The sequence below is a fragment of the Paenibacillus sp. FSL R5-0914 genome, assembly GCF_038004525.1.
Taxonomy (GTDB): domain Bacteria; phylum Bacillota; class Bacilli; order Paenibacillales; family Paenibacillaceae; genus Paenibacillus_AQ.
This window is the reverse complement of the sequence record NZ_JBBORH010000003.1, coordinates 346,028-807,400: the sequence shown is the minus strand read 5'-3', so window position 1 is coordinate 807,400 and position 461,373 is coordinate 346,028. Positions and strand designations below refer to the sequence as shown.

The window sequence follows — 461,373 nt, the reverse complement described above, 5'->3', positions numbered from 1 at the left end:
AGTAATATATCCGCCTCCCGCATGAAGGAGTGATTATGACCCGAGATGTGCAAGATTTTGACCTTTGTCTTTCGACAACAAAAAAACCGCCCAAGATGGGCGGCGGGTTTATTCGGTAGGTTGAGATTTGCACTTCTCAGCGTACTGAGTGTTTGGATTTATATTCGCTCGGCGTAGTTCCCACATATTTTTTAAATACTTTTGAAAAATAGGTTCTGTCCGAATATCCCAGACCAACGGCCAGCGATTCCAGGTTTTGGCTGGAGATTTTCAGCATTTTGGTCGCAACCTTCATCTTGTGCTGATGCACATAGTCCGTAAAGGTCAGACCTGTCATGCGTTTGAAATAACGCGAGAAATAGCTCGGGTCCAGAAAGAGATAACGTGCCATATCGATTGAAGTGATGTTATCGCCAAGATGCTGATCGATAAATTGCTGGATAAGCTGCAGCTTGGGCTCCTGCGGGGGAGTTCCCGCCACCTGCTGTTTGTTGCCTGTAATCTGCACAAGCTTTCTTTCCACCAGTTCCATCGTATCCTCCAGTGTGCGGGTTTGCACGAGATAGACGAACAGATCCTCATCGAATGTTAGGCTAGTGAACATCAGCTCGATACCTCGGAGCATAAAGGATAAATCCCGGACGAAATCGCCCGGATGGATAGCCATAACTTTTGCAGTCCTAGCGATTTCCTGAAGAGTGCCACGGATGGCTTCAAGATCATTTTTAATCACGGCCCGTTCCATCTGCGGGATATAACTATCCAGAAATCCTTGAGGAGCAGGCTGGAAGCGAGGGGTAGCGATTTGCAGAGTATCCAGAACTGTGTATTCCGCACTCGCATAGAACTCGCACTTGTCTTGGACAATTTGCCGATGAATCTGTCCAATTGCCTGCAGCTCTATTTTCTCAGTGACTGCGATGATGCCCGGTTGAATCTTAAGGAGATGGGAGCACTCGGAACACAATCGCTGTAAATAATCATGAAAATAAAGACTGGCATTCTGCGCCAGATTCACACGGTAATTATACAGAATCACAATATTCTTCTGCTCCAAAAAAGGCGTAATCCCCTCACACGCTTCGGACAGCTCTAGGGCTATATTGTAGATGGCATATAAAATAAGTGGATACTCGCTCTGCTTGTACCTCTTCTCGAAACTGGAAAAGTGAATGCTGACCGTGCCCAGCATGAACCACGGATACGTCCAGGATATGCCGATTTGCGCCGCATAGGCTAGCGTGGTTTCGGGCGGAGCGCCGCCAATCACCCTTTGCAGCAGATTCTGCCGGAATAACTGGCTATTGTATCCCGTTTCCCCATGCTTGATTAGCCCGATCTTCGATTTAAGCAAGCGTACAGACTTGGCAAGGCTTTTCTCCAGTTGCTCGTCCGTAAGCTGGTCCTTAATTAAATAGTCATCCACCTTCAGCTTTACCGCTTGCTGAGCATAATGGAAATCCTCATGACAGGTCAGGAAAATAATTCTGACCTCCGGCTTCATCCGGGTAAAGTAATCGGCCAGCTCAATCCCGTTCTTTTGCGGCAAGCCAATATCTGTGATCACGATATCGGGTTGTACTTCCTCAAACATTAATAACGCCTTGGCACTGGAATAGGTGCTGCCGACAATCTGCAAGCTATGTGCTTCCCAGTCAATCATCTGCTGAAGCACCTTGAGCATAGGAACATCATCATCTATGAGCATCACTTTATACATCAATATCCCTCTCTCTCTCGGGCAGATTAACCTGATGATTGCCTTGCGGCAAATACAGAGAAACGGACACCCCACCTTGCGGCAAATTATGCAGCGACAAGCGGGTATCCTGACCATAGGTCAGCCTCAGCCTTTGAACCACGTTAATTAAACCGACCCTTTGATAAGTTCCATCCTGTTCATCGTCCTTGTAGAGCAATCTGCGGTTCAGTCCTGCCAGAATTTCTGCCCCTGCTCCGCAGCCATTGTCTTCGACTTCAATCATAATCCCATCAGGGATCGTTCGCGCACGGACGACAATACGCGGTGCCGGGTGGTCTACTAGACCGTGAACGATAGCATTCTCTACGAGAGGCTGCAGAATAAGTTTAGGTACGATGAGCTTCTCTGTATCCGCTTCCAGATCGACCTCCAGTTCAAGAGGGATTTCGTTGCGGATCTTCATGATGTCGATATAATGACCAAGCAGTCTGCATTCTTCCCGTAAGGTAGCCGGTTCATTGACCTTCAGATAGGCACGGAGAAGACTCATTAGCGAATCAATGATCCCGCTGTGCAGCTTATCTTTAGCCAAAATAAGGCTACATTTGATCGAATTCAACGTGTTGATCAAAAAGTGGGGACGAATCTGCATAAACAGCGCCTCAAGTTCCATCACTCGCTTCTGTTCTTGCTCCAGCTCGATGTCGTGAATCAATCCTTGCAGTTGATCCAGCATAGTATTCAATGTCTGCCCTAGCTCAGCGATTTCATCCTTGCCCTTGACCTCCAGCCTGACATCAAGATTCCCCATCCCGAACTGGCGCACAACGCGCTGCAGCTTCATGATCGGACTATGCAATCTTTTGGCAATCAGCATGGAAGTAGCCGAAAAGACAATAAACAAGAGAAGCACTAAACCAATGCCACTATAAAAAGTTCGCGAAATCTGGCCCGACCATTCTTTCTCTGAAGCTTCATAGACCAGCTCCCAATTGGATTTGTCGATGGCTCTGGCCGTACGCACGCTCCCTCTAGCTTCCTTGCCATCTGGGGCTAGCTCTGAGTTCCCGGCGATCAGACCTCCTCTGGAATCAAACAACGCCAGCTTGCCAAACTCGACCGGCCCGAACAATTTGTTGAAATAGGCATCGGGAATCGAGATGAGAAGCACGGACACCTGCTGTTTCTCCCGGCTATCATAGATTACTCTGGCAATATAGTAGCTACTGCTTTTACCGGAACCGCTGTCAGCCATCCCAAGCCATTGCAAGGTCTCCGGTTCGTGAATATTGACACGTCCCATCAGCTTGTCCATGTTGGCATTAATCACGGATAAATTCTCAGTCCCAGAGGAGATCACAAAGTGTTTCCGGTTAACCAAATACATGCGAATGTTATTATTTAGCGGCTTAGAGTTGATGAGCGAAAACACATCCTGAATTTGCGTAAAATGTACGTAATCCTGATAGGTGTTCAATCGCTCGGTATCTGCAAAGACCTTCAGATTGGCGCGAAAATTGGTATCGTTTACAATAAAATGCGATGCAAATGTCACATCATCAATGGTCTTGTTTAGTTCGTCAATCATAACGTTCAGAAAGTTATCGTTGCTGAGCTGCAACTTCTCTACCATCGTATCCCGAATAAGCACAAAGGAGATGATCGATACTGCAATCAGCGGAATAAAAATCAGCAAAAGAAATGAAACCTGGATACGTCTATAGTAAGTGAATTTGAACATGTTTTCTCCGCGCCTCTCTCATGCTCTTTTCTTTTATTCTATCAGCCCGTTATCCAGTATACATGCATTATCTGATTACCGTGACTTTCTTTTGACCGTTTGCGAAAACTATAAGCACCACTTCACCAAATATTTGTACACCTTCCACTACATAGGAATCCAAGTGGCTGGATGGAACCTCATGGCTGATCACGATAATATGCTCCTCATTCCTTTCAGGGAAGCTGATGCGGCATGCCTCCGCCTGCACGGCATCCACAGGTTCACCCGTATGGCGGTAAATCGGCACCTGTTCAACCAGTGGACAGAACGGCTCACCGGAAGGCTGCGGGTACAGCATCTGCATCATCGATACCGTTCCTTTTCCCGTTCGAGCGTAAACGGCATGCTGATTAGGTTCCAGCAGATTGTATTCGCGGGAAATTACCCCGTCATCAATCTTGCCCTGAAGTCCTTTAACATTAACGGGAATGATGCAAAGATTGGCTTCCTGCTCATTTTTTGTACGGCAAATGAATGTCTCGTCTTCCATCTGAACCGCTCCGGGTGCAAAATGAAAATGCTGGGAAAACGTATGCTCCTGACGGCAGCTAAAGCTGTCGACCAGAAGCCAGTAATAAGGCTTGATGAATATGATCCTCCTTAGCAGGTGTACCGGATCATCCAAATGACGGTAGCCATCATGGCTGCCCTCAACATAATCAAAGTCCGGATTGCTGATCCATTTGCTGCCTGTCGGCTTCGCAATTTGGGAGAAGGACCATGTATCCGTGATTTCAGTGAATCCAATTCCGTCAACAGTAGTCGTATTATGGGCAGCGCTTTCTTTTAACGCTTTTCTAAGTGGTGTGTGATCACTATAGTTGTATCTGCCCAGATCGGTAAGCATATCCCGCCCAAAGGCATGCAGATCGAAATGTAGCAAATCCGCGTGACCATGTCCACCACCAAGCGGTCCGCAGTGGAAATATAGGTACAAGTCCTGCTCGTCCCAACCCGTTCGCATCATATAATGACCGGAATGTGTGAAAGAGCGCGACAAGTAAGGCGGTTCCTCCGCAATCAGCTGCTCGTAGCCTTCAACTCCATTCATTCCGAACAACCAGGCATTGTCATAATCCATATGATCATATCCGCCAAAGCGGAGCACAGAATCCTGGAACAACCAACCTGCATAAGTCAAAATCGAACGGACATCGCTGTCATCGCTATCCCCGAGCATCGGCTGCCGATGATTCGGTTTGGTCCAATACAAGGAAGCGACGGCCATTTGATGAACTTTTTGCTGAAGTTCATCCTGTAGCTCCAGTCCATTCATCCGAGCCAAGCGGATGCAGTCGAGAAAACATACCAGAACCTCATGGTGATAGGTAGGCGATTGCTCCCAATGGATACCGTCCGCCATGACCTGGATTCTAGCCGTCTCCCCCAATCTCTCCTCACCTAGCTGTCGCCAAATCTTTGCCCTAGTGAACTCAGGGAAGTAGAGCGCGGTTTGGAATAAACCACAAGTCTCCAGAACGCCCCAATTGCTGATATTCTTCCAGCCCGTAAACGATAAAGCTAAATATTCGCTGTGTTCATGAAGGGATATCATCACTTTCGCCAGAAGCGTCGGTGTGAGCAGCGGACTATCCTGTATATAGGACAACGCTTTGATCCAGTTCGCACAGCGAAGACCCGCTTCAATGGTGCGCCAAGTCAACGTATCTTTCGTAGGCATGTCTGGAACAGGATTACGGTCCATCCAATCTTCAAGTTGACAGCAAAATGTTCTCGCATACTCCTCATTACCTGTTATCGCATACGCTTGTCCTAATGCCACCCAGTAGCGGTGGCGATTCAGCATATAAGCCCATTCTACATCCTTGTCCGGAACATAGCCCCAGTCAATTTCTTCCTCAAAGGTAACCGGAATGCGGCTGCGTTCCATGTCCCAGGGAAAGCGGAAGAGAAACGTCTGCTCCACAACTTCATCCGCTGTCTTCAATACGGCTTTCAGCTCATCTGCGCAATATTGCTGTATATAGTCGATATGCTGCTGTTTCCGTCTGTCCTCTGCCTGCCAGCCCGGCGTGCTCCGACTAGTCATATACCGATGTAATTCAGTCAGCGCATCGTCCTGCCGCACTTGACTGAGCGCATCCTTCACGGAAGCTAGAGCGGGTAACTCAAGGTCGAGTAGCGTAAAGACAGCATAGGGAGAGGTTGATCGGCAATCAGCGTTCATACCAGTACCCCCTAGTGCCTTTTTGCAGCCGCAGCAACGCTTCGAGGTAGAAATAATCTCCCCAGATCATGAAATCATCCGGAGACAGACCGCCGCGTACATGGTAAGAGCCGTGCTTCAGCAGCCCCTCCGCGTCTTCACCGATCGTGGAATAGTTCTGCACAAGTGAAGTCATCGACTGTATTAACCCCTGCTGAAAATAAGCCCGTTCGGGATCTTCCTCCTCCATTAGCTCCAGCAGTTCCTGTAGTCCAGCCGCAACAATTGCAGAGGCCGAGCTATCCCGGTACGTATCCGCAGCCACTGGAGCATTAAAGTCCCAGTAAGCGACATGATCCTGTGGCAAATGCTCCAGAAAATAGCGGGCCATCCGCTTGGATGTTTCCAAATACAACGGATCCTTAGTATAGCGGTAAGATAATGCAAAACCGTAGACGCCCCAGGCTTGCCCGCGTGTCCAAGTCGATCCGTTAGTATAACCCTGGTGTGTAGCACCGCCAATCGGCTCTCCGGTCTTCTGGTCGAAGAAAAACGTATGGTAGGAGCTGTCATCTCCCCGCACCAGATAACGTTTCGTTTTATCCGCCTGCATGACCGCCACCTGCCGATATAGGGAATCACCGGTCTGTTGTTCCGCCCAATACAGAAGAGGGAGATTCAACAGACAATCAATAATGATGCGCCCACCTTCCTGGGCATCTCCCACAGGTCCCCAAGCCTGAATATAACCGCCGCCTGTGCGCCAGCGCTTCAGTAATAAGTCTGCCGCCTGCAGTGTCAACTGACGCGCGGATTCGTCTTTATCTATAATCCACTGGGCCTTGGAGGATAACGAATACAAAAATCCGATGTCGTGATGATCAAGCACCGTCTTTGCCGCGAAACGGCGGCGGAAATCCTCTACGGTATGAGATGCCGCGATACGAAAGCTGTCATCCTGCGTATATTCATAGCACAACCACAACATGCCGCTCCAGAATCCATTGGTCCAGTCGTCATTGTTATTGAGCTGGTAAGTTCCATTCATGCTGACATGAGGGAATCTGCCCCCAAATCGGTCTATATTCTTACGTACCTTCTCTATCGCATCTTCAATCGCATTGCTCCACATAAGTTCCTTGCTCCCTTCGGGCTCTTCGTTTCTTATGTTTCATGATAAGGAGAGTCAACAGGATCTAATAGGGGCGATTTTTGCTTTGATGTGCATTATTTTGACTTTTGTACGAAGTAACAAAACGTATAACTATTTATGGAAAAATACGTTAGAATCAGAAAGTGACTTACAACTTTCATTTTTTTTAGAAACGGAGTGTCCTATTAATGAAAAAGCTAGGTGCATTATTTTTATCCATTTTCATGGTTATGTCTGTCTTTACCACTGCCCATGCGGCTGAAAAGCCTGTCGGTGTGTGGATTGATGGAACAGAAGTAAAGTTAGGAAATTCTAACCCTGTTGTAGAAAAAGGAACTACCTTGGTTCCTATGCGTCCACTCCTAGAGAAGCTTAATGTAAATATGAATTGGAATAAAAAGACCCAAACCGTAACGGGGACCAAAAATGGACTAGCCCTCTCTCTGACTATCGGCAGCACCACAGCAACGGTAAACGGGGAGAAGAAAAAACTAGAGGTGGCTCCTAAAACCATCAACAATGTCACCTATGTTCCTGTCCGCTTTATCGGTGAAACGATCGGCTATAAGGTAGAATGGAATGCGGCGCAGCGCACCATCACCTTTGTAGCTAATAACGAGGCTGCAGGCAGCACCGGATTCTTATGGAAAGTGGAGAACAACGGAAATACCGTCTATCTACTTGGCTCTATCCATGTGGCTAATGACAAAATGTACCCGCTACGCCCGGAAATTGAAGCTGCTTTTGAAGCATCTCAATATCTCGGGGTCGAAGTTGACTTAACAAAGGTTGATCAAACGGAGATGCAAAAGTTCCTTACGGAGAAAGGTTCTTATACAGATGGGACCAAGCTCAAGGATCACGTATCCGCTGATACCTATAACAAAGTTGTTGCGCTTCTGAAAGCGAATGGTCTTGCAGGAAATGCATTCGATTCCTATAAGCCATGGGTCGTTACTCAAGGTATCTCAAGCCTACAAATGCAAACAACAGATTATACACCGGATACGGGTATCGACCTATATTTCACACAGAAGGCAGGTAAACTGAATAAACCTATCATTGAATTGGAAAATATGCAATTGCAGCTGAACATGTTCAATCAATTCTCAGATGGATTGCAAGAAAAGCTTCTCCTTGATACACTCGATAGCCTCAAGCAAACGGACAAAGCTGCAGCAACGGCTTCGCTGGATGCATTATCCCAAATGTGGATGCAGGGGGATGAACAATCACTCGTAGCTATGACACAAGCGGTCGCTAAGGAGCCAGAATACTATAAGGGTCTTGTTTCGGATCGGAATGCCAACATGGCGAAGCATGTAAAAGAGTATTTAAATAGTGATAAAAAAGCGACTTATCTTGTCGTTGTTGGTGCACTACACATGCTGGGTGATGATGGCATTGTGACTCAATTGCAAAAAGACGGCTTTAACGTCGTCAAACAATAAATACTAGTGTCAAAATAAATACTAGTGTCAAAATAAATAAGGCTGTCTCTTAGTCATCTACAATGACTATGGAGGCAGCCTTTTATTTTTACTTTTTTAGCTCAATCTAAAAATAGTAGTAAATTGACGTGAAGACAGAGCGGAGGGGTGGAGGGATTCTGGAGAAACGCCAGTGTTCGCCTTTAAAGACCCATTTCAACTGCTAATCTTTCTACCACTTGATTAACTGATCCACCTTCACCGGAAGTCCAGTAGCGATCGAACGATTAGCCGCAATCCCGGTCATAATAGACAACGCCCCATCCACATGGGAAGCTGCACGATTAAACCGATCCTCCACAGGTCGTTCAAAAATATCACGGAGCATGACCGGATCTCCGCCCCCATGTCCCCCAACGCCTTCTTCAATTTCAACTTCATAAGGCGGCGCAAAATGAGGGAATACAGTGATTTGCTTGTCCTTTAGTGCCCCTTCATCTTCTTTCTTCCCCCCAGCGTTTACATAGGACTGTTCAACAACCTTAACTTCCATCCGCCCCTTCGTCCCATTAAATACTACAATGAAGCCTTCCCAAGGCAAATAAGCATTAAGTGAATAGTTCATAATCGTCTTGTTTTTGTATTTGACCATGACTGCCATCGTATCCTCAATACTGATATTATCACCGAATACACTTTGATCTCGCAGGTACCCATCCTCATGCTCGGCATCCAGATACATCTGCTTAAGCTGCTCGTTGTCTTTTAGCTGAAGTGCAAAGGGATCATTTTCCGCTGCACTACTCCCATGGGCACGCTGATAAAACTCCGTCACCCCGCGCTTCTCCGCATTCTCTCTGCCATAGAACCTTAAATCTCCCATGGCATAGATCGTATCCGGACGAGAGCCCAACCAGAAATTCATCAAATCGAAATGATGTGTTGATTTATGAACCAACAGCCCTCCGCTGTTCCGTTTATCCCGATGCCATCTGCGGAAGTAATCCGCCCCATGCTGCGTATTTAGCAGCCACTCAAAATTGACGGATAACACTTCTCCAATCGCCCCATCCATGATCAATTCACGGATTTTGGTATTGTGCGGGGCATAGCGGTAATTGAACGTAACACGCAGTTTTTTCCCCGTCCGCTCAATCGCTTCAAGAATTTCCTGACATTTCTCTTCATCCACCGTCATTGGTTTCTCCGAAATCACATCACAGCCAAGCTCCATCGCCCGGATAATATAATGGTGATGTGTGCGGTCAATACTCGTAACGATAACTACATCCGGCTTAGTCTCTTCAATCATACGATCAAACTCATGAGCTTTATAAGTAGGAACCGCATGATACTGATATTTCCCTTTCAGTAATCGATTCGCATAATCCATTCTTGCCCCATTCACATCGCAAAAGCCTACAATTTCTGAAGTTTCACGATAATTCGTAGTTATCTCACCATAGAAGAACTCCGCTCGGCCACCGGTTCCTACGAATACATATTTCTTCTTCGACACAAGGATCACTCCATCGCTATTGATTTTGATGCCGTTTCTTCTTATAGTTTATAGTATAAAATACATTCAAATCTAAGCGATTATTAGCAAAAATAGCGAAAACTTTGCATATATTAGCTTCATTATCTGAAAGGGGCAAATCTACAATGGAACAGGAGCTAGAACCTCCATTTATCATTGAACAAATCAAAAGAGCCGGCCCATTCAGCATGGATTCCGACCATTATCACGATACATATGAAATTTATTATTTACTCGCAGGTGAGCGCAGCTATTATATCAACAATCTGATTTATACCTTACGCAAAGGTGATTTGATATTTATTAACAAAAATGAACTCCATCGCACCACTTCTAAGGGCTCAGCACGCCATGAGCGAATATTGATTAACTTTGAGGAGGACTTTCTGCAAAAAACGTTGGCGAACTACGACCTAAGTATTCCTTTTTTAACTACACAAAGCTTACTTCTGCGTCCCGGAGTACATGAACAAGGAGCCATCGAATCTATCCTTTTCTCTATGCTAAAAGAACAAGAGGAGCATCGATCACAGCAAATCCCTTATCTTCAGACACTTCTCATCCAGTTATTTATTGAAATGAACAGAGTACAAGAAATAAGCCGCGAGCCCATCGCTCCTGAGAGCAGTGAGAAGCAGCTTAAAGTCTACGAAATGATCGATTATTTACAGGCACATTATGTTGAAAAGCTTACATTAGAGCAGCTATCCGAAACTTTTTTCATCAGCAGTACCTATCTTTGCCGTTTATTCAAACAGACCACTGGCTTCACCATTGTTGAATATCTAAACTACATTCGGATCAAGGAAGCCCAACGACTCTTGCAGAGCACTAACACTAAAGTCACTACCATTGCAGAGAATACAGGCTTTGACAGCATCGCCCACTTTGGGCGGGTGTTTAAGCAAATCGCGAAATGCTCACCTCTGCAATACCGCAAGCAGAATCGCTGATCATCAGGCCTTGATTACACCTTTTTTGATAATAATATTTCCATAAAGTGCTTCTTCACCTGTGACTACAACAGCATAACTTTGCTTAGAACGATTGTAGAAATCAAACCGCTCCTCATATTTAATCGTCACTTCAGCGTCATGTTTGGCGATTATCGACTGGTACGTGGACCAGATCACCGGCACCGTAGGATCTCCCTCAACCACAGCCATAAACGCCACCTGATGTTCAACATAATGATCTAGGGGCAGCAATTCCAATATTGCATCCAAAAGATCAGGTATCCCAATACCATCATATCTTAGTACTTTTGAGTTTAAGGAGTGTCCTGGATAATTAGCATCTGCCAGTACAAGCTCATCACCATGACCCATTTCCATCATCACACGTACCAGTTCCGGAGATAGTAGCTTAGGAATTTTTTTCAACATCCAAGCACCTCATTACTTCCCATAAAAAGATCTCAAAGCTACCAGCTCATCAATCCGATGCTGTGGCAGCTCTCTCTCCCCGTCAATCATACGTGTAATAAAGGTAATCTTGGCTGTATATTCGAGTCTCTCCATATTCAGATAAGCCTCCATAACATCCGTTCCCCAAGTAAGTGCTCCGTGATTTTCGAGCAGGACTGCTGTTTTTTTGCCAAGGAAAGGCATCAGTGAATCCGGGATTTCTTCTGTTGAAGGTGTTCCGTATTCCGCCAAAGGAATATCCCCGATCATGATAACCGACTCTGGCATCATCATTTTATCGAGCGCCTCACCTTTAATGGCAAAAGCGGTAGCATACGGGGGATGTGCATGAACCACACCATTCATCTCAGGTAGCTCATTATAAATTCTCAAATGCATTTTGGTTTCCGTTGAAGGTCTGTATCCTTCCGCCGCTTCAAGAACTTCACCTTGCAAGTTTACTTTTACAATCATATGTGGCTCTAAATATCCCTTGCTAACCGCTCTGGGGGTAGTGAGAATTTCATTCTCTGATAACCGTGCTGAAATATTCCCATCATTGGCGGCAATGAAATCTTTATTAAACAAATTTCTGCCAATATCACAAATCTGCGAACGTAGTTTTTGTTCCAAGTTATCCATAAGTTCTCTCCTCGTATCCTATTTTTTAGAGTTTTTCACCAAAGAAGGCTGGTATGTCTTAAAGGTAAAAGATCGTGCCACGAACTCTTTCGCCTTAGAAACTTCCAATTTCCCCAGGGCAGCCAGCTGGACAATGATATTGCCAATTCCGCTGGCCTCCACTGGCCCTGCAACGACTTCTCTACCCGTAGCATCAGCGGTGAGCTGGCATAATAGCTCATTTTGAATCCCACCGCCAACCATATGAATGATAGTGATTGTCTTGCCGGTGATCTCTTCCATTTCTTCAATCGTTCTACAGTATGATTGCGCAAGGCTCTCAAGGATAACGCGTATAAACTCAGCTTTCGTATTAGGCGACGGTTGCCCCGTTCGCTCACAATATTCCCTAATCCGCTGCATCATCACACCAGGTGTGCTGAAAAGCTGGTCATTCGGGTCAATGATCGCTGGCGCCCCATTAATCGTTTGGGCTAATTCAACCATTTCACTTTGACTAAAATTCTCTCCTGCTTTCGCCCAATTCCTCTGGAGCTCCTGTAGAATCCATAGTCCCGTTGTGTTTTTTAGCAAACGATTAGAATTACCGTAGCAACGTTCATTTGTGAAACCATATTCATAGCTTTTCTCTGAAATGACCGGCTCAGGCGTCTCCATACCAACCAACGACCACGTACCACAGCTTAAAAATGCTGCTTCATCCTTACGAGTATAAGGGATCGAAGCTACCGCTGAAGCCGTGTCATGTGAAGCGCCGGCTATCACTTTCATCGGGCCTATATTAAGCTCCTCTTGAATAATCGGTAGGATAGATCCAATAACCGTTCCCGCATGAACCTGTTGTGGAACTAGACTACTCGGAATCCCAAGTCTGTTAAATAATTCAGAGGAGAGCTCTCCCGTGGCAGCATCCACTAAGCCGCTTGTACTCCAGATCGTGCTTTCTGCTGCTTTTATACCAGAAAACAGGTAATGAAATAGATCTGGCATCATTAAAATCGTATCCGCGTTCTCCATAAGAGAATCATTATCCTGAAAATCAGAGAACAGCTGATAAAGTGTATTAATCACACTTGGCTGAAGACCGGTCATACGGAATTGCTCTGCCGGTGACAGTAACGCTTCCAATTTGAGCCGGTGAACATCCATCCTCCGATCCCTGTAATGATGGGGGGAATAGAGCATCATTCCTTTTTTATCAATAAACCCGTAGTCGACTCCCCATGTATCCACACTTAAGGACGTCAGTTCTCCATGTTGCCTAAAGGCTTTTTGAACCCCTTGCTTCATTTCATGGAAGAGCCTTAGAGTATCCCAATATAAATGCCCGTTGACCTGTACCGGCGTATTCTCAAACCGATGAATTTCTTCCATTTGCAGCTTATCGCCATCATATATCCCCAGCATAACTCTTCCGGAACTGGCGCCGAGATCTATGGCTAGAAGCTTAATCGTATCATCCATTGTTCACCACACCTGCTTCACAGGAAGATTTTAATAGAGGGGTCCAAAGTTCTGACATGCTCTGTAATCTGCTCCCTCCAGATCTTCGGTACCAAATAACGACCATACCCGAGGTCTAAAAATACGTGATTCCTCAACGTTATGCATGCTGACCGGAATGCGCAGAATAGACGCCAGCGTAATCAAATCTGCCCCAATATGCCCATAACTGATCGCTCCATGATTTGCGCCCCAATTATTCATGACATCATACACTGATTGGAAAGAACCACTATTGGTTAACTTAGGTGCAAACCAGGTTGTTGGCCAAGTCGGATCTGTTCTTTGATCCAGTGTATGGTGAACATCTTCAGGCAGCTCAACCGTGTGCCCCTCTACAAGCTGAAGAACAGGTCCAAGCCCTTTAACCAAGTTCATCCGTGCCATAGTAACTGGCATCCCGCCTTTAGTTAAATAATCCGTAGAGAAGCCGCCCCCACGGAAATATTCTTGAGAAGCCGGGCGGAATTGGGTATGGCTCAAACAAGCTTCTACCTCATCCTCCGAAATTTCCCAAAAAGGTTTAATCGCAGGTTTACCGTCTATCGTCTGCTCGCCCGTCCCATCCAGAGCAGCCGAACCAGAGTTGATCAAGTGTAGTATTCCGTGTGCTGCTTCACCTTCCAATTGATGACCCGTTACTCGCTTAACAGCATCTGGACTCCAAAAGGTTCGGACATCCGCAAATATTTGTGCAGTATTCGTAAGCAAATAATTGAACAGCATCGTTACTCCGTTCAGGCTATCATTCTCTGTCGCTACGATATAAGGTGTACGTTTGCCGTTCCAGTCAAAAGAGGAGTTCATTATCGTCTCCATGAAATCTCCGTTAGGAAAATGATCCGTCCATTGGCGCTGCCCTTGGAAGCCACCCACAATCGCATTATGACCATTGGCCTCTTCCTCAAAGCCCAGCTCAGCGAGAACAGGATTGCCGATCATCAAATCACGGGCGATCAAGGTCATTTTCACACAAGTCTCCCACTGCTTCTCTTTCTCATCATCACTTATTTGCAGATGCTTCGGATTATTATCGGCACCAACTTGGCAGTTTTCTTTGGTCCACGCGAGTGCTCGCTCATATTCCTCTTTATCATAAATCTCCTCTTCAAAGCGGCGTACATATTCTGACATATCTATATATTCATTACGCATTCCCAGATACTCTTGGAAGAACTGTTCATTCACAATCGATCCAGCAATCCCCATCGAAACAGAACCCATTGATAAATAGGATTTACCTCTCATTTGAGCGACAGCCAACCCAGCTTTGGCGAACTGCAGCAATTTAGTCTGCACATCCGCTGGAATCTCCTCACTGCTAGACTCCTGAACATCCTCACCATAGATACCAAACGCCGGAATTCCTTTTTGTGCATAAGCAGAGAGAACAGCAGCTAGATATACCGCACCTGGGCGTTCCGTTCCGTTAAATCCCCAAACCGCATGTGGGATTGAGGCATCCATATCCATCGTTTCAGAACCATAACACCAGCAAGGGGTCACAGTAATCGATACGCCAACATTAGCCCCAGCAAATTTCTGAGCCGCAGCAGCAGCTTCTTTAACACCACCAATCGTAGAATCGGCAATGATGCACTCTACGGGGCGGCCATCCGGATAAAATAAGTTCTCTTCAATAAACTTAGCTACCCGCTGAGCCATACCCATGGTTTGAGCTTCTAACGATTCGCGCACCCCTCTTCTTCTGCCATCAATGGTCGGGCGGATGCCAATTTTCGGATAGTTTTCTATCACTGCTGTTCCTCCTCAAGATCATCTTAGTATCATCGGTAATGGACCTATTTCTCCTTCATCATAAAATATGGAAACGCTTTAGTCAACATAAAACAACATATTTATAGATAAATTATGTGGTTTTATGTGGTATTAATACTATTATACTGTGGTATTATGTGAATATGAGGTTATTTTTTTGATTTATACAACAATGTAGTAAACTAGGAAGTAGATGATGATTGAGGTGAGTGAACGGATGAAAGCATTTGAACGGCGGGATCTAATCATTAATGAGCTGTATAGACAAAAGAAAGTCCATGTCGCTCAGCTGGCGCAAAAATTCAATGTCTCGGAAGAGACCATTCGGCGGGATCTGGATAAATTGGACAAGGAAGGACTTGCCAAGAAAAATTATGGCGGTGCAATCCTTAATGCCCACACGAATGAGGACCCTCCCTATGTGAGTAGACATCAGGTAAATATAGAGGCCAAACGTACGATAGCTGATCATGTTCTCCAATTAATTAATGATGGGGACAGTTTGGTGACGGATACGAGTTCAACAGTTTTTGAGGCTTTACGGAGAATTATAGAGGAGAAAAACAATCTTACGATTATTACGAATTCTTTGGTTGTATTATCCGAATTTCAACATTCTGGGCAAAAGCTAATTTCCACTGGTGGAATACTAGGCCCCGAGACTAGCTCCTTCGTTGGACATACCGCCTCACAGACTATTCAAAAATATAATGTGGACGTAGCCATATTCAGCTGTAAAGCGTTGTCTATGACTGGTGGGCTCAGCGATTCGAATGAAGAAGAAAGTGAACTAAAGATTCTGATGCAACAGCAGGCGAATAAAGTAGTTTTGCTCGCAGATCACTCTAAGTTCGATAGGACTGCGTTCATTAAATTATTTAGTTTCGATCGAGTGGATTATATCGTTACAGACGAGAAGCCTTCTGAGGAATGGATCGAGTTTCTGAATAACTATCATATATCTCTTATCTATGCACCCGCTGAGTAATCAGTAGGTGCATAAATAAAGATAAGGGGGAATCTTTATTTCACTAGTCGTTTAAAAGACCGCTTTTCTCTACGATCTTCAGCCATTCCCCAGCAATAAGATCATGCCCAGCCGCTGTCGGGTGAACGCCGTCCCACAGCCAGTAGGCTGCATCTATTCTACGAGTACCTGCATCAAATGCTTCCTGTAAAGGAACAAACACAGCATTAAATTCCTCTGCAAGCTGCTTAACAACACCCTGATAATGAGTAATCCGCTCTTTCCATTCGTCCCATTGTTCTGCCGGAGCTCCGGTATTTAGAATAAAAGGCTCACACAAGACCAGCTTCGTTTGCGGAAGTACTTCCCCAGTTTCTTCAAGCACATGACGGTACGCACGTTCAAAACGGTCCGTTATACCACTTGGTTCCCCTTTCATTGTTCTCCAAAGATCATTAACACCAATTAAAATACTGATGATATTCGGTTGAAGGTAAATCGCATCCTCATTCCAGCGTGCATATAAATCGGAGATCCGATCCCCACTAATTCCACGGTTATAGAACACGAGATTCTGCTCAGCCCGTTCGTTGCCTAGCTTACCGCCAATGATATATGCATAGCTATGTCCTAGAATATGATTGGGATCTTCATCACGACCACGGTTTCCATCCGTAATAGAATCACCCTGAAACAAAATCACTTTTTTAGCTTTAGAAGTTGGAATAGTCATTACTACGATTCATCTCCTTGATCTCGTCTTTTACATGAAACATTCAAGTTGAATGTTCCATAGGATACAAGTAAAGTTAACATATACAACTCAAGGAGGGAAGAAAATAATGAAATACAGAAGACTAGGTAAATCAGGACTAAAAGTCAGTGAAATCGGCTTAGGCAGCTGGCTTACATATGGAACAGCAGCAGAGCAAAAGGCAGCAGACGCCTGCATCAGCAAAGCTTTTGAATGCGGTATCAATTTCTTTGATACAGCTAATGCTTATAACCGTGGTGAAGGCGAAAAAGCAATGGGCGCTGCTCTTCGCGCCTATGAAAGATCATCTTATGTGCTGAGTACAAAGGTATTCTTCCCCATGGGGGATGATGTGAATAATCGCGGTTTGTCACGTAAGCACATCATGGAGCAATGCGAAGCTAGCCTTCGCCGTTTAGGAACCGATTATATTGATGTTTATTTTTGTCATCGCTTTGACAGAGAGACGCCTGTGGAGGAAACTTTACGCGCGCTGGACGACCTAACTGCACAAGGTAAAATTCTGTATTCGGCAGTGAGCGAATGGAGCGCAGCTCAAATTTCTGACGCCACCGGCATTTCACGCAGACTAAATCTGCGTCCGCTTATTTCCAATCAGCCTATCTATAACATGTTCGAACGTTACATTGAAGATGAGGTACTTGAGGTATCTCAGCGTGAGGGTCTCGGACAAGTGGTCTTTTCCCCACTCGCCCAAGGTATTCTGACAGGTAAATACAAACCTGGACAACAGCCTCCGGCAGGAACACGCGCAGCTGATGATTCGGTAAATGGCGTCATTCGTAGCTACTTCCGCGATGATGTACTGACTGTTGTCGGACAGCTGGATGAACTAGCTAGCAGTCTTGATTTGAAGCTGTCGCAACTAGCGTTAGCTTGGACCCTACGGCAACCTGGTGTAAGTTCTGCAATTATAGGGGCCAGTAAGCCAGCGCAGGTGGAAGAGAACGCCAAAGCTGTTGATGCCGTTCTATCTCTAGATACTTTGGAGAGAATTGAAGAGATTCTAAAGCCAGTAGCCGATTTCGCTCCAGCGAGATAATCTAAAAGAGGTTGTACCAAAAGCCACAGCAATTGGCTTAGGTACAACCTCTTTTTTCTTAAGAGATCAATTTGGATTCTTCGGCTTGTTCAGCCGCCTTTTCGATATAACGCTCCAGCGGCTTTTTGAGCGTTAGCGCCAGTAAGAGTGCTATTACACCGAATAGGATCAAATAAAGACAATCGCGAATCGCCACTTCCGGCAGAATCCCCCCTACCGCCTCCCGCATCAAACTAATCGCATAAGTAAATGGCATAAACGGATTCAACATTTGAAAGAAATGGCCTGTTGTACTGATTGGAAACGTACCGCCAGAGCTTGAGAATTGAAGCACCATGAATACGATTGCTATCCCCTTCCCAACATTGCCGAATACCGAGACAAGCGTAAATACAATCGTCACGAATACGATACTAATTAATACTGCAAAAAGGACAAACCACACCTTGTCCACCACATAACATTTCAGTATAAAGATATTACCAAGTACAGCCACCAACGCTTGCAGAATCCCAACCGTAAGAAACGTCAGCAAACGTCCAAAATACAATTGATACCGCTTGTACACAATTCCCTCAGTGTCCACTCCCGTACGGAGAAGTGAGATTAGGAGTGTGCCACCTACCCATAAGGAAAGTACAACATAAAAAGGAGTCATAGCCGAACCATAATTCGGAATAGGATATAACTTATTCTCTTTTAATACTACCGGATTGGCTAAAAAATCACTTTTGCTCTTAATATCCCCTCCGAGCAGCTCAGCAATCTCACCCAGATCCACCTCATCTTTGATCTGACGGATGGTAGCTGCCGCTTTACGAATCGAATCTTCCAGTATCGGAAGATCATTTCGCACCATATCCGCTGCGACCGCTACTCCCTTATCCGCACGGGGGAGACCTGTACGTATCAGATCAGAAATCTGGTGCACCCGTTCCTCGACAGCCGGCAGATCCTGACGGACGAAATTTGCAGCTTGTTGTATTTTTTCTCCTGCAACAGGCAAGCTGCTCTGAATTAGCGGAAGTGTATCACGAACAAAAGTACCAAAGCTCTGTGTCTTATCTGCGACACCGCTAGCTGCTGTATGTACCGCTTCACGAATAGCTGGTAAGTCTTGCTGTAGACTAGCCAAGCTTGATTGTCCGAACTCAATCGCTGCCATAGTCTCCTCAAGAAGGGTACCCAGCGCCGATAGACGATCCGGAACTTGATCCAGGGCAGTGGCTGTAGTCTCAGCAGCAGTGGATATTTGCTCTAATGTATTTTTTATAGCAGGGATAGTTGCCGCTTCATATTCGGAAATAAGCTTCGAAATGGCTACGTTCCCTTCGCCAGATTTAAGACCCAATTGCTTAACATTACTCGGATCAGGCTGACCCTCATTTTGTAGATCCGTCGCCAGTGAGTTTACCAAAGAAGTCTGTCTGCTTAAGGCATTGTTTACAGCCTTCAAGGTGCCAATCTCAGCATTAGTTACTGTTCCTGGTGAGAATGTATTCAGTGCCGATAACAAAGAAAGCGTATGATCCATCACGTTACTTCCCGACACCAGCTGAGCGGAAACTGACTCAAGTTGCTCGCGTACCGCTTGCGGGTCAAGATCTTCTCCCTGCAGCAGTTCAGCAAGCTGAACTACTGCGTCCTCCGTATTTTGCAGCAGGTATATATTTTGTTTGAGGGCGGCAGGTACCGCTTCAAATGCAGCATTACTCTTCTCTAAGAACTGTTGAAGCTCTAGAACAAAATCATTTCCAGCAGTTACAATTTTGTCGGCCTTAGGTAGCGCAGTTAGGGCAGTGTTAACAACTTTATTTGCTTCCGCAAGACCTTCCGACGCCTTGTCCATGATTTGTTCAACTTCACCAAAATGATTATCAAGTTGAACGATTAGCTGTGCTGCTTGTTCAATTTTGGGTAGCTTATCCTGCAGCTCCCCTAAATGATCTGCAACATTGGCAATTTGAGGCCAATGTTCAGCTATTTTTTCTAAAGCCAATCCCGCCTTTTCCACCTCAGGCAGCTTATTCTCCAGCTTAGAGATGCGCGTTGCCGATGCATGAATTTGCGGCCATTGCTCCTCAATTTTCAATACATGTTGCCCTGCCGTTTCAATCTCGGGGAGACTTGCCTCTAACTTAAACAACCCTTTTTCAACCTTGCGTATAATAGGCAATTCAGATTGGAATTTTGAATCAATTTGCTTTAAAGCCGTAAATACGGTTTCGCTAATGGTTTCCGTAAAATTCTCACTGATCTGTGTTGTAATTGAAGAGGCACCTTTATCTGTGATTTTAGGGGCAATCGCATTTATCTTCTCATTGACGGTATATTCAATCTCTGGTTTCACGATCCTGCCTTCGAGGATTCCTGTCATTCTTTTGGAGAAATCAGCAGGGATAACAATACTAGCATAATAATCTCCACGCTTCACACCGTTGTGCGCAGCTTCTGCATCTACGAAGGTCCAGCCTAAGCTTTTATTATTCCGAAGACTTTCCATGACATCATTGCCGATATTGAAGCTCTTATCCTTCACAGTGGTCCCTTCATCCAAACTGGTTACAGCAATCTTAATGCCAGAGGTATTACTGTAGGGATCCCACACCGCCGCAACGTTAAACCAATCATACACAGAAGGTAACACCACCAAAGCAGCGATCAGGAACACGGCCACAGGAACCTTAAATACGTTGCGCCAGTCGTTCCTATAAATCCGTAGTATTCCACCCATTCGTTGCTCCCCCTAATCTGTATGTTTTGACATTTTAATATGCCCGAGGAGACAAACTTTTACTATCATTTTTAGTGGATTCATGACCGGCATCGTTTTTCAGAAATATTTTTTTAAAAATTGCAACAAAACCTGCTCGTTTAACGTAATAGAAGTATATAGCCCGTTTAGGAAAAAACGTAGCGGGTAATAAGATATATACAACCTTTTTACATATCTCAAGGGGGAGATTTCTAATGTTTAAGAAAAAGTCAGCGTATGTGTTACCGGTTGTTGTTCTATTGTTTCTTTCCCTAATTACTACTGCTAGTACCGTTGGAACACGAGTAGATGCGCAAGATAGTGGCAAGACTCAGCAACAGACGGTATATATCCATACTATTCAATCCGAGAATGGCAAGCTTTCCATTACAGCCGATGAAATAAACTGGTATCAGGGTGCTAATGCTGACCGAGTCTTTGCTGAAAGAGACCCAGAAGGTGCAGCAGAAATTGGCGGGGCTCCAGACGGATATTATGTTGTTAATGATGTTGATACACTGACAACCTATCCGATCGCGGATAACGCAAAAGTCACCATGCAGATCTTTGATCACACTGGTAACATTGAGGACTTAGACATTCAGTGGAACGAAGCTATCACCTTACAGCAATTTATCGATCAATTTAATAAAACGGATATTTTCGATCTAAGCCAGTTCCCTTATCACCTTACGATTCAAGACGGCGTAATCACTTCCATCGTGCAACAATATATACCTTAAGCAGCAACACGTAACATATGAAAAAGAGGTTTACCCAGCGACCATTTACGTGGCTTTGATATGCTCCCCATATAGTAGACAGGCGAAATAATAAAAACCTGCTGCTGTATGGGGAGTATTTTTATGGAACAAAAGAAGTATACGGCACTCGAAAAATTAACGATTCTCCAAGAAATTGAACGGGGCGACATTGGTTTGAAAGCTGCGGCCCGAAAGTATGGATTATCCAAAACCTCTGTAGTGAAGTGGCGGCAACGTTATCAATTGTATGGGTACGAAGGGCTGGAAGTTCGAATCCACAACCGTACGTATTCCGCAGAACTTAAACTCCATGCCGTTAAGGATTATCTCGAGGGAGGATTGTCACAAAACCAAATCATCTGCAAGTATAAGATTGCAAGTTCAACCCAACTTGCCAACTGGATTAGGAAGTATAATGGTCATAGCAACAGCTTAACAGCTCATTCAGGAGGATCTAAAGCTATGACCAAAGGACGCGTAACCACTTGGCAGGAACGGATAGATATCGTGCTGTACTGCCTTTCGAACGGAGAAGACTACACGAAGGCGGCAAGCCATTTTCACGTGTCTTACCAACAAGTATATAGCTGGGTAAAGAAGTACGAAGCAGGCGGTGAAGAGGCGTTACGAGACGGCAGAGGACGTACTAAAGCGCCCGAAGAACTTACGGAAGCAGATCGCCACAAACTCGCGATGCAAAAGCTGGAGTACGAGAATGCACGCCTGCGTGCGGAGAATGCTTTTCTAAAAAAGTTAGAGGAACTCGAAAGGAGGAGACGTTAAGAACCATTCGCCAGGAGATCATCTATCTGGCCATTCAAGCCGTTCAGCAGGAACAGTCTTGCTCCATTCGACTTATGTGTGAAATCGTAGGGATTTCACGGTCAAGTTACTATAAATGGTTGAATCGCAAACCCAGTTCCCGAGAGACCGAAAACGAGAAACTGACAGAGGCTATGCTTCTCTTGTATGAGAAGGTGGAACGAACCTTTGGGTATCGTCAATTGACCCTGCATTTGCGCAGACAAATGAACAAATCTATTAACGCAAAACGAGTATACCGGCTCATGAGACGCCAAGGTATCCAGTCTGTCATCCGCAGAAAAAGAAAGAAGTATGTAGGCTCCACGCCTCAGCAGGTCGCGGAGAATGTGCTGAACCGTAATTTTGAGGCGGAAGCTCCAAACCAAAAATGGGTAACGGATGTAACAGAATTCAAATACGGCAAGGGTAAGAAGGCGTATTTAAGTGCAATAAAAGATCTGTATGACAATTCCATTGTTGCTTACGTTCTGGGCCATTCCAATAATAATTCGCTAGTTTTTAACACGCTGGAATTAGCATTGCAGGCAGCGTCGGAGAGCCGAACCTTACTCCATAGCGACCGCGGTTTCCAGTATACCTCTCTGCATTTTAAGAAGATGCTGGACGATGCAGAACTGAAGCAAAGCATGTCCCGAGTAGGCTGCTGCATTGACAATGGGCCGATGGAATCCTTCTGGGGAACATTGAAATGTGAGAAGTACTACTTACATACCTACCAGACCTTTGAAGAACTCCAAACAGATATTGATACCTACATTCACTTTTACAATAACGAACGGTTACAGGCAAAATCAAACGGCCTCAGTCCCATTGAATTTAGGACTAAGGCCGCTTAAACTACTTTTATTTTTTGTACTGTCTACTTGACGGGGTGCAGTTCACTTAGGGGTAACCCTCTTTTTTTGCAAAATGGATTATTTTTATTGCGCATCCCTAACAGGAACTCCAAAATTCGGCGTGCCATCTTCATTCCAATGGAAGATCTGAGCACGAGTATGACGGTTTGGATCGTAAAGAGGATCGCCAGTAATTTCTTTATAATTGCGGCAGTGGTAGATGAGCACATCTTCCCCATTTTCATTGACCGTGAAGCTATTATGGCCTGGACCGAATTGTCCATTTTCTTCATTTGTTTGGAATACTGGATTTGGTAGTTTAGTCCATGAAGCTGCCTCCAAAAGTTCGCTGTCTTCATCCGCTACTAATAGTCCCATGCAATAATTGAAGTCTGTAGCACTCGCCGAGAAGCTGATAAAGATACGACCATTTCGTTTCAGTACTGCTGCGCCTTCGTTTACTTTGTACCCTATAATTTCCCAGTCATGCTCTGGAGTAGCAATCATAGTCTGAGGACCTGTGAGTGTCCACGGATTGCTCATTTCAGAAATATACAGATTAGAATTACCCTCAATATTCAGGTCCTTCTGAGCCCATACGTAGTACAGTTTTCCTTTATGCTGAAACGTTGTCGCATCCAAAGCGAACGATTCCCAAGCGGTCTTCACTTGACCTTTTTCTACCCATGTTCCTTCTAAGGGATTAGCAGATGCATTCTCGAGCGCAAACATACGGTGATCGAACAAACCATCCGTCGTCTCCGTAGTCCGTGCTGCGGCAAAGTAAATATACCATTTTCCGTCTATGTAATGAATTTCCGGCGCCCAAATGTTAGCACTAAGCGGCCCCGTCTCATACTTGCGCCATGCTACAACTGGTTCTGCAGTAGTTAATCCTTCGATGGTTGTCGATCTTCTTACTTCGATCCGGTCGTATTCTGGAACAGAAGCTGTGAAATAGTAATATCCATCCGTATGTTTATATACCCATGGATCAGCACGTTGCTCCACCAATGGGTTGTTGTACGCTCTACTCGTATCCATAATCTCTCTCCTCTATAAAAGCTTTAACAATGCAGAACCATGCGGTGGAAGAACCTGCGTAACCCCTTCATTAGTAACTTCCAGGTCATGGCTTTGCCACAGATTACGTATCGTTTTTGGAACTGAAACATTTAGCTTTTGGAACGATACCTGGAGTGTCGACTCTTTGTCACTGAGATTAAACAACGCTACATAGTGGTTACCTTGTTCATCCTCAGAAGTCCAGATCGCATACTCTTCGTTCCGCTCTACTTGTCTACCACCCTTACCAAAATGATGCAGATGAAGCACTTCCCTATTGGTTAACAAAGATAATGTCCACTCATCATTGTCTCTAAGCTCTCCCCCGAACATTAAAGGCGAACGGAAAATAGTCCAGAGCGTCATCATGGTAACCTGTTCGTCAGGAGTAAACCTTGTAAATCGGTCTCCCCCGCCATCAACGGAACGAATCCCAAGATGACCTAGCGGCAGCATATCACAGTCTGGCCAATGGCCTGGCTGAACGTAAGGAGCCCATTTTTCGCAGCGCTCGAACATTCCACGCAGCAAATGCCAATGATCCCAATAATCGTCGGTCATTCTCCACAGGTTAGCATGTTCAGCTAAGTGTTCAGCCTCTTCTACCGGAGCAGGTCCAGGTGAAAGACTAAGCACCATTTCACGACCACAGCGGTCGATAGCCTTACGGATCATGGCAACTTCGTCTTTGTGGTATCCATAAATACGTGAAGCGGCAATATCATCCACCTTCACATAATCTACACCCCAACTGGCATACAGCTGGAAGAGAGAATCATAGTAAGCCTGACTGCCTTCTTTAGAAGCATCTACTCCATACATATCTGTATTCCACGGACATATAGAATTGGGATGTGCGATATCACGTGCGGTTTGCTCAGATTCTAGAATGGAACTTGCCGCATGAACGGCCTGTCGAGGGATTCCACGCATAATATGGATGCCGAATTTCAACCCTAATCCATGCACATATTCAGCGAGTGGGGCAAAACCTTTGCCTCCCTTTGCGGAAGGAAAACGATTTTCTGCCGGTTGAAGTCTGGAATACTCGTCCATGACCAGCGGTACAAAGTTACGATATTGCGAAGAGTTCGCTCCAGGCTCATACCACTGAATATCCACAACAACATATTTCCAGCCAAATTCCTTCAAATGAGCAGCCATATATTCGGCGTTGCCTCTTACCTCTTCTTCATTAACACTAGCTCCGTAACAGTCCCAGCTATTCCAGCCCATCGGGGGCGTTGCAGCTAACATAATGATTTCCACGTCCTTTTCTAAGACTTTCAGTTTAAAAATATCATAGACAAAAAGACTTGTAAATATTTTTATTTAAACCTTTTAATACTTTTATAAAATAAATAGTGAAAATAAGCTGATTTCGTTGTAAAACCATCTTATATTGTGAATTAGTTTCATTAATTTTTAAATTAAATTAGATTAAATGAAAAAAAAGGAAAAAAACTCCCTTATTTTTATCATTCTACAAAATAAGGAAGGATGCTTTATTTATATGCTATATTAGTTTATAATTTCATAAAACAGTATTCATTTATGACCATTTGGAAGAAGGTATTGATAAAATGATCTATATTAAAGATTTAATGAGTGGTCTTGAAATATTCAAGGCGCTTAGTTCTGAAATCAGAATCCTCATACTCGAACTTTTAGCTACCAATCAAGCACTGAATCTGAATGAAATTGCCAAGAAGCTGAACCTCAGCAATGGCGCAATCACGATGCATATTAAAAAGTTAGAAGAAAGCGGTCTCATCGAGATAAACACATCCGTGGGTAAACACGGTATTCAGAAGGTCTGCTATTTAAATAAGGATAAGCTTATTGTTGATCTTCGCAGCAAGGATGTTGATAATCTCTACGAAGTAGAAATCCAAGTAGGACATTATAGCAACTATCAGGCTGTTCCGACCTGCGGACTTGCTACCAAAGACAGCATTATCGGCGACTTCGACGAACCCCGTTATTTCGCTGATCCTCAGCGGATTGAATCCGAGATCATTTGGATGGCTGAAGGCTTTCTCGAATATAGAATTCCGAACTATCTTAAAGCAAATCAAACGTTCCGCGAAATCCAATTCTCGATGGAGATTGGCTCTGAGGCCCCTGGATCTAACGATAACTATCCCTCCGATCTTTATTTCTACTTAAATGGAATTGAAATCGGCTACTGGACTAGTCCTGGAGATTTCGGAGACACGCGTGGAACGTTTAATCCAGACTGGTGGCCTCCACATTTAAACCAATATGGTATGCTCAAACTGATCCGTATTAATAATGAAGGTAGCTTTATTGACGGTTGCCGGATTTCTGACGTGACCCTGGATGATATTCAGCTTGATTACAAGAGCGAGCTTACTTTCCGGATAGCCGTAACGGACAAGCCTGTAAACAAACGCGGGCTCACCATTTACGGCAAACATTTCGGCAACTATAGCCAGGACTTACTGGCGCGTGTACTATATGATGTTCATGAAGTTGAAATTGGCGCTTCTCGTACTGCCGTTACCTTATCAGAGTAAAACATTCCCTAAACAAAAAGACCTTAGAACCAGCAATAACTGGTCTAAGGTCTTCTTTTTCTTTGTATATTTTTTTGAGTTTGACTCATAATAACCTTGTCTCCCAAACCACCGAGAAGGAGTGTTTCGAATGCGTGAAGGTCTAATTCCCGCTGTTCTTGGAACCGTCGTAACCGCTTCTAGCGCCGCTTTTCTTGGAGGCAAGTATAAGATGGCAGCAACAGGCGTACTTGGATTTGGTCTGGCTCATGTCGTATTGGGTGCCATTGATCTGTTTGAGCATCGGTAAGGATTGGAAGATGCCGGGTGGCATAAACACTGCCCGGTTTTTTTGATATACATATTGGCGCAATTACAGCTACTTCTTCATACACGAATCATGAATCATGAATCCAACATTCCATGAAGCATACGGACTCAGATGACGTTATTTGCTTATTTTTAGCCTCTCGTTTTCAATAGTAGGAACCACACCGAACTCATAAAAAGAAGGGCTGTCCCATCAGCTATTTTCATAGCTTTTGGGACAGCCCCTCTTAGTATGTTGAATATTTATTTTATAGCAATATAAAATAAACGTTCCGCATCATCATCCGCCTCAATCCACTCGAAATCGGCGTAAGTCTTCACATCACTAAATCCAGCCTTAAGCAGTTCATCCTTCATCCACTGAGGATCGTAGGCACGCTGAATATGTGTCTCTTCGAAACGGCGATATACATCACTCCGTCCCTCTTCGCGAGCGAAAATGGACAGATGATGTTCTATTTCGCGGCGAGCAATATCCATCTCACAAGTCCAAATATAAGACACCGATGGTTCGTCCTGAATAAAGGGCTGCTCTTCTTCATAACGGATCAGTGTGTTTGGGTGATGCACATCGAACAGAAAGGTGCCGCCTTGCTTTAGTCCTGCAAAGGTACTAGCAAAGACAGCTCTGATATCGTCTTCTTCCAGCACATAGTTCAGACAATCACAGAAAGAAATCACAGAATCCACAAGCTCTGGAAGCTCCCATTCCTTCATGTTTTGTCTAATCCAACGAACACTACCTTCGCGCAAGAAACGCCGTCCCTGGGGATGCTCTTCCATTTTGCGCTGTGCCACTGAGAGCATATCTGAAGATAGATCGATTCCTGTCATATGATACCCTGAACCCGCCAAAGGAATAGTGATACTCCCGGTGCCGCAGCCAAGCTCAGCCACGGTTACAGGCTTACCGTATTTGCTCCATGCGGTTTCAGCAAAGGAGATCCAATCAGGATACGGCATATCTGCCATGAGCTCATCGTATACATAAGCAAATTTCCCATAGGAAGACACTAGTACACCGCTTTCTATTACAACATTTAATATGATTCTATTATTGACCCATCAAGCCTAAACGCTCTAGGCGTCCCCACAAGGTCTCTTATTTTTTTAATTATTCGGTTGTTTCTTCATTTCCCTCGGTTGAACCTTCCTCTTTCTTAGGAGCAAGATACGTCCAATTCTCTTTTTGGGTAATATGGCCTTCCTTCATCAGCTTTCCAAGCGCACGCTTAAAGGCTGATTTGCTAATTCCGAAACGCTGCTTGATAATATCCGGTGGTGTAGCATCCGAATAAGGCATCGCTCCACCCGGACGGGCATGCAAGAATTCCAAAATCGTGGCAGAGTCTACATCCATGCCTACTTCTTTACGGAGACCCATAGAAAGGTTAACACGTCCATCCTCGCGGATATGGGAGACACGTGCTTCAAACTGCTCCCCAAGACGTAGTAGACGACTCCGTTCAGAAGAGTGGACCATACCGATAATACCAAAGCCTAAAACCCCAGCATCTACAAGAACAAAAGTCCCCATCTGCAGCGGTTTGTACACCCGGGCTGTCACAGTCTGTCCCATCCAGGATTCAGGCGCAGGAAGAGCTAGCGGAGCTAGTTCCTGTTCTCCAGCTAATTTAGCACGAAGACGCCCCTGTTTATCATGCTCCATAATCGCATACACATAGTCGCCGATCTGAGGGCGCAGCTCTGGAAGCTCTGGAAGCTCACGAATGGGCAGCAGCAGCTGCCGTCCGAGACCCATTTCCAAGAAGCAACCTAGACGCGGATGGATATCAGCCACTTCCAATAAGGCCATTTCGCCCAATGTCAGAAACGGTTTCTTCATCGTTGCCGCTAGGCGGTCCTCGGTATCGAAGAAGATAAAGACTTCAACTTTATCGCCTGTCTTAACCTTCTCGGTAAGCTCAGTATAATGCAGCATAACATCCTGATCTCCTGCATTCAGGAAAAATCCGTATGGGGATACCTCTCTTACTACATTAAGTGTAACTGTAGTTCCTGCAATCAGGCTCATACAGTCTCCACTACCTTCGCATCCGACCACAGACGCTCAATATTGTAGTATTCACGTTCATCGCGGTGGAAAATATGAACAATAACATCTCCAAGATCCATCAGCACCCAGCGTGCTGAATCCATTCCTTCGATTCCCTTAATTACTCCGCCTGCTTCATGGACCACTTTGCGGACTTCGGTGGCGATGGACTGAACTTGGGTATCCGAATTACCGTGACATACAACAAAGTAATCACTAATCGGTGAAACAGTACGCAGATCTAATGCCACTACGTTCATTGCTTTTTTATCTTCCACAGCCTTAAGGGCCAGTTCTAACAGCTTGCTTGGTTGTACACTCATATTTTATCCTCCAATATTCTAACTAAATCATTACGCGCCAGTACCGTTAACGGAAAGATCACTCGGCGTTTTTCCAGTAGCAAACTAATCGTAGAATCAAATCCAGCGACTAGTCCTTCTTCCAAACTTACTTTAGCCAGCTTACGTATCTTATCAACGCCTGGAAAATCGCGGCCTGGCTCGATATAGTCGGCGAGACAGACAATTTTCTCAAGTAAACTCATGTCTTCACGACCTGAGGTGTGAAAACGGATCGCATTAAGAATATCTGGATCTGTGATCCCATAATCTTGCTCTGCTACAAAGGCACCTACTTCTGAATGCCACAGCTGCTTGTCATGCTTCAGAAGATTCAAGTTCAGATGATTCTGCTCGATAATCTCCTTCATTCTCTCCACAGGCCAATACTTGGCCACATCATGCAGAATTGCCGCTGTCTCCGCACGCTCAGGATCAGCGCCATATTGCTCCGCTAGTTGAATGGATGACTCCATGACGCCCAGTGTATGCTTCCAGCGTTTAGCAGGCATTTGTGTCGAGACCGCCTCAATCAGAGCTTCGCGGCTGTATGCCATACAATCCACTCCTTTGAACATAATCGAACACTGCCTCAGGTACCATATAACGAATGGATTTTCCAGTTGCAGCCCGTTCTCTTAACATCGTTGACGAAATATCAACCAGAGGCATATCTGCTAGCAGTACCTTTTCTGCTATATAAGTTGGCAATGCGTCTAGATCAAGAGGTGTTCCCGGACGACCTACGCCGATAAATGTAAGCCGCTGCACAAGCTCTTCAATCTCGTTCCATTTCGGTAAAAACTGGACCATATCCGCTCCGATGATGAAATAAAGATCGAAATGCGGATATGCCTCTTGCAGCCGTCTTATAGTCTCATACGTATAAGAAACGCCACCTCTGACAACTTCCCAATCTAATGTGCGAAAAGCTTCATGATTGTGTATCGCTTCCTGCACCATTGCCAGCCGATCTGCTCCAGATACCCCTGCCTCATGTTTATGAGGCGGAATATGTGAAGGCATAAACCATACTTCTTGAAGTCCATAAGTTTCTCTAGCTGCTTCCGCTGCCATCATATGACCAATATGAAGAGGATCAAAGGTACCTCCCATAATTCCAACTTTCAAGAGGACGACCTCCTCGGTAGTATGCTTTCAGGTATTATCGGGGCAGCTCAATGGTTTTGTTATCACGCGATTCTTTGTACAAGACAATGGTCTTTCCGATCACTTGTACAAGCTCAGAGCCCGATTGTTCGGCAAGTTGCGCACCGATTTCCTTGGGATTCTCAATATTGTTGCTCAGTATACTAATCTTCATAAGTTCACGCTTCTCAATAGCTTCTTCAATGTGGCGTACGAGGTGATCGTTTACTCCACCTTTGCCCACTTGAAAAATAGGATCGAGGTGATGCGCCAATGAACGAAGATACCGTGTTTGTTTACCAGTTAACATAAATGAATAACTCCTTAATTAACATATATTATTACCCTAAATTGATGAATCCATTTCTTACTCTTTTCCACCCAGACAATGGAGTATGGTCTGTCGCATGATTTCCGTAGGAGCAGGCTGCCCTGTCCAATACTCCAATGCATAAGCCCCCTGATAGACAAACATCCCGAGGCCTCCATGAATCTTACAGCCTCGTTCAAGTCCTTCTAACAATAGACGCGTGCGCAGTGGATTATAAATCAGATCACTTACGACCATCCCTGCACGAAGCAGTTCAGGATCTATAGGTGTCTCATCCATATGAGGATACATTCCCACGGAGGTTGTATTGATCAGTACATCAACGCCATCTAGCATTTCCGCTACTTCATTCATGCTAATCCCGATCACATTCCCTTTGCTCTGGCACTCTGCAGCCAAGTCCTGTGCCTTATCAACACTGCGATTAGCGATAAGGATAGAAGAAGGCTTCTCCTGAAGCAGTGCGGCAACAATTCCTCTAGCTGCTCCACCGGCTCCAATCACCATAATCTTCGTACCTGACAAATCAGAAATGGCTTCCGCTTTAAGCGAACGTACATAACCGATTCCATCCGTATTATATCCGGTGAGTATCCCGTTATTATTAACAATCGTATTGACTGCACCAACGGCTACCGCACTTTCATCTAATAGATCCACATAAGCCATCACCGCAACCTTATGCGGAATCGTCACATTTACGCCACGGAATCCAAGCGTGCGAATCGCTTGCACCGCATCCTCCAGATTCTCTGGAAGGATATGAAGCGGCACGTAAGCACCCGGAATTCCCAGTGCTTGCAGTGCTGCTTCATGCATAATAGGAGATTTGGATTGTATAATAGGATCTCCCATTACGCCCAGTAAAATATTCCCGGTATTGTAGCCCTCGGTTGCAGTTATCAAAGACACTGTAATAGCCTCCCGTTAGATCATCGAAGGGCGGGTAAGCACCTTCACACCACGCGGAACGTGGATAGCCACGACTGCGCCTTCTGTCCCGTTGACCTTAATCCAGCCCAAACCTGAAATATATAGATCGCTCCGACTGCCTTTATTAATTCGGAACTCATGCCGTTGCCATGGTGGCAGCTTGTCCATCCGGTCACTTCCTGGAGGAGACAACATTACACCACGATGGTCCGCATAAAGGGAATCTGCACGTTCCAGTTTGGTGCGATGGATTTTTAAAGTACCACTAATAAAGCAAGTGAACGATTGATGCGGACCTTGCACGAAATCAAAACGTCCCAGTCCACCGAAGAATAGCGTCTGACCTTCATTCAACTGATAGACAGCAGGCTTCAACGGATTGGCCGGCATAACTGCATCCAGATCCTGACGCTCAACTAGTTCACTATAACGCCATGGATACACGATCCCTGGCGTATCTATAATATAGTGGCCATCATCTAGTGGAATTTTGACCGTATCGAGTGTTGTACCAGGGTAACGCGAGGTGGTTAACTCCTGCTCCAAATCACTATAGTCCGAAATCAAACGGTTGATAAGCGTGGATTTCCCTACATTCGTAGCACCCACTACATAAACATCACGCCCACCACGCAGTTCTGTTACTGCTTCCAGTAAACGGTCAAAGCCTTGATTACGTTTCGCACTACAAAGTACGATTTCAGCTGTCCGCAATCCTTCCTCTTTACAGCGTTGTTGCATCCAGTTACGCAGTTTATTCCAGTTCGTAACCTTAGGTAGCAGATCGCATTTATTCACTGCAAGAATAACTGGGTTATTACCGACAAACCGCTGAAGGCCGGATATCAAACTGCCTTCAAAATCGAAAATGTCAACAATATGAATAACAAGTGCATTCTTCTCCCCTACTCCACTCAGCAAGCGAAGAAATTCATCCTGGTTCACAGAAACAGATGAAGCCTCATTATAATTCTTAATCCGGAAACAGCGTTGGCAAATCACAGGGTCCCGATCTAGTGCGACTTCCGGAAGGTATCCTGGTTGATCCTTATGCTCCGTCTGAAGCTTGATACCACAACCGCTACACTTCTCAGGACGCTGTGTTTCACTTTGTTCGTTCATTACTATTTTTCCTCCTCGTGCCACAATCCTTTTTTACGAAGCCGTGTCAGAGCAACTCGCTCTACCCGACGATTAAATCTTGTGCCGAACCCTTCATCCTTAACGGAGATTGGCAGCACCAATACGGTATACAGGCCAAGCCGATTGCCGCCGTATACATCTGTAAGCATTTGGTCTCCCACCACAATCGTCTGCTCCGGTGGCAACTCCATCTGCTTCATCGCTTTGAGAAAAGGAGCATTACTCGGTTTACGAGCCTGATGCACAAATTCAATATTAAGCGGTGTAGCAAAGCGTGACACCCGTTCCATGTTGTTATTGGATACGATGATGAGCTTAAAGCCCACTTCCTTCACCTTCTCAAACCATAACAACAGCTCCGGAGTAGCCACAGGCGCTTTGGCACCGACCAGTGTGTTATCCAGATCCGTAATGATTCCACGGTATCCCTGTCGATACAGCTCTTCTAGAGAAATATCGAATACCGTATTCACCCGGAGTTTGGGAACTAACATTTCAAACAATACGTTCACCTCGATTTCATACAAAAAACTATAACATACTCCATGCGCTACGCAAATAAATCTATAGCAATGATTTACTGCATAAACGCTATTTCTTGGATCTTATCGTTCTCCGCAGCCGCAAAGCTTCAGTATACACGCTCTGCCAGTCTTTGTCTTCAATAACATCAGGGCTATACTTCGCTTGTTCAAACATCGTTAGCAGTGAAGAAAGATGATTGGCCACAGCAGGTCGTTCCTGACTCCAGCGGACTACGGCTTCACGCAATGTTTCATGCTCTTCCTTCATCATTCCCTTACGATGCAAATACCTTACCCAACGCTCAGTTTCAGCCACAACTTTCTGATCAGGCGTTAAAGGTCGGCCCATTCGCATCTGTTGAACGAAGAAGCGAAGCTTAAAGCGAATATGCCAAACTTTAAAAATAGTCCAGGATAATAATACAACCACTGCCGCCAAAATCACCCATAAACCCACATGGAAGCCTTGATCTGCTTGTGCATTAGTCACAGGTGCAGGTGTTGGTTCTGCCATTTCATCTTGATCTTCCGGGTCTGTCTCAGGTATTTGCTCATTCTTAGTCAGGAGAGGAGCATTAAACCCCGGTGTAGCTTCAACAGGAATCCAACCATACTCACCAAAATAGACCTCAGCCCAGGAATGGGCATCTGCATTGGTAATCGTGTAATTATTATTTGCCGCACCCACCTGCTGCGCCAGATTCATAGGCATTTCTGGCTGTTCTCCAGGTGCATAACCCTTAACCCATCTTGCAGGGATGTTTAGGGAACGTGCCATAGTGACTAGTGCCGTAGAATAATAATCACAGTAACCTTCCTTCAGCTCGAACAAAAATCCATCTACAAAATCCTCACTTGAAACACGTGTTATATCCGGCTTGTTGGTATATGGAAAGGTTTGTTGTAAGTATTGTTGCAAAAGTGCTGTTTTTTCATACGGTGTTCTTCCTTGGGCTGTAATTTCCTCGGCCAGATCTTTAACCCGTTGAGGGAAGTCATCAGGCAGCTGAAGGAAGCTTTCCTCCAGATCATTACCTTTGTATAGCTCCTCATAGGTCTTTGCTGTCAATTCCTGAACAGGAATGACGGGAACTTCAGAAGTCAGCTCGAAGGTCGAAGGATAGTCTAGTTTCTTCTTATCCATATCCCATAGAAGCTCACTATCACGGTCTCTCCAGAAAAGACCTTTCCCGGCTGCCTCACCATTTAATGAATCCACCGAAGTTACAGAATAAGCACCGAATAACACCGGAAATTCATTATTGTTAAGCACTTTAACCGTCTGTTTCAGTGTGCGGGTAGTGACCTTAGAAGCCACACTTTGCTCCAAGGATTTCCCCGTCTCCACCTCTTCTATAGGTCCTCGCTTCAATCGATCCTTATCCGACCATCCACTTCCAGAATAGATTCTGCGTGTTTCTCCTCGCATATAAACACGCAAATCTGAAACCACTGTCATCACCGGGGTATAATCGAAGTTAAAGCCCCCGCCCAGGTTGTCATCATTGAGACTATAGCCAGACGAAGTATTGTTAACAGAGGAACCTGAGCCCGTATTGGAATTCGTTGTTCCAGTTGTGCTCTTACCAGAAGATTTCCCAATTCCATTCCACTCTTGCCACGCTGTATAAGGATCCGTCAAAGTAGGCCTTACATCCGGCATATTCACACCGATTAAAATAACCAGAGAGAAGACGATTGCGATATTCATGACTATTTTCGAGGGATATTCCAGCAAATGTACCCATCCACGCGGATAATGTAGCTGAAAACTTCTCAGGTGCTGGCTGACAAGCCATCCCATACCCGCAAATACCGTCCAAGCCACTTCCTGCCACAATACAATAGATGTAAAGGAATCAAGCGCAGCCAGCGCTACAATGTTCATTCCTATAAACCATAAGATACGCTTCTTAGAGGATACCCACCAAGACGACAGCAACAGCAAGGCAGAGGCACCAAGAGCAAACCAGATATACGGCACCATATACACACTAATATCTTGGAGCTTATCCACAAGGGTTGTAGCCCATGGATCAGGAACATAAATTCCGTAATTAGAAATGATGCGATAAACGATATAGATAATAGCTACTGCTTCCATAATCAGTCTGAATTGAACTTTAACAGGGATAAAAATCTCAATGACGGTGATCGTTAATAGGGCAGCCCATACAGAAGCAGTGGTTTGATTTAACCAGATGGGTTCCGTATAAGAAATCCACTGCTGTGCAATAATCAATAGCCAAAATAGGCCGACGGAACGGTGCCAGGAGAATTTTATCTGATTCCACCAGGTTCTCATATCATCCTTCCCCTCCTAACACTGAGGGAAGCTCTTGAAGCGAGCTAATACCATAACCGGTTATTCCACGAGATCTAAGGACGTCTATCCAATCGTTACCTCTATTTACCTCTGCCGAATTTCGCACATGAATATGAGAAGCAGTCATTCCTCTGCTGTCAGCCCAACGTAGTGCATCAAGTACTGGCTGTCCACGCTGTGGACTAATTAACACGAAGTAAGAGCCTTTAGGAAACATACGGTATCCTTTTTCCAATCGGGAGATAAGCGGACCGCGTCCCTCAGCGTTTAGATCGATTAAATATTGAATCATCTTCTGACGCTCAGCAGCACCTTCAACTGGTGCGAACACCTTCGTCGTCTTATCCAAACAACACAGTCCAATTCCAATTCTCTCCCGAATGCCGAAGCCGAGTAATGATGCCGTCACCGAAACTGCTAGTTCGAATTGATTCGTATTCATATAAGCTGATGTGCTTCCATCAAGGACTATAATGGTTTTGGGAATCGACTCATGCTCAAACTCTTTGGATTTCCAAGAGCCTGTCTTAGCAGTAGCGTTCCAGTGAATTCGCGTCAAGCGATCACCATATACATAGTCACGGACGCCATTAATCTGTGTGGTTTCACGCCGAGATTGAACAACGGATGTCTGCGGTCCAGATAGCCGAGATTTTCTCTCATATAACTGCCAGCGCGGAACGTAGATCGCACGAGGCAAAACCTGAAATTGTCCTTCCGATAAAAATGTTCCCTTATGCTCGACAAGCCCAAATATATCTTGGCTGATAATATCCGTATTAGCGAATGTGTATGTTCCACGCTCTAAGGCTGGTGTCTGAAACTTTAGTTCCCCAATGCCTCTGAGGCTTGGGATCACACTTTCTTCAAAGACCCACGATTCTCCATTATGCCGCTTAAGAACTTCCCTTACAACAACGTAAGGCAAGGGCAAAATCCCAGGGATTGTAACCTTTAGTTTTACACGAAGATGCCCTCCGGCAGAGAGCAAATCTCCCTTGTCTTGTTCAGAATAAAGACTGCGAGTGCCCTTCGCTCGCCGAACGCCTCCTAAACCTCCAGCAATCAAATATGCAATAAGTACAGAGACCATGATAAACAACATAAATGCTGTTTTCCCGCCCTGAAAAAGTACATATAAGAGTGTAATACTCCAAATTACAAGGATGCTTGCAAGCTTAGAGGGCTGAATGATGGCTGCAACCGACGACAAATAACGTCTCATATCATTGCCTCATCGTAACAGGCACATGAATGCTCTGCAGAAGCTTTTGAAGCAAAGATTCTACGCTAATATTATCTAGGCGCGACTCTGGACGCAGCAATATTCGATGACCCAAGGCAAATGGAGTAAGGATCTTCACGTCATCAGGCAGAACGTAATCTCGTCCTTGCAAAAAGGCATAAGCTTTACAAGCCATCATAAAGGATAGTGAGGCACGTGGACTTGCACCCAGCATTACAAGTGGATGTTCTCTTGTCTGCCGCACAATATCTAACAAGTAATTCAGCACAGGATCACTCATGAAGATGTCGCGAATTTCTTCCTGAATCCCTGCAATTTGTTCCATGCTTGTTACGGGCGAAAGCCTGTCCACCGGTTGGCCTTCCTGATGGCTCAGCAATAAATTTTTCTCCGTCGCTGCATCAGGATATCCAAGGCTAATTCTCAGCATGAATCGATCTAATTGGGCTTCAGGCAGTGTATAGGTTCCCTCAAAGTCTATCGGATTCTGGGTAGCGCATAACATGAAAGGGTGCGGAAGTGGATACGTCTCACCATCTACGGTAACGTTTCGTTCCTCCATCACTTCCAGAAGTGCAGATTGTGTCTTCGTAGTAGCACGGTTAATTTCATCGGCTAGTAAAATATTCGTCATCACCGGACCAGGCCGGAAATGAAACATCTCATCCCTAGGATGATAGACAGAAACACCTGTAATATCACTCGGAAGTATATCTGGATTACACTGAATACGGCGATATTCACCGGACATTGATCTTGATAGTGCGCGAATTAGCTGGGTTTTTCCTGTTCCCGGTACATCCTCGATCAATACATGACCACCAGCAAGCAGAGCGGTTAACAATAATTGTATTTCAAATGATTTTCCAAGTATGCAGGATTCCAAATTAGTGCGTACAGCATTCATGGTGTGCATCGATTCTTGACGTACGGGCATATATAATCCTCCTAGCCAGAATAAGCAGTATTATTTATATTTTACATGATTAGAGGACCCAAAGTACATTGTTGAAGATCACGAAGTGAGGATACAAAAAAAACCATAAGATGAAACATCCTACAATTCAAAAATAACAAAAAAAGATTGCCGTCTTTTTCTGACGACAACCTTTTCATATAGCATCAACTTTACCCCTTCGGCCGTACAACTAAAGCTGCCAAAAAGGAGAACACAATAGCTGACGAGATGCCGGCACTTGTAATATCAAAAATACCCGTAACTACACCGATCCAGCCATCCCGCTCCAGCTCCGTTAATGCCCCGTGAACCAAGGAGTTCCCAAAACTTGTGATCGGAATGGTTGCACCAGCACCCGCAAATTTCACAAGCGGGTCGTAGATACCAAAAGCATCAGCAATCGCTCCGGCTACAACTAAGGTACTCATCGTATGTGCAGGTGTCAGCTTCAATACATCGAACATCAGCTGCCCTATAACGCAAATGGCTCCTCCAATCAGAAAAGCCCATAAGTAAATCATCATTATGCTTCACCTCCACTCTCTATGGCTACGGCATGAGCAACACATGGAATACTCTCTCCCTGCTGATAAGACAAAGGTGATAAAAGTGCACCCGTTGCCACTATAAGCACCCGTTTAAGTTCACCTTTTTTTAACCGCTTAAGGATATGACCATAGGTTACAACCGCTGAGCACCCGCAGCCGCTTCCTCCAGCGATCACATATTTCTGTTTCTCCAAGTCGTAGATAAGCAAACCACAATCGTCAAAGGTTGTTTGCTCCATAGGAATTCCTTCTTTAGCCAATAGGGTCTTGGCTATAGGTAACCCTACGGATGCCAGGTCGCCGGTAACAATTAAATCATAGTGCCCGGGCGATAGACCTGTATCCCGAAAATGCGCAGTAATGGTATCCGCCGCCGCAGGTGCCATAGCCGTCCCCATATTAAAAGGATCTGTCAAACCAAGATCCATAATACGTCCAAGCGTGGCCGAAACCACGACTGGATAGTTACCCGAACCGTCATTCTGACCCACTACAGCACAACCCGAACCTGTAACTGTATATTGCGCCGTTGGGGGTTTCTGCGAACCATATTCCGTTGGATAACGAAACTGCTTCTCCACCGTACAGTTATGACTTGATGTTCCCGCTAGCGCATACTTACCGCCTCCAGAATCAACGATCATTGAGGCAATCGCAAGGCTCTCCATAGAAGTAGAGCAAGCACCAAAGACTCCGAGATAAGGCACACCTAATTTTCTTGCCGCGAAGGAGCTGCTGATAATCTGGTTCATCAAATCTCCGCCGACAAAAAACTCCAGCTTTTCTTTATCGATATTTGCATTAATCAGAGCCAGCAGGGAGGCTTTCTCGAAAAGAGCACGCTCAGCCTTCTCCCATGTCTTCTCGTCCATTTCCAGCGAATCAAATATAAAATCAAAGTCTGAAGCTAAAGGACCTTCTCCCTCTTCTGGCCCTACTACAGCGGAAGAACCCAAAATAACGGGACGGTTCGTGAACTCCCAGGTCTGACTACCAAGCTGTTTCATGTATGTGCACCCCCGTCTACGCCCAAAAAGAGATAGACGATACCAATAATGAAAGCAGCTACGGCACCAAATACGATAACCGAACCTGCAAGCTTAAACATATTGCCGCCTACACCAAGTACAAGGCCCTCAGCGCGGTGCTCTAGAGCTGCAGAGCACATACTGTTTGCGAACCCGGTCACTGGGACTGCAGTTCCTGCACCAGCCCATTGAGCCATTTTGTCGTACACGCCAAAGCTGGTCAGAATTACAGAGAGTAGGATCATCACCGCGACTGTCGGACTGGCGGCTTCCTTGGAGCTCATATCGAAAATTGCCATAAAAGCCTCCTGAACACCTTGTCCAATAACACAGATTATGCCGCCAGCAATAAACGCTCGTATGCAGTTTTTGAATACGGGCCTGGCAGGAACAAAGGGCTTGGACAATTTCTCGTAATCTTGTGGAGTCAGGGTGTCAAGCTTCAGCTTGACACCCGATTTCTTAGTTTTCGCCGGCATTGAGGCACCTCCTGAAAGTTAGGCGAAGGGGGCTGACAAGCATCATAGTACTCACTTTTAAGCCCCTTAAGTTGTTCTTCGCTTAGAAGTTTTCCTTATTGTTTGCCATCCTCCGCTTCGTTATGTCCCTCCAGTTCAGGAAAAATACAGTAACACAACAATCAACAGTAAGAAGAGAACAAAAATAAGTACTGCTTCTCTTTCCCTTGGATTGTGGCGCCAGTATCGTCTGCGCGTTCCGTTTACTTGTAGGCTCCTACTTGACAATCCTCCCTGCACCCTTCTTTTGGGTACGCTGCCCGCAACCCTCATTCGTCTTCGCATCCTTTCTAAGGCTCCTGCCACCAAAGCCTCTAATGCATAGTATTCGTGGAGCTCGTGCCCGGTGTTCATTGTCTCTTGTCATGGACAAGTGAGCCCAGAATGTTCATACTAGGTTGCAGGAAGAAATAACGATGTGGTCCATTATGGATAACATCCGTTTCTCGTAGAAATATAAGAATGATGTATAAATGAGTTCTTATATTTTAATAAAGGAGTGAATTCATATGAATCAAGAAACATTGGACATGTTCAAAACACTTACCGAATTTCCCTCAGCCCCAGGATTTGAGCGCGAACTCCGCGCTTACGTCAAGGATGCTATGACTCCTTATACTGAAGAGTTCGTACAGGATCGTCTCGGTAGTTTGTTCGGCGTACTGCGCGGCGAAGAGAACGGGCCAAAGATTATGGTCGCTGGGCATTTTGACGAAGTAGGTTTCATGGTAACTGGAATTACTAACACCGGTATGATCCGTTTTCAACCACTTGGCGGCTGGCTTGCCTCTGCTGTTGCATCCCAGCGCCTACATATCATTACACCTAAAGGAACACTGACCGGAGTTGTTGGCAGTACGCCTATCCATTTGCTAAGCAATGAAGAACGTGGTAAGACTGGCGAAATCAGCAAAATGTATATTGATATCGGTGCAGACAGCCGTGAAGAAGCAGAAAGCTTTGGCGTTAGACCAGGCCAACAAGTTCTGCCGATTTGTCCTTTTACTCCCCTTGCTAATCCCAAAAAAATCTTGGCGAAAGCTTGGGACAACCGTTACGGCGTAGGTCTCGCCATTGAACTAGTTAAAGCATTGCACGGTAAAAAGCTGCCGAATACCGTTTTCGCTGGTGCCACTGTACAAGAGGAAGTAGGTCTTCGGGGTGCGCGTACTGCGGCTAATCTCCTGTCACCAGACATCTTCTTCGGTCTGGACGCGAGCGCTGCTGCCGATATGACTGGAGACAGTCAGGCATTTGGCCATCTGGGCAAAGGAGCTCTCTTGCGTATTTTTGATCCTACGATGGTTACACATCGCGGTCTGATTGAATATGTACAAGATACAGCGGATACCCACCGGATCAAATATCAGTATTTTGTATCCCAAGGCGGAACAGATGCAGGTCAGGTTCATGTTAGTGGAATTGGCGTTCCTTCCGCAGTAATCGGAATATGCTCCCGCTACATACACACAGCTTCATCAGTGATTCACAGTGATGACTACGATGCTGCTAAAGAGCTTCTGATCAAACTGGTAGAAGGCCTTGACCGGACTACACTACAGACAATTATTGAGAACAGCTAATCGCACAAGAAATGACAGAAGAAGCCCTCAAACACTTTTACAGTGATTGAGAGCTTCTCTTTATGTGAATAGAACTGATTTAAATCATATCTAGCGGTACTTTCCAAGAAGGTATTGGGAAAGCTTCGTCCAGCTTCCAAATTTCATCGTTACTTAGCGTAATCAAGCCTGCAGCAGCATTCTCAATGACGTGCTTACGAGAAGAAGCTTTTGGGATAGAAATAACATCCTCTTCACGCATCGTCCAAGCTAACATAATCTGAAGCGGAGTTGCCTGATGTGCACTGGCGATTTCCTGAACGACTTCACTCTCGATTACTCCTTTTCGGAGTGAACCAGCTTGAGCAAGCGGTGAGTAAGCCATTACCGGGATCTTGTGACTTCTCTGCCATGGCAGCAGTTCAGTTTCAATTCCTCTGGACCCTAAATGATATAGAATCTGATTGGTTGCACAATGAGTTCCCCCAGCAATACCAAGCAGTTCTTTCATATCGTCGACATCGAAATTGGATACACCCCATCTTGCTATTTTTCCTTGAGAGACTAGTTTCTCCATACCTACAACAGTCTCTTCTAGTGGAATATCTCCCCGCCAATGCAGCAAATAAAGATCCAGATGATCCGTATTCAAGCGTTTCAAGCTTTCTTCACAGCTGCGGATAAGGTGCTCATTCCCGGCATTATGTGGATAGACTTTTGACACCAAGAAAACTTGATCCCGAATACCTTGAATAGCCTCACCTACTAAAAGCTCCGAGCGTCCGTCCCCATACATCTCAGCCGTATCTATTAAATCCATGCCTAGCTCCACGCCTAATCGCAGGGCAGCAATCTCTTCCTCCCTACGGGAATTGTCGTCACCCATATTCCAAGTTCCCTGCCCAATTCTGGGAAGTGACGTTCCATCTGGAAGCAGCATGCGGTTAGATTGGTTCATTCTTGCGATTTCAGCCAAATGTTCGATTGAATCCTTAGTCATATTAAAAATCCCCTTATTGAAGTATTGTATACTTACTTTATACGACCTATAAGAACCTTTCTAAACATCTGAATCGTGTCCAATTTATAACTAATCTCTCTTTTGAAGAGAAAAAGTAAAGAATGAATACCTAACTAAGCTATCAGCTTTAGTCCCACAGCGGCCCCCAGAATCATAATAATACAGACTATCCGGCGCCAGTCTTTGGCCTCTCCATACAATATCATCCCCAGAATCGCTCCGCCGGATGCGCCTATCCCCGTCCATACAGCATAAGCTGTTCCCATCGGCAGACTCTTCATAGCTAAAGACAGGAACAGAAAGCTTGCTCCGAAACCAAGAAAGAGCAGCGCGAACGACAGGAAATTCCGGTGTTTATTCAACCTATTAATCATAGCTACTCCAAACATTTCAAATAAACCAGCAACGACCAGAAATACCCATGCCATTTAAGACTCCCCCTTTACTTCGGCTTCTTTGGTCACCATTTTCAATCCTATAACGCCTGCCAGCAAAATAACCACTAGAACCAGCTTCATCAACTTGAACGGTTCTCCGAATAAAACCATGTCTGCAACTACTGTACCTGCAGTTCCTAGACCAACAAACACGGAATATACCGTGCCGACCGGCAATTTGGTACTCGCTGAAATCATCACATAGAAGCTTATTATTATAGCTACCACAGTTATCAGCCACTCCCACATCGTGGAGGCATGTTTTAAGCCGATGACCCACATGACCTCGAAAACAGCTGCACCAACTACCTTTAACCACTCTGAATTGTTCTTCATTCCAAGCCCTCCTTCAATTCACTAACTTTATAATTGCCCACGAAACAAACAAATAAGCCCGGAAGGTCATCGTCATTTATAACGATACCTCCCGGGCTTTTATCCCTCCGTGTAGACACGAACGATGCTGTTCGTGCGTTTTCCCTCGGACCAGACCAGCTGTGCACCAGCTGCGGAACCCTAGAAAACAATAACTATTAAGTTACATCGTATGGTAGCAAATCGGGGTGATAAAATCAACCTTTTCTAAATAAAAAAGAACAAACTCATAGCAACTATCAAGAATGGTTGAAGATAAGCGTTAATTTTATTTTTTCAAATCCATTTATTCAATATTATGGTACAATTTAAGAGAATACAGCTTATAATGAACAATTAGGAGGGCGATCTAATGGTCTTTGGGATACTGTTTATTGGAGTTATTGTATTTATAATCACACTGTCCGTAGTTCGTAATGGTTCGAGCTCGAACAGTAACAGATTTGAGAGAAATAGACGAGATGACGCCGCCAGCATGTCTTTTATGGCAGCTAGCCATCCAGATCTGCTGGATACAAATAACCCGAATCATTCTAATCACCAACATCACCATCAACACCATCACGGGAGTGACTCCCATCACCATTCTGGACATGACAGCGGTCATAGCTGGGGCGGGGATAGCGGGCACAGCAGCGGGGGAGATTTCGGTGGCGGAGATGCTGGTGGCGGTGGCGGATGTGATTAGAGCGTTACTCTATAATAAAAGGAAAAGGGCATCCCTGATATTGCTTCAGGAATGCCCTTTTTATGATTGTTACTTTTTTAAAAAACCAATAATCTTTGCTTGCGTGTGACTTAAAAAATTCTCAGCACCGTGCGGGTGTAGTGGTTCACTCCAAACAAATCCGTCTCCTTCGTATCTAGGGATGAGGTGCATATGGTAATGGGTCAGGTCGTTAAACTTCCCTCCATTTTGGCAAATGCTTATACCATCTGGTTCGAACAAAGTCTTCAGAACAACTGACAACCTCTTCGCCCCGTCCATTATCGCATAGGAAGTCTCTGAGTCGATGTCTTCGAGATCCCAATAATGCTTTTTAGGAAGGATCAGGAGATGTCCTTCGTTAAACGGAGCGATATCTAGCACACAAGTAATAAATTCATTCTCATATACTACTTTTACGTTAGGCTCAATTCCGTTAGCAATCCGACATCCCAAACACTCCATATAGCACACTCCATCCCATAATCAAAGGTCATCTCTATTATTGATTAAATTGAAACCGGCTGATAAGCACCTCACCGTTAAAAACAACATAAACATCGCTAGTACCCGTCTCCACGGATACTTCGCCTTTCAATGTGCTCCACTGTTGCAGAACTCCACCAGAAGGGACGGTTACGGTTCCAACCAGTTTCCCAGTTGCGCTTCCTGTTCTGATCTCAATGCTGCCACCTTTTGCAGAGGAGACCAGAGCTTCAATTGCTACTGCTCCATGATCGAACAATACGTCATTAAAAGCGATCCAAGCGCCCTCTTTTACCGGATGTACCGAAGCCCCGCCTGCTTTGCATTCGTCCAGATATACGCCTTCGTAGTCATCATAGTTCTCTGCTTTGGTGTTGTTATATAAATTACGGAAAGGAATGATGTCCCCTTTCACCGTTACTACTGAAGATAATTTAATATCAGCAGAAGAACGGCCGATCAGAATTGCGTATTCTCCATTTTCGACGCAATATTGTTCACGTGTGACATCCCAGAATGCCAGCTCGGAGACTGGTAGAACAAACTCTACTGTATGCGATTGACCTGCGGCGATGCTCACTTTTTCAAAGCCCTTCAACTGTTTAATCGGACGTTTGACCCGGGAATTCAAAGCTTGCACATATAACTGAACAACCTCGTCCCCATCGACTGCACCAGTATTATCCACTTGAACGGCAATGTTAAGCGTATCGTCTTGCTGCAGTTCCTTTGTGCTCAAATTTAGATTCTTGTAATTCACTTCAGCATAACTTAGGCCGTGACCAAAAGGATACAATGGCTTACCGTCAAAGTACATATAGGTTCTTTTACCTTTGATAATATCATAATCCATCAGCTCAGGCAGCTGCTCCACAGAACGGAACCAAGTCATATTCAGCTTACCAGAAGGACTGTAATCTCCGAACAACACTTCTGCAACCGCATTACCAAGCTCTTGTCCACTGTGGGATGTATACAATACTGCCGGGATATTCTCGTCAATCCAAGTGGAAGAAATCGGATAACTGCCGACAATAACTACCACTGTATTTGGATTCGCTTCATAGACTGCTTTGACCAGGCGCTCCTGCTCTTCCGGAAGTACAATATCAGGTCTGTCGATTTCTTCTTTTCCATTAAGGAGTGGATGATTACCGACAAAAACCACTGCTACTTCAGCTGCTTTGGCAGCTTCTACCGCAGCGTCCAGTCCGTTTGTAACGATGTTCTTTTTGAAAAGACGAGCGTCCGCACTTGCGACCTGATCAGCAACCTGCAGCGTGCCATCCTCAGCATTCACAGAGATCAATTTGTCATTCCAAGTCCGCAAAGAGACTTTACCCTCAGCTTCCGGGACGATGTTCAAGGATTCTTTTACAAACCAGCCGTAGATTTCATCAGCAGATGCTGTAAGTGTCTCCGCTTCGCTTAAAGTTACATACTGTCCACGACTTGTCGCCTTCAGAGTATTGCTAGTCCAGCCCCAAGCGGTATGTTGGAACAATTCTCCGTGCTCTGCTATGTCATGTTGTACAGCCAGCCTTCCGTCCTCACCCGTGATTCCGATGGCTTGGCCGTTTGCAGCTGAGGTAAGAATGATTTGATCTGCGCCGCTCTCAAAAGTAACTTGTTTACCAGGCAGTTTCTTACTAACACCTTGCAGTGGAGTCACTCCATAAGGTAATGTGCCGGAATACCAGTCTCTGAAAGCTTCATCGCCAAGTGGACCAATAATCGCCACTTTGTTTAATTCAGTCTTGCTCAGTGGCAATGTTGCCTGATCATTCTTCAGCAGCACAATGGATTGTTTGGCAGCTTCCAAGGAAAGTGCGGCATGTTTTTTACTAAGAATTACGGAATCGTCGATTGCTGTGTATGGATTACCTTCAGCGGGATCAAACTCTCCCAGACGGAAACGAACTCTAAATGTGTTAGTTAGTGCACGATCCAGATCTTCCTCTGCCAGTAGGCCTTGGTCTAGTACTTCATGAAGAACCTTGATCGTCTCTTCAGTTTCTTCTGTTACGCTGTCAATTCCGTTTTTGATAGATTCCGCCATCGACTGTGCAAAAGATTCATAATACTTATGATCCTTCACAATCCCGAATAAATCACCAGCATCACTGACGATAAAACCGTCCATGTCCCATTCGCCTTTGACAACATCCATCACTGCCGGATGAAGAATAACTGGCACGCCATTCACCGAGTTATAGGCGGTCATCATAGACTGTGCGCCACCTTCTTGAAAAGCAGGCTTGAATGCTTCCAGATAATACTCACGCATATTTCTTGGATCGATGCTGGCGGAACAATTTCCGCGTTCGATCTCGTTGTTGTTCCCTAGGAAGTGTTTAAGCGTTGCGACCGCTTTCAAATAGACCGGGTGATCGCCTTGGATTCCTTGCACAAGTGATGTGCTGAGTTGTCCAGTTAACTCTGGATCTTCACCGTAAGCTTCTTCCGTTCTACCCCAACGTGGGTCACGCTCCATATCCACCGTTGGTGCCCATAACGTCAGGCCATTCACCGTTGGATTCTTTTTGTAAAATGCTCTTGCTTCATCTCCAATGGCCGAGCCGATTTCCTTCATTAGCTCTGGGTTCCAAGTACAAGCCAGTCCGCTTGGCTGAGGAAAAGAGGTCGCTTTTCCAAGCCAGGAAATTCCGTGCGCCGCTTCTGTACCATGTTTATAGGCTCCAACGCCTAAACGCTCTATAGCCGCTTGATACTGAGGGATCAGACTTACTTTTTCATCAAGCGTTAATCTGGAGATCAAATCCTGCACTCGGTCATTTAAGGGTAAATCAATCTGTTGAAATGGATATTTAGATGTCACTGTTTCCATCATAATCGCTCCTTCGATTCAAGTTGATAGCGGTTTCATATGTTCTCGAGGTAGTTGTCTGTGTCTAACACAAATCTGGTCTATCAACATAATCATAGAAGATTAGCTCAATAAGTAACACCTTAACAATCTAAGTGAAAATCAGGTCAAAATTAGAGATTTATCGGGTGCTTCGCTCGCCCGTCTCCCTTGGTGAAGTGAGATGCGGATGATAACGGTGCGAGGTGGATTGGAGAGGGCTGATCTGGGGTATTTTTACCCCTCTTTTGCTCTTTTTCCGTCTCACGTCCCCATTCTACGGGATTTATACCGTTCTTTTGCTCGTTTTCCTCCTCACGACCCCATTTTACGGGATTTATACCGTTCTTTTGCCCATTTTCCGTCTCACGACTCCATTCTACGGGATTTATACCGTTCTTTTGCCCATTTTCCGTCTCACGACTCCATTCTACGGGATTTATACCGTTCTTTTGCTCGTTTTCCGCCCCACGGTACCATTCTACGGGATTTATACCGTTCATTCACCACATATGAAAATCACTAAAAGAATGAACATATTCATAACGACAAACTCTACCGCTTGCCTGGGAAACTACCGGATTGAACCTTCCTTTTTCAGAGAGAGACTTCATATACTTCCTAGCCGTCCTAAGATCAATCCCAAGCTCCCTCACCAAATCAACCGGACGAATGCACCCATTCGTGCGAACCGCAATCCGCAAAATATCACGCTCCAGTCGGCTAAACTCCCCCTGCTCCTCCATCTTCACAGCCAGGTAAGGCATCAGCAATGGTCTTAGCAAAGTAATCGTAAGTTCAGGACTCGCATCCAGATCATCATAAGGAATCGCCACGACCCGATAACCCGCGATTTGCAGATAGGTCTCTCGATTCAGCTCCTGCCTGTAGCGCGTTCGATCTGTACTTTGCACATGTGGGCCGTAGCCTTTAACTTCAAACGCAAACTTAACCTGGCCAGGCTTCCACACAAAATCAACAAAATAGGGCTTGCTACGCCAATCCAATACTTCATATTCAGGATGAAGGTCATTGAAATGCCCCATCATAGGCCACCATACCTTCTCCAAAAACATCCGCTCACCATGGCCATGTCCACGCTCCAATCTCCCCCGCCGTTCTCCCGTTCTTCTACTAATATGATCCTCTACCCACTTACGATGCTCCTCCGTAAATCCCATACGTCACCCTCCTTCTTGGCATAAAAAAATCCCGCACCCAATATGGGTACGGGACGTGCTTCGTCCTATTACTCAAAAGTATAGTATTCGCTTTCTGATGCTGTCAATAAACACTCTACATTCAATGCTAGATCCAGCAAAATTTAACTAATCCATCAAAAAAGCTAGTTGGTTTAAGTACGTTGCGTTAAAGCAAGGCCAGCTTTAGTAAGCTCATTTGGAGTTAGCTCTATTAGAGTTTGTTCAGAGGAATTAGTTCAGTTACCGTCGACTCAACTTCCCATCCCAGCTGCTTACCCCGCCCTGCAAATGTGCAAGCCGAGCATACCCCTGCTTACTCAGAATCCGCGCTGCACTTTTGCTTCGCATACCGCTGCGGCAGTAGAGCAACACATCCCGATCCTTAGGGATTTCACCGAGCCGCTTTTCCAACTGAGACAGCGGGATGTTTTTCGCCCCCGGAATAAATCCACTCTTGTATTCATCCGGTTCGCGGACATCGATCAGCAGCCTATTTTTGGATTGCTCCATTTCGCTCCGAAACTCTGACACCTTTAACGTTCTTACACTTACACTTGCGCTTTTACCAAATCCGAGTCGGGACATTAATGAGCTTAAATCCATTATCCTTCACAACAACCTTTCACCGAAATGTCGGAGAGCGTTCTTTTATTCCCTAACAAATCACCATTTACCGCATATAACTTTCGAAAGCCCTGCTTATAAAGAATTCTCGCAGCTTTGTTTCTTTTATAGTAACTATCAGCAAGAATTAGAACCGAATCGTCAGTAGATAGACAATGTTGCCAGACATAGGCTAACCGCCCGATCGATATATTTATCGAGCCACGGATACTATCCTTCTCATAATCTACGGCATCTCTAACATCGAGCATTTTCATGTCCAGTGATTGATCTGCTAATTCGCGAACGTCACGGGCTTCTACATAGGAGAGTGAACGGACTGGCCAAGCGGAACGTAAGAACCTTACAATACTAAAGACAATTAAAATACTCAGTAGGATCCTAAACATCATGTTCATCTATTACCCCCGTACCAAAAAATCATCCGTCCAAGCGCTTAATCCGCCCATCATATTCACAACGTTATATCCTTTTTCGCTCAGCAGCTCACACGCCAGTCCACTACGACCACCACTTAGGCACATTACAATCGTCTCTCCATTAGGATCTAGTTCATCTATACGCATTAACAGCTGCCCAAGCGGAATATGCTTCGCACCGATCACATGTCCCTCCACCCATTCGGCGGGTTCGCGTACATCTAGCAGCATAGGAGCCTCTCCATTCTTCAGACGTTCCGCCACTTGCTGAGGGGTAATTTCCTTTGAAATTTTAAAAGACATCGAGCATCTCTCCTTCTCTTTTTTAAAAATAACTTGATTTTAATATCACTATATCATAATATTACGATATAAGGATATTGTAAAGCGAGGAGTTCATAACCATGGACAAAAATTTCAAAGCCTATAATCAAACCGCCGAAACCTTAAAAGCTATCGCTCATCCCGTTCGCTTGTGCATCATTAAAGGTCTGCTTGAAAAAGGCAGCTGCAACGTTAGCTTCATGCAGGACTGTCTCGACCTTCCACAATCTACGGTATCCCAGCATTTGCAGAAGCTTAGAGCTCTAGGCATTGTCGAAACCGAACGTAATGGACTGGAAATTAACTATTCTGTTAAAGACGAGAAAATCAAACATCTAATTCAGCTATTTTTAGGGGAGGATTAAATCATCATGAGTAAAAAAGTACTGATTGTCGGAGGAGTTGCAGGAGGCGCATCAGCGGCCGCCAGACTTCGGAGATTAGATGAAGAGGCTCATATCATCATGTTTGAACGTGATCCGTACATTTCTTTTGCCAATTGCGGACTGCCTTATTATATCGGAGGTTCCATTCAGGATCGCTCCAAGCTGCTGGTTCAGACACCAGAGGCGATGCATAAACGTTTTAACATCGATGTTCGGATTCAAAGTGAAGTGGTGTCTATCGACCCTGTGAACAAGAAAGTAAGAGTAGAAAGTATAGAAAAAGGCTCCTATGAAGAGAGCTATGATGCGCTTATTTTATCACCCGGCGCTAAACCGATTCGTCCGAATCTACCTGGTATCGAGAGTTCCAAAATTCACATGCTGCGCAACATTCCCGACACCGACAAAATCAAAACCAAAGTCGCAGCCGAAGGCACTCGTTCCGCCGTTGTGATCGGTGGTGGGTTTATCGGTGTTGAGATGGCGGAGAACCTCAGAGAAGCAGGTCTGGAAGTAAGCTTGATCGAGGCGGGTCCACAAATCTTAGCTCCGTTCGATACTGAAATGTCTTCTATTTTGGCAAAAGAGCTCGACGAGCATGGCGTTAATCTTATTTTTTCCGATATGGTCCAGGGGTTTGCAGAAGTGGGTGAACAAATAGAGGTTCAGTTGGCAAGTGGCACTGTGCTTCAAAGTGATATGGTTCTGTTGGCCATCGGCGTTTCACCGGATACCTCTTTCCTGAAGGATAGTGGTTTAGAGTTCGGTCCACGCGGCCATATCTTGGTCAACGAGCGCATGGAAACAAATTTGGATCAGGTCTATGCAGTAGGTGACGCGGTCGAGGTGGTTGATTTCGTGAACGGAACTAAAACTGCTATTCCACTAGCTGGTCCTGCCAATAAGCAAGGAAGGATTGCTGCGGACAACGTCAGCGGTCTAGGCACTACTTACAAAGGATCACAAGGGACTTCTATTATTAAGGTTTTTGGAGTCACGGGTGCTTCTACCGGCAATAACGAAAAAACATTACAACGTTTGGGCTTACCGTATCACGTGATTTATGTTCATCCAAGCTCTCATGCAACTTATTATCCGGGGGCAACTCCAATATCAATGAAGCTGATCTTTGATCCAAAAGGTACGGTGCTCGGTGCACAAGCCGTGGGGTATAGTGGTGTAGATAAACGTATCGACGATATCGCTACAGTTATTCGTTTTAGAGGTACGGTCACTGATTTGACGGAGTTGGAGCTATCTTATGCCCCTCCTTATTCTTCCGCTAAAGATCCAGTGAATATGGCTGGCTTTGCTGCTGAAAATATTTTGAAAGGCATGACTACAGTATTCGTTCCTAAGGATTTAGAAGGTCGTGACAACAACAATACCATTTTAGTTGACGTACGTTCGGAAATCGAGCATGCCAACGGTCACATTGAAGGCTCAATTAACATTCCTGTAGATGATCTGCGTGGTCGTCTAGCCGAGCTTGATCCTAGTAAAGAAATTTGGGTGTATTGCCAAGTTGGACTTAGAGGCTACACAGCATCCCGGATTTTGCAGCAAAAAGGTTTCCGTGTGAAGAATCTGACCGGAGGCTATAAGACATATCAACTGAGTAAATATTCACCTAAAAAAAAAGATAGTCTGACGCCAAACGCAGGTATTTCAACAGCAGCCCGTAAAGAAATCGCAGCAACGGGAGCACCGGCGGGAACTCACACTGCTTCAGCTGCAGGCAATACCAACGCTACAGCTTTCGCAGCCAACTCCAGCACATCTGTATCCACCCCTGCCAAACAAGAATCCGATCTAACACCTGATTCCGTGCTTGATGCTTGCGGACTATGCTGCCCTGGGCCGCTGATCCAAGTCAAGATGAGCATGGACCCGCTCTTGGACGGGCAAGTCTTAACGGTAACGGCTTCCGATCCGGGATTCTATGAAGATATTAAGGCATGGGCTCGCATGTCGAAGCATACGCTTTTGCAATTAACGAAGCTGCCTACTGGCATGATTGAAGCTTATCTGCGCAAAGGCATTACCGCGGATTCCGTACCTGCAGGAGCGCAGCCCGTCCAAACTAGTAATGCAAGTACGATGGTGGTATTCAGCGGTGATCTGGATAAAGCGATCGCTTCCTTCATCATTGCCAACGGAGCAGCCTCCAGCGGCAAAAAAGTGACGATGTTCTTTACCTTCTGGGGTCTCAATATTATCCGCAAGGATGAGAAAGTGCCTGTGAACAAGAATATTATCGGTAAAATGTTCGGAGCGATGATGCCCCGCGGCAGTCGGAAGCTAACGCTTTCGAATATGAACATGATGGGCATGGGCTCCAAAATGATCCGCTCTGTAATGAAGAACAATAATGTCTCTTCTTTGGAAGAATTGATTCAAATGGCTGTCGACCAAGGCGTCGAGATCGTTGCCTGCCAAATGTCCATGGATCTTATGGGCATCACCCGTGAAGAACTGATCGACGGCGTGGGGATCGGCGGCGTAGGTTATTACCTCGGTCAAGCCGATCAATCTAGTCATAATCTATTTATCTAAATACCTTAACACCGCAAAGAGACTCCTCTATTTATATAGAAGAGTCTCTTTGTTATATAAAAATGAACTCACCAGAATCGGTGATATAGATTTGAATAACCAAAATGCAGAAATTGGCTGGATCTGGATACAGAATCTAAAACCTGCTATCCTATTTAATAGGCATTCATCCGAATAATGACCTATTTTAGGTGGAATAAGGAGATTAAATGAATAACCCGATACATATTCTCGTTGCTGAGGACGACAGCGACATCAACCGATTGCTGTGCAACATTATTAAGAAAAGCGGCTACATCCCCCAACCTGCTTACTCGGGAACGGAGGCACTTCTCTATCTGGAGCAACGTCAAAGGAGCATGTTGCTACTGGATCTGATGCTGCCTGGCATGTCGGGAGAGGAACTACTTGAGAAGATTGCCGGGCGGGACGATATGTCGGTAATTATCATTTCAGCCAAGGGTGAGCCCCAGACCAAGGTATCTGCCCTGCGGGCGGGGGCGGATGATTTCATTACGAAACCCTTCGACGTTGAGGAAGTCTCTGCACGGATCGATTCTCATCTACGTTTGTATTCGCGGATTGCGCAATCGGCTTTGCCTAACGTGCTCCAGCATCAGGGCCTTGTACTTCATCGAGATGCGATGTCGGTTACGGCAAATGGAGCGGAACTGACGCTCACAGCTCTAGAGTTTGAGATTCTCTCGTTACTTTTGTCGGCCCCTAAGAAGGTGTTCACGAAAGCGAATTTGTACGAAAGGGTCTGGCACGAGCCATATTACGGGGATGACAATACGGTCAATGTCCATATGAGCAATTTGCGCAGCAAGCTAACCAAGGCCGCACCAGGAAGCGAATTTATCGAGACAGTATGGGGCATAGGTTATCGGCTCAAGCCTTAAGACATTCTTAAGATTTGGCTTTAGCTCTTCTTATGTTTTCAATTCTATACTTGGTCTATCACGAAAAGGAGGCCAAGACGAGATGTACGAGTATGTATTAAAAACAAATCAACTATCCAAAAAGTTCAAGGGCCATACAGCGCTGGACAAAGTCAATTTGTCAATCCGTAAAGGCTCTATTTATGGTTTTATTGGGCAAAACGGAGCTGGAAAATCAACATTAATCCGGATTGTGACCGGACTTGCTTTTCCGACTCAGGGGACGATCGAGCTGTTCGGAGCCAGTGAAGAGCAGGCCTTGATCCAGGCTCGTAAGCGAATCGGCTCGATTATCGAGAGTCCCGCTTTGTTCCCCCATATGACTGCGAGCGAAAATTTAGAAGCAAACCGGATTCTACGTGGTATTCCCGGGAAAGATTGCGTTCCTAGAATGCTAGAGCAAGTTGGACTGCAGGGCGCCGGCAAGAAGAAAGCCAAAAATTTCTCACTTGGAATGAAGCAGCGGTTAGGTCTTGCCATCGCCTTGCTGGGAGATCCAGAATTTCTGATTCTGGACGAGCCGACCAATGGGTTAGATCCGATGGGTGTCGTCGAAATGCGCGAACTGCTCAAGCGACTAAACCGTGAGCTTGGCATTACGATAATGATCTCAAGTCATATTCTAAGTGAGCTGCATTTAATGGCAAGTCATTTTGGCATTATTCATCGCGGTCAGTTGCTTGAACAACTCACTGCGGAGGAATTAAACGAGAAATGTCAGCAGTATTTGTTTATCAAAGTGGATGATCCGGGCAAGGCAACAGCCGTCATTCAGAATGAGCTGGGTACGGCCGATTTTGAAGTGATGCAGGATGGAACCATCAAGTTGTATAGCCGTATTGAGCAGCCAGGCAAAGTATCAACAGCGTTATTCTCTGCCGGCCTCGAGATCGAGAAGTTTATGCCTATGGGTGAAGACTTGGAAAGTTATTTTACGAAGCGAATTGGGGGGAATCCAAATGTATAATCTGATCAGAGTGGAGTTTTTCAAGCTCCGTAAGAATAGATCATTTTGGACTTTTCTATTGGCACTTTCCGTACTCTCGCTTGCTTACCCATTGCTATATTATTTTGATCATCAGTCCAATGGGGAACCTCAGATCACCGGCGCTGAATTTCTGACTACCTTTATTTCAAGCAATGCCTACATTATTAAATTCGGCGTAGCCATTCTGGCTGGATTCTTTATCTCTAACGAATATTCCACAGGGGTCATGAAGACGATCGCATCTTCAGGCAACACCAGAGGCCGGCTGTTCGCAGCAAAACTAATCGTATTCGCAGTTGGGGCCATGGCGATTTCGCTCGTCTTTCCTATTGTCAGCACAGTCGAAGTCACGCTGCTTTCGGGCTTCGGTCATCTGCCGGAAGGAAGCACTACACTTTTTATACCGCGAGCCCTCGGGCTAACGTTGTTGTACACAGCTGGTTACGCAGCCATCGGGGCGCTGTTCACCGTAATCCTAACCGACAGCGGCAAAACTATCGGCTTCTCAATGATTTTCTTCCTTATGATCGATACGGTTTTGGCTAGTATAGGTTCGAAGATCTCTTTCTTTAGTAGTTTGTACGATTATTCCATCTTCAAACGGGTGAGCGATATCGGTAAGCCCAGTATCGACAGTGGAGATTGGCCAGCGCTTTTACTTGTACCGTTGTTGACAATAGCCGTTTCCGGGGTACTCGGTATTCTCGTATTCCACAGAAAAGAAATTAAATAACAAATAGGAGGTGCAGGAGAGTGTTGCTTATTCTGACAATCATATTGTTTGCGGCAGGAGCTCTCCTGCTTTTCCGTTTGTTGATGTTAAGGCGAGAGCTAGGGCGGATAACAGAGCAATTGCATACCTACAACGAGCGAGCAACCGGCAAAAAAATTGATGTGGCTCTATTCGACCAGAAGCTTGAGGCGCTTGCGGGACAAATCAATCGTCAATCTGATTTAATCGTCGAAGCGGAAGCCCAGCGAATACGTGTCGAACAAGAATTCCGTCAGGCTGTAGCGAATATTTCACATGATATCCGTACACCCCTCACCTCCATCTTCGGTTATATTCAACTGTTGGAGGATGAGTCAATTACCCCTGATGAAAAACTTGAATATGTTGCCATCGTTAAAAATCGGACGAAACGGCTGCAGGCACTGCTGAATGATTTTTTTGAGCTTTCCTTGATCGAATCGCTAGATTATCCTCTACATACAGAAAAGCTTGGGATGACGGCCCTACTCTCGGAAATTCTGGTCGGATTTTACGATTCCTTCAACGATCGCAATATTACACCGGATATACGGCTACCTGAGGAAAATGTATCCCTATACGCCGATGAATCCGCTGTGCGGAGAGTTGTCGAGAATTTACTTGTCAATACGGTCAAACATGCGACCGGGTATGTGGAAATCCGTTTCGAACGACAGCAGGAAACAGCTGATTTAACGATAGTAAACGATGCGAAGGAACTAGACGGAAGCGATGTTAACCTCTTATTCGACCGATTCTATACCGCAGACCGTACCCGATCTTCTCAAGCCTCCGGGCTGGGTCTCTCCATCGCCAAAAGTCTGATGAATAAAATGGGTGGCACGCTAACAGCCGAACTGGAGGGTGAGAAGCTGATAATGACTTGCCGTTGGAAACTAGGCGATGCTGGCATTAACTTGGCTACTTAATTCACTTTATATTTGGACTAGACTAACCATTGTTCTAACCCGTTTATGGAATGTAGCCCATCCTCGATATTCAATGGCCTGCAGGTTCCAAAAAGACTCTTCTATTCATATAGAAGAGTCTTTTTGGTCGTTAAGAGCTAGCAGAGTAATGTTCAAATCTAACTCAGCAAGTTGATGCTTGCTTCTTCAAGCGATGGTATAAGAAATTTATGATCGATTGGCGATGACATCACGATTAGAATCGTATAGGTACCGTATTTGTCACATTGATTACCGAACTCCTCGAGGGCTCGTGTAGAGTCGGTTACTACTTTCAATAAGTAGTTGTGTTCCCCACTTATACGGTAACATTCGACGACATCAGGACTGGAGCGGCAGAAATCAAGAAATGCGTTACAATCCCTAGAATGAAATAACATGTAGGCAGCAGCATGTTTTCCAATCTTTTCAGGGGAAATGATGGTGCGATACTCGTTGATGATGCCTTTCTCCTCCATACGCCTAACTCTTTCCGTAACTGCAGGTTGCGATAAACCGACACATTTTCCCAGCTCTGTCATAGAAATTCTCGCTTGATTTTGAAGATGAAAAAGAATTTGCTTATCAATATGGTCCATCAAAATCACATCCTTTAAATTTAAGGTTCCCCCTATAAACTAGCTTGTAATTAACCGTTATAAGGCTAATTTAACTTAGTTGCCTTATGTAATCAAGATAACTTGTTATATATAATAACCCTACAATAGTAAAGTGTTCCTGGCTTTAACTATTCCGAAGGGATGAAGAATGTTGAGTATATTGGATTCAAACAAAATAAATACAGAATGGTTATCAGGTCGCATCGATGAAGTAATTGATCGAACCCTTGCTGACAAGCGCCTGGTCGGTGCTGTCATTAAAGTGGCGATAGATGGGGAACTGGTTTATAGCCGCGCTGCCGGTCTTGCCGACCGCGAGATGAACCGACTTATGCGGGAAGACGCCTTATTCAGGCTCGCCTCGGTTAGCAAACCTATCGTTTCAACGGCAGCCCTAGTATTAGTTGCTCAAGGTCGCCTACAGCTCGACGACCGCGTTGATCGTTGGCTTCCAGAGTTTCGGCCACGTTTGCAAAATGGCGAGTTCGCGACATTGACGATTCGTCATTTGATGACGCACACCGCAGGCCTGTCTTACCGATTTTTTCAAGAAGAGAATGGTTCCTATCAGTCAGCAGGGGTATCAGATGGTATGGATCAGTCCGGCATCACATTGGAAGAGAACTTGCGTCGTCTTGCCTCTGTACCCCTCCTCTATACGCCAGGTACCGAGTGGAAATACTCCATCGCGACAGACGTGCTAGGAGCAGTAATTGCAAAGGTCACAGAAACACCGCTCAGTGAGGCCGTACATTCACTCGTGACAAAGCCGCTTGGCATGAGCGACACGGGTTTTATTGCAGTCGATCGAGAACGACTGGCCACTTCCTATGCCAATGATACTCCAGAGCCACGACCTTTACTTGATCCCGACAGTATTGCCTTTGTGGAGGGAACGGCTGGATTCCTGCTTGCCCCTGGTCGAGCACTTGACGATGCTGCCTATCATTCTGGAGGAGCTGGCATGGTCGGCAGCGCCGGTGATTTTTTGCAACTGCTAGAAACATTACGCAAGGGTGGAGCACCACTGGTACCGGAGTCTCTGGTTCACGATATGACGACCAATCAGATCGGTGATCTGCCAATGGCCTTCTGGCCAGGACGAGGCTTTGGCCTAGGCATTACGGTACTGAAGGATCCTGTCGCCGCAGACACTTCGGAATCCCCGGGTACATGGCGTATGGGTGGCACCTATGGTCATTCGTGGTTCGTCGACCCCGAGCAACGGCTCAGTGTCGTGGCATTTACTAATACTGCACTAGAAGGCATGTCGGGTCAGTTTACTGTTGACCTTTGTGATGCCATTTATGATAGACGTAATAAATAAAGAACGAACACAAAGAGCCTTGGTCCGGAATGAACCGGTCTAGGCTCTCTGTCTAGTAAACCCTATTCGAGTGTGTATCATTGAGTTTTTTACAATTTAAAAGAGAGGTGCTTCTCCAATGACCCAAAACACAACTTCTGCCACACAAAGTGCCTCCAGTACTCCCTCTTCTGAACATCTACCATGGGCAGGATTACTCGCCCTTGCTATGACGGGGTTTATCTGTATTCTTACCGAAACGATTCCGGCCGGCTTGTTGCTCCAAATAGGTGATGGGCTTGGTGTCTCCGAGGCCCTTGCGGGTCAACTTGTCACTTTGTACGCCCTTGGTTCACTGTTGGCCGCGATTCCCTTAACCACCATGACGCGTGGATGGCGGCGGCGACCACTGCTACTAATGTGCATCCTTGGTTTTCTCGTATTCAACACCGTCACCACTTTTTCTTCCAATTATATACTTACGCTGGTAGCTCGGTTCTTCGCAGGCGTATCCGCTGGAGTCTTATGGGGCATGATAGCAGGTTATGCCCGGCGCATGGTGCCGGAGTCACTCAAGGGACGAGCAATGGCGGTAGCGATGGTTGGCACGCCTCTAGCTCTGGCACTCGGAGTCCCTGCTGGAACACTGCTTGGCACTCTTGTGGGCTGGCGCTCCATCTTCGGGATCATGTCGCTGCTGGCTCTGATGCTAGTCGGCTGGGTACTTTGGAAGCTACCGGACTATCCAGGGGAGGCTCCTGATAAGCAGCTCCCTCTCTACAAGGTTTTTGTTATTCCGGGGGTACGGCCGATACTGTTTGTCGTTCTGGCATGGGTGCTAGCACATAACATCCTGTATACCTACATTGCACCCTATCTTACTCAGGCTGGGCTTACCCAGCGCGTTGACTTGGTACTGCTTATTTTCGGCATTACTGCGCTTATTGGCATCTGGTTCATCGGTATTTTGATCGACCGTAAACTACGTCCATTGCTTCTAATCAGCCTCGCTGCTTTCGCCTTGTCATCCATTGCACTAGGCATTAGTAGCAGCCAACCCGTAGTGATCTATCTAGTGGTTGCTGTGTGGGGGTTGACGTTCGGAGGAGCGGCTACTTTGCTACAAACAGCAGTTGCTGAAGCAGCTGGCGAAAGTGCAGATGTGGCCCAGTCGATGTTAGTGACGGCATGGAACCTAGCTATCGGCGGTGGCGGCGTGATGGGTGGGATTCTTATTGAAACAGTTGGTGTCCGCTCCTTCCCGTGGGTACTGTTTATTCTATTGATTCTTGCGCTACTAGTAGCGTGGCGCGCTAAAGAATACGGATTTCCTTCAAGGAAGCGTTGAGGCACACCTATGAAATCATGCGACAATCATCAAGTTTACGAATCACGGTAGCCGAACAAGAAATTTTTTCAAAAAAAGCCAGTGGTGCATATTATATTTGACTAATATGTACCACTAGCTTACTTATATTAAATTCCCATAAATTATAGTTCTCGGACCAGACTTGGCCTTTTCTGATCTCCTACTCTACAGCCAAAGCATTAAATTCTTGCAGATCCTTGGCTAAATCTTCTTCTGTGTATTTCCCTTGACCGAACCCAACCAGCGCCCGTAGCGGCATATATTTCATCATCGCCATGAACATTTCTGGATTATCGTCCATCGCACCTTCCATGCCAAAAATACTGCTGAACTCCTTCACTTTATCTGCCGTGCGTGGATTGTCCAGCAAATCACCAACGGTACTGTTGCGATGATAACTTAATGCATGCGGAGCAGTCGATTCCACTTCAATAGAAGCAGTCAGACGAATATCCCGCGAAGATGAACCGATAGCAATCTCAAAGACTCCACTTTCCACATGCCAATCACCAATGTTAACGTTGTAATAAGCAAAGGAGCGTTTATCCAGTTCAAAAGAAACCTCTTGCTCTTCACCAGGCTGCAGCGCTATCTTCTGGAAGCCCTTAAGCTCCTTAAGTGGACGGATCACGCTGCTCTTCACATCGCTAACATAGAGCTGAACGATTTCTTTTCCTGCGCGAGTACCCGTGTTTTTGACGGTGGCCGTAACTTGTACGTTCTCGGTATCTTTTATGCTGCTCTTGGAGATTCTCAAATTGCTGTATTGAAACGCTGTGTAGCTTAGTCCAAAGCCGAAAGGAAACAGCGGTTCAAGCTCTTTTTTATCATAATAACGATAGCCTACAAACAAGCCTTCTTTGTACTCTACCGTATCCCCTTCACCTGGGAAATTAAGAAAGGATGGATTATCGCTCAGCTTCATCGGGAAGGTCTCTGCCAGTTTACCACTTGGACTAACCTCTCCAAACAGTAAATCTGCCATTGCACCGCCAAAAGCCTGACCGCCTAGATAACCTTCAAGAATACCCTTCGTTTTATGAATCCAAGGCATTTCTATGGGTGAACCATTGCTGAGTACAACAACGATATTGCTTTGCACCTCAGACACTGCATCGATCAGCGCTTTATGGCTCTCTGGAAGCGACAAATGACTACGATCATAACCTTCTGATTCATAGTTATCCGGAAGTCCAAGGAACAATACGGCTACATCCCCTTTTGCCGCTGTATCCCGTGCTTCTTGTAACAAAGCTTCATTAATCCCGTCATGATTCAGTTCATATCCTTGCGCATATAGCAGTTCGGCAGAACCTGCAAGGGCCTTCATCTCTTCAAAAGCATCGTCCAATTTCGTCGGATTCACATGTGAGCTGCCCCCGCCCTGATAACGCGGATTTTTAGCAAACTCGCCAATGACCGCAATCGTTCCTTGCTTTGACAGCGGCAGAATGCCTTCCTCATTTCTAAGGAGAACCATGCTCTCCCGCGCCACTTCACGAGCCAGACGGTGATGCTCATCAGCATTAAATGAAGCATTATCTTTACGGTTCTCCACCGCCTTAAAAACAAAGGTAAGTAACCGTTCCACTGCAAGATCTAACGTTTCTTCAGACAGCTCGCCACTTTGTACTGCTGCGACAATCTTGGCATCACCAATGCCTCCGGTTGACGGCATTTCCAGCTCCAGTCCTGCTTGTAGAGCCTTCACCCGTTCATTAACCGCTCCCCAGTCGGACACGACGAATCCCTCGTAGCCCCATTCCTCTCTAAGAATCTTTGTCAGGAGAAATTCACTCTCAGAGGCATATTCACCATTTACCCGGTTGTAAGAGCACATCACGCTCCATGGCTGACTCTGCTTAACTGCGCCTTCAAAGCTAGCCAGATAAATCTCCCGCAGCGTCCGCTCATCAATAACAGCATCAACAGACATTCTCCGGTGCTCCTGATTATTAGCGGCAAAATGCTTAAGCGAGGTGCCTACCCCTTCACTTTGCACACCTTTAATATGATTCCCACCCATCTCCGAGGAAAGATAAGGGTCTTCCGAAAAATACTCAAAGTTACGGCCGTTCAGTGGAGAGCGCTTAATATTTGTTCCCGGTCCGAGCAGAACAGCAACGTTCTCTGCTTGACACTCTTTCCCGAGTGCTTTACCTACACGCCCGATTAACTCCCGATCCCAGGAAGAGGCCATCCCTGCTGCCGAAGGAAAACAAGTCGCGGGTACACTGTTATGGAGTCCGAGGTGATCGGCGCTCTCTTTTTGCTTGCGTAAACCATGCGGTCCGTCCGTTACCATTAAAGAGGGGATTCCGAGTCGTTCAATGCCCTTTGTATTCCAGAAATCAAGCCCTGAGCAGAGTCCTGCTTTCTCCTCCAGGGTCATTTGTGATATGAGTTCATGAATGTTGGTTTTCATAAAAATACCTCCTCTGAATGTATACTATCCCCATTTTAATCTACTTCATGTTAGATTTATGGCATTATCATTGTATTTTTGGTATTCTGGTTGGGCGAGGAGGTTGAAAGAATGTTGAATCATTTGGACGGTCATGAAGGAGCTCAATATATTTGTAAAGTGTTGTATGAATCGCTGCAAATTCCTGTGTTTCTGCTAGATGCCAATCGGAGAATCGAGCTAGCGCTGCCTTCCTCTTCAGAGAGCGCCCAGTGGGTTCATAACCTCAATGAGCTCCTTTCAGAAATTGCAGACTCTACTAAAAGCGAGAACAACTCTAACCACGATAGTTCAAATGCCTCTATACCGATCATTCGCACCACTAACTTCCTAGAGAATTACATCCTTCTCCATCTGCCCTCAGGCAGCAGTAACGGGGGAAGTATTGTGATCGGTCCTACACTTTATACTCACCATTCAGAGGACAATATGACAAGTCTGATGCGTGACCATGAAGTTCCATTAAAGCTTCAAGAGCAATGGATGAAATACTACCGCAGCTTGACCGTGCTAAATAAAATGAGACTCTATCATACCGCTATGCTGATGTACTCGCTCGTCACCGGAAAGACGTTATCTCTTAGCGAACTGCTACTCGACACCCGAACTCTTGAGCATAAACAGCCTCCCGCAGGCAGTCTGGACTTGGATGTTTCCTATCGACGTGAGAACACATGGCTGCACCACGAACCCATGCTGGAAAAAGCTCTATTTCACCATATCAAAAATGGAAATAAAGCAGAGCTACTTCGTGTCCAAGCAACCTTCTCTGAAGACAATTATGGAGTTCTCTCCAAGAAGAGCCATTTACGCAACAAAAAAAATCTGGCGATCTCCTGTATTACGCTCGCTACTCGTGCAGCTATAGATGGAGGACTGTATTGGGAGATTTCTTATACCCTCAGCGACTTTCATATCCAGCATATCGAAGAACTAAAGGATGTTCCGGCTGTAGATCATGCTATTCTTAATGCGCTTTGCGATTTCGCCGACCATGTCAAAGAGAGCCGGATGGCGAAACTTTCGCGCACCGTGGCCCTCTGTCAGAACTATATTTTTAATCACTTATATGAGGAACTCTCCTTAGATAAGCTGGCTGAAGTCGCTGGATTGAACAGAAGCTATCTCTCCCTATTATTTAAGAAGGAAACAGGATTCACGATCAGTGATTTTATTCAATTCGAGCGGATTGTAGAAGCCAAACGATTAATCGAATTACCGGGCATTAGCTTATCTGATATCGCTACGAGGCTACATTTCAATGACCAGAGCTATTTTACCAAAGTGTTTAAGAAATATACCGGCACCACCCCTAAACAATTCAGAAGAAACTGGGAAAGCACGCTTTAAGTATAGATGACATGACAAAAAAACTAAAAAGAGGATTAAAGATCAGTGATGGCTGCCAGAACAGTATTATTGAAGTAATCCACATACATATTTTTAAATGGCTTCTGGTGATCTAGCTCTACGGATAAATGCACCGTAACTGTCTGATAAATCGGATCAACGCAGAGGAAAGGACCTGCCGCGCCCCAGTGTGAATAGGCTTCTGGCGAGAACAAATCTCCACCGTCACGCTTCGAACCGTTAATCGCCCATCCGTACCCCCAATACGCTTCTGGAAAAACCTCGTCTCTATATTGTGAGGATACGCCTGGAATTTGATTGCGGGTCATTTCTTTTACGGTTACCGGACTAAGGAATCGTACTCCGTTATATATCCCGCCGTTAAGAAACATCTGGCCAAAGACAGCCAAATCCATAGCCGTGGAGTAAGCGCCGCCCCCCGCAGATACGGAATTCAAATTATACTCGCTGTCCACCCATTCCGCGCACGCTGCTTCTGGTGCACGTCTTACTACTTTGTCCCGCACGTTCATGGGTACACGATAATATGTATTTTCCATACCAAGCGGTTTAAAAATGGTTTCCTTTACGAATACATCATAAGCTTGTCCGCTAACGCGCCGGATGATTTCACCCAACAGCTCATAGCCATACCCGCAATAAGACATGACCGTACCAGGTTCGTTACTAAGCGGTGCATCATAACCGCCATATAAGTACTTATGCTGATCTGGATCTTGATTAGGTTCATGTGGAGGGTACTCTCCTTGTTCCTTTTTCAACTGTCCGTTCTGCCAAATCACCTCACCTTCCAGGCCAGAGGTATGTGTCAATAAGTGATGTACGCATACCTTAGTTTTGCCTTCACCTGTAAATTCGGGGATGTAATCGGAAACAGGTCTGTTTAGACCAATCTTCCCTTGTTCCATTAACATCATTATAGCGGTTGCCGTAAACAGTTTTGTTATGGAACACAGTGGATAAATAGCATCTACAGTTAATTCCGCTGCGCCTGGCTCTGGACCGAATTTCCCGTTCGCTTGATGGACCAGTAGCGTCCCCTTTCTCGCAGCAACAATAACTTGTGCCGGTGTGATGTTGTCTTCAACCATTTGTGCAGCTGCTATACGTATGCGCTCTACACCGTAAGCCGACACACCCGCCTGTTCTAAAGAATGAAATAATAGTTCTTTCATGGGTAGCCCTCCTAAATAAATTTATTCAATACATATATAAACTATTATACAAATATGTTAAATAATCCTGCTTACTTACTATTTACCTGTGACTCCATGGTTAATGGGTTATTCTTAATAAAAGAAAAACGCTAATCTCGGTTATCTCCCGAAAATTAGCGTTTTATTTTAACCACATCCACTTCTTCACTAAGTGACCGCAACCTTAAAAGCATCGACATTTAATGCCGTCCCATTGATGGTTAATGTGGCGTTGTAATAACCGCGATCACCACTCGGCTTACATTTATAATCACCCGAACATCCGCACACAAAGAATTTTGTATTTGTATAACCTGGATATATATTAGTAAGCTTTCGATAAAACAAATGTCCATGATGTGTGAAAATAGCTAGCACTTTATCCCTCACTTTCGTAGGAATAGCTGCAAAAAACTTAGCAGTCTCTGCCGCGCTTAACACATGGCTAGGATCGACCGTGATCCCGCTCACTTTTAAAGGCCAATGAAAATCAATAATATAAAAATGCTGATCATCTAAATTTTTCAATATATTTATACTACCCGGAGTGAACAGACCCAGAGCACAATTAAGCCACACGTACTTCACCTTACCCTGTGTCCCAGGGAAATTCATTTGCCCTTCTACTGCACCTAAATATTGCGTGAATAAGGACTGGGTACTTGCCTCCCAATTTCCTATCGATGCTTTATAGGGGATACTTCCGAGCGTGCTAGTTACTGTATCCTTGAAGTCCTTGTAATAGGCATTTGCATTATTTCCATGATTCGCTCCCGCTTGCGTGTTATCTCCTCCAAAAATAACAAACCTCTTATTCCCGCTGCTTACTGCTTTAGGCAAAAGATTTCTAAAAATGCTAGAGCTATTCCCATATCCCACATGACTATCCCCAATAACCGCGAAGTTGATGGTCTGGGCTGCTGCTTTAGGATTCAGAATACTTTTGGGCTTAGGTCTGGAGAGAAGCTCTCGCTTCTTAGTGGAGGTTATCTGCTTTTTCATCTTAATCACCTCTTTATAATGGATAAAGAATACCTGGTAGTATGTATATTCGATCCAATATGCGTTCTCTTGGACAGACGAATCTTTTAAAAAGAATATATAGGGCAAATAATTAACAGGCTTATCTAAAAAGGGAAGATGTTATAATTAGTTCCGCAGACGTCAATAATACAGTTCAATCCATAGATCCATAGCATTATAGTTTGAAAATATATTCAAGTAACGGAGGCCTTATTTTGAATAACGTTATCCCGGAATGGGCCGAATCTCATTTTCCTTTATATAGCGCTGGCAGCATTCAATCGATGTATGGGACCTCAAATCTACCAAGAGTTCAGATTCATGAGAATCTAACCGTATTAATGGCCGTTGCCGCTGGTACAGGGAGCCTTGAGGTTAATAATCTGACTTATGAGCTTACGGAAGGAAGCGTAATCCTTCTCCCCGCTAATACTCATGCCTCTTTAATTACAAATCTCCAGCAGCCGCTTCATGCCTATAAGCTCACCATCTGGATTCAAGAGCAGACTCAGGCTATACCTGGCGGTGCGATGATACGGAAAAGCGAAATGGCTTCGAGTTCAAATATACTGTTGTTTCCTTATGAGCCTACCATTGTATCCAGTATCAAGGAATTGTATCTTCACCGACTGCCAGATCGAGAAACACGCCATGTACAGAATCAAATGCTTTTTCATCAGATTATTCTACAATTGCTCGAACAGCAGGAAGCCAGATATACAGTTAACGAGCAACCATCGATGGAACGGAGCATTTCTTACCTGGAGAATCACTTTAGCGAAAAAATAACACGTGAGCACTTAGCCGCCATTGCGGGTGTAAGCAGCTCGCATTATTCAACGCTGTTCAAGCAGGTGACAGGCTTCAGCCAGAGCGAATATCTGTCGCGGCTACGGGTTCATAGTGCCAAGGAGCTTTTGCTTAACGGTTCAGGCACACTTAGGGAGATTGCGCTAAAGGTAGGCTACAAGGATGAATTTTATCTCAGTCGTCGTTTTAAGCTGCAGACAGGCGCATCTCCGTCTGGTTACAGCCGAAGCTCTTTCCAGCGAGTTGCCGTAATGCTCACCCCTTATGCAAGCCATTTGCTGTTACTTGGCTTAGAACCTGCGGTTACCATCTCTGAAAGTAGTGAATATTTGAATCTTTCGGATCAGGAGCCACCGCAGTCGATGAAGTTTATCAATACAAACAGCTCGGCTGAACAGATCAGATCGCTATTAATTGATGCCAACGTTGAACTGATTATTGCGGCCAAAGAACATCTGGAGGAATACGGATTGAAGGCCGGGCAGCTGCGAGCTGTAGCACCTATTATGGAGATCTCTTGGAACGAAATCGGCTGGAAAGATCAGCTACGCCTAATCGGCCGAGCCATTCAGCGGAGTGAACGGGCGGAGCAGTGGCTGAAGGATTTTGAACAAGAAGAGCTAGAAGCCCGAGAAATAGTACAGCACAGCACAGTAGCTAACGATATCATCACCATTCTGGTAATCAAGCCTGAGGAGCTACTCGTTTACGGAGCAAGGAATGTAGGTTATGTGATGTACCAATCCCTTGGACTTAGAGCACCGACCTTGATTGACAACGAGATAAAAAGATTGGGAGATCAGTTCCATTCGATTTCGATCGGGGTTTCAGATCTTGCAGATTATGCAGGAGACCGAATTTTAGTCATTGTATTTCCCGATGCCAAAGGCTCTACTGCGCATACTGAAGCGATCTTTCAATCCCCTTATTGGAGCCAGCTTCCCGCAGTGCAGCAGAAGAAAGTCCATATTCTTGATCTGGATGATTGGGTGCCTTATAACCCGGCTTCGATTCGCTTACAACTAGGACGAGCGGTAGCTTTATTCGGAGGCAAATAATAGTCCAAGTCTTTTTTCCAACAAAAAGGCATGGTTAGGCACATAAGTGATCCCTATAATGATTACAAATGCGAATGATTCTCATAATCACTCTAAGGCATAGGCTGAAGATTGATTTACACTGTTTGAATTGTTCAAAGTAACACTGTCATACAAAAAAGGGGAGAATTATTTAATGAAAAAGATATTTATTCCGTTTGTACTTATTATGGGGATTGCACTTAGTGCTTGTGGGGGAAATCAGGCGAAGAATGATGCTAGTCCTACAAACAGCCCATCTTCTACTCCTGCTGCGGAGTCAGAAAGTGCGACTTTTACTTATCAATCCGAAGATGGACCTGTTGAGGTTCCAACACATCCTCAGCGTGTTGTTGTACTCACCCGTTTTTTAACAGGGAATGTCATGGCACTGGGTATACCTGTTGTGGGCGTAGATGAAATGTCCAAAACTAACCCACGCTTTGAAGAGCAACTAAAAGACGTAGAAGCGGTTAGCGATGAAAGTCTGGAGAAAATCATTGAACTGCAACCGGATCTGATCATCGCGCTCTCCGATATTAAAAATATCGATAAATTCAAGCAAATCGCACCAACCGTTACTTATACTTATAATAAAGTGGATTACTTAACCCAACAGCTGGAAGTCGGCAAATTGGTGAACAAAGAAAAAGAAGCTCAAGCTTGGGTCGATGATTTTAGTGCCCGCACCAAAAAAGCGGGTGAAGAAATCAGAGCGAAGATCGGTGATAATGCAACTGTCTCTGTTATTGAGACCTTTAATAAGCAATTGTATGTATACGGGTATAACTTTGGCCGCGGAACTGAACTCCTCTATGGGGACTTCAAGCTTGGCATGCCAGAAACAGTAAAAGAAAGCACCAAAACGGATGGATTCTTTGCTGTCTCGACAGAAGTGCTGAAGGATTATTTGGGCGATTACGTTATTTTCAGTAAAAATGCGGATGAAGATAATTCCTTCCAGAATACAGAAATCTACAAAAGCATCCCTGCCGTCAAAAACAATCGTGTTTTCGAGGCTGATGCAAAAGCATTCTATTTTAACGATCCGCTTAGCCTTGAATACCAGTTGGAATTCTTTGAACAACAATTTCTTGGAAAATAAAGATAATGACTACGAAGCAAACTTCCTTTCCATTTTTATATAAACTGCTTGGTAGCGTGCTGGTAATGGTTATATGCCTCGTGATTGCTATGCTATTCGGGGCTAAAGAAACCACTTTCAATGATCTGTGGCTTGCCATCACCTCAAATACAAAGGCAGACAATGTCCTTATTCTGCGTGAGATCCGGCTGCCTCGCGAACTCGCCGCCATGCTGATCGGTGCTGCCTTTGCCGTATCCGGTGCTATCATGCAGGGGGTTACACGCAATCCATTAGCCGACCCAGGCCTGCTCGGTCTGACCTCGGGCGCGAATATGGCACTGGCTCTTACGTTTGTATTTCTGCCGGGACTGAATTATTTTGGTACCATGATCGCTTGTTTTTTTGGCGCTGCCCTAGGAGCCGTGCTAGTGCTTGTTCTAGGTTCTGTGCGCCAAGGTGGCTTCTCTCCGATTCGAATCGTACTCGCCGGTGCAGCGGTATCTGCCTTTCTGTATGCTATTGCAAGTGGTGTAAGCATTGCCTTCAAAATATCCAAGGATGTATCAATGTGGACAGCGGGTGGATTGATCGGCACAACCTGGGGCCAGCTTCAGGCTATCGCACCCGTTATTCTCATCGGCATTGTGGTGGCATTAATATTTTCAAACCAGTTAACAATTCTTAGCTTAAGTGACGAGGTAGCCATCGGATTAGGACAAAACCTTGCTGTGGTTAAAGGGATTCTATTCACTCTTATTATTCTGCTGACTGGAGCATCGGTCGCTCTAATTGGGGATATGGCTTTTGTAGGGCTGATGATTCCGCATATTGTCCGTAAGATTGTCGGTACCGATTATTGGTATATTTTGCCGATATCGATCTTTACGGGTGCATCGTTCATGCTTCTCGCGGATACAATTGGACGGACAATCCATGCACCTTATGAGACGCCAGTGGTCGCCGTCGTAGCTATGCTTGGGCTACCTTTCTTCTTGTTTGTTGTTCGGAAAGGAGGTAAAACACTCTCATGATTTCCTCTGCACCCGTGCGAAAGCAACGTATTATCCTATGTGTATGCACCGGTTTGATTCTGCTAACAGCTATCGTCAGCATGGGAATCGGATACTCTTCCCTATCTTTTGACAGACTGCTTCCGGTTCTGTTCGGGCATGGAACCTTTAAAGAGGACTTTGTATTATTCTCTGTAAGATTGCCGCGGATTCTGATTACACTGCTGGCAGGCATGGCCTTGGCGTTATCCGGTTCCATTCTGCAAAGCGTTACACGAAACGATTTAGCCGACCCCGGTATTATTGGTATCAACTCTGGTGCGGGTGTGGCTGTCGCTGTTTTCTTTCTTTTTTTCCCGGTTAGCGCTGGATCATTCATTTATGCGCTGCCGCTGGTTGCTTTTATAGGGGCATTACTTACAGCAGCATTAATCTATCTATTTTCATATAGTCGGACTAAGGGGCTTGATCCTGTTCGATTGGTGCTCGTTGGGGTAGGGTTCTCCCTAGCGTTGTCTGGCGTTATGATCGTGATCATTTCGTCCGCGGATCGTGCCAAGGTAGATTTTATTGCAAAATGGATCGCAGGGAATATATGGGGTACAGATTGGCCATTCATTTGGGCTTTACTGCCTTGGTTGATCTTACTAGTTCCCTTTACCCTGTACAAATCACAGCGACTCAACCTGCTCAGCCTAAGTGAAGTCTCTGCCATTGGTGTCGGGCTGAATCTCGAACGTGAACGTATCGTTCTGATTCTCACGGCAGTTGCAGCTTCCGCCTCCGCGGTTTCCGTCACAGGCGGGATCGCCTTCATCGGACTGATGGCTCCACATATTGCCAAATCGCTAGTCGGCCCGCGTAATCAGATGTTTATTCCCGTCGCTGTATTGCTGGGCGGCTGGCTACTTCTGATCGCGGACACCGTTGGCCGCAATCTCGTCGATCCTGACGGCATTCCGGCAGGGATCATGGTGTCGCTAATCGGCGTACCTTATTTCGCTTATTTATTACTTAAGAAATAAGCAGTTGTTTAGACAAAAGAACCTCGGCACAATTACCGAGGTTCTTTCTACTGACCGCTTTGTCCCCAGATTTCCACCGCTACGAGCGGTTCAATCAAGAAATCTGGGGACAACAACGGCAGGAAGTCCAATGATTCACCGCAGTGACTACTGAGCTTTTTGTTCGCAACTTTAGTTCAGCCTATATATCACCTAAATCTTCATATCCTTACCCGTATAATCTACAAACATGAAATGACCTTCCGGTGTAGTTCGCTTCTCGATCAGGTCAAGGATCCCCTCGGCACTTTGATTTGGATTTGTCGGTGCCTCTGCCCCGCCCATATCGGTTTGCATCCACCCCGGATGCACGCTGAGCACTTGAATCCCACGTTCTTTTACATAGACATGCAGCTGCTGTGTGAACATATTGAGCGCCGCTTTGGAAATGCCATAAGGATAGTCGTTCGGATAAGCATTGGTGATACTTCCTGCTTCCGACGATATATTGATGATCGAGCATTCGGGTTCCGTAAGTAGCGGCAGGAAATGCTTAACCACTCGTATCGGTCCATACAGATTAATATCCATCGTTATAAGCATATCTTGGAAATCCAACGCTTCAATCGATGTATCCCGAGCGTTGAGTACCGCCGCATTATTAATAATGGCACCGAGGGTCCGACCTTGTTTTTGTAGACTCGCAGCCAGTGCCGCGATTCCTGCCTCGTCCGTCACGTCCAGCGCAGCGATGGTTAGCTTCTCTCCATAGGTTTCAGCAAGCTTCGATAGCGCTGTTTGTTCCTGATCGGGCCGGCGAACCCCAGCAATAACTCCATAGCCCCGCTTCAGCGCTTCGGCCGCCAGTTCATAACCCAGTCCACGTCCAGCACCTGTAATGATAATATTCATAGTTATTCCTCCCCGTTATCCTTATCGTTCTCTAGCAGCTCCACAATTACTTTTAACTCCTTGAAAGTGTCCATATAAGCATAACGCCCCCCGGTATACTCACCCTTTTGCTGGAGTGGGAAGCCTTTGCCTTCTAGCAGCATTATCTTTTCTTTCATTCCTTCAACTACAAAAGCAATATGATGAGGCCCCTCACCATGTTCATTCAAGTAATCCCGCCACGTACTCGGCTCATGATCCGGTTCAATCAATTCCAGCTGTAAAGAGCCCATATCAAAAAAAGCTAGCTTAGCCCGCGCCTGCGTAGCCACGCCATTATGCCGGGTCTGCGCAATATCTTCTGTATCTGTAACGATAATTTCCGGCTTTTCGAGTCCAAAAAACTCCGCATATGCCGTACTTACCTTCTCCACATCATTCACCAATATTCCAATCTGCGTAACAAAATTACCAAGCAATCCTGACATGCGCATCAACCTCCTATTAGTCTGACAAGTCCACCATACCGATTCTTTGAAAGGGCTGTCAAGCCTGTGTTGAAATCATTCTGAGCAACGATAATTTCAAGTATGTTTGTTTCGCTTAATCACCAATCCGGTTATAGAATGAAAAGTTTACATTAACAAAAAGGGGTGAGGAACGATGGACCATAGAAAAAGATCACGCCTGATGCAGCAGTTTGTTTTTGTCGGGCCGACTTCCTTGTTTTTCTTTATGATTGTGCTGATTCCTTTCTTTTTAGGACTCTATTATTCTTTTACCAGTTGGAACGGAATCTCACGTGATGTGGAGTGGACCGGACTCCGGAATTATCTACATATCTTCACAAAGGACCCTTCCTTTCTTCATTCATTCTGGTTCACAGCGAAGTTCACTTTATTTGGCCTGGTACTGACCAATCTGCTCGGCTTCGCACTCGCTTATGTGCTGACCCGTAAGCTGTTCACGCGCAATGTTCTGAGAACGGTATTTTTTGTCCCTCATGTCATTGGTGGGCTATTGCTCGGGTTCATCTGGCAGTTTATTTTTGTCAGAGGATTCTCCTCGATTGGACAGGCTACGGGCTGGTCCTTCTTTAATCTTCCGTGGCTGGGCACCGGAGGGACAGCTTTCTGGGCGATTGTGATCGTATTTGTCTGGCAAAATGCAGGGTACCTAATGGTCATCTACATTTCTGCAATCAACAACGTTCCCAAAAGCCTGATTGAAGCCTCAAAAGTGGATGGTGCCGGACGCTTTCAGGCTTTACGCCATGTCACCATCCCGCTGGTTATGCCAGCTGTAACCGTTTGTCTGTTCCTTTCTATCTCTTGGTCGTTTAAGCTGTTCGACCTTAACCTGTCGCTGACCAAGGGTGGTCCCTTCAAAGCTACTGAATCTGTAGCGTTGAATATTTACAATGAGGCCTATACTATTAGCCGATTCGGGATGGGCTCCGCGAAAGCGATGATTTTCTTCGTCATTGTGGCCGTAATCTCCCTGCTACAGGTTAGAGCAACCAAGAAAAGAGAGGTGGAGCTGTAATGGAGACTACCGCCAAGAAATTCAATGTGCCATTGCTTCTCGTCGAAGTAATTGTGATCCTGCTGGGCCTTCTATTCCTAGTACCGTTTTACTTTCTGCTAGCTAACTCGGTTAAGAGCTATAGTGAGATTCTTTCGGATTCCGCTGCGCTGCCCTCTGTATTCCAGTGGAGCAACTACGCCGAAGCTTGGAAAGCTATCAATTTTCCTCGTGCCTTTATGAACTCTTTTATTATCACGGTGATTAGTAATATTCTGCTAGCGTTCCTCTGCTCTATGTGCGCTTACAAAATGGTCCGCAATAACAGCTTATATAACCGCATACTTTATATTGCTTTAGTGGCCGCTATGGTTATTCCGTTTCAGGCGATCATGATCCCGCTGGTGCAAGTGGTTAGCGGTCTGGGTGTCATGGATTCAACCGCAGGTTTGATTTTAGCGTATCTTGGATTTGGCGCCCCGATGACTGTGTTTCTATTCCATGGCTTCGTCAAATCGGTACCTCTTGATATTGAGGAGGCTTCGAGAGTAGACGGCAACAGTCCTTATGGTACCTTTTTCCGGATTGTGCTTCCGCTCATGCAGCCGATTATTGTCACTGTCATTATTCTGAATACCCTGTGGATCTGGAACGATTACCTGATGCCTTCGCTTATTCTGCAGGACCCGGTGCTTCGCACCATTCCCATCGCCACTTATAGCTTCTTCGGACAATATACGAAGCAATGGGATTTGGCACTTCCGGGACTTGTGCTCGGGATTACGCCCGTGGTCATCTTTTTCCTAGCGATGCAAAAATATATTATTGAAGGCATTGCCCAAGGCTCTGTAAAGGGCTAACGATACATGTTATTTTCAGCCAGAGAGGATGAATGAATATGAGAACCAAACGTGGAATTCTCCTCGCATGCTCCCTGCTGCTGGCTGCTCTGACAGCCGGTTGCGGAGATAATAGCGACAATGCGAATGGAGTTAAAACCGTGCATATCTACCAGTTCAAGGTTGAAATATCTGAAGCACTAGCTTCGCTTAAGACTGAATTTGAAAAGGAACACCCCGATATTAAGCTGGAGGTGCAAAGCGTGGGTGGCGGGACCGATTATGGCGCCTCCCTACGCGCCAAGTTCTCATCAGGAGATGAACCTGATATCTTCACCATTGGCGGCAACAATGAACGTGATATGTGGATGGAATATCTGGAGGATTTAAGCGGTGAAGCTTGGGCCAAGGATGTAAAGCCCCTAGCAGCAGAACAGATGACCGCAGATGGCAAGCTCTATGGCATGCCGATGAATCTCGAAGGATACGGCTTCATCTATAATAAGGACCTGTTTAAGAAAGCAGGCATCACCGAGAACCCCCTAACTCTAACCGCTCTGCGCGAAGCCTCCGAGAAGTTAAAGGCAGCGGGCATCACACCTTTTGCAAATGGATATCAGGAATGGTTCGTGCTCGGCAATCATAATGTGAACGTAGCTTTCGCCCAGCAGCCAGATCCCGAAGCATTTATCGCCGGGCTTACGGACGGCACCAAAACTTTCGCGGGAGACCCGGTTTTCTCCAAATGGATCGACCTGCTGGACCTTACTGTAGAGTACGGCAACAAAAATCCACTCTCCACCGACTATAATACCCAAGTCACGATGGTAGCGAGCGGAGAAGCCGCGATGATGCAGCAGGGTAACTGGACGCAAGGACAGATCGACGGCATCGATCCTAATCTAAATCTGGGTATCCTACCGATGCCCATTGACGATACCCCCGAAGACAACGACAAGCTGTATGTAGGCGTGCCAAGCAATTGGGTGATCAATAAAAACTCCCCCGTCAAGCAGGAAGCCAAGGTTTTCCTGGATTGGCTGGTCACCTCCGAGACCGGGAAAAAGTATATCACTAAGGAATTCCAGTTCATCCCTGCGCTCGACAGCATTAAGGGCACAGAAGAAGATCTTGGAACGCTAGGCGCCGAGGTGCTAGCTTATACCGATAAGGATCAGGCGCTGACCTGGAACTGGACCCGCCTGCCGAACGGGATGCCGCAGGAATTATCCAGCAGCATTCAAGGCTATCTCGGTGGCAAGCTGACCAAGGAAGGCATGCTGAAGGAGTTCCAAGTCAACTGGGATAATCTCAGTGTGCAGTGAGTTACCTGCTCTGTACACGATCGTAAAGAAAAAGCCGCGCAGCGATGCACGGCTTTTTCTTTACGATCGTATTCATTTGACTAGTTCGCACGCAGCATACTAATTTGTCTGGCAAGATACACTGGCGTATAGGGCATGTCATCTCGAAGCCAAGAAATAACCGTGCCAATTAGGGCTGCTGAACCGTACCAAACGGCAATGTCCTTCTGTATGGGCATCTTGGAATGCTCAGCAGCACCCTCCTTTTTCTCCTGGTGTGCAGAGATGATTTCCGCCATCAAGTTGAACAGACGGTCTGTAAAAATAGGGCTTCTTTTCGATGTGAGTATCACTTTATAGAATTTGGCATTTTCCGCAATATGCTTAAGCAGACTCTCTAGTATCCTCAAATTCTCTTCTTCAACCGATTCGTGATCGTTGTCATCGTTGTTGACCACTTGTAAAATGTCCTCCACCATTTCATCCGCCATCTTTTCCAACATATCCGGGAGATCCCGATAATGCAGATAAAAAGTAACACGATTGATTTTAGCCCGCTCTGCAATACGGTTTACTGATATTTTCTCAATATCCATTTCCTCAAGCAATTCAATCACAGCATCTCTAAGCAATTGACGTGTACGAAGTACCCGGGGATCTGTACGTTGCGTTGTGTTATTCATCTTACTCTCTCCAATCTTTAACTTTCATATCGTAAACTACAATTTTTAAATAATTGTTGTTTTTTAATGAGAAAACACTACAAATTTAAAACGAATGTAAACTATTTTACATTTTTTCGCAAATCGTTGCTTGATTACATGAAAATTTCATTTATAATCTAATTCATGCATTGTAAACTATACAACACACTGTAAATTTAGTCCATGATCAACGATTTGAAAGGATGGAGTGGAGTGAGTACAAAGACAGAAGTAACAAGCAGTTCCGTAAAAAAGGGACCCATCTTATTCATTATGATTTTGGGCGCCTTTCTTGCGACACTGAATCAGACTGTAATGAGCGTTGCCGTACCGGAGTTAATGCATGATTTTAATATCTCGGCTGCAACCGCTCAGTGGCTAACAACAGGCTATATGCTGGTTAATGGGGTTCTAATCCCAATTACAGCTTATTTGATGCAAAGGTTTACGACGCGAGAGCTTTTTCAAGCTTCCATGTTTATATTTTTGGCTGGAACGATCGTCTCGGCCATCGCAACAAACTTCCCTATTCTACTGACCGGGCGTATGATTCAGGCAGCTGGTGCTGGGATTATCATGCCGCTGCTCACAAATGTCATCTTGACCCTGTTTCCTCCTGAAAAAAGAGGGGCCGCCATGGGGATGGTAGGGTTAGCTATTATTTTTGCACCCGCGATTGGACCTACTCTGGCCGGATATATTTTGGAACATTATTCTTGGGAGACTATGTTCTATGGCATGATTCCTTTGACCGTCATTGTAATCATCTGCGGATTTATTTATTTGAGAAATGTATCGGAGCGCATCTATCCTAAGCTGGATATTGTTGGTGTAGTTCTTTCTACTATCGGTTTTGGAACCTTGCTGTATGGTTTCAGCCGTGCTGCCAGCGCAGGCTGGTCAAGCGCAGAAGTACTGTTGTCTCTGGGCCTAGGTGTCCTTTCCCTTGGCTTGTTTACTTGGAAACAACTAGCCTCTCAGAACCCGTTACTTGATCTTCGGGCCTTCAAATACAACATGTTTTCCTTAACGACTGTCATCAGTATCGCAGTCACAATTGTGATGTATGCAGATATGATGCTGCTGCCTCTGTATCTGCAAAATGCCCGTGGCTTTACAGCGATGGAATCCGGCTTACTGCTGCTTCCTGGTGCGCTCATTATGGGTTTATTGATGCCGGTAACCGGAAAGCTGTTCGACCGGTTCGGGGCAAAGTGGCTCGCTATTATCGGTCTACTGATTACAATAGCAACGACTCTAAGCTTTGTGAATTTAACGGACTCAACCAGTTACATGTATCTGGTATATATGTCAACTGGCCGCCGGATCGGTATGGCTCTGCTCCTTATGCCAATACAAACTTTAGGACTAAATCAGTTACCTTCCAAGCTTAGTGCGCACGGTACAGCGATTTCGAACACCATTCGACAAGTGGCTGGCGCCGTGGGGACTTCCCTACTTGTCACTGTAATGACAAGCCGTACTACAACGCATATGAACGATATGCTAGCCTCGGGCAGCACACAGAACGGAACACAAGAACATATGATTATGGAAGCTTCCATTCAAGGTATCAATGATTCCTATCTAGTTATTGTGGGCATCGGCATTCTCGGTCTGCTGCTCTCTTTCTTCATTAAACGTGTTGGGCAAGCGCCTGATCCGGAGCAAGAACCTGAAGTGAAGCTCAAAAAAATTATTGCTAAAGAAGCTTAATATATAGAAGCAATTAGCACTATTTAAAGCAACTTGCAAAAGAGATCAGCAATGTTAATCATTGCTGATCTCTTTTTAGTCTGACAACTACCCTGCTTATAAGCTCGGGCGGTTCACTACCCTGTATCCTGAATATAACCTCCACTCGCTTAAAAATTGCCCATTGCGCAATTTTGCCCTTTGGGCAATAATATAAAAATAGAAAATAGAGCACAGAATGTCCTCTGTACTTAAGAAAGGAGATCGCATAGAACTTGAACCCCAAACAGACGCTGCGCGACAAAAAAAAAGAAGCTACGGCCTATGCCTTAGCCAAATCTGCCTTCGAGCTTGCGCTTGAACTAGGTATGGACGGCTTCATCGTCGACGACGTTGTACAGAAGGCCGGCTACTCCCGGCGGACCTTTGCCAACTACTTCTCGTGCAAAGAAGAGGCGGTAGCAGCATATTTTATCAGCAACTCTTCAAGAGAAGATAAGAGCATGTTATTCGAGAATCTGCCCCCAGATGCAACACCGCTGGATGCCTTATACAAATTGTTCAAGCTGCAGTTTACTTCCGAGTTTCTGTATCAATTGCGGCAGTTTGTATCGCTGGCTAATCAGTATCAGTCGCTGGAGCCTTATATCCTCAGCGTATTCCGCCGCCTGCAGATTGCCGCGCAGGAAGTGCTCGAACAGTTCACTCATGGACGTTATGCCGACGGGTATACACATCTTCTCGCTGGTGCCGTTTACGGAGCGTTCGTGCCTATTCTGGATGGACGTCTGAACGTCATGCTACCAGGTGAAGCGCAGGATGAACACTCCGATGCCATATCGTTCGATCAATATCTAAATTCCATGTTTACTTATTTACGCAAAGGCTTTTAATTTAGAGATACAAAGGAGAAACCATAATATGTCTACATTTCTATACCGATTGGGCAAATCTGCATATACCAAGCCCTGGTATTTCCTTACCGTCTGGATTCTGATTCTCGGTGTTATAGGCGCCCTGCTTGGTGTCAATGGCATCCAATCCAGCTCGGAAATGAAAATTGAGGGCACTGAATCGCAAAAAGTACTGGATATGCTGGTCAAGGAACTTCCAGCAGCTGCTGGCGGTCAGGCGAGCGTTGCCTTCACCGCGCCTGATGGAGAACGGCTAGATACGCCGGAGAGATCAGCACTGATTCTGAAGGCTATAAATGATGTCTACAGCATGGACTATATCATCAATCCTGCTGAACTGGCCGCGCAAGCCGCGGCGGCTGCGGGTCAAGCTGCAGGAGCAGACCCATCAGCAGCTGCCGGTGGCCAAACTGCCACTGCGGACCCTTCGGCGGCTGCGAGTCAGACAGACGCTGCGGGTCAAGCTACTGCTGCGGTTCAGGCCGTTCCTTACGGGCCACTAATCGTTGATGGTGCTCCGGTTCCCGGCGTCATGCTGTCTGCCGACGGCAGCATCGCCCTGTTCCAATTCCAGTTCACTGTTCAGCAGACATCACTCCCCTCTTCTGTACCAGATAACGTGATTAAGGCTGTAACCGAAGTCGAGCAGGCAGGCTCCGGGATCACAGCCATTCCGAGTGATTCGCTCAAAAGCACACCGTCCATCGGATCTACGGAAGCGATCGGCGTAGCCGTCGCAGCAGTTGTGCTGTTTATTACACTCGGTTCGATTGTTGCAGCCGGACTGCCGCTGATCACCGCGCTCCTTGGTGTCGCGATTAGCGTCGGCGGTGCTTTTGCTCTTTCGAATATTGTGCACATGAATGACATTACACCCATTCTCGCAGTCATGATCGGTCTGGCTGTCGGTATCGACTACTCCTTATTTATCGTGAACCGGCAGCGGCGGTTAATTCTCGATGAGAATTTAAGTGCCAAGGAAGCGGCAAGCCGAGCGGTCGGCACCGCCGGAAGTGCAGTATTCTTCGCCGGACTGACCGTCATCATCGCCCTTTGCGGCATGTTGGTCATCGGCATCGGCTTCTTGTCAACCATGGCTCTCGTTGCTGCTGTCAGCGTGCTGATCACTGTTCTGTTGGCGCTTACCCTGCTGCCTGCGCTGCTGGGTCTCGTCGGCGAACGGATCTGCACCGCCAAGGCACGTTCAAAGAACGTAGCTTCCGCGAACAAAGCCCGTCACGGGTTCTCACACCGCTGGGCGAACGCAACGGTAAAATACCGCTGGGCTATCATTGTTCTAGTGGTCTTGGTTCTTGGTACAGCGGCGATTCCAGTAACCAAAATGGAGCTAGGTATTCCGTCTGGCGCTTCGGCAAATCTGGACACTCCAGCACGCCAGAGCTATGACATCATCTCCAAGGGCTTCGGCGAAGGGTTCAACGGTCCGCTACTACTGGTGGCCCAACCAAACAACCCGTCCAACAAGATTTCAATGCAGACGCTTGGCAAGCTGGTTCAAGAGCTGCAAATGCATGATAACGTCACGCTAGTGTCCCCAATGGGCGTCAACGCGACCGGAGATATTGCCATTATCAGTCTAATCCCTAAAACCGGCCCTACAGATACAAAGACGAGAGATCTGGTGCAAGATCTGCGCGATCCCGCTTCCAGCCTCGCATCATCAAATGATGTAACGCTTGGTGTGACCGGCTTCACTGCGATCAACATCGATATGTCCTCCAAGCTATCCGATGCATTTCCCGTGTATATCGGCATCATCGTAATTCTATCCCTAATTATACTGCTGCTTGTTTTCCGGTCGGTCATCGTTCCGATCAAGGCGACGGTAGGCTTCATTCTCAGTGTGCTCGCTACTTTCGGTCTAACCACGGCCGTGTACCAGTGGGGATGGCTGCACTCACTGTTTGGTTTTGACACAGGAGGCCCACTGCTCAGCTTTATGCCAATTCTGGTCACCGGCATTCTGTACGGACTGGCGATGGATTATCAGGTATTCCTCGTCAGCTCCATGCGTGAGGCTTACGTCCATGGACGTCGTGGCAACGACAGTGTCGTTCACGGCTACGATCTCGCCAGCCGCGTCGTACTTGCCGCAGGCGTAATCATGGTTTCCGTCTTCGCTGGCTTCATCTTCGCACCTGATGCGATGATCAAGCAGATCGGATTCGCACTGGCCTTCGGCATCCTGATCGATGCTTTCATCATCCGCATGACGCTCGTTCCGGCGGTAATGGCCGTCTTCGGAGACAAAGCCTGGTGGCTTCCGAAATGGCTAGACCGTCTACTTCCGAACCTCGACGTCGAGGGCGATAAGCTAATCGCCATGCTCAATGCCAAGGGAGAAGGTAAGAAATAAGCAAAGGATAGCCTTTGAACTGTCCTCCCAAAATTTTGAAGAGCATGACCCTGCGAACTACCTGCAGGGTCTGCTATACTTTTTAAGGCATTGCAGTTCTCCTGTGTCAGAGAAATCTTCTCTATATTGATCGACGAACAAATTACCCTGTTGGGTGTGTTGGCTTCTATTAGTTTAAATTTGTAGCTTACGGAGCACGCCTTGTTGTACTTTCCACAGATTTTCGGTGGTTTGGAGAGAAAAACTCCAATGTAGGGGAGCATTTTGCTTAGGTAAAACGTGTTATAAGGAAATCCTCCCTATATATTGGTTAATTTCAATAAAACACACCGAGTTCAGCTGAATTATAGGGATGATTTCCCTATAATCTCTCCACATGAGCTTTTAATGTAGAATTATAGGGAGGATTTCCCCATAATTCTATAGGTTTGACCCTGAAGCGAGGAACAAAAAGCAACTCCTATAAAGAAGCCAATAAACACGGGCTCCGGTACTCCTTTCGTGCACCCCTTGAACTCATTTCTGGCATAGCCCATATCCGTTGTGTTCTATACAAAAACAAGAACAGCGATTCTCCATGGATGGGAGAATCGCTGTTTTCTGTCGTTACGTTTTTTTTGATATTTCTTGTAACCGCCTATAAAGACTTTCTCTCAAAGCTAGCCTACAGCTTCCAGATGCGGTACAAGATAACTGCTGCTTCAGCACGGGTAAGCGTGTCGTTAGGCGCAATTCTATCGTTCTTTCCGTTCACAACTCCGAATTTGACCAACAATAATGCGCTGTCTTTCGCATAGCTGGAGATGCTTGCTTCATCCAGATAAGCACTCAAAGCTCCACTCGCCTTGATTTGCTTACCGGATGCCGCTAGCGCACGCACAGTCAGCACCATCATATCTTGGCGAGAGACTTCAATATTTGGTCGGAACGTATCATCTTCAAAGCCTGTGGCAATTCCCAGTTCCTTCGCGATGACCAGTTCATCATAATAATAGTCCGTCTTTTGGACATCGCTGAACAATGCTGCATTTTTTCCCGTTCCCTTCAGTTCAAGCACTCTGACAAGAAGAGCAATGAAATCTGCTCGCTTCATAGAATCTGCAGGTGAGAAATTATTCATGCTGGTGCCTTGGATGACATCGCGAGCTGCCATAACATCTATGGCTTGTTTTGCCCAAGATACGTTCTGCAGGTCTCCGAAGTTTTTCTTTACAAAGGTTACTGCATAAATGCTGAAGTGGGTCGTTTGAAATACAACCGTTTGGGTTGCAGCATCATATCGACCGTTCGGAACCGGAGCTACGTTGCCTTTATCATCGATGTACCAAACAACGATTAAATCCAGATTACTTAGCTCCTCCGCTGTCGGTGTATACGGAATGGATACCGTGACAGGTGCGTTAGGGTTATTCCACGGAATGACTTTATCGCCTGATACTACGCTTAGATCAATAACCGGATGGCTGCCAATCAAATTACGGTTAGCTGCACTCAGGCTGTCCGCAGAGACTTTACTTATGCGTATGGACACTTGCTCAGCAAGGTCTGTTAAGTCGGGCAGCATATTGCTTGGAATTTGGATTGTAGCATTTTCCGTCTTAAGCAATAGTTCAAAGTTTTCTTTCCCCATCAAGCTTTGGGTTGGCAATTGTATATCATACACTTTCGCATCCGTTTGCTGTGGCACTTCGATTACGATTCGTTTCTTGCCGTTTGCCGCTGCTGTAGCTTGTTCAAGCGCTTTTTTCAAATTGTCGCTGGAGATCGTGCCTACGGCACGCCCGTTATCGGATTTCACCTCCAGTGTAATCGTAACAACACCATCTTTGTTTGCAATGGCTACAGGCTGTGGAGTTGTTACTGCACTACCAGTGTTGCTACTACCAGTTGGTGTTGGCGTTGGTGTTGGCGTTGGTGTTGGCGTCGGTTCCGAACCGGTAGATTTCCCCTTGAGGGTAAGTACACCATAAACAGATGTGTCCATATATCCAGTACCGGTTGTATCGTTCCAAGCCGCAACACTTTGACGTGAGCCGTCTTTAGCATCATTGATCTGTACATCGAAACCAAGCTTTGTATCGTCATCCGGAGTTACCCCATGAAGCGGAATCTTCACTTCAACCGTGTAGTTTGTTCCGGAAATGTGAGTCGCCGACTCGAAACCAGCTGCGATGCTTGTGGGATTAAATGAAGTCTCATTGTCAAAATTGATTCTGTACTGCCCATCATCCTCTTGATAGAACGTTGTTTTCCCATTGTTTTGGTCCACGAAGATTTCAACCGAATCCTGTTCATGTGCGTTCACACTGCTCTTATCAAGCTGCGTATCGCTAACCTGGATCAGGACATAAAGATTTTGATCATCCCAGAGTGCTTTTGCCACTCCGCTCGCACCCTGCCAAGCTGTTTGATAACGGTTGATCGGCATTTCAGCGGTCTGGCTCCAGATCTCGTCAACCGTTCCATCAATGACAGGTGCAGCGAATTTGGCGGTCGAATGATTGGCTTCAACCGTTTCAGGCTCATGCTCTTCAATGAACGTATCAGGATCGATAACACCATAATATGATGGCTTGGCTTGCAAGTTTTTATCAAACAACAGTGGATTGGAAGAAGCTCTCCAGCTCGTGTTATCATCCATACCCCAGAAGGTAACACGTTTGATATGCTCATCGTTAGCTCTGAAGATATTTAACAACTGCGCATACAGGTAACCTTGCGCATTAGCGAGCTTCTCAGAAAGCTGATAGTTGCTTCCAGCCTGAATGTCCAGCTCGGTAATGCTAACTTCAACTCCCAAGGAAATAAACTTCTCCAAGGACCGCTCCACATTTTCCGGGTTTGTATTGATGCTGTAATGTGCTTGCATGCCGACACCATCAATAAGCAATTTACCAGGGTGAGTGAGCGCATATTTATCATTAATTTCTTTGACCATACTGTAAATGGCCTGCGCTTTATTCTGATTATCTTCATTATAATCATTGTAATAGAGTTTAATATTCCAGTCAGGATTCGCATCTAGAACTTCTCTTGCCGCCAGGAATGCCTGCTCTACGTAGTCTGCGCCGATAGCACTCTTCCATGGGGCGGATCGCAGTGCAGTTTTCCAATCCGTTGGGTTAGACGGGTTATCACTCATCGCCTCATTGACAACATCCCAGGAGATCACCTTATCGCCAAAATGCTCCATAACGGTTTTGATATGAGCCCTCAAATTATCTAGAGCCTCATCCCGTCCCAAGGGGATCGTGTTGTTGTCTGCATCTGATGTTGTATTCATCCATGCTGGTGATTGCTGATGCCATACCAATACATGGCCATGCATCTGCATTCCCTCATCCAACACTTTATCTACAAGCTCATCCGCACCAGTGAACGTGAAGTTGCCCTTTGTAGGCTGCAACGCATCCGGCTTCATGGCATTACCTGCCGTAGCGACATTATGATGCATTTTCAGAAGTTCAAGTCTTACGCCTTCCAAATCCTCCGCAGATATTGCATTTCCGATCAAAAAATGATCTTCATAAGCATTTTTAATCGGAATCAGATCCTTTTGAATACCAACCGGACCCGATCCTGTTTTTTCAAAGCTGATGTCGTCGATATAAAAAGATGCAGTACTGTTACTTGAGCTTTCCACATAAATGGTCAAATACTCGCTGCTTACATTGTTATAGCGGTATGTGCCTTCGAACTGAACCCAGCCATCATTTGCGCTGATGGTTTTAGGTGCCAGTTGTACATAATTGGCGCTGCTTCCATTGCCAACCTGGGTAGACAGCTGAAGCTGGGAGCTTGCAGGCTGGATCAGCTTGACCCATAACGAAATTTTATATTCGTAGCCCTTGTCCACATATTTCTCCACACGTAATGAAGGCCCATGCCAGGTACTCGTTCTGCCCTCTACCTTTAAAGCATATGAACCGTTATCCGTGTGATTCTCATCATCGGTAATAGTAAGCGTTTCGCTACCTGCTCTGCCCTCAAAACCACCTGCTTTTTGATCCTCAAAAGTAACCGTGGTAAAAGGTAACGCTGGATCTCTAGGTGGTTCTGGTGTTGGTATTGGTGTCGGCTCTGCTGTCACCTTTTCTGTAACCAACACATCGCCGATATAGAACGGAACGGCTTTACCTATCGCGTTCGATTGGACGCGAAGTTTCGTATCTTTACTCGTATCTACGATGAATTCTTTCGTCAAAGTGATCCCTTTGCCAGCTTCATAATCCCCACTTGCCAAAAGGGCATAACTGCCTATCGCTTGTATATAAGCTTGTGCACCGCTAGGTACAGTCACATCAGGATCAACGTACACTGTTGCGGTCACCGTGTAGGTTTTACCATTTTCCAGGCCTATGTCGCTAAATGTAAAATCAGCCGCGTCCCAGTCATTTGTTCTATTGCTAACATATAATGCGGCACCATCAGCATTACCAGCAAAAACCTTACCGGTGACAGCTGTTAGATTAGCACTACCTGATTGTGTAGCTAAACCCTTGCCACTCACAAAAGATTCGTGATAAATTTCTTTATCCGTTTCTGTTACCGCTTTTTTTGCCGTGATGAGGACGTCCCCAATGTAAAACGGAACGGCTTTACCAATCTCGTCCGACAGAATACGTAGCGTCGTATCTTTACTCGTATCCACAGTGAATTCTTTAGTCAAGGTGATCGCTTTACCTGCTTCATAATTTACACTTGCCAAAAGACTATAACTGTTTATGGTTTGGAGATAAGCTTGTGCGCCGCTAGGTACAGTCACATCAGCGTCAACATAAACGGATGCGGTCACCATGTAGGTTTTACCGTTTTCTAGGCCCATGTCACTAAATTTGAAATCAACCGCGTCATAGTTATTTGTTCTGTTGCTTACATATAAAGCCGCTCCGTCAGCATTGCCAGCAAATGCTTTATCGGTGACAGGCGTAAGACTAGCACTGCCCGATTGGCCTGCGATGCTTTTGCCATTCGCAAAGGTTTCGTGATATACCATTACTGAGTCTGATGGTACTGTCGCATCGGGTGCTGCAGCTTCCGTAATCGGAGCCAGCCAGCTAGACGGAATAAGCAAAGCAGCTGCGAGTAAGATCGAGATGACTTGTTTAAACATTCTACTCATTTGTTGCATTCCTCCTCCAGTGATTTTGGAAATTAGGTACTCACCTAAATTTTCTAGAACCAGCCCTTTAAAATGAGATAACAGCATTGGTAACTTAGACATAGCCAGATTTTTTCTTAAAGATCCACCCCCATTTGTAACCGCTTACATATGTGCTTACACCATTTTACAACTCCGACACAATTGACAACTATACTAATACTAAAGGTGTTACCCCCCATAATCATAGGAAAACACACGCAAGATCCAGGAATTCCCTATGTCTTCCCATGTAATAAGACTTCTTCATAGGTAATCCAATACTATTCATTAAAAAGATTTCACAATATGGACGATTACGAATGATCTTTTTTTAGATATGCGCATACTAAGCTCCATATTTTGAAACTTGCGTCAAGTTGAATCGTAAGTTTGAAGATAGGTCCTGAAGTCTACTGATTTGACGAACTGATATACCATACTTGTGTAGAACACGCAGTTATGTGCACTTATGCAGTAAATCGAAGCTTATGAGACCTAAAAAAAGACACAGCACAGCGGAGAGGAGCTATCATTAGTGGAGTATTACCGCAAGAATGTAACAGACAGTTTACAGGAAGTGCAGAGTACAACTAACGGGCTTACGTCGGCAGAAGTCGACAAACGACTGGAACGTGATGGTTACAATGAATTAAAAGGAAAGAAAAAAGATCCCCTCTGGAAGCTTTTTCTTGAAAATTTCAAGGACCCTATGGTGGTCGTACTGCTTATTGCGGCCATTGTCCAGATTGTTATGGGTCAAGTTATGGAGTCGCTTATCATTTTCCTCGTGTTGATTCTCAATGCAGTTATAAGTGTCATCCAAACTCGTAAAGCGGAGAGTTCACTTGATGCCCTGCAGCAGATGTCGGCACCCGAGGCTAAAGTGTTGCGGGATGGAGCCTTAAAAACCGTCCCTGCCAGAGAGCTTGTTCGCGGTGATATCGTATTACTGGAGGCTGGAGATTTCGTACCTGCCGACGGCCGTATCATAGAATCGGGAAGCTTGAAGATCAATGAAGGCATGCTGACCGGGGAATCCGAAGCTGTAGAGAAGCATACGGATACCATCGCGAAGGAATCTCCACTCGGGGACCGTCGTAATATGGCGTTTAGCGGTTCTTTGGTTGTATATGGCCGTGGAACTCTTGTAGTAACAGGAACTGCACTGACAACCGAAATCGGCAAAATCGCTGAACTCATTGAGAGCGCCGAAGCCAAGCAGACGCCACTACAGCGTAAGCTCGAAACCTTTAGCAAGCAGTTGGGTGTAGCGATTATCGTGCTGTCCGTTTTGATCTTTGCCATCCAAGCCGGACGTGTTTGGCTGTCGAATGATTCAGTGGATACCACGGAAGCCATTCTGAATGCCCTAATGTTTGCAGTCGCTGTGGCAGTCGCCGCTATTCCTGAAGCTCTATCCTCGATTGTAACGATTGTCTTATCCGTAGGTACGAATAAAATGGCTAAGCAACATGCGATTATTCGTAAGCTGCCAGCCGTCGAAGCACTTGGATCAACCAGTGTCATCTGTACGGACAAAACCGGTACTCTGACCCAAAATAAAATGACGGTTGTAGATTACTTTTTACCGGAAGGTGAACGTGATCAATTCAATCAAGAGCCCGAAGAATGGTCTGAGGAAGCCCGGCGCCTCCTACACATTGCCGTGCTTTGTAACGACTCTAACATTAATGAGGATGGTAAAGAACTAGGCGATCCAACTGAGGTGGCACTTATTGCCTTCAGTAACAGCATGAATAAAGATTACAAGGAAATACGCGACAATTTCCCTCGTGAAGCCGAACTTCCTTTTGACTCGGATCGCAAGCTAATGACGACCTTACACACTTTTAACGGACAAAAAGCAATGATCACTAAAGGCGGACCAGATGTACTCTTTAGTCTTTGTACGCATGTACTACTAAGTGGACAAGAAGTGCCGATGACACCGGAAGTTCTTGATCGTTTCATTGAAGCCAATGAGGAATTCTCCAGCAGAGCACTACGTGTACTTGCCTATGCTTACAAAACTGTACCAAATACAGTCACTGAAGTGGGGCTTGAGGATGAACAAAATCTGGTGCTCGTAGGCTTGACAGCTATGATTGATCCCCCTCGGGAAGCTGTCTATGGCGCGATCGCAGAATCCAAGAAGGCTGGAATTCGGACCATCATGATTACTGGTGATCATAAGACAACCGCACAAGCGATCGGACGTGATATCGGCCTTATGACCGAAAAAGAAATTGCCGTAACCGGTCAAGAGCTTGATGCCATGTCCGACGAAGAATTGGATAATAAGCTTGAGCAGATTGGTGTGTACGCCCGAGTCTCCCCGGAGAATAAGATCAGAATTGTCCGGGCGTGGCAACGAAAAGGCAAAATCACAGCCATGACCGGTGATGGCGTAAATGACGCGCCTGCCTTGAAGCAAGCAGATATCGGTGTTGCTATGGGTAGTGGAACCGATGTTGCTAAAGATGCGGCTGCCATGATTTTGACTGATGATAATTTTGTATCCATTGTGAATGCTGTGTCTGTAGGCAGAACGGTATTCGACAATATCAAAAAAGCGATCGCCTATTTATTTTCAGGCAACCTGGGTGCGATTATCGCCATTCTGTTTGCCCTGATCTTCGACTGGATTAATCCCTTCACAGCGATTCAGCTTCTATTTATCAATCTGGCGAATGATTCACTGCCCGCCATTGCCCTTGGTATGGAGAAACCTGAACCTAACGTGATGAACAGAAATCCAAGAGAACTGAAGGAAGGTATATTTGCCGGAGGAATGATGCAGGCTATTATTACCCGTGGTCTACTTATAGGTATAGCCGTAATTATATCCCTGTATATCGGACTCCAGCATTCCCCTGATATGGGCGTGGCTATGGCATTTACAACCCTGATCCTGTCTCGTACACTTCAGACCTTTGCCGCTCGCTCGAACAGTCAAACAGCTATTGAAGCTGGGTTTTTCAGCAACAAATACGTCATCGGAGCCGTTTTGGTCTGCTTTGCCTTTTACGGGATTGCGGTTCTGCCAGGGGTTAGAGAAATCTTCTCGATTCCAGCTTCATTCGGAATGTCCGATTGGCTGATTGCAAGCGGTCTGGCACTCGGCGCCGTCATCCTAATGGAATTGACGAAGGTTATTCGTAGAGCGTTTACTCCTAAATCAGCTTCTTAATCACAATTGAACAAAAAATCAAAACAGCGATTCTCCAAGGATGGAGAATCGCTGTTCTTCTGTCATTTTCAGATCTGATTCAAACATCCGTATTATGATCAAAATATCACGTAAATTTTAATATTTGACTATGTATTCACAACATTCATCCCCATGAACATTACATTTCACTTCCCGGACGGAAACTCGTTTCCCACGTATTTTGCTAAGTGCTCCTTCGATAATGGCCCCCTCTAGGTCACATACCATTTTCCCTTCCATAATAGGTAACCCTTCGCAGAAACAATCGTGTACTGCAATTGACATTCCCTTGTCATCTTCATGGGTTATTATAGGGATCCCTATCTTCATTCGTTCGAATAACCCGAATAGTTCATTAACGGAGGTAACACCAAACTCTTCCCCAATTTTTCTTCCTATCGTCAACGTTGTGCCCTTACCATTCATGGGTAACGCTTGGTATAATCCAATAAGTCTAATCGTTCTGAAAAGCTCTAAGGGTACAGCATCACCCAAATTTTCTCTCTTTATTTTTTTCATATCTGTAAAAGTAAAATGATCCATGCCCGTAGCCTCCAAATTCTTATGTAATTTATATTTCAAATTTAATTAATATATTGAGTATAAACGTATCCAATAAATGCTTTGTGATCCTACGCACTTCCTATCCCTAATGATTGGAAGAACAAGGGTTAAAAATCATTATTTTATATTCTGACACTTGACTGTTAGCGCTTCATCTATGATAATTACAACCTCACCCAAAAAACTGGGACTGGAAGAAAATTGATTTTGAAAAGAGGCGGTCGTTATTAGCTGGTTAAGTGATCTATATAAATTACAGAAGCAGGAGCTAAAAAAGGACATCGAACCCTCTTTAGTCAATGCCATCTTTCGGATGTATGATAGATTTCCCAGGATTGGACTTAAAGAGCGGATCGGCCAGCAAGATATGTCTCTGGATATCGCTGAAGCTTATATTAATGGTAGAAACGCAATGATTGAAGCTGGAGTCGGCATCGGTAAGTCCTTTGCATACCTCATACCCAGCCTGCTCATTAACCAAGTCTCAAGACAACCGATCATTATTGCAACATCCTCCATACAACTTTCAGAACAGATCCATAAAGATCTGAGATTCATCGGAAGCCGGCTCGGATTTACATCGGTTCGCTCCGTAGTCGGAAAAGGCATGGGGCAATATGCTTGCCGATACAGGGCAGCAGACCTGTTACAACCTGATGATTCAAGCTCTCCTCTATCTACACTTGCCCAGCGTATTGTGAATTATGACATTGATGAGAGAGCAGACATTAAGGGCGGGGTTAGTGATGCAGTATGGTCTAATGTTTGTGTGAATGATTGTAAATTTGAACGATGCCATTATAAAAGCACATGTTCATTTTACGAGATGAGAGCGAAGATTAACGCCGACGCCAGCGACATGGATTTTATTATCGTCAACCAGGACCTGCTCATCCGTGATTTGATCAAGAAAAAAGAAGGAACGAAGGGATTAATCACTGAACGGCCAGCTCTGATCGTAATTGATGAAGCTCATAATCTGGAAGCAAAGGTTAGAGATGCTAGAACGCTCGAGTTTACATACCGGGGAACCTGCCGTATTCTGGATGACACCTTACAGATTCTCTTCAAGCAATCCGCAGATAACGGCCTTTTGCCGCAATTTAAATTTTTGAAAAGATGCATGGGTCATATTTTCAAACAGGTAGAAACGGATTTGCTGCAAACAGCCAAGCAGGATAATGACCGGATAAAAGTGTCGGAGATCACAGGGATTCCGTTAAAGCGGGGGGCTCAGGTTTTGAAAGAGTTTAATCTCAGCTTATCCGTCTTAACTTCCAAGCATGAGCGAGAGATCGATAATCTTTTTGAAGCCATGAACGGACTTATAGATCTCTTTGATGTACTCGCCGGAGTCCAGGATAACTACCTGATTTGGGGAAGCAATACCCAGCGTGAGGCCACTATTAGTATCTGTCCTAAAGGCATAAGCCAGTTCCTAAGATATAGCTTATTTAACGGGAAAACATCTGTTATTTTAACGTCAGCAACCATGTGCCAAACCGGAGAAACACTAGAGGAACAATATGCATATCTGACGCAGTCGCTCGGTTACAAGGGAGATTATATGGAGCGCCAGGCTTCGCCGTTTGATTATGACAACCACACCATGCTGTATATTGCTAAGGACATCCCTTACTACAACCATCAGAACAAGGTAGGTTATCTTGAAGCGGCATACAAGGAAATGCTGAGGCTCTGTAATTTAACGGACGGACGGACATTGGTTCTTTTTTCAGCGAAGGAAGATATGAAGTACATTCATAATAAGTTAAAATCCGAGAAGTTAGCATGGGCGGTGCATGTTCAAAGAGAAGGATCGTCTCAGGACGGGGTGATCGCTGAATTCCGTGGCAGTAAAGGCGTCCTTCTTAGTACCGGTGTATTCTGGGAAGGCGTGAATATCGAAGGTTCTGATTTGTCGCAGTTAATTATTTTCCGTCTGCCCTTCCCTGTTCCTTCCGATCCTGTCTATGAATATAAGGCATCTTTGACGAAGGATCCCTTAAATGACGTTTTTGTACCGGACATGCTGCTTCGGTTAAGACAAGGAACCGGGCGATTGATCCGTAGTGAGACTGACCTTGGTGTACTCAGCATACTTGATTCCCGTCTGTCTGCTGCTGCGAAAAAGGATTACCGGGATAAGGCATTGGAATCTTTACCATTTAAAAAGGTTACCGAGGATTTTAGAGTGCTGGAGAAGTTTGTAAAAGAAAAAGAGATACAACTTAGCGTTAAGTAGAACAGGCTGTACCGTCCTCTTAGGAACGCGTATTTTTGAATAGCGATACTGTGTATCGTTTGGAGGATCCTTTTCAGCATGAAAAATAATAAACAAGCCTGAAGAGCTTCTGTGCCAGGCTTGTTTGTTTTTGCTGTATCAGCTCTCCGAAGCTGATGATCCATTTATCATCCTTCATTCAATCATTCAAATTGTTCGTAGCCTCAAATGTGATAATCATTTACCCAAGGCAAAATAACCATCACGCTAGTACCTACCTGAACTTCTGAGTCTACCTTAATTTGTCCCCCATACATTTCTATTAATTGTTTACAAATTGATAATCCAATTCCTGTCCCTTTTTGCTTGGTTGTAAAGAAAGGGTCAAATATTCGATTTAGTTTATCCAGTGGAATTCCTTCTCCATTGTCTTTAAAAATAAGGATAATTTCGTTAGTCTCATTAGCGGTGCTAACTGTAATGTCTATTCTGCCTCTAAACGCTGTGAATGAATCGATACTATTTTTTAAAATGTTAAGGATTACCTGTTCTAGTTGAGAGGCGTTTCCATACGTCATTACTTTCTCTAGAGAATACTCCACGGAAAGAATAATATCATCACTAAGTATGAGTTGATTCACGATGTTATTAACTCTATGTATAACCTCGATAACGTTATATACTACGCCGGTATTTTTCGAACTATCTCCTTTTCGAGCCAGTACTAGGAAGTCCGTTACTAATCCGTTCAGAGCATCAATCTCTTTAATGGTTATATCCAGATACGCACGCAATTCATCCGCCTTGATCACCGGTTCATATAGCCTGTTATTTACAAGCTGGGCAAATCCTTTAATCGAAGCAAGCGGATTCCGTATTTCATGTGCCATACCAGCTGCCATTTGTCCCATAACAGCAATTTTTTGTTCATGCAAATTGTCAATCTGTTGATTTTTATTAGATAAATACCCCTTTGCAAAGCCCGTAAAACCGGTCCAGTTGCTTTCCATTAAACGATTATAAAAAAACAATCGAGTCGTAGAATCATCTTCCATCTCTTCAATGATCTTAAACATCATATTCTGAGCGATTAAGTTTAAATCCTTGCTCATTTCAAGTAAGATATCAAAATGATCACCGAATATTTCTGCAGTATAAATCCCTCGCTCCACCCCCTCTTTTTCTAGTAGGTTTAGGTATTGGTCGTAACCAAAGGAATCCAAGAACAGTGCCTCTATCATACTCATTAATATCGTGCTGAATGTTGAATCTAACAATTCCTTATGCGTCTCTATAAACCAGGCGGATTCGATATTTTTCATAGTTATAGAATGATAATGCCTATCTAAAATAATTGGAACAGCTAGGGTTAATGACGAACGTAATGCATTTGCTCTGTATGACATTTTCATCCTCCCTCTTTGTTGTTTTGTATTCAATATATATGTATATTTTCCTGCTTCAAAAGTAACAGTAAGTCACTATATTTCACAAAACCAATAGTTTTACTTAATTAATAATTATAAGCGCTATAAAAAATGAAACACCCCAAGCTATTCCGCCTGTAACGGAATGATTTGGGGTGTTGATTACTTGTATGATAAATCTATATAACCAAGGGGAGCTTGTTAGCCCCTACTTACCTTCAAAAGGCTAACCTTCCTCATTCTAGTATAACTATGCAATTGAAACGATAATGTCTTTGTACTATCAAAAAAGCATTTGATCTAGGATCAAATGCTTTTTACGTTGCTCCTTGATTATTCAAACAGATCATTCACGGAACGAATAGGCTTCACATCCATCGATTCCTTCGATGCGGCTAGATTCAAATACACTCCTACCCAGATGATTGCGCATAAAATGATATAAACCATCTCTTTATCCCCTCCCTTGCGTGGGTTTTATCAGCAATCTATTAATCGTCTCTGTACTCAAAAACATCAATGTTAGTAGGGCAAATACTATGAACCAGAGCATCGATGGAGCAATGAAAAATCCAAGTAGCGCAACCGCAGTAAGGAAACAACTGAACAATGTGATTCTACCCGTACCCAGACGCTCGGCCATCCTTTTGCTGAAGAGACTGGACACGATGGTCCCTCCCGCAATGATCATGGACACGATACCTGCCGAGCCAAGAGATGAACCAATCTCGGGCCAGATAACGGGCCATGCCGAGCCGAGTAAAGAGTCAGGAAGTCCTAGACTGATAAAAGCCAGATATATAATAATCAAAAACCAGGTAGACAAGCATGCTTCCCCCTCGTGATAAAAATGATTCGTTGCACGCGTAAAGAAATACATTTATACACTTAATAAATATACTTTATAAAGTCTATGTATGAAGTATGCGATATAAGCATTCCTTTGTCAAGCAACCCATTCACTGATCTGGAGCTGTATCATTAGTGTGCAGTGCATATCAGCAATTGGATCAATACTCATATTGATCACCTAAAAAAAAGAGGCTTGTCCCATAAGTCATTCATCTCATGACTTATGGGACAACCTCTTAATGGAGCTCGACCAAATCCGGCTCCAATGACTTCAATGTCAACCAGCGCAGGCCGGCCTCGAAATCTTCTTGAAATGTATCTTGCATAACAATCTGTGGATAAATGGGCATTGGATGTCGAAGCTGATAAGCTTCCCAAGCAGATGTCCAGATTTCTAATTCCACCTTATCCTGATATATTACAATTTTGTCCGGAGCAAGAACAGCATTCAGGGTTTGGATAATCCGGCAGGTAGTATCGATGAACGTGTCCTTGCCCATCTCGAGACTCCAGTCAGGCATGTCGGGCAGGAATTTTATTTCCCCTGACATACCCTGATTACCTTTAAGGATCTTTCCATTCAGATAGATACCCATGCCAGGTGGGTACCTGTTTGGAAAGTAAAGACCGAGCAAGTACTGTTCTTCTTCCTCTCCCTGGTTCATGCAATATCCGCTGATAGCTGCATTAACGTCATTTTCAACCAAGATAGGCAACTCAAATTGTTGCTCAATCTCTTGAATCATCCGTGAGCCAGTCAGCTCATGGTGGCTGCTGACTTTAATTTCGCCGTTGACAACCTGTCCCGGAATGCCTATGCCAATAACCTTGATAGAAGGATACAAGGCTATAGAGTGTTCAATAATATCACAAAAAAATTGTCTTTCGAAGACTGGAATGATATGTTCATCCTTCGCCAGAATCTCGTTCTCCAAATTCACAACGGTGGCTGAAATCAGTACCTGTCCCTCTTTATCCTTCAGATAAATAACCAGCCCGAGGCTGAAGTTGTAATTGTAGCGATAAGTTTGTGCTGGCCTACCGCCGTTTGATGGTACAGTCAAGTCTTCGAACAGCTCACCTAACTCGTGCAGCTCCTTGACTAATGAGTTTACTGTTACGACGCTCAGTTTGGTCAGTGCTGCCAGCTGGGGTTTGGTGGCTGTATTTATACGTTTCATCACTTGACGAACGTTGTTAAGGTTAATTTCCTTCATTAAGTTGGCGTTTGCTGTTCTCATAAGCCCCCCTGCTCGATGAACGTATGGATCAATTCATCAGGTATTCCTTTTAAGTATGATTGTACCTTAATGTCGTCTAGTTTTCATCTTCATACCTTAAATACGACAGTGTTAACTATTATATCTCGGGGTCCATATTAACAAAAAAGCAACCTCCTTGTTGGCAAGTTGCTTGTAAAACGACTCTATCGTGAATCTCTAATTATCATCTAAATTAACGATAGCGCCCGATGGAAATTAAATCCTCCATGTCTTCAACTAGCTATCTTTAGCCATTAGAGTTAATTCTTCAATCCAGTCAAAGTGATTCCTTCTACGAAATATTTCTGACCAATCAGATAAAAAATGACACCCGGCACAAAGGACATGCACGTAGCCGCCATCGTCAGTGACCAGTCCTGCTTGAGTTGGCCTCTAAAAGCGGTCAGTCCCAAGGCTATCGTATACTTATCGCTTGAGTTTATATAAATCATCTGTTGAAGTAGATCGTTCCATAAACCGATAAAGATAAATAATGCGACGACGATCATTGCAGATTTAATTGCCGGTATAATAATACTGAACAAAATACGGAAATATCCAGCACCATCGATCGTTGCTGCTTGATCAAGCTCTCTCGGAATAGACATGATAAACTGCCTAATCAAAAAGATATTAAAAGCGCCACCGCCACAGAAATAAGGCAAAATCAATGGTAGATAGCTATCATGGATTCCTAAGCCCCTCGTCCACCCAATATATAGCGGAATGAGTGTAACCATTGCAGGTAAAAGCATCGAACCGACACAAAGTGCCCAAATCAATTTTTTGCCCCAAAAGCGCAGCCTTGCAAAGGCATAACCGCATAAAGTGGCTGTAAAGGTTCCTGCCAAACAGGCGGGTACAATAATAATCATGGTGTTCCATAAATATTTCCAAAACTTAAATATCTCTAGCGTTTCTCCATAGTTTGAAAACAACCAATTTCCTGGCAGCAGTGAAGGTGGATATTTGTATATCTCGGCATTCGACATGAGCGATGTGCGAAATATCCACCAGATCGGAAAGAGCACGAGTATAGTAAAGAAAATGACAGCGACAAACGAGATCAGGTTCATCCATTGAGTATTACGTTTTTTGCTCTTTAATCTTCCGTATGTGGCTACACTCATTTGTCATCGCCTCCTTCATTAAAGATCCATAGGTTGGAGGTTTTGAATAATACACCAGTAAAGCCTGCAAGAATAACAAAAATAACTAACGTTGTCGCACAAGCATACCCTAACTTGTAATTTACAAATGCTTGATCATACATTAGATAAGTCAAAAAACGTGAAGAATTACCCGGTCCGCCATTAGTTAATGCAAGAGCCGGCGTAACGATCTGGAGATTAGCAATTAAACTCATTAACAAATTGTAAAAAATAATGGGTGACATGCATGGCAATGTGATGTGCAAGAATCGTTTCCATCCGTTGGCACCATCCATTTCAGCCGCTTCATGATAGACGCCCGGAACATTTTGAAGTCCAGCTAAGAAAATAACAATTAAGTTTCCTGATAACCAGATCGATATCAAGGATAGAGAAGGAACTACATAGCTGGAATCAGCGATAAAAGAAACTTTGTTTAAACCAACTTCGGAGAGCAGAAAGTTGAAAAAGCCAAAATTAGCCTCGTATAGCCAGGACCATCCTACGTATATTGCAGCTGCCGGCAAAACGTATGGAACATAGAAAATCGCTCTAAAAAAACCTCGTGCCGGAATTTTACGATTCAGAAGCATTGCGATAAAAAGTGAATAAATCATACTTCCAACTACTGATAAAATGGCAAAGTAGATCGTCGCTATAATAGAATCTTTAATATAAGGATCGGTGGTAAATAGATTTATGTAATTCTCGATGCCCACGAATTTGGGTTTCGCCAATCCTGTCCAATTCGTCAAGCTGATCCCTAGCACCCCAACAAGAGGCAGATACGTCAGAAAGATCAGCCCGAGGAAGGCAGGAATCAACAGGATATACGCAACGCGTGCCTCACTTGAATTAATGCGTGAACGGCGCTTCGGAGATTTATTAATAGTTTCCATTTTTCTCTCCCCACCTGATGATCAAAATATGGCCGCCGCGTGTGTGAGCATAGCAGCGGCCATCCTTCCAGACCTTAGTTACTACCTTTATTCGTAGCTTTCAAAGCATCGAGGTTTTTCGTGATAGCATCCTTAGCGGTCGTCTTTCCAGTCCACACATCCCCTAGAATCGATCCAAGCAAGGTGTTAAACTCCGTCGTATGATTCGTATAGAACCACGATGCTGGTTTTACAGCAGAAGATTGGGCATAATCAACTACTGCAGATTTGTATTCTTCATAAGCAGGGAAGTTAGGGTTCTCCACCCATTTACGGGTAAGGGTTTCATCCGTATACCATTTTTCCAGCGTCGGCATCCAGATTCCTGAACTAATGAGTCCCCAGTTATTTTCTTCAGAGTTGTACCACTTCAGCCATTCCATCGCTTCTTTTGGATGCTTAGTCTGGGAGAACACCACATTGGCTCCACCCGTGTTGAGGGTAACCTTATCCTTCATGTAAGGCAATACAGCAACGCCATAGTTCAGGCCTTCTTCCTTGGCCTTATTCAGACTAGTTCCCACGTTCCACGCACCGTTAGTAGCCATGGCGACAGTTCCCGCGATAATGGTTCGTTGAATACCATCATCAGTCTGTCCGACAGACAACGGAGCAACATGATCCTTCAAGTAAAGATCTGCAACCTTCTGAATTCCCTCGATACTGGCGTCTTCTCCAATTCTCACCTCAGTCCCATCACCCGAATAGAACCCTCCACCATTACCAAGCGCCCAGGTCTCGAGCTGCCATGGTAAGTTCTCAACGGATGCGCCAAACTGAACAATACTCTGCTCATTAAAGCCACTCTCATCAGGATGTTTACCATTTTTATCAATGGTCAGCTTCTTCGCTGTTGTTACAAATTCGTCCCATGTCCACGCTTTATCCAAAGCAGCTGGAGGATAGGGTACATTGGCTTTGTCGAACATGTCTTTGTTGTAATAGAGGAGTAAGATTTCATTGGCAGCCGCATAGGCTACGGTTTTCCCTTGATATTTGTAAGCTAAGCTATCCAGTGGTTTGCTGTCGCTTCCTTCATACATTGTATTCACATCATTCAGCATGCCTTGGGTAGACCACTGAACGACACCATCTTCCCTGAGCATCCCTGTATCAGGCAATTGCTCTGCCGTTGCCATTGTATTCAGCTTGGTCATGTAGTTTTCCCAAGGGATCGCTTGTACTTCTACTTCAACTCTGTCTTGAGAAGCATTAAACTTATCCGCCACTCCCTGGGTTACATTTCCCTCTTCCGCACTTCCCCACATCGAATAGATAATCTTGACCTTCTCCTCAGGCTTGGAAGTTGCATTCTCGGATGCTTTAGGTGCATCAGTTGCCTTGGTTGCTGTGTTTTTCTCGTCTTTCGCACACCCAATGACACTTAATGCTAGTGTAGTTGAAAGAATACCTAGCCCGAATACTTTACCTACTCTCAATTCCCTCTCCCCCTTCATAATTACTTAGATATGTCTAACCGTTTGACCCCCTAAGTAATTGAGTTAAACGTTTAGTACCAACTTTTTTAATAATTTCAACCTTTGCTTCGAATCCGAAATTTTGACCAGTTGATACGACATTTAATATCGTGATTTTTTTAAAAAAAGTGGTATAGAGTATTCATGAACTTGGGATGTTTTTATGAAGTAAGCGCTTTATTGATATTGTGTCATGATTTTCCATTAGGGAAAATAGCATTTTTCAACCTGATTTTTAAATATTTCAACTTTAAAGATTCATCTCTTTCATAGCGGCAGAATCAGCGGATCAAAATATTCACTTGCAGCAACGTTAATAAGCAGAGCCGCACTCCTACCCCAACGGGAGAAGCACTGCTCTGCTTATTTAGCATTTTTACACATAAGCTGCTATATGCGATAAGTGAAACTCGTAGTTTCAATCTTAAGATCGACTTCTTAAGAAGAGCCGCCAATTTTAGCCGCTCTCCCATTAGTTCCATCATTCTCATGTTAATTCGTAATTACCCATTTTTGCCGATCAAGAGTAGGATCAAATTCGCTTAGAGACAATGTTGTTCCATCCGCTGATACTTCCAGCGCTTTCTTATGATGAGCAGAAATAATACTTACGGTACCATCATCATTTTTGTGAAAAATCCAACGCTGATTGTTATATCCGAGATAATGGTATAACTGAATTTTATTTTGCCTTGTGTCTAGATCAAGCGCCTGACCGGCTGTTGTACGAATGGAATAGGAACCTGCATCATCCCCCGTCGGCACGATCACCCACTTCTGATCCGTAGAATCATTCGCATCCTTCAGGGTAACAGCTTCACCATTTGCAAGATTTGCTGTATAGAGAGATTTGTGTAGTTTTGCATTTACTAGACTGGATGTGGTCAAATTGGCAGGTGTTTCTCCGCTCACGTTAACGTTTTGATATGAAGCATATCCGCCAAATACATGTAATCCAAAGCGACCTTCTGCAAAAGTGCCATCCTGCAGGTCGATCACTTTCTGCCCGTCCACATAAACTACAATATGCGGGCCCTTCGCTTCGATTTTTACTTTATAGGTTTGACCTGGCTGAATGAACGTCGGAACTTTCGCCAGTATTTGACGCTCTTCAAAACGGCCTTCGATTTTATAAAAGAGACGTACGGACTTCATATTCGGATCCAGATTTAAGTAGTATCCGCTGCGTCCATCTTCGCTGGCGCGGAACAACATAGAGCCTGCTCCCCCGGATTTCCCTAACATCATATCTGCTTCATAAGTAAAGTCTCCAGCCTGCTTCGCTGCGATATAATTCGCGTCACTCAAGTAATTTCCACGAATTCCATTTTCACTAATGACCCAAGAGGCTGCAGAAAGATCTTTAGTCCATCCACCTAAGTTCGTATGAAATTCACCATCAGTTACCTTAACTAATACGCTTGTTGATGTCTTCCCATTTGGAGTAGAGACAGTAATGATAGACTCGCCTTCTTTTTTTCCTACAATGGTTGCCTGTGAGTTATCTGCCATGTTTAGTTCAACTACATCTTTGTTACTGGAATTCCATTTCAGCGGCTGTGCACCATTGCCTGTTCCATTCTCTACCATTGCCAAGAGTTTGTCGCTTTGCCCCTTGCTCAGTTCACGATCATTTGTATCCATCATTATCTTGGTAGCGGAATTGGACTCCTGATTCCATACAGAGCCTAACCGATTCACCTTCAGAGATACGACCTTTACGTTGCCTCCATTGGTGTAAAAGCTCAAAGCTCTGCTGGCTGGATCCGGAAAAATGACATCAGAGAAAACGACTTTACCGTTGTTGCCAAAAACCTCAACAGAAGACTCGTCTACAAGGATACGCATCTTAATACGCTTATTCTCCGTTTGCATTGACGCTTCATGTCTTGTACTAAATAAACTCGAAAAATCCGTCAAACCAGATGCAGACCGATCCACGAAAATCTGACTCTCACTAGGTTTATATCCAACTACCGTTTTCTGACTTCCACCTACACGAACGTTAAAACCAAATTCACTTACCTGACTGTCTGCAGGAATTTCTACTTCAGCTTCAATCTCGTATGCACCAGAAGTAACGCCTTTCAGTAGGTTCTGAGAAGAAGGACTCACCACTTTATTAGCTGTAGAATACAGCTGACTACGCAGCGATTCCAACTCTTTGATTGGGCTTTGAACGAGCTGAATCCCATTTTTAGTCGTTACTAATGAGACTTCCCTTGGGATTGACAGTACGCCCTTCCAATGGTTCGTTGGAAAAGCAAACGGATAGTCCCAGTTTGTCATCCAAGCCATCATTACACTGCGATGATCTGGCATGTTCGAAAAAGACATTGATGCATAGAATTCTTTTCCAAAATCAGTTCGCAATACTATGCCTGCCGGATTATCATTAACGAATTTACCTTCCGCTGTTAAATGACCCACAAAATATTCAGCATCTGATCCGCCTGTTTTTGGATTCGCTCCTGTACTAATCATCAGAACCCATTTCTTCTGTGATGTTCCGTCTACCGAAAGTTGAAGCAAATCTGGACATTCCCATACACCGCCGCGAACATAATCCCCGTATCCCCAACTATCTGTCAGGGTCCAATCAAGTAGATTCGTTGAAGTAAAGAAACGAATATGATCTCCACCGGATACAACCATTACCCACCTGTTATTGTCGTTATCACGAATCACTTTCGGATCACGGAAATCCCAACCTCCAGGCTCATCTCCATTATCGCCGGGATTTCCAATAACAATTGGACGTTCCTTGGAATATTCCCAAGTACGACCTTGGTCCTTGCTGTATGCAAGACCGATACGCTGATTCCCATTCGGGCCATCGGGATTATAGGAAGTGTAGTAGGCAATTAGCCCCTTACCTCCTGAATCCCCGAACAAGCCTGATGCATTCGTCAAATCTGCCACAGCCGGTCCAGACCAGACATGTCCATGATCATTCCACGGTAGCGCAATCGGAAGCCACTTCCAGTTCAGCATATCTTTACTGACAGAATGTGCCCATGTGCCTCCGTCCTGATGGAATAGATGATATTCTCCTTCGAAATAGACCAGTCCATTCGGATCACTTGCAGAACCACGAATTGGCGTATAGTGATATTGAGGACGATATTTTTCATTATAATAACTGCTAGCATCCGTCACATAAGTATCCTGGAAGTAAGCCGTTCCTTGTTTAACGACGATTCCTGCATATCCATCGGTGTAGGTTTTATCTGTTAGATCGATTGCAGCCGGGGTGTATCCGTCTAGGAAGACCTGAATTCTGTTTCCACTTGCCTTTATCTCTACGTGATGTTTTGCTCCGGTCTGACTTGGATAGGTATGCTGTGAACTTGCAATGTCTGTTCCGTTAGCTTTCGTCAAGCTTACACGGACCTGATTTCCTTCCTTCGTAAGGGCAGCTTCATATCCCTTTGTTCCATCAGCCGATGAACGAAAGGCGAGCGCTGCAACAGAATCAGGACGAAGAGATATATTTCCTTCATATACAAAATCAGCAGCTTTTTTGTTATAAATTTGCTGTGACTTACTCTGGTTTACTACCATTCCTTTTTTGCCGCTGATATTAGGCTGCCATTGTCCTTGATTTGTAACCACAGCACCTAGATTTCCTTTCAGATCACTTACGATTATGTTTTGGAACAAAACAGAACCATCCCATACATTGAGTCCTAGCTTACCTGTACGATACGCGTTATCCTGAACCTCAATTACAGGTTTATATGCATTGTCCCAATATACTTTCAGCGATGACCCCTCTGCTTTCACCTTGAGATGATAGATTTCGCCTACCTTGACTGTAACTATTCGCTCCTCTTTTAATTTCCCTTCACCACCACTTGCGTCTTGTAAACGAATCATACCTGCATTCGGTACGATTTGGAGCATGTAGGAACCCCAGCCATCTTCATTAGAACGGAACAATAAGGTCGCGTCAGCTTGCATATCCTTGATCATGACGTCAGCTTCATAGATAAAATCCTCTGACACCGTTTCGGAGATTGCCATTACATTTTCTTTTGGATCGGAAGACAGTAAGATTCCTTCAGGAGTATCCACCAAGTTACCTTTTCCTTTTATTTGCCAACCTGTCAAATTCGCATTTGTATTGGTTACGCTTTCAAAAATAGAAAGTCCCTCCTTAGCTCGTTTGCTTACCTCCTGTTCAGCGAGCGCAGCCCATCCAGTCCCGGGATTTGCTACATAAATGCCTGCTGAAGTCATTACAAGTCCTGTTGCCATAAGAAAGCATATTGCGACTTTTCCTTTATTTCTCATTTTCTTTGCCCTCTTTTTCTATCATTAATATTGAAAAACAAGAAGGAGGCCAATTCATTACTGCACTGACCTCCTCTATATATTCTTTTACAATTGAGCAGAAATCTGACTTTCCAGTGCTGTGAGTCCAAGAGCCAGAGCACCGCATAATCCCGCCTGTTGGCCTAGTCCTGGTGGAACGATATACTCATCTATGTGTTCCAAAATAGTACTTGAGCTGACATAGCCGTTCAGGTTCTGAAGCACAGCCTGACGGATCAGTGGAAACAATTGTGACTGCTGCATAACACCACCACCCAGAATGATTTTCTGAGGAGAGTTAAGCAATATAGCACCCGTAATCGACTGTGCAATATAAAATGCTTCCATTTCCCATGCAAGGTGATCCATAGGAAGTTCATGGCCCTTCTTCCCCCACCTTGCTTCAATAGCAGGACCTGCCGCCATCCCTTCTAGGCAGTCCCCATGATAGGGACATCCCCCTGGGAATACATCGTCAGGATGGCGTCTCGTAAGAACATGACCCCCTTCAGGATGCACAAGACCATGTATGAGTTTACCTTCTGAATACACTCCCACACCAACACCCGTGCCAACTGTATAGTACAAACAGCTGGATAACCCTTGGGCAGCGCCCCATTTGGCTTCACCAAATGCCGCTGCATTGACATCCGTGTCCCATCCAAAAGGAACCGAAAAATTTCTTTTCAAAGTGCCCAGCATATCGTAATTTCCCCACCCTGGCTTTGGTGTTGTTGTAACGTAACCATACGCCCTGCTATCTGTGTGAATATCAATCGGACCAAACGATCCAATTCCGATAGCTTCTACTTGCTTGCCTTGAAAATATTGAATAACTTTAGGCAACGTCACCTCAGGATGTTCTGTTGGGAAACTAATCTGATCTTCAATTTCCCCATTTTCATTCCCAATGCCACATATAAACTTCGTCCCGCCAGCTTCAATCGCTCCTATACGCATATACATGACTCCTCTCGATGACTAATTCTTGTCTTGCTCAGCAGAGGAAGTAAGCTCATAGATATCCAAGGAAATCAGCAAGTCATTCTCATTTTCTGCAAACACAGCTATACCTTTAGATTCTAGTCCAGGGAATATAAGATCCGTAATCACTGCCTGACCACCATTACTGAACGCCTCAACTGAAGAGCGATCCACAAAAATACGGAGATCATTTGACTCATCAAGCGCTTCGAGCTTGGCTGAATGATGTCCTACGAAATGTTCGTGGAAATCATGCTGACCTGAAGCCATCCGATCTACATAAAGCTCCTCTGTCTCACCGTTAATACCGATTATTGTTTGACTATCCGCACCTACTCTTACTTTGAAGCCTACAGATTTACCTCGAGTGAACTCAGCTATAATCTCATAAGATTCCAAGTGAATCTCCTTAAGAAGAGTATTGATTTCTTGCACCGTTGCAGCTTTCACAGAAAGGACTTGTACACGAGCAGATTCCAACTCTTGTACCGGCTTCTGCACAAGAAAGATCTCCCCTTGTCTTGATTCGAGTTGAAGCTCCCTTGCAATCGTCATCGCGCCGCGGAATTCTTCTGCCGGCGTCTTGTTAGCATACATCCAGTTGCTCATCCAGCCGATAAATAGTCGTCTTCCATCTTCAGCCGGTATATCAGACCAGCTTACACCTGCATAATTATCTCTTCCATAATCAATCCAGCGAACTTTTATCGAATCTTCATCTGGCGTGAACACTTCTCCATCAAAATCCCCTGTGAAATACTGAGTTCTTGACCCTTCCACAAAAGCGGGATCCGCACCGATGCTCACAAGCATCACCCATTTCGTGTTCGAATGATCGCCATCAATAGCAAGTGGGAACAAGTCTGGGCATTCCCATACCCCGTCATGAGAACCGATTCCGTTACCAAATTCGCTGGCATATGTCCAGTTAATTAGATCAGGAGAATGATATAAACACACCGTTTGACCACAAGCTACAATCATCACCCATTGATTCGTATCTTGATTCCAAAATACTTTGGGGTCACGGAAATCAATGAATGTATCATGTTCAAGTACCGGGTTTCCTTCATACTTCGTCCAGGTTCTTCCGTTATCTTTACTGTAGGCCAAGCTTTGACGCTGAATGGCTGGCTTGCCTTCTGGCATATCCAAATGATGCGTAAAAATCGCTACTAAACCTGGTTTACCTTCAAAAAATCCAGTCGTATTATTCCAGTCAACTACAGCACTGCCGGAAAAAATCATACCTAATTCATCTGGAGCGAGAGCGATAGGCAGTTCCTCCCATGTAACAAGATCCTTGCTGACCGCATGGCCCCAGTGCATAGCTCCCATGGTCATTCCACCCGGATGGTGCTGAAAGAACAAATGATATTCACCCTCAAAATAAACCATTCCGTTTGGATCGTTCATCCACTTTTCCTTAGGGGAAAAATGATACACACCTCGGTAATTTTGTTTCGCAATCGTAGACATTATTGTTTTCTCCTTTACTCCCGTAATAAGATCTTAGTTCTAAGATCATCTCTCTTTATATAGATGAAGGTCGTGTATAGCAGTGTAACTGCATGGAACACGGCCTTCACCCCACAATATTAATCATTTGTTATTGGGTTGCTCTATCATATCCGCCTTGTTTAATTTGAAGCCATTCTTGCAAGCCCAGACGGTCCAATTCTTTCAGATATTCATCCCACTGCGCTTCGATTTTACCGTTTTGGTACCATTCCGTGCGCATTCTAAGCACGTAGGCAAAAAGATCCGTTTCAATTGTCGTAAGGCGATCAAGCTCTTGAATGGAGTGGAATACACTCGGCATTACGTTTTCTGCTTTCATATTTGGCGCCATGATATTCTTGATAATATCCATTCTGCTTTTGGCATCATCCGGCATGGTTGTGTATTTCCCATAATAAGAATCAAGAATAGCTAGGGGTCCACCGACACTTGTTTTCTCACGTAGTTCTACAGGAGCTGCACCCTCCAGCGGCAAATGTTTCAGCATTCCTTTTTCTTTATCAAATTCGAAAATATTCTGCTGTTTTTCATCTCCATACGTCCCCCAGTTGTTCTGTACAGATTGAATCGGATCGAAGAGTTGATCAACCCATTTCGCTGTCGTTTCCAAGTTCTTATTGGCGCTTGTGACAACCATCTTACCTCTTCCCAAACCAAGCGCGTTCGTTCTTGTTACGTTAACTTCACCATCGGGTCCAGCAAGTGGAGGCATAACTTCATAGCTGTCATTATCTCCGGTGATGTTGGCCTTATCCCATGAGAAGTAAAGTCCGTATTTCTGATCCTTTCCTTTTGCAAGGTAAGTACTCCAGTCTTGTGTGTAGGCTTCAATATCAATGAGTCCTTCTTTATACAGCTCGTTAATAAAAGAAACTGCTTCCTTGTAGTCTTCTTGTGCCGCCGTAAATATCACTTTCCCATCATTGCTCACAACCGCATGGTCAGGGTTCTCACCCAATCCAAACGAAGCAAATAGGAATGCCAGATCTTCTGCTCCCGGCTTGTTAATAAAGGACAATGGAATTTCGTCAGCCTTACCGTTGCCATTTGGATCTTTTGTCTTGAATGCAATTAATACTTCTTTTAATTCTTCCGTTGTTTTAGGCATATCAAGGCCCAGCTTCTTAAGCCATTCCACATTGATCCAAGGCATACTATCTACCGCCTGGATTCTTTCTTTACTGCTACCCAGCTCTTCAATCCATGGAAAGGCATATATATTGCCATCTGGTGCCGTAATCATACTCTTATATTCTGGTGCTTCTTCCAGCACCTTTTTGAAGTTTGGCATATTGTTCTCGATGAGATCATTCAGCGGAACGATGGCACCATCTTTAGCAAGCTTGAGCAGCTCATAGTCACTATAGTCCGCATTAAAAATTGCATCAGGAAGATCACCACTTGCCACAGCCAGGTTTCTTTTTTCAACAAATACGTCTTTCGTGAAATTCTTCCAATTAATATGAACATTCGTCTTTTCTTCAAGACGTTTATTAATCAGTTTTTCATTTGGATCAGTTGGTGCAAGTGGAGAGCTTTGCGTAATAAAGTTCAATGTTACTTTTCCGCTGGCGTCCTGTTCTTTACTAGCTGCACTTCCCCCTCCTCCTCCACCGCATGCACTAAGGAACATAAGTGAAGCAAGTACAGTTACAGAAGCTGCTTTCGTCGAAACTCTTGATTTCTTAATTCTTTTCATAGGGTATGACCTCCAAATTAGATATGAATGAATTAATCTTTATCTATGTGCAGCCTGTTTCCTACTTAAGGGAACCGACCATAACACCTTTTTCAAAGTACTTCTGGAAGAACGGATACATAACAATAAGCGGCAAACTGGAAACAACGATGGCAGCATACTTGATGATTTCAGACAATCGTTTCATTTCCGCCATGGCGAGTTGATCGCTGATCATGCCCGGATCTACCTGATTCTGGATCAAGATGGAACGCAACACGAGTTGCAGTGGATGAAGATTCGGATTATCTAAATAGATCATGGCGTCAAAGTAGGAATTCCACTGGCCCACAAAAGCATAAAGAGCGAGCACGAAAACAATCGGTTTGGAGAGCGGTAATACGACACTGAAGAAGATTCGCATCTCCGAGGCTCCGTCGACATTAGCGGCTTCCTTCATTTCATTCGGTACTCCTTTGAAGAAAGTTCTAGAGAGAATAATGTTCCAAACATTGACTGCCCCTGGAATGATCACCGCCCATACTGTATCAAGCAGACCAAGGTTCTTAACGAGCAGATATGTAGGTATGAGTCCGCCCCCAAAGAACATGGTGATAATAAACAATGTCATGAAGAACCCTTTTCCTTTGAGCCTGTCATCGGACAGTGCGTACCCTGCACAGATAGAGACGAGAACGGTAAGCATAGCAAATGAAACAGAGTATAAAACAGAGTTTCCAAAACCTCGGATCATGGCCGGATTAGAAAGAATTTTTTTATACCCTTCTAATGACCAGTCCGAAAGATTGAATGATAATCCTTTACTGAGCAGCACAGATGGATCCATAAAAGAAGCAATCACTACATAAATCAAAGGAAGTACGATGATAAGTACGGCCAGTGTCAGGAAGATCGCGTTCAGCACGACGATAAAGCGATCTAATCCGGAATGTTTAATAGGCATAGCTTGTTGCTCCTTTCTTAGTAAAGACCTTCACCCTCATTCAGTTTCTTCACGGTGAAGTTAACTGTGAGGAGCAAGACGATGTTGATGATAGAGTTAAACAATCCTACTGCGGCTGAATAGGCATAATCGCCCGACTGCAAACCAATTTTATAAACGTAAGTCGGAATGATTTCTGAGGTTGGTAAGTTCATCGCCGTTTGCATGAGATAGGCTTTTTCGAAGCCAATGGACATAATCCCACCAGCTGCAAGGATAAATACGATAGCCATAATTGGACGAATGGTTGGCAGATCGATATGGCGTATTCTTTGTAGAAGATTAGCGCCATCGAGATTGGCTGCATTATGTAACTCAGGATCGACATTAGCAAGCGCTGCTACATAAATAATGGATGCCCAACCGGCTCCGGTCCAAATATCAGATAAAATGTAAATCGAACGGAAGTACTCGGGACGAGACATGAACATAATTGGTTCACCTGTAAGCCAGGTAAAAAACTGGTTAATCGGTCCCGTTGGGGATAAGAAGATAAACAACATCCCGACCACAACGACAACAGAAATAAAGTTAGGTGCATACAAGAACAATTGAATGTTCTTTTTGACGCCTGCACGGCGAATTTGATTCAACATTAAGGCAAGCAGGATCGGAATTGGAAAACTCAGAATTAATCCGAAGAAACTTAATTTAAGCGTATTCAAAAAGATTACTTCGAAATTGGGAGAAGAAAGGAATTTCTCGAAGTTGTACAAACCTACCCATTCACTCCCCATGATTCCTTTGATTGGGCTGAAATCTTTAAAGGCTATAATCGCACCATACATAGGACCGTATTTAAAAATAAGGGTCAGAATCACAGCTGGTGCGAGCAAAATATAAAGAAAGTAGTGCTTCTTTAAATAATCCATTAAGGAACTCTTATGTCGCGTCACCGTTATTCCGTGTTCGGCTTCTATTGGGTTATGCAATGCCTTTACCTCCGTTCTTATCAATGTTTACATCTTGATGCAGTAAGGGCTTTCAATCTCACTTATGTCCTGCTGCTTTTACAATTTACCAAACACTTAATCGTTCGTCAATACATTTTGTAAAAATATTTATGTGCATATGACAAATTATTCTGTTCATAAATGACGTATACTATTTTACATAATTACAAATACAGCCAAATTAAATAAGGATATATACTTTAATCTCATGATTTTCTCTAAAATATGAAAACAAAGCTATTTTTCTGCACATATACAACCTAATAAAATGTAAACTAAATTGTGCATTTGTAAATATCATGTTGCTATTTTTAGCAAACTAATATACATTAAAGAGAGTTGGAATAATGGCAAATAGTACACTATTTGTGGCGAATATTAAGAACAAGAATATAGAGGTGAATTACATAGGTGGCCAGAGAAAAAGTAACCATACAAGATATCGCGGATGCTTTAGGAATCTCCAGAAATACAGCTTCTAAAGCCCTGAATGGAACGAACGGTATACCTGATGAAACCAGAAACAAAGTAATTAAGAAAGCAATAGAGTTAAAATATAAGCAATTTGCTTTTATGGACACCGAGAGTGTTCAATCAAGAAACTCTGGAAACATCGCATTATTGACAGAAAACTTACCTAACACTTCCCATTTTGGGTCGAAACTGATCAGTGGCATGGAAAAAAGAATCAGTGCAGAGGGATATAATTTATCCATGCACATTATTAGAGACATTGATCAAGAGTCCCTGTCTCTTCCAAATAATTTTGATGTCTCCAATGTAGACGGAATTATTTGTATTGAGTTGTTCAATTCGGAATATAGTAAGTTGATTACAAGTCTAGGTATTCCAACTATTTTCATCGACTGCTCTGCAGATGTCTGTTACCCTGAATTCCAAGCAGATGTACTTCTCATGGAGAACGAACACAGCACATACCAACTTACCAAAAAGTTAATTGAGGGCGGTTACAAATCACTGGGGTTCATCGGGGACTATAATCACTGTAGGAGTTTTAATGAAAGATGGGTGGGCTTTAATCGCGCACTAATAGAATCTGGGATTCAGCTTGATCTCACACAATGCATTCTCGATGACGATCAACTATTTTTCTCAAGTCCAGAGTGGGCAGATACTAGACTAAGTCAAATCAATGAGCTCCCTTCTGCTTTCGTGTGTGCTAACGATTATATTGCGGTTACCTTTATGAAGTCACTCAAAAATGTGCTTTCCATTCCTAACGACATCGTCATTTGTGGTTTTGATAACGGTCCTGAATCAAGCATTGTAGAACCCCATCTTACTACGGTTCATATTTATAGTAATGAGATGGGTGTCAAAGCAGCCGAAATGCTACTTTCCCGAATTCATGATCCGAAGCAACCCTATCAGGTTTCTCATATTTATACCAAACTCATCATAAGAGACTCTACACCTAATATCAGTTGATGAATTCATAATTTTGAGATAAAAAAATAACCTATGAAAATGAAGCAAAGAACCCAAGCGATTAAAAATTCCGTCGCTGGGGTTCTTTTTTTTCGTTGAATTGCTCCAATTACAATATCCTGTATTTATAATCGCCCACAATTAGTTTATGGAAGGATAGTATTCTTCATAAGAAAGAGCAATATGCTCTCGTTTTAGCAGACAATGCTCTATGATCGCCTTGCGTTTCGCTTTTAGAACAATTTGTTCAATATCAGCAAAACTACAACCGGAAAGACGCTCGCAGGCCTCTTCCATCAACCCAACTTCTCTTTCAAAATCATTGATTAACAGTTCGACATATTGACGCCTACTTGTTTCATCAGGGTTAGAATAAATCATTTTTGTATCAAACCTTCTCCAAATAGCTCTATCCAGTTCATTTTCCAGGTTAGTCGCTGCTACAAAAATGCTATTATCACCAAAATCATCGAGACATTGCAGCAGTGTATTCACCACACGAGCCATTTCTTTAACCTCGTCATTACTCTCCCGTGTTCTTGCAATGGCATCAAACTCATCCAGGAAAAGAATACAAGGAGATGCTTTGGCATACTCGAATATTTTTCGGATATTACTTCCAGTCTCACCCAAATGGCTGTGAATAATTGCATCAAGTCGAACTAGGATAAGTGGAAGCTCAAGCATTTGAGCCATATAAAATGCCGTCAGTGTTTTCCCTGTGCCCGGTGGACCATACATAACCACTTTATTTGGAATTGGAACTCGATGCTCTTCAAATATTCCCCTCATTCCTAGGATTGTAATGAATTCTTCGACAATCTTTCGATTCATATCGGGCAGAACGAGATGTCTAACCTTTTTGGCACATTCTTTGGGTGTATAATAGGTGCCCATATCGATTCCTTTTGCTCTGGGTAGACGTTGATTAGTGCTGCTTTTATTCATTAAATTATTGAAGCTCCTTTAAAAAATTATTTAGTCAATAGACCTTCCACTTATCATTGTTCCAGCGGAAGTGAGTAAATCAGTTCCCATGACCTTCAGCCTATTTAAAGTGAACGAATCCATTATTACTCAACTCGATTATGACTAAAATTTATCCGTAATTATTACGATGTAAAACATCATACTTTCTTTTTATTTATAATGTCAACCTTTAGCACAAAAAAAAAGAGCCTTTATAGTGCCAAGGCTCTTTTTGGATATATCTATTAGATCGTCCATCCTTCGGCTGTGAACTCCAGCATCTTATCTTTACATATTGTAAGTCCTGACTGGCTTAGACTTATCTCTAAGTCTGGTAAATTCCTTAGTTACCAGGATTACCGTCCACACAACAACCACAGAATCAATCACAAGCGAACCCCAATAAACTCCAGACACTCCTAACCATCTTGGCAAAATAAGCATCACCGGCACATAAAAAACAAGTTGTCTGGTAATACCGATAACGGCCGCGGGTTTCCCTTTATTAATCGCAGGGAAAAAGGTCATGGCCATAAAAATGAGCGACAATAACGGCAGAACCGCCATGTTCAACCGGAAATATAACATTTCGCTGGTCTCAAAGATTTGATCCGGCAGCATCAGTCCCAGAATGGAAGCCGGAGAGATCATGGATATTATCCAGAAAGGCAGAGTTAACAGCATGGAGACGAGTGTGAATATTTTATAAGCTTTGATGGCGCGCTCATACTGTTCTGCTCCAAAATTAATGCCAATGACCGGCTGCAAGGCGCGCATTAATCCGAATATCGGCGTCAACAGGAAGGTGAATACACGAAATACCACACCATAAAATGCAATATCTACTGTAGTCCCGTATCTCGACAGCGTATTGAATACTATAACTGCCTGTACCAGATTCATAAAGTTCATAATGAAAGCGGACATTCCCAGTCCAACTATGGATTTGATTGTGCTCACATCCCGATAAATTGCGAAGACATTCGTTCGGAATGAGGCAAATCCTTTGCCAAAATAAATCCATCCCAGCAAGGTATAGACCAGCATCCCGATATTTGTAGCCCAGGCAGCACCCTCTACTCCAAAATTCAGCCAGGCTACCAGAATATAATTGGACAAAACATCAACTGCCAGTCCAATGCCCATTACCACGGCCGCCGATTTCATTTTCCCTTCGGCACGCACAATCATGTTGGCAGCCAATCCATAAATCCAGAAAAATGAACCGATTACCGTAATTCTAAAATAGCTATCTCCAAGAGCCAGAGTTTCCCCTTCTCCACCCATGAATCGTACCAGCTGTGTGGAGAAAAGCAGACCCAACACCATATAGACAAGTGTTACAAGGATTGACAGATAATTAACATTTCCCATCAAACGCTGCTGCATTTCTTTGTCCTTCCTGCCAAGCGCTAAACTTAAAGCTGAACCGGCACCCACCCCAATCAAGGAGCCAAGTCCCAAGCTGATCTGGGTTAAAGGATAGGCTACCGAAACTCCAGCCAGTGCCTCCTCTCCGACAAACCTTCCCACAAATACAGCGGCGATAACCGCATTTAAGCCATAGAGGACCATTGCGATGATAGCGGGCCATGATAACTGGGCCATAACATTCCATATATTTCCATTTAGGATAAAATGCGTCTGCTTGTCTTTGCTGTTGTTCATCTGTGTTACAGTGTTCATAATATGGATTTTCTCTCCTTCTTATCTTTCCTACGGGAAATTATTTTTCTGTAGGGAAACTTTTTGGGTATAGCTATTCCCTCTCTCTGATACTCCTCTCCACCTTTTGTATGAATATGTGCGTTTCTCGTTCTAAAATTATACGGGACTCCTCACATTAACAAGTCTATAAGACACGTTGACTAGCGGCTACCGCTAAAAGGATTGTTTCTATCTCATAAAGGATTTTATTGCTGAAATCCCGGAGCAAGAGTGGCTGCGGCTCCTAACTTTCAAAGCTGTTTTAGAGCTGAAAAATTCGTTAAACTATATCTTCAGCTATAAAAATCTTTCTCTTAAAATAATTTTTCCGTGGCTAATATGGAAAACAAAAAAGCAACTCCCCTGTTGGCAAGTTGCTTTTTAAATACTTTATTGAGGATCTCTACAATTTTTGTCCGTCCCGATTGTGCCAATGGAGATCAGATCCTCCATATCTTCTCAGGTATTATCGAATTTTCAGAGGTTCTGGACGCGAACCGATTTCAACAAAGAGGAAGTCTCTTATTCATTCCCCATCGTGCTGATGTCGATGACGAACCGGTAACGGACATCTGAAGCAAGCACACGCTCCCAGGCTTCATCAATCCGGTCAGCAGAAATGACCTCGATTTCAGATGCAATATTATGTTCAGCACAGAAATCAAGCATTTCCTGCGTTTCACGAATTCCACCAATCATCGATCCGGCAAACGAGCGGCGGTGGCCGATCAGCGAGAATACGTTTACTGCTAAAGGATCAGCAGGCGCACCGACATTGACTAATGTACCATCCAGCGCCAGGAGCGAAAGATAGGCATCGATATTAATCTGCGCGCTTACAGTATTTACGATTAGATCGAACGAACCGGCAAGCTGTTTAAATGTCTCCGGATCGCTAGTGGCATAATAATGATCCGCCCCTAATTGCAATCCGTCTTCCTTCTTCTTCAGGGACTGTGATAAAACAGTAACCTCAGCCCCCATGGCATGAGCGATCTTCACAGCCATGTGTCCAAGTCCGCCAAGACCCACCACAGCTACTTTTTTACCAGGAGCGGCTCCCCAATGACGCAGTGGTGAATAGGTGGTGATTCCTGCACACAGAAGCGGTGCAGCGGCGTCAAGCGGAATACTGTCAGGGATCCGAACCACAAAACCCTCGGTTACGACGATATGGGTGGAATAGCCGCCTTGCGTATACTGCCCGTACCGGTCGATAGCTCCATAGGTGCCCGTATTTCCACTCAGGCAATACTGCTCCTCACCTTTATGGCAATTACTGCACTCTCCACAGGAGTCAACCATACAACCTACCCCTACCCGGTCGCCCACTGAGTACTTTGTGACTTCAGAACCAATCTGGCTGACAATTCCGGCGATCTCATGTCCCGGAACGAGTGGATAGTTGACCGGTCCCCACTCCCCGCGGGCAGTATGAATGTCCGAGTGGCAAATACCAGCGTATTTAATCTCAATAAGAACATCGTGCTGCTGCAGTTCTCGGCGTTCGATTGTGGTTAGCTTAAATGGACCTTCCTGACTGAATGTAGCGTGTGCATTAACTTTTATCATAGTGAAACCTCTCTTCTGGTTAATAATAAAATCTAAAACGTCAGCTTTACAAAACATATGTTATTACTTAAAGTTAACTCTAAGTCAAGCACAAAATATATTTGAGATTGGAGATAGATGATGAAGACATACTCCATAAGTGAAGTTGCAGAGTCCTTTAACATGACACCACATACCCTACGTTACTATGACAAGGAAGGTCTTTTCCCTTCTATAGAAAGAACCTCCGGCGGTAAACGTATATTCAAACAATCCGATATGGACGCTTTAAAGGTAATTGAATGCCTGAAGTCATCCGGGATGCCAATTAAAGAAATAAAACATTTCATTGAGTGGTGCTCTGAGGGGGATTCCACCTTACAGCAAAGATATGACATGTTTCTGGAGCGGAAAGCTTCCGTAGAAGCGCAGATGGAAGAATTGAAAAAAACGATGGAAGTCATAGAACACAAATGCTTCTACTATAAGACTGCCTTGGATAGTGGTACGGAAGATATCCATAAAAATAATAAAATAAAAAGTTCATCCGCTCATTAGGAATGGACCTTCAAATTACAGTAAAGGCGGGGCAGATTGATCTGCCCCGCCTTTCTTCAATTCATTTTTTTTAATTGGTACGCCTTTTTGCCAGAAGCTTCTCCGTAAAATTCACATCAAAAAAATGAATGATGGGTCCCAGACCAAGTGCTGACACCAAAGTTCCTAAGCCTACAATGCCTCCTGCCAGGAAACAAATCAGAGCACAAAGAGCATCCGTAAACATCCGGTGCCAAAAATAAGATATTTTAGGGAAGTTCTCTCTCATAATCAGGGACAAGCTGTCGTAGGGAGCTACTCCCACCTTCGATGTCTGATACAGGGATACCCCAAAACTGCATACCACCACGCCAATTGCTACGATAACCACTCGCTGCCATAACAAATGAGGTTCGCCGAACAGAGATAGCCAATTATTATGAAAGAAAGTAGCAATATATCCTAAAAGAATTGCGTTTACGAAAGTCCCGACTCCAATAAACTTTCGTCCTGTTATGAATTCGATTACAAACAATAGCAGGTTCAGTAAGATCAAAAAATTCGCATATGTTATACCGACGCTCTCTGCAAGTGCCATTGCCATACCGCTGAAGGGATCATTCCCCATGCCGGACAGCTTGAAAATACTAATTCCCATGCCCAGAAATACATTGCCGATAATCATAATAAGCAATCGTTTTTTATCGACGTTATGAATATATCCCCTCATATTGTCCATCCTATTTTCATATTAAAAATGCAACTTACAATAACGACGTCATTATATCATATTTTCTTGATTTGGATTGGAAAGAAATACAAAGACTACACAGAAAGGAGACGATTAAATGAAGGACGACAAGAAAGCTCCGCTTGATGGACGCGGCCCGGGTGTTGATCCCATAACCGAACCCGATTCAAGCCTGGCTGGCGATATGGGAGCAACAGGTAAGCTGGAAGAAATCGTGGGTGCTTTACAGGGCGACGAACCAGAGATCACAGCTCCCGGCATTTCTCCTGATAAACAAAAAAACAAAAAAATACAGAAACAACGGACTGAACATTATTTGAAGGGAACATTCCAGGAAAGAGGCTGTCCGATATTATTACAGCTAATGAGGTATCCCGTTTTATAATATTCCAGGATCCGGGATACTTTGTTATCTAATCACCTTTCCTAAAAAAACAAAGCAACTTATCCGCAGACAAGTCGCCTTTTAATACTTTAATGTCAACAGATCTACTTTATGACTTTAAGCTCACCGCTTTCAACATTATCAAGTCCAACTCTTCCTGTGACAACAGCATCAAACACCATGACTGACCAACTTCTTTTGGGACAATATCATCATTTTCAAAATTGTAAAAACCAAATGACTCTAAATGCTTATACTACTTGTTCACATATGATTTGTTCAACCTGCAAACTTGGATTTTTAAAAACAGGCAATATTTTTTCCAAATACCAAGTAAAGTCGGTAATATCAATATCACTTTCAACTACAATTTTATTCCTATATATTGATAAACTGAAAACCATCTCATTCGTATTAAATATAAGCAAATCGCATCCGGCTTTAGAATCTCTTCGTAACAGTTGAATTCCAATTGTTTCTTTTTGTGCCTGATTAATTTTTAAAATATTCAAGATGTTGTTTCTATTAATAGTTTCACATAACCAATTGAAATCATCATCATCACCTATCGGTAGAAATGTAACAATCCCCTTACTATCGACGTAATCCCAACCTTCATTTACAAAGTGCTGAATTAAATTTGGTACTGATAAAATTGCACGACTACGCTCGCTAAAAAAACCTCCAACCCCGTATATGCGGCTTCGGAAGTTATTCATTGACGCTGCATTTCGCAGTTACTCTAAGTACAGAATCCCAAAATCACAGCTTCTATGAAAATCTGGTTTGTTCGAATGAACTTTGCTCCATGTTCCAAAATGCGGATAGGTCGTATCGTCGCCGCACTTGTAAAAGTTACCTCTTATCCTTTTTCCCGGCACTGCCCGAAAATCCGAAAAATAAGATTGTACCCAAGCCCATGAGATCGAAAAGCTTAATTCCCAATACACTTCTCCTTTAACATTGATTTGATCCGTGGTGCATAGGACGTGGAAAAGTGCCGGATTGATAGTGATTGGGAAGCGATCATACCGATCCGCTCCTATCTGCAAGAGAATTGCGCCATTCGCATTAAATTCGAAATTCATATAGCGCTGGTCCGAATCAGGAGTAGGCTGAAAAAAGAACTCGATGCAGCTATCCTTATACACGGGATCATTCATGTTTCTATATGTTCGTATTGGATTCTTTTCATAAACCTTAAACTTAAGCTTCAGATCCTCCTGACTGTAATTTAATCTTGCTGTAACGACCGGGTTATACCCTTTAAGCCATTGATACTGCTTGATGATCTGGACTTCTTCTGTATCAGAACCATCCGTCTGATTTGCCAGGCGGGAAATTACTAAGGTTTCTAATTTTCTTTCCATGGTTCATTCCCTTCTGTTCGGAATCCCACTGGGGCTAACACAGCAAAACAACCCCATTAATTAACTTGATTATTTAGATCCGCGATTCCCCGGTTTTCCAATACGCAGTTTCGATCCCCGAGATTTCGCACGGCCGTCTGCCGTTACCTGTATTGGAGGATGAAGGAGACCGCCCTCTCTATATCCCTCTCGGGCGCATCCCCCCGTATCCGCTGTCCTGCAAGGCGGCGAAGTAGGCGTCAAAATCTACCTTCCCCTCGCCCAACGGAACCTCCTGGAATATGACTCCGGAGCTTACAAGCTCTGCAATCCGTTGATGATCCAGCGGCTGGTATCCGATGGCACCGTACACATCCCTCGGATCGACCGGCTGATGTCGGATGCTGTCCTTCACATGGATGTGGACGATATAGTCCTTCAGCAGGTGTATACCATACACCGGGTCATCCCCTGTTACCATCACCATGTTGGTCCACTCTTATTTCGCGCAAGGTAACGTAATTCCTTCATGGATTGCCCGGTCGGCCAGGAGAGCGATATCCATCGCCCGGCATGCATCCTCCATTGTCGGTATAGCGGGCAAGTTGTTCTCCAGCATGGACAGGAAATAGTCCAGTTGGGCACCCGTAGGCTTCACGGAGAAGTCCATATTGATCTGCCGAACCGTTCCTTTCCGGTGGTCTTCGACCTCAACCAGATTTCCCAGATGCTGATCCTCTCGCGGTCGATCGTTCTTGTAGATGATGCGGATCCGGCCTGCCGGTCCGATGAATTCCTTCCGGTTATCAGTCGGAAGCCCCTTACCCCACCCCGTCTCAAAGTAACCGATGGAGCCGTCCGACAGACGGAGGGTCATGAGTCCGTAATTGTAAGTGTACGGCGGGACTTCTTCATAGAGACGCTGCCCTATCCCGTTGACGCTTACCACTTCCGCCCCTGTAGCCCAACGCATCACATCGATATAATGGACGCCGCAATCCACGATCGGCGAGACGTCCCGGAGCAGGGACAATTGGGAAGCCCAATTTTTGGAGGGCTTCAATTGGGATAACCGGATGACCAAGGGGAAGCCGATAGCGCCCTCCCGGATCATCTTCATAACCGCCTGGTACGTGGTGTTATGGCGAAGGATGTGACCGATCAGGACCTTGGTTTTGGCTCCACGGGCCAGCTTCATGAATTCCTGTGTTTCCCGTGCATTACCCGCCATCGGCTTCTCGCATAGGATATGCTTCCCTGCAGCGAGACAATCTTTTGCGATCTCCAGATGGGATGACGGGTACGTGGCGATAATGACCAGATCCACATCGTCACGCTCGATCAAGACCCGGTAATCCGTGCTCCAACACTCGGCTCCGTATTGGCTTGCCACTAAGGAGGCCCTGTCCCGGTTCCAATCCGCCACGCCGATCAACCGAACCCGCTCCTGTCGTAATATCGCGTCCAAGTGGAGAGAGCCCATATAACCGCAGCCTATCACGACCGCCCCGTACCTTTTCATGATGCATCCATCCTATCCTTCTCACTCGCGGAGGTTATTTTATGTTAATCCAAGCTCCTTGTTGGGAGAATCCGAAGTCTCCCTACTGCGTCTAGTCTTCTTGGGCATTGATGACTTACCATTCTTCATGCATATCCTTCTCTTACATTTGTATTATACCGGATTACTACAGAATAACTTTTATCTAGTTATGATACCTTGTTACCTTTATTATATAAGAATGATGGAGAGTTTTATTTAGCTAAGAAAGTTACTTTTTGCACGATTCCGTTATTCCGTCTAATACTATGTAAGGGAGCTGTCCCGCTATGCCCCCCCTCTCCAACACTGGTCCGCAAGCCAGTCCCCTTCCAGGAATGAACTCCCTCCATCCATTACGCGCATTTCTAGAGGGTCGCACCTCGCTTGTTCCCGAGAAGGAGGCTGTACGATTTCGAGCTGCTCTATGTATGCCATTGCGATGGAGGAGCGAACCTACACGGTGTTACCCGGGCAGCTTATCGTTCTGCTTTCCGGCGTCTACCACCGGAAGGCAAAGGAGGCTGATCCGACCACCAAACTGATCGGGATCACGGTGAATTGCAGTAGGTAGAAGCGCAGAACTTAAAATCTTGCGGTACGTGAGTACCGTACGGGTTCGCCCCCCCGCCCTCAGCAGTTACAAAGTTAATTTTCTGAATATGCTTTTTTTATGTTCAATTAGCCCAACTACTTAAATTAACAAAAAAGCAACTCCCTTGTTGGCAAGTCGCTTTTAAAACACTCTATAGTGAATCTTTAGTTATTATTTAAGATCCTAGCGCTTAGCCTTATAAAACTCATGATAAAGCTTCATCAGCGCCCTCTTCTCAATCCGCAAAACATTACTCCGCGAGATCCCCAGCTCCTTCGCAATCTCCCTCTGTGTCCTCTCTTCCCCGCCTGTATCCAATCCAAACCGACCAACGACAACTTCTTTTTCCCTGTCATCCAATATATCGAGGTTTCGATATATCTTGCTCTTCTCAATCTTCAGATCGACCTCTTTAATGACATCATCAGCCTCGGAGCCAAGGATATCGATCAGCGTGATTTCATTTCCTTCCTTGTCTGTCCCAATTGGATCGTGCAGAGATACGTCTTTCCGTGTTTTCTTCAAGGATCTAAAGTACATCAGGATTTCATTTTCAATACAACGAGCCGCAAATGTGGCCAGTTTTGTCCCTTTGTTCGGGCGATAGCTCTCGATGGCTTTGATCAAGCTAATGTTGCCGATGGAGATCAGATCCTCCATGTCTTCTCCGGTGTTATCAAATTTTTTGAGGTTATGGACACGATACGATGTAAAAAACATACCAAATACGATCGTTCCCAATTTTCCAGGAACACAAACATCGGTGCAATTGTCTCATTCATACGTTAAGTTCCTATTCGTTTTTTCTCAATTTCATCTGTGCTATATTCTTGGACAATTTGTCCTTCAGCTTAGCAATATCCTGCGTAAGATTCATCATTTATATATTTAATCTTATAGCTTAGTAAAGAACAGCAAAGTGCAATTTGTGTTCACTCAAGTCTGGATGCATTATTTAATATATATTTCCATAATTAACTTGTTAAATGACCAGCACAGTGTTATTTATGTTCGGTGAAAATAAAGTATTAGACTGGAGTCGTTGATTTAACGCGGTTTTTGAAATGAAAAATCGTCAGCTTTTGAAAAATGAGTTTTAGACTGATCCATTATTAGAAGCAGCGGCGGACCAAGACTTGATAAATAAAGTCTTAGACTACCGCTGTTGTCGTTCAACTAACGTTCCCCGTTAGTTGAACAAGAAAAAAGAAAAAACAAGTCACATCAATTGAAGTTCAAGAAGATCCAAATTATCGCGAACGAGGATCATTTTGTCCTTATAGTCCCAATGGTCGATCAAGTTAGGCAGCTTCGTCAGATTGTAGTCTTTATTCCATGCCAACAAGTTGTGGATGCCTTCGAGCGTCTCTCGCTTCTTGTTTGGGACGATGTCCACAATACGCTCTTCATAACGCTCCCAGATCCGTTCCTCCTGAACGGACAACGGCGTCATCAGTACGACGATCTTATCTACAGCATCAAAACTTGGTGCTACCCACGACCTGTATACGCCTTCTTTGATCCATGAATCGAGACCGATGATTTCTCTGAGTCGGCGGTCACGCTCATCCTCCGATGCCTTTACGCCATACTCGTTCGATTGATGATCCCAGAAAATATTGTCTAGATCGTAATGCGGGATATGGAGTTTATCGCTCAATAACTCCGCGATGTAGGATTTACCGCTTCCTGAGCCGCCGATGATATGAATTCGGATTGCTAACAGCTCAGCTCTTTCTTCCTGATTGTATTCGTGGAAGCACCTATGCTGAGAGTATTTCGTCGTATTATTTAAACTATCCTGCCCGTTAGCTGAACAAAGGCAGCCGATCCACTGATCGATTGCCTTTGTGTCGTTATTGAGCTATCGTGTCCCGTTAGCGTGATGATGACCTAGCCTGAGAATACTTTATCAAACACATCTTGAAGGAATATCGCTTAAACGGTCTAAATGCACCTAAAAAACAGTCTAGACAAGAGAATAAACTGTTTTTTGATGAAGAGGCATCGGCGCATGCTCATTATGTTCGCAGGAAATTGTTATCCCAACACTAACTCAAAACGAGCAAAAATATCTTCTTCATACCACATCGTGAAATTAGTTCCCCATGTTGTGTTCAATAGTGTAAACGTAAATTTATTGTTGTCTTGATGGTATTTGTTGTTATAACTTAGATTGTTATTTGTTCCGATTCCCAAAAGAGGGGCATCAATAGGTTTAATATTGATTTTTTTATCGCTGCCATCGTAAATTAACTCTTCAATCATGTGTTGCAACTTATTTCCGTGACCAACCACTTCAAAAGGTGAAATAACGGTATCAATTTTACGAATCTTAGTTAAGTACGGCGAATTCAAACGTGGTGTAATGTCAAAAGAATAAATTTCCGGATAACGAATTGCATCTTTATCCTTTAATAATAGTGCAATTTCAACTTTATCTCCAAATTGATATTTAACCTTTACAACTCTTGGAGCACCATACTCCTCCACAGCTCTTTGGCTATACTTTAAAGTTGCAATAATCGAATCATTTTCCATAACTAATTTCACAACATGTGGTGTGAAATTTTCATTCAATTGAATTCGTTTTTGAATTTCCATTCCTGGCTTTAAGAAGTCAATTGCCCACCAATTATGTTGTAATTCACGCAAATAGTTGTAACGTAGGTTATCATAGTCATTTTGCCCAGCAATTGTATAGTTCAGAACCCCGAGTTTGTTGTCCTGATCAAAGTAAAGTGTTCCATCCTTTTCTAAGTGGTTAATTGAACCATCGCTAGCAAACATAACTTGATACCCGTTTACCGAAATCAATTCTTCCAAACCACATTCAATACCTTGGTTTTCAAAGATATGATATGGAACTTCGATAAGTTTTTTAATGTTATTTTGATCTTTAGGCTCCAAACAAGCTATTGCACGATCAACGTTCTTGCGTTGTTCTTTCCATGAAGACTCATAAAATTTGTACGAACGATCAGTCCACTCATTATAAGTGAATTGCATTTCGCCAACAGTTGCATCTTTAACAATTCCATAAGCGTAGGTTAAATCAAGATCCGTAATTTGGTCTAAACTACGCGCTCGTTGGAAGTCTTTCTTTTCATAATTCATATAGTCACTGAAATAGCGTTTGATATCCATTCCCCAAGTATGCTCTGGAACTAACATCGCATAGAAATTAGCATCATCATTTTCTATTTTGTTATCAAACATGTAATTAGTTAAAATCCGATAATCACGAATGATTTTCGGATCAGACATCATTCCATGAATCCATGTGTCCCCAATCTCCTCTGTAATAACTGGCAGTTGGTCACGTACTTCCCAAATTTCATTTGCAAACTGATCCATTGAAGTCAATTCAAGCTCATAGTCTGGATACTCATTCGCCATTTTTGACAAAAAGACGTTAATTTTCTCTTTTGTTCCTGGACCACTATTATCATGAGTATGCATAAACGCCAGCTTGTTATCTATGCAATCAATTCCGATTACGCCACCATAGTCGTCTGAATAAGAGACAATTATCTCACTTTCACCATTCTTCCATAGAAATGTATCTGGAACTTCTGGAATTGAGCTCGAGCCATTTACACCAATGTGTAGGAATTTAATTCCTTGACGATATAACTCATCAACAATCCCGATAGTATGTCCTGGGACGTCAGTCATCTTTGCGCTTGTTGTTTTGTATCCATAACGAGCATCTAACTTCTTTGAGATTGAAGTCATGTAATGTAAAGTTTGAGGTGTCATAGTTTCAGATTCAAACGTACACGGGATTGCGTGCCAGCGAATGTAACCTTTCTTTATGGCGTCGTCTAGCTTTTTACAAGCTTCTTCATCCATGTTTTTGAAGTAATATTCAATAATAAAGCTACCTGTTGTCCAAACAAAGTCTTTGCCCTCTTTTCTTAAGTCTTCAGCTAAAGTGATTGCGTTTTGAATGTAATCATGGCAATACTTGTGCAAGACATTTTCTGCTAAATCGGTAAAACCAATGTCAAAATGAGTTTTGTTTACCACATAGATTTTTTTCATTTCTATAATCACGCCTTTCTTAGTCATAATACGTCGTGAAATAATTGCTTTCAGGCTTTTACTCCACTTTTGTTTCTACAAGGTTCGGCCATTCGGACTCTGAATTATGATCTCTCATAAAAAACCTCTTAATAATCCCAGGCTGTCGAGACTTTCTCGACAGCCTGAGGACATTGAATGTTGTCCTCTTCGACGTGGGTTATGAGCTATCAAATATGTGGATTAAAATCAAATGCGACCCAAACGTATGCAATCTGCAATAATACCAAGGGTAAGCTTATGTTCCTTCTCGAAATGCTCATTCTTTAATGATTCGAACAGCGTTTTCTTTAGCTTTATTCGAAAATTCAGCTATGTTCTAACATAGGCCTTGATTGTCCCCATTTCTTTTCCTACGCTATTACCATGGGGGCGTATCGAATAGCTGCCAACCATTGCAGGAATGATAAATGTTTCAGCATAATGAACTATAAATGGCTCAAAGGCATTTGTAGGGCTTTCGACTATAGCTTCCTCCCCCTCTATTAGATTGAGAACATTGACACCGCCATCTGTGTTATGGATGACTGGTCCTGAGAACCAATGTCTTCTAGTTTCAATAAACTGCCTGTCGTGTAAGCCTGTCTTTTCTTCGATCCATCCATCGCCTTCACCCATTTGTTCTAGACAATTGATTATATTTTCACTGACCCACTTCTCGTCTCTTTCCCATTGAATAGAATTGATTCCGTGTTCAAGATGGACAGGTCTTGGTATCCCATCCATCCCCAACCGTCCCCAATCCCATAATTTAAACGTGAAGTAATTGGGTGTTGCACTTATTTCTAATACCAAGGAATCTTTACCCTGCGAATGAATAGTACCTGCTGGTATTAAAAAATGGTCATGCTTTTTAGCTGGAAATTGATTAATATACTTTTGGTCGTCAAATTTACTGCCTTCATCATATGATTGTTTTAAATCTTGAATCATTTCATTGGAATTTATATCATCCTTGACACCCAAATAAACGATAGCATCTTCTTTTGCATCAACGATGTAATAGCTTTCATCTTGCGTATAATGCACCCCAAACGTTTGTTGCGCATAATCAACCAATGGATGAACCTGTAAACTAAGATTTCCGCCCCCAAAAGTATCTAAAAAGTTAAATCGAATCGGGAACTCCGCGCCAAAACGTCCATATACCTTTTCACCCAAAAGATCAACTGGATGTCTAAAAACAGCATTAATAGCTGGGACTTCAATTTTTACGTCCCCGTATCTTAAAAAAAGACTATTTTCTTCTGGTACACCATTAAAGCTCCAAGCATAGTTTTCAACTGACGGATCAAGACCAAGCTTTTCTTTCATCCATTGCCCTCCCCATACTCCAGGGGCAAAGTAAGGAATCACTCTAAAAGGCTGGCTGACTGTTTGCTTTAATCCAGCTAAGTAGGTTGCCCCCTCTACCAGCTTTGGTTCATTGCTGCAGTTCGTATCTAATAGATAATCTATTTTTTCAAACAACTTCCTTTTATGTCTGTCCGCAACTGGCCATTCAAAGAAATAGCCTCTTTTAATCTTTCTAACCGCATCCTCATTATGGTTGTCTGCTCTCCAATTTGAAATTTCATTATTACTATATCTTTTTTGGATTTCCCACCTTGCCAAATCAGCATATATGAGAATATCAGGATCACATACAAGAGTAGCACCAGAACCATAAATAATGATTAAACCGCTATCAATGTTACTAATAGCACTTCTAGCCTCTTCCAAACGTTCATCATCTAAAAAATCCCCAAAATTATGAAGCGATATCTTCCCAAATACTCTATCCGTTGTTAGATGAAATTTAATCATATCCGTTACTTTATCGCTAGAATAATATAAATCATCTGCAAAAATTGTATAGGCAGGTTCCATTACTGAAACAAGATTAGCTTTTAGTTCTTCCATTCTTACGCCAGGATAACAATCGACGGTAACGATAGTCTTTTGCTTTCCTAGTCTGATTATTGCCCCATTAAGCTCATTCTTAATGTTTCCGTAATCTTGCCAAGCATGATCATTTGAATTGGATACTAGTATCTCTGGGTACATATTAAAATTAGCCATTATTTTATTCCTTCCTTCTAATAGATTGCTTTAATAGATTTGCTACACCTTTAAATGTACTCAGTGAGGTTTCTTCAGAACATTCAATGTTTACCGTTTTGTTCTCAAGCGTTTCATAAACCCCATTCATAAACAAATCTTTACTTTTTGTAATTTGACCGCCAAGAATGATCGCATCTGGTTTAAAACTTTTTATATATGGATTTAAAGCTTTTCCTATATATTCTCCAAACATTCGGAATGCCATCTTTGCCCTCTGGTCTTCATTTTTGCCCATAGCGGCTAATGTTTCCACTTCGTTGTCTGATGTACTAAGGCCTAATTCATTCGCCAGTTTTAAGATACCTCTTTTAGAAATATAGTCATCGACTATGGATTGCTTAAATGGTTGATTATAGATCCATCCATTTTCCGGTATATCTTGTCTGTCTTTTACCAATTTTCCATTTTCCATAAATGCCGATCCTGCCCCCGTACCAATCGTTAAAAAGATGGATTTGTTGTAACCTCCAGCCTTGCCGGATACATGTTCTCCTAAAGCAAACAGGCTAGCATCATTATCAAAAACAATCTGAAACTCATTACTTGTCTTTGAATGAAAAGAACTTTCTTGTTTAAGACGATTTATTAATAGATCACGAAGGTTCACTTCGTATATCTCTTCAAATTTATCGATACCTTTGATGTAACTTATCCCGCTTTCATAATCAAATGGACCTGGAAATGCATAGCCAACTCCAGTTATTTCGAAGTCTTTATCCAAAATTCCATTTGTTTGCTGCTTAATGATGAACACCAAATGTTCAATGATACCTTCTTTAGTCTCTTTTGATTTCGAGGGGAAGATGGCATACGAGTTAGGAACTATTTCCCCATCGTCGTTTAAAACAGCTGATTTTATAAACAATCCTCCGACATCAAATGCGATCGAATATTTATTCATTACAACTCTTCACATCCCTTTTTGGCAAAATACCCTTTTTATATTGGATCATTCAATATTTAATTTTAGTATAAATCTTGTTCTCTCCTTAATCTTTTGAGAAACCAGTCATATTTTTATAAAATCGAGACATTCGTGATACACTCGTGGAGAAATATGCTACTATCAAAGCGGGAACATTAATGTGGTTCATCATTATTTTGAAAGGGGAAGACAGCCATGGAATGGACTGATTTGTTTATAGATGGTTCAATTGCTCTTAATCAGGAATCTATTCAAGTCAATGGAAGTGATGTTTCCATTCTAATTCACTATTGGGGTGCTCAACCCGATCATTACAATAACAAGCCACATCAACATTCTTATTTTGAACTGTGTTATATTGTCAACGGTGAAGGTGAGTATATGGATGATGGACATTCATTTCATATAACGAGTGGGTCCCTTTTCCTTTCCCGCCCCTTCGTTAAACACCAAATTTTAAGCGAAACTGGATTGGAAATTATTTTTGTTGGATTTGAAATTATAAAAACAAAATCAACAAAGAAATTAATAGAACTTTTCACTAATCTAGAAAAAACGAAAAAATTCATTATTAATAATGCTAGCCAATCTCCCGTTGTAAAACTATGGACTTCTATCCTCGTTATGGCCTGTGATTTTTACCTATTGTTCAACGACTGCTTTCAAGGCTTATGTTCTTCTTTCTATTCAAGTATTGTTGGTTTATTTAATGAACAACAAATTAAATACAAAAAGAATAAAGAAATACGTATTTATTCGTCCTTAGTATATCAAGCGAAGCTATACATCCATGACAACCTATCTCAATCATTGAAAATGAGCGATGTAGCGGATTTTATTCACATTTCAGAAAGACACTTATCACGTATTTTCCAGGATGAATTAGGCCAATCGTTTTCAAATTATATTAAAAGAGAGAGAATGAGAAAAGCCAGCATCCTCCTCTCAGATACCGACCTTACCCTCAAAGAAATTTCAGAAATGTCAGGTTTTAAAACAGTTCACTATTTTACCACTGTTTTTTCAGCAGAAATGGGAATGCCACCTGGGGAGTTCAAGAGAAAACTCAACCAACAAACGCTATTAGTACCAGAATATACTGAGACTTATTTACAGAGCGCTTCTATAAACTGATCAAGAATCTGAATAGCGTTTTTTTGTTTTCAACCAGCAAATCAAAGCACTTTGGGGATATACGTATTCGACTTGTTTTATATATTAATCTTATAAAAAAATCGACAAGTGGTAGTGTGCCCTTCAAGTAGACACTCAAAAAAAACCGATGTTATCATGAGGAACGAGTGCAACTTGGAGGGGTGTTAGGTATTGATGATTTTGCTATCCTTGAAGGTCATACCTGCAATACGGGGTTGCATGATTTGCGTGGTGACTCTTTGCTGGACATTATTCTAGGTAGGACATCGAAAGAATTACTTGCTTCTTATGAGAATCATCCTGCGATGGGTCTGCTTAATCCGGTTGCCGTGGTTATGGATTTAGCGCATTTTTCCCGCAGTAGGGGCAACTTGGAAGCACGATCATGGGAGTCACCTTCAGAAATATTGAATCGTTCGCTTCATTTGGAATGAGTTTACTTACACGAAACTATGGTAGACCTAAAAATAATTTCGGAGCCAAGGATATCTATGAGCGTGATTTCGTTACCCTCTTTGTCCGTTCCAATCGGATCGTGCAGAAATACATCTTTACGTGTTTTCTTGAGCGAACGCAGGTGCATCAGAATTTCGTTTTCGATACAACGGGCAGCAAAAGTGGCTAGCTTTGTCCCTTTGATCGGGCGATAACTTTCGATAGCTTTAATCAGGCCGATGGTGCCGATGGAGATCAGATCCTCCATATCTTCCCCAGTATTATCGAATTTTTTGAGGTTATGGACACGATGTGATGTCAAAAAAAATTAGCCAATTACAGCTTTACTATTATCAATAACAATTAATTGATCAATCAACTCTAAGTGAGATTATTCATACTTGTTAAATTGCGTCTAACAATATCCTCGGTTTCAATATGATAGCCACCGTTTTTCACACGTAGAGCAATACATTCAATATTTAGCCGAACATCTGCTAGTCCCACATAAAACACAATAATTTCAAAGCCTTATTCCTTTGTATCCCTCATCTGCCTTATAACGTTACCACCCGCTAAAGTGGTTTCCACAATGAAATCCCACTTATTCCAGATATACTACCTGGCTATTCTTATGGCTTCTTTCCCAGCAGATAATTTACTCTTTTCAGGATGCCCATTATTGATCTTGCGGGCTAGTGCATCTGGAATCATCAGCGATTCTGCTTTATGCCATTCTCCCATATAGAAATCTTCCACTTTCATGAAATGAAAAACATAATATTCTCCGTTAATTATTAGCTGTTCCTCTTCTTTTTGATTTCGTGAAATTCAAGGTTTTTGATGATGCAGCCGGATGATGATACTCAATATCCTACAACCCTAAAACATATCATACAACGTTATCTATTTAATGATATAGTTTACATATACATTACACTTAATAATTAAAAAAGCCTTTTTCTCCTTTTTATAAACTCAAAATATATTAAATTCATAATATTTATTGACTGAAACAAATACAAGTGTTATATTTCCTAACATTAAATAATAAAATACATAAAGGAAAAGGAGATTACGCACATGAATAAGTTCAAACGTCTACGTGAAACTAAAAGAGATCATTCTGGTTCCACCCGATCTGAATATTCACCAGCAAAAAAAAATTGGAGTAAAAAGCAATTTATAGCTACTTCAATTGTGTTATCTGTTATTGCTACGAGTGTAATTCCGTTCCAAACAGCTGATGCTTTAACTAGAGTTACTTCAGAAAGTGGCACAGTATGGGAGATTCATGATGTTTTTGCTCCTAGCTTAGACACAGGAAGTTTACGTACAGTTGGTGCTACACAAGTACAAGGTTTCGGCAATATCTTTGTTAAAGTGTCCTCGCCTTCAGCTCCACTGATGAATGGTCAAATGATGCGTGGGTTTGACTTGAAATACGATGGCGTTAATAAGTTTACTTCGGCTCAATCTGTAAATCTAGGAAATGTAACTGTAACACGTGAGGTGTATGTGGATACTATTCATAATCGAACGAGATTCTTTGATACATTTACTAATAAAAATGATGTCGCTATAAAAGTTGATGTATCATTCGGTGGCTCTTTAGGATATGGTACAACAACAAATGCTTCAGTAGTTAAGGCAACCTACTCAGGCGATCTAAAGGTAACAACAGATGATTCATGGATTGTTGTAGATAGCAGTGCCAGAAACAATAAGCCGCTAGGCGTTGCAGTGGGATCACCAAAACCGTTTGATAATGGATTAACAGGTCTAGGGAATCAGCAACAGGATCCATTCACAGTACCCTTAGCTGAGTATGGAAATGAAGCGAGTTTCTATGGGTTCATTAATTCACTAAATATTGGGCCGGGCGAATCGAAGTCCCTAGTAAATTATGTACAAGTTGGAGAAGCTGGTGAAGAAGGGTTGAAAAATCTGGTTGCTATGCTAGATGGACTTAATAGTCTGCTGGATGTAACAGGATTAACAAACGCACAAATTCGTTCAATTAGCAACTGGGATATATCTGCTATAGAGGGACTTGATACTGGAGATCATCTGGATATTCCAAATGCTCCTGCGGCCAAAGAATTAATAACTTCATCGCCGTATGATGTTAAGAATAAATCAATTGCAGAAATGCAGAAGGATATGATTAATGGTAAAACTACTTCTGTACAAATTACTCAAGCCTATTTAGATAGAATTAAGGTATACGATGAGGGACAATTGGGATTCCATGCATTCCTGCATGTATCTGAAACTGCGCTTAACCAAGCAAAAGCTGCTGACGATGCCCGTGCACACGGTGTAAAAGGTGATTTATTGGGTATTCCAATTGCGATAAAAGATATTTATGACACAAAGGATATGCCTACTACAGGTGGCAGTAAAGCTCTTGAAGGCTGGCAGCCTGATTCCGATGCATTCCAAGTGAAAAAGCTGCGGGAAGCTGGAGCTGTAATTATTGGTAAAGTAAATACTTCTGAGTTTGCTAACAGCGGAAGCTTTAGTGAGAGCGGCTGGCAGCAAACATGGAATGCACTCTATCCATCAAAAACATCTTTTGGCTCAAGCGGCGGGTCTGCAGTATCTGTTGCAGCTGATTTTGCAGCAGCAGCAATGGGATCGCAAACAGGGGTATCTCTCTATGCACCAACTACAGGCGCTAGCTTAAAAAGCTTCCGGGGTACAGACGGTATGGCAAGTACTACAGGAGTACTTCCACTCACTTGGGGACAAGATTATGCAGGTCCCATTGCTAAAACAGTAACTGACCTAGCCATTATATTGAATACTACAACGGGTACGGACCCACAAGATATTTTCACAGTCACTGCTGATGCAGATCATAAGCGTCCAGTGGATTGGAAGGAATCTCTGGATGCTTATGCATTGAAAGGAAAGAAAATTGGATATATTCCTGCATCCTTTGTATCTGCATATGCTGATGATGATACTGGACGGGCAGTGATAGATAAGTTCTTAGAGCTTCAAGCAGCGGGGGCGACAATGGTTGAAATGTCAGCTGTACCATCAGGCCCTAGTCGTCCTTCAGGTATTAATGGATCTACTGAAGGTTGGGCACGTTATATTGAGCTTCATAAGGACTTCCCTTATATTGATGGAGCAAGTGTACTAGCTTCAGATAAGGTGCTTATTTATAATCAAAGAGGATATAGTACTCCAACTCGTATGACTGAACAAGCTGTACAAGATTACATTAAGTATAGAACCGACTATAAGGAAGTTATTAAAAACTGGATGGACGCGAATGGCGTTGATGCTGTTGTTTATGCAGGTTTTATTAGTGACGTATATAACAATGACGCATCAGCTTCTCAATTAAGTTCTGACCGTAACACGGGCGTATTAACCTCTAATGTGGGTCTCCCTACGGTAGTTGTTCCTGTAGGAACGAATGACAGCGGATATTCTATTTCTATGCAACTGGTTGGTAGAGCATGGGACGATGCAAAAATTTTAGGCATGGGCTACGCTCTTGAGCAACAAAGTCAAGCTAGACTACTTACAACATTTGCTCCAGCACTTCAATATGTTTCAAACTCTACTAATCCTAATCCAAACACAGATAATGGACCAACCAATTCAAATACTGGAGGAGGTACACCTCCAGCAGTAACAACGCCTATAGAAACAACGGCACCTGCAGAAACAATAACACCAGCAGATAAGCCAAAAGTTGTTAGTTTTGTAGATACAATGAATCATTGGGCAAAAGCAAGCATTGACGCACTAATTGCTAAGGGATTATTGACCGGTTATTCCGATGGAACATTCCGTCCAAATTCAGGTTTGACTCGTGCCGAAGCAATTAAAGTAATTGCAACTTACATGGGACTTGAAGGACAAGAAAGTAACTTTATAGATGTATCTCCAACTCATTGGGCGAATAAGTTTATTGGTGCAGCTGCTGGATCAGGCTTGATGAACGGATATAGTGACGGAAGATTCCGTCCAGATGAGAAGATTAGTCGTGGTGAATTAGCGGCACTAATCACTCGAGCTTTTAAGCTAACAGGTACTGAAAACACATCATTCAAAGATGTTACAAGAAATGCATGGTATTATGATTCCATTGATGCACTCGCATCCAATAATATTATTACAGGATACGCAGACAGTACATTTAAGCCTGAAAAAGATATTACTAGAGCAGAGTTTGCAGCAATTGTTTCCAGATTACTAGGAACTATTAATTAAAAGAAATTCAATTAAAAATGACAGAGTACTCGAGTAACCACGTTTACAGGAAGGGCCATCCCGAAAGGGATGGCCTTATAACTTGCCGTTACAGATAGTGCGATGAACCGTATCATAAGTAGGGCGAACCCTATCCACACAAAAAACGACTCATCCGTAGACAATTCGCTTTTCAAGTCTTATTATTAATGGATTATTACTGTGTAATTGTCATCAGTCTTACCGCTTCGCCTTATAAAACTCATGATACAGCTTCATGAGCGCCCGCTTCTCAATCCGTGACACATAGCTGCGACTTATACCAAGCTCCTTCGCAATCTCCCTCTGCGTCCGCTCTTCTCCACCTGTATCCAATCCAAAACGACCAACGACAACTTCCTTTTCCCGGTCATCCAATATATCGAGATTTCGATGAATCTTGCTCTTCTCGATCTTCAAATCCACTTCTTTAATAACATCATCCGCTTCCGAACCAAGGATATCGATGAGAGTAATTTCATTACCTTCCTTGTCAGTCCCAATTGGGTCGTGCAGTGATACATCTTTACGAGTTTTCTTCAAGGATCTTAGGTGCATCAGAATTTCGTTTTCGATACATCGGGTAGCAAAAGTGGCTAGCTTTGTGCCTTTGTTCGGGCGATAGCTCTCGATGGCTTTAATCAGGCCGATCGTGCCGATGGAGATGAGATCCTCCATGTCTTCTCCAGTATTATCGAATTTTTTGAGGTTGTGTACACGATGTGATGTCATACTAGAAATGGACAGAATTATGCATGTCTCTGGGCAAGCAAACAATTAAATAGCCACGTGGAGTTCTTACGCTCCTATGTGGCCTTTCACTTAACTATCTTGAATTTTCTTCTTCAATTACAATATTTCTACTACTATTTTCCCAATCATATATTTTTCCAAACATTACCTCCATTCCGCAAGTTGTACAACTAAATAGATATCTTGATTGTATTGAATTTTCTTCTCCCTTACTAATATCACAAATAGTTACTCTAATTCGGGAGTGATCCCAGTCTGATTGACTACAACAGTTACAAACCAGTTCCTTTCCCCATATTTTAATAGTAGCCATGTTACCTCCTAAAAACTAATATTCTTAGCCGATTGATCTTAATAATACTGTATAAAAGTGAGGTTTGGTATTTGCATTCTCGTATGTCATAAGCCAATTATCAACATTTCTTTTAACCTCATCTGTAATATTGCAATGAAAAAGTCCCTTAACTACAGAGAAAAACTCAGGGCATCTTTCACCGCTTCGTCCCCCTGCTGCGTCACTTTCTCTTGACGTACCCCGGTACGCCTGCGAAAAAGTTTCTGGCTTGGAACTAAATTCGGCAAAATCTGCTCCTTTAGGAGTTCTAAGACACACCCTAATCGAACTTGACCCTTTCGACAGTATTCGCGGGATTCCTGCACCGTAGAGAACTGGACTCGTCTCATCTCTTGGTATTGAACCACTCTACAAGAATCGCAGCAGTATCATGGGGCTGAAATACCGGAAAATAATGACCATAGGGTACATCTACGCATTTAACCTGTGGATCGATTTCCTCAGGATAGTGGTAATCCTCATCTTCCTTGCCCCAGACCACTACTGTGCTCTTCGCCTGATCAGCTTTACTCCACATCCCCATCGATAACTTGTCTTGGACTCCTTTGCCCTTCCCGGTATGAATCCAGCGTAACAAATCGGTATGCGCACCCGCAATGCGTGGAGATTGCATACTGGACCTCACCTTTTCTGCAAATCTTCTAATTACACGGTGATCCGTGTCACGTTTTGATTGAAGCATACGATTCCAGCCAGCTTCGGATCGCCCGGCCAGAAGGGTACGCACGAAATCTCTTGGCATACGGGAAGCCATACGCAGAGCTGTCTGGTTAGAGTTATGACCTACGGGCTGCAATAAACCAAGCTGAATATCTGTGCGTCCGCTCCTGAATGCCGCCGTAGCCGCAATTGCGCCCCCAACAGAGTGACCGATCAGCTTCATCGGGCCTTCCAACTCGCGAAGTGCGGTGAGTAGTTCATGCACCTGGCCTTCAAACGCTTCACTCTTCTGATGAACAGGTGACCGACCGAATCCGGCCAGATCGACAAGCCATACCGGGTTTCCTGTCAGTTCCCGAAGCCGTTCTCCCAAAGGTAACATCTCATCGGCACAACTAAGCAAACCATGTACGATGATCCACGACTCTCCTTCACCATCCCAACCAAGTGCAGCCAAATTTCCTATCCGTGATCGAATACAACCGGCTGGCAAAGTCCCAGATGATGCATGACGGAGACGATAATCCAAGTCGGCTGTCACAAATGGAAGCTGTTCCCTGATATCAGGCCAGGATTGTCCCATACGTGTGAACAGAGCCTCCGTCTCTTCCACCGGAAATGTTCTGTTGGTGATAAAAGAAACCGATTCTGCTGGAACACCGCTGATCCGCGTACCGCCTGATTTCATCGCCCATTGAACCCATGTCAGTGGTACAGCCCATTTGGGCTTTGGAACATCCATTTGCTGTGACAGAAGATGCAGTAATTCCTTCATGCTAGGACTATCTTCTTTGCGCGCCAAAAGTGGATACGTTCCTCCCACTGGAGCTGTTTCTTTGGATAAAAAGACAAGGGTCTTTGCAACCACATCATTCTCCACAAGCGGCAACCAATACGATGAACCTCCCGGTACAACAGGCATGAATCGTTTCTGAATCGCCTGAATGAGCAGTCCGATACCACCCGTTTGCTCGGTTTCACCCGTGGGCCGCGGTCCCACGACTGTACTTGGATTGACAACAGACAACGGATACTGATTCGCCTCTGCATGTTCACGGATATACAGATCAGCGTGAAATTTCATTTCTTCATATGCACTTTCATGATTTTCTAGTTTGTTGACCTGAATGTATTCCCCCTTTTCGTCCCGTTGTCCATACGGGCTCATAAATCCAACAACATGGATAAAGTGTCTCAGTCCGCGTGTACGATGGATCTCGCCAGCCAGTTCCGCCACTTCCTTCGCGCCGTTCATAAAAATCTGTTCTGCTTCTTTACGCTCCAGAGTAACATCCATCGTGCCGCCAGCATGAATGATGACGTCTGCTTCGAGAACAAGCTGCCCATCAGTCAATACAAGGCCGAGACCTGGTTTGGACAAATCGCCGTGGATAAATGTAATTCGGTCGAAGTTCTTCACTCCGTAAGCTTGCAGCACAACTCTGGCTCTTGGTTCGGAACGAACAAGCAACAACAATTTTGTGTCCCCAGCCGCGAGTTGTTTTACTGTTTCCTTACCGATAAAGCCTGTACTGCCTGTCATGAAAATGATTGCTGGTTCAATTGCCCTCTTGTTAATAACCTGCTTTATGTCCCTAGTGTGCTCCGTATTTGTTTCACGAGTAGTATGAACATTCATTGTGTATTCGCCCCTTATAGTACTATTTAGTACTAATTATATTCAAAAAAACAGCTTCGTTTACCGAAGCATCTGACAAAAAGTACGTGCTGATTGTTCAATAATTCCTGTATCACGCGCGGTCTCCGCAAGTACAAGGGAACCTTCCATTGCCGCAATAAATAATGCTGCTGCTGGCCCCGGCTCGATTCCTTTACGAAACTCCCCGCCATCCAGCCCCTGTTGGAACAATTTCTCCATCATAGGCTGCAACTCACGAAAGAAACGGGATATGCTTTCTTTTACTTCCGGTGCACTGGCTGGTGTCTGCATATACAGTGTAATAAACGGACAACTTCCTTCATAATCCCGACCCTCTATGCCTGCGGACAGTAACGCCATAAACGAATAGATGCGTTCTGTTACCTCTCGTTCACGCTGACTGAGCAGCAGGTAAAGATCTGATTCATACTGGGCGATCCAGTACTGCACCACAGCATGAAGTAATTCCTCCTTGTTTTTAAAATGGTAATAAATATTCGACTTGGATACTCCGCTAACCCGTACTACCTCATCCATACTAACGTAGCTGTACCCCTGACGCAGAAATAACTGTGCAGCCACTTCAACTGCCTTGGTCCGGTTAACCGGATTGGAACTCTTAGATTTAGCAGATCCATTGTTCAATTTTTTATTCGTCATAGATAGAACTATATAGTACTAATCAAATAAAAACAAGTTTTTTGTTAATCAAAAGATCCTCTTTCACCTCAACCCCCTCCTACTTGTCCACATATAGTATTAACGCTGTGTTAAATACGTCATGGAATTACTAAACCGCTTCGGGTTATCCACATTCCAGAGATATTCACGAGGTTATTGGATCTGATCGGCAGATTCATCCTCTTTAATCAAAAGCGACTAGGGCGTGTTAGTGACTCAAAAATATATTTTCATTATATCCATATTATTACTACATCATTTCAACTCTTGTAGATATAAGTCTAGCGACAATTATTACTACTCTTTTTTTGCTATCGATCATTTCAGAGTTATCTATCTAGAAGCTTATTCCTACATTCAAAACATATATATATTAAATCTATGCATCATTTAAAGTATTCTTCTGAACACCACTTTATCTTTATTTCTCTACTTTTTTCATGAATTTTTATTAACTGATTTTAAAAAAATTCGTTGAACTATATCTTCAGCTATAAAAAACTGTCTCTTATAATAATTAAGCTGCTTCTGATATGGACCTTGGTACTTTTCATTATTCTCATATACATGTAACAATTGAATATGTAGATCATATATTTCTTTATATGACATAATAACACCCCTTAGCAGTTAAAAAGTTAATTTTCTGAATATGCTTTTTTTTATGTTCAATTAGCCCAACTACTTGAATTAACAAAAAAGCAACTCCCTTGTTGGCAAGTCGCTTTTAACAAATTCTATTGTAAATCTTTAGTTATTATCTAAGATCCTAGCGCTTAGCCTTATAAAACTCATGATAAAGCTTCATGAGCGCTCGCTTCTCAATCCGCGACACATAGCTGCGACTGATACCAAGCTCCTTGGCAATCTCTCGCTGCGTTCGTTCCTCACCACCCGTGTCTAATCCAAAGCGGCCCACTACGACTTCTTTTTCCCGGTCATCCAGAATATCAAGATTACGATAAATCTTGCTTTTCTCAATCTTAAGATCGACCTCTTTAATGACATCATCTGCCTCGGAGCCAAGGATATCGATGAGTGTAATTTCGTTTCCTTCTTTATCAGTCCCTATCGGATCATGTAATGAAACATCCTTGCGGGTCTTTTTCAATGATCTAAGATGCATCAGGATTTCGTTTTCAATACAACGGGCAGCAAAAGTGGCTAGCTTTGTGCCTTTGTTTGGACGGTAGCTTTCAATAGCTTTGATCAGACCAATAGTTCCGATGGAGATCAGATCCTCCATGTCTTCCCCAGTATTATCGAATTTTTTCACTATATGAGCTACTAATCTCAAATTGTGCTCAATAAGCAAATTTCGGGCTTTAGCATCCCCTTCAGCCATCATGCCTAAGTATTTGCTTTCCTCCTGCTCCGAGAGCGGCTGTGGAAATGCGTTGTTCCTTACGTAGGATACCAGCAACGTCAGTTCTTTAATTAGCAACGCGATCGTACTTAAGAATCCAGGCAACTTGGCGACACCTCCCGCACTTGTACAATGAAACCGATCTGTTAGCCTTACGGGTTCATGGTCATCTTATTGTATGTGGGTAGATGCCTAGAAGTGCATGTACGGGGGAAATTGTACAAACACACAAATTTATGTTTTCTATTTTTTAACCAAGTATGAACAAAAGACCTGCAGATGCCTTCGCCGTCTTGGCGAGACAACCGCAGGTTTTTATTGCCTATCGCATCAAGCTTTATCCACTAGATCATTTTTTGTAAGTATTATAGATTAGCATTGCTGCTTCGACCCGGCTCGCTGTTCCACCCGGGTTCAAATCCAATCCGTCACCTTTAACGAACCCTGCCTTAACCAGTGACGCAATGCTGCTTACCGCATAGCTTGATACCTTCGAAGCATCTCTGAATCCTTTCAGATCTACCGTTGAACCTACTTCGGGAAGCTTCCCAGCTGCCTTCAGCACCCTAGCGATCAGAACCATCATATCCTGTCGGCTGATTTCGGCATTCGGAATAAATTTTCCGTCCGCACCACCCTTAGCAATTCCGAGCGCTTTGGCGATAGACAACGCCTCGGCATAATATGTGCCTGGATTGACGTCGGCAAACTGATCTGTTGAATCCGAACTGAGCTTAAAGGCCCGAACTGCCATCACAATAAAGTCCGCTCGCTTGATCTTTGCTCCCGGTGAGAACATACCATCGCCTGTGCCTTTAATAATCCCCTCTGCCGCAAGCTTGTCGATAGCCTGCCTTGCCCAGTCATATCGGCTAGAGATATCCCGGAAAGTTATTGCTGACTGTCCCGATGTTCCCGGCTGCGAATCTGGGTTTGGTGCCTGAGACGCTGATGCGCTGCTAGTCGGCGTCGGCGTCGGCGTTGGTGTCGGTGTCGCAGTGGTTCCCGGATTCGTCGTCCCGCTGTCATTGCCACCACTGCTACCGCTTGTCGGTGTAACCGATATGTCCGACTTAACCCCTTCGCCTAACAAATTGCTTGCTGATACGGCGAATGTGTAAGATTGGCCATTGTTCAGATTCGTAATCACTGCACCAAGACTGTTATCTTTCCAGGTAATATGCTCGGTAATTGGTGTGTAGGTTTCCCCTTCCTTGACGTATACGTTGTAACCTTCAGCATTTGCGTTAGCTGGCCAGCTTATAGTGACTTGCCGATTTCCGACCTGTGCTGTCGGCACAACGTTACCAGGCACTGCGCCGCTCAAATGGATACTATCCACTCGGATATCCGGATTTTTAAAGACTAGATATAAATCATGCGTACCGGAGAGTGTCGTCAACAACTCCCCCGTTACATCGGTATAATCCAACTCGGTCACTTTAAAGGTGCTGCCTGGCACCTCACGAACTGCTGGCGCAGTCGCGTCAAATGTAACGACCGCCAAACGGGTTCCCGTTGGAGAATCTGCTCTAACCTCAACTACTGAGCTTGCATTAGTGGAAGCCCCACGCAAGGTAATGCCAGTTACACCGGATAAACGAACTTGATTAAGTGCTACCCAGGAGTTGCTGTTCTTAGACATGACGGCATAATATCCGTTCTCGGCTTCTTTTGCCTTAAGCCCTTCTGCTGTACGAAGCTTGGAGACCTCTCGATAAACTACATCTTTAGATGCAAAGGCATGATCGAAAATGTTAGCAGGCGCATTGACCGCATCAAGCTTCGCAATACTCTCATTATTGTAAGAGAGCGCTGCGGATATAGGAAGGTCACTAGACGATTTGCCTACCATCAGAGTGTAGCTTCCTGTTTCATTCACATACTCATTACGGTTGACATCCCACACGCCGAAATCAGATGGGTTCACTGTAAGCTGAACAGCCTTTGTCTCTCCGGCCGGAATGTACACTTTTTCATAGGAAACCAGCTGTTTCTTAGGTGTATGATCACCGTACTTGGAGGTATTGTTTTTGATGTACAGCTGAACTACCTCAGAAGTATTAACGGCTCCAGCATTCTCCACATCTAGGTTGATGGCAAAAGGTTCCTTGCCGCTAACATTAGACGGCACGCTTAAGTTCGAAAATTCGAAGCTGCTGTATCCCAACCCGTAACCGAATGGATAAGTTACTTGGGCATCGGTATACATGTAGGTCAGCTTACTTTCAAGCGGATCACCGTTTGTCATATCCACTGTAAATCGAGGATCGAGCTCGGCCAAAGTCACCGGAGTCGCCCCTTCAGGCAATGAATAATTATCAAGAACCGGCAAAGCATCCATTCCGGCATACCATGTCGAAGATAGGCGACCAGTAGGCGCGTAATCACCGAACAGCACATCCGCAAGTGCCTTGCTGTCGTATTGACCTGCATATGGCTGATACATAATAGCAGCTACATTCTCATTGTTTTGAATGGCCTCCATGTTCACAGGCGCATTTGACTTAACAATAACAACCGTCTTTTTCGGAAAAGCCTGCGCCACTTGAGACACAATCTTATACTGATCTTCTCCCAGGTTAAGATCCGATCTGTCGGCGCCTTCGCCTGCGCTATGTCTGGCAGGTGCACCGACGACAACTACGGCGTAATCGTTGCCGGAGGCCCAAGCGCTTGCATCTGCGCCCGCTTCCTTCAAGACAATCTCTTGAAACTTCTGATTGTCAGTTCGTGCCGCGGCGCCTGCTTGATTGGTCAGCGTCGTCGACGATAGATCAAGACGATCCGCCCCGTTCACGGTAACAAACCGGCCAGCAGAGTAGTAAGCTGTTTCAAACCCACCTCCGAAGCTCTCCGAATACGTGCCTGAGATCAGCGAGACGGTTCCGTCGCTATTTGCTTCTTGACGGAAGCGACCCGGAAGTGTACTGGCATCCGCCACATTAGAGAACGGATTTTCCACGAGATTGAGCTTGGTCGCATCGCTGTTTTGGACTGTACGGCTACTTCCGCTCGTTACGTCCTTCAGCCATTTTCCATTTGCCAGTGACAAGTAACTATAGCCGCCTTGGCCCCATGCGTAAGCCTCAAAGGCTTGGGATGCCGTATAGGCTTTTCCGGCGGCACTATAGACATAGACACTGTCTGTTACGGTTGCCATATCCGGTGCAATGAAATCCGCAGTGAGCTGAGCACCGTTCGTATAGGTGGAAGCCGTAACCGTTTGATGATTGGAGACAGAATCCAACGCAATTACGGGAGCGCCTGTACCAAAGATAACATTATCACTACCAATTGCTTCCCGAATGGCTCCAAGTGGGGACAGCCCAGCCCCAGGCAATACCGGTGTTTTAGATACAGAGTAAGTTGCTTTAAACCGGGTATCCGCCAACAGCCCCGTTACAGCAACGTTGCTGGATTTGGATAAAGGTAGCAAATTATTATCGTTCTTCAGCAGAACGACACTTTCCCGCGAAGCATCAAGCGCAACGTTCTGGTTTTCGTTCAACGTATAGATTTGCGGACTCCGGTCGCTCGCTAAATCCGAGAACGGATAACTTTTCGGGGAACCATCTGGATTTTTCTCGTTAAAATATCCAGTGCGTACCCACATCTCGATTTGTCCGCGGACGCTATTCTCTAGATCCACGCGGGTCACACCAAAAGTCCCATTATTTACAGCATTCAGAATGTTGGTGCGGGTGGAGCTTGTCGTGTTGGCATGATTTCCGCTAAGCAGCAGGAGCGCTGCCGCACCATCAGCATCCGTATAGTTCTGATAACCATTGTTGAAGCCTGCGGTCATCGCGCGATCGGCGGCTATAAAATCACCTACCGGCAGCATACTATACGGGTTTGAATTCGACGCACGGATAATATTCGGTGAGATATGGTTAGGAACTCCATTCGTTCGACCGTAAGTAGTCATAATACTTTGGACCACACCGGCTTGTAATGGATATAGGAAACTTTTCATTTGGTATTCATTAAGCGCCCGGGCGCTTGCATAAAATTGGCCGCTTGCTCTGAACCATTGTGCCAGATAGTTGGTATAATGCTTCGTCCCCAATTGAGCTTTTAACCAGAAGCCATCCTCGTTGCCAGCCTCCCCGTACCCGGTGATCCCCTTAGCCATGGAATTGATCATCGTTCCAGCAAGGACTGGGTCCTCTGCGTAGCCCTCTTCAAATCTGCCACTAAGTGGATTTGTCCGTAAATCAGATACGGCAGAGAACATCAAGGTGTTGGGATTGGCCAAAGTGACTTCTCCCCGCCGCTCGTTCCCCATGACTGTCCCCACTTTGCTGACTAGATCCTTATTCCAGCTTTGTCCCAAAGCGAGCATGGACGGCATATCTGTGCTTACACCCATAACACGGTCCACTCCGCCGGCTGCCGTTCCCGGCAAGGTATAACCTCCCGCGATTGTCCGGGCTGTGCCGGCACTCTTTTGATCCGCGTAATACGCCAAATCCTCGATGCTCATATCAGCTAAAATCAAATCTACAAATGCGTCCAGATGACTAGGTACACCATCAAAGATCGGCATGTTGGATGCGCCTCTAGCAAACTCAATCGCTACATTGTCAGCCGCTCTCACCTGATTCGGTGCGATCGTTGATATCATGGAGATGATAAGCGCCATAATCAGGGTGACCACAACTAGTTTTCTGAGGGTAAAACCTTTCATTCCACTGCTCATGTGATTGCTCCTTTTAATTTTTTTGGACAAGTCTCTCGCATGTAACTGATGACAGTCTAGCTGCTGCTGTCCTCTTCAGAGATTTAAAGAGTCGTCGATGAGATATCACATGATGCAGTTTCTGAAGATTAGCCTTTCACTGAACCTACCGTAAGTCCCCCTACGAAATACTTCTGTAGGAACGAGAAGGCAATCAGTAGCGGAAGCGCACACAGCATACAAGCTGCGAAGAGGACGTTCCACTGGGTTGGATTCTGCTGGTCACCCATGAAGCCAAGCATGGCTAGCGGCAGTGGAGACTGCGAGGACTTGGATATAAACGTCATATTGAAAAAATAGTCATTCCAAATCCAGATGCCCTGCGTGATGATGACCGAAACTGTGACGGGAATCAGTAGCGGGAAGACCACTGTCCAGAACCGACGAAAAAGTCCCGCACCATCAATATGTGCTGCTTCTTCTACCTCCTCCGGAACACCACTACGAATAAATCCGGTGTACAGGAATGTTGAAAATGGCAGGCTGCAGGTAACGAACATCAGGATCGGCGTATACTGCGTGCTTGGAATACCCAAGCTGTTGATCATTTGCACAATTGGAATCAGAACCATCTGTCCGGGTACGACTAGCCCGGCAAGGAAGAAAAGATACAGAAACTGGCTCCATTTACTTCTGATTCGGGCCATCGGATAGGAAGCCATAGCCGCGAAGATCACAACTAAAACAACGGAAATTGCTGTCAGCACCACACTATTTAGTAGAGCGGAATCAAAATGCATCCGTTCAAAGGCTGTCCGGTAACTTGTAAATGATATCTCATTGAACAAATCAAGCGGGTTTGTGTTGTTGTCCGGTGATCTCAGTGAGGTGGACAGCACGATCACAAGCGGAATTAGATTCAGTACCATAATCACGATAACGAGGAGCTGAACAAGTATTTTTTTGAGAATTGACCCGGCTCTAACAGGCTTCCGCACGTTTCGGACAGGCTTATGCTGCTGCAGGATGTTGCCTACTGCTGTTCCATTACTCATGCTGACACCTCTTTTCTATTCATCATCAGGACAGAAACCGCAGTAATAGCGATAATCAGCATAAACGAAATAATCCCGAGCGCCGAGGCCTTGCCAAACATTTGCTCCGTGAACGCCATTTTATAAATCGAATAAATTAGGGTGTTAGTCGAAGTTCCAGGACCTCCATTAGTCATAATAAACGGAAAATCGAAGGCTTTCAGACCATTAATTAAACTCAGCGTCGTATTGATCGTAATGGATGTGGCAAGCAGTGGGAGCTTCACAAACCGCAATAGCTTCCAGGCACCGCAACCATCGATTCTGCCGGCCTCGAGCAGCTCACTAGGAACGGTCTGAAGACCTGCCAGAAAGATAATCATTGTTGTTCCGACGTTCTTCCAGATTTCTACGAAAATAATAGAATATAGCGCCGTGGAATAGCTGCCGAGAAAATTCAAATTATCATTTGCAATCCCGAGCTTGGTCAAGAATGTTGCAATCATCCCGCTGTCCGGCATATAAACATAACTCCAGATGAAGCCGACCACAATCGCACTGAATAGAGTCGGAATGTAGGAGATGGAGCGGTAAAAGCCCTTGCCTCGAATCTTCATGTTCAGCAGCAGCGCCAGTCCAAGCCCGATTAGATTGCCCCCCACTACGCTGACAACCGTATAAATGAGAGTATTCTTGATCGAGTTGCCCAGCGTACCTCCGCTAAACAAATCCTTATAATTATCAAAGCCGATATAATTAAAGGTTTGGGCGTACCCGTTAAAATCTGTAATGCTATATTGAAACAGCTTCGTAATCGGGAAGATCCAGAATATTAAATAAAAGATCAAGGCCGGAACTGCGAAAAAATACATCGTTTTTTTCATTACAGTTGATTTCATCTCTGTCTCATCCTCCTATCCAGAACCGCTCCGCCAGTCAAGCGAGCTAAATGACAGGACTGGCGGGACGACCTTCAGTAATTCCCGTTTAATTTTTCCACAATTCCTTGAACTTGTCGTCCATAGCCTCTGTAACCTGCTCCGGAGTAGTCTTTCGTCCACCAATAATCTCGGCGAATTTAGCTTCCATCTCTTCAGCTACACCCGTTGGCCACATTTGATTCGGGAAGTATACGGACTTTCCATTATTCAGGTATGAATCATTAACTTCTTTGAACAGGTCATGATTCAACGGAACACCTTTATACACGCTGATCGAACTGTTGGCTTCGGTCCAAGCCTTGAACAGATCTGACTGACCATCAAACAGGTAATTCATAACTTCCTTGGCAATGTCCAGATTCTCCGATTTGGCGTTAAGCGCGAAACCAGCAGCAGTGGCAGCAGAGACATAAGTGGGCTGGCCTGAATCGTTAGCAGGCAGAGAGAAGAATCCACGGGTAAAGTCGGCTGCACCTTTGGCTGTCAGTGTTGCATAATCCCAGGTTCCGTCAAACACCATAGCCGCTTTACCATCTACGAACAGTTGAGCCGCTTGAGCACTTCCAAGTCCAAGTGAGTTCTTGACTACATAACCTTTGTCATATAATTCCTTCATTTTGGAGATCGTGGCTACCCACTTTGGATCTGTTAACGATTTTTCTCCCGCTTGAAGCTTGGTATCGAAATCCATTTCATCCGGATAAACCTCATTCGCTGCGATTTGATACATCCCGAACTGGAGGAACCAAGGATCCTTGTCCGCGAGTGAGATTGGAGTAATGCCCGCATCCTTCAGCTTCTGGCAAGCTTCCAGGAATGAGGTCCAATCCTTCGGCATTTCTATGACACCCGCCTGCTTGAACAAATCCTGATTGTAATACACCCCTAGATAATCAAGACCTCCAGCGATTCCATAAGGTTTACCCTCATAAGACATATCATCTTTCGCCCCTTGGCTGATGTTATCCCAAAAGGTTAAATCCGATAGATCAGCCGCATAGCCGGCCTTTGCCATGTCCAGGACACCGAGGGATGCATTTCTTGGGAATACCCAGTAAATATCAGGCCCTTTACCTGAAGCGAGCTTTGTACGAATCGAAGTGAAATATTGCTCATCCGGAAGCTTGGAAGTTTCGAGCGTAACGTTAGGGAACTTTTCCTTCACGAGCTTAGGCATAATATCAAGTGCAAAATCCTGTCCGTCCGGGGCTTTAGTGCCAGATACCATCATGGTCAGCGTCACCTTTTTCGCACTGTCTGTTGTTGCTGCCGGAGCATTTGTAGCGCTTCCACTATTTTCAGCGTTACTAGTGTTGCTGTTGTTACCTGAGCCGCAGCCTGCTAGAACAGCAAGTAACAGCGCTAACATTAAAGCTCCTGTCCGTTTTTTAGTACGTAATTTCATAGAATAACCTCCCTGTTTTCATATCACTTCTATTTCCCGGCATCCATTTTTTGTTGGTTGCTGTATTGTTATTTTAATCTTGTAAGCGGTATAATTACTTTTGCATTTAGGGTGCACTATTTTACGAACGGCTTAAATCGGAGGAGAGCGAATGAAATTTTCCAGTATCAAAACGAAACTCTTTCTAGCACTCGTTCTTGTATCTGTCATTCCGATTGTGATCGTCACGTATAACTCCTACCGGAGCTATACCAATCTGGTCAACCAGCAAACCTCTCTCGTTGCCTCCAACACCATCCATAATACCGTTAAAGGCATTGAGGATATTTTCGGAAATATTGAACGCATTTCACTTACCATTCAGCAGCAAACCTCCAGTGCGACCGCATACACTACCGTTAGCGACGAGCTAAAAAAACTGGCCAGCACCAGTGATTCCTATGACATTTTCATTATACAAAACAAGCTGAAGCTGATCTTTGAGAACTTGCTACTGAGCTATGATTATGTTAATGGAATCTATCTTTTTTCTCCTGACGGCAAAAATATCAGCTATGGCAGTACGGCGGAACTGAAGGTGGGATATGTCCCCCTCCAGGATGCGTGGTATCAGAAGACCATTGCCAACAAAGGTCAGCTGTATATCGGCGAGCCCGGTGTAAAGCCTTATATCATTAATTCTGAGCCTTCCCTGGTATTCTCCCGTGCGCTCTATGATATGAAGACTCAGCAGTTCCTTGGTGTGTTTATGCTGGACTGTAGCTTAGATATTTTCAAAGGCTTGAATCAAGACGCTGTCCCAAATATGAGTTATTTTGTACTGGCCAATGACGATGGCAACATTATCTACGACAGTACCGGCCAGAACACGGACTCACGGCTGCCGGAGGACTTAACCCGCAAGACCGAGGCTATGCAGGGTGATGAACTGGAATTTTACAATGAAAATAATTTGACGGTTATTCAGCGACTTCCTGTATATCACTGGACAGTTATCGCCAATATTTCGCTAAGTGAGCTGTACGAGAAATACGGAATTTCCAACAAGCTGATCCTTTATATTTCCCTTACTTGTGCGGTCATTTTCATTCTGCTGTCCATCCTATTATCCAACTGGATTACTAAGCCAATTACCCAACTCGCCAAAATCATGCGCAAAAACAAATCGCAAAAATTCGTTACAACCGAGATCAAACCTAAGCGGGTTGACGAGATCGGCTTTCTGTATACGGAATACAACAAGATGATGCAGGACATCGACATCTTTGTCAGAGAGAGCTATCAGAATAAAATTCTGACCATGGATTCACAAATGAAAGCGCTTGAAGCCCAGATTAATTCGCATTTTCTGTATAATACACTCGAATCTATCAACAGCATAGCTGAAATTGAAGAGGTTGAAAGCATTGCTGTAATGACCAAAGCGCTGGGAGATATGTTTCGCTACAGTATCAAGACGGATAGTGAGCTGGTATTTGCCCGGGACGAGATTCAGCATGTCGATAACTATATGGCCATCCAGCAGATCCGCTACGGCAGCAAAATCTGTTTTGTAAAAGAGATGGAGGACTCCGTTCTGGAAGCGAAAATTCTCAAGCTGATCCTTCAGCCCTTAGTGGAGAATGCCGTCTATCACGGCTTGGAGAATAAAAGAGGTAACGGCATGCTCTTACTAAAGGGCTATCTGGAGCCTGATACCAAGCGAATTATTTTTGAGATCCAAGATGACGGGATTGGTATCCCAGAAGCACGGCTTAAGGAAATTCAAACACTGCTAGATCAACCACCGGAATTCATGGGGCTTGGTCACCGGAGCAGACAGAGCATCGGGATTAAGAATGTGCACTCTCGCATCGCCCTGTATTACGGCTCAGATTTCGGACTGACCCTATCCAGCGAACCCGCGCTGGGAACAACGATCACCCTAACACTCCCCTCTAAATAAAGATAAAAGGAGACTGGATCATGTACAAATTCATAATCGTCGACGATGAGCCTTTGATCCGCCAGGGTCTACTAAAAAAAATCAAGGCAGTGACTAATGAACTGATCTTCAGTGGAGAAGCCGACAATGGTGAGGATGCCTTGGACCTTATCCAAGCGACGGACCCACATCTAATCTTCACCGATATGCGGATGCCCGTGATGGATGGAAAATCCCTGCTTCGTCAGCTGCAAAATGATTATTCCGATAAGAAAATCATCGTCATCAGCGGATTTTCCGATTTTGAATATATGCAAGAAGCGATCTCAGCCAGAGTTGTCCACTATTTACTGAAGCCGTTCAGCAAAGACGAGATCCACCAAGCGATCTCCAAAGCGATAACCGCCATAGAGAGTGAGCAGTCCGCTAAGGCGGAAACTCTGAATATAACCAAAGAAGCGGAGCAGCTAAGCCTACAGGGAGATTTGCAGGCCCTGCTTCAATACATTGCCGGCTTCTACCCGGCTGAGAAGCCGCCAAGCTTCCGATCAGCCCCATTGCTCAATCTGATGACATCCCGAAGAATGATCCTATTGACGCTCTATAATCCAGAAGATCTAGTTGCCCAAGAACCCTATCTGGAGAGGACTAGTATCTTTCTCCCTCATCCTCAGAGCAGGAAACTCGCCTTTTCACTCCTGCTATGTGATGCTTCACTGAGTGATTCCAAGGTGCTAGAACTGGCTTCTTATGAAGCCAAACAGTTGATCGAAGAAACTGGACCACAAGCCTGCATCGGCATAAGTGGCAGAAAAACCGATCTGAAGGAACTGCCGAAGGCACGGCTAGAATCGATGTCCGCATTGAACTGCCGGACCATCGCCGACCAGGGACAGTTTTTCCACTACCGCCCGGGTAGCTACCAAGCAGGGCCGGAAATGTGGGAAGGTAGCCGGGAACTCATCTTTTTCATCGAATCTGGGAATAGCGATAAGGTGAAAGATCGAATTCACGACTATTTTGACTATTACCGAGGGCAACCCGCAGCAACAATCCATCAGTTGAAAGAGAACTGCCGAGCCATAATCACAGAGGTCAAAACCTTGGTTTCCGTCTATTTTCCTGTAGAGAACGGACAACATACATCATCCAGCCTTGAAGGCGTACTTAATATTTCATTTGATTCGGAAGAAATCCGGGGATATTTCCTGACCGTACTCACTTCGATTGCAGAATTACTAAAGGAACAATCGGTCTATGCCTCTCCCAACGTCATTGATAATGTAAAGGTATATATCCGCAAAAACATCTGCTCGTCCCTCACGCTAGAGCATTTATCGAATCTGTTCTACATCAGTCCGAGCTATCTTAGTTACTTGTTTAAGGAGAAGACGGGCGAAAATCTGATTGATTATGTCAACAAAGAGCGAATCGAACGTGCCAAGTTGCTGCTCCGTACCAGTGATGAGAAGATTTATAAGATTGCCAAGAGTCTTGGGATCGATAACGCCAAATATTTTTTCCGCCTATTCAAGAAAATGACCGGGTTCACACCAGAGGAATATCGAAAATTAAGTGAAGCTGAAAAAGAGGGGGCACGCTAATGGATCATATGGAGCTGGATTGTTATCTACGCCGCCTTGATGCAATCGAAGCCAAACAACAGTACACCCGTCGCAACATTAATGAATTTGGTGGCAAAGAATTGATCTTACCTCACGGAGAACGGGTTCCGCGTCTACCGGTACATCATTTTTTTAATCAGGGCGATTATCATATCAGCAAGCACCACCGGTTCGCCGATATGCCGGAGCATACGCATACATTTATCGAACTAAATTATATGTATTCAGGCCGCTGCCGTCAGACTATTGGCGGATCCGTCGTAGAGCTGACTCAAGGCCAGATTTGCTTGTTGGATACGGACGTACCCCATTCAATTTTTACACTTAATGAAGACGATATTTTGATCAATATTTTGATGCGAAAGGAAACACTGAACGCGGCATTTCTGACCCGGCTGGGTTCTGACGGAAGATTAAGTGATTTTCTGATCAACGCCCAATCTCCCGCTGCAGCCCATGACCGTTACCTTGTCTTCCGATCAGATAACAGTCATAACCTTCACCATATTCTCGCCAGCATGATGTGCGAGTACTTTGATCCCCGTGATTTCTCCGCGGACATGATCAACGGTTATATGGTCATCGTGTTTACCGAGCTCATGCGGGTTCTAAACCAGAACACCGCCCCCAGTGGATTACCTACCACTAAACGGGGCGATCTGCTGGAAATCCTACAATATCTGGAACATCATTTTAATAACTGCTCCTTGAAGGATTTGGCCACACGCTTTAATTTCAATCCCAATTATCTGAGCAATCTACTTAAGAAAAGCACAGGCAAAACGTTTGGTGAGTTGGTACAAGAGCATCGTATGGCTTATGCCGCGCTCTTACTCGCTAACAGTGATCGACCGATTGGAGATATAGCCGGAGAATGCGGATATGAAAGCCTAAGCTTTTTCTACAAAAAATTCGCGGAACGATACGAAGTTACTCCGCTTTTGTACCGCAAGCAGAGCCAAACAACCTGAGACACCATTTGCTACGGTGCTCAGGCTGTTCGAGCTGATATCGAATAGGCATCTGCTTATAATTGATATTTGCGGATCAGATACGTTGGCGTACAGCTCCAAGCATGGCAATAACTATTAATTAAATGACTGCCATAGGGAGAAAAGCTCTTGTCGCTTGGATTATACAGCTCCCAGAACGTATCAGCCCCGTCTTTAATCATCTGCCCCCAATACTTCTTGATCTCCGAAATGGCTGTATCCCTTTCGCCCATCTGAATCAGTGCCTCAATAAAATGGTGAACCATATAGGGTGTGGTCATCGGAATGGGAGCGGAATCCTGCTGAAGCCGTAGCAATAGTCTCTTCCCGCGCTCTTCTTCAACGATTCCGGCAAGCACCATCCAGATCTGAGAAGCCCATGAAACCTGCCTAATATCACCACTAACAAAATAGCCTAATTCAGAGTCCCATAAGTGATCCAAAGTGGCCTTCGTAAGTTCTTCAATCGTCTGCCGTAAACGATCCTGTCGTTCATTTCCGAGAAGAACGGCCAGATGCAGCGCGCATTTCAAGTTATAGATTAAGATAGCCTGCGCCGGGGCCTGTTTGTTCAGATCCGGATGCCAGTCAATAAAAGCCCACCAGGTCTCATCGTCGGTCACAATGCCACGCTCGTCCAATCGTTCTAAAGCCAGCTCTATCTGCCGATAAGCAGATGGCCACAGCTCCTCCAGCGTGTTCCGGTCATCTGTAGCCAAGTAATAATCATGAAGTGTAGATACAAAAAAGAGTGAATAATCATAGAGATACGTATCGTCAGGTATGACCTGGGGTTTCATGAACAAGTTAGCCGTGATCCGACCCCGCTCATCCGGATAAGCTGCAAACAAGTACAGGCATCGCTTAACCAGATCATTGCCTGAGAACGTTTCGTAATTGGCCAGCGCCTGAAGCCGCAGGTCACCAAGCCACAGTCTTCGGTCCCGCTTAGGTCCATCTTCGAAGACCTCCTGCATACATTCTTCCAGCGTCTTCACGCTGACTTCATCAATGGCTTGCAGTTCAGGATCTGTGTGGCCCAACGGAGCCTGAAGGGAGCGGTCAGCCGAAGTTTCCGCTGTACAACTAATTTCAGCAAAGGATACTTTATACTTCGGTGACGTATCAAGTACCTTAAGCTTTACATACCGAAAGCTGTATCGACGATCCAGATTTAGTGATGAAGGCAGTATATCCAGATGAACTCGCTCTTCCTGTAACCACGAGCTGCTTAGCCATCCGTCATACTCAGAAAAGGATTCAGCCATCTCCACCGGCATTTCCCCGAGGGTGATCTGCAGATGTAACGGAGCATCCGGGGGACTACCTATTGGAATAATCCGAATCGCCAGCCTTCCCACTAGATGCTCTCCGAAATCTAGAATAACCTCCTCCCCTTTACCAAAAGCAATGGCAGAAAGAGCCTCTGCACCTTGAATCGATTCTGACTGCCAGCCATGCACCGCTAGTTCATTCTTTACAACCCGGATTATCTGCTTCGGTTTACAATCCCGGTAAATAAGCTGAGGTTGAAGCTGCTCTGCGGTTAAAGCGAACACCTCATTTTTATGGATAGTTACCGCTTGCTGGCGCTGCATCGCTTGAGTCATAACCTATCTCCTCCTTCATTGGTCTTGTTCCCCCTCTAGTAAACCTCAATTCCGCTTGCCTGAACATACAGTGAATACAGCTAATCTTACTCTTATTACAGTTCTGCTCAACGGAGTGACGCTAATTTGTCATGATAAAAAAGATGCAGTAAGATCCATCACAAAAAACAACACAGCTGCCTTAGCAAACCGCTCCAACCTGCGTATTTTCGTGATATTAACACTTTAATAGAGCGTTTACTAGACCAATTTCCAACTAGTTAGGATGCACTTTTCATGTTGACTTTTCAACATATAGTGATTAAAATAAACAACGCACACTAAATATAGTATGCATATGATTTTCCAGTATTTATAGCTTATCTATTCAATCTTTACAGTAATATATACAGGGGGAGAGACTCCATGCTAGTCGCATACGATTCAAAAACCGGAAACGTCAAACGCTTCATTGGTAAGCTTAAGCTGCCAGCTGTGCAGATTGAAGAGCATATGACCATTGACGAGCCCTATGTGCTTATTACATATACCACCGGCTTTGGACAGATTCCAGAGAAGGTGTCTACTTTCTTGAAGAACAATTATTCCAATTTGAAAGGCATCGCCGCCAGCGGCAACAAGAACTGGGGCGAGCTGTTCGCGCATAGCGCAGACTTGATTGCAGATCGGTACAATGTACCAGTTATCGGTAAATTTGAGCTGTCGGGCACATTTGGTGATGTGGAACGAATTAAACAGGAGGTGAGCCGAGTTGCGGCATATTGAACTAAACAACATGTTGATGAAGAGAGACGAAAGTGGTTTCTTTCAATTGGATAAAGACCTTGAGGCAGTAGCCGAATTTATGCGGGATGTAGAACGGCGGAGCTTGGTTTTTGAGAATACAAAAGCCAAGGTTGATTATATGATTGAACAGGATTTCTACGAAAATTTTTACGAACAGTACAGCTTGGCTGAGATTGAAGATGTCTACCAAATTACCCATTCTTACAACTTCAGCTTTCCATCCTATATGGCAGCTTCGAAGTTCTATACGGATTACGCTGTAAAAAGCAATGACCGCAAGCAATATCTGGAGCATTATCCGGACCGTGTGGCGGCAGTTGCCCTTCACCTAGGACGCGGCAACGCCGCTACTGTCGGCATGCTTGCCCGTTCGATGATGGAGCAGCGTCTGCAGCCAGCGACTCCGACCTTCTTGAATGCCGGCAAGAGCCGGCGCGGTGAGCTTGTCTCCTGCTTCCTTATCGAAATGGACGACTCGCTTAATTCGATCAACTATGTGCTCAATACCTGCATGCAGCTATCGAAGATCGGCGGTGGCGTGGCTGTCAACCTGTCCAAGCTCCGTTCTCGCGGAGAGACAATCAAGGGTGTGGAGGATGCGGCTAAGGGCATTATACCTGTGCTCAAGCTGATGGAAGACGGCTTCTCCTATGCTGACCAGATGGGTCAACGAAAAGGTTCTGGAGCCGCCTACTACAACATTTTCGGATGGGATGTTCTTGAATTTCTCGACAGTAAGAAGATCAACGCCGACGAAAAAACAAGACTCAAGACCCTGTCCATCGGCCTGATCATTCCGAATCGCTTCTATAAGCTGGCGAAGGACAATGAACCGCTCCATGTATTTGCCCCTTACAGTGTGTACAAGGCTTACGGCACTCATCTTGATGACATGGATTTGGATGATATGTACGATAAGCTGCTAGCCGATCCACGTGTCAAAAAGAGAAAGGCCATGAGCGCACGGGATATGCTGACCAAAATCGCCATGATCCAGCTGGAATCTGGCTATCCATATATTATGAACAAGAGCAACGCCAATGAGGCCCATGCCCTGAAAAACGTTGGACAGATCAAAATGTCCAACCTCTGCACGGAAATCTTCCAGCTGCAGGAGACCTCAGAAATTGCTGATTACGGACAGGAAGATACCATCCGCCGTGATGTAAGCTGCAATCTGGCTTCCTTGAACATTGTCAACGTGATGGAGCATGGCAAAATCCGTGAATCCGTACATGAGGGCATGATCGCCTTGACTGCAGTCAGCGATATGACCAGCATCTCTAATGCCCCAGGCGTAGCCAAAGCTAACAAAGAGATGCACTCCGTCGGTCTCGGCGTCATGAATCTGCACGGCTATCTAGCCAAGAATAAGATCGCTTATGAAAGTGAACAGGCTCGCGATTTTGCCCGGACCTTCTTCATGACCATGAACTACCATTCACTGGAGAAAAGCATGGAGATCGCTGCTGCAACCGGCCGGTCTTTCCATGGTTTTGAGGCTTCTGATTATGCTACAGGAGCTTATTTTGAGCGTTACCTGACTACGGATTACCGCCCTGTAACGCCAAGGGTACAAGAGCTGTTCGGAGATATTTTCATCCCATCCCCTGCGGACTGGGAACAACTGCGGGATGCAGTAAAAGCAAATGGCCTGTACCATGCTTACCGTTTGGCAATTGCGCCGACAGCCAGCATTTCCTATATTCAAAATGCTACTTCAAGCGTTATGCCTATTGTAGAGCAGATTGAGACACGGACTTATGCTAATTCAACGACTTACTATCCGATGCCGTACCTGCGTCCAGACAATGTATTTTTCTATAAATCGGCTTACCAAATGGATCAGTTCAAGGTGATCGATTTGATCGCGGAAATTCAGCCCCATATCGACCAGGGCATCTCGACCGTTCTGCATGTTAACAGTGATGTTTCCACCAGAGAACTGGCCCGCTCCTACCTGTATGCGGCGCATAAAGGCTTGAAGTCGCTGTATTACACCCGGACCAAAAAGCTGTCCGTCGAGGAATGCCTCACCTGCTCGATCTAACTGGAAGGCTATAGCCGCAGAAAAGGAGATTGCCATATTATGACCGCTATCCAAGCCGTTAACTGGAACCGTCCCGACGACGATTTCTCATTGATGTTCTGGAATCAGAACATTATGCAATTCTGGACGGACGATGAAATTCCATTATCCGATGATAAAATGTCCTGGCTCACGCTCAGTGAGCAAGAAAAGGACTCCTATATGAAGGTACTCGGCGGACTCACACTGCTGGATACGATTCAAGGCGGAGTAGGTATGCCGCAGATTATGGAGCATGTCGAAGGTCTTCAGCGCAAGGCTGTGCTTGGCTTTATGGGCATGATGGAACAGATTCACGCCAAATCGTACAGTAGCATTTTCACCACTTTGTCCTCCACAGAGGAGATTGACAGTGTGTTCCGCTGGGTTGAAGAGAACCCTTATCTGCAGTTCAAGGCAGAGACCATATCACAATATTACAAAAAAATAGATTCACCCAAAGATCTGTACCTTGCCATGGCAGCCTCAGTGCTGCTCGAGAGCTACTTGTTCTACAGTGGCTTCTTCTACCCGCTTTATCTAGCTGGCCAAGGCAAAATGACATGCAGCGGTGAGATCATCGACCTTATTCTGCGGGATGAGAGCATCCATGGCGTATATGTCGGTGTCCTGGCGCAGGAGATCTTTGACGGGCTACCAGATGACGAGCAGCGTGAGCTACACCAGAAGCTGGTAGACCTCCTTAGACTGCTCCATGAGAATGAAGAACGTTATACCGAGCAGATCTACGCTCCCATCGGACTGGTGGACGAGGTCAAGACCTTCCTTAGATACAATGCTAACAAAGCCATGATGAATCTGGGGCATGATCCGCTATTCGACGAGGAAGAGATCAACCCGATTGTTCAAAATGGCATCAGTACCCACACCAAGCAGCATGATTTCTTCTCGAAAAAAGGTAACGGATACGTCCGGGCGCTTAACGTGGAGCCGCTGAAAGATGAAGATTTTCAGTTTTAATTATAGATAAAGCAAAAAAGTGCGGAGAAAATTCTCCGCACTTTTTGCTAACTGTAAGATTAGATTATTGCAAGCTTTTCAGGTATGTTCTAGCTTCTTCGTAGGTATCGTAAGCATCTGCAAAATCTCTACCAAAAATACGTTTCAATTGCATCTTCCAAATTGGGTTTTTAGTTACATAAGCCCATCCTGCTTGACCAGCTTCACTCGCCATCGCACCTGTAGGAGCTAGCATAGCTGCAACCTCAGGAGTAAGTACACTTTTAGAATCAGTTACATCAGTTGTTCCTGTAAATTTAGGTTTAACAAGCTTCATGATATTTTCAAAATCTTTCAGGTATCCTGGAACATCTTCAGCTGAAAAATCAATAGATACTACATCGATATGGTTCTCATTTTGGTTGTACTTAATTGTGTATGACATAATTATTTTTCCTCCAAGTTTTAACGTTATTTTTTAATAATAGAGATGAAATGTATGTAACTTCACAGACAAAAAATACCCGCCCCAGGCTTTTTCAGGGCGACGACATCTACTTCCTGTATCGTTTTTATAACAACACCCTTTCTAGAATATTAACTAATACATATTACCTATATTATTATCGACAAATTTCTTTTTTTATTTATATTAAAATACAAATTTCTACAAATTCCAACATATCCATGGTCATATTTTCCTTAATTCATTCATTTTTGTGTATCTACTGTCTCTTGCAGACATTCATTTTGCCAACATACGAAGAATCTATTTTTTAGACAACTAAAAAAGGCTCTGCGTGCGACTTCCGATTCCAATCCAGTCATCCTTCAGGTTTTTGGAATCAGAATACGCCGCAAAGCCTTTAATACTATATATTAGTTGTTATATAAGTAAATCAATCCGTGATTACTTTGTTGCGGAATAGCCCCCGTCAATCACATGTGCTGTACCTGTAATAAACGAAGCCTCATCACTTAGTAGGAAGCATGCAAACGCAGCTACTTCCTCAGGCGTACCGTATCTACCCAGAGCCGTTCCAGAAGCGATAAGAGATTGAAGCATCTCTACATCATCAGACAACAGCTTTTCATATCTGTTCATGGTTGGTGTAGGGATAGGTCCTGGGCAAAGGGCATTTACTCTAATGTTACGGTGACCCACTTCTTTGGCAACCGATTTAGTCATCCCCACAATAGCATGTTTACTTGCTGAATAAGCTGCATCATTGGCCATCCCGATAAAAATACCATGCAAAGAGGAGCAGTTTAGAACGGAAGCTCCAGATTTCATATGAGGTAATGTATAATGCAACATGTAGAATTGGCTAGTGAGATTTGTCTGAATCACTTTTTGAAACAACAACGGATCATAGTCTATAACATCCGTATTGTCTCCTGTAATTGCTGAGTTATTATATAGGCAATCAATTTTTCCATAAGCCGCTAATGTTTGATCTACGATATTTTTGCAGTCTGCTTCGAGAGAAACATCTGACCGAACAAACATCGCTTCCCCACCTAGAGCCTTAATTTCCTCAACTGTGTTAGCGCCGGCATCTGATCGATTGGCAACTACTACAATACCGCCCTCTCTTGCTACTCTTAAGGCTGTAGCTTTTCCGATTCCGGTACCTGCACCTGTAATAATAACTACTTTGTTCTCAAATCTGTTGCTACTCATATGCGCACCACTTTCTTATGTCTTTTTCAGGAGGAGGATTCGAACCTCATAGACCCTAATATCGCCTGATGCAATATGGATTGGAACATTTTTGCAGAAAAATCGACAAAATTATCCTCTATATGACAACTTTATTGTATTTAATTGTATATAGCAATGAATATTTTAATCTGTTTTTACAACAATTGAGAATTTGGTTTTGATCGTCATAAAAAAAACACCCCTTAGAATTTCATCAGATAAACCAGAAGTTTTATCCGATGCTTATTCTAAGGGGTTTGATAATTTGTAAATCCGTCGTTGTTAATGAAACCATACTCCAAATAAATTATTTATTGGCTTATAGATAAGAATAATCAGAAACAAAGGACTCGGGATGTTCAATTTTAACAAAGCACATACGGTCGCGCCAAGTCCCAAAATCCAAAATATAAAATATACGCTAAGATCACGTACTCGGCGCTTTCGCACTAATTTAGGCAAATCAAGTGCCATACAACCTACAGCAAGCACCAAAAAAAACAATAACACCATTCGACTCACTCCTTGATTTTTTCAAGAAAAGAATTATCTGTGAGACCTACGCGATTAATAACTACTGAGGCACTATAATGGATGGGCAATGATTTGAGGTAATCGTCGCCTTTTTTTTGCTGTAGCTTTGTCCAGGCTTTAGGACTGGCATGGTAGATCGATTGTCCAAATCCCATAATATCAACATTGAAGCGATTAGTTACTTGCTCCACAGTGTTTTGCATCCGCTCTATAATCCGTTCCTCTGTTTCCTTTTCCAAACGTTTTATGGTGCTTTCCGATTCCAAATTTTCTGTACTTTGCACTTCTTCAATGTTGCAAAGCGTCTTAACGTCAAGGTAAATATGCGGCTCCCCATCAATAATTTTCACTTTGCGTTTGGTTGAAGCCTGGATCGCTTCGATAACAATAGGCTTTCCATCTTCCCCTGCTATCGAGCCAGAATGTGAGGTTACCTTATCGTTGATATAGTTGTAACCAATCGTTTCACCCTCATTTAGCCAACCGATCAGTTTGTCTTTTCTGAACACAGCTACAGTATGGTATTCCAATCTCGCCTTAGGCATTGTTCGCTCTACATTGCTTTTATCTCCTCCCTCTTTGGGATCTCCCATAACTTCCACTCCGGTCAGTACAGGATGTTCACCTTCAGCCAATAAATTTTCAATAAAATCATCCAGCGTGACAGCGACTGTTTTTGCTGAATCTTTATAAGAATTATCTAGGGAACTAAATAATTTGTTCGCTGGTAATTTATCCATAGGTGTAAGGACATTCAAGACATCGCTGGCGGTTGTATCTCTGGCAACCATAACGTAGAAATCCATTCGAGCTTCCCGACTTCTTTTAAATACGTCCAGTATCTCGCCCACTCCGGAGCGGGCAAGTTCCTCCCCAATAACCAACACCCGGATATGACCAAGATAACTCGTCCTGGAACTATCCAGATTCAACTTACGTTGTGCATCATAAAACGTAGGTACCGTAAATTTATAAACAACCACTGGAACTCCAGTGCCTCCCCCTCCTCCAGACGATTGTGAGGAAATCGCAGATGGAATAACGACCTGCATCGAAACTGTATAACCCGTTTCAGCCTTGTCGATCCCTAACCCCAGGACAAAGGCTACCTCATTCAGCTCCTTTCTCTCCCAACAGCCACTTAGCACTAACGTAAATTGGAGAGCTATCATCAATTGGAGAACGCCTCTAACTAATTTTTTATTCATTGCGTTGATTCCTCATCACTAGAAGTACTTTGACGAAATAGGTTCTGCGTCTTGTTCTCAGCAGGCCTTGTTTTTAAAAAAGGCCACGGAAAGCGAAAGATAGAGTCTTTTAAGTCTTTTGAATTATAAGGTCCGAGCGGACTCATATAAGGCATTCCGAAAGAACGCAAACTCGACAAATGCAGTACGATGATAAAAATACCGAATAGAATTCCATATAATCCGATAAATCCGGCCAAAGCTATAAGCACAAAACGGATCATCCGCGCAGCTATAGACATTCCTGTCTCCGGAATAACAAAGCTAGAAATGGCTGTAAGCGATACAATAATGACCATTGCAGATGAAATAAAACCCGCTGCAACTGCTGCTTGCCCTATCACCAACGTTCCGACAATGGAAATCGCCTGTCCAATATTTTTGGGTATCCGCACCCCGGCCTCCCGCAAAATCTCATAAGTCATTTCCATGATCAGCGCCTCGACAAAAGCAGGAAAAGGAACACTCTCCCGCTGGGCAGCTAAACTAATTACAAGATTGGTCGGTATCATCTCCTGATGATACGTAGTTATCGCAACATACAATGAAGGTGCAAGCAAAGTAATAAAAAATGAAATAAAACGAACTAATCTCAGCAATGTACCAATATCAGCCCTTTGGTAATAATCCTCAGCAGACTGAAAAAATGCCACAAAAAATGTGGGTACCAAAAGTACAAAAGGAGTTCCATCAACAATAATGGCCACTTTTCCTTCCAAAATGCCTGCTGCAATCGTATCTGGACGATCACTGTTGTATACGGTAGGAAATGGTGTAAATACCGTCTCTTGAATAAATTCTTCAATATATCCACTCTCGAGAATACTGTCCGTATCAATTTTATTCAGACGGCGTTTTACTTCTTGCACCAACTCCTTATTCGCGATGTTGCTTAGATACATAATGGATACGCTGGTTTGAGTTACCCTTCCGATCTGAACGGTTTCCAGCCATAAATGGCTATCTTTTATTTTCCGCCGAACCAGTGCCGTATTCGTCCGTAAATTCTCAGTGAATCCTTCCATTGGACCTCGAACAACCGATTGGGAACTGGGCTCACCTACATTGCGATCTTCCCAGCCTGGTAAGCCGATCCGGAGAGCGGTGGATGTCCCATCGAGCAGCAGCATTACACTACCGGACAGCAATTCGTGTACGAATTGACTATAATCAACGATAACGGTTAGATCACCGGCTATTAATATCTGTTTCTTAATAATCTCAATCTTCTGCTCGGGCTCAAGCTTTCCCAGCTGTTCATAAGGAATATGTTCCTGCAAAGAATACAAAATTGAATTATGCAGTACCTGAGTATCCACAAGACCATCTATGTAAATCAAAGAAATATTAGTATTTTCTTCTATCTGCAACTCTTTTATCACTACATCAGAACTTCCGCCCAGCAATCCGTTCAACTGATCAATATTGGTTTTCAATCGGTTTGATAGTGTACCCGTCTCCGAACTTTTCACGATGTAGCCTCCACTTCACTTAGATTAATGAGTATAGTTTGATGTTAATTTTGATAATTATTCCTTTCTGATTAAAATTCGTGATGGCATAATTCTGGTAACTACAACCATACTAAAACTAGTCCAATAAATTTGAGGGGGTATATGAGTTTGGAGAAAGATCGAATTAGTACCAATCAAATGATTATACTCGGGCTATTCACATTTATTGGGGATATGGCGCTTGTGTATCCTGCGTTAATGATATCAGGAGCGAAACAAGATGCATGGATTGCTGCTTTGATTAGTATTCCCTTGGGCCTAGCGACCATAAAACTGTTGCTCTGCTTAGCAGACATTGAACCAAACAAGAATATTATCGAGCTTAGCCTACAAATCCTAGGAAAATGGGCCGGAACGGCTGTAGCCTTGTTCTATTTAGTGTTCTTCCTGATTGCCGCTTCCACTTACATAAGAGAAATTGAAGATTTCATGTGTACACAGATTTACGAGAAGACACCCGGTGGGGTTATCCGTTTTATGGCCATTTTCCTGCTGGTATATGGTGTACGACTGGGTCTAGAAACATTGGGACGGGCAGCTCAGCTTTTTTTCCCTTTGTTTGCAGTTTTTTTGATCGGTCTGCTGCTTCTGCTGACTCCCGATGTCAAAATGGAACGTTTATACCCCATTATGAACACACCAGTACCAGACATGCTCCATACTTTGATGTATGGTGTTTTTTATCCTTTTGGTGAATTATGCGTGTTTCTTATGGTATATCCTTATGCTCAGAAGAATAGCAAAACAAGCCGGGATATTTTCATAGCCCTGATCATCGGAGCTCTGGGACTTAACCTCATCTTATTTTTTTCCCTTACCGTTCTTGGTGTTTACGCTTCTGAACATCAATTTTATGCCGCTTATATTCTTGCTCAAAAAATTAATATTGCTAATTCTCTGCAACGTATTGAAGCGCTTATGGCTACAGCATGGATTATCAGCACGTACTTTAAAACAGCCATTTATTACTATGCTTTAACATTAGGTACAGCCCAATTGTTTAAACTCAAAAGCCACCGTCCTCTGATCCTACCCACTGGATTTTTGTTATTTGGTATGTCACAGCTGATTGCCAAAGACATCATTTTTTATGTAAAGGAAATCCCCGCATACTGGGTAGATTGGGATTTCACCTGTGCATTTGTTCTGCCGCTTATGTTGCTAATTGTGTATTATTTTAAGAAACGTTTTGCTGCCAAGGTTTAAACAACCTCTCTCCTCAAAATAAAAAAGGACAGCTATTGAGCTGTCCTTTTGTTCATGAATTTCTTGTATGCAGCAAGTTTATTCCTTCTTATCCAATGTAATCGACGATGGTGTTACATCACGAATTGGCTCTTGAGCCACTTCAAAAGTTGATCCGCAACTCGGACAAAAGCGAGCCTCGATTGCCACATTGCCACCGCATGCTTTACACTGCTTCACATCGGACAACCCCGCAATTTGCTGCAGATTGACCTCAATCTCCGATTTCAGTTCAAGAATACGGGAAATATTCTTCTCGATCTGCTCACTCGGCAATGGTCCTGCTCCTTGTGTTACAGCTTCAAACAACAGTTTACCCATTACCTGATACTGCTGGTCAATGTCATTCTGCTTGCTGTTGTTCTGTAATTTCAAACGATTGATCTCCACCACTGTCTTTGCTTTATTGCCAGCCTCGCTCACGCCTGCCTTTACCTTGTTAAAAAAGCTCATATTCAGCCCCCTATTCCGTAGTAGTCATATATAAGCATATTTCGACACCACCACAAGTATTCCTCTCTTTATTGTACCTAACTTCAACCGCGATTTGTAGTTCATCCACAATCATGAACTTATTTCCCCCGCCTTCCTGCGGGAACGAACCTCGACTCAGGTCTGGTATATAAAACCGCCTTCAGGCCGTTTTGCCGCATTTAAAAAGGCTATACAATGAGTACATAAGCAAGCGGGTTGCAAGATTTAAACACAATTACCCCCATTAGAGAGGATGACAATAATAAATGAAAAAATTATATCGTTCCAGAAGTGACCAGAAGATTAGTGGTGTATGCGGAGGTCTTGCCAGTTGGTCAGGCATCGATGCCACAATTCTCCGTCTCGTAACTGTTGCCGCAGCACTTTTCAGCTTCGGTACCGTACTTATCTTTTACTTTATCGCCAGCATCATCGTCCCTAAAGAACCTTTTGGCAGCTTTTCGGATGGACATGATTTCTATTAACAGATCGTCCTTTCATACCAATCAAACATACTAAGGAGAGATATAATATGAGTTTATTTAAAAGAATTTCCACCCTTACTAAAGCTGCCCTACACGAAGGTCTGAACAAATTAGAAAACCCAGTGCTACTGACGGGTCAGTATCTACGCGATCTTGAGAACGAAATAGCTACGGCAGAACGCAATGAGCGGGATTTAAAAGTTACAGCGAGTGTATTGGAACGCCGTAAGCAAGAATATACTCAGCTGATAGAGCAGAGCGAAGCTGAAGCCGTTCAGGCGGTTGAGCAAGGAAATGAAGAAAGAGCACGCCTTGCACTCATGGCCAAGCTGCGGTATACAGAACAGCTGGATGAGAGTATCAATAGTCAGGCACAAACTCAGCAATCCCTGGCAGAGCTGGAGATCAACATCGCTAGAGCTAAAGAAGAGCGCGAACATCTTAAAGCGAAAAGAACTGAACTTATCGCTCGTGCCCAGCAAGCTACAGAAACACTAAGCTCGGCTCCTTATAGCAACAGTGTAAAAGGACCGAATGTGGGTACCGCTTCACGTGGCTTCGAACGAATGGAAGAGAAAATTTTCGAGTGGGAAGCATTGGCTGAAAACTCCAAGTATAAATCCAACTCAAGTGCAGGCTCGTCCATTGATCCCAACCTCCGTAGTGCTGTTGATGATGAAATTGAACGTATCCGCAACCGGAAAATCAATACCGACAAAAAATAAATATACTAACAGGTCCCTTATTTCTCAGCAACTGAGCTATATAAGGGGCTTGTTTTTTCTATTCCTCTTCATCCCGCGAATCATTTTTTTCGATTCCGGATCTACTCGGTAAGACTCTGTGATTTTCTGTAAAGCCTTGTTATAGGTGAAATCATCTAAAGTGTTAGTTCTCAAATAACCTATCGTAGCCGCAGGCAGCTTCACATAACACATCGATAGCGCCCAAGAAACCGCCATTTTCACATAATACCCCTCATGTCTGACCTTATCGAGAAGTTGTAGAATCCGACTGATGTACGCTTCTTCAATAAAGAAATTAAGCATCATTACAACCGCAAATCGAATCTCATATTCTTTATCAGATAACAGATACGGCACTATAAAGTCCCACATCTGCTCTTTATTCTTCAAGGTAAACTTCAGCCCCGTGCAAAAGCTATCACATACCGACCAGTTATCGATTTTAGGAATAAAGTCCGCAATATAATGCAGAATTTCTTCAGGATCTGTCTTCACATAACCAAGTACCATACCTTGCAGCATTACCTCTTCAAAAAAATCAGAGTCGGCGTGCTCCAAATAGGCTCTCCAGTCACCCTTTGCAATGGTTTTGGCGAGTTTACGTAGCTCCGGTAGCCTGACTCCTATCACATTATCGATCGTCGGAAGTAAAGCCGCAGAAAACTTCTGGTAATCCGCATCTGCCAACTCCACTAGCTGTTCTTTTATTGTTTTGTCCACTATAGTGCTCCCTACGTATTAATTATTGAAATGAAATCTCCCATAAATATATGGAAGCTACCGAACCATGTGGTGAGTACCTGAGACGGTATTGTTCGAATTGCTTTTTGGTAAGCGTATCAAGCCCATACAGCTTCATCATGCCGCGACGAATGGCGATATCTCCCCAACTAACTACATCTGGGCGCTCCATACAATTGATTAGCATCATCTCTGCTGTCCACATACCGATGCCTTTTAACTTCATGAGTCTTTGAATAACCTCTTGATCGGACAATCCATATAATTCCTCCAGCTTAAACTCCCCATCAGCAATCAGCTTGGAAATGTCATGAATGCAAACCGCCTTTTTCATCGTCATGCCGCAACCCTGAATCTCATCCGCAGTGTGTTTAGCTAGCTGCTGCGGAGTTATTTCTTCGAACTGAGCCTGCATTCTTGTCCAGATAGTTCGAACTGCTTTGACTGATATTAGCTGACCTACTATGGCATAGATAAGCGCGGTGAAAAGATCCGGAATAATCACACGTTCCACTTTCCCCATTCGCGCCATCGCCGCACCTAGCACTGGGTCCACACTTCCGAGGTAATCGATTTCTGCTTGCCCATATTCAAAAAATTTAGTGATTACAGCTCCCAAAGTATTTCCTCCCGTATCTGAGCTTAACAATAATATACAACATCTATTTTGCAGTGTACGGATTCTTGAATAGGATAGCAAGATAACGAAACTATCAAGTCAATTCAATATTTTGTTATAAAAAAGAAAATTATGGTGATTAAATCGCATCTTTCTATTAAACTATACGTAGAATAGTTATCCAATGTTCATAACATGTGGATTTTTTACACAAAAATACTTTTTTTTACCTTAGGGGGAATTGTAAAATGGCATTTTTAGTCGTTATTTGTTTTCTCGCTTTTATTACACTTGGAATCATTGGGATTGTCTCCGCAATACGGAAAAAACCTGCAAAGATTAAATTTATTTTATCCCTACTATCCTTTATTTTAATGATTGTATTTACAGTGGTTGCTGGAAACTCCGACTCAGATAAAACCCTTCAAACAGCAGATACGACTACCAAAACTTCGACAAACAGCAATGATAATTCAACTACTGTAAGTGCTGAAGCCCAAAATGATGCTGAGCAGGTTAAGGCTGACGCAGAGGCGAAGGCTGCTGCAGAAGCAGAAGCAAAGAAAAAAGCAGATGCAGATGCTAAAGCGGATGCAGAGAAAAAAGAAAAGGAAGCTGCTGCTATCAAAGCCAAGCAAGATGCGGCTCTTGCACAAATGGTGAAAACAGTAGATGAAGTTGAAGGCATTACATGGTATCAAGATAAAGAAGCGCCAAAGTACATCAATGAAAATGGCATTTACGCTTATTTTGGAATCAAGGATGGACAAATAACCTCTGGGCTACGCTTAAAAATACAATACACCGGTGATAGCTGGATATTCATTAAGAATTACGTCTTTAATATAGATGGTCAAAAATTTGAAATAGACCCTGGATTTATGGGAGCAGAAAGAGATATGAGCACGGATATTAACAGTCCGGGGGTTTGGGAATATCATGATGAAACACTCAACAAATCACAAATCAAGATGTTGACTCAGCTCATTGAATCCGAGAAAACCATTATGCGTCTTGAAGGAGATCAACGAAAAGAGGATAGAACCATCAGTGCAAACCAAAAAGCAGCACTCAAACGGGTACTTGATGCTTACATCGCTGCTGGGGGAGAAGTATAGAAAATAACTATAATTAATAACCACAGCCCTAAAAGCCATGACAATTCTATTATGTAGAATATCATGGCTTTTCTCTTGCATTTGTACTAGATTGTATTTATCATTTTACTACTTTAATATGAATGTATATATGATAGATGAGGAGCTTTACGATGGACTTTATAGCAATTGACTTTGAAACGGCGAATTCCAGTCGATCCAGCGCCTGTGCTTTGGGACTTGTGGAAGTTAAAGATGGCGTAATCACAGCAGAACATTCTTGGCTGATCGATCCGCAACAGCGGTTTGACGGCATGAACATTTCGATACATGGCATCACCCCCTCCATGGTAATCGGTCAGCCTACTTTCCACGAATTATGGCCCACCGTTGAACCTTTGCTGCACGGACGAATTGTTGTAGCGCACAATGCCGCTTTTGATATGAGTGTACTGCGGTATTGCCTCGATGGGATGTCCATAAGCTATCCGAGCTTTCAATACTTATGTACTTATTTATTAGGCAAAAAAATGCTGCCCGAGCTTCCCTCTCATAAGCTTAATGTAGTATCCGAGCATTTCGGCATTGAGCTGAAGCACCATGACGCTCTCGATGACGCGCGCGCAGCTGCCTTGGTTCTATTAATGCTTATGGAGCGAGAATCACACCTTGACCCGCTTTTGCTCTCCAGCAGCCACGGATATACTAGCGGAACAATGTTTGCTGGTGGATACACTCCTTTTTCTGCTCGAAAGAGTAAACCTGCTAAGAAACCTGTGAACAATCAAAGAACGAAAAACTTCTATTTGTAAGAAACTATTAAGTTATTTAGCTAAAAACACCCAACAGGCTCATTACAGCTGGTTGGGTGTTTTGCATAGATGGAGGAATATAGCATACAAGTCGATTCATTCACTACGAAGAAATCTAACCTTGCTGGTCATTATAGGGAATAGCTCCCTGTAATTCTGCGTTTAAGCTCTATACGACTGAGTTATAGGGAATTTATCCCTATAACTCATAAGGTAGGGGTGTAAATGAAGCATTTCATAAAAATTATAAGGAGAAATTCCGTATAATGACTTCAAATAGACCCTTATCGTGCTAATTATAGGGAAGAATTCCGTATATTTTATCAGCGATCAGTGAACATCCCATCGGTTCATCCAGATCACCAACCAAGATCAACACAACACGCTAGATCTTCATCCGATAAACTGCTTTATTCTCCAGTCCTCTGATGAATGGCGTCCATTCTTCCGTTTCTGGTGTGGTATCCAGCGCATCCTCGACCATCTGCAGCTTCGCATCCATCGCGTCAATATGATGCAGCGCTACGGCCTCAGCCGTTTGCGGCTGAACAGGACTGCCCCATTCGCCCAGGTTATGGTGTGATAATACGAGATGCTGTAACGCCAGAACCTTCTCCGAATTCAAATCAATGTCTAAGCGGATGGCCGCTTCTGTAATCCAGTTAGATGCCATCGAGATATGACCAATCAACTTCCCCTGAACGCTATATTCTGAGACAATTCCGAGCTGAGAGATCATCTCCTCCGGCTTCGCGATATCATGCAGAATAATTCCAGCCTTCATTAAATCTGGATTCAGGAACGGACGCTGCTTGCACAAAAAATCCCCGATCTCCAGCATGCGAACCATATGATAAGCAAGACCGGCAAAATAAGCATGGTGATGCGTTTTGGCAGCCGGATAATGCATCAATTTCTCTTCCACTTTGCTTACACAAAAGGAGACAATCGAGGCAATCTCCGGATCTGTGATGCTTGCCATAACCCCTTTAATCGTATGAATAAGGTCTACTGGACGAATAGGAGCGGAGCGAATAAAATTCGTTAGAGCAACGCCATCCTCATCGTTCACCAATCTGATTTTGGTTACTTTGATTTGCAATTTCTCACGATAAGTGTGCGCAATCCCACGAACCTTCACCAGTGCCATAGGAAAAAAAGTTTCTTTATCGGTTGTGCTGGCATCCCAATATTTCGCGGACAATTGTCCACTGGAATCCCCCAAGACTAGGTCGAAATAATCCTTTGGAGGAGTACCGTTCGTTTGTTTGATCGCTAGCTCTCTTAAGAGATAAAAGCCAACAAATTCATCCTGTGGAGCGAGCTGTTTAATTTGTGTCATGTTGAAGCCTCCTATTAATAACAGGCTTTGTACCTGCTCTCTATATTAAACTTTAGACACTCACGTCCAAAATCCCTTTAAATCACTATACGATCTATTTTCATTTTTATGTACAGGTAGATAAAGGAGGTTACTCCACAGGCCATAATATGGCTCTAGAATAACCCCCTTTATAGATTAACTATTGATTGAAAATTGCTTATTTACCAGCGGATTCAAGTGCTGATTTAATAGCTTCTACCACTTTAGCAGATACTTCTTTCTCAGCATCATTATTTCCGAAGGCTGCTGCACGATATCCATACTTGTGTAAACTATAGCCCGTTGAAGTCGACTCAATCTCGCTCTTCACAGCCAGCTCAGCGTCAGTCAACTGGTTGACCGTTCTTGTACTTCCGTTTTTATCTAAATAGTAAACGAGCATTTTAACAGGAACGCCATGTTCTACATACGTCATAACATTTACAAGCTTATCCGTACTTACACCAATGAAGATTCCATCGAAGTAAGCCGCTTTGTTAGCTTCAACAATCTCAGCTTTCCCGTATGCTCTATCCACCGCGGTCTTGAGAGCTACACTACTACTAGTTGCACCGGAAACAGCGTCTACATCTTGCACTGCTTCTCTAGTACCTGCTGCAAGGAAGCTAGAAGTCAATTGCGGAATTGCTTTTACCACCTCTGGGTAAGCAGCTTTGCCTCTATCTACAAGATTCATTCCTACACGATACAAAGCAACATTTACGATCTTACCGTTACGCAGTGTAACGTCTGCTCTGTTTGTTCCTTTATCATAGGCATCACCAAATGCAGTGAAGGTTCCGTCTTTATAGGTTCCTTGAACTTTGGATGCGTTAGTCAAAGCATCAGTCAGAGCAGCTTTGGCAGCTGCGGATAGCTCTTCTTGACCTGTGATATCGGACATTTGCACACCTTTTTCAAGTAATACTGAAGTAAGTGTACCCACCAGTGATTTTTGTTCTGCACTTAGTTTGTCATCAGCGATCAGCTTGCCGTCAGCTCCGAACAAGCTTAATTTAATGTTTGTAACTGTATCTGAAGCAACATCAACAAGCAGTAATACTTTAGATTGGTTATCTACACCTGCGAATTTTCCGTCAAAATATTTAACTTCATCTGGAACTTTCAGTGCTTTCTCGAAAGCTCTTTCTACGGCTTGGTTCCAACCGTGACTGCTTTCTGTAGCGCCAGAAATTCCATCTACTTTCTCATCATAGTTAGTGAAGTAAGATCCATTAGCAAGCAACTTAGCTGTCATCGGAGCATTAGCTTTTACAACTTCTGCATAAGCCGTTGCACCTCTGTCAATGAGGTTGTTCCCAAGTCTGAACAGCTTCACATCCACTAGCTTACCGTTGCGGATCACGATGTCAGCTCTTTCAACACCAACACTTCTTGCAGTCCCATAAGAGGAATAGAATCCGTCTACATAAGCAGAAGTATTGTTAATCTTTGCATTCTGCTCAGCATCCCAGAAAGCATTAATCGCAGCCTTAAAGTCGGCTTCGAGTCCTACAACAGGCTCTGCAGCTGTTCCTTTAGCCAGCAATGCTGGTGTTATAGCTGCAACTGCTGCAGATTGCTCAGCTGTGTAGGCCTTCTCATCCACGAAATCACCAGCACTGTTCAGCGGGTACACTTTAACAGCTGTGAGCTTATTGGATTCGTAGGTTGCAAATACTGCATATTTACCTGTAGGATCTATACCCATATGAACACCATCAAAGTAAACTGCATCTGTATCTTTCACTGTTAGAGCTCTTTCAAACGCTCTGTCTACAGACAATTTCCATCCATTACTAGAGCGTGTTGCTCCCGAAACAGCGTCTACTGCTGCTGCTCCATCTCTTGTCTTGCCAATCAATTTATTCGTCATCAATCCATAAGCTTGCCATAAAGCGCTATAATTGTTACGAGCATCTCTGTCAATCAGCTTAGGGCTGGTTCTCAGGAGATCAATGCTAGTAATTTTTCCATCTTTAATTTCGATCTTAGCGCCTTCGGTACCTTTGGAGTAAGCATCGCCATACGCTACGTAAACCCCATCTTGATATACATTTTCCTTAACTGTAACCGGCAATGCTGTAGGTACAGGCTTAACAGTCGCTGCTGGAACTACTGTAGCCGCTGGAGCAGCGGTTGCTTTTGGCGTTGTAGCTGGTTTTGTCGTTGCTGCTGGTGCCGCTGTTGCCTTTGGTGTTGCTACTGGTTTTACCGTTGCTTTCGGTGTTTCTACTGGTTTTGCTGTTGGCTTTGGTGTTACTACTGGTTTTACTGTTGGCTTTGGTGTTGCTACTGGTTTTGCTGTTGCTGCTGGTTTTGCTGTTGGTTTAGCTGCTGGTGCATCCGCTTCTTCAGAAGCTGCGGATACTGCATCCACCTTCAAGTTCAAAGCAGGCACATTAAGTGTGTAAGCAAATGGCGCTAACAATATTGCCGCGCTAACCGTTAAAGAAATTAGTTTTTTCAATAAAATTCTCCTTTACCAAGTCCCCAGTGATATATAGCTTTTCTTAACCAAACTTACCTTTCACGGCGCCCCTTCTCTTCTTATGAAGCATTACATCTCTCTTCATAAGAACCCATCCCCCCTCTCATGCCTATGCGCGAACCATCACTTCCCAAAAAAATAATGCCTTAAATCTGTTCATTCCTTTTTACAATAAACCGCATCAAAGGTGAAATAATTCACATATAATATCAGAAAAAAATGAAGACGCTTTTTCAATCAATTTCTGGTTTGATACTACCAAACTTTTCCGCAATTCCTCTGTATCTAAAATCACATACCCTATAAGAAACATCACTATTTGCTCATAAATGTGATTTTTCATTATTTTTTCCAAACAAATACACCCACTTCCTATTCCCAAAGTAGATAACGTGATCTCGATTATTGTGTATCCAAGAATAGATATGTTATTTTAGAACGATCTCTAACATGGGAAAGGAGTTCAAAGCTTTGAACAAACAGCCACCTATTGGAGTTATTCTCGCCCAAATTGGCACACCTTCTGCACCTACTGCAAAGGCGGTACGTCCTTATCTGAAACGTTTTTTATCCGACCGCCGAATCATAGATTATTCACCACTGCTCTGGCAACCTTTGCTGCGAGGCGTTATTCTGCGCTTACGTCCACGCCGGTCGGCTGAGCTGTACAGACAAATCTGGACAACAGAAGGATCACCTTTACTCTTCCACTCATTAGCTCAGCGATCTGGTTTGCAAGCGCTTCTAGGTTCTCGGTATCAGGTAGAGCTTGGCTTAGCATATAGCGAACCAAGTATGGAACAAGCGATGAGCGCATTGGAAGCTAACGGAGTCACACGCATCATCATTGTGCCGCTATTCCCGCAATATTCGTCCACTACGACGGCATCTGTCTTCGATCAAGCGAGTTTTTCTGCACTAGGACGCCAAAGCTCCACTGGACCGGTAACAAAGCGACTTATTCCTGCACTCAGATTTATGGATGCTTATTATAATGAACCCGGTTATATTTCAGCCATGAAGTCGCATTTACTGCAGCAAATGGAACTTCTGAGCTCTAATCCTGATTTTTTTGTACTGACCTTTCACGGGATCCCCAAACGATATGCAGATACAGGCGATCCCTATCCGGAGCAATGTATGGAAACTGCGCGTCTTCTCGCTTCAGCTATGAATTGGGAGCCTGAACGCTGGCAGCTTACTTTTCAATCACGCTTCGGACGCGAAGAATGGGTAGGTCCCTCTACAGCAGATGTTTTGGGAAAGCTAGCGGAACGCGGAATTCATAAACCTTTGATTTTCTCACCGGGACTTGTAACGGATTGTCTGGAAACGCTGCACGAGCTAGCCATAGAAGGGCGCGAGCAATTTGAGGCTGGAGGAGGACATGCTGAAGACTTCACTGCAATCCCCTGCTTGAATAATCATGAGGACTGGCTTCAATTTCTGGCTCAGCATGTTGAACGAAATGCCATGGGCTGGTAATACAAAAAAACCGTCTTATCCGCAGATATTCTCTGCTGAGATAAGACGGTTTGTTATGTCCGTTCATAGGATCTAAGGATCACTAAGATGCTTATGCTGTAAGCTGCTTATATTTAGTAGTCAGTTCATGGAACCATTGCTTGTCCTGTAAGGTCAATGCAAAGTCGATTAGCTCGGCAATCTCACTCGGCTGCAAATCAGCTGAATCATTAAAAGATACTTCAGCGGTTGCAGTGGCTTCTCCATTCCCATCCTCTGCATAATCATAAGAGAAGCATATCTTGATATCACTTTCCAGAAATTCGTTACGCAGGAAATATAACACCTCACACATTAGCACAGGTCTAACATGATCATCAAAGATACATTCCATAACCTTCGCCCAGTACTGCTGATTGCTGAGGTGTAGCTTATCATTGGTTAAGAGATATTTCTCACCCTGAAAATCAGTGACAAATCTCAGCTCAAGCGGCTTCATTTTAAAAATAGTAGCAATTTGCTTCATGCTAATATTCAGAATGTCTTGCGTTTCTAGTCTGATCATCTCTCATGCACCTCGTCCCTCTTAGTTGGGTTACCTGAAACCTGATGATATCTATAATTTCGTTAAATGCCAATAATGTAAAATTAACTCTATCCATTCACTTTAATTTTTATCTAATTTAACATTATTATCGTCAACTGACTACGCTTTGTTAATATTTTTTCATTAATTCCACAGAAAAATGTTTCAATCTTTGTCCATCTGTTTAATATGTATATTTAAAAACTTAGTCTTTCTTATTTTCACAACAAAAAACTGTTCTGAATGGTCATTACGACCTCAGAACAGTTTTTTGCATTAGGATTATACTTCGGTTAATTTACTTAAACAAACAATGGCACTAACTGTATTCCCTCGGGTGAAATCCGCACGAGTCCTTTATCTGTGATACGTAACGTTGGGATAACCGCCAAAGCAAGCAGCGATAAAGTCATAAACGCGTAATTCAAAGTACAGCCGGCATCATACAACGCTTTGCTGATCGCAGCTGATTTTGCAGCAGCAATTTCGAACGGTTCCGTGGACATTAGACCTGCAATAGCCAACGGGAATAATGTTTCCCCACTGGATGTGATCATGCAAACACCACCCTGGGCATCCGCCACCGCATTTGCAGCTTTAGCCATTAACTCATCATCATTGCCGATGACGAGTACATTATGACTATCGTGAGCAACCGTCATTGCAATGGCAGCCGGCTCTTTAAATCCAATACCTTCGACAACGGCCACTGATTTATTGCCTGTACCTTTATGACGTTCGAGCACTGCGATTTTGCACAAACCTTCTATAGCATTTACATCCAGTTGCCCCTCCACTACAGGTATCGAAACCATACGCTCAATAGTCTCCACATGATTTTCTCTTACTTTAATAACTCTTGTAGTAAGTTCACCTGTTTGAATTGGAGCAGCAATGATGAAATCTTCTGAAGTAGGACGCTGTGGCAAATGAACCGAAGCCAACACTTCCTCCGGATAGGCGAATTTAGCAAGCTCTGCCGTCATTACTCCGTTCTCCGCAACTACTACACCTGCGGCAATTGTCATCACTACATTAATATCCGCCAAATTCCCGTCTAAAAGGATGATATCTGCAAAAGAACCCGGAGTAATAGATCCGATATCCCGCGCTAAACCAAAGCGTTCAGCAGTATTAATGGTAGCCATTTGGATAGCCGTTATAGGCTTAACACCTTGAGCAATAGCATCACGGAGGACGAAATTCATATGCCCTTCATCTCGTAAGGATTCCGAACTACGATCATCCGTTACCAGCATCATTCGGCGTGTATCAATGCCGTGTTCTGTATGGGCCGTAATTGTTTTAGCCACATCATGCCAAGCGGAACCCCGACGCATTTTGGCATACATCCCCAGTCGAACGCGCTCAATCACATCGTCTGCTGTCACACACTCATGATCGCCAGTCACACCTGCCGCAGCATACACGGGCAGTCTCCAGTCGCTGGAAGGCCATGTGAAATGACCATCTACAAATCTGCCTGCCCGCAGCGTAGCTTGAATTTCCCCAAGCATTTTCTCATCGCCATAAACAACGCCAGGAAAATTCATCACTTCACCCAGCGCAATCACATCGGGTCCCCAAGTAAAGGCTTCTGCCACTTCTTCTGGTCCAATAGAAGCTCCCGTTGTCTCGAATTCCGCACCTGCCGCAGGCACACAAGAAGCCACCTGCATGTAAGCCGCTAACGGTGTCCCGCGCATCTCATCGAGCATCAATTGAATCCCCTTCAGCCCAAATACATTAGCAATCTCATGAGCATCAAAGAAACCACCTGTTGTACCCAGCGGCAGAACCGCACGGGAGAATTCAGTAACGGTCAGCTGTGTGCTCTCAATATGACAATGGCCATCGAGTAGTCCCGGAGCTATATACTTACCGTTCGCCTCAATAACCTGCGTTCCTTCACCAATCATATGTGTCACATCTTTACCAACATAAGCGATACGCCCACCTTGTATACCAACAGACATTCCTTCTAAAATTTCACCAGAGCATACATTAACCAGCTTTCCACCTGTAATTACTAGTGTTGCCGGTTTATCTCCTCTTGCCGTAGCCACAAGCTCAGGTACACAATCTGCTAAAGGCTTTCTTGTAAAAGTTGTCATAATCATCTCTCCCCCGTTAGTATCCAAGTGCGTTCTTGATGTAGTGAATAGATTCATAATAATAGAGGATTGCTTAACCATCGGCTGTGTTGATATCATAGTTGGCAAATCTGATATTGTACGAAAAAACGGCTCCGTCATCCCTATAGATGATAGCCGTTTTCTTAATCCAAAGATTGTCCAACACTCCGGACATGCCCCTGGTATGAACTCACCCGCCAGCATCTATTCCAACGATTATCTTACGTTTTCCTCATATACGTCAAGTGCCGCTTGAACACAAAGTCCGTAAGAAACTTCAAATCCGTGTCGCAGCAACGCTGCTTCCAAAGCTCCAAGCAAACGCAGCACATTATTCGTACGGCAGCTAAAGCCCATCGTGCCAATGCGCCAGATCTTTCCTTTCAGAGGTCCAAAGGAGCTGGCAATTTCAATGCCGAACCGCTCCAGCAGCAGCGTGCGTACAGATTCACCGTCTATGCCCTCAGGAATCAGCACACAGGTAACAACGGTAAGTTTGCAGGACGGCTCCCCGTAAAGTTCAAGCCCCATAGCTGTTAATCCAGCTACAAGTGCTTTTTCATGGAGGATATGTCTGGCGAATCTGGCATCCAGCCCTTCTTCAAGGGTAAGCCGCAAGCCCTCCCGCAGTGCATAAAGCATTGAGGTCATCTCTGTATGATGATTGAGACGTTGTGGACTCCAGTAATCCTGAAGCATGCCGAGATCGAAATAATTGCTGCGGACAAAAGATAAGTCACCTGGCTGGACATCACTTGTTCTAATCCCTCGTTCTACTCGTTTTCGGGTCATGAGCTTAGCTTCAGCACGATCATTATACGTTATCGGTGCCATTCCGGAAGGGACGGACAGGCATTTCTGTGTACCGCCAACGACGGCATCCAACATCCAAGCATCTGTCTCGACAGGAATGCCCCCAATGGTTGCAACTGCATCAACTATGAATAAAGCATCCATCCGGCGGCAAGCTCTACCGATTTCCGCGAGTGGCTGCACACGTCCTGTAGAGGTCTCCCCATGAACCATTGCGACCACATGTGGCTTAAAAGTCTCCATAGCTGCTATCACTTCCTCCGGCTCAAACACACTCCCCCATGGCTTTTCCAGCACGAACACCTCAGCGCCACATCTTTCAGCAATCTCATGCAATAGATGTCCGAAGCGGCCAAAGATCGGAATCAGCACACGTTCACCCGGCAGGATTAAGCTGACCATCAACGCCTCAATACCAGCGCGAGAGGTCCCATCTATAGGGTAAGCCCATGCATTTCGGGTAGCGAACAGCTCCCGCAGCATTTCCATCGTTTCATTCATAATAGAGGTGAACTCTGGATCAAACTGACCCAGCACCGGAAAAGACATCGCCCGCAGTACACGCGGATCTACCTCGACCGGACCTGGAGTCATAATACAGCGTTGGGACGGCGACAAATCTTCGTAACGCTTCATGATGATCCTCCCTTCAAGTAGAAACGGCTATGCCGTCCTTTAAGGGACGGGCTCCGTTTCAGCGAGAAATATAAGGATAAAGTATAGAGTAAACATATACTTCCTTATATTTAAAAGTTCGGCGAACTCTTTTTAATAAGCTAACTCATATAACATCGCAGTCAGCACCTCAAGCCCAGCAACGAGCTGCTCAGGGGAAGTATACTCTTCCGGAGAATGGCTGATGCCAGCTCGGCTTGGCACAAATATCATCGCAGTAGGGCAACGCGGCGCAAACAGCTGGGCGTCATGTCCCGCTCCACTTACCATCATGCGGTACGTCTTCGCCTGTTGGCGGCAGATATTTTCCAGCATTGCAGATAGCTTCGTATCCATAGGCGCAGGGACTGTGTGGAGCACGGATGTAACCTCAAGAATCACCCCACGTTTAACAGCAATTTCATTACATTCCGCAAGAAGCTTCTCACAGAAACGTTCCAGTTCGTCCTCTTCACTATGGCGGATATCTAATGTAAAAAGAACCTCACCCGGGATCACATTTGGCGTATTCGGGTACACCTCAAGCTTACCCGAGGTTGCTACAAGAGGTTCACCAGCCGTTTTAGCAGAACTTTCAAGCACGTACAGCATTTCAACCGCACTAGCCAGTGCATCCTGCCGCATAAACATCGGTGTCGTGCCCGCATGATTAGCAATACCACTGACCTTGACCACATATCGTCTCTGACCAACAATCCCCTGAACTACGCCTATCTGAGTGTCTGTCTTCTCCAGAATAATCCCCTGCTCGATGTGCAGTTCTACAAAAGCACCAATATCATTTCTGGCCCCATTCTCATCTGTTACACCTTGCAAAAAGCTGGATTCCGTCATTGCTGCCTGTAATGTCACTCCCTCTGCATCTATACAGGTCTCGGCCTCGCTTCCGTCATACCTTTCCGTGACATGGCCCGAACCCCAATAAGCAAGCGGAAATCGGCTCCCCTCTTCTTCACAAAAAGATACGACCTCAAGCGTCCGCTGCGGCTGGCCAAAGTTCCTCTGCAAATCTTGAAGCGCAATCATAGCCGCAGCGATCCCATAGGCACCATCATATTTTCCGCCATTGACTACAGTATCGATATGCGATCCGGTTAAAATAACCTTTTGCTGCGGATCGCGTCCACTCAATCGTCCATATACATTGCCAACCTTGTCTATGGAAACTTCTAAGCCGAGTCCAGCCATTTTTTCCTGCAAAAAAATCTGCGCCTGACTCCATTCCTCCGTATATAGCAGTCTAGTAACTCCTGGCCCAGGTGTGGTGAATGCCGCCAGCTCCTCCAGCAGCTCCAGCAGTTTCTGAGTCGACGCTTGAACACTGGAATCATTCATAGGCTGTACTGCTCCTTCCTAATTCGCAGCCACTGTCCACCTCCCTCACTGATCACTCCTTCTTCAGAGGTATAGACCACATTCCCGCGGCAGATCGTAGCAACTACCTTGCAGGATAAAGTTCTTCCGATGTAGGGGCTGTGCTTGTGGCGATACAATAAATCCTCCGCAGTCAGCGTATAGGTTGTGCTTGGATTCAGCAGAACTAGATCGGCATCTAGACCTAGGGCTATAGCGCCTTTACGATGCTCTATTCCAAAACGTTTTGCGGGTTGCCCTGCGAGCAGACTGGAAATTAATGTAACAGGCAACCCCCGCACATTCACGCCTTCATGGAACATAAGCTCCAGACTGCTCTGCGCACCCGAGATCCCACCCCAAGCTGCAAAAAAAGACAAGTCCGGCTTCACCTTCAATTCCGTTGGACAGGGGGAATGATCCGAAGCAATCAGATCGATTTTGCCTTGGGCCAGCATCTCCCATAACTTCTCCTGCTCCACCGCACTTCGCAGCGGAGGCGCACACTTCGCCACAGGGCCTAAAGCCTCCATATCATTTTCAGTGAGGACCAGATAATGTGGACAGGTTTCTGCCGAAACGTCCAGACCTCGAAGCTTAGCTTCATAGATTTTCTCAATGGCGGCGGCCGTGCTGATATGAACAAAATGCAACCGGCAACCAGTACGTTCACTGTACAGCAGCGCCCTGGACACTGCCTCCAGCTCTGCTTCAGCAGGGCGGCAAGCCGCAAAATCACTTGCGCTGGTTCTGCCATTTCGCACTGCATCTGCGGTCAACACCGCCGTGATATCCTCACTTTCTGCATGCAGCGCCAGAATCCCGCCCAGAGAAGCGATTCGCTGCATCCCTTGATAGAGTGTATCCTCATCCACTTCACGGAATCTGCCTTCGCCCTCCCCTCCAGGATTGGAGAGAAAGGCTTTAAACCCAGTGACGCCAGCAGCTGCCAATGCTTCCAAATCATCCAGATTTCCCGGAACGAGACCACCCCACAGCACATAATCAACGGCAGAGTTTCCAGCCGCAGCATCTACCTTTTGACAAAGCGCAGCCTCGTTCACAGTAGGTGGATTGCCGTTAAGCGGCATATCTGCATAGGTTGTACAGCCGCCAGCTGCCAGCGCCGCAGAACCGCTGCGAAAGCCTTCCCAATGTCCAAACGTTGGTTCATTAAAGTGGACATGCATATCAATCATACCGGGGAGGACATAGAACCCATCTGCGTCGATGACTTTGGTTAGCGGCGCAAGCGAAAGTTCCTCTCCAAGTGCGACAATCTTACCCTCTGATACTGCAATATCCAGCTTGAGTACCTGATCGGGCAGCACTACATTCCCGTTCTTAATCACAAGTTCATAGGATTCCTTCATGAGCTGCCACCTCCTCCGGTCGTCAACTTTCTCCTAACTTCCCCGATACGTACTATATCCACCAGGAGCTACTAGCAAAGGTACATGGTAGTGTTGCATGGAGCTCTCTATATGAAAGCGAATAGGTATCTGTTCTAGAAAAAAAGACATCTCACGTTGAGTATCTACTGACCTTTCTGTTACTCCTATGTCAGCTGCTGACGCTTTGGCATCAGCTCTACGATAGTAATCGCCGACCATAAACAGCAACTCGTAACATCCAGCCTCCATCTCGTTTCCCTCGAGCAGAGGGGCATCCAGCCTCCCGTCACTGTTCGTGACCTCTTCACACAGGAGCTTGCTCACCCCATCCGTAAGCTTCCAGAGCTGAAGCGTCAGACCTGTAGCAGGAATCCCCCGCGACAGATCCAGCACATGGGTGGTAAGACGCCCGCTCATTACGCTGTCTCTCCGACCAGATCTGCACGGCTAACAGAAAAGCCCTGAAAACCATAGGGTGGACGAGGTTCGGTGAAGACTCCACCTTTAGTTTCTTCAGGCTCAACAATGGTTTCCCAAGTCCGGTTATTGGACTCAAATGAAACGGTAGCCAGCTGTGGAGAACGGGACAATAAGCGCAGCCCAATTTGATAAATCAACGATTGGATTGATGGACTGTTCAGCTCATGAAAAGCGCTATGGGCGATATCGCGAACCTGCTCCGCAGCCACATATTGGCCTAGATCTCCATCCAGAGCATGCTCAACATCACTGTAGGTCCAGTTAATATTCAGAAAAATATAAAGCGGACGGTCAAAGCTCTCCGGCAATGTTGTGTACTCATCACGGACGAATCCATAAAACGAGCTTCCACTCACTTTTATCAGCTGTAAATCCTTCAATCGGCATTCATGAGCGATAACCTCAGTCCCATCCTCTCCACGTTTTACTGTCAGCGAAGCGGAATAAGATTCATTATTGGAGTGACGCAGCACTAAATGACTCTGTTTAAGCCCCTCACCCCCGGGCACCATCACCTGTTCAAAAGGTAACCGGTCTGCGGAAACTGAAACTGCGGTGACATGATCGTATTTATCGAGAAAACGGCTACTTAGAAGCTGCAGTAGCCCCTCCGTTGTGCTTCCAGTGTAGTCCGCGGTATTGCGCAGAATGAAATTTTTCATAGAATCGGTAGCAACGACCATGGAATTATCCCCCTCTGAAAAAGAAGGAAGAAACGCTTCGCCCGTGACCGCGAATGTAATATTATGTGCGAATATAATGTTGTCGCAGCCCGTGAAGGAAGATTCGGGAACGGGGGTAACGGCCAGCGGTTTAGCATAGGTACGATAAGTTAACACATCACTTTTCCCATAAAACATTGTACGTCCGTTAATTGGTTCCAGCATGGCTGACAACCTCCCCGTTTATGATCAATGAATGAATGAATAATTAAATAATTAAATCACTTAGGCGAAATCTCGTAATTGTACCGACTTCAGAAAAGGCTTGAACCCATTCCTCCTGAGGGGAACGCTCTACTCGAACTCCAATGGCGCTGATAATGTCATCTTTGTTTTTGCCACGAACAGCTAGAATAAAAGGAAAATGAAATTTGTCCGTATACTTTCGATTCAGATCATTTAATAGATTGAACTCTTCCGTTGTTAGCCAATCCAGTCCAGCTCCCTGCTGCTCAGAGGCAGACAAAGCCGTAACTTGAAGCCTAGTCGCCAAATCTGGGTGAGCTTTTAATAGTCCCTCCATTCGGCTCCGGTCAGCACTCAGTACGGTCTGCATCATTGTGCTATGCAAATGCTCTAAAGAATGGAATGGAATCTGCTTATAAGCCTCCTCTGCTACCCACGGTGAATGTTCAAAAATGCCGCCTAGATGCTTCACAAAATCCGTTATACTCATGGCATTTATCTCTTCCAACGTAAACCTGCCTTCAGAAACGACCATCCACTCAACCTCCAATAGCTTTGTTAACAGCTCGTAAAATGCCACCGTACCCCGTACAGCGACAAATGTTACCCGATAAAGCTTCTTCCACTTCAGCCTGAGTAGGATGCGGGTTCTCTTCCAGCAGAGCAACCACCGAGATGACCATCCCTGGTGTGCAATAACCGCATTGGAACCCCCCCTCTTCTAAAAAAGCCCGCTGAACGGGATGCAGGCCTACTTCACTAAGACCCTCAATTGTTGTAATTTCCGCACCTGAGCATTGATAGGCCATAACCAGACATGAATTCACTGGACGTCCATCCACCAGCACCATACATGCCCCGCAGCGGCCAATCTCACAAGAACGTTTTGTGCCGGTCAGCTCCAAATCTTCACGTATGACCTTTAAAAGCCGGCGGGAGGGTGGAATCTCCGTGGATATCGCTTTCCCATTGAGATTGCAATTAAAGGTGAACCTTTCTTCTGCAAAAGCTTCCTCAGACGATAAGGGGTCAAGGTTATCTTCATCTAGATTCGGATCTGAATTATGGCTCGGCATGGATGTTCACCACCTTTTGTGGAATAAACGGTGTAGACTGCAGCCATTCGGGATCAATGGGCAGCTTGGTTACCCGCTTCCCTACAGCCTGAAATATGGCTGACACGACTGCCGGAGCTAAATTGACGGAACCCACCTCTCCAATGCCGCGAGGACCGTACGTGTCATGATCCGGCAAATCCTCTATCGGCTGCACCTGAATGCTGCCATTCATGTCGGCAATGGTCGGCACCAAATAGGTGTCTAAATTTTTGGTGACATAGCTGCCGCCTGACATCACAGCATCCTCTGACAAGGTGAAACCGACCGCCATACTGCTGCCACCTTCGATCTGTCCAAGATAACCTTGCGGATTAGCCACCGGTCCCGCCGCTACCGCATGATATTGATCCAGTACACGAACACGTCCAGTAAGCAGATTAACTTCCACGCGGACTGCGATTGCAGAATAGGTGTATAGGAAATGTGCCCCCACTCTTTTAAAGGGTGTGGTTGGATAAGTAAACTTTGTATTACAGACAATGGGTTCTGAAATACGCTGTGCCAAGTCCTTGTAAGTCAGAAGCAGACCGCCGTCTTTTAGCCAAATGCCGCCAGAGCCGAGCTTCATTTCATAGTTATCCAGCTCTGGCTTTATCATCGCAGCTGCCTGCAGCACTCGAGCGGTGAAGTCTGGACGCAGCCGTTTTAAGGCCATCCACATCATGCTGGTTGATCGGGAAGCCGTACTAGATCCGCTATCGGGCACAACATCCGTATCGCCAATGACGATGCTTAGATCCTCTGCCGCCAAGCCAAACTGTTCAATCAGCATTTGTTCCATGGTTGCGATTAACCCCTGACCAAACTCCTCGTAACCAAACACCGCCTCAATTTTGCCCTCTAGCGTCAAAGAGAGCCTGCCACCCGCCGGATCGGGAATACCATAGCCAAGTCCTGCACCATGCATAGCTATAGCAGCACCCGTTCCAGTTACGATCCAAGGTTCCACAACACCTGAATCACTGTCTGTAGATGCGGCCTCAGTCATAAGAGGCGAACCCGCCAGCGCTTCCCACACCTGAAAGGCACCATCGGTCTGAGCAATTTCCTGACCCAGCGGCCCCAGATCTCCATATTTACGCAAATTGCGGCGGCGCATTTCCCACGGATCGATCTGCAATCGCTCAGCCAACCGATCGATTTGTCCCTCCAAAGCGAAAATCGCCTGATTGCCGCCAAAACCGCGAAATTCACCAGATACACCGTTATTGGTATATACAGCAAAACCCTTCACATCCACATGATCGATGATATAGGGGCCCATCACATGTTCTGTCGCAAAGTTGAGCACCTCCGCCCCCAGTGTTGCGTAAGCTCCCGTATCCGAAATAATTCTGACCTGATGTGCCCTGATGATTCCTTCGGGGTCGCAGCCAGTTTTCATGGTGATTTTCATGGGATGGCGTTTTAGTCCTGCACGTACCGATTCAGCTCTCGAATTATGCAGTCTTACCGGACGGAGTGTCCGCAAGGCGAGCAGCGCTCCATATGGCTGTACATTCAGCTCGTCTTTTCCTCCAAAGGACCCGCCGATAGGACTCGAGATGACGCGAATATCTTCTTGAGGAATAGCCAGAATTCTGGATAGCTGCAGGCGATCCATCAACCCATGTTGTGTAGCTGAATATACGGTAAGCCGTCCGTTATCCTCTGGGATAAACAGTCCACCTTCAGTCTCCATATAGGTGTGCATTTGGCGTGGTGTATAGTAAGTCTCCTCTACCACATGACAGCAATCCGTAAATACCGTTTCCGGCTCCCCTTTCCGATATTCCGTATGATGAAGCACGTTTCCCTCGGCATGCAGCAAAATTGCGTCCTTTTTCATCGCCTCTTCCGGATTCTCGAGTAAGGGTAGAAGCTCATAATCCACTTCGATAAGAGATAAGGCGTATTCCGCAATTTCGTCCGTCTCTGCCGCGACTGCCGCAATCGCATCGCCAGTGTAACGCACACGGTCACTGCAAAATACCGGTTGATGCGGCAAAGCTATGCCAAAGCCGTTAAGTCCGGGCACATCCTCATGAGTAATTACAGCGTGTACACCAGGGACTTCAACGGCCTTCTCAATGCGTATGGACAAAATACGAGCATGTGCCTGCTCACTGCGGAGCACGCGGCCGATCAACATTCCTTCTGCCCTCATGTCGGTCAAATACTGCAGCTTACCGGATACCTTGCCCTCTCCATCGGGTCGTGTACGCCAGCGGCTACCGCTGGATTCCTTATTCAGCAGCATTTTCCCTCTCTCCTTTCGTCGGGTTATTCACCTCTTAACTCCGTATATTCATAGCCTTCCACAGCTCAGATACAACCAAATTCCCAACAGTCTTTTTCTTGTAAAGTTCTGATGCAAAGGGATCACTATACGTCTCAAAGCTGTTCTCAACCCCTTCATATAAAGAAGCCAACAGCTCCTCTGTATACCTCACACCTTCAAGCATAACTTCAGCCCTACTTAGTCGCTGCGGCCGCCCAGAGCCCCCACCTGCGGCGATACGCACCTCACGGAAACGGAGTTCCTCATCGATTGATGCTGAGATTGCTACCGTTACAAGTGAAGGGGTGAACGCTTCCCGGCGGCCAACCTTACGGAAAATTTCTAGCCTATCCATTAAGGGACTCTCTAAGCGAGTAGGTGAGATGCGAATCTCAGCCACAAGATCTGCCGCAGGTTTTATCCCGCTCCAGTGATTGTTTAGCCACTCTATCAAAGGTAGTGCTGTCATAAATTTGCCGTCAAAGGAGATTAACTCCGCGTCATAGACCAGTAACGCAGGTAGAATATCTCCGAAGCCAGAAGCGATATTGCCCCCGAGCGTGGCAAGATTACGCACCGACGGAGCCGCTATGCAACGTGCAGCCTCTTGCAGCGCAGGAGCCACGGCCTGCAAATGCTCATTACTGCGGCACTGGGAGAGTGGAACAAGAGCGCCCAGAGATAAGTGAAATTCCGTTAAGGTAATGTCGCCGAGATTTGTGATTTGCCGAAGATCAATCAGCTGTTTGGGCATATGATCCGTTCCATTTTCCCACCCTGTTCTCAGCAATGTTCCTCCTGCGACATATCGGGAACTGTCTCCAAACGCCGTTTTTCTCTCCCAAGCTTCGTGCAGGCTGCGGGGTTGAATTACTTCAGGTAGCCTTCCATCCTCTTCCCTTATAACTCCCATACACTCCGCCCCCCTTTTTGAGTACCAGATTGCCGCTTCCCTTCTCGTATAGCCTGCCTTAAAACCTTTGTTCCCGAATATAAGGAACTCCGAGCGCCTCCGGTGTACCGGATGGTTTGTTGCGATTGCGGTACCCCAGGTACATCAGGACCAGAATGGTCACAAGGTACGGAATCATTTTGAGAAAATAGGGCGGAACTGCACTGCCCAGCAATTGAATGCGGAAGCCAAGTGAATCCAATGCCCCAAAAAAGTAAGCGCAGAACAAGGCGCGCAGCGGATTCCATCTGGCAAAAATCACTAGCCCTACCGCAATCCAGCCTCGACCGGCTGTCAGCCCTTCATTCCAGGTTGGCGCATAGGCCAATACCATATCCGCTCCGGCCAGGCCGATGAGAGCAGCACCGGTGATCACATAGCTGTAGCGGATAAGCTGCACACGGATCCCCATCACATCTGCGGTAGCCGGACTGTCTCCGACTGCCCGCAAATGCAGGCCCCATGAAGTGCGGTGAATTAGCAGATGCAGAGCAAGCACTAGCAGCAGGCTGAACCAGGTTAGGTAATCCATGTTGCCGAATATTTTTCCGATGAACGGTACATTTTCCAGCCAAGCCAGATGCAGTTTAGGAGATGTTCCCGGCAAAGGAATGCCGCTGATCGGTTTACCAAGATAAGCGCTCAACCCACTGCCGAACAGGGTCATCGCAAGACCGGACATCGTTTGATTCGCCCGCAAGGTCACACAGAGAAAAGAATGCAGCAAACCAAGCACAGCCGTTACAGCTACGGTAGCCAGCAGAGCCAGCAGCAGGTTTCCGGAGCGAATATACACGATACAAGTGGTGACCGCTCCCATCAGCATCAGACCTTCAGCCCCAAGCTGTATAATGCCGGCTCGTTCATTTAGAATGCCTCCCAGCGTAGCCAGCAGCAGCGGGGTCCCTGCGGAAATAGCGGCAATAAGTAGCTGTGTTGTAAAATCCATTGCCTATCTCCCCCCTTTCAGCTGAACCCGGCTACGGCGAATGCGGAAACGGTAGATCATATCGCCAGCAATCAAGAAAAACAGGATGGAGCCCTGCAGCATTTCTGATATCGATGAGGGCAGCCCGATGGTTTGAACACTATATCCGCCAACAATTAAGCCACCGAATAAAATAGAAGTAACGATTAGACCGAGTGGATTCAATTTGGCCAACCAAGCCACAATAATGGCGGTGTATCCATAACCCGGTGAAATGCCCTGCATCAGCTTGTGTGTAACACCGGAGACCTCCGCCATGCCAGCGATCCCGGCGAGCCCCCCACTGATCAGCATGACGATAATAATATGGCGCTTGATAGGAATCCCCGCGTATCTGGCTGCAACAGGATTGGCCCCAATCAGACGGAGCTCGTAACCCCACTTGGTAAAACGAATCATTAAGTAATAAATCACAACGGCGATAAGTCCAAATAACAATCCAATATGCAATCTTGTACTTCCGAGAACAGGCAGCGACTGAGCCGCAGTAAACATAGGTGATCCCGGGAAATTAAATCCTTTAGGATCTTTCCAAGGTCCGAATACCACGTAATCGAGCGCCAATAGGGCAACATAATTCAGCATTAATGAAGTGATTAGCTCATTCACTCCAAAATGCGTCCGCGGAATAGCAGTCAATAGTCCCCAAAGCGCACCCGCGGCAATCCCGAACAGCAGCATTAAGCTCAGGGACCAGAATGAAGGTAAGTCAGGAAAATAAATCGTGACCGCTGTGGCCGCCATAGCCCCAACGGTTAACTGGCCTTCTGCTCCAATATTCCATACCGAAATGCGGTAAGCCACAGCAATCCCAAGCCCACATAGGAGTAGCGGGATCGCTTTAACCATCGTTTCCGTGAGCCCATACGCAGTGCCAAATGCACCACGGAACATTTTTTCATAGACCAGCACCGGATTCATGCCATTCGCCGCAATAAATAGGGCACACAACAATAACGCTAAAATTATAGATACAATAGGTGTCCACCAAGGAGAACGGATGCGGCTGGCATCGTATTCGAAACGTAGAGAGAATCGTTTTCCGGAGTGAGAGGGGAGGGGTTCCAGGAAAGCTGCTGCGGTATTTCTTCCATTCTCCAGGCTCATACGGCGCTCTCCTCTCTATTATGAATACCAGCCATTAGTAGTCCGATGCTCTCTCGATTCGCTTCCTCATGTGTACTCTCACCAATAATTGAGCCGTTATAGATCACTAGAATCCGGTCGGACAACTGAAGCAATTCATCTAAATCCTCCGAAATTAACAACACGCCACTACCTGAACCACGCAGCTCCATAAGAAGGTCGTGAACACCAGCCGTGGCACCTACATCCAGCCCTTGTGTCGGATGAACGGCGACCATCAGCTTAGGCCGATGACTGATTTCACGTGCAAAGAGCAGCTTCTGCTGATTACCACCTGACAACTGTTGTACTGGCGTCTCCAGCTCAGGTGTTTTGACGTTAAAGCGCTGGACCAGCTCCTGTGACCACAAACGGTTCTTCGCGGTCTTCAAGAAACCATATTTGGAGTGCTCCTCTGAGCGGTAAGACTTAAACAAAAGATTATCCACCGATCCGAGGCGTCCAGCTAAACCGCTCTTCATCCGGTTCTCCGGCACGTGGGAGATTCCTGAATCAATTGCCCCTCTAACCGAAGCCGATTTCACCGTCTTTCCATCAAACGTGATTTCACCACTTTTCCAGCCTCTAAGACCTGTTAACACTTCAGCCAGTTCCTTTTGCCCGTTGCCAGCTACCCCAGCTACGCCTACAATCTCCCCTTTACATACGTTCAGAAAGAAGTGATCCAGTGCTTTTCGCCCGTGATCGGCATATACGTCCACATCTTTCACTTCTAATAAAGAATCCCCTTCAGTGGCTTCCCGTTCTTGACGGGTGATGGTTACTTCCTTGCCCACCATCAGACGAGCCAGCTCCAGTTCATCTGTATCTGCCGTGGTCAGTGTGGCGATCATTTTCCCTTTGCACATGACGGAAATCCGATCGGAGGACGCCATAACCTCTTTCATTTTATGAGTAGTCATAATAACCGTTTTTCCTGCCTGCTTCATGACCCGCAGCGTTTCAAATAGCTGTTCCACCTCTCCCGGGGTCAATACAGAGGTTGGTTCATCCAGAATAATAATGTCAGCCCCGCGATACAGCGTCTTAACGATTTCAACACGCTGCTGCTCACCCACGGACAACTGCCAGATCGGGCGATCCACCGGGAAATTCAGTCCAAACCGTTCCGCTAATGCCTCTATCTCCTCGCGTTTGTTCTTCATCCACTTACGGCCGCGCCAGAAAGACGACTTTTCGCCAAGCACGATATTTTCTGCTGCTGTGAGGCTTTGCACCAGCCTAAAGTTCTGAAACACCATACCTACACCCAGCTGCGCAGCATCTTTAGGAGAACGGATCTGAGCACCTTTCCCATGAATGAAGATTTCTCCTTCATCTGCTCTGTACACCCCTGACAGCATGCTCATCACCGTGCTCTTCCCGGCCCCATTCTCCCCAAGCAACGCATGAATCTCACCCGCATTTGCCGAAAAGTCGACTTGATCACTGGCGGTTACCGAGCCGAATTTTTTCACAATCCCCCGCATTTCAACTGAAGTTCCCCGCATGGCCTGAACCCCTCCTTCCTTCAAGTTGTAGTACGGGTGGGGAAGTTTCCGCTTAACGGAACCCGCCCCACCCATAGATTGTGCACATCTTATTCCCTATTTTTAAACATTATTGCGGGATAGTTCCTTCCACACCTTTTACGAGCCAGTTCATGCCCAGCACTTCCTCCAAGGTCAGCTTCTGACCCTCCTGAACCTTCACATTCCCTTGATTATCTGAGATCGGACCTGTGAAAACCTCAAGCTCACCACTGATAATTTTGGCTTTGGCGTCTTCGACAAGCTTTTTCACATCATCTGGGATCTTGTTCCCGAAAGGAGCCAGCTCCACCATACCGTCAGCCATATCACCGGAATATTGCTCGCTCTTCCAGGTTCCATCCATAACTGCCTGCACAGCTTTTACGTAATACGGCCCCCAATTCCATACCGGGTTCGTCAAATAATTGTCCGGAGCGTATTTGCTCATATCCGAGTCATTTCCCCCGGCAAAAGCCCCTCGTTCAGCAGCAGCCTGCAGTGTTGCAGGTGAATCTTGATAGGCCAAAAGCACATCCGCACCCTTATCCAGCAAGCTGATTGCCGCTTGACGTTCGGTCGTCGGGTCATACCATGTATTCGTCCATACGACGTTCACCTTTACATCAGGATTGACACTTTGTGCTCCAAGGGTATAAGCATTCAAGTTATAAATCACTTCGCTGATCGGAAAAGCGCCCACATAACCCAGCTGATTGTTTTTGGTCATTTTTCCTGCCGCTATGCCGCTCAGATAGCTGGCCTGATAGTTTTTCCCGAAGTAGGTTCCCATGTTCTCTGCGGTTTTGTAACCCGAAGCATGCAGGAACTTCACGTTGGGGAATTTGCCCGCTACATTTAATGTAAAATCCATATACCCGAAGCTCGTTGTAAACACGATGTCGTGTGATTGCGCAAGCTCTGTGATGATTCTTTCGGCGTCAGCACTTTCAGGGACATTTTCTACAAAGTCAGCTTTAATCCCCAGCTCCTTCTCCATATACAGCCGTCCTTGGTCATGTTGGTACGTGTAGCCGCCATCTCCTGGAGGTCCGATATAAACAAAAGCAACCGTCGGTTTCTTTGCAGCCGGTTCTGTTGTTGCAGTTGCCTCTGTTGCCGCTGTAGTTGTCGCTGGTGCCTCCGTTGCATTTGTAGAAGTATTATTATTGCTGCCACACCCCACCAAAGCCACCGTCATTAGAACCATTAATGCAAGACAAGATGTTATGAACTGACCCCTTTTTTTCATAATTCTCCTCCTCCAAATCATCTCTCATCATGGCTGCAACCATTAATGTACTTCTACTATACTTAGAGGTGGCCTTGGCGTAAATTTATATAACATACGTTTGTATATGAATATAAGAATCAGAACTTTTTTTGTGTGTAATGCACTAATTGGTTTTTGTAAGGTGAGTTACGTGTCATATTATATGACCAAAGGTGGAAAAGGAACACTGTTTCAGATTACTTTTCAGACTATTCTTTACTTCACTTTCCATTTCTCAGAATCCATTGCTCCTGAATCTCACCAAAATCTTCTTTTGTATCTGCGTCCATGAAATAATGGGCAGACTCAGATTCCAGAACAATCCCCTTATAATCAGGTGAACGCAATATCCCCGCCGCTCCTCGATCTCCATCTAATCCCTGTAGTGCTGGAAACAACGTCTTCGAGAACAAAGCCGGGGGCATAGCCGACCCATTGCTGACGCTAGCGACATAGTCCATCTCCGGAGATTGTTCAAACGTTTGTATTAGACGATTCACTAATGCTGTAGTAATAAATGGCTGATCCGCAAGCGCCACAACTACTGCATCGGGCTGTAAAGGTAATACCGCATTAAGACCGCAGCGCAGTGAAAAAGACAATCCTAGATGTGCGGTTAAGCAAGTTTCGGTACGTCTGGAGCCTTGCGGTTCAATCGCGGGTGGCAGCCATTCCAAGTTGTCATCCGCACGCACTACCACGATTAGCGGTTCTAGATTGCAACGATCCAATTCACTAAGCGCGACGCTCCCGAGTGAGACCTCCTGCGACAATTTCAGTGAAACCTTGGACACGCCCATCCGCCTGCTCTGCCCCGCTGCCAAATATATTCCTGCTACCTTCAATACTATCCGCTCCTTTGGGCAGCTCTCGTGAGCCCACCCTTCTAATTTGAATAATTTCTGCTATAATACTGACCGCAATCTCCTCCGGACCTTCTCCTCCAATCGGCAACCCTACAGGTGCATGCAAAGATGCAGGAGCCTCAAACCCTTCCAGTAAAAGAGATATTCGCGCCTTCGAACCGATAATCCCTATATATAGAGGAGCAAGCGGAATCACACTCTCCAGGAACTGTCTATCCCGCCCAAGTTGATGACTGCAAATCAATACATAATCCTCTCGAGCTACGCCCAATCGCTGAACAACCTCCATAGGGGAACAAATTACTTGTTCAGCTCGAGGAAACTTATTGTGCAAGCTTCCTTCGCGCCAATCCGCAACCGCAACCCGAAAGCCAACTCTGTCAGCAAGTTCCGCAATTGGAACCACATCACGTGCCCCGCCAAAAATCACAAGCCGCGGTCTAGGCACGAAAGACGTATGGAATGCTGTCAATTCTGCTGGAGCGGCCATAAAGCGACCTGCCGCTAGGTTTTCTTTTGCCGAGTGGGATAATTTCGGATGTTTCTTGCTCTGCGGCAGTTCATTGTCTGGATCCAGCTCCAGCTTATAGGCAAAACCGTTCTCCACTGCTTCGCGGAACAGAATTAGCTTCTCTCCCCTAGCCAATCTGTCACTCGCCTGCACCAAAAGCTTGTAGAGCTGACCCTGCACGGGTTCAAGCACCACTTTGATTTTGCCTCCACAGCCGACAACCTCACCCCAGGACAGATCATCCGAAGACAACATATTGTATTCCACAATCTCGGGCAGCCCTCGTTCCCATATCTCAGAGGTACGTAGCTCCAGATCGCTCTCCAGACAACCTGGACTCAGACTCCCAATCGTGCCCCCTTCAAAAAACAACATCACTGCCCCGGGTTTACGATACGAGTGTCCCTCTACCTCAATCAGTGTTGCCAGCACCGCAGGCGCCTGATGGGTTTGAATATGCGTTGCGATCTCATGTGTATTCACGAGGTTCCCCTCCTCCGTGTTTGCATTTCAACCCAGAACTTAGACCTTAGTCCCGCCCAAGCATCCTCCGAAACATGAATACTAGCTTTAGCCTCATTAGATCATTTATTTTTTTAAAATCGACGTCCAAGAGCTCACTAAGCTTCTCGATCCGGTAGGTAGCCGTGTTCCGATGAATAAACAACTTTTTGGCTGTCTCATTGACATGCCCATCGTTATCTAGATAAATCTCCAGCGTCCGCAGCATTTCTCGCACATACTCCGGCTCACGGCTAAGCAGTCCTCTAAGCGTTCCGTTGCAATATTTCTCCATGACCTCTGTCGGGATTTGCCCAAGAAGCAAGGAAAGCTCAAGCTGCCGATAATGCACAACATTCCCATGCACTCCCTCAAACTGAAGCATCCCCATACATTCCCTCACCTCCGCAAAAGCCTCCTTCAGCCCATCCGGCTTCAATTTACAACTACTTATCGCAGCTCGTGGATAATACCCCTTGTCAAACTTCAGGTTGTCAAAACAAGCCTGGATTACATCCCGAAATTGCTCAGGACTCTGAAGAGCTGCCGGATAGATGGATAATAATCCTTGGTCTACAATCACATGAATGGCCTTTAAATCCCGCAGTACGGGGTGTTCAGTGTATTCTTCTTTTAATCTAAGCAGCTCACTTTGGCGTTCTTCAACAGTCGCAACAATATCAGTTAATACTAGTTGAAATGGCGACTGAAGCAGTTCAATTTCCAATTCAAGCGTAGCCTGTGCTAAATCGGCGTAAGATAAGTTACCATTTAGACAACGTCTCAACAATCCACTGAACTCCCTATGTTCTGCCTGTTCAAAATAATCCTCGTATCCTGAGTAAATATGATATGAAATAAGTTCAGCACCCTGAACGAACAAGCTCTCTTCCACCGGGAGCAATAAAGGGTCGATGGAACAATACAATAAATATCCCGAGCACTTTTCTCCTTGTATTAGTGGTGTGCGATAACCTGCACGATCCTCTACACGAAAACGTTGATTCCGTTTCTGCCATGGCCATCCCTCCAGCAACTGTGAGGTCTGGTATTCAGAATTGTTATAGATTACATCCCCGCGTGCGCTAACCACTACAAGTGAATGGCCAATCACTTCAGACACCGAGTCAAACAATGGACGGCTGCGGACAGATCCCAGGGCAAATTGCATCAGCTTTTTCTGCTTCTCCATTATGCTCTGCAGAACGTGAGTGCTCCGGCTAAGCTCAGCGCGAAACAGGCCATTCATCTGATCCGAAAAAGTGAACTGGAACGGCAACTGGATTAAGGGGAAGTTAAGGTTCTCCGCTTCTGCGATTAGCTGCTTCGGTACTTCATCCCAAAATCGTCCCAGCTTAATACCCAAGGCCGATGAGCCCCTTCGATTCAGCGTCTGCAGCAAAGCAGAGGCATCCTCCAGATTGTCCTTGATTAAATAGGCTGTCGTTAGCAGCATCTCGCCTTCTTTGATCCAATCCGAAATATCAGGTGCGTCCATCACATTAATCGATTTCACAATTCGATGTTTCCCCTTGGACCCCGCGATAAGCTTCGCCTCGGACAAAGGATAAATGGACAACGCTTCTTCAACCGTAAGATGCATGCCATCCCTCCTTTTTAGGATCAATTGAACCATTTCTAATTCATAATGTTATTTTATGTAACATTATAATTAAAATGAACCTCCTTGGATAGAGTGGAATTAAAATTTAATGGTTTTTATGTTATTTAATATAACATTAAATGAACATAACTGATGAATCATTAATCTTTAGTTCACATCACTTGTGTGAGTAGTATAATTAGATCGGACAATATAAGGATGGATTTGGAGGGGATCTTTTGAGTAAAAAGCAAGTGTTTACGGGTTCACCCTGGGAGTCGGTGGTTGGATATTCTCGTGCCATCCGAATCGGCAATCGTATCGAAGTCGCAGGAACAACAGCCATGCAAGACGGGGAAATAGTCGGTGTAGGAGATCCATACGCGCAGACGAAATTCATTCTACATACCATCGAAAAAGCTCTAAACCAGCTAGATGCTGATTTGTCGCATGTAATTAGAACAAGAATGTTCGTGACAGACATCTCACGCTGGGAAGAAGTCGGCAAAGCACACGGCGAATTTTTCAAAGATATTCAGCCTGTAGCAACCATGGTAGAGGTAAAAGCGCTTATTGATCCACTATTGTTAGTAGAAATAGAAGTCGAGGCATTCGTAGAATAGAGCTTGGACGAGGCACGGGGCATGGCACCTTCTTCACAGAAGGTGCTTTGTTTGCGTGTTCAGATGAAACGCGAGCGTGTCGCTGACCTTTGTGGTGTAGGGCATTTTTGCCCCTCTTTCCTTCTATATCGTCGGAATGACTGAATTCTGGGGTATTTATACCCCTCTTTCCGGCTATACCGCCGGAATTACTGGATTCCGGGGCATTTTCGCCCTTCTTCCCCGCAATATGAGCCAATTTCACGCATTCTACGGGATTTATACCGTTATTTTCAGCTATACGGGCTAATTTCGCGCATTCTACGGGATTTATACCGTTATTTTCAGCTATATGAGCCAATTTCGCGCATTCTACGGGATTTATACCGTTATTTTCAGCTATATGAGCCAATTTCGCACATTCTACGGGATTTATACCGTTATTTTCAGCTATACGGGCCAATTTCGCACATTCTACGGGATTTATACCCTTCCTTTCAGCTATACGAGCCAATTTCTTGAGTTCTGCGGGATTTATACCGTTCTTCTTCTTCACGTGGAGGTGTTTACTGAAACACTGGTCTTAAGCCAACTTTTGAGCGCTGAATTTATCTTTTACTCTAACACACCATTATTGAACCTACTTCATCACATTGAGATCATTTTTTTAAAACCAATTTCACTTATCATCTCAAAACCCATCAAGTCCCGTCATCTCAAGACCGCCGCCAAACCTCCTTCACCCATGAGAGTAACCGAAGATCCTGACCATGTCCGGCGATAACCGACAATCCCAGCGGCAGTCCATTTGTAGAGAGCATAGGTAACGTTACTTGAGGCAGGCCTGCCAGTCCAGCTATACAGCTCAACATCATCGCCCCACTACGATTCTCCTCCAATTGACGTAAATCCCCACCACGCAGCGGTGCAGGACCAGGTACTGTCGGAATCACAAGACAATTATCTTCTCCCAGCAGCTTGCGCAACTGGGTAGAAATCTCCTTTCGCTTATTCTGAGCGATACTATGGTCCTTGCCCGCTAAGCTGGCAGCCCAAGAGAACCGGGCTGCAATATCAGGCCCAAAAACTGGTTTCACCTTCTCAATCCAGGCGCTATGGGTTGTCCAGATCTCATTGCCTTGTAGCTCTCGAAAGACATCCATCCAGACTTTTAAACCTTCTCGAGCTATTTCAGTTTTGAGGAAATGATCAGCACCAGTCCGCAAGCGGTTCAATCCATTCGCTAGAACACTCACATCCTTTGGATCGACCAAATCCCAACAGTCCGTAGCGACAAATAAAGTCCCCATTTTCTTTTGTGAATTATCCCCTTTATCCTTTTTCGAATTATATTCCACATTATTTCCTTTGCTCTTTGGTATCTGATCCTCTATGTTTTTTTGTATATTATTCTCCAATTCTTCCTCTTCATTTTTCCCCCTACCGTTATCTAGATTCAATTCTAAATTTCCATCTATGCTCATCGTTACTTTTTCATCCATGCGCCCAATTCCAAGTAAAACCTCCCCCACTTTCTGGAGCACATCCATACGATCAGCGATCCAGCCTACTGTATCAAATTGCGGTGATAACGGGATCACACCTTCCATATTCACAGCACCATGCGTCGGGCGAAAGCCATACACCCCGCAATAGGCGGAAGGGACTCGAATAGAACCACCTGTATCTGTTCCGAGCGCAAAATCAACACTACCTGAAGCTACCGCTACTGCCGATCCACTAGAAGAACCACCCGGGATACAACCTGCGGCACGGGGATTTATGGGCGTTCCATAATGATGGTTCTCACCACCCAGACTGTACATCAGCTCATCCGTATGAGTCGCTCCTCGAAGCGTCGCTCCCGACTGGAGCAGCTGGCGTACTACAGCCGCATGTTCTGTAGAGGGATTGTGGCTCCGCAGCCAATCTGGATTACCTGCGGAAGAGCTGTGCCCAGCGATCGCATACACATCTTTTACAGCAAAGGTCATTCCGTCCAATATCCCATTCCCTAAACGTCCGACTGTTAGCTCAGAATCTATGAACGCGCCATACCGATTATCCAGAACCATTTCTCCTTCCTCCTCCCCTCACCATTCCTTCTCTGATCATAATCAACCCGTCATCCGTCATTTCTATTAAGAACCTATCGCTCCGTTAAACTAGGATTTTCCCATTTGCCTTTCCGAGAATCCTCTCACGATATCCTTCCTACCAAATAACGGAAGGAGCAAATTGGGGGATTCGGACAGAGCATCTCACCCTACCAACCTATCGCCGCGCCATCGCAGCGCGGGTCTGTCCCCCCACTACGATATCCATTGTCATCTATGGATATCGCGTGAGCATGACCCACGCTCCCGTCATATGCTTCCACTTTCCGGACAATATGACCGGCTCCCGCCAGATCTGCCAGCACCTCATCCGCTACCCGTCCCTCTACCTTCAGCTCCTGCGTAGGTTCCCCCCACGTTCTCCCCCATACAAAACGTGGTTCACTTACAGCCGTTTGCGGATTCATCCCATAATGCAGCATCCTTGTAAGTAGCAACGTTTGAGTCTGCGGCTGACCTTCACCACCTTGCGTACCATATAGAATCACAGGTTTGCCCTCGCGGCAGGCCATGGCTGGCATCAGTGTGTGGAAGCTGCGCTTATGCGGTTCAAGCGTATTGATATGGCTCGGATCAAGCGAGAAAAACGAACCCCGATTCTGTAGCAGAATCCCTGTATTCCCAGCCACCACACCTGAGCCAAATTCAAAATACAGACTCTGAATAAAGGAGACCGCATTCCCCTCCTCATCCACCACCGCAGCATACGCCGTATCACTGCCGATAGGTTGACTTGTCAGCTGTGCCGCTTTTTGCATCGAGATCGTAGAGGCTAGTTGCCTTGCATAGTTCTTATCCAGCAACTGCACCAAAGGAATAGCACTAAAATCCGGATCTGTAAGCACTCTATCCCGATCGCGAAAACTCAGCTTCAGCGCTTCAACAAGCAAGTGGTAATATTCATAAGAACCATGCTCGATTTCTCCGAAATTAAAATGCTCCAATATATTAAGACTCATCAGCCCCGTAAACCCTTGAGAATTTGGCGGCACTTGATACACCCTATGTCCATGATATTCCGCATGAATCGGCTCGACCCAATCCCCCTGGTGATCCGCAAAATCATCCCGTGTGAGATAGCCCCCGGCTGCCAGCATATAATCACAAATATCTTCAGCAATCTTCCCCTTATAAAAAGCGTCCCGTCCACACGCAGCCAACGTCCTCAGGGTTGTCGCAAGTTGTGTCTGCTGAAATCTCGATCCAGCAGACACAGCCACTCCACCCGGCATATAAATCGCAGATGCCTCCGCCGACAACGCCGCTCCAGCAAACAGCGTATTATTCCGCTGGTCCGGCGACAGCGGAAACCCACTCTTAGCATAGCCGATGGCTGGCTCCAGCACCTCTGCCAGCGTTAAGCGGCCATACTTGCTGAGCATGGCATCCCAGCTATCGACCATCCCCGGCACGGTGATGGCACTGCGGATCCCCCGCCTCGGAATAGCTCCCTCCCCGGCATAGCAACTTCTGCGAACTCCGTAACCCGACCGTCCACTTCCGTTATACGCCCGGACACGCGCCTCTTCTGTACTATAGGTCAACCAGAACGAATCCCCACCAAGCCCCGTCATATGTGGGTAGACTACAGCGAGCGTCGCACTAACCGCCACCGCCGCATCAAAGGCATTTCCCCCTTTTCCCAAAATGCGCGCACCCGCAGCCGAAGCTAAATAATGAGGGCTGACGACCATTGTTTTTGTGCCTATTACAGGTTTCTCCGCCATGTTCCCCATCTCCCTATAAACTTCTCGCTTAATTAATGTCATTTAACATTACATAAAAATCCCTTGTCAATCGGTTACGCCAAACCTCAAAATAACCATCCTCTTTTTGTGATTCATGCACAAAGATTAGCTAATTTCTAGTCAACCTCGTAGCTTCACACATATGAATTGTATAGAATGGGCTCTAAACACAAGGGGAGGTCTCACGTGATATCCATCCATAAAGATTATGTACAATTAGCTATCGCCATGTTCAGAACTGGGATTGTCGGCTATGGCGGAGGGCCTTCCGTGATTCCATTAATCCGGCATGATGCGGTAACTCGCTACACTTGGCTGAGCGACGATGAATTCGGGGAGACATTGGCGATTGCCAACGCGCTACCGGGACCTATTGCTACTAAAATGGCGGCTTATCTTGGATATAAACTTCGAGGAGTTAGGGGGGCGACACTGTCAGTTCTGGCACATATTTTACCTAGCTGTCTGGCTATGATCATACTGTTATCGGCTGTAAATTATTTAAGTAGCTCAAAAGTAGTAGCTGGAATGATCGCGGGGGTATCTCCTGTCATTGCTGTCATGTTAGGAATAATGGCATATGAGTTTGCGCAAAAAACCTATAAAGGGCTAGGAAAATATCTCAGCGCTGTCTTCATCCTTCTCGCCTTACTTCTGCTACAAATAATTCACATACATCCAGCTCTCGTAATCGTGCTTTTTCTAGGTTACGGAGCCGTTCATTACCGGATCATCGCGAAGCAACAACAAGGAGGATCAAATTGATGGACTGGTTAGAGCTCATATACGGATTTTTCATGGCGAATTTGCTTGGATACGGCGGTGGTCCTTCCTCTATTCCATTGATGTATCAAGAAATCGTTCCCCATTACGGCTGGCTGACCGATGAACAATTCTCTAACATGCTTGCACTTGGCAATGCACTGCCTGGCCCGATTGCTACCAAAATCGCAGCTTACGTCGGCTATGATATCTACGGCTGGTTAGGACTCATCGTAGCTTTGTTAGCAACCGTCTTGCCCTCCGCAGTAGCGCTTATTATCCTGTTAGAGGTCATGCAAAAATACAAGCAATCCCCCGTAGTGAAAGGGATGACATTGCTTGTTCAACCGGTTATTGCAGTTATGATGGCTGCGCTCACTTGGACAATGGTCAAAGGTCCTACGAACTCTATCGGAATCTGGCAAACACTGTTCATTGCCGCAATCGCATTCTGGGCCATCAAGCGGCTTAAGCTGCATCCTGCCTTAGTCATCTTAGCCGCTTTTGCCTATGGTGGTCTGGTACTCCGCTACACGGTCTAACTAAACTATTTTAAAATATATTGTGACAATACCGCCTGTACCTCATAAATATTCACGGATTTATTAAAGGTCTTCTTGAGTGGCACAGTGCTGCTGGAAATATAGATACATAGCTCCGCATCCAGATCAAAGTGCCCTGCCGTCTCCACGGAATAATGCGAGATGCTTTTGTATGGGATGGAATGATAGTCCGTCTTTTTCCCCGTCAGTCCCTGTTTATCCACTAGAATCAGTCGTTTGTCTGTAAAAATAAACATATCTCTAATCAACTTGTAGGCTCGTTCAATTTTCTCTTGAGGGGCAAGGATTTGTGCATATTCCCGTTGTACCTCCGCTAGATTTACTTGTGATGCATTACCCATCAATCCGTCAAAAATCGCCATATAACTTCCCCTTTTCATCTGTTATTTTTAGTGGCTTGTCTCCTCCCACATAGAACCATATTATTCCACATTTCATATTCTATGCAGTGTAAAACTTCGCTCTGCCATCTTTTTACTTGCTAAATTTCCGATTATTGTTTACACTGTCATTAAATTTGTTAAGAAAGGGGTGTGGAAGGAATGGATCACAATTGGACCAACAGTGTTATGAGTCGGCTACCTAAAGCGATAGCTGGCATTGCTCATGTAAATGGCGATAACGGGAGAAGTCTGTCCATTTCCATGAATTTAATAACACTACACAATTGTGAAATGCCTTTCCTGCCATCACCCGGACGGATCAGTTAACCGGAAAATGATAAGGCCGTGGGGAAATTTCCCTACGGTCTTTTTTTATGGTTTTTTACAGAATTCCAGTTTCGATTTAGGGTTCTGGCGGTGCAAAGGGCATTCTTAAAGGAGAATATATATGATTATTCAATGCCAAAATGTTCAAAAATACCACGGTGCACAGCTCGTACTAAATAGCATCACCTTCGATATCCGCCAAGGAGAAAAAATCGGTCTAATCGGCCGCAATGGCTGCGGTAAAACTACACTTTTCCACTTACTGAATGGCGAAGAGCGCCCCGATCAAGGGCAAATCTCAATTCGCAAAGGTAGTGTAGTAGGAATGCTGGCTCAAATTCAAGAGGTTAACGAAAAAGAAACCGTATATGAAGTTCTACAGCGTAGCTTTGCTGAACCTATGCAATGGCAACAACGCCTGCGAGAGCTGGAGCTTGAAATGTCCACCTTCAATACCGGAACGGATGAAACGCTATGGAATCGGCTGCTGAAAGAATATGGTAGCCTTCAGGATAAATTTGAGACCGCAGGAGGCTACGAAATTGAATCCACCATTCAGCGAGTTGCCATTGGTCTAGGAATCGGAACTGGGCAATATAACCGACTCTTCTCCTCTCTTTCTGGCGGCGAGAAAACTAAAGTCGGACTCGCAGAACTGCTACTGCGTAGACCTGATGTACTTCTACTCGATGAGCCAACCAATCATCTAGACATGAACGCCATCGAGTGGTTAGAGCAGTACTTACAGAGCTATGACGGTACAGTGTTAGCTATTTCCCATGATCGTTACTTCCTCGACGCTGTAGTCAAGAAAGTGATCGAGATTGAGGATGGCGAGGCTTTTACCTTCCATACCAACTACAGCGGCTATCAAATAGAGAAGGAAACACGTCTACTTCAACAATTTGCTGATTATCAAGAACAACAGAAAAAAATAAAGCAAATGCAGGAGAGCATCAAACGCCTCATCGAATTTGGGAATCGGGGAACTCCCCCAAACCCTGCCTTTTACCGGCGTGCAGCTTCCATGCAAAAAGCACTGGATCGTATGGTAAAGGTTAAACGTCCTATTCTAGAGCGCAAATCGATGGATTTGCAGCTACAGCAAAATGATCGCTCCGGGAATCAAGTCGTCATACTGGAGGATATCGGTAAGGCATATGGAGAGCGAAGCCTGTTTACAGACGCAAACGAAGTTCTTCGCTACGGAGAAACTACGGCACTTATCGGTGGTAACGGGGCAGGGAAAAGTACACTTTTAAGAATTATATTAGGTCAGGAGACGCCAGACACCGGAAGCTGCACGCTTGGTTCAAGAACCGTGGTTGGTTATCTCGCGCAAGAGGCTGTCCCTGACAATAACAAACAATCCGTACTCCGCTACTTCCGTGAAGAGGCCGGACTAGAAGAAGGTGAAGCGCGCGGGCAGCTCGCACGTTTCCTATTCTACGGTGCCGATGTATTCAAAGACATCACGAATCTATCCGGAGGGGAATGGACCCGCCTGCGTTTCGCTGTGTTGATGCATCGTAAACCAAACCTGTTAATTCTGGATGAACCAACGAACCATCTAGACATTGACTCCCGGGAAGCGCTAGAGGAAGCATTAGAAGAATTCCCAGGTACAGTGCTGGCCGTTTCACATGATCGCTATTTCATTAATCGTCTGTTCCATAAGCTCTGGTCCATTGAAAGTGGACGATTTGGAGTTTTCAACGGCAACTATGAGTATTACAAGGAGAAGCAAGCTGAACAGGCGTTAGCAGTACCAGTCTCTATTCCTGATCAGCCTAAACCTTTCTCTTCAGATGGAACCACTGCACGCTCCGGTAAGCCTCAATCGAACCGTTCCGTGAATGTTAATGTCACCACGGCTAACTCGTCCAGTTCCCGCAAGAAGAGTATCCACTTTGATTGGGAAAAGGCTATTGCCGAAGTTGAGGATCAGCTTGGGGAAATTGATGCCAAAATGCTAGATCCACTGATCAGTAGCAATGCGGCAGAGCTCGCCGAGCTACAGAAAGAACGCGATGCAGTGCAAGAGCAACTAGATGAGCTCTATGCGGGCTGGATGGAAACTGCGGGACACTAACGATTATTACATGAGGAGAGACGGATATGAGCAACGAAACGAAGATTAAGCTTTTTTGGGAAGAATACACCCAGCTTCATCCACAAGCAGCGGATAACTACGAGGCTTGGGCCTTTGGCGACAGTCCTCCAATGGCCGATGAACTGCTAGATCTGGTGATCCGCAGGATTAAGACAGGAACCGCTTCGAACTATGAAATTTATGCAGTCTGTGACGAGACCTTACCAGAAATTGGCCGACATAGTATCCTGCTGGACGGCCGTGGTAATCCGCAAGCAGTGATCGTTACGACAGATGTGCAAATTACACCTTTTGATGAGGTAGGCGCTGACTTTGCCTATAGCGAAGGCGAGGATGACAGAACGCTAGAGTCGTGGCGCCATGAGCATGAGAAGTTCTTCTCCAGAGAATCCTTAGCGTTTTTGAAGAAGCCTTTTGATCCAAAGATGAAGGTAGTTTGCGAGAACTTTAGACTGGTATATTCGAAATCTTGAGAAACGCAGGAAACTAAAAAGGCGGCCTCTTCAGTTACGAAGAGACCGCCTTTGATGTATACTATACAACTAATAGAGTTAGATAATTATTAAAATACGGCTCAGCGCCAAAACCCCAGAATCCAGCCAATCACAGAGATCCATAACGGAATGCTGATTAAGATACCCCAAACCAGCCCAGTGGCAATATTGCCCTCTGCAGGACGCACCACATTTTCCTGTTTCAATGGAATGCTCAACTCTTCTTGTTCCATGCGATCCCCTCCTAAAATTCTTATCGTCACAGTAGAGGAAAAAATGTAGACCGCTCGACCTAAAAGCTTAGAGTACCAACATTGTAAGTGCTTACATAATAGTAATTACCCATCATTTACATCATTAAAAACATCACTTTACGGAAGTCATATATAATATGCAAATTCTTAGTCCAATATTACTACTTTTTCTGGATTTCGTAAATATTCAAACATCGTTTCAATCTGCTCACTTGTATTCCTCTCTAATGAGAGCTCAGGCAGTTCATCTTCAGCAAAAAAGGATACTTCACTCGTCTCCACCCCTTGCAGCGCCTCGCCGCCTACAATTCTGCACAAAATAAAAAACTTATACACGTGATACGGCTCCGGAGGATGGTTATGAAATTTCTTATCTAAAACAGCCAGCAAGCGAATTGCTTCTGTCTCAAATCCTGATTCTTCTTGAATTTCCTTAACAACGACTTCACTCGGTGACAGACCGATATCTCCCCAGCCCCCGGGAAGCGCCCACTTTCCATCCAATTTCTCGCGGACAAGCAGGATTCTGTCATCCTGAAAAACAACACCACGGATATCCACTTTCGGCGTAGAATAGCCACCCTCACTAGCAAAGGAGAGTCTTATTCTCTCCTTGCTTTCGAACGTATAATTAGCGAGGATATCTACACTTAGCTCCCGCAAAGCTTGATACCGTTCTATATCATAGACATCTTTAGCGTAAGTTAGTCCAGTCTGTGCGATGGCCTGTATTTCTTTAGCCCAGGTTAACCATTTCTGCTCCATTGCTGCACCCCTTTAAATAACTTGATTAGGATTACTGGCAAAGCATTAAATGACGGGAGAACAAACCTTTTTTAGCTTCACAGCGGTCTATAATCGTAAATCCAGCCTCCGTGATCATCTCATCCATCGGTTCAATCGCAACGATAACTACCCGATCTGCAATCCGGCGCGCATTCACTAGAATCGCAAACTGTTCCTCAGGTGTAATACTAGAATATAGATTATAAGGCATATCTACAATAGCTACATCGTAATGTTCTGTGATGTCAGCAATATCTCCAAGCGTAACCTCACTTGTGAATCCAAAATGAGCAATATTCGTTCTGGCACCGATCGCGATTTGAGGGTTAATGTCACGTCCAACCATATTGATTCCCATCGAGAGGGCTTCTACCATTACTGTTCCGATGCCGCAGCAAGGATCGATGGCTCGTACACCTTCCGGATTCGGAACGGCTATATTGACCGCAGCTCGGGCTACACGTGTGCTAAGCGCGATAGAGTAGCTACGCGGCTTTTTCATTTGACGGAACCAGGTGGCCTTGTTCTTATGATAAGCTCCAAAGTACCAGCGACCGCCCAGAGTAACAATGCCATATACCAACTGAGGGTGGTTTACATCCGCTTCCCCTTCAATACGCAGCCCAATTTCCCGCTCGATCACTCTTCGCTCATCATATTCTATTTTGTCCGCAGGGGACAGATCATTGGTCTTCACAAAAATAACCTTAAATGTCTTACCGCCAAGCTCCACCTGCTCCGTTTGATCATAAATCTCAGGCAAGCTGTCTCCCTCGTACATAACATCAATTCGTTCTTTTATGAAGGGACTGCGGCTGACATCCACCTCTACCTCACTCTTAAAGATTGAAGAAGGTACTTCCTCTCCAAAAAGACAACGAAGCTCCATCTGACATAGTGATAACTCGTCCTCTGAACAGGTGTAAGTATATAAAAATGTGTTTTTTTCACTTTTCTTTTGCAAAATAATCCATCCTCTATCCCAGTAAATTGTACACCTAGCTTGCTACTCCAACATTTCGTGCTGACGATCATACCCTATACGCGCTTTGGCGATTTCAGCGTTGTTTCTATTGACCCATTCCACTAGGGAAGTTAAAGGATCCAGCAAGGACTCTCCTAAACTTGTCAGACCATATTCAACAGTCAAAGGTACCGTAGGCGTAACTTTACGCCAAACTATACCATCTCGTTCTAAATGACGCAGGGTTTGGGTCAGCATCCGTTGTGATATACCACCAGAACGCCGCTGAAGTTCTTTAAACCGCAATGCTTCTGCACCCAAATTAACAATGATGAGCACACTCCATTTGTCCCCAACCCTGTCGAGAATTTGGCGGGTGATGGAGCAATCCTCTAGCGTCGGCATTAGCCGAATGGGTTCGTCCATTGAATGTTCCAAAGTGGTTACCTCCATAGGAACTCAAGCATGTAATAGTGCCTTCTTGTCCCTTAAGTTTAATCAGCTTATCATGGTTACTGTTAGTAATCAACAACCGGAAAGGAACTATTAATTACGAAAAAAAGCTCCGGTCACGAGGATCAGATAAGACGTCTTTCTAATCGCTTTTGATCCATAGTGAGTTCTCCAGTATAATGATTCCTATAGAATGCTAAACAAGACGGTCACGCATGGCGATTAAGCTCATAGCCGGTTTTGCGCAGCAAAACTTAAGGAGGTACATACACAATATGTCATATGAAACGTATTTTTCAACACACCGGGATGAACATCTCGAAGAACTAAAACAATGGCTCAAGATTCCAAGTATTTCTGCCTTGTCTGAGCATAAGGACGATGTACTAGCTGCAGCCCATTGGCTGACAGACACACTAAAGAAAGCCGGACTTGAGAACATTGAACTTCATCCGACAGCGGGACATCCCGTCATATATGCTGACTATCTTCATGCTCCGGGTAAGCCAACCATTCTTGTATACGGCCACTACGATGTGCAGCCAGTAGATCCGCTAAACCTGTGGACTACACCTCCGTTTGAACCAGAGATCCGTGACGGCAAGCTGTATGCACGTGGAGCAACGGATGACAAAGGACAAGTATTCATTCACCTCAAAGCGATTGAAGCAATCCTGAAACAAGAAGGTACTCTTCCTGTTAACATCAAGCTCTGTATCGAAGGCGAAGAAGAAATCGGCAGCGCAAATCTCCCTCCATTCCTGGAAGCTAACAAAGAGAAGCTGGCTGCAGATGCGGTGCTAGTCTCCGATACTTCCCTGCTGGAACGTGGTCGCCCTGCAATTTGCACAGGACTACGTGGCCTAGGATCACTTGAAGTGAGCGTAACTACAGCTCTTACAGACCTGCACTCCGGCTCTTACGGTGGTGGTGTTCCGAATGCACTGCACGCTCTCGTGTCCCTGCTCAGCTCCCTTCATGACGACAAAGGCCGTGTTTCTGTAGAAGGCTTCTATGATGGTGTACCTGAACTTTCTCCAATGCTACGTGAGGAATTCGTGAAGCAAGGCGTGAATGAAGATAAGATTCGCGAAGGACTTGGACTCGATGCGTTATACGGCGAAGAAGGTTATTCTTTTGTAGAACGTATTGGTGCTCGCCCTACACTTGAACTTAACGGTGTCTATGGCGGCTTCCAAGGCGAAGGAAGCAAGACAGTTATTCCAAAAGAAGCACATGCCAAGATTACTTGCCGTCTCGTTGGCGATCAGGATCCACAGCATATTCTTGATGCCGTTGAAGCGCATCTGAAGGCTAATATTCAAACCGGAGCGAAAGTGCATGTGACGCAAATGGAGAAGGCACGTGCCTTTAACATCGATCCATCGAACCCTATTCTACAAACTGCAGCAGACGCTTACGGCAAAGTATACGGAACCCGTGCCCTCTTCACCAAAGACGGTGGCTCCATTCCGATCATGGAAAGCTTCTCCCGTGTACTTGAAGCACCAGTGGTCCTGATGGGCTTTGGCCTTGATGATGAGAACCTGCATGCACCGGATGAGCATTTCAACCTGGAGAACTTTGATAAGGGACTGCTCACCATTGTTGAGTTCTTGAAGACTGTTTAAGAGAATCAGGTAGTATAACAAAGCCAGACTCCTCTTCATTGAGGAGCCTGGCTTTTTGATATCTAAGAATAGTTCATGACAAAACCATCAACCAAAACATAAAAAAATCCTTGCATCGCAAGGATTTGAAAGTTTAAATTATGGAGCGGGTGATGGGAATCGAACCCACGCTATCAGCTTGGAAGGCTGAAGTTCTACCATTGAACTACACCCGCATTGGAAAGTGAGTACAAGAGATATTGTATCACCCCCATAAATAAAAATCAACATTTTTTTATGCGAAATATAAGACATAGAGTATGGTGTGAAACTTATACTTTCTTATATTTTACAAGGAAGCGCCAAGGGGAGCCTTTTTCAAAAATGAGGTCTCAAATTCAGCTGCTTGAATAGGTTTACTGAACAAAAACCCTTGAGCTTCATGGCAATGCTGCTCACGCAAAAACTGCAGCTGCTCCTTGTTCTCCACCCCTTCTGCGGTAACCTTGAGCTTCAAATGATGCGCCATAGAAGTAATCGTGGAGACTATTGCCGCATTATTACTGTCCTCCATAACCTCGGAGACAAACGATCTGTCAATCTTTAGCCTGTCGATCGGCATATCCTTCAAATAGTGCAATGAGCTATAACCTGTACCAAAATCATCGATGCTAATGAACACACCTAGCTCTTTCAAGCGCTTCAGCTGATCAAAAGCCGTTTCTTTATCCAAGGTCATACTCTCTGTAATTTCAAGATCTACATAACATGGATCCAAACCAATATCGGTCAGAATGGTATGAATTTTACCAGCCAGGTTCGGCTGAAGGAATTGACGCATAGATAAGTTGATAGAGACGCATATCGGCTGGTAGCCTGCTTGCTGCCACTGTTTATTTTGCTGGCACGCCGTCTTCAGTACCCATTCCCCAATTGGAACAATTAGCCCGCTATCCTCAGCTAATGGAATAAACTCATTAGGTGAGACAATACCACGCTTAGGATGATTCCAGCGCAATAAAGCTTCCATACCTACAATCTCTTCTGTCTCCAGCTGCACCTTTGGCTGATATAAGAGATAGAATTCATCACGCTCAAGCGCTCTTCGAAGGTCATTTTCCAGCTTCAGGCGTTCCTTTGCCTTCATCTGCATGGCTGGGATATAACGACGAATCTCCACGCCCTGTTCCTTCGCATTATGAACAGCAGTATCCGCATTTTGAATGAGATGTTCAGCAGTTTCCCCGTCACCAGGATAAATACTCATCCCCAAGCTGAGTGAGATATGGTACTCGCCAGATTCTATGTTAACGGGGGCTTCAAATAATCTGAGCAACTCTGTAGCTCGTGCCAAGCATTCTCCAAGACTTGCTCTTTCTGTCATTAGAAAAGCAAACTCATCCGCTCCCATACTATACAGCTCTTCACTGGATCTAGCCTCATTACTGAGACGCTCAGACACCAATTTCAATAAAAGGTCTCCGGCATAATGACCCAGAGAGTCATTTATATTCTTAAAATGATTAATATTCATAATGGCCAAAGCTGAGAATTGATCATTTGTGTCCGTCTCTCCAGCATCAATCATTTCTTCTACACGCTGTGTCAGCCGACGTCTATTAGGAAGTCCTGTTAAATCATCATGATACGCCAAATAATTGATCCGTTCTTCGGCCAGCTGTTTCTCGTAAAATGGCTCTTCAATTGTCAGGCGATACACGCCGGTAAGCAACTGGTAATAAGCAATTCCGCTACATAACATCCCAAAGAGATCATCAATATTTCCGCCACTTATGGGAGTCATAAAAAAAGCCTGGCCTAGCGAGAAAAAGATAAGTGCCCGAATAATAACAAGCAGCGAGGCTGACTTTTCATTATTCCCAGGAAATACGATGACAGCAACACCTGCTAAATAAACAAAAAGTACTGCCAGATCAACGAATTGTTTAAGTGTACTCATCCAAGGCTTAGTAAATAACTCAGGCACTGCAGTGTGGATAAATATAAATAATACGATGAAGAGCACGATTAACATGAAGGCGATTCTGAATACATTTCTTTTTTCGGTAACGGTCACAGGTTTATCTTCTCTACTAAAAATAAACAATATACCCAGCCCGCTGGATAGTCGTGAAAAGGTAAGCAGCCACCTTGATTCCTCAGGGGTTATAAACGATGAAATCAATGGAAATGCTACAAAGCCGAGTGTATGAAAGAAGTCAATAATACATATTCCACCAAAAAGAGCTGCGACATATAATCTTCCTTTAGATAATCTGCTAGAGAAGAACAACCAGCCCTGTGCAAATATCGCAAATCCAAAAGCAACAGTACAACAGCCGACAATGAGATAGAGTGCAGAAATAATTTCCCAATTGTCCAATCGGTTTAACGATGTATGGAAAATTTGAATGAATAGGAACAGTAAGGCTCCTATAATAGCCGCTTGAATTGTCTTTTTCTCTTCTTGTCTCATAGATCCCTCGCGTCTGAAAATGATGTCGATTATTAAGCAACTATGTATAGTCTTGTCCTATGTATAAATATCGGCTAGATCGGTCTTTAAAGTTACATTTCTTTTGTGAGGTCGTATTTTTATGGCGATTATTCATAAATCTTGCATAAATATAAACCATTTTCTTCTAGCAGGCAAGCAAAAATACCTTCAGGCTTCTTATTAGAACGGTAAGTATTTTAGCGAAAAATATTAGAATCATTTATCAGAGAAACTTATAGAAATTTATTTTTATTCAAAAAAAAGCACTTCCCCCTACGAACGGGTTCAGTGCTTCTGAACAACAGGTTTATTTATCTCCGAAGTTAACCTCTGGTGTTGTAAGCTTATCATAGAAATCAACCGCTTTATCCTTATCCGCCGATGCGCGAAGCGCCATTGCTGAACGTGGATGCTCATCAAGTGTTCCAGTGATCATGTAAGGAATGATATAGCCCCACTCTTCTTTTTCACGTAAAGGAATCATCAGGCGTTCAATGATATCAATTACAGGGCGCAATGTGTAACGTGTATTCTTCAAATGAGTCACTAGCAGCTCTGTAGGACAGTTCCCCGCAGCACGTCCCATTCCATAACAGGAAGCGTCCAGCAGCTCTACACCTTTCTCAGCAGCAATCAACGTATTGGAGAACGCGAGTTGAAGATTATTGTGGGTATGTACTCCCAGGCGTTTGTTTGGCAAATGAGTTTTGAACTTCTCAACTAAGTAATTGATGTCGTTGTGATCTAGACTACCGTAAGAATCCACAATGTATACCACATCAACTACACTCTCACGAATCATTTCGAAAGCTTCTAATAATTCATTCTCCATTACATTCGACAAAGCCATAATATTGATCGTTGTCTCATAGCCTAGATCATGGAAGGTTTGTACCAGTTGTAAGGCCTTCTCCACATCTTTGCTATAACAAGCTACCCGAATCAGATCCAGCATACTTTCGCTGCGAGGTAAAATATCATTCTCATCCACACGACCGATATCAACCAAAGCGGAAAGCTTCGTATGTCCCTTTTGCGGGATAACTTTACGTAAGAAGTCATCGTTTAGAAAACGCCATGGTCCAGCACCTTCTGCTCCTTTGAGCAGTTTAGGGGAGTTTTTATAACCGATTTCCATATAGTCAACACCAGCCTCATTCAAGCCGGCATACAAATTTTGCACAAATTCCACGCTGAAATCCCAGTTGTTAACGAGCCCCCCATCGCGAATGGTGCAGTCAACAATTTTACATTGATTAGTCTTCATAATTATCTCCCTTCAATTCCTGCAATCATCGTATGTGCTATTGCAATCATTATAACCTCTAGCATAGCTTTACTATGCAATTTATATCGTTCAATCATACTTTAATGAAGAATAAATTGTAAAGGTATTTCGCCTTTAGCACTTTAAAGTAATTACCACAGTAGGTCAGGGACAAATGTCACAGTATACAAACACTTAAAAATGCTACATTACAAGAAAACAGTTGAGATTGATTCTCAATCTCTTTTGGAGGGATTACAATAGCTACTTCTACCTGCTGTTCCTTACTGCAATTACAACCTGGCACTGCTGGAAATATTCATAAAATAGAAGGAATGAACCCCGTTCTACGCCGTCGTCTTGCTGATCTCGGAGTGTCAGAGGGTGTGAACATCCGTCTTAAAGGAAAGGGACCTTTTTGGGGACCGATTACGCTAGAATGTAACGGCCAGCTGTTCGCCATACGCCGCAAAGAAGCTTCTCTGATTGAGGTGAACGTATCTTGAGTTCTATAGCTCTTGTGGGCAATCCCAATACAGGTAAGACCTCTCTCTTCAATACATTAACGACTTCATACGAATATGTAGGTAACTGGTCAGGCGTTACGGTTGAGAAAAAGATCGGAAATCTGAAGAACGGGGCAGGCAAGCTCATTGATTTGCCCGGGATCTATTCTCTGCACCCACTCTCCCGTGATGAAGGGGTCGCAGCCCAATATCTGATAGAAGAATCCCCTGAAGCATTAATCAATATCGTGGATGCATCCCAGCTGGAACGTAATCTGCTGCTCACGCTTCAACTACTTGAGTATGGCAAGCCTACTGTACTCGGTCTTAATATGATTGATGTCGCTAATGCGCGTGGTATTCATATTAATCAAACCATTTTACAATCAAGATTGGGTGTCACCGTCCTCCCACTTATAGCAAGAACCGGTAAAGGCAGCGTACAGATGCTTAGCATCCTCGAGGAATCGTCAGCTATTCCTGCTGTAAAGTTCAAGCTGAATTATGGTGAGGTCGTCGAGCGAGCGATATCTTCTATAGAAAAGGAATTACGTTCTATAAAAGATCTGCCCAATCACCGTTGGGTCGCTCTACAGCTATTGGAGCAGAATCCGGTTATACTTCAGTTTCTGAAGTCGCGTATAGATGTTACGGGACTGCTAAGCATCTGCGAGTCTTGTCAGAGTGAGCTACAAATCAAAAAACTCGCCCTGACACTCCCGCAATGGATTCGCTCGAACCGTATGGAGTATATTCGTAATATTTGTGTCGAAGTCCTTGATACGACAGCTCAGAAGCCCCATAACTTAACCGAAAGATTAGATTCGGTATTGACTCATCGATTTTGGGGACTCCCCTTATTCATTTTCTTTATGTATGCTCTCTTTAAGACAACATTTGACTGGGTTGGCGGCCCCCTATCGGATATCGTAGATGGCCTGATATCCGGCCCTATTAGTGATGGAACGAACTCACTGCTTCAGACCATTGGAGCTTCAGGCTTCACGCATGCATTGATTGTGGATGGCATCATCGGCGGTGTAGGAGGCGTACTGGTCTTTGTTCCGCAAATCTTTATTCTCTTTCTGATCATTTCCTTCCTAGAGGATTCCGGATACATGGCAAGGGTCTGCTTGTTGATGGACAGCACCATGGAACGAATGGGACTGAACGGAAAAGCATTCATTCCATTTATCATTGGTTTTGGTTGCAATGTACCGGCCATTATGGCGGCGCGAAGCATCGAACAGCCCAAAGACCGCATGCTGACAACACTGTTAATGCCGCTGATGTCTTGTTCTGCAAGATTACCTGTTTATGCATTATTCGCAGTTGTATTCTTCCCTGAGCAACAAGCGTTTGCCGTTCTCTCTATGTATGTTATGGGGATTGTGTTTGCCCTAATTCTTTGTAAGGTATTCTCTAAATACTTATTCAAGAATGAATCCTCCGTCTTCATCATCGAACTTCCTCCTTACCGTATGCCGCAGATCAAAACCTTATCGCGCAGCACTTGGGAGAAGGGCAAAGGGTTCCTTCGTAAAGCGGGAACGATTATTCTAGCTGGATCAGCCATTATTTGGTTCATGTCTTATGCTGGTCCTGGCGGATTTGATGTAGAAATGGATCATAGCTATCTAGCTAAATTCGGAGGCATGATTGCACCACTACTGGAACCGCTTGGTTTCGGAACGTGGCAGGCCGGCTCTACCTTGGTCCCAGGATTTTTAGCGAAAGAGGTTGTTGTGTCTACGATGAATATCATCTATCACGCACCAGATACCGCTGGATTAGAGAATCAAATTTCACAAGTCTTTACACCGCTGAGTGCAATCAGCTTTATGGCCTTTATCCTGTTATATATTCCTTGTCTGGCCACTGTAGGGGTTATCAAAAAAGAAACAGCCTCTTGGAAATGGACTTTCTTCTCCATTGGCTATTCTCTTGCTCTGGCGTATATCGTATCTTTTGTTATTTTCCAAGGTGGGCGATTATTAGGCTGGTCATAGAACTTGTAATTCGTTGATTCTCTTAATGAAAGTGGGGCACCATAATGATAAATGTTCTAATCGTCACTCTGATCTTCGGTTATTCAGGCTGGATCATCTATCGACATGTGCAAAAGGGCAAGCAAGGCGCTTGCGCTGGCTGTGATAAGGGCAAGACCTGTTCTGCAGCGTCTTTAGATTCTCCCCTCTCCTGCTGCTCAACACCTGTTAATAAGAAGAAGTAGGCTTGCCTAACCGTTATATGAAAGGGTTCATAGTTTAGCTTGCATTGCTTTCGGGTATGTTTGTTATAAGCAACTACAGACCATACCTAAGGAGGTAATCACTATGAACACAAAAAAAACATTTTTTACAACTGCCGCATTGGGCGTAGCCTATTTACTGAAGAATAAGGGAACTCGCGATAAAATAATGAACAGTATTCAATCCTTTACTTCTCAATCAAAGGCTAAAAAATCCAGTGGCAATATTTAATCTTCAGCATTCTTACAAAAGCAAAGAAACCTCGCCTTAGGGAATGGTCGGTCTTCCATCCATTGTCCTAGGGCGAGGTTTCTTTTTGTTGATTATGAAGAGCTAATCATTCGCTTTCGCTGAGCAACCACTGAACCAATGTGCGAACCATGACTCCTGTACCGCCTCTAGGATTAACTCCACGTTCTTTAGAAAGAAATGCGGTTCCAGCAATATCTAGGTGTATCCACGGCAGACCTTCCGCAAACTCACCTACAAATAACCCAGCGGTAGTGGCTCCCCCGAATCTTCCTGCGGTGTTACGGATATCGGCCACTTCGCTCTTTAGCATTTCGCGGAATTCCGGGTAAGCCGGAAGCTGCCATATTTTCTCACCCGAAACATTAGCTGCTGTCAGAAACTGCTCCATAAATTCCTCGTTGTTAGTAACAGCACCTGTAGCTATATCTCCTAATGTCGACAACACTGCACCTGTCAGCGTAGCGACATCAATAACTCGTTTCGCTCCCCATTCCCGAGCATAGGTCAGCGCATCCCCAAGTACAAGTCTGCCTTCTGCATCGGTATTCAATACTTCTATGGTTCTTCCGCTCATTGATGTAATGATATCCCCGGGTTTAAAGGCATTAGCAGATGGCATATTCTCAGCGGATGGAATGACCATTACGACATTAATTCGTGGACGTAATCGGCCTAATGCCTCCATGACTCCAAGCACAGCCGCTGCGCCTCCCATATCACTGATTAACTCTTCCATGCCTGGGGCTCTTTTTAAGGAAATTCCCCCTGTATCAAAAGTAATCCCTTTACCGACCAGCCCCACTACATTATCCCAGTGCCCCGTTCCCTGGTAACGGATGACGATCATTCGAGGAGGGTTTACACTTCCTTTTCCGACTGCGAGCAATCCGCCCATTCCTTTTTGCTCAATTTCTCGTTCATCCAGCACTTCGGAAGGAAATCCATAACGTTCAGCAACTTCTATAGCGGCCACAGCAAGGTCAGATGGAGTCAGCAGATTGCCGGGCATATTCGTCAAGTTCCGTGCCAGATTCGTAGCCTCACCAAAAGCCAGCCCTCTCTGCATGCCCAGATTCCAGTCACGCTCGAAAGTATCCGCTGGCTTCTTCTCGATAGTAAAAATAACCGAGTTTGGACCTATATATTGAGATTGCTCCTGCTTATAGGTGGGACGACGATAGGAACCAAGTGACAACCCCTCAGACAACGCATAGGCAATAGATACGATATCCTTATCTTCTGTTAGCTCCTGAACACCTTCAGGCAACTGAAACACTAGCTGTATTGCCTTCAATCGAAGTGCTGCACGTGCTATCTGAACCGCCATTTGACGTAGGTCTTCAGTACTAATTAATTGGTCCCCTTTTCCAACTAAAATAGCTACAGGACAACCAGATGGATAATCTAATGGCAGTACATAAGTCTGATTCAGCTTCCCACTAAAGAGACCTGACTTTCCTAATAATCGAATTCTGTCATTCCACCTCTCTGAGAGGCCTCCATGTTGGGCTTCCGACTCAGAGATGATAAGAATAAGGGCATCACCCTGTATTTCATTAATGGCACTGCCACTATTAAATTCTATATTCATTGTGTCTACCTCCATTTGTCTCCCAAAACCAACCCCCATTGTAACATAAGCAAGGCCGATCTCTGCATCTGTATTATCCGCAGGGATCAGCCTCTTAAACACTTTATATTCTATTCGAATGTACTAATGGATTAATGGCAATGAGATTACAAAATGAGTACCTTCGTTAACTCTACTACTGACAGAGATACATCCGCCATGATTTTTGATGATTCGGTCACTCACGGATAGCCCGAGCCCAGTCCCATTCTCCTTAGTTGTAAAAAATGGACTAAATAACCTGTCCAGTGTACGGATATCCATTCCCTTTCCGTTATCAGAGATGAACATACGGACCTCAGAACCCTCTCTGTGGGCTCCAACCTCTATTATACCCATTAGACCATCTGCTCTATCCGCAACGGCCTCCATAGCGTTTCTAATCAGGTTGAGGACTACCTGTTTCATTTGTTTTACATCTCCAGAAATCATCATATCTCCCTCCTGAAAAGGATGTAGATTGATCTGGCAACCTTTCATCAGGGCTTCGCTCTCTGTAAGCAGCACTACTTCCTTGAGTAAAGCTGACACAGGAATCATCCCCACTTGAGGAACTGACGGCTTGGAGGAAGTAAGGAATTCATGAATGATATCATTGGCACGATCGATCTCTGCCAAGATTATCTTGCCGTATTCCTGCTTCCCAAGCTGCTGTAGATGCGGGTGAAGCAATTGAATAAATCCACGAATTGCAGTTAATGGATTCCGGATTTCATGTGCAATAGATGCAGATAATTTACCTAGCATAGCCAAACTATCGTTCTGGTAAGCCGTTTGCTCAATCAACTTATAATCGGAGATTTCTTTAACTGTAAACAAATAACAACCCTTCATTTGTTCTCCACAGCATAGTGTAACCTTCCAGTAACGGCCATACTCGTCTAAAAATTCATAATTTGATTTTCCTTTGTATACCATCTCTCTATAGCTTTGCAGTACTTGCTTTTTCTTAAAGCGGCTTAGTCTAACGTTAGATAATAGGTGTGATATTGTACAGCCGACAAGGGAGTGACGGGTTAATTCTAGCATCCCGTACATTTGCTTATTTACAAAACTTATAACTCCCTCTTCATCAAAAAGCATGATTCCGCTGTCAATATTCTCTAGTACATCCTCGTATGTAGTATCCACAGGCCCTGACTGATAGGTTCTTCCCGGTAATAGAAGACTTTCTTGATATTGGCTAATCACGATACGAAGTTCCCCCTTTTACTGCATTTGACGAAGACGCTAAAGCGACATCAAATTACTATGTATTTGAGTATATGACGAAGCCGCCAGAACATTCGGTAATCGTTGCACTTTTTCCAACCGGTTCAATTATATTCCAATCATATCCAAGTGAAGTAGACAACGCAATCAGAGAAACTGTCGAATGATAAAAAAATTCATAAAATGATTCCAAAGACATATAAAAAATCACATCTAATTATATATATTACTATTAATTCGTTCAATTGATTTAAACACGTTTAAGAAAAATTTAGAAAAAGCTAAAAGCCCTCGCAGTTGCGAAGGCCTTGATAAAGAAATGGGTCAGACCCAAATTGTAAATAATCTTACGCTTTCTGTTGCAGACGAAGGCGTCTTTGACTCATCACAGCTAATCTTTTCTTCAATTCCCGTTCCCACTTCGTATCCTCAATCTGTTTGGCTACAGCAAGCAGGTCAAGCGCCATATCGATCTGACTCCGCACAATAGCTAGAGGCTCTTCACTCTCGATGTTAATGACATTCTCGAATATTGCAGTTTCGTCTTCCATGACATAGTCCTGAAAATCCACATCAGTAACACCGTCTCCATGTGCGTATTCCGCCAAGATCTCATACTCGTTTTCGACCTTATAGTGAACCTCTACACGATGACATACCGGACAAAAAAGCAGGGGAACATTATGGACTTGCGTGCGATAATGTTTAAGGGTTCCCTTTGTTCCTACCATACTCGCTCCACAGCAAAAGCTCATATTTGTTCACCCTCCTTAGAATAACTAACCCATCTGAGTTTTTATTATTGTATTACATTACCCCAATGGAGATTCCTCCACTCGAGGACATAATATAACTTTTCACGCCTATTTTCAAATCCATTTTTTATTTAAGTCTTTTTTGGTGCAAAAAACCTCCATACAGAAAAAACTTCTGCAAGGAGGTCGAAATCAGAATATCAAAGATCAGATAATAGCAGAACAACATTTAAAGGTTTCTGTCACCTGGTTTCCAGTTCATAGGGCATAAGCCACCAGATTGCAGGGCTTGCAGGACACGAAGTGTTTCTTCTACGCTGCGACCTACATCATTGTGATTAACGACCTGATATTTCAATTCACCTTCAGGATCAATGATGAACAATCCACGCAATGCAATACCTTCTTCTTCAATCAGAATGCCGTAGTCTTTAGCAACTTGTTTAGTAATATCAGCAGCAAGCGGGAAATTCAAACGGCCAAGACCATTCGAATCCTTAGGTGTATTGATCCATGCTTTGTGGCTGTGGATCGAATCTACACTTGCGCCGAGAATTTCTGTATCAAGCGCTTCGAACTGCGCAGCTGCTTCACTGAGAGCTGTGATTTCAGTCGGACATACAAAAGTGAAGTCCAGAGGATAAAAGAAGAATACCAGCCATTTGCCACGATAGTCGGACAGACTTACTTTACCAAAATCCTTACCATCACCTGATACGGTTTGCATAGTAAAATCTGGAGCTGGTCTACCTACTAAACGTTCAGCCATTGCCAAAATCCTCCTTTGATTATGTAAGAAACCAACCATTTCTTGTCGTGATATGCTGGAATAATTTACATCTTGTCTACATATCAAATGGTATCATCGTACAAAATCAAAGTCAATCTTAGACAAATTCCCCTATAATCGTAATTAGAAATTAGATTTTATTATGCTTTGCGGATAGCTGCAACAATCAGGTCGCCCATTTCAGATGTACTGATCGCTTTGCTCTTATCTACGGCGATATCACTTGTACGGTGTCCTGCATCCAATACTTCAGCTACTGCAGCCTCTATCGCAGCAGCCGCATCCTCATAACCAAAGGTTAAACGGTACATTAGTGCTAAGGACAGGATTGTTGCAATCGGGTTCGCAAGTCCTTGTCCGGCAATATCAGGTGCGGAGCCGTGAACGGGCTCGTAGAGACCGTAGTTACCATCGCCCATCGAAGCGGAAGCAAGCATACCGATAGAGCCTGTCAACATCGCAGCCTCGTCGCTCAGAATGTCACCAAACATGTTCTCGGTAACGATAACATCAAAGCTAGCTGGACGACGCAGCAGCTGCATTGCGCAGTTATCAACGAGTACATGCTCAACCTCTACCTCAGGATATTCTGGAGCAATCTTATTTACGACCTCACGCCATAAACGAGAAGTTTCAAGTACATTCGCTTTATCAACACTTGCCAGCTTATTGCGACGCTTGCCAGCAATCTCAAAAGCCTGACGTACAATTCGTTCCACTTCCATTACGTTATATACACAGGTATCCACTGCTTCTTCACCATGTTCACCTTGACGACGCAGTTTATCTCCAAAATAAATCCCACCAGTCAGCTCACGAACGACCATAAGATCGGTACCTTCCAGCACTTCTGGCTTCAATGTCGAAGCGTCCTTAAGGCAATCGAATACGACTGCTGGACGTAAGTTTGAGAACAATCCAAGTGCTTTGCGAATGCCAAGCAATCCGGTTTCAGGACGAAGCTCCTTAGAATTGTTATCCCACTTCGGTCCGCCTACAGCGCCCAGTAATACGGCGTCAGCACTGCGACAGATTTCCAGTGTATCTTCCGGCAGCGGTGTGCCTCTTTCGTCTATTGCAATGCCTCCAAAAAGAGCGTGCTCCGTTTTAAAAGCATAACCAAATACTTCTTCCGTTGCTTTCAATACTTTTTCTGCTTCAGCTACTACTTCAGGTCCAATACCGTCCCCTGCGATTACGGCGATTTTTTTAACCTCACTCATCTCAGTCACTCCTCAAGTGGTCTGCTCTAACAGACATAGTTCTTCTTTATATTGTTGTATCATACCCAGTCGTAAAGGACAAAGATATAGATTCTATTGAGTTGATAGGCATAGCCTATAATTCAATGAGATAAGACAACTTATTCAAATTGCCGCTTCATATTTGCTCTTATTTCTGAAGATGTTTACAATTAAGTTGAAATCATCTACCTAAGGAGTGAATACGAAGTGCAATATGCTAAGCTTGGCAAATCCGGTATGAAGGTCAGTCGGCTATGTCTCGGAACAATGAACTTCGGCCCACAAACAGATGAACAAGAAGCCTTCCGTATTATGGACGCTGCACTCGACGCAGGTGTTAATTTTTTTGATACCGCTAACATTTATGGTTGGGGTGAGAATTCCGGTTTAACAGAAACGATTATTGGTCGTTGGTTTAAGCAAGGTGGTGGGCGACGTGAAAAGGTCGTGTTAGCTACCAAAGTATACGGTGCAATGAGCGATAAGCTCGATGGGCCTAATGATGAGGGTGGACTATCATCTTATATTATACGCCGCCATCTAGAGGGGTCTCTGCAGCGTCTCCAGACCGATCATATTGAATTGTACCAGATGCATCACGTTGACCGTAGTGTCTCTTGGGACGAGCTGTGGGGGGCTTTCGAGCTTGCTGTAAACCAAGGAAAGATTGGTTATGTCGGCTCCAGTAACTTTGCGGGATGGGATATCGCTGTAGCCCAACAAGAAGCGAAGGCACGTGGCTTTTTAGGTTTGATTTCTGAGCAGCATAAATACAGCCTCACCTGTCGCCTTCCTGAACTTGAAGTATTACCCTCCTCTCTCCATCATGGATTAGGCGTTATTCCTTGGAGCCCACTGGATGGAGGTCTTCTTGGACGCAATGCACTTAAGAAAATAGAAGGCAGCCGCAGTGGAGGAAATGCTGAGCGCGTAGAGCAATACAAAGATCAGCTTGAGGCTTTTGCAAGCTTATGTATGGAGCTTGGGGAACCACAAGATAATGTAGCACTAGCATGGTTATTAGCCAATCCTGCTGTAACCGCACCAATTATTGGACCACGCACACTAGAGCAATTCGAGAGTGCACTGCGCAGTCTTGAGATTGTGCTAGATGAATCTGTCCTTAAACGTTTAGATGAGATCTTCCCAGGACCGGGCGGAGAAGCTCCTAAAGCTTACGCTTGGTAGTTTTCTTATAATTTGAAAAAGGGAGCTAAGGCTTCAGCAGAACCAATCGCTGAAGCCTTAACTCCCTTTATTGTTCGTACTTATTCAGCTGTATCCACGGTTACACTTCCATTACTCGTACTTAGGTCCACAGTATAAGTTCCTTTACCAAGAATGGCAGTGCCAAAGCTGTCCCCGTCTAGATCCCAAGGGACATTCCCCTTTAGTGAGCCATTGCTAGTATCCGCTGTAATCTTCGCATCGGACACAGTTGGCAATCCCACCGTAATCTTTCCGTTACTAGACGAACATTTCCATTTTCCAGTCACTGCTGAATTAATAGTGATCTTGCCGTTGCTGCTCTTTGCGGTCAACGCTCCATCTATATTATCCAATATAATCGCACCATTAGAGCTTTTGAGCTGCGCTCCACCTTGGATGTTCTGAACAGTCAGTGAGCCATTGCTGGTATCTGCTTCAACTCCGCCAGCAACATCATGAATATTTATAACCCCATTACTAGTGTCAACCACTAAGCCAGACTTTAAATCCCAGGCTTCTATTGACCCGTCACTAGTATCTACCTCAACAGCAAGGCTGCTAGGTACACTTACATTTAAATAAGGACTTTTAGTATTAAATCCAAACTGAATATTAGAGAACCAATTATGATCTGTATCAAGCTCCATAATCAGTGTATCTCCCTCAGTTTTAACTTTCCATTTCTTTTCCAACGCACTTTCGGCTTCACTTTGCGATTTTCCAGGTAGGAGTAAGCTTCCCTCATAATCCAATGAGCTTCCATCTATTCCCTCGACCTTTACTTTTCCACTTGGAAGTACGATTTTCAGCGTTGTAATATTGTCTTTCACTTCGACATTGCCGCTTAGTGGAGTTAAATGTGTATTCCCGATTAAACTGCTAAGTGAGCCGCCGGCCATTACGCTCTGTGCACTGCTTGCTCCAACCAACAGGATGATCAATAGGATTGCCCAACCGCTCACACGACTTTTGGCATCGGATTTGATAAACAATCTTAGCAACATCTCGAGTCCGAACAAGATCAACAGTGCTGGCCATAAATAACCAAGTACTTCATAGCTGATCATATTATACTGAGCCATCACAATAATGACACCAAGTGCAATGCAGCCTATAGCTGCAGTAAAACTCCCGATTTTCCATCTCCCCATAGTCAAATCCCCGTTTCTTACGCTCTCGTATTGTTTCTTAGCATCTTCAGACCGTACGCAATCAGACCCAGTGATAGCAAGATCGTACCAATGTTAATCTCAATTAACATTCTCCAAAGCGTCGGAAATGCTGAGATCACCAGCATAAGGAAACCGGCAACAACACATCCAACACCAACCCAAGCCGGATTCACATCTTCATGTGGGTAACCCGGCATAGAGGACATCCCCATCGTCCAAGGTTCTCCGAAGCTGTCAGGATGGAACATCATACGCTCATGTTCGGCAGCAGTTATTTTCATCCAAGCCGCTTTCTGCAGGGCATCAAACAATTGGTAAAACCATAGTGCAGCTAGCGCAAAAGGGAAGATCATGGGCTCAGACGGAATAAACATAATACATAAGGAAGCCCCGATCATAAACTGCAGCCCCTGCTTTTTGAAACCTAAGTACAAATGACCTACACCAGGAACCATAGCTAGCATAAAAGTGAGCCAACGTCTCTTCTTAATCATAATACATCCTCCTAAAATTTGGATAGCATAAACTTTTCAGTTTACCTGAATCCATCTATTATTTATAAATCTCTTTATGACTATTTTCTAAAACCACCAAACCATTGGGTCACCGAATTCGACACATGACCATTAATTTCAGTAATCCCATAAGCCAAATTCTCAAAAACGCCAAACTGTAACAATAAGAAGCTCAAGCAGGCAGCCACCGCATAATGCATCCAAGATGTTCTAGGAGCATAGCGACGTCTTACGCTTGTCGCTTTAACCGCTCGCTCTCTGCGTCCTGTTTCGAGCTGCTCGATATGGGCCATAACACCTGCTGCGAGATCTGGAAAGTCCATCTGTTCATGCTGATATTCACTGTCCGTTTCCATTTCTGACCAAAGAGCGGACATTTCCTTAGCTTCCTCCAGCCACTGCGCGCAATCAGGACAGGATTGTATGTGCAACCGGATACTCAGCTCCATATCTGGAGACAGTAGGCCGTCAATGTAATGTGGCATCCATTCCTTCACTATTGCACAATTCATCGCAATTCCTCCCTTTGTCTACGCATCATCTGTCTGGCACGATAAAGCTGCGATTCGATAGTCTTAACGGAAACACCTTTTTGCTCCGCTATCTCTTGATAAGAATTTCGCTGAAAATAGTACAGCTGTACGACCGACCGGTACGGTTCCGCAAGGCTGTTCACATTCTCACCCAGCTCAGCTGATTGTTCCTGCTCTAGCACCTCTTGCTCTGGTGTTTGAGACGTTACCCAATCATTCTCAGTGTAATCAGCTGCACTCCGATGCCTCCACTCCCTATCATTGGCCCGTTTCCAGTCCAGACAGGTTCGATAGGCTATCCGATAAAGCCATGTCGAGAAGGTAGACTGTCCTCTGAAGGAGGGGAGCGCTTTGTATGCTTTTATAAAAACCTCTTGGGCCATATCTTTGGCCGATTCGGCTTCTCCAGTAATCTTGACGCACACTCTGTATACCATGCCTTGATAACGTGTCACCAAATGCCCAAAGGCCTGATGCTCACCGTTCAGCACAGCAGAAATCCATTCCGCCTCTTCCAGCTTTCTCCCCTCCTTCACCTACATAACGTTAGACGCCAGCCAATTCTAATCCCCTGCAACTTTTTTTTAATTTTTGAAATATTTTTGGGAAAGGAATATATTGTTTTTTGTCGAATAATGTTTAATTACTATGACTAAAAGAAAACTCTTTCTAATTATCGTGCTATTTCTTACTATACTTACTGGATTTCGCTTCCTATGGGTTTGGGCATCGCCTCATGCCATACAACCACAATTAGTCAAAGGAGTTCTCGATTTACGGAATAAAGACTTAAATCAAGACAAGCTCTTTACCTTAAAAGGCCAATGGGAGTTCTATCCTAATACGCTGCTTCCCACTTTCAATAAAGAATCTCTAAACAAAGCTCCCCCTAAAAAATATATACAAGTCCCGGATCAGTGGAACGATGCCATTCATAATGGCGAAAAGTCTGCTTTTGGCTACGGCTCTTATCGGTTACGGATTCTTGTAGATAAAAAAGAAAAGCAGTCTTATGGCATACTCATATCCGGGGTTCGGACTTCTTCGGAAATATATATCAATGGTGAACTACTGGGAAATTCAGGTTCTCCATCTGCCAATAAAGAAGACTATGTTGCTCGTGTATTACCTTACTCCGTATCTTTTACAACGGATAAGACTGAGATTGAAATTGTGATTCATGTATCCAACTACTCTTTATCTCATACAGGCGGTATTTTTAAACCCATTTTATTTGGTAACGAAAAAACCTTAACACATCAGCGGATCGTTTCCATAGGCCTTCAACTGTTATTATGTGTAGTACTTCTACTTCATGCAGTCTATGCAGCAATATTATATACCATTGGTCCGCGGCAAAAGATGTTGATCTATTTTTTTCTGTTGGTAATTTCCGCTATAACTACAGTACTCATTGATGATGACAAGCTTTTGCTGCATATGCTTCCCTTAAACTACCAATGGAGCTTAAAACTATTAATCATCTCTAATATTATGGCTTTTATATTCATCTTACTGACAAGCAAGCAACTAATGTTCCAGAATTTAAAAATTAAAAGCGTTCGGATCCTGACCAGCTTATCCTTGGTACATATCCTTTTCATACTGCTCGGTCCCGTTGTCCACTATTACGAATCATATACGCTTCTTTTTTTCATCAATATATTCGTTCTATCATTAGAAGTTGTAGTTCTCTTTCTGAAATCTGCGCTTAAAAACAACGATGGCTCTATTTTTCTATTGCTATCTATCCTAGCCATCATTAACAGCAATCATTGGGGATTGTTCAAAAATTTCGATCTGGTTGACGTTACCTATTATCCTTTCGACCTGATTATTGCCTTTTTATGCTTTGCGACTTTTGGGTTTAAGCGCTATTTCTGGAATACTAAACAGACTGAAAATCTGGCAAAAAGCCTGCAAAGAACCGTTACGCAAAAGGATGATTTCCTAGCTAATACCTCTCACGAGCTGAAAAACCCCCTACATAGCATCATTAATATTGCTGAGACCGTCTTAGACAGTGAGAGAGACTCTTTAATGCATCAGAACGCAAGTAATCTAGAACTGCTAATTACCGTCGGAAGACGTATGTCTTTACTGATAAACGATCTTCTAGATCAATCACAGCTTCGTGAAAGCAACATTCAATTACAGTTAAGAAATGTTCCCATTCAATCCGTAGCTGTTGGCGTACTCGATATGCTCAAGTTCCTAACGGAAGGTAAGCACATTACACTAATCTCGGAGATTCCCGACTCGTTTCCTTCTATTGTGGCAGATGAGAAAAGACTCATTCAGATTTTGTTCAATCTGCTTCAAAATGCTGTGAAATATACGAGTGTAGGCTCAGTTAGGGTCCATGCGGATATTCATAAAGGTGTGGCGCGCATCCATATTACGGATACTGGCATTGGAATGAACGAGGAAACACAGCTTAGAGCCTTCCAACCCTATGAACAGGGTGACTCAAGCGTGACAGCAATAAGTGGTGGAATTGGATTGGGCTTAAGTATTTGTAAACAGTTAGTTGAACTTCACGGTGGAGAGATTAGCGTAAAATCTTCACTTGGCAAAGGCTCTACTTTTACTTTTACTATGCCTCTATCCGATTCAAACATTCAAAAATTCAATTTAGAATTCTCAACAGTGACTGAATACACGGACAAACTATCTCATATTAGGCTATCCGAATTTAACACTACATCTGCTACTTCAACGGATGGAAGAAGACCTAAGATTTTGGCTGTTGACGATGACCCGGTTAATCTGAAAATCCTTACTAGCGTACTGTCCATCAAAGACTATGAAATGGTTACGGTAACCAGTGGAATTGATGCTTTAATAAAACTGGATACTGATCAATGGGATTTAATCATTACAGATGTAATGATGCCCCAGATGTCCGGCTATGAATTAACACAGAGAATTCGTGAACGTTTTACTATAGCTGAGCTTCCTATTCTACTTCTGACCGCACGTAGCCAGCCGGAAGATATCTACACCGGATTTGTTTCGGGCGCGAACGACTATGTAATGAAACCCATGAACGCTATGGAGCTAAGAGGACGGGTACGTTCGTTAACAGACTTAAAACAGTCCGTAAATGAACGGCTTCGTCTGGAAGCAGCATATCTTCAAGCGCAAATACAACCACATTTTTTATTCAACACATTAAATTCTATATCTGCTCTGGCATCTTTTGATACACAGCGTATGGGTCACCTTATTGATGCCTTTAGCTCTTATTTACGCTTAAGCTTTAACTTCTTGAACGCTGAGCCGATGATACCGATTGAACACGAGCTTGAGCTTGTCCGTGCCTATCTGTACATAGAGAAAGAGCGCTTTGAGGACAGGATGACCATCAACTGGGAGTTAACAGAAAATCTACATTTCCAGTTACCTCCCTTGACCATTCAGCCACTCGTTGAAAATGCCGTTAGGCATGGTATATTAAGCCGCTCCAAAGGAGGTACGCTTTCAATATCCATCAAAGAACTAGCTGATGACATCGAGATTACAATCGCTGATAATGGTAAAGGTATGACTTCCGAGCAACTTCAGCAACTGCTGAGCAGTCAGTCTAATGTAACAAGAGGGATTGGATTTCTTAATACACATAAACGCTTGTTACGTGTCTATGCTAAGGGTTTGCAAATTAAAAGCAAGGAAGGGCTAGGTACTTCAGTAAGTTTCATAATCCCTTCTGAAAAAAGAAATATGAATCACAAAAATACCTAGTCACAGACAGACTATAATGAACCGAAAAATAAAGAAGAGTTTATTGTTTTTTGCTAAAAAATACTATATTGAGTGGTGAAATAACAATGATTCAAGCAGTATTAGTGGACGATGAACGCCTTGCTCTCGTAAAGTTAGAATTCATGTTAAAAGAAATGGAAGCTGTTCATATCATCGCGTCCTATACAGATCCTGTTCAAGCTATACAAGAAGCTCCAGCCTTGGAGCCTGACGTTATTTTTATTGATATTGAAATGCCTGAAGTGAGCGGACTTCAAGCTGCCGCAATTCTACAAGAGGTGTGTCCAAACGCTAATATCGTTTTCGTGACCGCGTATAACCAATATGCAGTGGAAGCCTTTGAGTTAAATGCGATTGATTATATTTTGAAGCCCGTGCGACATGACCGTTTATTCAAAACAGTACAACGCTTGGAGGACAGATTGAAGTTTGCACCAAAAAGCACAGAGGTAGCACATGAACTAACGATTCGTTGTTTTCAATCGCTGCGTTTTGAACGAGGAGGACAACCTTTAAACAATCTCCGTTGGAGAACTTCTAAGGCACAAGAATTATTTGCTTTCTTGCTTCATAATCGCAATCGATTCGTCAGTAAAGATACCCTGATTGACCTACTATGGCCAGATTTCAACCTTAAAAAGGCTTCTACCCATCTCTACACAACCATTTATCAAGTACGACAATGTTTAAAGCAGAGTGAGGTAGATCTGCATATCAGCAACGTCAGTGGCGGGGAAGGGTATACGCTTGAGACCGGGCCGCTTCTAATCGATGCAGCCCAGTGGGAGCACAACATTCTTGCACTCGAATCCATCGGAGAGGACAATTGTGCAGAACATCAAAGCTTATTTGAGCTTTATTCAGGGGATTATTTTGGAGATTACGATTATTTGTGGGCGGAGGGTGAACGACAACGTCTGCGCACCATTTGGCTACACCATGCTATGGGAATGGCCCAGTTCTATATCGACAACAACAGAGTTCCCGAAGCTGTCACCGTGTATCAAAAGGTAGTACAGCTTCAGCCCTATTTTGAACAAGGACATTTAGGATTAATGAAGGTCTACGACAGTATTGGGGAACGATCCGCAGTGGAAGAACAATATAAGAATCTGACGGAATTATTGAAAGGCGATCTAAGTATTGGTCTTCCTGCCGTTGTTCAAGATTGGTATGAAGAATGGGAACTACATAACCTTAGAATACGCAGCAAGAAATAGTTTCTATTTATCAAAGACACCCGGATCTATTCGGGTGTCTTTGTTGTTACGATATATTAATTGCTGCGTTTGAAACAGCTAGTTAAACGAAGCTAGCGAATTACGCAAGATTGAACAAACTTGTCCGAAGCAAATTCAAACATTGTTCAATAAGCCGCAATTCTAACATGTTGTTGGCAGAGCTATGCCCTATTATCCTAGTTCCGGTTGATCTACGAAGGTAACAGCGGTATCTGAAGTGCTGTGCAATTCAAAGATGACAATCTCATTGTCGCCTTGTTTCAATAGAGGACCTGGCACATACATTGTTTTCTGTGGTCCGATATTCCAATAGCGTCCAAGGTTGAACCCATTAATGAACACGACGCCTTTAGTCCATCCTTCCATGCTCAAGAACGTATCACAAGGTTCATCCACAACCAAGGTGCTGCGGAAGAAGCTAGGTTCCATTTGCCTGAATAAACCTTCAAACTGCAGACCAGATAAATCCGTTAATGGCAACGTATAAGTCGTCCATTCCGACAGAAACTGCCGTCCATAACGTACCCCTTCGGTAATCCCTTTACAATCTCTCATAAAAGGACCATAGTTGACACGTCCTAAATTCTCCACAAGTATACTAACATGCAGCCCTTCGGCCGGAACCTCGAACTCTAATTTCACCTCTGGCTCTACACGATCTAAGGTTGCAGTGAGCTCTCCATTCAGAAAGACTAATGCACGATCATGTAAATCCTGGATGAAGAACTCATCTTTGGGACGAGGTCCTGTAAGGAACGTACTATAATGAATAAAGCCATAATCCTGACCCAATTTCTCCATCGATTCAGGGTATGCAGAGTGAATAGGTGCAGAAATACGATTCAAGTTTGCGGTAAGTGAAGTCTGCTCCTTCATCTCTACTCTCCCATATGCTCTCTTAGCGACAGGAGCTGGCAACTCAATGGGTCCGAGATCTACATATTTGGAGATCACTTCACGAACTGCATAATATTTAGCTGTCGGCTCACCGGATTCACTCAGTAAGGAATCATAGTCATAACTAGTAATTGTTGGTTCATAGCTGTCAAACGTATGTCCATTCGCTCCGTTGTAGAACCCAAAGTTAGTTCCGCCATGGAACATATAGAAATTAACGGATGCGCCTAAACTAAGTATCTCATCCAATACCTTCGCTACATCCTCAGCCGGACGCGTATGATGCTCCTCACGCCAATGATCAAACCAACCGTTCCAGTATTCCATACACATGATTGGAGCCTCTGGTTGGTATTCACGGAGCTTGTTGAATGCTTCTACAGGACGTGATCCAAAGTTCACCGTCTCCAGCACACCTGGGACCATACCTCCCTGTAACATCGCGTCTTCTGGTCCATCGGAAGTGAATAGTAGTACATCTATCCCACGGGAAATCATGCTGTCTTTTAAATGAGCCAAATAGCGCTTGTCATTGCCGTAACTTCCGTACTCATTCTCAATCTGCATAGCAATGATCGGGCCACCATTTGTACATAACAGTGGTTGTAATTTGGGGAGCAATACATCATAATACGCATCTACATGATCTAGAAATGGCTTATGGTAGCATCGAAGACGCATATCCGAATCAGCTAGCAACCAAGATGGCAGTCCACCAAATTCCCATTCTGCACAAATATAAGGTGCGGGACGAACGATGACATGCAGACCCAAATCTCCTGCCAATTCAATAAACCGGACTACATCTGCCATACCTTCAAAATTATGTTGGCCTTTCTTCGGCTCGTGTAAATTCCATGCCACATAGGTTTCAACCGTATTGAAGCCGCAAGCTTTTAATTTGATAAGACGGTCTTCCCAATGTTCCGGCAGAGTCCGAAAATAATGGATGGCCCCTGAGATAAGCCGTATCGCCTGATCGTTATAATAAAAGGAAGATCCTGAATAATGAAAAGTTGCCATATTCTCAACACCTCGTAATGGTATGATCACTTAAGTAGAATATCTTGCTATCGCTTGATTGATCCGCTCTCTTGCCTCTAAGAGCCATGTTCCCTGATCCCTCGGGTATACAGAGAAGGTCAACGATGTACTCAGACCCTCTTCCATAATGGCTATCGTTGCTTTCTTGCCAATTTTCTGCTCAAGTAATTCTAGTGCGCGCAAATCCTGCAACCCTTCATATAGAACTTCCAGTCGAATGGATTCAATCGGGCCTTCTTCTCCCGGATAGACCAAGTAGGCATCTCCTGAGGGAAATGCATGCTCAGCGTCAGTCGTACGATAAGGGTCCAGCTGCTGATTCAATGAATATTGCGAGTACCAGAAGTTATAACCCCAATGCAAGAAGCCCTGTAATCCGAATTTATACAATTGAAACCCGATTATACGATTTCTAGCAGATGGCATGTTGAAAAACCGGTTGGATACTTGTTCACCTTGAGCGCAGCAATAGTACGTCCAAAGGTCTGGAACCTGATGTTCTAAGAACGGTTCAATATGCGTATTCGCAGGAATCGGCCTTTTCACCAGGCCCTGTTCATACAACTCCAATTCGGACAAAGCGTCCATGATCGGATAACTTGATAAATGTTTATAAATGATCTCACTTGCAGCTCGGTACGATTCCAAATGTTCCTCTCCTGGTTCATCTGAAATATGGAACCAGCTTTGCTGGTCTATTCCCTGCTCTTTCAAATATTGATCTAAGCAAGGTAAAAATTGATCCAAGAAACTACGGTATTCCGCCGAGGATGCGTCCGTATCCCAGCCGAATAGTTGCTGATCTTCACCTTGAATGGTTACCATTATTTTTGGTGCACATTTTGCACCCCATTGAGTAAATAAATGAGAGAACTCAAAGTATTTGAAGCCAAGTCGGCGGCACATCGATACCCAACGAGTAAGCAGATCAAATCCGAATTCATAACGATCTCCCGCTTTAGTCACGGAAATCAATTGAACGGTTGGACGTACTCCACCAATGGCTGTATCCAAAGGCGGTGTAAACAACGGAGTTAAGATCATGTTCATGCCATGCTTAACCATCGTATCTGCATAACGTTCTATAAGGGCCCAATGTGCTTCACTAAATACTTCGACACCATAATTTGTAGCAAGACAATCCACATGGAACCATTCCGTATGAATTAACTGTTGCGGCGGTAGTGTTGCAGGGATAACGGTTAACTCGAATACATCCGATTCACCTAACATCTGCCCTTCAGATGATTGGAAGAGGACCTGAATAGAGCGAAGCCCCGTACTCATTGTTTCATCCAAGGTTATCGTCACCCATAAAGATCGCCATTGTCCCGGGATCGATGAAATAGATTGTTGATCCAGCGTATACAATGGATCTGGATATAATCCCGGCGTAGTTCTTAGCACATCGTCATCATGATTTTTGAAACAAGGCATTTCTGAGGGAACAAGTCCAACGGATCTTATACATATTAGATCTGGAAGAGATGACTTTATCTCTACTTTAATATTCTTTAGAAGTGTATCTGAGGTATAAGCGACTTGGAACGAAAATGTTTCTCCGACAAGTGCGGTTGCACTGTGATAGGATTCATGATTCGGCACTTCATCAGCAAATACCTTAACCAACGAACTTAATAACATCGTCTGAAATGGCTGCGGGGCATTCATCATTGCTTCACCTCTTCATCATTACAGACACTTTGTGCAAATTCTTTCAGAACAATACTGTTACCCTCGATGCGAGATTGCTCTGCTGCAAAAGCCATAAGGTGACTTTGAACGGAATGATTTGCTGATGTAAGACCTTGAATCTTCCCTTCCGCTCGAACCAGCTTAACAAAATCTTTGATTAACCCCATATCGCCGCCGCCATGACCAACATGACCACCTGCATTCTCGAACGAGATTCTCTCTACCTTACCGCTGCCAAAATGGATCACTTCAATTTCATTCTTCTCCATCGCACCGCGAATTTCTCCCGTGGTACCCATCAGCTTGAGGGTACGACTTACATCTTTGGTAAACGCACTCATTGTAAAAGCTATAGTTACGGAATTAGCGAATTCTAGATTTACCACTTGATGGTCGACGACATCATTATCACAATGATAGACACATCGTCCATAAGGTCCTTCCTGAAGAGCATTCAGGCGGGCTTCATAGCTTGGATCATCGCTAATTGCCGATGTAGGCCAATCCGTATCCTCCGTCAAATATTGATTAGGAGCATAATAGAGACATTTATCTGCTGCTGGGCATCCATCTGTGCAACGTAGCGGGGCTCCTTCCGGTGCTTCACTAGATTTGAAATGGGACAGTGAGCCGAAGGAAGACACTCGAACACATTCTGAATCTGTCAACCAGGAAAGAATGTCCAGATCATGACAGGACTTAGCGAGAATCATCGGACTGGACTCATCCTTTTTGCGCCAATTCCCTCTTACGAAGCTATGAGCTTGATGCCAGTAACCCACGTTCTCATTATGTTGAATAGACATCAATTTTCCGATCGCACCACTTTCCAGTAGTTCCTTGATCGTAGAGAAGAAATTGGTATATCTCAATACATGGCATATCGAGAAGACACGATTCACTTTAGAGGCCATTTCCCCCATAAGTACACATTCCTTGGCATCAGGGGACATCGGTTTTTCTAATAGTACATGATACCCTGCCTCCAGTGCTTTCATTGTTGGCACATAATGCTGATTGTCTTGGGTACAGATAAATACCGCATCTGCTACTTTCGGGGAGGCAAAAAAATCATCCCAATGGGTAAAGCACATATCATCAGCCAGCTTATGTCTTGCCTTAAATTTATTTCTCCGCTTCGCATTCGGCTCTGCAACAGCTACAACTTGAAGCTCATTGGGGTGCTGAATCGCATATTCTGAATAATTAATTCCTCGCAGGCCCGCTCCAATTAAAGCAACAGTAACTTTCTTCATCGCAATCTGCTCCTTCATATGAGACTTTATGCTATGTCTTTACTCTATTTCTTTATTCTTTAACACTACCAACCGTCATTCCTTTTACGAAATACCTTTGTAAGAATGGATACACTACCATAATTGGCAATGCGCCCATGAATATTTGCGCTGTTCGGATCGTCTTCTCACTCAGGTTCTCCATCACCTTGAGCTGCTCAATGGACATCGATGACATCTGGGCATTGATAGACATAATCAAGGTAGAAAGATAGGTCTGTAGTGGATAGTGCTCAGGTGAATTCAGGTAAAGGATACCGTCAAACCAAGCGTTCCAATGCCCAACTATGGTGAATAACCCAATCGTTGCGATGGATGGAAGGGATATCGGTAAATAAATTTGCCAAAGTACTCTCCAATGTCCGGCACCATCAATCGTAGCCGCTTCATCCAATTCTCTTGGAATAGATCTGAAGAAGTTAAGCATCAGAACCATATTCCAAACATTCAATGCACCTGGTAAGATAAGTGCCCAAATGGAATCGATTAAGCCTGTATTCTTCACTACGATATACGTCGGAATTAAGCCGCCTCCAAAAAACATCGTAATCGCGAATATCCATACATATACGGTTCTAAATTTAAACTGATCATTCGATTTGGAAAGCGGAAAAGCAGTAATAAATACTAGGAACAAGTTAACTACTGAACCGAGCACTACTCGTTTTACGGAGACTCCCAAGGAACGAAAGAACTCTACCTTTTCTCCTAAATATACATAAGCATCCCAGGAAAAGCCGACGGGCCAAAGCTTCACTTCTCCAGCCATCGCAGCTGTATTCGAGCTAAGTGAGATGGAGAGTAAGTGTACAAATGGGATAATGCCGAGTATGGTAATGAAAGTTAACAACAGCGTATTGAACACGATAAATAACTTTCTGCTGAATGATTGTTTATGTAGCACCATCTCCACCTCCTAGAATATGCGGTAATTGTTAAATTTGTAAGCTGCATAGTAAGTTGTTGATACCATAAATAAAGATATTATCGATTTAAAGAGACCCACTGCTGCCGCAGGTCCAAATTGTTGGCTGAACATCCCCAATCGATAGACAAATGTATCTATTATATCTGCGCCTGCATATACAGTCGGGTTATACATAATCAATATCTGCTCAAAACCTGCGTTAAGAATACCACCGAGACCTAATACACTAAGTAAAATAATAATCGGTGCTATACCTGGAAGCGTAATGTTAAGCATTTGCTTCCATTTCCCTGCACCATCTACCTCTGCCGCTTCATACAGCGTCGCATTAATTCCTGTGATGGCAGCAAGCATGATGATCATATTGTAGCCCATGCCTTTCCAGACATCCGAGCCAATGATAATCCCCCTGAACCAACCATTATCAAGCATGAACATGATAGGTTCTAAGCCCATAGCGGAAATTAAGCCATTAATAGGCCCATTCAGAGAGAATAATTCAATAATGACACCCCCAAGGACAGTCCATGAAAGGAAGAACGGGAGGAAAATGGCGGATTGAATAAAACCTGCGAACCATTTCTTAGTAAGCTCATTTAATAATAAAGCTAGAATGAGCGGGACAAGCAGAGACAATACCATTTTGATGATAGCTATGACTAGCGTATTCCAAAGTACTTGCTTGAAATCCGGTAAATTAAATACATAACGGAAGTTATCTAATCCCACAAAATCGGATTTAAAGAAACCGGATAACGGCTCAAACTGCTGAAACGCCATAACCAGGCCGGCCATCGGTCCGTAGGCATAAATCAGTGTAACAATCACACCCGGTATTAACATGATATGAAGCGGAAATTCTTTCTTCAGTGATTTCATAGATGCCCTCCTCACCAACTTACTCATTTTAAAAACGGGAGGTGAGTCGTCTCACCCGACTCACCTCACCCGCTTTCTTGTCCCTATGATTTATTTCGTAGCTTCCGTGCTATACCATTCATTGACCTCATCGATAATTTCATTACCGCCAAGTGCCTTCCAGCTATCCACGAATTTATCGAAATCATCAAGAGAACCGCCCATGATAATCTTGGTAAAGGACTCTTGCATCAACTTATCCAGCTGACCGCCCTTTTCCACTACTGTTGGTGTAGGAAGACCGTAAAACTCGTTGTATACAAATTGTTGATTTTCTTTAATTTGTCGTGTTAAGCCCCAGCCACCGTCTTTTGCAGCCCGGCTATAATATTGACCCCAGTTTACACCTTTGGTAGCGTTAGATGTGTCGCCTGCCAGGAAGTCCTTAGTCGCTTTGAAAGTATCCGCAACGGTCTTATAATTTGCATCGTCTATTGTAATTTCAGTCTGATTAGCATCAAGCGCTTTGTTTACTTCCCTGTAAATCGTATCAATATCAACAGGGTTGGCAATCCGTGGGTTAAACCAGTTGTATACATAACCATCTGCCGCTTTGTTCTTATCCTTGTATTTTTTATTACCAACTTCGATGTAGAAATTGAGCATCTTAATCGCTGCTTCTGGGTTCTTCATCTTTTTGTTCACAACGAAAATTTTGTTGCTGCGGATTTTTGGAACGAGTGATTTAGCTGGACCATCAATCCCTGGAAGCTGAATTGCAATCCAATCCGCCTTTGGATCTTTGTCTATGCTGGAGTTAAGCGGCCAGTTCGGATACCACCACTCTCCGTAGGAAATACCCACTTTACCTGCAGTCAGATCTTCTACAGCCTTATTCTCATCCTTTAGTGCAAACTCTTTATCAATAATTCCATCTTTATACCATGCTTGTAGCTTACCAAGTGCAGTCTTCACTTCAGGCTGAATCAATCCCGGTAACAATTTGTCATCGCCGCCTTTAATCCAAGCCGATTGTTTATCACCAACGGAAGGATAAGCACCGAATCCATTAAAGAAACCTCTGACATCAAATCCCCAAAAGAAGAGATTCTTTTGCATGGCGATACCATAGGTGTCATTCTTACCATTCTGATCTGGATCATTATGTGTGAATGCTTGTGCAACTTTCTCAAGCTCATCGATCGTCTTCGGTGCCTGTAAACCTAGATTATTAAGCCAATCTTGACGAATCCATAGTAGCTGCGTGGATAAAAAGGGATCTTCAAATGCAGGAATACCTAATTGCTTACCATCCGCACTGAACGTTTTCATCGCGAATCCACCATCTGAGTCCATATAAGCCTTAAGAGCTGGTGACGCATATTGTGCATAGGCATCTGTCAGATCAGCAAGCATATCTTGCTTTTTAAGTTTCTCATAGTTCTTCTGATCAACTTCTATCACATCGGGTAGATCCCCCGATGCCATGGCAAGCGAGAACTTCTGCTCAAACTGGGCAGAGGGAACGGTCCATTTGTATTTCACTTCAATATTCATCATCTCTTTGAGATCTTTCAGGTAGGCATTTTGTTCCGGTGTTATTCCGCTTGGAGTTCTTGGATCTTCTGGTGGATTATATCCTAGTATTTCTGTAACAGTGACCGTTTCCGGGTATTTCCCTAGTGGATCAGGTGCTGTGGCGCTGTCTGTCGCACTATTCGTAGTCTCTTCCTTAGGCGTAGATGGTGCATTCGCATTTCCATTCCCTTGACTTCCACATGCTGACAATAATGAAAGAATCATCGTTACTGACAAAATCATTTTCCATGGTCTCATTTTTTTCATCTGAACGCTTCCCCCCTTTGTTTGCTGCAATTCTTGTTGTTAATCAGTGTTCCTAGTTATTATTTTAGTCACAGAGGAAACCGCTTTCAATTTCACTTTTTTTACATCACTTTCACTTTATTTACTTATTTTGAATTTCGATAATCCTGTGGAGATAAACCCATTTTGCGTTTGAAGAATGTTGTAAAGTAGGATGGTGATTCAAAACCGACCCGGATGGCGATTTCATTTAATTTCAGAGTTGTATTCTTCATCAGTTGCAGAGCAACATGCAGCTTCGTCGACTGGATATACTCTAATAAATTTTGACCTGTCGTCTGTTTATAATAACGAGATAAATAGGACGGATTAAGATGCACCTCTGCAGCAATTGAGGTAAGCGATAGATCTCCAGATAGGTTCTCCTGCACAAATTGGTGAATTTGTTCGATGATTAGCGTCTTGAAATCTTCCTGCTCGATTCCTCCAGCTTTGTGCATCGTATCCTCAAGTTGACTTAGTTTCTCAAGGTCTAAGATAAGCATGTGCTGACCTAATAAAGCTCTCTTAAGAATCATAGAGCGCACTGCTTCAACTTGAAGATGGATTGATTCCCAATGGTTAAGTAAATCCCCCGATATTCCGAATGAAACGCAGACACTTAGCAGCTCATCACACTCATTCTGTACAGGCTCTAATATCCCTCTCATATAAGCAACGATTCCAGGCCAATTCACCCCTTGATCTGGATAGCCACTACGAAAGCGATTCAGCAATCCTTCATCTGGTTGAAGCAGCCATATGAATACACGATCATCATAAATCACTTCTTCACATGCAATAGATGCAGGCAGGTGATCATGGAAAATACGCTGAACAGACGGAGGCATTTTAAATTTAGGATCATCTAGTCGATCCAAGATACCAACAAGAAAGAATGAAGGACGATCTAATGCAATGCCGAACTCTACATCTTTGTAACGTACATTATTGAGTATAGAAGTAATAGACTCCCCGCTCAGCACCCGCTCCATCAGCTCTTTCTTTAGGAAGGAACTAGCGATTTGATAGTGCATTTGTGCCTTCTCCAATTGAAGTCTACGACGGTTCTCCTCGTCTAGCTTGTCGATTGCTGCCTTCACAGCTTGGAAAATAGGTTCAATTCCTTCCGTTTTCAGAATGTAATTGTCCACATTCTTACGAATCGCTTCGTATACATAATCAAATTCACTGTATCCGGTAAGGAAAATCACTCGGCATAATGGCCAATAATAGACGATTTCGTCCACGAGCTGGAGACCATTCTTCTGAGGCATACGAATATCGCTAACCAAAATATCCAATTTCGTTTTCTTAGCAATTTCAAGAGCTTCGCTTGAGGAGTAAGCTTTTCGTATATCCAGTTCAAATTCTGAGTTATCCTGAAACAGTTGGACTAATCCATTCACAATCACAGGCTCGTCATCTACGATTAGTAATCTATACATAATCACACTTCCTTACTCTCATATTTAACTATCAGTTCTACCCTCAATCCTCCATATTTGCTGCGTGAGACAAACAAGCCACTATCTGATCCGTACTTCAATTGGAGTCTATTATTAACGTTGATTAATCCCGTCTTCTCAACTTGTTTCAGACCCATCGCAAGTTTCTTCTGCAAGTACTCTATTTCCTCATCTTTTAAAAGATTGCCGTTATCTTCAATTGTGATAATTACTATTCCCTCTTCGCATTCGGCACCAATATAGACAACCCCGTGTCGGGAGTCGTCTTCGAAAGCATGCTCGAACACATTCTCAACAATCGGCTGAATAATCAGCCTCGGTACTAAAATCGCATTCGCCAAAACGGGTATTTCTTCATATTCGAAAGAAATACGATTCGAGAAGCGAATACACTGAATTTCACAATAATCAAGCGCATGCTGATACTCCTTAAAGAAAGCCACCTCGTCCGATCCACTTCTTGTGATGTATTGGTAGTAGCTCCCTAGCTTTTGTGAGAGCTCAGCCGCACTATCGGAATCTCCTACTTTACACATCATGTAAATATTAAAGAAGCTGTTATAGAGAAAATGCGGGTTAATCTGTGACTGCAATTGCTTCAACTGCGAATGCTGCAGGGCAATCTTCTGTTCATAATTCTCCTCAATAGAACGCTTAAGTCTAGAAGCCATACGATTAAAACTATTAAATATATAGTAAAACTCATCTTTGGTCTTTGACTCGATGACTAAATCAAGATTATCCGTTTCTACCATACGGAATGTCTTAACCAATTTGGATAAGGGCCTATGAATCATTAGATTTACCGAATAAGAATAAAGTATCATTACCACAATAGCGATGACGAAAGAGGCATATAGTAGTGTATTAAATTGGCTTAAGGGTCTTGTGATTTCATTCTGATTCACGTACATAATCAAGGATAGATTCAAAGAACTGATAAAGTTATGGGCAATAAAGTAACTTTTACCGTTCACCTTGTTTATTTCTGGGATATCGGAATTAAACTGATCCTGTTTGGTGATGAGCCTAAGGACCTCAGTAGATACTAACTGATCGTCTGTAGTAGATAGAATATTTCCCAGCTCATTACTTCCCAGAAATACCTCCGATTCTTGATATAAGGTTGCGATTTGATTTAGTGCCTCCAGTAGCTTACCTTTTGAGATTTCAATATACGACCAAAGCTCCGCATTACCTCCTGTTTCTATAAGGAAAATCGCATCACCGCTCCGATAGAATGAAGGCTTCTGCTTAACGTTAAGTAACGAGGAAATCTTTTCGTACTCCATATTAGGAATAGACGTGATCCCCGTCTTACCAGAGATCGTTTTGCCCAGAGACTTAATATATATCCCGGCGTTAACCACATATTCGCTTGAGGCAATGATCCGATTCAATAGATCTTCAGCATTACCGATTAATTCTACCTCTTCATACTTTTCTAAACTTTCGCCTCGGAAACTAAGCTTCTGTATGTTTTTATCTTCTTGAAATTGTAATTGTTGATTGCGGATGAAATATATCTCTTTATCCAGTTGCTTGGAATAGAATGACGCCCCAGCCAGGGATGAGTCCAAAATCGTATTTTTGGTGAATGACATCCCTTTATAATTCACCCAAATATTCATCGATATGAGCGGAATCAAAAAGACGATAAATACGATGACAACTTTCTGATAGACGAACCATTTTACTTTTCCCGTAGCCAGCAGCTTCATTCTCTACCTCCGTATCTACTCATTTTGAGCCCTTAAAGCTATAAAAAAGACCCGTAAAGTAGTCCTTTCCTCAAGGGAGGATTTTACGGGTAATGACTATTCTTTTAATTATAGATAAACATCATCATGTCATGCTAAGAAGACTTTCATCCCATCATAGGAAATGATGAAATTCTCCTCTGCTGTATTCTTAACTAAAGTATCATGCAACTCTGCGCTGTAGTGAGAGAAATGAGTCAGAATAAATGATGTACTAGTATCACAACTATTTTGGTCAAGCAAACGTTCTCTTACAATCCGACAACCGGAGATCCCCATATGATAATCATATCTATCCTCTAGCCCATAATTACAATCCAGACTAACAACGTCCAGATGCTTATCACGTAGATAATTGAAGGTTTCATCACTGAATATACCACTATCATTGCCGTATAAGAATCTTGTGTTATTCTGCTCAAGTAGATAGATAAAGCTATGTTCATCCGGCTTGTGATGGGCTGGCAATGCGGTTACTGTCACTTCTCCTAGAGTGAAGGGCATGAAAGACTGTATGATATGAAACTCGTAAAAAGGATCTTCAATCGTATCGGTTCCATAATCATAGCGAAGAGCTGACTTCATCGTTTCTTCTACCGTTTCATTTCCGTAAATATGCAGTTTTTTTCCACTCTCCTGCAGCTGACAATACCAATGTTCATGCCTCATCATGAGCTCTGCTGCTGCAAAATGATCAGTATGCGAATGCGTAACAATCAAATGATTAACTTTCCCCAAATCCAATTTGTAACGAAGCTTATTCATATACATGTCAGGTGAGAAATCCAGCAGCAAATCAGAGTTAATAAGCGCTCCTGTACGAGCGCGAATATTCTTGCCACCAAGCTCCATCGCCATAGAGCAACGTTCACATTGACAAAATAAAGCTGGATAACCCTCGCTTGCTCCAGTTCCTAAATACATAAATTCCATGGTATCATCTCCCAGCGCATTTTATGATAGCGCTTACTAGTTAGTAAAAAAAAAGATATATGCTAAATAGTGTCGCTGGCGCTACATTACGAATAATGAGTGAAAATCCCATTTTCGTCAAGGTTCACTTCGTTGGGAGTTGGGTAGTAAGTGAAGAAGGTTATGAAACGAGTAGCCATAGACCAAAAAAAAAGCAAGGCTCCTCCAATAACAGGAGGAGCCTTGCTCCGTTGACTTTTATCCTATGGGTGTTGAGTGCCGGGACAGCACCCTTATCATTACGATATATTAATTACTTCGTTTAAATCTTCGAGCTAACACAAATCCCACAAGAACTAGACCTCCACCTACTAAGTAAATAGGAAGTGCACTGTCTTCTCCCGTTTTCGGAAGCTCTGTTGGTTTATTGCTGTTATCCCCTGGTTCTTTCACAGTACCTGTCGGTACTTCCTCGACATCAATCTCGATCTCAATCTCTTCTTCATTTCCATTCTCATCTGTCACAATGATCGTGAACTTGTCTTTGCCAATGAAGCCTGGATCTGGTGTATAAATCCACTTGCCATCTTTAGTAATTGTCACCTTACCATGATCTGGCTTTTCACCGACACTCGGCACGCCCCCAAGTGGGATTTCACCTTCAAGAGGAACTTCCTCATCTGTAGTCAGTTTCTCTACAGGTGGCGTCACCTTCGGAACAATAGGCGTACTAGTTGGCACCGCCGTGATAGTTGGTGTTACTGTTGGTGCTACTGTTGGTGTCGCCACCACAGGTGTTGCGGATGGAGTAGCCGTAACGATTACTCCCGGTATTGACGTCGGGGTCGACACAGGGAAAATTGGATTGTCTGGCGTCGACGTAGGTGTTACTGTCGACACAGGTGTTTCCGTCGGCGTTGTTGTCGGTGTTGGTGTTGCTGTCGGCGTCGGTGTTGGTGTCGGCGTCGGCGTTGCTGTCGGCGTCGGCGTTGCTGTCGACGTCGGTGTTGCTGTCGGCGTCGGCGTTGCTGTCGGCGTCGGCGTTGCTGTCGGCGTCGGCGTTGCTGTCGGCGTCGGCGTCGGCGTTGCTGTCGACGTCGGTGTTGCTGTCGGCGTCGGTGTCGGCGCTGTTGTTGGTGAAGTTGTTGGCGTCACTATCTTTTGATTCGTTACAGTCATATCTGTAACTGTTGTTGAACTAAATTTCACCTCATATTTATTTGCATCCTTGATATATCCAATAGGTGCCGTTTTTTCTTGCAAGAAGTATTTACCAGGCCGGAGATCTTTAAATACTGTTTTACCGTCTTTATCTGTCGGAATAGATGTGCTAAATAAAACCTCTTCCGATCCAGACACGCGATATAAATTGAAGATAGCTCCTTCAAGAACTTTACTATTATCTGCTGCATCTACTTTCTTGACAGCTAATTCTTTTCTAGTCCCTTGTCCAATTCCACTGGAATCCGAAAATACTACAGTTACACTTGATTCTTTGGATTGGGTTTCCGTTTGGGATCCATTACCACTAAATTTAACAGAGTTACTAATTTTTCCACCATTTTTCGCCTCTAAAATTATAGAGTCATACTTCAAAATAAAAGGTTTCTCAATCGTTTTATTGAACTTCAATTTAAATTGCTCTGCACCTGTCTTGTCATCCTTTGTAAATTCAAGCGTATAATCCTTGTCCGCTCCTTGAATGAGTGCTGGACCAGATTCATTGACTGTGCCATCCTTTAAAATTGTTGTCGGCAGCAACCGGAATGACTCCGGCAAGAACATTTGATTAGCGTCCGGATTATCAATGATTTGTGCATCTTCTACAAGAGATTGGTTATAGTTGATCTTTAAAGTCCAATTTAGTTTTGTCTCATTTTTAGGGTCCTGTACTCCTGACTTGGTGACATATTGATCATTTTTACCACCGTTTGGAATGCTAACTTCACTTTTCAAATCTTTTGATACAGGCACACCATTGTCAGACAGCTTAGCTGTATTGTAAATCGTTCCATTCTCGACCACTTGATCCTTTAAGCTGGTGCTGAATTTAATCAAATAAGGCTTAGCAATTTTTTCATTAAAGCTTATTTTCAACAATTTAGTCGTTTTATTGTAATTTACAGAATATAGTTTGGGATTAGAGCTGGCAGTAACAGTGACTTCTTTTCCAACTTTAGGGTTACCACTGCTTTCTATCGAAAGTTCATAAACCTTTATAGATCCCTCTATCAACTGCTGTTTATCTTCTAAGGTATCAACAAGCACAGCTTTATCAAGCTCTTTGCTATTGTAGTTAATCCCTATTTCCCAAGAAATCTCTTTGGTTTGAGCGTCATAGGAACCGTTTTTGTAGCCATTATTCTTTGCTTTTGAATCAGGATAGAATGTATCCTCAACCGTGATGGTTTTCGTTTCTGTAGGTTTGGACGGGTCATTCCATACAACAGAAGCTCTATTCAAAAATTTCACTTCGTTCTTAACCCAATCATATACAGTCCCGTTACTATTCTTCAACCAATCATTATTGAAATACGTTTTGTAAGTAATTGTATAAGTCTTATCTATTGATGAGTTGAATTTCACGGTAAAACCTTCTGTAGGTTTTGAATCATCAAGAGTATACATAGAAGAGTCCACTAGTTTACCGCTATCATCTTTGATAACAAACCCAACATCAGTAAATTTCAAACCTCTGTTAGGGAAGGTATCCGTAATCACTACATTATTCATTACTTTTTTATCACTATTAATTTTTATTGTCCAGCTTATAGTTTTATCAGCGTAATTAGCCTGTCCTACCTTCTTGGAGATAATATCTTGATTAAGTGTCCCGCTCGCAGGCTTGTCATTAGTAACACCATTAACTATAGTAGTAACAGTATTTGAAACCTTTGTTGCTTCTTCGATGCGATCTTTCGCCCGGGTCTGATACTCGATCTTGTAAGCATTCGAAATATTATTATTAAATGATAATTCGAAATTTTTCAGCCCTGCTTTCGGAGTTAAAGTATTCTCAGATACTGTGTAGTCAGTTACTAAAACTTTATCAGGATTATCTTTAGACTTAGTGAAATCTAATTTATATACCTTCAGAGAGCCAGGTACAAACTGTTGAGAGTCCGTATAATAATCGAACAATTTGGCCTCTGCTTTAGAGATCGATTTTTCACCATAATTGTACTCAATCGCCCAATAAGTGTCCTGTGTCACGGAATTATAACTGAGAAAAGATTTCTTCAATAATGCTCCATGATTAAGAGATACACTTGCATTATCTGAAAAAGGTCCTGTATTATTCCCCTTGAAAGTTGCCGTGTTTACAAAAGTGGTTTTAGTATCATCAATAACATCCGTAACGTATTCAATACGGTATGCTTCCGTAATAGGTGTATTAATATCTGGAGTAATAAACTTTACCTCTAGGGTGTTCCCCACTAGAGTTGCAGAATATTGACTATTGTTTAAAGGAGCACCCGGAGATACAGTACCGTTTAACGCTACACTAAGCTTACTGACCTTGATATCACTTATATCAGTTAAAGCTAAACCCGTAGGGATTACATCAGTTACAGCAGCTCCATATACACTATCCATAACTTTGTTCACATCAACAGTCCATTTAATCTGTTTGGCATTATAATTTCCTTGATTAGTGCCTACCGCAACTCCATCTTTGTCAATAGTAGAACTAACCTCAGGTTTAAATTGGACTGTAAACTCCTGCTCTGCACCACCATTTATCGGAAACTTAATCGTATAGGGTATAGTATCCGTAAACTTTGTTGTGTCAAAACGAGTCTCCACTTCAATTGCACCTTTGACATCGAAATATTCTCCGACTTCACCGGTGAATGTTAAGGTAACTTTGTTAGGACTCCCTTTTATAATGTCGTAATGCCCCAGTTCTTGCCCTTCAATCATAATCTTTTTATTCAAAAAGTCTTTCTCGAGCACAAACCCTTCTGGTAGTTCAAATGTAAAAGTATCACCTGCAACGTAATCACTTCCATCTGGAACCGCCCAGTTATAGTTCAACTTCACGGTGGAGCTCAGCTTGTAAACAGAATCTGTGACCTGTACCCCATTCTCATATACAGACATCGTCACACTTGTAATGATATTAGCACTGTTCTCAATCGCCTTTGCTTTGACCTGAGAATCGAAGCCAAAAGCATTGAAAAACTGCGTACTAAGAAGTATTACTACCATCCATAAACCAATTTTCTTTTTCCACATAAAACGAAAGTCCTCCTTCTTCCTATAAAAGTACTTACTCGACTATTTCTAAGTTGTTTGTTCTCCAAATACTTCAATAATCTCCCTTCGATTGTAATTTGCCGACATGAACAATTTCTGAACAGATCTGAAATTTCGCCAGAATTGGCTCAATTAGCAAATTTTTTGAATAACAAAAAAGCCCTGACAGTGAGTTCACTGTCAGGGCTTCCTCTAAGTATTAGTAAATTTCTGCACAATATAATTTCACTTATATACTTGCGTGGTCACGTTTGGTGTAAGTTTTACGCTTCTCTAGAAGCTTGTTAAGCGCATCAATATAAGCACGGGCACTCGCTTCCAGAATATCGGTACTAAGTCCACGTCCCTGTGCAGCAACTTCACCCTGCGACAGTACTACATGAACCTCGCCCTGTGCATCTTTACCACGGGAGACGGATTTAATGGAATAGTCCCCAAGGGTAACTTCCTCACCCGTAGCTTTATCAATTGCATTGTAGATGGCATCTACAGAACCATTGCCTTCTGCCTCTGCTACAATAGGCTCCGCTTCCGGACCATCGATAATCACCTTAGCAGTTGGAACAGCTTTATTACCGTAAGTAACGTAAATCGTCTGAAGTCTGAATACTTCTGGCGTATCAATTAGTTTCTCTTCAATTAATGCCAAAATATCTTCATCCGACACTTCTTTTTTCTTATCCGCCAAGTCCTTAAACCTTGAAAAAGCTGTATTAAGCTCTTCTTCAGATAAATCATACCCTAGATCACTTAACTTATCGCGGAAAGCATGGCGTCCAGAGTGCTTACCAAGTACCAGTTTGCTCTCTTTAAGTCCAATGGTCTCCGGTGTCATGATCTCATAAGTGGTTTTCTCTTTCAGCATTCCGTCCTGGTGAATACCCGATTCATGAGCAAATGCATTAGCTCCTACAATCGCCTTATTCCCTGGGACTACCATACCTGTCAACTTGCTGACCAAGCGACTTGTGCGAGAAATCTCAGACAAAGTTAAGGAAGTTTTTGCGCCAAAGAATTCAGCACGTGTCTCCAGCGCCAATGCCACTTCTTCAATCGCTGTGTTCCCGGCACGTTCACCAATACCGTTGATCGTTCCTTCGATCTGATCTGCACCATTCTGAATCGCAGCCAGCGTATTTGCTGTAGCCATGCCAAGATCGTTATGACAATGAGCACTAAGCTGTACGCGTTCAATATCAGGCACATTCTCTTTTAGATATTTAAAGATAGTTCCGTACTCAGAAGGATTCAAATAACCTACAGTATCCGGGATATTAACAACATTAGCCCCTTCCCGGATAGCCATGCCGACCATTTCAGCCATGAAATCATACTCCGTACGGCCCGCGTCTTCTAATGAAAACTCGAGCTTAGGGAAATATTTCTTAGCGTATCGGATAGCAGACTGTGCAGTTTCCAACACCTGAGCCTTATCCATCCGCAGCTTATGCTGCCGGTGAATAGGAGATGTAGCTAGAAAAATATGAATACAAGGGTCCTGCGCTCCCTGTAGTGCTTCTTTTACAGCATCAATATCTGTCTCTCTAGAACGAGAAAGGCCGATTACCGTGACGTTCTTCACAGCTCTTGCCACCGCATTAACAGAAGCTAGATCACCTGGAGAAGCTGCAGGAAAACCCGCTTCCATGCGATCAATTCCCAGCTTCTCTAACTGGTAAGCGATCTCCACTTTCTCACGCGTGTTGAGGTTCACACCTGGTGACTGCTCTCCATCTCGCAGTGTCGTATCGAACACATAAATTTTCCGCATGCTAAGCACCTCCCAAAAATTGTGCTGAAACTCTCAAATGCGGCTCGCAAAGTCACGGCCGCATTTGAAGGTAATACTATTTAATCATAAGTATGATTATGATTATTTCTTAATCCAGTGCATCATTTCACGCAATTGGCTACCTACAACTTCTACTGGGTGAGCAGCTTCGTTGCGGCGAGTAGCGGTAAGGAAAGCACGTCCGGATTGGTTCTCAAGGATAAAGTCACGAGCGAATTTACCTTCTTGAATATCTGTCAGAACAGCTTTCATTGCTTTTTTAGTATCTTCAGTTACAATGCGTGGTCCAGTTACATAGTCACCGTATTCCGCAGTGTTACTGATGGAATCGCGCATGCTGGACAATCCGCCTTCGTATACCATGTCAACGATCAGTTTCAATTCGTGCAGACATTCGAAGTAAGCCATTTCAGGAGCATAGCCTGCTTCTGTCAAAGTTTCGAATCCAGCTTTGATCAGTGCGGATACACCACCACAAAGTACTGCTTGTTCGCCGAACAAGTCGGTTTCGGTTTCTTCGCGGAAAGAAGTTTCGATAACTCCTGCACGTGTACAACCAATACCTTTTGCATAAGCAAGACCGATTTCTTTCGCTTTACCTGTTGCATCTTGTTCGATTGCAATCAAGCCAGGAACGCCGAAGCCTTCAACATAAGTACGACGAACCATGTGACCTGGAGATTTTGGTGCTACGAGCAGCACGTCCGCATCTTTAGGAGCAACGATTTGTCCAAAGTGTACGTTAAATCCGTGGGAGAACATCAAAGCTGCGCCTTTTTTGAGGTTTGGTTCCACTTCATTTTTATATACGGATGCTTGAGTTTCATCTGGCATTAAGATTTGCACAACATCTGCACGGGATACTGCTTCAGCTACTGGCAATACTTCAAAACCGTCATTTTTCGCAGTTTCAAAAGATTTACCTTCACGAAGACCGATGACAACTTGAAGACCACTGTCACGTAGGTTTTGTGCTTGGGCATGTCCTTGGCTACCGTACCCGATTACCGCAATTGTCTTTCCTTTTAATACACTAAGTTCTGCATCCTGTTCATAGTACGTTGTAACTGCCATTGTCAATATCCTCCTTTAATTTGAGACCCATCATAAAGAGCGGGTGCTTCAAGAGAACTGGATTCGTCGATTAGATCAAGCTGCTCCTCAAGCTCCCGCTCTTTAGCGGGAATGTCATTCATATCATATCAGATTAATGCAATCAAGCAGTAATCCGTTAAAGTCGCAAAATAAACTATTTAAGAGTTGCCACGTACCATAGCCGTAACACCTGTGCGAGACAGCTCTCTGATTCCATAAGGCTTCAATAGCTCGATCATCGCGTCAATCTTCTGTGTCTCCCCAACTACCTGCACCAGTATAGTGGTGCTGCCGATATCGACAACTGAAGCACGGAAAGTCTCAACTACACCCAAAATTTCCGGACGCTCACTTGGATCAGCATTCACTTTAATCAGAGCCAGCTCGCGTGCAACCATTGGCTTAGCTCCAAGATCAACAACTTTGATAACATCAATTAGCTTATAGAGCTGCTTCTCGATTTGTTCAAGGGTATGCTGGTCGCCAAGAGTAACGATAACCATCCGGGATAATCCAACCTCTTCGGACTGGCCGACTGTAATACTCTCAATATTAAATCCACGGCGACCGAACAAGCCTGACACCCGCTGAAGCACACCTGGCTGGTCATTTACGAGTACAGAAATCGTATGTCTTGTCACTGTTATTCATCCCCCATCAGCATATGATCGATGGTTGAACCTTGAGTTACCATCGGGTAGACATTCTCGTCTTTTGGAACAACGAATTCTACCAATACTGGACCCGGTGTTTCCAGAGCTTTCTGCCATGCATCACGTGCTTCTTCCTTATTCGTCGCCCGTAGACCTTTTACACCATAGGCCTCAGCCAGCTTAACGAAATCCGGACTACCTGCAAGGTCTGTATAGCTATAACGTTTGTCATAGATAAGATTCTGCCATTGGCGAACCATTCCAAGCACTTGATTATTAATAACAACGATTTTGACAGGTATATTGTTAATCGCACAAATCGCCAGCTCTTGGGAACACATTTGCATACCGCCATCCCCGTTAATCGATACTACCAACCGTTCAGGATGTGCCATTTGCGCACCGATAGCTGATGGGAATCCGAAGCCCATCGTTCCAAGACCACCTGAAGTAATCCATGAACGCGGATGATTGAACTTGTAATATTGTGCTGCCCACATCTGATGCTGGCCAACGTCCGTAGTAACAATCGCTTCACCATTAGTGGTGTCATTAATCATTTCAATAACCCATTGTGGTTTAAGCTCTGTCTCCGAATCTTTATACCGAAGTGGCTGATCAAGCTTCGACTGCGCGATATGCGTTCTCCAAGCATCAGCCTTAGATGCACGGCCAACCTCAGGAATCAGCATTTCCAGTACAGTTTTTACATCTCCAACGATCGGAATATCAGGCGATACATTTTTTCCGATTTCTGCAGGATCGATATCGATATGCACGATCTTGGCTTTTGGCGCGAAGCCGTCCAGCCTACCCGTAACACGGTCATCGAAGCGGGCACCGATATTAATGAGCAAATCACATTGCTGAATCGCATTGTTTGCGGTATATGTGCCATGCATACCTGGCATTCCCATCCAAAGCTCTTCAGCACTTGGGAAGGCTCCAAGTCCCAGCAAGGTTGTAGTTATTGGAATCTCTGTCCGTTTCACGAATTCGAACATAGCCTCATGTGCTCCAGAGTAGATAACTCCACCACCTGCAATGATAATCGGACGTTCAGCAACCTCAATCGCACGAACCAGTTTATCAAGCTGCAGTTTGTTTGGAACTGTACAAGGGTTGTAGCCACGAAGATTTACGGTCTTCACTGGTGTGAACAACGTCTTTGCTGCCGACACATCTTTCGGTATATCGATCAATACTGGACCTTTACGACCGGTATTCGCCACATGGAAAGCTTCATGTATTACGCGAGGGAGATCCTCAACATCTCTTACAAAGTAGCTGTGCTTAGTGATTGGCATCGTGATTCCAGTAATGTCTGCTTCCTGGAAAGCATCTGTACCGATCAGGCTTGAGAAAACGTTACCTGTGATTACGACCAATGGAGTGGAGTCCATATATGCTGTAGCAATACCTGTTACAAGGTTTGTTGCGCCAGGACCCGAGGTTGCGATACACACCCCTGGTTTGCCACTTGCTCTAGCGTAACCGTCAGCTGCATGAATCGCTCCTTGCTCATGACGTGTTAACACGTGATTGAAATCCGTAAAACCGTACAATGCATCATAAATGTACAATACAGCTCCACCTGGATATCCGAATACTGTGTCTACACCCTCCAATACAAGGCTGCGGAGTAGTATTTCCGAACCGGTAATAACTTCCGGCTCCATCCATTTTTCTTTTAGCTGCTCTGTAGACCGTAATTCCGGTATTTGCGCGCTCATCAGTATTCCTCCTCCGATATTTAACATTCATTATGCAAATGACGGACCGTCCTCTATACATCAGCAAATAGTTATTTATAAAACAAAAAAACCTTCCGCCTCCCACGCACAGTATTAGCGCGTGAGGGACGAAAGGTTGATCTTCCGTGGTACCACCCATGTTTGCATTACATCTCGCGATGCAACGCCTTATCAGGTATACAAAAATCCATCGATGTAGGCAAGGGCCCTAATCTCTGTAACCTGAAGTCCGTAACGCGGACTAAACGATTCCCCCTAATAATTCCACCACTCTAGCCAGTGGACCTTTCAGGGAAACAGCTCCGAGGTGAGCTCGTATATAAGGGATTTCGGTGGAGGTTGCAGCAAATCCTCACACTCTCTGAGCAAAAGAGCCCTTAAAACTTCGTCCTCATCATTGCCGATACATGTATGTTCGTTAAAATGTTTAGACACATTATATGATTCCTATCACGGATAGTCAATACCCTTATTTTTAAAATCGTCACAACTCCTGCTTCTACCCTCTCGGAACGCCTGCCCCTCTCCCAACATATGATGTACGACAATGCGTGGAAAGGGGACGCTCTATGATTCGTTATCGTCGACCGAAGCAGGATGACGTTGTTATTTTTGATTTAATCGAGCGACAGCTCGTTCCATTATCTCATCTGCCGCAAACTGAAATCACTAAAATCAAAAAGGATTTACCCCGTCGTCTAGGACACGGAATCACACTTGTCACCTGTCCCGACTATGAAAGCGATCCAAACGGGTTTGTCCATTTCTTGCTGCATGGTGATTTACTCTACATCGATATGCTAGCCATTGCACCAGATGCTCGGCGAAAACACTTGGGAAATATGCTTATGGATCGGGCAGAAAGATTTGCACTTTCTCGCGGTTGTCATCGTTCTAAGGTATCTGTCGATCTAGGGAATGCAGCAGCGCTAGCCTTTTATCGAAAATTGGGCTACAGCGTAGCCCGTTATCAATCGCTAAGTTTTTGTTACGAGCTTGAGAAACGATTCTCCTAGCCAAAGCAGCACTTATCGGAACTCAAAAGAATCCAAAAGGTGAATATGGTGTGCCTCCGTACCCATAACCTCCATAAGGAGTTCCGTAACCGCCACCATAAGGTGTAGCTCCACCATAGCCTCCTCCATAGCCACCGCCATAACCTCCACCATAAGCATAAGGGGCAGTACCAATGGCGAGCAAATCAAACAACACTAATGGAATGATTGCTTTAGTTTGTACTTTTTTACCACTTACACGTTGTAAAATAAGACGATTTCCTGATACACGAAGCAGCTTTCCTGTAACCTGTGTGCCATCTTTTTTCACAGCGATGATCTGTTTACCTATGAGCCTCATAACCTGCTTTTTCGTAACTGGCTTAGTCATAATATCCCCTCCAAAAAGTTTTGCATGCCTCTGATTCCCACCATCTTCAAAACAGTTTATTCGCACAAAAGTACCTTCGCCTGTACACTTGCCCTTACCTCTTAATGTTTATCCATATCGATCCTAACAAAAAAAGCCGTATCTCCGGAAAAGTCCGGAAATACGGCTTGATAATGATATAAGCAAAAAATCGAAAAGATCTAGCGTTTACCAGGATCGTAAGGCTGACCTAATGCCTTAGGAGCAGCGGAACGACCTACAGCACCTACCAATACAATGATCGTTAATACGTAAGGAATCATAAAGATGAACTCTTGTGGTATGTCCTTTGACCATTCAAACAATTGTACGTAGTTACGGATCGCTTGAGAGAATCCGAAGAATACAGCAGCGCCAAAGGCACCAAGCGGATTCCACTTACCAAAGATCATCGCTGCAATAGCGATAAAACCTTGACCTGAAATCGTATTATGCCCAAAGGTTCCGGTTGTAGTTAGAGTGATTGTAGCACCACCGATACCAGCCAGCAATCCACTCAGCATTACGCCGATATATCTCATCCGCTTCACCTTGACCCCTAAGGTGTCTGCAGCACTAGGATGTTCACCTACTGCGCGTAAACGCAGTCCAAATGGCGTTTTAAACAAAACGAAATAAATAACAATAACCAGCACAATGGCCAGATAAGTGGTCGGATAGGAATTAAATATCCCTTCACCGATCACTGGGATTTTGGAGAGTCCAGGAATTGAAACCTTGTTAAACCCATCGATTAGTGGAGTTTCAGCAGATCCATCAAACAGCAGCTTTACCATGTAGAGCGTACTGCCTGCGGCTAAAAAGTTAATAACCGTACCACTGATCGTCTGATCCGATTTAAAGGTAATAGCTGCAACTGCATGAATTAGTGAACCAATTACCCCGACGGCCATAGCACATAGTACGCCAATCCAAGGAGCCCATTCACCCATCCCAGCATCTTGAGCATAATAACCGCCCACTGCTGCGGCAAAAGCACCAAACATCATCAAACCTTCAAGTCCAATATTTACGACACCGGAGCGTTCAGAGAAGATGCCGCCAAGTGAGGCAAAAATAAGCGCTGTGGAAAAAACAAGCGTTGTATTAAGCAGTTGACCTAACGTCTGCAGATCCATCTATAACACCTTCTCTTTCTTGCGCTTGAAGTAAAAGGGCTTAAGCACCCAGCGCACAATCCCTTGTGCCGCAATAAAGAATATGATTGAACCTATAACGATACGAATAAGCTCTGGAGGAACATCTGCAGCAAAACTCATTCCTGCAGAACCATAAGTCAACGTACCATAGAGAATCGCAGCAAGAACAACACCAAGTGGATGTGTTAAACCAAGTAGAGCCACTGCGATACCATCAAAACCATATCCTGGTGATGCCGCGAACACAGATTGATAATGGAATACACCCAGTACCTCCCCTGCTCCGGCCAACCCTGCAAATACTCCACTTATGAACATTGCTTTTACAACGTTACGGCCAACATTCATACCTGCGTACTCGGCAGCATGAGGATTGTAACCAACAGCACGCATTTCATATCCTTGCTTAGTCTTCCATAAGTAGACATAGAAGAATACTGCTGCGGCAAGGGCAATAGCTGTTCCCCAGTGCAGACGTGCATTGTCAAATAACGAATTCAAGAACGTCATAGAAAGTGAAGCTGGAATATCCTCGGAACGATTCTGTCCCGGGAGTAAAAGAAATGCTCTTACAATATAATTCGACAAGTACAGAGCAACCCAGTTTAACATGATCGTGGTAATAACTTCATTAATCCCACGTTTGGCCTTCAAGTAGCCGGCGATACCAGCCCACAGACCTCCACATAACCCTGCTATAATAACAGCAAGCGGAACCAATATGAATCCTGGCAAGGCTGCAAATTTAATGCCCACCACGGTCGCAGCTGTCATACCAATCATCACTTGTCCGTCTGCCCCAATATTAAACATCCCTGAACGGAATGCAAAGGCTACGGCTAAACCAGTGAGCATTAATGGCGTCATTTCGCGCACGGCTTCACCAAAGTTGTACAAGTTACCAAATACACGTGAGAACAGTGCGGAGTAAGCAGTTATCGGATCATAACCACCCATAAGCATAACTATTGCTCCCACAAGAAAACCAAGTACGATGGCGACAAGAGGAACGATATAGCTGTCAGTTGTGAAGATTTTTTTGAACTTATTCAACTGCCTTACCTCCCCGCTTCAAGCTGCCTGCCATCATAAGACCCAGTTCCTGGTCATTCGTATCCTGCGGGAACACTTCACCGACAATTTTGCCTTCATAGATAACAGCAATTCTGTCTGATACATTCATAATCTCGTCCAATTCAAACGAAATGAGCAATACAGCTTTTCCTTGGTCACGCTGTGCGATAAGCTGCTTTTGAACAAACTCGATAGCCCCAACATCTAGACCGCGTGTTGGTTGTGCTGCAATAAGTAATGTCGGATCTTTATCTATTTCCCGAGCAATAATCGCTTTCTGTTGATTTCCGCCGGATAGAGAACGTGCTTTGGTCTGAATTGAAGGTGTACGCACATCAAATTGCTCCACAAGACCTTCAGCATATTTATCAATGACATCATTTTGCATAAAGCCATTTTTGTTATATGGACTCTTATAGTAAGTTTCCAGAACCATGTTCTCACTTACTGAGAAATCAAGCACCAAACCATGCTTATGACGGTCCTCTGGAATATGAGACACATTCATCTCCGTAATCTTACGCGGGGATAAATTAGCTATTTCGTTCCCGGACACCTGAATAGAACCAGAATCAATTTTACGCAGACCTGTAATGGCCTGAATCAGTTCACTCTGTCCATTGCCATCTACACCAGCTATTCCGAGAATTTCTCCGGCTTTCACATCAAAGCTAAGACCGTCCAGCACCGAGACACCGTCTTTACTCTTGCTGTTCACATCCTTCAGCTCGAGTACAGTTTTGCCAACCTCAGGAGCCTTCTTATCTACCTTGAAGGTTACGCCACGTCCAACCATCTTCTCAGCTAGTTCATTCGGATTAGTCTCTGCGGTATTTACGGTATCGATTACTTTTCCACGTCTAATAATGGTGACCCGATCAGATATTTGCATAATTTCTTTTAGCTTATGCGTAATCAGGATAATAGATTTTCCCTCTGCAACAAGCCGCTTCATAATCGCCATCAATTCCGTAATTTCTTGAGGCGTAAGTACTGCAGTCGGCTCATCAAATATGAGAATATCCGCTCCGCGGTACAGGGTCTTCATAATTTCTACCCTTTGCTGCATACCTACAGAAATGTCATGAATAACGGCATTTGGATTCACTTGCAGGCCATATTGCTCCGATAGCTTCCGAACCTGTTCCGCAGCGGATTTATAGTCAATTTTAAGACCTTTCTTCGGCTCCATCCCAAGAACAATATTCTCGGTAACCGTAAAAGGTTCCACGAGCTTGAAATGCTGATGCACCATACCAATACCAAGCTCAATCGCTTTATTGGGATTATCAATTATAACCGGTTTCCCGTCGATTTCAATACTACCTTCGTCCGGTTGATACAATCCAAACACGATATTCATTAGGGTTGATTTACCTGCACCATTCTCACCGAGCAATGCAAGAATCTCACCCTTTTTTAAGGTCAAGCTAATGGAATCGTTAGCAACAATACCAGGAAATCGTTTTGTGATTTGCTTCAACTCTACGACAGGAGCCGCAGCACTCATGGAATCACCCTCATCACAGAATATATAACTACCATGCAGACACGGATGTACCGCCCTTTTCAAGACGGTATAACTGTGTCCAACTTATCATAACCAGTGCTTTAACAAGGAATAAGGCCAGCACATAACCGGCCTTATTCTTTGTTGCTTATTGTAATCCGACAAATAAAAGGGAGATCTTACTCGGTAGGAACTGTAATTGTTCCATCAATAATTTGTTTTTTGTAATCTTCTACTTTAGCCAAGATCTCTTCAGAAACGTTAACTTTAGATGTATCAGAGATACCTACACCATTGTCTTTCAAACCAAGAACAGTTGTAGTACCACCTTTGAAAGTACCATCGATTACTTCTTTGGAAACCTTCTTCACAGCTTCGTCAACGCGTTTGATCATGGAAGTCAAAGTTACGTCCGTACCAAATTCAATGGATTGGTCTTTGTCTACACCGATAACCCAAACTTTTGCACCGCCAGCTTTGTTACGGGATTTAGCTTCGTTAAATACGCCATTTCCTGTTGCACCAGCAGCAGGGAAGATGATGTCATTACCATCGTTATATAATGTAGCGGCAAGAGATTTACCAGTATCTGGCTTGTCATATGCACCTGCATAAGTAATTGTAACTTTAGCGTCAGGCTTAACTGCTAATACACCAGCTTTAAAGCCTACTTCAAAACGTTTGATTACTGGGCTTTCCATACCGCCGATAAAAGCTACCTTGTTAGTTTTTGTAGTCAAACCAGCAACCACACCAACCAAGAAGGAACCTTCGTTCTCAGAGAAAGTAACGGATGCTACGTTAGGAGCATCTACAACGCTATCGATAATTGCCAAGTTAGCATTTGCGTTCTCACCAGCAACCTTTTTAATTGCGTCGCCAAGATCAAAACCAATACCCCAAGTCAAGTTGTAGCCATCTTTAACGAATTGGTTAAGGTTTGGCTCATAGTCAGCGTTTGATTTACTTTGCAAATATTTAACGGAAGAACCTGTTTCTTTTTCAAGAGCTTGTAATGCTTCCCATGCGGATTGGTTAAACGATTTATCGTTTACGCCTCCGATGTCAGTAACCATACCAAATTTGAAATCAGATTTTGCGGCATTTGTTCCGCCATTTGTTCCTGCATTAGTCTCGCCATTTGCAGCATTTTTAGCGTTGTTGTTTCCGCAACCAGCCAATACTACTGTGAATGCCAGCAACATTACAAGAGATAGCTTGAAAACTTTTTTCATTGAATGTGATCCCCCTTAAAATATTGGATGTCATCTGTGTTCTACTTGGACATTCCATAGATCAAATTATAACTGCAATAAAATCTAAAATCCAGTCCATAAATGACCTCAGGTCAATAAATATTTGTACTTTTTCGTAAGTAACCGCTTTCCATGACACGACATGTTATCATCATGTCTGAATGATGTTAGAAAACCTTATTTTACTTTGTATAGTATTCCAACACATTACAAATATTATTGCACACTTATGTGTTTTCTATTATTATGATTGCTTAGTATTTGCACTGAAAGGAAGTTATCAGATATGACCGATGAAAAAAATCCACAAACGATGCCGGCTTTTAAATATTGCCGTGAATCCCGTGTCTTCAAAACCGGACGCGTTTTCCCTAATGATGTTAATAATCACAAAACATTGTTTGGCGGTAAGCTTATGAGCGGCATTGATGAAGTAGCCTCCATCTCAGCTATGCGCCATTGCCGTGCTAATGTCGTTACAGCCTCTACAGACTCTGTTGACTTCTTGAGGCCCATCCGACCTACAGACTCCGTATGTTTCGAATCCTTCGTTTCTTGGACCGGACGTACAAGCATAGAGGTATTTGTAAAGATCATTTCAGAAAACTTATATACGGGTGAGCGCGCCGTCGCTGCCACTTCATTCCTTACCTTTGTTGCAGTTGGGGAGGATGGCACTCCCACTCCAGTTCCTGCCATAATCCCAGAGACCGATGAAGAGAAACTGATCAGCGAATCAGCTAATGAACGTTCTGAGCTACGTAAAGTAAGAAGAACCATCAGTAAAAAGCTCGCTGCCGAGCTCAATACTGTGAAGTACTGGGAATAACTCTGCTTAATGCAGAGTTTTTTTTCTCGTTTTTTTACGGCAGAGAAATCATTTCCTCATTCTATATACTTCATACCACACAAAAAAGCACCGCTGCATGGGCAACACGCAGGCGGTGCTTTTCGATTATATTACAACACTTACGCGTTGATTTTCTCTTTGGCAATACCAGCCAAGGAGTTGAATGCGTTAAGATCATTTACAGCCAGATCAGCCAGCATCTTACGGTTAACTTCTACACCAGCCAATTTCAGGCCGTATACAAGCTTGCTGTAAGAAAGACCGTTCAAACGAGCTGCTGCATTAATACGAACGATCCACAGTCTGCGGAAGTTACGTTTAGTTTGACGACGGTCGCGGTAAGCGTAAACCATCGATTTCATTACTTGTTCTTTAGCTGTTTTAAAAATGCGGTGTTTAGAACCGAAATAACCTTTTGCCAATTTCAATACTTTTTTATGTCTACGACGAACTACAAATCCGCCCTTAACTCTTGCCATATTAATAAACCTCCCAAAAATGTGTGATAAACTATTTCAAGTTAGCCAATCCTTGTTTCAAACGTCTTACATCCCCAGGGGCCATTACTGGATTACCGTTCAGAACGCGCTTAGCGCGTTTAGATTTGTGGGACAGCAAGTGGTTTTTGTGAGCTTTGTAACGTGTTACTTTACCAGTTCCGGTAATTTTGAAGCGGCCTTTCAGGCTGCTATGTGTTTTCATCTTAGGCATGGTGTTTCCTCCTTGAATATTATGCGGCGCCAAATTGCATGTAAGCAAGTGACTCCAGATTTATTGGGCTTTAGGAGCCAAGATCATAATCATGCTGCGACCTTCCAGCTTAGGCTGGCGCTCAACAACAGATATATCAGCCACTTCGTTCTTAACACGCTCGAGGATTTTCTGGCCGATATTCGCATGTGTAATCTCACGTCCGCGGAAACGAACGGAGCACTTTACTTTATCGCCTTCACCCAAGAACTTGATCACATTGCGGAACTTGGTTTGATAATCATGTTCCTCAATGTTAGCACGGAACCAGACTTCCTTGATATCAACGACCTTCTGGTTCTTACGGGCTTCCTTCTCTTTCTTCTGCGTTTCATAACGGAACTTGCCGTAATCCATGATGCGGCATACCGGCGGCTTAGCCTGTGGTGCTACATTGACTAAATCTAGATTAAGATCGATCGCCATTTGCAACGCTTCGCGGATCGGTTTAATTCCGATTTGTTCACCTTCCGCACCAACCAACCGTACCTCTTTGGCCCGAATTTCATCATTGATCATATGTTCCTTACTGATAACTCTCCACCTCCGGATCTTTTTAACAACTATACTGCCTTACTCCATAAAAAAGGGGTGCCGGTAACACCCGACACCCCGTGTTTGATCAACGTTCATGAACATTAACATTCATAAAGCATTGAGATCAAAACCAGCCGGCGAATATGCCAGTCAGGTGAGAAGCAGGTGCTTCTTCTTGCAATCCCTATGATTTGCGTACTTGAATACTATACACCACTCCAAACGGAGTGTCAATTCTTTTATTCAATATTCTTAAATATCTTATACCTGCTTGCTTTGCACTTCTTCAAGTCTTACGACACGCGTATGCTTGGTATGGCTCCATTGCTTGTTGTTCTGCGTAAAGAACGCATAGAACGTAATTGGATACCAAGAGATCAGGTAAATTGGGAAGAACACCAGATAAGCGTACACCTTCTTGAATTTAACCTTCTCCAAAGCCATCGCAATCCCAAAGGTCACCAGATTCAAACCGATCGCAAGGAAACCGAGCCAGACTGGCAAGCTGCCGTAAATATTAGCAATATTCGGTCCGTTAAAGAGGGCCATATCCACCCACATTACCGCCGTCATCAAGAAGGTGAGCAAAACAATGTACACATTTGCTCCGTAAAGCGCAAGGTCAAACTTCGTTAGGCTACGTTCTTTAATACTTTGCCAAAGTAATGGAAAAAAATAACGACGAGCTACAGTAAAGTGTCCTTGCATCCAGCGCAGACGCTGTCTTGAAGAGGCCTTGAAAGTTAGAGGCTTCTCATCAAATACCTTTGCGTCATAGTTGAACTTAGGATATACACCATGAGATGCACTGCGCATCGTAAACTCCAGATCCTCAACCAAGCTTGTAGCTCCCCAGCCCATCTCTTTAAGGAGATTGGTCTCGAAACACATTCCTGTTCCGCCAAGGAAGTTCGCCATATTCAAATTATGGCGTGAAAGTTGCCACAAACGGTTAATATACCAATACGACACACCATACGCTGCAGTAATCCAGGAATCTTCTGGATTCTTGGTGTCAATATAACCTTGAATAACACGTGCTCCTGAACAAAGATCATTATTCATCTCCATTAGGAATTCAGTATGTGCCAGATTATCGGCATCAAACATTACAACTGCGTCATATTGACGCTGCATGCCCCAAAGCTCCTTGAGCATCCATTCAATGGCATAACCTTTACCACGTAGATTCGGGTTAGTACGGACACAAGCGTTCATTCCGTGCTCTCTAACGATGCGAGCAGTGCCATCTGTACAATTGTCACAAATTACAAATACGTCAAACAGTTCTGAAGGATAGTTAAGCTGCTTCAGGTTCTCCATTAACGCGCCGACGACTTCTTCCTCGTTATGTGCAGCAACAAGTACTGCAAATGTTTTTTCTGGCTTATACTTTGTCTTTGTCTTTTTCTTGTGCAGACCAAATAACGAAAAGGTAAACTGATATACTGCGATTGCTGCCAAGATCACTTGGAGCGTAACAAACAGTGCGTCTGTCATGACCTTTTGATGCCCCCTTTTTTTCACTCTCGGTGTTCTTTTTTTTCTCTCTAGCTTGCTTGACGTTCCTTCTGACCCTTTTGTTGCATCCCTTAACAATAGACCAAGAGTATTCTTATTCTAGGCAGACTTCACAATTTTTATATGTGTTGTTTAAAAGAATTGTATGGATTCCATTTATTTGGATCCTTATTTATCTCTTACCCTTTTAAACATGTTTAGTCCGCTTGAATCATTGTACGGCGTTAGCGGCTCTAAGTCAAAACTAGCAAATTTCTAGCAAAACTGAGCTTTTCCTTGAAATGGACTACCTTTAAAAAGTATGATTAAGACAGATCTAATGCTAAAGAACGGACTGCTCATAAGCACCTGTTATCGGTAGCCGACTGGCGGAGGGACAAGATATGAGACATTTATTCATGAAGCTACATCTCTGGGAGCGGCACCTTTTTAAGTGGATCAACGGACGAATGCATAATCGTTTTCTGAACTTTTGGCTCTTCTATCTCACTCATTTGGGTGGAGCTACAAGCACAATTGTTATCAACATACTGATATGGGCATTTGCTCCTCAGCCTTGGAGAACCGCTAGCCTGCAAGCAATGACGGCTCTAGCTGTTAGCCATTTGCCCGTTGCTGTCGCTAAAAAACTGTATCCACGCATGCGGCCTTATCTGGCGTTACCGGATACGAACACATTTCGTAATCCATTAAAGGATCATTCTTTTCCTTCTGGTCATACTACAGCTATCTTTGCTTCAACGGTCCCATATATGGTAGCATTTCCTGCCTTGACCGTTATTCTGCTGCCGCTGGCCTGTATTGTCGGGTTTTCACGCATTTATCTGGGATTACATTATCCATCTGATGTCTTTGCAGGCTTAGTGATCGGAACCAGTGTTGCAGCGGGCACTATAGCCTTATGGATCTGAAGTATATATGGTTAAACCGGGAAAACCTTTGAGAATAGGTGAATCAAAATTGCAAAAAAAAAGAATTTTAATACTCTCAGAAGGCTTTGGAGCAGGACATACTCAAGCAGCTTATGCGCTGTCGAGCAGTCTGCGCCAACTGTCACCTAATTTACAAACGAAGGTGCTAGAACTTGGGAATTTCCTTAATCCCAAAATGGCACCCATTATTCTGTCTGCTTACCGTAAGACGGTAACGACTCAGCCAAAGCTGATGGGGTATGTCTACCGTCACCAGAAATCATTTAATCGTCTTACCACGCTTGCCCTGCATCGTATATTTTATACGCATACCAAAAATGTTGTTATGCAGTTGAAACCTGACGTTATTGTCTGCACACACTTCATTCCGGGTGCTGTAGTATCTCGTCTTAAGAGAGTGGATCCTACCCTAAAGATGCCACTCGTAACTGTTATAACGGATTATGACGCACATGCCAGTTGGATCAGTCCAGAGGTAGACCGTTATCTGGTATCAACACCAGAGGTTAAATCCAAATTGCGTATGCGAAACATTCCTTCTGCGAAAATTCAGGTTACAGGGATACCCGTACATCCTAACTTTTGGCAGCATCCTGGAAAGCAGGAGATTCGACAGCAATTCAATCTCAAGGATATGCCAACGGTACTAGTCATGGGCGGCGGCTGGGGGATCATGAACGATCAGGTTGTAAATGCCTGTCTGGCGGAATGGCGAGAGAAGATTCAGATTGTTTTCTGTCTCGGCAAGAATGAAGAGCTGCTTCAGGAAATGAAAGAAGACTCACGTTATAATCATCCTAATATATCCTTGATCGGCTTTACGCGTGAGATTGACAAGCTGATGGAGGTGTCCGATCTGCTCGTCACGAAGCCGGGTGGAATGACCTGCAGTGAAGGGCTTGCTAAAGGAATACCGATGCTGTTCTATAACCCTCTGCCCGGGCAGGAGGAGGAGAATTGCCGCTATTTTACCGCAGCAGGTTTCGGAGAGCCGATAGAGTCTTTAGACGTAGTCGTAATGTGGATGGAACGTCTATTAAACAACTACGAGGATGTGCAGAATAAGCGAAAACTTCATCTTGAGGAAATCGCCCGTTACCACCCATTGCAATGTGCTCAGAGCATTATCGAATTATTGGAATAGTTAATTTAAAAGCGGCAGCCTCCAAACCACTTGGAGGCTGCCGCTTTATTATTGAAGCACATCTTTTGGAGTAGTGCTTTGTAACTACAACCGATATTTGTCCAAACGGGTAGCTTGATACTGCTTGAGCGCTTCCGCACCTACAATGGCCTCACAACGATGGATATTCACGCCACGTCCGACAAATTTCGTCTCGTATTCCGTCATAATATGATCCTCATTTATGATGCCGTCCGCATGTAGGTCTAACGAGATATTTTTCATCTGTAGACCAAAGTCCGCAAATGCATTTAATGAGAATTCAAATAGGCTTCGAGAATCTGTTTTCAAATGAATTTCACCTAAGTCGCTTAGCAGCCCCCGATATTTGTCAAGAAAACGCGGGTGTGTCAAACGACGACGAGCATGCTTACTCTTTGGCCACGGATCACTGAAGTTAAGATAAATTCGTTCCAGCTCTCCTGGAGCAAATACTTCCTCTGCATAATCAATATTGGCGAGTGCCAATTTCAGGTTGGGCGGCGTCTCATGACCTGCCGGCTCCCATACTGCTCTAGCCTTATCTCCAGCACGGCGGATCAGCTCATCATACATATCAACGCCGATAAAATTAATATCGGGATATTTGAAGCTCATTTGGCTGATAAACTGTCCCTTGCCCATTCCGAACTCCACATGGATCGGATGATCATTCCCGAACAGCTTGGACCACTCACCTTTATAACTCCGAGGGTCAAGAATGACTAGATCGGTCTGTTCTTCCAAACTTTCACGTATTCCTTTTCTTCCGCGTAAACGCATAGGTATTCCTCCGATTATCTCTTATACGATAACTGTCACTTGCAATATTGTGCCGAAATTGTCCCGAAAAGTAAAGGGATTGAGGTAAAAAAGAAAAAGGAATTCTCTGGCTCAGCTCTTAAATGAGCTATCCAGGGGAATTCCTTCGTTGTGTATATTTGGAATTAAGGCTCATTCTTGTCCGGTAGATTAGGATCTACTTTGTGTTTGAGCTGGTGGCAAATGTCTTTTTTTCGAATGCGCTGCGAATTTTACGCTGTGCATCTGTCTTGATCTTAGGGTTGCCGTTAAATTCCACACCTGTTAGTGCAAGGGCTTCATCTGGCGTTAAGTGGACTTCAATCGAATCTTTACCCTCAGCATATACCGTTTGAGAATTCATTGCTATCACCTCACGGTTATTATTATGGATCGGACGACACGAAATTATGAACTCCTGGCTGAATTTCTTTAAGCCACAGCAGCATTTCACACTCTGAATATAACATACTATGTAAGCATTTTCAAGTTGAAAGCGCCTTACTTTCGGCCTATTTTTCATGCCAGTACCGGGAGTGAATGTTACGCCGAGCTCTGTTTTTTGATACAATGTATTGGATTATAAGAAACGGCTGTGTGTTCTTTTATAAAGGATGCCATCCGTCTCAGAAAAATATAAGGATAAGGATACTTATCTATGTTTATATTTTCAGAAAGGAGCTCCTCGTGTCTAATCTTCAATACACTACTCCTCCGCAGCTTTGGGGAGATAAACGTTTTCATACCTGGAATTACGAAATGCGTGAACATTTGAACACCAAGGTATTCAAAGTTATGCTTGATGCAGGCTTTACCTGTCCCAACCGTGACGGTTCCATCGCTAAAGGTGGTTGTACTTTTTGCAGTGCCAGAGGTTCTGGTGATTTTGCGGGAAGTCGCCGAGATGATCTCGTCACCCAATTTAATAATATCCGTGACAAGCAGCATCTAAAATGGCCAAACGCTAAATACATTGGATATTTTCAGGCCTATACGAATACGTACGCTCCGGTCGAAGAGCTTAGAGAATATTTCGAAGTGATTTTACAGCAGCCAGGTGTCGTTGGACTATCTATTGCTACACGGCCTGACTGTTTGCCGGATGATGTTGTCGAATATTTGGCCGAGCTAAACGAGCGCACGTATCTGTGGGTAGAGATGGGTCTCCAGACTATACACGACTCCACCTCTGAGCTAATTAACCGGGCTCACGATAGCCAGTGTTATGTAGATGCTGTTGAGAAGTTGCGGCGTCATGGCATTCGTGTCTGCACCCATATCATTCACGGTCTCCCACAGGAGACGCATGAAATGATGCTTGAAACGGTATCTGCTGTGGCTCGCATGGATGTGCAAGGAATTAAGATTCACCTTCTGCATCTCATGCGTAAAACACCCATGGTGAAGCAATACGAAGCTGGATTGCTACGATTCATGGAACAGGACGAGTATGTGAAGCTCATTGCCGATTCACTCGAAATTTTGCCCCCTGAAATGATTGTACATCGCTTGACTGGAGACGCTCCTCGGGATATCTTAATCGGACCGATATGGAGCCTCAAGAAATGGGAAGTGCTAAATGCCATTGACGATGAGCTAGTTGCTCGTGATACTTGGCAGGGTAAGTATTGGAGGAAGAGCTAATGGGCTTTATGTCCGTTTTAAGCTTTGCTCATAAATTAATCTCTGAGCGGTTAACTTTAGGTGATCGTGCGATTGATGCCACTGTAGGTACTGGTGCTGATACGCTTTTTCTAGCCAAAGCAACCGGAACTCGCGGTGAAGTCTACGGCTTTGACATTCAAGCTACAGCGCTGAGGCTGGCTGAAGAGCGCCTGCGGCTTGCAAGAGAGGAAGCTCCCTCGCTCGCCACCGTCACCTTGCTGGAACGTAGTCACGCCGAAATGGCTGAAGCTGTTCCAGCGAACTGGCATGGCACCGTTGGAGCTGTAATGTTCAATCTAGGCTACTTGCCTTCAGGAGATGCCGACAAGAACATCATTACTCAGCCGGACAGCTCCATTGCAGCCTTGGAAGCTTCTCTCCAGTTACTGCGTCCAGGTGGGATCATTACGGCAGTTCTTTATCCCGGCCATGCAGGCGGAGATAAAGAAGCCGCTGCCGTTGAATCTTGGGCAGCAGCTGTTTCCCAAAAGGTAGCACAAAGCATTGTTTATCGTCAGCTGCAGCGCACGGATTCACCTTATATGATTGCGCTCGAAAAGAAAAAGGAATCCCCTCTTAAACTGTAAGCATCAAACTATTTTATATTTGGGAAGGAAGATGTAGCAATGACTCAACCATATCCTTTGAAATTTCAACCGGAGTTTAAAGAACGTGTCTGGGGAGGCCGCGCGCTGGAGAAATTCGGCTTAGATCTACCTGAAGGACATATTGGCGAAGGCTGGATGATCGCCGATCACGCGAATGGAACGTCTTCGGTGGTAAACGGAGAGTTAGCCGGTCAAGGCTTAGATCAAATTCGTGAGCAGTTCGGCCATGAATGGTTCGGAAGCAAAGGGATTTCAGAAACGGGTGGAAGATTTCCTCTACTAATCAAATTGCTGGATTGCAACGACAATCTTTCCGTTCAAGTCCACCCTACAGATGATTATGAGGGATTGCCACAAGGTGAACTGGGCAAAACAGAGATGTGGTACGTGTTAGACGCTAAGCCAGGTGCCAAAATCATCTATGGTCTTAAAGAAGGCGTGGATCGTGAAACATTGCGTGAAGCACTGGAGAAAGGCACTGTTATGGATAGCCTTCAAGAAGTATCTGTCTCTGCAGGAGACTCCTTCTATATTCCCGCCGGAACCGTTCATGCGCTATGTGCTGGTGTCGTTGTAGCAGAGATCCAGCAAAATTCCGACACTACATACCGCATTTATGACTATGACCGTCCAGGCCTGGACGGAAAACCACGTGAGCTTCATATTGAAGATTCACTTAATGTTACAGCTTATGAAGGCGCCGGGGCTACTTCGATGAAGACAGATAACGCAGTCCCTGGAGAGTGGCTGCAACTTGCCGCTTCGCCATATTTTATCGTAGAAAAAGGAATCGTAAATGGTTCATGGGACCTCACCACTACAGAAGACAGCTTCACTATTCTAGTCATCTGTGAAGGCAGCGGACATCTTACTTGGGATGGCGGCTCCCAACCTTATGCTGCAGGAGAATGCTATCTGATTCCTTCCAGTCTCGGCCGTTACGCTATCGAAGGTCATTCTACTGTGCTTCGCTCTTATTTACCATAAGTCGAGAACCTTTAGGAGGAATGGACCATGAAGGAAAATAGTTTTACCCTAACGGATCCCATAGGTGTAAATATCCATGTCTATGAATGGTTACCTGAATCCGATGTGCCAGTTAGAGGAATCGTGCAAATTTCTCACGGTATGTGTGAAACAGCTATCCGCTATGCTCGTTTTGCGGAAGCATTAACCGGAGTAGGTTATGCAGTATATGTCAATGACCACCGGGGACATGGTAAAACCGCTGGTCAAGTTGATCTGCTTGGCGATGTTGGTGAAGACGGATTCTACTGGATGCGGCGCAATCTGCTCCAGGTAGCAGCCAAAGCACTCTCCAAACATGAAGGTAAGCCCATCTTTCTATTCGCTCATAGTATGGGTTCCTTTCTGGCTCAAAAGCTGATGTGTGAAGAGGGTAACGAAATCTATGCAGGATTTATCCTAAGCGGTACAAATGGTCCTCGCGGTATGCTGCGCCTTGGAGAATCTCTGGCTAGTGCACAGCTCAAGTTAAAGGGTGAACATCACCGAAGTGTACTACTGAACAGCTTAGTATTCGGCAGTTACAACCGTGCTTTTTCTCCTGTAAGAACTGCATATGACTGGCTGAGCAGCGATGATGCGGAAGTTGATAAGTACATTGCCGATCCATTCTGCGGAGCCATTTGTACAACACGCTTTTTCCGTGGTTTTTTCCACCTCCTAAGGGAGATCCATTCCGAGGAATCACTTAAAACATTATGTACAAGTAAGCCCATTTATATATTTGGTGGGGATAAGGATCCTGTAGGGATGAGCGGCCAAGGCATTCCTCGTCTTGCGGAGCTGTACAAGAAACGAGGGATATCGGACGTAGAGTATCGGCTCTATCCAGGTGGCAGGCATGAAATGCTTAATGAGGTGAACCGGGATCAAGTTACAGCCGATGTGCTTAACTGGTTAGAACAGCATCTCCCTTCTGAGGTTACGACTACAGCTTAAAAGTACAAAACAGGGGTGCCCCAAAAGCCGTGAAATGGCTAGTTGGGACACCCCTTATTTTTGATTAGAGAACATTGGCACTTGTTGTAGACGCTCCCCTTCTTTGAGCAGAAAGTTTCTAAAATCAAAAAAAACGTGGGGAGCGTAAACTTACCAGCTTCAGCAGAATGTTCGCAAACGAAACCAATACAACCTCTTGCGCCACTTTAGGCGTAACTGAAACACAGCGCTTGCGGACTCAGAAGACGCTTGCGCATGTAACAAAAAAAGACCGCCCCCAAAGGAACGGTCTTTCCTCCCAACACAATCGCCTTATTACAAAGGCAGCGTATAATACTGAGCGCGTTGGCTCTCGTTCTGCTGATACATTACGATTAGCAGTGTACGACCTTCTCGAACGGAAGGTGATTCAGCTACAGCTACAGCAGAGCTTGTGGTTTGGACAGACTCTTCTAAACTACTTTCTGTAACTTCCTGTATTAATGACTCAGGAGAAAGTACAGCCCCGTCGTTAGCATTGTCTGCTTCCTCTTCCTCTGAACCCACATCCGCCCGTAGACCGCTGATGGATTCCAGCACCGCTTCAAGCGAGAACGGTAGCACTTCAAGCACCGTATATTTTTGCAGCTCTCTTTCACTGAGTCCGGCTTCTGCCAATTGCGCAGAGATTTGACCCGGATTAGCAGCGATATCCCTCAAGTAACTCGACCAATCCGACTTATCCAGCACGAAATCCCACCAGATTTTGCGAGGCTTATACTTGTGTCCTAGGAAATAATCAAGCTTCATTAGCCCAGTAATAATATCCATAGACGGAGTCCCACGATCTATCAAGAAGGACTGCAAACGGGTAAAGAGATCTTCTAGCTGATGCCCAATCTTTTGCCAGCCTCTCTCCTCCCAGTAGTCACCGAACTCCTGAAAGAAATCAAATGGTGAATCAAACACGTGACGGATCAAGTATTTGGCTGTATGGTCCATCCGGTGGCTGTTCCAGTATTTCTCCAGCACATCCTCAAGCCGCTTCAAACGAATAATATCCGAGAAGGTCATCATATGACTGCTAAGAATTTCGTAAGGGGCATGTTCCATATACGTATACTCATATTTTGCCGCCTGTGCACGCAGACCCGTCCCGCGAAGCATTTTGAGGAATCCAAGTTGCAGCTCTTCTGGCTCCATAACGAATACATCATTAAAGGTTTTGCGGAAGGTGGTGTAATCCTCCATCGGAAGCCCCGCGATCAAATCCAGATGCTGATCGATATTGCGACTTTCCTTAATCTTCATTACCGTACGAGACAGCTTCTTGAAATTCTGGCGACGTTTAACAAGCTCGTTCGTCTCATCATTTGTAGACTGTACACCAATCTCAAATCTAAAGATGCCCGGAGGCGCATTGTTCGACAGGAAATCCAGAACTTCTGGCCGCATGATATCTGCTGTGATTTCAAACTGGAACACACAGCCTTGATGATTATCGATCAGGAATTGAAACATTTCCATCGCATAGTTGCGGTTGATATTGAAGGTGCGGTCCAAGAATTTAATGATTTTGGCACCATTTTCAATTAAGTAGAGTAGATCAGACTTCACTCGTTCAATATCATAGTAACGTACGCCTACCTCAATACTGGATAAACAAAATTGACAGTTAAACGGGCACCCACGGCTTGTCTCAAAATAAACAATACGTTTGCTCAGATCTGGAATATCCTCTGGAAAACGATGCGGTGTAGGCAGCGTATTTAGATCGCTTTTGGGACGAGGTGGATTTACAATGATCTCCTCTCCCTTACGATAAGCAGTTCCGTACACAAAATGAAATTTCCGGTCGTCTCTCAGCTCCTGCAGCAGATGATGAAATGTCTCTTCTCCATCTCCGTTGACGATGAAATCAACGCCAGCTTCTCTCTTCATCCAATGCAGCGGCTCATAAGAGACTTCCGGTCCTCCGAGAACAATCGCAACCTCAGGCATCACTTGCTTAAGAATTCCGATCAGCTTGAGCGTCTCTTCAATATTCCAGATATAACAGGAGAAGCCAATCACATCTGGCCGTTTCTGAAACAAGTCGGACACGATATTCATCACGGGATCTTTAATGGTGTACTCCACCAAATGAATATCTTTAAATTCATGCTCACTGTAAGCTTTAAGCAAACGGATCGCCAGTGAGGTATGGATATATTTTGCGTTTAGCGTGGTCAGAACGATTTTCAATGCTACACGACCTTTTCTACATTTCATTTTGAAAAAACTCTAGGAATGCCTTACCATACTTCCGGTATTTCACTTCCCCGACACCCTTTACCCTCAGCATTTCCGCTTCGGTCTGCGGGCAAACCACACTCATCTCACGCAGCGTGGCATCATTAAAAATAATATATGAGGGCACATGCTCACGTCCCGCCAACTCTCGCCGGATCAGACGCAGCTGCTCAAAGACGGTCTCATTGACTGCCGAAGGTGACAGGTCATGCCCGCGACTACGAACTCGCGTACCAGATGCCGCACCTGCTCGTGATGGCCGCGCTACTCGCTGCATGACCTCACGCTGTCCGCGCAGTACCTCAGCAGCCAAAGGCTGGAGCCGCACTACGGGGTATTGTCCTTCAGACAAAGCAAGATATCCCTCAGAGATGAGTACATTGATGCTCTCTGAGATCTCCTTCTCTGTCCGGCTCGACATCGCCCCATGCGTTGGCAGCTTGTCAAAACCATATTGCATCACCTTCTGATTGCGAGAGCCTTTCAACACAGAAGCCACCAACGCAACTCCATAACGTTCCCGCATACGGTGAATGCAGGAGAATATTTTCTGCGCATCTACGGTCATATCTACAAGCTCTCGTTCATCTGTACATGAGCTGCAAATGCCGCATAACTTGTCCTCATGCTCCTCACCGAAATAATCCAGCTGGGCACTGCGCAAGCAGCGGGTAGTATAACAATAATCAATCATTTGCTGAAGCTTGCGATATTCGTTAGCTTTACGGTCCGTATCCTGCGGATTCTGCTCGATCAGGAACTTTTGCGTCATAATATCCTGCGCACTAAACAGCAAAATACATTCACTCGGCTCCCCGTCACGTCCAGCACGGCCCGCTTCCTGAACATAAGCTTCCATATTTTTTGGCATATTATAATGAATTACGTACCGGACATTGGATTTGTCAATCCCCATCCCAAAAGCGTTGGTGGCCACCATGACCCGGATATCGTCATATAGGAAGCCTTCCTGGCTATCTGCCCGCTCCTGATCATTCATACCTGCGTGATAGCGGCCTGCCGCTATTCCTGAAGCCTGCAGCCTTTGATATAGATCATCCACTTCTTTGCGTGTAGCCGCATAAACAATACCCGGCTGATGAGAATGCGTTGCGGTGTAATCCATGACGAATTCCCGCTTATTCTCTCCACGTAGCACAGACATCGCTAGATTATCTCTTCCAAGTCCAGTCATGAAAATACCCGGCTCGCGCAGACGCAGCAGCCGAACCATATCCTCCATAACCTCTGGTGTTGCCGTCGCTGTAAATGCAGCCAAGATCGGCCGTTCTGGCAGCTCGTTCACAAAAGGCGATACCGACAAATAACTTGTACGGAAATCATGTCCCCACTGAGATACACAGTGCGCCTCATCCACAGCCACACAGGAAATCGCCAGCTCAGCCATCTCCAGACGGAACCAGTCCAGCTCTAGCCTTTCGGGCGCAACATAAAGCAGCTTCAAATCTCCGCGACGGGCAGCCCGAATCCGCTCATTTACTTCTTTCCCGCTTAACGTGCTATTAATAAAGGCTGCCGGAATACCTGCCGTGGTTAACGCATCGACCTGATCCTTCATCAGAGAGATCAATGGTGAGATCACCAGTGTCAGCCCAGGAAGCAGCAGTGCGGGAACTTGATAGCAAATCGATTTCCCACCTCCCGTAGGAAGAATACCGAGTGTGTCGCGACCTTCCAGCAAGTTCTGAACAATCTTCTTCTGACCATCCCGAAAATCCGGATAACCGTAATATTTTTGCAGCTCAGCCTGCGCCTGTTCAATAGTAGGTGCTTGCATCATCATATCTCTCATAACCCCTTAAGCGTTTCTATCTTTAGTTTAGCGGTCAAAAGTGTATTGAGCAACACTCCTTAACTATGGTCACCATGTTCTTCCTTTGAAATATTTACATAAAAGGCCTTCTTTTAAGCCAAGCTTTAAGAAGAGAGATTTCATAGAAGGGTGGAGCGACCGTGCAAAATTGGAAACAAAAATATACCTCTTTTAAACATAAGCCTGCACGCAAAGAGTCCTCTGCCCAGGACAATCGTCCGGTAAAGCCACTGGATTCCAGCCTGGAGAGCAATATAAGCTTCATTCAACAAGTCTTTGGAGAAGACAGCGATCTTATAGTCCGTAACTTCAAGGTGTACGGTAGACATGATGCGGCTATTATCTTTTTTTCTTCTGTGGTGGACCAGAATCAAATTCAGAACTATGTTTTAAAGCCATTAATGAATGTTTCCTCTGATCTCTCAGAAATTCCAAAAGATCTAAAGGATTTACCTGATTACATCTGGAGTATGACGGTACAAGTAACACAAGGTAACCGTACTAAGGATCTAAATACTCTAGCCTCTATCTTGCTGGAGGGAAATGTAGTTCTAATCATAGATGGAATGGATCAGGCACTTTACTTCAATCTGCGTAAAATTGAGCATCGTAGCATTGAGCAACCTCAAACTGAACAAGTCATACGCGGTTCGCGTGATGGGTTTATAGAGAATTTAGAATCCAATATCTCTTTGCTTCGCTATCGACTACAAACACCGGATTTTCGTGTAGTAACTGCCCCTCTTGGCGTACGGACGCGCTCAAAAGTATCTGTTTGTTATATCGAAGGAATAGCCGATCCAGGGCTAGTTCAAAAGGTGATGAGGCGATTATCAGCAATAAATGTAGACGGCATCCTTGATGCGGGGTATATCGAGCAATTCATAGAGGATCATCCCCTTTCCCCGTTTCCACAGGTTCAGCCAACCGAACGTCCGGATAAATCTATAGCCTCTTTATTAGAAGGACGAGTCATCATCCTTGTAGATGGCTCACCATTCTGCCTCATCGTCCCGGCGCTTTTCAATCAGTTCTTTCAGACGATGGATGACTATACAGAACGTTTTGTTGTAGGAAGCCTCCTAAGAATGATCCGCCTGATCGCATTATTATTTTCCCTTTTCTTCCCAGCCTTATATGTATCCATTATCTCTTTCAATCCTGAGCTATTGCCGACAGAGTTCGCCGTAGCAATAACTGGTGCAAGAGCTGGCGTACCCTTTCCAGCCGTATTGGAAGTTCTGATTATGGAAGTCTTCATGGAGGTGCTGCGCGAAGCAACCATTCGCCTACCGCAAATGATTGGCGGGGCTCTTTCTATTGTAGGTGTGCTTGTCATTGGTCAGGCAGCCGTAGCAGCAGGTCTGGCGAGTCCCACTACCGTAGTTGTTGTTGCTATAACGACCATAGGGTCTTTTGCCACACCCGCTTACAATGCTGCTATCTCTTCAAGAATGCTTAGATTTCCATTGATCATATTGGCAGGCTGCTTTGGCCTGTACGGAGTAATGCTTGGCACTATTGTTATTGTTAACCACTTATTATTCCTGGAATCCTTTGGCGTTCCCTACATGACACCCTTTGTGCCTACGATTTGGAAGGACCTCAAGGATAGTATCGTTCGGGTACCTTTATGGTGGATGCGAAGTCGCCCAAGCTTTCTCAATACACCTGATCCTGACCTTCTTGCGAAGGATATCCCCAAAATGCATACCGATCTGATTTTTAAGGAGAAAAGTGAAGCTGATGAATAGTAACCGCCCCATAACAACGATCCAAGTCATGGCTGTAATCATCAGTACGATTATAGGAATAGGAATCTTAAGTATTCCTCGTTATATGGCTGAAGCCGGAGACAGTGGTGCACCGCTCGTAACTGCTTCTGGCGTACCTGTTGCTTTTTTGGGTTGCTGGTTTACAGCGGTTGTCTGCCGAAAATTCCCTAACGAAACGTTGTTCGTATTCAGCCGCCGCCTTCTCGGAACTTGGCTCGCGGACATTTTCTCCATGCTTATTTTTTTGTTTTTTGCTTTCTCTGCCGGGATCACCATGCGCCAATTCGGAGAAGTATGTGTTGCGGTTGTCTTTAAAAAGACACCAATCGAAGCAGTAATTCTCTTAATGCTCCTACTGGTTGCCTTATCAATCCGTAGAAATATTGTAAAATTCACTTATGTACATGTTTTTTATTTACCCTTTATTCTATTATCCGCTATCGCAATTATATTGGTAGCTATGAGAAATGTTGATGTTCTGAACTTGCTACCCCTCACCGGAAATCACACCACCTTTTCAAGCTTTTCCAAAGGAACGATTACGTCCGCTGGCCTTTATCAAGGCACATTTGTCATCATCCTGCTGGTTCCTCTAATGAAAAAACCTCAACAGATCCTTAAAGCAGGCACTGTTGCGCTTGGTATCATTGGATTCATTTATGTAATGATCGTGTGGGTCACTCTAGGCATGTTTGGAGCTCAGGAAACCAAATTACTGTCCTATCCAACCCTAGAAGCAGCTCGCTCCATATCCATCGGCGCAGGACTATTAGAACGGTTTGATGCTCTTTTTATAATAATTTGGGTGATTTCTATATTCACTACCATTTTTACGAACTACTACTTAGCCGCATACTCTCTGCAACAAGTGCTGCGGCACAAGGATCACCGCCTAATATCCAGTTTCTTACTTCCACTTATCTTCACTTTTTCACTTTTGCCGAGAAACATATTTCAGGTCTATTCATTTGCTAGCATTACAGCGATAATCGGTTTGATTTTTTTGACCTTCTATCCTCTTTTATTATGGTTAGTCTCTTTAATCCGAAATAAAGGGGCCATTTCTCATGAATGAAAAAATTTATAAGCGTGTAGTTCTTATTTTTATTCTCTCACTCCTGTCTGGATTGCTCGCAGGTTGCTGGGACCAGCTCGAAATTGAAGATCGTGCATTGGTGCTAGGGTTATCCATTGATTCCGTCCCTCCAGACAGCAAAACAAATGATGACCAAACCACTCATCTTAAAAGCGCAAATATTAACCTACCCCAAATTCGTGTAACCGCCCAAATTGCGGTTCCGGGAAGAGTTCCACTCGGACCAGGCAGTGGGGGTGAAGGCGGAGGCGGGAATCAAAATCCAGTATGGGTCGTAGAAGTATACGGGTACACATTAGATGACGCCATGAACAATTTACAGCAGCAAATTTCTGATCCACGTTATCTAATTCATTTACGAGTGATTATTATTAGTGAGGATATTGCAAGAAAAAACATGGATGACTTAAATGATTATTTACGTCGCAATCCAGAAGTTCGTCGCCGGACCTGGCTGCTAGTATCCGAAGGGGAAGCTGCCAAATTCATGAATATTAATCCTCCGCTGCAGCGAGTGCCGACTCTTTACATCCTCTCCACCATGGAAAAAGCAGTGACATCGGGGAAATTTCCCGCTGATTATATAGGTGTATTCTGGTCAGCAAATTCCAAATGGGGCGAAAGTGGTTATCTGCCTTACGTCTCATTACATCAGGAAGACAATATCATGATTAAAGGCCTAGCTTACTTTAGTGGTGGAGTGATGGTCGGTTCGACGATTCCGATTGAGATTGGCGCATATATGTCCATGAAGGGCATTAATCCGGGGGGATACTCCGATCTTTTTTATGCTGATGAATTCGGTCCGGTGATGCTCAAGGTCAACGACCGGTTCACGAGGGTGAAAGTTCAATTCAAAGAGGGCAAACCTCATATCACCTATAATCTTTCTTTAGAAGCGGATCTGGACGAGCATTTACGCAATGATATCAGTATTGCTTCCAGTCGTTCTTTAGAAAAGATTGAAGATATCTTTCAAAAGAGAGTGATCGGTATTTTTAACCACCTTATCAAAGAAACTCAGGAAGCGCATTCCGATGTCTTTGGCATGGGTGAATATATTCGTGCATATGCTCCCTCCTACTGGAAAGCCCATGTTCGTGACAAACATGACTGGGAGCAGCAGTATTCCAATCTCAGTATTGAAGTTAAGTTGAAAACTCACATCGACAGAGTAGGTCTTAAACAAAATTAAATGACGTTTATAGGAGGCTCTACTATGCTCTATCACCAGCTAACCTACGTAATTGTTGCGCTGCTGATCTCCAGTGTTCTGTTGCTTACTGTGGATACTAAAATATATGCAGTCAATGCCATGCACCGGGAAAAGAAATACGCTAATGTGATCGGTTGGATATATTTCAGCTTATTCCTGGTGATAGGACTAGCTCAGCTATTCTATCTATAAATCGAATTCGTTTCTTGCTGCCCTTCACATAGTATTTCTTAACCGCCCATGGTATATTGAGGAGTACAATATTAAAGGACGGAGAATGCAGTCATGAACACAAGAAGAAATCCTAAAGAAACAGCCAAAAGAGGTACTCGTTCCCACAGCAAGCCAAATGGCAAGCTTAATCATAAAGCTAAAGCACCCGCAGCGCCCAAGTCTTTTACAGTAAATGAACCTTCTGAGCTGTTACCCTTCTTACTCATCCATATCACAGGCCGTGGACGAAATGCTATTAAATCTATCCTCTCGCGTGGACAAGTAGCAGTGAATGGCAAAGTAGTCACACAGCATAATTTTCAATTGCATCCGGGTCAAACTGTGACGATTGATCAAGAGAAGCCTGTACAAGTAGCGGAAATGATCGGACTCACCATCGTCCATGAAGATGATGATCTAATCATTATTCAGAAGGATGCTGGACTGCTGTCGATTGCCACTGCGGAAGAAAATGAATTAACAGCTTACCGCCAGCTTATGGAGCATGTCCGCATCAGCAATCCTAAGAATCGAATTTTTGTCGTGCACCGCTTGGACCGCGATACGTCTGGGGTAATGATGTTTGCCAAAAGCGAACGGATCCAGCAAGCACTGCAAACTACGTGGAAGGATACCGTGAAAGAACGTTCTTACGTAGCTCTAGTTGAAGGCGCCGTTAAAAGACCTGAAGGTACAGTGAGCTCTTGGCTAAAAGAAACCTCTACCCTGAAAATGTACTCCAGTCCTCATGAAGGCGATGGTCTACATGCGATCACACATTATAAGCTCATTCAGGCGAACCGCCACTTCTCGTTGCTTGAGGTAAAGCTTGAAACTGGACGCAAAAATCAGATTCGTGTTCATATGGCAGATATCGGCCATCCGATCGCAGGAGACAAGAAGTATGGTGCAGAGACCAAAACGGTAGGCCGTCTCGGTCTGCATGCTCGTGTACTTTCTTTTATTCATCCTACTACAGGAGAGTTAATGACCTTCGAAAGCCCGATTCCGAAGACATTCCTGAAATATACCGCACCTGCACCTACGAACTAACAAGATCACAGTGAATACCCATTCATCCTAAGGGGGCTGATTACAGTGGAGCTTACTACACTACAATCGCTACAATAACTTAACAAAGAATGAGTGATTAGCTATGACAACAGCACATCATTATGAATGTATTGAACGTTTACCCACGACTGAGGAGCATGCCTCCTTATGGGAAGCTGTCGGTTGGGGGAACGTGAATACGGAAATGACCGCAGCCTCTCTGGCTCATTCGGTGTATGGTATGGTCGTTGTACAGGAAGACAAGGTTATCGGTATGGGGCGGATCGTCGGCGATGGTCATATGTATTTCTATATTCAGGACGTAGCCGTGCTTCCCGAATTTCAGGGCCAAGGCATTGGTAATGTCATTATTGAGCAGTTAATACACTATATTCGATCTCATTGTTTTTCTGGCGCGTTCGTCGGACTTTTCGCATCACATGGGAATGATACCTTTTACGAACGATACGGCTTTCAGAATCATGCCCCGGGTATGACGGGCATGTTCAAGGTCATGGAGTAACAAGCGAAAGATGCCCGGTCCATATGGTCCCTGGGCATCTTTTTCACTTCTATTTAGATCATGTTACAATACTAATAAACAAAAGAAGGTGCCATTATTGTTCCATCCTACTGTCTTCGATAATATTAAAATTGCTTTTGAGAACCAAATCTACGATTACGATAATTTGGACGGAATTCTAGTAGTTACGGATCGTTCCGACCTTCTGAATATGGCATCGATGTCCAGAGAATTCAGCCTTTCCTTCCAATTGACGGCTGGCAGGAGCGTAACCGCCGAAGTCTTTCTTACTTCATCTGTGAAAGATCTTAGCGATGAAATATTGGAAGTGCCTAACACGGATCCCGGTTGCAATCTTTCGTTACGTTTTTATATGGAGATCGAAGATATCCCTGCTGAATGTCAGGCGATCGAGAGTATTCTCAAAGCGATCTGGGGGCCTGAATTCCAGCCCGTGCAATCTTTAAGCTTCATTTATGGTCAAGAAGGTGAAACCTACAACAACTGCATCGAGCTGCGATTCAAAAGGCAAATCACGGAGGAGCAGATGGAGGACATTCCGAACCTGCTGAATCATCTTCTGCAAAGTGTAGAAGAACTGGAATCTTTCTCCGTATAATCCCTACTGCATACCGTTCGTACTTTGGAAAAAGAGGTGAGCCAGAAATGAAATTCCTGCCTGCTGCCAAAAGTAACCGTTGGTTTATCTGGATGGCTGTTTATGGTGTTTTTCTGTGGCTGCTTTTCATTCTGCACAGATTCGTTATGATGGCTCATACATTAGATGTCACACTCTTGCTGCGCTTCGCACTCTTTTCCATTGTTGTATCTGGTATCGTTAACGCCTTAGCGTGGTTCGGAGCTCGTCTACTCTGGTTAATCACTACAACAGGAATAATCATCGGTTCAGTAATTATGCTAAGCTACACCTATAGAGAGATGTCCGGTTGGGAGGATCTCGCGGGACTCCTTGCTTTTTTCTTTTTTACATGTGGAGGATTTGCACTCGGTTTATTGGCGGAAGGAATTCGTCTGCTAGTTAAGCAGTGGCCGAAAGCTTGAACGGAGGAGATGATCGATCGTTGTCCAATTCTTTTCTAACCAAAAATGCATTGTCCCATTCCTTAAAAGAACTAATGGAACATACGTCGCTCAATAAAATTACAGTCAAACAGCTCGTGGACCATTGCGGACTAAATCGACAAACTTTCTATTATCATTTTCAAGATATATTTGATTTACTCGGTTGGATCTATAAGACTGAGGCTGTAGAGAGCATCGCCCAGTATCGTAGCTACAGTACGTGGACGGACGGTTTTTATAGAATCTTCTGCTATATCGAACGAAATAAAACCTTTTGCTGCAACACCTTGAACTCACTGGGCAGAAATCATCTGGATGCGTATCTATACGAAGTGACGAATGATCTCATTATGGGTGTCATAAACGAACTGTCCGCCGGGATGGAGGTTAGCCACGAAGATAAACATTTCATTGCTAACTTCTATACACTGGCCTTCACAGGCCTTGTCATTCAGTGGATGAGAGATGGGATGAAGGAGCATCCGGATCACATTATCGAGAAGCTAAGTGTACTCATTGAGGGAAATTTTCTGAAAGCTTTGCACAAATATGAGAACAACCCGTTGTAACCTTTGGGTTCAGCGGTTTTTTTGTCTAAAAACTAGACACATAGACCGTAATGACTAAAATCCATACACTCTAAAAGGATTGATTATACCTTCAAAATTGGAGTTGGTTTACATTAAGAATGTGATTATTTCAACAACAACTTGGAGGCGACCATTGTGAAAAAAGAGTACGGTAATAAACAGGTTTATTTTGTCGGTGGCGGAATTGCATCCTTAGCGGGCGCGGCTTACCTGGTCAGAGACTGTGACTTTCCGGGACAGAACATTCACATTATTGAAGAGATGAAGATTCTCGGTGGCAGCAACGACGGCGCAGGTGACGCTGAGCACGGTTATGTCATTCGCGGTGGCCGGATGCTCAACGATGAGACCTATGAGAATACATGGGATCTACTCATGTCGATTCCCTCCCTCGACCATCCTGAGAAATCCGTTAGAGAAGAGATTATAGAATTCGATACCGCCAATCCAACACATGCTAACGCTAGACTCGTTAACCGCAACGGTGAGGTGGAAGATGTATTATCCATGGGCTTCGATATGGCTGACCGGCTTGCGATGGGTAAATTGATTATTACACCGGAAGAAAAAATGGGAAAAGCTCGGATTAACGACTGGTTTGGTCCACATTTTTTCACCACGAACTTCTGGTATATGTGGGCTACTACTTTCGCCTTCCAACCTTGGCATAGCGCGGTAGAGCTTAAACGATATATGATTCGCTTCGTTCATGAGTTCCCAAGAATTCAAACCCTGGAAGGCGTAACCCGCACTCCATATAACCAGTATGATTCCATCATCTTACCAATGCACAAATATCTCGAAGGCTTTGGTGTAGACTTTACATTGAAATGTACAGTAACTGACCTGCAGTTCAAAGACGGAGATGGCATTACCGTAACCCAAATGAACGTCCTGCGCCAAGGTGTCCCAGACGTTATTAACATAAGCGAAGACGATATCGTAATCGTCACGAACGGCTCCATGACTGAAGGATCGAGCCTTGGATCCATGACCTCTGCCCCACGTCTCAATGGGAAGGGTAGCTCATGGAAGTTATGGGAGAACATCGCTGCCAAAAAACCAGGTCTCGGCAATCCATCCTCCTTCGATGATCATATCGATGGTTCGAAATGGGAGTCCTTTACCGTGACCTTCCAAGATTCCAAATTCTTCGATCTTATGGAGAAATTCACTCGCAATCGTGCGGGTACTGGCGCATTGGTTACCTTTAAAGATTCAAGCTGGTTAATGTCCGTTGTCTTAGCCTTCCAACCGCATTTCCGCAATCAACCAGAACATGTAAAAGTATTCTGGGGTTACGGTTTGTACCCTGACAACGTAGGAGACTTCGTGAAGAAGAAAATGAGCGAATGTACCGGTGAAGAAATTATGGAAGAATTAATCGGTCATCTTCATTTCGAAGAACATAAGGACGAGATCATGGCAACTGCTAATTGTATTCCATGTATGATGCCTTATATCACTTCACAATTCATGCCTAGATTAAATAGTGACCGACCTAAAGTAGTTCCTGAAGGCTCCACTAACCTTGCCTTCGTTGGCCAATATTGCGAAATTCCAGATGATGTTGTATTCACGGAAGAATACTCTATCCGAGCAGCAAGAACTGCAGTATACACATTGCTCGGCATTAACCGGCCTATCGAGCCAATCAATCAACATCAGTACGATGTCCGCACCTTGTTCACAAGCTTTATCACTTCTTTTAGATAAACACATCATAAAAAGACAAGCGCTCCCGTATAGATTCGGGGGCGCTTGTCTTTGTAGTGTGTAAAACAGAGCAGAGTTTCGGAATTAAAAAAAGAAGAAATGGAAACTTCTCCATCTCTTCTTCTTCACACTATACGAACTTTATATATTGCAAGATCCGTCCGCGCAGCCATCATCCGTGGATACTTCGGATTTTCCATTGCCAACCACCTGTAGCGTTGGTCCTGCTTGCTCCTCCGCCCACACGGTATCCAACACCTCTGTAAATACAGGTCCTGGCTGTGCACCAGATAACGCATATTTATTGTTGAACACGAAGAATGGTACACCGGTAATATTAAGACGGCTTCCTTCCTCGATATCGCCGTTCACTTCAGCTGTGTAAGCATCTGTCTCCAGCATTGCCGCAACTTCTGCCTGATCCAGCCCTACCTCGGCAGCAAGTGTAGCAAGTACACTGCGGTCTCCAAGATTCAATGAATCCGTAAAGTAGGCACGTAGCAAACGTTCGGACATTTCTGCACCTTTTCCTTTTGAGCTTGCAAAGTGACTCAGGCGGTGGCTGTCGAAAGTATTCGTATGCTTCACTGTATCAAAATTGAATTCCAATCCCACATCTTGTGCTTGCTCAGCTAACTGAGCATTCATTGCTTTTGCTTTTTCGATAGACATTCCGTATTTGGTAGCCAACAGCTCATGAATATTCTTATCTGTACTCACCTCTGCGTGTGGATCTAGTTGAAAGCTACGGAATACCACCTCTACTTGATCACGGTTCGGAAATTGACTCAGTGCATTCTCCAAACGTCTTTTACCGATGTAACAAAATGGACACGCATAATCGGACCAAATATCTATTCTCATGAAAAAAACCTCCTAATATTATTGTTCATTTGTAACTGCTGAATAAGATTGATAACTAAATATTCGTCGCTTACTATTATATAGTTAAAAACCGAAAAATACAAACTTAACTTTTATTTTCAAATAATCTCTTTAGACCTGAACCCCAACTAAAAGTATACGAAAGTGGTATATACGCTCTTCATCAGGAACGATAGAATCAAGGTAACCATTTCGCCGGAAGACTACATTCAGATTAGCGGACGAAAGAAGTCCTGAAGGGAGATTCAAGATATGTATGATCTATCTATAGTGATTCCTACCCGTAACCGAATCGACGACCTTACGGTGTGCATAGAGTCCATTGGCAAGCAGACACAGCTTGAGGACATCTCCATCGAGCTATGGATTGTGGACGACGGTGAGATCCCTGAGGACAGATTAGCCTATTATCGTGAAATACTAACTGGATTACCGCAAGCTAAACTGCATTATCATCGCAAAACTAAGCCTGGTCTCTGGCTTTCCCGTTACGAAGCGCTAGGACTGATCCATGCAGAAATTACGCTTAACTTAGATGACGATGCAGAGTTAGATGACTCCTTATATATTCGACGACTGCTAGATACTTATGCAGCCGATGATTCCATAGTTGGTGTAGGTGGTGTAGCCAAAGGCATACATAGTAGCATGCCAAGCAGGCTATTCGGTATGCTAACCGGACAAATGTCCGGATCACCAGGCAGATTGTCGGCAAGTATGTTTGCAGGCTCGCAATTCCTTTGGGGAGAGAAGAAGCATGTATTTGAAACTGATTTTTTTCACGGCTGCAATATGTCCTTCCGGCGCTCGGCACTACGTGATATTAAACCCTATCCATGGATGACAAGCTATTCCATAGCCGAAGATATTTATTTGTCTCATTTGGCCAGCCGCTATGGCAAGCTTGTGATTAATCCCGCCATGAAAATCATCCATCATGAGTCGCCAGGCTCTCGCGATAAGGCAGGCGTTGTAGCAAATGCTACCGCCATCAACCACTACTATCTGCTCAACTTGCGTAAAGCTCCTTTTATGAATTATGCTGCCTTGATCTGGACACTGACTTGTCTGACGGCTAAAGCAACTCTAAAATGGAATTTCAAAGCTGTTAGCGGATATGCCAAGGGTATCCTCTTCGTATTAAATCCTCGCAAGAATAAATATAGTGAATATATGCTCGATTAAGTAGCATCGTTTACTTCTAAATCTGTAGCACCGCTCCGAATCAGGATTCGGGGCTTTTTTCTATGTCGCCCGATTATATCCCTAAATGTGTCATGAAATTAATTTCCATCAACTTGTTATCTGGGGTATGATATAAATAATGTGTTTTGTTTTAGAAACTAACTTTATGGATGGTGGAATATGTTCAAGAACAAAAAAACGACGCTGATCCTCGTTGTAATCGTCATCGCCCTCATAGCTGTCGGCGCTTGGCTAATTACTAAGGATAAGGACGATAAAACAGCGGGAACTACGGGTAGCGCAACAACATCCGGAAAAGGAGAGGAAAAGTCTCTCTCTCAAACCTTTTATATTTATGACACTGTTGTGAATATCAAAGTGTTCGGTGCTACAGTAGAACAGAAAAATATGGATGATATCCAGCAGATGCTGGAGCGAATGGATATGGAGCTTAGCCGCACCAAAGAAGGTGGAGAGACTTACGCAGTCAATCAGGCAGCAGGAAAAGAAGCGGTTGTTGTTTCTGACGAGACCCTGGATGTAATTAAACAATCCATACAATACGCAAAGGAAATGGACGGGCTATTTGATCCTACAATCGGTCCGTTAATCGATCTTTGGAATATCGGTAGCGGTGGAGATAAGGTCCCTCCCCAAGCTGAAATTGATAAAGCGAAGAGCCTAACCAATTACAAGGACGTTGAAATTGATGAAGCTGCGAAAACTGTAAAGCTGATGAAGGAAAATATGGTGCTAGATCTGGGCGGCATTGGTAAAGGTTATGCTGCTGACCGTATCGCTGATTATTTGAAAGAGCAAGGTCTAAATAGCGCTATGATTAACCTCGGAGGCAGCAGTATTATTGCTCTCGGTAAGAAGCCAAACGGAACGGAATGGAATATCGGATTGCAGGATCCAGATCAAAGCCGTGGCACACAGCTAGGAACCATTAAAATCTCAGATGAGGTCATCGATGCTTCTGGTGTTTACGAACGGTATTTTATGCAGGACAATATTCGTTACCATCATATCCTTGATCCACGCACAGGATATCCTTCACAGAACGGTCTCAAAAGCCTTACCATTATGAGCCCGAATGCAACAGATGCGGATGCCTTATCCACTGGGGTATTCCTGATGGGAATCGAGGAGGGCATGAAATATCTTGAATCTTTACCTGATGATGTTGAAGCTTTCTTTATTACCGACGACAACAAAATCTATGCAACTAAAGGCATAAAAGAAAGAATGAACCTGACAGATCCAACGTACAGCTTCGCAGAGTAAACGAAAAAAGCTTGTCCCATTGAGCCGAAGCTGGCTTTCTAGGGAGCAAGCTTTTTTTGATAGAAGGAGCGAGATTTATGAACCTTGTGAAACCCCTACCTTCCATAGCGGCGGGCTATCGTCATACCGCCCTCCTTAAATCAGACGGCACGGTGACGGCTGTAGGTGATAATAAATATGGCCAATGTGATGTAAGTGACTGGTGCGATATGATAACGGTTGCGGCGGGTAATGCTCATACCGGCAATGCTCATACCATCGGGCTTAAATCAGATGGTACGGTGGCGGCTGTGGGTTGGAATAAGTACGACCAATGCGATGTAAGCGGCTGGGCTGGTATTGTGGGGGTTGCCGCGGGTTGGCGTCGTAGCGTTGGGCTTAAATGGGATGGCACGGTGGTTGCTGTGGGTCGAAATAATGAAGGCCAATGCAATGTAAGTGACTGGCGTGATATAGTAGCAGTTGCAGCGGGTGATTGGCATACCGTCGGGCTTAAAACGGACAGCACGGTGACAATTGTGGGTAATAATCGGTATGGCCAACGCAATGTAAGTGATTGGCATGACATAGTAGCTATAGCGGCGGGTTACCTTCATACCATCGGTCTTAAATCGGACGGTACGATGATTGCTGCGGGTCGAAATCATGAAGGCCAATGCGATGTAAGCGGCTGGCATAATATTGTGGCTATAGCGGCAGGTTGCACTCATACCATCGGTCTTAAATCGGACGGTACGGTGGTTGCTGTGGGTAACAACGAACATGGACAATGCGATGTAAGCGGGTGGCGCGGCATCCAACTATCTGGAAATTAGTTATAAAAAAATGAAAGCCATGCGCAGATTTCTCTCGCATGGCTTACTAATATCTCTGGAGGACTTGTTCTCTCACACAAGAGGAAGCTCGCCAAATTCCTTATAATTAGTAAAAATATAACTAGGCTTATGATCCGTAGCCGGTTGTCTGCCTCTCGGATTGTACCAGCAAACCTTCCATCCAGCCGCAAGTGCTCCAACTACATCGTTAGCCCAAGTATCCCCTATATAAAGCGAATTGTCCGCTAAAGTACCCGTCTTTTGGTTTACGTGTATGAATATTTCTGGGTCCGGTTTAGCAAGACCTACAGCATCAGAAATAAAGATCATGTCCTCGGGAATAATCTGATCTAAGCCTAGTCCACGAATCTTACTCATCTGATGATCCTTCGGTCCATTCGTAATAATACCTACCTTATGACCGTCCGCAATAAATCGTTCAAGATGCTCACGCACGCCATCAATCATCTGAATCGTATATTGACGTCCAATATATGCCGCTTGAACCGCTGTGGCTTGATCACGATCAATCTGCAAACCATACTCGGCAAAAGCAAGCTCCAAACGGCGCACCCTCGTCTCTTCAAGCGGAATCTCACCGCGCAAATACATCGGCCACAACACATCGCTATGATGTCTCACTTTATAAAATAATTCCGCAAAGTCCAGACTACTCTCATCTGGGCTGAGCACTTCCCGTACCGCTTCTTTAAATGGTACCAGATGATCATACAACGTATCATCGAGGTCAAAAAAGATTGCCAACTTATGACTTGTTTCCACTTTAACGCCCCTTACTCGTCTTTCTCTCTAGCTGCTTTAGAAAAAAAGGTTATAGGTAAAAAATTCATCATCCCGAATGTAGCCATGCGTTTCATATAACCGCTGCGCCAGCACATTCTCTGTCATCGTTGTCAGGGATAAGCCCTTCGTATTCGTAGAGACCGCATAATCTCTAGCACTTTCCAGTAGCATAGCACCTAGCCCTTGCCCTCGGATTTCTGCAGTAACGAACAAATCATTCAGGATCCAGAGGCGCTCCATCGTAACCGATGAAAAAGAAGGATAGAGCTGTGTGAAGCCCCGCGCGCGTTTCTCATCGCCTTTCCCCTCAACCACCATAAGGATCACAGATTCATTCAGCTTTAGTCTGTCGGCTAAGAAGGCGCGTGCACCTTCCCGATCTGAGGCTGCTCCATAAAATACTCGATACTCATCAAATAATGGGATGAGCCGTTCTAAATCATCCAGAACCACTCGTTCTATTCGATAATTGTTCATCATCAGCGCTCACTTTCCGGCTTCGCCCGTTTTAACCTCATTGTAAATGGTTACCGAGCCGTTCACCATGGAGAGAACGCCGAATGATTTGGACAATTGAGCCTTATTCCTTTGATTCATAGAACACATGCCGGGCACTAACTTTACCCGCTTCGATATCTAAAATTCCGAAAGAATACAATTTCTCACGCCGCTTATCTGTAGGAGAACCTGGATTAAATAGCAGGATACCATTCTCCTCTCTTAGCAAGGGCTGATGTGAATGACCAAAGAGAATACAATCCACCTCATCATTCGCAAAAGCAAGCAGTGCGTTCCCATCCGTTCCTTTACGGGAATGTGGCGTATGTCCATGTACCATGCCAATCCGGATTCCTTCAAGGGTAATGATCTTGCGCTCTCCGAAACGCGCAATGATCTCATCGCCATCATTATTTCCAGCAATCCCCTCTACCGGTGCTAGTTCTGACAGTAAATCATAGATTCCCATACTCACCCAATCACCGAGATGCAAGATTAAATCCACATTTTTAAACTCTTCAATCAGTGCCTTTGGCAGAGACTTGGCCATTCTTGACATATGTGTATCAGATACGACTCCTACTTTCATAAATCTCAGCTCCTAATCTATCATACTCAACTTTGGTTATCACACATATCCATAAATCTAATATTCAAATAATTGTACGATTTGCTTCAGCGAGAAGCAAGTTCTGTGACTTCTTCCGCTCCGCCGCTAGTTCTCTCTATCCCGCCAATTCCATAGTCTTACTTCCCCAACACGCATATCGCTGACCCAGGTTTCTTCCTTCAGCTTGAGCAGTTCTTTCACCGGACCGGTTACAACAGCTCCATAGAGCTTAACTCCATTCTTCTCTATATAACTAATGGAATCATCCAGATCAATAAATGGAATCACCCTTTTGGAGATGGATTTATACTCTTGCATCAAGTGCAGCGTCTTGAGGAAGTTCGCATTACGCAGTTCACCATCCCCATAGGACTCAACAGAAGGAGAACTACTCGATCGGCTAGTCACCCCTCCGAACCATCCTCGCTTTTCCTTTGATTCCTGGACCACTTTCATATCATCATCATGCCAAATTGGCATATATGGAAATCCTAATGGGTCATTAATTCGTGTCCGTGGGCCTGTATCTGCCGCAAACCACAAAGGCTGAAGATTCTTAGGTTCAAACTTCTTCAACAACTCATCTGTCGTAAATAATTGGTTAAAAGACAAGTAAGCCTCTGCTACTGTTCCTTCCGGGAGCTTCTTAAGCCTCTCCCACTCACTGTTATCAGTCATACTATTTGTAGCAGACTGCTCCCCCTGTGGATACACAAAATAATATCTACCACCTCTACTTTCATTCGTCCATGAATAGTTGTAGAGTCTAGCCCATCCAAATAAAAGCTTCATGGAATAATCTCCAACAGTAATTTTTTCATCTCCCACTTGTTTCTCTATCTTACTTGTCAGATTCATACTAAAAAATGGACCGGTACCACTGCTCAAATGTACAATCGTATTCGGCTGTGAGACAGCAATAGCGGAAGAAACAACATCACGGTATTTCTCTACTCTCTCCCCAGTACCATAAAATATCGCAGTGATAAAACTGCAAATAATCATGAATATTAAGAACGCAGAGATTACCGTTAAAGTATTCGATATACGAGCTCTCCATTTTCCACGGCGGATGATCTTTTTTTCCTTGCCAGGTCTGTTTCTTTTACTCTTTCCGAATTTTATGCTCTTATCCTCACTTGAAGCTTGCTTTTCTTCACCCATGAGTTCATCCAGATAAGCCTGATAAGCTTCCATCTTCTCTAACTCACGCTCCACTTCATCCCTATCCTCGTCAGCAAGGGTACCTTCGCCGTACTTTCTTAACTTCTCCTTGAACTCCTCACTCATGTTCCTTCCTCCTCCGCTCTGCTTCACGCAGCTTCTGTCTAGCTCGAAAGATTAAGATCTTATATTGGGACAGACCCACATTCATAATATCCGATGCTTCCAGATAACTAAGACCATGAAAATCATGTAGTAGCAGTGCATGCCTCTGATTGTCCGGTAGCTCACCTATCGCAATCCTCATCTCTTCCCAACGTTCCTGCCGAAGCAGTGTGCTTTCCGTGGTATCTGGATGGGCGAGCTGTTTAAAAAAATCCTCACTCTGAACAGTACTGCGTCCTTCCTTCCGCTTATAATCTACGAAGGCATTGTACGCGACACGGAACAACCACGGCTTAATCTTCTCGTCTTTACAATCCTCCAAATATAAATAAGCACGGTAAAAGGTCTCCTGCATTAAATCTTCGGCCGCGTGATGATCACCACAAAGGGAGCGCAAATAGCGGTAAATATCCATCACATACATCTGATATATTTCATCCAGTGAATTTCGCTTCATGCACTCCCCCCTTAACCTAACCACGTATACTCGCATAAAAAGTTACAGCTAAATTTAGCAACTAGTATGAATATACCAGTATTTCTATGGAAGAATGCGAAAAAAAGCCCGCTGACAAGGAGGTTAACTCCTGCCAACAGGCTTGTTAATAATTATCTGAATATTCATTGATCATTCAATTCCCCAGGTTACTCTGCTTACAGAACAACCTCAACTTCCTTGAGCATTTCGCTAACAGAGATTAAACCGCCACCGGACAAGTACCAGTAGTTAGGATCTAGGTAAATGATTTTACCATTTTTAAAAGCATTCGTGTTCTTCACGAGATCGTTCTCAACCGCATCCTTCGCTGAGCCAGATTTGCTGCCATCACTCTTCACAGCCGCATCTCTATCTACTACGAACAGATAATCGGGATTCTTGTCGGCTACATATTCGTAAGATACGCTTTGACCGTGAGTGGATACTTCGATTTTATCATCCGCTTGTGCAAATCCGAATACATCATGGATAATACCAAAACGTGAACCTGAACCATAAGCACTGATTTTTCCTTCATTGGCAAGAATAATAAGAGATTTTTTACCATCCGCTTTAGCTTTCTCATTCAGAGCTTTAACGGAGTCAGTAATAGTCGCAAGCTCAGCTTCTACTTCAGCTTCCTTGCCAAAAATTTGGCCCAGCGTCTTCACATTTTTCGTGAAGGATTCCATGTAATTCGCATTATCTACAGCAACGTACAATGTAGGTGCAATTTTGCTGAATTCATCATAAGAATCTTGCTGTCTGCCGGAAATGATGATCAGATCAGGAGAAAGACTATTTATTTTTTCGAAGTCAGGCTCTTTCAAACCACCGACATTCTCATATTTGGCATCGCTATATTTAGAGAGATAAGAGGGTACATTGCTTTGAGGCACTCCAGTCACCTCTACGCCCAGTTTATCCAAAGTATCGAGTGTACCGAAGTCAAATACAACCACTTTCTGCGGGTTAGTCTTAATCGTAATTTCTCCAAGTTCATGCTTAATAGTAAGCTCTTTGGATTCTGTATTCGGTGCAGTGTTAGCCTCTGTATTGCCTGCCGCTGCTGTATTATTATCTGAAGTTGCTGCATTATTGGAGCCACAGGCCGCCAAGATTACGGCAAGAAACACTGTCATAATTAGTAAAGATACGTTCTTCTTCAAAATATTCACCCCTATAATTTATAGTCAAGCTATTTGAATTATTCGCGTATACGTCAAGAAGCTGGCGCCTATCACTTCTAGCGTTACGTCATAATAATTTCCGAAATATAAGCGGAGTCTTGTTTAAAAATAGACACCAATTTTACGACCACCTATTGTTTCTATAGGGATATCCATGTCATATACATCCCTAAGCACTGCTGTATCAATAATTTCATCCACCGTACCCGATGAAGCTACCCGCCCATTCTTGAGCGCTACAATGTAGTCAGAGTAACAAGAAGCGAAATTAATATCATGAATGACGAGCACAATCGTCTTGCCCTTCTCTTCTACCAATCGGCGTAACACCTTCATAATTTGTACAGAATGCTTCATATCCAGATTGTTGAGTGGTTCATCGAGCAAAATATACTCAGTGTCCTGAGCCATAACCATCGCAATATACGCTCTCTGACGTTGTCCACCGCTAAGCTGATCAATATATTTATCCTGCATCTCTTGAAGGTCCATGTAAGCAATCGCTTCGTCAACGAACCCTCGATCCTCAGGTGTGAGCTTCCCTTGTGAATAAGGGAACCTTCCGAAAGAAACAAGCTCCTTCACGGTAAGACGTACGCTGATATGATTGGACTGCTTTAGTACCGATATTTTACGAGCAAGTTCATTACTCTTACAGCTGCTAATTTCCTTCCCTTCGATCAGTACCTCTCCCGCGTCTTTGGAGATAAGTCTACTGATCATGGAAAGCAACGTGCTTTTACCAGCTCCGTTTGGGCCGATAAACGAGGTAATAGTACCCTTTTTAATGGATAAAGACACATCGTCAACGACGGTAACTCCGCCATAACGCTTGGTTACATGCTTAACTTCTACCACGACTTATTCTCCTTTAACAGCAGATAGACAAAGTAGACGCCACCTGCAAAATTAATGATTACACTAACCGTAGTAGTGAATCCAAACACACGTTCAACTAGAAACTGTCCCCCGACAAGCGCTATAATACTTAGCAAAATCGTGCCGGGAATCAGATAGGAATGCTTATACGTACGGAACAACTGATGCCCCACATTGGCTACTAATAAACCCAAGAAAGTGATCGGCCCTACTAAAGCCGTTGATATCGAAACGTAGATGGATACAATAACTAACAGCCTTTTGACTACATAGTCATAATTGATCCCTAAGTTAATGGCTTCATCTTTTCCTAAAGAAATAACATCTAAATACTTCACAAATCGCATGAAATACAGCGTAGTTAGCGCTAGAACAACTGTAGACAATATCAGTAGATCACTGCTGACGTTGTTGAAGCTGGCGAACATTTTTCCTTGTAGAATCAGGAATTCATTCGGATCAATGAGCACTTCCATAAAAGAAGATGCACTCTGGAACATCGTCCCCATAATAAGTCCTACGAGCAGCAGGAAGTATATGTTTTGACCCTCTCTGCGGAACATTAGCTTATACAGCACACCTGAGAACAGAACCATGATGCAAGCTGAGAACAAGAAATTCACATTTTTATTCATAAACGTCATATTTGATGAGCCTAGGGCGTATACACCGAACGTCTGGATCAACATGTACAAAGAGTCTAGCCCCAGAATACTAGGTGTCAAAATCCGATTGTTCGTAATGCTCTGAAAAACTACGGTAGAGACAGCTATCACCGCTCCGGTAATTAAGATGGCCGCCAGCTTTCTCCCCCGACTGGGTAGAACATAATCCCAATTTCCCATAACATGATAGGTCATAAACAAGACGATGAGAGCAACAGCGCTTAAGGATAATATAGTTAGTTTCGTCTTCATCACTAATTCGCCTTTCTTCTCATCAGCAAGTAGATAAATAGACCACTTCCGATGACGCCTACCGTGAGACTGATGGATATTTCGTATGGATATATAATGAGCCTGCCCAGAATATCACAGAACAGGAGGAACACCGCACCTAGAATGGCAGTATGCGCCAGATTTTTTTTCAAGTTATCGCCTATGTATAGCGTTACTATGTTAGGTACAACAAGACCCAGGAATGGAATCGTACCTACGGTTAAAATAACAACTGAAGAGATTAACGCTACAATCACCAATCCTACGTTCACTACCGCTTTGTAGTTCATACCGAGATTGACGGAGAAATCCTCCCCCATACCGGCAACGGTGAACTTATTGGCGAAAACATACGCGAGAATGACAAGTGGAATACTGATATAGATTAATTCGTATTGACCCTTAATAATCGTTGAGAAATCGCCAAGCATCCAAGACGAGATATTCTGAACCAAATCATTTTTGTAAGCAAAAAATGTAGTAATCGAGCCTACAATGTTCCCGAACATGAGTCCGACCAGCGGGATAAAAATACTATCCTTGAACTTGATCCGATCTAAGATTCTCATAAATATAAATGTTCCTAGTAGGGCAAAAACAAAAGCAACGAGCAGCTTCTGCATCGGTGTCGCCCCTGTGAACAGCATCAGGGACACGAGAATACCGAATTTCGCGGAATCCATCGTGCCCGCCGTAGTGGGAGAAACGAATTTATTTCGTGATAATTGCTGCATAATTAATCCGGCAATACTCATGCTTACACCAGCTATAATCAGTGCAGCTAAGCGTGGAATCCGGCTGACTAGCAGAGTCTGTATCTGAGATTCCGTAAGCGAAAAAAGATCCAAAGGTGAAATGTCTTTTACGCCTATAAACAAAGATATAAATGAGAATACTATTAGAACTAGGGACAAATATTTTAGTTTCATGAGTTGTTCCTTATCTGTTTAATAGTTAAATAGTTTGACAAATAGATGATATTATCGGTATTGATAATGATTTTCATTTGCACTATGTTCGATTATACCTAAGCCCACTTTGAGGGTCAACCCTTTCGTATAGTAAAATTTAAAACAATTGAATTTTATAAATAACATTAAAAAAAGAGACACCCTAATAGGCATCTCTTTATCACATGATCTATTTCCGCTAGCTATAGCAGTTATTTATACTTGTGCCAATCCTGATTACTGTTCTCCAACAGATGTGCAAAATCATTCTCAAGCCGCTTTTGCTCAGCTTTTCGCTGATCTTCAACCGCTTTACGAGCAGCTTCCTTGCGGTCATTCTCTTCCGCTTTCAACGCATCAGATTGTGCCTTCAGCTTTCCAAGAACATCACTGCTCAATAGGTCTTTTAGCGTAGCTGGTCCATCGGTCGCAGCAGGACGCGGAGTGGTAGGCATTTTCTTTTTTTTAGCCACTGTCAATCATCCCTTCTAGTTATGAATTAAATTGGAATTTGTTTAAATTATTGGTCTTTTCGTTTATAATGTTCACTAAGAGGTGAGCCATATGAAGTCCACTGATTTATGTCCCCAGCTACAAAAAAGTATGGATATTATCGGCAGGCGTTGGACAGGTTTAATTATCTACCAGCTCCTCCAAGGACCGCAACGTTTCAATGTGATTGAAGCAGCCTTGCCCATCAGCGGAAGATTGCTCTCCGAACGACTTAAAGAGCTGGAACTGGAAGGGATTGTCCTTCGAGAAGTATTCCCTGAGACACCTGTGCGAATCCAATATTCCTTAACGGATAAAGGACTTGCCCTGGAGACAGTTATCCGGGATTTGCAGCGTTGGTCAAAAATATGGATTGATTGTGACACAAATAGTGTAAGCTCAACACTCAAAATGTAAGCGTTTCAATTGTGGCAATTAGATTTTAAGTCCAACAATCACTAAATCACGTTCTATACCATCCAATTCAGCTACACCGGGTAGTAATCCCCACTGCTTAAAACCGAATTTTTCTAGCAAACCAAGGCTTGGATCATTATGTCCGAACACAAAACCAACTAGATTCTTAATGCCGAGACTAGGTGCTTTCTCAATGGCCTCTTTCAAAAGAATTCTACCGGCTCCACCACCACGGAACTTTTCACTCACGTATACACTAATTTCTGCTGTTGCATTATACGCTGGACGACCATAGAAGGATTGAAAGCTGAACCATGCCGCAATCTCATCTCCCTGCCTAAGTACCCATAAAGGACGATGGTGGCTGTTATGCTCATTGAACCATTTTTCTCTGTCTGCAACAGTAATAGGTTCCAGATCCGCAGTTACCATCCGTCCAGCAATCGTTGAGTTATAAATCTCCACAATAGCTGTTAAGTCTGTAGGTTTTGCATCTTCAATCCTGCTATTCTCCCAATTCATCCCTTGATTCCTCCAAATGTGTTAATTCACTCAGGCCGACCTGCTCCTGGCTCCATTGCCACAGCCGCTGCGCCTCTTGTTTATTCTGTGCTCTGGGAGTCAGCTCCTGATTCTTTCGTCGATAATAATATTGACCGGTTACCTCTTGCAAATCCGATTCTGTAGCCAAATAGATCGCTGTATCGGCTCCTTGTTCAGGAGTTAAAAAGAAGTATGACAGCAGCTTAAGGATCGACTTGCCAAAGCCTGTCTCCCGGTTAACACCTATATTTGTGCCCACTGCTCCTGGATGCACGCAATTCACCGTTACTCTTGTCCCTTGCAGGCGTGCTGCCAACTCTTTCGTGAATAGTATATTGGCTAACTTGGATCGAGCATAGGCTTTTGCGGGATTGAAACGGCGTGCGAGAGTTGGATCTTCATAGTGAAGTGCACCTATTTTGTAAGCACCGGAAGCAACCACAACGATACGGCCTTGCTCTGCTGCTTTTAAAGGCTCCAGTAACAGATTCGTGAGCAAAAAATGACCCAAATGGTTCACACCAAGATCCATCTCAAAGCCGTCCTTCGTAAGCTGACGCTTAATCGTGACTACCCCAGCGTTATTGATGAGTATATCTAGAATCGGATATTTCCGGGTGAATTCCTCCGCAAAACTGCGAATGCTCTCCAGCGAGGCCAGATCACACAACATCAGCTCGATATCCACGGAGTGGCTCTTTTGCTTGGCGGCAGCCAGTGCTTCCTCTCCACGCTGGCGATTACGGCATACCATAATTACTTTGGCTCCCTTGCGAGCCAGTTCAACTGTCGTCGCTAGCCCCATACCAGAATTCGCTCCAGTTACAAGTGCAATTTTACCTCTCATCCCAAGAATCACTCCTCTCTCAACAACCGTACCCCAATAAGCTTCCGCCTAACCTTACGAGAAGTATATTTAAGATTATGTTACACCAACTAGTAGGCTCAAGAAAAGCTTCTTGTCAGGTTTTAAAAGTATAGGTGATCAAATATGCATCCTTCTTTACGGAAAGCTTGCGAATAGGCATGTTATGATTAGCCAACGATAGATGTAGTCCGTCTCGTGCGTCTAGTCTATTTTTGATCTATAATAGGAATATTGCAGTTCTAATCGTGAAGTTGAAAGGGGAACACCAACTATGAATAATGCTCTGACAAGCCTAGAGCAGCAAATGGCGGGCGAAGGCCTTGATGCCCTGCTCGTAACAGATCCCAAACATGTCTACTATTTAACCGGATTCGCCAGCGATCCGCATGAACGTTTTCTCGGTCTGCTGTTGATACGCGGAGAAGAGCCAATGCTCATTCTACCCGCACTAGATGCAGAAGCGGCTCAAGCAGCTTCTTCGGTCACCAAAATCATAACTCATAATGATACCGATAATCCCTATAACCTGCTTAAAGATTGTTTCGGCAGCAGTAAGCTAGGTACTCTTGGTATAGAGAAGGAACATTTCTCAGTAGCCCGTTTTGAGCATCTAACCGCAGCCGTTCCAGCAGAACGTTTTAGTGATATAGGTCCATTGCTGCGCAGCATGCGCTCCAAAAAGACCCCAGATGAAGTTAAACGCATGAAACATGCCGCTGAGCTAGTTGAGGAAGCTTTGCGCCGCGTGCTTACCCATGTGAAAACAGGCGTTACAGAAAACGATTTAGTAGCGGAACTGGAATATCTAATGAAAAAGGTTGGCGCTTCCGGCCCTTCCTTCGACACTATGGTGCTTTCTGGTCCAAAAACAGCCCTGCCTCACGGTGTTCCAGGCAACCGGGTCATTCAGCCAGGCGACTTCCTGATGTTTGATATTGGGGTGTATGCTGATGGTTATGCTTCTGATATTACACGTACCTTTGCTATTGAATCCGTGGACGACAAGCTAATCACGATCTATAACACCGTGCTGGCTGCCAACGAAGCTGGGATCGCTGCTTCCAATCCTGGAGCTCCTTTCGGTTCTGTCGACAAAGCTGCGCGTGATGTGATTGAGGAAGCCGGATTCGGAGAATATTTCTTGCACCGTGTCGGACACGGACTCGGTATGGATGTGCATGAATATCCATCACTCCATGGACAGAACGATGACATTATCGAGATCGGCAATGTATTCACCGTTGAGCCAGGGATTTATGTACCGGGACTAGCGGGTGTGCGTATCGAAGATGATCTGATTATTACAGCTGAAGGTGCGGAAACCTTAACAAGCTTCCCTAAGGAACTGACTATTCTTCATTTGTAGAAAAGAAAATATCAAGAGTATCCGAAAAATATTAGAATCAAAGATAGCCCATCCCTAATAAGTTGGAAAAGAATCACTTTCAACTTACTGTGATGGGCTTTCTCTTTTCCCGCACCATACTCGACTTGTTCAGACCCTTTCAAATCTATAATCCCTTTCAACCTTACAAACTCTTGTTTTATAAGTGAGTTTCAACATTTCATCTGCTATTTCCGCATATTGGTTATCTCCATCAGTTCGTTCAGATGTAAAAATCACTGCATATAAGGTGGTTTTGATGTTTTAGCAATCTCACTCATGACTTCGCCTCCGTTTTTTGGTTATTAATAGGCACATTTTTTGATTTCTCCATTAATTTATACTATATTAGCGCTTGAATAGAAACGAGCTGTTCAGTGAAAATAAAGTATCAGACTGGAGCTGTTGATTTAGCGTAGTTTTTGAATTGAAGAATCGCCAGCTTTTGAAAAATAAGTTATAGACTGCTGCTATTGTCATTAAACTAACGTTTCCCTTGTGTTAAAATACGTTCCTAACAACTGCAGTTGTATTTTCCAGAATTCTCTCTCAGTTATAAGTTTTCTAATCCCCAATCGCTGTAGGTGTATTTTTTATTATGATAAAAGTGTTTGAAATCTCTACAAAAATTCAGAAGTTTTCGGCTTCTTGTTTCAAAAGATCTATCACATGTCACTTATGGTAAGGTTCACCGTAACGGGGCTAGCGGCGAAAAAAGTAAAAGGAGCTGCCGCGGCATGCTCCTTCGCTTAACGCTCTTAATGCTTCGATCGTCTTCTCAAGGTTTTTTGACGTGGTATGCTAATTTGCAAATGATCTTCACACAGGATAGCCTCCCTATCGTCAAGCTTGTTCCGCTGCCTTTAGCAATCGAAGCAACAGCCCCTTACGCGGTTCCTGCGCCTTTCGAGCCAATACAGCCAGCTTCTCCGCCTTGCCCAAAATCGGATACAGCACTCGTTCGGCCTCGTAATCCGCCAAAGCCTCGACATGCTGCACCAATAGCGATAGCTTGTCTTCACTTTCCAGTTCAGGCTGAATCCTCAGCTTCAGCGAATCATGAGAGCAACGCAGGCAAGCGATCAAGGCGGGCATCGAGCGTTCGGTTATGCCATGGGTCTCGGCGAAAACAGCTGTGAACTTGTCCTGCACCAGCTGATGCTCCTCGTCTACAAGGGCCATGTAGGTCTCTACCAACGGAAAATAACGCTCGTCCGCGAGTCCCAGCCCGAATACGGCATAACTGCCCGGCATGACGCTTTTCTCACCTTCCGTATCCTCGTACCACACAAACTCTTCCATCGCCTCACGAGCGTATTCCTCCAATAACGGATACAGCTCGGAATAGGCCAGTGCATTTGCGAAAAAACGATGCGTATCCGATTTGGCAAGTCCTTTAATGGGTAATGCCTCTCTCACGCTGGATTTTAGCTTGATTTTGTAGCTTTTTGGGAAACCCTTCCGGAGTAGGGAGAGAATGAACGAAATCGCCCGTTCGTACGCACCAGCCTCTTCTTTACGAATAACGACCGTAATGATGGAAAACACATCGTTAGCCTTGCATTCAGTCAACTCGTCACGCAGATGAATGTCTTCACGCGCGAAGGTGTCGCTACCTTCCTTCAACATGCGTTCGGCTTTGCCGCTGCCCAGCTGCCTCGCAAGCTCCAGAAAAGTCATGCCCTTGGCTTTACTGTAACTTGGCTCGTAACGAAGAATCATCACAGCGCCGTACAACAGCAGATCGATAGGCTGGTTCGGCTCATCCATATGCTTGAGAGCCTTATCCGGCTTGATTCCATTTTCATTGGTTCTGTATTCGGAAAGGGTAACATCATAGTGACGTGGTAGGAATACTTCCTCGGTCCAGTGGGTTAAAGCTCGAATGATATCGCTTCGATGCTCCCTCAGCGCTTGCGCCCGTTCTTTATTCAACGCCTGAATCCGGTCAAATATAGCAATCGTCCGTCCGACGTCCGGTTCGTTGAACAAATACGGGTCCAACAGATGGCGTGTCAAAAAGAAAGTTTCTAACGGCTTTGTCGGGTAAACGCCCTTCTCCAGTTTTTGCTCGATATAGGACTCAACCCGCTCCAGAAGCTGCCGCTTTTTCTCTTCATATATGATGTCAAACACCGTTAATCTCACGGGCCCGTCTGCCGTTGCGAATCTTCCCTTCAAGCTAAATCGGTAATCGATAAGGGCCGACGTATGCAACTTGTCCAGTTTCTCCCTTACGATGCTCGCCAACCGGGGCTGCACCTCATGCAAGACCTCCTCCTGCGTAAAAGGAGACGCCTTCATCGACTTGCGCCCTGAAGCATTCCTTCTAAAATCCGAACTGCCAACGCTAGTCCTACCCGGTCGATAATCCAGCACAATGTCATTAAAAATGCCCACTTGCAGCGTGGTACGCTTGACAGCGCCCTCCACGTCCTTTCGTTTCTCTTGTTCCTCAAACCACTCATAAATTGCCGCTTTCATCTCTTCCAGCGCTTCTTCCTGTAGTGCGTTCATCGTCTCCCGCCTTTCCACATGTTTCTTCGCTCATCGCATCCAAAATATCGATTTTTTTCCCTTCGGAAAATTCACTATCCTTGCGATTTCCGAGCAGCCAGCAGTAACAATTCCAACCCGCCGACATTTTCAGCTCTACACCACTTGCAATCCATTTATCGGCTAGTTCTTGCGCAATATCCGTTACTGCCAAAGTTACTGCTACCACAAAATCCGATAGCATAGCTGCCTCAATCCACCGTTCAAAATCCGCCTCAGACATTACTTTAGGATCCGGGATCACTCCTGCAAAGTACATAGAGTCGTATTTCCATGTAGCATAGAGCGGCCAAGGTTGCTCCTCATTAAATCACTTATTTATCACCTAGCTTTATCCCCGCTATTCAACCTGTTATGTACATGAAAAGTTACCTTTGTCCCTGTACCTAACGTACTTGTGATATGGAGTCCTGTTCCAAAGTGCCGTTTTAATCGCAGATCAGTATTAATCAATCCGACGCCTGAACGACTATCTGCTTTCCTTTCTAATATTCGTTGCAATTGGACCTCGTCTATTCCGTCCCCATCGTCTTCAACGGTTATCTCTGCATGCGTCTCATAGACAGAAATCCGAATAAGAATCGTTCCTCCACGATTGCGCTTCATTATGCCATGTCTTATCGCATTTTCAACGAGAGGCTGGATCGTAAGAAATGGGACTTTTATGTCTCCACTGTCATCTGTCTCCCAAATAACCTGTAACCTTTCTTCAAACCGAACCTTTTCAATATATAGATAAGAACGTACTAGACTTAACTCCTCTTCTATCGGAACAAGCCTATCCATGTTTTGAAATTCAAATTTATTCCTCAGAAAATTGCTGAATTCATCGAGCAAAATACGCATCTTATCCAAATTAATATCACTTAAAGCTGTTACAGCATTCAACGCATTAAATATAAAATGAGGCTGGATTTGCGCTTGCAGCCATGCAGCTTCTAATCGCAGTTGTTCTCGAACGGATTGTTTAATCGTAGCTAACGCCTCAATCCGCGATTTTATTTCTATTGCTTCCACTGGCTTCGTCACATAATCGTTTGCCCCCGCTATAAAGCCGCTCTGAATATCTTTCGGTTGGCTTCTTGCGGTAAGGAGCAATACAGGGAGCTCCGTGAGTGTAAACCGCTCACGAATCATTCGTGTCAGCTCATAACCGGACATCTGTGGCATCATGATATCGGAGATGACCAGATCCCATTCCTTAGTGTCCAGTACAGCTAATGCCTCTTTACCGCTCGTTACCATCGTTAAATCATATTCGTCTGGTGGTAGTATGGCTTCAAGTACTTGAAGGTTGACAGGATCATCATCAACAACTAATAGAATCGGACGTTCACGATTCATTTCTATTAAAGTTGTTTGATTCGTAGCTGGCGGAATCTTCACTTTTTCCATATACACTGAGGAGGCTATTTCTTGAATCGGCATGGATTGTAATGGTTCAAATGAGTTAGTCAAATCATTCTCTTCCTCCACTTCCAAACCTGCTAGCCTTAATGAAAATGTGAATTTTGAGCCCTCTCCTAAAACAGAGGACACTACTAACGTACCTCCATGAAGCTCAACCAGTTGCTTGCTTATACTTAAACCCAACCCAAAGCCACCATCAATCATAGTCTCATTCGTGCTGGCTTGCTCGTACGGACGGAATAGGCGCTTAAGCATGTGCTCATCCATTCCGATCCCGGTATCAGCAATAACGATATAGGCTCGTCCATCTTTTACAAAAGCTTGAATCGAAATGACCCCATCATTCGTATATTTCACAGCATTATGAAGTAAATTGAAAACGATTTGAACAACCCGGTTCTCATCCGCATTTACTGGAGGAAAATCTTCAGGAATTTGATTTGCAATTTTCACAGACTTCACATCTGCATTTAATTGCAGCATATCAAGTACTCCGGTCACAATTGGCTGAATATATATGACTCTTTTGTGTATGCGCGGATTGCCTTCCCGTAAACTCATCACATCAATTAAATCGTCTAATATCAATGTCATTCGACGTCCTACAGATAAACCCGTTTCAAGCTCTTTGATACTCCTTTCCTGCAACAAATGCCGCTCCCGTTTTAAAACGGATTGTGACATATTAAGAATACTATGAAGCGGATTTTTAAATTCATGTGAAGTGTTTGCTAGGAATTGATCTTTATGGTCATTCATCCTTTGCAATGTTGTCGCAAGCTCTTTCGTGTTCGCATGCATAATAAAATAATCTTTAAACCATACAGAGGCTAAACAAGCTATCGCAATAATCATATCGAACGGATAGTAGACAAGACTCAAACTGCTATCCAGCAAGATTAACGACCAAAGAGCATAGTTCATCAACGCAAGAAAAGAGAAAAGCAGTAAAAGATTACTCTTTAAATCTTTAATTACTTTTTTAAACATCGTAATCAGCGTTATAACTGCAGCAGTACCACCTAATACATAATAAATAGGGAAGAGCATGATCACCTGAGTTGGATTTAAAAACAACGTGATGCCGGCAGTCCCTAGATTCATTATTTTATAGACAGGGTACATCCTACGCCAATATGGAAGCTCGCGATGATTCGTACACTGGAGCAAAGCATAGGCTGCAATAACGAAAGCAATATTAGTCAGCCTAAAATCCCAATCAATTCCAATGTAAAATAACTGATGGAACAACTTCTCATCCGTACTAAAGACACTCGTGATCGTTACACATAATGCAAGCAAACTAAAATAAAGCAGCTTCTTTTCCTTATTTCCTATTAAATACAAAATAAGTGCATAGACAGCGTGCATAATAAAAATAATTGCTGCCAAAAACTGCATAAAAATGGAAGCCTTCATCTCTTTGGCAATGGCTTCTTCTGAACCGAATTTTATGGATCGGACAATGCCCCCGCTTCGACTATCCACATAATTTGCCGACTGAATCACGAGTTCGATTACACCGTTGTCATCTGCTGTAAAGGTTGTAGAATAAGGTAGGTCCTTCGAAATATATTCATCCTTTGTTGTCGCCACCTGTCCGGATTTAGTAAGTAATCGACCGTTTACATATAATTCTGATGCAGTGCGTACACTGGGTACACGAATACTATAATTAAGATGCTTCGCCGGGTCTACATAAAGAAGCAAACGATAAGAGCCATACCCGTATGGAGATGGCTTGTCAGCATGCAAAACTTCACTCCATCCTCCCGGTACCTGAATGAGTCTTGGCGCATTATCGCCTAACATTTGTTGCCGACTACCATCTATCAACCATTGCGAGGGATAAAACTCCCATTCCCCATCAAGTAAGTGAATGCTGCCATCTTCTGCATTCCAATTGCGTAAATCGAATTGCCCATTATGAATTGACGCCTGTTTGGGATATTGAAACGCTTCCATCCATAAAATGCGAAAACCGGTTAAAATAACTAATATGAAAACTAGCAATAACATTATATAGCTCTTTTTCATTTGATATTTGGATGAGTGAGTTTCCACGAAGTATTTCTCCCCTAGTCATTTTCTTCTAAGACATTTAAATAAGTACTCTCCATAATTTACCACAGTTAATATAGGAGAAACAGACGATAAAGACATCTTGATGTCTATTATATAGAAATACCGACTTGGAATTTCGCGAGTTTGTTGTTCACAAGAAAACTATAGCATGTTCTTTTCAACTAAACTGCCAGTTAGTTGAACAAATAAAAAAACGGCTGCCTAAGCAACCGCTGTTCCACTAACGTACCCCGTGAGCTCAATGATCTGAAGAAATTGTTTCACTCAAGCTATTCCTCAGAAATCTCTACGTACTATCTAAACCCAATTTGACGCCGAAATTAGGCATTAACCTTGCCTAGGGCGAATATCTTAACGGGGAAATACATTAAAAAAAATGAGGCGATACACTTGGGATACTTCGTTACTGTGGAACCGGGCGTAAAAGTATTTATAGAGGACATCAATCCGAAGGGAAATAAAACGATACTTTTTATTCATGGCTGGCCGCTAAACCATAACCAGTTCGAATATCAGTTCAATTTCCTTCCTAAGCTCGGATATCGTTGTATCGGAATGGACTGGAGAGGATATGGCAATTCGGATAAACCATTCGATGGTTACGGTTTCGATAGATTAGCAGATGATCTTCGTATGGTCATCGAAGCGTTACAGCTAAAAAACATAACACTGGCAGGACACTCTACCGGAGGAGCGATCTCAATTCGTTATATGGCTCGTTATAAAGGGTACGGGGTATCTAAACTCGTCCTGATCGACGCTGCGTCTCCATCAAGCGTTCCAAAAGAATTTACGAATAAAATCATCGAAGAGACAAACAATGACCGTCCGAAAATGCTGCAAAACCAAACGGAGAGCTTTTTCTTTCAGTACATTTCTGAAGCGAAATCCGAATGGTTCTTTCTAATGGGTTTACAAGTTGCGAATTGGTCGACCTCCGCCATTATGGTCACGCTAAGAGACGAGAATGTTTACAACGATCTTGGACAAATCGATGTGCCCACATTAATTATTCATGGAATTCATGATAAAGTCGTTCCGTTTACCCAAGCTCAGGAAACAAATAAACTGATTAAAAATTCGCAATTAGTTCCATTCCAATACAGCGGCCATTGCCCTTTTTTGGAGGAGCGTGATAGATTCAACCAACTATTATCTTCTTTTGCATAACGCCTCGGATTAGCCGCACCATCGCTCCCAATAATATAGTCCGATAATGCCCGATGATTGAGCAAACCTGCCCGTTAGCTTAATAAAGCAGCGTCAATCTAATACCTAGCTTTCAGTTCATTAATTCATCTTTTGGATACAACTGCTCTGCTGACATCTTCACGCCTACATTCCCCACATCCCGCGAATCGACTCTGCCTCTTTGACCATCCTGCCGACTAGTTCCGAGACCGTAGGGGTATCATGGATCAACCCTGTCACTTGGCCTGCCCAGCCGATGCCCTCTTCTTTGACATCATCATAAATCCAGCGCTTATTGGCTGCACCGCTAATATATTCTTTTAAGGCTTCATAAGTCGGAGTCACACGCTCAATTTCGAGAATCTTATCTATGTACTCACTACGTAGTACTCGCGCGGGCGCTCCGATAGAGCGTTTGATTACGACTGTATCTGACTCAGAGCTTTCTACTAGGGCTTTTTTATAAGAAGCAGCCGCATGAACACATTCAACCGTAGCAACGAATCGTGTGCCCATTTCAATTCCCTCAGCCCCCAGTGCATGGGCCGCCATCCATCCGCGGCCATCCCCGATCCCGCCTGAAGCAATCACAGGAATATCAACCGCATCAACTACTTGAGGAACGAGCACCATAGTCCCTACATCATCACGTCCCAAGTGGCCTCCTCCCTCCTGCCCAACAACAATAACCGCAGAAGCGCCTAATTGTTCAGCTTTTTGGGCTTGTCTGCGTGAAGAGACGAGCACGAGCGTTTTAATATCAGTCTGCTGTAGCATTTCCAGTATAGGGGCCGGATTCCCACCGGTGAGACTCACCACGGGAACCTTCTCGTCGATGGCGACCTGCACCCGATCTTCATAACCAATACCATGCACACCGATGGCAAAATTAACGCCAAAAGGCTTGTCCGTCAAAGTACGTACCCGTTCTATTTCTGAACGTAAAGCCTCTGCGCTCGGAAGACTCATCGCTGTGACCTGACCCAATCCACCAGCATTCGAAACGGCAGCTGCGAGGTCTGCATAACCTAAATAAGCAAGCCCACCTTGAATAATAGGATACTCTATGTGTAATAACTCCGTAATACGGGTGTTCCATTTCATCCTCATCTACACCTTTCCTATCTTTAACCACAGCAGAATCACAGCAAATAAAAGAGCAATTCCCCCTGCCAGATAATCCATTTTCTGAAATTGCAATACCCTATAAGAAGTTCTTCCTTTACCATTTCCATAAGCACGCGCATCAATCGCATAGCTCAGCTGTTCAGCACGTTGAATCGTCGTGAAGAGCAAAGGAATAATGATCGGGACATAAGCAAATATCCGTTTAGGCAGTGATAATGCTGTAAGGTCATAACCTCTAGCCTTTTGTGCGAGCAGAATACGATCCAGCTCCTCCTTGATGGTAGGAATAAACCGGATCGCAATCACTATCATTAAGGAGAATTGTTCTACGGGTACCCCCATTTTGGATAGAGGTGCAAGTAGCTTTTCAAGACCATATGCTAAGTCTAGCGGTTTAGTCGTTAACGTTAATACTGAGGCTAATAAGATGAGCAATATAATACGCCAAACAAAACGTAATCCTGTTCGCAGTCCCTCTTCAGTTACCTCAATAAAGGACCACGACCAGAGGATCGTTCCTTTGGTGAACACAGCATTATACAGAAGGGTAAACAGCAAAACAAATAATAACGGCCGCAGCCCCCGCCAGAAGAAATGAATAGGAACCTTCGACAGCAGCAAAATTCCGAATACAAAAACAGTTGCAACTGCATAGCTAAGCCATGTTCCAAGCATCAGAAAGCTAAGCATGAGAATCACGATACTAACAAGCTTTATACGAGGATCTAAACGATGGAAAATCGAATGCGTCTCCACATATTGACCCACTATTACGGAATCAGCCATGTAGACGCCCCCTCGAATGCCAAATTGGCTGAACAGCATCGAAGATATCCTGCTCTTTACAGCTAGCAACCTCTATTTTTTGGCCAGATAGTTCCTCTACTAGCTTCAAAAGCTGTACGGGTTCAGGCATGGACAAGCCCAGATCCACCAATAATTCTTCCTTTTCCATAAATAGTGTTCTGGGGTCAAAATGTCCTTCTAGCTGACCTTTATGGAAAACCAAAACCTCATCCGAGTACTCAGCAACATCCTCCATCTGATGCGAAACGAAGAGAATGGTGCGCTGATTTTGTTGCTGCCAAGTCTTCAGTAGCTTCAGCAAAGATACTTGGCTAGCTGGATCTAGCCCCGCTGTCGGTTCATCCAAAATTAGCAGCTTCGGATTCGTCATCAACACGGAGGCAATGGCCACACGGCGCTTTTCTCCACCGCTTAATTGGAATGGATTTAAGGGGAGAATGCCCTCTGACAGACCCACTTGCGGTAAAATCCTTTCAATCGCCTCCGTGATTTGCTGGCGTGAAGCACCCTGCAGATTCAGAGCAAAAGAAAGCTCCTTTTGCACCGTAGTTTCGAATAGCTGATGCTCTGGATATTGAAACACGAAGCCCAGCTCCGGGACCACCTTTAATTGTCCTTTGGCATCTCTGGGAGCAGGCTGCTGATCAATCCAATACTCTCCTTTTACGGTGGGAATCAAGCCCTTCAGCACTTTGACAAAGGTAGACTTTCCTGCACCCGTTGGACCGATAATCGAAATCCATTTGCCCGCAGTTATGGTGCAGTTTATATCGTGCAAAGCCATATGATCAACATAGTTTACACTTAAATTATCTAATTGGTAGACCATTGTGATCGAATTTTCCCCTTCCAATCGGCTGTTGGCGGCGCTGCTGAATGGAGCAATGCATGTACACGCACGGCAAAAGGCAGTTGTAATTGATAGTCCGCAACAGGCATCGTTTCAAAAAAAGCCAGTGGAGCACCATCATACTCAAGTCGCCCTTGATGCAGGAGTAATAAACGTTCTGCTGAAAGCACTTCCTCCATATGGTGAGTGATCTGAATAATGGTCAGCCCTTGACGATGCAGCTCTTGCATAATGGCAAGCACCTGCTGTCTTCCCTGAGGATCAAGCATAGAGGTGGCTTCGTCAAAAATAATGACTTGCGGGCGCATCGCCAATATAGCCGCAATAGCGACACGTTGCTTCTGACCTCCAGAGAGCTGATGTGGCATAGCGTCCAGGTAATCCTCCATATGAACAGCCTGCAAGGCATGCTCCAATCGGCTGCGCATTTCCTCCCTTGGCACACGAACGTTCTCCAAACCAAAAAGCACCTCATCCATAACGGTTGTGGTGATAAATTGATCCTCTGGATTCTGAAAAACAAAGCCAATTTGCTGATGAATATCTGCAAGATCAGCTGGCTTTGTGGTGTCTAGGACCTTAAACTGTACAGCCCCTTTTCGCGGCAGTAGCAGTCCGTCCATGAGCTTTGCAATGGTGGATTTGCCAGAGCCATTCGCGCCAACAATCGCCACAAACTCCCCCGCTTCTATCGTAAAGCTGATATCCTCTAGGACAGGCTGACTCTTTTTATAATAAAAATGAACTTGATCGAAGGTAAGCATTTATTCACTCCCCTTTTGACGATGCCAAGCAGCGAAAAATGCCCCAATGCTGTTCTCGGAAAATGCAGGTGCAGGCTTCTCCCATTTCGTCACTTTTGATCCATTCACAGCAAAGATTTCACCGGTTAAATCCGCGTCAGACTCACTCAATAATGCAGTCACAAAGGAAGCAATATCCTCCGGGCCACCTATTCGCCAAAAGTCTGGGAACGGTTCATTACGACTGGCATGTTTCGCTTTCAAATGATCAATGACAGGTCTGGTCATATCTGTTAAAGCGGCTGGCGAAATCGCATTGACTCTAATTTGATCACGTTTCAGCTCCGCTGCTAGTGTCCACGTCATTCCAAGTATTCCGGCTTTGGCTGCACTATAATTCACCTGACCCACAGAACCCGTTAGTCCAGCCGTAGAGGTCATCAACAGGATATCGCCACCTGTCTGGCGCATATATGGGAGTACGCGTTGAATGCTGTAGTAGGTGCCATTTAGATGCACATCCAGCACAGCCTTCCACTCTTCATCCGTCATCCGTAGACATTTCTGATCCTGCAAATTCCCAGCGTTAGCTATCAATACCTCAATACGGCCATATCGTGTAATAACCTCATCCACCATTGCAGTGACCGCAACTGGATCTGCTACATTAGCAGAGTATCCTGACGCCTCACCACCCGCCTGACGAATCTCGTGGACAACCTCATCGATTAAGACTTGTTTTGTACCATTTACAACCACTATATAACCGGACTTGCCGAGCTGCACGGCAATACTACGCCCGATCCCTCTGGTTGCTCCAGTAATTAAGGCTACTTTGTTCATCACTACACCTCTTTCACTGAAAAAGCTCCCGAAGCAATAACATCGCCAGCTTCTGTTGTAAGGGTCACTTTAACCATGCAGTCATCCTCCAAAAAATCAAAAATCACGACATTATCGACCTCTATAGGCTTATGAAATTTCATATCATATTGAGTGATCCACTGTGCCTGATGCTCCTCGATATATAAGGACTGGGCTAATCCCATTAGATACATCCCATGCGCAATGGGCCGCTTAAATCCAGCCTCAGCTGCAGCATCCTCATCTAGATGAATAGTGGCCAGATCTTGGGAAGCTGCTGCATATTGCCGGATGGCCTCAGCCGTTATGCATTTTCTCATCATGATCATCACCTACCCGAATTAACACCGTTTCGGCAGTGACTATAAGCTCGCCTTCACATTTACAAACCAGCGTATGTGTGTAAAAGGTCAGCTTGCCCTGCCGGCCATCTTTTTGCACCTTGCTCGTTAATGCTAATTCACAATCTAATGTCATCCCTGCCGTAATCGGAGCTTGATATGAGAATTTCTGAGTGCCGTGAAGCAAGGGCTCTCCCTTGCTAAGCCAAGGAATATCGAAGGCCTGCCAAAAAATAATAGGCATCGTAGAAGGAGCAATCAGATTGCCATTAGTCGTCTGCACGGGTGCCTCAATACTCTGTGCGTAATCCGTTATCCACTCAGCAGTCATAAGAATCTGATGTCGGACGCTGTTCATTCCGTAACCTCCACAAGCGTAGCCAGCCCTAACCCGCCGCCAATGCCCAAAGTGGCAAGTCCCCTTTTATAAGGCGTATGCTGCATTTCAGCACATAAACGCGTCATTAAAATAGCTCCGGACGCCCCATATGGATGACCGATAGCTAATGCGCCTCCCCCAAGATTGACCTTTTCTTGTGGGATTTGAAGCTCATTCAGTGAGGCTAGAACTTGTGAAGCAAAGGCTTCATTAAACTCTACGATATCTAAATCGGTTATGGTCAGCTGTTGACGCTGTAACACCTTTTGTACAGCTGGAACTGGCCCCATACCTAAATAATTTGGATCCACACCTGCCGCTTGCGCATCCACTACACGCAGGATAGGCTTAAGCTTGAGTTGCCGACATTTCTCACGGGACATCATTAATAGAAGCGCCGCACCATCATTAATAGGACAGGCATTTCCAGCGGTGACGGTACCTTTTTCTTCAAAGATTGAAGGCAGCTTTCGCAGCTTGTCCAGGCTCGTATTAGCCCTTGGACATTCGTCGGTATTCACCCACTCTCCCTCGCCCAGAAGAGGTACAATCTCCTGCTGAAACCTACCACTTTGCTGAGCATGAACGGCCTTCTGATGGCTTTTCAAGGCATAATGATCCTGCTCTTCTCGCGAAATCCCATACTTCCGCGCTACATTTTCCGCAGCAACCCCCATATCTGGATCACCGTAAGAGCTAGGCGTAAAATGAGCACGGGTATATAGCTGCGGAACCCCCATCAAGGTTTGGGGCTTAGCCATTTTCCAAGGGGCACGACTCGTGCTCTCAACGCCGCCCGCTAAATAAATCTCACCTGCGCCACTTTGAATAAGCCGTGCTGCTATATTAATGGCCTCTAGCCCAGAACCGCACTGCCGATCCACAGTAACGCCCGGAACCGAAACAGGCAGTCCCGCTTCAAGCGCAGCTACCCGGGCAATATTCCCACCCGGACCGACCACATTTCCAATAATCACATCATCGATCATATCGACGGGCAGATTCGTCTCTGCCACAATATGCTGAATAAGCGGCGCCAGTAATGCTTCCGGCTCAAATGTACTTAATAAGCCGCCCATCCTGCCAATCGGTGTACGTTTTGCCATAACAATTACTGCTTCTATCATACCATCGCTCTTTTCACATAGTCTTTCATCGCTTGCCGGGCAATTTTGCCACTGCTTGTATAGATAAACTCATCAACTGTCAGCAGTTGCTTCGGCGCTTTGTAACTTGCTAAATACTGGCGACAATAATTCTTTATTTCGTCTATAGATAAATGCTTTGCACCATTCCATTTCACGAGGACTGCCAGCTGTTCTCCCCAATAATCGTCAGGGACGCCAAGCACCATTACTTCTTGTATTTCCGGAAGATGCTCCAGTACTCGCTCTATTTCCTCTGGATAAACGTTCAGCCCACCGGAGATGATTCTATTTTTCAAGCGACCCGCCAGATATAAATAACCAGCTTCATCCTGATAAACATAATCCTCCAACACAAGCCATCCCTCTCGAAAAGCTGCTGCGGTCTCCTTCGGCAATTGATGGTAGCCTAGAAATATCATATCACTTCGCACATATAACTGCCCAATCTCCCCCGTAGGGACTTCACGGAACTCTTCATCACGAATGGAAATTTGCACTCCGGGATAGGGCTTGCCTACAGAGTTCGGATTATGCTCTTCCAGAACATCCAAATAACTAATATAACTCGCTTCTGAGGAACCATAGGATTCATAGAGACGCGTTCCAGCGAACACTTCTATACCCTTTTTTTTGGACAACTCCGACCACTTTGCACCTGAGCTAATAATCGCATCAATCTGCGTCTGCCCAGGAACAGCCTGCTGCATCATGGATTCAAGCATTGTCGGTACAACAAACAACACCACACCCGGAATCTGCTTGCACAGCTCTAACACCTGTGTGGCGCTAAATTTTTGCGTAATATGAAAGTTTGCTCCACCATACAGACTCTGCATTACAGCGAACAAGGACAGCGAATGCACAAACGGACCCGGTGCTAAAACATCCTTCATAGAGTCTAATTCAAAGGCAGCACTCGATACCTCAAAGCTCTTTAACCACGATAAATGGGTACGCATATATCCTTTGGGTAGCCCCGTTGTGCCTGAAGTAAAACCGATAAATAATAACTCGTTCGTCTCTTCCAATTCAGCTTCTGGCTTCTGAGCTTTCAACCACTGATCATAGGAACCTGTTCGTTCATTTGAAAAAGTCAGCGTTGGGATGGCTAGGTCCTTGAAGACCAAATTCTTTACAGCTTCCGGCTCGGCAAAAATCATTGTCGGCTGGCACTGCTCTATAATAACCTGCAGTTCATTTGCACTCCACTTGGGATCTAAAGGAATGGGAACACAGCCTGCATAAATAGCCCCCAAGAAAACCTCGACAAATTCAATGCGATTCGTAGATAAAATAGCGATTTTGTCATGCCTAAGGCCCTTTTGCTGTAGACCATTGGCAATTCTCCGCATCGCTTGCACTAATGTTGCATAGGTATGAGTTGCTTGGTCATGGGTTAAGGCAATTCTGTCGGGCTGTTCTGCTGCATGACGCAGTATAGGAACTACTAGATTCATCCTTCACCACACCTATTCGTAATTTCTGTGACTACCGATTATGTACTCTCTCTTCGCTCGGGATACAATTAGAATGGCTACGATAGCTTATTTTAGCTTTATATTAATTTTATGTACATATTTATATGGAACGATTGAGCCCTCTTACGACTGGAAAAATCAAACAGCGCGCATCGATTATGATCGGTACGCGCTGGCTGTATTGTTGTTTATTCCTTCTTATGAGCGGATGATGGTATTCCATCTTCAGCAAAAGTAAAAGTTCGGGCGATATATAAGATAGGTGTGCTTACTGCGGTTAGTAAGAATTTCGCTAGATACGTTGTAAGCAAAATTTCAAACCACACACTCCAGTTATACAACCCAGCAAATGCAATGGTGCAGAAGATTAGTGTATCCACAAAGGAGCTAACCATCGTACTGCCATTGGAACGAATCCACAACTGACTTGAGGTGCTGTAATATTTGCGAATCCAGGAGTACAACCGAACGTCTAGGAACTGACTAATGAAGTAAGCAGTTAGACTACCCAACGCTAGTCGAGGCATCAGACCAAAGATCGTCTCCAAAGAAGACTGAGCAATATCGGTCTCTTGCGGCTTAAATACTAGTACCATTTGCATAATGACTGTCGTCATAAGCAAGGTGAAGAAGCCAAACCAAACCGCTTTACGTGCTTCTGCTCTTCCATACTTCTCATTAAGCAAATCGCTGGTCATATACAAAGTGACATACATCGTATTTCCGAGTGTCATCACGATATCAAATGGCATAGCAATCGTCTTAGCTACCTGAATGTTTGCAATTACAGTAGCGATACCTACCCAGGCATACATTCCACTTTTGCCGAACAGGCGGTAACAGAGTAGAAAAAAAGCAAAATTGACAATAACAAATAAAACTCCCCACATCAAATTAAACATATTGCTTAAACTCCTCCTAGTTTTGTTTACGCGGGATGGTTACGAACCGCGGCTTACATTAAGTTTTGGAACAAAACATTAATACTCTATCACACTGTCGTCAAACAATCCATAAAAATAAACAATTTATGAAATGGGTATTTATACCCATTTTTATTAACTAAAAATAAAAGTGTCAGTAATAATTCATCTTTTTCAGAAAAATATGCTATATAAACTAAAACTTTCACTATTCATCCAGAGGTTAATTCTATAGAATAGTATCAAACACTTCATTCCCGATCCATTTAGTTGATATATTACATAACTATGGAATATATTGCAGGTTGCCAGTCACTAGCAGTCGGTAGGGATATAAAGAAATGGGGCTTCGCTGCCCATAAAAAGGGGGAGAACAATATGTTTCGTTTCAAGCAGTCGATCAGTCGCAGATTTACGCGTTTATTATTTGTAGTTCTATTACTCACGTCTCTTTTGTTAAGTACCAGCTTCTACTTTATATCAACCAGTATTTTCAACAGCTATGTCATGCCACAAATCAATCAAATTCTAACTGCAGCTGCTCAGGACGTATATAAGAATATAAATACAATGCATGCTCAGCAAGCACTAAAGAAGAACGAACAAGCAGCCACCAATCTTGAATTCTATTTTCAGGATAAGAGAAAGCAGCATGGGGTTGAGACTATTTTTCTACTCAATCTAAAAGGTAAGGAAGCTGAGGTTCTGTCCGTAGATCATGATGCAAAATTAAAGCCGGAGGAAATTGTTAAGGTATCCTCTGCAATGCAGCAAGCTCTTAAAGGAAAGAGTGGACTAAGCGATACATACAAGGACTCGCATGGTGTACATAAGTCAGCTTATATCGGAATTCCCGGAAGTACGATGGTTATCGGAATCAGCAGTGATGTAAGCTTTATTCAAGAAAAAACAGACAGTATTCTGTGGACCAGCGCGGGGATCACTCTGCTAACGCTGATTATAGGCTCAACTGGTGCCTGGTTTATGAGCATGCGGATCACTCGTCCTATCTCAAAGCTTGCAGCTTACAGTGCCCGTCTTGCAGAGGGAGATTTCACAGAGGAATTAACGGTTAAAGGCAGTGATGAGGTAGCTCAACTGTCCAGAAGCTTCCAAGCGATGACCCTGCGCCTAAAAGAAATGATTGGACATGTACTCGTCACCTCAAATACTGTGGTCACCGATTCCAATTCTTTAAGAGAACGTGTTGAGGTCCTAAATGAAATGGCAGACCACTCTAGTACATCTGTTGTAGAAATTGGTAAAGGTAGTACGACCATCGCGAGCAGCGCTCTAGATAATTCAAAAGCTATGGAAGAAATCAATTTCGGCATTCAGCATATTGCTTCAGCAGCCACCGAAGTCACTGAGCAGATCAGTGAAGCTTCCGCTGAAGCGATTGGCGGTAATGAGATTGCCCAAAGTGCCGTTCTGCAAATGCGCCATGTTGAACGTGCCTCCCTGCAGTCGCTGGAGCAATTACAAGTTATGAATGAACGTTCAGTAATGATCGGAGAAGTCGTTCATAGTATTACTGAAATTACGAAGCAAATCCAAATGCTGTCGCTCAATGCTTCGATCGAAGCAGCACGTGCAGGAGAACATGGACGCGGCTTTGCCGTGGTTGCCGGAGAAGTACGCAAGCTTTCCGAACAATCCCGTAATGCGAATGAGCAGATTCGTGATTTCCTACTCGGACTTCAGGAAGATATGAATCGCTCCGTTACTGAGATGAACCATGTGAATTCTGAGGTAGCCTCCGGGGTAGGCAAGGTGGCAGAAGCGGGCGATGCCTTCAATCACCTTCTGATTCTGATCCAAAGCATCAATCAGAATATTCAATCCGTATCTGCGGCGACGCAGCAAATCTCAGCAAGTACAGAAGAAGTTAGTGCTTCCGTTGAGGAAACCGCACAAATCACTTCAAGATCCCAAGAAAGTGCGGACACACTATCCGAGAACTCCGAGCGCCAACGTATAGAGCTTGAAGGACATGCAGTAACCGTGCAGCATCTATATGAGCAGGCTAAGAAGCTTCAGGAAGCTGTGCAACAATTTAAGATCTAAAGCTTAGGCTTAAATAAAAACAACCCGTTCACACGAAAGTGTTGAACGGGTTGTTTTGTTAGTGTCTCGGCGCCCAAAGAATGACCGAAACGCCGATCACACAAATAACAGCACCAACCCAGTCATATACATCGGGTGTTTTCTTGTCTACTAGCCAGCCCCATAACACAGCGAGCACGATAAACACCCCGCCGTAGGCTGCGTACACTCTTCCGAAGGACGGAAACTTCTGCAACGTAGGGATGATGCCATAGCTTATCAGAATCAAAGAACCTACCAAACCGTACCAGAGAGGTCTTGATTCTCTTAGCCATAACCATACTAAGTATCCGCCTCCGATCTCAGCAAGGCCGGCAATTACAAATAGTAGAATGGCAGCAACCATGTCATCCCTCTTTCCTATTAAACTCTAAAAATATCAAATGATTCGCAAAATATGATACAACGTCATCACGGTTAGCAAGTATGTGTACAAGCAAGCATCCGGGCCACCAAACAACTGGACCCACAAGCATCAGCAGTGGATATAAACAGATTGAGCCAGCTGGCTACTATGCGTCACCCGCAGGAGCCACTCACATGAAATTGTGCTGGAGCAGCACTAATACTAGTAGGAGCACAGCCTCTAGCAGCTCATTCAGCGCGCCATACACATCGCCGGTGAGCCCGCCGAGCCGGCTGCTAATCCGCCGCGCAGCAACGGTGCCGCTGGCCAAGGCCGCAGCTGGCAGCAGTAACGCTGCCGCCAGCTGCAGCGGCCACGCGGCTATGCCAGCGCCGAGCGCCAGAGGCGCACCGGCTGCGGCTAGCGAGAGCAGCGCGGCTATCGCCAGCGCGCGCCGCTCATGCGAGGGAGCGAGGCCGGCGAAGCTCGCGGCCAGCCCCTCGTTCCCGCGGGCAATGGGATAACGCACCATTGCCCGCACCATATACCAGCGGCTCCAGATCGCTGGCAGCAAGAGCAGTGGCAGCTCGTAATAGGCGTAGCCTTCGATTAATGCTGCCACTAAAGAGGCCTTTAACAGCAAGAGCAGCACGCAGGCGAGCACACCCATCGCACCCACACGGCTGTCCTTCATAATCTCCAGGATCCGTTCCCTCGGTCGGTAGCTTAGCAGACCATCCGCAGTGTCCATCCAGCCATCGAGGTGCAGACCTCCGGTGAGTCCTACCCATAGAATGAGGGTAATGACAGCGGCTGGCCAAGCTGGTAAAATCAATCCCGTCAAAGCTGCCCCAGCAGCTACGCAAAGTCCGATAGCTGCACCCACCACAGGATAGAACAGCACACTTCGGCGCAGCAGCTCAGGAGAAAATCCAGGGTCACTCTTTACAGGAAACCGGGACAAAAACTGAAAGGCAGCCGCGGCAGCATCCCTGCGCTCCCTCATAAACGATACTCCCTGCTCTTGAGTTCAATTGGAATGCCCGCAGTCACTAAAAAAACCTGCTCGCATTGCCGAGCAAGCAGCGCGTTCATACGTCCTGCCAGATCACGGTACAATCGGCCAAGCGCATACTCCGGAACAATACCGTCTCCAACCTCATTAGTGACCAAAATGAGGTTTCCTTGAAATGTGCGTACACTGTCTTCAAGTCTTGTAATCTCGCTCTCAATCAACTCTTGCCTATCCGTAAATCCTTCCATGGCTAGCAGTACATTCGATAACCACAACGTTAGACAATCTACGAGAACCGCCTTTTCACCAGATAAACGCTTAAGAAGATCTGGCAAATCATAAGGCTCCTCTAACGTCTCCCAAGCATATCCGCTTTGCGAGCGCTGTTGCTGATGCAGTGCAATCCGTTCATTCATTTCATCATCAAACGCTTGTCCGGTTGCAACATAGAAGGCCTGATCTGCCAGTGACGACATCAGTTTTTCTGCAAAACCACTTTTCCCGCTACGCGCCCCTCCCGTTACAAGAATACTCATTGTTTCCCAGCTCCAGAGATGCCTGCACTTTCAAAGGTGGCCATTTCGCTCAAAATGCGGCATATCGCCTCAATTAAATGAAGGGACAATACGCCTCCAGTTCCTTCACCCAAACGAAGACCCAGGTTAAACAACGGTTCAAGCCCAAGCCGCTCCAGCATCAGCTTATGTCCTTGTTCTCCTGATAGATGGGAGCCTATCATATAAGCAATAGATTCTGGCGCAAGCGCCTTCGCTACAAGAGCTGCCGCGCCCGAAATAAAACCATCCAAAATGACAGGTACCCTGGCAGCAGCTGCGCCAAGAATCAGACCCGTCAAACCGGCGATTTCCAGTCCCCCTACTTTGGACAATACATCCAGCGGATCTGCCGGATTCGGCTGATTCACCTTTAAAGCGCGTTCCACAACTGCAATCTTATGTAGTAAACGTTCATCATCAATTCCCGTTCCTCTTCCAACGGCTACTTCAGGTGGTATTCCTTTTAGAGCACACAGAATAGCTGCGCTAGCCGTCGTATTCCCTATGCCCATTTCACCTGTAATAAAAATCTCTGTCCCGTTCTCAATCGCTTCTTGTGCGATTCTTATACCTACAAGCACAGCATTCATCGCTTCTTCACGACTCATCGCAGGTCCCACGGCTATATTATCCGTTCCTCGGCGCACTTTACAATCAATCAGATCCTCATGACTAAGGTCGCCGTTAACACCGATATCTACGAACTTTACCTCAGCCCCAGCTTGACGTGCCAGTACATTCACAGCCGCTCCTCCGCTGAGAAAATTATAGGCCATCTGCATTGTGACTTCCTGTGGAAACGCGCTAACTCCCTCGCAGCATACACCGTGATCGGCAGCCATCACAACTACCGTTCGTTTGGTGAAACTAGGCTGCTCCGTACCCGAAATTCCGGCGAGCTTAACGGCCAGCGTCTCCAATTGTCCCAGGCTGCCCGGTGGTTTAGTTAGAATGTTCAAGCGGTGCTCCGCCTTTAGGAAAGACTGTTCATCCGCTGGTGTGATTCGTTTAATTACTTCTTGAATAGATGAAATCATATTTTAACCTCCAATTAAAGATATCCGTATAACCTATTCTATCTTATCTACACATAAAAGCCCCCATCTATGATAGATGGGGACCACTAGAATTACAACTTCACTTTCATAAATCCTTCGATTCTCTCCAGCGCTTCCGTCAATTTTTGTAGGGATGCTGCATAAGAGCAGCGAATATACCCTTCTCCACCCGCTCCAAACACATGCCCCGGAACCGCAGCAACACCAACCTCCTTGAGCAGCTGCAAAGCGAAAACTTCTGACTTCATTCCGGTATTAGCGATGGAAGGAAAGACATAAAATGCACCCTCCGGCTCGTGGCACGGTAAACCAATAGATCGAAATCCACTAACCAGCAGCTTTCTTCGCTCATCAAAGCATCGTTTCATGTGATCCTTATGCTCCATACCGTTCTGCAGTGATTCAATGGCAGCGATTTGACCTAGTATTGGAGCACACATCGCAGTGTACTGATGGATTTTGAGCATCGCAGCAATTAATTCCTGATCACCACAAGCATAGCCTACTCTCCAGCCAGTCATCGCAAAGGCTTTGGAGAAGCCACTAATGACAATCGTTCGTTCCAACATCCCAGGAAGAGAGGCAATACTTACATGCTGACTATCATAGGTTAGCTCGGCATAGATTTCATCTGAAATGACAAGTAAGTTATTCTCTTTTACAATCTGTGCAATGGGTAGCCAATCCTCGTAAGTCATTACTGCTCCTGTAGGATTAGTCGGAAAATTCACCATAAGAATCTTGGAACGCGGGGTAATCACCTGCCGCAACGCTTCAGGAGTAAGTTTAAAACCCTGCTCGGCTGAAGATTCAACCTCTACCGTAATCCCACCGTTCAAATGAGTAATCGGCGAATACGCAATATAGCTCGGAGAAGGGACGATAATCTCATCCCCGGGTGTAATAAAGGCCCGCAGAGCCAAATCCACGGCTTCACTGCTTCCCACTGTAACCATAATCTCGTTAGTTGGCTCATAGCGGAGATTGAAGCTTGTGTGCAGATAAGAGGCGATCTCTTCTCTAAGCTCCAGCAAGCCGGAATTTGGTGTATACATCGTCTCCCCATTATTCAAAGCACGAATACAGGCAGCTCTTACATGCTCCGGTGTAACGAAATCAGGCTCGCCTACACCAAGCGATATAATATCCTGATTCCCTGTACTTAGGTCAAAAAAAGCCCGAATCCCCGAGGGAGCAATCTCCCGTACACGCGGAGTAATCCATTCATTATGCATGACTGAGCACCTCTTCTTTCGGACTCTTTTCTGTTAGGGAAAGGGAAATGATCTCGTCCAGCAGTCCGCTGAAGCTGTAACCTGCCGCTTGCGCGCTTTTTGGTAAAAGACTCGCCTTCGTCATGCCCGGTAATGTGTTCACCTCCAGCACATATGGAATACCATCCTTAATGAGCATATCCACCCTTGCGTACACGCTGCATTTTAGTGCTTTGTAGCAAGTTAAGGCTGCATCACGTACTCGCTCATACACCTCAGCTGGTAGATCAATGACTCGTTCGTCTGCCCCGCCATCTTCGTATTTCGCACTGTAATCGAACCACTCCGCATGCGCCGAGGTGATTCCCAAAACGGGCAGCATCTCTCCATTTAGAATAGAGCAAGTGATTTCCTGGCCTTGAATGTAGCTCTCGATCAGAATCGACTGATCACAGGCAAAAGCCTTCTGTACTGCGCTCAACAGCTCCTCGCTACTGCTCACCTTTTCCATACCGATACTCGAACCGCCTGCACATGGCTTCACCATAACAGGATATCCAATCCGCTCTACGGCTTCTTGAGAATAATCCTTCATACTATCCCAGCACAGCCAATCCGCCGTATTGACGCCTGAGCAGCGCATAAGCTTTTTGGAAAGATCTTTATCCATACAAATGCTGCTAGACAAAACGCCACTACCCGTATAAGGAATCCCCATTGTCTCCAGCGTCCCCTGAACCGTACCGTCCTCTCCGTAAGCTCCGTGGAGCGCAAGCAGCGCGATATCGATTCCTTTTGCCTGCTCAATAAGCTCTTCACGCTTGGTAATCACTATTGGAGCAACCTCATATTTATTGGGATCTAGATTCTTCAAAATCTCTCTACCGCTATTCATGGATACCTCATACTCTGAGGACACCCCGCCCATAATTACGCCTACCTTCATCTTCATCTCAAGCACCTCTTTATCCCATTAGTTGTCGTGCTGTTCTGCCAATAATCTCGATCCCCTTGCGGATATCCTCATCCGTCACTCTGGAGAAACCGATCCGTATCGTATTTTGACCTTTACCGTCAGTGAAGAATATATCTCCTGCTGTAAAAATAACCCCTTGTTCATGACAGGCCGCTAGCAGCGTCCTTGTATTAAAGCCCTCCGCAAAGGTTACAAAAAGATGCAATCCGCCATCCCCTGATAACGCCGTATAAGGAATAAACTCCTTACAGCATTGCAGGGTTAATTCATATTTTCGTTTATATTCCGCTCTGGCTTTTTTCAAATACTTCTCTAAATGGCCACCTAATAAGTACTGATACAAAATGGATTGATCCAGCGTCGAGGTATGAATGGTGCGTGCGCGCTTGACGCTTTCGAGAGAATAGATCAGCTCCTGATCTGCCAGCACCCAGCCTACGCGTAGTCCCGGAAATAATACCTTTGAGAAGCTACCTAGATAGATCACGCTGTTGCCGCTCCCTGCTGCTGCGATAAGTGGAGCCACATGTGAGCCCGAATAGCGTAACTCCTCGTTAAAACCATCCTCGATCACTGGTATTTGGTACCGGTTCATCAGCTTCATTAGCCTCTGTCTTTTCTCGGGAGACATTACAATGCCGGTCGGATTATGATAAGAGGGGACAAAGTAGGCACAGTCAAAAGCTTGCTCCTGCAATGCCTTCTCCAGCTCAACCAGATCAATCCCATCACGCTCCATAGGAATCCCGGTGATCTCAAAGCCATTCAGCTTCAGATTTTTGATCGCCGTATGATGCGTTGGATTCTCACAGATGACCGAACCATTCTTTTTGCTAAGTACTGACAATACAATATCGAATCCCTCTGTAAAGCCATTGGTGATTAATATATCCTTGCCTTTCATTTCAACGCCTTTGTGCTCCATGTACTGCTTCAAATAGTCTATTAAAGGCTTATACCCTTTGGCATATCCATAATTTAGTAAGACGTTGCCTTCCACCGACATACGATCCATAAAGGAGCGTTTCACATTATCTAGATCAAAAAGACTCTCATCAGGTGCGATGCTCGTGAAGGAGATCGTCCCCTTCTCCGCTCGTATGCCGCGCTTCATGATATCCAGATCCTCCGCCAGCCGCGCATGATCATTGATACGCGTCTTCCAGTCCATCGTCCAGGAAGAGATTGTTTCACTGCCGGGAGGTGTAGGTGCCACATAACTTCCCTGACCCTGCACGGCATACGCAAATCCATCATCCTCAAGCTCTGCATAAGCAGAGATTACTGAGTTACGGCTAACCTTAAGCAGTGTGCTGAGCTCTCTTGTGGAGGGCAGCTTTTGATTCCCTTGCAGACCGCCTTTTATGATTAAGTGCTTCATATAGTCTTTAATTTGTATATACACCGGCCGTCCGGCTATGAGCTTAAAATCCTTAAACATCTCTCAATCGCCCCCATGACTATCATGGCACAATCACTCGCTTAAAAAAAGAACCACAGCCATGGGATTTTAATCCGGCTGTGGTTCTATGAGAGGACAAATGCCCAAAAAATCAAGTTATAGATCTATGCTTCGATCACAAGCTCCCCTTCTCCAGCAGGGATCTCAAAACCATTTAAAAACCGGGTTAGTATGTCCTCAGTAATCGGAAATGCGGCATTGGCGTCAAAACGTTCACTCCGGATAAGCAGTCGCTGACGCAATTCATCTGGCTGAATTTTTAAGTGAATCAGTTCCCACACGCCACCATAACTCTCAATAAGTTGCTTGTAATCGTTCCGTCTCTGACGTTGCCAGAAGCTGAAATCGATGACAACATGATGTTTTGCCTGAAGCAGATTCACCAGCTCCCCCCGCAGCTTTATCTCCGACTCTTCTTTATAGGACTCATAATTCTGCTCTGGATAATCCACCCCGAAACGTCCGTGCGTGGCCCAAATATCTTCATCTATCGAAAGCCTGGCGAATCCCTCTTTCTCCAGCTTTTTAGCAAAGGTTGTTTTACCCGACCCCGCTACACCGCACATCATCACTACGATGGAAGCAACACTCGTACGCTTTTGCTGAAGCAATTTTTCAATAACCAACTTTTCACTCAGCATTATAAATGCATCTTCCTTCCACTTGATCTAGTTTAATTACGGCGATGATGATGGTATACTCATCGTTACAAAATACTTTCTCAAAGGATTGTGATAAGGATATGGTGAAATCAGTCCAGCAGACCTCCTAAAATGAAAAATGAAATAATTTTAGGAGGTCATAATAAATGATTTTTAACCCGATTGTCATTGATAACTGGAGTAGAAAACCCTATTTTGAACATTATTTAAACAATGTCAGATGCACCTATAGCATGACCGCAAATATTGATATCACCCTTCTACTATCAGAGCTTAAGCATAAGGGAATTAAGCTGTACCCAGCACTAATCCACATGATAACTACGGTGGTGAACCGTCATAGTGAATTCCGCACATGCTTTGATTCTGAAGGTAGATTAGGTTATTGGGATAGCTTGTCACCTAGTTTTACAATTTTCCATGATGATGATAAGACCTTCTCAAGCATCTGGACTTCGTACGGTGAAAAGTTTAATGATTTCTATAACCGTTATCTGGATGATATGAAAATGTACGGAAGCGTGAAACAATTTATCGCTAAAGCAAACGAACCACCGAACACCTTCCCTATTTCTAGTATTCCGTGGGTCAGCTTCACGAGCTTTAACCTGAACGTGTATAACGAGGGAACCTTCCTGCTTCCCATCTTTACTATAGGAAAATATTTTCATCAAGACAAAAAAATACTATTACCAATATCGGGGCAATTCCACCATGCCGTGTGCGACGGTTACCATGCCAGCATGCTGTATAATGAATTGCAATCACGTGCAGATACCTATAAGGAATGGTTACCTAACATCTAATTATCCACTTTATTCTGCTGAGGGCGAACGATAGTTTAAACATAAAGGGTTCCACATATTAGGTATGGCTAATATGTGGAACCCTTTTTTTCATTTGATTTTCTCATCAATCTCCCGAAATATCTGCCGACCATTGCCCGTTCTGCCAAAATAGCCTGAGTACCATTGCTGTTCCCGGAGAAGGTGCAACTGCGCTGTAGAATGTGACACCAGGAATTAACTGTGCAAGGAAATTCCGAATAACATCACCATGTGTGACTACCAACACCCTGTTTGTTATTACCTCAGCCTTTTTTTCACTAATTGCAGCCTGCACAAATGTATCCTCAGCCCCTCGCCCCAGATCTGACAGGAAGCTACGCAACCGTTCGTCAAACTGCGCCCATGTTTCACCATCCGGTGGTGTAACTGTGGAAGGATTATCAATCCAGCTTCTATACAGTGAGTTATCCTTCAATTCCTCATAAGTGCAGCCTTCGAAAGCTCCAAAATTCATTTCGCGCAGACGCGGATCGTAGACAGCCACCTTCTCTAAAGAAGGAGAAATGTAAGCTAGAGTCTCCCGACATCTAAGCAAATCGCTGCAAAATACACACCAAAAATCATTCGATACTTCAGACTGCTGCTTAAGCTGAGATAGCTGCTCTACTGCACTAGATAGCAACGGGAGATCCGAATGTCCTAAGTAACGATGCTCAGCATTCCACTGAGTTTGCCCGTGGCGAACAAGTACTAATTCTAGCTCTATAGAAGGAAACGCCATGTCTAGCATTAGCCCCCGATCCATATCCATGCCACAACCGCGCATAAGCCTACAAAAATTGAAGAGGAGAGCATCATCATCCGCGAGGTCTGAATAATATCGTCCGGCTCCATCGCTCGTACCGGATCACCCATATAGGCTCGGAAAGAAGCGACACCATGATAGACGTTCTCTCCTCCGAGACGGATACCAAGTGCGCCCGCAACAGCGGATTCTGGATAGCCGCTATTTGGGCTTGGATGGAGACGCGCATCCCTCTTCACCATTTGCAGACAATTGCGCCAATCCAGACGAAGCAGCCATGCACACAGTGCTAAGAGCAATGCCGTAATCCGTGCTGGAATGAAGTTGGCAACATCATCAAGCCGAGCGGATGCCCAGCCGAGATCTCGGTATTTATCATTCTTATATCCCACCATGGAATCGAGTGTGTTTACTGCTCGATAAGCCATAGCAAGCGGCGCGCCACCGATGAGCGCATAGAACAATGGAGAAATAATCGCATCGACGATATTCTCTGCTACAGTCTCTACCGTGCCGCGCACAATTTCCGGGGAATCTAGCGAAGTCGTATCACGCCCCACGATCATCCCCAACGCCTTGCGGGCAGCAGGGATATCGCCCTTCTGCAATTCCACATACACCGCCATCCCTGCATCCTTTAGTCCCTTGGAGGCAATCGTGGTTGAAATCAACCAAGCCTCGGCTATCCAGACGAGCCACGGTGAGATATATGACAGCAGCCATAGCAGAATGGCTGTCAGTGCCCAAGCACCACCCACCACACATAGCGGAAGTAACACCCCTGCTCTGCGCAGGCTTTGCGGGTGGGACCATAAACGACGGATCGCCCGCTCCAGAGCCGTGATTGCTTTGCCCATACCGATTACGGGATGGGGCAAGCTACGCGGATCACCTACGATCCGATCAATTACATAAGCCGCAAGCAGTACTAAAGCGATTGTCACAGGCGATCACCTCTGTACATTCTCCAGCAATTCCAGCTACCTATTCTCATTAGCTGTCCTTCCTTGCCTGAACCGATAGCAAACTCCCTGTCACAGCGCTATATACAAGACGCCCGATTGCGCCCCCAAGATCGGTAGCGGTTCCGGCGTAAACATGCTCTGCCTTGTATCGCCCACTTTGGCTCACAGCGAGCACTATCGCATCCGTAGTTGTTCCGGTAGCGATCAGCCCATTCTCGGGATCGGTAATCCCGAGATCGGCCAGAGCAGCAGCTTTGGCTTCGACAGCTGTCTGCACAGCATTGACCATGGCCGCCGGTGTCAGGCAGCCATCAATACCTAGCATTATGTTAATCGTACCCGGGCGATAAACAGCCAGCACATTGCGTTCCACACCCGCGCGCGCAGCATTTCCTGCGGCGGCAGTAACGCAAACAAAAATACCCGCTGAGCCGGTGTCTTCCTCAGCTACCGCTGCATGCTCAAGTGGTACAGCCGTCATCAGACCGGTACAGCCAGACATTGAATAACCCCACTCGCGGAGCTTATTCTCCATATCCTGAACAGGATCACTACATTCATAATTGCGGTCAACATATAAATTGACGGCCCTCTCTAGCCGATTCATTCCTCCACCATAGAACGCACTCGATAAACCATCTGCTTCAGCAGGTAGCTCTAGTAGCAGATGGTTTCCCTTCCACTGTAAAGCAAGCCCTGGCCAGATGGCCGAATGGTACTCTTTTACGCCTCCTGCGAGGTTAAATGGAATCTTTACTTGCACCATATATCGATCTTGCTCCTTCCACAGCACATTACTTTTATCCATTCATCCAACCAGCTTCGCGGTCGCGCCTGTACTTCCCCAACCGCCTCACTTAGAAACTACCTAATTCTCTATTTCAGCAAAGACTATCTGCTCTAAAATCTACTACAACACATACTCCAATATCCACCTAAAAATCCGTCCCTCACCCATCTATTGCACTTTATACAATAGATTCAGCTTTATTCACTGGCAAAAGCCATTCTGCTGTATTTCTTGCAATAGAATGTCACGTAAAAACCTAATTCGCATCATTTTCCAAATTTCTATTGTACACAGTGCTATAGAATCGAATTGCTACGCCAGCAAAGCGAGTTCTGTTGTACGAAATACAACGAATGCACTTTGGAGGATGTCCATCAGAAGCTATCTCACCAAACTTTGTTACAACCCTAAGCATGCGAGCTGAAGCCCGCCATCCGGTATCAAATCGCAACTTCTGCGGTACTTGAGTCACTTATTCATTAGAATCCCTGCCTTCTCTACGCCGCGAGTGTCACTTACAGTAGACTCCCATCCCCTGCGCTACACCAGACACTTTAACAGCAAACCCGCTGCCCTCTAAGCTACACAGTTCACTTATCCGCCAGAATTTCCTTCATCTGTTTTAGCAGCCGGACATTATCCTCATGTCCCTTAACGGCTACCCGGATATGCTCGCCTCCTAGACCGGGGTACATGGCACAGCTGCGCACCAGTATACCGACACGCCCAAGACGGGTCTGCATCTCAGCCGCACTCCACGGCGAAGGCAGGCCACAGAGCAGAAAGTTGGCTTCGCCTGGCGGCACTTCGCAGCCTAGCTGCATAAGGCCTTGCCGCAGCAGCTCCCGTTCCGTGGCGATCAGTTCGCGTGTGCGACGTCCATACTCGTGCCCACACTCAAGGCAGGCTTCGCCTGCCAGCAGCGCCAAACCATTCACGCTCCAGGTAACCTGCTTTCCGGTCATCGCCTTTGCCAGCTCCGGATGCGAAATGGCAAACCCGAGACGCAGTCCGGGAATCGCATAAAATTTCGTCATCGACCGTACCAAAATCGTATGCGGAAACTGATCCAGATCCGGCAAAAGCGTATTTCGTTCTGCTTCTGGAATAAAATCAATAAAGGCTTCATCCACAGCCAAATACGTCCCGTAGCTTTCAGCTTTCTGCGCTAACCAGCGCAGCTCATCCACACTATACTGAACGCCATTAGGGTTGTTCGGCTGGCCAAGGAACAGCAGATCAACCTTCTCCAGCAGCCCGGCAATCTCGTTCACTCCAGCTCGGAAGTGCTGTTCCCATGTCCCCTGAACAGATAATACTTCTGCGCCGAATTGCACAGATAGCTGCCGGTACTCAGAGAAACAAGGTTCTACGATACCTACCTTTTGCGGAGCAATCGCAAGCAGCAACAATGCCATAGCTTCTGCGGCTCCGTTGCCTACTGTCAACCAACTACTATGTACACCAAGGTCCTCTGCTAGCAGACTTTTGAAGCGTCGATGTCCAGGGTCAGGGTAGGCAACCACCGTAGACAATGCTGTTCTAAGTAGCTCTAAGACGGCTGGCGGAGGCCCAATAGGATTGATGTTTGCACTGAAATCAAGAAATGTGCCACCAGCCTCCTCATAAAGTTCCGCAGCTGTTAGCAAATCACCGCCGTGGCCGTATTTTTCAAGCATATTTACACTCCCTCTATCCACTTTCGTTTGTTCGATATGTATCTCATTGCCACCATTATTGCGTCTTTACCGGGATTACGTCAATGCTCACTAAAGGAATCACCTGAATAACCGCTTGCCTCAAATCGACATTAAAATCTACGAGATGTCAAAAGATAATAAAGTTCTAGACTGGCAGCCTCATCAGATCTATGGACACGCTGTCCCCGAATACGAAAAAAAGAAGTCGACCATTTCGTTGGTCGACTTCTTTTTTTTCTATTGCGCGGTCAAAATTTGTGGACCTTCAGCCGTAATGGCAATCGTATGCTCGTATTGGGCGGCGAGCTTGTTGTCCATCGTCCGTGCGGTCCAGCCGTCCGGATCGATTGTCATCAAGTAGGTACCTTCGGTGATCATGGGCTCAATCGTGAACACCATACCTTCCTTGATACGTGGGCCTTTTCCAGGCTTGCCAACATGCATATAAGTCGGCTCCTCGTGCAGGTCGCGGCCGATGCCATGAGCGAGAAGGTCGCGCACGACGCCGAAACCGTGTGATTCCGCATGCCGCTGAATCGCGCTCGTCACATCGCCGAGTCGATTGCCAGGCTGAGCCTGCTCGATGCCCAGATCAAGACATTCCTTCGTGACACGCATCAACTTCTCGGCCATCGGCGAGATCTGCCCTACCGCATAACTCCAGGCCGAATCGCCGAGCCAGCCATCGAGCTCAGCGACCGTGTCAATCGTCACGATATCCCCTTCCTCAAGTGGCTTATTGCTAGGGAAGCCATGCGCGATTACATCGTTGGCGGAGGCACAGGTCGCATATTGATAGCCCCTATAGCCTTTCTGGTATGGCTTTGCGCCGTGCTTCAACATAATGTCCTCGAATATGCGCTCAATCTCGTTGGTGGTAATACCCGGTTTGATAAGCGGGGCGATTGTACGATGACATTCAGCCACCACTTGGCATGCCTTGCGGATAGCCTCAATTTCATGCTTGCTTTTTAAAATGACCATGTTCGTATCAGGACCCCTTCGTAATAGCTTGGATAGCGAGTCGGGCGATTCGATCGACGTTCAGATCGGAATTGCCCGCATAGTAGTGCAGCCCACAGCAACCGACCAGCACAGCAAGCATATGGTCGACGCTGTCGTCTTCGCACTGGGCGATCGATTGGAGTGGAACGTACAGGCGTTCCATAAACCGTCTCTTGGCGTGGTGTCGATCCCTTTCAGACAAGCCTACATAATGTTCCGCCGCCATTTTGTAGACGAGATATGCGCGGGCGTCCGACTGCCACAGCTGGAGCAGTGCTTTACAATACATCAACAACTGCCTGTCATCCGGTGGGCTGCCGCTGATGTCCGCCCATTTTGCGATAACTTGCTCACATCGCTCAAAGCCGCTTTCTAACACATCTTCTATTAATAAATGCCGGTTGGGATAATAATGGTATACTGTGCCGTAACCAAGACCTGCCTCGCGGGCGACGTCGCGAATATCAAAGCTGCCGCCCGTGCGAAAGTAGGAGCGCGCGGCGACGTCCAGGATCTGTTCTTTGCGCTGTATGCGTATGAGCTCATTTTGTTCTTTGGTACGGGGGCACATAACGTGTAACCTCCTTATTTAGACCTGCAAATTTGTCGATATAAAAATAGTAACCCATGGGCTGAAGAAATGCAAAAGATTTGTTGATTTTCGATAAAATGAAGTACTGAACAATAAGACTGGGCGCTGGAAATTCTTCAATTTAAAAATCGCATTAATTCAACGAATCCAGCCTAATACTTTATTTCCACCGAATCACGAAGCGATCTCTTTTGTTAAAAAACTGCTTTTGGTTTAAAATGAGAACTGTAATCAATTTTGCTGCAACGGAGGAACTCACTATGATTTTTATTGATAACACAGGGATTACTGACGCTTCCATCAATTTGGCGATTGAGGAATATGCGCTGAAACACTTGCCGATGGACGAGAGTTACCTGCTTTTTTATATTAACAGCCCATCTATCATCATCGGTAAACATCAAAATACGATTGAAGAAATCAATCAGGAATATGTTAAAGAGAATGATATTAAGGTTGTGCGGCGTTTGTCCGGCGGTGGAGCTGTCTATCACGATCTAGGAAATCTTAACTTCAGCTTCATTACTAAGGACGACGGCCAATCCTTCCATAACTTCCTGAAATTCACCCAGCCGGTGATCGACTACTTGCAAAGCATGGGTGTTAACGCTGAGCTTAGCGGACGGAATGATCTTCAAGTCGGCGAACAAAAAATTTCCGGCAACGCTCAATTCTCCACACGTGGACGCATGTTCAGCCATGGCACACTGATGTTTGACCTCAATTTGGACAATGTACAAGCCTCTCTAAAAGTAAATCCAGAGAAGTTCAAATCGAAGAGCACCAAATCCGTACGTAGTCGCGTAGCCAACATCAAAGAGCTGCTAGGTACAGACATGACCATTGAAGAGTTCCGCTCCGGTCTCCTACGTTCGATCTTTGGCATGGAGCCATCCGAGGTCCCTCAGTATAAGCTTCAGGAAGCAGACTGGGACAAAATCCACGAAATTTCCAAAGAGCACTACCAGAACTGGGACTGGAACTACGGTCTGTCACCAAAAAGCAACGTCAAACACACACGTAAATTTCCTGCTGGAATTATTGATATTCGTATGGATATTGAGGATTCCCTCATTAAGGACATCAAAATCTATGGTGACTTCTTTGGGGTCGGTGACGTAGTAGATGTTGAAAATGCACTTCGTGGCAAACGTTATAATGAGGCAGAGGTTAGAGAAGCATTAGCTGATCTGGATTTGAAGCATTATTTTGGACGTATTGAGCCGGAGGACTTTATCGGACTGGTTTTCCTAGAAGAATAGTTACACAAAAATAAAGGGGCCTGCTTATCCTATGCGCAAATTTGCGTAAAGAATAGACAAGCCCCTTTTTCATATTCATTTTAGTTCAAGTAGAAAGTATAAATACATAGACAACGAACGCTAGAGTCAGCATGATGCAGATGTTCTCTACGGCTCCACCTTTTTTCGTGCCTGTACTCATTAGCTTTAGACGCAGCTTAAAGGGTATTGGCGGCAGGGGTGTAATTCCCCGTTGGGTAAGAGAGTCAGCTAGTAGGTGAAGCGCATACGACATGCCCCCAGCTATCCATAGACTGCCACCGTCATTTATACCCGCTGAGGCAAAATACAATAAGGCGCTCCAGCCCGCAACTCCATACAAGGTATGTGTCAGTCCACGATGAGGAACAACCGATGAGACTACAAGCACGCACGCTGCAATGTAGTTCCATGGATCATAGGCTTCCCCGAAGGCAAAGAGTGCTATGGCAATCAAGATCATGACCAAATGGCGCAGCTTTCGACTAGGCAGGAAAGATACACTTCCGACTAGCAATGCCAGCACAATGTTCCAAGGACGTTCCACGATTCCGGCAAAATAGAGATAGATCGCCGCGCCTATCAAAGCAATTTGCAGCGCTCTTAATAGAAATTCTGGAATCGCCTTGCGCACGAGCAGCGAATTTGGTTCATCGATATCAGGCAGCAAAGAGCTTAACGCTGCGACCGCAATAACTGGAATCGTAATCTCGTGTGACATCAAACTCATTACAGATAGGGTAACCCCAGTGCTGATTATTAAATGGGATCTGCCCATCATGGTGAAACCGCTCCTTTCTAAGATGCGAAAAACAAGAACAAATGTGCGGTTATCGAAGTATATCAAGACCCTGTTTTTTTGTCTAGCCTAATCCCTTAAATCCCTTTAAATATAAGCCTTTGAGCGATTCCTATCTTGTCCTCCCCATGAATATACGATACAATTTGGACAACTTGACCTTGTCGTTCTTACAAGGACGGCATTTGCCGAAGAGAGGATGACCTAAGAAGTGAAGCGTTCCCGTATGGCCGATTTTAGCCTGCTACTTGTGGCGATGATGTGGGGATGCACCTTTCTGATTGTTCAAAATGCTGTCAAAGTGCTCCCTCCACTCGCGTTTAACAGCATCCGCTTTACAGGTGCTGCCCTGTTGCTGGCTCTAATCACTTTTATTTTTTACCGCAAGGAGTGGAAACAGCTAAGTTTCCGCATGGTACGTGATTCTCTGCTGCTAGGCCTTTTTTTGTTTATGGGCTATGGCTTCCAGACCATGGGACTTCTATATACAACCACCTCCAATACCGGGTTTATTACCGGTCTATCGGTCGTATTGGTTCCGTTTCTCTCTCTGGCGCTACTAAAGCATGCCATTTCACGTTACACTTGGTTCAGCGCGGCGCTTGCCGCAGTAGGTCTTTATCTGCTGACCTTCACCGGCTCTGCCTTGTCCCTGAATAAAGGCGATGCTTTGATCTTGCTCTGCGCCATAGCTTTTGCGCTACAAGTCGCATATACTGGCGTTTATGCACCTCATTATCCGGCGTTGCCGCTGGCAACCTTGCAGCTCGCCTTCGTTGGACTGTTCAGTATTGTCGCTTCGCTTATCTTTGAAGGAGCTGCACCGCTGGCACACAGCGCAGAGCTTATCAAGGACCCGGACGTTCTCTGGGCACTTTTAATCTCTATTGGTCCTACCAGCGCTTTTGCTTTCTGGATTCAAACCGCTTGCCAGAAGTACACTACGCCTTCCCGGGTAGCCATTATTTATGCCACAGAACCTGTATTCGCTGTTCTGACAGGCTTAGCCTTTGGCGGAGAAACGCTTGGTATGTCCGCTCTGCTCGGTTGTGGTTGTATTCTGGGAGCTATGCTTATGGCAGAGCTGAGTCCGGAACCGGGTCAGAATCAACATAAAAAGAATTATTTTTCCAAATTACATTTATTTAGAAAGAGATAAGGAGAGAGACAAATGTACAAATTGATCGCGATTGATATTGATGACACTCTAATTAACGATGACAAGGAAGTAACACCCGCTACACAGACTGCGCTTGAAGAGGCTGTATCCGCTGGCGTTGTTGTAACCCTTGCTACAGGCCGAGCTTATGCTTCTGCGCAAGCCATTGCCCGTCAAACTGGACTTAACGTGCCAATCATCACTTACCAAGGCGCACTCGTTAAGAACTTGCTCGATGAAAAGGTACTCTATGAGCGTTACGTGCCACAAGATGCGGTACACAAGCTATTCACTTACTGCGTGGAGCATAATCTGCATTTACAAACTTACATTGACGACAAGCTGTATGCCCGTGAAGACAACCAGAAGATCAAAGATTATACAGACCTGAACAAAACGCCATATTATATTGAACCAGATTGGGAGAAGCTTGTTCCACAAAAAACACCAAAAATGCTGATTATCGATGATCCTGCATTCTTGGATGAGTTGGCTCCAATTCTACGTGAATTGCTCGGCGATTCCGTGCATATTACCAAATCCAAACCACAATTCCTAGAAATCATGCATCATGAAGGAACCAAGGGAATTGCGCTTGAATTCCTAGCCAATCATTTTGGTTGTGATCTCTCCGAGACTATGGCTATGGGTGACTCTTGGAACGACCATGAGATGCTTGAAGCTGCCGGTCTTGGCGTTGCTATGGCGAACGCTATTCCCGCGCTGAAAGAAATTGCTGATTTCATAACCCTAAGCAACAATGAAGATGGCGTAAAATACGCGATTGATAAATTCATTCTCAATAAAGTGAACTAAATCGGCTGAACTTAATAGTTTTAGTGATAAAGTTCAGTTGCAACTACGGTGAATATTTGGACTTACGGTCGCTGTTAGGTTTGAATTTCATGATTTAAACCGTTGTCAACGGTAGAAATTCAAACCTAAAGGCGATCGCTTACGCTCCTACAGTTCCAAACTTTCCCCTCCATTGCTCCTTCCTTTACCTCAAGTTCTTAAGTTCAATCTATATAAATTCACTTTTTTAAGAAAAGGGTGTTGCTACGCCATATTTTATGACGTTGCAACACCCTTTTGTTATTTCAGCAAGCTCGGTATTCCTGTAGATGCAAACTCTAATGCCTCTTGCTCACCCTCCCCAGCCTCTTCCTCTTCCAGCTGAGAATAGTACAAGCCATGATATCTTCCTTCTGCTGCAAGTAGCTCCTCGTGGGTACCACTCTCCACGATTTCACTGTTCTCCATCACTATAATGACATCAGCGTTCTGAATCGTTGATAGACGGTGAGCGATAACGAGTGTGGTTTTGTCTCCCATTAATTTACGAATCGCTTGCTGCACCAGCTTCTCCGATTCATTATCAAGCGCAGCAGTAGCTTCATCCAGCAACAAAATTGGAGAGTTCCTAAGAATCGCTCTCGCAATCGATAGTCGCTGGCGTTGTCCACCGGACAGGCGTGAACCTTCCTCACCGATATCTGTATCGAGGCCCTCCGGTAAGTCCATTACAAAATCATAAGCGTTCGCTTGTCGCAAAGCTTCCAGAATTTCATACTCATCTGCATCTGGATTTCCATTTCGGATGTTATCACGGATACTTCCTGTATAAAGCCCTGACTCTTGCGGCACATAAGAGAAGTGACTCCTAAGTTTAGCTAAACTCATCTCGCTTGTCTTCTCATTATTTATAAACACTTCACCCTCATCAGGTTCATATAACCCAAGGAGTACCTTAAAAAGTGTAGATTTCCCTCCACCGCTCGGTCCCACAATTGCCATTTGAGCCCCTTTGTGAAGCTCTAAGCTGATTTTGTTCAAACTACGTCTCTCCGCTCCCGGATAAGAGAAGGATACCGAGGACATGACCATACGCTCAAATTCAGGCTGTTTCGTAGCTGCTTCGGGTAAAGCCTCCACTTCTACAGGGCTATCCAACACTTCAAAGATCCGCCCCGCCGCCCCAAGTGATTGCTGCATCGAATTGATCAGTCCTGGCAATGCCGAGAACGGCATCACTAAATAATTCATGAGCTGGATGAAAGCAATCATCGCACCGACCTCAAGTGATCCTTTTGCCACAAAATAACCAGCCACGACCAGCGCCAGAAGAAACGTAAAGTTTCCCAAAAAAGAGGAGAATGAGCCAGTAGCTCCCTCAATTCTTCCCCGTTTTAATTCTTCGGAAGTGATATTCTCACTATGTTCCTGATATTGCTTCATTAGTCTGCGTTCAATGCTAAAGGATTTAAACACCATACTACTGCCTAGAATGTCATGTAAAAAGGAAGTAATCTTGCTCATATTAGTCTGAATCTTCACACTGTTCTCACGCATCGCTGAACCGAAGATTTTTCCCGTAAGGAACATCAAAGGCCCCATTGCAAAACAGATCAATGCCAGTAGCCAGTTAATATAGAGCAAATAACCAAAAGCCGCAAGAGCAAGCAAAGGGTTACGGATTAAATCAATCATTACCTCGCCGGTAGCATTACCCACAGATTGATTATCATTAGTAAAACGGGACAACAAATCTCCGGAGTGATTACGGTCAAAATAAGACTGAGGAAGAGCTAAAGCATGTCGCATCATATCTAGCCGCAGTTCATTTCTGATCTTGGCTGAGATTTTATTTTTGAGATAGCGATCGAAAAAACCGTTGATTGCACTCACTAATAAGTAGATTAATCCGAATATAACCAGCCCTTTAAAAGCTTTCACATCAAGTCTAACCGCCGCATCCGTAATTACTGAGAGCAGCCAAGCAATCGTTAAATCCAGAACAATCCCAAATAAAGTCGTAAATAATAAAACCGTATATAAGAGCTTGTGCCTTAACATGTATGTACTTAATCTTGAGAAAACACCTTTCTGCTTCAAAAAAAATCAGCCCTCTCCCCTATTAGCTACTTATTACTCCCTTCCTGTCGTTGATAATTATTCTATATATGTAAATATAAGACGGCAATACTTTCTGATTATAAAGGATAAACATGATTCTGAATACCGAATGCAATAGATATCACAAAAGGGACATCAACAGTCTGAGATTTGTCCGAGTGATGCCCCTTAGCCAAATCGCATATACATTGTTGCTGTCTTTTTCATGTATACTAGAACCAGTTTGACTATCTTAACAATAATAGAGGAGTAACATCACAACATGATCAAAAGACTTACTGCACTATTTTCAATTCCCTCTTATGCCTTACTCTTTTTATGTATGCTACTTCAGGGAATGGGGATTTCACTCAGTTCACCCTTCTTATCCATTTATTTCACGGAACAGCTTGGCGTATCTGTCGGATTGTTTGGTGTTTTTCTAGCCACCACGTTAATTGCCGGAATATGGATCAGTACACTAATCGGGAGACGCTCTGACCTCGGCTTAAATCGAAAAAACATTTACCTTGTTGCCACACTCTGTAATGCGCTGGCTTATAGCGGGTACTTGCTCATTCAGGATTTCACGATCTTGTTCATCTACATGATTGTGTTCACCGCCCTCGGTGCACCAGGGATGCCACAATTGTTCGCCATTGCTAGAGAAGCAGTGAATAAGAGCAATTTTACGGATACTGCGTTTGCTAATTCTACCTTGCGTTCTGCTTTCTCTCTCGGCTTTATTACAGGTCCTTTAATCGGCACGCTGCTAATCGCTGCTGTTGGGTTTAAGGGGATTTTCACGGGTACGATCGGAGTATTCCTGCTTGTTGCCTTACTCGTTTTCTTCTTTCTCAAATCAAATACAGACACAGAGCTGAGCAGCAACAAGGCTGAAGTAAAAGTGAAAACTTTCCGGCTCAGTCAGAACCGCAATATTCTGCTTCCTTTTCTGATTCTGATACTCATGTATGTAGCTCACTGGACGAGCAGCATCAATACGGCCCTCTTTATTACAAACAATCTAGGGGGATCGACAAGTGATGTCGGTCTAGTCAGCAGTATATGTGCTGCGCTGGAAATTCCATTTATGATTATGCTCGGTCTACTCAGTGCGAAGTACAGTAACCGAGCATTGATGATGTGCGGGGCCATTTTAGGAGGAGCATATTATCTCGTTGTCATTTTCTCAGGCGAGATGTGGCAGATGCTTGCAGCCCAAGTTCTACTCGCCGTTTTCGTTGCTGTGATATCAGCAATTGGCATTAGCTACATCCAGGATCTGCTCCCAAACATGCCTGGGTATGCATCCACTCTTTATTCTAATTCATCCACGATCGGTAGACTGATTGGGAGTCTTGTTGGCGGGGGCTTAGCCAGTATTGTAGGTTACCGGTATTCATTTGTGCTCTGTTTTATACTCATCATTGTTTCCTTAGTCATGCTTGCGGTAAGCGGACGTCACCCTTTAAATGAACCAGAACAATTAACTGTTTAGTCCGTTTATTTCTACTTGCCCATTCTCTTCTAAAGTGAAGAGAATGGGTTTTTGTATATTGGAATTCTCATACCTGTCTGGGCTAGAGTAACGTTCTCCGGTAAAATATATGCTTCTCTCATATCCACATCATGCGACATATGGGTATACACTGCCTTTTTAGGCTTCACGATTTGCAGTAGCTCCGCTGCCTCCGTCATGTCGTACACAGAGCGAGTGGATAGCTCCGCCGCTTCATAATAGAAGCTTGTACCAAGGACCAGCAAGTCCGCCCCATGCATCAGGCGTGTCTCCTCAGCCCCAAGAGATATGGAATCAGGACAATACACCCATGTATAATCTTCCTTCTCTAGCCGAAAGGCGTACGAATATCCATTCTTACCATGGTTTACTTTCCAGGTATCTATCTTCCAGCCGTCCAGTTCTATCCCTTCATCACAGGGAATCATCTCGATGTGATTTCGCAGCCAAGGGTATTGCCGTTCGATAATAGGAATGACTTCTGCTGGAGTATAAAGTTCACCCTTAATGCCTGTCCATCGACAAGCATCTGCCCATTCAGGTAGCCCACCAATATGATCAAAATGAGCATGCGTCACCAGCAGTCTTCGCATATTCCGAACTCCCTGCGCCTCCATCTGACGTCGCCAATCTGGCCCACAATCAATCACTAGAAAGTCACTGCCATTATCTATAAGTACAGAGGAACGCAGCCTTGTATTGCTTCCATGCTCCCTTGCTTCTGTGCAGGTCTCGCAGCTGCAATATACCCGAGGAACACCCATGGCATCCCCAGTACCCAAAAACACCAACGTATCCATAATCTATCTCTCCTTCAGTTCCCATCAAGGAAGTCTTAAATTACCATATGTCTATCTTAAAGATGCTCACCAAAATATCCCCACAAAGTGAAGCTTTGCTTCGATGCGTACCCAGGTACTTTTTGCGGGGGCCCCAATTATATACTTTCGTCAAAAAAGTCATCCCTTAAGCAGTAGCCCTGCTAGGATGACTCTATTTTTACACCTCTACCTATATTCCGGCAAGTATCTGATACCAAATTCCCCGCTTGGAATAAAGCGTGCTTCGCACCTCAGCCCAGCCCCCTAAATAATTGATATCGAAGAGACCCGCTGGATCGGGGTAGCGGCTTTTGTTCTCCGCATAGACCTGTTTATCTACGGGACGAAAGCCATATTTTGCAAAGATCTCTTGTGCCTGCGGGGTCATCAAGAAATCAACTAATGCTTCTGCTGCCGCGCGTGTCCCATGCTTATCCGCATACTTCTCTACGACAGCCGCCGGGTTCTCAATCAGCATTGTATTTTTAGGAATAATGACTTCATATTTAACACCCTGAGCAATCCGGGCCAGCAGTTCATTCTCATAGGTGACAATGACATCACCCACTCCATACTCGAAGGCAGCCATAGATGCACGTCCGCTCTTATCCAAAGACTCCACATTGGCATGTACACTTTCTAAAAAAGCTTTCGCTGCTGCTGGATCCTTAACGCCCTCTTGCTCCTCTGACAGCTTCAGACCAGCCCCATAGATCGCATTAATATCCCACTGCGCACCACCGGATGTTTTGGGATTTGGGTATAACACTTTAATCCCTGGCTTGGCTAAGTCCGCAAAATCGTGAATTCCTTTGGGGTTTCCCTCACGGGTACCCAGTGCGACTACCGAACGTGTCACCATGCCTTGTTCACCCTGCTCTTTCCACGTTGGCGCTACGAGTCCAGCCTTAACCAGCTTCTCGACATCACCTTCCATGGCTAACAGTGTAACATCCGCTTCGAACCCGCCTACGATTGCACGTGCCTGTGTTCCGGAAGCTTCATAGGACTGTTGAAAACTAATCTCCTGTCCAGTATCCGCTTTCCACTGCGCTGCAAATAACGGCAAAATATCTTCCATCGCATCCTTAGCCACACTGTATGCGCCAACGACTAGCGTAACATCCCCTTGCTTCGAAGGATCTGCCATCGTCGTAATCGCCTTCTCATTCCCGCAACCGACTGCTGCCAGCGTGAGTATGACCAGCATTAGGGCAGCAAAACATCCGTGCAGTTGTCTGCTCCTTTTGAAATTCATTGCGGCCCACATCCTTCGAGGTAATGATTTTAATATTTCCTTGAAAGTTGCTCTATGGCTGAACTTAAAATTCAAGTAACCAACGTTCGGTATTTGCCGTAATTACGCGGAATGTTTGGACTTTCGGCCGCTGTTATGCTCTAATTTCTTGATCGGAACCGTATTACGGTTGAAATTAGAGCATAAAGACGGTCGCTACCGCTCCTACAGTTCCAAACTTCCACTCCATTACTCTATACCAATACTTCAGTTCCTCTAATCCTAGCTCATCACATTCGCTACTCTTCAAAAAAATTGAAAATCATTTTATTTATTTTTATATTAAATAAATATCGGCATCGGATCTTCTTTCAGGTTGTTCTCCTGGATCCAGCTTCGCTCATCATTAAACAGGTAGGCGCGGTGCACAAGGACTGAGATATCCTGTCCCGGCTGCAATGTTTCTTTCTCCAAGGAACGGTAAGTGACCAGTTTATGACCATTAACTTCAACCTCAACGAGCCATTCACTTCCACGGAAATGCAGATGCTTTACGACGCCTTTTTCCGTAGCTGAAGCCATCTTGAACTCATGCAGGTTACCAACTTCAATATACTCCGGACGAATAAGTGCTTTGGTAGGCTTACCGTCTCCAGCGCCTTTAAACCCTTTCACCTCAGAAGCATCTTCAATCAGTGTCGACTCCCCGATAAATGTTGCCACAAATGGTGTTTTAGGCTCCTTATAAATATCCCAAGGCGTACCCTTTTGTTCCAACTGTCCTTGGTTGATGATCATGATCTCATCTGCCACTTCTATTGCTTCGTCTTGGTCATGTGTTACGAAGATGGAAGTGATGCCAACACGCTCAATCAGCTCACGTAGCCAAGCGCGCAGCTCCTGACGGATCTTCGCATCAATAGCTGCGAACGGCTCATCTAAGAGTAATAGCTGTGGTTCAGGCGCGAGTGCACGAGCAAAGGCCACACGCTGGCGTTGTCCACCAGATAGCTGATGCGGATAGCGCTTCTCGAAGCCTTTTAACCCCGTAAGCTCTACCAGTTCCATAACACGATCACGAATGGCGGTTTTGCTGGCTTTTTTTACTTTTAATCCAAAAGCAATATTATCAAAAACAGTCATGTGCTTAAATAATGCATAGTTCTGAAAGACAAAGCCGATCCCGCGCTCTTGAGGAGGAAGATTGTTAACTGTCTGACCATGAAAAATGATCTCGCCATTATCCGGTGTCTCCAGCCCTGCGAGCATACGAAGAATCGAAGTTTTACCGCCACCACTCGGGCCGAGCAGTCCGATCAGATGACCTTTTGTAATGGTGAAATTGACGTCCTTGACCGCATGAAAATCTCCAAAATGCTTATTTAAACCCCGCACTTCAACATGCATATTACTGCACTTCCTTTCTTCTCTTGGTCCATTCCATCAATAACAGTAGACCTGCGGAAAATGCAGCCAGAACTAGCGCTATTCCTCCAGCAGCCGTTACATTAAAATTCTCAACATCCTGATAGACTAGCGTCGTCGCCGTCTGGGTTTTGTTCATAATGTTACCCGAGACCACGAGCACCGCCCCGAACTCACCTAGTGAACGAGCCACCGTAAGGATGACCCCATACACAACCGCCCAACGAATCGAAGGCCAAGTCACCTTCCAAAAAATTGTCCAGCCACGAGCGCCCAGTGTAGAAGCAGCTTCCTCCTGCTGTGAACCAATCTCCTGAAGCACCGGCATTACCTCACGCACCATTAAAGGAAAGGTTACGAACAAGGTAGCAATGATCATTCCAGGAATGGCATAGACGATCTTCAGCCCAATTCCTTCAAAAATCGCACCCAAGGCGCTATCCGGACCCAGCAGCAGGACAATCATCAGCCCGCCAATGACAGGAGACACAGCATAAGGCAAATCAACAATACTGTTAAGCAAGCCCTTTAGACGTCTATTTATCCAGTTCGCTCGAACAAGATACAGCGCCATCATAATTCCGAACAACGTATTTAATAACGTAACTACGATCACAACAAGCCCAGTCATCATAAGCGCATGCAGCGCTTCAGGCCTAGTCAGAGCATCCCAGAAACCACCAAATCCTTCACTAAAAGCACCTATAGCCATTTTCCCTAGCGGCGCAGCGATTAGCAGAAAAAACACCAAGTAGGTGAGTCCGATCCACAATTTTCTCATGAGCGTCTCCCCCGCATCTGCAGCATATTAATGAGCCAAAGAATGAGAAAAGATAAGGTCAAGAGAATGACAGAAACCGCTGCTGCGGAAACCGGATTATCACTTTCAACTTCACCAAAAATAAAAACAGAAGATACGAGTGTACGACCTGGAATATTGCCTGCTACGAGGACTACAGCGCCGAATTCAGCAAGTGCCCGCGAGAAGGCGAGCATTCCACCGCTGATCATCCCAGGAGCCATAGAGGGGAGAATAACATGCCAGAAGACTCTAGTTCCCTTGGCACCCATTGTATATGCCGCTTCCTCTTCGGAAGGATCAAGTTCCTCCAGCAAGGGCTGAACCGCTCGAATCACGAAGGGAAAGGTTACGAAGACCATAGCAATTACGATTGCCGGTTGATGAAAAACAATTTCAAAACCAAGCGCTTCTGCAGCCTTGCCGATAAGACTACCAGGTCCGAGCAAGAGCAAAATCATCAAACCGCCAACTGCCGTCGGCAGTGCAAATGGTAAATCCACAAGACTATTAAGCAATGCTTTACCAATGAATTGATAACGAATAAGAACCCAGGCAATCATTGTTCCTAAAAAGACATTAATTAAAGTAGCGATGATCGCCAGCTTTAAGGTTAACAGCACCGACTTCCAGGCAATCGGGTCGCTTATGCTTTCCACAAAATTACCGAAACCCAGTGAAAAAGAGTTGTAATAGACCCCAAGTATAGGCAACACAATCAATACTACAAAGTAGAGCAAAATTGTAGTTCGGAAACCCCAAGTCCAACCTTTGTGTCTAAGCAGCGAATTCAATGATTTTGCCCTCCCACCTCCGGATAACCGGTCGGTATACTAACCAACATCTCCATTAATTATTCCTATTTATATACTTGGTTTTATATTATTACTACTTTACCAAATCCTTCTCGTTGTCGTCAATTACTTTCAAGTGAATTTGGGGTAAAATATATATAACAAAGGTTAGGAAAAAGTGGCACATCACAGGAAGGGGAATGATTATGCTGCATACACTGGAGATTACTACAACGAAACGGGATGAATTACGGGATATTACTCGTGAAGTCATTTCTTTTGTGAAAAAAAGCGGGGTGCGTAGCGGGGTGATCGTAGTTTATTGTCCACATACTACCGCAGGAATTGCAATCAATGAGAATGCAGATCCTGATGTGAGGCATGATGTTCTGATGCGTTTGGATGAAGTCTACCCTTGGGAGCATCCGAAGTATCGACATGCTGAAGGCAATACTGCCTCCCACCTTAAGTCTATTACATCCGGACCTTCCCAGAGCATAATCATCCATGATGGCGAACTATTACTTGGACGTTGGCAGGGTATTTATTTTTGTGAGTTTGATGGACCTAGACGTAGACAATGTTTCTTAAAAATTATTGAGGGATAAACGATGAATGGCCGCTTCCGTTATTGCTACGGAGCGGCCATTAAAATATAAAACTAGAATTAAATATTACTTTGACCAAGCAGAGAAGTAGCGTTATACCAATGCACAGCTTTAAAGTGTGAACTTATAAAAAAAACAGCATGTTAAAGGCTGCGACATAAAACCTTGATATGAGCTGATGCTGCCTCTTTTACATCCTCAAATGATACTTTATCTTGGATATAATAAGATATAAATCCGTGAGCGGATAAGAACAAGGTTAGCGGCACGTTCTGCCAATCCTCGGACACATATCCCTCTTCCTTCATATGACGGCGTACAATACTTGAGAATAAATCAAAACATCGTCCCTGCTCTGCTCTACAATAAGCCAGCAGCTCTTCATCACGAATCATAAACATAATTTCATACTGATAAGGATGATCTATTCCAAACCTTATAAACTCCATAATTAGCTGCTCTACTCGAGTCATACCCTCTTCAGGTGGCTTATTCATTACTTGACCAAGCAAAGTAGCCACATGATTAAAATCTTCGACAACAATGGCGTAGAACAATTCCGCCTTTTCTTTGAAATGATAATAGAGAGAGCCGTGGCTGTATCCCAAATGCTGACCGATGCTTCGCATTGAAATCGCTCGATACCCTTTGGTAATAAACAGATGCCTAGCGGCCTCTAATATTCTTTCCCTCGACAACTCCTGCTCCACTGCTCTCCTTGCCATATACCTAATCCCCTTCGCTGTAGTAAATCCGCCGCCCTTCTGTTACCAAGGCTTGCCCTTGGGTTAGATCTGTTATCCATGCCATAAATGCGTCTCCCTCATCATTTCGCGGTAAACATAACAACGTTACTTTATCGGTGAACAAAGTCTCGCCGGTCTGAATACCTCTTCCCCGAAGTTCGTTCTCAACCTTGCCTAGCCAAGTGTAATCAATTTCTACGAATACCTCTCGTCTTAGCACACGGGTGATTACTTCTCCTGCTTCAAGCGCAAGCACTGCCCCATCCGTATAAGCTCTAATCAGCCCTCCGGCACCCAGCATAATGCCTCCGAAATAACGGGTAACAACAATTGCGACATTTTTAACTCCCTGGTTGCGAATTACTTCCAAAATCGGTTTGCCGGCTGTTCCACTCGGCTCCCCGTCGTCCGATTGCCTCTGGATTTCGTCTCGCTCCCCAATCACATAAGCAGAACAGTTATGCGTTGCGTCCCGATGTTTCTTCTTGATGTCTTCGATAAACAACAATGCTTCTTCTTCATTCTCAACTGGCATAACATGACCAATGAAGCGAGATTTGCGGATTACGACTTCCTTAGAACCGGAAGATCGCACCGTTCGATATTGTTCTAACATAATTATTCCAGTCCTTATATACATATGATGTCTTCATATAATGTCAGGAGCAGCCCCGGTATTGGATTACCTATGGACTGCTCCTGGTGACTTACACTAGTATGAATGGTCTCTAAATTACTGCTGCAATACTATTCTGTAAGTCTTGCTTCCAGCTCTGCCTTTTCTTTTTCGTAACCCGGTTTGCCAAGCAGCGCAAACATGTTTTTCTTGTATGCTTCAACGCCTGGTTGGTCGAATGGGTTAACACCGAGCAGGTAACCGCTGATGCCGCAAGCTTTTTCAAAGAAGTAAACCAAATAACCAAATGTGTATGGTGTTTGATCAGGAATAGTAACGATAAGGTTAGGTACTTGACCATCTGTATGCGCAAGCATTGTACCTTGGAAAGCCTTCTTATTTACGAAATCCATAGTCTTTCCTGTTAAGAAGTTCAAGCCATCCAGATCATCAGGATCGTTCTCAATGGTCACATGATGAGCCACTTGTTCTACTTGGATTACCGTTTCAAAGATATTACGGTTACCTTCTTGGATAAATTGACCCATGGAGTGTAGATCCGTAGAGAAATCAACGGAAGAAGGATAAATTCCTTTGAAATCCTTACCTTCACTCTCGCCAAACAATTGTTTCCACCACTCCGATACAAAGTGTAAGGAAGGCTCATAGTTCACGAGGATTTCAGTTGTCTTACCTTTGCGATACAGAGCATTACGAACTGCAGCATATTGATAAGCTTGGTTAGTAGCTACATCTGGATTATTGAACTCATCCGCAGCGGCAGCAGCACCTTGCATCATCTCTTCAATGTTAATACCTGCTACAGCGATTGGAAGCAAGCCTACAGGTGTCAATACGGAGTAACGTCCACCTACATCGTCTGGAATGATGAAGGATTCATAACCTTCTTCAGTAGCCAATTTCTTAAGGGCACCTTTTTCCTTGTCTGTAGTAGCGTAAATACGTTTGCGAGCTTCTTCTTTACCATATTTCTTCTCCAGAGCTGCGCGGAAAATGCGGAAAGCAATGGCTGGCTCAGTCGTAGTTCCTGATTTGGAGATTACGTTCACGGAGAAGTCTTTGCCTTCTACTAGATCAAGCAAATGCGTGATGTATGTAGAACTGATGTTATTACCAGCGAAATAAACTTCTGGAGTTTTGCGCTTATCTTTAGAAAGGTTATTGTAAAAAGAATGCGAGAGCGCTTCAATCGCTGCGCGTGCTCCCAGATAAGAACCACCAATACCAATTACAATCAGTACTTCGGAATCGCTCTGGATCTTCTTTGCGGCTTGCTGAATGCGTGCGAATTCTTCCTTATCATAAGCTGATGGAAGATCAATCCATCCAAGATAGTCGGAACCTACACCAGTCTTATTATGCAACTGTTCGTGCGCTAACTTAACTGGAGCGGCAAGGTTGTCAATTTCTTGTTGGTTGAAGAAAGAAAGGGCTTTGGTGTAGTCAAAATTAATCTTCTTAGACATCGGTAATGGAAACCTCCTGTTTATCTCTTTAAATTTGAAACCGCTTGTTACAACTTTATAATTAGGATACTTTAATTTGCCTTGACTGGCAAGGTCTTAGGGCACATCCCGGGCTTTAGAACCAAGTTTTCGAAAGTTTCATGGAAGCGTTTCCCGCATCATTAGGCATGGCTGAGCTGTGGTGCTAGCCTAAGTGCCGTGATAGAATGAAGAAAACGGAAGGTGGCTAAACAAATGAAACAAATCGGTTTTATCGGACTTGGAACAATGGGAGCGCCAATGGCTTCCAACTTGCTTCGTGGCGGCTTTCAGGTGACGGTGTACAACCGTACGGCAGCTAAATGTAAACCTCTTGAAGCAGAGGGTGCCCAGTCTGCCCTTACGCCACGTGCCGCCGCTGAAGGTAAGGATGTTATTATTACCATGATCAGTAATGATGATTCGGTTCGTGAAGTGTTTTATGGTCAGGATGGTATTCTAGATGCACTTAAGCCAGGCGGCTTAATTATTGATTCCAGCACAATTTCTCCAGGACTAGTTCACGAAATTGCCACTGCTGTAGAAGCTCGAGGTGGACATTTCCTTGACGCGCCAGTGACCGGAAGCAAGCCGGCAGCTATTGAAGGAACCTTGGTGTTCATGGTTGGCGGCAGTGCTGAAGTTATAGAACAGCATCGCGATATATTCGATACTTTGGGCAAAAAGCTGATACATATGGGTGAGAACGGCAGTGGTGCTGTAGCCAAGCTGGCTCATAATGCTATGGTCGGCATTCATAACGTTGCCCTGGCTGAAGGATTCGCTATCGCTGTAAAATCAGGTGTTCCAGCTGACAAGTTCCTTGAACTAGTGCAGCTTGGTTCTGCGGGTAGCAAACAAGCAGAGCTTAAAGGCCGTAAAATCATAGAAAATGATTTCAGCAATCAGTTCTCCCTTGCATTAATGTTAAAGGATTTGAAGTTAGCCTCCGCCCACAGCGATTTCACAGGCGTCCCTTCTCCAATGCTGGGACTAGCCAAAAGTATGTTCCAAGCTGGGTTTACCCAAGGCTATGGCGACGAAGACCTCTCCGCTGTAGTGAAATGCTATGAAGAGTGGATCGGACAAAAAATGGGTTCTACTGTATCCGAATAACATTTCACTTACTCATGACCGTTTCCCACATGATTTCCAATGTGAGAGGCGGTCTTTTTTAACGAATTTTCAATCTAAAAATACGAACATTTGTTCGAAATAATAATACTAAATTATTCTTTGTAGTGCAAGAAAAAAAGGAAGCCCTGCTTTTCAGCAGAGCTTCCTTTAGTTATGTCTTTATAGAACCGGGTAAGAACAGCAATAATCAGTTACTTCAAATACTTCCAACGCAAATTTTGAGTTGCCAGGGACATTGAACGTTGCCGCTCCCTTAATCTCCTGCCATACCTCAGTGCCGGGAAGCAGCACTTTAAGATCGCCGGACAGAATCTCCATAATTTCAGGACCATCCGTACCAAATTCATATACACCAGGCAACATGATACCAAGTGTGACCTTAGTTCCATCCTGCAAAATTACCGTACGGCTTGTTACTTGTCCGCCATAATATACATTGGCTGCTTTTTCAATCGTTGCGTTGTTAAACTGACTCATTACTCGTTCTCCCCCTAATGATTATTCAGTTAATTACAGAAGTGCTTTCACACGGCTAACTACATTTTCAACAGTAAAGCCGTATTCTTTCATTACTCTGTCTCCAGGTGCGGAAGCTCCGAAAGTAGTGATACCGAGGATATCGCCTTGGTCACCAGTGTAACGTTCCCAGCCAAAGGTTTGTGCCATTTCGATTGCAAGACGAGCCTTAACTCCTGGAAGAATTACGGAATCACGGTATTCTTTATCTTGTTTTTCGAACAGATCCCAGCTTGGCAAGCTGATTACACGAACATCGATACCTTCTTCAGCCAAAGCAGCTTGTGCTTTAACAGCCAATTGTACCTCAGAACCAGTAGCGATCAGTTGTGCTTGTGGAGTGCCATTCTTGGAATCAGAAACAACATAACCACCACGTTTGATGTTTTCACGAACGCCATCAACTGTTCCAGCAAGAATTGGCAAGTTTTGACGAGTAAGAACCAAAGCAACTGGATTCTCTTTGTTTTCCATAGCATAAGCCCATGCTGCAGAAGTTTCGTTAGCATCCGCCGGACGAATAACAGTCAGACCTGGGATGATACGCAGGGAAGCCAATTGTTCGATTGGTTCATGCGTAGGACCATCTTCACCAACTGCAATACTGTCATGTGTCAGTACATAGGTTACTGGCAATTTCATGATCGAAGCCAAACGGATGGCTGGACGCAGGTAGTCTGTGAACACGAAGAATGTTCCTCCGAATACTTTAAGACCCGTGTGCAGAGCAATACCGTTCATTGCAGCAGCCATACCAAACTCACGTACGCCGAAGTAAATGTTGCGGCCATCATAAGATTCTGGTGTGAACGATGTCAAACCATTCAAATGCGTCATAGTGGAGCTTTCCAAGTCAGCGGAACCACCCACAAGCTGAGGAACGCCAGCAGTCAGACCGTTAAGCGCACTACCGGAAGCTACACGAGTCGATACTGCCTTATCTTCAGTAGTGTAAGTTGGGAGGTTAGCATCCCAGCCTTCTGGAAGATCGCCGTTGATTACTGTTTCGAACTGTGCAGCAAGCTCTGGATATGCTTTTTTGTAAGCTGCGAATTTGTCATCCCAAGCTTTGTTAGCTGCGATTCCGTTTTTCTTCACTTCTGCAAAATGAGCACGCACTTCGTCAGGTACATAGAAATCTTCTTCGTATACCCATTTGTAGAAATCTTTGGTAAGCTTAGCTTCTTCTGCTCCAAGTGGGGAACCGTGAGTACCGCCATGGCCGCCTTTACCTTGTTTGTTAGGGCTACCATAACCAATTACAGTTTTCACTTCGATCAAAGTCGGTTTGCTAGTCTCAGCTTGAGCTTCAGCAATCGCTTTGGCAATAGCCGGAAGATCATTTCCGTCTTCAACGCGCAGTACTTGCCAACCATAAGCATCAAAACGTTGAGCCACGTTCTCGGAGAAGGAAAGGTTCAATTTACCATCAAGGGAAATATCATTTGAATCATACAATACAACCAATTTGCCCAGTTTCAAATGACCAGCGAGTGAAGCGGACTCGGAAGAGATCCCTTCCATCAGGTCACCATCACCACAAATAGCGTAAGTATAGTGGTCAACCACTTTATGTTCATCTTTGTTGTAGGTAGCTCCCAATTGAGCTTCAGCCATAGCCATACCAACAGCCATACCAATACCTTGTCCAAGTGGACCTGTTGTTGCATCGACACCAGCGGTGTGACCTACTTCTGGGTGACCCGGAGTCAAGCTGCCCCATTGACGGAAATTTTTCAATTCTTCCATAGGAAGATCATAACCACTAAGGTGCAACAAGCTGTACAGAAGCATAGAACCATGTCCTGCGGACAATACAAAACGGTCACGGTTTACCCATGTTGGATGATCAGGGTTGTGTTTCATTGTTTTTGCAAACAATTGGTAGCCCATTGGTGCAGAACCCATTGGCATACCTGGGTGGCCGGAGTTTGCTTTTTCAATGGCGTCAATCGCCAAAGTACGAATCGTTGTAATGGACAGGTTATCTACAGTTGAGTTTTCTTCCTTTTGAATCGCTTGTTCTTGTTCACTCATTTAATAGTTCCTCCTCTGAAATCTCAAGAATGTCATTTTGACTCTTATTGTATCATTAGTGTGGAAGCAATTCCAATTGTTTTTAAAAACTCTTTATTTGAACAGCTTATCTTTTGCAATATCGACGTATTTATATACACACAAGAACTATGAGACAAGCCAGAATTGCACTAGTCTATGGTCTAGTTTTTAATTGCGACTAAAGATTGTTTTACAATGCTCAAATATACAGTAAGATGGAGTTAGTTAAGCATAATTTTCATTCATTACCCAACATTTCCTAGTGGAAAGGAACTTTGAACATGAGTTCGAATAAGGACATCTTTATTGTGCTTACCGGTACAGGTACGGCCTTTAGTGGTTTTATTAAGTGGTTTACAAAAGCCGATCTGAATCATGCTTCGATCGCCTTTGACTGTGAACTGCGGGAGGTATACAGCTTCGGAAGAAAAAAAATGCACAATCCATTTGTGGCAGGACTAATCCAGGAGAACTTTATCGACCCTTTTTATAGCAGTGCTAATTGTTCCATCTATCAGTTGCGTGTTAGCGCTGAGGAATACGATACGATGTACAATCACGTCCAAGGGATGATGCAAAATCAGGAGCGTTATAAATACCATCTTTTAGGATTAATCGGTGTGCTTCTGAATATTAAAATCGATAGAGAAAATGCTTATTTTTGTTCCCATTTCGTTGCCTCTTTATTTGAAGAAACTGCAGTTCAGCCTGTGAATAAGCCTTCCTGCTTCGTTACACCGGAAGATTTCGCGCTTTCACTCTGTGCACATAAGATTTTTACTGGCAAGCTATCCTATTATTTACGTAGAGCTCAGAGAGCCTCTGCGCGCCCATCCTCTTTACCATTACATACTACTTCGGTTGCCACACGAATGATGCGAATGAATGAAGACCGGACTGAAGGGGTCGTATAAAAGGTTCTATGCTTGTGAAAAAGGACTAAGCGGATTTAAATCCGCTTAGTCCTTTTTCATTAACCATCAAATAACAAATTGGACCATGTACTGTTTGCACATAAGCTCAAAGCCGATGGATTGATATAGAGAAATTGCGCCTACATTTTCCTCAAGGACATTCAAATACACGTTAGAGGTAACCCTTCCCCCCGCTCGGGTGAGCTCGGCACAGATCTTTTTCCCGTAGCCTTGCCTTCTCCATCTTACATCCGTTCCGATGTTCCCCAATTCAACGTAATCTTCGCTATAAATATGGTATCCACCTACCGCAATCAGCTCATGTTGTTCCATCACACCATAGAACGGATACTGTAATTCTTCTTTTGAGAACGCCATTGTATCTAAATCGGCCATTTTCGACTCAATAAGTTCAAAATAAGGGGGACCCAAATGTAAAACGCTTGTATCCACCGGTGGTAACGCTTCTTGATGGATATGCTTCATTAGAAGCAGTTTTTTGGGTGACTTAACAAGTTCAAGCTGTGAAGCGAGTACAGCCATAACTTCTTCATTCACAATTACATTACCGACAGCATTGTCAGGTAAACTCAATTGATCTTTCATAAATGCAAGCACGGACCGGAGACAGAATGACTTCTCCACAGGGAATACGGAAAACGCATAGAACGAAAGCCCTCTAAAAAAAGCCAATACGCCGAGCAGCTCCCCATACTCTGTAAACTGTCCATAGTGTACCGTATTATGCTTACGAGCTGTAAGGTATGAATAGTATAAAAAATGCTGTTCCCTATTAATCGAACTCAAGATTGATTTCATTTCCGCTGGTGTTAACTCTCGAATCATGTCCCCTACCCCTATCAATGTTTGATACAATGCTTCAACATTAACATGATCCTGTGAAGTCACGCAAAAAAGATGGGGTGATATAGGCTCCTACTCTACTTAATTCGATGACTCTGGAAATACTCCGACCAATCCGATGATATAACAACCGTAACTGTATCCGTTTTGGTGTTATACGCATTCTGAGCCGTAAAGGTAAAAGTAACAGGGCCATCTGGTAGCTTTTCAAAAGAGCTATCATACATTTCACCTGTCCAGAAGGTTTTATCGTCGTTAGTTGGGCTGAGCTGCGTAATGAACCCTCCGTTCATAGTTACTTGGACAGTATCCGGGAGACCTGTTGCTGTACCTTGCAGAACAAAACGTTCTCCTGCCCAGAATACGTTGTAGCCTCTTGGACTCTCCTCATTGCCACTCTTTTTCAGATTGTAGCCTTTACGGTTGTTGTTCCACTCTTCGGTGTGCTTAACGCCTCCTCTAATACTCAGTAAATTCACCATGAAGTATTTACGTGGAGAGACATTGCTCCAGTTATAACCATCAAAAACTTCAACTTCAACGGCATATTTTTCATTCTCAATCAGTGAACCGACTGGAATCTGCCATTGCTTAGCGCTTGATACTTGCTCACCAGATTGTACCTTGATTGCACCGGTGGCCAAGTTAATAATTCGCACCTTATAACGTTGCTGCAGATCTTTGTCCTCATCTTGATAATCCCACTTGATGATTGGAGTTAACGTGCTTGCGATCGTAGATTTTGTAGAGTCCGTACTGGTTGGGTACGTTATCGAAACTGTTGGTATACGGTTGACTATCGTAACATTCTGGGAAAGGTCTCGATATAGCCCTAGAGAATCTGTTACACGTTGTCTAAACGTAAAGATACCATTGCTGCTAAATTGCTTGGTAAAGTCATTCTTAACACTTGCGAAAGCTTCTGAACCATTTGATGTTTTCAGATAATACTTAAGGCTAATGCTATCTCCTTTAGGCTCATCTTGGTCCGTAGCCGTACTTTTAATATTCAAAACATCTGTACGGTAGATCGGTACCTTAGTCGCATCTTTACCAGTATCTGTGATCAGAGTGAATCCCGGCTTAGGTGCGTTATCAATGATGAATGTTTTTTCATTTGATACATCTGACCATGAAAATTTGGAGTACGCCCGACCTTTCACTGTAAAGTATTCAAACCGTTCAAATGTATTATTTGGGATTTGATATTGTCTGAGTAGGCCAGTAGGATCTGGATTTTCTACAGTGGAAACTAATAGATCATCCTTCGTAAAAAACTCTAATCTATATTTCTCCTGTGGATCATTTTCTGGATCTGTGTATGTCCACTTAATTAATGGATCGCCTTGGTCTGAGTCAATCACAGATGGGTTCGAAGCTGTACCTGAAGGACTAGTTAAAGTCATAGAAGGTGCCAAATTCTCTTTTACTTGGACTTGCAATCCAGCGATATTCGACTTATCGCCTATCTGATCGATTGCCCAATGTTCTAACGTATATACTCCTGGATCTGAGAAGGTAAGCGTAATATCACGAGTAAGATATGATTTAACTTCACCAGCACTGTTCGTTACTTTCCAGTAGTATTCTAATGAGCCTTGATCTGATGTATCCTCATCGATATCCCCTGAAGTATATTGTTTCGTATCATACTGATTTACGGATGAAGGTCCGTTAATCTTAGCAACAGGGACATGATTCTTAACCATAAATGTACGTGTCGCATAAGAGCTTAATTTTCCATCAGAGGCTGTGAGCTGCATTTCCCAGCCATCAGAAATGGCTTTTTTATGTGATATACCGTTACGATTAATAAGATCACGAATGGTCATTGATTGATAACGATTGTTTCCTGCCCAGTAGTAGGGAGAGTCATTAAATTTTGCATTCCAGGCATAAGATAAAACATCTCCATCTTCATCCGGATCTGGTGTTAAGTTATCCATTGTGATAATCGTATCGCGGTATATTTCGTTAGGCATTGTAAATGCTGCGGCCGGTGGATGATTGACTACCTGTACATTTTGACTGTACCAATCTGACCACAAGCCACGATTATCATGTACTTGTAGATTGAGTTGATAGTTCCCTTCACCGAATGATGCGATATTCGGCGGTGTTGTCGCTCCACCCCAATGTTCCCATACTTTATTCCATCCGTCTTTGATTACAGTCCAGTAATATACATCTAATGGATCATTATCTGGATCGAAAGATTTGTCTGTAATGGTCGTAGATTTACGATAGGAAACGATATTCGGATCAACGGTAAATAATGCAACGGGTGGTAGATTAACAGACGCATTCCCCACAGTACGTTGACACCAATCACTCCATACACCGATTCCATTATCTCCATCCACATCACGGACCCTTAAACGTATGTCGTAACTGTCTTTTTCAAAAACTCCCCCAGGTGGCTGACCGTCGATCCACATCTCATCAACGGTCTTTTTATATTGCCATTGCCACTGCATAATCCCTTTATCAGCACTTGTAATATGATCTAAATCGTAGGATGAATCTATTAATTGAACATTTCCATTGATAAGCCTTGCTGAAAAAAGCGCTATTGGCTTGCGATGGACTTTAAAACTCATCGTAGATGCGGCATCTTTACTCCACATCTGATATTCAGCAAAACGAGCATCCTGTTTCGGTATATCCTTAGCTTGATAACTCACTACATATTGTCCGGTATACGGAAATGAAGTGTAAAGGCTCGTCCTCCATAGTCCCGAATCCCCTATAATCCCCATTGAGTTATCAAAATAATTCGGATCATGATCATATCTCACTCGATCAGCGTACTTAGCATCCCACTCATAATCTTCGTAGGTGGTGCCGCTATTCTCTATAGGACTATTAACGAGAACAAAAGCGTTTCGCTTCAGTCTGTTTGTAACCTTAAAGGTCATACTCGCGGATTCTGACATATTTGAAGGATCTGCTACTTTTACAGTCATCGTATAATCGCCCGGCGGGATCGAATCAGCCACAGCGTCTATGGGGATAGAGAAATACTGATACCCTTTCGTTTGAGATACTACCGTCTTCCTATAAAATATATTTGGTATCTCCGCACTTACGATAAGATCATCATTATCTGGATCGTGAACATATCCCTCGATGTTAAGTATGTTTCGTCCAGGCTCATTCTGCAGGACTTGATTATTAGGTGTATTTAACGAAATGGTAGGTGGACTATTAGGTATCAAAGGAAATACTCTTTGAAAACTCCAACCAATATACGGCCCTCCATATCCTTTATCTGGATGATATCCACCAAATGGGTCCTGTTGACCTGCACCAAAACTGTAATTAATAACTAATCCTATTGGAAGTTCACCGTAACTTAAATTCCCTATATAGTTGTAGTAAGGAACATCTGTCACTAGATTAAATGTATGATCAAATGTATTCGGGTCAAACGGTCCAGCAAAAAAGCTCCTATACAATGGGGTCCAATTGGTATTTGGATTTGACCAGTGGCTCGGACAATTATATTGGTAGACTGGTAAATCTAATGGTGCCCCCTCTGGTATTGCCGCTACACAGAGATCCGCTCGAACAACACGTCTATCTAGAGCACTGTCTGAACGATACAAGTTTACTCCTACAGTCAATGTTGCATCTGAACTAATATCAAATGTAAGTTGCTTAGTGGTACGATTATATTTAATATTCGTTAGTTTTTGGTTATTTATTGTCCCACGCATAGTACCATAATTCCAACCAGCGTCATAAAAATCACCATCAGCAGGTATATTTATATCTTTATAAGTAATGAAATTAGGATCACCAGTCGCAGCCTCTGCTGTCTGAAGATACACTCCCTGACTAGGGAAAACTCCGAATAGGAAAGTGATTATAATTACTAGCGAAAGTATTTCTTTTGTCTTTTTCATTTAAGCACCTCTCCTACCAGGACCAATCAACTTCTGGCGCTCGATTTTTCACTTCTACAATCCGTGAGCTTAACTTTTGTCCATCTGAATTTGTAGATTTCCGATCAGCTTCTGTCACAAACTCATCAATGGTTGGTTGACCAAACTCTTCAAACACAGTAAGTCGGACTTCATATTTCCCTACCTCGCTCAGTTCTAAATTTAAGCGATCTTTGTTCTCATTACTAAAGGTCACCCATGCTTCTCCGCTAAAACTCCCGTCATTATTTGAATCATAGCGATACTCCCAGAGTCTCCGACCCACTACATCTTTATCAGGCGAATAGGAGATATCATCCAATGAAACCACCGCTTTATTACCGTAATCAGGACTTCGATATACCACTCCAGGCAGAGTAAAATAGTTGTACGGCGCTTCATCTGGCACAATATCAAAAGCAATCTCATCACTATCAGAATACCCAAGCGTATTTTCCACATAAATCGCAGCCTTATATTTTCCAGGTTTTTTAAATAAGATGTCTTTGCTTTCAAGTTCAGATAATGTACCACTATATTTAATATCTGCGTTCGTACCACCAGATACAGCAGTGATGGTAACTCGTGTTTTCGATGGTATTAACGGAAAGCGTGTTGGACTCTGGCTTCTATTGAACAATGTCGTTTTACGATTTTGTTTAAGTATTCCTTCTATATTTATAATTGCTGCTGGTTTCGGCTCAATGACGGTAACTTCTGTACTTGTACTACCTATTTGTCCATCATTGTCAACGACTGTGAGAGCTATAGGAAATGTCTCTCCAACTTGCTCTATGGTATACCATACATACCCCCTTGGGACATTTCCGATTTCTCCCTGCGCTCCAGATGTGCTCCAAGCATAATCAGTAATATATCCATCCGGATCATAGGAAGCATTTCCACTAACGAGCATATCAGACCCTGCTTTTATGTATCTAGCTGTTGATATTCTCGCAATAGGTGGCTTTCCTTCCGGTTCTGTTGGCTTGGTCGGAGGTGGAGGAAAAGTAACCAGGGGTTGGTTTTTATAAACACCTGCTGAAATCTGTAGGGGCTGTTCCAGAGAGGTGATGGTTCCATTCTTTGTGACGATTGGCTTTTTAAAGCGGACGAGAACGGTTAAAGCATATTCCTGAGTAAAATGTTCGCCCGTTACACTCGACTTTTTGATCTCAAAATCAAATAAAGTACTTACGTTAAATGTCTTTGCAGATTCCTTTTTCGTTTTGAGTGTATTGTTCCTGTCTTTCTCTTTAGCATAGAACACCCACTCGTCAATATTTGAAGCATCACTGTATCCTTGCAACTGCCCCATTAATGAAATTTGAACGGGTTCGTCTTTATCTCCCAATTTTGTTGGATTGGGATTAGGTTTATTTAGAGTTACCGTACCGGTAAGTGTTGGTTCTGTAGGGAGGGTGTAATCGAAGGAGACGTTTCCACTATACTTATACGTAGTCACATTAGCCGAACCTGTAAAGTAATAGCTTAATTCTGTTTTATAACGTCTACCCAACGCATGACCACTTTTGTCAAAATTCGGACTTAATTGTTCAGGGTCAAAATTTTGCATAGCTGCGTTAGTTTGATAATAAATAATAAATTGATTCCCATTTACAACATTATGATTTACATATGTTATTGGGAGTAATTCTTTAGGTACAACTAATTGGACGGTTGACTCTATGATTTGAGATGAATCTATTACCGAATTCACGTTTTGGTCGTACCATTTAATTCCCGAACGTGATACTGCTGATTGAGTTACCACCGTCATATCAGGAGGATCATTTCTAGGTGTACCATTTCCTTGTCCATTCCTATCGTTATGTTTCTGAGTATTAGCGTATGGGTCCCATTCATTAATCTGCCATCTTATACCGTCTGAATATCGCCAAATAGAATTACCGGGAGTTGTTACAAAAAGGCGTTTAAACGAGCTGTAATACCCAAGTACATTATCTATTCGTTGTTTTGCTTCAACGCCCTTTAAGGTAACCTTTACTTTTCCGTTCTCCATTGAAAGAGCAACTTTTTGATTAGTCCCATTATATTTAAGAGAAGAGACATCAATTGCCGAACTGGATACTCCACTTGGAAGATCTAAGTAAAAAGATTTTTGAGCATTTACAGACCCATTGAGAATTTCTGATGGTATTGACACTGTTTTGTTTTGCGAATTAGCTGCCTTAATGTTCTCTGGAATATATGAAAAAATCAATATAAATGTAAGCAGAACAATCCAAATTTTCTTCATATAAATTACTCTCCTGGACGTTTAACGATGTATTTCTCTTCAAATTCCCCTTCGAGATTAACATATATAGAAATATCTGAAGGGTCTTTAATATACCCATACATTTGATAGCTAGATAGCTTTTCACCCGGTTTCAACACCCAATTCCACAATGCTTCTTTATTGTTCAACTCTAACATTTTATTTCTAGGTGAAGGTGTCAGCAGATTATAACCATCTGCTGTTAACCTCCATTTTGCACTTGGATCTTTAGCACTTAATTGAATGACTTTACTCCCCTTATTTTCAATGGTGAGTTTAGTCCATACCATATATTTCGTAGGTGTTTTATAAATTTTATCTGAATAACCATACATCTTCATTAGAGACTGTGCTTCTTTAGACTTTACATCGTAAAACATCAGCTTTTCTAACGTGTACGTTAATCCTCCAGCGCTGATCGTCACAGGCAGCTCCAAGTCTTTCTTCAATCCAAATTTACTCAGATTATCCCTCATAATAGGCACTGGCGTTGCTATAGGTTTCACTGTTGCTGTGGGTGCCGCAGATATGGTTGGCTTAGCCGTAACTACTGATGTAACCGTTTCCGCTTTTGCAACCACTCCCTGCCCCAAAACCACACTAAATAACATTGCCGCTACCAAAGTCGCCTCTACAACTCTCTTCTTCATCCCAAATCTCTCCCTAGTCTCAATTGGATTTCCTACTTATTGAACTTATACTCCTGAACTGCTGGTACTCTGATTGGCTCTTGTGTTTTGGCTCTGGAGATCAGCAGCGGATGTTCCGTCTCAATGACGGCAATAACCGAGGGACCCTCTATGTATTTGGTAATGCCATATTCACTATCCTCGTATAAAAGCGGAAAAGTTACTCCATCGGAATCATCAACAATATCAAACTTCACGATCTTTACTTGATTCTTAAAACGGCTGCCTACTTGGGGAGAAAGGCCGTTATCAAGCCCAAGATTCGCCTGCAAGGCATGTTGAAAAGTATCGTAAGCAAGCGCGGGATCGATAATTAGACGACCTCGTGTGAGTTCAGTTTCATCTAATTCCTGTGCGGCATCATGAACAGCGATATTGTTTGCATCTTTTAGCATGCTGCGCAGCATGTCCCACTCCTGATTCTGGATCTGAAAGAACCAGGAGTAGATAAAGATCAGTAGGACAAATGCCAGCTTAATAATGTAATCCATAAATTAGGCTCATCCCTTAGTCAATCGAGATATTCACTCATAATTGACCCATGTCCATAATATCGGGTCGGCTGAGAAACCGTGGAAAAGTTATAAGGAAACAAATTTATCCGTGGTGCTGTTACATACACATCAATTCGTTGCTTGCGTTCTTGAATGGTATCTGTACTGCTCGTAATTTCTATAGAACCCTCTGAGAACCCAATCGCCTTCAGATTTGAAATCACTTCGTTCCGCATAGACGCTGTGACCATCCCCTCCGTTGCAGCTTTTTGTGTGATGTAGGACGTATTAGCTTTGACCTGTAAATCTAGCAGATAATCAATATAGGTGAATATGGGCTGCAGGATAATAAACAGGACAAGCCACATGAATAATGCCCGGAGGACGGTCTCCTTCAATAGAAACGCCTCCTTCTAATATTGCTCTACTTGCTTAGTATGTGTAATGATATCGTCTTGACTGCTGCCAATGATATTCGTAGCTACTGTGATAAACATCCCTGCGATCACAAAGCCAATAGCCAGAAACATTGCTATGGAGATAGAGTCTTTTTTCATAATCGAATTAAACCGAAGTATGGGTTAAGACCCGAGCAGTTGCCGTTTGGCTGGAATCCAGCGGTTGAATAAGTGTCACACCCGGAATCGTCGGTTTATTATCATCCGTAGCATCAATTACATCTCGAACTACAGGAATCAAAACGGCAATTACGATGGCCACACATAAAAATCCAATAGCAATAAACAAACCTGTAGAAATAGCGTCCTTTTTCATTGTTAAAATTTCCCTTTTATTTTATATTTTTTAAATAATATTGAATATACTATTTTTCACTGGAACATACCCACCCCATTAAAATTCCCTTTGATCAGTAAAATGTACTGCATCGCCATCGCGACGATCATCAAAAAAGTAGCAATCGATGGGATAACATTAATGATCGTAGATAGATCACCGATAAAAGACCACTTTTTCAAATACTGATCGCTGGAGATTTTGGAGATAATCTTACTTTGCTCACGCAAATAATTCGCCGCTTCTGTGTCGTCATCCATACCCTCAGTAGCCAGCAAAATGGAACGAATGTCATTAATAAAACTATGATTATCCGGAAACTTTGCACAAAACCATTCAATCGCCCCCTCCACACCCTCATCTACTGCTCGTTCTGACAACTCGTACAGATCCTGACGTATATATTGAAAATGTCCAGCCGTACTCCCGCAAAAAGTGCCAAATTGCGCATATCCGCGCTTGCGTAGCCGATTATTCTCGTATAGACGGATGAAAGAGATCAGCTCACCGTCTTTTTTAATAACCGTTTTTTGATGAAGCCATGCAAGCACCCAGCCAAACGGAAGATAGCGCATCGGACTGCTGATTACGAGAATAAGTAGAGCAATTAGAGGGTCATAGATAGAAAAAGAATTAGAACGAATGAAATCACTGACGACTTGAGTTATTAAATAAATCAGCGCTGCAGAGTAACGGAAAAGCGTAATTTTACGGGCCGCAATCGATAAACCAGAATCATTTAATAATTGCTGAAGTCTATCCCCCTGCACCCGATCCCCAAGCTCATTCCACCGTAGTCCTAATCGGACAAGATATCTTTCCTGTTTACTACTACTGCTTACAAAGACAAGTAATGCGACATAAACAATCCCGATTACAGTAACTAATAGTAACAATCTGTCCATAGCTCATCACCTTAGTGGTAGTCCAGTTTAGGTCTGGCGAGAATAGTGCTGATCACAAAAGAAATAAAAAGACCGGAGACGATCACCATCAAAAAAGAAAGTCCTACTGTAGTCTCAAACTGCAATTGGAAATAGATATCAGGCTTCAGCATGTACATAAAGGTTCCAACCGTTGATACCAGCACCAAAAGATTCCCGTATAAGCCAAGGCTGATCGCATCTCTACTTCCCGCTTTTACAGTCAAAATCGTTTCTCTCTGTTGCTCCATAGAACGGTTTAACAGCATCAGTGAGCTTTTTAAATAACGGGTTCCTTCCTTCTCGGCATAGAGCAAATCCGATATAAATTCTAGGGCGAAGGTAGTACCAATCGCATTGGAAAATCTCCCGGCTTCCTCAACAAGCTCCTTCTCATTACTGTAATTGGAAAACGCAGCCCCTAGCAGCTTCAAAGGCCCCTTCAACACATTCTTATCCGTAAGAAAATCCGCTGTCCGATCGAGAACGGAATCTACCGACAAGTGAGTGAATTTGGTGGAGATTTTGACTACATCGAGTAAATCATAGCTTCCATGCACCTTCCTCTGCGCGTAGATGTATCTCATACGAAAATAAGGAATCGTCGCAGAAATCACAGCCATAAAAAGTGGAAATCTCCATGCCCCCTGAATCGAACGCCCTTCGTTAAAAGTTATCCCTTCCAGAAAAGGATTGTTAAAACTCAATTGTCCAGGAAGCTCGCTTAGCGTCAGTAGTCCTGATAGAAAAACCGCGATAAACACTATTGCTGTACGCGTCATAAAACGCATAACGCTAATTCCCGGCTCATACTTTCGGTGTACGAAATATAAAAGATTATCTAGATGACGGTAGAGCCACAGCCTTTTTTTTACCGAGCTAACTCTTTTGCCAAAAATACTCATTTTATGTTTGATACGAAAATCGAATTTCTGACCCACTTGTCGTAAATGCCGTTCGATTAGCGGTTTAATGAGCAGCCAAATTCCCCATACAATTAACAAATGAAGGACAAAACGAAGAATATACAATAATAAATCCACGGTTTCACCTCCTCACTCGTTAAGAATGATCTTAGATTTCAAGCTTTCTTTGATAGGCTGATCCATTGGTTTTGCTGCTGCAAGCTGTCCCAGCTCTTTCTGGAGCAACTGTGTTGCCTGCTCATTTTTCCTAGTCATCTTCAGAATCAGGTTCTTCGTCAGCCTGTCATTATAGGACCAACACATCTTCTGGGGTTCCCAGCGCATCAGATCATTCGCAAATACAGAGTTCTTTTCCTCGTCATAAAAGACTTCCGATATTCGCGTTAACCGCTTCTTCCCGTTCGGAACACTTTCCAAAATAAAAACCAGCTCGCACGATTTCAGTGCAGAGATCAAATGCCCCTTAAGGCTCCCGCCAATCCTTGTCGACACGGCAAAAGCGCCTTGATAAGGAATATCCTCCGAATCAACGGTGTGGAAGGTTCCGGTGATGCCGTCATACCCTTTTTCCCCACTCCAAAGATAAAATTCCCATTCGTTATACCGCATTTCCGTCATATACAAAATGTTGGGGTCATGCCGCAGCGATTCTACCCCTACCTCCATCAATTCCTCATTCGCAGCCTGGATTGGAATAATTCGGTGCCCTTTAATCTGGTAAGGTAAAATCGACTCCGGATGCTTTTCTATCATTACTACACCCATACAGGATGAAGATCCGAGCAGTTGCTCACCGACGATCGTATTTGCAAAGGTTGTTTTTCCCGAGCCTACAGCGCCCGCAATAATGGTATTGCGAAAGGTAGACGATAACGCCCGAATCATTTCAACCGCTTCCGCAGGAATACATTCTGTACCCGCCTGATCTTCTAGACTCAGAAACTCTACAACCTGCCGCCGTAACGATATTGTGGTGAAGCCATCCCATACTCTCGGGGATACCCAAATGGCAAGCCTAATAAATCGACCAGGCCAGAGCGGGTCATCCATTTTAAACTCCACTGAAGGGTTGTCCTTGTTCAGCTTTTTGTTGGGATCACTTTTTAATAAGGAGCGCTTTAACTGTTCAACCCGATCTAGTGAAGGCATCTCATATGGATAAGCTACAAACTCACCTTTCTGGTTATAAAAGATCTGCTTTCCGATCATCTGTAGCCCGGTTGATTCACTGTATGCACGATCAGTAAACCAACGATACGCCGGACCAAAACCCTTCCATTCATGATAGAGCGCTTCTGCAGCCGTTCTGTATGCTTCTGGAACCTTTCCCGTAAAGGGTGTCTTCCGCAAGTATTTCTCTATCTCATTCATAAAAAAGCTAACCGCCTGCGGATCGCCAATTAGCGCCTTCGCATTTAACTCGAAGTAAGCATCATCCTCACGTTCCAGCCCTTCATTCATATCGTTTTTCATTTTTTGCAAAAATGCGTAAAAGTCTTCCTTGCCCGGTTTGCTCATGCGTAGGATACTTTGTTTTAGAGAGAACAACGGACGATTCAGTTGATTTCCATTCATAGGAATATGCCTTTCTTTTTAGCTTCTGGCGCCAGGCTCATGGACACGAGCAAAGAATGTACCTTATCATCCACATGCTGCAGCTCTTTTTTGCCTAAAGGTAAGCTTTCCTGCAAAGGCTGGTAATACGGCAGCTCCAGCAAGATTTCAGTCCCAAAGCGAAGCGCTAGATTTTTAGGAGAAGATATTTCTTCCACATTACTGCGGTTAATAATCAGTTGAAAATCATGTGGACGTAGATCCATATGCCCAGCAAGCTCTAGTAGAGGTTCGAGTCTGTATTCATGCTTTGGATGAGTGACGATCATACGCAGTGCCGATTTGTGCATTCCGACATACCATGCTGCACTTTCCGGAATAGAGCCGAAGTCAGCAATAACCACATCTGCATTTGCCCCCGCTCTAGCCAAAAAATATTCAATCTCATCCTCCTGATAATCTTGTGCACTCAAGTAATCGTAATTGCCTGGGAGATACGAGTAACCGTCTTGCTTAATCAATTGTTCAAAATCCTCATCATGAATCATCTTCCCTGTGAGCCTTGATCGAAGCCTATCCAGACTAATTGTAGCTTTGCGGTCATATCCGGGATCATATAAATCAAGTCCAAGGACAATAACACGAAGGCCTGCCGCGGCAATTCGTCTTGCGAACAGTTTGGCTACACTAGTGCAGCCGATCCCAGGACCAGATCCAAAAAAACCAACCAGATTACTTCGTTCCTCCCCGTCCTCGTCTAGAATAAAGCGAATCTTCTCTATCACCACTGACGAGGTAGAACGAGGAGGGATAAAATAGATTCCTAAGCTTTCACACAACATATGTACAGCTTGGTAACCACTGATTCCCTTTTGCAAATATACATATAGGATCATTGAGCTCGGATAATTCCGGCGCAGTTCGCTAAGTGACTGAGCTTGAATCTGGTCACTGGTAACCATTAGCATATGGCCCTCTGCATGAGATGGATCAGGAAGTACGCTTTGTGTAATTACAATAAATCCTGCATTTTTGATATCATTAATGGTTAACTGATCTATGCCTAGACTAAATATTTTCAAGACTCTTCCCTCCTACTCGACCCGTACGATCCACAGCTTCTTTCCCTGCTCCAAAAATTGTCCGAGCCGCTCGCCATCACTTTTCTTCAGCTTCAATTCTGGTGTCGCCACCTTGCCAGTCGAAGTGAACCGATTATTGTTGTTTCCCTTTTCTGAATCCAGCACATCATTATTGTCTTCTGTTCGCACATAATTCACGGTGACTCCAGATATAAACACCTCCTTTGCAGGTTCACTAATTGGGCTCTGCACGATCAGTTCTTCCTCTTCCTTCTTGTTTGGGCTAAGCGATTCACTCCGCCTCTCTCGGTCTCCATCAACAAGATAAATATCTACCTTATCCCGGCTGCGCAGTGAACCATTGATGGCATAGATCGCTTCCTTTGGTATAGGAAAAATCCCTTCATCCTTGAGAGGTTCTAAATCACTAACATCCACTAAGGATGCCGTCAAAATACTTCCGTTGGTCAGATTTACATTCGTAATTTTGTGCTCCACTTGTGCGATTTCTGTAATTACACCTGAAGGTATATCCTTGGTCTGTACAGAATCCAGATATAAATCACTTGCTTTCAGCTCATAGTTTTTTGGAAGAAGCTCCCCGCCTTCCACCTTGATTTTGACCACAGTTCGGGATAGTACGTAGGGCTTGAAGTAGAGATCGTAGCCTAGCAATCCGCCGACTCCAGTAATCAAAATGAGACTTGCGAAGAAATAATTGCGTTTCAACAGTTGCCTACGCTGTAAAGCCAAGCCTTCCACCTCCTCAAAAACACAGTTTTGAAAAACGACAAAAAACAACTTGGCGTAAATAGCCAAGCTGCTGGTAAAATGCTTTTTTACCTGTAGAGATTTAGAGAGCTATTAGATTATAGAGTTCCGGTAAAAGCGCTCAGGTTCATACCATAGGCTCTCACCGGAAAATAACCTTTTATTTAAACACTACGGTCTTATTTTGATGGACGAGGATCCGGTCTTCGATATGCCACTTCACCGCACGAGCCAGAACAACCCGCTCAATGGTGCGTCCAATCCGCTTCAGCTCGATGACATCATCACCGTGACTTACCCGCTGTACATCCTGTTCAATAATCGGGCCACCATCAAGCTCTTCTGTAACATAGTGAGCAGTTGCTCCGATAATCTTCACCCCGCGTTGGTACGCTTGGGCGTAAGGATTACCACCAATAAAGGCTGGCAAGAAGGAGTGATGAATATTAATAATCTGGTGGCGATAATGCTCAATAAACGACGGTGAGATAATCTGCATATACCGAGCCAGAATTATAACATCAATGTCGTCTCCGATGACCTCAAGCTGACGTTTTTCCGCATCAGCCTTAGTATCAGCTGTAACTGGAATATGGTGAAAAGGAATGCCGAAGGACTCGACATACGATTTCATATCCAAATGGTTGCTCACGACGAGAGCGATGTCGGCTTCTAGATCACCAGCTTGCCACTGCCAGAGCAGCTCCACAAGACAATGGTCTTCTTTAGAGACAAATATGGCTAATCTTTTCTTATGACGAACATTGAAAATTTTCCAGTTCATCTTGAAACGTTCAGCCACCCCGCCGAACAAAGAACGTATCTCTTCCAGACGATCTCCTAATTCGGGAAGGTCAAACTCAACTCTCATGAAGAACATTCCGCCATCTGGATCCATTGTGTACTGATCCGATTGCACAATATTCGCGCCATGCTGATACAGAAAGTGTGATACAGCCGCCACGATTCCCGGTCCGTCAGGACAAGAAATGAGCATACGCGCCCGGTTGGAATAAGACTCAACACCTGACGAATTGTTTCTTTTTACGTGTAATTCCATGATCCTCATCCCATCCTCTCATCTACATGTGCAATCTGAAGTCTAACTTATGCGTGAACGAGCACTTACTTGCCTGCTAACCATGCAATCAAGCGATGATTAATGGCTTCCTCGCTCAATTGCGGGAACAGCTCGGCAGCGATGACTTCATCATATAGACGCTCCAGCGGTTCACGTGGATCAGCTTTTTTAGCCTTGGCATCGTTCTTCAGCATCTCCCAGACATTAAGCACAAATTGACGGGAATCGATCTCCTTATTAGCAAAAAAATCACGCAGTTTTTCAACATCCTCTATAAACTCCGGTCCAAATCGTTCCGCTACGTTACCACGGAGCAAAGCAATCTCTACCTCATACATCGGACGCTGTTTCTTCGCATCTTTACCAACCCATGGCGTCTCAAGAATGAATGGCAGACCTGTCAATTTCTCATGATGTACGATTTTGTTAATCGTATCAAAACCGATCCAACCCGAACCAATTGGAGTGTGACGGTCTTTACCTGCTCCACATGGATTTTTGCTGTCATTGATATGGATAACCCCAAGACGATTCAAGCCGATAATCTCATCAAACTTGTTTAGAACGCCATCCAAATCATTAACGATATCATAGCCAGCATCATGAATGTGACAAGTATCAAGACATACGGATAAACGCTCGTTATGTTCAACCTTATCAATAATAGAAGCAATCTCCTCGAAGCTGCGCCCGATCTCTGTTCCCTTACCAGCCATAGTTTCTAGGGCGATATGAACTTCCGTTTCATTAGTTCCCCCAAGAACCTCATTAAGGCCATCTGCAATCCGCTGAATGCCGTATTCTGCATCCTTATCAGTGAATGCACCTGGATGTAATACGATATGCTTGACCTCAAGTGCGTGCGTACGGCGGATTTCCTCTTGTAAGAAATCAACGGCCAACTGATACGTGTTCTCTTTATAGGAAGCGAGATTAATAATGTATGGTGCGTGGACGACAATCTCCTCCACACCGTTTTCTTTCATTGCTTGCTTTCCTTCAACCGGATACATGGCATCAATCGGCTTGCGGCGCGTGTTCTGTGGCGCTCCTGTATATATCATAAATGAGCTGGAACCATACTCATTTGCTTCATTTGCTGCGGTCAAAAGACCCTTGTCCGAGCAAGACACGTGTGAACCTATTTTCAGCATACTTCTTCCCTCTTTCCTTCACGAATTACCCCCTATTCTACCGTGATCAGAAAAATAAATCTAGACAAGGTCAATATGCTGGGTTCTGCTTCGCAAAACTTTGGAAATAAGCTATACTTTAATATGAGATTAAATTATGTGAGAATACTCATTGCCAAAAGGTGGTGCATGCATGTCTATCCAATCAGGACTTGGTTTATTATCCGCAACACCGAGCAATTGGTTCATGAACTCTATCGCTTTCTGGACATTTATGCTGCTGGGTTCCATGTGTATCGGCGGTTTTTTTATGTTCCGGAAATTCCTAAAGGTGTTGCCAAAAGCTGATGGAAAATCAAAGCTGGACTGGCAAAATTACTGGGTAGAACGCAGTCGTTCACTCTGGAGTGATGAATCAAAAGCTTTCTTAGACCAGCTTGTTCAGCCTGTGCCTAGCCCTTTTCGCGATATCGCCAAACATTCCATTGCTGCCGAGATCGGTAAGATCGCTGTGGAAAGTAATGCAAAAGAGGTTACTCGTGATCACTGCATTAAAGGTTACATAGTCGCCACACCACGGCGTGACAATCGTTTCCTCGTCAATTTTCTTGAAAAGAATAAAATCGACTACTCTGCTTACCAGCATTTGTTTAAGTGATTGCTAATCAAATGTCGCGTTCAGAACGGAGGCCCACCTTATGAAATATGTGATATGTGGCGGCACCGGTTTTATTGGCAGCGAACTAGCAAAATACTGGCTACTAGCAGGCAATGAAGTTGCAATCGTCGGTCGCAATCTACCTAAAGCTGCGCCATATCATCCTAAGCTGAGTTACCACACATGGGACAGCCTTAACAATGATCAAGCACCCATAGAAAATGCTGATGCCTTGGTCAATCTTGCTGGCGCTTCTCTTAGCCAACGTTGGAGTCCAAGTGGTAAAAAGGCAATCATGCAATCCCGTCTTGCAACCGTTTCCGCTGCTGCTAAGCTACTCGACCGTTTGAAACACAAACCTCCTGTAGTCATTCAGGCGTCCGCTGTAGCTATTTACGGAACCTCTTTGCAAGATACCTTTAGTGAATCATCACTAGCTCATGTCATGGACTTCCCTTCAGAAGTGGTTAAGACCTGGGAAGAGGCTACTGATGAAGCATACAAGAATATCCGTATGATCAAGTTGCGTACTGGGGTTGTGCTCGGCAATGAAAGCGGTGCTTTCCCAAAAATGAAGCTACCTTATTTACTGGGCTTTGGTGGTAATATCGGCGCGGGAAACCAGTGGGTATCCTGGATTCACCTGACGGATATCGTCCGTCTAATCGATTTTTGTATTCAGAATCCCACCATCGCCGGACCTGTTAATGCGACTGCACCACATCCGGTCACGAACGAAGAGTTCGGTAGAACGATCGGCAAAGTATACAAACGGCCGCATTGGTTCCCACTACCCGCCATCCTGTTAAAAACAGCAGTAGGTGAATTGTCTGAGATCTTGCTCAAAGGACAACGCGTTCTTCCATCGGCGGCATTAGAACATGGCTTTATCTTTACCTTCCCCACACTTCAAACCGCTTTAGAAGATTTAAAAAGCCAAAAATAGCAGAATTAACATTCTTTGCTTGTACTCTTCATCCCATGTGGAATGTGTAACTTCCTTTTACAATCTTAAATACGGTCCCCTCTGACAGCGGGTACTCTTTGTAAGGGATCATGGCTTCGCCTTGAAAAAGCGTTCCATTTCTGGAGTCGAGATCCTTAAGTACGTATCCGCTTGGGCTCCTAGATATCTCCGCATGTACTCTTGAAGCTCCTTCTGATCTTTCTACATACTGAGCTACTTCTGCCGATCGGCCAATGATAAAGCTAGTTCGGTTTAACGCTATGGTTTCCGACTCTGCCTCTTCCTCATCGCTTCTTTTGAGATAAGGAACATTTCGAGCTAGCTTCTCATTTCGTTTGCCTTGCTCAGGTGTTACCTCCCGTGATAATAAAGCGGTTGGGGCTATTGGACCTGGTGGTATTCCAGAACTATCCTCCTCTTTCCTTGATTCAGATCGCACAGACGGAATGTTAGATAAAGGGTCGGATGGATGCTGATCTCCCTTTGGAATCGATGCTGCTGGACGCACAGTGGTCACAGGATTCCTACCGAAATCCCACTCCAGTTCTCTTCGATTCGGACTCCGGTTTGTATCTTCAGAATCCTCACTCGTATGTTCCTTTTCTTCGTCACTTCCAAACCTAATCCTTTCGCTCCATACCATCCAGCTAAAAGTAGCCAAGGCAATCGTTGCGATCCCACAAACGGCTAGCCATAACGGTTTTGGGTTATTCAAATATAGGAATTTCCATAATAATGCATCACCCAATAAGCAACCTAGAATAATATAGGTTCTTGAGCTTGAGGGTTGTGAATTCGTCAACTTATTATCGTCTGTAGACCGAAGAGACCTTTCCTCTTCTTTCACCCTAAGATTCGGACTTGAATAGCTATTTAACCACGGAGCTGAATTCTGCTGCGTACGCAGACCCTTATCCTCGTTCCGCTCACTCATTTTTTTCTGGGGAGCAGCTACCTCATTCACAAACAGTTCCCTTACTCTCTCTTGCATTCGTCTTTCAGGCTCTGCCGGGCGTACTTCTGTCAACTTAGGAGATGTATATGCCATTTCTGCGTTACTACTGAATTGTCCTCTACAAGAGTCGCCCTCTGTCAACAGCTCTGAGAGAAGACCCTTTAAGCCCGCTGGTGTAAATTCTTCTTCCCCACAGTATTGCAGTACTCTTTGAACACCACTCCCAGTAAGCTCTGTGATAGAAGCCATCATCACCATGATCAGCAATTTGAGGGACTCTCCCAGCCTAGAAACAGGCTCATTCCCCTGAACAGGGATATAGGTGAGATATACCTTACCACTCTGCAATGATCCTTCAATAAAAATATAATCTTCATGCAAAGCATACTGATCCGCCCGAAGCATATATAACCTGCCATCTTCCATCCCTTGCGCAATTTGTAGAAGTAATCCAAAAAATGAGGTCATGCTCAACTTCTCACTTTTGAGCAAATGACTGAGCATTTTTTTACGCAGAACAGCATATTCCATCGTAACCTTTAAATCAATTTCCCTAAGCAACAACCTTAAATGATGAGGAATGTCAGTGTTCATCAGCATACGAGCTTGAACCATATTAAGCTTACCCACCGGCATTCCTTCTGGTTCGCCAAGCATCATATATATACCGTCCTGCTGCATAAAGTCACGGGATAATCCGTACAACAAGCATCACCACCTCCTATTTTAAAAATAAAGATAAGCGCAAATGGTACCAGGGACTACAGCCAGCATAAAGGGAAATCTCAACAGCTCATTATCTTTATTTCTTATTAGGAATGAACTCTTCAATAATATAAATCCGGAAATTGTGTTAAAGATCTTACGCGTATGCCTGCCTGTCTCCCGTCTCTTTAAGACAATTAGCCAGCCTATCAAGGCCCCAAACAGTACGGAGTACATCACGACCTGCAATGTAAATAGCATTCCTGTCCACGCCCCAATCCCGGCAAAAAGCTTAACATCCCCTGCACCAACCGCCCCTATCAAATGCATAATTAGAAGCACTGCAAATCCTGCAGCGGCACCTACACCAGCCTTAAGCAGTCCATCCCAGCCGTTCATCAGCGCTTGAGCAAGCAGACCAGCAAGCAAGCCTGAGACAGTGATCCAGTTTGGTATTCTCATCGACTTTATATCCGTAATAAATGCAGCTGCCAGAAACGGCAGACATCCCCAGAAGGCCCACTCCGCCATGGATTACACTCCTTTCCCCTTCACTCATTTCACTACTGTGAACATCACCTCAATAGATCTACCGTCATCGAGCTGAATTACAAATGGCCACGAGCCCGGTGTGGTATTCACACCAATTTTCCACTCCCACTCGATATATCCGTCCGCATCCGCTTGTTTCCAGCCTAAATATTTAGCAGTGCTTCCCCCGCTTTTATAAAAAACGGATAAACTAGCGGAAGCATTCGGCGGAATTTTAGCACGAACTTTGCCTTGCTTATTGGCTACAGCTGGATTCGGTTTCTCCAAAATCTTAATAAAATCCTCTGGTTGACCAGTGCCGTCATTGCCGTCATTGCCCTTATTTGTACCCTCTCCTGTATCTCCGATCCAAAGACGTTCAACAGCACTTGCCTCAAGTACAATGCGTTGGTTTAGAAAGGGAACCTTTATCGGCAGCTCATAGCTAACCACCAATCCAAAGTAAGGTCGGGTACCCTTCTTTAACTCAGGCACGATAATGTTGGATACATGAATTCGATCATAATCCAGTAAGTCTGATGACAGATACGGCTTTAATAGGGGTTTTATCGCTAGATCCAGTACACTTTCAGAGGTCTCAGCCTGTAGCTTCTGCAGAGGTCCCTCGCCCTTCTCTAAAGCTGACATGACCCACTCATTCAGCGGCTTAGGTAATGACATTGCATAACTGCTGCCCCAATCTGTAAGTGACAAGCGAGGAATCGTCCAATTCGATTCGGCTTGATTGCCAGCGGATAGGTCGGTGCCATCCTTCACTGGATTAGCGCCAGCTTCGCTTGTTGCTCCCCATTTCTGCACAGCCAAAGCTGCCGGGTACATATGCGTTGAAATAGATTTCACAGTATCAGATGCTGTGCTTTGTAAGGCTGTTGAATACAAGGTCATCTGTACGATAGAAATTAGGAACAAAACAAACAGTAGGAAGATCGGAAGTACCATCGCCGCTTCTACTATCATGCTGCCTTCTTCCTTCGTCTTCCTCCTAATCCGGTACCCGTCCCCCATATCCTTACCAACCTCCTGCTAGTATGAAAAATCAGCCTGCACTGCTCTCATATATGTACTGCCTTGCACTTCTCCAGAATACCCAGCGCTATAATCCAATAGCTTCACAACACCCGGTAGAAACCATAGTCGCATTCCAAGCTTAATATTCGACGAGACATACGTACTTCTTTCATCTGGATTTATTCCTGTGTTCAGTCGAATGAGAGCCAGCATCCGAGATAATTGAACATTCCCGCCTCCATGCAGCATCATGAACAGCCGCAAATGATCACGATAAGTCAGCTGGGCTGGTAAATATTTAGACAGTGGTATGGAATCTTTCTCACAGAGTAACAACATGTCCTGAATAGCTTGCTGGATCCCATACAACAGTGCTGCGGCCAGAACAGCCAATGGGTTTCCTAAACTTGCCTTCTCAATAAAACCTTCCATCGTTCGAATAGACAGCCGCATGGCAAATATTTCAGCATACGCTGCGGCTACATTTCCAGCGGGATTATGAAATCCATAAAGAATGTATTCCAGCTCTTGCGCTTGAGGATTAAGCTGGTCTGTAAGTTCGCCTGTGCCCTCAGAACCTTGTGCTAGAGTAGCTAACTTGGAAACATCAAAATGTTGAAAATAGAGAGCAGAATACTCCGTTTGAAAAAGTCTATCTCTAGCCCCTCCCATAATGCCACCCATCTCTGCATAGATTCCGTCCATATCCTCCATCGCCGAACTCCCAGCAGTATACGGGTTAGTGCTTACTTCAGATTTAACAAGTGGATCTGATACTAATTCCTTATTAAAAGCAATATTCTCCTCGTAATATTGACGAAGTGTTTGATAGCTTTTCAGAGAATCTGTCACTCCGTTACCCATCATTCGAATTTTATCAAGCAATGCTTTCGCTTCACCCAGCTTTGATTTTGCTTCTCTCTCCAATTGCTTACGCTCTTTATCTGAGCTACGGTGCTGTTCGATTAAAGCCAAATCACTAACGATAATACTTCCCTTCTTACCGTAATTTTGTAGATAGTTATTCACTACGCGTGAAGCTTCAAGAACAGAAGAGATCATTTGATAGGAGTCACCATATTCACTCAAAGCTTCATACAGCACACCCGACATTCCTGTTACGATAGGTTCAATGGCCTCGTAAGAACTTTGCTGCATAGATATACTATTCTCCATCTGACTTAGATCAGTTGAGGAGAGAATCAGTGCATCTTCCTGCTCACGCAGCTTTTTAAGCGGGTCTGAGCTTATCTCTCCTGAGCTCGCCGGAATATCCCAGTCATTAGCAGGATCATTTGATAGATCCACCCCCTCCATTCGTGACTGTTCCAATATATTTCTCATCTCGTCATTCAATTGCTCTGCCTTCTTTAACGCTTCATTCGCTCCCTCCATTGATCTTTCATGATCTTCACGAAAAGCTGTTAATAAGGCAGGCAGCCGCGATAACATTTCAGTAGTTCTACTCCGGTATAGAGACAATTGATAAGTGTACTTTGCAGGCTTTTTACTATCACGATAAAGATCATCGTAATATTTCCCAAGATAGTCACTATACTGTGCGGGAATATCCGCCGCCGATTGCATACTTCCGAGTGAACTGGCAGAAATGGACTCTGCAGGCGGATTCATAATCCATTGAAGTAACCTTCTTCCACTCTCTGCAGCCTGGCTTCTCTGCTCTAACATAAGATCCAAAGCCTCTTCTCGCTCGTCATATAACGGCTGCAGCTTACTAAGTAGTTCAGTAGCCCGTGAGGCCTCTGCCATTACTCCTGACATCGGCTTGAATTTACCTGCCAATTCCAAAGCAAAATCCACCGGAGCCTTATACTTCATTTCCTCCAGTATTTGTCGACTCACAACATCATAGCTACCCAGCGGCCTGCTCCATTTCAAAGATGACGATTCCAAAGCGAAGGGTACAAGATTGAACGTGTCACTCCTACCACTTTTATGCATATTATCATTGAGTACCTGAGACAGCAGCATATCCCCGTCACTCTCTCCAAAGGCGAATAAACCATACTTTTCTCGTAGCTCAACATCGTAAGATGACATTATAGAGCGAACGCTAGCCCTCGCTAAACGTTCCTCCTGAACATTGAAGGCAGCAATCCGCGCATAGTCAATCAGCACAGCGGTAAATAAAAAGACGAAAGCCAGTACCATAATTAGAAAAATTGAGACTGAACCTTCCGTTTTGCCCTTACCCTGCCTCTGTTTCTTTCGACTCTTACCGCTAACAAGGCAACTGGTAAAGATGCTCCTCATCAAAACCTCCCTCCTTATCCCTACCTTCAATAGATACAAGATCTACTAGCAAGGAAATATTCACTTATCCTGAAGCTTGGTCATCATCGCGGATGCATCCTTCTTCTCCATGTGGACTCCAGACCCACTAGTACCCTCTGAGCCTCCCTTGAACTTAGCCCCGAAGTAACGCATCAGGTCGACCGTACGGATAAACTCAACAGGCTCAGCGATGATAGATTGAGTTTTTACAGTCGGCTTTGCCTCATCAGACAAAACTTCATCAAGTACAGGTAAGTGCAGTAGACGATTTAATTCAGCACTTACTTTCCGTCCTGCAAGTGAATATGCGTAGTTCAAATTTCCCGGCATATTATTCGGAATCATAGAGGACGAATGTCTGAGTTTAAGCACTGGTAGATCACTTTCCTCTGACACTTCACCAGGTAGCTCTATTGCCGCGCCATCACTTCCAGCTTCTCCGCCGAATAAAGAGGCTAGCAAAGCATCATCTCCAATTCTCCAATAAAGGGAGTCATACTCACCTGCAGCATAGGAGCCAGAAACCTCTTTATGGCTGTTGTCCCAATTGTAAGCCGCACGCTCAGTAGCCCCTGAGGCCACTTGCAGAAGCATAGACTTCTGGTAGCTATACAAACAGAAGAACAGAAGAAGCATTGTAATACACATGACCATTGGTAGTAGAATTGAAGCTTCAATAGTAAAGCTGCCTCGATCGTCCTTAAACATTTTCACTCGAATACTTCCTGGCTCTTTTCTCCCGCAGTTTTAATCAAAGCCTCCACTACTTCCTGAATTTTGTCCTTAAACAAAAGAACGACCGCAATCAGCACTGCAATAATCAGAATCATTTCCAGTGTCCCCAGGCCTTCCTCGTCCTTCCAAAAATTCTTCACGCTACCCAACATTGTCGTCATCATTAGTTTCACCCTCCTACATTTTTAACATCATGAATGCTGGCGTTCCCACCAGTACAATTACTATTAAAAAGATAACTACCATCGGAAAGACTAGTTTAGAGGAAGCTTGCTCCCCTCGCGTTCGGCTGATAGCTTTCCGTTTATCCCACAGCATCCGCGAGAGATCGCGTAGCGATAACACAAAATCCGCTCCACCTCTGCGATAATTCAGAAGAACCGTCGTCGTGAACAACGATACCTCCTGCACTGCACATCTCTTGCTAAAATTCTCGAATGCCTGCTGAAATGAATACCCTCCTTCCCATTCACTGGTCATGATCCTAAGTTCCTTATACAATGGGTGATTAACATCACCTCGGTGGCTCTCCACACAGCGGATAATCGCCCGTTGCACAGTCTCACCTGCTCCTACCAGCAATACAATGCTGTTCAGAAGTTCTGGTAGCTCGAGCATAATATTCTGCTCTCTCACCCTCACCTTTTTATGTAAATCACTCACCATAGCAGCTGGTAGAGCTCCCGCCAAGAAAAAACCTAGAATCAGACCTGTCTGATCGCCGCTAAACCCTGTGATCAAACTTCCACCCACAAGCAGCAACCAACTGTAGCTAAGCATCTCACCCATGAACAACAGGGTTCGTTCTGCACTGTAACGCATCCCATAACTTCGCTGCAGGGAACGTTGAATCCTGAACATCAATGATGGAAAACGACTGACAATGCCGGTTTTCTCAATGAGCAGCAACAGAGGTTCACCCAGCTTCCGAAGTCGTAATCCTTCCATGGGAAGTTCTCTTAATCCGTCATATCTTTTTCCACATTTAATTCGTAACAGAGCCCAGACAACAAGTAAAAATATAGTGACTACTGCACATAGCCATCGCATGATTTCATCCCCTTCACAGCGGAATGTCCATTATTTTAGTAGTCCAGAGATAACATAAAAACAAAGCTACTAATGCAAGCGTCGATATGGCTATACCCGCTCCTGTGTACATGGGCTGCATATAGTCTCCTGCAGTCAAACTCATAAAGATCACCATAATTAGTGGAGATATTAACAGCGCTTTCGCTTCGAATTTCTTCTGTGAAATGCTTACAGTAATATCTTGCTGAATATCCAGCTTCTCTCCAATAATCGTAGACGTACGGCGCACTACTTCTACCAGATCGCCGCCTGTACGTTTACATACAGTGAACACGTCAGCGAACCGCTCAATATCTTCCATTCCTGCTCTTTCACTGAAATCCCGAAGCGCTTCCTCCACTGGCTGACCGTATTCCATGCGCGTACAGATAATATTTAGCTCCGAGATCATATCGCCGCCCCCCTCCGGGTCCAGCATACGTAAGTCTTGGACCGCTTCCCGGAAAGCATTCTCGACCGATCGCCCTGCTGAGAGTGAGGAAGACAATGAAAATAACGTCTGTTTAAACTGTAAATTAAGCATACTCCGGCGTCTTTTCAGCAAATAATTACGCAGCATACGAGGTGCATACAGCCCACCTGGCATAAGTAGTAACGACAGTATCCAATGATGATAAAAAAGATATCCCACTCCAAACAGCAGCAAACCACCTACTGCAATAGCCAGAGTTTTCTGTATCAAGGTCAACTCGTATACCGTATAATCCGGCAATAATGAATGGCCTCTGGAATCAGCTTTCTTAGGTTTTTCAGCAGCAAACTTAATTTTAAACACTACCTCTTCCCCCTTTTAGAATTCAGAATCCAGCCTGTGATAACGGATAGGAGGTTACACCAGCCATTCTAAGCTTTGCTGTATGCATAAGCTGGTTTGCGCAAGAAACCAGCCCTCCTTGTACCCGACCCTCTCGTTCACCGGACTCTCGAAATTCATATAGAGGGTTCAAGACCACTTCACCATCTTTCAGGCCTGCAACCTCACAAATCTCCATCACTCGCCTAGAACGATCACGGAGCCTGGATAAGTGTACGAATATATCAATCGCCGATGAGATTTGTTGACGAACAACCGTTACCGGCAGATCCGCAGCACTTAACACCATCGTCTCCAGTCGACTGACCATATCGTGCGCGCTGTTACTATGCCCTGTGGACAAGCTTCCATCGTGCCCAGTGTTCATCGCCTGTAGCATATCGAGGCATTCCGCTCCACGTACCTCACCCACAACAATTCGATTGGGTCTCATCCGCAGCGAAGAACGAATCAAATCTCGAATGGAAATCTCCCCTCTGCCTTCCGTATTCGCGTTCCTAGTCTCCAGGGAAACAAGATTTGGCACCGTTACAATCTGTAGCTCAGCAGAATCTTCTATTGTGATGACCCTCTCCTGTGAAGGGATAAACTGAGATAATGCATTTAGAAAGGTGGTCTTCCCCGAGCCCGTTCCCCCGCTTATAAAAATGTTGTATTTAGCAGCTACTAAGATTTGCAGTAGCTCTGCTGCTTCCAGGCTTAAAGCTTCACGGCTCACCAATTCATTCATCGTCATCGGCTTCTCCGGGAATTTACGTATGGTCATCGCTGGTCCCTTCAGTGAGACTGGCGGAAGTACAATATTCACACGGGATCCATCCTTCAACCGGGCATCAACGATAGGAGAGGAGTCATTTACTACCCTGTTAACACCGGATACTACCGTTTGGATAATGTCTTCCAGCCTGCTGCTGGACTCAAATTCCAAAGGAAGACGACGAATCTGACCCTCCTCTTCTATAAAAATCTCAGTATGACTATTGATCATAATCTCCGTGATCGCCGGATTATCCACTAATGGCTGAAGCACATCCAACCCTCGGAAGGAGTCAAATAGTCTCTTAACTAACTCATGCTTCTCCTGTGCTGTTAAGAAACGGAGGCTTTCACTTTCTAGAATCGTTCGTTCGATAAACCCAGTAAGTTCACGGTTTCCTACTGCAGAAGTCACATCAAGCCCTGCACGAATCTCACTACGCAGCGCCCTGAACATCTCCTCATTCATGGATATTCTTCCCTGTAAAAACTAATGGGAGTGCTGGCTCTACAATCCGCTTGCACAACTGCAAGATCTCCTGCTGAAATTGTGGAGAGTTCAAAAAGAGCTCCTCACGGTGTTGCAGCGCCCATGATGGGATAAAGGGACATACGCCTTCAATGATAATTCCTTCAGGAGGCACCCACTCTTCCAAACGATCCACTGCAAAATTCACTACAAATTTACTCTTGTCCATGACATGGGGGGACATGCCAGAGTTAGGAGCGGTGCAATGCGACAGCCATCTCATAGTCTTATACATGCTTACATCATCATTTTTCAGGACCCAAAGTAGAATCCCACTTCGCTGCAGCACAGCCTTCGCACGCTCTTCCTCGATGCTGCCGGTGTCCACAATAACAACATCAAAGTTTCTCTCCGCAACCAGCCGCTCTAACAAATCCAGCGTATCTTGCAAAGTCATCTGCAGCATTTCCTTCACATTAATAACTGGTCTGAAAGCAGCAGTTCGGAGGTGATCATATCTAATGAAGTATTGTCCTAATTCAATCGTATCCGCTTCATCCTTGTCTCGATTAGCCTTTATTTCATATAGCAGTCGCTCTAGTCCAGCCGTATGACCTGTAGGGATTCTGAGAAACAACCCACTGCTGTCTACACTCTCAAGGTTCAGATAAAACACCGAAAGGCCCATTTCACCAAGCTGCTTCGCCATATTCAATGCTATCGTTGTTTTGCCTATGTTACCGCTAGCAGAGACAACCCCCAGCAACAGCGTTTCATCTAGCACAGAAGATCCTCTACCTCTCTGAACTTCACATAACTGGAGAAATGCTCCCAGGAGGGAAGGAAGCGCCTGATATTTGGCAATCATCACTCCCCCTCCCAGACTCTTAACACTCTTACCGAGATAACCTCCATCCTCACTCAAAACTGCCCATGGAACCGTGCTTTTCCCCTCTACTAGCCAAGCCTCAATAAAAGAAGAGTCCCCCACAACAGCATCCGGGATGTCCTCCCCCCTCATAAATTCGATAAAAGCATCCATTCGGCTAAAAGCCGTAATACGCAGCATTTCTCCGTACTCGCTGTGATGAAGATAGTGCAGTAATGGTTCGATATATTGACTTTCACGCACTGCGAGCACAATCCTTGCCGCCATGAAACCACGCTCCTTTCGATAAGAAGAAATCCATTATTTCCTTAAAAAAGACAGCAAAAAAAGCACCGACAATAACCGTGGATACGGTAATTGAACGGTGCTTCCGTTACTATTCCTTTAATTTACAGCTATAGTAGCATATATATATGAAGGCAGCAATAAGTTTTTTCGCACACTAGCTGGATACTATACTCTCATCTTATCTTCGCGCCAGTTCTTAATGGCAGACCGAATATCAGCAGGAATGAGCTTCTCCTTCACCGCCAGTTGACACAGTCCTGGAAACTCATCATCACCCGCATAACGTAGCGCTATAATTTGGGCTATTTCAAGCTCTGGGCTCAAGGCTTCGCCCGTCAGACGGAAATAGCGGAACTGCTCTTCCACTCTCACCACGCGGTCCTGATTTTTTGTCGCATATATACGAATTCTTGTAATCGCAAAAAGTAAGCATAAGGACATACCGAATAACAGCAATGGCACCGTTAAAGCACCATCATCACGTATCTCTTGAACAGCATAAATCGCCGACCACACAAACAAAATTAGCGCAAGCGGCATCGTCACAAAATGAAAAGGCCAATCAAAACGCATAAATCCCTTGGGCTTCCCTTTATTCATAATTCATCTCCATATTTTATATGACTTGTAGAGCGCTTAAAGCTTGGTCTCGCCGGGAATAGCCACGATAAAGGGCTTGTTACCCTCCCAGTTCAGCGACTTCCCTGAAACTTTAGTCGTTCCATCCACATTAACGATTCCGCAAATAATCTGACTTCCCCATACACTCGTATAATAATAGGCATAGGATGGTGCTAAAACAGGAGCTTTACCATATTCCTTTGCAATGGGATGTCCGAATATCGCGGTAAAATCTTTTTTATCAGCCTCTTTCGAATTGTCCAAATCTGCTTCCCATACGACTGTTCTAATGTTGTCTTTAATCTCATAATACGATACAAAATGCCCATAGATTATGAAATATCCATCAGATCTGCCTTCAGGAAAATAATACGACATAGACAACGCTTCATTATCACCCGTTAATTGGGACGGTTCTCTTTCTTCAACCGGGAATTGTAAAGATGCAATACGGGAAACTACCAAGTCCCTACTATTATAATTCTGCACAAGCTTCGCATTTGCACGTTCCTGAACCCAGACAGTATTCGTAGTAACATCTACCGTTACTCTTGCTCCAAGAGCTTCCGCAATAAATCTCAGCGGCACCGTAACTCTTCCATCCATGATGCTAGCAGGTGCATCCAGCTGTACAGATTCGGAGTTCTTCCACGCCGTTCGAGAACCCACAGCAAGCTTAATCTTCATGGAGTCTCTAACGATCGTTACTTGCTTTGTACGGGCTTCCCACTGAATAGAAATATTCTTGAAGCTCTCAAAAGCCTTCAGCGGAACCATCGTCTGTCCAGAGACGATTTGCACGCCGTAATTCACGCTCGAATTATTCACCATTACCTTGAGCTTAGCATCTGCGGATACCGTTCCCATCGTACCTAAAGAAGCTAGCATAACTATTAATAGATAAAGTCCTGCCTTTCGCAACATCCCTTCACCCCTCGCTAAACGTCCTTAACTATACCAAATTATGGTTACATTATAACATCTAGCCAAATCCCGGATTACAAAAATCTTTGTTTGATCTCCGGTGTTGGGAGCAGACATTGCTCATCGCGCCCGAACCAACGGTAACGATTCCTTGCAACATAGCGGTAAAGGATATTCCGTATTGGGCGCGGCACTATAATGAAGATATACGCAGCAGGCCAAGGCCATCTCAATCTACGTGCAATCCGCAGTACAGCAGCCGACTCTGTATAATACACACCGTTCTCCAGCAATACAACTGTGTTCAACTGCCCAGGTTGAAGTCCAGCCTCACTCATTAGCTTAGCGGCAATTTCACTTTGTAAAGGGGCGAATAGAAATTTAGCCTTGGGATCACGCGGGATGATGAAACGAATCAAACCTTGGCAAAGATGACACACCCCATCAATCAACACAATGGACTTATTTTGCATAATGTTCAGCTCCTCGTTCATAGCTCCCCCTCCCTATAAAGATAAGTGTATCGCATATTTTGGGTAAACAAAAACGCGGGATAGAATCCCGCGCCAACATGTACCGTTCTTTAATTATTCAGCAATTGCCTTTTCAATCCATTGATCACCGATCATTTGTCCTTCGAAATCAGCAGTGAATGCCTCCATGCATTTACAGATGAAATCTTTGCGGCAAATTGGACATGGAGTTTTAAGCAGGCGGCTGATGTTCGTCATTTTCCATTCCGGAAACCGATTATAAAACGCACGGCACTCCGTTCCATCAGCAAGCTTGATAATGAACTCGTACAATCCTTCCTTATCGTTGCTGCTGGCTTTGGTCACATTCGTAATATTCGGTCTGTAAGACATCTTCATCACCCATTATTTAAATTTTTGGTTGTAAATTGCACACGCAACATATTCTCAGATACTTAGACATATTAAAGAATTTTAAGAGTGATGTCAACCAAAGACGCCTAACACGGAGGCTATTTATTGCTCTTTTCTGATCAACGCCTTTATTCAGTCATTATTTCCATAAAATATATACAGATACATTTAATTTATGATCATTCATTTTGCTGTGATTTGATAAACCGAATGGGCGTTAATGGTTCATAGAATTTTCTTATTTGGCTCACCCTCATAAATAGTGTACAATTAAATTGTGATAAATTAAAATTAGGAATTACAAAGGAGGTGGCATCCATGAGTATTTATGATTTTGAGGTCAACACTCTTCGGGGTGCAGAAGAATCATTGTCCAAGTACAAAGGTAAAGTACTCCTTGTTGTGAATACAGCTAGCAAATGTGGGTTTACGCCTCAGTATAAAGGGCTTCAGGAAGTGTACGAGAAATTTAAGGATCGTGGATTCGAAGTACTTGGTTTCCCAAGCAATCAGTTTGCTGGCCAAGAGCCTGGCGAAAGTGATGAAATTGCAGAATACTGCGAGATTAACTATGGGGTAACTTTTCCAATGTTCGAGAAGATTGATGTAAAAGGTGATGAAGCACACCCATTATTCAAATACTTATCAAAGGAAGCACCTGGTGTTCTAGGCTCAAAAAGCGTGAAATGGAACTTCACCAAGTTCCTGGTGGATCAAGAAGGCCGTGTCCTTAAGCGTTTTGCTCCTAAAACTACTCCTCAGCAGATCGAATCCTATATCTCCAAGCTTCTGAAATAATCCATTCAATAAGAAATTTTAAAAAAGGATACTGGCCACATCACTCAGCCCACTAGGTGATATGCGGTCAGTATCCTTTTGTCTTTAATCAATATACGAACATACAGCTTTCCGATTGCTCGTTAAGCAATCGAGTAGGAGGGAGCGGTGAGCCCCCGACCTCTCACACCACCGTACGTACCGTTCGGTATACGGCGGTTCATGAAATATTCCGTAGTAAGTTGTATCTGTCCATTAAGCTCTTAAGTCCATTGGTTTCCCAGTATCGGTTATTCAATGCTCGTGACAAAATTGGACTCCCTGCAATTCGCCAGTACCCTTTTCGGGTATTTCCCCACTCATCCGCTTTATCCTTGCGTACGCCTAAGGATATTAGTCTTTTGACTTTGGTTCTCGGGTTCTTCCATTGCTTCCATAGGCACATTCTTAGCCTTCTTCGTATCCACTTATCCATGTCTCGAAAGCTACTTGGTGTATCCGCTAGCGAGAAGTACCCACACCATCCCATAAGATATTGGTTTAGTTTCTGGATTCGCTCTTCCATCTTCATCGGCTTCTTTCGAGAGGTTATCTCTCGAATTCTAACCTTCGCTTTCTGCAAGGATTGCTGTGCTATCCTCACCTTTGGTTCTTGGTCCACACTAAAACTAAAACCCAGAAACTTCCGTTTCCAGGGGCGGTCTACCGCACTCTTGCCTTGGTTTACCTTGAGTTTTAGCTTCCCCTCAATGAACCCAGTGACGGATGCTTTGACTCGTTCACCTGCTCTTGGAGTTTTCACGTAGATATTACAGTCGTCCGCATAGCGCACGAATCGGTGTCCACGTTTCTCCAGTTCCTTATCCAGTTCGTCCAGTACAATATTAGATAATAACGGACTCAAGGGACCCCCTTGCGGCGTTCCTTCTAATGTCGGCTTTACTAATCCATTCTCCATCACGCCCGATTGAAGATATTTACGAATAAGTAAGAGGACCTTCTTGTCCTTCACTTTCTCCGCAATCTTCAACATAAGACGGTCATGGTGGACGCGGTCAAAGAATTTCTCCAAGTCTAGGTCGACTACGAATCGATATCCTTCTTTCATGAATTCTCTAGCTTTCCTCACCGCATCATGTCCCCGCCTTTTGGGACGAAATCCATAACTGTGCTCGGAAAACTGTGGATCGAACAATGGGGTTACCACCTGCGAAATGGCTTGCTGAAGCATTCGGTCTGTCACAGTAGGTATCCCTAACATCCGGACACCTCCGCCGTTCGGTTTCGGGATTTCGACCCGTCGTACGGGGCTCGGTTCATAGGTTCCTTCTTCTATCGCATGCCGTAGGGTTTGCCAGTTTTGTACGATGTGTTTTCGTAAGGATTTTACGGACATGCCATCTACGCCATGGCTTCCTTTATTGGCTTCAACACGCTTTAAGGCTTGCAGAAGATTTTCCCGTGACAGCAACTGCTCCAACATTTTTTTTTTTTTTTAACCTCTCTTTACGTGATTTGCATCTTCCTCTTGTGCCAAAGATGAATTCAGCCCTGCTGAAGTCCCCCACGGGATTCACCGCTTCCTTCTTCAGTTAGGTCCTTACGGATTTTTTTTTTTTGCTTTCATCACTCATCTCGAACGCCTGGATATACAAATACCTATTTCATGTTCAGCCCTTCCGCCCGTGTTGCACCACGGGGCGTACTATGGCATCTGCTGACTTCTGTACGTTCAGCTTACCTTCACAGGTAAGGTTACGGAAGTTGTTCCGCGTTCCGTACAGATCTCCCCAGGTAAGAACGCTATCTTCCTCTCCATCTATCTGCTTCATTTACTCTCGCACACCTTTGGCAGTAAGGGTTTTAGTTTGTTTAGCAACCTCACCCAACGTACGCTAGCCTTATATGAAGTTCGTGTTCCTCAGACCGAAGATTTGCCGCCGGCTTCCTTCAGATTCCACCTCACGGTGGACACCCTTGCCTTAGACTAATGGCTACTACTGCCTTCGCCATTCGGGACTTCAACCCTATAGATAGCGCCCATGCTGGGCGCACTAAAAAAGAAGCCTTGCATCGCAAGGCTTCTTTCGTCATTCTGTATGCGGTAGAGAGGACTCGAACCTCCACGGGTATACACCCACTACCCCCTCAAGATAGCGTGTCTGCCATTCCACCACTACCGCGCGGTGAGATAAAACATAAAACTTTGTTTGAGGTCAACATTCATTATTATAAATGTACTTCCCCAAAATGTAAAGGCGTTGATTTAAGAATTTTCGTCGGCCCATTTCTGCTTGCGATATTCAGTGAATGCTAGGTATTCTTTAATGAATTCCTTTTCCTCTGGAAGCAATTTATTCGTTCGATCTTCATTCAACTTTGCTTCTCCGAAATCATAGTCCTCATTGCTCTCTTTCAATATTTCAGATGTATTTCTACCTAAAATAAGCCAGTCCAGACTTACATGAAAAAAAGCGCCGATCTCAATTAATTTATGTGTTCCCGGAGTAGATTTGCCCCGCTTCCAATCCCCCATATTACCTGTGCTTATATTTAACTGCTCGCAGAATGATTTCTTGGTGAGACCTTTTTGCTTAATTAAGTACTCTATACGTTCGTATATGGTCTGCATCCGTAAACCGCCCTTCACAAAAAAATAAAAAAGACTTATTTAAGTAATTACCTATTGCAAAATAACGCAAAAAAGTATATAATTGGTGTTACTATGTATTATCCGATTATATCATATGGCTAGAGTGACGATAAGAGGCGCTCAGGTGACAAGTGTCTGATGTAATGCCGTCTGACCCCCTTAATTAACATGTCATCCCGAAGGATCTCTAGGAGGGAGCGGTGACTTTTGTCAAAATGCTTATCATCTTCCATTATCCATTCACTTGAATATCTGCCGCACAATGCAGTGGTCATCAACAGCCAAGGAGTTATCCAGTTCACCAACAGGAAGTGGAAAGCATTTAGTCATGAATATGGCCTCTCCCCTCACAAACAATGGATTGGAGCTTATTATTCGGAGCTTCTGCAAGATGTGATCATCGATTCCGATCAATGGGCCAAGCTTTATGATTCGGTGAAAATTATACTCCGCAGAGAGCAACAGATTTATACCTCTGAGTTCATCATACAAACCGCCTATAAAGGGACGCGAATCTTTCGTTTGGAAATCTATCCGCTGCTCTCTGATTATTACCTAGAAGCTGCTTTTATAATTTCTCTATATGATTTGGGTGTATTTATAGAAGGAACTAAGATGTCGGGGATCACAAGCATCTGTTCGACATGTCAGCCAACACAAGAGTTAATCCCCATCTGCGCTTCCTGCAAATCCATTCGAAATTCTAAGGATGAATGGATCAACATTGAACATTTTTTAAAACATCAGCTTTCTCTGCAATTCACCCATGATATTTGCCCAGACTGTGTCAGACAGCTCTATCCCCAATATGCAAGAGCCTTCAAGAACTAATCAACTTGTCTAACCCTATAAAAAAAAGTAAGAAAACCTCTGCGAAGCAAAGGATTTCTTACTTTTTTATTTGTATGCGGTAGAGAGGACTCGAACCTCCACGGGTATACACCCACTACCCCCTCAAGATAGCGTGTCTGCCATTCCACCACTACCGCATAATATGACCCGTATGGGATTCGAACCCATGTTACCTCCGTGAAAGGGAGGTGTCTTAACCCCTTGACCAACGGGCCTTAGCAAGGTTGTCTAACGTGACAACAAAAATTATGATACCAGAAATAATAAGACATGGCAAGCACTTTTTTTTCACACCACTTCAGCCTGTAGCATTCTTCGATTCTTCAATCATCTCTATCCATCTCTATATCCCAATCAGATCTAATTCTGACCTTTATCTCCTCATATTGTTCCCTGGAGTGCTGTGTATCTCATGAACATAAAGAAGCTTCCTTCTAGGACCATGATCCTCGAAACGAATAAGTTCAATAGAAAAATCTGCGCCACAAGACCGTTATAATAAGACATATCCCCTTGATGTGTAAACGAAAGTATAGCTGTCTGTGTAAGAACGAGGGATATTTAAGAGGCTGCTAGATTGGATATAACATTTGTCTCATTGGTACATACAAAAAAAGCTTATTCCCAACCGATAAACGGAAGGAGAATAGGCTGTAAGCTGTTCACATTTTCCCTTTTAATTCTAATTCTTTAATCTGCATCATATGGTGCCGGTCATGCGATATAAAATCCTTTAAATAGGACTCAAAGGAAAACCTTCCGTCAACATATTTTCCCGAGTATTTCCCCTCTTCAAGGCTACTTATACAATCTAATAGTAAGTTACGATACTTCATAGTCAATTCTATTAATTCATCTTTGGTTTTTGTCTTACCATATGTAACAGCATCATTATTGAATTGATCGTAATCAATAAGTTGAAGTGTTATCGCTTTATCACATGCTATCGGTTCTATCGTCGATTCATAGAAGTATTTATCCCATAATATAATATGACTAACAACATCATGAATTGTCCATTTTCCTTCAGCGATGGGTGTTTTCCAATCTAAATCAATGATTTCTAGAACAAATCCATTCCATTCCTTAAACTGATTTAGCAAGTCTGATCGGTTATTCATTGGCGTATCTCCTTTTTTATCATCATAACCCTCTTGAAAGTATCCACATTTAATTGCGAGCAATATTAGTAACCCACTTTACAAGAGATGATTTAGACATTATCAGATCTCCATCGTACTTATTAATTTACGCTAATTCCCCATAGCATTGCACATTCCTGACGTTCGAACAGCGTAGATAAACGAAGCTGTCAATCCAAGAGCTTATGGTCTGCAATGTGAATGCATTATTTGCTATTTTTTATATATGTAATCGATAAATCCTTGTCGTATCCATTCGCCTTCAAACTTTCTTTCAAACACTCGATCTTCTTTATATATTAATTGCATATCATCAAACATAGAATCCGCTTCATGATAATCATAATAAGAGTGTATTACTAATTCGTCGTCTTCCAATTGTTCATACTGATTTTCTCCCAAATCCACTCCATCGCCGACTCGAAAATCCTTAAGGGTTAAAAAATTAACAAATAATAATCCACCAGGTTTTAGCACCCGTTTCAATTCATTTATTGCTTCTTTTACATCCTGTTTTCTCATATGAAAAATAGAGTTATAAGAATACACGAAACTCATCGACTCATCACTTATTGCCAACTGTCTCATGTCGCCCTGGTGTATGTTTAAATTCTGTCCTCTTTCTGCCGCGAACTGATTAGCTCTGTTCAATTGCTCAACATTCATTTCTATTCCGTATGTAGTGTAACCATAATTCGCAAACAAACTTAGTGGAGGCGTATCCCCTCCTGCCCCACAATCTAATATGGTCTTTTCCATGCCACTTTCATTACATAATGCCAAAAATCTGTACAATGGTATTTGTTTAAAAAGCTCCATAGTTGTTTCTCTCCTTTGATTTTAGGTTAATACCTTCCTCAAGCCACCTTAATCATAGCTAAGATCCTTCTTGTAGTAAAAGTGTTTACTTCCAAGCGGAGCATCTTCGATAGTTGCAATTACTTTATATCCATATTTCTTATAAAATTCAGGCGCTTGAAAACTGAATGTATCTAATTTGATAAAAGTACATTTCTTTGCTCTGGCAACTTTCTCTGCTTCTTCCAATAATCTTTTCCCGTAACCTTGACTACGATAGTTATCATCCACCCACAAAATACTAATTTCCATCCAATTCCAACATATCGCACTATTGATACCGGCAACAATATCTCCGTTATCATCCTTCAAGCATAAATTCATCTCCTCATAAATGCCATTCGGTACTTGTTTAGAGTTAAATTCAATAAGTTTTTTTCTGACGTAATCTGTTTCTTCATTTGTGCTATAAAGTATCTTAGGATTAATCGACATAAGTTCCTCCTTGGTTTAACTCTATACATTGTATTAATTTCGTCTAACGTTTTTGAGTAATTAAACTCTATTCTATTTTCCAAACTATTTAATTGTAATTCAAGGTGACTCATAGGTCTTATTAGATACCTTATAGATAATTGATCCGTCCAGATATTCCTCAACGCACTGAACATATGGTGTTAACCAAATGATTATACTTCCTTGAATAAATTATCAAAATACTCTCTATGATAATTCACTATCCAATCATTATATTTAAAATAAAGAGGTCTTAATTGATCTTTAGAACTGGCATGAATGATACATCCTCTATCATCATACATATAAAAAATAATATCCTTATCTTTACTAATAAAATATACACTTTGACCTATTGAAGGTTCTCTCCCTTGCTCATAGTGACTAATACCTTCAAGTATTTCTATGTATGGAAAAGTAGAGACTAACCCCGCAGATACTTTAACCTGATATTCATGTTTAATTTCTAATCTTTTCCCCTCATCATCCTCATCTTCATCTACTTCGAATAATGTTCTCTCTTCAATTATCTGTCCATTCATAAGCTTGTAAATATATTTAGATGTTGTATTTCCAAACATAGGATCATTTTGGTCACCCCAATCTTTGATCAGGACATAAATAAAATCATTTTGATTAAATGTTTCTTCAAATATTTTTACCACTCTTTTGTTTACTTGTTTAATTCTTCGTTTTGATCCATTTCGGAATGGTTCACCTAACTCAAATCTAATATGTATATCACTCTCAAAATTCGGAAAATTATTATCAATATATTCAAAAATTTCTTGTATCATTTGGCCTCCGGTATTTCTTCTCTATTCTCATTGCAACAGTTGCAAGCGACACTCTCATAATTTTTTTTTTGAGAGCTCTATTAGTGCATTTTTTGCAGTATCACTTACATTTTGATTTTGGTGATTTTCAAACAAAATAAAAACCGGGATATATTCTTTATTAAAAGTATTACTCAATGCATATAATGCATCTGCAAGAAGTTCAAATTCTATTTCTTCTATATGATCGGCTAAATAATCCAACTTATTTTTTGAGTAGTCATTTAGTAATTGTAGAATATCTTGTTTGATTTCTTTACAATGATCAAAGAGTAGGTGCTTTTCTAGAAGTAAGATGATTTCATCAAAATAAGACAATTCATAGCCGAAATATGGATCCAAGTACATGTCCAAACAAAATAATAGACTCCTCTTTTCAGAGACATCTTTATTATTCAAAAAATCGTTAATAGCAGTTGCCCCAGTAATTATGATATCTCGGTGTTTCTGAGTATAAGTTACATAACTAACTTCTCGTTCGTTCAAAAAAGAACACCTCTTTTCGTCCTTCCCACCAAAAATTATCAAAGCTGTTTAATGATTATCTCCAATTGCAAATAATATTTCGGTCCCTTGCTTCAGGTATTGCAAACCGAATAGCCGTTAGCTTCCACAGTGTGAATGCTGTGTTATTAGAAGAATTCCCTGAAAAACACAAAATCACTTTATTGAATCCCCGCAGTTCCAAATGTCTCTCTAATAACTTTTTCGTATTCATCCCATTTAAAATAAAAAGGCCCAACATCAATAGCTTTATTGCTGGGTTCCAGTTTGAAATCTCTCCATATGATAAGATCCTCTTCTTTCTCAATAAATACGGATATAAAGCCACACTCTTCATCTCCACACCAAGGGCAGACTAATATTGGGTATCTGTAGTACATATATTCATGCATTTGGTTTAATAAAAAATAGTTAATCATTTTCCTTTGATGCTCTTCACTCCCCCACCCGAGGGATGGAACCATGTCATGTCTTTTCAGCATTTGATAAAGAGACCTGCCATCAATTATTATGTCAGCAAATTTGGTATTTTTATTTCCTTCTTGATCCGGATCAAAACTATCATATCTACTTGAAGGTTTAGTTTGTAATTGATTTATAGTTTTCATGTTCCCTCCGTTAAATTTCTTTCAGTAATATGAATGTTGCGTTAGCTGATATAGCTGGATTCATGAAACTTAACAAGTAAACATTCGCCTTTTCCACTCTATTCACCTTCCAAAATATTGAATTTGATCACTGATAATTCAGATTAAAAAAGACAAATCACACATTCGTGTGATCTGTCCCGGTACTTCCTCAATTCCATATATATCACATTTAGCAACCGAAAATAATTTTACGTAACAAAAAAAGAGCCCCCATAATGGAAGCTCTTCTTATGTAATTCAGAACGGAGAGAGTGGGATTCGAACCCACGCACCGCTTACGCAGTCTAACCCCTTAGCAGAGGGTCCCCTTATAGCCACTTGGGTATCTCTCCATAAAAATGGCTCCCCGAACAGGACTCGAACCTGTGACAACTCGATTAACAGTCGAGTGCTCTACCAACTGAGCTATCAGGGAACATTAGAAGTAAATTAGAAGTGAACATGAATTAATTTATCATGATTTGAAGGTCTAGTCAAGCAGGTAAAATAATTTTTGTGATCGTTTTCAAATTCATGCATTATTTCTGCCATTAGCTAGATTTAAGAGGGGATTAATCCCCCCTTTGTTTATACGTAACACCATTCCCCGTCTTGCGGAAGCTGTACTCGATCCTGTAGCTCCTCCTTCTCCAAGTGAGCTTTTAGCTTATCCCGGGTAACAAGGCAATGGTTGATGGCGTCCATGTGTACAGCGATCAACTTAGTAGAAGAAGCATATTCGCATAAGTCTACGACATCCTGCTCATTCATTGTGATATGACCTCCGGTTAAAAACTGCGCTCCACCAGCATTAACGATCGTCATCTCAGGTTTAAAGGCATCGAGTGCAATCTTCACCTCATCACACCAAATCGTGTCTCCTGCCAAATACACAACTGGTTCGTTTTCCGCCTGAAAGACAAACCCGGATACCTTCCCCATCAGCTTGCCAATCTCTCCGGTTCCATGCTGTCCACCGGTACGTGTTATAGTTACTCCTTGGAATGTCAGCTTATCAGTGATTTCCGAGACGTTCTCAAATCCCTGCTCTACTAGGGTATCCCTGTCCCCCTCCTGACAAAATAACGGTAGATTATTCGGCAGCAAGGAAACGGCAGCGGCATCCCAATGATCTGGATGAAGATGCGTGACTATTATTGCATTAGGATTCAGCCATTTGTCTACTGATCCCGGTAACGATACAAGCGGATTCCGACGGTCATTTTCCGTATTAAAAATGGGAGGATTAGCGCCCTGCTCACTCAACATAGGATCAATAAGAAATGTACTTCCCCCATACTCCATCCATAGGGTCGCGTTGCGAATATGCTGTATTTTCATCGTAAGCCCTTCTTTCTTTCAGATATCTTCTGCTACAATTAATTATAGTTGGACCTTGAAACAGAATACATTGAGATTGGAAAGAGATTGGCCTGTTCTACTTTCACGCAGAAAGGATTTTAAATAATGACGAGTTCTTATTCCATAGATGATGTGGATTTTCGCATCCTACAGCTTCTAATTGATGATTCCACGATCAGTCACAGAGACATTGGGCAGCAAGTGCATATGACAGGCCAAGCTGTGGGCGCACGTATTCGCAAAATGCAGGACACCGGAGTGATTGAAGGCTACACCGTCCGCTGGAATCCAGATAAAGTTGGTGAGGCGATCAATGCCTTTATAACGGTCTTTCTAGGTTCGAATACGGTACATCCAGCCTTTCAAACATTCGCAAAGCAGCATGACAGCGTAAAAGAAATGCATCGCGTCAGTGGAGAAGGCTGCTATTGGATACGTGTTCGTACGGGAAGCCAAGAGGATTTGAATAACTTTCTCGACGAGATGCTAAAGTTCGGAAATTACAGAGTCAATTTATCGATGGGGAAGCTTAAATAAGGCTGTATCGCCTATGAGGCCGCTATCGGAGCCAGTTGACCTTTTACGCAGCATAATCGAATATTTGGCATACTAACGGACCCTCTAGTCGCTATTGGCATGAAAATCACCAAATATGTTCTGGCAGACAGCCTTCGTCCAAAAAACGCAGAGCAGCTATTCTCCAATTACTGGAGAATAGCTGCTCTTTTAGTAGAAATTTAATTCAATAATCCGGCAGCTTTAAGTAATCTTGCTAGGATCACAGCTGCCTCTGCACGGCTAGTATCACTGCCAGGCGCAAAGCTATCTGCCGATTGGCCTTTCATGATTCCTTTTGCTGTCAAGACATTCACAGCCTCTTTAGCCCAAGAAGAAATAGTAGACGAATCTGTGAATGCATCTGTCGCAGGGTTAACTCCAGATTCTCCAGCTCCAAGGTTTAACAGCTTTAGTGCCCTAGTTGCCATAACAGCCATTTGCTCCCGTGTAATAGGGGCGTTCGGACGGAAGGTTCCATCCTCATAGCCTTGAACCAGTCCTAAGGCTGCCGCAGCTTTGGTGTCTGCAGCATACCATGATAAATCAGACACATCACTGAAGGTCTTCGTTGTGTTCGCAGCGGCTAAGCCTAAAGAGCGAATTAGCATAGCTGCGAACTCAGCACGACTAACGGAATACTGAGGTGCAAAGTTATCTGTGGATTGTCCGGTCAAGATCAGTCGACTGGCAAGCGTTTCGATCTCGTTCTTTGCCCAGTGTGAAGAAATATCTCCAAAAGTTACAGGATGTTGTGCAACGACGAATATCCCGCTAGCACTGCTGCTCTTAACAGTAACCTTGGTCATCCCACCTACGATCTCGAATAATGCAGGTACATAACGGAAGGAACCCGTCTGCTCATCGTAAATAAGGACTACTCCCGTCTTTGCAACCAGTGCTCCCTCCATCATAAATGTACGATCTACATACGTAGTGCCGAACCCATTAGCAGGTACAGTGTTTTTGCCATCTGTGACCTTTAAGGTGACAGATGCCGGAGTTCCTTGTACATTAAAACCTTGCTGCTTAGCCTTGGCAAGCAGTTGTTCCAATCCTTTTCCACTTAGCGGATTTAGTTGAAACTCTAGCGTGCCCGCTGGCATTTGTGCCGCTTTCAGCACGCTCTCCACGAGTCCTAACGGGAAGCGATAGCTCATATCGCCACTGGCAATGACAAGCACCGCATTCGGGCTAAGTGCTGCTGCATTGCGTAAAGCTTCTGCGCTAAAGCGAGCTATACCCTCTCCGTTAGCTGAAATCTCGATAAGAGCTTGCCCAGCAGTCGCCTTAGCTTTTAGCTGCGCATCATGATTAGCAGCTGGTGTTGGCGTTGGTGTAGCGACAGGTGTAACAGGATTTGCTGACCCCGCCGGATCAGGAGTACTCGTTGGACCTGGTGTACTTGTTGGTTCAGTCGGATCCACAGGATCCGTCCCACCATTAGGTAACACCACCTCTACTGTATACACCCTCTTATCATTGCCAACAGTTACCGTGAAGTCTGTGCTTCCCGCTTTAACTCCATGGATACTGTCGTTTGTAAAAGTAGCAATGTCACTGCTCACAACATTAAAGGTAGCTTGTGTAGTAATATCCGCTCCTTCTTTGTCCAACACCTGAAGAATAGCTGACTTTCCTTGTTCTAGTACAACAGGTCCGCTCTGTCCATCTGCTAGCTTGATGGAGAAAGGTTTAACAGCTGTAGCTATCCCTTGGTTCTGTTCAATGATGCTAAATTCAGGAGATGCATTGGACAGGAGGTTCATCCGTTCACCACGAATAATCAAGTTGTCGACGAGCAGATTTCCTTTCAGCTCCTTTGTAACCTCAATCCCGCTTGTGCCCGCTCCGTCAATCACGTTATTCGTGAGAACCACGCCATCCATATTCAGATTACCGTGGGCAATCAGGCCAGAATAGGTGCTGTCGAGCGCCATATTGTTACGGATGAGTACTTTTCCTTTTAGGTTGCTCTCACCAGCGTACAGCCACAACGCACCGAGGTTTACCCCGTAGCCCGAATCATAACTACCTGTGCGAAGCAATGTATTCCGCTCAACGATAGTCGTTCCTTGGAACGGCTCTGCGGAGAAACGGGTAGATACAGCGATCCCGGCTCCGTTAGTTACAGTATCTTTTACCACGTTATCTTGAACTTTGTTATCTTTACCACCGAAGACCACAATGTTATCGGCCAACCATGGCAGTGAGACGTTATTAAAACGTGCCGTATTGTTATAGCTAAATGTCCGTTCCGCGCCATTCACTTCATTCAATTTGGCATCTGTGAAAGACCACATTGCAATACCATCATCCCCTGGATAGCGGATGTCACTTTGTTCCATCATGCTGTTGCCAGTGCCTACAGCAAAGTTAATTCCATCCGCCATCAGATTGCGGATTCGAAGACCTGCCATATACAGACCATTCGTACGAGCCTTCTCACCAATAGGTTGTGTTAACCACAAGCCTGCTTTGGTATGTTCAATCCATACGTTCTGAATGACCGAGCCTTGGCCAAAAGCACCATGGAAGGCGTTAGTGAACGCTTCATCGTCCCGTACATTAATACCACCCTCAATCAATAGGTCGTATACGCCAACCTTGCCACCGTGACCGTAAAATTTGGCGCCATTCAGAACCGTATACCACATGCCTGCTCCACGGATTTCGGCTGTATCCAGATCCAGCAGACCCTCTCCGACATTAAAAGTACCTACCGGGAACCAAACCCCTTTCCCTGTTGCCTTCGCTTCGGCAAGCGCTGCCTTAAAGGCTGCGGTATCATCTCCCTCATCATTGGCTACTGCTCCAAAATCCGTTACAGAAATAAAGCCGTCAGGACGAGTCAACTCAGGGGCTACCTGCTCCATATCCACCAAGTCGATGACGTATGAAGTCGCTTGGTCTCCTGTTCCCTTCTCTAAACGAATGGTTGCTCCGGCAGGAGCATCGCCAATCAGAGCATGAATTTCATCAAAGAAGCGATGTCCACTACCTTGACGAGGATCATTTGACCATGGGTAGCTGCCATATTCCCAAGCATATTTTGAAGTCAAATTAAGCTGTTTCTTAACTCCATCTACATATAGAGTCAATGTTTCTTCAGCACCAGCACCATCCGGACTGTCCGGAATGGAATAGCGCAGAACAATAGAATTAGCTGCTTCTGCAAGCTTGAACTCTATATAGTCCCCAGTATTCTTCAAGGCGACGGCTTGTCGTCCAGAAGCCTCTGAAGCCATTGTGCGATATTTCCGCGAAGGACCGATCAGCGTTCCGTTAGTCGCTGCATCTTCAGCTTCATAACTAATGTAAGGAACTGTGGCTCCGCGGTAAACTTTGTTTACGCTATTTTTTACTGTCAGGTTATCAATGCTTACTTTATTCCAATCCATATTGTCGTTGCTTAGAGAAACGGTGTTGATTCCTGCACGCAGCTGCAGCTTCACCTGTACAGTCTTCCAAGAGGAAGTCTTGACCACGTTAACTTTATCTGATTCCTTCAGGCCGTTCACCTCAAGCAACAGATCTGTTACATCACTGGAAGTATTCTTGTAACGAACAACGGCATCATATTCACCGGCTTGCTGGGCATTGACTGCAAACCGTATAACATGATCTCCTTGGAATGCTTCTTCTCCTGTATAAATTGCATCTGTAGGGATAGGCAGGAAGCTCCAAAGAGTGCTATCGGTTCCCACAGCAGAACCAAGTTGAACAGCTGATGCGTCGTGAGTAAGATAGGCTGTTTTATCCGCACTTAGCAGGAGCTTGTAGCCTAACTTCTCTTCCAGCGTCCACTGGGAACGTTCTGTTTCCCCAGAAGCTAACAAGACGGCTTGGTCTGCTTCATTTAAAGAAAGATATTGTTTGGTCTGAACATTCATTATGCGTTTACGTCCATTTACATCCTGGACGATCCATTGGGAGTGAGCCGCCTTGTCGGAGGCTTCTGCATATACGAGTGCCCCTTCTTGTTCAGCCAATTCTTTACCGGTCAGCCCTTTCGGCACGATCGTTATAATGTTGGTATCATTCTGAACTGGAGTTGTTGTATTGTTATTGCGCAGTTCTCCAGACGGAGTAGTAAACTCCTGCTGAGCCGCTTCAAGAGTCCATTGAGCTAAGCCGTCACTCTCTAGTAGGAGCGCACGTTCAGCATATCCTGTCTTATTCGCAATGTTTATTAATTCATCGTCGTATTCTCCATAGAGACTACGAATGGTGTAGTGCGTATAATCGGAAGCCAAGCTTACTTCCCAAGCAGATGCTCCGTCTATAGCCGGTTCCGCGCTACTGCTCTCCAAGTATGAATAATCTCCATTCAATGTTAAATAATGGCCTGTTGCTCGATTGATAATCGTTTGTTTGCCGTCCTGCACAAATATATTCCAATGCGAGAATCCATTCTCTGCTGACGGCTGCCCGTACAGAACAACTCCGTGTTCATTCTCGTATAAATACTCCCCGCTGCTTGCATTCTTAAATCTTACAGGGTAAGCAGGGATAGGTGGCGCAATCGCTTCAACGGCTTCAGCGGCAAAATGAGCACTGTTTCTATCCGCTGCATCGGGAGCCTTACTGATCTTTATAATCGGATTCCCATTCTCATCAGAAGCCCCATACATATAGTGGCCAGCCCATCCACTCTTGAAAGTAGTCAGACCTGAAGGCTGCATATCCACAATCCACTTAATGCTGCCCCATACATCATAGACGGTTTGCAGTGTCTGAACGGCAACATTAGGCTCAATCTCATCTACTGCACCACCTATATGCTCCAGGGAGAGGTAACGTCCAGTACCTTTATTTTTAATCTTCACAGATCCATTGCTACCAGCTATTTCTTGCAGCTGCCAGACAAAGGTATCGTCATTCATATCAAGTGAACCATAAGTAGCCTGACCTACTGTTACATCCTCGTTCGCAGCAGCTAAAGCTACAGGATTTGGATCAGCGGTTGCAGATTCCGACTTATCCTGCGGAACCACTGCTTCAGTGTCCTGCGAATCATAGACAGCTTCGGTGACTGTCTTAGATTCTAGCAATTTCTCTAGTACATCTGGAGAAGTCAACAAAGGACCATCCTTAAGATATTGATCCTCACCATTTACAGCGTCTAGCTTGAAGCGGAACAAGTCCGGCTTTTTCTCAGTAACGGTAACAAATCGCCACTGTGGGCTGCCCCAGCCTGGATTGATCACACCATACTCGGCGTATTTAGTGAGATTTTGAAGTGAAATGAACTTCTCAGGGAATTTATTAGGTTCCTTATCGAGAACACTGCTGATTACGTATGTGTTGTCGCCAATATTTTTACCTGTCCAGATAAATTCCCGCTCCACATTATTCCTGTCTGGAAGCTCAGTGACCTGGATATGGCCATCTGGCATATTCATTGTGTTAATGTAGTGGCCTGTTTTCTTGTTCTTGAATAACTTACGGCCATTATATTTCTCAATCAGCCATTGATCGGAGCCATCCTTTTGCATATTTCCATATTTCAAGAGACCATCAGCAGATTCATACCAATAAAAAGACTTCCAGCCATTTTGAATACGATAATATGGAATGGTGCCATCTGTTGGTGTGTTAGGGTCTAGAAGCTGCCACTGGGCGCTTAATGAAGTCGCATCCCCACTTGCTCCAGCACTGTCTCCACCCAAGGTAGATAGATAGATGCCTTTGCTCTCTACATTTTCTAGTGTCAGATAATCATCATAATCATCAGAATCTTTAAAATTCCATTGATCCGATGGTTGGCTTCCGCTGATCTGCTCAGCCTTGGCTGTGCCATCACTATACGAAAGGTAATGATTAGTTGCTGCATTACGGATACGTTTATTACCGTCATAATCCTCTATATACCATAGATAATCGGATGAATCAGCAGTATCTGGAGCAATTAATCCGTGCTTAAGTGCACCGTTTGCGGATTCATACAAGAAATCTGTAGCTACTTGTGCATCTGTATAAGTTGCCAAGCGTACCGGCTGCAACTCGGAAATAGGGACAACTGTCCACTGGGCATTATGACTGGTTGCTTCACCCGGCCAGCTGTTAGAGCGCACGTTGTTATCTTCCTCAAACTGAGGATTCAGCCATAAAGGCTTAACTCCGTCGGTTAATCCTTTATTACTTAAGGTAATAAAACCCGCTCCATCCGCGCCTGGTGCATCTTCTTTCACCCATTCACTTAGCATCACCTTGTCCGGATCGATTTCTTGCGAAAAGACTCCAGCCCAAGTCACTTCATTTTGCTTAATATAATGACCCGTCTCACGGTTTCGAATCATCAGTGTTCCGTCATCCGTTCCCGGCTCAAGAAGCCACTGGGCAGCCTCATTCTTCAAAGGCTGTTTACCGTAAAGTACATTTCCTTTCTCCTCATACATCACCTGACCGGGACGCATCCGGCTTTCCAACCGTACAGGTACTGTTCCTGCGTTAGGATCAATAAAAGCCCACTGCGGACTCTCAAACGTAATATTGATATCCGAGCTTACTTGCGCATAACCAAGCTGATTCTCCTCGTGGATAACCAGCTTACTCTCAGGCACGCTCGCGCTTCGGATGATCATGTATCCGTTTCTATTGGAAGTATCGATCAACCATTGATCCGTAACACTTCCAGCTCCTTGGAGATCTGCCGCCTTAAGTGTATCCTCTTTGCCGTTGTTACCAGCCATTGTAATGTAGTGGCCCGTCTTCACATTCTTAATTCGTGACAGACCATTTACAGTCTCCACTGTCCAATGCGATGATGTGTCCGCTGGATTGGTCATGCCATAACGCACGATACCATCAGACGTTTCATATAAGAAATTATTTTTCCACTTATTCTTGATGAGTACTGTCCCTGATGGAATTAGCCCTGCGCCTGTTCCTCCAACCCCTTCTGCTCCTACGGAACCGCTACCGATTCCCATCACAGGCAAGCTTGAGAAAATCAGCAGCATCGCGAGCAGACCCGCCATCGCGGACCTGAATCGTTTCATAAATGTGCCCCCTCTACCTAATATGGACTTCCCTTCCATCTTAAGTTGGCAACGCTTACAAAACGATGTGTGATTTTATCCATAAAAAGGTGTATTTGTACGTATCTCCCGAAAGGTCTGAGCGCTACTGAAAATTGACAAATCTGCTGAACCCTAAGATAGTTAATTTAATTAGAAACGAGCATTCATTAAATGGAGGTACATATGAAATTCAAAATGGATTCACCAAAAATATCAGATCCAGACGCTCTACTCCCTGAGCAAATATACTCGCTGCAAACCAAAGATGAATTCAGTCGTTGCAGCATAAGCGATACAGTTATTGATAATCAAGAGGCGAATAAAGTCAGCTTTGATCAAGTGGTTTTTAAAAATGTTACGATTATCGAGTCGTCCTTAACTGGGATTGAACTGATGGATGTAATTTTTGAGCGATGCGATCTATCCAATGTGGATTTTACGAATGCAATTATTCATCGAACCGAATTCAGGAACTGCAAGCTCATCGGTACGGACTTCACAAGAGGCAGATTCCAGAATGTTCGCGTGGTAGATTGTATCGGGGATTTCGCAACATTTCGAATGGCTAATCTGAAGCAGGTTGCTTTTGAGAATAGTTCATTGATGAGCTCTGATTACTACCAATCGAATTTCCAGAAAGTCAGCTTCAGCGAATGTAATATTGATCAAGCCACATTGTCAGGATCAAAGCTTAACGGGATCGATCTTAGTGACTGCGAGTTTAGTAGCTTGATCGTGGATATACAAGATTTGGAGGGATGTATCATTTCGCCTCAGCAAGCTGTTTCCTTTGTTGGATTGATGGGTCTGGTTATAAAATAACGTGCTGTTCTACTTACTGGACTTCCAGCGCTAGCAGCTTCAGCTTACCCGAACATTTGCCGCAGCGGTAGCGCTTTGGGTCTACTTTTCGCTTACGCGGATACTCCATAGCACATGCTGTACAGATCAGCTTGTACCGGTAAGGGAGTGACTTTCGAGCTTTCGCACCCGGCAATGTCTGACAATAGCGACTCCCGCCGACTTGTGCCAGCAGTCTTTTGAAATCAGTGTCACGATGCATATACCCTCGCTTCGCCAAATGCAGATGATAATGGCAGAGCTCGTGTTTTATAATCTTCTCCGTCTCTTCTCTACCGAACATAGCAAGCTGATGGGGATTAATCTCTATATTATGGCTCTTGGTAAAATATCGACCGCCTGTTGAAGATAATCGGCTGTTAAAGCTTGCCTTGTGCCTAAAGGGTACGCCAAAGCTGTCCCGTGATACCTGCTCAATCCACAGCTGCAGCTCTTCGTTGCTCATCGTTTCCATAGCGTTCTATCACAAGTCCTTTCCACGGGAATTAAGATCTCTACTTGAATTGTAACTTGTGCATAGGCTAAACTGTCAAGAAGGAAGACAAGTACGGAGGGAGAATGACCAATGCCGAAAATGCGGTATGTAATTTTGCAGCAACATCAAGAATTGCAATTCGTGGAAATGCCCGAGGAATATGCGTACCAGCTAAGTGCGCTCAATTTACGTCTAAACAAAGAAATCGACAAGCTGACAGCCGATAATGTACCGGATCTGCCCTTAGCTATTGCTGAGTGTGATTCATTGGATCTGCTACGCGAAGATTACTCTCTGGAGTCCGGTCTGGATTATATCAATAGATTGGAACAGGCCTTTGCCTCTGTTCAGGAGCAAAAGAACTATCCACTCATCTCCCTGCTGACCGAGATTCGGGCGCTGCAAGCGCAATTAGAGCAATGGTACGAAGAGGAAGCAGAAAGCATTCTGTAAATCGTCACCTTTAGGCTCATTTCTCCATATGCTAACTTACGTAAGCAGTTAGAGGAGTGATACCCTTGCCACAGTGGCTCTGCCATCAACTGATGAAAGCCTATTACAAAAAAGACCGCCGTCAGATCAAGCTGCTGAACGAGTGCTGGTTCTTTTATCGTAATTCTGCGGAATCACCGGATTCCATCCAGAGAAATTTATAGGATTCGTTAAATTCAAAAATCCATCCCGCTACTTACAGGGGATGGATTTTTGTATAGGATTCGTTGGAATCTGAATTAGAACATAGGGAATACATATCTGACCAAGAAGAAAAGTGCTCCGAAAAAAATAATAATATAAGCAGCATATTTAATAAAGGTAGATGCGACAACACTGGAATCCGATTTCCGTTGCACCTCTGTATGCTCCACTTCAACGCTTCTATCTTTATAGCCCGGTTCCATCATCAATCTCTCCTTTCGAATATAGGCTGGTAGATAGTCTCCATTAACCCGGGGCTTTCAGAGTTGAAACAAAATTCCAAATCGAACCAGTTATTTTCCTTCATCATGAAACTGCTTTATTTCTTTTATGATTCCAAGCACATCGCCTTGTGAATTCGAGCTCCCTGATGGTTCGGCTCCAAGTGCAACGCTTCTTCAAATCGTTCTTTCGCTTCTGCCATTTCCCCTAAACCTAATAAACCTAAACCCATCATGAACAAGCAATGAATTTGATTGCGTCTATTCAGATCATCCTCAAATACGAGGAAATCAGGTAAGGATACGGCAAAATAATCAATCTTCACCTCATCAAAGAGATGTCTTTCTGCGAAATCGATCAGCTTATTAAAACGCCGGTTCGCTTCCTTGGGATGATTCAGCTGTACCCATGCTAGGCCCTGATAGAAGATCATTTCTGGCGGCTGATCGTTGTAGTACATCGCGCTGGCTGGTTCTTTCAAGCCTTGAGACGCAATCGCCCAGTGTCGTGCAGCTTCTTGCATCTTGCCTAATCCGTTATAAGCCACACCAAGCTCGTAATACACATTATTCTCTTGCGCACCATCGAGCTTACCCTCACCTAAATTCTCTGGATAATGAAGCGCACGTGTTAATAATGAGATAGCCTCTTCATATTGGCCTACCTGATTCGCCTGCTTACTCAGTTCAACAAGCGCCAAAACATATTGCCCCGTAGCTTTCCCCTCTCCACCTTCCCATGGATGGAATTGACGTCGTAATAGAACAGACAAAGCCTCTTCATACTTGCTAAGCAAATTCAGTAGGGTCACATATTCAAGGTATAGATCATCCCGCTTCTCCACCAGCTCCATATGCTGCTGCAGTCTTGCCATCCGCTCCTGAGCAGAAACACCAATCTTCTTATACAATTGGTCCAGCTCGTAGAATACTCTCGCATCATTCGTATTGCACTGGAAAGCTTGTTCAAGTGACTGCAAGGAAGCCTCAGCATCATTACGCTTATTGTAATAAGCAAGCGCAAGGTTACGATGAACCGTCGGGAAACGATCATCAAGCGCGACGGATTGCTCCCAATGGCGAATGGCATCGTCGGTACGTTTTTTATCATAGAATAGATTTCCTAGATAATAATGAGCCTTACTATCTAGCGGATTGCAGGCAATCGCGCTTTCTAATACCTGCAGCTCAAACAAGCTGTTCGGGAAGCAATAATCAGAAGATGCTGCTTGAGCAAGCTGAAGCTGCGCTGTCGCATCTTCCTCACGGCCCATTTTCTCGTGTACATAAGCCAATGTGTAATGCACCATCGGATAATTGGGTTCATTCGATTTCCTACGAATTTGCTCTAACACCTGTGCAGCTTCCGCGAACAATCCACTACCTGCATAATCGGAAGCTAGATTTAAATAGTTATGCACATCGTTTCGCATGAACCGTGCAAGCTTCATCTGAGCCTCAGCTGCTTCCTCTTGTCGCCCGAGCAATGTAAGCGTAAGCACTCTCTCATACGCTGCCCCGAAATCCGCGATATCTAGTTTCAATGTCTCCTCTGCGAATGTAATCGCCTCAGAGTAACGTCCAAGCTTGCGTAAAAGTGCTGTTTTTACATGTCTTGATTTATAGTTTCTTGTGTTACGTGCCAAAGATCTAGTTGCGAGTTCCAACGCTTCTTCATACGCCCCACGTTCACAAGCAATTTGACTCAATGCATAGTATCCACTGTCTTGAAATGCTGCAGACCATACCGCCTTGTAGAAGGCAGCAAATGCTTCTTCCTTGCGATCCTGCAGTCTGAGAACTACACCAAGCTGATAGTATGCTTCACTATCATATGGATTCGGATTGCGCCAAGTCAGCGATCGTATAGCCGTACGGAAATGATTTTCCGCTTGCTTGAACAATCCTCGACGAAGCAGCAGTGTCCCATAAGCCACATTAAGCCGAATATCGGATGCATCTCTTCTTAAGCCTTCTTCATAATAATGCTCTGGCTCGAACGTAGCATGACGGTATTGCTCCAAGTGAACTCCAGCCAAATACAACTGCTCTGTGCTTTTTAATTCTTCCGGTAGTGGAAGTGGCTTGGCTGCATCTGGAACCTGTTCAATGCTAGGCTTCGCTGGACGATAAGATATGAGGCTGTTTCCGTTCACATCAAACACCGTTAGGATTAAGTGATGCGGCTGATCCACTTTATCTAACGTAATGACAGATTTATAGGTTAATTCTGGAGAGAGCGTAACGGTATCCTTCACGTACGTTCTATGCTGACCTCTAAGTTCAATAACCGCTCCCTCGAATACCGAAGTTCCATAGGCCATCACAGTGGCAGTCTGTAAAGTCTCATCCACCTCAAGATTAACGGCGGCATCAATAGAAGCATTTTTCACAACACCGATGTTCTTATATGGCATGAAATATTGTATAAATGACTTCTCTTCATACGGTTGGAGCCAAGTGAAATCGGGTTGATTATCCGTAAATACCCCTGTCATTAATTCAATATAGGGTCCGTCCTCATCGGTTAAATTACGGTCCCACGCTTGACCAAATTCGCCGTTCCCCCAAGTCCACTGCTTTTTACCCGGAGATACATGGTGATTCGCTACGTGAAGCAGACCCGCTTCAACCCCATGATCATAGCCACCCACGAAATTATAATCCGATTTATAAGCCATGTATGACGTAGGAACAGGAATATTTTTATAGCGTGAAATATCTACACCTTCGGAATAGTCCATCTTGTAATACGTTCCTGTTGCAATAGGGAATCTGGACACATCACGCTTACCATGGTCGAATACGGCTGTGACATCCGGTGGAAACACCGATTGCGTATGGTCATTGACTGCAACCGCAGGGTTTGCCCACCATAAGAAGGTTTGTGGCTCCGAAGTTCGGTTATATAGCTGTGCTGTAACTTCGAGATAGGCTTTTCCAGGATGCAGCGTGAAGCCCGTTGTGACCTTCGTTCCATACATCCGGTCAATTTCACTCACCCATACGGTTGCACTGCCATCTTCATTCTCCGTAATTACATGCTCCACAGGGCCAAACGTGTTCGGACGATGATGCTGCGGCCAGTTAAATTCAATTCCACCTGAAATCCATGGTCCTGTCAGACCAACAAGCGCAGGTTTAATCACGCGATTATAGTAAACAAAATCATAATTGTTCGTCTTATCCAGAGCACGATAGATACGGCCGCCAATTTCAGGCATGATCTCGATGCGTACATATTCATTTTCGAGCATTACCATCTGATACGATTTCATTTCTTTCTCATCCATAATTTTATCAACCACAGGATGTGGATATACTCGCCCCGAGCTGCCTTGATAGACTCGCTTCTCGAGGAACATTGGATTTTTATCGGGTTCACCTGTTTCATAGGTAGGAATTTCAACCATTTCCTCCCATATGCGGACGCTGTTCGTTAAGATTGCAGAAGGCTCTTTCATACTCATTTCGTTCTCTCCTCCTTCGTGATATAGCTCTAATTTATCGTTGTATGCGCTTTTAAACAATTGACGATAATCTGTAACTGATGGACAATATTCTTATCCTAAAAATAATATTCTCCTTATGAATAGGTTGTTATTTCAAATAAATAAATTATGTTCTTAAAAAGGAGGGTTATCATGACAGATATCTCATTAAAGCCGGATGGCTTCGATGAGCAGAAGCTTTTTGTGCTGCCCGATTTCATGATGAATGAATTACATGAGAATCCGTTAACAAATTCCTTCTATGTAAGTGACATTGGCTGCTTCCCAAGAGCGAAGTTTCATTATCGAGAGCGTCCACAAGGATGTGACTCGCATATTCTTATGTATTGCGTAGAGGGTGAAGGGTGGATGGAGAGTCATCACAATAAGCTGATTCAAATAAAAGAACGGCAAATAGCTGTCATTCCTGCCGGAACACCCCATCGATATGGTGCTTCAGATGTGAATCCCTGGACGATCTACTGGATGCATCTAAAAGGAACGCATGCCGCTGCGTTGATTCAAACTTATGCCATGGACGTAGAGCCGCTAACCTTTACACTGAACCTTCATACCCAATGGATCGAAGATTTCGAGCAATGTTATGCCCTGTTATCGGATAAGCCTTATGCCATGCGTAATCATATCTATGTGTCTCAGTGCATTCGTCATCTGATCAGCCACGTGGGATTGAGTACCATGAACTCTGAGCAAGATAAAAAGAACGAACGTTATCTTGAGCAAGCCATTCGCTACATGACAGATCGAATCAACAGCTCCATTTCACTCCCGGATGTAGCGAAGCATATGGGGTTATCGAAGCAGCATCTAATTTATCTATTTAATCAAGAAACCGGGGTTCCCCCGATTGAATTCTATCTGCGCCTCAAAATGCAGCGTGCCAGTCAACTGCTAGCATTAACCGATTTACATATTAAAGAAATCTCTAGTGCTATCGGGATGCAGGACCCCTACTACTTTTCTAGATTGTTCAAAAAAATAATGGGATGCTCGCCGACTCAATATCGAAGCACCCCAAAAGGTTAAAATAAAGAAAAGCCACACGACCGCTGCACCAGGTAAACCAGTATAGTGGAGTGTGGCTTATATTTTTATTGTAGAGGTTCTAATTAAAACTACGGTTGGAAACCCAGGAGCCTTGCAGTTTACGAAGCATAATAATTTGTCCGGTGTGGTATGAATCATGCAGGATAAGACTCATTACCTCTTCCCCTGGGGCATGACCCGAACCACCCCAATCATATGCGCCTTCTTCCAACGCCTCAATGATTTCTCTAAGAGCAGCGTGCACGTCTTTCAGGTCTGCAACGACCTTCGACCATGCTTCTTCCCCTTCCGTTGTTACAGTGAAGGTATCATCGTTGCTTTCAGCATCAGGTTGTTTGGGCAACCCTTTTAACTTTCGCAGCAAACGCACCTTATAATATGTTAGATGGTTAACCGTCTCCCAGATGGAATTGACTGTACTCCCCTCTGGCTTCCAAAGTGCCTGTTTACTGTCCACACCTTCCAGTGCATCACTTAATGGCGGGGCCCAATCCTCGATATCCATGCAATAATCCCAATTTTGCAGCAGAACCTCACTGATTTTATTTTGCATGTTCAACCTCCTAATACTTACTGAATTATGTAACTACTTAAACCATTATATAGTGGTTACACAAGAAATGTAGCATATTTCCAGCGTTCAATCAAGTAACTAGCTAATCACAATTTTAACTGTTACAATCGTTGTAATCGATAGTTGTGCGGAAAGGATGAACAGGACGTGTTGTGGGAGGATTTCATTAATAGTTACTGGCGGGATTGGCGAACAGGAGATAAGAATAAGGATCGGGATGAACTCGAAGATCCGGAGTGGATTGCGAAATGGCTGAAGAAGCATGCTCTGCTAGAAACACAGCTGCCGAATACGATAGAACTGGAACAGCTAATGAAGCTTCGATCCCTACTATGGGACTGGGTACAGGCTATTGTACAAGGAAAATCGATGGATGGAGAAATGCTGAAGCAGCTCAATATCTATATGGACAAGGGTCCTGTTACGCGGCGAATGATATGGAAAAGTGCCGAGCAAGCGGAGATTTCATTATTGCCACTACATAGCGGTTGGGAGCAGGTGATGGCGGAGATAGCGGCGTCTTTTGCGGAGGCTATGCTTGAAAAAGAACCCTCAAGATTCCGTATCTGCGAGAATCCCGATTGCCTCTGGGTCTATTACGACGATACACGCAACCGCTCTAAGCGGTACTGCGATGACAAGGCTTGTGGCAACCTCATGAAGGTGCGGCGGTTCCGGGCGCGGAAGAAGGCTGAAAAGGGTTCGGAGTGACTATCAAAGGAACTCTTGCGGGATGACGAATTTCGATCAACATTTATCCCCCCCAAACTTTTCAACACTCCTAATACGTCTTGCTAGTAAGTGCGCTAATAACACACTTATTACAACGAAATGGAGCGTGAACAAACAATGAAAAAGAGCCCTTTTAACGTATTGAAGCTTGGTGTAGTCGGATTAACGGTTGTGGGAATAAGCGCTGGCATGTTACCAATGAATGGCACTGCTTTTGCTGATGCAGTGAACACGACTAAGCCTGCCATCAATGCCCCGATTTCAGCTGTACCGATTTCCACCATCAATAACACTGGAATCCAAATCAAAGAAGTAATTCTCACATCTTCAACGGAGCTTCTGAATACAAATATTAAAGTGCCACAGATCGTAGGTATGTTGGATACGAAGGCTCAGGAAGAGATCAACAGTGTCATTCTCTCTAATGCGCAGAAAGACCTTGCTCTTTGGGAAAAGGATGCAACTGAAGCAGCTGCAGACGCTAAAAAGGCTGGTTTTGAGTATCGCCCATATGAGCTAAATATTATTTATGACTTAAAGGAAAATAAAACGGATAACCCTTCTGGAATGATATCACTTGTCGTTACTTCTCAAGGTGAAACTGGTGGAACGGGTATGCCTCGTGTAGATACATACAATGTATTTAATACGAAACAAGCGAAGCGGATTGCCTTGTCAGATTTCTTTGGAAACGACTTTAAGGAAAAGTTGAATGCCGGTATCCTTGCGAAGATCAATGAGGAGCCTGAGAACTATTTTATTGAGGATTTCAAAGGGATCGACGAAGAACAAGGTTTTTATATTGAAAATGGTGAGGTTGTCATCCTCTTCCCTAAATATAGTATTGCTCCAGGCGCCATGGGAACTCCTGAATTTCGTTTCAGTACCCATATTACGAACAACCCGAAGCTCGATTTAATTACAATAGCTACATTTAAGAATGCTAATGGGGTTTCAATGGTGTCATTACGTGATGTGGCGAATCGTTTAGGATATGAAATCAAGTGGAATCAAACGTCGCGCTCAGCTGAGCTGAAGAAAGGTGCACAGTGGACAAATGTTACCTTAGGTAAAGATTCTTACTTTTTTGCCAAAATGGCACCTGTCACTTTAGGTACTGCTCCTATCCTAAAGAACGATACGATATACGTTCCGGTTAAAATGGTTACCGATATTTTACGTGTGGAAATTAAGAACGGCTAATTAGGCTAATGGCATTCCAGAATGTTTTTTTGTTCTAGAATGCCTTTTTAAATTCATAGGCACTTGTGTACCGATTTCTGATCCATTCATGGTCACTCCTTTATTTACCAAGAGAAGCTAAGAACTTTTTTAAGTTAGTCATACGTCTTGCTGACATAAGACAACTGATGACGAAGGAATGAACTACCATGAAAGAAATCAAGGTTACACCACCGACTAACTCTTTAGAACCTGACAATTCCACGACTAGAAGGCGTTATATGCCGGGAATAGATGGACTTCGCGCACTCTCTGTGATCGCAGTTATTGCGTATCATCTCGACCTCAATTGGGCTCCAGGAGGACTTATAGGGGTCGGAATATTCTTCGTTCTGTCTGGATATCTGATCACGGATCAAATCATCCAAAGGTGGAAGCAAGACCGACGGTTCGACCTTAAAGATTTCTGGATCAGACGAGCGCGACGGCTATTGCCTGCTATGTTTGTCATGCTTTTTGTCACTGCTATGTGGCTTCTGTTGTTCGATCGTTCACGATTAGCAGCATTACAAGGGGACTTTATATCTTCAACGTTATACTTCAATAACTGGTGGCTTATTTTTCACGATGTATCTTATTTCGAGAGCTTTGGACCTCCTTCTCCTATCGGTCATTTGTGGTCGCTCGCTATTGAGGAACAGTTCTACTTCATTTGGCCATTGGTTATTATTGTAGGGTTACGCCTTGCACCTCAGCGAGGTAAACTCATTGTGATGTGTCTAACAGGGGCATTCCTCTCGGCACTTGCTATGGCGCTAATCTATCAACCTGGAGTTGACCCAAGCCGAGTCTATTATGGTACTGATACTCGAGCTTTTGCTCTACTGATTGGAGCCGCTCTCGCTCTAGCATGGCCGAGTCAAAATTTGACCGATAAGATTTCACGCAGATCTCGCTATATCCTTGACTTCAGTGGTGCAATCGGATTAATCACCCTCATTCTTATGATTTGGCGGACGAATGAGTACGGACAATTTCTTTATTATGGCGGCTTGGTTCTAGTGTCGATCCTTTCCGCAATTGTAATAGCTGTACTCGCACATCCTGCGAGCCGACTAGCTAAAATCATGGGTTGCAAGCCCTTGCGTTGGATTGGCGTACGTTCCTATAGTATTTACATATGGCATTATCCAGTCATCATTCTAACTAATCCTACAGTAGATACAGGTGGGTTCGATGGTTTCCGTGTTCTTTTTCAGCTGGGAGTTAGCCTCCTATTAGCCTCACTATCGTGGAAATATATCGAAGAACCTATTCGTCAAGGTTTATTAGGAAGATGGTGTACGAAATTAAGCATTCGTCTGCAATTCAAGATTCGACCCTTATTCATCTTTATTGCAGTCCCGTTAATCATATTGTCCATATCCTGCAGTAGCAACTTGGATACTAAGATATCCGCAGATCCGAATACAGGCACTATTACTAATCCCGATAAGAATGAACATAAGGTCACACTAGTGCCCCCTCAAAATGTACCAACACCTGTGCCTGTACCAGTACCAGTAGATCCACCGAAGAAGCCAGAACCTCAGCCTCAGGTAGAAGAAGCAGGTAAAGGTGTTACTGCGATAGGTGATTCCGTAATCCTCGATGCTGCTCCTTATCTACAAGAACTTCTGCCAGGCATTGTTATCGATGGTAAGGTAGGCAGGCAGATGTCACAGGCACAAGAAGTGGTCGATAAACTTAGAACCAAGGGGAAACTTGGCACTCGAGTGATCATTAATCTAGGTACGAACGGAGCTTTTAACTCCAATCAATTGCGGAAATTACTTATTTCACTTGAAGATGTTCAGCAAGTCGTACTAGTAAACACACGTGTACCGAAAAAATGGCAAAATACTGTGAATACCTTGCTTAAGAAAGTGGCTTTAGAATTCCCCAATGCTATGGTTGTAGACTGGCATTCCTCAAGCGAAGGAAAGGATTCTTACTTCTATGAGGATGGCGTTCATCTAAAACGAGAAGGTGCCAAATCCTATGCCGCACTTGTAGCTAAAGCCATACAAAAGGAGAATCAATGAGAATAGTAATCTAACAAACTAAAGCTACGCAATATAAAAAGAGAAGGGTTTTACGAATATGCTTAAGAGGAATAAAGAGAAATTACTCACTCTTTGTATTACAGATAACAAGGAGAACATATACCGTCTAGCTTACAGCTATGTGAAGAACAAAGAGGATGCATTAGATGTTGTTCAGGATTCGATTTATAAAGCTCTCTCCTCTATAGGGTTGCTAAAGAACCCAGAATCCGTAAAGAGTTGGTTGTTTAGAATCGTAGTAACTACCTCTCTGGATTTTCTGAGGAAACATAAAAGAGTTCAACCGGTAGATGATGAAGCACTCGACTTTTTTATCCCTGGTGCGGTAGACGTGTATCCAGATATTGATTTAGAAAGATCGCTGGATGATCTACCCCTTAAGTATCGAAATGTCATCGTCCTTAGATATATCGAAGATTTAAAGATCGAGGAAGTTGCGGAAGTATTAAATGAAAACGTCAATACAGTAAAGACTAGACTATATCAAGCACTCCAGTTATTAAGAGTCAACATGCAGGAAGAATCCTCAAAGGAGATCAATTAGAATGGATAACCAAATCAAAAAAATTATAGAAGATTATAACAAACTCCCTATTCCTGAGGAATTAGATTTCGTTGTAAGTAAAGCATTAAAGAAAAGGAAGATAAGAAGAATACGTTACCAGTGGATATCTGGAGTTTGTGCGGCAGCCCTATTTTTCGTGATTGGGATTAATGTCAATGTTAACATTGCCAATGCCTTCTCCGCTATACCTGGTGTAGACAGTATTGTTAAAGTGCTAACTTTTAGAGAATACAAAGTGGATGAGCAGACCTATAATGCAGACATAAAGGTCCCCATCATTACTAACCTAGAGAATAAAGAGCTGGAATCGACTCTGAATGAAAAATATCTCGAAGAAAACAAAAAACTATATGATGAGTTTCAAGCAGAGATGGAGTCTTTAAAGCAATCCGGAGAGGGGCATTTAGGGGTCGATACAGGCTTTGAGGTTAAAACGGACAATACTGAGCTATTTGCTATTAGCAGATACGTGGTAAATACCGTAGGTTCATCGTCAACAACAATGCAGCACGATACGATAGACAAGAAGAATCAAATCCTGCTAAGTCTGCCTATGTTATTTAAGGATGATCGATATATCAGTATCATAAGTGAAAATATTAAAGAACAGATGCGCTCCCAAATGAAAGCAGATAAAGATATGTTCTACTGGATTTCAACAGATGAACCCAATGAAGACCTTTTTTATCAATTTGAAAATATAGCTAAAGATCAAGATTTCTATATCAACGATAAGTACCAGCTGGTTATTTCCTTTAACAAATATGATGTGGCTCCTGGCTACATGGGCGTTAGAGAATTCATCATTCCAACAGATGTAATTGCAGATGTTCTGGTCAGCCGTACGTACATTAAATAAATCATTATGAGACTCATAAGGGGTATGCGTTTTGTATCCCTTATGAGTCTTTTTTTGCGTGAAAAGTCATTCATCAATCCCTATGCCTCTAATGTCTTGCCATCCTATTTTTATTTCTTCTAATAATTCATTCCCTATCTTAACTTCTATACTTGAGATAGACTCTCCCCCAACGCTGTGGTAGAAATGAATCGCCGGATTGCCCACCAGCACCCAAGTCATGAACGAACTATAATTTTTCTTCAATAAATTCTGTGCTACACTTCTTATGAGCTGCTTCCCTAGACCTTTTCCTTGGTGTTCCTTAAGCAAATAAAGTGCGTAAAGCTCCGCATCGTAGAGATCCGGCTCTCTTCGCGCCCCTCCATTTGCAAAGCCAATGATCATCCCAGCCTCATCTTCAGCAACATACATTACCTCGTCTTTATTGGGATTTTCAAAATTCTGAATCCAGCGCTTCCTTCTAACTTCTACTGTGAAATTATCAAGAAACTCGTCTGATATTAGTCCTTTATACGTGGTTTTCCAACTCGTAGCGTGGACGAAAGCGATCCCGTCTATATCACTAGCTGTTGCTTCTCTGATCTTCAATTCATTTCCCCCCTGTACTAATTCTAATCAAGTATCCCTGACTATCCCATTATATCCACCAGCCTATATTCTGGAAATAAGAAGAACCAGATAGCATCCTTTTGAGACGTCATCCGGTTCTATCCTTCTATCTCACTTATCCCTGCAACGCCTTCCGCACGCTTAATATATATTTCGCTTGATCCAGCGGGTTCACTCCCCGGCGGGTACGCTCAGCGGATACGTCTGGCGGAGATTCTTCATAGCCGGCAAAAAAAGAAGTAAATGTGCTACGCCCCTTCGTGTAGGAGCTTAAAGTAACCGGATAATCGAGCGACGTTGCCAGTGGCAGACGGCCTTCGATGATCATCCGCTCGCCTTGTAGCACAGGTGGCTCGAAGGTGCCGCGCATCTGAACCAGGTCGTTCATCACTCGGCCGCCATTCTCCTCAGGGACAACGATGCGAACCTGAAGAATCGGCTCCAGTAGTTTAGTGCCTACCCGCGCGAGTCCATCCATAATCCCCATAGGAGTCGCTACGGCAAAATCCAGCGGATGGGTATGCCATACATGATGCTGTCCCTCGATTAAGGTCACTTTAAGATCGGTAACCTCCCAGCCGTACAAGCCCTGTTGCAAGGCTTCTGGTACACGGCGTGCGGTCTCGCTCTGATATTGCGGCAGCAGATCGGAACTCCGCACTACCGAATCATAAACTAAACCACTGCCAGGAGGTCCGGGCTCTATCTGAAACCGCAGAATCGCCCAGCACGGCTTCGGCATCGTATAAGCGATAAAGCCTTCCCCAGCAGAGGCTGGCGTTTCTTTATAGATAACAGAAGGCTGACCGAAGGTAACCTTCAGCGCATACCGCTCCTCCAGAACACTATTCAGAATCTCCAGCTGAATAGGTCCCATTACTTTGATATGCAGCTCTCGCTCATCCTGCAGCCACTGCGCATCCAAGAGCGGATCTTCATCCGCCAGCTCCTGCAATGCTCCGATAACCTTATGGTCATCCATATCGGTTCCCCAGAATACGCGCACCGTTAGCAGCGGTACAGCCAGCTTCGCTTCCTCCGGAATCGCCTCCGGATGGCCGAGTACATCTCCGATCCGTACCCCTGAAAGACCATAGATTACAGCGATATCCCCCGCTTCAAGCGATCCGACATCCTCAGTACGACCACCCTCGACCTTGCGGATCTGGGTCACTTTTCCCTGAATATTCTGCGTGTAGTTCATTACCGTATCGCGGTTACGGATCGTTCCTTCATAAAGGCGGACAAACGCCATTCGCCCCATGCTTTTATCACGCTGAATATTGTAGACAATGCCGGACACCGGCCCCTCAACATTGCCACCAGCTCGCGGAAAATACTCAACCATCGCGTCCAGCAATGCAGTAATGCCAAGCCCCTTGGCGGCAACACCATAAACCATTGGGAAGAAGCGTCCTGAAGCGGAAGCTGTCTTCATATATTTTTTCCAAGCTGCAAGATCAATCGAACTACCTGACATATACGTTTCTAGCAGGTCTTCATCCCGCTCAGCCAATGCCTCTAATAATTCTGTCTGTGCAGCAGGATCAGCATCACTTCCCCATAAATCAGTAGCTTCTATGTACTCCTGCTCTTTACCTATCGGTTGCTGAACAGGAATGATATCACTAGATAAATAATTTCTCGCTTGGGCCAGCACAGCCTCAGGGTCTGCACCTACACGATCCATTTTGTTCATAAAAATAAGCGTCGGTATTCCCAGCTTCCTCAGCGCGTTCCAGATCATCTCACTTTGAGCCTGCACACCCTCTACCGCCGACAAAATTAGCACCGCACAATCCATCACTCGCAAAGACCGTTCAACCTCTGACAGAAAATCGACGTGTCCTGGTGTATCAACGAGGTTGATCTGCACGCCCTTCCATTCAAAAGAAGCTAATGCCGCCCGAACGGATATTCCTCGTTGCCGCTCCACATCCATAGAATCCGTCAATGCTGTCCCACTGTCTACACTGCCGAGCGCTCGAATGCGACCGCTTTCATACAAAATATGCTCTGTTGTTGTTGTCTTGCCGGCATCCACATGGGCAAATATCCCCACATTAATCCGTTCTGCTCCCTGCTGCTGAATCATCTATAGTACCCCTATCATGAGCTAGATTGATCTAAATTTATATTGTACACATCCTTATGTCTCATAGTAATACATCCCTCCTTGTTGTTCCACCCTCCTACTAAATTGGTTAAATTCAGCTATGCCGGGTATGTAATTACTATGTAAGAAGTCTAACGCCAAGGAGGAAATTCATCATGTTAGATCAACGTTTGCAAAATAAAGTTGCAGTAGTCACAGGCGCAGGGTCCGGTATTGGAAAAGCTACAGCCATAAGGTTTGCTCAGCACGGAGCTAAGGTATATATGCTTGATCGCACCCCTGAGGAATCCTATGAAACTAAACGTGAAATTGAATCCATTGGAGGAACAGCTACAGTTATCGAATGCGATGTTTCCAATCCAGGTCTTGTCGAAGAAAGTATTCGTAAGGTTGCGGATGAGGCTCAAAAGATTGATATTATTTTTGCGAATGCTGGCATTAATGGTACATGGGCTCCAATAGAAACACTAGAAATCGAAGATTGGGACCAGACGCTAGATACCAACCTACGCAGTACCTTTGCCACAGTAAAATATGCTATCCCCCATATGAAAGAAAATGGCGGAAGCATCATTATCACTAGCTCTATTAACGGAAATCGAGTGTTCTCGAACATCGGCGCTGCTGCGTACTCCTCTTCCAAGGCTGGACAAGTCGCTTTTATGAAAATGGCTGCGCTAGAGCTGGCGCAATACGGTATCCGCGTAAATGCGGTCTGTCCTGGATCAATCGACACTCAAATTGGAGATAATACGGATAAGAGTGATGATCTTCAAGAAGTGAAGATTCCTGTAGAATTTCCAAAAGGCAATCATCCTCTGGAAGATGCGCCCGGTAAACCTGAACAAGTAGCCAATCTAGTATTATTTCTCGCCTCGGATGAGTCTTTCCATGTCACAGGAACTGAGATCTATGTAGATGGTGCCGAGTCACTCCTTCGCGGATAACGTTTTACTTGAATATTTATAATATTTTAAATTGCCTGCAACATTTTGGTCTAATCTACCATCTAAGAGTATGGAGGTGACGCATAATGAAGAAATCATTATTCATAAGTAATGTCAAAACAATGACGATAGCCTGCGGTATTCTAGCAGCAAGCCTGTCATTTGGAGCATCCGCTTTTGCTTTTTCGGATTTGAAAGGTGATCCTGCGGAAGCAAAAATTAACTCCCTGCATAAAGAGGGGATTATAAATGGAGTAGACAAAGATAAGTTCGCGCCTAAATCTAAAGTAAGCTTTGCCCAAGGGATTCAGTTCATCGTTGGGGGTCTGAATCTGTCTCCGAAGCCAGAGGCGGGTAACAGCTCATCCAAAGCTAGTGATTATTTTGATAAGGTGAATGACAAATCCTGGTATGCTTCAGCCTTCATGACTGCCAAGCAAAATGGTCTTTCACTTGATCGAACAGTAGATCCCAACGGAACCATCACCCGTGCTCAGTTCGCTCACTTATTGACGCAAGCACTGCAAAGTAAAGGTAACTTCCCGGTTACACTCATGTATGTAGACATTAAGGATGGCGATAAACTTTCTACAGAGGTTATAAATAGTCTCCAGATCCTGTTGAATACACATATCGCCACACTCGATAAGAACGGTAATTTCCGGCCAAATGATGCCATTACCCGTTCGGAAGCAGCCGCGATGACCTACGATGCAGTTGCTTTTGCCAAACGCGTAATTGTGTCTAATGGCAGCCCTACTACTCCAACCTATGAGACTGAGGTTACACTAACCAAAGCGGGTGAAGGAGTAAACAAGGCTACGTTGACCGTTAACAACTTACCGCATTCTGGATATGGACTAGTGATTGAGCGAATCGAATTTGGCAAAGACAAGACCGCTGTGATTTATTTTAATGTGACTGCTCCTGAACCAGGAAAAATGTACGCACAGGTGATCTCAAAAGCATCTGTTGTCACTTATCTGCCAGAGGGATATAAAGCGATCGCTAAATCGGTATCTGGATCTACATCTAGCGCTACGCAATAAAAGCTCCGGACTCGATTCTTATGGAACGAATCAAACGAAGGTGCCCCAAAAGCCGTAAAATGGCTACTGAGGCACCTTCGTTTTTTGGGTTCTCCCCCATGTTCTAAACTACCCAAGGACTAATAAGAATTTCTTACTTCTCAGGGTGTCCATTGATCGTGAATAATGCCTACTAGTGCATGATCCTCTCCAATCTTCTCGAAGACTAGACGCAAGCTGCGCCAGTCCATTCCCTCGACAGAAGGTTCGATACCAGCAATATGATATTCAACGAAATCATATTGATCCTTTGGATACACTTCGTTTAAGTTATTAATCATTGTGCCTTGACCAAGCCCCTTGTTCACAGCAATCTCGGCCATCTGAATGAAGTCAGCATCATAAACAAACCGTTTGTAGTAATCTGCGAATGTCAGCTCGATTAAATCACCCGAGCCAGCGAACGTTCGCCAGATTCTTTTGGTGGAGTCTTTCATTAATCCTTCTACTTCATCCTTATTGAACACAAGATCATTCTTCGTATCTACGTATGCGTATGGAGAAAAACGTAACCCTTTATCTGAATGTACCCATGCGGCCAGCTGGCTCATATCCTTGTTCCTAAGAGCGTTCATCACCGTAGATGCCGCTTCCTCAACTAATGGCGGCAAACCCTCTAGATCCTGGGGCTGCTCCGTGCTTGGTGGCTTCGTCTCCTGTGGTGGCTCTGTCTCCTGTGGTGGTACCATCGTAGCGACTGGCTGTGCAGTTTGTAACTGCTCTGGCGTCTGCTGCGGATCTACACCTTTTTCAGGCGTTCCACTGCAGGCCGTAAGCCATAACAGGCTCGCTATCAGAAGCATACCTCCAATACTACTCGCTCTAAGCATAAAATCCCTCCTCACCATTCGATCATTTCTTATTAGACTGATTTGAACAAATGAAGGTTGCAAGCTTATACTAAAACTATCAATAAGATCTTGAATGACGGAGTGGTTACTATCGATTTATCAGAGAAACTAAAGAGCCTTCCTCTGACTCCCGGCGTGTATCTCATGAAGGATGGCCTCGGCCATATTATATATGTAGGAAAGGCGAAACAGCTGAAACGGAGAGTAAAATCCTATTTTCAAAACTCGAAGTCTCATTCCCCAAAGGTAAAACAGCTCGTTCGCCATATTAAAGATTTGGATATTATCCTTACAGATACCGAATTCGAAGCTTTTATGCTGGAGTGCAAATTAATTAAAGAAATAAAGCCCATGTACAATAGAAAAATGAAAAATCCGCAGGCCTATACGTATATCGTAATAGGAGCAGACAACAAGATGCGTTCGTTAGACATAACCTATGATCCTCAAGTCCAGAAAGGGAACATGATTTGGGGCCCCTACACGAGCAGAAGTACCGTGGAAAGAGCCGTGCAAGGCATCAAGGAAAGCTCAAAAATCCTTTGCAGCAATCCAAGCTTCAAAAATTCTTTATGCCTAAACCATTCGCTTGGCTTATGCATAGGGATGTGTGCTGGCGGCGATGCTGCCGTTCAATATAATACAATCATTGATAAAGTCATAGCCCTACTAAACGGAACGGATTCCAGCCTCCTTGTGGAGATGGAGCAACAGATGACTGAAGCTGCACAGCAATTTGACTTCGAAACCGCCGCCAAATATAGGGATTACATGGGAGCCATCAGCTTCCTGAATCACAAAGAGAAGGTTATCGAATTCGCTGCAGAGAATCAGAATATTGCGATCCTTGAAGCCATGGATGAACAGACGCTTAAACTCATATTACTCAAAGGAAATCGCATCCTGGCGCATACTAAGCTCGAATACGCTCAACCCGATATTACCTACCTGCAAGCCGTTATAACATCAGCGATTATGGACACTTTCTGCGGTGAACTTAACCAGGCCCCGGCAGCAATTACTCGCCATGAAATTGACGAAGCACAAATTATATACAGCTATTTAAAAAGCAGCTCCTGCAGCTACATCATCGTGCAAGAGGATTGGCTTGCAGCTAACAATCATTCCCGTCTAGACACTGCGGTGGACGAGCTGTTGCGTATCTTTTTAAATGCTGCTCCAGCCCATTCGTATAATTAATCTACCTTGTAACTGCGGTGAATGTTTGGACTTCCGTCCCCTTCATCTCATCTATTGGCTCAACTGTTACTCTAAACTTACCCAAAAAGAGCAGGTCCTTCACTCCTTAAACGACAAAACAGGTTTCTCCCCCCATGAACGGAGCGGAAGAAACCTGTTTTGAAGCTTGCCTATCTCTCAACTATATTTACACAATCCTTCATCCAGAAGATTAACAGCAAAAGTTAATTGCTCTTCAGATACAATAAGCGGAGGATGCCAAGTGATGCAGTTTCCTCCAGCCAATTTAAAAGAAAGACCCTTCTCCAAGCAATAATACAGTACTCGCTCAGCTAATTCCTCATTCTTCTCTCTAGTCTCTCTGGACTTCACAAGTTCAATAGAAATCAGTAGTCCAGCAATACGGACATCTCCTATGCAAAGATGTTTAGCCGACAGAGTCTCAAGCTTCCCTCTTACAAATTCAGACCTGCTGATACATTGTTCCTGCAGATTTAAATCATCGATATAATCGATGGTGGCACAGATCGCTGCACTTCCTAACGCCGGTTTCTCATGGGTATAGTGCCCCAAAGAAATATCCCCCGCACAATCATATTGCGTTCTGGTAAGCACCGCTGCTTGCGGGAACATCCCTCCACCTAACCCTTTTCCAAGCACGAGGATATCCGGTTCGATATCGAAATTCTGATGGACGTAGAACTTTCCGCTTCGCATCAGCGCTGTTGGAATCTCATCAAAAATCAGCAGAATCCCATATTCATCACATATTTTTCTTAATCTTGTGAAATAAGAGATAGGCGGGATATGCGTATCCGTCGCCCGAATAGGCTCAAGTAAGATCGCCCCGATCTCTCCCTCATGCTGAATCATATATTCCAGATAGTCGAGGCAGAAGGTAGCCACCGCTTCATGCGAATGACTTCCCAGCAGGTTGCGGTATGCATTAAAAGGAATGGCTTTCAGCATTCCTGGCATTTGCGGGCCCATGTCCTTTTTAAACACGTATTCTCCTCCGACAGCGATTGTGTCCAGCCCCGCGCCATGGAAGGACTCCCACACAGAGATGACCTTATGCTTCCCCGTCCATTTGCGAGCAATCTTAAGGGCTAGACCTACAGCTGCACTTCCGGAAGGCGTAAATAATACTTTATAGTCCTTTGAGGTCGTTTTGTTGATTAAAGCTTCTGCAGCTTTCACTGCAATATCTGCCGTAAATCTTCTTGGAATGAACGGTAGCTCGTCGAGCTGTTTTTTCACAGCTTCAGTTACGTAAGGATTCTTATAGCCAATCTGATGAATGCTATTTCCATGAAAATCAAGATATTTGCGTCCATTCACATCTGTGATATAACATCCCTCAGCATCTACGATGCTGTTCAAGCACGGCGTTGACATGGATTGTCGCATATATGCACGCTCATCCGCTTCGATCCGCTCCATACTCACAGCGCTAAGCTGGGTCATCCACTCTGTCCGCAAGGGGCTAAAGTTGATGTCACCTTCTCTTTTCAGCTCATGATTATCTCGCATAAGGTCTGATTCCTTGAGAAATCAGTACATTGATTCGCCCAATCAGCTGAGGCAGCTCACTCATCGATTGAATCGTAAAGTCTGCCCCGTTTTGTATAAAAGAGGTCTGTGTCGCAGAGATCACCGTTTCCTTCTCCACGTCTGAAAGTGCATTAAATTCCTCCTGGCTTAAGCCCATTTCAGAGCTTCCAATAATTACGCCTACGGACCAGACGCCTGCATTAACGCCTTCTTGAATGTCTGAAATCGTATCACCTACCTTAACAACCTTCCATGCTGCCGATAGCTTTAAAGCTTCCATATTATGATAAATCATATACGGGTAAGGTCTTCCCAGTGAATGCGTTCCATCTGGCGTGATTACATAATCCGGTTGATAGCCCTTCCCAGCGGCATTCGGAATTACAACATCCATCATGGATTGGGTATATCCAGTGGTCGAACCAATCTTTAGCCCCTGGCTTCTGAGCACTTGGACGGTCTCAATAACCTGCGGAATCGGATCAGTATATTCGGATAAGGATGCCATCAGAGCCGGTTCGAATTCAGCATACAGGTTCTCTACATCCTGTTCAGTAAAAGCTCTGCCATACTTTTCTTCCCACAAGGCACCTACTCTTGGCATGGATAACATCGCGCGGATATGATCTATTTTCAGCATCCCCATAGGGGCTCTAGCTTCCTGCATCGTAACTTCAATCCCAGCCTCCCGAAAAATATCAAGGAAAACATTCACCGGTGCAAAGCAGCCAAAATCTACCGCTGTTCCTGCCCAGTCCAGAATTACGCCTTCGACTTGATTCATTGTGTCATTCCTCCCATGTATGCTTCGATAATATTACATAAGTTCTGAATATCTTCTTCGTAAATCTCACCAATATTCCCAATCCGGAAGGTGTCGTGCTCCGTTAATTTGCCTGGGTAGAGGACGTAGCCTTTTTCTTTCACATATTCATAGAAATCTTCAAAGCTGAATGTCTCGTTCGGAAAAAGAAAGGTGGTTATAATAGGAGACTGCTTATCGTCTGTGATATACGCCTCTATTCCTATTCTCGCAAGTCTTTCTCTCAGTATGCGGTTATTATTCTGGTATCTTGCTGCCCTTGCAGGAATGCCGCCTTCTTCGATCAGTTCTTCAATCGCTTTCGAAAATGCAGCGACTACATGGGTCGGAGACGTATAGCGCCATTTCCCATCTGCGTCCATCGCCATCCATTGATCGTATAGATCAAGTGATAGACTACGTGCATTCCCTTTACATGTGAGCAGCTTATCCAGCTTTGCAATGACAAACCCAAATCCCGGAACACCCTGAATACATTTATTGGCGCTGCTGATTAAATAGTCAATTTCAAGCCCAGGTACATCAATCTCTATTCCACCGAAGCTGCTCATCGCGTCGATAATTAATGTTTTATCGTAGGCTTTTGCCAGTTGTGAGATCATCTCAAGCGGGTTAAGAATCCCTGTCGTCGTCTCGCAATGCACCATCGCAATGTGCGTAATGGCTGGATCCTCTTTAAGAATCCCTCTAAGCTCTGCCTCTTGGGGGAATTCATTATATAGGGCACTATACACACGATAATGGAGTCCGATATATTGCGCCATTTGCACAATACGTTCTCCGTAGGCACCGTTTGTAATAATCAAAAGCTTATCATCCGCTGAAATCGCCGTAGTCAGCACAGATTCCACTGCAAACGTACCACTACCCTGCATGAGAACTGCCGTATATTCATCGTTCGTTGCCCTTGCCAAATCCAGAAGTCTGGATCTGATTTGTTGTGTAATGTTCTTATAGTCCTGGTCCCAAGTACAACGGTCAAAGAGCATTTGCTCTTTGACCGTGTTAGTAGTTGTCAAGGGACCGGGTGTCAGCAGTTTATAGTTGTTCATGGCCCTAACACTCCTTCTAATCTTATTTATTTTCTTTAAAGAATTGTTGATGTTGCTCCAGCAGTTCCACAGTCAACGGCTTAACAAATTTCATACTGTGTGCAGGCTTATGGATATCACTAACCGTTTCATCTTTATATAGAGCCACTGGGTAATTTGTAATTAAGTCTTTTCTAGCATCTTTAATAATCGTTTCTGCCATTTTCATAGCCAGCTCTGTTGTTGCATCATCTTTTTTCACCACGGCTACGGATTCTGTAAGCGAGAAGTTACCTTCCGTTGGATCTACATAGTCAATCGGTGCGCCTTCTTCTTTAGCTAATACTGCCTGATGACGAAGTCCAAAGCCTGCAGCCACTTCTCCTGCTTTTACCTTTTTAATCGGACCGGAACCGGAGCTTTCCAGATGTGGGCCTACATTAGCAACTAAATCATGCAGAACCGTTTTACCTTCTTCTTCCCCGTATTGCGAAATAATCGCCTGAACCAACAACCAGCCTGTCGAAGAGTCCATAATGTTCGGAACAGATACCAAGCCTTTAAATTCTGGTTTTGTTAAATCCTTAATGGACGTTGGCATCGCCAAGCCCTTATCTTTAAGCACCGCTGTGTTTACAAAAATAGCACCGGTATTCGCCAAAATCGGCGTATAGTACGCTGGATAGGAATCTAACGCGTTAGTCGTAAACGATAGATCTTTAAACATGCCATGTTTCTCTTGCGCACTTTCTACAAAATAAGAGCTCATCGTGATCAGATTAGCCTCAATTTTGTCTCCCTCTGCCATCAGCTTTCCACCCAGCTCAGAAGTGCCCAAGGATTGAAAGAGATATTGCCCTTCGTACCCCGCACCTTTTAGCGCAGTCTCCATAGAGGCTACAGCTTCTTCATCCGCATTGGTCAAAATCACTACTTTACTCGCATCACCCGCTGCTTTATTTCCACAACCTGCTAATGTGAACACCAAACTCAAAGCCACGATAGACAACATAATTCCTTTGAATCCCTTAATTCTCTTAGACATAATTTCTCCCTCACTTTAACTGGTTTTTTTATATTTAAAATCGTTAACTAACGAGAGTTTGATTGCCGTTTCTGGAGATAGTCACCTAGGAGCTTAATGATAAGGTTGGTGCAAAAGATCAGGATGGATAGGACAAACACCTCATTAAATTTGGCGAAATGCTGCAGCTCTTTTATTTTGCTGGCAACTACCGAGGTTTGGGCAGTCACTAGAAAGATAATTCCGCTAATGGTCACCATCGCATTGATAAAATAGTAGCTGACCATCTCTATCACCGTGGATGCAGAGTTCGGTAGAATGACCCGGCGGATCGTCTGCAGCCAGCTGTCACCTAATAATTCAGCAGTGGTTTCCCACGATGGATTCATTTTCGCCAGAGAGTTCTTTGCCATCAAATAAGGAGTCGTAAAGTAATGAACAAGGGTGCAGAGCACAAGAATCGTAAAGGTTCCTTTGAGACTGCTGTTATTGAACAGAAGTAGATACGACAGACCAAGGACCATACCCGGTACCGTGTTCGTCACCATCGATAGGATGTCAAAAGTCGCTTTCCCTTTTATAGGCGTTCGCACATTGATGATAGCCGCAGCATAAGCCACGATCGTACCTACGATTGCCGTCAGTCCTGCTACGAGCAAGGAATTTTTATATACATTGATTAAATCGCTTGATTGAAAAACATCCACAAAATGCTTGAATGTAAACGTAAGATCATAAGGATAGCCATTCATCAGTGGTGCAACGAACATGACTGCAAATACAGCTAGTAGACCGATTAGAATCACGGATGAGATTAGTCCAAGAACCGAATCTCTGCCTTTATTCGGGATCATCTCGATTTCAGTCACCTTGTCATAATGGAAATTGAATTTTTCAAGATACGTTAACAGCACAACCCCGAACGCCGCCGGTATTAACATCAGTACAGCAATAACTGCCCCATTGTTGAAATCCGGTATAGCCCCAAGCATGACCTGATACAGCTGAGTAGCAACCACGTTATACGTCCCCCCCACCGATGCAGGGATCCCAAAATCCGTGAAGCTTAGGATAAAAGAAAGAACAAACGCCCCTCCCAAAGTGCCCCACAAAGGCCGAACGATCGTGTTCATGAAGCTTCGCAGCGTCCCATCCCCCATAAGCTTGGATACGACGATGAACTTTTTATCAATGTACTTGAACGAATTATGAATCAGCAGGAAAGCAGAAGGTAAGGTATAAATTACGTAGCCTATCAACAGACCATTAAATCCATAAATCTCGAATAAATTCCGTCCGAAGATTTTAGTAATCAGTCCCTGGTTGCCGAAAGAGTACATTATTGCAAACCCGTAAGTAATCGTAGGTAGCAGCATAGGAATCAGAATTCCAGTTCTAATTATGCTTTTTAACGGGCGATAGATTCTTGTACAGTGGATTGAATAGGCTAGGATAAAAGCTAGAACCGTCGTGATGAGTGCCGTAACACCGGAGACCTTCATACTATTTCCGATGGACTCTCGAATCTCTTGATCTGCCAGAATGGTGAGATAATTGGATACCGAATAACCTTGGCCTGTTTCAAACGAGCGGATAAATAAAACTGCCAGTGGCAAGATCAGGAAAACGATAAATAACAATACGATTGGGATAAAAATGATCCGCATTTCCGGTTTAGCTTTAGGCATAATGTTCACCGAACAGGTTATAGATATTTTCCCGTTTCACTTGCAGTTGCCCCAGAATAAATTCTTTTACAAAATCATTGCTAGGTTGTTGAATGATCTCTTGAGGTGTTCCGAATTGGGCAATATGACCTTGATTAATGATGAGAATTTTATCCGACAGGGTTAACGCTTCTTCAGGGTCATGGGTGACGATAATCGTCGTAAGCTTATATTCTCTGGCGATGGATTTAATCCGAGCTTTAATAGATTCCTTGATGATTCCATCCAGTGCGCTTAGAGGTTCATCGAGCAGTAATAATTTGGGCTTCATTACGAGTGTTCTTGCCAAAGCCACCCTTTGCTTCTGCCCACCCGATAGAGCGCCGATCTTCTTCGTTAAATGCGGCTTTAATTCCAGAAACTCGATATACTCCTGAACCTCATGCTCCGACGTTAAACCCTTTTTATTTTTCAGACCATAAACGATATTTTCGTAAGCATTAAGGTTGGGGAAGAGCGCATAATCCTGGAACACTATATTAAATCCGCGTTTCTTCATGGGTACATTGCTTAAATCTTGATCATTAAAAATGATTTGCCCCTGCTCCATCTTAGCCAATCCCAAGATGATGTTTAGCAAAGTGGTTTTGCCACTCCCGCTGGGGCCGAGTAAGGAGACAATTTCCCCTGCTTGGATGTCTAGACTAATATCCTCTAGAACAACCTTGTTATCGTAATGCTTGCTTATGTTTTGTAATTTAAGCAAAGGTTCCACCTCCTCAAGTACAACCTCAGTATAAAAAGGTTTTGTTTTTGAGGATAAACAGTTACGTAAAATGTATGTAAATTATAAATAAGTTGTGAGTATATTATAAGTATATCATGACTAACTTAGAAAGGAGTAGTTGCTACCCTATATTAATCCCTTTATACTTCAACTATCGAAAGCGATATAAACTTTGAATGGGTGATTACATGTTTCCACTGGAAAGACAAAAGAAAATCATAGAAATCTTAATGTTCAAAAAGGTTCAGAAGCTGCCGGAGCTAGCAGAAGAGCTTAATATTTCTATCGATACCCTTCGCAGAGATATCAACCTGCTGGACAAGCAAGGGAAGATCAAGAAGATTTATGGTGGAATTAAACTGGTGGAATCGGAGTTTGCTGAATCTCCAATGGATGCGCGGATGGTCGGTCACTTAGAGGAAAAGAAAATGATCGCCCAAAAGTGCAGCGAATATATCAACGATGGGGATTGCATCTATCTGGACAGCGGCTCTACCACCTATCAGATCGCCAAATATATCAAGAATAAAAAGAATCTCACGGTCATTACGAACTCCATTCCTGTGGTAAACGAGCTGATGAACAGTGCGGTTGAGCTTATTATCATTGGCGGAAAGGTCCGACTAAATGAGCAGTCTGTCATTGCATATGATTATCTATTTAATTTCAGTGAATTAAATATCCTTAAGGCTTTTATTTGCGCAAGCGGCATTACCCTTGAAAAAGGCATCTCCGACTATAATCTGGAGGAAGCTCAAACGCGCAAAAAAATTATCGATCTCTCCAAAGAAGTTTATGTTGCCGCTGACCATACTAAATTCGGGAAAGATGTGACCATCGGCATCGCCTCACTCGATAAAATTGGATACATTATTACCGACCGTAATATAGATCGAAGCTTCCTCCAGAAGTTTAAAACCAAACGCACGAGCTTGATTGTTGCGGAATAATATTACAAAAGAAACCTCTCTCGGATCTGAATGGTTGTGTGGAACTTCCATTTTACCTAAGGGAGGTTTTTTTCGTGTTTTTTTAAGGATCGCAGACACTTACCTTAACATCATAGACATCATTTCGTGAATCTCTTAAACTTAAAAATCAGAAGTACTATTACATTATGGAGTGTGAATATGCCCTTGAATCATATGTCTGAATTACACCAGAGAAACAAATTAATTATTTACTTGTTTTGGGGCTGTTTGTTGTTCGGTTCAATTTCGCTTTACAGATTTCCACAAACAATCATGGCGATTATATCAGCAGCGGTCCCCCTTGGATTATTGTGTACGGTACTAATTTGGAAACGTGTGGCTACACCTTATATTATGTACATAACAGCTATTGGCTTTAATATCATTACATACTTCTACATCGATGCAGGGGCAAATATCATTAGTACGTTAATTCTATACTGGGGTCTAGGCATCGTATCCCTCTATCACAACTATCGCCCATTGCTCCTTAATGGTGTGATAGCTTGTATCTTACTCAACTATTTTCTAATGACCAAACCCGCTTTCGAATCCGTTGATGCCTTAAGTGTTAACGTTTTTCTCATCATGATGATACTGGTTCTGATCTATCAGAGTCAGATTGGTACGAAAATGTTCAAAAATATGTCTAAGAGCAGCAACGAAGCTGAACGTGCCAGAGCGGAAATGGAGACCATTCTTACAGGTGTTACTGAATCCGTAGGAGTTCTGAGTCAATCTAGTAATCTAATGCATAACAACGTACTGACAACAGATCGAATTTCCAAAGAAGTCGTAACCGCCTTCCAAGAGATAGCTAGTGGAGTAGAATCACAAGCACAGAGTGTTAGCGATATCTCAAATGCTATGCAGCAGTTAAACGAATCAGCTATGCAGGCAAATGCTGCCTCCGTCTCCATGAGCAATAGAAGCCGTGAAACGGATCAAATTACGCAAGAGGGGCAAGATGAAATCATTCGCTTAACTGGAACTATGTCTGAAGTTACGGATATCGTAACGAGTACTGCTGGCTTGATGACACAAATGAATGAAGAAAATCAGAAGATTGAATCGATTGTTTCCAGCATCGTAGGAATTGCTGAGCAGACGAATCTTTTGTCGCTAAATGCTTCTATTGAAGCCGCTCATGCGGGGGAACACGGCAAAGGTTTCGCAGTCGTATCCAATGAAATCCGAAAATTGGCACAGAGCTCCCACAATGCATCCGCGGACATTGCCCGGATTCTCAGAAGCATTCAAAATAATATTGCGCAGGTTGGCGATATGGTTTCTAACGGGTTGCTAGTTGTAGAATCAGGGAAAAATTCCACTGATGATATCGCTCGATTATTCGAGGGCATTCGAAACAATACACACCAGGTGCTTGAACAAGCAGAAGACCTGAAGGATAGGAGCGATCATATCCGGCACGCATCCACCCTTGTACTCGGCGAAGTTAATTCAGTGGCTGCAATTACCGAAGAGAATACCGCAGCTATTGAACAAGTCCTCGCTAGCGCTGAGGTCCAGCAACAACATGTTTCTGAAACGGTGATTAGCATTAGCAATCTGAATGAGTTAGCTATTAAGTTAGACAATTTAACGAGATCTTCATAGATACAGCTGTTTGTTTCAATACCATTCAGTCAAAAGAAAAAGCCATCTACTCCTCACGAAGTAGATGGCTTTATTTGTTCATTTAGTTCACTTTAGCTAAGACTTCCTGCCTCAACACGCGGCGGACGCATGGTCAGGCTGACCCGGCCCTTCTTCAGGTCAACACCCATCACCCAGACGGTGACATTATCTCCTACGGAGACAACATCCATCGGGTGCTTCACAAAGCTGCCGCTGAGCTGGGATATATGCACCAGCCCATCGTTCTTGATCCCGATATCGACGAATGCGCCGAAATCGATCACGTTGCGGACGGTTCCCTGCATTTCCATGCCAGGAACCAGATCCTCGATCTTCAGCACGTCGGTGCGGAAGATCGGCAACGGCAGCTCCTCGCGCGGATCGCGGCCCGGACGCTGCAAGCTCTCTAGGATGTCGCGAAGCGTTGGCACGCCGACATCCAGCTTCACAGCCAGCTCCTCGGCATTTTGTGCCTCCAGCTGTGAAGCCACTTCTTTGCTGCCCAGCTTGTTTACATCTAGGCTCAGCTCACGGAACAACCGATCCACCACCGGATATGACTCCGGGTGAATAGGCGTGCGGTCCAAGGTGTTATCCCCTCCAGGAATCCGCAGGAAGCCGATACATTGCTCATAGGACTTCGCACCCAGACGAGACACCTTTTGCAGCTGCTTCCGAGTCGTGAACTTACCGTTCTCTTCACGATATTTAACGATATTTTTAGCAATCGTACCGTTAACGCCAGCCACATAAGAGAGCAAGGCAGGAGATGCCGTATTTACATCCACGCCCACATGGTTAACCGCCGATTCTACGACAGCCTTAAGACTCTCTTCCAGATGCTTCTGGGAGACGTCATGCTGATACTGACCCACACCGATAGCTTTCGGATCGATCTTCACCAGCTCCGCCAGCGGGTCCTGCACACGGCGGGCGATAGAAGCTGCACTACGCTCTGCTACATCCAGATCCGGGAACTCCTCCTGCGCCAGCTTGGAAGCAGAATAGACACTCGCACCAGCCTCATTAACGATCAGGTAAGCCAGCTCTGGATCGCCAATTTCGGCGATCACTTCTGCCGTAAATTGCTCGGTCTCACGAGAGCCTGTCCCATTTCCGATCACGATGAGCTGAATGCCATATTTAGCGATTAGTTCTTTAAACTTAGCAGCGGCTTCAATTTTCTTGTTGTTCGGTGGCGTAGGATAGGTCACGGCTACTTCAAGCAACTTACCAGTATCGTCTACGACGGCCAGCTTACAGCCGGTACGATAGGCAGGGTCAACACCCAGCACACAGCGTCCCTTAACGGGCGGCTGCAGCAGCAAGCTGCGTAGATTACCAGAGAAGATCGAGATCGCTTGATTCTCGCCCCGCTCGGTCATCTCCCCACGAACCTCACGCTCCACAGAAGGAGCAATCAGACGCTTGTAGGCATCCTCAGTCACTGCCTCCAGCAGTTCCTTCACTGGGGATGGGCCTTTAATGATTTTCCGCGCAATGTAAGCATGAATTTTGTCAGTGACAACCTCAATACCTACCTTCAGTATATTCTCCCGCTCACCGCGATTAATGGCGAGAATTCGGTGAGGTGGCATTTTGTGTACAGGTTCACGGTAGCTATAGTAGTTCTCGTATACGGATTCCTGCTCTGCATCCTTAGCTTCAGACACAAGGATGCCCTGACTTGCCGTATATTGCCGAACCCAAGAGCGGATCGCAGGATCATCTGCAATGTTCTCGGCGATGATATCCAGTGCACCTTGAAGCGCTTGATCTGCGGTCTCCACTCCTTTTTCAGCATCTATATATTTCGTTGCCTCAGTTTGTGGGTCACCTTGTCTTTGCTGCTCCATAATCCAGTTTGCAAGCGGCTCTAAGCCTTTTTCCTTCGCAACACTAGCACGAGTCTTACGCTTCTGACGGAAAGGACGATACAAGTCCTCCACTTCCTGCAGCTTGACCGCATTTGTGATTTGTTCATGAAGTTCCTTGGTCAGCTTGCCCTGCTCTTCAATATTGCGGATAACGTCTTTCTTACGTTCGCCCAAATTGCGAAGATAAGCCAGGCGCTCTTCAATATCACGCAGCGCATTCTCGTCCAGCTCACCCGTCATTTCTTTCCGGTATCTGGCGATGAACGGAATCGTATTCCCCTCATCCAGCAGTCCAACCGTTGTACGCACCTGCTTCAGGCTAATGTTCAATTCCTTGGCAATCGCTACAGTAATCAATTCCTGCTCCCGCTGTGCGGCCGCCTCTTCCGTAATGACTCCCGTATTGCTGTTATCTACCGTCATTAGTATCCCTCTTCCCGTACACAATCTGCTTATACAATTCTTGTTCTCATAACTAAAATAGTATCACAGATCGGCTCTGTTCCAAAGTCCAGCCTAGAGAGGAGGTAGATTGGGTGGTTTACGCGCGTTGTCCCATTCCCCTTTTTCCAGAACTAAGTGACAACATAAAACATAATGCTAGAACAAACGCCGCTGCCACATATGGAAAGTTAATACTTAGATCAAAAAGATACCCTGCAACGATAGGCCCTGCGATATTTCCAAGACTCGTATAAGCAGAGTTCATTCCTGCTACGAAGCCTTGCTGCGTTTCCCCCGCCATTTTGGATAACTGGGTGCCTACCGCTGGTCGAAGAATATCCATAGCCAAGAATACGACAAAGGTAATCGCACAAATCGCCCAGAAGCCACTTACAAACAGCGTCAACAGAATAAACATTGCAGCAGTTATAAGGCAAGTGGAGATTACCTTATTCTCGCCGAATTTATTCAGAATCCAGCCAAACGCGGATACCTGCACCACAGCACCGGCGATTGAGCCAAAGGTAATCACAAAAGCAATATCTTTAGGGGTAAAGCCAAATTTATGGTCCACGAACAATCCGAATACCGTTTCATAGTTAGCCAATCCAAAAGCCATAACAAATACAATAATTAACCCAAAAAAGTAAGGTTCACGATAAGAACGCATCAATTGCGTGAAGAAGCTCTCCTGATTATTTTTAGATAGCTTCGCTTCCATCCGTTTCTCTACAGACAGAGACTCAGGCAAGATCAAAACTGTGATTAGAGCTGCGATCCCAGCCGCACCAGCCGCACAGAAAAAGGGTACCCGCATGCCAAGCTCAGCAAGATAACCGCCAATCCCTGGACCGATAATAAATCCGGTAGTAATGGCTGCGTTAATAAGCCCCATGCCTTTCGCTCTCTCTTCAAAAGAGGTCGTGTCCGCTACATAAGCCATAACAGCTGGCATAATTAACGCAGCGCCTACACCACCGAGCAGTCTTGAAACGAACAAGAGCCAGGACACATTCGCCAGACCAAAGAGCAGCTCTGAAAAAGCAAACACGATCAGACCCGCAACGATCACTTTTTTTCGGCCAATTCTGTCGGATAACCTGCCGGCGAATGGCGATACTAATAATTGGGCAAGGGAGAATGAAGCCACTAACAGCCCAACGGTACTTCCTGTGATCCCAAGTTCATTCATGTAAGTAGGCATGATAGGGACTACAAGTCCGATCCCTGTAAAAGCAAGAAAAATATTAAGCATAACAAGTAGCATAGCGCCCCTGTTTCTAAGTAGTAATGACATTGTGTTAACCTCCGTAGTTTCTAAAGCCAAGTCTTCAAATAGTTTCCCTGTAGAGACCGACCATCCGGTCTAAATTATAGCAAAAAAATAATCCTTCTAATCCGGTGCCTTTAAGAAGCTTCAGCCTTCTTGATTCCTGAATGTAAAGCTCCTTTCAAGCCCCATTATATCTTACCCCGTATATATCCCTTGTAATAACAATCGTACTGATTCCCGGTAATATTTTTTGATATCATCCGGAGTCTTTTCAGGAATAGAACATTCAGCAGCTCTTCCGATCCCTTCGAGCATACCATTTACAATAATCACATAATCCTCTAAATCACCCTTAATAAAATACCCCGTGTCCATGCCTTCCTTCAGAAGATCACGACACGCATGCGAGGCAGCCTCATATAAATGAGCAAGCCGCTTAGTGATTTCCTCCGGATGAACTCTGCTTCTTGAGAATTCCTCAAGCGCCCGAATCAACGGATTCTGAAAATCATTTGCATAGTGCTCGGCTAAAGCATATAAACGCTCCTGAACACCAACAATTTCATTCTTCTTATCTTCCCACGCCTGTAACCACTGCGCCGTATCCTCTTCTACCACATATAAAAAAAGTTCATCCTTGCTCGGAAAATGATGATATAAGCTGCCCTTACTAACATTCGAGGCTACGCAAACTTCATTCATGGTTACAGCTGCATACCCCTTCTGAACAAACAGCTGTGTGGCTTTAAGTACAATTCGTTTCTTTGTTTCTTCTCCGTCTGAACGTCCTCTGATTCTAAGCACCTCCTAAACCGACCGTACGGTCTAATACTATCAGATCATTTTGTAAAAGTGAACCCCTAATCCTTTTTTACCATGAGTTCGTAAAAATGCACATCAAAAGACGCCCGGATTCGTACCCGAGCGCCTATCTCATGGATTATCTATAACCCTGGGTGATTAAAAATCAATCAGTCCGAGGCTGATTTGCAGCGAATCATCCACCTTCTTCATAGTCTCATCATCAAGGTGGGTGATCTTGTCAGTTAAGCGTTGTTTGTCAATCGTCCTAACCTGCTCCAGCAGTATAACAGAGTCTCTGTCAAAGCCATGAGCTGCTGCGTCAATTTCCACATGCGTAGGTAATTTAGCCTTCTGGATTTGGGCCGTGATTGCGGCCACAATTACCGTCGGGCTAAAGCGATTGCCAATATCATTCTGGATTACCAGTACTGGCCTTACTCCGCCTTGCTCAGAACCTACAACCGGCGAAAGATCAGCAAAAAAAACATCGCCACGTTTAACGATCAATGTCTACACCCCGCTTACTAAGCGGCCAAGAGTGCTGTCTGCATCTTCCTCCGCGAGGAACGCCTCGCATGCCATGGTCAAGTTGATCTTAGCCATTTCCATGTAGCCGCGCTGCATGGACTCCCGGATAGAACGTTTCCTCCGTTCGCTCAAATACAGCTTCATGGCCTGCCTAATCAATTCACTCCGGTTGGAATTCTCCAATTGAACAATTCCGTCCACTTCCTGCAAGAGATGATCGGGCAAGCTGATCATGATTCTTTTGGTGTTCTGCAAATTGGCCACCTTCTCTTCCACCCCCACAAACCTTCTGCCCTTGTGTTCCAGTGTTGCAATATACAAGGAATTTTATACAAGGAATATATGCCGCCAGTATATCAAGTATGCTGCATCCCATTATAAACTAGAAATGGCGGTTCGTATAGGCTTTTAGTCATATATCCTAAAACGATACAATTCCTTCTATTTTCTCCCTTGAATAACATCACTGTCAAGAACTTTAAGATTGTAACAGAGCATTTACTAATTTAGGAAGTGTGCCTTCACGGATATAAACGCGCGGCACCCGATGAGCCAGCATGCAAATTACCTCGTAGTGAATCGTTCCAAGATGGAGAGCCAACTCGTCTGCCGTGACCATCACGTCAGCTTGACGGCCGATGAGTACAACTTCTTCGCCTGCTTTAATTTGTTCCGCTTCTTCAGCGAAAGATTTGAGTGATACCATACACTGATCCATGCAGATTGTTCCGACGACAGGAACGCGGCGTCCACGTATTAACACCTCCGCTTTGCCAGTTAGCATGCGGGAATATCCATCTGCGTACCCCACAGGTAACGTTGCGATAATCTCCTCGCTGTCTGTGAAGTACCGAGTGCCGTAGCTGACGCCCCAATGAGAAGGCAGGCTCTTCACATATACAACCTGCGTCTTCAGCGTCATTACCGGATGTAGTTCTACCAGCTGACGGTTTACCTCAGTTGAGGGATAAAATCCGTACAAGCTGATGCCTACCCGCACCATGTTGCTGGATAAATAAGGTGAATCAATGGCCGTAGCGCTATTGCCCGTATGTATGATCGGGATCTGAATGTTCTGCTCCCGCAGCGTTTCCGCCACGCTCATGAACCGTCGATGCTGTTCCAGTGTATAGCTTTTGTCTAGTTCGTCTGCCTTGGCAAAATGGGTAAACATACCCTCCAGCTCCGCCTGCGCAACAGACTGCACTTCAGAGATAAATGCGGGTGCGTCATCTGGTAAAAGACCCAGTCGCCCCATCCCGCTATCAATCTTGATATGCACCTTCAGCCGATGTTCCGGATCTATAGGAAGCTGTCTAACAGCCTCTAATACTTCCGGTGTGAACAGTGTTACAGTTACATGGTTCTCCCAGGCAATGGCTATTCCTTCCGGAGAAGTGTAGCCAAGCACCAGTATAGGAATCAGTATTCCCGCCTGACGCAGCTCCAATGCTTCATCCAAAAAAGCCACACTAACATAATCTGCTCCGAGTCTTTCCAGTTCCCGTGTCACTTCCACTGCTCCATGGCCGTACGCATTTCCTTTGACGCATCCCATAAACTTTGTCTCTGCCGGCAAGTAGCGGCGAAAGGCTTCGTAATTGGCACGCAATTCATCCAGATTAATTTCGGCTACTGTCGGTCGATAGCTTGCTTGCACTTCAAAGTCACCTTCTTACGTTGTAGTAAAACGTCATAGCTGTAATGATCATTGTCTTAGTACTCATGGTAATGCTACGGAAGGTGGCTGTCAATGTGAGCTCAGTTATCTTTTCGATTCAGTTCAAAGCGGCTGGAGCGCTGGCAAATATAGAAAGGCGGATACTACGTTGTAGAGGAAAGAATCCCACAAAACGCAGTATCCGCCTACTTTATATTATTTACCCGATTGTGCCTCCATAGAAGCGGCAATTTGCATCATTTCGTTAACAGGAAGATTAGCACTTGTAATTCGATACTCTATACCCTCAGACATCCAAGTCAAAGTCTGCTGCTCATCACCACTCAGAAGTCCTGCGGTAAAACCAAGATCTATCAGCGTTCCAGGAGCCAATGCTACTGCACGGTCCAATGGACGGGCTTCCATAATGGTGTATTGATAAACCCCATCATACCGGATGAGAACAGCATGATCCTTGTTCCCCTCCATTTTATGGGAGTCCTTCAACTCGACACCTGCCGGAACGTACCCCGGTTCGATAATACCAAAGTCACCCAGCTCAGCAGCGACAGGTTGCCCCTCTTGCTCCTGACCCTCAGGAACTACAACCGGATTTCCATTTTCGTCAACCTGAGCTACTGTACTTTCTGAAGCAGCACCTGTAGTCATATTCTTTTGCATATCAAAGGAATCCTTAGTGAAATCTGTATCGAATTTAAAGGTGTCAAACTTCACGTCAACAACTACCTTGGCTTCAGAATCAGAGACTTGAACCTGTTTAGGCTCATAAGTCTTTTTATCCAGCCAAATCTTCTGCCGCACAAGGGCATTGCTCTGATAATTCGCAGCTACCTCAAACACATAGTTATCTCCATCTTCCACAAATTGACGATTGTTATCTGAGACGATGCCCCGAACTAGTGTCTGATACAAATAAACCTGGCCTTGATTGTCCGGCCAATCACTCTGGAAGCGGAAGCTCTTATTCATACTTGGTGTAAGTACGAACACACCCTCATCATTACGAAGCACGATCTGCGTAATATCCTTCTGTACATTCGCCAAGCTGATCCGGTAATAAGAAGGGTTCTTGTACCATACCTCTACCTTATACTCCTGCGGCTGCTCGCCGGTGAATAGGGTCATAATGCCTGAAGCTTGGTACGTTCCCTGCTTACTCTCCAACTTGTCGGCCACATTGTTCAAATCCTTGACCACGGAAGCGGCATCCTTCTTCCCGCACCCCGTCATCACCAGGGCCACGCTCATAATGATCGCGAGTACCCATATTGTCCGGCGCATGACATCATCCCCTTAACCTGTTTTGAATGCATTGATTAGTACATGTCTATGAGGGACTTGGCCGCAATATGCAGACGGGCATGACAAGCTGGGAGTTAGATTTATTTTTTAGGAACATACAAACAAAAAAAGCCCACGCATAGCGCTGGCTTTATGTTTTATACAGAAATGTAATAACATTATGTAGGTCTTATCTTTTGAATAGAGAGAAAATTATACGATCAGTTTCTTGTTTCAACTCTCATTATCACTATGTATTGCTTTATTGTACTGATTGATTAATTCATCCAACCTCATCGACTGTCTGATCACATTTGGATGTAACAATCCACCGTATTCCCTTTCCATTAAATAAAGTTTGGCTCTAGCACCCTCTATTCTCTTTTGGATAATTTCTGGATTATTCATTACACTACCTCCTCAAATTAATATACTAGAGGTATATGTCAAATTCTATATTTTACAAATAAGTGCAGTACTATAAAGAAATGATTCTAATAAATATTAGAAGGAAGGTAATAATTACGTTACTATGCACTGCTAACAACAAAGCCATTTTTCTTTTCGTTGATTCGCTGCACCTTACTAATTAGGTTTCGGTATTCTTTTTGCGTTTCTAAAGATACCGTATGACGAAGCTCTTCGAACATTCCAACACATTTTATAATACATGATTCGCTATTGATTTTTACTGAATATTCTAAACTTTCCATTATATACTTTATACTAATCTCATATTTATTTCTTCTTATATAATAAAACGCTATCTCAGCCATCAAGTTGGTATATCTATCTTCGAAGATTTGTTGATTATAGGATCTAATCTCTAGCTGATGACGGTCTTTACAATCTGATATTTTTCCCTCAAACTGCAGAAGAATATCATCCACGTTAAATTGGTAATAATTAGCTGCTTGAAGGATTTTGAACAGACCTGAGAGGATCTCTTCCTCTCTTTGTTCAAGATATGCCACATATTCCGGCAGCACCGTTATATCCCCTTTTAAAATTCGCAGCAAGTTAATATTAGCCCGTGCCCACTCCATACATTGATTCATAAGCTGCAAAGCTTCTTCCGTGTCTTCCCGAATCCAGTTCATATCCATGTACATGTTAACATAATGTAAAGCCCTATCATAATCTCCTAGCTCTCTATAAACTACTGAACGTAACATGTAAGAGTATTGAATATATGAGAATAGTGGTATTTCAGGTTCCCTTTGAAGCCTGCTTTTTCTGGCACGGTCGTATTTAGCATGATATTGAATTGTTGCTTTATTCCCCATTTCCTTAGCCATTGCCATTACCTTATCCCAATGTCGTAAAGCACTATATGTATTCGCCAAATCTTTCAGCGCATCAAGCTGGTCCACCTCATCAAGCCGGTTAACAAATCCTTCAAATTGCACAGCTGCTCGCAAATTAGCATCCCGATCTTCACCCAAAGCGATCGTGAATAGCCTGTATTGGCAAAGGGCCAGCCGCTCTGAATGTTGATACTTCTCACTCTCAGCCACACTCTGATATAACATCGCTGCTGCTTTGTGCTTCCCTAGCGTAAAAAAATCTTCTGCAGTATCAAATAACGAAGGCGTATAAGATAAGCTATCCATCATAATCCCAACTACCCGTGCAATACATTCCAGCTTATCCAGCTCTGCACAGCGATATAGAAATGGCCGAAGACGTCTCCAATTCGGATTGGAGTGAACAAAACACTCATCCACATACAAATCATAGTAGCAGCCTTCTTCTAATCCCATACCTTCTGTAATCCGATCTAATTGTTGCATGGCTATTGGGCGATTCCCATTGATGATATTACTGATCGTGCCTGAATTTACCTTAGACACCTCTGCGAACTGATTGATCGTTATCCCCTGCTTCTTGAGATAGTCTGCCAGTTCTGCACGAATGGTCATCTGCTTCATGATCAAAGCCACCTTCCGCCAACATAATTCATAGATAAGCAAATAGCATTTTAATAAATATATGTCTAATTATTCCAGTGGTCAAATACTTTTTTTCTATTCCTTTTCATTATGCAATTATTCGGTGATCAATGTATAGACTTTAGATTAGTAAAAGATAAAAACCACCAGAATACAAGGTGTAATAGACCTTTTCTGATGGTTTTTCTTATGATATTGCTATCGATAGTTATTCAATACATGCATTTAAATTCAACTAAGAGCTAGGTTTAATCATCATATCCCGCTTTTTAATATAAGGGTCTAGCATTTCAATTAACTTCTCTTGGTTTTGAATCTCTTCTTTCGAAAGCCGATCCATATGAACACTGCCATCTGCATCAAATACCTTAGCATCATAGCTTTGTAAGTCTATGATTAATCGTTCGATCTCCTCAAACTCTTTTTTAGTAAGCCTCTGTTCAGCTTTTTCAAGCAAGCCATTCCAGAAAGCATCACGATCTACGGATTGCACTGATTTCTTTGATGTTTTCGCTTCATTTATTTGTTCGAAATATGGTTCAAGCTTAGCCTGTAACTCTTTATATGCCTTCTGGTCCTTCACACCTAACTGTTCTAGGTGAAAGACGCCCTCAGCATCGGCCATTTGCAGATTATAAGATCCCAATTCCTCTAGTAAGGACATCAGCTTTGTGAATTCCTCTTCGTCAAAGCTTTGCTTCGCGTTTTGCAGTTTGGCTTCAAGCCTGTCATATTGTTGCTGGGTTACTCCTATCGTAGCAGCAGTTGCTGGGGATCCATACATGTTGTCTGCCAAATAATGATATCCGGCATAAGCTCCAGTAGGAATTAATAGTGCAGCCGCCATAATACTTGCCACGAGCCATTTCTTCATACGTCTTCCCCCTTGTTTGGCCACGGCCCTATTTAATATTTGCTCCTTGAGTTCCGGTGGGGCACTTATATTTCTCGCCTCTTCCTGCAGAACTGTCCGTAACTCTTCATTGAAATTCATGCAGGTCCTCCACCTTTCCCTTAAAAAGAGTATGATTGTCTGGCTTCTGACGAAGCTTCTGCAGTGCAGCGTGAATACGGGATTTCACGGTTCCGAGCGGAATACCCAGTATCGCAGCACTTTCTTCCTGTGAATATTCGTTTAAATAATGCAGAATAATCACCTGCTTCAGCTTAAATGGAAGACGATCTACACTTGCTAGCAGGCGGCGATTAGATAACCTGTCCACAACATCACTCGTGAAATCATGCTCCAGCATTAGATCTGTTTGTTCTACTTTTTTTACCATTCGGAGATGCGTCCATCTCTTTCTTCGATAGGCATGAATTTGCCGCATGACCACTCCCATCAGCCAAGGCTTAAAGGGGCGGTTTACGTCAAATTGTTCAAGAGAACGGTGCACCTGAATGTAAATCTCCTGAACGATATCATCCACATCGGAGGTTTCGCGAACGAGGAAATGAACGGTCTGATACACATCCCGGATCGTTGCTTCATATAGCTCACCATACGCTTCACGACTGCCGGCTAGCGTAAGCGCAATGAGCTGAGAATATTCATTTGGATGTTTCATCCCTCTCAATCCCTCCTTCGGTCTTACACTATATATTGGTAAATCAAAGAGATATCGTTCGATTTACTTTAACGAATTAAAAAAAGTATGTACTTATTAAATGCGGGAATCTATAGGGAGAGCTTCGATTCAAAAAGCCCGCACAATGCGGGCTTCCAGTATCGCTGCATTCCAATCAGCAACATAAGCCACCTGCCATTTACTTAATCTAATCGATCAGTGGATAGACTCTGCTACTTTGATCAAATCATCCTTATCCAAGTTAGCGGATGTTACACCGTATAACACACCATTGGCTTCCCAGTCTACAGCTTTGCCATTGTACAATACAGCGTCAACTCCATTTATTTTCACTTTTTCTATTGTACCGTCCGTCGACATCTCATAAGCCGTCTCTTCATCAGCGTGCCGCTGCTGCATAGTAATCCTCTCATCTGAGGCTTTATTAATAAAATATAGGTCGATATATTTACTGTTAGTTACTTCACCGTTATCGTCCTTATAAAACTCAGCGTGATCAAAGGTATAACCATCCGGCAAGTACTCCGGCAATCCCACATCAAAAATGGTATATTCATTTAGCTTGCTAGAATCCTTCACGATCAATATTTCCGGTTTCTCTTGATCCCTCTCAGATTGCGTAACCAACCTACCATCTTCAAACCCTATGATTTTTTCCCCGTCAGCATTGTAAACATCACCAGCCTTTTGAGCTGCATCGGGGGTCAAAAGTACATTTCCGTTGCTATCAAAAATCTTACCTTTCAATTCTTCCGGAATCACATTGTAATCCGCAGAGTATTCTACTTCATGGGCTACAATATGTCCTAAATTTATCGTTTGCAATACTTTAGATAACAGCTCCTGTGCGAAGGATGGTTGCACAAAAGTTACACTTAATGTACCTACTACAAGCAAAGTCGCTAGTACAACAGCAGGACGTCTTAATCTATGCTTTGTACGCAATCCTTTCCCCTCCTCTTGGCTGGCATACGTTCTCCGTGCCTTATTTAGAATGGCTGTCTTGTCTGAACCCTCGCTGAAATTTTTATGGGCCAAAGCTCTGCCAAGCTCCAGTAGCTCCTTATACTCCCCGACACCGTTTATGTCTTTCGCAGTGTCATTTATACTTTCATCTAAATCCGCAGAGAACTTCTGCTGTATTTCTTTACTATTCATAGTTGTTCCACGCTCCCTATTTCAGTCTTCAGCTTCTTCATAGTCCGGTAGAGAATCACACCAATGTTGCTCTCTGTGATCCCCGTAACCTGTGCGATCTCAATGTTCTTCAGGTTTGCCCCAAATTTAAGAGCCACAATATTTCTTTCCCTCGAGTTCAGCGTGTTCAACGCTTTAATTAGCTTGCCATTGCGTTCTCCCTGGAGGATCATGCTTTCCGGATCTTTCCTGCTAGAAACCAGTTCCTTGACGGCATCCAGCGAGAAGAAACTGCGCCGCTTCAGACTTCTGTAATGGTCATTGACCACATTCCTAGCGATGGCAAACAACCATACCTCCAAAGGAGCTTTTTCTTGGGAATAAGTCGAAAGCTTAGCTAATGTTTTCTCAAAGACCAAGCTTGTCAGATCCTCGGCCGTATGGAGTGAGCTAACCCGATAAGCCATATAGTTAAATATTCTTTTATAGAAGGTTTCGAAAATCGTTGTGAATAAAGCATCTATATCCGTATTTTCTTGGATTTTCTCTTTAACAAAGGGGTGAAGCAATGCGCGCTCTTGCATCAATCAAACTCTCCTTTCCAGCAAAATTTTACTTAGCTAAGTAAATTCGACTGTTAATACGCAATAATTCCAATTCCATTACAAGATACTAAAAAGAAGAGAGAACCCCTTAACTTGACAAGCTTATTATAGCTTCTATATATTTTAGGAACTAAAGTAAATTGGAGCGTGGCTATGAGCACAGAGCAAGATAAACAATATGCTATCCATAAGGTTATGGAATCCATGGCAAATGTGCAGCAGAAATCCCAGTTCTTCATTGATATGATCACCAAGCAGGAGACCCTGACTCACAATCAGATCCTACTGCTGTTCCAGCTCAGGCTTATAGGTAGCTTGAACATTACTGACATCTCCGAACGATTCATCATTACACCAGGAGCCGCTTCCTCGATGTGCGATAAGTTGGAAGATGCCGGTCTTATTGAACGTGTGCGGACGAAGGAGGATCGCAGAGTCGTCAACATTGTCCTTACAGAACAAGGGCATCAGCGGATTCTCCATATCTTTGAAGCCTTTCCTACCTCGGATTTGGATAAAATTTCAGGAACTTTAGAACAAATAAATGTGCTAATGGATAAAATGATGAACTAAAAGCTTTTGGGTTAAATATGCTGCCTGTCAGGAAACTGACGGCAGTTTTTTTATGCCCAAAATACTATATTGACTATATATTATAATAATTATATATTTTAATTATTAAAATATTTTTTTGAAAGGCGGCCCCTGTAAATGTCCAATGCTAATGATCTTTTTGAACGCCAGGAAATGATCGGTCCACCGCTGAAAGTAAGAGGTTCACTGACCCTCAAAGAAGATGTTCGTGCGGATACCATCGATGTTGTCGGCCATTTAAGTGCACAGAAGAATGTTACTACCGCTAAGTTAAAAGTATCTGGTGATTGTTCGATTGGAGGTCATTGTAGAGCCAAACAGGTTATCAATCTGGGAGGTCTCCGTGTTCAACACATCCAGGCAGACAGACTGCAATCGTCTGGATACTTTTCTGCAGCACAAGATGCTGCACTCGAAACCTTCTATGCCGAAGGTGCTGTGAAGATCCATAGGTTAACTGCTGAATCATCCATTGAGCTACGTTTAGGAAACAGAAGCACAATCGATGTCATAAAATCTAGCGGTACCATTACTGTTAAGCCATCTTTGAAGCTAATGAATGCGCTAATCCCCTACTTCCGGAAGCTCACCTGCAAAACGATTGAAGGGACTAGCATCATGTTATATCGAACGACAGCAGATCTCGTCTGCGGTGAAGATATTGTCATCGGACCGGGTTGTTCTATTGGGGAGATCCGCTATAGCAAAAGTCTGACGGTAGACCCTAAATCACAAGTTACTCGGACCGTATTTTTAAATAAATAGCAAACGTAACAACCTTGTCTCTGCTTTGTTTACAGAAAGTGACCTACTACGCGCTGATTTAATCTATACTTAAGAGGATTGGACTTAATCCTCGGAGGTAATTATGAATAAAATCATCGTAATCGGAGCTATCACGCTCTTTTTAGCCGGATGCGGAGCATCGGCATCTATAGATATGGATACAACAATGGCAATTAACCAAACACAAACTACTGAAGCACCACTGAAGCTAATCGTTGATGGAGAAACCGTTCTTCCTTCTCTCCCACCTTTTTTCTCAGGTGATAAGGTCTATGTACCTGCAAAAGTACTCATGGAGTACTACTCATCTGAACAACAATGGGATAATGCTACGAAAACCTTAACCATCTCTGATGGAAGCAGTAAATATGTTTTGAAGCCAGGTAATGAGTATATGCAAGGTGACGGTTATCAAAATGAGCTGGGGGGACCTGCAATTCTACGAAATGGTAATATATATATTCCGGCAGACTCTCTAAACTCTCTCTCTGGTGCCACTGCGCAGCTGAATGCCCCGCAAAATGAAGTTTCCATTACATCAGGGGATGTTAGTACTACCGTAAGAACACCCAACGAACCTCTCGCGATTGCTACAGAAAATGACCAAGTTAAGCTGTATACTGCCCTCAAAAATGGCGGTACCTACGAAGGATTTGTTGTAGAGGTGAACGGTAACAAGCATACGTTTAATTGGGAAGCACCAAGATTGTTAGGTTACACTCCTGAGATTCATTATGCCGACATAGATCAGGATGGGCAGGAAGAAGTTGTTGTCATACTGTGGCTAGGAACAGGTACGGGCATGTCTATGCAGGAGCTTCACGTCATTAAGCCTGACCAGTGGAAAGAAATGAATGTACCTTCCGCAGATAAAGCTGTCTCAGCATTTGTTACCTCAAAAATCTCCAATGAAAAAGGCGATGCCTTAATTCAAATTCAGGTAAAAGGTTCAACTCCATCTATGGTTACTATGCGATATCCGGATCGTGGCGAGGATGGCAATCTTGGCGAAAAAGCCGGGATTGGTGCTGTGACTTACTACATGGTAGAAGAAGGCAAACTGAAAGCTGAAACCAATGTTTATATTGGATTTTTAGAGAGTATTGGCACATTAACCTTTTCCTACAAATCAGGGAATGATGGAATGGAACCTGAATCCATTCGTTTTGAGCCTCATGAGGAGTATGCCTCTTATGTGGTGGGTAAGCAGCTATGATTGATGCCCATGTACATTTAGAGCAATATGAGCCTGAGGTTTCAGAACAAATGTTGAGTGAGATTCCTAACTTGGGGATCGAAGCCCTGATTGCTGTCTCCATGAATTTAGACTCTTGCGTTCGCACTCAAAAGCTTGCCGCTACCTATCCCGGAGTGGTACGTCCAGCTTATGGTTTTCATCCAGAGCAACCCATACCGCAGAAAGCTGAGTTATCCTCTTTGCTGGAATGGATTGAGCGTCAAGCCCGGGAGGATTTCATCGCTGTAGGTGAAATTGGACTGCCTTATTATTCGCGTGCTGAAGCGCTGGAGCGCGGCGAAGCTTTTGATATGGAGCCTTACATTCAGCTTCTTGATCAGTTGCTTGAGCTTGCCGCCCGTATAGATAAACCAGTGGTCCTGCACGCTGTCTATGAGGATGCGCTGATTGCCTGTGATCTATTAGAGAAACATGGTATAAAGCGTGTCCACTTCCACTGGTTCAAGGGACCCGAAGAAGCCATTGCCCGTATGATTAAGAATGGCTACTACATCTCTTTCACCCCTGACATCCTTTATGAGACGGAGATCCAAGAGCTTGCCCGCCGCTATCCCCCAGAGCTTGTCATGGCGGAGACCGATGGTCCTTGGCCATTTGAAGGACCTTTTGCGGGTAGAGTCACGCATCCATCTATGATTTCTGATGTCGCCGCCGCTTGGGGAGCGCTACATGGCTACACTTCCAGCCAAGCAGAAGAGATACTAACTGCGAATACTAAGCGATTTTATAGCTTGTAAATAAACAAAAGGATGGTTCCTAGCGAATGCCAGGCCATCCTTATGAATAATCACAGCTTTATCCCAATTTGGGAGTTCACAACCTTTCCACACCCACTAACGTTGCGCCTGTAAATTCCATTCTATAAATATCCGGCTTTGTAGTTTGTAGTAGAAAATCCAGGTCATATTTGGCGTCAAAATAATTCATCATAAGCGTCATGACTGCGCCGTGAGTTCCAATCGCAACCTTTTGCCCACTGTGTTGTTTCAGTATATCTTGCAGCACGCTAACTGATCGCTTCTGACACGCATGAATGGACTCTCCACCAACCGGAACAGAATTTGGATCAGCAAACATTGTTTCCAGTAATGGATATAGCTCCTGGTCAGGCATGATCATATTTCCATCCGAAAAATGGATTTCCCGAAGATCTTCAACACTTTGAATCTCTGCCCCTAACTCCTGCGCCAAGCCAGAAACCGTATGTATAGCCCGAAGATATGGACTTGAATAAAAGACTTCAATTCCTTCGAGACGTAATTTCTCCGTTATCTTACGGGCATCCGCCTCCCCCTTCGCTGTTAATCCACGTGTTCTCTCAGTTCCTCCGGGCAGCTTGGGTGACTCTCCATGCCTTACCATATAAATAAAAGTTGTCATTCTTTCCCCTCCTCTACCTTTACATTTCTCGTGTTCTATCCAAACTCCTTCATAAAAAAAGCCCTTACGGGCAAGAATTGATCCTAGCGAGCTAGGAAATCTCTTAATTGCACTCTATACAACTATTAAGCGTAAAAAGAGGTCTGCTGAGCAAATAAGTGTAGTTTCTGCAACTAAAAACCATCATTTCTACCCCAAAAGAGAAAAAATCAAATTATAGCTGCACTAAATACAACTAAAGTTCGCTTTGAACGATGGAACAGCATTTAATTGCAGATTCTGCAACTAAATGCTAGGTAAGCCCGCTAGATAGTCCGTGCTACTCAAGCTTTCTAGTCTGGCTAGTTTGCCTGACCTTCACTATCTGTAGCCTCAAGTTTCCACCACTTTAACCTTCCCCGGTTGCTCCGTTGAGCTATCACTTTTCTCTTTCTGCACAGGCCACAGCACGCGGCCAAATACTATCCCCAGCACACCTATCAAAGCGATTACGATACCAAAGTTTAAAAAGATTCGACTAGGCCCAGCAGCCTGAACCAGCATTCCACCGAGGAGTGGAGCGCCAATCATAACTCCACTAAGAATGGTACTCTGAATACCGAACACACGCCCTGTCATGTGCGGGGGAGTTTCTTTTTGTAAACAATAATTGAAGGTAATCATAAACATTCCGTTTCCGAGACCCAGTACGAATCCTAGCAGCAGTACAGGAAGGCTAGTCACGCCTGGCTGAAGCAGGCCAAGCCCTCCGACCGATACACCAATAAGTGCATAACCCGTACCTAGCTTCCAGCCGTAGCCTGTTCCCCGGTTCATTTTGCTCATGACCATGATCATCAATATTGCACCCACGCCAGTTGCCGCGACAAGCCAGCCCAGCATAGATTCCTCAGCAGGTGCGATAATTCTGAATAGACTTGTAAACTGAAAATCGATCATCTGAATAGCTAACGCACCAACTAAACCAAAGAGCATGCTGTTTAGCAGCAGTCTGCTGCGCAGCATAAAGCTCCAGCCTTCCTTCCACATCGTGCGGAGAGAAACATGCTCCTCTGGATCCCCCTTGCTCTCTGAGCTGACTTGTCCTGCTTCACTATTTTTAACAGTAAGTAGGAGCAAGTAAGAGCATCCTCTAAGACAAGCATTGATCAAAATACACCACTGTGGCGTCAGCACAGACAATGCAAAACCACCCAGTAATGGCCCAGCGATTTTGGAACCCTGATTTACGATTCCATTAAGTGAAGTGGCTTGAAGCAGCTGATCCTCTCTAACCATACTGCGGGTCATCGACTGCTGGGCAGGCACATTTAACGTCGAGATAGCAGCACGCAACATCAGTAACGGGAGTAGCCACACCATACTGGGAGCGAAAAGAACTAGTACTGTTAACAATGCCGTTAGTAGATCACACATCCGCATTAGCTTTAGCTTATTTAGTCGGTCAGCCGCTACCCCCGCCACGGAGCCGAACAGAATCCCAGGTAAAGCTATGGAGACTGGAATTAAAGCCAGCATTAACGGACTAGCCTGCCAGCGGTACCCTACGAGTACCTGAATCGCCAGTGCATCGAACCAATCCCCAAAAGTGGCTGTCGCATATGCGCTGTACACACGCATATACACTTTGTTTTTTAGCAGACTCGTTCCTGCTTGTGATGAAGCATTCATCGGACATTCCTCCAAGTTACGATTAAGAACAAGAACATATGAATCATGATCTTAATGTAACGGAGAATTGTCAGAGAATTATCAGAGAGCTGTCACGATATTCATAAGCACGTTTTCCAAGGATTGCTCCAAACGATGGAATCCCCGCTCTTCCTTCTCACGTTCAAATAAATCTGCATATTTCTGATGCAAAGCTGACTGGGGAGAAAACTCGTTACAATAGTGAACAATTCGGTATAACGCATATATCCGCATCGGCACGAATCCTGACATCTCTAGCACCTGAAGCGCCTCATCCAATAACTGCTCTGCTTCACGCCAAGACTTGCGCCGTAGACACCACAAGCCTCTTGCAACTTTATAACTGCCGATCTCACGCAAAAAAGGTTTCTCCTGCAAAAGCACTTCAATGTCTTTCGCCATCCGCTCCAATTCCTGATCTTTTGTCCCCATCCACAAGTGTACGAGCATTTCGGAAATAGCCGTTACAGGAATGAAGTTCTCATACCCAGGCTCTTTAATCACTTCATGCGTTAGCTTTAATCGTTCTATTGCTTTTTCCGGTTGCCCGGCCAATGTGTACAAATCCAGAATATTAAGGATCTCCATTTCACGATGCTGGGGCGGCAAAAGAATCTTTTTCTCAAGGACTAGCTCACAGAACTCTAATTTCTTCTTCGGATCACCCAAAAATATATAACAGATCATCAAAGAATAGAAACGCTCTTCAATCTCAACTTCCTCTGTGTTCAGAAGCCATTCCAAATCTCCCTGCACAAAATGAATATAGATCGAATAGAACGGATCCATTTCATAACCCAAAACATCCTGTTGTCGCGCTAAGGTTAACATGGATCGTCCTTGGCCGTATTGATGATATTTTACGAATACCTCCCGCATCGTCTCTTGCATCTTTGCGTCATATGTAGTCGGATTGGTCATAGTTACTGAGGGTTCCCGCATCGTTAGACTATAGCCAAATCCACGAACAGTCTTAATATCCAAGCCTTGTAGCTTGCTAAGCTTTTTACGAAGGCGATAAATATGATCATCTACCGTTCGCTCTACTGGGTATTCTAGGGGCCATACCTTATCCAGCAGTTGTTCTCGACTGAACGTACGCCCTCTATTTTTGTACAAGAACTGAAAAAGCGTAAATTCTTTAGGGAATAATTCGATCGTTATCCCATCTCCGGTCACTTTATATTCACTTTCGATTAATTCCAGCTGCATGATAGAACCTCTCTTTCCCCCGAATCCGCTCATTGGTTACATTATATCAGCCCATCCAAGGCGTACTCCAGATTAAAAATAAACATACAAAAAGAGCAATCCGCAGATTTCTCTGCATGATTGCTCCTTGCACCCATTGCTGGTCTTATCCAGCCATATTATTAGTAGAATCCTGTTCACTAAAAACAGAGATGTGACCTACCTTACCCGTCGAGTTTGGAATAATGAATTTCAACTGGAATTGATCATTGGCTTGATAAGTGTAGATCTTATCCTCACCATTTACTTTGGTATCATCCGGCTTGCCCAGTGTGGACTCGATCTGTTTCAGTGTTAGCTCTTGCAGCGCAGCATCACTGGAACGAACATCGAAGATTAGGCTCCCTTTATTGAATCCGAATACGACATGTTCATCAGTGTAGGTAGCATAAATACCTTTTCCCGCTGGCTCTTGTTGATCAGGTTTACCCCAATCGGCTTCTACCTCATCAATTAGTCCGGTATGAGCAGCATATTCAACACCGGGCACCTTCCCCTTTTTAGCAAGCTCAAGTAATTCTTGAAGTTGTTTGTCGCTATTCTGCGGATTCGCATTGGCTGTATCTTTATTAGTCTCCATAGGGGAAGCGGTCACTGCTGGTGCGGTTTCCGAAGGAGTGGCTGATGGGCTAACTTCTGGTTCTGCGGTTGCTGTTACCGTTTCAGTTGGCGCCGTGGTTGGGGAAGCAGAAGCAGAATTAGCTTGCTCATTGTTCGAGCTGCATCCAGCTAATCCAATCATTCCTGTGAGCAAAATAGAAGCTGCTAAAAATTTAATCTGTACTGACATGATGTCATCTCCTTAGTAGGTTAGCTCAAAACCAGCTTGCAAAAAAATGAAACTGAAAATATAGACGATACTGAAATGAAAAAGTTTCATCAGCCAAGGAGGGCTTGGCTTGGTCTAAATATCATTTACCCAAATCAGCTGAACATCAATAAATTACGGGACATCATCTCGGGAGATACTCCCCCTTAGTAAAAATATTCCACACAAACGCAACCTTAATCCTCCAAGCCGCATCTTATTAGTAAAGGGAGGGGAGCTTCATCTGAATATTATAGAGAGAATAAAAGCAAAGGATGAGTCAGCTCTCCGCCTATTGATGGACGATTACGGGGATATGCTGCTCCGAACTGCCTGCTTACTGCTCAAAGATCGACAGAGTGCCGAAGAGGCGGTACAAGATACTTTTATTCAAGCCTATGCCAAAATGAATCAGTTGCAGGATCCGGAACGGTTAAGGGCTTGGCTCATTCGCATCGTAGTCAACCGCTGCCGCATGAAGCAACGGACTTGGAGCTGGCGTAATATTTTCCCCTCGGGTGGGTCAGAGCTACAAGCCAGCGATGATGCGGGCTTCACTGCCGGGGCAGAAGAGCTTTTTATGGTGGAATGGCATAATGTTAGACTCGCCGAGTTCATCAGGAATCTCGATTATGTATACCGCGAATGTCTGACGTTATATTACTTTCATGAGATGAGCATCCGTGAAATTTCCGAGCAATTGAATACACCGGAGAATACGATTAAATCCCGGTTAGTTAGAGGACGGACACTCTTAAAAAAGATGTTGGAGAAGGAGGGACATTTCTTATGAATACGGGGAACACGGAGAATACGAAACGCGGAGCTATCAAGCAACAGCTAGATGAAGAACTACAACCCATACACTTCGAAGGACATGAACGCGTCCTCAAGATGACCCACCCTCCAACCTTTGGAGCTCGTCTCTTGGCTTTCTGGAATAAAGAAATCGAGATCCCTTTGAAACCTATAGGCGCCATTGGTGCCATTATTCTAGTCGTATCATTGACTCTGCATCAACCAGAGGTTAAACATCAACCACAACAAAACGTCCAGCAGCATCCGAACCGTGAACTTATTGAGGCTGGAGGTAATACGTACTGGAAGGATATCTATGATCAGGCGGTGAAGAGACATGCGAATTAAGATCAAAATCAAACATCTAGTGTCATTCGTGCTACTCCCGGCCTCCCTGCTCATTCTTCTATTTAACTTTCTGCCCTCCTCAAAGGCACAAATGGAGGAAAGCCCAGCTATTCAATCTAACCTGGCCCGTACAGAACTTCTGAAAAAGCTAGAGTCTACAACTGGCAGTAAACGTATGGAGCTTATTCAAACAAATATCATCGATAAGGAGCATGGCTACGATCCCTATAGATACGACGTAAATATTGGCCCCTCTATGAGTCAGTGGAATCATGATGAACCGAGTATTTCCGACTTGCAGTCAGAGGATAAAATCGCGTTGCTAGAGGAATACATCCTTGATGGGCCAGCGAATAATACACGTATATTTGCGGTTAAGCTGCTTGCCTACGAATATGATGCTCTTGGTCGTAGGGACGACGGAGATCAAGCGCTAAACACCGCCGCGAAACAGTTAGACAGTAATTCTAGCGTGGCAAAAGAACTGGCGCTGCTTCAAGCAGAACGTGCCCTGAATCGTGGGGATACAACAGCCGCTGAATCTATTCTTGAACAAACCACATTTCCATACGAGAATCAGAAAGATTTAGAAGCGCAAAAAGCATGGCTTACCGGGCGCCTGCTCTTCACGAAAGGCAAAGCGCAGGAAGCCCTTGCCGTAGTAACCAATGGCTTGGTGAGCTACAAAAAATACTGGCAGGATATTCATAAACAAATGAGTCTTGTCATTAGTAACTCTGATAAAGACAGCGAAGCAGCGGGCTCATCATCAAGTTCAGCACCAACGATTGGCACTTCAGAAGCCGAAATGCAGCTTGAAGCGCTAATATCTGCCATTCAGTCAGCTGTAGATATGGGAAGTACCTCAACAGCTGTCGTATCTGGAACCCTAACCCGAAGCGATGGGACACCAATCTCGCGCGCAGGTATTTTTCTCCGTGCTGAAAGCGAGGTTAATCACAGCATCACAGCTGCTGAACCGTACCGAATCGTTACCGACGATGAAGGGCGTTTCGAATTCCACGGTGTGATTCCGGGCTTCTATCAATTGCAGCTTGGACTTAGCTATGATCAGATCGACGGATGGACTTGGCCTGTACAGTATGACGATTGGATTGAAGTTAAACCGGATGATAGGTTGAATGAGAGCATTGTTCTACAACCTCTGCTTGAGCTTCAGTCTCCTATTAATCAGGAGACGATAACGGGTCAGTCTGTAGATTTCCACTGGAAGGCTGTTGAAGGTGCGGCTTACTATCGTTTAAGCGGTGGGGTCTCAATGGTGGGGAGCTCCTTCAGTTCGCAGATTCGGGACCATATCACGGACAATCAAGTCTCTATTCCAGTAGATGAACTCTATTACAATAGTGGTTTCTCCTACGGCAGTGGCGGAGAGGGCTTTGAATCGATTGATCCTCTATCTTTTCTCGTGTTCATGAATCCTGAAGCACGCTTTTCTTGGAATATCGAAGCATTTGATGCGGATGGACATCTGCTTACCCGCAGTAATGGCTACAGATTGAACGAAGACACCGTTGGTAATCTGCCCTTCTTCTATCTCAAGGAACGAGAATTAACCACAGCCGATAGACTATTGCTAAATAAGAAACCTGATCAAGCCATAGAAATTTACCAAAAGAATGTTGCAGATGATCCAGAGGATGCTCATGCCCTGCACATGCTTGTGAAGCTGATGCTCGCTAAATCCTCCCTGACGAAGGATGACTCATTAGAAGATCAGGCAATTCCGCTACTCCAAAAGCTCATACAGTTGCATCCTTATTCTAATTATGCCTTCACGTTGTCACAGTACTATTTTGACCATGCAGACTGGAAATCATATAACGAGTATTATTCCCGCTACATTGAGCTGAGTCAAACTAAGGGGGATGACTATGACCGCTCGATAAATGCTACAGCTCTCATGCATCAAGGCAAGCTAGAAGAAGCACGCGAACAATTCGCTATGGCTCTAGAGCATGATGGCAGCCATCGTTTTATTGGCAGCTATTTGGCGGCAGAATTATACGTTGGTGAGTCGCTCTCTTCTGTAATGACACTAGCTGAACATTACCCCGAACACAGCTTCGGTCATAATGGGTATCGTTGGCCGCAAATGCTTAAACAGCTCATAGCTGAACGAACGAAACAGCCTAACAACTTTGACCAAGAGCTGAAGGAAAAACTCGGATGGTATGTAAATGGTCAGACGGATGTGCTGAAGCAATGGATTGATAGCACAAAATCCTCAGCACTGAAAACCTTTATACAGGCTGTTTTAGCGGTAAGCTAACTTAGCCTAACTCACTTATACAAACAAAAATCCGGTCCCTCTCGATTAACACGAGCATGGACCGGATTTTTTAATTACGCATGATTCTATTTACCTTTAGCTTCCATCATGTAATTCTGGAAGTCCGTAATGCTCGGGTTGGACATATAGTGACCACCCTCTACTTCAATCGTTTGACCAGTAATGAATTTAGATTCATCCGATGCCAGGAACAACACTGTGTTTCCGATATCATCCGCTTCTCCATGGTAAGGCAGAGCGTTGAACTTCTGGAAAATATCCAGCACAGCTGGCGGCATATTTCTTGCAGCCGCAGGTGTTAAGATCAGGCCCGGAGCCACTCCATTGCAACGAATCTTATCTTTACCATATTGTGTGGCGATGTAACGAGTTAGGTTCACAACAGCTGCCTTAGAGGAGCCATAAGCCGTGCGCAATGAATCTCCAGCAAATGCTGACATGGAAGCTGTGTTAATGATCGAGCCCCCGCCCGCTTTAATCATATGTGGAATGGCAAACCGGCTGCCTAACAGAACACTTTTGGTGTTCACATTCATCAAGCGATCCCATTCTTCCAAATCTATGTTGACGACATCTAGGTCTTTTTGCAGATTAGTTAGACCTACATTGTTAAATAAGACTGTAATCGTGCCATACTGAGCGACTGTGAAATCAACAGCTTCCTTGATCGAATCCGCTTGGGATGCATCCAGGAAAAGACCTTCCGCCTCTCCACCTTCACTTTTAATCTTAGCTGCTGCTTCTTTGGCAGCCTCTACATTAAAATCGGCGATGACAACTTTGGCTCCTTCTCTAGCCATTAAAGTAGCGGCTGATAAGCCAATACCTGAAGCGCCTCCAGTTACTAATGCAACCTTACCTTGAACTCTTCCCATATTCATACCCCTTTATAATGTGATTAAGATTCTTAGATGACTTCATTTATGTTTCAGAGCTATCAAAGCTCGTTAACAACTTTTCATAGATTTTCAAGAATTGCTGCAGTTCTTCTTCATCGAGCTTCTGAAACATTTCAGCTCGGAGCTCCTGCCCTTTTAGCTGTGCTTCCTTCAGTACATCTCTGCCTTTGTCCGTGATAGACAGCAGTACATTTCGGCGATCATCCTCGTTATATTTGCGCTCGGCCATTTCCTGCTTAATTAAGCGATTGGCAATATTCGTCATCGCCCCCGGCGTATAACCTAGCTTCTTAGCCAAAGTAGTTTGCTTCTGGGGACCCTTTTTATTCAATTCTCCCAAGACGAGAACAGGAGATATCCCAATATTGTGGTCAAAAGCATTCATCCATCGAACAATAATTTCATTCGTGAATAATTCAACTGCATGTATGAGTCTAAAAATATCTGGGTTTTCCAAGACATCCTCCTTAGATATTTCATAATTATTGGCTGCTTCGACATATATTTTAACACTAAAATATTTAATAGTAAATTGTTTAATGGTAAAATACTTAATATTAAAAAAAAGAATGCTTATAAAAGCATCCTTTAGATTGCGGATTTATCAACAACATAAGTACCAGCCATCATATCGTGAAGCGCCCGTTTACGGGGAGTAAATGCGACAAATAGATAATCCACAAGCATGATGAGGCCAAGTATTTTACTGAGGTCAGTAGCTAAAGGTGCCCATAAATTAAGAGTGGTGGAAATCACAGTGAGATCGTAGAGGCTCACGCCAACAATCATTGAAAAAATCGTACTCATGATTCGGAAAATATTTCGAATTAGTGCTTCCTTCAACGTTGGGATATTCCCTTGCTGATTGACAATTTTCATCTTTAAAACCAGCTTCCCAGGCGTTCCGCCAAATCTAACGATCATAAAAACATCAAACACGACGAAGAAAATATACTCAAGGATGATGGGAATCTCCGAATGCAAGGATATAGCTAATGAATTGAATATCCAGTATACAATAACCGCAGGTATCAGAATGATAAGGAGATCAAGAATAGTAGCGAGAACTCTTTTCCAAAAGCCTATGAAATCCTCCTGTTCCAAACGTTCAACTTTATAATTATCCATTTTAGGGCCTCACTCTCTATGCTTACTTTATTCATTCATCCTGATTATCCGCTCTTCAATAGTAGTTTCCAGTTCCTTATTATTCTTTAAAATCACCCGTCTATCAGAAAAATTATTCGTTAATTCAATTATTCTATGTATCGCTTCCTGATCATATCCCCGATTCCATTCAAAAATCATCACATACAGATTCTTAAACGATTGCTTATAATTCGCTTGCTCAAATCCAAGTCTTGTCTTTATAAACCTTGTAATGACCCTCAAATCCCTGAATACTCGATTAGGTCTCAGAATAACGATTAAATCTGCTTTTCCAAAGCTCTCTTGCCCCCACTTATAATGTACGCCTTCCAGGATCCATGACGGTTTATCGAGGATCTCCTTCAATTGCGCATCCCTTTCTTCAACAGAATAACGGAGGTTTTCGCCATTTCTATCCCATACCAAATTATCTGTTTCGTAATAATTCACACCATACTTTTTGGACAGCTCTCTAGCGATATAGGATTTGCCACTTCCACAGGCCCCGATGATTCTAATCTTCATAGGCTTAGCCGCCCGATCATCGGCAGGATGATAAGTCCAAGCGATATAACCGTTGTGATTCTCGTAGTGAGGATCGTTAGCTTTTGATTTTTCTGCGATTTGTACCAACCTTTAAACTGAAAATGATTCCGATACAGCATAAAAAATATCAATAAATTCCCGAGCGCCATACTCCAGTTATACACAGGCTGACCAAATATAGATTGATATATAAATCTCTCTACCCCGCCTAAAATAAACAAGGTCAACATAAGCAATACACACATTCGAAGTAATTCCAATATAAAAGAACCTAGTTTTGTCATTTCTAGAGCCTCCCCTTCAAAATTTCCTGTACGCAAAACATCCATATTCATCCAATTATACACCTTGACCATGATGACTCCTATCGAAATATTTGAAAAACAACCCAGCCCAAGATACATTTTATCCTGAGCTAGGTTGTGTCGGTTCTTCCTTATGAGTGTATAGTTTTTTCCTTACCCTCTATTTCCTGAATCTGCGCCCTCAGATTAACGATTTCCGCCATTAACGCTTCATTCTCCTCCTCTGTATCCCTAGTTCCGCTCTGGATCAGTTGATTCAGACGCAGCTGCAGAAGAACGAGGTCGTCCTCAAGGGCCTGTTCTTTACGGGTAAGCACGCGACTCCTGTCTTTCGAGGTGTATTCCTCATAGGAACCTTGAAAAAACTTCGGTGCCTGAGTCGGTGCTAGTATTACCAAACGATTAGCTACTTTAGTGTGAAGGTACCGGTCATGTGAGACCATCACAATTCCTCCCGGATATACCCTTAGCGCTTCTTCTACTCGTTCCCTAGTGTCAATGTCCAGATAATTGGTGGGTTCATCCAGTACTAATAGGTTAGCTTTTCCAAAGTACAGTTTAAGGAAAGCTACACGACATTTCTCCCCCAGACTTAAATCACCAATTCGTTTAAAGACATCCTCCCGCGAAAATAAAAAGCAGCCCAGAATCGTTCGTGCCTCCGTTTGGGTCATACCTGGCAGTTCAAGCAAACTATCCAGAATGGTGGACGACACCGCTAGATTATCGAGCTCTTGCGCAAAATAACCAACCTTCGTACGCGGATGCAGCCGCACTTCACCTTTGCTAGGTTGATGAATACCAGCAATCAGCTTCAGCAAAGAAGACTTACCGACACCATTAGGACCCAGAATAGCGAGACGATCTCCTCGATTCAATGACAAACTGAAATTTTTCAGTACAGGCGCACTACCCTTATATGCAAAATCAATCTCACGGAGTGACAGCAAAGTGTCCGCCATAAACCCTTCACTTTCAAGCTTCATCTTCAGCTTACTTGTCTCGCGTGGTAATTCCACACGGTTCTTATTTAAGCGTTCGAGTGCAGCTTCCTTCGCATGAAGACGAGATACGTTCTTCTTTGATTTCGCACGCAGGAAATCATGCTGTCCGGCAGCACGGTGTGCCTGTTGGAACCATTCGGAATACCTTCTGATGCTCTCCAGCAGCTTCTCCTTTTCCTGTTCCTGCTTCTTATATTGTCCCTCTAGCGTTCGCGCCTCTACCGCCTTCTGCTCCCGATACTGCGTATATCCACCCGAATACCGGCGACACCCCTCTGGACTAAGCTCCAGCAACGCCGTCGCCGTTCGATCGATGAACGTACGATCATGGGAAACATAAAGCACAGTTCCGGGATAGGTATGGACCCATTGTTCCAACCACTCCATCGTTTCTCCATCTAAGTGATTCGTCGGCTCATCTAGAATCAACAGCTTCGGCTGCTGGGCTAACAATGCTGCCAATTGAACGCGTGTCTTTTGCCCACCGCTTAGCAATGGGTACGGCACATTCCAAACCGAACGCTCAAGTTTGAGCTGCTTCAAGCATTTTTCGGCTTTAGCCTCCCAGTCATATCCACCAAGCTGCAAGTATTGACCGTACACTTCGGCGTATTCAGCCAATCCCGCTTCACTCTCGTCGTTCTGCTCCTGCAACCTCTGACTGAGAAGTTCAAGCCGGCGCTTCAATTGGGGGAGCTCTGGCGATCCGGCGATTACGTAATCCAAGGCGGTCACTTCTTCGGATACTTCTAGCTGCTGATCCAGCACACCCCATTCCTCACGTGGCAAACCATGATAGATACTTCCCTCCTCAAAGAGGAGGCGACCGATCAGCCCCTTAAGTAATGTGGTTTTGCCGATTCCATTACGACCGAACAAGAGCACACGCTCTCCTTCTGATATCTCAAAGGACACCTTCTCGAATAACAGGGTCCCGTTCCATTCTTTGCGTAAATTTTTTGCTTTTATTAAGGTCATATTTCATTCCTCCGATTATATTGCAAATAAAAAACCGCAGCCAGCGGTCTGCGGTCAAATAGCGTATGATGGGGAGGGAAATATGCCATAACATGAATAGACTACGGCCGTGATCACCTGCTGTATGCAGAGTAAACCAAACAATAGATAGATCTATTCATATAAAAGCAACGTAAGACCCCCGACCGACACACGTATCCCTGACCGTTATCACCCTGAACGGGTGATCCGTGACTTGTGCATATGCACTTCACAAGCTCAATGGTCTACTTCTAGGAAACGTGTTAGTTATTCATCAGTCGGTGGTCCTCCGTCATTGTCCGAATTGGTTTGAATGAATATAGTATATACCCATTAAGCCAGAATTAAAAGTTCAAGAATAGTTATAAAATAATCTTTACCGACTGAGACTGTGAACTCCATTGCACCTGAATACCAAATAATTCGGGCAAGATGCTCAGCGGAATCATCAATCGACCATTTTCATTACGGGACGCCGGTATCGTAAGTGTCTTTCCATTCACAACAGCCTGATCGGATAAAGGCTGATGTGCCACCGTACGATTTCCTATCGTAATTAGCAGTGCACCTGTTCCAGCTTTGCTCTGTAAAGTTCCACCTAACAAGGCTACAGATTCTCTCAGCGGAACAAATACACGGGAGTTATCCATTAAAAAAGGATCTTTTAGCTTTGTCGTGACTCCATCCAGCTCAAAAGCTCCAGCAAACATCTTACTTCCTACGGAATACCCATTTTTAGTCGCAATACTCTCCATAGCCAGTGTGCTTGTTGTAATAATGACCCTTGTATTTTTAGCTATTTTTGGGTACAGCCAGTGGATGTCATCATTATGCATTCGAATACATCCGGCGCTGACATACTTTCCTATGGAGGACTCATTATTATTGCCGTGAATCGCATATGTGGTACCATAAGTTCCGTTCACTTCTAGCCCTAGCCAGCGGTCGCCAAGTGGATTGGCCGGATCACCCCCGGGTATTTTTTCTTTGTAATAGGGTCTGTTCTTTACTTTAACTACCATTTTGAAGCTGCCTTCAGGCGTCAGTTCCTTTGATTTTCCTGTTGCGACTGGAAAAGTCTTCACAAGCTTGCCATCACTGAAATACGCGAGTTTGTTTGTCTTTTTGTTCACGATAATCAGATCGGATCCAGCAGCAGCTTCCGCCTTTCCCACACCTGTAAAACATGCAGCGAACAGAAGTCCAAATACAAGCATCAGCTTCATGTTCCGCTGTAATAATGATTCAAACCGGCCACCCGAAACGAAAAATCCCAATTTTCTCCACCTCCATATATAAAGACGAAATCATTTCAATTTTGTTGCATACCAACCTGTACCTATTCTTTTCAACTCGTCCCCCACATTTGACGCAGAGATTGCAATACTGTAACCAAGTGAACGCACATTAAAAAAGCCGACCTTTGGATAACCAAAGATCAGCTCTATATTTTATATGCTCAGTATTTCATGATTAGACAACTAATGTTTCTTACCTGAACCAAATGCACTCACGTATCCATCCGGATCTTTAATCGCAAAATCCTTCCAGTTCCCCCAGTCTGCTTCCTGAAGATCAGGCTCTTGAACAAATTCTGCTCCTTTACCCTTTAGCTCTTCATATAGCTCGTCAAGCTCAGGATGAGTCTCTACATAAGCATGGATCATCCTCCGATTGTCATATTTGGCTTGATCAACATTTGCAAATTTCATATTCCGATTTTATAATATCATCCAATATGAGGAAATAAAATCGAAATCAACGGACAAGCCTATTGGAGAATGAAATCAATAAGTACCGGTGAGGTTACTGCTCTTTTCTTTGATCCAAAAAGTTTCGAACAACCTGCAAGCGAAGAGGATCTATCGGCTTTAGCGCATCTCCATCTTCTCTAACGGCAGAACCGAAATGCACTCGGCGCACACCCGTTTGTTTTATAAAATCACTTAACCCATCTGCCGTTAACCCACTGCCAGCAAGAATAGATATAGATTGCTTCGAGGTAAGCTGCTCCAGCGCAGCAAGACGTTCCGCACCTTTAGGGGCTGTATTCTCGGCTCCTGATGTTAGAATGTCAGTAATTTGAGGATAACGCATCAATATTTCTAACGCCTCAAATTGATCCCTCACTTCATCAAAAGCACGATGGAATGTCACCTCCAAACCTTTTGCAGTACGAAGCAACCTTTGAAGTGACTCTTCGTCAATTGTTCCATTAGGGCGTAACATGCCCATTACGACAGATAACCCGCCGATAGATACGATATGCTGAATATCCTGCTCCATGGTTTCTATATCATCCTTATCATAATAAAAGGATCTGGCATGGGGTCTAACCATTACCCTGACCGGGATAGAGACAGCATTGCGCACTTTTTCAATAAGTCCCAGACTGGGCGTCAATCCCCCTTCACTGATCCCAGTAATCAATTCAATTCGATCAGCTCCATAACGCTCGGCCAGTACTGCATCACTTAATGTTGTAGCAATAACTTCTAGTAACATTGTTGTCTCTCCTTTATTCATCTTAGAACCTTGCTTTCTGCTATTTTCTTCATCCGCACATTATCCTAACCCACATCCACATAAACACGCAAAAAAAGATCTTGATCCTCTACAAACACTAGAGAATCAAGACCTTTCGTTCTTAAACTATTCTTACGCCCACCACATACCTTGTGGTTGATCGCGAATAAGAATGGATTGCAAATTGGTTACGGCACGTTGGAAGCCTTCGTCTACCGTCATAAGAGGGTCTTCATGCTCGATGCTGACCACATAATCATAACCGTAAGTACGCAGCGCACTCATGATATCCGACCATTCAGATATGCTGTGTCCACAGCCAACGGAGCGGAAGGTCCACGCGCGGGTCTGAACATCGCCATAAGGCTGCATGTCTGTCAAACCATACATATTGATATTGTCCTGATCCAGGTACGTGTCCTTGGCATGGAAATGATGGATCGCGCCAGCTTTACCAAGAATCTTGATCGCGCCTACAGGATCGATGCCTTGCCACCACAGATGGCTCGGGTCTAGATTCGCGCCGATCGCATCACAGGTTGCTTCTCTAAGCTTCAGAATCGTGTAAGGAGTATGGCAGAGGAATCCGCCATGAAGCTCGATACCGATCTTAACGCCATGCTCCTCAGCAAGCTTACCAATTTCCTTCCAGTAAGGGATCAGTTTATGCTCCCACTGCCAGGTTTTGATGTCGCTGTACACGGTAGGCCAAGGAGTAACTGGCCAGTTCGGTGCTTTTGCATCGTCGCTGTCTCCCGCGGTTCCCGAGAAAGTGTTCACTACCTTAACGCCCATTAGCGAAGCTAGCTTGATCGACTTACGCAGAATTTCGTCGCCTTCACGAGCTTCTTCTTTATCCGGCGAAATCGGGTTATTATGGCAACTGAATGCACTGATCATAATGCCACGTTTCGTGAACTTCTCCAGATATTCCTTACGTGCTGATTCGCTGGCAAGAAGCTCATCTGTTGGACAGTGGGCATTTCCGGGATTGCCTCCTGAACCGATCTCTACCGCATTCAAACCAGCAGCAGCGATTTTATCAAGCATCTCATCGAGAGTCAAACTTCCAAATACAGGATCAAATACGCCTAATTTCATTTATAATACCACCTTTTCTTTGATTGGCTCCAAAGCTTCAGAATGTCCGTAAACTGGATAATCACGCTTCGTTGGTGCACACCAGTTCACGCCATTGATGATCACTCTTTGGATTTCTTTGTTGTAATAGGTTGGATAAGATTCATGACCAGGTTGGAAATAAAAGATCTTCCCGTTCCCACGACGATAGGTCGATCCGCTTGGGAACACATTGCCGCCTTCAAACCAGCCGACAAAAATTAGACTCTCTGGTGCTGGCACATCAAAATGTGCTCCGTACATTTCCTCTTGCTCCAAATCGATAAATTCACCAATGCCCTCAGCAATCGGGTGACTTGGGTCCATAACCCAAAGACGCTCCTTCTCCCCTGCTTCACGCCACTTTAGATCACAGCTGGTGCCCATTAACTTCATGAATATTTTGGACATATGACCCGAATGAAGCACTACTAGCCCCATGCCTTGAAGCACTC

General features: G+C 44.2%; 408 protein-coding genes, 6 tRNA genes, 4 pseudogenes and 2 riboswitches (1 of these 420 running past the window's edge). Of the genes and pseudogenes, 122 read left to right on the top strand and 296 right to left on the bottom strand.

The genetic code is table 11. The features are described from left to right. Nucleotides 1-136 precede the first annotated feature (136 nt). From MKX60_RS26930 to MKX60_RS26915, 4 genes are all read right to left on the bottom strand, one after another. Complete coding sequence (locus tag MKX60_RS26930) at nucleotides 137-1,720, bottom strand: response regulator transcription factor (protein WP_341061505.1); 1,584 nt, start codon at nucleotides 1,718-1,720, stop codon at nucleotides 137-139. Further along, nucleotides 1,713-3,443: a sensor histidine kinase gene (locus tag MKX60_RS26925; RefSeq protein ID WP_341061504.1), complete on the bottom strand. Its 1,731-nt coding sequence runs from the start codon at nucleotides 3,441-3,443 to the stop codon at nucleotides 1,713-1,715. Before MKX60_RS26925 ends, MKX60_RS26930 begins: the two co-directional genes overlap by 8 nt. Before the next feature lie 67 nt (nucleotides 3,444-3,510). After that, nucleotides 3,511-5,673, bottom strand: a complete 2,163-nt coding sequence (locus MKX60_RS26920) for an alginate lyase family protein (RefSeq protein WP_341061503.1) — start codon at nucleotides 5,671-5,673, stop codon at nucleotides 3,511-3,513. Further along, nucleotides 5,663-6,784: a glycoside hydrolase family 88 protein gene (locus MKX60_RS26915; protein ID WP_076284301.1), complete on the bottom strand. Its 1,122-nt coding sequence runs from the start codon at nucleotides 6,782-6,784 to the stop codon at nucleotides 5,663-5,665. Before MKX60_RS26915 ends, MKX60_RS26920 begins: the two co-directional genes overlap by 11 nt. A gap of 209 nt (nucleotides 6,785-6,993) precedes the next feature. Between MKX60_RS26915 and MKX60_RS26910 the strand changes: the two genes are divergently transcribed. Beyond that, a complete protein-coding gene (locus tag MKX60_RS26910) occupies nucleotides 6,994-8,256 on the top strand; it encodes a TraB/GumN family protein (protein WP_341061502.1) in 1,263 nt (420 codons plus the stop codon). A gap of 211 nt (nucleotides 8,257-8,467) precedes the next feature. Here MKX60_RS26910 and MKX60_RS26905 read toward each other — a convergent pair whose 3' ends face one another. Beyond that, the gene (locus MKX60_RS26905) at nucleotides 8,468-9,754 is read right to left on the bottom strand and encodes a Gfo/Idh/MocA family protein (protein WP_341061500.1); all 1,287 of its coding nucleotides are present in this window, start codon (nucleotides 9,752-9,754) and stop codon (nucleotides 8,468-8,470) included. A gap of 146 nt (nucleotides 9,755-9,900) precedes the next feature. Between MKX60_RS26905 and MKX60_RS26900 the strand changes: the two genes are divergently transcribed. Next, complete coding sequence (locus MKX60_RS26900; RefSeq protein ID WP_341061499.1) at nucleotides 9,901-10,728, top strand: helix-turn-helix transcriptional regulator; 828 nt, start codon at nucleotides 9,901-9,903, stop codon at nucleotides 10,726-10,728. A 3-nt stretch (nucleotides 10,729-10,731) separates the two neighbouring features. Here MKX60_RS26900 and fucU read toward each other — a convergent pair whose 3' ends face one another. Genes fucU through MKX60_RS26880 form a run of 4 tightly spaced genes read right to left on the bottom strand, consistent with a single transcriptional unit; the run spans nucleotide 10,732 to nucleotide 15,084 of the window. Then, nucleotides 10,732-11,160, bottom strand: coding sequence for an L-fucose mutarotase (gene fucU / locus MKX60_RS26895; protein ID WP_341061498.1), 429 nt, complete (start codon nucleotides 11,158-11,160; stop codon nucleotides 10,732-10,734). Between the two features lie 12 nt (nucleotides 11,161-11,172). Further along, complete coding sequence (locus MKX60_RS26890; RefSeq protein ID WP_076298138.1) at nucleotides 11,173-11,823, bottom strand: class II aldolase/adducin family protein; 651 nt, start codon at nucleotides 11,821-11,823, stop codon at nucleotides 11,173-11,175. A gap of 18 nt (nucleotides 11,824-11,841) precedes the next feature. After that, nucleotides 11,842-13,287: a rhamnulokinase gene (locus MKX60_RS26885; protein WP_341061497.1), complete on the bottom strand. Its 1,446-nt coding sequence runs from the start codon at nucleotides 13,285-13,287 to the stop codon at nucleotides 11,842-11,844. 30 nt (nucleotides 13,288-13,317) lie between these two features. Then, nucleotides 13,318-15,084 (bottom strand): L-fucose isomerase, encoded by a 1,767-nt coding sequence (locus MKX60_RS26880; RefSeq protein WP_076284307.1) that lies wholly within the window; start codon nucleotides 15,082-15,084, stop codon nucleotides 13,318-13,320. Between the two features lie 238 nt (nucleotides 15,085-15,322). Between MKX60_RS26880 and MKX60_RS26875 the strand changes: the two genes are divergently transcribed. Next, a complete protein-coding gene (locus MKX60_RS26875; RefSeq protein WP_042193458.1) occupies nucleotides 15,323-16,093 on the top strand; it encodes a DeoR/GlpR family DNA-binding transcription regulator in 771 nt (256 codons plus the stop codon). Nucleotides 16,094-16,136: 43 nt separating this feature from the next. Here MKX60_RS26875 and MKX60_RS26870 read toward each other — a convergent pair whose 3' ends face one another. Beyond that, nucleotides 16,137-16,805, bottom strand: coding sequence for an SGNH/GDSL hydrolase family protein (locus MKX60_RS26870; protein ID WP_076284308.1), 669 nt, complete (start codon nucleotides 16,803-16,805; stop codon nucleotides 16,137-16,139). A gap of 109 nt (nucleotides 16,806-16,914) precedes the next feature. On the opposite strand from MKX60_RS26870, the gene MKX60_RS26865 reads away from it, so the two are divergent. After that, nucleotides 16,915-17,889: an aldo/keto reductase family protein gene (locus tag MKX60_RS26865; protein ID WP_341061496.1), complete on the top strand. Its 975-nt coding sequence runs from the start codon at nucleotides 16,915-16,917 to the stop codon at nucleotides 17,887-17,889. Nucleotides 17,890-17,947: 58 nt separating this feature from the next. Here MKX60_RS26865 and MKX60_RS26860 read toward each other — a convergent pair whose 3' ends face one another. Then, entirely contained in the window at nucleotides 17,948-20,623 is a 2,676-nt protein-coding gene (locus MKX60_RS26860) for a YhgE/Pip domain-containing protein (protein WP_341061495.1), read from the bottom strand. Between the two features lie 236 nt (nucleotides 20,624-20,859). On the opposite strand from MKX60_RS26860, the gene MKX60_RS26855 reads away from it, so the two are divergent. Then, nucleotides 20,860-21,387 (top strand): hypothetical protein, encoded by a 528-nt coding sequence (locus MKX60_RS26855; protein WP_341061493.1) that lies wholly within the window; start codon nucleotides 20,860-20,862, stop codon nucleotides 21,385-21,387. Nucleotides 21,388-21,510: 123 nt separating this feature from the next. After that, nucleotides 21,511-23,069, top strand: a protein-coding gene (locus MKX60_RS26850; RefSeq protein ID WP_341061491.1) for an IS3 family transposase whose coding sequence is annotated in 2 segments (ribosomal slippage) — nucleotides 21,511-22,144 and nucleotides 22,144-23,069 — 1,560 coding nt in all. Because the reading frame shifts where the segments join, the coding sequence is not laid out codon by codon here. Nucleotides 23,070-23,153: 84 nt separating this feature from the next. Here the strand turns inward: MKX60_RS26850 and MKX60_RS26845 are convergent. Next, complete coding sequence (locus MKX60_RS26845) at nucleotides 23,154-24,113, bottom strand: glycoside hydrolase family 43 protein (protein ID WP_341061490.1); 960 nt, start codon at nucleotides 24,111-24,113, stop codon at nucleotides 23,154-23,156. Between the two features lie 12 nt (nucleotides 24,114-24,125). Continuing rightward, the gene (locus MKX60_RS26840) at nucleotides 24,126-25,391 is read right to left on the bottom strand and encodes a glycoside hydrolase family 27 protein (RefSeq protein ID WP_445670774.1); all 1,266 of its coding nucleotides are present in this window, start codon (nucleotides 25,389-25,391) and stop codon (nucleotides 24,126-24,128) included. A gap of 326 nt (nucleotides 25,392-25,717) precedes the next feature. Between MKX60_RS26840 and MKX60_RS26835 the strand changes: the two genes are divergently transcribed. Beyond that, nucleotides 25,718-26,674 (top strand): ArsR/SmtB family transcription factor, encoded by a 957-nt coding sequence (locus MKX60_RS26835; RefSeq protein WP_042131966.1) that lies wholly within the window; start codon nucleotides 25,718-25,720, stop codon nucleotides 26,672-26,674. 130 nt (nucleotides 26,675-26,804) lie between these two features. Continuing rightward, nucleotides 26,805-26,963, top strand: coding sequence for an asparagine synthase (locus tag MKX60_RS26830; protein WP_341061488.1), 159 nt, complete (start codon nucleotides 26,805-26,807; stop codon nucleotides 26,961-26,963). 263 nt (nucleotides 26,964-27,226) lie between these two features. Here MKX60_RS26830 and MKX60_RS26825 read toward each other — a convergent pair whose 3' ends face one another. The 15 genes from MKX60_RS26825 to spoVAC all read right to left on the bottom strand — a co-directional run bounded on the left by MKX60_RS26825 (nucleotide 27,227) and on the right by spoVAC (nucleotide 40,045). Then, nucleotides 27,227-27,997, bottom strand: a complete 771-nt coding sequence (locus MKX60_RS26825) for a class I SAM-dependent DNA methyltransferase (RefSeq protein ID WP_341061487.1) — start codon at nucleotides 27,995-27,997, stop codon at nucleotides 27,227-27,229. 100 nt (nucleotides 27,998-28,097) lie between these two features. After that, nucleotides 28,098-29,018 carry a CvfB family protein gene (locus MKX60_RS26820; protein ID WP_076284313.1) on the bottom strand — a complete coding sequence of 307 codons (921 nt, stop codon included), beginning with the start codon at nucleotides 29,016-29,018 and terminating at the stop codon, nucleotides 28,098-28,100. Continuing rightward, complete coding sequence (gene rsfS / locus MKX60_RS26815) at nucleotides 29,015-29,362, bottom strand: ribosome silencing factor (RefSeq protein ID WP_042185972.1); 348 nt, start codon at nucleotides 29,360-29,362, stop codon at nucleotides 29,015-29,017. The genes MKX60_RS26820 and rsfS overlap by 4 nt, the downstream gene beginning before the upstream one ends. Then, nucleotides 29,359-29,937: a bis(5'-nucleosyl)-tetraphosphatase (symmetrical) YqeK gene (yqeK, locus tag MKX60_RS26810; protein ID WP_042185970.1), complete on the bottom strand. Its 579-nt coding sequence runs from the start codon at nucleotides 29,935-29,937 to the stop codon at nucleotides 29,359-29,361. Before yqeK ends, rsfS begins: the two co-directional genes overlap by 4 nt. Next, the gene (locus MKX60_RS26805; RefSeq protein WP_341061486.1) at nucleotides 29,909-30,511 is read right to left on the bottom strand and encodes a nicotinate-nucleotide adenylyltransferase; all 603 of its coding nucleotides are present in this window, start codon (nucleotides 30,509-30,511) and stop codon (nucleotides 29,909-29,911) included. Before MKX60_RS26805 ends, yqeK begins: the two co-directional genes overlap by 29 nt. A 34-nt stretch (nucleotides 30,512-30,545) precedes the next feature. Beyond that, nucleotides 30,546-30,839 carry a ribosome assembly RNA-binding protein YhbY gene (gene yhbY, locus MKX60_RS26800; RefSeq protein WP_076284314.1) on the bottom strand — a complete coding sequence of 98 codons (294 nt, stop codon included), beginning with the start codon at nucleotides 30,837-30,839 and terminating at the stop codon, nucleotides 30,546-30,548. A 57-nt stretch (nucleotides 30,840-30,896) separates the two neighbouring features. Then, nucleotides 30,897-31,772, bottom strand: a complete 876-nt coding sequence (gene aroE / locus MKX60_RS26795; protein ID WP_341061485.1) for a shikimate dehydrogenase — start codon at nucleotides 31,770-31,772, stop codon at nucleotides 30,897-30,899. Nucleotides 31,773-31,787: 15 nt separating this feature from the next. After that, the gene (yqeH, locus tag MKX60_RS26790) at nucleotides 31,788-32,915 is read right to left on the bottom strand and encodes a ribosome biogenesis GTPase YqeH (protein ID WP_341061483.1); all 1,128 of its coding nucleotides are present in this window, start codon (nucleotides 32,913-32,915) and stop codon (nucleotides 31,788-31,790) included. Between the two features lie 2 nt (nucleotides 32,916-32,917). Beyond that, nucleotides 32,918-33,439 (bottom strand): YqeG family HAD IIIA-type phosphatase, encoded by a 522-nt coding sequence (locus MKX60_RS26785; RefSeq protein ID WP_042193454.1) that lies wholly within the window; start codon nucleotides 33,437-33,439, stop codon nucleotides 32,918-32,920. 88 nt (nucleotides 33,440-33,527) lie between these two features. Further along, nucleotides 33,528-35,765, bottom strand: coding sequence for a DUF4129 domain-containing transglutaminase family protein (locus MKX60_RS26780; RefSeq protein ID WP_341061482.1), 2,238 nt, complete (start codon nucleotides 35,763-35,765; stop codon nucleotides 33,528-33,530). Nucleotide 35,766: 1 nt separating this feature from the next. Next, entirely contained in the window at nucleotides 35,767-37,011 is a 1,245-nt protein-coding gene (locus tag MKX60_RS26775; protein WP_076298147.1) for a DUF58 domain-containing protein, read from the bottom strand. A 1-nt stretch (nucleotide 37,012) separates the two neighbouring features. Continuing rightward, on the bottom strand, nucleotides 37,013-37,969 hold the full coding sequence (locus MKX60_RS26770; RefSeq protein ID WP_076284318.1) for an AAA family ATPase: 957 nt from the start codon (nucleotides 37,967-37,969) through the stop codon (nucleotides 37,013-37,015). Between the two features lie 191 nt (nucleotides 37,970-38,160). Beyond that, nucleotides 38,161-38,511 (bottom strand): stage V sporulation protein AE, encoded by a 351-nt coding sequence (spoVAE, locus tag MKX60_RS26765; protein WP_036675923.1) that lies wholly within the window; start codon nucleotides 38,509-38,511, stop codon nucleotides 38,161-38,163. Nucleotides 38,512-38,513: 2 nt separating this feature from the next. After that, nucleotides 38,514-39,545 (bottom strand): stage V sporulation protein AD, encoded by a 1,032-nt coding sequence (spoVAD, locus tag MKX60_RS26760; RefSeq protein WP_076284319.1) that lies wholly within the window; start codon nucleotides 39,543-39,545, stop codon nucleotides 38,514-38,516. Further along, nucleotides 39,542-40,045, bottom strand: coding sequence for a stage V sporulation protein AC (gene spoVAC / locus MKX60_RS26755; protein ID WP_076284320.1), 504 nt, complete (start codon nucleotides 40,043-40,045; stop codon nucleotides 39,542-39,544). Before spoVAC ends, spoVAD begins: the two co-directional genes overlap by 4 nt. 548 nt (nucleotides 40,046-40,593) lie before the next feature. On the opposite strand from spoVAC, the gene MKX60_RS26750 reads away from it, so the two are divergent. Beyond that, nucleotides 40,594-41,667 carry a M42 family metallopeptidase gene (locus tag MKX60_RS26750; RefSeq protein ID WP_042185952.1) on the top strand — a complete coding sequence of 358 codons (1,074 nt, stop codon included), beginning with the start codon at nucleotides 40,594-40,596 and terminating at the stop codon, nucleotides 41,665-41,667. Nucleotides 41,668-41,746: 79 nt separating this feature from the next. Here the strand turns inward: MKX60_RS26750 and MKX60_RS26745 are convergent, their stop codons facing one another. From MKX60_RS26745 to MKX60_RS26735, 3 genes are all read right to left on the bottom strand, one after another. Continuing rightward, the gene (locus MKX60_RS26745) at nucleotides 41,747-42,646 is read right to left on the bottom strand and encodes an aldo/keto reductase (protein ID WP_076298148.1); all 900 of its coding nucleotides are present in this window, start codon (nucleotides 42,644-42,646) and stop codon (nucleotides 41,747-41,749) included. Between the two features lie 134 nt (nucleotides 42,647-42,780). Further along, nucleotides 42,781-43,095: a DMT family transporter gene (locus MKX60_RS26740; RefSeq protein WP_042125359.1), complete on the bottom strand. Its 315-nt coding sequence runs from the start codon at nucleotides 43,093-43,095 to the stop codon at nucleotides 42,781-42,783. Next, entirely contained in the window at nucleotides 43,096-43,440 is a 345-nt protein-coding gene (locus MKX60_RS26735; protein WP_042125357.1) for a DMT family transporter, read from the bottom strand. Nucleotides 43,441-43,526: 86 nt separating this feature from the next. Beyond that, nucleotides 43,527-43,635: riboswitch (guanidine-I (ykkC/yxkD leader) on the bottom strand. Between the two features lie 196 nt (nucleotides 43,636-43,831). On the opposite strand from MKX60_RS26735, the gene MKX60_RS26730 reads away from it, so the two are divergent. Beyond that, nucleotides 43,832-44,167: a hypothetical protein gene (locus tag MKX60_RS26730; RefSeq protein WP_341061480.1), complete on the top strand. Its 336-nt coding sequence runs from the start codon at nucleotides 43,832-43,834 to the stop codon at nucleotides 44,165-44,167. Between the two features lie 69 nt (nucleotides 44,168-44,236). On the opposite strand, the gene MKX60_RS26725 is transcribed toward MKX60_RS26730, so the two are convergent. The 7 genes from MKX60_RS26725 to MKX60_RS26695 all read right to left on the bottom strand — a co-directional run bounded on the left by MKX60_RS26725 (nucleotide 44,237) and on the right by MKX60_RS26695 (nucleotide 50,085). Beyond that, nucleotides 44,237-44,650 (bottom strand): HIT family protein, encoded by a 414-nt coding sequence (locus MKX60_RS26725; RefSeq protein WP_341061479.1) that lies wholly within the window; start codon nucleotides 44,648-44,650, stop codon nucleotides 44,237-44,239. Nucleotides 44,651-44,687: 37 nt separating this feature from the next. Next, nucleotides 44,688-47,519: a glycoside hydrolase family 3 protein gene (locus MKX60_RS26720; protein ID WP_341061724.1), complete on the bottom strand. Its 2,832-nt coding sequence runs from the start codon at nucleotides 47,517-47,519 to the stop codon at nucleotides 44,688-44,690. A gap of 152 nt (nucleotides 47,520-47,671) precedes the next feature. Further along, the gene (locus tag MKX60_RS26715) at nucleotides 47,672-48,040 is read right to left on the bottom strand and encodes a hypothetical protein (protein WP_341061478.1); all 369 of its coding nucleotides are present in this window, start codon (nucleotides 48,038-48,040) and stop codon (nucleotides 47,672-47,674) included. Then, on the bottom strand, nucleotides 48,041-48,718 hold the full coding sequence (locus MKX60_RS26710; protein ID WP_341061477.1) for a winged helix-turn-helix domain-containing protein: 678 nt from the start codon (nucleotides 48,716-48,718) through the stop codon (nucleotides 48,041-48,043). It lies immediately after the preceding gene. Nucleotides 48,719-48,979: 261 nt separating this feature from the next. Further along, the gene (locus MKX60_RS26705; protein WP_341061476.1) at nucleotides 48,980-49,342 is read right to left on the bottom strand and encodes a rhodanese-like domain-containing protein; all 363 of its coding nucleotides are present in this window, start codon (nucleotides 49,340-49,342) and stop codon (nucleotides 48,980-48,982) included. Further along, a complete protein-coding gene (locus MKX60_RS26700) occupies nucleotides 49,342-49,761 on the bottom strand; it encodes a rhodanese-like domain-containing protein (RefSeq protein ID WP_341061475.1) in 420 nt (139 codons plus the stop codon). Before MKX60_RS26700 ends, MKX60_RS26705 begins: the two co-directional genes overlap by 1 nt. Before the next feature lie 3 nt (nucleotides 49,762-49,764). Beyond that, a complete protein-coding gene (locus MKX60_RS26695; protein WP_149647867.1) occupies nucleotides 49,765-50,085 on the bottom strand; it encodes a rhodanese-like domain-containing protein in 321 nt (106 codons plus the stop codon). Between the two features lie 101 nt (nucleotides 50,086-50,186). Between MKX60_RS26695 and MKX60_RS26690 the strand changes: the two genes are divergently transcribed. From MKX60_RS26690 to MKX60_RS26665, 6 genes are all read left to right on the top strand, one after another. Beyond that, nucleotides 50,187-50,471: an ArsR/SmtB family transcription factor gene (locus MKX60_RS26690; RefSeq protein WP_341061474.1), complete on the top strand. Its 285-nt coding sequence runs from the start codon at nucleotides 50,187-50,189 to the stop codon at nucleotides 50,469-50,471. 6 nt (nucleotides 50,472-50,477) lie between these two features. Further along, nucleotides 50,478-53,048: an FAD-dependent oxidoreductase gene (locus MKX60_RS26685; protein WP_341061473.1), complete on the top strand. Its 2,571-nt coding sequence runs from the start codon at nucleotides 50,478-50,480 to the stop codon at nucleotides 53,046-53,048. A 209-nt stretch (nucleotides 53,049-53,257) separates the two neighbouring features. Continuing rightward, entirely contained in the window at nucleotides 53,258-53,950 is a 693-nt protein-coding gene (locus MKX60_RS26680) for a response regulator transcription factor (protein ID WP_341061472.1), read from the top strand. 82 nt (nucleotides 53,951-54,032) lie between these two features. Then, a complete protein-coding gene (locus tag MKX60_RS26675; protein ID WP_076284333.1) occupies nucleotides 54,033-54,956 on the top strand; it encodes an ABC transporter ATP-binding protein in 924 nt (307 codons plus the stop codon). After that, complete coding sequence (locus tag MKX60_RS26670) at nucleotides 54,949-55,710, top strand: ABC transporter permease (protein ID WP_076284334.1); 762 nt, start codon at nucleotides 54,949-54,951, stop codon at nucleotides 55,708-55,710. Before MKX60_RS26675 ends, MKX60_RS26670 begins: the two co-directional genes overlap by 8 nt. A gap of 20 nt (nucleotides 55,711-55,730) precedes the next feature. Beyond that, nucleotides 55,731-56,657, top strand: a complete 927-nt coding sequence (locus tag MKX60_RS26665) for a sensor histidine kinase (protein ID WP_256721625.1) — start codon at nucleotides 55,731-55,733, stop codon at nucleotides 56,655-56,657. 158 nt (nucleotides 56,658-56,815) lie between these two features. On the opposite strand, the gene MKX60_RS26660 is transcribed toward MKX60_RS26665, so the two are convergent. Then, complete coding sequence (locus tag MKX60_RS26660) at nucleotides 56,816-57,274, bottom strand: Lrp/AsnC family transcriptional regulator (protein WP_076284335.1); 459 nt, start codon at nucleotides 57,272-57,274, stop codon at nucleotides 56,816-56,818. A gap of 169 nt (nucleotides 57,275-57,443) precedes the next feature. Between MKX60_RS26660 and MKX60_RS26655 the strand changes: the two genes are divergently transcribed. Both MKX60_RS26655 and MKX60_RS26650 read left to right on the top strand, forming a co-directional pair. Beyond that, nucleotides 57,444-58,622 carry a serine hydrolase domain-containing protein gene (locus tag MKX60_RS26655; protein WP_076284336.1) on the top strand — a complete coding sequence of 393 codons (1,179 nt, stop codon included), beginning with the start codon at nucleotides 57,444-57,446 and terminating at the stop codon, nucleotides 58,620-58,622. Between the two features lie 118 nt (nucleotides 58,623-58,740). Next, nucleotides 58,741-59,949: an MFS transporter gene (locus MKX60_RS26650; RefSeq protein ID WP_341061471.1), complete on the top strand. Its 1,209-nt coding sequence runs from the start codon at nucleotides 58,741-58,743 to the stop codon at nucleotides 59,947-59,949. Nucleotides 59,950-60,130: 181 nt separating this feature from the next. Here MKX60_RS26650 and MKX60_RS26645 read toward each other — a convergent pair whose 3' ends face one another. Beyond that, nucleotides 60,131-62,395 carry a beta-glucosidase family protein gene (locus MKX60_RS26645; RefSeq protein ID WP_341061470.1) on the bottom strand — a complete coding sequence of 755 codons (2,265 nt, stop codon included), beginning with the start codon at nucleotides 62,393-62,395 and terminating at the stop codon, nucleotides 60,131-60,133. A gap of 111 nt (nucleotides 62,396-62,506) precedes the next feature. Here MKX60_RS26645 and MKX60_RS26640 point away from each other — a divergent pair, with 111 nt between their 5' ends. Further along, complete coding sequence (locus tag MKX60_RS26640; RefSeq protein ID WP_341061468.1) at nucleotides 62,507-63,784, top strand: AraC family transcriptional regulator; 1,278 nt, start codon at nucleotides 62,507-62,509, stop codon at nucleotides 63,782-63,784. A 35-nt stretch (nucleotides 63,785-63,819) separates the two neighbouring features. Here the strand turns inward: MKX60_RS26640 and MKX60_RS26635 are convergent, their stop codons facing one another. Together MKX60_RS26635 and MKX60_RS26630 are read right to left on the bottom strand one after the other, a co-directional pair. Continuing rightward, nucleotides 63,820-64,980 (bottom strand): serine hydrolase domain-containing protein, encoded by a 1,161-nt coding sequence (locus MKX60_RS26635; protein ID WP_341061466.1) that lies wholly within the window; start codon nucleotides 64,978-64,980, stop codon nucleotides 63,820-63,822. A 189-nt stretch (nucleotides 64,981-65,169) separates the two neighbouring features. After that, nucleotides 65,170-66,003: a metallophosphoesterase family protein gene (locus MKX60_RS26630; RefSeq protein WP_341061464.1), complete on the bottom strand. Its 834-nt coding sequence runs from the start codon at nucleotides 66,001-66,003 to the stop codon at nucleotides 65,170-65,172. A 236-nt stretch (nucleotides 66,004-66,239) separates the two neighbouring features. On the opposite strand from MKX60_RS26630, the gene MKX60_RS26625 reads away from it, so the two are divergent. The 4 genes from MKX60_RS26625 to MKX60_RS26610 all read left to right on the top strand — a co-directional run bounded on the left by MKX60_RS26625 (nucleotide 66,240) and on the right by MKX60_RS26610 (nucleotide 71,032). After that, nucleotides 66,240-67,892 (top strand): helix-turn-helix domain-containing protein, encoded by a 1,653-nt coding sequence (locus MKX60_RS26625; RefSeq protein WP_341061462.1) that lies wholly within the window; start codon nucleotides 66,240-66,242, stop codon nucleotides 67,890-67,892. Between the two features lie 175 nt (nucleotides 67,893-68,067). Then, complete coding sequence (locus MKX60_RS26620; protein ID WP_341061461.1) at nucleotides 68,068-69,015, top strand: iron-hydroxamate ABC transporter substrate-binding protein; 948 nt, start codon at nucleotides 68,068-68,070, stop codon at nucleotides 69,013-69,015. Nucleotides 69,016-69,020: 5 nt separating this feature from the next. Further along, nucleotides 69,021-70,028 carry a FecCD family ABC transporter permease gene (locus MKX60_RS26615; protein WP_341061460.1) on the top strand — a complete coding sequence of 336 codons (1,008 nt, stop codon included), beginning with the start codon at nucleotides 69,021-69,023 and terminating at the stop codon, nucleotides 70,026-70,028. After that, nucleotides 70,025-71,032 (top strand): FecCD family ABC transporter permease, encoded by a 1,008-nt coding sequence (locus tag MKX60_RS26610; protein ID WP_042185906.1) that lies wholly within the window; start codon nucleotides 70,025-70,027, stop codon nucleotides 71,030-71,032. Before MKX60_RS26615 ends, MKX60_RS26610 begins: the two co-directional genes overlap by 4 nt. Nucleotides 71,033-71,224: 192 nt before the next feature. Here the strand turns inward: MKX60_RS26610 and MKX60_RS26605 are convergent, their stop codons facing one another. Both MKX60_RS26605 and MKX60_RS26600 read right to left on the bottom strand, forming a co-directional pair. After that, entirely contained in the window at nucleotides 71,225-71,923 is a 699-nt protein-coding gene (locus tag MKX60_RS26605; RefSeq protein WP_341061458.1) for an SDR family oxidoreductase, read from the bottom strand. A 2-nt stretch (nucleotides 71,924-71,925) separates the two neighbouring features. Further along, on the bottom strand, nucleotides 71,926-72,390 hold the full coding sequence (locus tag MKX60_RS26600) for a VOC family protein (protein WP_076284345.1): 465 nt from the start codon (nucleotides 72,388-72,390) through the stop codon (nucleotides 71,926-71,928). A 175-nt stretch (nucleotides 72,391-72,565) separates the two neighbouring features. Here MKX60_RS26600 and MKX60_RS26595 point away from each other — a divergent pair, with 175 nt between their 5' ends. Genes MKX60_RS26595 through MKX60_RS26585 form a run of 3 tightly spaced genes read left to right on the top strand, consistent with a single transcriptional unit; the run spans nucleotide 72,566 to nucleotide 75,590 of the window. Next, a complete protein-coding gene (locus MKX60_RS26595) occupies nucleotides 72,566-73,447 on the top strand; it encodes a carbohydrate ABC transporter permease (RefSeq protein ID WP_341061457.1) in 882 nt (293 codons plus the stop codon). Next, a complete protein-coding gene (locus MKX60_RS26590) occupies nucleotides 73,447-74,286 on the top strand; it encodes a carbohydrate ABC transporter permease (protein WP_076298168.1) in 840 nt (279 codons plus the stop codon). Before MKX60_RS26595 ends, MKX60_RS26590 begins: the two co-directional genes overlap by 1 nt. A gap of 38 nt (nucleotides 74,287-74,324) precedes the next feature. Further along, nucleotides 74,325-75,590: an ABC transporter substrate-binding protein gene (locus MKX60_RS26585; RefSeq protein ID WP_341061456.1), complete on the top strand. Its 1,266-nt coding sequence runs from the start codon at nucleotides 74,325-74,327 to the stop codon at nucleotides 75,588-75,590. Between the two features lie 80 nt (nucleotides 75,591-75,670). Here the strand turns inward: MKX60_RS26585 and MKX60_RS26580 are convergent, their stop codons facing one another. Beyond that, nucleotides 75,671-76,252 carry a TetR/AcrR family transcriptional regulator gene (locus tag MKX60_RS26580; protein WP_042185894.1) on the bottom strand — a complete coding sequence of 194 codons (582 nt, stop codon included), beginning with the start codon at nucleotides 76,250-76,252 and terminating at the stop codon, nucleotides 75,671-75,673. 294 nt (nucleotides 76,253-76,546) lie between these two features. Here MKX60_RS26580 and MKX60_RS26575 point away from each other — a divergent pair, with 294 nt between their 5' ends. The 3 genes from MKX60_RS26575 to MKX60_RS26565 all read left to right on the top strand — a co-directional run bounded on the left by MKX60_RS26575 (nucleotide 76,547) and on the right by MKX60_RS26565 (nucleotide 81,259). Continuing rightward, nucleotides 76,547-77,989 carry a DHA2 family efflux MFS transporter permease subunit gene (locus MKX60_RS26575; RefSeq protein WP_341061722.1) on the top strand — a complete coding sequence of 481 codons (1,443 nt, stop codon included), beginning with the start codon at nucleotides 76,547-76,549 and terminating at the stop codon, nucleotides 77,987-77,989. A 254-nt stretch (nucleotides 77,990-78,243) separates the two neighbouring features. Further along, nucleotides 78,244-78,861, top strand: a complete 618-nt coding sequence (locus MKX60_RS26570) for a TetR/AcrR family transcriptional regulator (protein ID WP_341061455.1) — start codon at nucleotides 78,244-78,246, stop codon at nucleotides 78,859-78,861. A gap of 28 nt (nucleotides 78,862-78,889) precedes the next feature. Beyond that, nucleotides 78,890-81,259, top strand: a complete 2,370-nt coding sequence (locus MKX60_RS26565; RefSeq protein WP_341061454.1) for an MMPL family transporter — start codon at nucleotides 78,890-78,892, stop codon at nucleotides 81,257-81,259. Nucleotides 81,260-81,923: 664 nt separating this feature from the next. Here the strand turns inward: MKX60_RS26565 and MKX60_RS26560 are convergent. Further along, nucleotides 81,924-86,381: an endo-1,4-beta-xylanase gene (locus tag MKX60_RS26560; RefSeq protein ID WP_341061453.1), complete on the bottom strand. Its 4,458-nt coding sequence runs from the start codon at nucleotides 86,379-86,381 to the stop codon at nucleotides 81,924-81,926. Nucleotides 86,382-86,937: 556 nt separating this feature from the next. Here MKX60_RS26560 and MKX60_RS26555 point away from each other — a divergent pair. Then, entirely contained in the window at nucleotides 86,938-89,592 is a 2,655-nt protein-coding gene (locus MKX60_RS26555; RefSeq protein WP_341061452.1) for a cation-translocating P-type ATPase, read from the top strand. Between the two features lie 117 nt (nucleotides 89,593-89,709). Here MKX60_RS26555 and MKX60_RS26550 read toward each other — a convergent pair whose 3' ends face one another. Beyond that, complete coding sequence (locus MKX60_RS26550; protein WP_076298175.1) at nucleotides 89,710-90,156, bottom strand: V4R domain-containing protein; 447 nt, start codon at nucleotides 90,154-90,156, stop codon at nucleotides 89,710-89,712. Nucleotides 90,157-90,544: 388 nt separating this feature from the next. Between MKX60_RS26550 and MKX60_RS26545 the strand changes: the two genes are divergently transcribed. Then, entirely contained in the window at nucleotides 90,545-92,422 is a 1,878-nt protein-coding gene (locus tag MKX60_RS26545; RefSeq protein ID WP_341061451.1) for an ATP-dependent DNA helicase, read from the top strand. Between the two features lie 203 nt (nucleotides 92,423-92,625). On the opposite strand, the gene MKX60_RS26540 is transcribed toward MKX60_RS26545, so the two are convergent. From MKX60_RS26540 to MKX60_RS26485, 12 genes and pseudogenes are all read right to left on the bottom strand, one after another. Beyond that, the gene (locus MKX60_RS26540; protein WP_076298177.1) at nucleotides 92,626-93,807 is read right to left on the bottom strand and encodes a sensor histidine kinase; all 1,182 of its coding nucleotides are present in this window, start codon (nucleotides 93,805-93,807) and stop codon (nucleotides 92,626-92,628) included. Between the two features lie 547 nt (nucleotides 93,808-94,354). Further along, nucleotides 94,355-94,654 (bottom strand): annotated as a pseudogene (locus MKX60_RS26535) (MFS transporter); the annotation flags it as partial. Nucleotides 94,655-94,916: 262 nt separating this feature from the next. Beyond that, a complete protein-coding gene (locus MKX60_RS26530) occupies nucleotides 94,917-95,897 on the bottom strand; it encodes an ROK family protein (protein WP_371916469.1) in 981 nt (326 codons plus the stop codon). A gap of 305 nt (nucleotides 95,898-96,202) precedes the next feature. Then, the gene (locus tag MKX60_RS26525; RefSeq protein ID WP_341061450.1) at nucleotides 96,203-97,072 is read right to left on the bottom strand and encodes a carbohydrate ABC transporter permease; all 870 of its coding nucleotides are present in this window, start codon (nucleotides 97,070-97,072) and stop codon (nucleotides 96,203-96,205) included. Continuing rightward, nucleotides 97,069-97,992 (bottom strand): carbohydrate ABC transporter permease, encoded by a 924-nt coding sequence (locus tag MKX60_RS26520; RefSeq protein WP_076284357.1) that lies wholly within the window; start codon nucleotides 97,990-97,992, stop codon nucleotides 97,069-97,071. Before MKX60_RS26520 ends, MKX60_RS26525 begins: the two co-directional genes overlap by 4 nt. A 74-nt stretch (nucleotides 97,993-98,066) precedes the next feature. Continuing rightward, nucleotides 98,067-99,470 carry an ABC transporter substrate-binding protein gene (locus MKX60_RS26515; RefSeq protein ID WP_341061449.1) on the bottom strand — a complete coding sequence of 468 codons (1,404 nt, stop codon included), beginning with the start codon at nucleotides 99,468-99,470 and terminating at the stop codon, nucleotides 98,067-98,069. A gap of 531 nt (nucleotides 99,471-100,001) precedes the next feature. Continuing rightward, on the bottom strand, nucleotides 100,002-103,805 hold the full coding sequence (locus MKX60_RS26510; protein WP_341061447.1) for a GH32 C-terminal domain-containing protein: 3,804 nt from the start codon (nucleotides 103,803-103,805) through the stop codon (nucleotides 100,002-100,004). An 87-nt stretch (nucleotides 103,806-103,892) separates the two neighbouring features. Next, on the bottom strand, nucleotides 103,893-104,786 hold the full coding sequence (locus MKX60_RS26505; protein ID WP_339245972.1) for an ROK family protein: 894 nt from the start codon (nucleotides 104,784-104,786) through the stop codon (nucleotides 103,893-103,895). A 21-nt stretch (nucleotides 104,787-104,807) separates the two neighbouring features. After that, on the bottom strand, nucleotides 104,808-106,289 hold the full coding sequence (locus tag MKX60_RS26500; protein ID WP_076298180.1) for a glycoside hydrolase family 32 protein: 1,482 nt from the start codon (nucleotides 106,287-106,289) through the stop codon (nucleotides 104,808-104,810). Between the two features lie 130 nt (nucleotides 106,290-106,419). Beyond that, a complete protein-coding gene (locus tag MKX60_RS26495) occupies nucleotides 106,420-108,030 on the bottom strand; it encodes an ABC transporter substrate-binding protein (RefSeq protein ID WP_341061445.1) in 1,611 nt (536 codons plus the stop codon). 61 nt (nucleotides 108,031-108,091) lie between these two features. After that, nucleotides 108,092-108,973, bottom strand: coding sequence for a carbohydrate ABC transporter permease (locus MKX60_RS26490; protein ID WP_341061444.1), 882 nt, complete (start codon nucleotides 108,971-108,973; stop codon nucleotides 108,092-108,094). A 17-nt stretch (nucleotides 108,974-108,990) separates the two neighbouring features. Further along, nucleotides 108,991-109,884 (bottom strand): ABC transporter permease, encoded by an 894-nt coding sequence (locus MKX60_RS26485; protein WP_081382700.1) that lies wholly within the window; start codon nucleotides 109,882-109,884, stop codon nucleotides 108,991-108,993. A gap of 492 nt (nucleotides 109,885-110,376) precedes the next feature. On the opposite strand from MKX60_RS26485, the gene MKX60_RS26480 reads away from it, so the two are divergent. Beyond that, nucleotides 110,377-111,414 carry a LacI family DNA-binding transcriptional regulator gene (locus MKX60_RS26480; RefSeq protein WP_341061442.1) on the top strand — a complete coding sequence of 346 codons (1,038 nt, stop codon included), beginning with the start codon at nucleotides 110,377-110,379 and terminating at the stop codon, nucleotides 111,412-111,414. Nucleotides 111,415-111,555: 141 nt separating this feature from the next. On the opposite strand, the gene MKX60_RS26475 is transcribed toward MKX60_RS26480, so the two are convergent. The 3 genes from MKX60_RS26475 to MKX60_RS26465 form a co-directional block, all read right to left on the bottom strand. Next, nucleotides 111,556-112,362 (bottom strand): AAA family ATPase, encoded by an 807-nt coding sequence (locus MKX60_RS26475; RefSeq protein ID WP_341061441.1) that lies wholly within the window; start codon nucleotides 112,360-112,362, stop codon nucleotides 111,556-111,558. A gap of 309 nt (nucleotides 112,363-112,671) precedes the next feature. Then, nucleotides 112,672-114,069 carry an MATE family efflux transporter gene (locus MKX60_RS26470; RefSeq protein WP_341061440.1) on the bottom strand — a complete coding sequence of 466 codons (1,398 nt, stop codon included), beginning with the start codon at nucleotides 114,067-114,069 and terminating at the stop codon, nucleotides 112,672-112,674. 543 nt (nucleotides 114,070-114,612) lie between these two features. After that, on the bottom strand, nucleotides 114,613-115,662 hold the full coding sequence (locus tag MKX60_RS26465; RefSeq protein WP_341061438.1) for an NAD(P)-dependent alcohol dehydrogenase: 1,050 nt from the start codon (nucleotides 115,660-115,662) through the stop codon (nucleotides 114,613-114,615). Nucleotides 115,663-115,782: 120 nt separating this feature from the next. Here MKX60_RS26465 and MKX60_RS26460 point away from each other — a divergent pair, with 120 nt between their 5' ends. After that, a complete protein-coding gene (locus MKX60_RS26460) occupies nucleotides 115,783-116,199 on the top strand; it encodes a MerR family transcriptional regulator (RefSeq protein WP_042185857.1) in 417 nt (138 codons plus the stop codon). A 70-nt stretch (nucleotides 116,200-116,269) separates the two neighbouring features. Here the strand turns inward: MKX60_RS26460 and MKX60_RS26455 are convergent, their stop codons facing one another. Beyond that, nucleotides 116,270-116,908 (bottom strand): YczE/YyaS/YitT family protein, encoded by a 639-nt coding sequence (locus tag MKX60_RS26455; RefSeq protein ID WP_076284368.1) that lies wholly within the window; start codon nucleotides 116,906-116,908, stop codon nucleotides 116,270-116,272. A 118-nt stretch (nucleotides 116,909-117,026) separates the two neighbouring features. Between MKX60_RS26455 and MKX60_RS26450 the strand changes: the two genes are divergently transcribed. Further along, nucleotides 117,027-117,314 (top strand): hypothetical protein, encoded by a 288-nt coding sequence (locus MKX60_RS26450; protein ID WP_341061436.1) that lies wholly within the window; start codon nucleotides 117,027-117,029, stop codon nucleotides 117,312-117,314. Between the two features lie 251 nt (nucleotides 117,315-117,565). On the opposite strand, the gene MKX60_RS26445 is transcribed toward MKX60_RS26450, so the two are convergent. The 9 genes and pseudogenes from MKX60_RS26445 to MKX60_RS26405 all read right to left on the bottom strand — a co-directional run bounded on the left by MKX60_RS26445 (nucleotide 117,566) and on the right by MKX60_RS26405 (nucleotide 127,888). Then, a complete protein-coding gene (locus tag MKX60_RS26445) occupies nucleotides 117,566-118,033 on the bottom strand; it encodes a hypothetical protein (protein ID WP_341061435.1) in 468 nt (155 codons plus the stop codon). 18 nt (nucleotides 118,034-118,051) lie between these two features. Next, complete coding sequence (locus tag MKX60_RS26440; protein WP_341061433.1) at nucleotides 118,052-118,684, bottom strand: carbohydrate-binding family 9-like protein; 633 nt, start codon at nucleotides 118,682-118,684, stop codon at nucleotides 118,052-118,054. A 143-nt stretch (nucleotides 118,685-118,827) separates the two neighbouring features. After that, nucleotides 118,828-119,153: pseudogene (locus tag MKX60_RS26435) on the bottom strand (TIM barrel protein); the annotation flags it as partial. A gap of 9 nt (nucleotides 119,154-119,162) precedes the next feature. Next, nucleotides 119,163-120,146, bottom strand: a complete 984-nt coding sequence (locus tag MKX60_RS26430) for a Gfo/Idh/MocA family protein (protein ID WP_256721635.1) — start codon at nucleotides 120,144-120,146, stop codon at nucleotides 119,163-119,165. 835 nt (nucleotides 120,147-120,981) lie between these two features. After that, nucleotides 120,982-121,518, bottom strand: a complete 537-nt coding sequence (gene sigK, locus MKX60_RS26425; protein ID WP_341061431.1) for an RNA polymerase sporulation sigma factor SigK — start codon at nucleotides 121,516-121,518, stop codon at nucleotides 120,982-120,984. A gap of 499 nt (nucleotides 121,519-122,017) precedes the next feature. Continuing rightward, the gene (locus MKX60_RS26420) at nucleotides 122,018-122,458 is read right to left on the bottom strand and encodes a hypothetical protein (RefSeq protein ID WP_341061430.1); all 441 of its coding nucleotides are present in this window, start codon (nucleotides 122,456-122,458) and stop codon (nucleotides 122,018-122,020) included. 380 nt (nucleotides 122,459-122,838) lie between these two features. After that, nucleotides 122,839-124,845 carry a DUF5054 domain-containing protein gene (locus tag MKX60_RS26415; protein ID WP_179086634.1) on the bottom strand — a complete coding sequence of 669 codons (2,007 nt, stop codon included), beginning with the start codon at nucleotides 124,843-124,845 and terminating at the stop codon, nucleotides 122,839-122,841. A gap of 351 nt (nucleotides 124,846-125,196) precedes the next feature. Next, nucleotides 125,197-126,945 carry a class I mannose-6-phosphate isomerase gene (locus MKX60_RS26410; RefSeq protein WP_341061429.1) on the bottom strand — a complete coding sequence of 583 codons (1,749 nt, stop codon included), beginning with the start codon at nucleotides 126,943-126,945 and terminating at the stop codon, nucleotides 125,197-125,199. 4 nt (nucleotides 126,946-126,949) lie between these two features. Then, nucleotides 126,950-127,888, bottom strand: coding sequence for an ROK family protein (locus MKX60_RS26405; RefSeq protein WP_149647812.1), 939 nt, complete (start codon nucleotides 127,886-127,888; stop codon nucleotides 126,950-126,952). A 219-nt stretch (nucleotides 127,889-128,107) separates the two neighbouring features. Here MKX60_RS26405 and MKX60_RS26400 point away from each other — a divergent pair, with 219 nt between their 5' ends. Together MKX60_RS26400 and MKX60_RS26395 are read left to right on the top strand one after the other, a co-directional pair. Continuing rightward, nucleotides 128,108-129,046 carry an AraC family transcriptional regulator gene (locus MKX60_RS26400; protein ID WP_339801590.1) on the top strand — a complete coding sequence of 313 codons (939 nt, stop codon included), beginning with the start codon at nucleotides 128,108-128,110 and terminating at the stop codon, nucleotides 129,044-129,046. Nucleotides 129,047-129,213: 167 nt separating this feature from the next. Continuing rightward, the gene (locus MKX60_RS26395; protein WP_341061427.1) at nucleotides 129,214-129,501 is read left to right on the top strand and encodes a hypothetical protein; all 288 of its coding nucleotides are present in this window, start codon (nucleotides 129,214-129,216) and stop codon (nucleotides 129,499-129,501) included. A 38-nt stretch (nucleotides 129,502-129,539) separates the two neighbouring features. Here MKX60_RS26395 and MKX60_RS26390 read toward each other — a convergent pair. Beyond that, nucleotides 129,540-129,806: pseudogene (locus tag MKX60_RS26390) on the bottom strand (sigma factor); the annotation flags it as partial. Between the two features lie 314 nt (nucleotides 129,807-130,120). Continuing rightward, nucleotides 130,121-130,246, bottom strand: coding sequence for a hypothetical protein (locus MKX60_RS26385; RefSeq protein ID WP_256716199.1), 126 nt, complete (start codon nucleotides 130,244-130,246; stop codon nucleotides 130,121-130,123). A gap of 339 nt (nucleotides 130,247-130,585) precedes the next feature. On the opposite strand from MKX60_RS26385, the gene MKX60_RS26380 reads away from it, so the two are divergent. Continuing rightward, complete coding sequence (locus MKX60_RS26380) at nucleotides 130,586-133,738, top strand: amidase family protein (RefSeq protein WP_341061426.1); 3,153 nt, start codon at nucleotides 130,586-130,588, stop codon at nucleotides 133,736-133,738. Between the two features lie 219 nt (nucleotides 133,739-133,957). Here the strand turns inward: MKX60_RS26380 and sigK (MKX60_RS26375) are convergent, their stop codons facing one another. From sigK (MKX60_RS26375) to MKX60_RS26335, 9 genes are all read right to left on the bottom strand, one after another. After that, entirely contained in the window at nucleotides 133,958-134,488 is a 531-nt protein-coding gene (gene sigK, locus MKX60_RS26375) for an RNA polymerase sporulation sigma factor SigK (protein ID WP_341061425.1), read from the bottom strand. 94 nt (nucleotides 134,489-134,582) lie between these two features. Further along, entirely contained in the window at nucleotides 134,583-134,822 is a 240-nt protein-coding gene (locus MKX60_RS26370; RefSeq protein WP_341061424.1) for a hypothetical protein, read from the bottom strand. A 367-nt stretch (nucleotides 134,823-135,189) separates the two neighbouring features. After that, on the bottom strand, nucleotides 135,190-137,163 hold the full coding sequence (locus MKX60_RS26365) for an alpha/beta fold hydrolase (protein WP_341061423.1): 1,974 nt from the start codon (nucleotides 137,161-137,163) through the stop codon (nucleotides 135,190-135,192). A gap of 60 nt (nucleotides 137,164-137,223) precedes the next feature. Then, nucleotides 137,224-137,829: a TetR/AcrR family transcriptional regulator gene (locus tag MKX60_RS26360; protein WP_341061422.1), complete on the bottom strand. Its 606-nt coding sequence runs from the start codon at nucleotides 137,827-137,829 to the stop codon at nucleotides 137,224-137,226. An 805-nt stretch (nucleotides 137,830-138,634) separates the two neighbouring features. Continuing rightward, nucleotides 138,635-139,336, bottom strand: coding sequence for an RNA polymerase sporulation sigma factor SigK (sigK, locus tag MKX60_RS26355; protein ID WP_042125228.1), 702 nt, complete (start codon nucleotides 139,334-139,336; stop codon nucleotides 138,635-138,637). Between the two features lie 244 nt (nucleotides 139,337-139,580). Next, nucleotides 139,581-143,936: a glycoside hydrolase family 3 C-terminal domain-containing protein gene (locus MKX60_RS26350; protein WP_341061421.1), complete on the bottom strand. Its 4,356-nt coding sequence runs from the start codon at nucleotides 143,934-143,936 to the stop codon at nucleotides 139,581-139,583. 128 nt (nucleotides 143,937-144,064) lie between these two features. Continuing rightward, on the bottom strand, nucleotides 144,065-144,970 hold the full coding sequence (locus tag MKX60_RS26345; protein WP_341061420.1) for a carbohydrate ABC transporter permease: 906 nt from the start codon (nucleotides 144,968-144,970) through the stop codon (nucleotides 144,065-144,067). Further along, nucleotides 144,967-145,848, bottom strand: a complete 882-nt coding sequence (locus MKX60_RS26340) for a carbohydrate ABC transporter permease (RefSeq protein ID WP_341061419.1) — start codon at nucleotides 145,846-145,848, stop codon at nucleotides 144,967-144,969. The genes MKX60_RS26345 and MKX60_RS26340 overlap by 4 nt, the downstream gene beginning before the upstream one ends. Before the next feature lie 88 nt (nucleotides 145,849-145,936). Next, nucleotides 145,937-147,295 carry an ABC transporter substrate-binding protein gene (locus MKX60_RS26335; RefSeq protein ID WP_341061418.1) on the bottom strand — a complete coding sequence of 453 codons (1,359 nt, stop codon included), beginning with the start codon at nucleotides 147,293-147,295 and terminating at the stop codon, nucleotides 145,937-145,939. A 151-nt stretch (nucleotides 147,296-147,446) separates the two neighbouring features. Here MKX60_RS26335 and MKX60_RS26330 point away from each other — a divergent pair, with 151 nt between their 5' ends. From MKX60_RS26330 to MKX60_RS26320, 3 genes are read left to right on the top strand one after another with little or no spacing between them, the layout of a single operon-like run. Beyond that, a complete protein-coding gene (locus MKX60_RS26330; RefSeq protein ID WP_076286290.1) occupies nucleotides 147,447-149,240 on the top strand; it encodes a sensor histidine kinase in 1,794 nt (597 codons plus the stop codon). A gap of 20 nt (nucleotides 149,241-149,260) precedes the next feature. Then, the gene (locus MKX60_RS26325; RefSeq protein ID WP_341061417.1) at nucleotides 149,261-150,823 is read left to right on the top strand and encodes a response regulator; all 1,563 of its coding nucleotides are present in this window, start codon (nucleotides 149,261-149,263) and stop codon (nucleotides 150,821-150,823) included. Continuing rightward, nucleotides 150,823-151,815, top strand: a complete 993-nt coding sequence (locus MKX60_RS26320; RefSeq protein ID WP_341061416.1) for an AraC family transcriptional regulator — start codon at nucleotides 150,823-150,825, stop codon at nucleotides 151,813-151,815. The genes MKX60_RS26325 and MKX60_RS26320 overlap by 1 nt, the downstream gene beginning before the upstream one ends. A gap of 56 nt (nucleotides 151,816-151,871) precedes the next feature. Here MKX60_RS26320 and MKX60_RS26315 read toward each other — a convergent pair whose 3' ends face one another. After that, the gene (locus MKX60_RS26315) at nucleotides 151,872-153,446 is read right to left on the bottom strand and encodes an alpha-L-rhamnosidase-related protein (protein ID WP_341061415.1); all 1,575 of its coding nucleotides are present in this window, start codon (nucleotides 153,444-153,446) and stop codon (nucleotides 151,872-151,874) included. Nucleotides 153,447-153,851: 405 nt separating this feature from the next. Between MKX60_RS26315 and nrdI the strand changes: the two genes are divergently transcribed. From nrdI to nrdF, 3 genes are read left to right on the top strand one after another with little or no spacing between them, the layout of a single operon-like run. Further along, nucleotides 153,852-154,211, top strand: a complete 360-nt coding sequence (nrdI, locus tag MKX60_RS26310; protein WP_042185827.1) for a class Ib ribonucleoside-diphosphate reductase assembly flavoprotein NrdI — start codon at nucleotides 153,852-153,854, stop codon at nucleotides 154,209-154,211. Continuing rightward, the gene (gene nrdE, locus MKX60_RS26305; protein ID WP_341061414.1) at nucleotides 154,198-156,282 is read left to right on the top strand and encodes a class 1b ribonucleoside-diphosphate reductase subunit alpha; all 2,085 of its coding nucleotides are present in this window, start codon (nucleotides 154,198-154,200) and stop codon (nucleotides 156,280-156,282) included. The genes nrdI and nrdE overlap by 14 nt, the downstream gene beginning before the upstream one ends. Nucleotides 156,283-156,321: 39 nt before the next feature. Further along, entirely contained in the window at nucleotides 156,322-157,281 is a 960-nt protein-coding gene (gene nrdF / locus MKX60_RS26300; RefSeq protein ID WP_042185822.1) for a class 1b ribonucleoside-diphosphate reductase subunit beta, read from the top strand. Nucleotides 157,282-157,345: 64 nt separating this feature from the next. On the opposite strand, the gene MKX60_RS26295 is transcribed toward nrdF, so the two are convergent. The 5 genes from MKX60_RS26295 to MKX60_RS26275 form a co-directional block, all read right to left on the bottom strand. After that, a complete protein-coding gene (locus MKX60_RS26295) occupies nucleotides 157,346-157,705 on the bottom strand; it encodes a hypothetical protein (RefSeq protein WP_042185820.1) in 360 nt (119 codons plus the stop codon). Between the two features lie 465 nt (nucleotides 157,706-158,170). Then, a complete protein-coding gene (locus MKX60_RS26290) occupies nucleotides 158,171-158,944 on the bottom strand; it encodes an SDR family NAD(P)-dependent oxidoreductase (RefSeq protein WP_042185818.1) in 774 nt (257 codons plus the stop codon). Between the two features lie 303 nt (nucleotides 158,945-159,247). Beyond that, complete coding sequence (locus MKX60_RS26285; RefSeq protein WP_042185817.1) at nucleotides 159,248-159,478, bottom strand: hypothetical protein; 231 nt, start codon at nucleotides 159,476-159,478, stop codon at nucleotides 159,248-159,250. Between the two features lie 5 nt (nucleotides 159,479-159,483). After that, a complete protein-coding gene (locus MKX60_RS26280; RefSeq protein ID WP_076286295.1) occupies nucleotides 159,484-160,707 on the bottom strand; it encodes a Ger(x)C family spore germination protein in 1,224 nt (407 codons plus the stop codon). Beyond that, nucleotides 160,704-162,218, bottom strand: a complete 1,515-nt coding sequence (locus MKX60_RS26275; protein ID WP_042185813.1) for a spore germination protein — start codon at nucleotides 162,216-162,218, stop codon at nucleotides 160,704-160,706. Before MKX60_RS26275 ends, MKX60_RS26280 begins: the two co-directional genes overlap by 4 nt. A gap of 144 nt (nucleotides 162,219-162,362) precedes the next feature. Between MKX60_RS26275 and MKX60_RS26270 the strand changes: the two genes are divergently transcribed. Further along, entirely contained in the window at nucleotides 162,363-163,466 is a 1,104-nt protein-coding gene (locus tag MKX60_RS26270; RefSeq protein WP_076286296.1) for a GerAB/ArcD/ProY family transporter, read from the top strand. Nucleotides 163,467-163,544: 78 nt separating this feature from the next. Here the strand turns inward: MKX60_RS26270 and MKX60_RS26265 are convergent, their stop codons facing one another. Then, the gene (locus MKX60_RS26265) at nucleotides 163,545-163,958 is read right to left on the bottom strand and encodes a zinc ribbon domain-containing protein (protein WP_076286297.1); all 414 of its coding nucleotides are present in this window, start codon (nucleotides 163,956-163,958) and stop codon (nucleotides 163,545-163,547) included. Between the two features lie 287 nt (nucleotides 163,959-164,245). Here MKX60_RS26265 and MKX60_RS26260 point away from each other — a divergent pair, with 287 nt between their 5' ends. Both MKX60_RS26260 and MKX60_RS26255 read left to right on the top strand, forming a co-directional pair. Beyond that, on the top strand, nucleotides 164,246-164,464 hold the full coding sequence (locus MKX60_RS26260; RefSeq protein WP_042185808.1) for a PspC domain-containing protein: 219 nt from the start codon (nucleotides 164,246-164,248) through the stop codon (nucleotides 164,462-164,464). A 47-nt stretch (nucleotides 164,465-164,511) separates the two neighbouring features. Continuing rightward, on the top strand, nucleotides 164,512-165,189 hold the full coding sequence (locus tag MKX60_RS26255; protein WP_341061412.1) for a PspA/IM30 family protein: 678 nt from the start codon (nucleotides 164,512-164,514) through the stop codon (nucleotides 165,187-165,189). A 36-nt stretch (nucleotides 165,190-165,225) separates the two neighbouring features. Here MKX60_RS26255 and MKX60_RS26250 read toward each other — a convergent pair whose 3' ends face one another. Together MKX60_RS26250 and MKX60_RS26245 are read right to left on the bottom strand one after the other, a co-directional pair. Further along, complete coding sequence (locus MKX60_RS26250) at nucleotides 165,226-165,930, bottom strand: DNA alkylation repair protein (RefSeq protein ID WP_341061411.1); 705 nt, start codon at nucleotides 165,928-165,930, stop codon at nucleotides 165,226-165,228. A 22-nt stretch (nucleotides 165,931-165,952) separates the two neighbouring features. After that, on the bottom strand, nucleotides 165,953-166,570 hold the full coding sequence (locus tag MKX60_RS26245; protein WP_076298203.1) for a DNA-3-methyladenine glycosylase family protein: 618 nt from the start codon (nucleotides 166,568-166,570) through the stop codon (nucleotides 165,953-165,955). Between the two features lie 248 nt (nucleotides 166,571-166,818). On the opposite strand from MKX60_RS26245, the gene MKX60_RS26240 reads away from it, so the two are divergent. Together MKX60_RS26240 and MKX60_RS26235 are read left to right on the top strand one after the other, a co-directional pair. Then, nucleotides 166,819-167,688, top strand: coding sequence for a hypothetical protein (locus MKX60_RS26240; RefSeq protein ID WP_076298204.1), 870 nt, complete (start codon nucleotides 166,819-166,821; stop codon nucleotides 167,686-167,688). A 152-nt stretch (nucleotides 167,689-167,840) separates the two neighbouring features. Beyond that, nucleotides 167,841-168,479 carry a 3'-5' exonuclease gene (locus MKX60_RS26235; protein ID WP_341061410.1) on the top strand — a complete coding sequence of 213 codons (639 nt, stop codon included), beginning with the start codon at nucleotides 167,841-167,843 and terminating at the stop codon, nucleotides 168,477-168,479. Nucleotides 168,480-168,864: 385 nt separating this feature from the next. Here MKX60_RS26235 and MKX60_RS26230 read toward each other — a convergent pair whose 3' ends face one another. Together MKX60_RS26230 and MKX60_RS26225 are read right to left on the bottom strand one after the other, a co-directional pair. Continuing rightward, a complete protein-coding gene (locus tag MKX60_RS26230; RefSeq protein ID WP_341061409.1) occupies nucleotides 168,865-169,821 on the bottom strand; it encodes a 3'-5' exoribonuclease YhaM family protein in 957 nt (318 codons plus the stop codon). A gap of 199 nt (nucleotides 169,822-170,020) precedes the next feature. After that, nucleotides 170,021-172,312, bottom strand: coding sequence for an FMN-binding protein (locus MKX60_RS26225; protein ID WP_341061408.1), 2,292 nt, complete (start codon nucleotides 172,310-172,312; stop codon nucleotides 170,021-170,023). A gap of 492 nt (nucleotides 172,313-172,804) precedes the next feature. Here MKX60_RS26225 and hemH point away from each other — a divergent pair, with 492 nt between their 5' ends. Next, a complete protein-coding gene (hemH, locus tag MKX60_RS26220) occupies nucleotides 172,805-173,818 on the top strand; it encodes a ferrochelatase (RefSeq protein WP_341061407.1) in 1,014 nt (337 codons plus the stop codon). Between the two features lie 91 nt (nucleotides 173,819-173,909). Here the strand turns inward: hemH and MKX60_RS26215 are convergent, their stop codons facing one another. From MKX60_RS26215 to MKX60_RS26130, 18 genes are all read right to left on the bottom strand, one after another. Further along, complete coding sequence (locus MKX60_RS26215; RefSeq protein WP_341061405.1) at nucleotides 173,910-174,362, bottom strand: IDEAL domain-containing protein; 453 nt, start codon at nucleotides 174,360-174,362, stop codon at nucleotides 173,910-173,912. A gap of 323 nt (nucleotides 174,363-174,685) precedes the next feature. Next, nucleotides 174,686-176,497, bottom strand: coding sequence for an adenine deaminase (gene ade, locus MKX60_RS26210; protein ID WP_445670773.1), 1,812 nt, complete (start codon nucleotides 176,495-176,497; stop codon nucleotides 174,686-174,688). A 237-nt stretch (nucleotides 176,498-176,734) separates the two neighbouring features. Next, nucleotides 176,735-177,967, bottom strand: coding sequence for a pyridoxal-phosphate-dependent aminotransferase family protein (locus tag MKX60_RS26205; RefSeq protein ID WP_341061402.1), 1,233 nt, complete (start codon nucleotides 177,965-177,967; stop codon nucleotides 176,735-176,737). A 132-nt stretch (nucleotides 177,968-178,099) separates the two neighbouring features. Further along, a complete protein-coding gene (gene allC / locus MKX60_RS26200) occupies nucleotides 178,100-179,341 on the bottom strand; it encodes an allantoate deiminase (RefSeq protein ID WP_341061400.1) in 1,242 nt (413 codons plus the stop codon). Next, entirely contained in the window at nucleotides 179,338-180,732 is a 1,395-nt protein-coding gene (locus tag MKX60_RS26195) for an allantoinase (protein WP_076298210.1), read from the bottom strand. Before MKX60_RS26195 ends, allC begins: the two co-directional genes overlap by 4 nt. Nucleotides 180,733-180,765: 33 nt before the next feature. Beyond that, nucleotides 180,766-181,170 (bottom strand): hydroxyisourate hydrolase, encoded by a 405-nt coding sequence (gene uraH / locus MKX60_RS26190; protein ID WP_076286308.1) that lies wholly within the window; start codon nucleotides 181,168-181,170, stop codon nucleotides 180,766-180,768. After that, entirely contained in the window at nucleotides 181,170-182,120 is a 951-nt protein-coding gene (gene pucL / locus MKX60_RS26185) for a factor-independent urate hydroxylase (RefSeq protein WP_341061399.1), read from the bottom strand. Before pucL ends, uraH begins: the two co-directional genes overlap by 1 nt. A gap of 43 nt (nucleotides 182,121-182,163) precedes the next feature. Beyond that, entirely contained in the window at nucleotides 182,164-182,676 is a 513-nt protein-coding gene (uraD, locus tag MKX60_RS26180; protein ID WP_076298212.1) for a 2-oxo-4-hydroxy-4-carboxy-5-ureidoimidazoline decarboxylase, read from the bottom strand. Nucleotides 182,677-182,680: 4 nt separating this feature from the next. Beyond that, on the bottom strand, nucleotides 182,681-183,217 hold the full coding sequence (locus MKX60_RS26175; RefSeq protein WP_341061398.1) for a (2Fe-2S)-binding protein: 537 nt from the start codon (nucleotides 183,215-183,217) through the stop codon (nucleotides 182,681-182,683). Then, the gene (gene pucD / locus MKX60_RS26170; RefSeq protein ID WP_341061397.1) at nucleotides 183,204-185,498 is read right to left on the bottom strand and encodes a xanthine dehydrogenase subunit D; all 2,295 of its coding nucleotides are present in this window, start codon (nucleotides 185,496-185,498) and stop codon (nucleotides 183,204-183,206) included. Before pucD ends, MKX60_RS26175 begins: the two co-directional genes overlap by 14 nt. 34 nt (nucleotides 185,499-185,532) lie before the next feature. Beyond that, nucleotides 185,533-186,432 (bottom strand): FAD binding domain-containing protein, encoded by a 900-nt coding sequence (locus MKX60_RS26165; RefSeq protein ID WP_341061396.1) that lies wholly within the window; start codon nucleotides 186,430-186,432, stop codon nucleotides 185,533-185,535. Nucleotides 186,433-186,490: 58 nt separating this feature from the next. Further along, nucleotides 186,491-187,420, bottom strand: a complete 930-nt coding sequence (locus tag MKX60_RS26160; RefSeq protein WP_042185778.1) for an ABC transporter permease — start codon at nucleotides 187,418-187,420, stop codon at nucleotides 186,491-186,493. Nucleotides 187,421-187,423: 3 nt separating this feature from the next. Next, nucleotides 187,424-188,566 carry an ABC transporter permease gene (locus MKX60_RS26155; protein ID WP_076286313.1) on the bottom strand — a complete coding sequence of 381 codons (1,143 nt, stop codon included), beginning with the start codon at nucleotides 188,564-188,566 and terminating at the stop codon, nucleotides 187,424-187,426. Further along, nucleotides 188,563-190,095, bottom strand: coding sequence for an ABC transporter ATP-binding protein (locus MKX60_RS26150; RefSeq protein ID WP_076286314.1), 1,533 nt, complete (start codon nucleotides 190,093-190,095; stop codon nucleotides 188,563-188,565). The genes MKX60_RS26155 and MKX60_RS26150 overlap by 4 nt, the downstream gene beginning before the upstream one ends. Before the next feature lie 109 nt (nucleotides 190,096-190,204). Next, entirely contained in the window at nucleotides 190,205-191,365 is a 1,161-nt protein-coding gene (locus tag MKX60_RS26145; protein WP_042185773.1) for a BMP family ABC transporter substrate-binding protein, read from the bottom strand. A 242-nt stretch (nucleotides 191,366-191,607) separates the two neighbouring features. Further along, nucleotides 191,608-192,180: an NTP transferase domain-containing protein gene (locus MKX60_RS26140; RefSeq protein WP_175617362.1), complete on the bottom strand. Its 573-nt coding sequence runs from the start codon at nucleotides 192,178-192,180 to the stop codon at nucleotides 191,608-191,610. Continuing rightward, nucleotides 192,122-193,246, bottom strand: coding sequence for an XdhC family protein (locus tag MKX60_RS26135; RefSeq protein ID WP_076286315.1), 1,125 nt, complete (start codon nucleotides 193,244-193,246; stop codon nucleotides 192,122-192,124). The genes MKX60_RS26140 and MKX60_RS26135 overlap by 59 nt, the downstream gene beginning before the upstream one ends. Nucleotides 193,247-193,292: 46 nt before the next feature. Then, nucleotides 193,293-194,867, bottom strand: coding sequence for a PucR family transcriptional regulator (locus tag MKX60_RS26130; RefSeq protein ID WP_341061395.1), 1,575 nt, complete (start codon nucleotides 194,865-194,867; stop codon nucleotides 193,293-193,295). A gap of 239 nt (nucleotides 194,868-195,106) precedes the next feature. Between MKX60_RS26130 and MKX60_RS26125 the strand changes: the two genes are divergently transcribed. Further along, on the top strand, nucleotides 195,107-195,490 hold the full coding sequence (locus MKX60_RS26125; protein ID WP_042185766.1) for a RidA family protein: 384 nt from the start codon (nucleotides 195,107-195,109) through the stop codon (nucleotides 195,488-195,490). Between the two features lie 695 nt (nucleotides 195,491-196,185). Here MKX60_RS26125 and MKX60_RS26120 read toward each other — a convergent pair. Both MKX60_RS26120 and ggt read right to left on the bottom strand, forming a co-directional pair. Further along, complete coding sequence (locus MKX60_RS26120; protein ID WP_341061719.1) at nucleotides 196,186-197,538, bottom strand: amidase family protein; 1,353 nt, start codon at nucleotides 197,536-197,538, stop codon at nucleotides 196,186-196,188. Between the two features lie 197 nt (nucleotides 197,539-197,735). Then, complete coding sequence (gene ggt, locus MKX60_RS26115; RefSeq protein WP_341061394.1) at nucleotides 197,736-199,313, bottom strand: gamma-glutamyltransferase; 1,578 nt, start codon at nucleotides 199,311-199,313, stop codon at nucleotides 197,736-197,738. A gap of 207 nt (nucleotides 199,314-199,520) precedes the next feature. On the opposite strand from ggt, the gene MKX60_RS26110 reads away from it, so the two are divergent. Continuing rightward, nucleotides 199,521-200,099, top strand: coding sequence for a chromate transporter (locus MKX60_RS26110; RefSeq protein ID WP_445670772.1), 579 nt, complete (start codon nucleotides 199,521-199,523; stop codon nucleotides 200,097-200,099). Continuing rightward, complete coding sequence (locus MKX60_RS26105) at nucleotides 200,099-200,638, top strand: chromate transporter (protein ID WP_076286319.1); 540 nt, start codon at nucleotides 200,099-200,101, stop codon at nucleotides 200,636-200,638. Before MKX60_RS26110 ends, MKX60_RS26105 begins: the two co-directional genes overlap by 1 nt. A gap of 5 nt (nucleotides 200,639-200,643) precedes the next feature. Here MKX60_RS26105 and MKX60_RS26100 read toward each other — a convergent pair whose 3' ends face one another. After that, nucleotides 200,644-201,021: a PH domain-containing protein gene (locus MKX60_RS26100; RefSeq protein WP_076298221.1), complete on the bottom strand. Its 378-nt coding sequence runs from the start codon at nucleotides 201,019-201,021 to the stop codon at nucleotides 200,644-200,646. A gap of 180 nt (nucleotides 201,022-201,201) precedes the next feature. Between MKX60_RS26100 and MKX60_RS26095 the strand changes: the two genes are divergently transcribed. From MKX60_RS26095 to MKX60_RS26085, 3 genes are all read left to right on the top strand, one after another. Continuing rightward, a complete protein-coding gene (locus MKX60_RS26095; RefSeq protein WP_156114741.1) occupies nucleotides 201,202-201,369 on the top strand; it encodes a hypothetical protein in 168 nt (55 codons plus the stop codon). 121 nt (nucleotides 201,370-201,490) lie between these two features. Beyond that, nucleotides 201,491-203,461 carry an ABC-F family ATP-binding cassette domain-containing protein gene (locus tag MKX60_RS26090; RefSeq protein ID WP_076298222.1) on the top strand — a complete coding sequence of 657 codons (1,971 nt, stop codon included), beginning with the start codon at nucleotides 201,491-201,493 and terminating at the stop codon, nucleotides 203,459-203,461. Between the two features lie 26 nt (nucleotides 203,462-203,487). Beyond that, a complete protein-coding gene (locus tag MKX60_RS26085) occupies nucleotides 203,488-203,955 on the top strand; it encodes an ASCH domain-containing protein (protein ID WP_076298223.1) in 468 nt (155 codons plus the stop codon). Nucleotides 203,956-204,056: 101 nt separating this feature from the next. Here the strand turns inward: MKX60_RS26085 and MKX60_RS26080 are convergent, their stop codons facing one another. From MKX60_RS26080 to MKX60_RS26065, 4 genes are all read right to left on the bottom strand, one after another. Next, the gene (locus MKX60_RS26080) at nucleotides 204,057-204,209 is read right to left on the bottom strand and encodes a hypothetical protein (RefSeq protein ID WP_156113065.1); all 153 of its coding nucleotides are present in this window, start codon (nucleotides 204,207-204,209) and stop codon (nucleotides 204,057-204,059) included. Between the two features lie 168 nt (nucleotides 204,210-204,377). Continuing rightward, nucleotides 204,378-204,995, bottom strand: a complete 618-nt coding sequence (locus MKX60_RS26075; RefSeq protein ID WP_042185753.1) for an NUDIX hydrolase — start codon at nucleotides 204,993-204,995, stop codon at nucleotides 204,378-204,380. 31 nt (nucleotides 204,996-205,026) lie between these two features. Further along, on the bottom strand, nucleotides 205,027-205,980 hold the full coding sequence (locus MKX60_RS26070) for a TRM11 family SAM-dependent methyltransferase (RefSeq protein ID WP_341061393.1): 954 nt from the start codon (nucleotides 205,978-205,980) through the stop codon (nucleotides 205,027-205,029). A 42-nt stretch (nucleotides 205,981-206,022) separates the two neighbouring features. Continuing rightward, nucleotides 206,023-206,418: a winged helix-turn-helix transcriptional regulator gene (locus MKX60_RS26065; RefSeq protein WP_081382709.1), complete on the bottom strand. Its 396-nt coding sequence runs from the start codon at nucleotides 206,416-206,418 to the stop codon at nucleotides 206,023-206,025. 290 nt (nucleotides 206,419-206,708) lie between these two features. Here MKX60_RS26065 and MKX60_RS26060 point away from each other — a divergent pair, with 290 nt between their 5' ends. After that, a complete protein-coding gene (locus MKX60_RS26060; protein ID WP_341049650.1) occupies nucleotides 206,709-208,064 on the top strand; it encodes a dipeptidase in 1,356 nt (451 codons plus the stop codon). A gap of 141 nt (nucleotides 208,065-208,205) precedes the next feature. Here MKX60_RS26060 and MKX60_RS26055 read toward each other — a convergent pair. From MKX60_RS26055 to MKX60_RS26045, 3 genes are all read right to left on the bottom strand, one after another. Continuing rightward, nucleotides 208,206-208,279 (bottom strand) — tRNA-Gly (locus MKX60_RS26055). A gap of 113 nt (nucleotides 208,280-208,392) precedes the next feature. Then, nucleotides 208,393-210,519, bottom strand: a complete 2,127-nt coding sequence (locus MKX60_RS26050; protein WP_341061392.1) for a putative bifunctional diguanylate cyclase/phosphodiesterase — start codon at nucleotides 210,517-210,519, stop codon at nucleotides 208,393-208,395. 328 nt (nucleotides 210,520-210,847) lie between these two features. After that, entirely contained in the window at nucleotides 210,848-211,807 is a 960-nt protein-coding gene (locus MKX60_RS26045) for an aldolase catalytic domain-containing protein (RefSeq protein ID WP_170880320.1), read from the bottom strand. 239 nt (nucleotides 211,808-212,046) lie between these two features. Here MKX60_RS26045 and MKX60_RS26040 point away from each other — a divergent pair, with 239 nt between their 5' ends. The 4 genes from MKX60_RS26040 to MKX60_RS26025 all read left to right on the top strand — a co-directional run bounded on the left by MKX60_RS26040 (nucleotide 212,047) and on the right by MKX60_RS26025 (nucleotide 214,796). Beyond that, nucleotides 212,047-212,313, top strand: a complete 267-nt coding sequence (locus MKX60_RS26040; RefSeq protein WP_331281439.1) for a FeoA family protein — start codon at nucleotides 212,047-212,049, stop codon at nucleotides 212,311-212,313. Further along, entirely contained in the window at nucleotides 212,310-214,322 is a 2,013-nt protein-coding gene (feoB, locus tag MKX60_RS26035; protein ID WP_340974700.1) for a ferrous iron transport protein B, read from the top strand. Before MKX60_RS26040 ends, feoB begins: the two co-directional genes overlap by 4 nt. Before the next feature lie 44 nt (nucleotides 214,323-214,366). Continuing rightward, complete coding sequence (locus tag MKX60_RS26030; protein WP_076286329.1) at nucleotides 214,367-214,546, top strand: FeoB-associated Cys-rich membrane protein; 180 nt, start codon at nucleotides 214,367-214,369, stop codon at nucleotides 214,544-214,546. Between the two features lie 103 nt (nucleotides 214,547-214,649). After that, nucleotides 214,650-214,796, top strand: coding sequence for a hypothetical protein (locus MKX60_RS26025; protein ID WP_179085847.1), 147 nt, complete (start codon nucleotides 214,650-214,652; stop codon nucleotides 214,794-214,796). A gap of 106 nt (nucleotides 214,797-214,902) precedes the next feature. Here the strand turns inward: MKX60_RS26025 and MKX60_RS26020 are convergent, their stop codons facing one another. The 5 genes from MKX60_RS26020 to leuB form a co-directional block, all read right to left on the bottom strand. Further along, entirely contained in the window at nucleotides 214,903-216,408 is a 1,506-nt protein-coding gene (locus MKX60_RS26020) for a leucyl aminopeptidase (RefSeq protein WP_143764134.1), read from the bottom strand. A gap of 123 nt (nucleotides 216,409-216,531) precedes the next feature. Beyond that, nucleotides 216,532-217,638 carry an ATP-binding protein gene (locus MKX60_RS26015; RefSeq protein WP_076298229.1) on the bottom strand — a complete coding sequence of 369 codons (1,107 nt, stop codon included), beginning with the start codon at nucleotides 217,636-217,638 and terminating at the stop codon, nucleotides 216,532-216,534. Nucleotides 217,639-218,006: 368 nt separating this feature from the next. Continuing rightward, entirely contained in the window at nucleotides 218,007-218,414 is a 408-nt protein-coding gene (locus tag MKX60_RS26010) for a hypothetical protein (protein ID WP_042125131.1), read from the bottom strand. A gap of 229 nt (nucleotides 218,415-218,643) precedes the next feature. Next, nucleotides 218,644-219,183: a peroxiredoxin gene (locus tag MKX60_RS26005; RefSeq protein ID WP_042125130.1), complete on the bottom strand. Its 540-nt coding sequence runs from the start codon at nucleotides 219,181-219,183 to the stop codon at nucleotides 218,644-218,646. A gap of 161 nt (nucleotides 219,184-219,344) precedes the next feature. Beyond that, complete coding sequence (gene leuB / locus MKX60_RS26000; RefSeq protein WP_042185740.1) at nucleotides 219,345-220,427, bottom strand: 3-isopropylmalate dehydrogenase; 1,083 nt, start codon at nucleotides 220,425-220,427, stop codon at nucleotides 219,345-219,347. Between the two features lie 228 nt (nucleotides 220,428-220,655). Here leuB and MKX60_RS25995 point away from each other — a divergent pair, with 228 nt between their 5' ends. After that, nucleotides 220,656-221,636, top strand: coding sequence for an aldo/keto reductase (locus tag MKX60_RS25995; RefSeq protein WP_042125126.1), 981 nt, complete (start codon nucleotides 220,656-220,658; stop codon nucleotides 221,634-221,636). A gap of 80 nt (nucleotides 221,637-221,716) precedes the next feature. On the opposite strand, the gene MKX60_RS25990 is transcribed toward MKX60_RS25995, so the two are convergent. The 4 genes from MKX60_RS25990 to MKX60_RS25975 all read right to left on the bottom strand — a co-directional run bounded on the left by MKX60_RS25990 (nucleotide 221,717) and on the right by MKX60_RS25975 (nucleotide 224,413). Beyond that, the gene (locus tag MKX60_RS25990) at nucleotides 221,717-222,808 is read right to left on the bottom strand and encodes a DUF4097 family beta strand repeat-containing protein (RefSeq protein ID WP_042185736.1); all 1,092 of its coding nucleotides are present in this window, start codon (nucleotides 222,806-222,808) and stop codon (nucleotides 221,717-221,719) included. 17 nt (nucleotides 222,809-222,825) lie between these two features. Further along, the gene (locus MKX60_RS25985) at nucleotides 222,826-223,323 is read right to left on the bottom strand and encodes a hypothetical protein (RefSeq protein ID WP_042185734.1); all 498 of its coding nucleotides are present in this window, start codon (nucleotides 223,321-223,323) and stop codon (nucleotides 222,826-222,828) included. A gap of 80 nt (nucleotides 223,324-223,403) precedes the next feature. Continuing rightward, nucleotides 223,404-223,856, bottom strand: a complete 453-nt coding sequence (locus MKX60_RS25980; protein ID WP_042125121.1) for an anti-sigma factor family protein — start codon at nucleotides 223,854-223,856, stop codon at nucleotides 223,404-223,406. Further along, entirely contained in the window at nucleotides 223,853-224,413 is a 561-nt protein-coding gene (locus MKX60_RS25975) for an RNA polymerase sigma factor (RefSeq protein WP_042125119.1), read from the bottom strand. Before MKX60_RS25975 ends, MKX60_RS25980 begins: the two co-directional genes overlap by 4 nt. A gap of 112 nt (nucleotides 224,414-224,525) precedes the next feature. Between MKX60_RS25975 and MKX60_RS25970 the strand changes: the two genes are divergently transcribed. Then, on the top strand, nucleotides 224,526-227,621 hold the full coding sequence (locus MKX60_RS25970) for a hybrid sensor histidine kinase/response regulator (RefSeq protein WP_076286333.1): 3,096 nt from the start codon (nucleotides 224,526-224,528) through the stop codon (nucleotides 227,619-227,621). An 86-nt stretch (nucleotides 227,622-227,707) separates the two neighbouring features. Continuing rightward, a complete protein-coding gene (locus MKX60_RS25965) occupies nucleotides 227,708-228,862 on the top strand; it encodes a response regulator (protein WP_052404187.1) in 1,155 nt (384 codons plus the stop codon). Between the two features lie 192 nt (nucleotides 228,863-229,054). On the opposite strand, the gene MKX60_RS25960 is transcribed toward MKX60_RS25965, so the two are convergent. The 14 genes from MKX60_RS25960 to ilvB all read right to left on the bottom strand — a co-directional run bounded on the left by MKX60_RS25960 (nucleotide 229,055) and on the right by ilvB (nucleotide 251,137). Next, nucleotides 229,055-230,803, bottom strand: a complete 1,749-nt coding sequence (locus tag MKX60_RS25960; RefSeq protein ID WP_341061391.1) for a glycoside hydrolase family 35 protein — start codon at nucleotides 230,801-230,803, stop codon at nucleotides 229,055-229,057. A gap of 30 nt (nucleotides 230,804-230,833) precedes the next feature. After that, nucleotides 230,834-232,495: a DUF4091 domain-containing protein gene (locus tag MKX60_RS25955; RefSeq protein WP_445670778.1), complete on the bottom strand. Its 1,662-nt coding sequence runs from the start codon at nucleotides 232,493-232,495 to the stop codon at nucleotides 230,834-230,836. Then, a complete protein-coding gene (locus MKX60_RS25950) occupies nucleotides 232,495-233,775 on the bottom strand; it encodes a Gfo/Idh/MocA family protein (protein ID WP_341061389.1) in 1,281 nt (426 codons plus the stop codon). Before MKX60_RS25950 ends, MKX60_RS25955 begins: the two co-directional genes overlap by 1 nt. A 52-nt stretch (nucleotides 233,776-233,827) precedes the next feature. Further along, a complete protein-coding gene (locus MKX60_RS25945; protein ID WP_042125110.1) occupies nucleotides 233,828-234,721 on the bottom strand; it encodes a carbohydrate ABC transporter permease in 894 nt (297 codons plus the stop codon). A 9-nt stretch (nucleotides 234,722-234,730) separates the two neighbouring features. Beyond that, nucleotides 234,731-235,621, bottom strand: coding sequence for an ABC transporter permease (locus MKX60_RS25940; protein ID WP_341049665.1), 891 nt, complete (start codon nucleotides 235,619-235,621; stop codon nucleotides 234,731-234,733). A 90-nt stretch (nucleotides 235,622-235,711) separates the two neighbouring features. After that, a complete protein-coding gene (locus MKX60_RS25935) occupies nucleotides 235,712-237,445 on the bottom strand; it encodes an extracellular solute-binding protein (protein ID WP_341061388.1) in 1,734 nt (577 codons plus the stop codon). A 125-nt stretch (nucleotides 237,446-237,570) separates the two neighbouring features. Further along, a complete protein-coding gene (locus MKX60_RS25930) occupies nucleotides 237,571-238,911 on the bottom strand; it encodes a response regulator transcription factor (RefSeq protein WP_076286337.1) in 1,341 nt (446 codons plus the stop codon). A gap of 2 nt (nucleotides 238,912-238,913) precedes the next feature. Beyond that, the gene (locus MKX60_RS25925; RefSeq protein WP_076286338.1) at nucleotides 238,914-240,653 is read right to left on the bottom strand and encodes a sensor histidine kinase; all 1,740 of its coding nucleotides are present in this window, start codon (nucleotides 240,651-240,653) and stop codon (nucleotides 238,914-238,916) included. 129 nt (nucleotides 240,654-240,782) lie between these two features. Continuing rightward, complete coding sequence (locus MKX60_RS25920; protein ID WP_076286339.1) at nucleotides 240,783-241,625, bottom strand: MBL fold metallo-hydrolase; 843 nt, start codon at nucleotides 241,623-241,625, stop codon at nucleotides 240,783-240,785. Nucleotides 241,626-241,913: 288 nt separating this feature from the next. Further along, nucleotides 241,914-245,843: a collagen binding domain-containing protein gene (locus MKX60_RS25915; RefSeq protein ID WP_341061386.1), complete on the bottom strand. Its 3,930-nt coding sequence runs from the start codon at nucleotides 245,841-245,843 to the stop codon at nucleotides 241,914-241,916. A gap of 250 nt (nucleotides 245,844-246,093) precedes the next feature. After that, the gene (locus MKX60_RS25910) at nucleotides 246,094-247,635 is read right to left on the bottom strand and encodes a 2-isopropylmalate synthase (RefSeq protein WP_341061384.1); all 1,542 of its coding nucleotides are present in this window, start codon (nucleotides 247,633-247,635) and stop codon (nucleotides 246,094-246,096) included. 102 nt (nucleotides 247,636-247,737) lie between these two features. Continuing rightward, the gene (gene ilvC / locus MKX60_RS25905; RefSeq protein WP_036679485.1) at nucleotides 247,738-248,730 is read right to left on the bottom strand and encodes a ketol-acid reductoisomerase; all 993 of its coding nucleotides are present in this window, start codon (nucleotides 248,728-248,730) and stop codon (nucleotides 247,738-247,740) included. A gap of 179 nt (nucleotides 248,731-248,909) precedes the next feature. Next, nucleotides 248,910-249,398, bottom strand: coding sequence for an acetolactate synthase small subunit (gene ilvN / locus MKX60_RS25900; protein ID WP_170880323.1), 489 nt, complete (start codon nucleotides 249,396-249,398; stop codon nucleotides 248,910-248,912). Then, a complete protein-coding gene (gene ilvB, locus MKX60_RS25895; protein WP_042125091.1) occupies nucleotides 249,395-251,137 on the bottom strand; it encodes a biosynthetic-type acetolactate synthase large subunit in 1,743 nt (580 codons plus the stop codon). Before ilvB ends, ilvN begins: the two co-directional genes overlap by 4 nt. Nucleotides 251,138-251,727: 590 nt before the next feature. Between ilvB and MKX60_RS25890 the strand changes: the two genes are divergently transcribed. Continuing rightward, nucleotides 251,728-252,174 carry a GNAT family N-acetyltransferase gene (locus MKX60_RS25890; RefSeq protein WP_042125089.1) on the top strand — a complete coding sequence of 149 codons (447 nt, stop codon included), beginning with the start codon at nucleotides 251,728-251,730 and terminating at the stop codon, nucleotides 252,172-252,174. 22 nt (nucleotides 252,175-252,196) lie between these two features. Here the strand turns inward: MKX60_RS25890 and MKX60_RS25885 are convergent, their stop codons facing one another. The 5 genes from MKX60_RS25885 to MKX60_RS25865 all read right to left on the bottom strand — a co-directional run bounded on the left by MKX60_RS25885 (nucleotide 252,197) and on the right by MKX60_RS25865 (nucleotide 257,541). After that, the gene (locus tag MKX60_RS25885; RefSeq protein ID WP_341061383.1) at nucleotides 252,197-252,544 is read right to left on the bottom strand and encodes a hypothetical protein; all 348 of its coding nucleotides are present in this window, start codon (nucleotides 252,542-252,544) and stop codon (nucleotides 252,197-252,199) included. 200 nt (nucleotides 252,545-252,744) lie between these two features. Further along, the gene (locus tag MKX60_RS25880) at nucleotides 252,745-253,701 is read right to left on the bottom strand and encodes an ABC transporter permease (protein ID WP_042125085.1); all 957 of its coding nucleotides are present in this window, start codon (nucleotides 253,699-253,701) and stop codon (nucleotides 252,745-252,747) included. Continuing rightward, nucleotides 253,702-254,775, bottom strand: a complete 1,074-nt coding sequence (locus MKX60_RS25875; protein WP_042125082.1) for an ABC transporter permease — start codon at nucleotides 254,773-254,775, stop codon at nucleotides 253,702-253,704. It abuts the gene before it with no gap. Then, nucleotides 254,768-256,306: an ABC transporter ATP-binding protein gene (locus MKX60_RS25870; protein ID WP_042125080.1), complete on the bottom strand. Its 1,539-nt coding sequence runs from the start codon at nucleotides 256,304-256,306 to the stop codon at nucleotides 254,768-254,770. Before MKX60_RS25870 ends, MKX60_RS25875 begins: the two co-directional genes overlap by 8 nt. Nucleotides 256,307-256,485: 179 nt before the next feature. Then, a complete protein-coding gene (locus tag MKX60_RS25865; RefSeq protein WP_042185713.1) occupies nucleotides 256,486-257,541 on the bottom strand; it encodes a BMP family lipoprotein in 1,056 nt (351 codons plus the stop codon). Between the two features lie 307 nt (nucleotides 257,542-257,848). Here MKX60_RS25865 and MKX60_RS25860 point away from each other — a divergent pair, with 307 nt between their 5' ends. Beyond that, on the top strand, nucleotides 257,849-258,391 hold the full coding sequence (locus MKX60_RS25860) for an acyl-CoA thioesterase (protein ID WP_042185711.1): 543 nt from the start codon (nucleotides 257,849-257,851) through the stop codon (nucleotides 258,389-258,391). A 140-nt stretch (nucleotides 258,392-258,531) separates the two neighbouring features. Here MKX60_RS25860 and rplT read toward each other — a convergent pair whose 3' ends face one another. From rplT to MKX60_RS25840, 4 genes are all read right to left on the bottom strand, one after another. Next, on the bottom strand, nucleotides 258,532-258,891 hold the full coding sequence (rplT, locus tag MKX60_RS25855; RefSeq protein ID WP_042125073.1) for a 50S ribosomal protein L20: 360 nt from the start codon (nucleotides 258,889-258,891) through the stop codon (nucleotides 258,532-258,534). A 31-nt stretch (nucleotides 258,892-258,922) separates the two neighbouring features. Further along, a complete protein-coding gene (gene rpmI, locus MKX60_RS25850; protein WP_036679507.1) occupies nucleotides 258,923-259,123 on the bottom strand; it encodes a 50S ribosomal protein L35 in 201 nt (66 codons plus the stop codon). Nucleotides 259,124-259,183: 60 nt separating this feature from the next. Next, the gene (infC, locus tag MKX60_RS25845; RefSeq protein WP_036679510.1) at nucleotides 259,184-259,681 is read right to left on the bottom strand and encodes a translation initiation factor IF-3; all 498 of its coding nucleotides are present in this window, start codon (nucleotides 259,679-259,681) and stop codon (nucleotides 259,184-259,186) included. A gap of 279 nt (nucleotides 259,682-259,960) precedes the next feature. Continuing rightward, nucleotides 259,961-261,199, bottom strand: coding sequence for a glycosyltransferase family 2 protein (locus tag MKX60_RS25840; protein WP_042185708.1), 1,239 nt, complete (start codon nucleotides 261,197-261,199; stop codon nucleotides 259,961-259,963). Nucleotides 261,200-261,603: 404 nt separating this feature from the next. Between MKX60_RS25840 and MKX60_RS25835 the strand changes: the two genes are divergently transcribed. Next, on the top strand, nucleotides 261,604-262,131 hold the full coding sequence (locus MKX60_RS25835) for a phosphatase PAP2 family protein (protein WP_042185706.1): 528 nt from the start codon (nucleotides 261,604-261,606) through the stop codon (nucleotides 262,129-262,131). A 49-nt stretch (nucleotides 262,132-262,180) separates the two neighbouring features. Next, complete coding sequence (locus tag MKX60_RS25830; RefSeq protein WP_081382712.1) at nucleotides 262,181-263,296, top strand: MGDG synthase family glycosyltransferase; 1,116 nt, start codon at nucleotides 262,181-262,183, stop codon at nucleotides 263,294-263,296. A gap of 84 nt (nucleotides 263,297-263,380) precedes the next feature. Here the strand turns inward: MKX60_RS25830 and trmB are convergent, their stop codons facing one another. Together trmB and MKX60_RS25820 are read right to left on the bottom strand one after the other, a co-directional pair. Further along, nucleotides 263,381-264,097, bottom strand: a complete 717-nt coding sequence (gene trmB, locus MKX60_RS25825) for a tRNA (guanosine(46)-N7)-methyltransferase TrmB (protein ID WP_036679523.1) — start codon at nucleotides 264,095-264,097, stop codon at nucleotides 263,381-263,383. 196 nt (nucleotides 264,098-264,293) lie between these two features. After that, nucleotides 264,294-264,479 (bottom strand): hypothetical protein, encoded by a 186-nt coding sequence (locus MKX60_RS25820; RefSeq protein WP_042125061.1) that lies wholly within the window; start codon nucleotides 264,477-264,479, stop codon nucleotides 264,294-264,296. A gap of 323 nt (nucleotides 264,480-264,802) precedes the next feature. On the opposite strand from MKX60_RS25820, the gene MKX60_RS25815 reads away from it, so the two are divergent. From MKX60_RS25815 to MKX60_RS25800, 4 genes are read left to right on the top strand one after another with little or no spacing between them, the layout of a single operon-like run. Further along, nucleotides 264,803-265,759, top strand: a complete 957-nt coding sequence (locus tag MKX60_RS25815; protein ID WP_076298239.1) for a TIGR01212 family radical SAM protein — start codon at nucleotides 264,803-264,805, stop codon at nucleotides 265,757-265,759. After that, entirely contained in the window at nucleotides 265,759-266,367 is a 609-nt protein-coding gene (locus MKX60_RS25810; RefSeq protein ID WP_076298240.1) for a class I SAM-dependent methyltransferase, read from the top strand. The genes MKX60_RS25815 and MKX60_RS25810 overlap by 1 nt, the downstream gene beginning before the upstream one ends. 39 nt (nucleotides 266,368-266,406) lie before the next feature. Further along, a complete protein-coding gene (locus MKX60_RS25805) occupies nucleotides 266,407-267,375 on the top strand; it encodes a type I phosphomannose isomerase catalytic subunit (protein ID WP_042185697.1) in 969 nt (322 codons plus the stop codon). A 27-nt stretch (nucleotides 267,376-267,402) separates the two neighbouring features. Next, on the top strand, nucleotides 267,403-268,353 hold the full coding sequence (locus MKX60_RS25800; RefSeq protein ID WP_076298241.1) for an alpha/beta fold hydrolase: 951 nt from the start codon (nucleotides 267,403-267,405) through the stop codon (nucleotides 268,351-268,353). Nucleotides 268,354-268,668: 315 nt separating this feature from the next. Here MKX60_RS25800 and MKX60_RS25795 read toward each other — a convergent pair whose 3' ends face one another. Next, nucleotides 268,669-270,576, bottom strand: a complete 1,908-nt coding sequence (locus tag MKX60_RS25795; protein ID WP_076284164.1) for a B12-binding domain-containing radical SAM protein — start codon at nucleotides 270,574-270,576, stop codon at nucleotides 268,669-268,671. A 16-nt stretch (nucleotides 270,577-270,592) separates the two neighbouring features. Further along, complete coding sequence (recQ, locus tag MKX60_RS25790; RefSeq protein WP_076284133.1) at nucleotides 270,593-272,428, bottom strand: DNA helicase RecQ; 1,836 nt, start codon at nucleotides 272,426-272,428, stop codon at nucleotides 270,593-270,595. 170 nt (nucleotides 272,429-272,598) lie between these two features. On the opposite strand from recQ, the gene MKX60_RS25785 reads away from it, so the two are divergent. The 10 genes from MKX60_RS25785 to MKX60_RS25740 all read left to right on the top strand — a co-directional run bounded on the left by MKX60_RS25785 (nucleotide 272,599) and on the right by MKX60_RS25740 (nucleotide 281,723). Further along, a complete protein-coding gene (locus MKX60_RS25785) occupies nucleotides 272,599-274,212 on the top strand; it encodes a spore germination protein (protein ID WP_081382713.1) in 1,614 nt (537 codons plus the stop codon). Further along, a complete protein-coding gene (locus tag MKX60_RS25780; protein WP_076284132.1) occupies nucleotides 274,205-275,308 on the top strand; it encodes a GerAB/ArcD/ProY family transporter in 1,104 nt (367 codons plus the stop codon). The genes MKX60_RS25785 and MKX60_RS25780 overlap by 8 nt, the downstream gene beginning before the upstream one ends. Beyond that, nucleotides 275,301-276,524, top strand: coding sequence for a Ger(x)C family spore germination protein (locus MKX60_RS25775; RefSeq protein WP_076298242.1), 1,224 nt, complete (start codon nucleotides 275,301-275,303; stop codon nucleotides 276,522-276,524). The genes MKX60_RS25780 and MKX60_RS25775 overlap by 8 nt, the downstream gene beginning before the upstream one ends. Before the next feature lie 24 nt (nucleotides 276,525-276,548). Beyond that, nucleotides 276,549-276,737, top strand: coding sequence for a CLC_0170 family protein (locus tag MKX60_RS25770; protein ID WP_076119977.1), 189 nt, complete (start codon nucleotides 276,549-276,551; stop codon nucleotides 276,735-276,737). Nucleotides 276,738-276,830: 93 nt separating this feature from the next. Beyond that, a complete protein-coding gene (locus MKX60_RS25765) occupies nucleotides 276,831-277,811 on the top strand; it encodes an RluA family pseudouridine synthase (protein WP_341061382.1) in 981 nt (326 codons plus the stop codon). A gap of 103 nt (nucleotides 277,812-277,914) precedes the next feature. Continuing rightward, nucleotides 277,915-278,334, top strand: a complete 420-nt coding sequence (locus tag MKX60_RS25760) for a GNAT family N-acetyltransferase (RefSeq protein ID WP_339269406.1) — start codon at nucleotides 277,915-277,917, stop codon at nucleotides 278,332-278,334. A 97-nt stretch (nucleotides 278,335-278,431) separates the two neighbouring features. Then, complete coding sequence (locus MKX60_RS25755) at nucleotides 278,432-278,953, top strand: hypothetical protein (protein WP_076284127.1); 522 nt, start codon at nucleotides 278,432-278,434, stop codon at nucleotides 278,951-278,953. A gap of 47 nt (nucleotides 278,954-279,000) precedes the next feature. Next, nucleotides 279,001-279,396 (top strand): hypothetical protein, encoded by a 396-nt coding sequence (locus tag MKX60_RS25750; RefSeq protein WP_341061380.1) that lies wholly within the window; start codon nucleotides 279,001-279,003, stop codon nucleotides 279,394-279,396. Between the two features lie 20 nt (nucleotides 279,397-279,416). Next, nucleotides 279,417-279,986 (top strand): TetR-like C-terminal domain-containing protein, encoded by a 570-nt coding sequence (locus tag MKX60_RS25745; RefSeq protein ID WP_341061378.1) that lies wholly within the window; start codon nucleotides 279,417-279,419, stop codon nucleotides 279,984-279,986. A gap of 156 nt (nucleotides 279,987-280,142) precedes the next feature. Further along, on the top strand, nucleotides 280,143-281,723 hold the full coding sequence (locus MKX60_RS25740; protein ID WP_076284125.1) for an oleate hydratase: 1,581 nt from the start codon (nucleotides 280,143-280,145) through the stop codon (nucleotides 281,721-281,723). Between the two features lie 141 nt (nucleotides 281,724-281,864). Here MKX60_RS25740 and MKX60_RS25735 read toward each other — a convergent pair whose 3' ends face one another. After that, a complete protein-coding gene (locus MKX60_RS25735) occupies nucleotides 281,865-282,587 on the bottom strand; it encodes a DsbA family oxidoreductase (protein WP_076298246.1) in 723 nt (240 codons plus the stop codon). 273 nt (nucleotides 282,588-282,860) lie between these two features. On the opposite strand from MKX60_RS25735, the gene MKX60_RS25730 reads away from it, so the two are divergent. The 3 genes from MKX60_RS25730 (at nucleotide 282,861) to MKX60_RS25720 (ending at nucleotide 285,895) form a co-directional block, all read left to right on the top strand. Next, complete coding sequence (locus tag MKX60_RS25730; protein WP_341061376.1) at nucleotides 282,861-283,793, top strand: glycosyltransferase family 2 protein; 933 nt, start codon at nucleotides 282,861-282,863, stop codon at nucleotides 283,791-283,793. Between the two features lie 180 nt (nucleotides 283,794-283,973). After that, nucleotides 283,974-285,080, top strand: a complete 1,107-nt coding sequence (locus tag MKX60_RS25725; RefSeq protein ID WP_076298248.1) for an FAD:protein FMN transferase — start codon at nucleotides 283,974-283,976, stop codon at nucleotides 285,078-285,080. A gap of 77 nt (nucleotides 285,081-285,157) precedes the next feature. Further along, on the top strand, nucleotides 285,158-285,895 hold the full coding sequence (locus MKX60_RS25720; RefSeq protein ID WP_341061375.1) for an RCC1 domain-containing protein: 738 nt from the start codon (nucleotides 285,158-285,160) through the stop codon (nucleotides 285,893-285,895). A gap of 72 nt (nucleotides 285,896-285,967) precedes the next feature. Here the strand turns inward: MKX60_RS25720 and MKX60_RS25715 are convergent, their stop codons facing one another. The 10 genes from MKX60_RS25715 to MKX60_RS25670 form a co-directional block, all read right to left on the bottom strand. After that, nucleotides 285,968-286,678 carry an HAD family hydrolase gene (locus MKX60_RS25715; protein WP_076298250.1) on the bottom strand — a complete coding sequence of 237 codons (711 nt, stop codon included), beginning with the start codon at nucleotides 286,676-286,678 and terminating at the stop codon, nucleotides 285,968-285,970. A 36-nt stretch (nucleotides 286,679-286,714) separates the two neighbouring features. Beyond that, nucleotides 286,715-287,179 carry a GNAT family N-acetyltransferase gene (locus MKX60_RS25710; protein WP_341061374.1) on the bottom strand — a complete coding sequence of 155 codons (465 nt, stop codon included), beginning with the start codon at nucleotides 287,177-287,179 and terminating at the stop codon, nucleotides 286,715-286,717. A 100-nt stretch (nucleotides 287,180-287,279) separates the two neighbouring features. Continuing rightward, nucleotides 287,280-287,786 carry a metallophosphoesterase family protein gene (locus tag MKX60_RS25705; RefSeq protein ID WP_341061373.1) on the bottom strand — a complete coding sequence of 169 codons (507 nt, stop codon included), beginning with the start codon at nucleotides 287,784-287,786 and terminating at the stop codon, nucleotides 287,280-287,282. A 126-nt stretch (nucleotides 287,787-287,912) separates the two neighbouring features. Beyond that, nucleotides 287,913-289,097 carry an anti-sigma factor gene (locus MKX60_RS25700; protein WP_341061372.1) on the bottom strand — a complete coding sequence of 395 codons (1,185 nt, stop codon included), beginning with the start codon at nucleotides 289,095-289,097 and terminating at the stop codon, nucleotides 287,913-287,915. Continuing rightward, nucleotides 289,090-289,593 carry a sigma-70 family RNA polymerase sigma factor gene (locus MKX60_RS25695; protein WP_341061371.1) on the bottom strand — a complete coding sequence of 168 codons (504 nt, stop codon included), beginning with the start codon at nucleotides 289,591-289,593 and terminating at the stop codon, nucleotides 289,090-289,092. Before MKX60_RS25695 ends, MKX60_RS25700 begins: the two co-directional genes overlap by 8 nt. Before the next feature lie 197 nt (nucleotides 289,594-289,790). After that, nucleotides 289,791-290,783 (bottom strand): siderophore ABC transporter substrate-binding protein, encoded by a 993-nt coding sequence (locus MKX60_RS25690; RefSeq protein ID WP_306035189.1) that lies wholly within the window; start codon nucleotides 290,781-290,783, stop codon nucleotides 289,791-289,793. A 123-nt stretch (nucleotides 290,784-290,906) separates the two neighbouring features. Then, nucleotides 290,907-291,662, bottom strand: a complete 756-nt coding sequence (locus MKX60_RS25685) for an iron ABC transporter ATP-binding protein (protein ID WP_076284118.1) — start codon at nucleotides 291,660-291,662, stop codon at nucleotides 290,907-290,909. Beyond that, complete coding sequence (locus tag MKX60_RS25680) at nucleotides 291,656-292,600, bottom strand: iron chelate uptake ABC transporter family permease subunit (protein WP_042125012.1); 945 nt, start codon at nucleotides 292,598-292,600, stop codon at nucleotides 291,656-291,658. The genes MKX60_RS25685 and MKX60_RS25680 overlap by 7 nt, the downstream gene beginning before the upstream one ends. A 2-nt stretch (nucleotides 292,601-292,602) precedes the next feature. Further along, the gene (locus MKX60_RS25675; protein ID WP_341061370.1) at nucleotides 292,603-293,550 is read right to left on the bottom strand and encodes an ABC transporter permease; all 948 of its coding nucleotides are present in this window, start codon (nucleotides 293,548-293,550) and stop codon (nucleotides 292,603-292,605) included. A gap of 233 nt (nucleotides 293,551-293,783) precedes the next feature. Continuing rightward, nucleotides 293,784-294,026 carry a YqkE family protein gene (locus MKX60_RS25670; RefSeq protein ID WP_143759304.1) on the bottom strand — a complete coding sequence of 81 codons (243 nt, stop codon included), beginning with the start codon at nucleotides 294,024-294,026 and terminating at the stop codon, nucleotides 293,784-293,786. Nucleotides 294,027-294,135: 109 nt separating this feature from the next. Here MKX60_RS25670 and MKX60_RS25665 point away from each other — a divergent pair, with 109 nt between their 5' ends. After that, nucleotides 294,136-294,480 carry a winged helix-turn-helix transcriptional regulator gene (locus tag MKX60_RS25665; protein ID WP_042185654.1) on the top strand — a complete coding sequence of 115 codons (345 nt, stop codon included), beginning with the start codon at nucleotides 294,136-294,138 and terminating at the stop codon, nucleotides 294,478-294,480. An 18-nt stretch (nucleotides 294,481-294,498) separates the two neighbouring features. Here the strand turns inward: MKX60_RS25665 and MKX60_RS25660 are convergent, their stop codons facing one another. Next, nucleotides 294,499-295,002 carry a GNAT family N-acetyltransferase gene (locus MKX60_RS25660; RefSeq protein WP_076284114.1) on the bottom strand — a complete coding sequence of 168 codons (504 nt, stop codon included), beginning with the start codon at nucleotides 295,000-295,002 and terminating at the stop codon, nucleotides 294,499-294,501. After that, the gene (locus MKX60_RS25655) at nucleotides 294,986-295,870 is read right to left on the bottom strand and encodes an SDR family oxidoreductase (RefSeq protein WP_042185650.1); all 885 of its coding nucleotides are present in this window, start codon (nucleotides 295,868-295,870) and stop codon (nucleotides 294,986-294,988) included. The genes MKX60_RS25660 and MKX60_RS25655 overlap by 17 nt, the downstream gene beginning before the upstream one ends. Before the next feature lie 292 nt (nucleotides 295,871-296,162). Here MKX60_RS25655 and MKX60_RS25650 point away from each other — a divergent pair, with 292 nt between their 5' ends. Next, nucleotides 296,163-297,257 (top strand): M24 family metallopeptidase, encoded by a 1,095-nt coding sequence (locus MKX60_RS25650; RefSeq protein WP_076284112.1) that lies wholly within the window; start codon nucleotides 296,163-296,165, stop codon nucleotides 297,255-297,257. An 861-nt stretch (nucleotides 297,258-298,118) separates the two neighbouring features. Here the strand turns inward: MKX60_RS25650 and MKX60_RS25645 are convergent. The 3 genes and pseudogenes from MKX60_RS25645 to MKX60_RS25635 form a co-directional block, all read right to left on the bottom strand. Beyond that, entirely contained in the window at nucleotides 298,119-299,792 is a 1,674-nt protein-coding gene (locus MKX60_RS25645; protein WP_341061369.1) for a DUF6138 family protein, read from the bottom strand. 25 nt (nucleotides 299,793-299,817) lie between these two features. Continuing rightward, nucleotides 299,818-300,138, bottom strand: a pseudogene (locus MKX60_RS25640) (DNA alkylation repair protein); the annotation flags it as partial. Nucleotides 300,139-300,152: 14 nt separating this feature from the next. Next, on the bottom strand, nucleotides 300,153-303,305 hold the full coding sequence (locus tag MKX60_RS25635) for a hybrid sensor histidine kinase/response regulator (protein WP_341061367.1): 3,153 nt from the start codon (nucleotides 303,303-303,305) through the stop codon (nucleotides 300,153-300,155). Nucleotides 303,306-303,716: 411 nt separating this feature from the next. On the opposite strand from MKX60_RS25635, the gene MKX60_RS25630 reads away from it, so the two are divergent. After that, nucleotides 303,717-304,496, top strand: a complete 780-nt coding sequence (locus MKX60_RS25630) for an alpha/beta fold hydrolase (RefSeq protein ID WP_341061366.1) — start codon at nucleotides 303,717-303,719, stop codon at nucleotides 304,494-304,496. Nucleotides 304,497-304,661: 165 nt separating this feature from the next. Here MKX60_RS25630 and MKX60_RS25625 read toward each other — a convergent pair whose 3' ends face one another. From MKX60_RS25625 to MKX60_RS25580, 10 genes are all read right to left on the bottom strand, one after another. Next, on the bottom strand, nucleotides 304,662-305,621 hold the full coding sequence (locus tag MKX60_RS25625) for an NAD(P)H-dependent flavin oxidoreductase (protein WP_341061364.1): 960 nt from the start codon (nucleotides 305,619-305,621) through the stop codon (nucleotides 304,662-304,664). Between the two features lie 6 nt (nucleotides 305,622-305,627). After that, nucleotides 305,628-306,431: an energy-coupling factor transporter transmembrane component T family protein gene (locus tag MKX60_RS25620; protein WP_042185644.1), complete on the bottom strand. Its 804-nt coding sequence runs from the start codon at nucleotides 306,429-306,431 to the stop codon at nucleotides 305,628-305,630. Further along, the gene (locus MKX60_RS25615; protein WP_341061363.1) at nucleotides 306,424-307,281 is read right to left on the bottom strand and encodes an ATP-binding cassette domain-containing protein; all 858 of its coding nucleotides are present in this window, start codon (nucleotides 307,279-307,281) and stop codon (nucleotides 306,424-306,426) included. The genes MKX60_RS25620 and MKX60_RS25615 overlap by 8 nt, the downstream gene beginning before the upstream one ends. Beyond that, complete coding sequence (locus MKX60_RS25610; protein ID WP_341061362.1) at nucleotides 307,266-308,066, bottom strand: energy-coupling factor transporter ATPase; 801 nt, start codon at nucleotides 308,064-308,066, stop codon at nucleotides 307,266-307,268. The genes MKX60_RS25615 and MKX60_RS25610 overlap by 16 nt, the downstream gene beginning before the upstream one ends. Continuing rightward, on the bottom strand, nucleotides 308,067-308,888 hold the full coding sequence (locus MKX60_RS25605; RefSeq protein WP_341061361.1) for an SDR family NAD(P)-dependent oxidoreductase: 822 nt from the start codon (nucleotides 308,886-308,888) through the stop codon (nucleotides 308,067-308,069). A gap of 2 nt (nucleotides 308,889-308,890) precedes the next feature. Next, nucleotides 308,891-309,232 carry a MaoC family dehydratase gene (locus MKX60_RS25600; protein ID WP_341061360.1) on the bottom strand — a complete coding sequence of 114 codons (342 nt, stop codon included), beginning with the start codon at nucleotides 309,230-309,232 and terminating at the stop codon, nucleotides 308,891-308,893. Continuing rightward, nucleotides 309,207-309,608, bottom strand: a complete 402-nt coding sequence (locus tag MKX60_RS25595) for an FAS1-like dehydratase domain-containing protein (protein ID WP_341061359.1) — start codon at nucleotides 309,606-309,608, stop codon at nucleotides 309,207-309,209. The genes MKX60_RS25600 and MKX60_RS25595 overlap by 26 nt, the downstream gene beginning before the upstream one ends. Continuing rightward, nucleotides 309,605-310,756 carry a thiolase family protein gene (locus MKX60_RS25590; RefSeq protein WP_341061358.1) on the bottom strand — a complete coding sequence of 384 codons (1,152 nt, stop codon included), beginning with the start codon at nucleotides 310,754-310,756 and terminating at the stop codon, nucleotides 309,605-309,607. Before MKX60_RS25590 ends, MKX60_RS25595 begins: the two co-directional genes overlap by 4 nt. Next, nucleotides 310,753-312,234, bottom strand: coding sequence for an AMP-binding protein (locus MKX60_RS25585; protein ID WP_341061357.1), 1,482 nt, complete (start codon nucleotides 312,232-312,234; stop codon nucleotides 310,753-310,755). Before MKX60_RS25585 ends, MKX60_RS25590 begins: the two co-directional genes overlap by 4 nt. 209 nt (nucleotides 312,235-312,443) lie before the next feature. Further along, nucleotides 312,444-313,157: a queuosine precursor transporter gene (locus MKX60_RS25580; protein WP_042185630.1), complete on the bottom strand. Its 714-nt coding sequence runs from the start codon at nucleotides 313,155-313,157 to the stop codon at nucleotides 312,444-312,446. A 10-nt stretch (nucleotides 313,158-313,167) separates the two neighbouring features. Beyond that, a riboswitch (PreQ1 riboswitch) is annotated at nucleotides 313,168-313,213 on the bottom strand. A 343-nt stretch (nucleotides 313,214-313,556) separates the two neighbouring features. Here MKX60_RS25580 and MKX60_RS25575 point away from each other — a divergent pair. After that, nucleotides 313,557-315,245: a methyl-accepting chemotaxis protein gene (locus tag MKX60_RS25575; protein WP_042185629.1), complete on the top strand. Its 1,689-nt coding sequence runs from the start codon at nucleotides 313,557-313,559 to the stop codon at nucleotides 315,243-315,245. A gap of 58 nt (nucleotides 315,246-315,303) precedes the next feature. Here the strand turns inward: MKX60_RS25575 and MKX60_RS25570 are convergent, their stop codons facing one another. From MKX60_RS25570 to MKX60_RS25535, 8 genes are all read right to left on the bottom strand, one after another. Next, the gene (locus MKX60_RS25570) at nucleotides 315,304-315,630 is read right to left on the bottom strand and encodes a YnfA family protein (protein WP_042185628.1); all 327 of its coding nucleotides are present in this window, start codon (nucleotides 315,628-315,630) and stop codon (nucleotides 315,304-315,306) included. Between the two features lie 190 nt (nucleotides 315,631-315,820). Beyond that, entirely contained in the window at nucleotides 315,821-316,636 is an 816-nt protein-coding gene (gene cobS / locus MKX60_RS25565) for an adenosylcobinamide-GDP ribazoletransferase (protein ID WP_341061356.1), read from the bottom strand. Continuing rightward, the gene (gene cobU / locus MKX60_RS25560; protein WP_076284100.1) at nucleotides 316,633-317,181 is read right to left on the bottom strand and encodes a bifunctional adenosylcobinamide kinase/adenosylcobinamide-phosphate guanylyltransferase; all 549 of its coding nucleotides are present in this window, start codon (nucleotides 317,179-317,181) and stop codon (nucleotides 316,633-316,635) included. Before cobU ends, cobS begins: the two co-directional genes overlap by 4 nt. Then, nucleotides 317,178-318,239: a nicotinate-nucleotide--dimethylbenzimidazole phosphoribosyltransferase gene (gene cobT / locus MKX60_RS25555; protein WP_042185625.1), complete on the bottom strand. Its 1,062-nt coding sequence runs from the start codon at nucleotides 318,237-318,239 to the stop codon at nucleotides 317,178-317,180. The genes cobU and cobT overlap by 4 nt, the downstream gene beginning before the upstream one ends. Before the next feature lie 92 nt (nucleotides 318,240-318,331). Further along, complete coding sequence (locus tag MKX60_RS25550) at nucleotides 318,332-319,495, bottom strand: aminotransferase class I/II-fold pyridoxal phosphate-dependent enzyme (protein WP_341061355.1); 1,164 nt, start codon at nucleotides 319,493-319,495, stop codon at nucleotides 318,332-318,334. Further along, entirely contained in the window at nucleotides 319,488-320,420 is a 933-nt protein-coding gene (locus MKX60_RS25545; protein ID WP_076284158.1) for a D-alanine--D-alanine ligase, read from the bottom strand. Before MKX60_RS25545 ends, MKX60_RS25550 begins: the two co-directional genes overlap by 8 nt. Before the next feature lie 19 nt (nucleotides 320,421-320,439). After that, entirely contained in the window at nucleotides 320,440-321,891 is a 1,452-nt protein-coding gene (pdxR, locus tag MKX60_RS25540; protein WP_339245705.1) for a MocR-like pyridoxine biosynthesis transcription factor PdxR, read from the bottom strand. A gap of 125 nt (nucleotides 321,892-322,016) precedes the next feature. Continuing rightward, entirely contained in the window at nucleotides 322,017-322,553 is a 537-nt protein-coding gene (locus MKX60_RS25535) for an AAA family ATPase (RefSeq protein ID WP_042185621.1), read from the bottom strand. 167 nt (nucleotides 322,554-322,720) lie between these two features. Here MKX60_RS25535 and catA point away from each other — a divergent pair, with 167 nt between their 5' ends. Beyond that, nucleotides 322,721-323,380 (top strand): type A chloramphenicol O-acetyltransferase, encoded by a 660-nt coding sequence (catA, locus tag MKX60_RS25530; protein ID WP_042185618.1) that lies wholly within the window; start codon nucleotides 322,721-322,723, stop codon nucleotides 323,378-323,380. A 106-nt stretch (nucleotides 323,381-323,486) separates the two neighbouring features. On the opposite strand, the gene MKX60_RS25525 is transcribed toward catA, so the two are convergent. From MKX60_RS25525 to MKX60_RS25500, 6 genes are all read right to left on the bottom strand, one after another. Beyond that, the gene (locus tag MKX60_RS25525; RefSeq protein WP_341061353.1) at nucleotides 323,487-324,173 is read right to left on the bottom strand and encodes a histidine phosphatase family protein; all 687 of its coding nucleotides are present in this window, start codon (nucleotides 324,171-324,173) and stop codon (nucleotides 323,487-323,489) included. After that, a complete protein-coding gene (gene cbiB, locus MKX60_RS25520; protein ID WP_076298269.1) occupies nucleotides 324,152-325,111 on the bottom strand; it encodes an adenosylcobinamide-phosphate synthase CbiB in 960 nt (319 codons plus the stop codon). Before cbiB ends, MKX60_RS25525 begins: the two co-directional genes overlap by 22 nt. 49 nt (nucleotides 325,112-325,160) lie before the next feature. Then, entirely contained in the window at nucleotides 325,161-325,940 is a 780-nt protein-coding gene (locus tag MKX60_RS25515; protein ID WP_256716203.1) for an adenosylcobinamide amidohydrolase, read from the bottom strand. 572 nt (nucleotides 325,941-326,512) lie between these two features. Beyond that, nucleotides 326,513-327,601: a threonine-phosphate decarboxylase CobD gene (gene cobD, locus MKX60_RS25510; RefSeq protein WP_076298270.1), complete on the bottom strand. Its 1,089-nt coding sequence runs from the start codon at nucleotides 327,599-327,601 to the stop codon at nucleotides 326,513-326,515. A 258-nt stretch (nucleotides 327,602-327,859) separates the two neighbouring features. Next, nucleotides 327,860-328,606 (bottom strand): type I methionyl aminopeptidase, encoded by a 747-nt coding sequence (gene map / locus MKX60_RS25505; protein WP_076284095.1) that lies wholly within the window; start codon nucleotides 328,604-328,606, stop codon nucleotides 327,860-327,862. A gap of 7 nt (nucleotides 328,607-328,613) precedes the next feature. Further along, on the bottom strand, nucleotides 328,614-329,198 hold the full coding sequence (locus MKX60_RS25500; RefSeq protein ID WP_076298271.1) for a TetR/AcrR family transcriptional regulator: 585 nt from the start codon (nucleotides 329,196-329,198) through the stop codon (nucleotides 328,614-328,616). A 281-nt stretch (nucleotides 329,199-329,479) separates the two neighbouring features. Here MKX60_RS25500 and MKX60_RS25495 point away from each other — a divergent pair, with 281 nt between their 5' ends. Next, a complete protein-coding gene (locus MKX60_RS25495) occupies nucleotides 329,480-330,481 on the top strand; it encodes a lipoate--protein ligase (RefSeq protein ID WP_042185606.1) in 1,002 nt (333 codons plus the stop codon). 85 nt (nucleotides 330,482-330,566) lie between these two features. Here MKX60_RS25495 and MKX60_RS25490 read toward each other — a convergent pair whose 3' ends face one another. After that, nucleotides 330,567-331,280 carry a metal-dependent hydrolase gene (locus tag MKX60_RS25490; RefSeq protein WP_341061352.1) on the bottom strand — a complete coding sequence of 238 codons (714 nt, stop codon included), beginning with the start codon at nucleotides 331,278-331,280 and terminating at the stop codon, nucleotides 330,567-330,569. 229 nt (nucleotides 331,281-331,509) lie between these two features. On the opposite strand from MKX60_RS25490, the gene MKX60_RS25485 reads away from it, so the two are divergent. Together MKX60_RS25485 and MKX60_RS25480 are read left to right on the top strand one after the other, a co-directional pair. Continuing rightward, the gene (locus tag MKX60_RS25485; RefSeq protein WP_076284092.1) at nucleotides 331,510-332,457 is read left to right on the top strand and encodes a DMT family transporter; all 948 of its coding nucleotides are present in this window, start codon (nucleotides 331,510-331,512) and stop codon (nucleotides 332,455-332,457) included. Between the two features lie 12 nt (nucleotides 332,458-332,469). Next, nucleotides 332,470-333,273 (top strand): Cof-type HAD-IIB family hydrolase, encoded by an 804-nt coding sequence (locus tag MKX60_RS25480; RefSeq protein WP_341061351.1) that lies wholly within the window; start codon nucleotides 332,470-332,472, stop codon nucleotides 333,271-333,273. A 279-nt stretch (nucleotides 333,274-333,552) separates the two neighbouring features. Here MKX60_RS25480 and MKX60_RS25475 read toward each other — a convergent pair whose 3' ends face one another. Continuing rightward, nucleotides 333,553-335,352 carry an ABC transporter ATP-binding protein gene (locus MKX60_RS25475; RefSeq protein ID WP_341061350.1) on the bottom strand — a complete coding sequence of 600 codons (1,800 nt, stop codon included), beginning with the start codon at nucleotides 335,350-335,352 and terminating at the stop codon, nucleotides 333,553-333,555. Between the two features lie 283 nt (nucleotides 335,353-335,635). Here MKX60_RS25475 and MKX60_RS25470 point away from each other — a divergent pair, with 283 nt between their 5' ends. Next, nucleotides 335,636-336,853 (top strand): sugar efflux transporter, encoded by a 1,218-nt coding sequence (locus MKX60_RS25470; RefSeq protein WP_076284090.1) that lies wholly within the window; start codon nucleotides 335,636-335,638, stop codon nucleotides 336,851-336,853. Between the two features lie 29 nt (nucleotides 336,854-336,882). Here the strand turns inward: MKX60_RS25470 and MKX60_RS25465 are convergent, their stop codons facing one another. From MKX60_RS25465 to cysT, 5 genes are all read right to left on the bottom strand, one after another. Continuing rightward, a complete protein-coding gene (locus MKX60_RS25465) occupies nucleotides 336,883-337,674 on the bottom strand; it encodes an MBL fold metallo-hydrolase (protein WP_076284089.1) in 792 nt (263 codons plus the stop codon). Nucleotides 337,675-337,885: 211 nt separating this feature from the next. Then, entirely contained in the window at nucleotides 337,886-338,953 is a 1,068-nt protein-coding gene (locus MKX60_RS25460; protein WP_341061349.1) for a sulfate ABC transporter substrate-binding protein, read from the bottom strand. 321 nt (nucleotides 338,954-339,274) lie between these two features. After that, nucleotides 339,275-340,339, bottom strand: a complete 1,065-nt coding sequence (locus MKX60_RS25455; protein WP_042124940.1) for a sulfate/molybdate ABC transporter ATP-binding protein — start codon at nucleotides 340,337-340,339, stop codon at nucleotides 339,275-339,277. 1 nt (nucleotide 340,340) lies between these two features. Then, nucleotides 340,341-341,138, bottom strand: a complete 798-nt coding sequence (locus MKX60_RS25450; RefSeq protein WP_149645170.1) for a sulfate ABC transporter permease subunit — start codon at nucleotides 341,136-341,138, stop codon at nucleotides 340,341-340,343. Beyond that, nucleotides 341,135-341,950, bottom strand: coding sequence for a sulfate ABC transporter permease subunit CysT (gene cysT / locus MKX60_RS25445; RefSeq protein ID WP_042185592.1), 816 nt, complete (start codon nucleotides 341,948-341,950; stop codon nucleotides 341,135-341,137). Before cysT ends, MKX60_RS25450 begins: the two co-directional genes overlap by 4 nt. A gap of 206 nt (nucleotides 341,951-342,156) precedes the next feature. On the opposite strand from cysT, the gene MKX60_RS25440 reads away from it, so the two are divergent. Continuing rightward, a complete protein-coding gene (locus MKX60_RS25440) occupies nucleotides 342,157-342,558 on the top strand; it encodes a secondary thiamine-phosphate synthase enzyme YjbQ (RefSeq protein WP_042185590.1) in 402 nt (133 codons plus the stop codon). 143 nt (nucleotides 342,559-342,701) lie between these two features. Here the strand turns inward: MKX60_RS25440 and MKX60_RS25435 are convergent, their stop codons facing one another. The 3 genes from MKX60_RS25435 to MKX60_RS25425 all read right to left on the bottom strand — a co-directional run bounded on the left by MKX60_RS25435 (nucleotide 342,702) and on the right by MKX60_RS25425 (nucleotide 345,407). Next, nucleotides 342,702-343,283, bottom strand: coding sequence for a TetR/AcrR family transcriptional regulator (locus MKX60_RS25435; RefSeq protein WP_076284085.1), 582 nt, complete (start codon nucleotides 343,281-343,283; stop codon nucleotides 342,702-342,704). A 4-nt stretch (nucleotides 343,284-343,287) separates the two neighbouring features. Next, complete coding sequence (locus tag MKX60_RS25430; protein ID WP_076284084.1) at nucleotides 343,288-343,920, bottom strand: YigZ family protein; 633 nt, start codon at nucleotides 343,918-343,920, stop codon at nucleotides 343,288-343,290. 131 nt (nucleotides 343,921-344,051) lie between these two features. Then, nucleotides 344,052-345,407 (bottom strand): glucose-6-phosphate isomerase, encoded by a 1,356-nt coding sequence (locus MKX60_RS25425; protein ID WP_076284083.1) that lies wholly within the window; start codon nucleotides 345,405-345,407, stop codon nucleotides 344,052-344,054. Between the two features lie 234 nt (nucleotides 345,408-345,641). On the opposite strand from MKX60_RS25425, the gene MKX60_RS25420 reads away from it, so the two are divergent. After that, on the top strand, nucleotides 345,642-346,541 hold the full coding sequence (locus MKX60_RS25420; protein ID WP_076284082.1) for an NAD(P)-dependent oxidoreductase: 900 nt from the start codon (nucleotides 345,642-345,644) through the stop codon (nucleotides 346,539-346,541). 180 nt (nucleotides 346,542-346,721) lie between these two features. Here the strand turns inward: MKX60_RS25420 and ppnP are convergent, their stop codons facing one another. After that, a complete protein-coding gene (gene ppnP, locus MKX60_RS25415) occupies nucleotides 346,722-347,039 on the bottom strand; it encodes a pyrimidine/purine nucleoside phosphorylase (RefSeq protein WP_042185578.1) in 318 nt (105 codons plus the stop codon). A gap of 33 nt (nucleotides 347,040-347,072) precedes the next feature. Beyond that, nucleotides 347,073-349,115 (bottom strand): transketolase, encoded by a 2,043-nt coding sequence (gene tkt, locus MKX60_RS25410; protein ID WP_042185576.1) that lies wholly within the window; start codon nucleotides 349,113-349,115, stop codon nucleotides 347,073-347,075. Between the two features lie 302 nt (nucleotides 349,116-349,417). Between tkt and MKX60_RS25405 the strand changes: the two genes are divergently transcribed. After that, on the top strand, nucleotides 349,418-350,050 hold the full coding sequence (locus MKX60_RS25405; RefSeq protein ID WP_076284080.1) for a hypothetical protein: 633 nt from the start codon (nucleotides 349,418-349,420) through the stop codon (nucleotides 350,048-350,050). A 66-nt stretch (nucleotides 350,051-350,116) separates the two neighbouring features. Here MKX60_RS25405 and MKX60_RS25400 read toward each other — a convergent pair whose 3' ends face one another. The 15 genes from MKX60_RS25400 to MKX60_RS25330 form a co-directional block, all read right to left on the bottom strand. Then, complete coding sequence (locus MKX60_RS25400; RefSeq protein WP_076284079.1) at nucleotides 350,117-350,896, bottom strand: GNAT family N-acetyltransferase; 780 nt, start codon at nucleotides 350,894-350,896, stop codon at nucleotides 350,117-350,119. Nucleotides 350,897-350,991: 95 nt separating this feature from the next. Beyond that, nucleotides 350,992-354,822, bottom strand: coding sequence for a hypothetical protein (locus tag MKX60_RS25395; RefSeq protein ID WP_341061348.1), 3,831 nt, complete (start codon nucleotides 354,820-354,822; stop codon nucleotides 350,992-350,994). A 13-nt stretch (nucleotides 354,823-354,835) separates the two neighbouring features. Continuing rightward, a complete protein-coding gene (locus MKX60_RS25390) occupies nucleotides 354,836-357,100 on the bottom strand; it encodes a PKD domain-containing protein (RefSeq protein WP_341061347.1) in 2,265 nt (754 codons plus the stop codon). A gap of 5 nt (nucleotides 357,101-357,105) precedes the next feature. Further along, nucleotides 357,106-357,771: a hypothetical protein gene (locus MKX60_RS25385; RefSeq protein WP_341061345.1), complete on the bottom strand. Its 666-nt coding sequence runs from the start codon at nucleotides 357,769-357,771 to the stop codon at nucleotides 357,106-357,108. A gap of 32 nt (nucleotides 357,772-357,803) precedes the next feature. Beyond that, nucleotides 357,804-358,301, bottom strand: coding sequence for a hypothetical protein (locus MKX60_RS25380; RefSeq protein ID WP_076284075.1), 498 nt, complete (start codon nucleotides 358,299-358,301; stop codon nucleotides 357,804-357,806). 20 nt (nucleotides 358,302-358,321) lie between these two features. After that, on the bottom strand, nucleotides 358,322-358,702 hold the full coding sequence (locus MKX60_RS25375) for a hypothetical protein (RefSeq protein ID WP_076284074.1): 381 nt from the start codon (nucleotides 358,700-358,702) through the stop codon (nucleotides 358,322-358,324). 15 nt (nucleotides 358,703-358,717) lie between these two features. Then, on the bottom strand, nucleotides 358,718-358,861 hold the full coding sequence (locus MKX60_RS25370) for a hypothetical protein (protein WP_179085743.1): 144 nt from the start codon (nucleotides 358,859-358,861) through the stop codon (nucleotides 358,718-358,720). 7 nt (nucleotides 358,862-358,868) lie between these two features. Further along, the gene (locus MKX60_RS25365; protein ID WP_076284073.1) at nucleotides 358,869-359,078 is read right to left on the bottom strand and encodes a hypothetical protein; all 210 of its coding nucleotides are present in this window, start codon (nucleotides 359,076-359,078) and stop codon (nucleotides 358,869-358,871) included. 56 nt (nucleotides 359,079-359,134) lie between these two features. Further along, the gene (locus MKX60_RS25360) at nucleotides 359,135-360,004 is read right to left on the bottom strand and encodes a hypothetical protein (protein WP_076284072.1); all 870 of its coding nucleotides are present in this window, start codon (nucleotides 360,002-360,004) and stop codon (nucleotides 359,135-359,137) included. An 11-nt stretch (nucleotides 360,005-360,015) separates the two neighbouring features. Next, the gene (locus tag MKX60_RS25355; protein WP_076284071.1) at nucleotides 360,016-361,065 is read right to left on the bottom strand and encodes a hypothetical protein; all 1,050 of its coding nucleotides are present in this window, start codon (nucleotides 361,063-361,065) and stop codon (nucleotides 360,016-360,018) included. A gap of 12 nt (nucleotides 361,066-361,077) precedes the next feature. Next, entirely contained in the window at nucleotides 361,078-362,523 is a 1,446-nt protein-coding gene (locus MKX60_RS25350) for an ATPase, T2SS/T4P/T4SS family (protein WP_341061343.1), read from the bottom strand. Beyond that, nucleotides 362,520-363,584, bottom strand: coding sequence for a hypothetical protein (locus MKX60_RS25345; protein WP_341061341.1), 1,065 nt, complete (start codon nucleotides 363,582-363,584; stop codon nucleotides 362,520-362,522). The genes MKX60_RS25350 and MKX60_RS25345 overlap by 4 nt, the downstream gene beginning before the upstream one ends. A 12-nt stretch (nucleotides 363,585-363,596) precedes the next feature. Continuing rightward, nucleotides 363,597-364,337: an SAF domain-containing protein gene (locus MKX60_RS25340; protein ID WP_341061339.1), complete on the bottom strand. Its 741-nt coding sequence runs from the start codon at nucleotides 364,335-364,337 to the stop codon at nucleotides 363,597-363,599. Between the two features lie 178 nt (nucleotides 364,338-364,515). After that, nucleotides 364,516-365,415, bottom strand: coding sequence for a formyltetrahydrofolate deformylase (gene purU / locus MKX60_RS25335; RefSeq protein ID WP_341049777.1), 900 nt, complete (start codon nucleotides 365,413-365,415; stop codon nucleotides 364,516-364,518). 65 nt (nucleotides 365,416-365,480) lie between these two features. After that, nucleotides 365,481-366,590 carry a deoxyribonuclease IV gene (locus MKX60_RS25330; protein ID WP_341061338.1) on the bottom strand — a complete coding sequence of 370 codons (1,110 nt, stop codon included), beginning with the start codon at nucleotides 366,588-366,590 and terminating at the stop codon, nucleotides 365,481-365,483. Nucleotides 366,591-366,762: 172 nt separating this feature from the next. On the opposite strand from MKX60_RS25330, the gene MKX60_RS25325 reads away from it, so the two are divergent. Together MKX60_RS25325 and MKX60_RS25320 are read left to right on the top strand one after the other, a co-directional pair. Next, nucleotides 366,763-367,227 (top strand): DUF2621 domain-containing protein, encoded by a 465-nt coding sequence (locus tag MKX60_RS25325; RefSeq protein ID WP_042124904.1) that lies wholly within the window; start codon nucleotides 366,763-366,765, stop codon nucleotides 367,225-367,227. Nucleotides 367,228-367,267: 40 nt separating this feature from the next. Continuing rightward, the gene (locus MKX60_RS25320; protein WP_076284066.1) at nucleotides 367,268-368,173 is read left to right on the top strand and encodes a TIGR01777 family oxidoreductase; all 906 of its coding nucleotides are present in this window, start codon (nucleotides 367,268-367,270) and stop codon (nucleotides 368,171-368,173) included. A 28-nt stretch (nucleotides 368,174-368,201) separates the two neighbouring features. Here MKX60_RS25320 and MKX60_RS25315 read toward each other — a convergent pair whose 3' ends face one another. The 14 genes from MKX60_RS25315 to MKX60_RS25250 all read right to left on the bottom strand — a co-directional run bounded on the left by MKX60_RS25315 (nucleotide 368,202) and on the right by MKX60_RS25250 (nucleotide 381,163). After that, nucleotides 368,202-369,857: a DUF6382 domain-containing protein gene (locus MKX60_RS25315; RefSeq protein ID WP_076284065.1), complete on the bottom strand. Its 1,656-nt coding sequence runs from the start codon at nucleotides 369,855-369,857 to the stop codon at nucleotides 368,202-368,204. An 18-nt stretch (nucleotides 369,858-369,875) separates the two neighbouring features. Then, nucleotides 369,876-370,385, bottom strand: a complete 510-nt coding sequence (locus tag MKX60_RS25310) for an A24 family peptidase (RefSeq protein ID WP_076284064.1) — start codon at nucleotides 370,383-370,385, stop codon at nucleotides 369,876-369,878. Between the two features lie 24 nt (nucleotides 370,386-370,409). Continuing rightward, nucleotides 370,410-371,411 (bottom strand): TadE/TadG family type IV pilus assembly protein, encoded by a 1,002-nt coding sequence (locus MKX60_RS25305; RefSeq protein ID WP_076284063.1) that lies wholly within the window; start codon nucleotides 371,409-371,411, stop codon nucleotides 370,410-370,412. Between the two features lie 18 nt (nucleotides 371,412-371,429). Next, nucleotides 371,430-373,688: a hypothetical protein gene (locus tag MKX60_RS25300; protein WP_076284062.1), complete on the bottom strand. Its 2,259-nt coding sequence runs from the start codon at nucleotides 373,686-373,688 to the stop codon at nucleotides 371,430-371,432. A gap of 60 nt (nucleotides 373,689-373,748) precedes the next feature. Beyond that, nucleotides 373,749-374,417 (bottom strand): TadE/TadG family type IV pilus assembly protein, encoded by a 669-nt coding sequence (locus MKX60_RS25295; RefSeq protein WP_076284155.1) that lies wholly within the window; start codon nucleotides 374,415-374,417, stop codon nucleotides 373,749-373,751. A 2-nt stretch (nucleotides 374,418-374,419) separates the two neighbouring features. Next, nucleotides 374,420-374,608 carry a Flp1 family type IVb pilin gene (locus MKX60_RS25290; protein WP_042185540.1) on the bottom strand — a complete coding sequence of 63 codons (189 nt, stop codon included), beginning with the start codon at nucleotides 374,606-374,608 and terminating at the stop codon, nucleotides 374,420-374,422. 13 nt (nucleotides 374,609-374,621) lie between these two features. After that, the gene (locus tag MKX60_RS25285) at nucleotides 374,622-375,497 is read right to left on the bottom strand and encodes a type II secretion system F family protein (protein ID WP_076284061.1); all 876 of its coding nucleotides are present in this window, start codon (nucleotides 375,495-375,497) and stop codon (nucleotides 374,622-374,624) included. A gap of 10 nt (nucleotides 375,498-375,507) precedes the next feature. Beyond that, nucleotides 375,508-376,311 carry a type II secretion system F family protein gene (locus tag MKX60_RS25280; protein WP_076284060.1) on the bottom strand — a complete coding sequence of 268 codons (804 nt, stop codon included), beginning with the start codon at nucleotides 376,309-376,311 and terminating at the stop codon, nucleotides 375,508-375,510. A gap of 22 nt (nucleotides 376,312-376,333) precedes the next feature. Continuing rightward, nucleotides 376,334-377,575: a CpaF family protein gene (locus tag MKX60_RS25275; RefSeq protein WP_076284059.1), complete on the bottom strand. Its 1,242-nt coding sequence runs from the start codon at nucleotides 377,573-377,575 to the stop codon at nucleotides 376,334-376,336. Next, nucleotides 377,568-378,731 carry a hypothetical protein gene (locus MKX60_RS25270; protein ID WP_076284058.1) on the bottom strand — a complete coding sequence of 388 codons (1,164 nt, stop codon included), beginning with the start codon at nucleotides 378,729-378,731 and terminating at the stop codon, nucleotides 377,568-377,570. Before MKX60_RS25270 ends, MKX60_RS25275 begins: the two co-directional genes overlap by 8 nt. 186 nt (nucleotides 378,732-378,917) lie before the next feature. Next, entirely contained in the window at nucleotides 378,918-379,352 is a 435-nt protein-coding gene (locus MKX60_RS25265) for a DUF6526 family protein (protein ID WP_076284057.1), read from the bottom strand. A 36-nt stretch (nucleotides 379,353-379,388) separates the two neighbouring features. After that, nucleotides 379,389-380,297 carry a copper amine oxidase N-terminal domain-containing protein gene (locus MKX60_RS25260; RefSeq protein WP_341061337.1) on the bottom strand — a complete coding sequence of 303 codons (909 nt, stop codon included), beginning with the start codon at nucleotides 380,295-380,297 and terminating at the stop codon, nucleotides 379,389-379,391. A gap of 74 nt (nucleotides 380,298-380,371) precedes the next feature. Then, the gene (locus MKX60_RS25255) at nucleotides 380,372-380,791 is read right to left on the bottom strand and encodes a thiol-disulfide oxidoreductase DCC family protein (protein ID WP_076284055.1); all 420 of its coding nucleotides are present in this window, start codon (nucleotides 380,789-380,791) and stop codon (nucleotides 380,372-380,374) included. Nucleotides 380,792-380,884: 93 nt separating this feature from the next. Beyond that, complete coding sequence (locus tag MKX60_RS25250) at nucleotides 380,885-381,163, bottom strand: hypothetical protein (protein WP_042124803.1); 279 nt, start codon at nucleotides 381,161-381,163, stop codon at nucleotides 380,885-380,887. A 339-nt stretch (nucleotides 381,164-381,502) separates the two neighbouring features. Here MKX60_RS25250 and MKX60_RS25245 point away from each other — a divergent pair, with 339 nt between their 5' ends. Next, nucleotides 381,503-381,982, top strand: coding sequence for a glutathione peroxidase (locus tag MKX60_RS25245; RefSeq protein ID WP_042124801.1), 480 nt, complete (start codon nucleotides 381,503-381,505; stop codon nucleotides 381,980-381,982). A 199-nt stretch (nucleotides 381,983-382,181) separates the two neighbouring features. Here MKX60_RS25245 and ltrA read toward each other — a convergent pair whose 3' ends face one another. The 4 genes from ltrA to MKX60_RS25225 form a co-directional block, all read right to left on the bottom strand. Further along, on the bottom strand, nucleotides 382,182-383,444 hold the full coding sequence (gene ltrA, locus MKX60_RS25240; protein WP_076284154.1) for a group II intron reverse transcriptase/maturase: 1,263 nt from the start codon (nucleotides 383,442-383,444) through the stop codon (nucleotides 382,182-382,184). A 187-nt stretch (nucleotides 383,445-383,631) separates the two neighbouring features. Next, a complete protein-coding gene (locus MKX60_RS25235) occupies nucleotides 383,632-383,793 on the bottom strand; it encodes a hypothetical protein (RefSeq protein ID WP_179085742.1) in 162 nt (53 codons plus the stop codon). A 268-nt stretch (nucleotides 383,794-384,061) separates the two neighbouring features. Beyond that, nucleotides 384,062-384,144, bottom strand: a tRNA-Leu gene (locus MKX60_RS25230). A gap of 83 nt (nucleotides 384,145-384,227) precedes the next feature. After that, the gene (locus MKX60_RS25225) at nucleotides 384,228-384,593 is read right to left on the bottom strand and encodes a helix-turn-helix domain-containing protein (protein ID WP_076284054.1); all 366 of its coding nucleotides are present in this window, start codon (nucleotides 384,591-384,593) and stop codon (nucleotides 384,228-384,230) included. Nucleotides 384,594-384,821: 228 nt separating this feature from the next. Between MKX60_RS25225 and MKX60_RS25220 the strand changes: the two genes are divergently transcribed. Then, entirely contained in the window at nucleotides 384,822-385,445 is a 624-nt protein-coding gene (locus MKX60_RS25220) for a hypothetical protein (RefSeq protein WP_076284053.1), read from the top strand. 75 nt (nucleotides 385,446-385,520) lie between these two features. Here the strand turns inward: MKX60_RS25220 and MKX60_RS25215 are convergent. From MKX60_RS25215 to MKX60_RS25165, 11 genes are all read right to left on the bottom strand, one after another. After that, nucleotides 385,521-385,603: transfer RNA gene (locus MKX60_RS25215), tRNA-Leu, on the bottom strand. Between the two features lie 6 nt (nucleotides 385,604-385,609). Further along, nucleotides 385,610-385,681: transfer RNA gene (locus MKX60_RS25210), tRNA-Glu, on the bottom strand. A gap of 447 nt (nucleotides 385,682-386,128) precedes the next feature. Further along, nucleotides 386,129-386,587, bottom strand: a complete 459-nt coding sequence (locus MKX60_RS25205) for a DinB family protein (RefSeq protein WP_076284052.1) — start codon at nucleotides 386,585-386,587, stop codon at nucleotides 386,129-386,131. Nucleotides 386,588-386,821: 234 nt separating this feature from the next. Further along, nucleotides 386,822-387,427, bottom strand: coding sequence for a class I SAM-dependent methyltransferase (locus MKX60_RS25200; protein ID WP_076284051.1), 606 nt, complete (start codon nucleotides 387,425-387,427; stop codon nucleotides 386,822-386,824). A 48-nt stretch (nucleotides 387,428-387,475) separates the two neighbouring features. Beyond that, nucleotides 387,476-387,901 carry a GNAT family N-acetyltransferase gene (locus MKX60_RS25195; protein WP_076284050.1) on the bottom strand — a complete coding sequence of 142 codons (426 nt, stop codon included), beginning with the start codon at nucleotides 387,899-387,901 and terminating at the stop codon, nucleotides 387,476-387,478. Between the two features lie 194 nt (nucleotides 387,902-388,095). Beyond that, nucleotides 388,096-388,719 (bottom strand): DUF3885 domain-containing protein, encoded by a 624-nt coding sequence (locus MKX60_RS25190; RefSeq protein WP_076284049.1) that lies wholly within the window; start codon nucleotides 388,717-388,719, stop codon nucleotides 388,096-388,098. A gap of 54 nt (nucleotides 388,720-388,773) precedes the next feature. Beyond that, complete coding sequence (locus MKX60_RS25185) at nucleotides 388,774-389,244, bottom strand: hypothetical protein (protein ID WP_076284048.1); 471 nt, start codon at nucleotides 389,242-389,244, stop codon at nucleotides 388,774-388,776. Nucleotides 389,245-389,423: 179 nt separating this feature from the next. Continuing rightward, nucleotides 389,424-389,870, bottom strand: coding sequence for an oxidoreductase (locus MKX60_RS25180; RefSeq protein WP_076284047.1), 447 nt, complete (start codon nucleotides 389,868-389,870; stop codon nucleotides 389,424-389,426). A 285-nt stretch (nucleotides 389,871-390,155) separates the two neighbouring features. Then, nucleotides 390,156-390,244 (bottom strand) — tRNA-Ser (locus MKX60_RS25175). Between the two features lie 7 nt (nucleotides 390,245-390,251). After that, a tRNA-Asn gene (locus tag MKX60_RS25170) sits at nucleotides 390,252-390,327 on the bottom strand. A 152-nt stretch (nucleotides 390,328-390,479) separates the two neighbouring features. Then, nucleotides 390,480-391,232: an MBL fold metallo-hydrolase gene (locus tag MKX60_RS25165; protein ID WP_076284046.1), complete on the bottom strand. Its 753-nt coding sequence runs from the start codon at nucleotides 391,230-391,232 to the stop codon at nucleotides 390,480-390,482. Nucleotides 391,233-391,358: 126 nt separating this feature from the next. On the opposite strand from MKX60_RS25165, the gene MKX60_RS25160 reads away from it, so the two are divergent. Then, nucleotides 391,359-391,790, top strand: coding sequence for an Lrp/AsnC family transcriptional regulator (locus tag MKX60_RS25160; RefSeq protein WP_076284045.1), 432 nt, complete (start codon nucleotides 391,359-391,361; stop codon nucleotides 391,788-391,790). 200 nt (nucleotides 391,791-391,990) lie between these two features. Here the strand turns inward: MKX60_RS25160 and MKX60_RS25155 are convergent, their stop codons facing one another. Next, entirely contained in the window at nucleotides 391,991-398,812 is a 6,822-nt protein-coding gene (locus MKX60_RS25155; protein ID WP_341061334.1) for an S-layer homology domain-containing protein, read from the bottom strand. Between the two features lie 204 nt (nucleotides 398,813-399,016). On the opposite strand from MKX60_RS25155, the gene MKX60_RS25150 reads away from it, so the two are divergent. Next, entirely contained in the window at nucleotides 399,017-399,655 is a 639-nt protein-coding gene (locus tag MKX60_RS25150) for a pentapeptide repeat-containing protein (RefSeq protein WP_341061333.1), read from the top strand. A gap of 13 nt (nucleotides 399,656-399,668) precedes the next feature. On the opposite strand, the gene MKX60_RS25145 is transcribed toward MKX60_RS25150, so the two are convergent. Continuing rightward, nucleotides 399,669-400,139, bottom strand: a complete 471-nt coding sequence (locus MKX60_RS25145) for a SprT family protein (protein ID WP_081382729.1) — start codon at nucleotides 400,137-400,139, stop codon at nucleotides 399,669-399,671. 120 nt (nucleotides 400,140-400,259) lie between these two features. Between MKX60_RS25145 and MKX60_RS25140 the strand changes: the two genes are divergently transcribed. Further along, entirely contained in the window at nucleotides 400,260-400,622 is a 363-nt protein-coding gene (locus MKX60_RS25140; protein ID WP_042124766.1) for a hypothetical protein, read from the top strand. Between the two features lie 65 nt (nucleotides 400,623-400,687). Further along, nucleotides 400,688-400,825, top strand: a complete 138-nt coding sequence (gene cmpA / locus MKX60_RS25135) for a cortex morphogenetic protein CmpA (RefSeq protein WP_094874036.1) — start codon at nucleotides 400,688-400,690, stop codon at nucleotides 400,823-400,825. 75 nt (nucleotides 400,826-400,900) lie between these two features. Here cmpA and MKX60_RS25130 read toward each other — a convergent pair whose 3' ends face one another. Continuing rightward, on the bottom strand, nucleotides 400,901-401,071 hold the full coding sequence (locus MKX60_RS25130; protein WP_156113060.1) for a hypothetical protein: 171 nt from the start codon (nucleotides 401,069-401,071) through the stop codon (nucleotides 400,901-400,903). A gap of 122 nt (nucleotides 401,072-401,193) precedes the next feature. Next, nucleotides 401,194-404,556, bottom strand: a complete 3,363-nt coding sequence (locus tag MKX60_RS25125) for a tetratricopeptide repeat protein (protein WP_341061332.1) — start codon at nucleotides 404,554-404,556, stop codon at nucleotides 401,194-401,196. A 174-nt stretch (nucleotides 404,557-404,730) separates the two neighbouring features. On the opposite strand from MKX60_RS25125, the gene MKX60_RS25120 reads away from it, so the two are divergent. Beyond that, on the top strand, nucleotides 404,731-405,624 hold the full coding sequence (locus MKX60_RS25120) for an AraC family transcriptional regulator (RefSeq protein ID WP_341061331.1): 894 nt from the start codon (nucleotides 404,731-404,733) through the stop codon (nucleotides 405,622-405,624). Nucleotides 405,625-405,703: 79 nt separating this feature from the next. Here the strand turns inward: MKX60_RS25120 and MKX60_RS25115 are convergent, their stop codons facing one another. Continuing rightward, nucleotides 405,704-406,198 carry a DinB family protein gene (locus MKX60_RS25115; protein WP_341061330.1) on the bottom strand — a complete coding sequence of 165 codons (495 nt, stop codon included), beginning with the start codon at nucleotides 406,196-406,198 and terminating at the stop codon, nucleotides 405,704-405,706. Between the two features lie 168 nt (nucleotides 406,199-406,366). On the opposite strand from MKX60_RS25115, the gene MKX60_RS25110 reads away from it, so the two are divergent. From MKX60_RS25110 to MKX60_RS25090, 5 genes are all read left to right on the top strand, one after another. Continuing rightward, nucleotides 406,367-406,930, top strand: coding sequence for a CGNR zinc finger domain-containing protein (locus tag MKX60_RS25110; protein ID WP_341061329.1), 564 nt, complete (start codon nucleotides 406,367-406,369; stop codon nucleotides 406,928-406,930). 138 nt (nucleotides 406,931-407,068) lie between these two features. After that, nucleotides 407,069-408,154 carry a stalk domain-containing protein gene (locus tag MKX60_RS25105; RefSeq protein WP_341061327.1) on the top strand — a complete coding sequence of 362 codons (1,086 nt, stop codon included), beginning with the start codon at nucleotides 407,069-407,071 and terminating at the stop codon, nucleotides 408,152-408,154. A gap of 188 nt (nucleotides 408,155-408,342) precedes the next feature. Continuing rightward, a complete protein-coding gene (locus MKX60_RS25100; protein ID WP_341061326.1) occupies nucleotides 408,343-410,217 on the top strand; it encodes an acyltransferase family protein in 1,875 nt (624 codons plus the stop codon). Nucleotides 410,218-410,275: 58 nt separating this feature from the next. After that, nucleotides 410,276-410,782 carry an RNA polymerase sigma factor gene (locus MKX60_RS25095; RefSeq protein WP_042124760.1) on the top strand — a complete coding sequence of 169 codons (507 nt, stop codon included), beginning with the start codon at nucleotides 410,276-410,278 and terminating at the stop codon, nucleotides 410,780-410,782. 1 nt (nucleotide 410,783) lies between these two features. Next, nucleotides 410,784-411,662, top strand: a complete 879-nt coding sequence (locus MKX60_RS25090; RefSeq protein WP_076284040.1) for a DUF3298 and DUF4163 domain-containing protein — start codon at nucleotides 410,784-410,786, stop codon at nucleotides 411,660-411,662. 66 nt (nucleotides 411,663-411,728) lie between these two features. Here the strand turns inward: MKX60_RS25090 and MKX60_RS25085 are convergent, their stop codons facing one another. Then, the gene (locus MKX60_RS25085; RefSeq protein ID WP_076284039.1) at nucleotides 411,729-412,253 is read right to left on the bottom strand and encodes a GNAT family N-acetyltransferase; all 525 of its coding nucleotides are present in this window, start codon (nucleotides 412,251-412,253) and stop codon (nucleotides 411,729-411,731) included. A gap of 136 nt (nucleotides 412,254-412,389) precedes the next feature. Beyond that, nucleotides 412,390-414,369 carry a GTP-binding protein gene (locus MKX60_RS25080; protein WP_076284038.1) on the bottom strand — a complete coding sequence of 660 codons (1,980 nt, stop codon included), beginning with the start codon at nucleotides 414,367-414,369 and terminating at the stop codon, nucleotides 412,390-412,392. A gap of 176 nt (nucleotides 414,370-414,545) precedes the next feature. Here MKX60_RS25080 and MKX60_RS25075 point away from each other — a divergent pair, with 176 nt between their 5' ends. Continuing rightward, the gene (locus MKX60_RS25075) at nucleotides 414,546-415,337 is read left to right on the top strand and encodes an SDR family oxidoreductase (RefSeq protein ID WP_076284037.1); all 792 of its coding nucleotides are present in this window, start codon (nucleotides 414,546-414,548) and stop codon (nucleotides 415,335-415,337) included. A gap of 86 nt (nucleotides 415,338-415,423) precedes the next feature. Next, nucleotides 415,424-416,386: an S-layer homology domain-containing protein gene (locus MKX60_RS25070; RefSeq protein WP_341061325.1), complete on the top strand. Its 963-nt coding sequence runs from the start codon at nucleotides 415,424-415,426 to the stop codon at nucleotides 416,384-416,386. Between the two features lie 140 nt (nucleotides 416,387-416,526). Here MKX60_RS25070 and MKX60_RS25065 read toward each other — a convergent pair whose 3' ends face one another. Next, nucleotides 416,527-417,255, bottom strand: coding sequence for a hypothetical protein (locus MKX60_RS25065; protein WP_341061323.1), 729 nt, complete (start codon nucleotides 417,253-417,255; stop codon nucleotides 416,527-416,529). Nucleotides 417,256-417,420: 165 nt separating this feature from the next. Between MKX60_RS25065 and MKX60_RS25060 the strand changes: the two genes are divergently transcribed. Then, nucleotides 417,421-418,476, top strand: a complete 1,056-nt coding sequence (locus tag MKX60_RS25060) for a UvrB/UvrC motif-containing protein (protein ID WP_256721601.1) — start codon at nucleotides 417,421-417,423, stop codon at nucleotides 418,474-418,476. 177 nt (nucleotides 418,477-418,653) lie between these two features. Here the strand turns inward: MKX60_RS25060 and pbfA are convergent, their stop codons facing one another. The 6 genes from pbfA to MKX60_RS25030 are packed head-to-tail and all read right to left on the bottom strand — an operon-like array spanning nucleotide 418,654 to nucleotide 425,341. Then, nucleotides 418,654-420,009 carry a (R)-1-hydroxy-2-aminoethylphosphonate ammonia-lyase gene (pbfA, locus tag MKX60_RS25055; protein WP_341061322.1) on the bottom strand — a complete coding sequence of 452 codons (1,356 nt, stop codon included), beginning with the start codon at nucleotides 420,007-420,009 and terminating at the stop codon, nucleotides 418,654-418,656. Further along, entirely contained in the window at nucleotides 419,999-420,814 is an 816-nt protein-coding gene (gene phnX / locus MKX60_RS25050; protein ID WP_341061321.1) for a phosphonoacetaldehyde hydrolase, read from the bottom strand. Before phnX ends, pbfA begins: the two co-directional genes overlap by 11 nt. Beyond that, nucleotides 420,811-421,905, bottom strand: a complete 1,095-nt coding sequence (gene phnW / locus MKX60_RS25045; protein ID WP_076298382.1) for a 2-aminoethylphosphonate--pyruvate transaminase — start codon at nucleotides 421,903-421,905, stop codon at nucleotides 420,811-420,813. Before phnW ends, phnX begins: the two co-directional genes overlap by 4 nt. Before the next feature lie 22 nt (nucleotides 421,906-421,927). Next, nucleotides 421,928-422,929: an extracellular solute-binding protein gene (locus tag MKX60_RS25040; protein WP_076284032.1), complete on the bottom strand. Its 1,002-nt coding sequence runs from the start codon at nucleotides 422,927-422,929 to the stop codon at nucleotides 421,928-421,930. Nucleotides 422,930-422,976: 47 nt separating this feature from the next. Continuing rightward, nucleotides 422,977-424,596 (bottom strand): ABC transporter permease subunit, encoded by a 1,620-nt coding sequence (locus MKX60_RS25035; protein ID WP_076284031.1) that lies wholly within the window; start codon nucleotides 424,594-424,596, stop codon nucleotides 422,977-422,979. Continuing rightward, on the bottom strand, nucleotides 424,589-425,341 hold the full coding sequence (locus tag MKX60_RS25030; protein ID WP_042124736.1) for an ABC transporter ATP-binding protein: 753 nt from the start codon (nucleotides 425,339-425,341) through the stop codon (nucleotides 424,589-424,591). The genes MKX60_RS25035 and MKX60_RS25030 overlap by 8 nt, the downstream gene beginning before the upstream one ends. A 209-nt stretch (nucleotides 425,342-425,550) precedes the next feature. On the opposite strand from MKX60_RS25030, the gene MKX60_RS25025 reads away from it, so the two are divergent. Together MKX60_RS25025 and MKX60_RS25020 are read left to right on the top strand one after the other, a co-directional pair. Next, on the top strand, nucleotides 425,551-426,312 hold the full coding sequence (locus tag MKX60_RS25025; protein WP_076284150.1) for a DeoR/GlpR family DNA-binding transcription regulator: 762 nt from the start codon (nucleotides 425,551-425,553) through the stop codon (nucleotides 426,310-426,312). Nucleotides 426,313-426,564: 252 nt separating this feature from the next. Next, on the top strand, nucleotides 426,565-427,950 hold the full coding sequence (locus tag MKX60_RS25020) for a methyl-accepting chemotaxis protein (RefSeq protein ID WP_341061320.1): 1,386 nt from the start codon (nucleotides 426,565-426,567) through the stop codon (nucleotides 427,948-427,950). A 92-nt stretch (nucleotides 427,951-428,042) separates the two neighbouring features. Here the strand turns inward: MKX60_RS25020 and MKX60_RS25015 are convergent, their stop codons facing one another. The 13 genes from MKX60_RS25015 to MKX60_RS24955 all read right to left on the bottom strand — a co-directional run bounded on the left by MKX60_RS25015 (nucleotide 428,043) and on the right by MKX60_RS24955 (nucleotide 441,121). Continuing rightward, nucleotides 428,043-430,271 carry a Tex family protein gene (locus MKX60_RS25015; RefSeq protein WP_341061319.1) on the bottom strand — a complete coding sequence of 743 codons (2,229 nt, stop codon included), beginning with the start codon at nucleotides 430,269-430,271 and terminating at the stop codon, nucleotides 428,043-428,045. Nucleotides 430,272-430,389: 118 nt separating this feature from the next. After that, nucleotides 430,390-431,589 (bottom strand): MFS transporter, encoded by a 1,200-nt coding sequence (locus MKX60_RS25010; RefSeq protein WP_076284029.1) that lies wholly within the window; start codon nucleotides 431,587-431,589, stop codon nucleotides 430,390-430,392. Between the two features lie 171 nt (nucleotides 431,590-431,760). Beyond that, nucleotides 431,761-432,369 carry a TetR/AcrR family transcriptional regulator gene (locus tag MKX60_RS25005; protein WP_341061318.1) on the bottom strand — a complete coding sequence of 203 codons (609 nt, stop codon included), beginning with the start codon at nucleotides 432,367-432,369 and terminating at the stop codon, nucleotides 431,761-431,763. A gap of 156 nt (nucleotides 432,370-432,525) precedes the next feature. Then, on the bottom strand, nucleotides 432,526-432,876 hold the full coding sequence (locus MKX60_RS25000; RefSeq protein ID WP_042124727.1) for a type II toxin-antitoxin system PemK/MazF family toxin: 351 nt from the start codon (nucleotides 432,874-432,876) through the stop codon (nucleotides 432,526-432,528). A 3-nt stretch (nucleotides 432,877-432,879) separates the two neighbouring features. Next, on the bottom strand, nucleotides 432,880-433,161 hold the full coding sequence (locus tag MKX60_RS24995; RefSeq protein ID WP_025698676.1) for a CopG family ribbon-helix-helix protein: 282 nt from the start codon (nucleotides 433,159-433,161) through the stop codon (nucleotides 432,880-432,882). A 214-nt stretch (nucleotides 433,162-433,375) separates the two neighbouring features. Beyond that, nucleotides 433,376-434,557: an alanine racemase gene (alr, locus tag MKX60_RS24990; RefSeq protein ID WP_076284028.1), complete on the bottom strand. Its 1,182-nt coding sequence runs from the start codon at nucleotides 434,555-434,557 to the stop codon at nucleotides 433,376-433,378. Nucleotides 434,558-434,773: 216 nt separating this feature from the next. Beyond that, nucleotides 434,774-435,859 carry a LolA family protein gene (locus tag MKX60_RS24985; RefSeq protein ID WP_094872533.1) on the bottom strand — a complete coding sequence of 362 codons (1,086 nt, stop codon included), beginning with the start codon at nucleotides 435,857-435,859 and terminating at the stop codon, nucleotides 434,774-434,776. Between the two features lie 234 nt (nucleotides 435,860-436,093). Further along, nucleotides 436,094-436,267, bottom strand: coding sequence for an aspartyl-phosphate phosphatase Spo0E family protein (locus MKX60_RS24980; protein ID WP_076284026.1), 174 nt, complete (start codon nucleotides 436,265-436,267; stop codon nucleotides 436,094-436,096). A gap of 122 nt (nucleotides 436,268-436,389) precedes the next feature. Continuing rightward, nucleotides 436,390-437,790 (bottom strand): helix-turn-helix transcriptional regulator, encoded by a 1,401-nt coding sequence (locus MKX60_RS24975; RefSeq protein ID WP_341061317.1) that lies wholly within the window; start codon nucleotides 437,788-437,790, stop codon nucleotides 436,390-436,392. A gap of 256 nt (nucleotides 437,791-438,046) precedes the next feature. Beyond that, a complete protein-coding gene (locus tag MKX60_RS24970; RefSeq protein WP_341061316.1) occupies nucleotides 438,047-438,685 on the bottom strand; it encodes a DUF3600 domain-containing protein in 639 nt (212 codons plus the stop codon). A 106-nt stretch (nucleotides 438,686-438,791) separates the two neighbouring features. Beyond that, nucleotides 438,792-439,379: a sigma-70 family RNA polymerase sigma factor gene (locus MKX60_RS24965; protein WP_076284023.1), complete on the bottom strand. Its 588-nt coding sequence runs from the start codon at nucleotides 439,377-439,379 to the stop codon at nucleotides 438,792-438,794. A gap of 216 nt (nucleotides 439,380-439,595) precedes the next feature. Beyond that, nucleotides 439,596-440,558 (bottom strand): DUF4367 domain-containing protein, encoded by a 963-nt coding sequence (locus MKX60_RS24960; RefSeq protein ID WP_283910526.1) that lies wholly within the window; start codon nucleotides 440,556-440,558, stop codon nucleotides 439,596-439,598. Beyond that, nucleotides 440,555-441,121 (bottom strand): sigma-70 family RNA polymerase sigma factor, encoded by a 567-nt coding sequence (locus tag MKX60_RS24955; protein WP_341061716.1) that lies wholly within the window; start codon nucleotides 441,119-441,121, stop codon nucleotides 440,555-440,557. The genes MKX60_RS24960 and MKX60_RS24955 overlap by 4 nt, the downstream gene beginning before the upstream one ends. Before the next feature lie 174 nt (nucleotides 441,122-441,295). Between MKX60_RS24955 and MKX60_RS24950 the strand changes: the two genes are divergently transcribed. The 4 genes from MKX60_RS24950 to MKX60_RS24935 all read left to right on the top strand — a co-directional run bounded on the left by MKX60_RS24950 (nucleotide 441,296) and on the right by MKX60_RS24935 (nucleotide 444,517). Continuing rightward, complete coding sequence (locus MKX60_RS24950) at nucleotides 441,296-441,715, top strand: MarR family winged helix-turn-helix transcriptional regulator (protein ID WP_076284020.1); 420 nt, start codon at nucleotides 441,296-441,298, stop codon at nucleotides 441,713-441,715. A gap of 138 nt (nucleotides 441,716-441,853) precedes the next feature. Further along, entirely contained in the window at nucleotides 441,854-442,501 is a 648-nt protein-coding gene (locus tag MKX60_RS24945) for a hypothetical protein (RefSeq protein ID WP_042185468.1), read from the top strand. A 103-nt stretch (nucleotides 442,502-442,604) separates the two neighbouring features. After that, a complete protein-coding gene (locus MKX60_RS24940; RefSeq protein ID WP_341061315.1) occupies nucleotides 442,605-443,738 on the top strand; it encodes a copper amine oxidase N-terminal domain-containing protein in 1,134 nt (377 codons plus the stop codon). Then, nucleotides 443,735-444,517, top strand: a complete 783-nt coding sequence (locus MKX60_RS24935; RefSeq protein WP_341061313.1) for a TatD family hydrolase — start codon at nucleotides 443,735-443,737, stop codon at nucleotides 444,515-444,517. The genes MKX60_RS24940 and MKX60_RS24935 overlap by 4 nt, the downstream gene beginning before the upstream one ends. Before the next feature lie 76 nt (nucleotides 444,518-444,593). Here the strand turns inward: MKX60_RS24935 and MKX60_RS24930 are convergent, their stop codons facing one another. The 4 genes from MKX60_RS24930 to MKX60_RS24915 all read right to left on the bottom strand — a co-directional run bounded on the left by MKX60_RS24930 (nucleotide 444,594) and on the right by MKX60_RS24915 (nucleotide 448,893). Beyond that, nucleotides 444,594-445,160: a histidine phosphatase family protein gene (locus MKX60_RS24930; protein ID WP_341061311.1), complete on the bottom strand. Its 567-nt coding sequence runs from the start codon at nucleotides 445,158-445,160 to the stop codon at nucleotides 444,594-444,596. A 372-nt stretch (nucleotides 445,161-445,532) separates the two neighbouring features. Next, nucleotides 445,533-446,831, bottom strand: a complete 1,299-nt coding sequence (locus MKX60_RS24925) for an MFS transporter (protein ID WP_341061310.1) — start codon at nucleotides 446,829-446,831, stop codon at nucleotides 445,533-445,535. A gap of 81 nt (nucleotides 446,832-446,912) precedes the next feature. Beyond that, complete coding sequence (locus MKX60_RS24920; RefSeq protein ID WP_076301077.1) at nucleotides 446,913-448,064, bottom strand: winged helix-turn-helix domain-containing protein; 1,152 nt, start codon at nucleotides 448,062-448,064, stop codon at nucleotides 446,913-446,915. 145 nt (nucleotides 448,065-448,209) lie between these two features. Next, nucleotides 448,210-448,893, bottom strand: coding sequence for a YjgB family protein (locus tag MKX60_RS24915; protein WP_076301076.1), 684 nt, complete (start codon nucleotides 448,891-448,893; stop codon nucleotides 448,210-448,212). 313 nt (nucleotides 448,894-449,206) lie between these two features. Between MKX60_RS24915 and MKX60_RS24910 the strand changes: the two genes are divergently transcribed. Genes MKX60_RS24910 through MKX60_RS24900 form a run of 3 tightly spaced genes read left to right on the top strand, consistent with a single transcriptional unit; the run spans nucleotide 449,207 to nucleotide 452,350 of the window. Next, on the top strand, nucleotides 449,207-449,704 hold the full coding sequence (locus MKX60_RS24910; protein ID WP_256716436.1) for a sigma-70 family RNA polymerase sigma factor: 498 nt from the start codon (nucleotides 449,207-449,209) through the stop codon (nucleotides 449,702-449,704). Further along, nucleotides 449,701-450,057, top strand: a complete 357-nt coding sequence (locus MKX60_RS24905; protein WP_076301074.1) for a hypothetical protein — start codon at nucleotides 449,701-449,703, stop codon at nucleotides 450,055-450,057. Before MKX60_RS24910 ends, MKX60_RS24905 begins: the two co-directional genes overlap by 4 nt. After that, the gene (locus MKX60_RS24900) at nucleotides 450,047-452,350 is read left to right on the top strand and encodes a hypothetical protein (RefSeq protein WP_341061309.1); all 2,304 of its coding nucleotides are present in this window, start codon (nucleotides 450,047-450,049) and stop codon (nucleotides 452,348-452,350) included. Before MKX60_RS24905 ends, MKX60_RS24900 begins: the two co-directional genes overlap by 11 nt. An 86-nt stretch (nucleotides 452,351-452,436) precedes the next feature. On the opposite strand, the gene MKX60_RS24895 is transcribed toward MKX60_RS24900, so the two are convergent. The 11 genes from MKX60_RS24895 to MKX60_RS24845 form a co-directional block, all read right to left on the bottom strand. Next, nucleotides 452,437-453,246 carry an SDR family NAD(P)-dependent oxidoreductase gene (locus MKX60_RS24895; protein ID WP_042185448.1) on the bottom strand — a complete coding sequence of 270 codons (810 nt, stop codon included), beginning with the start codon at nucleotides 453,244-453,246 and terminating at the stop codon, nucleotides 452,437-452,439. A 46-nt stretch (nucleotides 453,247-453,292) separates the two neighbouring features. Beyond that, nucleotides 453,293-453,727 (bottom strand): MarR family winged helix-turn-helix transcriptional regulator, encoded by a 435-nt coding sequence (locus MKX60_RS24890; protein WP_042185446.1) that lies wholly within the window; start codon nucleotides 453,725-453,727, stop codon nucleotides 453,293-453,295. A 131-nt stretch (nucleotides 453,728-453,858) separates the two neighbouring features. After that, complete coding sequence (locus MKX60_RS24885; RefSeq protein ID WP_076301072.1) at nucleotides 453,859-454,398, bottom strand: RDD family protein; 540 nt, start codon at nucleotides 454,396-454,398, stop codon at nucleotides 453,859-453,861. A gap of 27 nt (nucleotides 454,399-454,425) precedes the next feature. Continuing rightward, on the bottom strand, nucleotides 454,426-454,944 hold the full coding sequence (locus tag MKX60_RS24880; RefSeq protein ID WP_341061308.1) for a hypothetical protein: 519 nt from the start codon (nucleotides 454,942-454,944) through the stop codon (nucleotides 454,426-454,428). After that, nucleotides 454,941-455,249 (bottom strand): hypothetical protein, encoded by a 309-nt coding sequence (locus MKX60_RS24875; RefSeq protein ID WP_341061307.1) that lies wholly within the window; start codon nucleotides 455,247-455,249, stop codon nucleotides 454,941-454,943. The genes MKX60_RS24880 and MKX60_RS24875 overlap by 4 nt, the downstream gene beginning before the upstream one ends. 152 nt (nucleotides 455,250-455,401) lie before the next feature. Beyond that, nucleotides 455,402-457,252 carry a ribosomal protection-like ABC-F family protein gene (gene abc-f / locus MKX60_RS24870; RefSeq protein ID WP_341061305.1) on the bottom strand — a complete coding sequence of 617 codons (1,851 nt, stop codon included), beginning with the start codon at nucleotides 457,250-457,252 and terminating at the stop codon, nucleotides 455,402-455,404. Nucleotides 457,253-457,635: 383 nt separating this feature from the next. After that, a complete protein-coding gene (locus tag MKX60_RS24865) occupies nucleotides 457,636-458,550 on the bottom strand; it encodes a L,D-transpeptidase family protein (protein ID WP_256716435.1) in 915 nt (304 codons plus the stop codon). Between the two features lie 204 nt (nucleotides 458,551-458,754). Further along, nucleotides 458,755-458,985 carry a VOC family protein gene (locus MKX60_RS24860; protein ID WP_341061304.1) on the bottom strand — a complete coding sequence of 77 codons (231 nt, stop codon included), beginning with the start codon at nucleotides 458,983-458,985 and terminating at the stop codon, nucleotides 458,755-458,757. A 94-nt stretch (nucleotides 458,986-459,079) separates the two neighbouring features. After that, complete coding sequence (locus MKX60_RS24855) at nucleotides 459,080-459,778, bottom strand: copper homeostasis protein CutC (protein WP_341061303.1); 699 nt, start codon at nucleotides 459,776-459,778, stop codon at nucleotides 459,080-459,082. A 153-nt stretch (nucleotides 459,779-459,931) separates the two neighbouring features. Further along, the gene (locus tag MKX60_RS24850; protein WP_042185436.1) at nucleotides 459,932-460,900 is read right to left on the bottom strand and encodes a sugar phosphate isomerase/epimerase family protein; all 969 of its coding nucleotides are present in this window, start codon (nucleotides 460,898-460,900) and stop codon (nucleotides 459,932-459,934) included. Continuing rightward, on the bottom strand, nucleotides 460,901-461,373 hold the 3' portion of the coding sequence (locus MKX60_RS24845) for a ThuA domain-containing protein (RefSeq protein WP_341061302.1). 259 nt of this gene lie beyond the right edge of the window; the window shows 473 of its 732 coding nt (coding positions 260-732); the start codon falls outside the window, past its right edge; it ends in the stop codon at nucleotides 460,901-460,903.

What these genes read in the sequence shown, in the direction of transcription:
- MKX60_RS26285 (WP_042185817.1), bottom strand. Translation starts at nt 159,478, where the DNA reads ATGGTGTTATTGTTTTTTTTGGTGCTTGCTGTAGGTTGTATGGCACTT.
- MKX60_RS25865 (WP_042185713.1), bottom strand. Translation starts at nt 257,541, where the DNA reads ATGAAAAAAGTTTTCAAGCTATCTCTTGTAATGTTGCTGGCATTCACA.
- map (WP_076284095.1), bottom strand. Translation starts at nt 328,606, where the DNA reads ATGGTCATTTTAAAAAGCAAGCATGAAATTGAGGCTATCCGCAAGGCA.
- recQ (WP_076284133.1), bottom strand. Translation starts at nt 272,428, where the DNA reads ATGATGATGCAAGCACCTACTATTGAACAGGCGCAGGCTGAGCTGCAA.
- MKX60_RS26370 (WP_341061424.1), bottom strand. Translation starts at nt 134,822, where the DNA reads ATGGCTACTATTAAAATATGGGGAAAGGAACTGGTTTGTAACTGTTGT.
- MKX60_RS25515 (WP_256716203.1), bottom strand. Translation starts at nt 325,940, where the DNA reads ATGGATAAAAGTAATGTGCTGTGGAAGGAGCAAGATCGATATATGGTG.
- MKX60_RS26595 (WP_341061457.1), top strand. Translation starts at nt 72,566, where the DNA reads ATGGACCATAGAAAAAGATCACGCCTGATGCAGCAGTTTGTTTTTGTC.
- MKX60_RS25195 (WP_076284050.1), bottom strand. Translation starts at nt 387,901, where the DNA reads ATGTCGATTAATCCTAAGATACTTTATAGCACAAATGAAGAAACAGAT.
- MKX60_RS25245 (WP_042124801.1), top strand. Translation starts at nt 381,503, where the DNA reads ATGAGTATTTATGATTTTGAGGTCAACACTCTTCGGGGTGCAGAAGAA.
- MKX60_RS26365 (WP_341061423.1), bottom strand. Translation starts at nt 137,163, where the DNA reads ATGAATGTTCATACTACTCGTGAAACAAATACGGAGCACACTAGGGAC.
- MKX60_RS26780 (WP_341061482.1), bottom strand. Translation starts at nt 35,765, where the DNA reads ATGAGAACCTGGTGGAATCAGATAAAATTCTCCTGGCACCGTTCCGTC.
- MKX60_RS26400 (WP_339801590.1), top strand. Translation starts at nt 128,108, where the DNA reads ATGGAATGGACTGATTTGTTTATAGATGGTTCAATTGCTCTTAATCAG.
- MKX60_RS26915 (WP_076284301.1), bottom strand. Translation starts at nt 6,784, where the DNA reads ATGTGGAGCAATGCGATTGAAGATGCGATAGAGAAGGTACGTAAGAAT.
- MKX60_RS26095 (WP_156114741.1), top strand. Translation starts at nt 201,202, where the DNA reads ATGGATCACAATTGGACCAACAGTGTTATGAGTCGGCTACCTAAAGCG.
- MKX60_RS26855 (WP_341061493.1), top strand. Translation starts at nt 20,860, where the DNA reads ATGTTTAAGAAAAAGTCAGCGTATGTGTTACCGGTTGTTGTTCTATTG.
- MKX60_RS25060 (WP_256721601.1), top strand. Translation starts at nt 417,421, where the DNA reads ATGAAGGATGGCCTCGGCCATATTATATATGTAGGAAAGGCGAAACAG.
- MKX60_RS26415 (WP_179086634.1), bottom strand. Translation starts at nt 124,845, where the DNA reads ATGAAAAAAATCTATGTGGTAAACAAAACTCATTTTGACATTGGTTTT.
- MKX60_RS25160 (WP_076284045.1), top strand. Translation starts at nt 391,359, where the DNA reads ATGACGAGTTCTTATTCCATAGATGATGTGGATTTTCGCATCCTACAG.
- MKX60_RS25805 (WP_042185697.1), top strand. Translation starts at nt 266,407, where the DNA reads ATGACTCAACCATATCCTTTGAAATTTCAACCGGAGTTTAAAGAACGT.
- MKX60_RS25550 (WP_341061355.1), bottom strand. Translation starts at nt 319,495, where the DNA reads ATGCATAATGAATGGATTACTCCGCGTGTACGGGAGATTGCTCCCTCG.
- MKX60_RS26680 (WP_341061472.1), top strand. Translation starts at nt 53,258, where the DNA reads ATGAATAACCCGATACATATTCTCGTTGCTGAGGACGACAGCGACATC.
- MKX60_RS26350 (WP_341061421.1), bottom strand. Translation starts at nt 143,936, where the DNA reads ATGAGCAGTGGAATGAAAGGTTTTACCCTCAGAAAACTAGTTGTGGTC.
- MKX60_RS26580 (WP_042185894.1), bottom strand. Translation starts at nt 76,252, where the DNA reads ATGAATAACACAACGCAACGTACAGATCCCCGGGTACTTCGTACACGT.
- infC (WP_036679510.1), bottom strand. Translation starts at nt 259,681, where the DNA reads ATGATCAATGATGAAATTCGGGCCAAAGAGGTACGGTTGGTTGGTGCG.
- MKX60_RS25155 (WP_341061334.1), bottom strand. Translation starts at nt 398,812, where the DNA reads ATGAAACGATTCAGGTCCGCGATGGCGGGTCTGCTCGCGATGCTGCTG.
- MKX60_RS26520 (WP_076284357.1), bottom strand. Translation starts at nt 97,992, where the DNA reads ATGGAAACTATTAATAAATCTCCGAAGCGCCGTTCACGCATTAATTCA.
- MKX60_RS25960 (WP_341061391.1), bottom strand. Translation starts at nt 230,803, where the DNA reads ATGGCAACTTTTCATTATTCAGGATCTTCCTTTTATTATAACGATCAG.
- MKX60_RS25595 (WP_341061359.1), bottom strand. Translation starts at nt 309,608, where the DNA reads ATGAACAGCGTCCGACATCAGATTCTTATGACTGCTGAGTGGATAACG.
- MKX60_RS25035 (WP_076284031.1), bottom strand. Translation starts at nt 424,596, where the DNA reads ATGCCTAAAGCTAAACCGGAAATGCGGATCATTTTTATCCCAATCGTA.
- MKX60_RS25250 (WP_042124803.1), bottom strand. Translation starts at nt 381,163, where the DNA reads ATGTCTTACAGACCGAATATTACGAATGTGACCAAAGCCAGCAGCAAC.
- MKX60_RS25590 (WP_341061358.1), bottom strand. Translation starts at nt 310,756, where the DNA reads ATGATAGAAGCAGTAATTGTTATGGCAAAACGTACACCGATTGGCAGG.
- MKX60_RS25425 (WP_076284083.1), bottom strand. Translation starts at nt 345,407, where the DNA reads ATGTCTAAGAAGATTAATTTTGACTACACCAAAGCCCTTTCTTTCTTC.
- MKX60_RS24925 (WP_341061310.1), bottom strand. Translation starts at nt 446,831, where the DNA reads ATGAATGCTTCATCACAAGCAGGAACGAGTCTGCTAAAAAACAAAGTG.
- MKX60_RS26445 (WP_341061435.1), bottom strand. Translation starts at nt 118,033, where the DNA reads ATGAATAACTTCCGAAGCCGCATATACGGGGTTGGAGGTTTTTTTAGC.
- MKX60_RS25935 (WP_341061388.1), bottom strand. Translation starts at nt 237,445, where the DNA reads ATGAAAAAAATGAGACCATGGAAAATGATTTTGTCAGTAACGATGATT.
- MKX60_RS26530 (WP_371916469.1), bottom strand. Translation starts at nt 95,897, where the DNA reads ATGAAGGAAATTAACCTTAACAACGTTCGTCAAGTGATGAAACGTATA.
- spoVAE (WP_036675923.1), bottom strand. Translation starts at nt 38,511, where the DNA reads ATGATTTACTTATGGGCTTTTCTGATTGGAGGAGCCATTTGCGTTATA.
- MKX60_RS26325 (WP_341061417.1), top strand. Translation starts at nt 149,261, where the DNA reads ATGTACAAATTCATAATCGTCGACGATGAGCCTTTGATCCGCCAGGGT.
- MKX60_RS26490 (WP_341061444.1), bottom strand. Translation starts at nt 108,973, where the DNA reads ATGCCTATTAAACATTCCGGATTAGATCGCTTTATCGTCGTGCTGAAC.
- MKX60_RS26630 (WP_341061464.1), bottom strand. Translation starts at nt 66,003, where the DNA reads ATGAAAAAGCAGATAACCTCCACTAAGAAGCGAGAGCTTCTCTCCAGA.
- MKX60_RS25930 (WP_076286337.1), bottom strand. Translation starts at nt 238,911, where the DNA reads ATGTATAGATTACTAATCGTAGATGACGAGCCTGTGATTGTGAATGGA.
- MKX60_RS25910 (WP_341061384.1), bottom strand. Translation starts at nt 247,635, where the DNA reads ATGCGGAAAATTTATGTGTTCGATACGACACTGCGAGATGGAGAGCAG.
- MKX60_RS26265 (WP_076286297.1), bottom strand. Translation starts at nt 163,958, where the DNA reads ATGAGCTTTTTTAACAAGGTAAAGGCAGGCGTGAGCGAGGCTGGCAAT.
- MKX60_RS25360 (WP_076284072.1), bottom strand. Translation starts at nt 360,004, where the DNA reads ATGGACAGATTGTTACTATTAGTTACTGTAATCGGGATTGTTTATGTC.
- MKX60_RS26550 (WP_076298175.1), bottom strand. Translation starts at nt 90,156, where the DNA reads ATGGATCATTTTACTTTTACAGATATGAAAAAAATAAAGAGAGAAAAT.
- MKX60_RS25870 (WP_042125080.1), bottom strand. Translation starts at nt 256,306, where the DNA reads ATGAGTGCTGCGGCTCCTGTCGTAGAGTTGAAGCAAATCACAAAACGA.
- MKX60_RS25585 (WP_341061357.1), bottom strand. Translation starts at nt 312,234, where the DNA reads ATGAATCTAGTAGTTCCTATACTGCGTCATGCAGCAGAACAGCCCGAC.
- MKX60_RS25095 (WP_042124760.1), top strand. Translation starts at nt 410,276, where the DNA reads ATGCTTAAGAGGAATAAAGAGAAATTACTCACTCTTTGTATTACAGAT.
- MKX60_RS25920 (WP_076286339.1), bottom strand. Translation starts at nt 241,625, where the DNA reads ATGGAATTTATGTATTTAGGAACTGGAGCAAGCGAGGGTTATCCAGCT.
- MKX60_RS24880 (WP_341061308.1), bottom strand. Translation starts at nt 454,944, where the DNA reads ATGAAGATTAGAATCATCGGGGCCTGTGGAAGTGGCAAATCCTATATC.
- MKX60_RS25835 (WP_042185706.1), top strand. Translation starts at nt 261,604, where the DNA reads ATGAGACATTTATTCATGAAGCTACATCTCTGGGAGCGGCACCTTTTT.
- MKX60_RS26060 (WP_341049650.1), top strand. Translation starts at nt 206,709, where the DNA reads ATGTCATATGAAACGTATTTTTCAACACACCGGGATGAACATCTCGAA.
- MKX60_RS25455 (WP_042124940.1), bottom strand. Translation starts at nt 340,339, where the DNA reads ATGCATGTTGAAGTGCGGGGTTTAAATAAGCATTTTGGAGATTTTCAT.
- MKX60_RS25890 (WP_042125089.1), top strand. Translation starts at nt 251,728, where the DNA reads ATGATTCGTTATCGTCGACCGAAGCAGGATGACGTTGTTATTTTTGAT.
- MKX60_RS26640 (WP_341061468.1), top strand. Translation starts at nt 62,507, where the DNA reads ATGTTGAATCATTTGGACGGTCATGAAGGAGCTCAATATATTTGTAAA.
- MKX60_RS26410 (WP_341061429.1), bottom strand. Translation starts at nt 126,945, where the DNA reads ATGGCTAATTTTAATATGTACCCAGAGATACTAGTATCCAATTCAAAT.
- MKX60_RS25470 (WP_076284090.1), top strand. Translation starts at nt 335,636, where the DNA reads ATGATCAAAAGACTTACTGCACTATTTTCAATTCCCTCTTATGCCTTA.
- MKX60_RS24875 (WP_341061307.1), bottom strand. Translation starts at nt 455,249, where the DNA reads ATGACAAAACTAGGTTCTTTTATATTGGAATTACTTCGAATGTGTGTA.
- MKX60_RS25395 (WP_341061348.1), bottom strand. Translation starts at nt 354,822, where the DNA reads ATGAAAAAGACAAAAGAAATACTTTCGCTAGTAATTATAATCACTTTC.
- MKX60_RS25950 (WP_341061389.1), bottom strand. Translation starts at nt 233,775, where the DNA reads ATGAAGAAAGTTACTGTTGCTTTAATTGGAGCGGGCCTGCGAGGAATT.
- MKX60_RS25120 (WP_341061331.1), top strand. Translation starts at nt 404,731, where the DNA reads ATGACAGATATCTCATTAAAGCCGGATGGCTTCGATGAGCAGAAGCTT.
- MKX60_RS26545 (WP_341061451.1), top strand. Translation starts at nt 90,545, where the DNA reads ATGTCTCTGGATATCGCTGAAGCTTATATTAATGGTAGAAACGCAATG.
- MKX60_RS26860 (WP_341061495.1), bottom strand. Translation starts at nt 20,623, where the DNA reads ATGGGTGGAATACTACGGATTTATAGGAACGACTGGCGCAACGTATTT.
- MKX60_RS24970 (WP_341061316.1), bottom strand. Translation starts at nt 438,685, where the DNA reads ATGAAGAAATGGCTCGTGGCAAGTATTATGGCGGCTGCACTATTAATT.
- MKX60_RS26835 (WP_042131966.1), top strand. Translation starts at nt 25,718, where the DNA reads ATGATCTATATTAAAGATTTAATGAGTGGTCTTGAAATATTCAAGGCG.
- MKX60_RS25105 (WP_341061327.1), top strand. Translation starts at nt 407,069, where the DNA reads ATGAAAAAGAGCCCTTTTAACGTATTGAAGCTTGGTGTAGTCGGATTA.
- MKX60_RS25820 (WP_042125061.1), bottom strand. Translation starts at nt 264,479, where the DNA reads ATGAATTCTCAAACGGTATATGCTGAGGGTAAAGATTCGATTGAAGTC.
- MKX60_RS25015 (WP_341061319.1), bottom strand. Translation starts at nt 430,271, where the DNA reads ATGACGGTAGATAACAGCAATACGGGAGTCATTACGGAAGAGGCGGCC.
- nrdI (WP_042185827.1), top strand. Translation starts at nt 153,852, where the DNA reads ATGCTAGTCGCATACGATTCAAAAACCGGAAACGTCAAACGCTTCATT.
- MKX60_RS25860 (WP_042185711.1), top strand. Translation starts at nt 257,849, where the DNA reads ATGACCGATGAAAAAAATCCACAAACGATGCCGGCTTTTAAATATTGC.
- MKX60_RS26315 (WP_341061415.1), bottom strand. Translation starts at nt 153,446, where the DNA reads ATGACTCAAGCGATGCAGCGCCAGCAAGCGGTAACTATCCATAAAAAT.
- MKX60_RS25490 (WP_341061352.1), bottom strand. Translation starts at nt 331,280, where the DNA reads ATGATGGGCAGATCCCATTTAATAATCAGCACTGGGGTTACCCTATCT.
- MKX60_RS25945 (WP_042125110.1), bottom strand. Translation starts at nt 234,721, where the DNA reads ATGGTGCTACATAAACAATCATTCAGCAGAAAGTTATTTATCGTGTTC.
- MKX60_RS26235 (WP_341061410.1), top strand. Translation starts at nt 167,841, where the DNA reads ATGGACTTTATAGCAATTGACTTTGAAACGGCGAATTCCAGTCGATCC.
- MKX60_RS26320 (WP_341061416.1), top strand. Translation starts at nt 150,823, where the DNA reads ATGGATCATATGGAGCTGGATTGTTATCTACGCCGCCTTGATGCAATC.
- MKX60_RS25100 (WP_341061326.1), top strand. Translation starts at nt 408,343, where the DNA reads ATGAAAGAAATCAAGGTTACACCACCGACTAACTCTTTAGAACCTGAC.
- MKX60_RS26720 (WP_341061724.1), bottom strand. Translation starts at nt 47,519, where the DNA reads ATGGAAACAGTGACATCTAAATATCCATTTCAACAGATTGATTTACCC.
- cobU (WP_076284100.1), bottom strand. Translation starts at nt 317,181, where the DNA reads ATGAGTATTCTTGTAACGGGAGGGGCGCGTAGCGGGAAAAGTGGTTTT.
- MKX60_RS26020 (WP_143764134.1), bottom strand. Translation starts at nt 216,408, where the DNA reads ATGAATATAGAATTTAATAGTGGCAGTGCCATTAATGAAATACAGGGT.
- MKX60_RS25980 (WP_042125121.1), bottom strand. Translation starts at nt 223,856, where the DNA reads ATGAATTGTGCAATAGTGAAGGAATGGATGCCACATTACATTGACGGC.
- MKX60_RS26920 (WP_341061503.1), bottom strand. Translation starts at nt 5,673, where the DNA reads ATGAACGCTGATTGCCGATCAACCTCTCCCTATGCTGTCTTTACGCTA.
- MKX60_RS25720 (WP_341061375.1), top strand. Translation starts at nt 285,158, where the DNA reads ATGAACCTTGTGAAACCCCTACCTTCCATAGCGGCGGGCTATCGTCAT.
- phnW (WP_076298382.1), bottom strand. Translation starts at nt 421,905, where the DNA reads ATGAACAACTATAAACTGCTGACACCCGGTCCCTTGACAACTACTAAC.
- MKX60_RS25605 (WP_341061361.1), bottom strand. Translation starts at nt 308,888, where the DNA reads ATGAACAAAGTAGCCTTAATTACTGGAGCAACCAGAGGGATCGGGCGT.
- MKX60_RS25430 (WP_076284084.1), bottom strand. Translation starts at nt 343,920, where the DNA reads ATGTTAGAACAATATCGAACGGTGCGATCTTCCGGTTCTAAGGAAGTC.
- MKX60_RS25965 (WP_052404187.1), top strand. Translation starts at nt 227,708, where the DNA reads ATGATTCAAGCAGTATTAGTGGACGATGAACGCCTTGCTCTCGTAAAG.
- MKX60_RS24920 (WP_076301077.1), bottom strand. Translation starts at nt 448,064, where the DNA reads ATGCAGCTGGAATTAATCGAAAGTGAATATAAAGTGACCGGAGATGGG.
- MKX60_RS26700 (WP_341061475.1), bottom strand. Translation starts at nt 49,761, where the DNA reads ATGAACATGATGTTTAGGATCCTACTGAGTATTTTAATTGTCTTTAGT.
- MKX60_RS26525 (WP_341061450.1), bottom strand. Translation starts at nt 97,072, where the DNA reads ATGAGTGTAGCCACATACGGAAGATTAAAGAGCAAAAAACGTAATACT.
- leuB (WP_042185740.1), bottom strand. Translation starts at nt 220,427, where the DNA reads ATGAGTGAGGTTAAAAAAATCGCCGTAATCGCAGGGGACGGTATTGGA.
- MKX60_RS25695 (WP_341061371.1), bottom strand. Translation starts at nt 289,593, where the DNA reads ATGAAGCGAAATTCACTGGATGAAATATATCAGATGTATGTGATGGAT.
- uraD (WP_076298212.1), bottom strand. Translation starts at nt 182,676, where the DNA reads ATGGTCGTTTCTGAAGGCAGGTTTACGTTGGAAGAGATAAATGCCATG.
- MKX60_RS26710 (WP_341061477.1), bottom strand. Translation starts at nt 48,718, where the DNA reads ATGGGATTTACGGAGGAGCATCGTAAGTGGGTAGAGGATCATATTAGT.
- MKX60_RS24965 (WP_076284023.1), bottom strand. Translation starts at nt 439,379, where the DNA reads ATGAAACATCCAAATGAATATTCTCAGCTCATTGCGCTTACGCTAGCC.
- MKX60_RS26690 (WP_341061474.1), top strand. Translation starts at nt 50,187, where the DNA reads ATGGACAAAAATTTCAAAGCCTATAATCAAACCGCCGAAACCTTAAAA.
- MKX60_RS26405 (WP_149647812.1), bottom strand. Translation starts at nt 127,888, where the DNA reads ATGAATAAATATTCGATCGCATTTGATGTCGGAGGATTGTTTATAAAA.
- MKX60_RS25370 (WP_179085743.1), bottom strand. Translation starts at nt 358,861, where the DNA reads ATGAAAAAAGACTCTATCTCCATAGCAATGTTTCTGGCTATTGGCTTT.
- MKX60_RS25350 (WP_341061343.1), bottom strand. Translation starts at nt 362,523, where the DNA reads ATGAATGGAAATCAACTGAATCGTCCGTTGTTCTCTCTAAAACAAAGT.
- MKX60_RS25660 (WP_076284114.1), bottom strand. Translation starts at nt 295,002, where the DNA reads ATGAATTGGGAGAATAGCAGGATTGAAGATGCAAAACCTACAGACTTA.
- yhbY (WP_076284314.1), bottom strand. Translation starts at nt 30,839, where the DNA reads ATGTTAACTGGTAAACAAACACGGTATCTTCGTTCATTGGCGCATCAC.
- MKX60_RS26175 (WP_341061398.1), bottom strand. Translation starts at nt 183,217, where the DNA reads ATGCCGAGCCATAATTCAGATCCGAATCTAGATGAAGATAACCTTGAC.
- MKX60_RS25260 (WP_341061337.1), bottom strand. Translation starts at nt 380,297, where the DNA reads ATGTTGCGAAAGGCAGGACTTTATCTATTAATAGTTATGCTAGCTTCT.
- MKX60_RS26290 (WP_042185818.1), bottom strand. Translation starts at nt 158,944, where the DNA reads ATGAGTAGCAACAGATTTGAGAACAAAGTAGTTATTATTACAGGTGCA.
- MKX60_RS26030 (WP_076286329.1), top strand. Translation starts at nt 214,367, where the DNA reads ATGATAAATGTTCTAATCGTCACTCTGATCTTCGGTTATTCAGGCTGG.
- MKX60_RS25295 (WP_076284155.1), bottom strand. Translation starts at nt 374,417, where the DNA reads ATGTTTAAGGACGATCGAGGCAGCTTTACTATTGAAGCTTCAATTCTA.
- trmB (WP_036679523.1), bottom strand. Translation starts at nt 264,097, where the DNA reads ATGCGTTTACGCGGAAGAAAAGGAATACGTGAAAGTTTGGAAGAACAG.
- MKX60_RS26650 (WP_341061471.1), top strand. Translation starts at nt 58,741, where the DNA reads ATGACCCAAAACACAACTTCTGCCACACAAAGTGCCTCCAGTACTCCC.
- ltrA (WP_076284154.1), bottom strand. Translation starts at nt 383,444, where the DNA reads ATGTTGGAGCAGTTGCTGTCACGGGAAAATCTTCTGCAAGCCTTAAAG.
- MKX60_RS26830 (WP_341061488.1), top strand. Translation starts at nt 26,805, where the DNA reads ATGCGTGAAGGTCTAATTCCCGCTGTTCTTGGAACCGTCGTAACCGCT.
- cobS (WP_341061356.1), bottom strand. Translation starts at nt 316,636, where the DNA reads ATGAGGGAGCGCAGGGATGCTGCCGCGGCTGCCTTTCAGTTTTTGTCC.
- MKX60_RS26845 (WP_341061490.1), bottom strand. Translation starts at nt 24,113, where the DNA reads ATGGATACGAGTAGAGCGTACAACAACCCATTGGTGGAGCAACGTGCT.
- MKX60_RS26080 (WP_156113065.1), bottom strand. Translation starts at nt 204,209, where the DNA reads ATGGAACAAGAAGAGTTGAGCATTCCATTGAAACAGGAAAATGTGGTG.
- pucD (WP_341061397.1), bottom strand. Translation starts at nt 185,498, where the DNA reads ATGCTGCTGAATAAGGAATCCAGCGGTAGCCGCTGGCGTACACGACCC.
- MKX60_RS26605 (WP_341061458.1), bottom strand. Translation starts at nt 71,923, where the DNA reads ATGAATATTATCATTACAGGTGCTGGACGTGGACTGGGTTATGAACTG.
- MKX60_RS25390 (WP_341061347.1), bottom strand. Translation starts at nt 357,100, where the DNA reads ATGAAGAAAATTTGGATTGTTCTGCTTACATTTATATTGATTTTTTCA.
- MKX60_RS25880 (WP_042125085.1), bottom strand. Translation starts at nt 253,701, where the DNA reads ATGGATCTGCAGACGTTAGGTCAACTGCTTAATACAACGCTTGTTTTT.
- MKX60_RS26560 (WP_341061453.1), bottom strand. Translation starts at nt 86,381, where the DNA reads ATGAGTAGAATGTTTAAACAAGTCATCTCGATCTTACTCGCAGCTGCT.
- catA (WP_042185618.1), top strand. Translation starts at nt 322,721, where the DNA reads ATGATTTTTAACCCGATTGTCATTGATAACTGGAGTAGAAAACCCTAT.
- MKX60_RS25570 (WP_042185628.1), bottom strand. Translation starts at nt 315,630, where the DNA reads ATGGTTGCTGCCATTCTACTATTTGTAATTGCCGGCCTTGCTGAGATC.
- MKX60_RS26430 (WP_256721635.1), bottom strand. Translation starts at nt 120,146, where the DNA reads ATGGGCTCTCTCCACTTGGACGCGATATTACGACAGGAGCGGGTTCGG.
- MKX60_RS25075 (WP_076284037.1), top strand. Translation starts at nt 414,546, where the DNA reads ATGTTAGATCAACGTTTGCAAAATAAAGTTGCAGTAGTCACAGGCGCA.
- MKX60_RS26460 (WP_042185857.1), top strand. Translation starts at nt 115,783, where the DNA reads ATGAAGACATACTCCATAAGTGAAGTTGCAGAGTCCTTTAACATGACA.
- MKX60_RS25670 (WP_143759304.1), bottom strand. Translation starts at nt 294,026, where the DNA reads ATGCCTACCACTCCGCGTCCTGCTGCGACCGATGGACCAGCTACGCTA.
- MKX60_RS26715 (WP_341061478.1), bottom strand. Translation starts at nt 48,040, where the DNA reads ATGAACGGTATAAATCCCGTAGAATGGTACCGTGGGGCGGAAAACGAG.
- rpmI (WP_036679507.1), bottom strand. Translation starts at nt 259,123, where the DNA reads ATGCCTAAGATGAAAACACATAGCAGCCTGAAAGGCCGCTTCAAAATT.
- MKX60_RS26540 (WP_076298177.1), bottom strand. Translation starts at nt 93,807, where the DNA reads ATGTCATACAGAGCAAATGCATTACGTTCGTCATTAACCCTAGCTGTT.
- MKX60_RS26145 (WP_042185773.1), bottom strand. Translation starts at nt 191,365, where the DNA reads ATGAAAAAAAGGGGTCAGTTCATAACATCTTGTCTTGCATTAATGGTT.
- MKX60_RS26195 (WP_076298210.1), bottom strand. Translation starts at nt 180,732, where the DNA reads ATGAAGGAATCCTATGAACTTGTGATTAAGAACGGGAATGTAGTGCTG.
- MKX60_RS24930 (WP_341061311.1), bottom strand. Translation starts at nt 445,160, where the DNA reads ATGACAACTTTTATTTATATGGTAAGGCATGGAGAGTCACCCAAGCTG.
- MKX60_RS25725 (WP_076298248.1), top strand. Translation starts at nt 283,974, where the DNA reads ATGTTCAAGAACAAAAAAACGACGCTGATCCTCGTTGTAATCGTCATC.
- MKX60_RS26695 (WP_149647867.1), bottom strand. Translation starts at nt 50,085, where the DNA reads ATGTCTTTTAAAATTTCAAAGGAAATTACCCCTCAGCAAGTGGCGGAA.
- MKX60_RS25130 (WP_156113060.1), bottom strand. Translation starts at nt 401,071, where the DNA reads ATGATGGAACCGGGCTATAAAGATAGAAGCGTTGAAGTGGAGCATACA.
- MKX60_RS25765 (WP_341061382.1), top strand. Translation starts at nt 276,831, where the DNA reads ATGAACACAAGAAGAAATCCTAAAGAAACAGCCAAAAGAGGTACTCGT.
- MKX60_RS26105 (WP_076286319.1), top strand. Translation starts at nt 200,099, where the DNA reads ATGGACTGGTTAGAGCTCATATACGGATTTTTCATGGCGAATTTGCTT.
- rplT (WP_042125073.1), bottom strand. Translation starts at nt 258,891, where the DNA reads ATGGCAAGAGTTAAGGGCGGATTTGTAGTTCGTCGTAGACATAAAAAA.
- MKX60_RS25310 (WP_076284064.1), bottom strand. Translation starts at nt 370,385, where the DNA reads ATGGCGGAGTGGGCCTTCTGGGGATGTCTGCCGTTTCTGGCAGCTGCA.
- MKX60_RS25705 (WP_341061373.1), bottom strand. Translation starts at nt 287,786, where the DNA reads ATGAAAGTAGGAGTCGTATCTGATACACATATGTCAAGAATGGCCAAG.
- MKX60_RS26485 (WP_081382700.1), bottom strand. Translation starts at nt 109,884, where the DNA reads ATGGATTATTTAAAGAAGCACTACTTTCTTTATATTTTGCTCGCACCA.
- MKX60_RS26510 (WP_341061447.1), bottom strand. Translation starts at nt 103,805, where the DNA reads ATGAGAAATAAAGGAAAAGTCGCAATATGCTTTCTTATGGCAACAGGA.
- MKX60_RS26085 (WP_076298223.1), top strand. Translation starts at nt 203,488, where the DNA reads ATGAGCAACGAAACGAAGATTAAGCTTTTTTGGGAAGAATACACCCAG.
- MKX60_RS26330 (WP_076286290.1), top strand. Translation starts at nt 147,447, where the DNA reads ATGAAATTTTCCAGTATCAAAACGAAACTCTTTCTAGCACTCGTTCTT.
- MKX60_RS26890 (WP_076298138.1), bottom strand. Translation starts at nt 11,823, where the DNA reads ATGGATAACTTGGAACAAAAACTACGTTCGCAGATTTGTGATATTGGC.
- MKX60_RS25885 (WP_341061383.1), bottom strand. Translation starts at nt 252,544, where the DNA reads ATGACTAAGCCAGTTACGAAAAAGCAGGTTATGAGGCTCATAGGTAAA.
- MKX60_RS26380 (WP_341061426.1), top strand. Translation starts at nt 130,586, where the DNA reads ATGAATAAGTTCAAACGTCTACGTGAAACTAAAAGAGATCATTCTGGT.
- MKX60_RS26130 (WP_341061395.1), bottom strand. Translation starts at nt 194,867, where the DNA reads ATGCATCTTACGGTTGAAGAAGCGTTGTCCATTTATCCTTTGTCCGAG.
- MKX60_RS26775 (WP_076298147.1), bottom strand. Translation starts at nt 37,011, where the DNA reads ATGAGACGTTATTTGTCGTCGGTTGCAGCCATCATTCAGCCCTCTAAG.
- MKX60_RS26585 (WP_341061456.1), top strand. Translation starts at nt 74,325, where the DNA reads ATGAGAACCAAACGTGGAATTCTCCTCGCATGCTCCCTGCTGCTGGCT.
- MKX60_RS26655 (WP_076284336.1), top strand. Translation starts at nt 57,444, where the DNA reads ATGTTGAGTATATTGGATTCAAACAAAATAAATACAGAATGGTTATCA.
- MKX60_RS25440 (WP_042185590.1), top strand. Translation starts at nt 342,157, where the DNA reads ATGCTGCATACACTGGAGATTACTACAACGAAACGGGATGAATTACGG.
- MKX60_RS26045 (WP_170880320.1), bottom strand. Translation starts at nt 211,807, where the DNA reads ATGAAGACTAATCAATGTAAAATTGTTGACTGCACCATTCGCGATGGG.
- MKX60_RS25810 (WP_076298240.1), top strand. Translation starts at nt 265,759, where the DNA reads ATGGGCTTTATGTCCGTTTTAAGCTTTGCTCATAAATTAATCTCTGAG.
- MKX60_RS25480 (WP_341061351.1), top strand. Translation starts at nt 332,470, where the DNA reads ATGTACAAATTGATCGCGATTGATATTGATGACACTCTAATTAACGAT.
- MKX60_RS26455 (WP_076284368.1), bottom strand. Translation starts at nt 116,908, where the DNA reads ATGAGGGGATATATTCATAACGTCGATAAAAAACGATTGCTTATTATG.
- MKX60_RS26875 (WP_042193458.1), top strand. Translation starts at nt 15,323, where the DNA reads ATGAAAGCATTTGAACGGCGGGATCTAATCATTAATGAGCTGTATAGA.
- MKX60_RS25700 (WP_341061372.1), bottom strand. Translation starts at nt 289,097, where the DNA reads ATGAGTGAGGAGTTCAAGGAGAAGTTAAGAAAGTACGGCGAAGGTACC.
- MKX60_RS26865 (WP_341061496.1), top strand. Translation starts at nt 16,915, where the DNA reads ATGAAATACAGAAGACTAGGTAAATCAGGACTAAAAGTCAGTGAAATC.
- MKX60_RS25165 (WP_076284046.1), bottom strand. Translation starts at nt 391,232, where the DNA reads ATGAAAATACAGCATATTCGCAACGCGACCCTATGGATGGAGTATGGG.
- MKX60_RS26475 (WP_341061441.1), bottom strand. Translation starts at nt 112,362, where the DNA reads ATGAATAAAAGCAGCACTAATCAACGTCTACCCAGAGCAAAAGGAATC.
- MKX60_RS26740 (WP_042125359.1), bottom strand. Translation starts at nt 43,095, where the DNA reads ATGGCATGGGTATTTCTGGTCGTTGCTGGTTTATTTGAAATGTTTGGA.
- spoVAC (WP_076284320.1), bottom strand. Translation starts at nt 40,045, where the DNA reads ATGCCGGCGAAAACTAAGAAATCGGGTGTCAAGCTGAAGCTTGACACC.
- nrdF (WP_042185822.1), top strand. Translation starts at nt 156,322, where the DNA reads ATGACCGCTATCCAAGCCGTTAACTGGAACCGTCCCGACGACGATTTC.
- MKX60_RS26470 (WP_341061440.1), bottom strand. Translation starts at nt 114,069, where the DNA reads ATGAACACTGTAACACAGATGAACAACAGCAAAGACAAGCAGACGCAT.
- MKX60_RS26565 (WP_341061454.1), top strand. Translation starts at nt 78,890, where the DNA reads ATGTCTACATTTCTATACCGATTGGGCAAATCTGCATATACCAAGCCC.
- MKX60_RS26155 (WP_076286313.1), bottom strand. Translation starts at nt 188,566, where the DNA reads ATGAGCCTGGAGAATGGAAGAAATACCGCAGCAGCTTTCCTGGAACCC.
- MKX60_RS25730 (WP_341061376.1), top strand. Translation starts at nt 282,861, where the DNA reads ATGTATGATCTATCTATAGTGATTCCTACCCGTAACCGAATCGACGAC.
- MKX60_RS26090 (WP_076298222.1), top strand. Translation starts at nt 201,491, where the DNA reads ATGATTATTCAATGCCAAAATGTTCAAAAATACCACGGTGCACAGCTC.
- MKX60_RS26840 (WP_445670774.1), bottom strand. Translation starts at nt 25,391, where the DNA reads ATGTTAGCTGCAACGCCCCCGATGGGCTGGAATAGCTGGGACTGTTAC.
- MKX60_RS26505 (WP_339245972.1), bottom strand. Translation starts at nt 104,786, where the DNA reads ATGCGTATAGGAGCGATTGAAGCTGGCGGGACGAAGTTTATATGTGGC.
- phnX (WP_341061321.1), bottom strand. Translation starts at nt 420,814, where the DNA reads ATGAATCAAGTCGAAGGCGTAATTCTGGACTGGGCAGGAACAGCGGTA.
- yqeK (WP_042185970.1), bottom strand. Translation starts at nt 29,937, where the DNA reads ATGGCATACAGCCGCGAAGCTCTGATTGAGGCGGTCTCGACACAAATG.
- MKX60_RS25940 (WP_341049665.1), bottom strand. Translation starts at nt 235,621, where the DNA reads ATGAAATCACTGAAGAAAGAATTTCCGCTTCATATCATGTTAATACCG.
- MKX60_RS24900 (WP_341061309.1), top strand. Translation starts at nt 450,047, where the DNA reads ATGCGAATTAAGATCAAAATCAAACATCTAGTGTCATTCGTGCTACTC.
- MKX60_RS25320 (WP_076284066.1), top strand. Translation starts at nt 367,268, where the DNA reads ATGAAATATGTGATATGTGGCGGCACCGGTTTTATTGGCAGCGAACTA.
- MKX60_RS26900 (WP_341061499.1), top strand. Translation starts at nt 9,901, where the DNA reads ATGGAACAGGAGCTAGAACCTCCATTTATCATTGAACAAATCAAAAGA.
- MKX60_RS25580 (WP_042185630.1), bottom strand. Translation starts at nt 313,157, where the DNA reads ATGTTTAATTTGATGTGGGGAGTTTTATTTGTTATTGTCAATTTTGCT.
- MKX60_RS26465 (WP_341061438.1), bottom strand. Translation starts at nt 115,662, where the DNA reads ATGATAAAAGTTAATGCACACGCTACATTCAGTCAGGAAGGTCCATTT.
- MKX60_RS25070 (WP_341061325.1), top strand. Translation starts at nt 415,424, where the DNA reads ATGAAGAAATCATTATTCATAAGTAATGTCAAAACAATGACGATAGCC.
- MKX60_RS24960 (WP_283910526.1), bottom strand. Translation starts at nt 440,558, where the DNA reads ATGAATAGTAAAGAAATACAGCAGAAGTTCTCTGCGGATTTAGATGAA.
- MKX60_RS25645 (WP_341061369.1), bottom strand. Translation starts at nt 299,792, where the DNA reads ATGAACGCACTACAGGAAGAAGCGCTGGAAGAGATGAAAGCGGCAATT.
- MKX60_RS25325 (WP_042124904.1), top strand. Translation starts at nt 366,763, where the DNA reads ATGTCTATCCAATCAGGACTTGGTTTATTATCCGCAACACCGAGCAAT.
- MKX60_RS25190 (WP_076284049.1), bottom strand. Translation starts at nt 388,719, where the DNA reads ATGATACAAGAAATTTTTGAATATATTGATAATAATTTTCCGAATTTT.
- MKX60_RS26270 (WP_076286296.1), top strand. Translation starts at nt 162,363, where the DNA reads ATGAGTTTGGAGAAAGATCGAATTAGTACCAATCAAATGATTATACTC.
- MKX60_RS25125 (WP_341061332.1), bottom strand. Translation starts at nt 404,556, where the DNA reads ATGAGTATGAAAGAGCCTTCTGCAATCTTAACGAACAGCGTCCGCATA.
- MKX60_RS26615 (WP_341061460.1), top strand. Translation starts at nt 69,021, where the DNA reads ATGACTACGAAGCAAACTTCCTTTCCATTTTTATATAAACTGCTTGGT.
- MKX60_RS24975 (WP_341061317.1), bottom strand. Translation starts at nt 437,790, where the DNA reads ATGAAGCAGATGACCATTCGTGCAGAACTGGCAGACTATCTCAAGAAG.
- MKX60_RS25760 (WP_339269406.1), top strand. Translation starts at nt 277,915, where the DNA reads ATGACAACAGCACATCATTATGAATGTATTGAACGTTTACCCACGACT.
- MKX60_RS25400 (WP_076284079.1), bottom strand. Translation starts at nt 350,896, where the DNA reads ATGATTCGAGAGTTAACACCAGCGGAAATGAAATCAATCTTGAGTTCG.
- MKX60_RS25665 (WP_042185654.1), top strand. Translation starts at nt 294,136, where the DNA reads ATGAAGTCCACTGATTTATGTCCCCAGCTACAAAAAAGTATGGATATT.
- MKX60_RS25650 (WP_076284112.1), top strand. Translation starts at nt 296,163, where the DNA reads ATGAATAATGCTCTGACAAGCCTAGAGCAGCAAATGGCGGGCGAAGGC.
- MKX60_RS26660 (WP_076284335.1), bottom strand. Translation starts at nt 57,274, where the DNA reads ATGGACCATATTGATAAGCAAATTCTTTTTCATCTTCAAAATCAAGCG.
- MKX60_RS26025 (WP_179085847.1), top strand. Translation starts at nt 214,650, where the DNA reads ATGAACACAAAAAAAACATTTTTTACAACTGCCGCATTGGGCGTAGCC.
- MKX60_RS25380 (WP_076284075.1), bottom strand. Translation starts at nt 358,301, where the DNA reads ATGGATTACATTATTAAGCTGGCATTTGTCCTACTGATCTTTATCTAC.
- ade (WP_445670773.1), bottom strand. Translation starts at nt 176,497, where the DNA reads ATGACAACTTTTACAAGAAAGCCTTTAGCAGATTGTGTACCTGAGCTT.
- MKX60_RS26450 (WP_341061436.1), top strand. Translation starts at nt 117,027, where the DNA reads ATGAAGGACGACAAGAAAGCTCCGCTTGATGGACGCGGCCCGGGTGTT.
- MKX60_RS26495 (WP_341061445.1), bottom strand. Translation starts at nt 108,030, where the DNA reads ATGAAAAGAATTAAGAAATCAAGAGTTTCGACGAAAGCAGCTTCTGTA.
- tkt (WP_042185576.1), bottom strand. Translation starts at nt 349,115, where the DNA reads ATGAGTGAACAAGAACAAGCGATTCAAAAGGAAGAAAACTCAACTGTA.
- MKX60_RS25770 (WP_076119977.1), top strand. Translation starts at nt 276,549, where the DNA reads ATGCTCTATCACCAGCTAACCTACGTAATTGTTGCGCTGCTGATCTCC.
- MKX60_RS25065 (WP_341061323.1), bottom strand. Translation starts at nt 417,255, where the DNA reads ATGCTTAGAGCGAGTAGTATTGGAGGTATGCTTCTGATAGCGAGCCTG.
- MKX60_RS25535 (WP_042185621.1), bottom strand. Translation starts at nt 322,553, where the DNA reads ATGCTGAGTGAAAAGTTGGTTATTGAAAAATTGCTTCAGCAAAAGCGT.
- MKX60_RS25010 (WP_076284029.1), bottom strand. Translation starts at nt 431,589, where the DNA reads ATGTCATTACTACTTAGAAACAGGGGCGCTATGCTACTTGTTATGCTT.
- MKX60_RS24915 (WP_076301076.1), bottom strand. Translation starts at nt 448,893, where the DNA reads ATGTCAGTACAGATTAAATTTTTAGCAGCTTCTATTTTGCTCACAGGA.
- MKX60_RS25610 (WP_341061362.1), bottom strand. Translation starts at nt 308,066, where the DNA reads ATGCTTACCTTCGATCAAGTTCATTTTTATTATAAAAAGAGTCAGCCT.
- MKX60_RS25025 (WP_076284150.1), top strand. Translation starts at nt 425,551, where the DNA reads ATGTTTCCACTGGAAAGACAAAAGAAAATCATAGAAATCTTAATGTTC.
- MKX60_RS26205 (WP_341061402.1), bottom strand. Translation starts at nt 177,967, where the DNA reads ATGAAGCGTTACGAAGATTTGTCGCCGTCCCAACGCTGTATTATGACT.
- MKX60_RS25780 (WP_076284132.1), top strand. Translation starts at nt 274,205, where the DNA reads ATGAATAGTAACCGCCCCATAACAACGATCCAAGTCATGGCTGTAATC.
- pbfA (WP_341061322.1), bottom strand. Translation starts at nt 420,009, where the DNA reads ATGCGAGATAATCATGAGCTGAAAAGAGAAGGTGACATCAACTTTAGC.
- MKX60_RS24895 (WP_042185448.1), bottom strand. Translation starts at nt 453,246, where the DNA reads ATGGGAAGAGTTCAAGGTAAGGTTGCATTAGTAACTGGAGGCGCTTCA.
- MKX60_RS26745 (WP_076298148.1), bottom strand. Translation starts at nt 42,646, where the DNA reads ATGACTAAGGATTCAATCGAACATTTGGCTGAAATCGCAAGAATGAAC.
- MKX60_RS25680 (WP_042125012.1), bottom strand. Translation starts at nt 292,600, where the DNA reads ATGAAGACGAAACTAACTATATTATCCTTAAGCGCTGTTGCTCTCATC.
- MKX60_RS26160 (WP_042185778.1), bottom strand. Translation starts at nt 187,420, where the DNA reads ATGGATTTTACAACACAGCTACTTATTGCCGCTATTTCCGCAGGGACC.
- ilvC (WP_036679485.1), bottom strand. Translation starts at nt 248,730, where the DNA reads ATGGCAGTTACAACGTACTATGAACAGGATGCAGAACTTAGTGTATTA.
- purU (WP_341049777.1), bottom strand. Translation starts at nt 365,415, where the DNA reads ATGGAATTACACGTAAAAAGAAACAATTCGTCAGGTGTTGAGTCTTAT.
- MKX60_RS25675 (WP_341061370.1), bottom strand. Translation starts at nt 293,550, where the DNA reads ATGAAACTAAAATATTTGTCCCTAGTTCTAATAGTATTCTCATTTATA.
- MKX60_RS25495 (WP_042185606.1), top strand. Translation starts at nt 329,480, where the DNA reads ATGATTTTTATTGATAACACAGGGATTACTGACGCTTCCATCAATTTG.
- MKX60_RS25040 (WP_076284032.1), bottom strand. Translation starts at nt 422,929, where the DNA reads ATGTCTAAGAGAATTAAGGGATTCAAAGGAATTATGTTGTCTATCGTG.
- MKX60_RS24860 (WP_341061304.1), bottom strand. Translation starts at nt 458,985, where the DNA reads ATGAAATTTGCAAATGTTGATCAAGCCAAATATGACAATCGGAGGATG.
- MKX60_RS26685 (WP_341061473.1), top strand. Translation starts at nt 50,478, where the DNA reads ATGAGTAAAAAAGTACTGATTGTCGGAGGAGTTGCAGGAGGCGCATCA.
- MKX60_RS26165 (WP_341061396.1), bottom strand. Translation starts at nt 186,432, where the DNA reads ATGGGAGTTATAAGGGAAGAGGATGGAAGGCTACCTGAAGTAATTCAA.
- MKX60_RS25255 (WP_076284055.1), bottom strand. Translation starts at nt 380,791, where the DNA reads ATGAACGAGGAGCTGAACATTATGCAAAATAAGTCCATTGTGTTGATT.
- MKX60_RS26215 (WP_341061405.1), bottom strand. Translation starts at nt 174,362, where the DNA reads ATGATCAGACTAGAAACGCAAGACATTCTGAATATTAGCATGAAGCAA.
- MKX60_RS26870 (WP_076284308.1), bottom strand. Translation starts at nt 16,805, where the DNA reads ATGACTATTCCAACTTCTAAAGCTAAAAAAGTGATTTTGTTTCAGGGT.
- MKX60_RS24940 (WP_341061315.1), top strand. Translation starts at nt 442,605, where the DNA reads ATGAATAAAATCATCGTAATCGGAGCTATCACGCTCTTTTTAGCCGGA.
- MKX60_RS26610 (WP_042185906.1), top strand. Translation starts at nt 70,025, where the DNA reads ATGATTTCCTCTGCACCCGTGCGAAAGCAACGTATTATCCTATGTGTA.
- MKX60_RS25735 (WP_076298246.1), bottom strand. Translation starts at nt 282,587, where the DNA reads ATGAGAATAGATATTTGGTCCGATTATGCGTGTCCATTTTGTTACATC.
- MKX60_RS26575 (WP_341061722.1), top strand. Translation starts at nt 76,547, where the DNA reads ATGATTTTGGGCGCCTTTCTTGCGACACTGAATCAGACTGTAATGAGC.
- MKX60_RS24950 (WP_076284020.1), top strand. Translation starts at nt 441,296, where the DNA reads ATGAGCACAGAGCAAGATAAACAATATGCTATCCATAAGGTTATGGAA.
- MKX60_RS25200 (WP_076284051.1), bottom strand. Translation starts at nt 387,427, where the DNA reads ATGGAGCTTTTTAAACAAATACCATTGTACAGATTTTTGGCATTATGT.
- MKX60_RS25080 (WP_076284038.1), bottom strand. Translation starts at nt 414,369, where the DNA reads ATGATTCAGCAGCAGGGAGCAGAACGGATTAATGTGGGGATATTTGCC.
- MKX60_RS25990 (WP_042185736.1), bottom strand. Translation starts at nt 222,808, where the DNA reads ATGGGGAGATGGAAAATCGGGAGTTTTACTGCAGCTATAGGCTGCATT.
- MKX60_RS25500 (WP_076298271.1), bottom strand. Translation starts at nt 329,198, where the DNA reads ATGTGCCCCCGTACCAAAGAACAAAATGAGCTCATACGCATACAGCGC.
- MKX60_RS25275 (WP_076284059.1), bottom strand. Translation starts at nt 377,575, where the DNA reads ATGAATGAGGAGATGTTCAGGGCGCTGCGTAGTGAGATTCGTGCAGGG.
- MKX60_RS26255 (WP_341061412.1), top strand. Translation starts at nt 164,512, where the DNA reads ATGAGTTTATTTAAAAGAATTTCCACCCTTACTAAAGCTGCCCTACAC.
- sigK (WP_341061431.1), bottom strand. Translation starts at nt 121,518, where the DNA reads ATGTTTTTTACATCGTATCGTGTCCATAACCTCAAAAAATTTGATAAC.
- ilvB (WP_042125091.1), bottom strand. Translation starts at nt 251,137, where the DNA reads ATGAGCGCGCAAATACCGGAATTACGGTCTACAGAGCAGCTAAAAGAA.
- abc-f (WP_341061305.1), bottom strand. Translation starts at nt 457,252, where the DNA reads ATGACCTTAATAAAAGCAAAAAATTTACGCAAAGAATGGAACGGGACC.
- MKX60_RS26075 (WP_042185753.1), bottom strand. Translation starts at nt 204,995, where the DNA reads ATGGAGCAGAAATGGTTAACCTGGGCTAAAGAAATACAGGCCATCGCA.
- MKX60_RS26735 (WP_042125357.1), bottom strand. Translation starts at nt 43,440, where the DNA reads ATGAAGAACAATTCAGAGTGGTTAAAGGTAGTTGGTGCAGCTGTTTTC.
- MKX60_RS26440 (WP_341061433.1), bottom strand. Translation starts at nt 118,684, where the DNA reads ATGGAAAGAAAATTAGAAACCTTAGTAATTTCCCGCCTGGCAAATCAG.
- MKX60_RS25265 (WP_076284057.1), bottom strand. Translation starts at nt 379,352, where the DNA reads ATGAATAAAGGGAAGCCCAAGGGATTTATGCGTTTTGATTGGCCTTTT.
- MKX60_RS26240 (WP_076298204.1), top strand. Translation starts at nt 166,819, where the DNA reads ATGGCATTTTTAGTCGTTATTTGTTTTCTCGCTTTTATTACACTTGGA.
- MKX60_RS25090 (WP_076284040.1), top strand. Translation starts at nt 410,784, where the DNA reads ATGGATAACCAAATCAAAAAAATTATAGAAGATTATAACAAACTCCCT.
- pdxR (WP_339245705.1), bottom strand. Translation starts at nt 321,891, where the DNA reads ATGTTTAAGGATTTTAAGCTCATAGCCGGACGGCCGGTGTATATACAA.
- MKX60_RS25405 (WP_076284080.1), top strand. Translation starts at nt 349,418, where the DNA reads ATGAGTTCGAATAAGGACATCTTTATTGTGCTTACCGGTACAGGTACG.
- MKX60_RS26620 (WP_341061461.1), top strand. Translation starts at nt 68,068, where the DNA reads ATGAAAAAGATATTTATTCCGTTTGTACTTATTATGGGGATTGCACTT.
- MKX60_RS24945 (WP_042185468.1), top strand. Translation starts at nt 441,854, where the DNA reads ATGTCCAATGCTAATGATCTTTTTGAACGCCAGGAAATGATCGGTCCA.
- MKX60_RS25145 (WP_081382729.1), bottom strand. Translation starts at nt 400,139, where the DNA reads ATGAGCAACGAAGAGCTGCAGCTGTGGATTGAGCAGGTATCACGGGAC.
- sigK (WP_341061425.1), bottom strand. Translation starts at nt 134,488, where the DNA reads ATGACATCACATCGTGTACACAACCTCAAAAAATTCGATAATACTGGA.
- allC (WP_341061400.1), bottom strand. Translation starts at nt 179,341, where the DNA reads ATGAATGATTCCAGTGTTCAAGCGTCGACTCAGAAACTGCTGGAGCTG.
- MKX60_RS25115 (WP_341061330.1), bottom strand. Translation starts at nt 406,198, where the DNA reads ATGCAAAATAAAATCAGTGAGGTTCTGCTGCAAAATTGGGATTATTGC.
- MKX60_RS26925 (WP_341061504.1), bottom strand. Translation starts at nt 3,443, where the DNA reads ATGTTCAAATTCACTTACTATAGACGTATCCAGGTTTCATTTCTTTTG.
- MKX60_RS26885 (WP_341061497.1), bottom strand. Translation starts at nt 13,287, where the DNA reads ATGGATGATACGATTAAGCTTCTAGCCATAGATCTCGGCGCCAGTTCC.
- MKX60_RS26335 (WP_341061418.1), bottom strand. Translation starts at nt 147,295, where the DNA reads ATGAAATTACGTACTAAAAAACGGACAGGAGCTTTAATGTTAGCGCTG.
- MKX60_RS25290 (WP_042185540.1), bottom strand. Translation starts at nt 374,608, where the DNA reads ATGATGACGACAATGTTGGGTAGCGTGAAGAATTTTTGGAAGGACGAG.
- MKX60_RS25460 (WP_341061349.1), bottom strand. Translation starts at nt 338,953, where the DNA reads ATGAATTTCAAAAGGAGCAGACAACTGCACGGATGTTTTGCTGCCCTA.
- MKX60_RS24850 (WP_042185436.1), bottom strand. Translation starts at nt 460,900, where the DNA reads ATGAAATTAGGCGTATTTGATCCTGTATTTGGAAGTTTGACTCTCGAT.
- cobD (WP_076298270.1), bottom strand. Translation starts at nt 327,601, where the DNA reads ATGCTTGAAAAATACGGCCACGGCGGTGATTTGCTAACAGCTGCGGAA.
- MKX60_RS26600 (WP_076284345.1), bottom strand. Translation starts at nt 72,390, where the DNA reads ATGTCAGGATTGCTTGGTAATTTTGTTACGCAGATTGGAATATTGGTG.
- MKX60_RS25955 (WP_445670778.1), bottom strand. Translation starts at nt 232,495, where the DNA reads ATGAATGCCCCGCAGCCATTTCAGACGATGTTATTAAGTTCGTTGGTT.
- MKX60_RS25710 (WP_341061374.1), bottom strand. Translation starts at nt 287,179, where the DNA reads ATGATGAACAATTATCGAATAGAACGAGTGGTTCTGGATGATTTAGAA.
- MKX60_RS24905 (WP_076301074.1), top strand. Translation starts at nt 449,701, where the DNA reads ATGAATACGGGGAACACGGAGAATACGAAACGCGGAGCTATCAAGCAA.
- MKX60_RS26675 (WP_076284333.1), top strand. Translation starts at nt 54,033, where the DNA reads ATGTACGAGTATGTATTAAAAACAAATCAACTATCCAAAAAGTTCAAG.
- MKX60_RS26670 (WP_076284334.1), top strand. Translation starts at nt 54,949, where the DNA reads ATGTATAATCTGATCAGAGTGGAGTTTTTCAAGCTCCGTAAGAATAGA.
- fucU (WP_341061498.1), bottom strand. Translation starts at nt 11,160, where the DNA reads ATGTTGAAAAAAATTCCTAAGCTACTATCTCCGGAACTGGTACGTGTG.
- rsfS (WP_042185972.1), bottom strand. Translation starts at nt 29,362, where the DNA reads ATGAGTGTACAACCAAGCAAGCTGTTAGAACTGGCCCTTAAGGCTGTG.
- MKX60_RS25655 (WP_042185650.1), bottom strand. Translation starts at nt 295,870, where the DNA reads ATGAGAGGTAAAATTGCACTTGTAACTGGAGCGAATTCTGGTATGGGG.
- MKX60_RS25915 (WP_341061386.1), bottom strand. Translation starts at nt 245,843, where the DNA reads ATGTGGAAAAAGAAAATTGGTTTATGGATGGTAGTAATACTTCTTAGT.
- MKX60_RS25840 (WP_042185708.1), bottom strand. Translation starts at nt 261,199, where the DNA reads ATGACAGACGCACTGTTTGTTACGCTCCAAGTGATCTTGGCAGCAATC.
- MKX60_RS26385 (WP_256716199.1), bottom strand. Translation starts at nt 130,246, where the DNA reads ATGGGAGAATGGCATAAAGCAGAATCGCTGATGATTCCAGATGCACTA.
- MKX60_RS24855 (WP_341061303.1), bottom strand. Translation starts at nt 459,778, where the DNA reads ATGTTACTAGAAGTTATTGCTACAACATTAAGTGATGCAGTACTGGCC.
- MKX60_RS26770 (WP_076284318.1), bottom strand. Translation starts at nt 37,969, where the DNA reads ATGCCCGTACGTCAAGAATCGATGCACACCATGAATGCTGTACGCACT.
- MKX60_RS26590 (WP_076298168.1), top strand. Translation starts at nt 73,447, where the DNA reads ATGGAGACTACCGCCAAGAAATTCAATGTGCCATTGCTTCTCGTCGAA.
- MKX60_RS26500 (WP_076298180.1), bottom strand. Translation starts at nt 106,289, where the DNA reads ATGTCTACGATTGCGAAACAAAATTACCGAGGTGTGTATCATTTTTCC.
- MKX60_RS25435 (WP_076284085.1), bottom strand. Translation starts at nt 343,283, where the DNA reads ATGGCAAGGAGAGCAGTGGAGCAGGAGTTGTCGAGGGAAAGAATATTA.
- MKX60_RS24935 (WP_341061313.1), top strand. Translation starts at nt 443,735, where the DNA reads ATGATTGATGCCCATGTACATTTAGAGCAATATGAGCCTGAGGTTTCA.
- MKX60_RS25150 (WP_341061333.1), top strand. Translation starts at nt 399,017, where the DNA reads ATGAAATTCAAAATGGATTCACCAAAAATATCAGATCCAGACGCTCTA.
- MKX60_RS26645 (WP_341061470.1), bottom strand. Translation starts at nt 62,395, where the DNA reads ATGAAAACCAACATTCATGAACTCATATCACAAATGACCCTGGAGGAG.
- MKX60_RS25525 (WP_341061353.1), bottom strand. Translation starts at nt 324,173, where the DNA reads ATGGATATGGATCGGGGGCTAATGCTAGACATGGCGTTTCCTTCTATA.
- MKX60_RS26750 (WP_042185952.1), top strand. Translation starts at nt 40,594, where the DNA reads ATGAATCAAGAAACATTGGACATGTTCAAAACACTTACCGAATTTCCC.
- MKX60_RS25600 (WP_341061360.1), bottom strand. Translation starts at nt 309,232, where the DNA reads ATGATGAGAAAATGCATAACGGCTGAGGCCATCCGGCAATATGCAGCA.
- uraH (WP_076286308.1), bottom strand. Translation starts at nt 181,170, where the DNA reads ATGAGCGGGCGTCTTACCACCCATGTGCTGGATCTGTCGCGGGGGATT.
- MKX60_RS25800 (WP_076298241.1), top strand. Translation starts at nt 267,403, where the DNA reads ATGAAGGAAAATAGTTTTACCCTAACGGATCCCATAGGTGTAAATATC.
- MKX60_RS24985 (WP_094872533.1), bottom strand. Translation starts at nt 435,859, where the DNA reads ATGCGCCGGACAATATGGGTACTCGCGATCATTATGAGCGTGGCCCTG.
- MKX60_RS25750 (WP_341061380.1), top strand. Translation starts at nt 279,001, where the DNA reads ATGAAATTCCTGCCTGCTGCCAAAAGTAACCGTTGGTTTATCTGGATG.
- MKX60_RS25775 (WP_076298242.1), top strand. Translation starts at nt 275,301, where the DNA reads ATGAATGAAAAAATTTATAAGCGTGTAGTTCTTATTTTTATTCTCTCA.
- MKX60_RS25225 (WP_076284054.1), bottom strand. Translation starts at nt 384,593, where the DNA reads ATGCAGACCATATACGAACGTATAGAGTACTTAATTAAGCAAAAAGGT.
- pucL (WP_341061399.1), bottom strand. Translation starts at nt 182,120, where the DNA reads ATGCTGGAACCAATTAACGGACGTACAATGTTTTATGGGAAAAGTGAT.
- MKX60_RS26010 (WP_042125131.1), bottom strand. Translation starts at nt 218,414, where the DNA reads ATGAGCTTTTGCTGTGGAGCGAGTATGGTAGGAACAAAGGGAACCCTT.
- MKX60_RS26730 (WP_341061480.1), top strand. Translation starts at nt 43,832, where the DNA reads ATGGTCTTTGGGATACTGTTTATTGGAGTTATTGTATTTATAATCACA.
- MKX60_RS25180 (WP_076284047.1), bottom strand. Translation starts at nt 389,870, where the DNA reads ATGAAAACTATAAATCAATTACAAACTAAACCTTCAAGTAGATATGAT.
- MKX60_RS25465 (WP_076284089.1), bottom strand. Translation starts at nt 337,674, where the DNA reads ATGGATACGTTGGTGTTTTTGGGTACTGGGGATGCCATGGGTGTTCCT.
- MKX60_RS26280 (WP_076286295.1), bottom strand. Translation starts at nt 160,707, where the DNA reads ATGAATAAAAAATTAGTTAGAGGCGTTCTCCAATTGATGATAGCTCTC.
- MKX60_RS25925 (WP_076286338.1), bottom strand. Translation starts at nt 240,653, where the DNA reads ATGAAGCTGCTGGCTACGGGAAAAGTAAAATGGTTCGTCTATCAGAAA.
- MKX60_RS26345 (WP_341061420.1), bottom strand. Translation starts at nt 144,970, where the DNA reads ATGAGTAATGGAACAGCAGTAGGCAACATCCTGCAGCAGCATAAGCCT.
- MKX60_RS25625 (WP_341061364.1), bottom strand. Translation starts at nt 305,621, where the DNA reads ATGAAATGGAACACCCGTATTACGGAGTTATTACACATAGAGTATCCT.
- MKX60_RS26230 (WP_341061409.1), bottom strand. Translation starts at nt 169,821, where the DNA reads ATGACACAAATTAAACAGCTCGCTCCACAGGATGAATTTGTTGGCTTT.
- MKX60_RS25300 (WP_076284062.1), bottom strand. Translation starts at nt 373,688, where the DNA reads ATGAGGAGCATCTTTACCAGTTGCCTTGTTAGCGGTAAGAGTCGAAAG.
- yqeH (WP_341061483.1), bottom strand. Translation starts at nt 32,915, where the DNA reads ATGAACGAACAAAGTGAAACACAGCGTCCTGAGAAGTGTAGCGGTTGT.
- MKX60_RS25545 (WP_076284158.1), bottom strand. Translation starts at nt 320,420, where the DNA reads ATGAAGGTAGGCGTAATTATGGGCGGGGTGTCCTCAGAGTATGAGGTA.
- MKX60_RS26260 (WP_042185808.1), top strand. Translation starts at nt 164,246, where the DNA reads ATGAAAAAATTATATCGTTCCAGAAGTGACCAGAAGATTAGTGGTGTA.
- MKX60_RS25140 (WP_042124766.1), top strand. Translation starts at nt 400,260, where the DNA reads ATGCCGAAAATGCGGTATGTAATTTTGCAGCAACATCAAGAATTGCAA.
- MKX60_RS25330 (WP_341061338.1), bottom strand. Translation starts at nt 366,590, where the DNA reads ATGCTGAAAATAGGTTCACACGTGTCTTGCTCGGACAAGGGTCTTTTG.
- MKX60_RS24980 (WP_076284026.1), bottom strand. Translation starts at nt 436,267, where the DNA reads ATGAATAATCCAGAAATTATCCAAAAGAGAATAGAGGGTGCTAGAGCC.
- MKX60_RS26705 (WP_341061476.1), bottom strand. Translation starts at nt 49,342, where the DNA reads ATGGATTTAAGCTCATTAATGTCCCGACTCGGATTTGGTAAAAGCGCA.
- MKX60_RS25575 (WP_042185629.1), top strand. Translation starts at nt 313,557, where the DNA reads ATGTTTCGTTTCAAGCAGTCGATCAGTCGCAGATTTACGCGTTTATTA.
- MKX60_RS25235 (WP_179085742.1), bottom strand. Translation starts at nt 383,793, where the DNA reads ATGAAGCAGATAGATGGAGAGGAAGATAGCGTTCTTACCTGGGGAGAT.
- ggt (WP_341061394.1), bottom strand. Translation starts at nt 199,313, where the DNA reads ATGGCGGAGAAACCTGTAATAGGCACAAAAACAATGGTCGTCAGCCCT.
- spoVAD (WP_076284319.1), bottom strand. Translation starts at nt 39,545, where the DNA reads ATGAAACAGCTTGGTAGTCAGACCTGGGAGTTCACGAACCGTCCCGTT.
- MKX60_RS26100 (WP_076298221.1), bottom strand. Translation starts at nt 201,021, where the DNA reads ATGGCGATTTTTGACGGATTGATGGGTAATGCATCACAAGTAAATCTA.
- MKX60_RS26150 (WP_076286314.1), bottom strand. Translation starts at nt 190,095, where the DNA reads ATGCGGGGAACTTCAGTTGAAATGCGGGGGATTGTGAAAAAATTCGGC.
- MKX60_RS25270 (WP_076284058.1), bottom strand. Translation starts at nt 378,731, where the DNA reads ATGGCGGCAAGGATTGTGCTCGCAGTGCGTGAAAGTCAATATATCGAA.
- cobT (WP_042185625.1), bottom strand. Translation starts at nt 318,239, where the DNA reads ATGATTTCATCTATTCAAGAAGTAATTAAACGAATCACACCAGCGGAT.
- MKX60_RS24955 (WP_341061716.1), bottom strand. Translation starts at nt 441,121, where the DNA reads ATGCAAGAGCGCGCATTGCTTCACCCCTTTGTTAAAGAGAAAATCCAA.
- MKX60_RS24885 (WP_076301072.1), bottom strand. Translation starts at nt 454,398, where the DNA reads ATGGATAATTATAAAGTTGAACGTTTGGAACAGGAGGATTTCATAGGC.
- MKX60_RS26005 (WP_042125130.1), bottom strand. Translation starts at nt 219,183, where the DNA reads ATGGCTGAACGTTTAGTAGGTAGACCAGCTCCAGATTTTACTATGCAA.
- MKX60_RS25205 (WP_076284052.1), bottom strand. Translation starts at nt 386,587, where the DNA reads ATGAATAACCGATCAGACTTGCTAAATCAGTTTAAGGAATGGAATGGA.
- MKX60_RS26340 (WP_341061419.1), bottom strand. Translation starts at nt 145,848, where the DNA reads ATGAAATCAACTGTAATGAAAAAAACGATGTATTTTTTCGCAGTTCCG.
- MKX60_RS26635 (WP_341061466.1), bottom strand. Translation starts at nt 64,980, where the DNA reads ATGAAAGAACTATTATTTCATTCTTTAGAACAGGCGGGTGTGTCGGCT.
- MKX60_RS25385 (WP_341061345.1), bottom strand. Translation starts at nt 357,771, where the DNA reads ATGAAGAAGAGAGTTGTAGAGGCGACTTTGGTAGCGGCAATGTTATTT.
- MKX60_RS25450 (WP_149645170.1), bottom strand. Translation starts at nt 341,138, where the DNA reads ATGAGAAAATTGTGGATCGGACTCACCTACTTGGTGTTTTTTCTGCTA.
- MKX60_RS26820 (WP_076284313.1), bottom strand. Translation starts at nt 29,018, where the DNA reads ATGAGCCTGATTGCAGGAACTACAGTTACACTTAATGTAGTAAGAGAG.
- MKX60_RS25365 (WP_076284073.1), bottom strand. Translation starts at nt 359,078, where the DNA reads ATGAAAAAGGACGCTATTTCTACAGGTTTGTTTATTGCTATTGGATTT.
- MKX60_RS25620 (WP_042185644.1), bottom strand. Translation starts at nt 306,431, where the DNA reads ATGGCTGATTCCGTAATAGTGGGTCAATATGTGGAGACGCATTCGATT.
- MKX60_RS26910 (WP_341061502.1), top strand. Translation starts at nt 6,994, where the DNA reads ATGAAAAAGCTAGGTGCATTATTTTTATCCATTTTCATGGTTATGTCT.
- MKX60_RS25615 (WP_341061363.1), bottom strand. Translation starts at nt 307,281, where the DNA reads ATGGTCTACCAATTAGATAATTTAAGTGTAAACTATGTTGATCATATG.
- MKX60_RS26050 (WP_341061392.1), bottom strand. Translation starts at nt 210,519, where the DNA reads ATGAGACAAGAAGAGAAAAAGACAATTCAAGCGGCTATTATAGGAGCC.
- MKX60_RS25970 (WP_076286333.1), top strand. Translation starts at nt 224,526, where the DNA reads ATGACTAAAAGAAAACTCTTTCTAATTATCGTGCTATTTCTTACTATA.
- MKX60_RS25305 (WP_076284063.1), bottom strand. Translation starts at nt 371,411, where the DNA reads ATGGGGGACGGGTACCGGATTAGGAGGAAGACGAAGGAAGAAGGCAGC.
- MKX60_RS25985 (WP_042185734.1), bottom strand. Translation starts at nt 223,323, where the DNA reads ATGATTAAGAAGAGACGTTGGCTCACTTTTATGCTAGCTATGGTTCCT.
- MKX60_RS26930 (WP_341061505.1), bottom strand. Translation starts at nt 1,720, where the DNA reads ATGTATAAAGTGATGCTCATAGATGATGATGTTCCTATGCTCAAGGTG.
- MKX60_RS26295 (WP_042185820.1), bottom strand. Translation starts at nt 157,705, where the DNA reads ATGTCATACACAATTAAGTACAACCAAAATGAGAACCATATCGATGTA.
- MKX60_RS26725 (WP_341061479.1), bottom strand. Translation starts at nt 44,650, where the DNA reads ATGGAGTGTTTGGGATGTCGGATTGCTAACGGAATTGAGCCTAACGTA.
- ppnP (WP_042185578.1), bottom strand. Translation starts at nt 347,039, where the DNA reads ATGAGTCAGTTTAACAACGCAACGATTGAAAAAGCAGCCAATGTATAT.
- MKX60_RS25420 (WP_076284082.1), top strand. Translation starts at nt 345,642, where the DNA reads ATGAAACAAATCGGTTTTATCGGACTTGGAACAATGGGAGCGCCAATG.